General features: G+C 66.9%; 390 protein-coding genes, 1 tRNA gene, 13 pseudogenes and 1 riboswitch (2 of these 405 running past the window's edge). Of the genes and pseudogenes, 186 read left to right on the top strand and 218 right to left on the bottom strand.

Annotated features, from left to right (window positions below; genetic code table 11):
• Both metH and AC1Z3O_RS17315 read right to left on the bottom strand, forming a co-directional pair.
• Positions 1–1055: the 5' portion of a methionine synthase gene (gene metH, locus AC1Z3O_RS17310; RefSeq protein ID WP_483516934.1), read on the bottom strand. The gene continues 1693 nt to the left of window position 1, outside the view; the window shows 1055 of its 2748 coding nt (coding positions 1–1055); the start codon lies at positions 1053–1055; its stop codon lies beyond the left edge, outside the window.
• Positions 1056–1109: 54 nt separating this feature from the next.
• Positions 1110–2204, bottom strand: a complete 1095-nt coding sequence (locus AC1Z3O_RS17315; RefSeq protein WP_483516935.1) for a homocysteine S-methyltransferase family protein — start codon at positions 2202–2204, stop codon at positions 1110–1112.
• Between the two features lie 151 nt (positions 2205–2355).
• Between AC1Z3O_RS17315 and AC1Z3O_RS17320 the strand changes: the two genes are divergently transcribed.
• A complete protein-coding gene (locus AC1Z3O_RS17320) occupies positions 2356–2748 on the top strand; it encodes a rhodanese-like domain-containing protein (protein ID WP_483516936.1) in 393 nt (130 codons plus the stop codon).
• A 92-nt stretch (positions 2749–2840) separates the two neighbouring features.
• Here AC1Z3O_RS17320 and AC1Z3O_RS17325 read toward each other — a convergent pair whose 3' ends face one another.
• The 4 genes from AC1Z3O_RS17325 to AC1Z3O_RS17340 all read right to left on the bottom strand — a co-directional run bounded on the left by AC1Z3O_RS17325 (position 2841) and on the right by AC1Z3O_RS17340 (position 6127).
• Positions 2841–3098, bottom strand: a complete 258-nt coding sequence (locus tag AC1Z3O_RS17325; protein ID WP_483516937.1) for a BTH_I0359 family protein — start codon at positions 3096–3098, stop codon at positions 2841–2843.
• A 219-nt stretch (positions 3099–3317) separates the two neighbouring features.
• A complete protein-coding gene (locus AC1Z3O_RS17330; protein ID WP_483516938.1) occupies positions 3318–4160 on the bottom strand; it encodes an alpha/beta fold hydrolase in 843 nt (280 codons plus the stop codon).
• A 73-nt stretch (positions 4161–4233) separates the two neighbouring features.
• Positions 4234–5334, bottom strand: coding sequence for a DUF3108 domain-containing protein (locus AC1Z3O_RS17335; protein WP_483516939.1), 1101 nt, complete (start codon positions 5332–5334; stop codon positions 4234–4236).
• Positions 5294–6127: an IclR family transcriptional regulator gene (locus AC1Z3O_RS17340; RefSeq protein WP_483516940.1), complete on the bottom strand. Its 834-nt coding sequence runs from the start codon at positions 6125–6127 to the stop codon at positions 5294–5296. The genes AC1Z3O_RS17335 and AC1Z3O_RS17340 overlap by 41 nt, the downstream gene beginning before the upstream one ends.
• Positions 6128–6325: 198 nt before the next feature.
• Here AC1Z3O_RS17340 and AC1Z3O_RS17345 point away from each other — a divergent pair, with 198 nt between their 5' ends.
• From AC1Z3O_RS17345 to rfaE2, 7 genes are all read left to right on the top strand, one after another.
• Positions 6326–7423, top strand: a complete 1098-nt coding sequence (locus tag AC1Z3O_RS17345; protein ID WP_483516941.1) for a Bug family tripartite tricarboxylate transporter substrate binding protein — start codon at positions 6326–6328, stop codon at positions 7421–7423.
• A gap of 81 nt (positions 7424–7504) precedes the next feature.
• Complete coding sequence (locus AC1Z3O_RS17350) at positions 7505–8485, top strand: fumarylacetoacetate hydrolase family protein (RefSeq protein WP_483516942.1); 981 nt, start codon at positions 7505–7507, stop codon at positions 8483–8485.
• Positions 8486–8659: 174 nt separating this feature from the next.
• Complete coding sequence (locus AC1Z3O_RS17355; protein WP_483516943.1) at positions 8660–9496, top strand: enoyl-CoA hydratase/isomerase family protein; 837 nt, start codon at positions 8660–8662, stop codon at positions 9494–9496.
• Positions 9497–9563: 67 nt separating this feature from the next.
• Positions 9564–10337 (top strand): PhaM family polyhydroxyalkanoate granule multifunctional regulatory protein, encoded by a 774-nt coding sequence (locus AC1Z3O_RS17360; protein ID WP_483516944.1) that lies wholly within the window; start codon positions 9564–9566, stop codon positions 10335–10337.
• Positions 10338–10342: 5 nt separating this feature from the next.
• Positions 10343–11587: a patatin-like phospholipase family protein gene (locus AC1Z3O_RS17365; RefSeq protein ID WP_483516945.1), complete on the top strand. Its 1245-nt coding sequence runs from the start codon at positions 10343–10345 to the stop codon at positions 11585–11587.
• Between the two features lie 165 nt (positions 11588–11752).
• Complete coding sequence (locus tag AC1Z3O_RS17370; RefSeq protein ID WP_483516946.1) at positions 11753–12616, top strand: ferritin family protein; 864 nt, start codon at positions 11753–11755, stop codon at positions 12614–12616.
• Positions 12617–12740: 124 nt separating this feature from the next.
• Positions 12741–13235: a D-glycero-beta-D-manno-heptose 1-phosphate adenylyltransferase gene (gene rfaE2, locus AC1Z3O_RS17375; RefSeq protein ID WP_483516947.1), complete on the top strand. Its 495-nt coding sequence runs from the start codon at positions 12741–12743 to the stop codon at positions 13233–13235.
• A 56-nt stretch (positions 13236–13291) separates the two neighbouring features.
• On the opposite strand, the gene AC1Z3O_RS17380 is transcribed toward rfaE2, so the two are convergent.
• From AC1Z3O_RS17380 to AC1Z3O_RS17390, 3 genes are all read right to left on the bottom strand, one after another.
• Positions 13292–14053 carry an SPOR domain-containing protein gene (locus tag AC1Z3O_RS17380; protein ID WP_483516948.1) on the bottom strand — a complete coding sequence of 254 codons (762 nt, stop codon included), beginning with the start codon at positions 14051–14053 and terminating at the stop codon, positions 13292–13294.
• A gap of 82 nt (positions 14054–14135) precedes the next feature.
• On the bottom strand, positions 14136–15026 hold the full coding sequence (locus AC1Z3O_RS17385) for a type III pantothenate kinase (protein ID WP_483516949.1): 891 nt from the start codon (positions 15024–15026) through the stop codon (positions 14136–14138).
• A complete protein-coding gene (locus AC1Z3O_RS17390) occupies positions 15023–15928 on the bottom strand; it encodes a biotin--[acetyl-CoA-carboxylase] ligase (RefSeq protein ID WP_483516950.1) in 906 nt (301 codons plus the stop codon). Before AC1Z3O_RS17390 ends, AC1Z3O_RS17385 begins: the two co-directional genes overlap by 4 nt.
• 189 nt (positions 15929–16117) lie before the next feature.
• On the opposite strand from AC1Z3O_RS17390, the gene AC1Z3O_RS17395 reads away from it, so the two are divergent.
• The 5 genes from AC1Z3O_RS17395 to AC1Z3O_RS17415 all read left to right on the top strand — a co-directional run bounded on the left by AC1Z3O_RS17395 (position 16118) and on the right by AC1Z3O_RS17415 (position 21139).
• Entirely contained in the window at positions 16118–17269 is a 1152-nt protein-coding gene (locus AC1Z3O_RS17395; protein ID WP_483516951.1) for an MlaE family ABC transporter permease, read from the top strand.
• Between the two features lie 95 nt (positions 17270–17364).
• Positions 17365–18168, top strand: coding sequence for an ABC transporter ATP-binding protein (locus AC1Z3O_RS17400; protein WP_483517643.1), 804 nt, complete (start codon positions 17365–17367; stop codon positions 18166–18168).
• On the top strand, positions 18165–19109 hold the full coding sequence (locus AC1Z3O_RS17405; protein ID WP_483516952.1) for an MlaD family protein: 945 nt from the start codon (positions 18165–18167) through the stop codon (positions 19107–19109). Before AC1Z3O_RS17400 ends, AC1Z3O_RS17405 begins: the two co-directional genes overlap by 4 nt.
• A 61-nt stretch (positions 19110–19170) precedes the next feature.
• The gene (locus AC1Z3O_RS17410) at positions 19171–19824 is read left to right on the top strand and encodes an ABC-type transport auxiliary lipoprotein family protein (RefSeq protein ID WP_483516953.1); all 654 of its coding nucleotides are present in this window, start codon (positions 19171–19173) and stop codon (positions 19822–19824) included.
• A gap of 10 nt (positions 19825–19834) precedes the next feature.
• Complete coding sequence (locus AC1Z3O_RS17415) at positions 19835–21139, top strand: VanZ family protein (RefSeq protein ID WP_483516954.1); 1305 nt, start codon at positions 19835–19837, stop codon at positions 21137–21139.
• Here the strand turns inward: AC1Z3O_RS17415 and pcp (AC1Z3O_RS17420) are convergent.
• The 9 genes from pcp (AC1Z3O_RS17420) to AC1Z3O_RS17460 form a co-directional block, all read right to left on the bottom strand.
• Positions 21133–21780 carry a pyroglutamyl-peptidase I gene (gene pcp / locus AC1Z3O_RS17420; RefSeq protein ID WP_483516955.1) on the bottom strand — a complete coding sequence of 216 codons (648 nt, stop codon included), beginning with the start codon at positions 21778–21780 and terminating at the stop codon, positions 21133–21135. The genes AC1Z3O_RS17415 and pcp (AC1Z3O_RS17420) overlap by 7 nt on opposite strands.
• Positions 21781–21818: 38 nt before the next feature.
• A complete protein-coding gene (locus AC1Z3O_RS17425) occupies positions 21819–22769 on the bottom strand; it encodes a DUF979 domain-containing protein (protein WP_483516956.1) in 951 nt (316 codons plus the stop codon).
• 6 nt (positions 22770–22775) lie between these two features.
• Positions 22776–23513, bottom strand: coding sequence for a DUF969 domain-containing protein (locus AC1Z3O_RS17430; protein WP_483516957.1), 738 nt, complete (start codon positions 23511–23513; stop codon positions 22776–22778).
• A gap of 129 nt (positions 23514–23642) precedes the next feature.
• Complete coding sequence (pxpA, locus tag AC1Z3O_RS17435) at positions 23643–24383, bottom strand: 5-oxoprolinase subunit PxpA (RefSeq protein WP_483516958.1); 741 nt, start codon at positions 24381–24383, stop codon at positions 23643–23645.
• A 35-nt stretch (positions 24384–24418) separates the two neighbouring features.
• Positions 24419–25438 carry a 5-oxoprolinase subunit C family protein gene (locus AC1Z3O_RS17440; RefSeq protein WP_483516959.1) on the bottom strand — a complete coding sequence of 340 codons (1020 nt, stop codon included), beginning with the start codon at positions 25436–25438 and terminating at the stop codon, positions 24419–24421.
• Positions 25435–26082, bottom strand: a complete 648-nt coding sequence (gene pxpB, locus AC1Z3O_RS17445; RefSeq protein ID WP_483517644.1) for a 5-oxoprolinase subunit PxpB — start codon at positions 26080–26082, stop codon at positions 25435–25437. The genes AC1Z3O_RS17440 and pxpB overlap by 4 nt, the downstream gene beginning before the upstream one ends.
• Positions 26083–26620: 538 nt before the next feature.
• The gene (gene lipA / locus AC1Z3O_RS17450) at positions 26621–27625 is read right to left on the bottom strand and encodes a lipoyl synthase (protein ID WP_483516960.1); all 1005 of its coding nucleotides are present in this window, start codon (positions 27623–27625) and stop codon (positions 26621–26623) included.
• An 87-nt stretch (positions 27626–27712) separates the two neighbouring features.
• On the bottom strand, positions 27713–28450 hold the full coding sequence (gene lipB, locus AC1Z3O_RS17455; RefSeq protein WP_483516961.1) for a lipoyl(octanoyl) transferase LipB: 738 nt from the start codon (positions 28448–28450) through the stop codon (positions 27713–27715).
• A gap of 103 nt (positions 28451–28553) precedes the next feature.
• Entirely contained in the window at positions 28554–28922 is a 369-nt protein-coding gene (locus AC1Z3O_RS17460; RefSeq protein WP_483516962.1) for a DUF2917 domain-containing protein, read from the bottom strand.
• A gap of 196 nt (positions 28923–29118) precedes the next feature.
• Here AC1Z3O_RS17460 and AC1Z3O_RS17465 point away from each other — a divergent pair, with 196 nt between their 5' ends.
• The gene (locus tag AC1Z3O_RS17465; protein WP_483516963.1) at positions 29119–30078 is read left to right on the top strand and encodes a transcriptional regulator GcvA; all 960 of its coding nucleotides are present in this window, start codon (positions 29119–29121) and stop codon (positions 30076–30078) included.
• A gap of 819 nt (positions 30079–30897) precedes the next feature.
• Here the strand turns inward: AC1Z3O_RS17465 and xerC are convergent.
• The 7 genes from xerC to gatC all read right to left on the bottom strand — a co-directional run bounded on the left by xerC (position 30898) and on the right by gatC (position 37798).
• The gene (gene xerC, locus AC1Z3O_RS17470; protein ID WP_483516964.1) at positions 30898–31977 is read right to left on the bottom strand and encodes a tyrosine recombinase XerC; all 1080 of its coding nucleotides are present in this window, start codon (positions 31975–31977) and stop codon (positions 30898–30900) included.
• 66 nt (positions 31978–32043) lie between these two features.
• Positions 32044–32712: a DUF484 family protein gene (locus AC1Z3O_RS17475; protein WP_483516965.1), complete on the bottom strand. Its 669-nt coding sequence runs from the start codon at positions 32710–32712 to the stop codon at positions 32044–32046.
• Between the two features lie 123 nt (positions 32713–32835).
• Positions 32836–34293 (bottom strand): Asp-tRNA(Asn)/Glu-tRNA(Gln) amidotransferase subunit GatB, encoded by a 1458-nt coding sequence (gene gatB, locus AC1Z3O_RS17480; protein ID WP_483516966.1) that lies wholly within the window; start codon positions 34291–34293, stop codon positions 32836–32838.
• 124 nt (positions 34294–34417) lie between these two features.
• Positions 34418–35404 (bottom strand): dienelactone hydrolase family protein, encoded by a 987-nt coding sequence (locus AC1Z3O_RS17485; protein ID WP_483517645.1) that lies wholly within the window; start codon positions 35402–35404, stop codon positions 34418–34420.
• Complete coding sequence (locus AC1Z3O_RS17490) at positions 35401–35868, bottom strand: hypothetical protein (protein WP_483517646.1); 468 nt, start codon at positions 35866–35868, stop codon at positions 35401–35403. Before AC1Z3O_RS17490 ends, AC1Z3O_RS17485 begins: the two co-directional genes overlap by 4 nt.
• On the bottom strand, positions 35868–37373 hold the full coding sequence (gatA, locus tag AC1Z3O_RS17495; RefSeq protein ID WP_483516967.1) for an Asp-tRNA(Asn)/Glu-tRNA(Gln) amidotransferase subunit GatA: 1506 nt from the start codon (positions 37371–37373) through the stop codon (positions 35868–35870). Before gatA ends, AC1Z3O_RS17490 begins: the two co-directional genes overlap by 1 nt.
• A gap of 125 nt (positions 37374–37498) precedes the next feature.
• Positions 37499–37798, bottom strand: a complete 300-nt coding sequence (gatC, locus tag AC1Z3O_RS17500; RefSeq protein WP_483516968.1) for an Asp-tRNA(Asn)/Glu-tRNA(Gln) amidotransferase subunit GatC — start codon at positions 37796–37798, stop codon at positions 37499–37501.
• A 611-nt stretch (positions 37799–38409) separates the two neighbouring features.
• Between gatC and AC1Z3O_RS17505 the strand changes: the two genes are divergently transcribed.
• The 5 genes from AC1Z3O_RS17505 to rodA all read left to right on the top strand — a co-directional run bounded on the left by AC1Z3O_RS17505 (position 38410) and on the right by rodA (position 44701).
• A complete protein-coding gene (locus AC1Z3O_RS17505) occupies positions 38410–39453 on the top strand; it encodes a rod shape-determining protein (RefSeq protein WP_483516969.1) in 1044 nt (347 codons plus the stop codon).
• Between the two features lie 136 nt (positions 39454–39589).
• Entirely contained in the window at positions 39590–40633 is a 1044-nt protein-coding gene (mreC, locus tag AC1Z3O_RS17510; protein WP_483516970.1) for a rod shape-determining protein MreC, read from the top strand.
• Positions 40630–41142, top strand: a complete 513-nt coding sequence (mreD, locus tag AC1Z3O_RS17515) for a rod shape-determining protein MreD (protein ID WP_483516971.1) — start codon at positions 40630–40632, stop codon at positions 41140–41142. The genes mreC and mreD overlap by 4 nt, the downstream gene beginning before the upstream one ends.
• 65 nt (positions 41143–41207) lie before the next feature.
• Positions 41208–43547 carry a penicillin-binding protein 2 gene (gene mrdA / locus AC1Z3O_RS17520; protein ID WP_483516972.1) on the top strand — a complete coding sequence of 780 codons (2340 nt, stop codon included), beginning with the start codon at positions 41208–41210 and terminating at the stop codon, positions 43545–43547.
• Between the two features lie 11 nt (positions 43548–43558).
• Positions 43559–44701, top strand: coding sequence for a rod shape-determining protein RodA (gene rodA / locus AC1Z3O_RS17525; RefSeq protein WP_483516973.1), 1143 nt, complete (start codon positions 43559–43561; stop codon positions 44699–44701).
• Between the two features lie 58 nt (positions 44702–44759).
• Here rodA and AC1Z3O_RS17530 read toward each other — a convergent pair whose 3' ends face one another.
• Both AC1Z3O_RS17530 and AC1Z3O_RS17535 read right to left on the bottom strand, forming a co-directional pair.
• Positions 44760–45506 carry a tetratricopeptide repeat protein gene (locus AC1Z3O_RS17530; RefSeq protein WP_483516974.1) on the bottom strand — a complete coding sequence of 249 codons (747 nt, stop codon included), beginning with the start codon at positions 45504–45506 and terminating at the stop codon, positions 44760–44762.
• Between the two features lie 278 nt (positions 45507–45784).
• Positions 45785–46369 carry a MarR family winged helix-turn-helix transcriptional regulator gene (locus AC1Z3O_RS17535; protein ID WP_483516975.1) on the bottom strand — a complete coding sequence of 195 codons (585 nt, stop codon included), beginning with the start codon at positions 46367–46369 and terminating at the stop codon, positions 45785–45787.
• 211 nt (positions 46370–46580) lie between these two features.
• Here AC1Z3O_RS17535 and AC1Z3O_RS17540 point away from each other — a divergent pair, with 211 nt between their 5' ends.
• On the top strand, positions 46581–47618 hold the full coding sequence (locus AC1Z3O_RS17540; protein WP_483516976.1) for a Bug family tripartite tricarboxylate transporter substrate binding protein: 1038 nt from the start codon (positions 46581–46583) through the stop codon (positions 47616–47618).
• A gap of 55 nt (positions 47619–47673) precedes the next feature.
• Positions 47674–49242, top strand: a complete 1569-nt coding sequence (locus AC1Z3O_RS17545) for a sulfatase-like hydrolase/transferase (RefSeq protein ID WP_483516977.1) — start codon at positions 47674–47676, stop codon at positions 49240–49242.
• A gap of 1018 nt (positions 49243–50260) precedes the next feature.
• On the opposite strand, the gene AC1Z3O_RS17550 is transcribed toward AC1Z3O_RS17545, so the two are convergent.
• The 8 genes from AC1Z3O_RS17550 to AC1Z3O_RS17585 all read right to left on the bottom strand — a co-directional run bounded on the left by AC1Z3O_RS17550 (position 50261) and on the right by AC1Z3O_RS17585 (position 60513).
• Positions 50261–51256, bottom strand: coding sequence for an IS110 family RNA-guided transposase (locus tag AC1Z3O_RS17550; protein WP_483515946.1), 996 nt, complete (start codon positions 51254–51256; stop codon positions 50261–50263).
• 315 nt (positions 51257–51571) lie between these two features.
• Positions 51572–52267 (bottom strand): two-component system response regulator KdpE, encoded by a 696-nt coding sequence (kdpE, locus tag AC1Z3O_RS17555; protein WP_483516978.1) that lies wholly within the window; start codon positions 52265–52267, stop codon positions 51572–51574.
• Between the two features lies 1 nt (position 52268).
• Positions 52269–55229, bottom strand: coding sequence for a DUF4118 domain-containing protein (locus AC1Z3O_RS17560; RefSeq protein ID WP_483516979.1), 2961 nt, complete (start codon positions 55227–55229; stop codon positions 52269–52271).
• Positions 55230–55358: 129 nt separating this feature from the next.
• Entirely contained in the window at positions 55359–55985 is a 627-nt protein-coding gene (gene kdpC, locus AC1Z3O_RS17565) for a potassium-transporting ATPase subunit KdpC (RefSeq protein ID WP_483516980.1), read from the bottom strand.
• Between the two features lie 50 nt (positions 55986–56035).
• Entirely contained in the window at positions 56036–58303 is a 2268-nt protein-coding gene (kdpB, locus tag AC1Z3O_RS17570) for a potassium-transporting ATPase subunit KdpB (RefSeq protein WP_483516981.1), read from the bottom strand.
• Positions 58304–58424: 121 nt separating this feature from the next.
• Positions 58425–60254 carry a potassium-transporting ATPase subunit KdpA gene (gene kdpA, locus AC1Z3O_RS17575; RefSeq protein WP_483516982.1) on the bottom strand — a complete coding sequence of 610 codons (1830 nt, stop codon included), beginning with the start codon at positions 60252–60254 and terminating at the stop codon, positions 58425–58427.
• Positions 60254–60343 carry a K(+)-transporting ATPase subunit F gene (kdpF, locus tag AC1Z3O_RS17580; RefSeq protein WP_483516983.1) on the bottom strand — a complete coding sequence of 30 codons (90 nt, stop codon included), beginning with the start codon at positions 60341–60343 and terminating at the stop codon, positions 60254–60256. The genes kdpA (AC1Z3O_RS17575) and kdpF overlap by 1 nt, the downstream gene beginning before the upstream one ends.
• A complete protein-coding gene (locus AC1Z3O_RS17585; protein ID WP_483516984.1) occupies positions 60343–60513 on the bottom strand; it encodes a hypothetical protein in 171 nt (56 codons plus the stop codon). The genes kdpF and AC1Z3O_RS17585 overlap by 1 nt, the downstream gene beginning before the upstream one ends.
• A 315-nt stretch (positions 60514–60828) precedes the next feature.
• Between AC1Z3O_RS17585 and AC1Z3O_RS17590 the strand changes: the two are divergent.
• A pseudogene (locus tag AC1Z3O_RS17590) lies at positions 60829–61978 on the top strand (IS3 family transposase).
• A 636-nt stretch (positions 61979–62614) separates the two neighbouring features.
• Here the strand turns inward: AC1Z3O_RS17590 and AC1Z3O_RS17595 are convergent.
• Positions 62615–63586 (bottom strand): magnesium and cobalt transport protein CorA, encoded by a 972-nt coding sequence (locus tag AC1Z3O_RS17595; protein WP_483516985.1) that lies wholly within the window; start codon positions 63584–63586, stop codon positions 62615–62617.
• Between the two features lie 202 nt (positions 63587–63788).
• Between AC1Z3O_RS17595 and minC the strand changes: the two genes are divergently transcribed.
• From minC to AC1Z3O_RS17615, 4 genes are all read left to right on the top strand, one after another.
• On the top strand, positions 63789–64589 hold the full coding sequence (gene minC, locus AC1Z3O_RS17600) for a septum site-determining protein MinC (RefSeq protein ID WP_483516986.1): 801 nt from the start codon (positions 63789–63791) through the stop codon (positions 64587–64589).
• A 56-nt stretch (positions 64590–64645) separates the two neighbouring features.
• Positions 64646–65461, top strand: a complete 816-nt coding sequence (minD, locus tag AC1Z3O_RS17605; RefSeq protein ID WP_483516987.1) for a septum site-determining protein MinD — start codon at positions 64646–64648, stop codon at positions 65459–65461.
• Between the two features lie 20 nt (positions 65462–65481).
• Positions 65482–65736, top strand: a complete 255-nt coding sequence (gene minE, locus AC1Z3O_RS17610) for a cell division topological specificity factor MinE (protein WP_483516988.1) — start codon at positions 65482–65484, stop codon at positions 65734–65736.
• Positions 65737–66021: 285 nt separating this feature from the next.
• A complete protein-coding gene (locus AC1Z3O_RS17615; RefSeq protein WP_483516989.1) occupies positions 66022–67107 on the top strand; it encodes a porin in 1086 nt (361 codons plus the stop codon).
• A 70-nt stretch (positions 67108–67177) separates the two neighbouring features.
• Here AC1Z3O_RS17615 and AC1Z3O_RS17620 read toward each other — a convergent pair whose 3' ends face one another.
• Positions 67178–67912 (bottom strand): response regulator transcription factor, encoded by a 735-nt coding sequence (locus AC1Z3O_RS17620; protein ID WP_483516990.1) that lies wholly within the window; start codon positions 67910–67912, stop codon positions 67178–67180.
• Positions 67913–68175: 263 nt separating this feature from the next.
• On the opposite strand from AC1Z3O_RS17620, the gene AC1Z3O_RS17625 reads away from it, so the two are divergent.
• Positions 68176–68898: a response regulator transcription factor gene (locus AC1Z3O_RS17625; RefSeq protein ID WP_483516991.1), complete on the top strand. Its 723-nt coding sequence runs from the start codon at positions 68176–68178 to the stop codon at positions 68896–68898.
• A 61-nt stretch (positions 68899–68959) separates the two neighbouring features.
• Here the strand turns inward: AC1Z3O_RS17625 and AC1Z3O_RS17630 are convergent.
• Positions 68960–69397, bottom strand: a pseudogene (locus AC1Z3O_RS17630) (cytochrome P450); the annotation flags it as partial.
• Between AC1Z3O_RS17630 and AC1Z3O_RS17635 the strand changes: the two are divergent.
• Positions 69350–69499, top strand: a pseudogene (locus AC1Z3O_RS17635) (AraC family transcriptional regulator); the annotation flags it as partial. The pseudogenes AC1Z3O_RS17630 and AC1Z3O_RS17635 sit on opposite strands and share 48 nt — an antisense overlap.
• Before the next feature lie 142 nt (positions 69500–69641).
• The gene (locus AC1Z3O_RS17640; protein ID WP_483516992.1) at positions 69642–70496 is read left to right on the top strand and encodes a GntR family transcriptional regulator; all 855 of its coding nucleotides are present in this window, start codon (positions 69642–69644) and stop codon (positions 70494–70496) included.
• On the opposite strand, the gene AC1Z3O_RS17645 is transcribed toward AC1Z3O_RS17640, so the two are convergent.
• The 5 genes and pseudogenes from AC1Z3O_RS17645 to AC1Z3O_RS17665 all read right to left on the bottom strand — a co-directional run bounded on the left by AC1Z3O_RS17645 (position 70493) and on the right by AC1Z3O_RS17665 (position 74699).
• Complete coding sequence (locus AC1Z3O_RS17645) at positions 70493–71752, bottom strand: serine hydrolase domain-containing protein (RefSeq protein ID WP_483516993.1); 1260 nt, start codon at positions 71750–71752, stop codon at positions 70493–70495. The genes AC1Z3O_RS17640 and AC1Z3O_RS17645 overlap by 4 nt on opposite strands.
• Before the next feature lie 213 nt (positions 71753–71965).
• Positions 71966–72190 (bottom strand): annotated as a pseudogene (locus tag AC1Z3O_RS17650) (carotenoid oxygenase family protein); the annotation flags it as partial.
• The gene (locus tag AC1Z3O_RS17655; RefSeq protein ID WP_483516994.1) at positions 72187–73167 is read right to left on the bottom strand and encodes a Bug family tripartite tricarboxylate transporter substrate binding protein; all 981 of its coding nucleotides are present in this window, start codon (positions 73165–73167) and stop codon (positions 72187–72189) included. The gene AC1Z3O_RS17655 and the pseudogene AC1Z3O_RS17650, both read right to left, overlap by 4 nt.
• A gap of 144 nt (positions 73168–73311) precedes the next feature.
• The gene (locus tag AC1Z3O_RS17660; protein WP_483516995.1) at positions 73312–73590 is read right to left on the bottom strand and encodes a hypothetical protein; all 279 of its coding nucleotides are present in this window, start codon (positions 73588–73590) and stop codon (positions 73312–73314) included.
• A gap of 155 nt (positions 73591–73745) precedes the next feature.
• Positions 73746–74699, bottom strand: coding sequence for an EamA family transporter (locus AC1Z3O_RS17665; RefSeq protein ID WP_483516996.1), 954 nt, complete (start codon positions 74697–74699; stop codon positions 73746–73748).
• A 128-nt stretch (positions 74700–74827) separates the two neighbouring features.
• Here AC1Z3O_RS17665 and AC1Z3O_RS17670 point away from each other — a divergent pair, with 128 nt between their 5' ends.
• Both AC1Z3O_RS17670 and AC1Z3O_RS17675 read left to right on the top strand, forming a co-directional pair.
• Entirely contained in the window at positions 74828–75370 is a 543-nt protein-coding gene (locus AC1Z3O_RS17670; protein WP_483517647.1) for a MarR family winged helix-turn-helix transcriptional regulator, read from the top strand.
• Between the two features lie 68 nt (positions 75371–75438).
• Complete coding sequence (locus tag AC1Z3O_RS17675) at positions 75439–76743, top strand: M20/M25/M40 family metallo-hydrolase (protein WP_483516997.1); 1305 nt, start codon at positions 75439–75441, stop codon at positions 76741–76743.
• Between the two features lie 86 nt (positions 76744–76829).
• Here AC1Z3O_RS17675 and AC1Z3O_RS17680 read toward each other — a convergent pair whose 3' ends face one another.
• Positions 76830–78026, bottom strand: coding sequence for an MFS transporter (locus AC1Z3O_RS17680; RefSeq protein WP_483517648.1), 1197 nt, complete (start codon positions 78024–78026; stop codon positions 76830–76832).
• Between the two features lie 152 nt (positions 78027–78178).
• Between AC1Z3O_RS17680 and AC1Z3O_RS17685 the strand changes: the two genes are divergently transcribed.
• The gene (locus AC1Z3O_RS17685) at positions 78179–79021 is read left to right on the top strand and encodes an AraC family transcriptional regulator (protein ID WP_483516998.1); all 843 of its coding nucleotides are present in this window, start codon (positions 78179–78181) and stop codon (positions 79019–79021) included.
• Between the two features lie 630 nt (positions 79022–79651).
• Here the strand turns inward: AC1Z3O_RS17685 and AC1Z3O_RS17690 are convergent.
• The 7 genes and pseudogenes from AC1Z3O_RS17690 to AC1Z3O_RS17720 form a co-directional block, all read right to left on the bottom strand.
• Positions 79652–79846: pseudogene (locus tag AC1Z3O_RS17690) on the bottom strand (IS3 family transposase); the annotation flags it as partial.
• Positions 79847–79858: 12 nt separating this feature from the next.
• Positions 79859–80908 carry an IS110 family RNA-guided transposase gene (locus AC1Z3O_RS17695; protein ID WP_483514960.1) on the bottom strand — a complete coding sequence of 350 codons (1050 nt, stop codon included), beginning with the start codon at positions 80906–80908 and terminating at the stop codon, positions 79859–79861.
• 79 nt (positions 80909–80987) lie between these two features.
• Positions 80988–81764, bottom strand: coding sequence for an IS3 family transposase (locus tag AC1Z3O_RS17700; RefSeq protein WP_483514962.1), 777 nt, complete (start codon positions 81762–81764; stop codon positions 80988–80990).
• 8 nt (positions 81765–81772) lie between these two features.
• Positions 81773–82078 (bottom strand): transposase, encoded by a 306-nt coding sequence (locus tag AC1Z3O_RS17705; protein ID WP_483516999.1) that lies wholly within the window; start codon positions 82076–82078, stop codon positions 81773–81775.
• 231 nt (positions 82079–82309) lie between these two features.
• On the bottom strand, positions 82310–83590 hold the full coding sequence (locus tag AC1Z3O_RS17710) for a M20 aminoacylase family protein (RefSeq protein ID WP_483517000.1): 1281 nt from the start codon (positions 83588–83590) through the stop codon (positions 82310–82312).
• A gap of 256 nt (positions 83591–83846) precedes the next feature.
• Positions 83847–84695, bottom strand: a complete 849-nt coding sequence (locus AC1Z3O_RS17715) for a fumarylacetoacetate hydrolase family protein (protein WP_483517001.1) — start codon at positions 84693–84695, stop codon at positions 83847–83849.
• Positions 84692–85420 carry a GntR family transcriptional regulator gene (locus AC1Z3O_RS17720; RefSeq protein WP_483517002.1) on the bottom strand — a complete coding sequence of 243 codons (729 nt, stop codon included), beginning with the start codon at positions 85418–85420 and terminating at the stop codon, positions 84692–84694. The genes AC1Z3O_RS17715 and AC1Z3O_RS17720 overlap by 4 nt, the downstream gene beginning before the upstream one ends.
• Before the next feature lie 184 nt (positions 85421–85604).
• On the opposite strand from AC1Z3O_RS17720, the gene AC1Z3O_RS17725 reads away from it, so the two are divergent.
• The 4 genes from AC1Z3O_RS17725 (at position 85605) to AC1Z3O_RS17740 (ending at position 90787) form a co-directional block, all read left to right on the top strand.
• Positions 85605–86903: an MFS transporter gene (locus AC1Z3O_RS17725; RefSeq protein WP_483517003.1), complete on the top strand. Its 1299-nt coding sequence runs from the start codon at positions 85605–85607 to the stop codon at positions 86901–86903.
• A gap of 86 nt (positions 86904–86989) precedes the next feature.
• On the top strand, positions 86990–87718 hold the full coding sequence (locus AC1Z3O_RS17730; protein ID WP_483517004.1) for a maleate cis-trans isomerase family protein: 729 nt from the start codon (positions 86990–86992) through the stop codon (positions 87716–87718).
• A gap of 12 nt (positions 87719–87730) precedes the next feature.
• On the top strand, positions 87731–89152 hold the full coding sequence (gene hydA, locus AC1Z3O_RS17735; RefSeq protein WP_483517005.1) for a dihydropyrimidinase: 1422 nt from the start codon (positions 87731–87733) through the stop codon (positions 89150–89152).
• A gap of 897 nt (positions 89153–90049) precedes the next feature.
• A complete protein-coding gene (locus tag AC1Z3O_RS17740) occupies positions 90050–90787 on the top strand; it encodes an aspartate/glutamate racemase family protein (RefSeq protein ID WP_483517006.1) in 738 nt (245 codons plus the stop codon).
• A gap of 44 nt (positions 90788–90831) precedes the next feature.
• Here AC1Z3O_RS17740 and AC1Z3O_RS17745 read toward each other — a convergent pair whose 3' ends face one another.
• Positions 90832–91764, bottom strand: coding sequence for a LysR family transcriptional regulator (locus tag AC1Z3O_RS17745; RefSeq protein ID WP_483517007.1), 933 nt, complete (start codon positions 91762–91764; stop codon positions 90832–90834).
• A 114-nt stretch (positions 91765–91878) separates the two neighbouring features.
• Here AC1Z3O_RS17745 and gstA point away from each other — a divergent pair, with 114 nt between their 5' ends.
• Positions 91879–92505, top strand: coding sequence for a glutathione transferase GstA (gstA, locus tag AC1Z3O_RS17750; protein ID WP_483517008.1), 627 nt, complete (start codon positions 91879–91881; stop codon positions 92503–92505).
• Positions 92506–92589: 84 nt separating this feature from the next.
• Here gstA and AC1Z3O_RS17755 read toward each other — a convergent pair whose 3' ends face one another.
• The 4 genes from AC1Z3O_RS17755 to AC1Z3O_RS17770 form a co-directional block, all read right to left on the bottom strand.
• A complete protein-coding gene (locus AC1Z3O_RS17755; RefSeq protein WP_483517009.1) occupies positions 92590–93378 on the bottom strand; it encodes an oxygen-binding di-iron domain-containing protein in 789 nt (262 codons plus the stop codon).
• Positions 93379–93578: 200 nt separating this feature from the next.
• A complete protein-coding gene (locus AC1Z3O_RS17760) occupies positions 93579–94196 on the bottom strand; it encodes a glutathione peroxidase (RefSeq protein WP_483517649.1) in 618 nt (205 codons plus the stop codon).
• A 165-nt stretch (positions 94197–94361) separates the two neighbouring features.
• A complete protein-coding gene (locus tag AC1Z3O_RS17765; protein WP_483517650.1) occupies positions 94362–95858 on the bottom strand; it encodes an MDR family MFS transporter in 1497 nt (498 codons plus the stop codon).
• Positions 95859–96373: 515 nt separating this feature from the next.
• Positions 96374–96814 (bottom strand): CBS domain-containing protein, encoded by a 441-nt coding sequence (locus AC1Z3O_RS17770; RefSeq protein ID WP_483517010.1) that lies wholly within the window; start codon positions 96812–96814, stop codon positions 96374–96376.
• A 279-nt stretch (positions 96815–97093) separates the two neighbouring features.
• Here AC1Z3O_RS17770 and AC1Z3O_RS17775 point away from each other — a divergent pair.
• Positions 97094–97306: pseudogene (locus tag AC1Z3O_RS17775) on the top strand (CDGSH iron-sulfur domain-containing protein); the annotation flags it as partial.
• A gap of 99 nt (positions 97307–97405) precedes the next feature.
• The gene (locus tag AC1Z3O_RS17780) at positions 97406–97567 is read left to right on the top strand and encodes a CDGSH iron-sulfur domain-containing protein (RefSeq protein ID WP_483517651.1); all 162 of its coding nucleotides are present in this window, start codon (positions 97406–97408) and stop codon (positions 97565–97567) included.
• A 66-nt stretch (positions 97568–97633) separates the two neighbouring features.
• On the opposite strand, the gene dbpA is transcribed toward AC1Z3O_RS17780, so the two are convergent.
• The 4 genes from dbpA to AC1Z3O_RS17800 all read right to left on the bottom strand — a co-directional run bounded on the left by dbpA (position 97634) and on the right by AC1Z3O_RS17800 (position 101465).
• Positions 97634–99043, bottom strand: a complete 1410-nt coding sequence (gene dbpA / locus AC1Z3O_RS17785; protein WP_483517011.1) for an ATP-dependent RNA helicase DbpA — start codon at positions 99041–99043, stop codon at positions 97634–97636.
• 79 nt (positions 99044–99122) lie between these two features.
• Positions 99123–99968 (bottom strand): DUF72 domain-containing protein, encoded by an 846-nt coding sequence (locus AC1Z3O_RS17790; protein WP_483517012.1) that lies wholly within the window; start codon positions 99966–99968, stop codon positions 99123–99125.
• Between the two features lie 205 nt (positions 99969–100173).
• The gene (locus tag AC1Z3O_RS17795) at positions 100174–100506 is read right to left on the bottom strand and encodes a nucleotide pyrophosphohydrolase (protein ID WP_483517013.1); all 333 of its coding nucleotides are present in this window, start codon (positions 100504–100506) and stop codon (positions 100174–100176) included.
• A gap of 116 nt (positions 100507–100622) precedes the next feature.
• A complete protein-coding gene (locus tag AC1Z3O_RS17800; RefSeq protein ID WP_483517014.1) occupies positions 100623–101465 on the bottom strand; it encodes an AraC family transcriptional regulator in 843 nt (280 codons plus the stop codon).
• Between the two features lie 175 nt (positions 101466–101640).
• On the opposite strand from AC1Z3O_RS17800, the gene AC1Z3O_RS17805 reads away from it, so the two are divergent.
• The 4 genes from AC1Z3O_RS17805 to AC1Z3O_RS17820 all read left to right on the top strand — a co-directional run bounded on the left by AC1Z3O_RS17805 (position 101641) and on the right by AC1Z3O_RS17820 (position 108703).
• The gene (locus AC1Z3O_RS17805; RefSeq protein WP_483517015.1) at positions 101641–102531 is read left to right on the top strand and encodes an NAD(P)-dependent oxidoreductase; all 891 of its coding nucleotides are present in this window, start codon (positions 101641–101643) and stop codon (positions 102529–102531) included.
• A gap of 216 nt (positions 102532–102747) precedes the next feature.
• Positions 102748–104400 (top strand): efflux transporter outer membrane subunit, encoded by a 1653-nt coding sequence (locus AC1Z3O_RS17810; protein WP_483517016.1) that lies wholly within the window; start codon positions 102748–102750, stop codon positions 104398–104400.
• Positions 104397–105554, top strand: coding sequence for an efflux RND transporter periplasmic adaptor subunit (locus AC1Z3O_RS17815; RefSeq protein WP_483517017.1), 1158 nt, complete (start codon positions 104397–104399; stop codon positions 105552–105554). The genes AC1Z3O_RS17810 and AC1Z3O_RS17815 overlap by 4 nt, the downstream gene beginning before the upstream one ends.
• Positions 105555–105610: 56 nt before the next feature.
• Entirely contained in the window at positions 105611–108703 is a 3093-nt protein-coding gene (locus AC1Z3O_RS17820; RefSeq protein ID WP_483517018.1) for an efflux RND transporter permease subunit, read from the top strand.
• Between the two features lie 8 nt (positions 108704–108711).
• Here AC1Z3O_RS17820 and AC1Z3O_RS17825 read toward each other — a convergent pair whose 3' ends face one another.
• Positions 108712–109932 carry an RtcB family protein gene (locus tag AC1Z3O_RS17825; RefSeq protein ID WP_483517019.1) on the bottom strand — a complete coding sequence of 407 codons (1221 nt, stop codon included), beginning with the start codon at positions 109930–109932 and terminating at the stop codon, positions 108712–108714.
• A 120-nt stretch (positions 109933–110052) separates the two neighbouring features.
• A complete protein-coding gene (locus AC1Z3O_RS17830; RefSeq protein WP_483517020.1) occupies positions 110053–110820 on the bottom strand; it encodes a hypothetical protein in 768 nt (255 codons plus the stop codon).
• Positions 110821–111373: 553 nt separating this feature from the next.
• Here AC1Z3O_RS17830 and AC1Z3O_RS17835 point away from each other — a divergent pair.
• On the top strand, positions 111374–113425 hold the full coding sequence (locus AC1Z3O_RS17835; RefSeq protein ID WP_483517021.1) for a DUF262 domain-containing protein: 2052 nt from the start codon (positions 111374–111376) through the stop codon (positions 113423–113425).
• 378 nt (positions 113426–113803) lie between these two features.
• Here AC1Z3O_RS17835 and AC1Z3O_RS17840 read toward each other — a convergent pair whose 3' ends face one another.
• The gene (locus AC1Z3O_RS17840; RefSeq protein ID WP_483517022.1) at positions 113804–114832 is read right to left on the bottom strand and encodes an AraC family transcriptional regulator; all 1029 of its coding nucleotides are present in this window, start codon (positions 114830–114832) and stop codon (positions 113804–113806) included.
• 396 nt (positions 114833–115228) lie between these two features.
• Here AC1Z3O_RS17840 and AC1Z3O_RS17845 point away from each other — a divergent pair, with 396 nt between their 5' ends.
• Together AC1Z3O_RS17845 and AC1Z3O_RS17850 are read left to right on the top strand one after the other, a co-directional pair.
• Positions 115229–116725 (top strand): flavin-containing monooxygenase, encoded by a 1497-nt coding sequence (locus AC1Z3O_RS17845; protein ID WP_483517023.1) that lies wholly within the window; start codon positions 115229–115231, stop codon positions 116723–116725.
• A gap of 41 nt (positions 116726–116766) precedes the next feature.
• Positions 116767–117708, top strand: coding sequence for an alpha/beta hydrolase (locus AC1Z3O_RS17850; protein ID WP_483517024.1), 942 nt, complete (start codon positions 116767–116769; stop codon positions 117706–117708).
• 58 nt (positions 117709–117766) lie between these two features.
• Here AC1Z3O_RS17850 and AC1Z3O_RS17855 read toward each other — a convergent pair whose 3' ends face one another.
• The 5 genes from AC1Z3O_RS17855 to AC1Z3O_RS17875 all read right to left on the bottom strand — a co-directional run bounded on the left by AC1Z3O_RS17855 (position 117767) and on the right by AC1Z3O_RS17875 (position 124930).
• Positions 117767–119047, bottom strand: a complete 1281-nt coding sequence (locus AC1Z3O_RS17855) for a DUF445 domain-containing protein (RefSeq protein ID WP_483517652.1) — start codon at positions 119045–119047, stop codon at positions 117767–117769.
• 126 nt (positions 119048–119173) lie between these two features.
• Complete coding sequence (locus AC1Z3O_RS17860; protein ID WP_483517025.1) at positions 119174–120103, bottom strand: dihydrodipicolinate synthase family protein; 930 nt, start codon at positions 120101–120103, stop codon at positions 119174–119176.
• A gap of 79 nt (positions 120104–120182) precedes the next feature.
• Complete coding sequence (locus tag AC1Z3O_RS17865) at positions 120183–121520, bottom strand: MFS transporter (RefSeq protein ID WP_483517026.1); 1338 nt, start codon at positions 121518–121520, stop codon at positions 120183–120185.
• Between the two features lie 73 nt (positions 121521–121593).
• Positions 121594–123180 (bottom strand): aldehyde dehydrogenase (NADP(+)), encoded by a 1587-nt coding sequence (locus tag AC1Z3O_RS17870; RefSeq protein ID WP_483517028.1) that lies wholly within the window; start codon positions 123178–123180, stop codon positions 121594–121596.
• A gap of 10 nt (positions 123181–123190) precedes the next feature.
• The gene (locus tag AC1Z3O_RS17875; protein WP_483517029.1) at positions 123191–124930 is read right to left on the bottom strand and encodes an IlvD/Edd family dehydratase; all 1740 of its coding nucleotides are present in this window, start codon (positions 124928–124930) and stop codon (positions 123191–123193) included.
• 299 nt (positions 124931–125229) lie between these two features.
• On the opposite strand from AC1Z3O_RS17875, the gene AC1Z3O_RS17880 reads away from it, so the two are divergent.
• Complete coding sequence (locus AC1Z3O_RS17880) at positions 125230–126219, top strand: LysR family transcriptional regulator (protein WP_483517030.1); 990 nt, start codon at positions 125230–125232, stop codon at positions 126217–126219.
• Positions 126220–126372: 153 nt separating this feature from the next.
• Positions 126373–127002, top strand: coding sequence for a CDP-alcohol phosphatidyltransferase family protein (locus tag AC1Z3O_RS17885; RefSeq protein WP_483517031.1), 630 nt, complete (start codon positions 126373–126375; stop codon positions 127000–127002).
• 227 nt (positions 127003–127229) lie between these two features.
• Here AC1Z3O_RS17885 and AC1Z3O_RS17890 read toward each other — a convergent pair whose 3' ends face one another.
• Positions 127230–128225, bottom strand: a complete 996-nt coding sequence (locus tag AC1Z3O_RS17890; protein ID WP_483515946.1) for an IS110 family RNA-guided transposase — start codon at positions 128223–128225, stop codon at positions 127230–127232.
• Positions 128226–129174: 949 nt separating this feature from the next.
• Here AC1Z3O_RS17890 and AC1Z3O_RS17895 point away from each other — a divergent pair.
• Complete coding sequence (locus tag AC1Z3O_RS17895) at positions 129175–130974, top strand: methyl-accepting chemotaxis protein (protein WP_483517032.1); 1800 nt, start codon at positions 129175–129177, stop codon at positions 130972–130974.
• A gap of 117 nt (positions 130975–131091) precedes the next feature.
• Here the strand turns inward: AC1Z3O_RS17895 and AC1Z3O_RS17900 are convergent, their stop codons facing one another.
• Both AC1Z3O_RS17900 and AC1Z3O_RS17905 read right to left on the bottom strand, forming a co-directional pair.
• Entirely contained in the window at positions 131092–132300 is a 1209-nt protein-coding gene (locus tag AC1Z3O_RS17900) for an MFS transporter (RefSeq protein ID WP_483517033.1), read from the bottom strand.
• Positions 132301–132685: 385 nt separating this feature from the next.
• Positions 132686–133051, bottom strand: coding sequence for a MerR family transcriptional regulator (locus AC1Z3O_RS17905; protein WP_483517034.1), 366 nt, complete (start codon positions 133049–133051; stop codon positions 132686–132688).
• Positions 133052–133123: 72 nt separating this feature from the next.
• On the opposite strand from AC1Z3O_RS17905, the gene AC1Z3O_RS17910 reads away from it, so the two are divergent.
• Positions 133124–133924, top strand: a complete 801-nt coding sequence (locus AC1Z3O_RS17910) for an aminotransferase class IV family protein (RefSeq protein WP_483517035.1) — start codon at positions 133124–133126, stop codon at positions 133922–133924.
• A 42-nt stretch (positions 133925–133966) separates the two neighbouring features.
• A pseudogene (locus AC1Z3O_RS17915) lies at positions 133967–134146 on the top strand (IclR family transcriptional regulator); the annotation flags it as partial.
• Positions 134147–134369: 223 nt separating this feature from the next.
• Here the strand turns inward: AC1Z3O_RS17915 and AC1Z3O_RS17920 are convergent.
• The 6 genes from AC1Z3O_RS17920 to AC1Z3O_RS17945 all read right to left on the bottom strand — a co-directional run bounded on the left by AC1Z3O_RS17920 (position 134370) and on the right by AC1Z3O_RS17945 (position 140659).
• Positions 134370–135107, bottom strand: a complete 738-nt coding sequence (locus tag AC1Z3O_RS17920; RefSeq protein WP_483517036.1) for a YdcF family protein — start codon at positions 135105–135107, stop codon at positions 134370–134372.
• Positions 135108–135257: 150 nt separating this feature from the next.
• Positions 135258–136235: an ADP-ribosylglycohydrolase family protein gene (locus AC1Z3O_RS17925; protein WP_483517037.1), complete on the bottom strand. Its 978-nt coding sequence runs from the start codon at positions 136233–136235 to the stop codon at positions 135258–135260.
• 169 nt (positions 136236–136404) lie between these two features.
• Positions 136405–137547: a methionine adenosyltransferase gene (gene metK / locus AC1Z3O_RS17930; protein WP_483517038.1), complete on the bottom strand. Its 1143-nt coding sequence runs from the start codon at positions 137545–137547 to the stop codon at positions 136405–136407.
• A 148-nt stretch (positions 137548–137695) separates the two neighbouring features.
• Positions 137696–138124 (bottom strand): DUF3293 domain-containing protein, encoded by a 429-nt coding sequence (locus AC1Z3O_RS17935; RefSeq protein ID WP_483517039.1) that lies wholly within the window; start codon positions 138122–138124, stop codon positions 137696–137698.
• A 28-nt stretch (positions 138125–138152) separates the two neighbouring features.
• A riboswitch (SAM-I-IV-variant riboswitch) is annotated at positions 138153–138258 on the bottom strand.
• 39 nt (positions 138259–138297) lie between these two features.
• A complete protein-coding gene (locus tag AC1Z3O_RS17940; protein WP_483517040.1) occupies positions 138298–139596 on the bottom strand; it encodes a sulfatase family protein in 1299 nt (432 codons plus the stop codon).
• A gap of 40 nt (positions 139597–139636) precedes the next feature.
• The gene (locus AC1Z3O_RS17945) at positions 139637–140659 is read right to left on the bottom strand and encodes a Bug family tripartite tricarboxylate transporter substrate binding protein (protein WP_483517041.1); all 1023 of its coding nucleotides are present in this window, start codon (positions 140657–140659) and stop codon (positions 139637–139639) included.
• 178 nt (positions 140660–140837) lie between these two features.
• On the opposite strand from AC1Z3O_RS17945, the gene AC1Z3O_RS17950 reads away from it, so the two are divergent.
• Positions 140838–141389: a MarR family winged helix-turn-helix transcriptional regulator gene (locus tag AC1Z3O_RS17950; RefSeq protein ID WP_483517042.1), complete on the top strand. Its 552-nt coding sequence runs from the start codon at positions 140838–140840 to the stop codon at positions 141387–141389.
• Positions 141390–141426: 37 nt separating this feature from the next.
• Here AC1Z3O_RS17950 and AC1Z3O_RS17955 read toward each other — a convergent pair whose 3' ends face one another.
• The 5 genes from AC1Z3O_RS17955 to AC1Z3O_RS17975 all read right to left on the bottom strand — a co-directional run bounded on the left by AC1Z3O_RS17955 (position 141427) and on the right by AC1Z3O_RS17975 (position 146352).
• The gene (locus AC1Z3O_RS17955; protein WP_483517043.1) at positions 141427–142143 is read right to left on the bottom strand and encodes an ABC transporter ATP-binding protein; all 717 of its coding nucleotides are present in this window, start codon (positions 142141–142143) and stop codon (positions 141427–141429) included.
• Positions 142140–142979, bottom strand: a complete 840-nt coding sequence (locus AC1Z3O_RS17960; protein WP_483517044.1) for an ABC transporter ATP-binding protein — start codon at positions 142977–142979, stop codon at positions 142140–142142. The genes AC1Z3O_RS17955 and AC1Z3O_RS17960 overlap by 4 nt, the downstream gene beginning before the upstream one ends.
• Positions 142976–144007: a branched-chain amino acid ABC transporter permease gene (locus tag AC1Z3O_RS17965; protein WP_483517045.1), complete on the bottom strand. Its 1032-nt coding sequence runs from the start codon at positions 144005–144007 to the stop codon at positions 142976–142978. Before AC1Z3O_RS17965 ends, AC1Z3O_RS17960 begins: the two co-directional genes overlap by 4 nt.
• A complete protein-coding gene (locus AC1Z3O_RS17970) occupies positions 144004–144861 on the bottom strand; it encodes a branched-chain amino acid ABC transporter permease (protein WP_483517046.1) in 858 nt (285 codons plus the stop codon). Before AC1Z3O_RS17970 ends, AC1Z3O_RS17965 begins: the two co-directional genes overlap by 4 nt.
• 291 nt (positions 144862–145152) lie before the next feature.
• A complete protein-coding gene (locus AC1Z3O_RS17975) occupies positions 145153–146352 on the bottom strand; it encodes an ABC transporter substrate-binding protein (RefSeq protein WP_483517047.1) in 1200 nt (399 codons plus the stop codon).
• Positions 146353–147409: 1057 nt separating this feature from the next.
• On the opposite strand from AC1Z3O_RS17975, the gene AC1Z3O_RS17980 reads away from it, so the two are divergent.
• On the top strand, positions 147410–148651 hold the full coding sequence (locus AC1Z3O_RS17980) for an MFS transporter (RefSeq protein WP_483517048.1): 1242 nt from the start codon (positions 147410–147412) through the stop codon (positions 148649–148651).
• A 32-nt stretch (positions 148652–148683) separates the two neighbouring features.
• Here AC1Z3O_RS17980 and yedF read toward each other — a convergent pair whose 3' ends face one another.
• The 5 genes from yedF to AC1Z3O_RS18005 form a co-directional block, all read right to left on the bottom strand.
• A complete protein-coding gene (yedF, locus tag AC1Z3O_RS17985) occupies positions 148684–148938 on the bottom strand; it encodes a sulfurtransferase-like selenium metabolism protein YedF (protein WP_483517049.1) in 255 nt (84 codons plus the stop codon).
• On the bottom strand, positions 148886–150127 hold the full coding sequence (gene yedE, locus AC1Z3O_RS17990; protein ID WP_483517050.1) for a selenium metabolism membrane protein YedE/FdhT: 1242 nt from the start codon (positions 150125–150127) through the stop codon (positions 148886–148888). Before yedE ends, yedF begins: the two co-directional genes overlap by 53 nt.
• 180 nt (positions 150128–150307) lie before the next feature.
• Positions 150308–151321: a Bug family tripartite tricarboxylate transporter substrate binding protein gene (locus tag AC1Z3O_RS17995; protein ID WP_483517051.1), complete on the bottom strand. Its 1014-nt coding sequence runs from the start codon at positions 151319–151321 to the stop codon at positions 150308–150310.
• A gap of 315 nt (positions 151322–151636) precedes the next feature.
• Entirely contained in the window at positions 151637–152773 is a 1137-nt protein-coding gene (locus tag AC1Z3O_RS18000) for a porin (protein WP_483517052.1), read from the bottom strand.
• Between the two features lie 346 nt (positions 152774–153119).
• Entirely contained in the window at positions 153120–153422 is a 303-nt protein-coding gene (locus tag AC1Z3O_RS18005) for a DUF1484 family protein (RefSeq protein ID WP_483517053.1), read from the bottom strand.
• Positions 153423–153497: 75 nt separating this feature from the next.
• On the opposite strand from AC1Z3O_RS18005, the gene AC1Z3O_RS18010 reads away from it, so the two are divergent.
• The 8 genes from AC1Z3O_RS18010 to AC1Z3O_RS18045 all read left to right on the top strand — a co-directional run bounded on the left by AC1Z3O_RS18010 (position 153498) and on the right by AC1Z3O_RS18045 (position 160475).
• Positions 153498–153743, top strand: a complete 246-nt coding sequence (locus AC1Z3O_RS18010; RefSeq protein ID WP_483517054.1) for a helix-turn-helix domain-containing protein — start codon at positions 153498–153500, stop codon at positions 153741–153743.
• Between the two features lie 428 nt (positions 153744–154171).
• Positions 154172–154456, top strand: coding sequence for a hypothetical protein (locus tag AC1Z3O_RS18015; RefSeq protein ID WP_483517055.1), 285 nt, complete (start codon positions 154172–154174; stop codon positions 154454–154456).
• Between the two features lie 468 nt (positions 154457–154924).
• Positions 154925–155851, top strand: a complete 927-nt coding sequence (locus AC1Z3O_RS18020; protein WP_483517056.1) for a hypothetical protein — start codon at positions 154925–154927, stop codon at positions 155849–155851.
• A 12-nt stretch (positions 155852–155863) separates the two neighbouring features.
• Positions 155864–156994, top strand: a complete 1131-nt coding sequence (dbpB, locus tag AC1Z3O_RS18025) for a DGQHR domain-containing protein DpdB (RefSeq protein ID WP_483517057.1) — start codon at positions 155864–155866, stop codon at positions 156992–156994.
• Positions 156991–158286, top strand: coding sequence for a tRNA-guanine transglycosylase DpdA (dpdA, locus tag AC1Z3O_RS18030; protein WP_483517058.1), 1296 nt, complete (start codon positions 156991–156993; stop codon positions 158284–158286). Before dbpB (AC1Z3O_RS18025) ends, dpdA begins: the two co-directional genes overlap by 4 nt.
• Positions 158283–159353 (top strand): DGQHR domain-containing protein DpdB, encoded by a 1071-nt coding sequence (gene dbpB / locus AC1Z3O_RS18035; RefSeq protein WP_483517059.1) that lies wholly within the window; start codon positions 158283–158285, stop codon positions 159351–159353. Before dpdA ends, dbpB (AC1Z3O_RS18035) begins: the two co-directional genes overlap by 4 nt.
• Positions 159353–160069 carry a 7-cyano-7-deazaguanine synthase QueC gene (queC, locus tag AC1Z3O_RS18040; protein ID WP_483517060.1) on the top strand — a complete coding sequence of 239 codons (717 nt, stop codon included), beginning with the start codon at positions 159353–159355 and terminating at the stop codon, positions 160067–160069. Before dbpB (AC1Z3O_RS18035) ends, queC begins: the two co-directional genes overlap by 1 nt.
• Before the next feature lie 40 nt (positions 160070–160109).
• Positions 160110–160475: a 6-pyruvoyl trahydropterin synthase family protein gene (locus tag AC1Z3O_RS18045; RefSeq protein ID WP_483517061.1), complete on the top strand. Its 366-nt coding sequence runs from the start codon at positions 160110–160112 to the stop codon at positions 160473–160475.
• Here AC1Z3O_RS18045 and dpdD read toward each other — a convergent pair whose 3' ends face one another.
• Genes dpdD through dpdE form a run of 9 tightly spaced genes read right to left on the bottom strand, consistent with a single transcriptional unit; the run spans position 160476 to position 178543 of the window.
• Positions 160476–162716: a protein DpdD gene (gene dpdD / locus AC1Z3O_RS18050; protein ID WP_483517062.1), complete on the bottom strand. Its 2241-nt coding sequence runs from the start codon at positions 162714–162716 to the stop codon at positions 160476–160478. It lies immediately after the preceding gene.
• The gene (gene dpdK, locus AC1Z3O_RS18055) at positions 162706–163230 is read right to left on the bottom strand and encodes a phospholipase D-like domain-containing protein DpdK (protein ID WP_483517063.1); all 525 of its coding nucleotides are present in this window, start codon (positions 163228–163230) and stop codon (positions 162706–162708) included. Before dpdK ends, dpdD begins: the two co-directional genes overlap by 11 nt.
• The gene (locus AC1Z3O_RS18060) at positions 163227–164585 is read right to left on the bottom strand and encodes a hypothetical protein (protein ID WP_483517064.1); all 1359 of its coding nucleotides are present in this window, start codon (positions 164583–164585) and stop codon (positions 163227–163229) included. The genes dpdK and AC1Z3O_RS18060 overlap by 4 nt, the downstream gene beginning before the upstream one ends.
• Positions 164578–167997 (bottom strand): protein DpdJ, encoded by a 3420-nt coding sequence (dpdJ, locus tag AC1Z3O_RS18065; RefSeq protein ID WP_483517065.1) that lies wholly within the window; start codon positions 167995–167997, stop codon positions 164578–164580. The genes AC1Z3O_RS18060 and dpdJ overlap by 8 nt, the downstream gene beginning before the upstream one ends.
• On the bottom strand, positions 167988–168725 hold the full coding sequence (locus AC1Z3O_RS18070; RefSeq protein ID WP_483517066.1) for a hypothetical protein: 738 nt from the start codon (positions 168723–168725) through the stop codon (positions 167988–167990). The genes dpdJ and AC1Z3O_RS18070 overlap by 10 nt, the downstream gene beginning before the upstream one ends.
• On the bottom strand, positions 168722–171811 hold the full coding sequence (gene dpdH, locus AC1Z3O_RS18075; RefSeq protein ID WP_483517067.1) for a protein DpdH: 3090 nt from the start codon (positions 171809–171811) through the stop codon (positions 168722–168724). Before dpdH ends, AC1Z3O_RS18070 begins: the two co-directional genes overlap by 4 nt.
• Positions 171811–172704 carry a protein DpdG gene (gene dpdG, locus AC1Z3O_RS18080; protein WP_483517068.1) on the bottom strand — a complete coding sequence of 298 codons (894 nt, stop codon included), beginning with the start codon at positions 172702–172704 and terminating at the stop codon, positions 171811–171813. Before dpdG ends, dpdH begins: the two co-directional genes overlap by 1 nt.
• Positions 172701–175274, bottom strand: a complete 2574-nt coding sequence (gene dpdF, locus AC1Z3O_RS18085; protein WP_483517069.1) for a protein DpdF — start codon at positions 175272–175274, stop codon at positions 172701–172703. The genes dpdG and dpdF overlap by 4 nt, the downstream gene beginning before the upstream one ends.
• On the bottom strand, positions 175271–178543 hold the full coding sequence (gene dpdE, locus AC1Z3O_RS18090) for a protein DpdE (protein WP_483517070.1): 3273 nt from the start codon (positions 178541–178543) through the stop codon (positions 175271–175273). The genes dpdF and dpdE overlap by 4 nt, the downstream gene beginning before the upstream one ends.
• 645 nt (positions 178544–179188) lie before the next feature.
• Here dpdE and AC1Z3O_RS18095 point away from each other — a divergent pair.
• Positions 179189–179953 (top strand): HNH endonuclease, encoded by a 765-nt coding sequence (locus AC1Z3O_RS18095; protein ID WP_483517071.1) that lies wholly within the window; start codon positions 179189–179191, stop codon positions 179951–179953.
• Here the strand turns inward: AC1Z3O_RS18095 and AC1Z3O_RS18100 are convergent.
• The 8 genes from AC1Z3O_RS18100 to AC1Z3O_RS18135 form a co-directional block, all read right to left on the bottom strand.
• On the bottom strand, positions 179950–181062 hold the full coding sequence (locus tag AC1Z3O_RS18100) for a CaiB/BaiF CoA transferase family protein (RefSeq protein ID WP_483517072.1): 1113 nt from the start codon (positions 181060–181062) through the stop codon (positions 179950–179952). The genes AC1Z3O_RS18095 and AC1Z3O_RS18100 overlap by 4 nt on opposite strands.
• A 72-nt stretch (positions 181063–181134) precedes the next feature.
• Positions 181135–181545, bottom strand: coding sequence for a Zn-ribbon domain-containing OB-fold protein (locus AC1Z3O_RS18105; protein WP_483517073.1), 411 nt, complete (start codon positions 181543–181545; stop codon positions 181135–181137).
• 3 nt (positions 181546–181548) lie between these two features.
• Positions 181549–182709 (bottom strand): acetyl-CoA acetyltransferase, encoded by a 1161-nt coding sequence (locus AC1Z3O_RS18110; protein WP_483517074.1) that lies wholly within the window; start codon positions 182707–182709, stop codon positions 181549–181551.
• 8 nt (positions 182710–182717) lie between these two features.
• Complete coding sequence (locus tag AC1Z3O_RS18115) at positions 182718–183878, bottom strand: acyl-CoA dehydrogenase family protein (protein WP_483517075.1); 1161 nt, start codon at positions 183876–183878, stop codon at positions 182718–182720.
• Between the two features lie 10 nt (positions 183879–183888).
• Positions 183889–185430, bottom strand: coding sequence for an acyl-CoA synthetase (locus AC1Z3O_RS18120; RefSeq protein ID WP_483517076.1), 1542 nt, complete (start codon positions 185428–185430; stop codon positions 183889–183891).
• A 14-nt stretch (positions 185431–185444) separates the two neighbouring features.
• Positions 185445–186317 carry a MaoC/PaaZ C-terminal domain-containing protein gene (locus tag AC1Z3O_RS18125; RefSeq protein ID WP_483517077.1) on the bottom strand — a complete coding sequence of 291 codons (873 nt, stop codon included), beginning with the start codon at positions 186315–186317 and terminating at the stop codon, positions 185445–185447.
• Between the two features lie 14 nt (positions 186318–186331).
• A complete protein-coding gene (locus tag AC1Z3O_RS18130) occupies positions 186332–187246 on the bottom strand; it encodes an SDR family NAD(P)-dependent oxidoreductase (protein WP_483517078.1) in 915 nt (304 codons plus the stop codon).
• A gap of 106 nt (positions 187247–187352) precedes the next feature.
• Positions 187353–188348: a tripartite tricarboxylate transporter substrate binding protein gene (locus tag AC1Z3O_RS18135; RefSeq protein WP_483517079.1), complete on the bottom strand. Its 996-nt coding sequence runs from the start codon at positions 188346–188348 to the stop codon at positions 187353–187355.
• A 158-nt stretch (positions 188349–188506) separates the two neighbouring features.
• On the opposite strand from AC1Z3O_RS18135, the gene AC1Z3O_RS18140 reads away from it, so the two are divergent.
• Positions 188507–189343, top strand: coding sequence for an IclR family transcriptional regulator domain-containing protein (locus tag AC1Z3O_RS18140; RefSeq protein ID WP_483517080.1), 837 nt, complete (start codon positions 188507–188509; stop codon positions 189341–189343).
• Between the two features lie 25 nt (positions 189344–189368).
• Here AC1Z3O_RS18140 and AC1Z3O_RS18145 read toward each other — a convergent pair whose 3' ends face one another.
• The 6 genes and pseudogenes from AC1Z3O_RS18145 to AC1Z3O_RS18170 form a co-directional block, all read right to left on the bottom strand.
• Positions 189369–189698: a type II toxin-antitoxin system RelE/ParE family toxin gene (locus AC1Z3O_RS18145; RefSeq protein ID WP_483517081.1), complete on the bottom strand. Its 330-nt coding sequence runs from the start codon at positions 189696–189698 to the stop codon at positions 189369–189371.
• The gene (locus AC1Z3O_RS18150) at positions 189695–189946 is read right to left on the bottom strand and encodes a type II toxin-antitoxin system ParD family antitoxin (protein WP_483517082.1); all 252 of its coding nucleotides are present in this window, start codon (positions 189944–189946) and stop codon (positions 189695–189697) included. Before AC1Z3O_RS18150 ends, AC1Z3O_RS18145 begins: the two co-directional genes overlap by 4 nt.
• A 75-nt stretch (positions 189947–190021) precedes the next feature.
• Positions 190022–190489 carry a hypothetical protein gene (locus AC1Z3O_RS18155; RefSeq protein ID WP_483517083.1) on the bottom strand — a complete coding sequence of 156 codons (468 nt, stop codon included), beginning with the start codon at positions 190487–190489 and terminating at the stop codon, positions 190022–190024.
• The gene (locus AC1Z3O_RS18160) at positions 190464–191168 is read right to left on the bottom strand and encodes a M35 family metalloendopeptidase (RefSeq protein WP_483517653.1); all 705 of its coding nucleotides are present in this window, start codon (positions 191166–191168) and stop codon (positions 190464–190466) included. Before AC1Z3O_RS18160 ends, AC1Z3O_RS18155 begins: the two co-directional genes overlap by 26 nt.
• A 24-nt stretch (positions 191169–191192) precedes the next feature.
• Positions 191193–191417: pseudogene (locus AC1Z3O_RS18165) on the bottom strand (PAAR domain-containing protein); the annotation flags it as partial.
• Positions 191418–191702: 285 nt separating this feature from the next.
• Complete coding sequence (locus tag AC1Z3O_RS18170; RefSeq protein WP_483517084.1) at positions 191703–192887, bottom strand: M20 aminoacylase family protein; 1185 nt, start codon at positions 192885–192887, stop codon at positions 191703–191705.
• A gap of 129 nt (positions 192888–193016) precedes the next feature.
• Between AC1Z3O_RS18170 and AC1Z3O_RS18175 the strand changes: the two genes are divergently transcribed.
• The gene (locus AC1Z3O_RS18175) at positions 193017–193952 is read left to right on the top strand and encodes a LysR substrate-binding domain-containing protein (RefSeq protein ID WP_483517085.1); all 936 of its coding nucleotides are present in this window, start codon (positions 193017–193019) and stop codon (positions 193950–193952) included.
• 93 nt (positions 193953–194045) lie between these two features.
• On the opposite strand, the gene AC1Z3O_RS18180 is transcribed toward AC1Z3O_RS18175, so the two are convergent.
• The 13 genes from AC1Z3O_RS18180 to AC1Z3O_RS18240 form a co-directional block, all read right to left on the bottom strand.
• Positions 194046–195221, bottom strand: coding sequence for a DUF3322 domain-containing protein (locus tag AC1Z3O_RS18180; RefSeq protein ID WP_483517086.1), 1176 nt, complete (start codon positions 195219–195221; stop codon positions 194046–194048).
• Positions 195218–198652 (bottom strand): ATP-binding protein, encoded by a 3435-nt coding sequence (locus tag AC1Z3O_RS18185; protein ID WP_483517087.1) that lies wholly within the window; start codon positions 198650–198652, stop codon positions 195218–195220. Before AC1Z3O_RS18185 ends, AC1Z3O_RS18180 begins: the two co-directional genes overlap by 4 nt.
• A complete protein-coding gene (locus AC1Z3O_RS18190; RefSeq protein ID WP_483517088.1) occupies positions 198645–199304 on the bottom strand; it encodes a DUF4194 domain-containing protein in 660 nt (219 codons plus the stop codon). The genes AC1Z3O_RS18185 and AC1Z3O_RS18190 overlap by 8 nt, the downstream gene beginning before the upstream one ends.
• Before the next feature lie 42 nt (positions 199305–199346).
• A complete protein-coding gene (locus AC1Z3O_RS18195) occupies positions 199347–200798 on the bottom strand; it encodes a DUF3375 domain-containing protein (protein WP_483517089.1) in 1452 nt (483 codons plus the stop codon).
• 97 nt (positions 200799–200895) lie between these two features.
• Positions 200896–201312 (bottom strand): PIN domain-containing protein, encoded by a 417-nt coding sequence (locus tag AC1Z3O_RS18200; protein ID WP_483517090.1) that lies wholly within the window; start codon positions 201310–201312, stop codon positions 200896–200898.
• The gene (locus AC1Z3O_RS18205; protein ID WP_483517091.1) at positions 201299–201535 is read right to left on the bottom strand and encodes a FitA-like ribbon-helix-helix domain-containing protein; all 237 of its coding nucleotides are present in this window, start codon (positions 201533–201535) and stop codon (positions 201299–201301) included. The genes AC1Z3O_RS18200 and AC1Z3O_RS18205 overlap by 14 nt, the downstream gene beginning before the upstream one ends.
• Positions 201536–201879: 344 nt before the next feature.
• The gene (locus AC1Z3O_RS18210) at positions 201880–202365 is read right to left on the bottom strand and encodes a 6,7-dimethyl-8-ribityllumazine synthase (protein ID WP_483517092.1); all 486 of its coding nucleotides are present in this window, start codon (positions 202363–202365) and stop codon (positions 201880–201882) included.
• A gap of 55 nt (positions 202366–202420) precedes the next feature.
• Positions 202421–203896, bottom strand: coding sequence for a sodium:solute symporter family protein (locus AC1Z3O_RS18215; protein ID WP_483517093.1), 1476 nt, complete (start codon positions 203894–203896; stop codon positions 202421–202423).
• Entirely contained in the window at positions 203893–204117 is a 225-nt protein-coding gene (locus AC1Z3O_RS18220; protein ID WP_483517094.1) for a DUF3311 domain-containing protein, read from the bottom strand. The genes AC1Z3O_RS18215 and AC1Z3O_RS18220 overlap by 4 nt, the downstream gene beginning before the upstream one ends.
• 129 nt (positions 204118–204246) lie before the next feature.
• Positions 204247–205680 (bottom strand): NAD-dependent succinate-semialdehyde dehydrogenase, encoded by a 1434-nt coding sequence (locus AC1Z3O_RS18225; RefSeq protein WP_483517095.1) that lies wholly within the window; start codon positions 205678–205680, stop codon positions 204247–204249.
• A gap of 58 nt (positions 205681–205738) precedes the next feature.
• Positions 205739–207001, bottom strand: coding sequence for an MFS transporter (locus AC1Z3O_RS18230; protein WP_483517096.1), 1263 nt, complete (start codon positions 206999–207001; stop codon positions 205739–205741).
• Positions 206998–207507 carry a flavin reductase gene (locus tag AC1Z3O_RS18235; RefSeq protein ID WP_483517097.1) on the bottom strand — a complete coding sequence of 170 codons (510 nt, stop codon included), beginning with the start codon at positions 207505–207507 and terminating at the stop codon, positions 206998–207000. The genes AC1Z3O_RS18230 and AC1Z3O_RS18235 overlap by 4 nt, the downstream gene beginning before the upstream one ends.
• Before the next feature lie 59 nt (positions 207508–207566).
• The gene (locus AC1Z3O_RS18240; RefSeq protein ID WP_483517098.1) at positions 207567–208937 is read right to left on the bottom strand and encodes an LLM class flavin-dependent oxidoreductase; all 1371 of its coding nucleotides are present in this window, start codon (positions 208935–208937) and stop codon (positions 207567–207569) included.
• A 262-nt stretch (positions 208938–209199) separates the two neighbouring features.
• On the opposite strand from AC1Z3O_RS18240, the gene AC1Z3O_RS18245 reads away from it, so the two are divergent.
• Together AC1Z3O_RS18245 and AC1Z3O_RS18250 are read left to right on the top strand one after the other, a co-directional pair.
• On the top strand, positions 209200–209766 hold the full coding sequence (locus AC1Z3O_RS18245; protein WP_483517099.1) for a helix-turn-helix domain-containing protein: 567 nt from the start codon (positions 209200–209202) through the stop codon (positions 209764–209766).
• 290 nt (positions 209767–210056) lie between these two features.
• Entirely contained in the window at positions 210057–210383 is a 327-nt protein-coding gene (locus AC1Z3O_RS18250) for an antibiotic biosynthesis monooxygenase family protein (RefSeq protein ID WP_483517100.1), read from the top strand.
• 72 nt (positions 210384–210455) lie between these two features.
• Here the strand turns inward: AC1Z3O_RS18250 and AC1Z3O_RS18255 are convergent, their stop codons facing one another.
• The 10 genes from AC1Z3O_RS18255 to AC1Z3O_RS18300 form a co-directional block, all read right to left on the bottom strand.
• Positions 210456–211064, bottom strand: a complete 609-nt coding sequence (locus tag AC1Z3O_RS18255) for a glutathione S-transferase (RefSeq protein ID WP_483517101.1) — start codon at positions 211062–211064, stop codon at positions 210456–210458.
• Positions 211061–212791: an FAD-dependent oxidoreductase gene (locus AC1Z3O_RS18260; RefSeq protein ID WP_483517102.1), complete on the bottom strand. Its 1731-nt coding sequence runs from the start codon at positions 212789–212791 to the stop codon at positions 211061–211063. Before AC1Z3O_RS18260 ends, AC1Z3O_RS18255 begins: the two co-directional genes overlap by 4 nt.
• A complete protein-coding gene (locus tag AC1Z3O_RS18265; RefSeq protein WP_483517103.1) occupies positions 212788–213570 on the bottom strand; it encodes an SDR family NAD(P)-dependent oxidoreductase in 783 nt (260 codons plus the stop codon). Before AC1Z3O_RS18265 ends, AC1Z3O_RS18260 begins: the two co-directional genes overlap by 4 nt.
• A 7-nt stretch (positions 213571–213577) precedes the next feature.
• Positions 213578–214330: an SDR family NAD(P)-dependent oxidoreductase gene (locus tag AC1Z3O_RS18270; protein WP_483517104.1), complete on the bottom strand. Its 753-nt coding sequence runs from the start codon at positions 214328–214330 to the stop codon at positions 213578–213580.
• Between the two features lie 27 nt (positions 214331–214357).
• A complete protein-coding gene (locus tag AC1Z3O_RS18275) occupies positions 214358–215077 on the bottom strand; it encodes an ABC transporter ATP-binding protein (RefSeq protein ID WP_483517105.1) in 720 nt (239 codons plus the stop codon).
• Positions 215074–215838 (bottom strand): ABC transporter ATP-binding protein, encoded by a 765-nt coding sequence (locus AC1Z3O_RS18280; RefSeq protein WP_483517106.1) that lies wholly within the window; start codon positions 215836–215838, stop codon positions 215074–215076. The genes AC1Z3O_RS18275 and AC1Z3O_RS18280 overlap by 4 nt, the downstream gene beginning before the upstream one ends.
• Positions 215835–216842, bottom strand: coding sequence for a branched-chain amino acid ABC transporter permease (locus AC1Z3O_RS18285; RefSeq protein WP_483517107.1), 1008 nt, complete (start codon positions 216840–216842; stop codon positions 215835–215837). The genes AC1Z3O_RS18280 and AC1Z3O_RS18285 overlap by 4 nt, the downstream gene beginning before the upstream one ends.
• Entirely contained in the window at positions 216839–217747 is a 909-nt protein-coding gene (locus tag AC1Z3O_RS18290) for a branched-chain amino acid ABC transporter permease (RefSeq protein ID WP_483517108.1), read from the bottom strand. The genes AC1Z3O_RS18285 and AC1Z3O_RS18290 overlap by 4 nt, the downstream gene beginning before the upstream one ends.
• 56 nt (positions 217748–217803) lie before the next feature.
• Positions 217804–219012, bottom strand: coding sequence for an ABC transporter substrate-binding protein (locus tag AC1Z3O_RS18295; RefSeq protein WP_483517109.1), 1209 nt, complete (start codon positions 219010–219012; stop codon positions 217804–217806).
• Between the two features lie 75 nt (positions 219013–219087).
• Entirely contained in the window at positions 219088–219936 is an 849-nt protein-coding gene (locus AC1Z3O_RS18300; protein ID WP_483517110.1) for an SDR family NAD(P)-dependent oxidoreductase, read from the bottom strand.
• A 149-nt stretch (positions 219937–220085) separates the two neighbouring features.
• Here AC1Z3O_RS18300 and AC1Z3O_RS18305 point away from each other — a divergent pair, with 149 nt between their 5' ends.
• Positions 220086–220778 carry a GntR family transcriptional regulator gene (locus tag AC1Z3O_RS18305; protein WP_483517111.1) on the top strand — a complete coding sequence of 231 codons (693 nt, stop codon included), beginning with the start codon at positions 220086–220088 and terminating at the stop codon, positions 220776–220778.
• A gap of 174 nt (positions 220779–220952) precedes the next feature.
• Here AC1Z3O_RS18305 and catC read toward each other — a convergent pair whose 3' ends face one another.
• The 11 genes from catC to AC1Z3O_RS18360 form a co-directional block, all read right to left on the bottom strand.
• Positions 220953–221228, bottom strand: a complete 276-nt coding sequence (gene catC / locus AC1Z3O_RS18310) for a muconolactone Delta-isomerase (protein WP_483517112.1) — start codon at positions 221226–221228, stop codon at positions 220953–220955.
• Positions 221229–221314: 86 nt separating this feature from the next.
• Positions 221315–221653, bottom strand: a complete 339-nt coding sequence (mmlI, locus tag AC1Z3O_RS18315) for a 4-carboxymethyl-4-methylbutenolide mutase MmlI (protein WP_483517113.1) — start codon at positions 221651–221653, stop codon at positions 221315–221317.
• 80 nt (positions 221654–221733) lie between these two features.
• The gene (locus AC1Z3O_RS18320; RefSeq protein WP_483517114.1) at positions 221734–223032 is read right to left on the bottom strand and encodes an MFS transporter; all 1299 of its coding nucleotides are present in this window, start codon (positions 223030–223032) and stop codon (positions 221734–221736) included.
• Between the two features lie 98 nt (positions 223033–223130).
• Positions 223131–223793 (bottom strand): 3-oxoacid CoA-transferase subunit B, encoded by a 663-nt coding sequence (locus tag AC1Z3O_RS18325; protein ID WP_483517115.1) that lies wholly within the window; start codon positions 223791–223793, stop codon positions 223131–223133.
• Positions 223794–223798: 5 nt separating this feature from the next.
• Positions 223799–224557 carry a 3-oxoacid CoA-transferase subunit A gene (locus AC1Z3O_RS18330; RefSeq protein WP_483517116.1) on the bottom strand — a complete coding sequence of 253 codons (759 nt, stop codon included), beginning with the start codon at positions 224555–224557 and terminating at the stop codon, positions 223799–223801.
• 242 nt (positions 224558–224799) lie between these two features.
• On the bottom strand, positions 224800–225714 hold the full coding sequence (locus AC1Z3O_RS18335) for a LysR substrate-binding domain-containing protein (RefSeq protein ID WP_483517117.1): 915 nt from the start codon (positions 225712–225714) through the stop codon (positions 224800–224802).
• A gap of 140 nt (positions 225715–225854) precedes the next feature.
• Complete coding sequence (locus AC1Z3O_RS18340; protein WP_483517118.1) at positions 225855–226745, bottom strand: MBL fold metallo-hydrolase; 891 nt, start codon at positions 226743–226745, stop codon at positions 225855–225857.
• 280 nt (positions 226746–227025) lie between these two features.
• Positions 227026–228045 (bottom strand): potassium-transporting ATPase subunit C, encoded by a 1020-nt coding sequence (locus tag AC1Z3O_RS18345; RefSeq protein ID WP_483517119.1) that lies wholly within the window; start codon positions 228043–228045, stop codon positions 227026–227028.
• Positions 228046–228071: 26 nt separating this feature from the next.
• Positions 228072–230258 (bottom strand): potassium-transporting ATPase subunit KdpB, encoded by a 2187-nt coding sequence (gene kdpB, locus AC1Z3O_RS18350; protein WP_483517120.1) that lies wholly within the window; start codon positions 230256–230258, stop codon positions 228072–228074.
• A gap of 79 nt (positions 230259–230337) precedes the next feature.
• A complete protein-coding gene (kdpA, locus tag AC1Z3O_RS18355) occupies positions 230338–232152 on the bottom strand; it encodes a potassium-transporting ATPase subunit KdpA (RefSeq protein ID WP_483517121.1) in 1815 nt (604 codons plus the stop codon).
• Positions 232153–232188: 36 nt separating this feature from the next.
• Positions 232189–232284: a potassium-transporting ATPase subunit F gene (locus AC1Z3O_RS18360; RefSeq protein ID WP_483517122.1), complete on the bottom strand. Its 96-nt coding sequence runs from the start codon at positions 232282–232284 to the stop codon at positions 232189–232191.
• 706 nt (positions 232285–232990) lie between these two features.
• Here AC1Z3O_RS18360 and AC1Z3O_RS18365 point away from each other — a divergent pair.
• From AC1Z3O_RS18365 to AC1Z3O_RS18380, 4 genes are read left to right on the top strand one after another with little or no spacing between them, the layout of a single operon-like run.
• On the top strand, positions 232991–234292 hold the full coding sequence (locus AC1Z3O_RS18365) for a DUF3300 domain-containing protein (protein ID WP_483517123.1): 1302 nt from the start codon (positions 232991–232993) through the stop codon (positions 234290–234292).
• Between the two features lie 12 nt (positions 234293–234304).
• Positions 234305–235198 carry a DUF2950 domain-containing protein gene (locus tag AC1Z3O_RS18370; protein WP_483517124.1) on the top strand — a complete coding sequence of 298 codons (894 nt, stop codon included), beginning with the start codon at positions 234305–234307 and terminating at the stop codon, positions 235196–235198.
• A 25-nt stretch (positions 235199–235223) separates the two neighbouring features.
• Positions 235224–235607 carry a hypothetical protein gene (locus AC1Z3O_RS18375; protein ID WP_483517125.1) on the top strand — a complete coding sequence of 128 codons (384 nt, stop codon included), beginning with the start codon at positions 235224–235226 and terminating at the stop codon, positions 235605–235607.
• Positions 235608–235616: 9 nt separating this feature from the next.
• Positions 235617–235847 carry a YMGG-like glycine zipper-containing protein gene (locus AC1Z3O_RS18380; RefSeq protein WP_483517126.1) on the top strand — a complete coding sequence of 77 codons (231 nt, stop codon included), beginning with the start codon at positions 235617–235619 and terminating at the stop codon, positions 235845–235847.
• A gap of 148 nt (positions 235848–235995) precedes the next feature.
• Here AC1Z3O_RS18380 and AC1Z3O_RS18385 read toward each other — a convergent pair whose 3' ends face one another.
• Together AC1Z3O_RS18385 and AC1Z3O_RS18390 are read right to left on the bottom strand one after the other, a co-directional pair.
• Entirely contained in the window at positions 235996–236394 is a 399-nt protein-coding gene (locus AC1Z3O_RS18385; RefSeq protein WP_483517127.1) for a hypothetical protein, read from the bottom strand.
• A 261-nt stretch (positions 236395–236655) separates the two neighbouring features.
• Positions 236656–237939 (bottom strand): DUF3300 domain-containing protein, encoded by a 1284-nt coding sequence (locus tag AC1Z3O_RS18390; RefSeq protein WP_483517128.1) that lies wholly within the window; start codon positions 237937–237939, stop codon positions 236656–236658.
• 549 nt (positions 237940–238488) lie between these two features.
• On the opposite strand from AC1Z3O_RS18390, the gene AC1Z3O_RS18395 reads away from it, so the two are divergent.
• Positions 238489–239175 (top strand): hypothetical protein, encoded by a 687-nt coding sequence (locus tag AC1Z3O_RS18395; RefSeq protein WP_483517129.1) that lies wholly within the window; start codon positions 238489–238491, stop codon positions 239173–239175.
• A gap of 1 nt (position 239176) precedes the next feature.
• A complete protein-coding gene (locus AC1Z3O_RS18400) occupies positions 239177–239821 on the top strand; it encodes a hypothetical protein (RefSeq protein WP_483517130.1) in 645 nt (214 codons plus the stop codon).
• Positions 239822–239838: 17 nt separating this feature from the next.
• Here the strand turns inward: AC1Z3O_RS18400 and AC1Z3O_RS18405 are convergent, their stop codons facing one another.
• The 3 genes from AC1Z3O_RS18405 to AC1Z3O_RS18415 all read right to left on the bottom strand — a co-directional run bounded on the left by AC1Z3O_RS18405 (position 239839) and on the right by AC1Z3O_RS18415 (position 242809).
• A complete protein-coding gene (locus tag AC1Z3O_RS18405; RefSeq protein WP_483517131.1) occupies positions 239839–240090 on the bottom strand; it encodes a GlsB/YeaQ/YmgE family stress response membrane protein in 252 nt (83 codons plus the stop codon).
• Between the two features lie 231 nt (positions 240091–240321).
• The gene (locus tag AC1Z3O_RS18410) at positions 240322–241800 is read right to left on the bottom strand and encodes a DASS family sodium-coupled anion symporter (RefSeq protein WP_483517132.1); all 1479 of its coding nucleotides are present in this window, start codon (positions 241798–241800) and stop codon (positions 240322–240324) included.
• Between the two features lie 61 nt (positions 241801–241861).
• The gene (locus AC1Z3O_RS18415; protein ID WP_483517133.1) at positions 241862–242809 is read right to left on the bottom strand and encodes a lactate/malate family dehydrogenase; all 948 of its coding nucleotides are present in this window, start codon (positions 242807–242809) and stop codon (positions 241862–241864) included.
• A 211-nt stretch (positions 242810–243020) separates the two neighbouring features.
• On the opposite strand from AC1Z3O_RS18415, the gene AC1Z3O_RS18420 reads away from it, so the two are divergent.
• From AC1Z3O_RS18420 to AC1Z3O_RS18440, 5 genes are all read left to right on the top strand, one after another.
• On the top strand, positions 243021–243698 hold the full coding sequence (locus AC1Z3O_RS18420; protein WP_483517134.1) for an ArsR/SmtB family transcription factor: 678 nt from the start codon (positions 243021–243023) through the stop codon (positions 243696–243698).
• Between the two features lie 114 nt (positions 243699–243812).
• The gene (locus AC1Z3O_RS18425) at positions 243813–245051 is read left to right on the top strand and encodes an MFS transporter (RefSeq protein ID WP_483517135.1); all 1239 of its coding nucleotides are present in this window, start codon (positions 243813–243815) and stop codon (positions 245049–245051) included.
• Between the two features lie 211 nt (positions 245052–245262).
• On the top strand, positions 245263–247470 hold the full coding sequence (locus tag AC1Z3O_RS18430) for a penicillin-binding protein 1A (protein WP_483517136.1): 2208 nt from the start codon (positions 245263–245265) through the stop codon (positions 247468–247470).
• A gap of 245 nt (positions 247471–247715) precedes the next feature.
• Positions 247716–247997, top strand: a complete 282-nt coding sequence (locus AC1Z3O_RS18435) for a DUF3303 domain-containing protein (protein WP_483517137.1) — start codon at positions 247716–247718, stop codon at positions 247995–247997.
• Between the two features lie 32 nt (positions 247998–248029).
• Positions 248030–248908, top strand: a complete 879-nt coding sequence (locus AC1Z3O_RS18440) for a hypothetical protein (RefSeq protein ID WP_483517138.1) — start codon at positions 248030–248032, stop codon at positions 248906–248908.
• Here AC1Z3O_RS18440 and AC1Z3O_RS18445 read toward each other — a convergent pair.
• The 3 genes from AC1Z3O_RS18445 to AC1Z3O_RS18455 form a co-directional block, all read right to left on the bottom strand.
• Positions 248889–249302 (bottom strand): ExbD/TolR family protein, encoded by a 414-nt coding sequence (locus tag AC1Z3O_RS18445; protein ID WP_483517139.1) that lies wholly within the window; start codon positions 249300–249302, stop codon positions 248889–248891. The two genes, AC1Z3O_RS18440 and AC1Z3O_RS18445, sit on opposite strands and share 20 nt — an antisense overlap.
• A gap of 240 nt (positions 249303–249542) precedes the next feature.
• On the bottom strand, positions 249543–250082 hold the full coding sequence (locus AC1Z3O_RS18450; protein ID WP_483517140.1) for a peroxiredoxin family protein: 540 nt from the start codon (positions 250080–250082) through the stop codon (positions 249543–249545).
• A complete protein-coding gene (locus AC1Z3O_RS18455; protein WP_483517141.1) occupies positions 250072–251115 on the bottom strand; it encodes a transporter in 1044 nt (347 codons plus the stop codon). Before AC1Z3O_RS18455 ends, AC1Z3O_RS18450 begins: the two co-directional genes overlap by 11 nt.
• 367 nt (positions 251116–251482) lie before the next feature.
• On the opposite strand from AC1Z3O_RS18455, the gene AC1Z3O_RS18460 reads away from it, so the two are divergent.
• Positions 251483–251917 carry a MarR family winged helix-turn-helix transcriptional regulator gene (locus AC1Z3O_RS18460; protein WP_483517654.1) on the top strand — a complete coding sequence of 145 codons (435 nt, stop codon included), beginning with the start codon at positions 251483–251485 and terminating at the stop codon, positions 251915–251917.
• A gap of 33 nt (positions 251918–251950) precedes the next feature.
• Here the strand turns inward: AC1Z3O_RS18460 and AC1Z3O_RS18465 are convergent, their stop codons facing one another.
• The 4 genes from AC1Z3O_RS18465 to AC1Z3O_RS18480 form a co-directional block, all read right to left on the bottom strand.
• Entirely contained in the window at positions 251951–252727 is a 777-nt protein-coding gene (locus AC1Z3O_RS18465; RefSeq protein WP_483517142.1) for an enoyl-CoA hydratase, read from the bottom strand.
• Positions 252728–252907: 180 nt separating this feature from the next.
• On the bottom strand, positions 252908–254620 hold the full coding sequence (locus AC1Z3O_RS18470) for an acyl-CoA dehydrogenase family protein (RefSeq protein WP_483517143.1): 1713 nt from the start codon (positions 254618–254620) through the stop codon (positions 252908–252910).
• Positions 254617–255288 (bottom strand): TetR/AcrR family transcriptional regulator, encoded by a 672-nt coding sequence (locus AC1Z3O_RS18475; RefSeq protein ID WP_483517144.1) that lies wholly within the window; start codon positions 255286–255288, stop codon positions 254617–254619. The genes AC1Z3O_RS18470 and AC1Z3O_RS18475 overlap by 4 nt, the downstream gene beginning before the upstream one ends.
• A 250-nt stretch (positions 255289–255538) precedes the next feature.
• On the bottom strand, positions 255539–256429 hold the full coding sequence (locus AC1Z3O_RS18480) for a LysR family transcriptional regulator (protein WP_483517145.1): 891 nt from the start codon (positions 256427–256429) through the stop codon (positions 255539–255541).
• 108 nt (positions 256430–256537) lie between these two features.
• On the opposite strand from AC1Z3O_RS18480, the gene AC1Z3O_RS18485 reads away from it, so the two are divergent.
• Together AC1Z3O_RS18485 and AC1Z3O_RS18490 are read left to right on the top strand one after the other, a co-directional pair.
• The gene (locus AC1Z3O_RS18485; protein WP_483517146.1) at positions 256538–257515 is read left to right on the top strand and encodes a Bug family tripartite tricarboxylate transporter substrate binding protein; all 978 of its coding nucleotides are present in this window, start codon (positions 256538–256540) and stop codon (positions 257513–257515) included.
• Between the two features lie 9 nt (positions 257516–257524).
• Positions 257525–258724 carry an FAD-dependent monooxygenase gene (locus AC1Z3O_RS18490; protein ID WP_483517147.1) on the top strand — a complete coding sequence of 400 codons (1200 nt, stop codon included), beginning with the start codon at positions 257525–257527 and terminating at the stop codon, positions 258722–258724.
• A 98-nt stretch (positions 258725–258822) separates the two neighbouring features.
• Here the strand turns inward: AC1Z3O_RS18490 and AC1Z3O_RS18495 are convergent, their stop codons facing one another.
• The gene (locus AC1Z3O_RS18495) at positions 258823–259968 is read right to left on the bottom strand and encodes a CaiB/BaiF CoA transferase family protein (RefSeq protein WP_483517148.1); all 1146 of its coding nucleotides are present in this window, start codon (positions 259966–259968) and stop codon (positions 258823–258825) included.
• Between the two features lie 167 nt (positions 259969–260135).
• Between AC1Z3O_RS18495 and AC1Z3O_RS18500 the strand changes: the two genes are divergently transcribed.
• A complete protein-coding gene (locus tag AC1Z3O_RS18500; protein ID WP_483517149.1) occupies positions 260136–261047 on the top strand; it encodes a LysR family transcriptional regulator in 912 nt (303 codons plus the stop codon).
• A 29-nt stretch (positions 261048–261076) separates the two neighbouring features.
• On the opposite strand, the gene AC1Z3O_RS18505 is transcribed toward AC1Z3O_RS18500, so the two are convergent.
• The 7 genes from AC1Z3O_RS18505 to ftrA form a co-directional block, all read right to left on the bottom strand.
• Entirely contained in the window at positions 261077–262042 is a 966-nt protein-coding gene (locus AC1Z3O_RS18505) for a Bug family tripartite tricarboxylate transporter substrate binding protein (RefSeq protein WP_483517150.1), read from the bottom strand.
• Between the two features lie 95 nt (positions 262043–262137).
• Complete coding sequence (locus tag AC1Z3O_RS18510) at positions 262138–263124, bottom strand: Bug family tripartite tricarboxylate transporter substrate binding protein (RefSeq protein WP_483517151.1); 987 nt, start codon at positions 263122–263124, stop codon at positions 262138–262140.
• Positions 263125–263199: 75 nt separating this feature from the next.
• On the bottom strand, positions 263200–263985 hold the full coding sequence (locus AC1Z3O_RS18515; protein ID WP_483517152.1) for a crotonase/enoyl-CoA hydratase family protein: 786 nt from the start codon (positions 263983–263985) through the stop codon (positions 263200–263202).
• 1 nt (position 263986) lies between these two features.
• A complete protein-coding gene (locus AC1Z3O_RS18520; RefSeq protein WP_483517153.1) occupies positions 263987–264457 on the bottom strand; it encodes a hotdog family protein in 471 nt (156 codons plus the stop codon).
• A gap of 53 nt (positions 264458–264510) precedes the next feature.
• Complete coding sequence (locus AC1Z3O_RS18525; RefSeq protein ID WP_483517154.1) at positions 264511–265674, bottom strand: acyl-CoA dehydrogenase family protein; 1164 nt, start codon at positions 265672–265674, stop codon at positions 264511–264513.
• 23 nt (positions 265675–265697) lie between these two features.
• Positions 265698–266906 carry a CaiB/BaiF CoA transferase family protein gene (locus AC1Z3O_RS18530; protein WP_483517155.1) on the bottom strand — a complete coding sequence of 403 codons (1209 nt, stop codon included), beginning with the start codon at positions 266904–266906 and terminating at the stop codon, positions 265698–265700.
• Positions 266907–267218: 312 nt separating this feature from the next.
• Positions 267219–268229, bottom strand: coding sequence for a transcriptional regulator FtrA (ftrA, locus tag AC1Z3O_RS18535; protein WP_483517655.1), 1011 nt, complete (start codon positions 268227–268229; stop codon positions 267219–267221).
• Positions 268230–268482: 253 nt separating this feature from the next.
• Between ftrA and AC1Z3O_RS18540 the strand changes: the two genes are divergently transcribed.
• The 9 genes and pseudogenes from AC1Z3O_RS18540 (at position 268483) to AC1Z3O_RS18580 (ending at position 276853) form a co-directional block, all read left to right on the top strand.
• Complete coding sequence (locus AC1Z3O_RS18540) at positions 268483–268830, top strand: DUF3088 domain-containing protein (RefSeq protein ID WP_483517156.1); 348 nt, start codon at positions 268483–268485, stop codon at positions 268828–268830.
• Between the two features lie 188 nt (positions 268831–269018).
• Entirely contained in the window at positions 269019–269975 is a 957-nt protein-coding gene (gene trxB, locus AC1Z3O_RS18545) for a thioredoxin-disulfide reductase (RefSeq protein WP_483517158.1), read from the top strand.
• A complete protein-coding gene (locus AC1Z3O_RS18550; RefSeq protein WP_483517159.1) occupies positions 269941–271353 on the top strand; it encodes a pyridoxal phosphate-dependent aminotransferase in 1413 nt (470 codons plus the stop codon). Before trxB ends, AC1Z3O_RS18550 begins: the two co-directional genes overlap by 35 nt.
• 5 nt (positions 271354–271358) lie before the next feature.
• Positions 271359–272537, top strand: a pseudogene (metC, locus tag AC1Z3O_RS18555) (cystathionine beta-lyase).
• A gap of 43 nt (positions 272538–272580) precedes the next feature.
• The gene (locus AC1Z3O_RS18560; protein WP_483517160.1) at positions 272581–273381 is read left to right on the top strand and encodes a transporter substrate-binding domain-containing protein; all 801 of its coding nucleotides are present in this window, start codon (positions 272581–272583) and stop codon (positions 273379–273381) included.
• A gap of 94 nt (positions 273382–273475) precedes the next feature.
• Complete coding sequence (locus AC1Z3O_RS18565; RefSeq protein WP_483517656.1) at positions 273476–274135, top strand: amino acid ABC transporter permease; 660 nt, start codon at positions 273476–273478, stop codon at positions 274133–274135.
• 63 nt (positions 274136–274198) lie between these two features.
• Positions 274199–274924, top strand: coding sequence for an amino acid ABC transporter ATP-binding protein (locus AC1Z3O_RS18570; RefSeq protein ID WP_483517161.1), 726 nt, complete (start codon positions 274199–274201; stop codon positions 274922–274924).
• A gap of 104 nt (positions 274925–275028) precedes the next feature.
• Positions 275029–276042, top strand: a complete 1014-nt coding sequence (locus AC1Z3O_RS18575) for a D-cysteine desulfhydrase (RefSeq protein WP_483517163.1) — start codon at positions 275029–275031, stop codon at positions 276040–276042.
• A gap of 475 nt (positions 276043–276517) precedes the next feature.
• Positions 276518–276853 (top strand): hypothetical protein, encoded by a 336-nt coding sequence (locus AC1Z3O_RS18580; protein WP_483517165.1) that lies wholly within the window; start codon positions 276518–276520, stop codon positions 276851–276853.
• 38 nt (positions 276854–276891) lie between these two features.
• Here the strand turns inward: AC1Z3O_RS18580 and AC1Z3O_RS18585 are convergent, their stop codons facing one another.
• A complete protein-coding gene (locus AC1Z3O_RS18585) occupies positions 276892–278097 on the bottom strand; it encodes a YbfB/YjiJ family MFS transporter (protein ID WP_483517166.1) in 1206 nt (401 codons plus the stop codon).
• 74 nt (positions 278098–278171) lie between these two features.
• A complete protein-coding gene (gene pcp / locus AC1Z3O_RS18590) occupies positions 278172–278819 on the bottom strand; it encodes a pyroglutamyl-peptidase I (protein ID WP_483517657.1) in 648 nt (215 codons plus the stop codon).
• A gap of 93 nt (positions 278820–278912) precedes the next feature.
• Between pcp (AC1Z3O_RS18590) and AC1Z3O_RS18595 the strand changes: the two genes are divergently transcribed.
• Complete coding sequence (locus AC1Z3O_RS18595; RefSeq protein WP_483517167.1) at positions 278913–279848, top strand: LysR family transcriptional regulator; 936 nt, start codon at positions 278913–278915, stop codon at positions 279846–279848.
• A 111-nt stretch (positions 279849–279959) separates the two neighbouring features.
• Here the strand turns inward: AC1Z3O_RS18595 and AC1Z3O_RS18600 are convergent.
• Positions 279960–280124 (bottom strand): annotated as a pseudogene (locus AC1Z3O_RS18600) (IS6 family transposase); the annotation flags it as partial.
• 173 nt (positions 280125–280297) lie between these two features.
• Here AC1Z3O_RS18600 and AC1Z3O_RS18605 point away from each other — a divergent pair.
• The 3 genes and pseudogenes from AC1Z3O_RS18605 to AC1Z3O_RS18615 all read left to right on the top strand — a co-directional run bounded on the left by AC1Z3O_RS18605 (position 280298) and on the right by AC1Z3O_RS18615 (position 282183).
• Positions 280298–280645: a hypothetical protein gene (locus tag AC1Z3O_RS18605; protein ID WP_483517168.1), complete on the top strand. Its 348-nt coding sequence runs from the start codon at positions 280298–280300 to the stop codon at positions 280643–280645.
• Positions 280646–280736: 91 nt separating this feature from the next.
• Positions 280737–281025: pseudogene (locus tag AC1Z3O_RS18610) on the top strand (protease HtpX); the annotation flags it as partial.
• Between the two features lie 123 nt (positions 281026–281148).
• A complete protein-coding gene (locus AC1Z3O_RS18615; protein ID WP_483517169.1) occupies positions 281149–282183 on the top strand; it encodes a GNAT family N-acetyltransferase in 1035 nt (344 codons plus the stop codon).
• Between the two features lie 499 nt (positions 282184–282682).
• On the opposite strand, the gene AC1Z3O_RS18620 is transcribed toward AC1Z3O_RS18615, so the two are convergent.
• The 5 genes from AC1Z3O_RS18620 to AC1Z3O_RS18640 all read right to left on the bottom strand — a co-directional run bounded on the left by AC1Z3O_RS18620 (position 282683) and on the right by AC1Z3O_RS18640 (position 287650).
• Positions 282683–283660, bottom strand: a complete 978-nt coding sequence (locus AC1Z3O_RS18620) for a Bug family tripartite tricarboxylate transporter substrate binding protein (protein WP_483517170.1) — start codon at positions 283658–283660, stop codon at positions 282683–282685.
• Between the two features lie 55 nt (positions 283661–283715).
• Positions 283716–284540 carry an SDR family NAD(P)-dependent oxidoreductase gene (locus AC1Z3O_RS18625; RefSeq protein ID WP_483517172.1) on the bottom strand — a complete coding sequence of 275 codons (825 nt, stop codon included), beginning with the start codon at positions 284538–284540 and terminating at the stop codon, positions 283716–283718.
• Positions 284541–284619: 79 nt separating this feature from the next.
• A complete protein-coding gene (locus AC1Z3O_RS18630) occupies positions 284620–285759 on the bottom strand; it encodes a porin (protein ID WP_483517173.1) in 1140 nt (379 codons plus the stop codon).
• Positions 285760–285958: 199 nt separating this feature from the next.
• Positions 285959–286519, bottom strand: coding sequence for an RBBP9/YdeN family alpha/beta hydrolase (locus tag AC1Z3O_RS18635; RefSeq protein ID WP_483517174.1), 561 nt, complete (start codon positions 286517–286519; stop codon positions 285959–285961).
• A gap of 75 nt (positions 286520–286594) precedes the next feature.
• Positions 286595–287650, bottom strand: a complete 1056-nt coding sequence (locus AC1Z3O_RS18640; RefSeq protein ID WP_483517175.1) for a beta-keto acid cleavage family enzyme — start codon at positions 287648–287650, stop codon at positions 286595–286597.
• A 378-nt stretch (positions 287651–288028) separates the two neighbouring features.
• Between AC1Z3O_RS18640 and AC1Z3O_RS18645 the strand changes: the two genes are divergently transcribed.
• The gene (locus tag AC1Z3O_RS18645) at positions 288029–289057 is read left to right on the top strand and encodes an AraC family transcriptional regulator (protein ID WP_483517176.1); all 1029 of its coding nucleotides are present in this window, start codon (positions 288029–288031) and stop codon (positions 289055–289057) included.
• A gap of 298 nt (positions 289058–289355) precedes the next feature.
• On the opposite strand, the gene AC1Z3O_RS18650 is transcribed toward AC1Z3O_RS18645, so the two are convergent.
• Positions 289356–290258, bottom strand: coding sequence for a LysR substrate-binding domain-containing protein (locus AC1Z3O_RS18650; RefSeq protein ID WP_483517177.1), 903 nt, complete (start codon positions 290256–290258; stop codon positions 289356–289358).
• 135 nt (positions 290259–290393) lie between these two features.
• Between AC1Z3O_RS18650 and AC1Z3O_RS18655 the strand changes: the two genes are divergently transcribed.
• Positions 290394–291116 (top strand): glutathione S-transferase family protein, encoded by a 723-nt coding sequence (locus AC1Z3O_RS18655; RefSeq protein WP_483517178.1) that lies wholly within the window; start codon positions 290394–290396, stop codon positions 291114–291116.
• Between the two features lie 401 nt (positions 291117–291517).
• Here the strand turns inward: AC1Z3O_RS18655 and AC1Z3O_RS18660 are convergent, their stop codons facing one another.
• Positions 291518–292165: a TetR/AcrR family transcriptional regulator gene (locus tag AC1Z3O_RS18660; RefSeq protein ID WP_483517179.1), complete on the bottom strand. Its 648-nt coding sequence runs from the start codon at positions 292163–292165 to the stop codon at positions 291518–291520.
• Positions 292166–292177: 12 nt separating this feature from the next.
• On the bottom strand, positions 292178–293311 hold the full coding sequence (locus AC1Z3O_RS18665) for a CaiB/BaiF CoA transferase family protein (RefSeq protein ID WP_483517180.1): 1134 nt from the start codon (positions 293309–293311) through the stop codon (positions 292178–292180).
• A 62-nt stretch (positions 293312–293373) separates the two neighbouring features.
• Between AC1Z3O_RS18665 and AC1Z3O_RS18670 the strand changes: the two genes are divergently transcribed.
• The 9 genes from AC1Z3O_RS18670 (at position 293374) to AC1Z3O_RS18710 (ending at position 302362) form a co-directional block, all read left to right on the top strand.
• Positions 293374–293850, top strand: coding sequence for a Zn-ribbon domain-containing OB-fold protein (locus tag AC1Z3O_RS18670; RefSeq protein ID WP_483517181.1), 477 nt, complete (start codon positions 293374–293376; stop codon positions 293848–293850).
• A complete protein-coding gene (locus AC1Z3O_RS18675) occupies positions 293847–294992 on the top strand; it encodes a thiolase family protein (protein WP_483517183.1) in 1146 nt (381 codons plus the stop codon). The genes AC1Z3O_RS18670 and AC1Z3O_RS18675 overlap by 4 nt, the downstream gene beginning before the upstream one ends.
• 30 nt (positions 294993–295022) lie before the next feature.
• Positions 295023–296168: an acyl-CoA dehydrogenase family protein gene (locus AC1Z3O_RS18680; RefSeq protein WP_483517184.1), complete on the top strand. Its 1146-nt coding sequence runs from the start codon at positions 295023–295025 to the stop codon at positions 296166–296168.
• A gap of 15 nt (positions 296169–296183) precedes the next feature.
• Positions 296184–297719, top strand: a complete 1536-nt coding sequence (locus AC1Z3O_RS18685; RefSeq protein WP_483517185.1) for a class I adenylate-forming enzyme family protein — start codon at positions 296184–296186, stop codon at positions 297717–297719.
• Positions 297716–298513, top strand: coding sequence for an SDR family NAD(P)-dependent oxidoreductase (locus tag AC1Z3O_RS18690; RefSeq protein WP_483517186.1), 798 nt, complete (start codon positions 297716–297718; stop codon positions 298511–298513). Before AC1Z3O_RS18685 ends, AC1Z3O_RS18690 begins: the two co-directional genes overlap by 4 nt.
• Positions 298514–298523: 10 nt before the next feature.
• Positions 298524–299294, top strand: a complete 771-nt coding sequence (locus AC1Z3O_RS18695; RefSeq protein WP_483517187.1) for a crotonase/enoyl-CoA hydratase family protein — start codon at positions 298524–298526, stop codon at positions 299292–299294.
• Positions 299295–299319: 25 nt separating this feature from the next.
• The gene (locus tag AC1Z3O_RS18700) at positions 299320–300288 is read left to right on the top strand and encodes a Bug family tripartite tricarboxylate transporter substrate binding protein (RefSeq protein ID WP_483517189.1); all 969 of its coding nucleotides are present in this window, start codon (positions 299320–299322) and stop codon (positions 300286–300288) included.
• 66 nt (positions 300289–300354) lie between these two features.
• Positions 300355–301329 carry an NAD(P)H-dependent flavin oxidoreductase gene (locus AC1Z3O_RS18705; RefSeq protein ID WP_483517190.1) on the top strand — a complete coding sequence of 325 codons (975 nt, stop codon included), beginning with the start codon at positions 300355–300357 and terminating at the stop codon, positions 301327–301329.
• A gap of 4 nt (positions 301330–301333) precedes the next feature.
• On the top strand, positions 301334–302362 hold the full coding sequence (locus AC1Z3O_RS18710; RefSeq protein WP_483517191.1) for an NAD(P)H-dependent flavin oxidoreductase: 1029 nt from the start codon (positions 301334–301336) through the stop codon (positions 302360–302362).
• A gap of 319 nt (positions 302363–302681) precedes the next feature.
• Here the strand turns inward: AC1Z3O_RS18710 and gyrB are convergent, their stop codons facing one another.
• The 3 genes from gyrB to dnaA form a co-directional block, all read right to left on the bottom strand.
• Complete coding sequence (gene gyrB / locus AC1Z3O_RS18715) at positions 302682–305207, bottom strand: DNA topoisomerase (ATP-hydrolyzing) subunit B (RefSeq protein ID WP_483517192.1); 2526 nt, start codon at positions 305205–305207, stop codon at positions 302682–302684.
• Between the two features lie 249 nt (positions 305208–305456).
• Positions 305457–306572 carry a DNA polymerase III subunit beta gene (gene dnaN / locus AC1Z3O_RS18720; protein WP_483517193.1) on the bottom strand — a complete coding sequence of 372 codons (1116 nt, stop codon included), beginning with the start codon at positions 306570–306572 and terminating at the stop codon, positions 305457–305459.
• A gap of 516 nt (positions 306573–307088) precedes the next feature.
• The gene (dnaA, locus tag AC1Z3O_RS18725; protein WP_483517194.1) at positions 307089–308861 is read right to left on the bottom strand and encodes a chromosomal replication initiator protein DnaA; all 1773 of its coding nucleotides are present in this window, start codon (positions 308859–308861) and stop codon (positions 307089–307091) included.
• An 851-nt stretch (positions 308862–309712) separates the two neighbouring features.
• On the opposite strand from dnaA, the gene rpmH reads away from it, so the two are divergent.
• From rpmH to yidC, 4 genes are all read left to right on the top strand, one after another.
• Positions 309713–309847: a 50S ribosomal protein L34 gene (rpmH, locus tag AC1Z3O_RS18730; protein ID WP_006578231.1), complete on the top strand. Its 135-nt coding sequence runs from the start codon at positions 309713–309715 to the stop codon at positions 309845–309847.
• A 115-nt stretch (positions 309848–309962) separates the two neighbouring features.
• Positions 309963–310430 (top strand): ribonuclease P protein component, encoded by a 468-nt coding sequence (gene rnpA, locus AC1Z3O_RS18735; protein ID WP_483517196.1) that lies wholly within the window; start codon positions 309963–309965, stop codon positions 310428–310430.
• 13 nt (positions 310431–310443) lie between these two features.
• Positions 310444–310719, top strand: coding sequence for a membrane protein insertion efficiency factor YidD (gene yidD / locus AC1Z3O_RS18740; protein ID WP_483517197.1), 276 nt, complete (start codon positions 310444–310446; stop codon positions 310717–310719).
• Positions 310720–310741: 22 nt separating this feature from the next.
• The gene (gene yidC / locus AC1Z3O_RS18745) at positions 310742–312412 is read left to right on the top strand and encodes a membrane protein insertase YidC (protein WP_483517198.1); all 1671 of its coding nucleotides are present in this window, start codon (positions 310742–310744) and stop codon (positions 312410–312412) included.
• Between the two features lie 166 nt (positions 312413–312578).
• Here yidC and AC1Z3O_RS18750 read toward each other — a convergent pair whose 3' ends face one another.
• Positions 312579–313004, bottom strand: a complete 426-nt coding sequence (locus AC1Z3O_RS18750; RefSeq protein WP_483517199.1) for an organic hydroperoxide resistance protein — start codon at positions 313002–313004, stop codon at positions 312579–312581.
• A 284-nt stretch (positions 313005–313288) separates the two neighbouring features.
• On the bottom strand, positions 313289–313762 hold the full coding sequence (locus tag AC1Z3O_RS18755; protein WP_483517200.1) for a MarR family winged helix-turn-helix transcriptional regulator: 474 nt from the start codon (positions 313760–313762) through the stop codon (positions 313289–313291).
• A gap of 258 nt (positions 313763–314020) precedes the next feature.
• Between AC1Z3O_RS18755 and tam the strand changes: the two genes are divergently transcribed.
• From tam to AC1Z3O_RS18790, 7 genes are all read left to right on the top strand, one after another.
• Positions 314021–314791 (top strand): trans-aconitate 2-methyltransferase, encoded by a 771-nt coding sequence (gene tam / locus AC1Z3O_RS18760; RefSeq protein WP_483517201.1) that lies wholly within the window; start codon positions 314021–314023, stop codon positions 314789–314791.
• A 176-nt stretch (positions 314792–314967) separates the two neighbouring features.
• A complete protein-coding gene (locus tag AC1Z3O_RS18765) occupies positions 314968–315840 on the top strand; it encodes a CHAD domain-containing protein (protein WP_483517202.1) in 873 nt (290 codons plus the stop codon).
• Positions 315841–315898: 58 nt separating this feature from the next.
• A complete protein-coding gene (mnmE, locus tag AC1Z3O_RS18770; protein WP_483517204.1) occupies positions 315899–317326 on the top strand; it encodes a tRNA uridine-5-carboxymethylaminomethyl(34) synthesis GTPase MnmE in 1428 nt (475 codons plus the stop codon).
• 183 nt (positions 317327–317509) lie between these two features.
• On the top strand, positions 317510–317887 hold the full coding sequence (locus AC1Z3O_RS18775; protein ID WP_483517205.1) for a hypothetical protein: 378 nt from the start codon (positions 317510–317512) through the stop codon (positions 317885–317887).
• A 217-nt stretch (positions 317888–318104) separates the two neighbouring features.
• Complete coding sequence (locus AC1Z3O_RS18780) at positions 318105–318989, top strand: c-type cytochrome (RefSeq protein WP_483517206.1); 885 nt, start codon at positions 318105–318107, stop codon at positions 318987–318989.
• A gap of 278 nt (positions 318990–319267) precedes the next feature.
• On the top strand, positions 319268–320341 hold the full coding sequence (locus AC1Z3O_RS18785; RefSeq protein ID WP_483517207.1) for an Lnb N-terminal periplasmic domain-containing protein: 1074 nt from the start codon (positions 319268–319270) through the stop codon (positions 320339–320341).
• Positions 320341–322425 (top strand): alpha/beta fold hydrolase, encoded by a 2085-nt coding sequence (locus tag AC1Z3O_RS18790; RefSeq protein WP_483517208.1) that lies wholly within the window; start codon positions 320341–320343, stop codon positions 322423–322425. The genes AC1Z3O_RS18785 and AC1Z3O_RS18790 overlap by 1 nt, the downstream gene beginning before the upstream one ends.
• 28 nt (positions 322426–322453) lie before the next feature.
• Here the strand turns inward: AC1Z3O_RS18790 and AC1Z3O_RS18795 are convergent, their stop codons facing one another.
• Positions 322454–323422, bottom strand: a complete 969-nt coding sequence (locus AC1Z3O_RS18795; RefSeq protein WP_483517210.1) for a LysR family transcriptional regulator — start codon at positions 323420–323422, stop codon at positions 322454–322456.
• Between the two features lie 226 nt (positions 323423–323648).
• On the opposite strand from AC1Z3O_RS18795, the gene AC1Z3O_RS18800 reads away from it, so the two are divergent.
• The 6 genes from AC1Z3O_RS18800 (at position 323649) to AC1Z3O_RS18825 (ending at position 329084) form a co-directional block, all read left to right on the top strand.
• The gene (locus AC1Z3O_RS18800; RefSeq protein WP_483517211.1) at positions 323649–324623 is read left to right on the top strand and encodes a Bug family tripartite tricarboxylate transporter substrate binding protein; all 975 of its coding nucleotides are present in this window, start codon (positions 323649–323651) and stop codon (positions 324621–324623) included.
• 94 nt (positions 324624–324717) lie between these two features.
• A complete protein-coding gene (locus tag AC1Z3O_RS18805) occupies positions 324718–325977 on the top strand; it encodes a CaiB/BaiF CoA transferase family protein (protein ID WP_483517212.1) in 1260 nt (419 codons plus the stop codon).
• A gap of 14 nt (positions 325978–325991) precedes the next feature.
• Positions 325992–326762, top strand: a complete 771-nt coding sequence (locus AC1Z3O_RS18810; protein WP_483517213.1) for an enoyl-CoA hydratase/isomerase family protein — start codon at positions 325992–325994, stop codon at positions 326760–326762.
• A 51-nt stretch (positions 326763–326813) separates the two neighbouring features.
• Entirely contained in the window at positions 326814–327800 is a 987-nt protein-coding gene (locus tag AC1Z3O_RS18815) for a tripartite tricarboxylate transporter substrate binding protein (protein ID WP_483517214.1), read from the top strand.
• 3 nt (positions 327801–327803) lie between these two features.
• Complete coding sequence (locus AC1Z3O_RS18820; RefSeq protein ID WP_483517216.1) at positions 327804–328301, top strand: MaoC family dehydratase; 498 nt, start codon at positions 327804–327806, stop codon at positions 328299–328301.
• Between the two features lie 123 nt (positions 328302–328424).
• Complete coding sequence (locus AC1Z3O_RS18825) at positions 328425–329084, top strand: methyltransferase family protein (protein ID WP_483517218.1); 660 nt, start codon at positions 328425–328427, stop codon at positions 329082–329084.
• Between the two features lie 28 nt (positions 329085–329112).
• Here AC1Z3O_RS18825 and AC1Z3O_RS18830 read toward each other — a convergent pair whose 3' ends face one another.
• A complete protein-coding gene (locus AC1Z3O_RS18830) occupies positions 329113–330096 on the bottom strand; it encodes a LysR family transcriptional regulator (protein WP_483517219.1) in 984 nt (327 codons plus the stop codon).
• Positions 330097–330284: 188 nt separating this feature from the next.
• Between AC1Z3O_RS18830 and AC1Z3O_RS18835 the strand changes: the two genes are divergently transcribed.
• The 4 genes from AC1Z3O_RS18835 (at position 330285) to AC1Z3O_RS18850 (ending at position 335646) form a co-directional block, all read left to right on the top strand.
• Positions 330285–332606, top strand: coding sequence for an NADP-dependent malic enzyme (locus AC1Z3O_RS18835; RefSeq protein WP_483517221.1), 2322 nt, complete (start codon positions 330285–330287; stop codon positions 332604–332606).
• A 298-nt stretch (positions 332607–332904) separates the two neighbouring features.
• Positions 332905–334161, top strand: coding sequence for a glycosyltransferase (locus AC1Z3O_RS18840; protein ID WP_483517223.1), 1257 nt, complete (start codon positions 332905–332907; stop codon positions 334159–334161).
• 115 nt (positions 334162–334276) lie between these two features.
• Positions 334277–334849: an OB-fold protein gene (locus tag AC1Z3O_RS18845; RefSeq protein WP_483517224.1), complete on the top strand. Its 573-nt coding sequence runs from the start codon at positions 334277–334279 to the stop codon at positions 334847–334849.
• 269 nt (positions 334850–335118) lie between these two features.
• Entirely contained in the window at positions 335119–335646 is a 528-nt protein-coding gene (locus AC1Z3O_RS18850) for an Sbal_3080 family lipoprotein (protein ID WP_483517225.1), read from the top strand.
• Between the two features lie 31 nt (positions 335647–335677).
• Here the strand turns inward: AC1Z3O_RS18850 and AC1Z3O_RS18855 are convergent, their stop codons facing one another.
• The 3 genes from AC1Z3O_RS18855 to AC1Z3O_RS18865 form a co-directional block, all read right to left on the bottom strand.
• Positions 335678–336652 (bottom strand): M14 family metallopeptidase, encoded by a 975-nt coding sequence (locus AC1Z3O_RS18855; protein ID WP_483517226.1) that lies wholly within the window; start codon positions 336650–336652, stop codon positions 335678–335680.
• Between the two features lie 504 nt (positions 336653–337156).
• The gene (locus AC1Z3O_RS18860) at positions 337157–338137 is read right to left on the bottom strand and encodes a Bug family tripartite tricarboxylate transporter substrate binding protein (RefSeq protein ID WP_483517227.1); all 981 of its coding nucleotides are present in this window, start codon (positions 338135–338137) and stop codon (positions 337157–337159) included.
• A gap of 176 nt (positions 338138–338313) precedes the next feature.
• Entirely contained in the window at positions 338314–339243 is a 930-nt protein-coding gene (locus tag AC1Z3O_RS18865) for a LysR family transcriptional regulator (protein ID WP_483517228.1), read from the bottom strand.
• Between the two features lie 226 nt (positions 339244–339469).
• On the opposite strand from AC1Z3O_RS18865, the gene AC1Z3O_RS18870 reads away from it, so the two are divergent.
• Positions 339470–340426 (top strand): TetR/AcrR family transcriptional regulator, encoded by a 957-nt coding sequence (locus tag AC1Z3O_RS18870; protein ID WP_483517229.1) that lies wholly within the window; start codon positions 339470–339472, stop codon positions 340424–340426.
• Between the two features lie 19 nt (positions 340427–340445).
• Here the strand turns inward: AC1Z3O_RS18870 and AC1Z3O_RS18875 are convergent, their stop codons facing one another.
• From AC1Z3O_RS18875 to AC1Z3O_RS18895, 5 genes are all read right to left on the bottom strand, one after another.
• On the bottom strand, positions 340446–341768 hold the full coding sequence (locus tag AC1Z3O_RS18875; protein WP_483517230.1) for an RNA polymerase sigma factor: 1323 nt from the start codon (positions 341766–341768) through the stop codon (positions 340446–340448).
• The gene (locus tag AC1Z3O_RS18880; protein WP_483517231.1) at positions 341768–342181 is read right to left on the bottom strand and encodes a YciI family protein; all 414 of its coding nucleotides are present in this window, start codon (positions 342179–342181) and stop codon (positions 341768–341770) included. Before AC1Z3O_RS18880 ends, AC1Z3O_RS18875 begins: the two co-directional genes overlap by 1 nt.
• 180 nt (positions 342182–342361) lie before the next feature.
• Entirely contained in the window at positions 342362–343837 is a 1476-nt protein-coding gene (locus AC1Z3O_RS18885; RefSeq protein ID WP_483517232.1) for an efflux transporter outer membrane subunit, read from the bottom strand.
• Between the two features lies 1 nt (position 343838).
• Positions 343839–347000 (bottom strand): efflux RND transporter permease subunit, encoded by a 3162-nt coding sequence (locus AC1Z3O_RS18890; RefSeq protein WP_483517233.1) that lies wholly within the window; start codon positions 346998–347000, stop codon positions 343839–343841.
• Between the two features lie 30 nt (positions 347001–347030).
• Complete coding sequence (locus AC1Z3O_RS18895; RefSeq protein ID WP_483517234.1) at positions 347031–348242, bottom strand: efflux RND transporter periplasmic adaptor subunit; 1212 nt, start codon at positions 348240–348242, stop codon at positions 347031–347033.
• 468 nt (positions 348243–348710) lie between these two features.
• Between AC1Z3O_RS18895 and AC1Z3O_RS18900 the strand changes: the two genes are divergently transcribed.
• A complete protein-coding gene (locus tag AC1Z3O_RS18900) occupies positions 348711–349427 on the top strand; it encodes a TetR family transcriptional regulator (protein ID WP_483517235.1) in 717 nt (238 codons plus the stop codon).
• Positions 349428–349440: 13 nt separating this feature from the next.
• On the opposite strand, the gene AC1Z3O_RS18905 is transcribed toward AC1Z3O_RS18900, so the two are convergent.
• A complete protein-coding gene (locus AC1Z3O_RS18905) occupies positions 349441–350592 on the bottom strand; it encodes an ABC transporter substrate-binding protein (protein ID WP_483517236.1) in 1152 nt (383 codons plus the stop codon).
• Positions 350593–350783: 191 nt separating this feature from the next.
• Here AC1Z3O_RS18905 and AC1Z3O_RS18910 point away from each other — a divergent pair, with 191 nt between their 5' ends.
• From AC1Z3O_RS18910 to AC1Z3O_RS18950, 9 genes and pseudogenes are all read left to right on the top strand, one after another.
• Positions 350784–351461: a response regulator gene (locus AC1Z3O_RS18910; protein WP_483517237.1), complete on the top strand. Its 678-nt coding sequence runs from the start codon at positions 350784–350786 to the stop codon at positions 351459–351461.
• 1 nt (position 351462) lies between these two features.
• Positions 351463–352980 (top strand): sensor histidine kinase, encoded by a 1518-nt coding sequence (locus AC1Z3O_RS18915; protein ID WP_483517238.1) that lies wholly within the window; start codon positions 351463–351465, stop codon positions 352978–352980.
• A gap of 360 nt (positions 352981–353340) precedes the next feature.
• Positions 353341–354309: a Bug family tripartite tricarboxylate transporter substrate binding protein gene (locus AC1Z3O_RS18920; RefSeq protein ID WP_483517239.1), complete on the top strand. Its 969-nt coding sequence runs from the start codon at positions 353341–353343 to the stop codon at positions 354307–354309.
• Positions 354310–354520: 211 nt separating this feature from the next.
• Positions 354521–354994: a tripartite tricarboxylate transporter TctB family protein gene (locus AC1Z3O_RS18925; protein WP_483517240.1), complete on the top strand. Its 474-nt coding sequence runs from the start codon at positions 354521–354523 to the stop codon at positions 354992–354994.
• 67 nt (positions 354995–355061) lie between these two features.
• Positions 355062–356576, top strand: a complete 1515-nt coding sequence (locus tag AC1Z3O_RS18930; RefSeq protein WP_483517241.1) for a tripartite tricarboxylate transporter permease — start codon at positions 355062–355064, stop codon at positions 356574–356576.
• A gap of 146 nt (positions 356577–356722) precedes the next feature.
• A complete protein-coding gene (locus AC1Z3O_RS18935; RefSeq protein ID WP_483517242.1) occupies positions 356723–357781 on the top strand; it encodes an AbrB family transcriptional regulator in 1059 nt (352 codons plus the stop codon).
• A gap of 119 nt (positions 357782–357900) precedes the next feature.
• Positions 357901–358317: a PaaI family thioesterase gene (locus AC1Z3O_RS18940; protein ID WP_483517243.1), complete on the top strand. Its 417-nt coding sequence runs from the start codon at positions 357901–357903 to the stop codon at positions 358315–358317.
• A gap of 13 nt (positions 358318–358330) precedes the next feature.
• A pseudogene (locus AC1Z3O_RS18945) lies at positions 358331–359225 on the top strand (patatin-like phospholipase family protein).
• 93 nt (positions 359226–359318) lie between these two features.
• The gene (locus AC1Z3O_RS18950; RefSeq protein ID WP_483517244.1) at positions 359319–360776 is read left to right on the top strand and encodes a dihydrolipoyl dehydrogenase family protein; all 1458 of its coding nucleotides are present in this window, start codon (positions 359319–359321) and stop codon (positions 360774–360776) included.
• Positions 360777–360807: 31 nt separating this feature from the next.
• Here the strand turns inward: AC1Z3O_RS18950 and AC1Z3O_RS18955 are convergent, their stop codons facing one another.
• The 6 genes from AC1Z3O_RS18955 to AC1Z3O_RS18980 all read right to left on the bottom strand — a co-directional run bounded on the left by AC1Z3O_RS18955 (position 360808) and on the right by AC1Z3O_RS18980 (position 370255).
• A complete protein-coding gene (locus AC1Z3O_RS18955; protein WP_483517245.1) occupies positions 360808–361686 on the bottom strand; it encodes a ChaN family lipoprotein in 879 nt (292 codons plus the stop codon).
• Between the two features lie 815 nt (positions 361687–362501).
• Positions 362502–365708, bottom strand: a complete 3207-nt coding sequence (locus tag AC1Z3O_RS18960; protein ID WP_483517246.1) for an efflux RND transporter permease subunit — start codon at positions 365706–365708, stop codon at positions 362502–362504.
• A gap of 4 nt (positions 365709–365712) precedes the next feature.
• Entirely contained in the window at positions 365713–366951 is a 1239-nt protein-coding gene (locus AC1Z3O_RS18965; RefSeq protein WP_483517247.1) for an efflux RND transporter periplasmic adaptor subunit, read from the bottom strand.
• A gap of 185 nt (positions 366952–367136) precedes the next feature.
• Entirely contained in the window at positions 367137–367715 is a 579-nt protein-coding gene (locus tag AC1Z3O_RS18970; protein WP_483517658.1) for an MOSC domain-containing protein, read from the bottom strand.
• A 111-nt stretch (positions 367716–367826) separates the two neighbouring features.
• Positions 367827–368999: an MFS transporter gene (locus AC1Z3O_RS18975; protein ID WP_483517248.1), complete on the bottom strand. Its 1173-nt coding sequence runs from the start codon at positions 368997–368999 to the stop codon at positions 367827–367829.
• Between the two features lie 233 nt (positions 369000–369232).
• On the bottom strand, positions 369233–370255 hold the full coding sequence (locus AC1Z3O_RS18980) for a D-2-hydroxyacid dehydrogenase family protein (RefSeq protein ID WP_483517249.1): 1023 nt from the start codon (positions 370253–370255) through the stop codon (positions 369233–369235).
• A gap of 488 nt (positions 370256–370743) precedes the next feature.
• On the opposite strand from AC1Z3O_RS18980, the gene AC1Z3O_RS18985 reads away from it, so the two are divergent.
• Positions 370744–372600, top strand: a complete 1857-nt coding sequence (locus AC1Z3O_RS18985; RefSeq protein ID WP_483517250.1) for a phosphoenolpyruvate carboxykinase (GTP) — start codon at positions 370744–370746, stop codon at positions 372598–372600.
• A gap of 114 nt (positions 372601–372714) precedes the next feature.
• On the opposite strand, the gene AC1Z3O_RS18990 is transcribed toward AC1Z3O_RS18985, so the two are convergent.
• Both AC1Z3O_RS18990 and AC1Z3O_RS18995 read right to left on the bottom strand, forming a co-directional pair.
• A complete protein-coding gene (locus AC1Z3O_RS18990) occupies positions 372715–373407 on the bottom strand; it encodes a response regulator (protein ID WP_483517251.1) in 693 nt (230 codons plus the stop codon).
• Positions 373407–374807, bottom strand: a complete 1401-nt coding sequence (locus AC1Z3O_RS18995; RefSeq protein WP_483517252.1) for a cache domain-containing protein — start codon at positions 374805–374807, stop codon at positions 373407–373409. The genes AC1Z3O_RS18990 and AC1Z3O_RS18995 overlap by 1 nt, the downstream gene beginning before the upstream one ends.
• A 375-nt stretch (positions 374808–375182) precedes the next feature.
• Between AC1Z3O_RS18995 and AC1Z3O_RS19000 the strand changes: the two genes are divergently transcribed.
• The 3 genes from AC1Z3O_RS19000 to AC1Z3O_RS19010 all read left to right on the top strand — a co-directional run bounded on the left by AC1Z3O_RS19000 (position 375183) and on the right by AC1Z3O_RS19010 (position 378099).
• The gene (locus tag AC1Z3O_RS19000; RefSeq protein ID WP_483517253.1) at positions 375183–377255 is read left to right on the top strand and encodes a carbon starvation CstA family protein; all 2073 of its coding nucleotides are present in this window, start codon (positions 375183–375185) and stop codon (positions 377253–377255) included.
• Positions 377256–377280: 25 nt separating this feature from the next.
• The gene (locus AC1Z3O_RS19005; RefSeq protein ID WP_483517254.1) at positions 377281–377478 is read left to right on the top strand and encodes a YbdD/YjiX family protein; all 198 of its coding nucleotides are present in this window, start codon (positions 377281–377283) and stop codon (positions 377476–377478) included.
• Positions 377479–377664: 186 nt separating this feature from the next.
• Entirely contained in the window at positions 377665–378099 is a 435-nt protein-coding gene (locus AC1Z3O_RS19010; RefSeq protein WP_483517255.1) for a hypothetical protein, read from the top strand.
• Positions 378100–378531: 432 nt separating this feature from the next.
• On the opposite strand, the gene AC1Z3O_RS19015 is transcribed toward AC1Z3O_RS19010, so the two are convergent.
• Positions 378532–378795 (bottom strand): hypothetical protein, encoded by a 264-nt coding sequence (locus AC1Z3O_RS19015; RefSeq protein ID WP_483517256.1) that lies wholly within the window; start codon positions 378793–378795, stop codon positions 378532–378534.
• 192 nt (positions 378796–378987) lie between these two features.
• On the opposite strand from AC1Z3O_RS19015, the gene AC1Z3O_RS19020 reads away from it, so the two are divergent.
• The gene (locus AC1Z3O_RS19020) at positions 378988–379884 is read left to right on the top strand and encodes a LysR family transcriptional regulator (RefSeq protein ID WP_483517257.1); all 897 of its coding nucleotides are present in this window, start codon (positions 378988–378990) and stop codon (positions 379882–379884) included.
• A 57-nt stretch (positions 379885–379941) separates the two neighbouring features.
• Here the strand turns inward: AC1Z3O_RS19020 and AC1Z3O_RS19025 are convergent, their stop codons facing one another.
• From AC1Z3O_RS19025 to AC1Z3O_RS19040, 4 genes are all read right to left on the bottom strand, one after another.
• Positions 379942–382614 (bottom strand): DNA topoisomerase III, encoded by a 2673-nt coding sequence (locus AC1Z3O_RS19025; RefSeq protein WP_483517258.1) that lies wholly within the window; start codon positions 382612–382614, stop codon positions 379942–379944.
• 142 nt (positions 382615–382756) lie between these two features.
• Entirely contained in the window at positions 382757–383155 is a 399-nt protein-coding gene (locus AC1Z3O_RS19030) for a thioredoxin family protein (RefSeq protein WP_483517259.1), read from the bottom strand.
• A gap of 105 nt (positions 383156–383260) precedes the next feature.
• Positions 383261–384415: a DNA-processing protein DprA gene (gene dprA / locus AC1Z3O_RS19035; protein ID WP_483517260.1), complete on the bottom strand. Its 1155-nt coding sequence runs from the start codon at positions 384413–384415 to the stop codon at positions 383261–383263.
• Entirely contained in the window at positions 384412–385602 is a 1191-nt protein-coding gene (locus AC1Z3O_RS19040; protein WP_483517261.1) for a LysM peptidoglycan-binding domain-containing protein, read from the bottom strand. Before AC1Z3O_RS19040 ends, dprA begins: the two co-directional genes overlap by 4 nt.
• Before the next feature lie 162 nt (positions 385603–385764).
• Between AC1Z3O_RS19040 and def the strand changes: the two genes are divergently transcribed.
• The 11 genes from def (at position 385765) to AC1Z3O_RS19095 (ending at position 398119) form a co-directional block, all read left to right on the top strand.
• Positions 385765–386271, top strand: coding sequence for a peptide deformylase (def, locus tag AC1Z3O_RS19045; protein WP_483517262.1), 507 nt, complete (start codon positions 385765–385767; stop codon positions 386269–386271).
• A 189-nt stretch (positions 386272–386460) separates the two neighbouring features.
• Complete coding sequence (gene fmt, locus AC1Z3O_RS19050) at positions 386461–387456, top strand: methionyl-tRNA formyltransferase (RefSeq protein WP_483517263.1); 996 nt, start codon at positions 386461–386463, stop codon at positions 387454–387456.
• 254 nt (positions 387457–387710) lie between these two features.
• The gene (gene htpX, locus AC1Z3O_RS19055) at positions 387711–388571 is read left to right on the top strand and encodes a zinc metalloprotease HtpX (protein ID WP_483517264.1); all 861 of its coding nucleotides are present in this window, start codon (positions 387711–387713) and stop codon (positions 388569–388571) included.
• 143 nt (positions 388572–388714) lie between these two features.
• Positions 388715–390106: a 16S rRNA (cytosine(967)-C(5))-methyltransferase RsmB gene (gene rsmB / locus AC1Z3O_RS19060; protein ID WP_483517265.1), complete on the top strand. Its 1392-nt coding sequence runs from the start codon at positions 388715–388717 to the stop codon at positions 390104–390106.
• Between the two features lie 7 nt (positions 390107–390113).
• Positions 390114–390950 carry a DUF4390 domain-containing protein gene (locus AC1Z3O_RS19065; RefSeq protein ID WP_483517266.1) on the top strand — a complete coding sequence of 279 codons (837 nt, stop codon included), beginning with the start codon at positions 390114–390116 and terminating at the stop codon, positions 390948–390950.
• Positions 390947–393364 (top strand): sensor histidine kinase, encoded by a 2418-nt coding sequence (locus AC1Z3O_RS19070; protein WP_483517267.1) that lies wholly within the window; start codon positions 390947–390949, stop codon positions 393362–393364. Before AC1Z3O_RS19065 ends, AC1Z3O_RS19070 begins: the two co-directional genes overlap by 4 nt.
• Before the next feature lie 53 nt (positions 393365–393417).
• Positions 393418–394122, top strand: coding sequence for a response regulator (locus AC1Z3O_RS19075; RefSeq protein WP_483517268.1), 705 nt, complete (start codon positions 393418–393420; stop codon positions 394120–394122).
• A 55-nt stretch (positions 394123–394177) separates the two neighbouring features.
• A tRNA-Phe gene (locus tag AC1Z3O_RS19080) sits at positions 394178–394253 on the top strand.
• Positions 394254–394669: 416 nt separating this feature from the next.
• Positions 394670–396472 carry a sulfatase family protein gene (locus AC1Z3O_RS19085; RefSeq protein ID WP_483517269.1) on the top strand — a complete coding sequence of 601 codons (1803 nt, stop codon included), beginning with the start codon at positions 394670–394672 and terminating at the stop codon, positions 396470–396472.
• A gap of 155 nt (positions 396473–396627) precedes the next feature.
• Positions 396628–397128, top strand: coding sequence for a hypothetical protein (locus tag AC1Z3O_RS19090; protein ID WP_483517270.1), 501 nt, complete (start codon positions 396628–396630; stop codon positions 397126–397128).
• A 268-nt stretch (positions 397129–397396) separates the two neighbouring features.
• Positions 397397–398119, top strand: coding sequence for an aquaporin (locus AC1Z3O_RS19095; RefSeq protein ID WP_483517271.1), 723 nt, complete (start codon positions 397397–397399; stop codon positions 398117–398119).
• Here AC1Z3O_RS19095 and AC1Z3O_RS19100 read toward each other — a convergent pair.
• Complete coding sequence (locus tag AC1Z3O_RS19100) at positions 398103–400061, bottom strand: carbohydrate porin (RefSeq protein WP_483517272.1); 1959 nt, start codon at positions 400059–400061, stop codon at positions 398103–398105. The genes AC1Z3O_RS19095 and AC1Z3O_RS19100 overlap by 17 nt on opposite strands.
• Positions 400062–400528: 467 nt before the next feature.
• On the opposite strand from AC1Z3O_RS19100, the gene AC1Z3O_RS19105 reads away from it, so the two are divergent.
• Together AC1Z3O_RS19105 and rarD are read left to right on the top strand one after the other, a co-directional pair.
• A complete protein-coding gene (locus tag AC1Z3O_RS19105) occupies positions 400529–401653 on the top strand; it encodes a TRAP transporter substrate-binding protein (RefSeq protein WP_483517273.1) in 1125 nt (374 codons plus the stop codon).
• Between the two features lie 170 nt (positions 401654–401823).
• Positions 401824–402729 carry an EamA family transporter RarD gene (gene rarD / locus AC1Z3O_RS19110; protein WP_483517274.1) on the top strand — a complete coding sequence of 302 codons (906 nt, stop codon included), beginning with the start codon at positions 401824–401826 and terminating at the stop codon, positions 402727–402729.
• 233 nt (positions 402730–402962) lie between these two features.
• Here the strand turns inward: rarD and AC1Z3O_RS19115 are convergent, their stop codons facing one another.
• The 4 genes from AC1Z3O_RS19115 to AC1Z3O_RS19130 all read right to left on the bottom strand — a co-directional run bounded on the left by AC1Z3O_RS19115 (position 402963) and on the right by AC1Z3O_RS19130 (position 406389).
• Positions 402963–403937, bottom strand: coding sequence for a 2-dehydropantoate 2-reductase (locus AC1Z3O_RS19115; protein ID WP_483517275.1), 975 nt, complete (start codon positions 403935–403937; stop codon positions 402963–402965).
• Positions 403938–403993: 56 nt separating this feature from the next.
• Positions 403994–404788, bottom strand: a complete 795-nt coding sequence (locus AC1Z3O_RS19120) for a class II aldolase/adducin family protein (RefSeq protein ID WP_483517659.1) — start codon at positions 404786–404788, stop codon at positions 403994–403996.
• A gap of 125 nt (positions 404789–404913) precedes the next feature.
• Complete coding sequence (locus AC1Z3O_RS19125; protein ID WP_483517276.1) at positions 404914–405885, bottom strand: DUF2272 domain-containing protein; 972 nt, start codon at positions 405883–405885, stop codon at positions 404914–404916.
• A gap of 225 nt (positions 405886–406110) precedes the next feature.
• The gene (locus AC1Z3O_RS19130; RefSeq protein WP_483517277.1) at positions 406111–406389 is read right to left on the bottom strand and encodes an HU family DNA-binding protein; all 279 of its coding nucleotides are present in this window, start codon (positions 406387–406389) and stop codon (positions 406111–406113) included.
• A gap of 1386 nt (positions 406390–407775) precedes the next feature.
• On the opposite strand from AC1Z3O_RS19130, the gene AC1Z3O_RS19135 reads away from it, so the two are divergent.
• Positions 407776–408270, top strand: a complete 495-nt coding sequence (locus AC1Z3O_RS19135; protein WP_483517278.1) for an SET domain-containing protein — start codon at positions 407776–407778, stop codon at positions 408268–408270.
• 18 nt (positions 408271–408288) lie between these two features.
• On the opposite strand, the gene AC1Z3O_RS19140 is transcribed toward AC1Z3O_RS19135, so the two are convergent.
• From AC1Z3O_RS19140 to phhA, 4 genes are all read right to left on the bottom strand, one after another.
• Positions 408289–409857 (bottom strand): sensor histidine kinase N-terminal domain-containing protein, encoded by a 1569-nt coding sequence (locus AC1Z3O_RS19140; RefSeq protein ID WP_483517279.1) that lies wholly within the window; start codon positions 409855–409857, stop codon positions 408289–408291.
• Positions 409858–409877: 20 nt separating this feature from the next.
• Positions 409878–410582 (bottom strand): response regulator transcription factor, encoded by a 705-nt coding sequence (locus AC1Z3O_RS19145; RefSeq protein WP_483517280.1) that lies wholly within the window; start codon positions 410580–410582, stop codon positions 409878–409880.
• Positions 410583–410698: 116 nt separating this feature from the next.
• Positions 410699–411010 carry a 4a-hydroxytetrahydrobiopterin dehydratase gene (locus AC1Z3O_RS19150; RefSeq protein ID WP_483517281.1) on the bottom strand — a complete coding sequence of 104 codons (312 nt, stop codon included), beginning with the start codon at positions 411008–411010 and terminating at the stop codon, positions 410699–410701.
• Positions 411011–411176: 166 nt separating this feature from the next.
• The gene (phhA, locus tag AC1Z3O_RS19155; protein ID WP_483517660.1) at positions 411177–412112 is read right to left on the bottom strand and encodes a phenylalanine 4-monooxygenase; all 936 of its coding nucleotides are present in this window, start codon (positions 412110–412112) and stop codon (positions 411177–411179) included.
• Positions 412113–412327: 215 nt separating this feature from the next.
• Between phhA and AC1Z3O_RS19160 the strand changes: the two genes are divergently transcribed.
• The 6 genes from AC1Z3O_RS19160 (at position 412328) to AC1Z3O_RS19185 (ending at position 424011) form a co-directional block, all read left to right on the top strand.
• Positions 412328–412801: an Lrp/AsnC family transcriptional regulator gene (locus tag AC1Z3O_RS19160; RefSeq protein WP_483517282.1), complete on the top strand. Its 474-nt coding sequence runs from the start codon at positions 412328–412330 to the stop codon at positions 412799–412801.
• Between the two features lie 83 nt (positions 412802–412884).
• Positions 412885–419016 carry an alpha-2-macroglobulin family protein gene (locus AC1Z3O_RS19165; protein ID WP_483517283.1) on the top strand — a complete coding sequence of 2044 codons (6132 nt, stop codon included), beginning with the start codon at positions 412885–412887 and terminating at the stop codon, positions 419014–419016.
• A complete protein-coding gene (locus tag AC1Z3O_RS19170) occupies positions 419013–419714 on the top strand; it encodes a lysoplasmalogenase (RefSeq protein WP_483517284.1) in 702 nt (233 codons plus the stop codon). The genes AC1Z3O_RS19165 and AC1Z3O_RS19170 overlap by 4 nt, the downstream gene beginning before the upstream one ends.
• A 2-nt stretch (positions 419715–419716) precedes the next feature.
• Positions 419717–421972, top strand: coding sequence for a penicillin-binding protein 1C (gene pbpC / locus AC1Z3O_RS19175; RefSeq protein ID WP_483517285.1), 2256 nt, complete (start codon positions 419717–419719; stop codon positions 421970–421972).
• 166 nt (positions 421973–422138) lie between these two features.
• Positions 422139–423104 carry a delta(1)-pyrroline-2-carboxylate reductase family protein gene (locus AC1Z3O_RS19180; protein WP_483517286.1) on the top strand — a complete coding sequence of 322 codons (966 nt, stop codon included), beginning with the start codon at positions 422139–422141 and terminating at the stop codon, positions 423102–423104.
• 184 nt (positions 423105–423288) lie between these two features.
• A complete protein-coding gene (locus tag AC1Z3O_RS19185) occupies positions 423289–424011 on the top strand; it encodes an OmpW/AlkL family protein (RefSeq protein WP_483517661.1) in 723 nt (240 codons plus the stop codon).
• Positions 424012–424082: 71 nt separating this feature from the next.
• Here the strand turns inward: AC1Z3O_RS19185 and AC1Z3O_RS19190 are convergent, their stop codons facing one another.
• Positions 424083–424283, bottom strand: coding sequence for a heavy-metal-associated domain-containing protein (locus tag AC1Z3O_RS19190; RefSeq protein WP_483517287.1), 201 nt, complete (start codon positions 424281–424283; stop codon positions 424083–424085).
• A gap of 191 nt (positions 424284–424474) precedes the next feature.
• On the opposite strand from AC1Z3O_RS19190, the gene AC1Z3O_RS19195 reads away from it, so the two are divergent.
• The 3 genes from AC1Z3O_RS19195 to AC1Z3O_RS19205 all read left to right on the top strand — a co-directional run bounded on the left by AC1Z3O_RS19195 (position 424475) and on the right by AC1Z3O_RS19205 (position 428400).
• The gene (locus AC1Z3O_RS19195) at positions 424475–426934 is read left to right on the top strand and encodes a heavy metal translocating P-type ATPase (RefSeq protein ID WP_483517288.1); all 2460 of its coding nucleotides are present in this window, start codon (positions 424475–424477) and stop codon (positions 426932–426934) included.
• Entirely contained in the window at positions 426931–427392 is a 462-nt protein-coding gene (cueR, locus tag AC1Z3O_RS19200) for a Cu(I)-responsive transcriptional regulator (protein WP_483517289.1), read from the top strand. Before AC1Z3O_RS19195 ends, cueR begins: the two co-directional genes overlap by 4 nt.
• Positions 427393–427473: 81 nt before the next feature.
• A complete protein-coding gene (locus AC1Z3O_RS19205) occupies positions 427474–428400 on the top strand; it encodes a lysophospholipase (RefSeq protein WP_483517290.1) in 927 nt (308 codons plus the stop codon).
• A gap of 33 nt (positions 428401–428433) precedes the next feature.
• Here AC1Z3O_RS19205 and AC1Z3O_RS19210 read toward each other — a convergent pair whose 3' ends face one another.
• On the bottom strand, positions 428434–429312 hold the full coding sequence (locus AC1Z3O_RS19210) for a LysR family transcriptional regulator (protein WP_483517291.1): 879 nt from the start codon (positions 429310–429312) through the stop codon (positions 428434–428436).
• A gap of 354 nt (positions 429313–429666) precedes the next feature.
• Here AC1Z3O_RS19210 and AC1Z3O_RS19215 point away from each other — a divergent pair, with 354 nt between their 5' ends.
• The 12 genes from AC1Z3O_RS19215 to AC1Z3O_RS19270 all read left to right on the top strand — a co-directional run bounded on the left by AC1Z3O_RS19215 (position 429667) and on the right by AC1Z3O_RS19270 (position 443855).
• Positions 429667–431280 carry a GMC family oxidoreductase gene (locus tag AC1Z3O_RS19215; RefSeq protein WP_483517292.1) on the top strand — a complete coding sequence of 538 codons (1614 nt, stop codon included), beginning with the start codon at positions 429667–429669 and terminating at the stop codon, positions 431278–431280.
• Positions 431281–431629: 349 nt separating this feature from the next.
• Complete coding sequence (locus AC1Z3O_RS19220; protein WP_483517293.1) at positions 431630–432406, top strand: ABC transporter ATP-binding protein; 777 nt, start codon at positions 431630–431632, stop codon at positions 432404–432406.
• Positions 432407–432436: 30 nt separating this feature from the next.
• A complete protein-coding gene (locus AC1Z3O_RS19225) occupies positions 432437–433168 on the top strand; it encodes an ABC transporter ATP-binding protein (protein ID WP_483517294.1) in 732 nt (243 codons plus the stop codon).
• Positions 433169–433247: 79 nt separating this feature from the next.
• Positions 433248–434456, top strand: coding sequence for an ABC transporter substrate-binding protein (locus AC1Z3O_RS19230; protein WP_483517295.1), 1209 nt, complete (start codon positions 433248–433250; stop codon positions 434454–434456).
• 209 nt (positions 434457–434665) lie between these two features.
• Positions 434666–435550 carry a branched-chain amino acid ABC transporter permease gene (locus AC1Z3O_RS19235; RefSeq protein WP_483517296.1) on the top strand — a complete coding sequence of 295 codons (885 nt, stop codon included), beginning with the start codon at positions 434666–434668 and terminating at the stop codon, positions 435548–435550.
• A 47-nt stretch (positions 435551–435597) separates the two neighbouring features.
• A complete protein-coding gene (locus tag AC1Z3O_RS19240) occupies positions 435598–436605 on the top strand; it encodes a branched-chain amino acid ABC transporter permease (RefSeq protein WP_483517662.1) in 1008 nt (335 codons plus the stop codon).
• 418 nt (positions 436606–437023) lie between these two features.
• Positions 437024–437446 (top strand): hypothetical protein, encoded by a 423-nt coding sequence (locus AC1Z3O_RS19245; RefSeq protein WP_483517297.1) that lies wholly within the window; start codon positions 437024–437026, stop codon positions 437444–437446.
• An 86-nt stretch (positions 437447–437532) separates the two neighbouring features.
• Positions 437533–438291 (top strand): sulfite exporter TauE/SafE family protein, encoded by a 759-nt coding sequence (locus AC1Z3O_RS19250; RefSeq protein WP_483517298.1) that lies wholly within the window; start codon positions 437533–437535, stop codon positions 438289–438291.
• A gap of 320 nt (positions 438292–438611) precedes the next feature.
• Complete coding sequence (locus tag AC1Z3O_RS19255; RefSeq protein ID WP_483517299.1) at positions 438612–439766, top strand: ABC transporter substrate-binding protein; 1155 nt, start codon at positions 438612–438614, stop codon at positions 439764–439766.
• 446 nt (positions 439767–440212) lie between these two features.
• Positions 440213–441265, top strand: a complete 1053-nt coding sequence (locus AC1Z3O_RS19260) for a branched-chain amino acid ABC transporter permease (protein ID WP_483517300.1) — start codon at positions 440213–440215, stop codon at positions 441263–441265.
• 3 nt (positions 441266–441268) lie between these two features.
• Positions 441269–443098 carry a branched-chain amino acid ABC transporter ATP-binding protein/permease gene (locus AC1Z3O_RS19265; RefSeq protein WP_483517301.1) on the top strand — a complete coding sequence of 610 codons (1830 nt, stop codon included), beginning with the start codon at positions 441269–441271 and terminating at the stop codon, positions 443096–443098.
• Positions 443099–443111: 13 nt separating this feature from the next.
• On the top strand, positions 443112–443855 hold the full coding sequence (locus tag AC1Z3O_RS19270; RefSeq protein WP_483517302.1) for an ABC transporter ATP-binding protein: 744 nt from the start codon (positions 443112–443114) through the stop codon (positions 443853–443855).
• 265 nt (positions 443856–444120) lie between these two features.
• Here AC1Z3O_RS19270 and AC1Z3O_RS19275 read toward each other — a convergent pair.
• Both AC1Z3O_RS19275 and AC1Z3O_RS19280 read right to left on the bottom strand, forming a co-directional pair.
• Positions 444121–444376: pseudogene (locus AC1Z3O_RS19275) on the bottom strand (LysR substrate-binding domain-containing protein); the annotation flags it as partial.
• A 123-nt stretch (positions 444377–444499) separates the two neighbouring features.
• Positions 444500–444748, bottom strand: coding sequence for a LysR substrate-binding domain-containing protein (locus tag AC1Z3O_RS19280; protein ID WP_483517303.1), 249 nt, complete (start codon positions 444746–444748; stop codon positions 444500–444502).
• A 120-nt stretch (positions 444749–444868) separates the two neighbouring features.
• Here AC1Z3O_RS19280 and AC1Z3O_RS19285 point away from each other — a divergent pair, with 120 nt between their 5' ends.
• Entirely contained in the window at positions 444869–445204 is a 336-nt protein-coding gene (locus AC1Z3O_RS19285; RefSeq protein WP_483517304.1) for a hypothetical protein, read from the top strand.
• Positions 445205–445463: 259 nt separating this feature from the next.
• On the opposite strand, the gene AC1Z3O_RS19290 is transcribed toward AC1Z3O_RS19285, so the two are convergent.
• On the bottom strand, positions 445464–446405 hold the full coding sequence (locus AC1Z3O_RS19290; RefSeq protein WP_483517305.1) for a LysR substrate-binding domain-containing protein: 942 nt from the start codon (positions 446403–446405) through the stop codon (positions 445464–445466).
• 121 nt (positions 446406–446526) lie between these two features.
• On the opposite strand from AC1Z3O_RS19290, the gene AC1Z3O_RS19295 reads away from it, so the two are divergent.
• The 7 genes from AC1Z3O_RS19295 to AC1Z3O_RS19325 all read left to right on the top strand — a co-directional run.
• Positions 446527–447522, top strand: coding sequence for a tripartite tricarboxylate transporter substrate binding protein BugE (locus tag AC1Z3O_RS19295; RefSeq protein ID WP_483517306.1), 996 nt, complete (start codon positions 446527–446529; stop codon positions 447520–447522).
• A gap of 2 nt (positions 447523–447524) precedes the next feature.
• Positions 447525–448397: an N-formylglutamate amidohydrolase gene (locus AC1Z3O_RS19300; RefSeq protein ID WP_483517307.1), complete on the top strand. Its 873-nt coding sequence runs from the start codon at positions 447525–447527 to the stop codon at positions 448395–448397.
• A 226-nt stretch (positions 448398–448623) separates the two neighbouring features.
• Positions 448624–450579 carry a tRNA uridine-5-carboxymethylaminomethyl(34) synthesis enzyme MnmG gene (gene mnmG / locus AC1Z3O_RS19305; protein ID WP_483517308.1) on the top strand — a complete coding sequence of 652 codons (1956 nt, stop codon included), beginning with the start codon at positions 448624–448626 and terminating at the stop codon, positions 450577–450579.
• Positions 450580–450597: 18 nt separating this feature from the next.
• Positions 450598–451296 carry a 16S rRNA (guanine(527)-N(7))-methyltransferase RsmG gene (gene rsmG / locus AC1Z3O_RS19310; protein WP_483517309.1) on the top strand — a complete coding sequence of 233 codons (699 nt, stop codon included), beginning with the start codon at positions 450598–450600 and terminating at the stop codon, positions 451294–451296.
• Positions 451297–451374: 78 nt separating this feature from the next.
• Positions 451375–452148 (top strand): ParA family protein, encoded by a 774-nt coding sequence (locus AC1Z3O_RS19315; RefSeq protein ID WP_483517310.1) that lies wholly within the window; start codon positions 451375–451377, stop codon positions 452146–452148.
• A 65-nt stretch (positions 452149–452213) separates the two neighbouring features.
• Positions 452214–453116: a ParB/RepB/Spo0J family partition protein gene (locus AC1Z3O_RS19320; RefSeq protein WP_483517311.1), complete on the top strand. Its 903-nt coding sequence runs from the start codon at positions 452214–452216 to the stop codon at positions 453114–453116.
• Between the two features lie 320 nt (positions 453117–453436).
• Positions 453437–453938 carry the 5' portion of an ATP synthase subunit I gene (locus AC1Z3O_RS19325; protein ID WP_483517312.1) on the top strand. The gene runs 41 nt beyond the window's last position, so 502 of the gene's 543 nt are visible here — the first part of the coding sequence; its start codon is at positions 453437–453439; its stop codon lies beyond the right edge, outside the window.

Genomic DNA, 453938 nt, shown 5'->3' on the forward strand with positions numbered 1-453938 from the left:
GTGTCCTCCACGATGAAGGTGGTGATGCCGTGCACCAGCGCATGCGCCAGTCGATCGGCCACGGACGCCGGCGCCTCCGGCGTGCCGCGCCAGGCCAGGTTTTCTTCCTTCTTGGCGCCGCCGCCCTTGAAGCGGTCGGCGATCTCCAGCAGGCGGTCGGTGGCATCCTCACGGCGGTTCAGCACCACGTCCTCGACTCTCTCGCGCAGCTCGGCATCGAGCTGGTCATAAACGCCGAGCTGGCCGGCGTTGACGATGCCCATGTCCATGCCGGCGCCGATGGCGTGGTAGAGGAAGACCGTGTGGATGGCCTCGCGCACCGCGTCGTTGCCGCGGAAGGAGAACGACACGTTGGACACGCCGCCGCTGACCTTGGCGTAGGGCAGGTTCTGCTTGATCCAGCGGGTGGCCTCGATGAAGTCCACCGCGTAGTTGTTGTGCTCCTCGATGCCGGTGGCGACCGCGAAGATGTTCGGGTCGAAGATGATGTCTTCCGGCGGAAAGCCCACCTCGTTGACCAGGATGTCGTAGCTGCGCTTGCAGATCTCAGTCTTGCGCGCGAAGGTGTCGGCCTGGCCCTTCTCGTCGAAGGCCATCACCACGCTGGCGGCGCCGTAGCGGCGGATCAGCGCGGCGTGGTGGCGGAACTGCTCCTCCCCCTCCTTGAGCGAGATGGAGTTCACCACCGGCTTGCCCTGCACGCATTGCAGCCCGGCCTCGATCACCTCCCACTTGGAGGAGTCGAGCATGATCGGCACGCGCGCGATGTCGGGCTCGGAGGCGATCAGGTTCAGGAAGCGCACCATCGCCGCCTTGGAGTCGAGCATGGCCTCGTCCATGTTGATGTCGATGATCTGCGCGCCGTTCTCGACCTGCTGGCGGGCCACGGCCAGCGCCTCGTCGAACTGGCCGTTCAGGATCATGCGGGCAAAGGCCTTGGAGCCCGTCACGTTGGTGCGTTCGCCGACGTTGACGAACAGCGTGCCCTCGTCGATGGTGAAGGGCTCGAGGCCCGAGAGGCGCATCGGGCGCGGCGGCAGCTTGGCGGTGGTCATAGCGGATTCTTGGTGTTCGGGGCGCGGGGTCGCAGCAATGGTTCGGGGCGGCGCTCAGGCGGCGTCGGGTTGGTCCTGGTCGCGGTACTGGCCGGGCCAGCTGCGCGGCGCGCGGCTGGCCACGCGCTGCGCGATGGCGGCGATGTGCTCGGGCGTGGTGCCGCAGCAGCCGCCCACCAGGTTGACCAGGCCGGACGCGGCGAACTCATCGACCAGCGCGGAGGTGACCTCGGGCGTCTCGTCGAAGCCGGTGTCGCTCATCGGGTTGGGCAGGCCGGCGTTCGGGTAGCAGGAAATGGCGGCGTCGCAGACCTTGGCCAGCTCGGCGATATAGGGGCGCATCAGCGTGGCGCCCAGCGCGCAGTTCAGGCCGAAGGTGATCGGCCGGGCGTGGCGCAGGCTGTTCCAGAAGGCCTCCACCGTCTGGCCCGAGAGGATGCGGCCCGAGGCGTCGGTGACGGTGCCGGAGATCATCACCGGCACGCGCTCGCCGCTGTCCTCGAAGAGCTGGTCGATGGCGAACAGCGCGGCCTTGGCATTCAGCGTATCGAAGATGGTCTCGACCAGGAAGACGTCGGCGCCGCCCTCGAGCAGCGCCTTGCCCTGCTCGTAGTAGGACTTGCGCAATTCCTCGAAGGTGACATTGCGCGCACCGGGGTCGTTGACGTCGGGCGAGATGCTGGCCGTCTTGGGCGTGGGGCCGAAGGCGCCGGCAACGAAGCGCGGCTTCTCGGGCGTGCTGTACTTGTCGCACGCCGCGCGCGCCAGGCGCGCCGCCTCGACGTTCATCTCGTAGGCCAGGTCGGCCATCTTGTAGTCTTCCTGCGCCACGCGGGTGGCGCCGAAGGTATTCGTCTCGATCAGGTCCGCGCCGGCCGCGAGATACTGCTCGTGGATCTCGCTGATGACCTGCGGGCGCGTCAGCAGCAAGAGCTCATTGTTGCCCTTGACGTCGACCGGGTGGTCGGCGAAGCGCGTGCCGCGGTACTCGGCCTCGCCCAGCTTGTAGCGCTGGATCATCGTGCCCATGGCGCCGTCCAGGATCAGGATGCGCTCGCGCAGCAGCCGCGGCAGGCTGGCGGCCCGGGTGTACGGGCGCGGGGCGGCGCTGTCGGTGGGACGGACGTCGGAAGAGGATGGGGCGCTCATGGCGGGACTCGTGGCGGGAAAGACAATCGGAAAACCTGAATTTTATCAGTCTCATCAAGGCCTTGCGGCCGGCCGCGGCGTTGCCGGCGGTTGCCGTCCCGGGCCGGGCGGGCCTACACTGCAAAGTGTCGCGAACACCATTCGAACAGCCATGCAACACCTCAGCCCCGCAGACGCCCAGGCCCTGCTGGCGGACGCCCCCGACACCCTCTTCATCGACTGCCGCAGCGAGATGGAATATCTGTTCGTCGGGCACCCCAAGAGCGCGCACAACGTGCCCTGGAACGACGGCCCCGACTGGGAGGTCAACCCGCATTTCGTGCAGGCGGTGAAGAAGCTGGCCGGCCACGTTTCGGCGCGGCCCGTGGTGCTGATCTGCCGCAGCGGCAACCGCTCGATGGCGGCCGCGCGCGCGCTCGAAGGAGCAGGCTTTGCCAACGTCTACAACGTGCTGCACGGCTTCGAGGGAGACCTCGACGCCGATCGCCACCGCAATACGGTCAACGGCTGGCGCCACGACGGCCTGCCCTGGGAGCAGTACTAGCCCACACGCGCAAGAAAAAGCCCGCGCAAGGCGGGCTGCTGCTGAAGCAAGGCGGCAGGCGCGGCCGTCCAGGCCGCAGGACTGGCGCCAAATCAGTGCATGACCAGCGGATGGGTCATCACCGTATCAAACTTGGCGAGAAAGTCGTCCACCTCTTCCACCGACGGCTCGCTCTCGATCAGACGCTTCACGTCCGCGCGGAAGTGCTCGGCCATAACGCCGCCGAGGAAAATTTCGCGTTTCAGGTTTTTGTCGACGATTTCGTAGCCGCCCGAGGCGAGAGGCGCATGCTCGACGTCCGCACCAAACTCGACAACACAGTAGTTGTCGCTGTTGTAGATCATTTGCATGGCATACCTCCTGGCGTCTTGTGGGCGGAAGGCGTTTCGCTGCTGCCGCGCCAGCGCGAGCCTGGCGACCTTCCGCGATTTCTCCTTCTACCTGGGGATGCCCGCCGGTAATTCAAGGCTTTGGGGGCCGGCGCACTCGCGACTTGCTCGCATCCCTCATGGATTGGGCAACGGCGGCGCCCGCAAGTTCTTGAAGCGGTGCGCGAAACGTGGTGCAAATCACGGAATGTCGCATTGCGCGCCGCAGGCGGAATGTCCAAGGAACGCGTCGAGCACCGCGTGGAACGGCTCGGCACGCTCGATCGGCGCCAGATGCGCCGCCTGCGGCAGGACTTCCAGCCGGGCGCCGGGAATAGCGGCAGCCATCGCTTGCGCGGTGGCCAGCGGCGAGCCGGCGTCCTCGTCGCCCACCACCACCAGGGTCGGGCAATGGATGCGGTGGATGGCGCGGGCCATGTCGAAGGCGAGGATGGCCAGCGCGGCGCCCACATAGCCGGGCACCGGCGTGCCCACGAACATCTCGCGGATGTGCGCGGTCTCGTCGGGATGGTCGGCGCGGAAGGCCGGCGTCAGCCAGCGCGCCAGCGTGGCGTCGGCCAGCCCGGCCATGCCGTGGGCCTCGACCTGGCCGATGCGCTCGTACCACATCGGATGCGCCTCCAGAGGCGTACGGTCGACGGTATCGGCCAGGGTCAGCGACAGGAGGCGCTCGGGGTGGCGCACGCCCAGCACCTGCCCGATCATGCCGCCAAGCGAGATGCCGACGAAGTGCGCCTGGGGGATGGCCAGCGCGTTCATCAGCCCGGCGACATCGTCGGCCATGCGCAGCATCGAATACGTGCCCAGCGGCGCGCTGCTGCCGCCGTGGCCGCGCAGGTCATAGCGCACCACGCGGTAGCGCGGCGCGAGATGACGGGCTGCGGCGTCCCACAAGGTGTGGTTCGCGCCCAGCGCGTGCGCCATCACGACCCACGGGCCGTCAGTGCCGTCCACACGAACCTGCAGTTCGATGTCGTCGACCCGCACGCGGCGCAACGGCGAGAATGTCGGATCTGCGGTCATGGCATGCCTCCTTGGCATCGGTGGGTCACAGCGGACTGCGCGGACTGCGACTTGAGGAACCGCCCGCGGCCGCCTAGCTGCCGTGGTAGATCAGGTCGATCTGCGTGCCGTCCGGCTCGGTCTGGCGCAACTGTACGGGCATCCAGCCCAGCGAGGACGCCAGCCAGATCTCCACGCGCCGGCGGTCGCCGGCATGCCTGGACATGCGCACGAAGTGCTTGGCGCGGACGAAACCCTGGCCGGTATCGACGGCATCCTCTCCAACATACTGCACCTGCATTGGCTCGACGTCACGCGTGTCGGCCACCATAAAGCTCTCGGTGGCGCCTGGCTCGGTGTAGCGCTGCGGATTGCCGCGCGCCAGCCCTACCAGCTGGAGGAAGACGCTGAAGCGATCCTGCGCGCCGTCGGGCAGCGGGATCTGGCGGTTGCCCGGGATGAAGGTGATGGTGCCGGCGGCCGGATCGAACTGTGCCGCCTCCACGCGCTTTTTCCGGGTTTCTTCGTAGCGCTGCGGCGTCAGGCCCTGTGCACCGAGGGCGCCCGTGCTCTGGAAGGCGAAGCGGAACCACAGGATGTGCGTCTCGACTGCCAGCCGGTATTGGCTGCCGTCCTGCTGCCAGCTGATCAGGCCGTCCGGGTTGCGCACGCCGTTCACGTAGCTGGCGTAATGCAGCGTGACCGAGGGGGGCGGCGTGTAGCGGATGGATGGCTCCGCGCTCGGCGCCGCCGGGCCCGCTTCGCTGGCCGCCTCCGACGCGGCAGCCGGCGCGGCCGGACCGCTGCCGGTGGTGCCGCCGGCGCTGGCCATCTCGGTCTCGGCCGTGGGTGCTGTCGCCAGAGGTGGGGCCTCGGCGTGCTCGGGTTCGGGCGCCTTGTGCGGCACCGGCTGCGGTCGCGGCGCGGGCTTGGTGATGGGCTTAGTGACGGGCTTGCTGATGGGCTCGGCGGCCGGCAGGGGCTTGGGCGGCGGCAGCAGCACCACGGTTTCCAGGGCCGGCCGGTTCTCTGTTGGCAAGGGCACCAGCGGACCCGGCATGTGGACCAGGCCGAGCAGCACCAGCGCGTGCGCCACCAGCACCAGGGCGAGCGCCAGCGCCCAGCGCCGCCGGCTCCGGCGGCGGACGGAATCGTCAGGAGTGGCCGTCTTGCCCGGCCTGGGCTGTTGTGCCAAGGTAGCCAAGCTCCGAGGATAGCCGGCTGGCGATTTCGCGGACGCGGCGGTCGACCGCGCCACCCCAGTCGGCATCGAACACGCTCTGCGCGCCGAGCGCGACCAGGGCCATCGAGAGGTGGCCATTGGCGTCGAACACCGGCATGGAGAAGGCATTGATGCCCGGCAGCACGCCACCCCTGGTCAACGCCGCGCCACGCTCGCGCACTTCGGCGCAGATCGCCTCATAGGCGGCCATCGAGCGCGGCATGTCGGGGATATCGTCCTGTCCGCGCTCGGCCAATTCCCGTTCGACCAGCGGCAGCGTCTGTTGTTTCGGCAGGTAGGCCCCGTAGAGGCGGCCGGTGGCCGAGTTGAGCATGGGCATCACATCGCCCAGCCGCAGGCTGACCGTCACCGGATGGCTGGATTCCTCCCAGTGCACGATGGTCGGGCCGTGATTGCCCCATACCGCGATCCCCACGGTCAGGTCGGTCTCGTCACGCAGCTGCGACAGGATGGGCCGCGCCTTCTTGACCGGATCCAGCCGGTTCAGGCCGGCCAGCCCGAGTTGCAGCGCAAAGGGCCCGAGGTCATAGCGGCCGCTCACGGGATCCTGCGCCACCAGGCCCAGCCGCTGGAAGCTCACCAGGTAACGGTGCGCCTTGGCCGGATTCATCTCGGCGGCGGCGGCCAGGTCTCGCAGCATCATGGCGCGCGGCGACAAGGCCAGGACCTGCAACAGCTTGAACCCGACCTCGATGGACTGGATGCCGGAACGCAGCTTGGAGTCGTCGTCTTCGATTTCGCTCATGCGCACGAGGGTAGCAGATGGGAAGCCAGGGCCACCGCGATGCCAGCGCCGCGGTGTGCCTTCTACGTCAATTTACTATAGCGAAACCGATTTACCAATTTTTAAGCGGCCGGTAGACTTGGCCCCAAAGAACCGGCCCCCGGCAGCGCATTACGCCACCCGCGCGAGGCCGGCCAGCCATCCCCTGGAGACGATCCCATGACGCGCCCACGCCGCGCCCTGCCATTTCTGTCGCTACCCTCGCTGCTGTCACGTCCTTCCCGCTCGCCGTTCCGTCCGCAGTTTCGTCCGGAGTTCCGTCCACTACGCCGGCTCGCCGCCAAGGCCGCTCTTGCGCTGGGCGCTGCCGCGCTGGTGCTGCCCGGCACCGCCGGCGCCGCGGCGGACAACTGGCCGGCGCAGCCGATCCGCTGGGTCGTGCCCTACCCTGCGGGCGGCGGCACCGATGTGGTGGCGCGCACGCTCGGCCAGGCGATTGCGCCGGCCCTCGGCCAGCCGGTGGTCGTCGACAACCGGCCGGGCGCGGCGACCATCGTCGGCGCCGACGCGGTCGCCCACAGCAAGCCGGACGGCTATACGCTGCTGACCGCGGATACGGGCACGCTGGCGGCCAACCCCTCGCTGTACAAGAAGCTGCCGTACAACGCCGAGAAGGATTTCGTCCACGTCGGCATGGTGGCGCGCTTCCCGCTGGTGCTGGTGGCCGCGCCGGGCTTCCCGGCGCGCACGCTAAAGGAAGTGGTCGCCTACGCGCAGCAGCACCCCGGCAAGGTCAACTTCGCCTCGCCCGGCTCGGGCAGCCCCCACCACCTGGCCATGGAACTGTTCATGGACCAGACCCATACGAAGATGACGCACGTCCCCTACAAGGGGGCTGCGCCGGCCGTGCAGGACCTGCTCGCCGGCCAGGTCGACCTGATGTTCGTCGACCTGGCCTCCGGGCAGCAGAACGTGATGGCCGGCAAGCTGCGCCCGCTCGCGGCGGCCACGCCGCGGCGCCTGTCCATGCTGCCCAATGTGCCGACCGTCGGCGAAAGCGGCGTGCCCGCCCTGGCGGACTTCCAGGCCTACGCCTGGCAAGGCGTGGTGGTGCCGGCCGGCACGCCGCGGCCGGTGGTGGCGCGGCTGAACGCCGAGCTGGTCAAGGCCTTGAAGACGCCCGAGGTGCAGAAGCGCTTCGAGGGCATCGGCGTGGAGCCGGTGTCGAGCACGCCCGAGGAGTTCGCCAAGTACGCGCACGCCGAAGCCGAGCGCTGGGGCAAGCTGATCAAGGCCAAGGGCATCACAGTAGACTAACGGGCTTGCGCACGCGCCGGGAAGGTAGTCCCGGCGCCGGCCCGCGTTCCGCACATTCCGCACATTGCACCCCTCTCACTCATGAAACTCGCTACCCTCAAGGACGGTTCGCGCGACGGCCAGCTCGCCGTCGTCTCGCGCGACCTGAAGACCGCCCACTACGCCACCGACATCGCCAACCGCCTGCAGACCGTGCTGGACGACTGGCAGTTCTACGCGCCGCAGCTGCAGGACCTGTACGACGCGCTCAACAGCGGCCGCGCGCGCCACCCCTTCCCCTTTGAACCGGCCAACTGCATGGCCCCGCTGCCGCGCGCCTACCAGTGGGCCGACGGCTCGGCCTACGTCAACCATGTGGAGCTGGTACGGAAGGCCCGCGGCGCCGAGATGCCGCCTGAATTCTGGACCGACCCGCTGATGTACCAGGGCGGCTCGGACGACTTCCTCGGCGCCGAGGACGACATCGTCTGCCCGAGCGAAGCCTGGGGCATCGACTTCGAGGCCGAGGTCGCCGTCATCACCGGCGACGTGCGCATGGGCGCCACGCCGGAGCAGGCCGCCGAGTCCATCCGACTGGTGATGCTGGCCAACGATGTGTCGCTGCGCAACCTGATCCCGGCGGAGCTGGGCAAGGGTTTCGGCTTCTTCCAGAGCAAGCCCGCCACCGCCTTCTCGCCGGTGGCGGTGACGCCGGACGAACTGGGCGAAGCCTGGCGCGAGCGCAAGGTGCACCGGCCGATGTCGGTCTGGTGGAACAGCAAGAAGGTGGGGGCGCCCGACTGTGGCACCGACATGGTGTTCGACTTCGGCCAGCTCATCGCCCATATCTGCAAGACGCGCAATGTGCGCGCCGGCAGCATCGTCGGCTCCGGCACGATCTCCAACGTCGACCGCAGCAAGGGCTACTGCTGCATCGCCGAGAAGCGCATGCTGGAGACCATCGACGGCGGCAAGCCGGTCACCGAGTTCATGAAGTTCGACGACGCGGTCAAGATCGAGATGCTGGACGCACAGGGCCGCTCGATCTTCGGCGCGATCGACCAGGTGGTGGCGCGCGGCTGACCTGCCCGTGCCGGCGGGGCGAGACACGCCGGTGCGGGATTGCATATAATTTACCGACCGATCGGTCGATTAATCCCGCGATGGCAGTGGGATGGCGGCCGCCGTGTTCCGGGCGCCGCCCGGCCCATCCACGCTTAGCACGCTTAGCGCAAGCATGACTACAGGCTCGTTCACATGACCGCCTCCGCCCCGCAAACCCCCGACACCCTGTCGCCCCGCTACGACCGCTACCAGGCGCTGACGCTGCGCCGGCACGGCCCCATCCTCGAGATCGTGATGGGCGCCGCGCAGTCGGCCAACCGCAAGCTCGCCACCGCCGACGCGAACATGCACCGGGAACTGGCGGAGATCTGGCGGGACGTATCCGCCGACCCGGACATCCGCGTCGCGCTGATCCGCGGCGAGGGCAAGGGCTTCTCCGCCGGCGGCGACCTGTCCCTGGTCGAGGACATGGCCAACGATTTCGAGACGCGCAGCCGCGTCTGGCACGAGGCGCGCGACCTCGTCTACAACGTGATCAACTGCGACAAGCCGGTGGTCTCGGCCATGCACGGCCCCGCAGTCGGTGCCGGCCTGGTGGCCGGACTGCTGGCCGACATCTCGATCGCGAGCAAGACCGCGCGCATCGTCGACGGCCATACCCGCCTGGGCGTGGCGGCCGGCGACCATGCGGCCATCGTGTGGCCCCTGCTGTGCGGAATGGCCAAGGCCAAGTACTATCTGATGCTGTGCGAGTCGGTCAGCGGCGAGGAGGCCGAGCGGATCGGGCTGGTCTCGCTGGCGGTGGACGAATCGGAACTGGTCGAGCGCGCCTTCGACGTGGCGCGCCGGCTGGCGGCCGGGTCGCAGAGTGCGATCCGCTGGACCAAATATGCGCTGAACAACTGGCTGCGCATGGCCGGTCCGGCCTTCGACACCTCGCTGGCGCTGGAATTCATGGGCTTTGCCGGCCCCGACGTGCACGAAGGCATGGCGAGCCTGCGCGAGAAGCGGCCGCCGAGCTTCAAATAGGCGGTACACGACAAACCCAGGATGGCTGCAGCCCGGCACGGGCTGCCCACCGCAAGGAGGCAAGCGCATGTTCGGACAGATTCCCGATTTCACCAACGGCTTCGAGTTCCTGCGCAAGCTGTGGGGCAATGCCAGCGGCATGCCCGGCGGCCTGATGCCCGGCCTGCAGGCGATGACGCCACCGATGGACCTCGACGAGCTCGACAAGCGCATCCATGACCTGAAGGCCGTGGAAAGCTGGCTGCAGCTCAACGGCAACCTGCTGCGCACCACCATCCAGGGCCTGGAGGTGCAGCGCGCCACGCTGGTGGCGCTGCAGACCTTCGGCAACGCCCTGTCACCCGAGGCCATGCAGAACGCCATGGAAAACGTGGCGCGTGCGGCCAACGCTCCCAGCGCGGTGCCGCCGCATCACAGCGCGCAACCCGAGACGGAAGCGCCGCGCCATCAAGCCGCGCCCGAGGCCGGCGAAGACAGCAGCGGCAACGGCGCGGCCCAGGGCGAGGCTCCGCCTCCCAATGCCGGCATCTGGTGGGACATGCTGCAGCGGCAGTTCAGCCAGATCGCCAGTAGCGCGGCGGCCGCCAGCCTGGCGCCCTTCGGCAACCTGGCCGGCTTCGGCGCGATGCCGGGCGGCAGCCCGGACAGCGGTGCGGGCAACGAGGCCGCCGGGGCTGCCGGGGCCACCGAGGCCGCGCGTCCCACCGCCAAGCCGGCGCCCGGCGCCAAGTCGGCGGCCGGCGCCACGGCCGCCAAGCGCAAGCCGGCGGCCAAGCGCGCCCCCGCCAAGAAGGCCGCGGCCAAGCCGGGCACCGGTGACAAGGCCGGAGGCAAAGGCTGACCCGCATGGCGAACATCGGCCGCAGCGGCCAGCCACGGACCACGGCGGTCGTGATGATGGGCGGCGGCGCCCGCGCCGCCTACCAGGCCGGGGTGCTACGCGGCTTGGCGCAGATTGCCAGGCGGCACGGACTCGGCCACGTCCGCATCCCCTTCGACGTCATCTGCGGCACCTCCGCGGGTGCCATCAACGGCGCCGGCCTGGCCATCCATGCCGGCGACTTCCCGGCCGCCGCCGAGCGGCTCGCCGCGCTGTGGCATGGCATCCACGCCGATGACGTCTACCGCACCGATGTGCTGCGCGTGGGCGTCTCGGGCATGCGCTGGCTGTCGGCGCTGGCGCTGGGCTGGGCGGTGCAGCGCGCGCCGCGCGCCTTGTTCGACAATGCCCCGCTGGGCAGCATGCTGGGCGAGCTGTTCGACGACGAGCGGGTCCAGGCCAGCCTGGACGCGGGCCACCTGCAGGCGTTCGCCGTGACCGCGCTGTCCTACACCACGGGGCGCCACGTCACGTTCTACCAGTCGCACCGGCGCATCCATCCTTGGCGGCGCAGCCAGCGCATGGCGGTCGAGGCGCGCATCGGCGTGGACCACCTGCTGGCGTCTTCCTCGATTCCCTTCCTGTTCCCAGCCATGCCGCTGGAGCTGGAGGGGCACCACGAATGGTTCGGCGACGGCACGATGCGGCAGATGTCGCCGCTGTCACCCGCCATCCACCTGGGTGCCTCGCGCATCCTCGCCATCGGCGCCGCTTCGCGGCAGCGCCCCGGCTGGTTCGACACCGTGCCCGCCGGCGGCTACCCTTCGCTCGCCCAGGTCGGCGGACAGGCGCTGGCCAGCATCTTCCTGGACGGCCTGTCGGCCGACCTGGAGCGGCTGCAGCACATCAACAGCCTGCTCGCGCGCATGCCCGAGATCGCCAACGACAGCGAGGGCTGGCGGCCGGTGGAAGTGATGACCATATCGCCGAGCGAGCCGATCGAGGCCATTGCCGTCGACCATGTGCAGCGGCTGCCGCGCACGGTGCGTGCGCTGCTGACGCCGCTGGGCGGTACCGAGGCGCGCGGCGCCGCCTTCGCCAGCTACCTGCTGTTTGAACCCGAGTTCACCCAGGCCCTGCTGGCCCTGGGCGAACGCGACGCCGCGGCCCAGGCGGACGAACTGGCCGCCTTCCTGTACGGCGTGATCCCGACGCCGCGCCAGCCCGTGCCGGAGCTGGACCGGGAGCCGCCCGCTCCCGCCCTGGCCTGAGTCTCCGGAATCGCGGGGGCACCGGGCGCCGCTCGGCTGTCTCTATTTCCGCGAAAATTCGCAAAAAACCGTAAACCCGTTTGCATTCGTCTCCTTTCCACCTAAAAAAGGAATAGAGAATAATTCGCATCTGGTAGAATCTGCCCGTAATTTCAAAGGCTTAACATGCTCTACCCCGAACTGTTCAAATCGCTGGAATCGGTGCGTTGGCACATGGACAAGGATATCCCCTGGGATACCTTTGACGCCGGCCTGCTGACCGACGACCAGGCCAAGACCATCCGCATGAACGCTATCACCGAATGGTCCGCACTCCCGGCCACCGAGATGTTCCTGCGCGACAACCGGCACGATTCCGACTTTTCGGCATTCATGAGCATCTGGTTTTTCGAAGAGCAGAAGCACTCGCTGGTGCTGATGGAATACCTGCGCCGCTTCCGCCCTGACCTGGTACCGACCGAGGAAGAGCTGCACGCCGTGCGCTTCGAGTTCGACCCGGCCCCGCCGCTGGAAACGCTGATGCTGCATTTCTGCGGCGAGATCCGGCTGAACCACTGGTACCGCCGCGCGGCCGAATGGCACACCGAGCCGGTCATCAAGCATATCTACCGCACGCTGTCGCAGGACGAGGCACGCCATGGCGGCGCCTACCTGCGCTACATGAAGAAGTACCTGGCGCAATTCGGCGACAGCGCACGCTCGGCCTTCGCCAAGATCGGCGTGCTGATGGCCTCGGCCCGCCGCACCGAGAAGCCGCTGCACCCGACCAACCTGCACGTCAACAAGTCGCTGTTCCCGCACGACACCATCCAGTCGCGCCTGCCTGACCCCGACTGGCTGGAGCACTGGCTGGACGAGCAGATCCGCTTCGACGAAGGCTGGGAGAAGAAGGTGATCGAGCGCATCCTGCACAATATGTCGCTTCTGATGGAGCGCACCTTCGAGACCGTGCAGGACCTGAACCGCTACCGCAAGGAACTGAACGCGCGCCTGCAGGCCGCGGGCGGCGCCCAGCCCGCGCAGGCCTGAGGCCGGCCCCGACCGACAAGCCCGACAAGCCCCATCCCGGCGATGGGGCTTTGTTTTTGTTTTGCGCCGGATCGCCTGCCTGGCCCGGCGCGAACACCCTCCTCGATTTCCCCATTCCCCCGCCATGACCGCACCCAGCTTCGAATCCAAGCTTGTTCCCGCTGACGACCCGCAGGCGCTGGCCGCGTGCGTGGCCGCGCTGCCGCGTCCGCTGGTGTTCACCAACGGCGTCTTCGACATCCTGCACCGCGGCCACGTCACCTACCTGGCGCAGGCAAGGGAACTGGGCGCCAGCCTGGTGGTGGGGGTCAACAGCGACGCCTCGGTGCGCATGCTGGGCAAGGGCGATGAGCGGCCGCTCAACCACGAATCGGATCGCATGGCGCTGCTGGCGGCGCTGGCCTCGGTCGACCTGGTGGCGATGTTCCGCGAGCGCACGCCGGTGGAGCTGATCCGCCTGGTGCGGCCCGACATCTACGTCAAGGGCGGCGACTACGACATCGACACGCTGGAGGAAACCCGGCTGGTGCGCAGCTGGGGCGGCCACGCGGTCGCCATCCCCTTCCTGCACGACCGCTCGACCACCAAGCTGGTGGCCAAGGTCAGGCAAGCGCAGTAAGCGCAAGAAGCGCAGTAAGCCAGGCCGGCGCGGGCCGCCGGCACTGGCGCCTGCGCTCAGGCGCAGGACTGCAGTTCGGTGGCGCCGAAGCGGCGCCTGGCCTCGTCCAGCCGGCCCCGCTGCGCCGCATCGACATCGCGCAGGCGTAGCCATTGCCGCGTCAGCTGGCGCGGGGCATCGCTCAGCACGGCGGTGCGCACGCCGTGGCCGCGCAGCTCATCCAGGTAGCGCTCGGCGCGCTCGCGCTCACGGAACAGTCCCAACGAAACAGTGAAGGTCTCCGGCGAGCCCGCCGCCACCACCGACACGTCGGTGATATTGCGGCGCTGCAGCTCCCCCAGTTTGCGCTGCACCTGGTCGCGGCTCGGCTGCGCCGGCAGGTGGATCCACCAGCGCACCAGTTCCTGCCGTTCGAAGTGCTCGATGTGCCCGGCCCCAGCCAAGGCCAGCGTCAGTTCGCGCGCGGCATCCGCGCTCAGCCCGCCGATCTCCACGCATTGGCCCTGAGCGGGCGCTGCGGCGAGGGTCCCGCCGATGGTGCTGGGTGCCGCAGTGCCTGGTGCCAGTTGCGCCGCAGGCGCGGATGCCGGACCCGGCGCCGGGGCGGCCGCGGGTGCCGACGCCCCCGCCGGATTCGCTGCGTCGGCCGGCATGAATCGCTCCGTGCGCACCTGCTGGCCGAGGCGCTGCGGCTCGCGCGGGCTCTCCATCCAGCCCGCCAGCGGATCGGCCCCGAAGGCGCCCAGCACGGTCGCCAGCAAGAGCGCATTGAGCAAGAGCAGCAGGATCAGCAGCGTGAGCAGGCCTCGAGAGGGCATGGCGCGAGCGGAATGAGGTTGAGAATGGGCACCGGACCGGCGCGCCCAGCGCGGCGCTCGCCGGCCAGGCGCGCAAGGTGCGCTAGGCGGCCTGTTCCGACATCGTGTGCAGGCCGAGCAACACGAGATTATCGTGCATCTCGAAGGGCATCGACAGCGCGCGCGCGAGCACGTGGCGCGCACCGCCGGACAACAGGCAGCGCGTGGGGCCGCGCGCTTCCAGCGCCCGCCAGGTACGCTCGACCGCCCCGGCCTGCGCGGCCAGGCAACCGGCGGCGATGGCATCGTGCGTGTTGTCCGCCCAGGGCAAGGCCGCGGCCGCATCATCCACGCCCAAGGCCGGCAATTGCGCGGTATTGCGTGCCAGCGAGGAGAGCATGAGTTCCAGCCCGGGCAGGATCAGGCCGCCCTCGAAGCGCCCGCGCACGGACTGCTGTCGGCCGGCCCCGTCGCCTCCTTCATCGCCGCCCCCATCGCCGCCCGCCTCGCCGACCACATCCAGCGTGGTCGCCGTGCCTGCGGTCACGATCAGCAGCGTGCCTTGCGGCTGCCAGCGGCGCGCGCCGATGCTGCCGACCCAGCGGTCGACGCCAAGCCGCGATGGCTCGCGATAGCCGTTGACCATGCCGCCATGGCTGGCTTCGGCGCGTACCCAGCGCACCGTGACGCCGGCGCCGAAGGCGGCTTCGACCACGGCGTCCACTTCGCCGGCGAGAACCGGCCCCGCCACATTGCTGGCCCATACCTCGGGCACCGGGCCCGCGCCGGCCAGGCCACGCCAGCATGCGGCCAGTTCGGCCAGCGCCGCGGCCTCGCCGTGCGCCACCGCGCCGTCCTCGCGCCAAGGTGTGGGCAGCGCGCCGGCACCGGCATCGCTCCAGGCCCATTTGAGCCGGGTGTTGCCGACGTCGATCAGCAGGCGTGGCGCGCAGCCATCGGCGGCGCGGCGCGCAGCAGGACGCGAGGCGCTCATACCGGCGCGCCTCCCTCGGCGGGGCGCAGCGACAGTTCGCCGCTATTGATGCGCTCCAGGCCGGCCGGCGTTGCCAGCAACAACTGGCCATCCTCATCAACGCCGCGCGCGATGCCTTCGACCAGCACGCGACCGTCGTGAAGCAAGCGCACCGGCTGATCGCGATAGGCATCGCGGGCCGACCAGCGCGGTGCCATCGGCGCGAAGCCGTGCGCCACGAATTCGTCGCGCATCCGCGCCAGCCGGCTCAGGATGGCGGCCAGCAGGCGGGTGGGATCGCGCGCCGGGTCGAAGCCGCCCATGCGTTCGCTGACACCGGACAGCGTGCGGCCCAGCGCCGCCTCCATCTGCGCATCGCGCACCAGGTTCAGGCCGATGCCGATCACGGCCCACAGCCGCTGGGCGCCGGCCGGCACCGATTCGATCAGGATGCCCGCCAGCTTGCGGCCATCGATCTGCAGGTCGTTGGGCCACTTCAGGCCCAGCGACGCGCCCAGCCGCGCATCGCAGTCGGCCAGGGCCTCGGCCAGGGCCAGGCCCACGGCCAGGCTGAGCCCGCTCAGTTGCGCGGGCGCCAGCGGCAAGGGCAGGGCCACGGAAAAGGTCAGGCCGGCCTGCCCCTGCCATGGCCGTCCCTGGCGTCCGCGCCCACTGGTCTGCCGGTAGGCCAGGCGCACGGCGGCGGCCTGCGACCACGCGGCCTGGCGGCAGGCCTGGGTCAGGTCGGCGTTGGTCGAGCCGGTCTCCTCGACCAGCTCGACGGCCCAGTCGCGTGCCGGGCCGCCATCGAGCGCGGCGCGCAACGCAGCGGCATCGATGCGCCAGTTGGCAAGGCCGGGCGGCAGACCCGCTGATGCGGCGGTGGGGGGCGGGGCGGAGGGCGGCAGGCTGGCGGCGGTCATGGGACGGGCAGGCGAACAAGCAAGCAGGCAAGCGGGAAAATGGCCGACGCGGCACGAACGGGCGCCGTGCGGGCGAAGGCGGCAGCGGCTGCGCCCGGCACGCAGGCGCAATCCAGCCCGCATTGTAGCCGCGCCGACCTGCGGCAGCCTGGCCGCCGGCATGGATTAGAATCGGGGCTGTCCCATCACATGACGCACGCTTTGGACAGCCTGATCACGCCTGCCATCCACCTCACGCGACAGGACGGCACCGCCAACGTGGAATTGCGCGGCGACTGGACCGCGCTTGCGCTGGCCGAGTGCGGCAGCGCCGGGGAGCTGCGGGAGGAAATGCGCAGGCTCGCCGGCGCCGACGGACCCGGCGGCGCCACCCGCTGGTCGCTGACCGCCATCGGCCGCCTGGATCACATCGGCGCGCAGCTGATGTGGCAGGCCTGGGAGGGCAAGCTGCCACTCGGCATCGACCTCAGCGCGGAGCAGCGGCGCGTGTTCGGCCGCATCATGTCGCTGCGCCCGGAGGGCTGGAAGAAGCATGTGGTAGAACGCTTCAACCCGGTCACGCTGCTCGGCGGCTCCACGCTGTCGATGTTCGCGCAACTGGTCAACGGCGTCACCATGGTCGGCCAGCTCACCTTCGACCTGCTGCGTTTCGCCCGCGCGCCGCACCTCGGGCCCTGGCGCGAGATCTCGGCCAATATCTACAGCGTCGGCTACAAGGCGCTGGGCATCACGGCGCTGGTGGGCTTCCTGATCGGCATCGTGCTGTCCTACCTGTCGGCCAACCAGCTGCGGACCTTCGGCGCCAGCCTCTTCATCGTCAACATCCTCGGCATGGCGGTGATCCGCGAACTGGGGCCGGTGCTGGCCGCCATCCTCATCGCCGGCCGCTCGGGCTCGGCCATCACCGCGCAGATCGGCGTGATGCGCGTCACCGAGGAACTCGACGCCATGCGCGTGATGGGTATCTCGCACGGCTTCCGCCTGATCATGCCGCGCGTGCTGGCGCTGGCGGTGTCCATGCCGCTGCTGGTGGCCTGGACCGACATGATGGCGCTGGCAGGCGGCATGCTGGCCGCGCATGCGCAGCTGGGCATCAGCTCCGCCTTCTTCCTGCGTGCGCTGCCCGATGCCGTGCCGGTGGCCAACCTGTGGTTCGGCCTGGGCAAGGGCGTGGTGTTCGGCGTGCTGATCGCGCTCACGGCCTGCCACTTCGGCCTGCGCATCAAGCCCAACACGACCAGCCTGGGCATCGGCACCACGGCCTCGGTGGTCACCTCGATCACGGTGGTGATCCTCGCGGACGCCATCCTCGCCATCGTGTTCAAGGACGTCGGCTTATGAGTTCCCCCACCGACTCCCCCGCTCACGCCACCCAAGCCGCCCAGGCGCAGGTGGAGAATGCCGGCAGCGCAGGCAGCGCCGGCAACCCGCCTGCGATGCCCGCGGCACGCCAGACCGTCGTCGAAGTGCGCAACCTGGTCAAGCGCTACGGCGACCACGTGGTGCACGACGGCCTCGACCTGGAGGTGTACCGCGGCGAGCTGCTCTCCATCGTGGGCGGCTCCGGCACCGGCAAGACGGTGCTGCTGCGCCAGATCGTCGGCCTGGAGCGCCCGACCTCGGGCATCATCCGGGTCTTCGGCGAAGACGTGATGAGGCTGCCGCCGGCCCGCATGCAGGCCCTGCGCAACCGCTGGGGACTGCAGTTCCAGCGCGGCGCGCTGTTCTCGGCGCTGTCGGTCATCGACAACATCGCATTGCCGCTGCGTGAACTCCGCACCCTGCCCGACAATCTGATCTGTCAGTCGGCACTGCTCAAGCTGCAGTTGGTCGGCCTGTCGGCGCGCGATGCGGACAAGATGCCGGCCGACTTGTCGGGCGGCATGATCAAGCGCGTGGCGCTGGCGCGCGCGCTGGCGCTCGAACCGGAACTGGTGTTCCTGGACGAGCCCACGGCCGGCCTCGATCCGATGGGGTCCGACGACTACGTGGCGCTGATCCGGGAGCTGCGCGAAGAACTTGGGCTGACAGTGGTGATGGTCACGCATGACCTCGACACCCTGGTGGCCCTGTCGGATCGCGTGGCCGTGCTGGCCGACCGCAAGGTGCTGGCCGCGCGCCCGATCCGCGAACTGCTGCAAATCGATCACCCGTTCATCCACGAGTACTTCCTCGGCGAACGGGCGCGGCGCGCGCTCACGGCACTGCCCCCGGAGCGCGCGCCATCTGGAGAAGCATGATGGAAAACAAGTCGAATGCCTTCCTGGCCGGCGTGTTCACACTCAGCCTGGCTGTGCTGGTGGTATTCGCCATATTCTGGTTCAGCAGCGACCACACCGTGCGCGTGCCGTACGACCTGGTCACGCGCTCTACAGTCAATGGCCTCGGGCCCCAGGCCGACGTCAAGTATCGCGGCCTGGACGTGGGCAAGGTGGTGTCGATCAAGTTCGACCCCGAAGTACCCGGCCAGATCATCGTGCGCATCAGCGTCGACCACAGCACACCGATCACGCGAAGCACCTATGCCACGCTGGGCCTGCAGGGCGTCACCGGCATCGCTTATGTGCAGCTCGACGACGCGGTGGCGCGCAACGGTGCGGGCGCGCCTTCGGAAAAGCTGCCAACCTCGGCCAAGTCGGTCGCGCGCATCCCGATGCGCCCAGGCTTCTTCGAGGAATTGGAGAAGCGCGGCGACTCGCTGCTGAGCCAGCTCGAATCGGTGATGGGCTCGATCGACGGCATGTTCCAGGCCGACAACCGCCGTGAGCTGATGGACACCATCCGCTCGGTGCACGCCGCAGCCGAGGACTACTCGCGCCTGGCCAAGACCATGCAGCCTGCCGCGCAGGACCTGCCGCAGATCGCCGAGAACCTGAACGCCACACTGGTGGCCTCGCGCCGGCTGGCCGAGCAGTTGGCCAGCCCCAACGGGCAGCTGCTGCGCACGGTCGACAAGGTCGGGCATGATGTGCAGGCGGTCAGCGAATCGCTGCAGAGCGCAGCGGGCGACGTTTCGCAGAACACCCTGCCGCAGATCGGCGGCCTGACACGCGACGCGCGCCAGGCCGTGCGCAGCATCGACCGGGCCGCGACGCAGTTCAACGACAGCCCCCGCAGCGTGCTGTTCGGCGCGCCGCCGCCGGCCCCCGGTCCGGGCGAGCCGGGCTTCCAGGCGCCTTGATCCGCCACTGCCCGCCAATGAACCGCCGATGCGCGCCACCGCAACCGAACCGAGGCCAGATATGATGCGCACCCTCCTCTCCCCCGCCCGCCTGGCCGCCGCGGCCACCGGTATTGCCGCGCTGGCCCTGCTGGGTGGCTGCGCGCTGTCACCCAGCGCCCCCGTCACCACCTACGATCTCGGCGCCCCGGCCGGCGCGCCAGCACAGCAGGCCGCAGCAGAGGCCACCCAGGCCACCCAGGCCGCCCAGCCGGCCCGCCAGTTGCCGCCGCTGCGCGTGACCCCCACCGAAGCCCCCACCTGGCTGGACAGCAATGACATCTACTATCGGCTGCGCTACGCCCAGGCCGAGCGCCTGCAGCCGTACGCGACCCAGCGCTGGGTGATGTCGCCGCCGCGCCTGTTCGACGAGCACCTGCGCGAAGCGGTCGCGGCGCACGGCACGGTCGCCTGGCAGGGCAACACCGCCGCACCCGCGCTGCACGTGGACCTGATCACCTTCGAACAGGTCTTCGACAGCGCAGAATCGAGCCATGGCCTGATCCGCGCGCGCGCCACCGTCTACCGCAGCAGCATGATCGGCCAGAAGACCTTCGTGGTGGAACAGCCGGCGGCCACGCCGGATGGCGCCGGCGGCGTCAAGGCGCTGGCATCGGCTTCCGATGCGCTGGTCGCGGCCATACTCGACTGGGTCGCGACGCTGCCACTGAATTGAGGATGCGGTGATGCATGACGCTGTGCCACCCCCCGCGAGCGGCCAAGACAACCTACGCAAGCACTCCCCGCTGGCCCGCGTCGGCCTGCTGTGCTTCACGCTGCTGGTGATCTACGCCAGCCTCTACCCGTTCAGCGGCTGGACCAACAACGGCATCGCACCCTGGGCCTACCTCACGGCGCCCAAGCCGCGCTACATCACCGGCTTCGACCTGATAACCAATGTGATCGGCTACGGCCCCTTCGGCGCGCTGGTGGTGCTGGCGCTCTACCCGCGCGTGCGCGGCGTGCTGGCCGTGCTGGCGGCGCTGGCCGCCGGGGCGCTGCTGTCATCGGTGATGGAGGGGCTGCAGACGTGGCTGCCCACCCGCATCGCTTCCAATATCGACCTCGCCACCAACACAGCGGGCGCGCTGCTGGGCGGCGCACTCACCGCGCCTTTCTGTGCCGCGCTGATCGACCGCGGCAGCCTGCGCCGGCTGCGCCTGGCCTGGTTCGAATCGTATGCCAGCTTCGCCATCATCCTGATCCTGCTGTGGCCCTTCGCCCAGATCTTCCCGCAGGAGCACCTGTTCGGCATGGGTGCCATCGTGCGCGAGTGGTTGACCGATCCGGACTCCTGGCCGATGCAGGTGCTGCAGTCGCTGGTACCCGCGCTGGCCGACTGGCAGGCCGATATCGGACTGGGCCCCGACGACATGCAGAACCGCCAGTTACTCGAGGCGACGGTGACCGGCTTGAGCTGGGTCGGCACCGGCCTGTTCGCGTCGGTGGCGATGCGCCGCCAGGCACCGATGCTGCGCATCCTGATTGCATTGCTGGCGGGAGCGCTGCTGATCAAGGCCGCCGCGGCCGAGCTGCAGTTCCCCGGCGACAGCGCCTTCAACTGGCTTTCCGAAGGCGGCCGCTTCGCACTGCTGACCGGTTCGCTCGTGCTGGCGCTGCTGCTGCAGCTGCCGCGCTGGCTGCGCGGGCTGCTGGCCTTGCTCGCGCTCATCGCGCTGGTGCTGCTGACCAATCTGCTGCCGCCCAACCCCTACGCGTGGATCTCGGAACAGGGCTGGCGCATGGGCCGCTTCATCCATTTCAACAGCCTGGCCCAGTGGCTGGGCTGGATCTGGCCTTTCCTCGCGGCCAGCTACCTGGTCTGGCGCTTCGAGCAGTTCAACCTGGACCGGCTCGCGCTGCGGCGCGCCAGGCGCCAGGCGCGCCGCAAGGCCCGGGCGGTGGCGGATTCGGTGGCGGATTCGGCGGCGAATTCGGCGACGGATCCGGCGGCGGGTCCGCATGACGCGCCGCCGCCTGCGGCTCAGTGAGTCTGCCCGCCCTGTTCGCGCACATCGACCTCGGTCGCCAGCGCAGTCTGCACCGCGCGGCGCAGGCCGGCGACCAGGGTCTCCAGCGCCAGGCTGGGCTGGCCCGGATGCCGCGCCGCCTGCTCGGGCAGGTAGGGAATGTGGATGAAGCCACCCCGCGCACTCTCTCCGCGCGTGGCGAGCAGATGCATGAGGCCGAAGAAGATATGGTTGCAGACGAAGGTGCCGGCGGTCTGCGACACCGAGGCCGGCACGCCGGCCGCGCGCAGGTCACGCACCATGGCCTTGATCGGCAGCGTGGCGAAGTAGGCGGCCGGCGCCCCCGCCACGATGGGCTCGTCAATGGGCTGGGCGCCGGCATTGTCGGCGATGCGCGCATCGTCGACATTGATCGCCACACGCTCCACGGACATCTCGGCACGGCCGCCGGCCTGCCCTACCGCGATCACCAGCACGGGATCGAGCGCATCGAGTGTGGCCGCCATGGCCTCGATGGCGGCGCCGAACACACAGGGCATCTGGCGCGCCACGATGACGGCGTCGCCGTGGCGCTCGCCGTCTAGCGCGCGCACGGCCTCCCACGACGGATTGATCGCTTCCCCCTCGAAGGGCTCGAAGCCGGTCAGCAGAACGGTGCGCATGGTTTGACCTCGCTGGGTGTCAGGGCGGCCTGGCCGCATCACATCATGAAATAGAGCAGGGCAATATTGGCCGCCAGGACCGCCAGCGCGGTCGGCACCTGCGCGCGGATCACGGCGTTCTTGTCCTCCAGTTCCAGCAGCGCGGCGGGCACGATGTTGAAGTTGGCCGCCATCGGCGTCATCAGCGTGCCGCAGTAGCCGGAGAACATGCCGATGGCCGCCATCACCGCCGGATTGCCGTTGAAGGTGCCGACCAGGATGGGCACGCCGATGCCGCCGGTCATCACCGGGAAGGCCGCGAAGCCGTTGCCCATGATCACCGTGAACAGCGCCATGCCGATGCAGTAGACGGCCACTGCCACCAGCTTGTAGTCCATGTTGATATAGGCCGTGGTCAGGTGGGCGACCGCCTTGCCCACGCCCGCATCGGCGAACACCAGGCCCAGCATGGCCAGCATCTGCGGCAGCACCAGCGCCCAGCCCAGCGACTCGGTCAGCCGGCGCGACTCGCGCACGCCCTGCACCACGTTGTCACGCGTCAGCCAGCACACCACGGCCAGCGAGATCAGGCAGCCGATGCCGAGCGAGACGAAGGTGACGTTCTTCGGATCCAGCAAGGGCAGGCCGGCGATCTTGACGTCCTTGAACAGCAGGGTGCCGATCACGGTCACCAGCGGAATCAGCAGCGCCGGGACGAACAGCTTGTTGCCCAGGCGCTTGGCGCTGGCGCGCCGCTCTTCTTCGGGCAGCGTCTCGTGCTTGCCCAGGCCCACGCCGCCGAAGCCGGCGATCAGCGCCATCAGCACCGCGCCGGCGCCGACCAGCGCCGGCGGCAGCTTGTCGCCGACCAGGAAAATGATGGCGTACAGCAGCCAGAACAGGCCGGTGGTGAAGCGGCGCGGGTGCCCGCGGTCGGCGAAGGTCAGCAGCGCGGTGATGGCCAGCACCAGGCCGGCCAGCCAGTAGAGGTAGTCGATGGAAATGATCATGATGGCTTACTCCCCGCTCTTGGCCGCACCGTTGGTGACGCCGGCGGCGGCGCGCTGGCCGCCAAGTTCACGCTCCAGCCAGCTGTCCAGCCGCCTGAGCCGCACGGAATGGATCAGGAAGGCGCAGATCGCGGTCGGGATGCCCCACACGGCGATGTGCAGCGGCTCCACGTCGATGTTCGACGACAGCAGGAAGGTGTGCATCAGCGCGATGGCGCCGAAGGCGACGAAGATGTCCTCGCCGAAGAACAGGCCGACGTTGTCGGTGGCCGCGCAGAAGGCCAGCACGCGCTGGCGGATCGGCTCGGGCAGGTGGCCGAAGCGGTTCTCCGCGGCGCCCTCCGCCATCGGCGCGAGCAGCGGGCGCACCATCTGCGGATGGCCGCCCAGGCTGGTCAGGCCCACGGCCGCGGTCAGCTCACGCACGCCCAGGTAGACGATCAGCAGCCGGCCCACCGTGGCCGAGGCGATGCGGGAGATCCAGGCCTGCGCATGCTCGCGCAGGCCGTGCCGCTCGAGCAGCCCGATCACCGCCAGCGGCAGCAGGATGATCAGCGGCAGGTTGCGTGCCTTGACGAAGGCCGTGCCGATCGCGCTGAAGATCTGCATGACCGGCAGCGACGCCGCCAGGCCCGTGACGATCGCGGCGATCGCCACGACCATCATCGGATTGAAGCGCAGGACGAAGCCCAGAATGATGACGCCGACCCCGAGCAGGGGCCAGAGATTGACTGCGTGTTCCATATGAGACACCAGTGAGAGGAGGATGAAGCGTGCGCGTCAGGCGCTCGGCGTACGGCGGGAGCCGGCAACGAGACGCGCCATGGAGGGGAGTCCGGCAGCGGAGATGGAGGCGCGCGATGCGCCCCGACTTCAGGCGCCGGCGCGGACCACGATGCCTTCTTCGCCGAGCCGTTCCCGGATGCGGCGCGCGAAGGCAAGCGCGTGCGCGCCGTCGCCGTGCAGGCACACGGTGTCGGCGCGGATCGGTACCCAGCTGCCGTCGATGGCGCGCACGCGCTGCTCGCGCACCATCGTCAGTGTCTGGTCCAGGGCAACGGCCTCGTCCTCGTGCAGCGCACCGGGGGTGCCGCGCTTGACCAGCGAACCGTCAGGGTTGTAGCCGCGATCGGCGAAGACTTCCTCCTTCACGCGCAGGCCGGCCTCGCGCGCGGCCTTGACCATCACGCTGCCGGCCAGGCCGAAGAAGACGAGGTCGGAATCGAAGTCGCGCACGGCGCGCACGATCGCATCGGCCAGCGCCGGATCGCGCGCGGCCTGGTTGTAGAGGGCGCCGTGCGGCTTCACGTGGGTGAGTTGGCCGCCCTGCGCGCGCACGATCGCGGCGAGCGCGCCGATCTGGTACAGCACGTCGGCATAGACCAGCTCGGGCGCGCGCTGCATCTCAGTGCGGCCGAAGTTCTCGCGGTCCGGGAAGCTGGGATGGGCGCCGATGGCCACGCCGCGCTCGATGGCCCAGCGCACCGTCTGCAGCATGGTGGCGGCATCGCCCGCGTGCCAGCCGCAGGCCACGTTGGCCGAGCTGATCAGTGCCAGCAGCGCCTCGTCGTTGTCGCATCCCTCGCCCAGGTCGGCATTCAGATCGATCTGCATTGTCTTGCTCCTTGATTCCTCGTTGAGCGCGCCGCTCATGCCACGGTGCGCGTGTGCGCGCGGCGGCGCGCGGCGATGTCCATGCCGTCGTCCAGCCAGCGCAGCGACTGTTCGACCTGCTGCAAATACCGCTCCAGCTCCGCCTGCGCGGCGGCGGCCTCCTCCAGCGAGGCCTGCACGAAGCGCACCGGCGCGCCCAGCGGCACCTGCGCCAGGCGCCACAGGTCCGCACCGATCACCACGCCGATCTTGGGGTAGCCGCCGGTGGTCTGCGCGTCGGCCATCAGCACGATGGGCTGGCCGGCGGGCGGCACCTGCACCACGCCGGGCAGCACGCCGTGCGAGAGCAGGTCCGCGCTGCGGTCGGCGGCGCGCGCCAGTGCCGGGCCCTGCAGGCGCATGCCCTGCCGATTGCTGTTGGGCGTGACCGCCCACTCCGCCTGCCACAGCGCGGCACGCGAAGCCTCGTCGAAATCCTCGTACTCGGGGCCGGGCAGCATGCGGATGGGCCAGGCGCGCCCCAACCTGGGCCGCGGCAAGGCCCAGGCCGGCGCGGCCACGCCGCGTCCGGCGGCGGACGCCGTCAAACCCGGGCGGGCGGCGGCAAGGCGGTCCCCCTCGCGCAGCGCGCGGCCGGCGAAGCCGCCGAAGCCGGCCTTCAGGTCGGTACTGCGCGAGCCCATCACGGCCGGCACATCGATGCCGCCCGCCACGCACAGGTAGCTGCGCGTGCCGCCCTGCGCGGCCGGCAAGGTCAGGGTGGCGCCGCTGCGCACGTCGAAGGCATGCCAGGACCAGACCGGCTCGTCGTCGAGGCGGGCGCCGCACTCGGCACCGGCCAGCGCCACGCGCATATCGGCATGGAAGCGCAGCGCAGCGCGTCCCAGCGTGAACTCGATGGCGGCCGCGCCGGGCGCATTGCCCGCCAGCAGGTTGCCGGTGAGCAGGGCCATGCGGTCGAGAGCGCCCGCCAGGCCTACGCCGGCATGGCGGAAGCCGGTGCGTCCCAGGTCCTGGACGGAGGCGAGTGCGCCGGGGCGGACGATCTCGATCACGTGACCACCTCCTCGGCGACGAAGCGCACGGTATCGCCGGGCGCGAGCAGGGTCGGCGGATCGCGGTCGGCCGCGAAAAGCGCGCTGTCGGTGCGGCCGATCAGCTGCCAGCCGCCGGGCGCGCTGGCCGGGTAGATGCCGGTCTGCTCGCCGCCGATGCCGACCGAGCCGGCCGGCACCGCCAGGCGCGGCTCGCTCCGGCGCGGCGTGGCCAGCGCGGGGTCGAGGCCGCCCATGTAGGCGAAGCCGGGCTGGAAGCCGAGGAAATAGACCACGTACTCGCCGGCGGCGTGGCGGCGCACCACCTCTTGCGGCGCCAGCCCGGTGTGTGCGGCCACGTCGGCCAGGTCGGGACCGTGCTCGCCGCCGTAGCGCACCGGGATCTCCACCAGCTTGCCGCTCGCCTCACGCGATTCGCCGGAAGCCCAGGCCAGCATCAGCTCGCGCTCCAGTGCCGCCGGGTCGGCGGCGCCGTCGAACACCAGCATCAGGTTGTTCATGCCCGGAACCACATCCACCACGCCACGCCAGTCGGCTGCCCGCCGGGCCATGGCCCAGATGCGGCGCTGGACCGCGAGGGAGGCCGGCGGCGGCACGCTGCACAGCAGCGCCTGCTCGGCCAGGCGGTGGACGGAACATCGGATCATGGGCTGGGTGCTTCGGGGGAGAGCCTGCCTGCAGTGTAGGCGGGGGCACAGCGCCCGTCAGGCGCGGTGCCGGCGCCGGCGACGGATGCAGGCACAGCAAATCACATCAATTACGTTGGCGATTTATCGATAAATTAATCATAACGAAATGATGTCGTGCTGACGCTAGGGATTGACCCTAGCCCTGGCCGTGGCGTGTTCGTGCCAATCGCGGCCCGTGCCCGCCGGTGGTGCGGCACGGCTGGCATCCCGATTCGGCCTGATGCGCGGCACGGCGGGCACGGACGTGCATCACGCATCACAAGCGCGATCGGCGCCCGGGATCCCCGGCATGCCGCCTGGCGGACGCCGTCAGGCGGCGGACCCGGCGCGAACAAGAAACGCGGTGGAAAGAGTCGAGCGTTGCGTCAACGCAACGGATGGAACGCGCAGGCGCGGCGTTGCCCGCCGCGACGGGGCGGGAGAAAGACAGCAGGAAGGGGAAAGGATGGCTGCCCCGGCGCGCCTCGGGCGCGCCGGGACGGAGCGCGGCGGATCAGGCGAAACCGGCCTGGTGCGCCTGCTGGTCGGCGTGGTAGGAACTGCGCACCATGGCGCCCACGGCGGCATGGGTGAAGCCCATCTTGTAGGCCTCTTCCTCGAACATCTTGAAGGTGTCGGGGTGGACGTAGCGCAGCACCGGCAGGTGGTGGTTGGACGGCGCCAGGTACTGGCCGATGGTCAGCATGTCGACATCGTGCGCGCGCATGTCGCGCATCACTTCGAGGATTTCCTCGTCGGTCTCGCCCAGGCCCACCATCAGGCCGGACTTGGTCGCCACGTCGGGGCAGCGCTGCTTGAATGCCTGCAGCAGCTGCAGCGAGTGCGCGTAGTCGGCGCCCGGACGGGCCTGCTTGTACAGGCGGGGCACCGTCTCCAGGTTGTGGTTCATCACGTCGGGCGGGCAGGCCTGCAGGATGTCCAGCGCCTTGTCCAGGCGGCCGCGGAAGTCAGGCACCAGCACCTCGATGCGGGTGACCGGCGACAGCTCGCGGGTCTGGCCGATACAGTCGGCGAAATGCTGGGCGCCGCCGTCGCGCAGGTCGTCGCGATCCACGCTGGTGATCACCACGTAGTTCAGCTTGAGCTGGGCGATGGTCCGTGCCAGGTTGCCCGGCTCAGCGGTATCGAGCGGGTCGGGGCGGCCGTGGCCCACATCGCAGAAGGGGCAGCGGCGCGTGCACTTGTCGCCCATGATCATGAAGGTGGCCGTGCCCTTGCCGAAGCACTCGCCGATGTTCGGGCAGCTCGCCTCCTCGCACACCGTCACCAGCTTGTTGGCGCGCAGGATGTCCTTGATCTCATAGAAGCGGGAATTGCCCGTGGCCGCCTTGACGCGGATCCAGTCGGGCTTCTTCAGCTTCTCCGCCGGCACGATCTTGATGGGGATGCGGGCGGTCTTGTCTGCCGACTTCTGCTTGCGAGTGGCGTCGTATTGGGGCTGGGCCTCGGCCTCGCCTTGCGGGGCCTGGCTGGAAGGGGCGCTCATGGCGTCGCTCATGATGTTCTCCGCACGCGCTCGGCGTGCCAGTTCTGCTCGGTCTGCGGCCGCTTGGCCGGGTTAGTGTTCGGGGACATCGGTCCGGACTCAGGCTCCGGCCGCCTCGGCGGTTTCCGGTCCGACCGCCGCCAGGCTGCGCGCCTGCGCCGCGGCCAGCACATCGCACAGGGCCGCCGCCAGGTGCTGCGCAATCTCCGCCTGCTGCGCCACACCGACAGGCACGCGGTGCGTTCCGCCTTGGCCGTCCGCCACCGCACCGGTGGCGCCCGCGCTCGCCATGTCGACCGTTTCCAGTCCGGCGTAGCCGCAGGGATTGATGCGCAGGAAGGGCGCCAGGTCCATCTGCACGTTCAGGCTGACGCCGTGATAGCTGCAGCCGTTGCGGATCTTCAGGCCCAGCGCGGCGATCTTCGCACCGCGGTGCGGCCCGTCGGACAGGTAGATGCCGGGGGCGCCGGACTTGCGCTCGGCCGCGAGATTATACGCCGCCAGCGTATCCAGCACGGCCTGCTCGATCGCGTGTACCAGCTCACGCACCATCAGCTTGCGGCGGCGCAGGTCCAGCAGCAGATAGGCCACGACCTGGCCCGGGCCGTGATAAGTGATCTGTCCACCACGATCGATCCGCACCAGCGGGATGGCCGCGTCGGGCGCGAGCAGGTGCGATGGATCACCCGCCTGGCCGAGCGTGTAGACCGGCGGATGCTCGACCAGCCAGATCTGGTCGGGGGTGCCGGCGTCGCGAGAGTCGGTGAAGGCGCGCATCGCGTCGAAGCAGGGCTGGTAGTCCTCGCGGCCCCGCTCGATGACTTGGATGTCTTGCATCCCGCAAGTGTAACGAAAAGGGCGGGAGCGCGCCGGCTCCCGCCCTGCAGGACGTCCTGCATGCAGCCGCCCATCCAGCGGCTGGCAGGACGCGGAACGGCGCTCAGGCCGTCTTCGGATCGTCCTTGGCGGGCGTCCATTCGGTGCCGCGCACCAGGCGGCGCACCACGCGGAACAGAGCGTGCGCCACGTCGGCCAGCGTTGCCGCGGGCCGGCGGGCCTCGGCCACCAGCGCCAGGCGCACCGCGCGGCCGGCGCGCGGATCGACGCTGACGACGACCTGGTCGCCGCTTGCCAGCTGCAGGCTGCTGCCGCAGCGCAGCCAATAGTCTTCCGAATCCTTCTCGCGTGTCAGCCACAGATCGGTGCCCGCCGCGTCCTCCACATGCAGCCGCTGGGCGGCGTGGATCGACAGCGACGCGACTTCACCGGGGGCGAGAGTGAACTGGGTCGTTGTGAGCAGGGCTTTCATCATCTTCTCCGTTGGGGAGTGTGCCGGCAGCGCGCCGGTATTGGCCCGGTCTACTCACCAGGCCAGTTATTTCCAGCAATTGCGCTATCCGTGCATTGGATTCTAGTGATTGCCCACGCACCCTCAAAACGATATATTTTCCGTCTACTTGTCAAATTTCCTCACATAAGTATCCTCACATAAAGGGGGTGTCGCCATGAGTTGGAAGGGCATACCGGAAAAGGACCTGCCGCGTGCCTGGCACCGGGAACTGCCGCGCCTGCCGGCGCTCGGCGCGCTGCGCGCCTTCGAAGCCGCCGCGCGCCACGAGAGCTTCTCGCGCGCCGCCACCGAACTGTTCGTCACCCACGGCGCCATCAGCCACCAGATCCGCGCGCTCGAAGCCGAGCTGGGCCAGCCGCTGTTCGAACGCCACGGCAAACGCGTCAGCCTGACGGCGGGCGGACGCGCCTACGCCGAACGGGTACGCGACGCCCTGCTGCAGATCGCTGACGCCACCCGCGTGCTGCAGGCGGGCAGGCGCGACAAGCGCCTGACCATCAGCACCATGGCCTCCTTCGCCGCGCGCTGGCTGACGCCGCGCATCGGCAGCTTCATCGAGCGCCATCCCGAGCTGGACGTCGAACTGCTGTCGTCGAACACGCTGGTGGACTTCGCCCGCGAGGAAGTCGACATCGCGCTGCGCATGGGCAGCGGCGATTATCCCGGCCTCTATGTGGAGAAACTGCTCGACGACGTTTTCTTCCCGGTCTGCAGTCCGCAGTTCAACCGCGGCGATCTCCCCAAGGCGCCGCACGAGATGGCCGGGCTGCCGCTGCTGCGCGGCGAAGGCGATCCCTGGCGGCCCTGGTTCGAGGCGGCCGGGCTGGACTGGCCCGAACCGCGCAAGGGCCTGCTGCTGGAAGACTCCTCACTGCTGCTGCAAGCCGCGGCCGAAGGCCAGGGTATTGCGCTGATCCGTTCCTCGCTGGCCTACAACGACCTGCTGTCGGGGCGCGTTGTGCGGCTGTTCGACGTGAGCATTCCTTGCCCTTGGCTTTTGTACTTCGTTTGCGCGCCGGGGGCGCTGGAGCTGCCTAAGGTGCGGGCGTTTCGGGAGTGGTTGTTGCCGGAGATGGAGGTGTTTCGGGGGGTGTTGAGGAGGTGGGAGCGGTAGGGGGTTGAGGGGCTTCCGGACCGGATTGCTGGCGTCAGGGGTGCTGGCTTGCGGTCTTGGTTGTTTAGGGCAACGGCCTGCTGTTGGATGATCGGGCGTTGGCTTGTTGATGCTTGCGGCGTTGGTTGTTTAGGGCAAAAGCCTGTTTCGACTCCCCTGCGGGGAGCCGACCTACTTTCTTGTCTTGCCAAGAAAGTAGGCAAAGAAGGCGCGCCGGATGCGGCTCAAAACCCCCTCGCGGGCTGGCTGAAAGAGCGGCCGGGCCCCAACTCACATCGCCTTACGGCGATGCTCAGACAGGGGGCCCTCTTCTCCGCTCTTTCAGCCAGCCCGCGAGGCGCCGCATACGGCAGGGTAAAGACGCCACGCCTCGCTGCGCATCGGATGACAGGTGAAGCGCCAGTTTCACTGTCGCTTCACGCTAGAGACCTCAGCAGAATTGGCAGTATCGGGAGCACTCGCCAACCAACGGTTTGGCCGTTCCCTCCCGTTGTGCGGCGCCTCGCGATTTGCCGTGGCCGCCGATGAAGCCTGTCCGCTGTTTGAGCGGCCGAAGGACGCGAGTTCGGACGGGCGCGGCGGCCGCGGCAAATCGCGAGGGGTCTTCGCCGCGCCCGGGTCGCCTTCTTTGCCTACTTTCTTGGCGAGACAAGAAAGTAGGTCGGCTCCCCGCAGGGGAGTCGAAACAGGCCTTTGTCCTAAACAACCAAGACCGCAGGCTAGCCCCCCGAACACCTGCGAGCAGGCCTTAGCCCCAAACAACCAGGACCACCAGAAAACACACCAAGCGCAAGCGCGTCGAAAGCGAAAATCCCCGCGCTAGCTCTCCTCATCCTCAGCCCCCGCCGGCGCAGCCGGCCCCTCCCCCTCAGCAGCGACAGCCTTCCTCGCCCGCGGATGCGCCCTGTCATACACCTTCGCCAAATGCTGAAAATCCAACGCCGTATAAATCTGCGTAGTCGCCACACTGGCATGCCCCAACATTTCCTGCACCGCCCGCAGATCGCCGGAGGACTGCAGCACATGGGTAGCAAAGGAGTGTCGCAGCATATGCGGATGCACATCGGCCGGCACCCCCGCCCGCAGCGCATGCTGCTTCAGGCGCAGCTGCACAGTGCGCGCGGGCAGGCGCCGGCCGCGCGCACCCAGGAACAGGGCCGCGGCGTCTTCGGGCAGGGCGCCCGGCGCCAGCAGCGTATCGCGCACCGCCAGCCAGGCGCGCAGCGCTTCCAGGGCCTTGCTGCCCACCGGCACGGTGCGCCGGCGCGAGCCCTTGCCGATGACGGTGACTTCGGCGCTGGCCAGGTCCAGCCAGCCGGCGGAGCGATAGTCATCGGCTTCGGTGTAGCGCACGTCGAGCTGGACCAGTTCCGACAGCCGCAACCCGCTCGAATAGAACAGCTCGAACACCGCCTGGTCGCGCCGCCCCTCGGCACTGTCGCCGGCCGGGTGTTCCACCAGCGCCACCGTCTGCTCCACCGAAAGCGCCTTGGGTAGAGGCTTGCCCCGCTTGGGCGCGCGCACGCCGTCGACCGGGTTGGCCTGGACACCGTGGCCATGCAGGGCTGCCCACTGAAAAAAGCCGCGCCAGGCCGACAGCGTGCGCGCGATGCTACTGCCGGACAGGCCGCCGCCGTGCAGGCGCGCGGCCATGGCGCGAATATGGGAGGTCTGCAGCGCGGTCAGCGGCTCGCCCGGCGCTTGGCGCGCCGCCTGGGCCTGCAGCACGGACAGGTCGCGTGCGTAGTTGGACAGGGTGTGGGCCGCGAGCTTGCGGCCGGTGGCGAGCCAGTCGAGGTAGGCGACGACCAGCGGATCGGGGGGCGGCGCGGGCGGACGCGGTTCGTCGCCGGCCTGGGGACGTGTCTTGCCGCGGGCGGCGGGCTTGCGGGTGGCCATGCCTCGGTTGCGTGGTGATGCGCGTGGTGGTGCGCGAGGTGATGCGGGTAGCGGCCGGCGCCGTGTTCAGTCGCGCAGGCGGGCCAGCGCCGCGCCGGCGACCTCGCCGATCTGCGCCAGGTAGGCCGTGCCCATGCCGTCGTGGAAGCGCCGCGCATCGGGCGAGCCGAGCACCAGCAGGCCGAAGGCGGCGCCGGCGGCGCCGGGCTCGCGCGCGGGCGCGCGCAGGGTCACCATGGCCAGCGAGGCGATATCGTCGCGCTCCAGCCAGGCGGCGGCCTCGAAGCCGCTGTTCGCGCCGCAGTAAGGCGCGCGCAGGCCGTCGGCGAACAGGCGCACATCCTCGCTCACCCCTTGCGCCACCTCCATGTGCTGGTAGGCCTCGGCCACGCCCCACAGCTTGAGCGCCGCAGCGGGTACGTCGAAGGATTGTTGCAGGCCATCCTGCACCGCATAGGGCAGCGCATGCGAGTCCACCTCGGACAGCAGGCGCAGTTGCCAGCCGTGCAGGCGCTGCTGGGTGCGGTCATTGTCGTGGCCATGGCGCACCAGATCGGCCAGGCGCAGCTCCAGGCCCTTGTTCTTCTCGCGCAGGATCTCCATCTGGCGCTCCTGCAGCGACACCGCGCGGTGGCTGTGCGGGCTCGTCAGCTGCACGGTCGCGAGCAGCTCGGCGTGCTCCTCGAAGAACTGCGGATTGGCTTGCAGATAGACGGCAACGTCTTGGGCGTTCATGGCGTTCTGGCTCGTTGTCTCGCGAGGGAGTGTAGCAAAGGCGGGGCGCCGCGGCGCCCCGCCTCGGGTCGCCCGGGTCACGGTGCGGGCGTCCGGCGCGCAGCGCGCGGACGCCCGCCGGCCTCAACCCAGCTTCTGCTTGAGCAGCGCGTTGACCTGCGCCGGGTTGGCCTTGCCCTTGGTCGCCTTCATCGCCTGGCCGACCAGCGCGTTGAACGCCTTCTCCTTGCCAGCGCGGAATTCCTCGACGGACTTGGCGTTGGCGGCCAGCACCTCGTCGATGATCTTTTCCAGCTCGCCCGAGTCGGACATCTGCTTCAGGCCCTTGGCGGCGATGATGGCGTCGGCGTCGCCGCCCGCCTCGCCCGCCCACATGGCCGGGAACACGTCCTTCTTGGCGGTGTTGTTCGACACCGTGCCGTCGGCGATGCGCTGCAGCAGCTTGGCCAGCTGCGCCGGCTTGACCGGGGCAGCTTCCAGCGCGATGCCCTCGCGGTTGAGCTGCGAGGCCACGTCGCCCATCAGCCAGTTGGCCGCCGGCTTGGCATTGGCCGCGCCGGCCTCGGCCACCACGGCCTCGAAGTAGTCCGCCATGCCGCGCGAGGCGGTCAGCACGCTGGCATCGTAGGCGGGCAGGCCGTACTCGCCGGTGAAGCGCTGCTGCATGGCCGCGGGCAGCTCGGGCAGCGCGCCCTTGACGCGCGCGATCCAGTCCTCGCCGATTTCCAGCGGCATCAGGTCGGGGTCGGGGAAGTAGCGGTAGTCGTGCGCGTCTTCCTTGGTGCGCATCGCGCGCGTCTCGCCCGTGTCGGGATCGAACAGCACGGTGGCCTGCTGGATCGCGCGGCCGTCCTCGATCTCGGCGATCTGCCACTGCACCTCGTACTCGATCGCCTGCTGCAGGAAGCGGAAGGAGTTCAGGTTCTTGATCTCGCGGCGGGTGCCGAATTCCTTCTGGCCGACGGGGCGCACGGAGACGTTGGCGTCGCAGCGGAAGCTGCCCTCCTGCATATTGCCGTCGCAGATGCCCAGCCACATCACCAGCGAGTGCAGCGCCTTGGCGTAGGCCACGGCCTCGGCCGCGCTGCGCATGTCGGGCTCGGTGACGATCTCCAGCAGCGGCGTGCCGGCGCGGTTCAGGTCGATGCCGGTCATGCTGGCGAAGTCCTCGTGCAGCGACTTGCCGGCGTCCTCTTCGAGGTGGGCGCGCGTCAGGTTGACGGTCTTCTCATAGAACTCGCCCTTCTTGCCTTCGACCTGGATGGTGAGGGTGCCGCCCTGCACCACCGGGATCTCGTACTGGCTGATCTGGTAGCCCTTGGGCAGGTCAGGGTAGAAGTAGTTCTTGCGCGCGAAGATGCTGCGCGGCGCGATGGTGGCGCCGATCGCCAGGCCGAACTGGATGGCGCACTCGACCGCGCCGCGGTTCAGCACGGGCAGCACGCCGGGCAGCGCCAGATCCACCGGCGCGGCCTGGGTATTGGGCGCCGCGCCGAAGGCGGTGGAGGCGCCGGAGAAAATCTTGGAGGCCGTCGACAACTGCGTGTGCGTCTCGAGGCCGATCACCACTTCCCATTGCATGGCGGTATTCCTGTTCGTGTCTTGACTATCTTGTGTTCCGCCCGGGCCATCGACCCGCGCGGCGTATTTTTTCGCGTGCTTCCGCGTGCTTTCGCGTGCCGGTGCGCGTGCCTGTTCCGGCCCCTCAGGGATGCGGGCTCGACAGCCAGTCATCCAGCTGCACCAGCGCGGCCTCGCGCGCGACGGGATCGCCGCCCACGGTCACGCCCCGGCCGGGGCGGGCGCCTCCGGGCACGTCGCGCCGCCTGTGCAGCGCGTCGGTGCCGTCGAATCCATGGTAGGCGCCGGGGTAGATCTCCACCTGGAAGCGCGCGTCCGGCTGGCGCACCTTGACGGCATCACGCAGCATGACGCAGCGGGTAGCGGGCGTCCAGTCGTCGGCGCCGCCGATCAGCAGCAGCAGCGGCGAGCGCAAACGGTAGTCGCGCTGCTGCAGCGCCAGGTTGCAGCCCGGATAGAAGGCCACCGCGCGCTCGACCGAGGGCGTGCCCGCGGGCCAGTCGCGGCTCGCGTCGATGGTGGCCAGCACCACCCGCGCGCCGTTCGACCAGCCCAGCAGCATGAGGCGCGAGCCGTCCACACCGGGTTGCTGCGCCAGCCAGCGCAGCGCGGCCAGCGCGTCGGCGCGGCGCGCGGCCACATCGATGCTGCGGCTGTCGGAGCGTTCGCTGCAGACGCCGCGCGGCTTGCCGCGCGCCCCGAAGCTGTCGGGCATCAGTACCGCGTAGCCGCGCGTGGTCAGCCATTGCGCGTAGTCGCGGTAGCGCGCGGCCAGCGCCGAGGCATCCGCCCCATTCCGGCTGTGGAGCCCCTCGCAGCCATGCAGCGCGACCACGGCCGGCACCGCCGGCGCGCGCACGCCGGCGGGTTCCGCCGGCCGGAACCAATAGGCAGGCAGATCCGGCTCGCCAGGCGCGCCTGGCAGCTGCACGGCTTGCACGGCCGACATCGGCTGGATGGCGCCGCCGCCGGCATGGGCATGCACGTGCGCGCCGGCGGCCGCAGGCAGGGCCGCCAGGCAGCACAACAACGCGGCGCGGGCGAGCCGGTGCCGGCCACGCGCGGGCGGCCTGTGCGTCTGCTTCGACCGGCTGGCGTCCATCGGCATCACCTCGTCTGTGCGCACCCGCCGGTACCCGGCTCGAACATCACCGGCCAGGCTTCCTCATAGATGCCCGGCGAGCAGCGCTGCTGGCAATTGGCGTGCGCCAGCGTGACGCGGCGCGGGTCCTGCCAGATCATCAGCTCACAGCTGCTGCCGTCGTTGGCGCGCAGCGCGATGCTGGGCTTCGACTGGACCTGGTGGAAATCGGCCAGCTTGAAGCTGCAGGAACCGCGCTTGCCCACCCACAGCTTCCAGGAAAGCTGCTGCACGTTATTGCTGACCACGCGCAGCTGTGCATCTTCGCGGAAGCCGTCCTCCTCGGTGCGCCGGCAGTCGCCGACGATATCGATCTGCCGATAGGCGATCGGGGTCGGCCCGCCGCCGAAGTGCGGCAGCGGTATGCAGCCGGCCAGCAGCACGGCCAGCAGCGCTGCCAGCGCCGCGCCGGAAGGAAGCCGCCGCGCCGTCATCATGCCCCGGCCGGCCGGCGCAGATGCCAGTCGGTCGCCTGCTGGAAGGCGTGCGCCGCCTGCAGCAGGCGCGCTTCGTCGAAGTAGTTGCCGATCAGCTGCAGGCCCACCGGCATGCCGCCTTCGCCGAAGCCGCACGGCACGCTCATGCCGGGCAGGCCGGCCAGGCTGGTCGACAGCGTGAAGATGTCGGCCAGGTACATCTGCAGCGGGTCGGCGCTCTTCTCGCCCAGCTTCCACGCCACCGTGGGCGCCACCGGGCCCATGATCACGTCGCACTGGCCGAAGGCGCGCTGGAAGTCGTCGGCGATGATGCGGCGGATCTTCTGCGCCTGCAGGTAGTAGGCGTCGTAATAGCCATGCGACAGCACATAGGCGCCCACCAGGATGCGGCGCTTGACCTCGGGGCCGAAGCCTTCGGCGCGGGTCTTCTTGTACATGTCGAGCAGGTCGCGGTACTCGGCGGCGCGGTGGCCGTAGCGCACGCCGTCGAAGCGCGACAGGTTCGACGAGGCCTCGGCCGGGGCGATCACGTAGTAAACGGGGATCGACAGCTCGGTCTTCGGCAGCGACACCTCGACCAGCGTGGCGCCCAGCTTCTCGTACTCGGCCAGTGCGGCGCGCACCGCCTGCTCGACATCGGCCGACAGGCCGGCGCCGAAGTACTCCTTGGGCAGGCCGATGCGCAGCCCCGCCAGCGGCTTGTCCGCGCCGGCGCCTTCGCGCGGCTGGCCCAGCAGGCGGGTGAAGTCCTCGTTCACGCCGCCCTGGGCTGGTGTCAGGCTGGTCGAGTCGCGCTCGTCGAAGCCGGCCATCGCCGACAGCAGCAGCGCGCAGTCCTCGGCGCTGTGCGCCATCGGGCCGCCCTGGTCGAGCGAGGAGGCGAAGGCGATCATGCCGTAGCGCGACACCCGTCCGTAGGTAGGCTTGATGCCGGTGATGCCGGCGAACGACGACGGCTGGCGGATCGAGCCGCCGGTGTCGGTGCCGGTGGCGGCCGGCGCCAGGCCGGCGGCCACGGCGGCAGCCGAGCCGCCGGAGGAGCCGCCGGGCACGCGGCTCGTGTCCCAGGGATTCTTGACCGCGCCGAAGTAGGAGTTTTCGTTGGACGAGCCCATCGCGAACTCGTCCATATTGGTCTTGCCCAGTGTCACCATGCCGGCCGCGGCCAGGCGTTCGACCACGGTGGCGTCGAAGGGGCTTTCATAGTCGGCCAGCATGCGCGAGCCGGCGGTGGCGCGCCAGCCGCGCGTGACGAAAACGTCCTTGTGCGCGATGGGCACGCCGGTCAGGGCGCCGGCCTCGCCACGCGCGCGGCGATCGTCGGCGGCGCGGGCCTGGGCCAGCGTCAGTTCGGGCTTGACGTCGACGAAGGCGTTCAGCGCGCCGGCACGCTCGATGCGGGCCAGGTATTCGCGCGCGAGCTCCTCGGCGGAGACGGTGCGCGCGGCCAGGGCATCGGAGAGCTGGCGCAGGGAAGTCACGGAATCGGCGGAAAAGGTCATGACAATCGGAGTGGCGTCTGGGGTGGCCTGGCGGACCGTGCGGGTCTGGCGCAGGCCGGATGGGCCAAATGGAGCCGGAAGGGCCTGGGGCGCGGGCGGATGTGCCGCCGGCGCACCTTATGGCCTTATTCGATGACCTTGGGCACGAGGTAGAGGCCGCGCTCGACCGCCGGCGCCGGGCGCTGGTAGTCGTCGCGCCGGTCGGCCTCGGTCACCACGTCGTCGCGCAGCCGCTGCGACACGTCGCGCACCGCGGACAGGGGATGCGCCAGCGGCGCCAGGCCGGTGGTGTCGACCGCCTGCATCTGTTCCACCAGCGAAAAGAAGTTGTTGAGCTGCGTCAGGGTCTGCCCGGCCTCCTCATCGCTGATCTCGATGCGGGCCAGGTGGGCGATGCGCTTGACGTCGGAAAGGTCGAGGGCCATGGCGTGCTAGATTGCGGAGCCGATCGCGGCACGGACTGCTGCGCGGGCACCGGAAAAGGTGCCGGGCAGTTCGCTCCGGATCAACAAAAGTTACAGGTTTTTTCGAGGCCAATGCCCCCGAAACAGGGGGAATTATAAGGTATCATTACCTGTTGCCGTTCTTCGGCAACGCCTGCGCCACACGGGCTCACAGCCGGGCTTATAGCCAGTCCCGGCGGTGACGCTGGAGTCACCCTCCAGCCACGCCGCCAGACCTGCCTGCGGCGCAGACGAGGATCCTCCGATTAGGCCCCCCGGCGCACATGCGCCTCCACGCCTTGGCGTGCGACGCTGGGCAATGCTGTGCAAATTTTCTTCAGAACTTTTGCGCGGAGTCTAATCAAAGGTTCCCAGAGGGCTTCGCGCGCGTAGGCGCGCGAGCACAGGTCGGTCTTCCGGCACCCGGAGCGCCAGCGGCGCCCCGGGCCAGCGTTCAGCAACGCGGCCGAGCCGGCAGGAAGCCTTGCACCAATACCCGTACACACGCCCGTACACAAGCATATCGCGGCCGGCACCGCCAACGGCGCCGGCCGCTTCGCATACTCGCGAACCAACACAAGACAGGATTCCTGATGTTCGGATTTCTCCGCAGCTACTTCTCCAACGACCTGGCGATCGACCTGGGCACCGCCAACACCCTGATCTATATGCGCGATCGCGGCATCGTGCTGGATGAGCCCTCGGTCGTGGCGATCCGCCAGGAAGGCGGCCCCAACGCCAAGAAGACCATCACCGCGGTCGGCAAGGAAGCCAAGCAGATGCTGGGCAAGGTGCCCGGCAACATCGAAGCCATCCGCCCGATGAAGGACGGCGTGATCGCCGACTTCACCGTCACCGAGCAGATGCTCAAGCAGTTCATCAAGATGGTGCACGACTCGAAGCTGCTGCGCCCGAGCCCGCGCATCATCATCTGCGTGCCCTGCGGCTCGACCCAGGTCGAGCGCCGTGCCATCCGCGAGTCGGCGCTGGGCGCCGGCGCCAGCCAGGTCTACCTGATCGAAGAGCCGATGTCCGCCGCGATCGGCGCCGGCCTGCCGGTCTCCGAGCCGTCGGGCTCGATGGTCGTCGACATCGGCGGCGGCACCACCGAGGTGGGCATCATCTCGCTGGGCGGCATGGTCTACAAGGGCTCGGTGCGCGTGGGCGGCGACAAGTTCGACGAGGCCATCGTCAACTACATCCGCCGCAACTACGGCATGCTGATCGGCGAGCAGACCGCCGAGGCCATCAAGAAGGAAATCGGCTCGGCCTTCCCGGGCTCCGAGGTCCGCGAGATGGAGGTCAAGGGCCGCAACCTGTCCGAGGGCATCCCGCGCGCCTTCACGGTCTCGTCCAACGAGATCCTGGAAGCGCTGACCGACCCGCTCAACCAGATCGTCTCCGCCGTCAAGATCGCGCTGGAGCAGACCCCGCCGGAACTGGGCGCGGACATCGCCGAGCGCGGCATGATGCTGACCGGCGGCGGCGCGCTGCTGCGCGACCTCGATCGCCTGCTGGCCGAGGAAACCGGCCTGCCGGTGCTGGTGGCCGAAGACCCGCTGACCTGCGTGGTGCGCGGCTCGGGCATGGCGCTGGAGCGCATGGACAAGCTCGGCAGCATCTTCTCGTACGAATAAGGCCCCGGAGCCAACGATGGTGGGTAGCGGCCAGCCTGACATCCCAGGCAATGCCGCGCCCCGCCGCGCCGTCCACCTGCCCCCGCCCGCCGCGATGCCGCCGGCAGCCGGGGCGTCCACGCCTGCGCACGGGTAAATGGATTACACCCCTCCGCCGCTATTCAAGCAGGGCACCTCGGCAGTCGCGCGCCTCGTCCTCTATGTGACGATTTCGCTGCTGCTGCTGGTGGTCGACGCCCGCTTCAACGCGATGAACGTGGCGCGGCAGGTCGCCGCCACCGTGCTGATGCCGATCGAGCGCGTCGTGCTGGTGCCACGCGACGCGATCCGCGCGATGCTCGACTACGCCCAGTCCTCGGCCGCGCTGGCGACCGAGAACCGCGAGCTGCGCGAGCGCGCGGTTCTGGAAGCCGAGGCCTCGGTGCACCAGGCCCAGCTCGAGGCCGAGAACAAGCAGCTGCGCAAGCTGCTCGACCTGCAGCAGCAATCGTCCACCCCCGTGACCGCCGCCGAGATCCTCTACGAGGCCCGCGACCCATACAGCCAGCGCATCGTGATCGACCGCGGCAGCCAGCAAGGGCTGCGCGCCGGCTATCCGGTCATCGACGAGCGCGGCGTGGTCGGCCAGGTCACACGCGTATCGCCGTTCCAGGCGGAAGTCACGCTGCTGACCGACAAGGACCAGGCCATCCCGGTGCAGGTCGTGCGCAACGGCCTGCGCAGCGTGGCCTTCGGCGGCGCCCGCGCGGGCCTGCTCGACCTGCGCTTCATGGCCGCCTCGGCCGACCTGCAGCAGGGCGACCTGCTGGTGACCTCCGGCCTGGACGGGGTGTACCCGCCCGGCCTGCCCGTGGCGAAGATCGCCACCATCGAGCGCAAGGCCGACACCGCGTTCTCGCGCGTGTACTGCGAGCCGGTGGCCGGCGTGCGCGCGCACCGGCAGTTGCTGGTGCTGCGCTATGAGTCCGGCATGCGCGATCTTGTCGCCAAGGACGACGCCGCGCAGCCCGACCCCAAGGCCGCCAAGGCTGACGCCAAGGCCGCCGCGCAGGCCAAGGCGGACGCCCAGGGCGAGGCCAAGGCCGGGCAGAAGGGCGGGCCCCGCGCCGAGCCCCGCACGCCCGCCGAAAGAGCCGCCGAGAAGGCAGAGAAGGCTGCCGACAAGGAGTCCAAGCGGTGACCAATCCCCAATACCTGCTGCGGCCGGTCAACCCCATCTTCATCGCGCTGAGCTTCGTGCTGGCGTTCCTGTTCAACCTGCTGCCCTGGGGCACCACGCTGTGGATCCCCGACATGGTGGCGCTGGTGCTGGTGTTCTGGAACATCCACCAGCCGCGCAAGGTTGGCATGGGCGTGGCCTTCCTGCTCGGGCTGCTGATGGACGTGCATGACGCCCGGCTGCTTGGCGAACACGCCATGGCCTATACGCTGCTGGCCTACTTCGCCATCACGATCCACCGCCGCGTGCTGTGGTTCACCGTCTATACGCAGGCGCTGCACGTGCTGCCGCTGCTGTTCGTCGCGCACGCGGTGCCGGTGCTGATCCGGCTGGCCATGGGCGCGCCGCTGCCCGGCTGGACGGTGCTGCTGGCGCCCGGCATCGAGGCGCTGCTGTGGCCGATGGCCACCGCCTTGCTGCTGGCCCCGCAACGCCGGCCGTCCGAGGTTGACGAGACCCGACCTTTGTAGCGCCGGCCACGTCCGCCGCCCGCCGCCTTTTTCCGCCACCCCGCCCAGGCCACCGTCGCAGTACCATGACCGAAATCCGCAACGTCGAACAGGAAATCGGCCGCTTCCGCATCCGCGTGGCGGCCGCGGCCTTCTTCGCCGTGATCTGCTTCGGCCTGCTGCTTACCCGCTTCGTGTGGCTGCAGTGGTACAAGCATGACCAGTACTCGGCCAAGGCCGAGGACAACCGCATCTCGGTGGCGCCGATCGAGCCGAACCGCGGCATCATCATGGACCGCAACGGCATCGTGCTGGCGCGCAACTACTCCGCCTACACGCTGGAGATCACGCCGTCCAAGCTCTCCGACACGCTCGAAAACACCATCGACGCGCTGTCCAAGGTGGTCGACATCCAGCCGCGCGACCGCCGCCGCTTCAAGCGCCTGCAGGAAGAATCGCGCAGCTTCGAGAGCCTGCCCATCCGCAACCAGCTGAGCGACGAGGAAGTGGCGCGCTTCTCGGCCCAGCGCTTCCGCTTTCCCGGCGTGGATGTGCGCGCGCGGCTGTTCCGCCAGTACCCGCTCGGCGAGTCGGCCGCCCATGTGATCGGCTACCTCGGGCGCATCTCGCAGCGCGACCAGGAACGCATCGAGGCGATGGACGAGGCCAACGATGCCGAGGGCGCCAAGTACGATCCGCGCAAGGATGCCGACAACTACAAAGGCACCAGCTATATCGGCAAGATCGGCATCGAGCAGAGCTACGAGGCCGAGCTGCATGGCCTGACCGGCTTCGAGGAGGTGGAAGTGACCGCCGGCGGACGCCCGGTGCGCACGCTGTCCACCTCGCCCGCCACGCCCGGCAACAACCTGATCCTGTCGCTCGACGTCCGCATGCAGCAGCTCGGCGAGGCGCTGTTCGGCAACCGGCGCGGCGCGCTGGTGGCGATCGAGCCGGAGACCGGCGACATCCTGGCCTTCGTCTCCAAGCCCACCTTCGACCCCAACCTGTTCGTCGAAGGCATCGACTCGAACACCTGGAACGAGCTGAACAATTCGCCGGACAAGCCGCTCTTGAACCGGCCGCTGCGCGGCACCTACCCGCCCGGCTCCACCTACAAGCCCTTCATGGCGCTGGCGGCACTCACCACCGGCAAGCGCGCCGCCTCCTGGGGCTTCCACGATCCGGGCTCGTTCACGCTGGGCAACCACACCTTCCGCGACGACAAGCCGGGCGGCCACGGCTGGGTCGACATGAATGCCTCCATCGTGCAGTCGTGCGACACGTACTACTACATGCTGGCGCGCGACATGGGCGTCAATGCCATCCACGACTTCATGAAGCCGCTTGGCTTCGGCCAGATCACCGGCATCGACATCGAAGGCGAGAGCCGCGGCATCCTGCCCTCCACCGACTGGAAGCGGCGCGCCTACCGCAAGCCCGAGCAGCAGAAGTGGTATGACGGCGAGACCATCTCGCTGGGCATCGGCCAGGGCTACAACAGCTTCACCATCCTGCAGCTCGCCAACGCCACCGCCATCCTGGCCAACAATGGTGTCGCCATGAAGCCTCACCTGGTCAAGGCGGTGGAGGACTCGGTCTCGCGCGCGCGCGCGCTGACGGTGCCCAAGGAAAGCTACCGCATTCCGCTCAAGCAGGCGGATATCGATGTGATCAAGCGCGCCATGGTGGGCGTGACCCACTCGGGCACGGCTGCGCGCGCCTTCGCCGGTGCCGCCTACGAGTCGGCCGGCAAGACCGGCACGGCGCAGGTCTTCTCGCTGGGCAAGAACGAGAAGTACAACCACCACGCGCTGGACGAGCACAAGCGCGACCACGCGCTCTATACCGCCTTCGCGCCGGTCGACCATCCGAAGATCGCCATCGCGCTGATCGTCGAGAACGCCGGCTGGGGTGCGGCCGAGGCCGCACCGATCGCGCGCAAGATGATGGACTACTACCTGCAGGGCAAGTGGCCGGCCGAGCTCGCCGACATTGCCCCGCCCGCGAGCGAGCGTGCCGGCGGCCTGCCGCCGGTCGACACGCCCAGCGTATTCACCACCGGCCGCACGGCGAACGCTGCGACTGCCACTGTGATGGCCAATGCCGGCGCCTCGGCGGCAGCGGCCTCCGGTCCGTCGGCCGCCCCTGCCCCGGCGTCTGCCGCCGCGGGGAGCCCGGCCTCCGCCGTGGCCGTCGCGCCGAGCGTGGCACAACGCGCGGGCGCCGCCAGCATGGCCGCTGCGCTGGACCCCCAAGCCATCGCCCCGGCCGACGCCGAACAAACCCTCGAGCAGCGCATGCAGCAGGCGCTGGGCCACAGCAAGCCCAAGCCCGCCCCTGCGCCGGCGGCCCCCGCGCATGTCGTGCCCCGCCCCGCCGTCAAACCCCGCGCCAAGGCCCCCGCGCCCGAGGCTTCCCGTTGAAGGAGATGCACATGGACCGCCGCCGCGTCATGTCGCTCGTCAAGACGGCGCTCACCGGCTTCGACAAGCCGCTGGCGCTGATCGTCTTCCTGATCTTCGCCACCGGCATCGTCGCGGTCTACTCGGCCGCCATCGACATGCCCGGCCGCGTCGAGGACCAGCTGCGCAACATCCTGCTGTCCTATGCGGTGATGCTCATCATCGCCTACCTGCCCACGCAGACGCTGATGCGGGTGGCGGTGCCGCTCTACACGGTCGGGGTCGCCCTGCTGGTGGCGGTGGCCATGTTCGGCCTGATCCGCAAGGGCGCGCGCCGCTGGCTCAACGTGGGCATGGTGATCCAGCCCTCCGAGATCATGAAGATCGCCATGCCGCTGATGCTGGCCTGGTACTTCCAGAAGCGCGAGGGGGCCATCCGGTGGTACGACTTCCTGGTGGCGCTGCTGCTGCTGCTCGTGCCCGTGGGCCTGATCGCCAAGCAGCCCGACCTGGGTACCGGGCTGCTGGTGATGGCCGCCGGCCTCTACGTGATCTATTTCGCCGGCCTGAGCTGGAAGATCATCCTGCCGCTGCTGGGCATGGTGGTGGTGGCCGTCACGCTGCTGATCAGCTTCCAGACCAAGATGTGCGCGCCGGGCGTGAGCTGGCCCATCCTGCACGACTACCAGCAGCACCGCGTCTGCACGCTGCTTGACCCCACCACCGATCCGCTGGGCAAGGGCTTCCACACCATCCAGTCCATCATCGCCATCGGCTCGGGCGGGGTCACCGGCAAGGGCTGGCTCAAGGGCACCCAGACCCACCTGGAGTTCATCCCCGAGAAGCACACCGACTTCATCTTCGCCGTGTACTCCGAGGAGTTCGGCCTGGTCGGCAACGCCATGCTGCTGGTGCTCTACCTGATGCTGATCTTCCGCGGCCTCTACATCGCCGCCAACGCACCCACGCAATTCTCGCGGCTGCTGGCCGGCGCGGTGACACTGATCTTCTTCACCTATGCCTTCGTCAACATGGGCATGGTCAGCGGCATCCTGCCGGTGGTGGGCGTACCGCTGCCGCTGATGAGCTACGGCGGCACCGCGCTGGTGACGCTGGGCATGGGTATCGGCATCCTGATGAGCATCTCGCGGCAGAAGCGGCTAATCCAGACCTGAGCCCGGCGGCCGCTCCGGCCGCCCCCTATCGCCGTCCTTTCACCACGCTAGCGCCCTCCTATCGGGCACCCGCCCCGCCGCGCTCCCGCATCTCCTCGTCGAGCATCGAGCGCAGCTTGGCCAGTGCAGCCCGATCGCCGTGCGCGGCCGAGCGCGCATACCAGATCCGGGCCTGGCCGGCGTCCTTGTCCACCACGCCGGGCTCGCCCCGCTCGTAGTAGCTGGCGACGATGTACTGCGCGTCGCTGTCTCCCGCATCCGCCGCCCGGCGGTACCAGAGGAAGGCCTTGCCATAGTCGCGCGCCACGCCGCGACCGGTGAAATAGTTGGTGGCCAGCGCCATCTGCGCCTGCACATGCCCGCCCCGCGCGGCCCGCTCATACCAGACATTGGCCTGTTCCAGCGACTTGGGCAGCAGGTCGCCGTGCTCATACATCTCGCCCCAGGTGAACTGGGCGTGGGTCATATCGTTATCGGCGGCCCTCTTCAGCCACAGCAGCGCCTCGTCGGTACGCACCGGCGTGCCTTCGCCGCGCAGCAGCATCATGGCGTAGTCGTACTGCGCCAGGCGGTCGCCCTGCTGTGCGGCACGCATGAAGCCCAGCAAGGCCTGGTCGAAGCGGCCTGCCTGATAGGCGGCCAGCGCCTGCTCGGTCACCGCGCGCGTGGCCGGCGGCACACTTGGCGCTTCCGTGGCGGCGCCGGCATAGCAAGCCAGGGCCGCCAGCCAGCCGGCAGCCAGCCCGGCCAGGCGGTGCCAGCCTGTACAGCTTGCAGAGATGGAGCAATGGGGGGAGCGGGCCATGGAAGACTCCCGGCGGCGCAGGCCAGCAAAGTGGCCAACGCGCCATTGGCGCCACCGCGGCGCCCTTTGCTTCCAGTTTAGAGGAGCCCGCCCGCGGCTGCGGGAGCCGGGCGTGTCCGCTGAATCATTGAAATGGGAGGTGAAGGACACGCCATGCGGGAATCAGCGCTAGGCGCAAAGCGCAGCAATAGCACGGCTATTGCGAGCATTTGCAACGACGCGATGAGCCCGCATGGCGTGGCAGGCACCGACCGATTTCAGTGATTCAGTGGACTACCCTATCGCCCGGATCGTCCTGCCGGCCCGTGCCACGGAAGCAACGGTTCCGCTGCTTTCGGCTGCGGCGCCTCGCGCGGCAAGGCCTGCGCCTCGGCCAGCATTTCAGCCGCGTGCGCCTGCAGCTTGTCCAGGCAGCGCGACAGCAAGGCGGCCTCTTCCTCGTCCAGGCACGAGGCCAGCCGCGTATTGAAATCCAGCGCCCTGGCAAAGGCGGTGTGATAGACCGCCTGGCCCGCCTCCGTCAGCGCGAAGGCCGCGGCCCGGCGGTCGTTCGCTCCGGCCTCGCGGCGTACCAGTCCGCGCGCCATCAGCGCCTGCATCGCCCGGCTCGCCAGCACCTTGTCCAGCCCGGCGCTGGCGGCCAGCTCGGTCAGGCGCGTGCCCGGGCATTCGCCCAGGAAGGAAATCATGCGCCACTCGCGGCGGCTGACTCCCGCCGCGGCGCGCAGATGCAAGGCGCTGGCGCCCAGCGCCGCCCGTGTCAGGTGATAGAGCCGATAGTTGAGGAACTGCCTGAGCGCTGCAGGCCGCTTGAGCGTGCCCGCCGTCCCGCCACCGGCCTGCCCCTGTCGGGCTTCATCCATGCCGCACCCGCAAAATTAGTTGATTAGGTTGATTATATGGGCCGGTGTTAGCTTGGCATCCGCCACCCGGGCAGGAGACATCCCGGGTTGCACGCCCCGCCCGGCACCACATGCGGTCCGCGCAGATCGATCTGCGCAAGGCTTCGTTGGCGCCGCGGGGCGCGTTCGATACATTGGCCGGCCCCGTCCGGACCCGACCCGCAGAGGAACCATGAACCCCGCCAAGCTGCTGCCGCGCGCGCTGCGCGCCTTGCTGACCCGCCCCGCCGCCATCAGCGGCCTCACCGGCCTTGCCTGCGTCACCGCCCTGACAGCGGCCGCGACGCTCGCCGCCCCGGCCGCGCACGCCCAGGGCAGCGACAAGCCCATCCGCATCCTCGTGGGCTATCCCGGCGGCGGCACCTCGGACCTGACCGCACGGCTGATCGCCGACAAGCTGCGCGACACGCTGAAGCAAGCCGTGGTGGTCGAGAACAAGCCCGGTGCCGGCGGCCGGCTGGCGCTCGACTACGCACGCACCCAGCCTGCCGACGGCAGCACGCTGGTGCTGGCCAACAGCGCGGTGATGACCATTGCGCCGCTGGTGTACAGCAAGCTGCACTACGATGCCGTGCGCGATTTCGTCCCGGTGGCGCAGACCGCCAACTTCCAGCTCGCGCTGGCCGTAGGCCCCACGGTACCGGCGAAGACGCTGCAGGAATACATGAACTGGCTGCGTGCCAGCCCGCAGAACAATTCCTTCGCCTCGCCCGCACTGGGCAGCCTGCCCCACTTCTTCGGCCTGCTGTTCGGCAAGCAGCTGGGCGTGGACATGCTGCACGTGCCCTTCAACGGCTCGGCGCCCGAACTGACCGCGCTGATGGGCGGCCAGGTGCCTGCCGCGGTCGATACGCTGGGCGACCTCGCCGAGATGCACCGCGCGGGCAAGATCCGCGTGCTGGCCAGCTCCGGCACCCAGCGCTCGGCCGCGCTGCCCGAGGTGCCGACCTTCGGCGAACTGGGGCACAAGGACATCGAGGGCCTGGGCCGCAACGGCATCTTCGTGCCGGCAGGCACGCCGGCAGCCGTGGTGGCGCGCCTGAACGCGGCCATCGTCAAGGCCATGCAGGCGCCCGACCTGCGCGAGCGCTTCGTCAAGATGGGCCTGGAGCCGCAGAGCGGCACGCCCGAACAGTTCGCCAAGGTGCTGGCGGACGACCGCGCCAAGTGGGGCCCCATCGTCAAGGCCTCGGGCTACACCGGCGACTGAACGGGCCGCCGAGCCACGCCACGCACGCGACCGCGCCAACTTCCTCACCAGAACCATGTCGACCCGCAACATCCTCTTCATCATGTGCGACCAGCTGCGCCGGGATCATCTCGGCTGCTATGGCCACCCGACGCTGCGCACCCGCAACATCGACGCCCTCGCCCGCCGTGGCGTGCGCTTCGACAACGCCTTCGTCACCTCCGGCGTGTGCGGCCCGAGCCGGATGAGCTTCTACACCGGCCGCTACGTCAGCAGCCACGGCGCCACCTGGAACCGCGTGCCGCTGTCGGTCGGGGAAGTGACACTGGGCGAATACCTGAAGGACAGCGGACGCGCGCTGGCGCTGGCCGGCAAGACCCATGTGATGCCCGACCACGCCAACCTGAAGCGGCTGCACCTGGATGGCGGCAGCGAACTGGAACACCTGCTGCGCACGGGCCATTTCGTCGAGGTCGACCGCCACGACGGCCACCATGCCGAGCCGCGCAGCGCGTATGCAGACTGGCTGCGCGCGCAGGGCTACGACAGCGCCGACCCCTGGACCGACTACGTGATCAGCGCCGAGAACGCGCAGGGCGAGATCGTCTCCGGCTGGCACATGCGCAATGCCGGCCTGCCGGCAAGAGTAGCCGAGCCCCATTCCGAGACCGCCTACACGGTGGGCCAGGCCATGCAATACATCGCCGCGCGCGGCGACGACCCCTGGGTGCTGCACCTCTCGCTGGTCAAGCCGCACTGGCCCTACCTGGCGCCGGCGCCCTACCACGCGGCCTACACGCTGGACGACTGCCTGCCGCTCAAGCGGCATGACGCCGAACTGGCAGACCCCCATCCCGTGCTGTCGGCCTACCGCACACAGGAAGAGTGCGCCAACTTCATGCGCCAGGAAGTCTCCGACACCGTGCGCCCGGCCTACCAGGGCCTGATCCAGCAGATCGATGACCGGCTGGGCCAACTGTGGGAACAGATGGAACGGCTGGGCCGCTGGGAAGACACGCTGATCGTCTTCACCGCCGACCATGGCGACTTCCTTGGCGATCACTGGCTGGGCGAGAAGGAGCAGTTCTACGACACCGTGCAGAACATTCCGCTGATCGTCTACGACCCCTCGCAGCAGGCAGACGCCACGCGTGGCAGTGCCAGCGACGCCATGGTCTCTGCTGTTGACGTGGTGCCCACTGTGCTGGATGCGTTGTCGCTGCCGCCGGCCGACCATCGTGTCGAAGGCCGCTCGCTGCTGGACATCACGCAGGAGCGCGACGCCCGGGCGGGTGGCGCCTGGCGGGACTTCGTGGTGTCCGAGCTCGACTACGCCTATCGCGGGGCAAGAGTCGCGCTGGGCCGCCACCCGGGTGAATGCCGGGCCTGGATGGTGCGCGATGCGCGCTGGAAGTATGTCCATTGGCAAGGCTTCCGGCCGCAGTTGTTCGATCTTGCGAATGACCCGGACGAGTTCTTTGACCTGGGGGCAGACGCCGGGCATGAGGCGGTGCGTGCTGCCATGCGGCAGAAGCTGCTGGAGTGGTTCCTTACGCTGAAGCCGCGTGTGACTGTCAGCAATGAGGAGGTGGTGGCGAAGACGAATGTTTATAAGCAGGCGGGGGTGTTTTTTGGGGTGTGGTGAGGATGGTGGCTGCGCTGTAGATTGCCATCGCGTTGCTCGCGGTGCCGCAATTTGTTAGGCGGCGTTGGCTCTTGAACCCAACGACCGTACGACATCCCCCTTCGGGGGCTGCCGGTCACTTTTCTTTGCGTTCTGCAAAGAAAACTAACGAAAAGAAAGCAGACCCTGCCGGGGGCAGAGCAATAAGGCTTTCAGGCGGCATTGCCAGCAGTGGTGGGCGTGTCGCTTCTGCCGGTCTCTGCCGTTCGCGAGGCGGGCCACCACGGATTTGCCTCTGTCCTGAGTTGTATTGCTTTGCCCGTGATGGCGGGCGGTGGTGGTGGTTCGGCCATCTGCCGATACCGGGGCGGAGCGCCACTTCCTTATCGGCGTGGCTGGTTGCATTGCAGGCCTGGGGCTCCCGTGCGGGACGGACAGCAAGCGCAATTGTGTGAGGACTTCAACCCGGGTATGTGCGGGTCGTGGCTGTTGGGGCACCAATCAAGAGTGACACTCCACGTCGACCACTTTGCGTTTCACTCGCGAGGCGCTCGCAAGATCGCCCACGCTTCAAACTGGGGCCACTTCCCTGCAATCAAAACCAGCGCCGCTCGGTAGATAGTGGCCATCCGCCTCGGTAACGGCAGATGGTCGAACCACCATTGCCGCCCGCCATCACGGGCAAAGCAATACAAGTCAGGACGGCCGCAAGGACGTGGTCAGTGGCAACGCGACCGGCAGGGGCCAGCAGAGGCGACACGCCCACCACAGCTGGCGACAACCCAAGCGAGCCTTATTGCTCTGCCCCCGGCAGGGTCTGCTTTCTTTTCGTTAGTTTTCTTTGCAGAACGCAAAGAAAAGTGACCGGCAGCCCCCGAAGGGGGATGTCGTACGGTCGTTGGGTTCAAGAGCCAACACCGCCAACATAAACGCGACACCACGAGCAGCCTGAAGGCAATTCAAAGCGCATCACAACTGCGATCGCCCGCCCTCTCCCCCAACCCCTCTCCCGCAAGCGGGAGAGCAACTGTGTTTCAAGTCAAGGCTGGAGGGCCTGTGAAGCATGCCTGGTTGGATCCCATAGGGCGCCATCCCTGGCCATAGCATTGAGGATGGTCAGCAGCTTGCGCATGCAAGCGACGATCATGACCTTCTTGGGCTTGCCGGCGGCCAGCAAACGCTGCCGGAAAGCCGCGATCGCCGGGTTGTAACGCATCGCCGACAGGGTGGCCATGTAAAGCACCGCCCGCACGTCTGCACGCCCACCCCAGATACATCGGGTCCCCTGGCGCTTGCCGGAATCACAAGCCAGTGGCGCAACGCCAACGAGCTTGCTGATCGCCCGGCGCCCAAGCTTGCCCAGCTCCGGCAGCGCCGCCAGCAATGTCATGGTCGTCACCGCCCCGACACCCTTGACGCTATCGAGCAGCTTGCGCTGCTCCTTGAAGTGCTGCTCGATGTGGTCATCCAGATCCGAGTCGATCTCGGCAATCTGCTTGTCCAGCGTGCGTATCACTGCGCGGATGCTGCGCGCCGTCTTCGGCCCCGCCTTCTCCAGCCGATTGCCTTCGGCCACTCGCATCTCCACCAACTGGCGCCGCCGAATCATCAGCGCCGCCAGCGACTCCCGGTGCGCCTCCAGCGGTGCCGTGAGGTACTTGTGGCGATCCGGATGGCGTGCCAGCACATCGGCAAAGTCGCGCAACCCTCGCGCGTCGATCCGGTCTGTCTTGGCTAACTCGCCCATCGCCTTAGCAAAGTCGCGAGCCTGACGCGGATTCACCCGCGCAACTTCCACTCCTTCTTGCTGCAGCGCCCGTACCAGGCCTCGCTCGTAGCCGCCGGTCGCTTCAACCACAACCAGGTCGACATCGCACGCCTTGAACTTCGCTATCAACTCGCCCCATCCCGACGCCTCATTGCCTACCCGCAGCGACTGATCCATCCAGCAAGCATCAAGATGCTCCTTGGACACATCAATCCCTGCGGTGGGCCGTGGACGCCCGTCATTCGGTTCCCTGCCTTGCGGATGCATATTCAAAATTGGCAACTGTTCGGGTTATACGAAATGGATGAAGCGGACCCGTACGTTGACCACATGCTCTCCCGCGAGCTTCAGGCTCCGAGGGGTTTCAGGTTTGGCGTACCGGTGGCGAAGTTCCGCCCTATCGACAGCACTGTCCTATAAACCTTTGATCTTTCCTTGGCAATAGAACGGCAAATCCTGGCTTCGATTCGGGCTGATGGAAACATACAAGGGGAGCAAACCGGCGCAGTGGCGAATCCCATTGCGCCGGCAGCAGCGTGACGCATCCTATCCCGGATGTCGCCGTCAGCACGCCACCCACCCTCACCCCACAAACCGATACCCCACCCCCACCTCAGTCAACAGATGCACCGGCTGCGCCGGATCCCCCTCCAGCTTCTGCCGCAGGTGCCCCATATAGACCCGCAGATAGTGGCTGCTCTCCGAATGCGAAGGCCCCCACACCTGGCGCAGCAGCTCACGATGCGTCAGCACCTTGCCGCGATTGGCGATCAGCACGGCCAGCAGGCGGTACTCGATCGGCGTCAGGTGCACCGCTTCGCCCGCCCGCGTGACCAGCCGGTTGGCAAGGTCGACCTGCACCTCGCCGAAAGCCACCTGCGCGGTTCCCTGCGGATTGAGCCGGGCGTGGCGCCGCAGCAGCACGCGCACGCGTGCGATCAGTTCGCCTACGCCGAAGGGCTTGGTCAGGTAATCGTCGGCGCCGGCATCGAGCGCGGCGATCTTGTCGCTCTCGCCGGCGCGCGCGGATAGCACCAGCACCGGCACCTCGGTCCAGGTGCGCATCTCGCGGATCAGCGTCATGCCATCGCCATCGGGCAGGCCGAGATCCAGGATCACCACGTCGGGCTGGCGCGTGCCGGCGTCGATCAGCCCGCGCTTGAGCGTGTCGGCTTCGTGCACGCTGCAGCCCTCGCCTTCCAGGGCCTCGCGCACGAAGCGGCGGATATGGGGTTCGTCCTCGACCACCAGCACCGTGGGCGAAAAATCGAATGACATGTCAGTCCGGGTCCTTGCCTGTGTTGTTTTGCGTATGTTCCCGCGCATCTTCCCGCGCGTGTTCCGGCGCCTCTTGCCTGATGGCCGGCACGGCCACGCCGGCACCGGCCGGCATCTCGCCCTCTGGCTCGATCGGCGGCGGGTTGCCGCGCGGCAGCGCCATCACGAAGCGCGCGCCCGTGCCGCCGTCGACTCGCGCCTCCACCCAGATACGGCCGCCGTGCGCCTGCACGATGGCCTCGCACACGGCCAGGCCCAGGCCCACGCCGGTGGTGGCCGATTCACGCTCGCCGCGCGTGAACTTCTCGAAGATGAGCCTCTCCTTGCCGCGCGGCACGCCGGGCCCATTGTCCTCCACCGCGAGGCGGACCTCGTCGCCCGTCACCTCGCCCGCGATGCCCACTGCGCTGCCAGGCGGTGTGTACTTGGCGGCGTTCTCCAGCAGGTTGCACAGCACGCGCTCCATCAGCACCGCATCGCATTCGACCAGCGGCAGCGCCGACAGATCCGCCACAGTCACGCGGTGCCGGGCCAGCGCATCGCGCATGGCTGCCAGGGCCGCGCCCACCAGTTCCTCCAGCGATTGCCATTCCTTCTGCATCTGCACGTCGCTGCTCTGCAGCCGAGCCATGTCGAGCAGGTTGACCACCATGGTGCGCATGCGCAGCGCCTGGCCCCGCATGGCCTCGACGGTGTCGGCCACCGGCGGTGCCGGCGGCGGGGTGCCGCGCAGCAGCGTCTCGGCCATGCCGATCAGGCTGGTCAGCGGCGTGCGCAGGTCATGCGACACCGCCGCCAGCAGCGAGCTGCGCAGCCGCTCCGATTCCATCGAGACCAGCGCCTGCTGCGCCACCTCCACATAGTGCAGGCGCTCGATGGCAATGGCGATCAGCGTGGCGAACACGTCGACCTGCCTGCGCAGCCCCGGCTCCGCGAAGGCCCGCCAGGCATGGGGCTCGACCGCCAGCACGCCGCGCACCTGCATCGGTGCCTTGAGCGGCAGGTACAGCACGCTGCTGCCCGGCAGTGTGTGCGTGCCCGTGCCTGCCGGCTGACCGTGGTCGAACACCCACTGCGCCAGCACCGCATCGATATTGCCGCTGCCCGCGCCGCCGCGATGGCTCGGATCCACCAGCGGCGGCAGCAAGCGCCCTTGCGGCGAGACCAGGAAGAAGGCGGAGTTCGCCTGGAAGGCGGCGCGCAGGAAGCGGCTGCCGATGGAGATGATCTGCTCGGTCATCAGCGCCGCCGACAGTTCGCGCGCCAGCTCGTACAGCGTGCGCGCATCGGTCTCGCGCTGCACCGACACCTCGGCCTGCTCGCGCAGCCCCGCGGTGAGCTGGCCGATCACCAGCCCCACCGCCAGCAGCACGATGAAGGTCAGCAGATACTGCACATCGCTGACGGCAAAGGACATGCGCGGCGGCACGAAGAAGAAATCGAAGGCAGCGACCGACACCACCGAGGCCAGCGCCGCCGGCCCGCGCCCGTGACGCAGCGCCACTGCCACCACCGCGACGAGGAACATCATGGCGATGTTGACCAGGTCGAACCAGGGCCGCGTCAGCGCCGACAGCACGGTCGCGCCGGCACACCACACCAGCGACCAGACGTAGTCCTTGCGGTGGGCGATACCGTTCTCCGCGGCCTCCTCTTCCGCCTCCGCGCGCAGATCTTGGCGCCCGCCGGTGGGCTGGTTGCGCCCGCGCAGGTCGGCACGCGTGGTATCGGCCGCGACGCGGATCACGTCGATCTCCGGGCAGGCCACGGCCAGCGCGTCGGCAAAGCTGCGCCGCCCGAACAGCCAGGCGCGCGCACCCAGGAAGGGCGACAGCGACATCGCCAGCAGCGCGCGCGCGCGTTCGAGCAGGGTGCCGCCGGCGCGGTGCCAGTCGGCCGGCGCGCGGCCGAGCACCACCTTGGTGAGGTTGTGCCGGCGCACATAGCCGGCCACGGCCCGCACCATGTCGCGGCCGGCCAGGGTTTCGGTGCGTGCCCCCATTTCCTCCGCCAGGCGCATCGCTTCCTGCATGCGCGTGCGCGTCGTCTCGGACAGCGGCGCCAGCCGCGGGGTGGCAATGGTGACCACATGCCAGTCACAGTCGAGCTGGCCGGCCAGCCGGCGCGCGCTCCTGACCACCTGCTCGGCATCGTCGCCCGCGCCGATGCAGGCGAGCACCGCCTCGCGTGTGCGCCACACCGGCTGGATGGCCTCGGCATGGCGATAGGCGCGCACATCGTCGTCGACTCTGTCGGCGGTGCGCCGCAGCGCCAGCTCGCGCAGCGCGATCAGGTTGCCCTTGCGGAAGAAATTGCGCGCGGCGTGCCGGGCCTGCTCGGGCAGGTAGACCTTGCCCTCCTGCAGCCGGCGCAGCAGTTCGTCGGCCGGAAGGTCGACCAGGATGACCTCGTCGGCATCGTCGAAGACCGCATCCGGCACGGTTTCCCAGACCCGGATGCCGGTGATGCCGCCCACCGCCTGGTTCAGGCTGTCCAGGTGCTGGACGTTGACCGTGGTCCAGACATCGATGCCGGCCGACTGCAGTTCCTGGATATCCTGCCAGCGCTTGGGATGGCGGCTGCCCGGCGCATTGGAATGCGCCAGCTCGTCGACCAGGATCAGCGTGGGACGGCGCGCCAGCGCGCCGTCGAGATCGAACTCGCGCAGCTCGCGCTCGCGATAGGGCACCACCTTCGCCGGCAGCCGCTCCAGCCCTTCGAGCAGGCCCTCGGTTTCGGCGCGGCCGTGGGTCTCCACCACGCCGACGACGATGTCGACGCCCTCGGCGTGCAGCGCGCGTGCCGCGCTGAGCATGGCGTAGGTCTTGCCGACGCCGGCCGACGCGCCGAAGTACACACGCAGCTTGCCACGCGCAGCGCGCGCCCCCTCCTCCTGCATGCGCTGCAGCAGCGCATCAGGATCGGGGCGTTCGGAGGGATCACGCAGCGCGGTATCAGGCATGGATGGCTTCATCGCCCGCCAGCGGCGAGGATACTTCCGATTGTGCCACGGTCGCGCCCGGCTGCCACCGGTGCGCGGCCACGCCCGCCCGCCCCGCGCCGCGGGCCGGCATGCACGGCGTCAATGGCGTCAACGGTGCGGCTCGGCATCCAGCGCCAGGTTGAGCTTGAGCACGTTGACCACCGGGTCGCCCAGCACGGCCAGCAGCGGCGCGTCCGTGTTGGCGGCCACCAGCGCCTGCACGCGCGCCAGCGGCAGGCCGCGCAGGCGTGCCACGCGGGCGGCCTGGTAGTTGGCCGCGGCCGGGCTGATGTGCGGATCGAGCCCGCTGCCGGAGGCGGTCACCAGGTCGACCGGCACCGGCGCCGTATTGCCCGGGTCGGCCGCGCGCAGCGCCTCGATGCGCGCGCGTGCGGCATCCGTCAGCGCGGGGTTGCTGGGCCCCAGGTTGGAGCCGCCGGAGGCGGCCGCGTTATAGGGCATCGGCGCGGTGGCCGAGAGGCGGCCCCAGAAGTAGCGGGGATCGGAGAAGGGCTGGCCGATCAGCGCCGAGCCGACCGTCTTGCCGTCCTTGACGATCAACGAGCCGGCCGCCTGGGCAGGAAACAGGGCCTTGGCGATCCCGGTCACCGCGCCGGGATAGAGCAGGCCGGTGACCACCGACAGCGCGACGAACACCGTGAGCATCGGGCGCAGCAGGCCGCGCTGCGCTTCTGGCGCGGTGGCGGCGGGACTGGCTTGGACTTGCGTATTCATGTAGGTCTCCGAAAGACGAAGAAGCAGATGCACTGGACCGCGCGTGGACCTCAGGCCCAGCCGCAGGCCGCCAGGATCATGTCGATCACCTTGATGCCGGCGAAGGGCACGATGATCCCGCCCAGGCCATAGATCAGCAGGTTGCGGCGCAGCAGCGTGGCCGCGCCGAGCGGCCGGTACACCACCCCCTTGAGCGCCAGCGGGATCAGCGCCACGATGATCAGCGCGTTGAAGATCACCGCCGACAGGATGGCCGAGGCCGGGGTGGCCAGGCCCATCACGTTGAGCTGGTTGAGCTGCGGGTAGGTCGTGGCGAAGGCGGCCGGGATGATGGCGAAGTACTTGGCGACGTCGTTGGCCACGCTGAAGGTGGTCAGCGAACCGCGCGTCATCAGCATCTGCTTGCCGATCTCGACGATCTCGATCAGCTTGGTCGGATTGCTGTCGAGGTCGACCATATTGCCGGCCTCCTTGGCCGCCTGGGTGCCGCTGTTCATCGCCACCGCCACGTCGGCCTGCGCCAGCGCCGGCGCATCGTTGGTGCCGTCGCCGGTCATCGCCACCAGCCGGCCTTCGCCCTGGTACTGGCGGATCAGCTTGAGCTTGGCCTCGGGCGTGGCCTCGGCGAGAAAGTCGTCGACGCCGGCTTCGGCAGCGATCGAGGCCGCGGTGAGGCGGTTGTCGCCGGTGATCATCACGGTCTTGATGCCCATGCGGCGCAGTTCGCCGAAGCGCTCGCGGATGCCGGTCTTGACGATGTCCTTCAGCTCCACCACACCGAGCACGCGCACGCTGGCGTCGGGCGCGTCGGTGCGCCCGGACGGGCCGGCCACGGCCTCGGCCACCACCAGCGGCGTGCTGCCCGCGCGCGCCACGTCGTCCACCGCCTGCTGCACGGCATCGGGGAACTTGCCGGCGCGCTCGGTGACGAACCTGCGCACCGCATCGGCAGCGCCCTTGCGCACGCTGCGCATTGCGGCACCGCTGCCGAGGTCGACGCCGCTCATGCGCGTCTGCGCGGTGAAGGGCACGAACAGCCGCCCGGCGGCCGCATCGGCGCCGCCGTCGGACAGGTTGGCGCCGGCCTGCTGCCGTGCCAGCGTGACGATGCTGCGCCCTTCGGGGGTTTCGTCGGCCAGCGACGACAGCCAGGCGGCCTCGGCCAGCTGCTGCGCCGACACGCCCGGCGCAGTGACGAAGCGCGAGGCCTGACGGTTGCCGTGCGTGATGGTGCCGGTCTTGTCGAGCAGCAGCACGTCGACGTCGCCGGCGGCCTCGACCGCGCGCCCGGAGGTGGCGATCACATTGGCCTCCATCATGCGGCTCATGCCCGCCACGCCGATGGCCGATAGCAGGCCGCCGATGGTGGTCGGGATCAGGCACACCAGCAGCGCCACCAGCACCGTGATGGTCACCGGCAGGCCGGCCTTGGTCACGAACACGCTGTAGACCGAGAAGGGCTGCAGCGTGGCGGTGGCCAGCAGCAGCACGATGGTCAGGCCCACGAGCAGGATGGTCAGCGCCAGCTCGTTGGGGGTCTTCTGGCGCTTGGCGCCTTCGACCATGGTGATCATGCGGTCGATGAAGCTCTCGCCCGGGTTGGTGGTGATGCGCACCACGATCCAGTCGGACAGTACGCGCGTGCCGCCGGTGACCGAGGAGAAGTCACCGCCGGACTCGCGGATCACCGGCGCCGATTCGCCGGTGATGGCGCTCTCGTCGACCGAGGCCACGCCTTCGATGACCTCACCGTCGCCGGGGATCATGTCGCCGGCCTCGATCAGCACCACGTCGCCGCGGCGCAGCGCGGTGGCCGCGCGCGGCTCGGTGGCACCGGCGGCGCGCGCCCCGGCGCCGGCCTGGGTGCCCGCCTTGAGCAGTTTGGCCGTCACCGTGGTCTTGAGCCCGCGCAGCGCCTCGGCCTGCTGCTTGCTGCGGCCCTCGGCCAGTGCCTCGGCGAAGTTGGCGAACAGCAGCGTGAACCACAGCCACACCGTCACCGCCAGGATGAAGCCGGCGCTCTCACCGCCCGCGGCGGCGGGCGAGAACAAGGCGCGGAAGTACAGCACCGTGGTCAGGATGCTGCCCACGTAGACGACGAACATCACCGGATTGCGCAACTGGTCACGCGGCGACAGCTTCTTGATGGACTCGAGCAGCGCCGGCTTGACCAGCTCGGGCGCGAACATGCCGCGCCGCGCGGGCCGGTGGTGGTGGCCGCCAGCGCGGCCATGCGCGTGCGTGGCGGCGGCCGGTGCCGTGTCGGCGGAAGCCGCGCCGCCGGCCTTGGCTTGTGCGCTCATGGATTCTTGTTGCATGCGTTTCTCCGCAATCACCTTGGGGCTGCCTGCGCGCGCCACTGGCAGCGCGCCGCAGCCGGATTCCTGCTTGTTGACTCTGTTTCCTGCATCTCTGCCCTGTACCCCTGCCCTGCCGCGCTCAATGCGCAGCGGCGGCGGCGGCCGACGCCACGGGACCCTGCAGCTGCTCCGCCACCGGACCCAGCGCCAGCGCGGGGATGTAGGTCAGCGCGCCCACCATCAGCACCGAGCCGACCAGCAGCACCACGAACAGGGGTCCGTGCGTGGGCATGGTGCCGCCCGTCACCGGCAGCCGCTTCTTGGCCGCGAGCGAACCCGCCATGGCGAGAATGGGCACGATGATCCAGAAGCGCCCGAACCACATCGCCACGGCCAGCAGCACGTTGTAGAAGGGCGTGTTGGCCGACAGGCCGGCGAAGGCGCTGCCGTTGTTGTTGGCGGCCGAGGACAAGGCGTAGAGGATCTCGGAGAAGCCGTGCGTGCCCGGGTTGAACACGCCCGCGCGCCCGGCCTCGGTCATCACCGCCACCGAGGTGCCCAGCAGCACCAGCAGCGGCGTCACCAGGATGGCCACGGCAGTCATCTTCATCTCGTAGGCCTCGATCTTCTTGCCCAGGTATTCCGGCGTGCGCCCGATCATCAGGCCGGCGATGAAGACCGCCAGCACCGCGTAGACCAGCATGCCGTAGAGGCCCGAGCCGACACCGCCGAAGACCACCTCGCCGAGCTGCATCAGCAGCATCGGCACCGCGCCGCCGATGGCGGTGAAGGAGTCGTGCATGCCATTGACCGCGCCGCAGGAAGCCGCCGTGGTGATGGCGGCAAACAAGGTGGTGGCGGCGATGCCGAAGCGCGTTTCCTTGCCTTCCATATTGCCGCCGGCCTGCAGCAGCGAGGTGGCATGGTCCACCGGCAGGCCGGCCAGTGCGGCATTGGCCTGCTGCTCCGACGCTGCCACCGCGCAGGCCATGACGACGAAGATCACTGTCATCGCCGCCAGCACCGCCACGCCCTGGCGCCGGTCGCGCACCATCTCGCCGAAGCTGAAGCACAGCGCGGCGGGGATCAGGAAGATGGCCAGCATCTCGATCAGGTTGGCGAGCTCGGTCGGGTTCTCGTAGGGGTGGGCCGAGTTGGCATTGAAGAAGCCGCCGCCGTTGGTGCCCAGCATCTTGATGGCTTCCTGCGAGGCCACCGGCCCCATCGCCAGCGTCTGCTTGTCGGTGCGCGCCGGCTCGGTCACCGGCTGGCCCTTGGCATCGAGCACCGGCTGGCCGGCCGCGTCGACCTTGGGCTGGCTGTACTCGACCGCCTGCACGAGGCTGACGTCCTTATAGGCGTCGAAGTTCTGGATCACGCCCTGGCTCACCAGCACCAGCGCCGTCACCACGGACAGCGGCAGCAGCACGTAGAGCACCGAGCGCGTGATATCGACCCAGAAGTTGCCGATGGTGGACGCGCTCTGGCGCGCGAAGCCGCGGATCAGCGCGAACAACACGGCGATGCCGGTGCCGGCCGAGACGAAGTTCTGCACCGTGAGCGCCAGCATCTGGGTCAGGTAGCTCATGGTCGACTCGCCGGCATAGCCCTGCCAGTTCGTATTGGCGACGAAGCTGACCGCGGTATTGAAGGCGGAGTCGGGGGTGACCGCGCCGAAGCCCTGCGGGTTCAGCGGCAGCATGCCCTGCACGCGCTGCAGCGCGTAGACCGCGACCACGCCGAGCATATTGAAGGCGATCACGGCCACCGTGTACTGCTTCCATCCCATCTCCGCACCCGGGCGCACGCCGCCCAGGCGATAGAGCCCGCGCTCGAGCGGGCGTCCCCACGCGGTCAGGCGGAAGGCATCGTCCTCCATCGCGCGGCGGATATAGCGCCCGAGAAAGGGCGCGACGGCCAGCAGGATGGCGAGGTAGAGGGCCAGCAGGCCCAGGAATTCGGTGGACATCAGAATTTCTCCGGCCGGAACAGCGCAACGAGGAGGTAGACGAAGACGGCGACGGCGAGCGCGCCGCCCAGCAGATCGGCCCAGTCCATCACAGCCCCCTGTCGCCGGCGTTGTTCTGCACCGGAGCGGCGCCGGATTCGCCGCTTCCGTGTCGCTCGCCGCCCGGGGGCGCCTTGGCGCCGAGCGCGGCGCACAGCAAGAGCAGCGCGCCGGTCAGCGCGCCGAACAGCAGCAGCACGATGAAATAGATCCCGTCCATGGCAAATAAGAAGCGTGCGTGGTTGACGCCTCGCAGATTAAGGACGGACCGGTAAAAACGGGGTAGAGAGACGGGAGGGGGATGTAAAGAAGATATAAAAACGCGCGCGACCGGGGTTCACGCAGGCGGGACAATGCTCGCAGGGCATTGGACGTCCGCAGGACGGCCCGCAGGGCGAGCGCCAGCTCGCAACCCAGCGGCTTTGGTCTGCGAGGCAACAGCCTGTTTCGACTCCCCTGCGGGGAGCCGACTGTAGTGGTCCAATGATCTTGGACACCTCAAAAGGTAGACTTTCGGTCAACCAGTGAGGTGTAAATGGGACGTAAAGATTTCTCGGACGAGTTCAAGTCAGATGCGGTCAATCTGGTCTTGGAGCAGGGCTACAGCGTCAGTAAGGCCGCGCAGGCGCTAGGCATTGGCGAGACGGCACTGCGCCGCTGGCTGGGCCAGCGGCAAGCCAAGGCCAAACCGGCGCAGAGCCAGGTCACGAGTGATCTGACCCCGGAGCAGCGCCGCATCCGCGAGTTGGAGCAGCAGGTGGCGCAGTTGGAGCGGGAGCGTGACATCCTAAAAAAGTCCACGGCCTTCTTCGTCAAGGAACTCGATCGCAATACGAAGTGATCGCGCTGATGGAGAAGGCGTGGCCGGTCGCAGTGATGTGCGCGCTGCTGGAGATGCCCCGTAGCAGCTACTACGCGTGGAAGGCCAGAAGGGATCGACCGCGTGCCCGGCGTCAGGCGTTGGTGCACGAAGTCACGGCAATCCATCAAGCTAGCGGGCAAAGCTACGGTAGTCGTCGCATGGCGCAGGAGCTCCGGCGACGCGGCCACGACATCGGCCGGTACCGGGCACGCGGACTGATGAAGGAAGCCGAGGTCGTCGTACGTGCTCGGCGCCGGCATTACTACAGCAAGGGCGGCACATCGTCGGCCATCGCGCCAAACCGGCTCAATCGCCAGTTCGAGGTAGCTCAGCCCAATCGGGTCTGGGCCGGGGATGTGACATTTATCTGGACCCAGCAGGGCTGGCTCTACCTTGCCGTTGTGATTGACTTGTACTCACGGCGCGTGGTGGGCTGGGCCTTTTCGTCCTCGGCTGACACCCGCCTGGTGAGTCGGGCGCTGAGGCTGGCGCTGGAGAGCCGACGCCCGGGCAAAGGACTTATGTTCCACTCGGATCAGGGCAGTCAGTACTCCAGCCTCGCATTCCAGGCGATGCTGCACGACGAGGGCATTACCCCCAGCATGAGCCGGGCCGGCAACTGCTGGGATACGCGGTGGTGGAGCGGTTTTTCTGCTCACTGAAGGGCGAACGCATACGGGACCGGGCCTACCGCGACCATGCTCAGGCCCAGGCGGACATCACGGACTACGTGCTGTTCTTCTACAACCAGCAGCGATTGCACTCGGCCGTAATGAACATGCCGCCGGCCGAGTACGAGGCTTTCAAACGAAGGGCTGCCTGAAAAAGTGTCCAAGATTACTTGACCACCACAGACCTACTTTCTTGTCTTGCCAAGAAAGTAGGCAAAGAAGGCGCGCCGGATGCGGCTTAACACCCCCTCGCGGGCTGGCGAAAAGAGCGGCCGGGCCCCAACTCGGATCGCCTTAAGGCGATCCTCAGACAGGGGGCCCTCTTTTCCGCTCTTTTCGCCAGCCCGCGAGGCGCCGCATACGGCAGGGTAAGGACGCCACGCCTCGCTTCGCTTCGGGGGAGGGTGTTCGGCCAGCTAGCTGGCCGAACACCATGCGTCGGCGTGCGATGCCGCATCCAGTCCGCGAAGGTGCCTGGCAAAGCGACGGTTTGGCCGTTCCCTCCCGTTGTGCGGCGCCTCGCGATTTGCCGTGGCCGCCGATGAAGCCCGTCCGCTGTTTGAGCGGCCGCAGGACGCGAGTTCGGACGGGCGCGGCGGCCGCGGCAAATCGCGAGGAGTCTTTCGCCGCACCCGGGTCGCCTTCTTTGCCTACTTTCTTGGCGAGACAAGAAAGTAGGTCGGCTCCCCCGCAGGGGGAGTCGAAACAGGCCGTTGCCACGATCAACCCACGCCGCTAAAGGCAAAGCGCTAAGACCCGCCGCGGCCCCCGTCACGGCGCAGCGGACATCAGAGCCAGCCGGCCTTGTGCAGCTTGCGCCAGAGCAGGCCGCAGGCCGTCACCGTGACACCGATCACCACCGGATAGGCGTAGTGGAACTTGAGTTCGGGCATGAAATTGAAGTTCATGCCGTAGAGGCTGAACACCACGGTGGGCACCGCCAGGATGGCGCCCCAGCCCGCCAGCCGCTTGACCACCTCGTTCTGCCCCACCGTCACCAGCGCCAGGTTGACCTGCACGGCGGTGGTCAGCATCTCGCGCACCACGTCCAGCGTGCGCACGAGGCGGCTGGCGTGGTCTTCGATGTCGCGGAAATAGGCCTGCAGCTCCCTCGGCACCAGGTCTCCGTGCAGGCGCACCATCTGGCTGCAGATGTCCTCGATCGGGAAGACCGCGTTACGCAACCGCAGCACCTGCCGCTTGATGTGGTACAGGCGTTCGATCGCGCCGCGGTCGAACTCGTCGCGGAAGATGCCCTGCTCCAGCTTCTCGAAGGCGTCCTCGAGCCGCGTGACGATCGGCATGTAGTGGTCGACCACGAAATCGGTCAGCGCGTACAGCACGTAGCCCGGGCCGTTGGCCAGGCCGTGGCGGTCCTGTTCGCAGCGCTCGCGCACCGGCACGTAGGTGTCGCTGGCGCCGTGGCGCACCGACACCACGTAGCGCGGCCCGACGAAGAGATGCGTCTCGCCCATCATCACGTCCTCGCCGACCAGCTGGGCCGTGTTCAGCACGATGAAGACCGAATCGCCGTAGCTTTCGATCTTGGGCCGCTGGTGCGCATCGAGCGCGTCCTCGACCGCCAGGTCGTGCAGGCCCAGCGCCGCCTGCACCCGGCGCAGCAGCGGCAGGTCCGGCTCGTGCAGGCCGAGCCAGACGAAGGTGCCCGGCGTGGCCAGCACTTCGGCGAACTGTTCGATGCCGACGTCCGCCAGGCGCTTGCCGTCTCGGTAGGCCACGCTGTTGACGATCGCCCCCATGGATTCCCCTAGTATCGAGATGCCGAATCGTAGCAAGCGCAGCGCATGGCTGTCGCCCGCGCCGCATGGCGGCAGGCCTGCGCGGCGCGGGCGCGCCGCATGCGGCACTGGCACGCCCCGGGGCCGGCGCGCCTGCCAGCAATTGTTACAGTTCGCGCCCAAGACGACGTTAGAATGTGGCATTTCCACGGTCACCGGCCCCATGTCCCAGAAGAAATCGCCACGTTTCGAGCTGCGCAGTGGCAACGTCGATGCCCTCCTCCTGTCCCTAGAGACCGCTGACATGTCCGCGCTCAGGGACGACCTCCTGTCCCGTTTCGAAGCCACTCCCGATTTCTTCTCCGACGACGTGGTGGCGCTGGACCTGCGCCGCCTGCAGGACGATACGCCGGTCGCGCTGGAACAGGTGATCGACACGCTGGCCACGCTCAAAGCGCGCGCCATCGGCGTGGTGGCGCGCCCCGCGCAGCGCGGCTGGGCCGGCGGCTTCGGCCTGCCGCTGCTCGACAGCCAGAGCCGCCGCGGTGCCAAGGCAGGCCAGCCGGCCCGGCCCGACCCGGCCGCGGACGAGGCGAGGCAAGCCGCGACGGCCAAGGAAGCGGCCGCGGCCGCGGCCAGCGCGCCAGCGCCGGCGCCGGCGCCCGCTCCCGAGCCGGTGCGCCAGGCCGTGCCGACCTTGCTGATCGACAAGCCGCTGCGCTCGGGCCAGCAGGTCTACGCCCAGGGCGACGTGGTGATCCTGGACCTGGTCAGCTACGGCGCCGAGGTCATCGCCGAAGGCAACATCCATATCTACGCCCCGCTGCGCGGCCGTGCGCTGGCGGGCGTCAAGGGCAATCCGGACGCGCGCATCTTCTGCACCTGCCTGGAACCCGAACTTATTTCCATCGCCGGCATCTATCGCACCGCAGAGCAGACGCTGCCGGCGGAGATACTGGGCAAGTCCGCCCAGGTGCGCCTGGCCCAAGAAAAACTGATCCTCGAGCCGCTCCGCATGAAATAAGCGCGGCGGCCAAGACCTGAACTCAAGCAAGCAACCCTAATACTGGACCAAGAGCCATGGCAAAAATCATCGTTGTGACCTCCGGCAAGGGAGGCGTCGGCAAGACCACCACCAGCGCCAGCTTTGCGGCGGGCCTGGCCCTGCGCGGCCACAAGACGGCCGTGATCGATTTCGACGTCGGCCTGCGCAACCTCGACCTGATCATGGGCTGCGAGCGCCGGGTGGTCTACGACCTGATCAATGTGGTGCAGGGCGAGGCCAACCTGAACCAGGCGCTGATCAAGGACAAGAAGTGCGAGAACCTGTTCATCCTGCCGGCCTCGCAAACCCGCGACAAGGAAGCGCTGACGCGCGACGGCGTGGAGAAGGTGATCAACGGCCTGGTCGACATGGGCTTCGAATACATCGTGTGCGACTCGCCGGCCGGCATCGAGAGCGGCGCGCTGATGGCCATGTACTTCGCCGATGAGGCGCTGGTGGTGACCAACCCCGAGGTGTCCTCGGTGCGCGACTCCGACCGCATCCTCGGCATCCTGGCCTCCAAGACCAAGCGTGCCACCGAGGGCGGCGAGCCCATCAAGGAGCACCTGCTGATCACCCGCTACAACGCCAAGCGCGTGCACGGCGGCGAGATGCTGTCGCTGACCGACATCCAGGAAATCCTGCGCATCAAGCTGATCGGCGTAATCCCCGAATCCGAGGCCGTGCTGCATGCCTCCAACCAGGGCACGCCCGCCATCCACCTGGAGGGCAGCGACGTGGCCGACGCGTACGGCGACGTGGTGGACCGCTTCCTCGGCAAGGACAAGCCGATGCGCTTCACCGATTATCAGAAGCCGGGTCTGCTGTCGCGTATCTTCGGCAACAAGTAAGAACAAGGAGGACTGTACCCATGTCGATTCTGTCCTTCCTCCTCGGGGAGAAGAAGAAAACCGCGGCGGTGGCTAAGGAACGGCTGCAGATCATCCTGGCCCACGAGCGCACCGGGCACTCCGCGCCCGCCGACTACCTGCCTGCGCTGCAACGCGAGCTGGTGGCGGTGATTTCCAAGTACGTCAAGATCAGCAACGAGGATCTGCGGGTCAGCCTGGAACGCCAGGACAACCTCGAAGTCCTGGAAGTCAAGATCGAGATTCCCCAGGGCTGACGGCAGCCGGGCGCCTTGCGAGGCACCCGGCGCCTGCCCCGCGAGGCGGCGCGTCGCGCCGCCTCCAATCCCCTCTTTCGGGTGCTTTTTCCTGCTCCGGATGTGCGGTTGCGAACACGTGTCGCGGCCAGACAACGGTTTGCGCGGGAAATGTCAGCTCAATTACTCAGTTTGCTCCTAAGTTCCCGCCATTTTGATAAATTTTGGCGGCGTTACGACAAGACGTAACTTTGTGTGTCCCCGCGATCCGGCGTCACGCAATCAGAACGACAGAAAAGGAGCACCATGAAGAAATCAGCCCTGACCCTTGCAGCAGGCGTCCTGCTGGCCGGCAGCGCCTACGCCCAATCCAACTCGGTCACCTTGTACGGTATCGCTGACGTCAGCATCCGCTACACGACCAACTCCAACGGCAAGAATGACGGCCTGTGGCAGATGACCGACGGCGCGGTGACGCAAAGCCGCTGGGGCCTCAAGGGCGCGGAAGACCTGGGTAACAACCTGAAGGCGATCTTCCAGCTGGAAAACGGCTACAGCATCCAGAACGGCACCAAGAGCGACTCGAGCCGCCTGTTCAATCGTCAGGCCTATGTGGGCCTGGCCGGCGACTTCGGCACCATCAAGCTGGGCCGCCAGTACACCGAGGGCTTTAACTTCTTCGGTGACTACGACCCGCTGACCATCGGCAACTACAACAACAACGCCTGGCCGTTCTTCCTGACCCGCTTCCGCGCGGACAACGTGGTCAGCTACTCGGGCCACTACGGCGGCCTGAACCTGGGCGCCAGCTACGGCTTCGGCGAGGTCCCGGGCAGCATCACGGCGAACCAGTACTTTGGCGCACGCGCAGCCTACGAACAGGGCCCGTGGGGCGTGGGCGGCATTTACCAGGAAGTCCGCGACGCCAGCGGCAACCGCCAGCAGATGTGGGGCGCCGCCGGCAAGTACGGCATCGGCCCGGCCAAGCTGTTCCTGGGCTACTTCGGCGGCAAGGACCGCACCGGCATCATCGACAGCGGCTTCATGAACGCCGACCCGTCGGTGAGCGGCAACCCGGTTCCGGTAGGCGGCAGCGCCGTGACCAACCCGCGCAAGGACACCGGCGGCTACCTGGGCGTGACCTACCAGGCCACCCCGGCGCTGGCGCTGACCGGTGTGTTCTACGGCGACCACATCGAAAACAAGAACGGCCTGGCGAACAACGCCGGCAACCGCTACACCGGCGTGCTGCTGGCCGAGTACTCGCTGTCCAAGCGCACCCAGGTCTACGGCACCGTGGACTTCACCAAGGTGACCGGCGGCGCCATCACCGAACTGCCGGGCCGCACCAACCAGCTGGGCGTGGCAACGGGTATCCGCCACATCTTCTGATTGTCGGTTTGATCAGTTGGCAGAAAGGCACCTCCGGGTGCCTTTCTTTTTTTCGGGCGCGGACGGATCCTCAGCTTGCCGCCGGGACCGCGTCCGGCGGGCCTTCGCAGCGCTCCAGCCACTCAAGGCGGTAGCCGTGCGTGTAGACCGCCACCAGATCCATGCCGTTGCCAGGGTGCAGGCCCAGCTTGCTGCGCACGCGCGACATATGGGTATCGATGGTGCGCGACAGCGGCGCGATCTCGCGGCCCCAGACCGCTGCCACGATATGGTCGCGCGACACGATGCGGCCTTCATTGCGGAACAGCAGCACCGCCAGGTCGAATTCCTTGGGTGTCAGCCTGAGCATCTGGCCGTGGCGCGTGGCGGTGCGCGCCGCGCAGTCGAGGGCAAAGACCCCCAGTTCGATCGGTGCGTTGCCCGGGCGCGGCCCCGCGGCGGCACGGCGCAACAGCGCCTGCAGGCGCGCCACCAGCTCGGCCGGGCGGATGGGCTTGATCATGTAGTCGTCGGCGCCGGCACCCAGCCCGCCCACGATGTCCTCCTCGGCATCGCGGCAGCTCAGGAACATCGCCGGCATGCGCCGGTCCACATTGGCGCGGACCCAGCACAGCAAGTCCTTGCCGCTCATGTCGGGCACCTGCCAGTCGAGCAGCAGCACGTCGAAGCTGTGCTCGCGCAGACCCAGCATCAGGTCGCGCGCGGCGCCGAAACTGACGCAGTTCAGGCCCGCGTTGTGCAGGACGTGCCGGATCCATGCAGCCTGCGCCGGATCGTCTTCTAGCGATGCGATTCTCTTTTCCATCGGGTTCGTCTCCGTCTTGGATGCCGCCGTGCCTCCTGCCATGCGCCGCGCGTCGGGCGGCACAAGACGCGGGGCAGGACCATTCAAACCGCTCGAACCGGAAAAGACACTGCGACTAGTCTCAAATCCGTCAGCGATTCTGTATCGAGCCACCGGCCCGGCCAGGCCGGCGAATGCCGTCCAGAGACAAAAGTTGACTTTGGCCACAGCAGACGTGGCGTCTAAGATGACGAACCGTCACGAGCCCGCCAGGAGAGATCCCGATGAAAGTCGCCGCTCTGCAAGACGATCCGACCCAGGCACTGCTGCTGGAACAGACGCTGCTGCTGAACGGCCATAGCTGCGTGCGCTTCCGCGGCGGCCAGGCGCTGATGCAGGCGCTGCGCCGGGAGCCTTTCGACATGCTGCTGCTCGATTGGGAGGTGCGCGGCATCGCCGGGCGCGACGTGCTGCTGTGGATACGGCGCGCGCTCGGCGCCGAGCTGCCCGTGATGCTGCTGAGCGAGCGCGACGACGAAGCACACATCGCGAACTGCTTTGCCGATGGCGCCGATGCCATCGTCGCCAAGCCGCTGCGTCATGCCGAACTGGCGGCGCGCGTGCAGGCGCTGGCGCGGCGCACCAGCCCAGCCGCCAGCTCCGGGGAGCTGACCGTGGGCGTGTTCCGCTTCGCCATCGCCGAGCGGCGCGCCTATGTCAGGGACGAGTGCGTGCCGCTGGCGCCGAAGGAATTCGACCTCGCCATGCTGCTGTTCCGCCATGCCGGGCAGCTGGTGCTGCGCCAGACCTTGTGCGACCACGTCTGGCGCCGCGCCGTGCCGCAGACCTCGCGCACCATCGACAGCCACCTGTCGCGCGTGCGCACCAAGCTCGGCCTGTGGCCGCACAATGGCGTGCGGCTGAGCTCGATCTGCGCGGTCGGCTGCCGGCTCGACCTGATCGAGCCGCGCAGCGTTGCCGCCTTGCGCGCCCTCAGTCCGCCTTGATGCCGGCTACACGCACGATGCGCGCGTTGCCCTCGTACTCGCGACGATCCGCCAGCACTGATCAGGCCGCCCCCGAGCCGATCGCCGCGATCCCGAGATGCAGCGGCCGGTCCGGCCACAGCGTGACGTTCAGCACCGGGCGCGGCGCGCTCATCCCCGCCGGGACCGACAGCGCGAAACGCTGCAGCAGCATCGCGGCGATGACGGTCATCTCGGTCGCCGCCAGATGCTGTCCGAGACAGACCCTCGGCCCCGTGCCGAAAGGCATGTACGCGCCGCGCGGCACGGCTGGCGCATTCTCGGCGAAGCGCTCCGGGCGGAATGCGTCCGGCTCGGGAAACCATCTCGGGTCGTCATGCATCAGTTGCAGCGGCAGCATGAACAGCGTCTTCGCGGGCAACTGCCATCCGCCCAATGCGATCGGCCGTAGCGCGCGACGGCTCATCCTTACGACTGGGCGACGCTGGCGCTCGACGAGGGCTTCGCCGATCAGGCGCACCTGAGCCGGACGTCCAAGCGCATCACCGGGTTCTCGCCGAGCGAGTTCGCGCAACGCTTCGCCGACGACGAGTCGTTCTGGATGTATCGGCTGTGGATGTGACGGCCAGCGCGCGGCACGCCCGAAGCGCCGGGCCGATCGCTCCCCGCCCGCCATCTCACGCTGACATTCCAAGAGTAGAATGTTAGACATTTAACGGCATGGGCTGGACACGCTGCCCTGACGTCATTCCAGGAGCCTGCGATTGAATCCGTCGCTGAATGTCGAGCGCAAGGGGGTTGCCCTCTATATCCAGATCGCGAGCCTGCTGCGTGGGCGAATCCGGCAAGGTGACTGGAAACGCGGCGACCAGTTGCCGCCGATTCCTGCACTGTGCGCGTTCTACAACGTGGGCACCATCACCATCCGCCAGGCGCTCGCCGAACTGAGCGCCGAGGGGCTCGTGAGCAGCGCGCGAGGCCGCGGCACCTTTGTCACCGCCGACATCGTGTCGCCTGCGGACAACGTGGACCTGCGCGAGGCGATCAATGATCCGTTGAGCCTCGCGCCGGGCCAGACCATCAAGCTGCTCCTGCGTGAGCCGGCAAGCGAACTGCCCGCGGCGCTGAAGACCGGTCAGCGCGAATGCCCGGCCTACATGCGCATCCGCACGCTTCACCTGCACGACGACGAGCCCTACGGCGTGATGGACAGCTACATCGCGCGGGAAACCTACGACCGGTTTCCGAAACGCAGCGAGGAACGGCACAAGGTCGGCTACCTGGTCCGGAAGTACAACCGCATCCCGCTCGAAAAAGCCCGCCAGGAAATGACCGCCGCCTATGCGGACCAGGAGACGGCCGGCCTGCTGGCGTCACGAAGCGCAGACTGCAGCATGGCCGACGTGTTGATCCGCGCCCGGCGCTGGTGGACCGACGGCGACGGGCGCATCGTCTATGCCGGCTTATACCTCTATCGCGCCGACAGGTTCGTGCTCGACGTGACGCACGATATCGCCGGCGACGACCGCAGCGCCGATCTGATCCCGACGGTTCGCAACGATGCGCAGCCGCAACCGCAAACGACCCGCCGGAAAACCGCACGCAAGCCGGCGGCCTAGCGCCGGTTCCCGCCCCTGACGGACGCGCCGTCGCACATCGCGCCGTAGACCCAATGTCGCAGGTCCCGGCGGATCCTGTAGGCCGTCGACGGCAGCAACTGCGTCATGAACACCACGATCAGGTCCTCGACCGGATCGACCCAGAAGGCCGTGCTGGCGCCGCCTCCCCAGAAATAGTCGCCGACGCTGCCCGGCTGCATCGTGCGGGCCAGGTCCTGGGTCACCGCAAAGCCGAGGCCGAACCCGAGCCCCGGATAAACCGCCTCGCTGAACGTGGACCGCGACATCTGATCGAGGGTCCTGCCGCCCGGCAGATGATTGAGCGTCATCAGCTCCACGGTCTTGGGACTCAGGATCTGATGCCCGTCGATCGAACCGCCGTTCAGCAGCATCCGGCAGAAACGCAGGTAATCGCCGGCGGTCGACACCAGCCCGCTGCCGCCCGACGCCAGCGCCGGAACCTGGCGGAAATAGCTCGTCTCGGGATCGTCCTGCAGGATCAGGCCGCCAGTCGGCCCCGGGCGATAACAGGCGCAGAAGCGGTCGGCCTTGCCGTCCGGCACGAAGAAGCCCGTGTCGGGCATGCCGATCGGGTCGAACAGCGCGCTTTTCAGGTAGTCGGCAAACGATTGCCCGGAGATTTTCTCCACCAGATAGCCCAGCACGTGCGTCGCCACGGAGTAGTTCCACTCGTCCCCGGGGGAATAGTCGAGCGGCAGCTGACTCAGGCTGTCGATCATGCCGTCGAGGCCGCCCGGATTGGTCGGCTCGCCGAGCGCGAGCTCGCGATACGCGGCATCGACATTGGTGCGGGCCTGGAAGAAATAGGACAGTCCGGCCGTGTGGCGCAGCAGATCCACCATCAGCATTTCGCGCTCGACGGGACGCGTCTGGAATCCGCCCAGGCTGCGCGCCCCGGCGACGGCGACGCCAAGGTTCTTCCACGCCGGGATGACGCTCGAGACCGGATCGTCCAGCCCGACTAGCCCCTGCTCGACCAGCGTCATGAACGCGACGCTGGTGATCGGCTTGGTCATCGAATAGATGCGGAAGATCGCATCCTCGCGCATGGGCCGGGCGCGCTCCAGGTCCATCGACCCGGCGACGTTCACGTGCGCGAGTTCGCCGTGGCGATGAATCAGCGTCACCGCGCCCGGCAGGCGTCCGGACGCCACGTATCGATCGTTCAACCGCTCGTCGAATGCCATCAGCCGCTGCGACGACAATCCAAGATGCTCTACCCTCGTCATGCTCATGCCCCTCCGTCAACCCATTAAACATTCTAACAATAGAATGATAGCATTTTTAGGGGCGGCAGCCGGTCATCATGTTAGTCATATCTCGACGCACGCTGCATCGACGAGGGACCGGTTGCGGCGGTACACCTGCCGAGGCGTATGCCGCCAGGGTTTCACGGCGCGAGGGCGCCGGCGGAACGCTGAGTGGCGAGCGGGTGCACTGGTATCGGATGCGCAACGGTACGCCCACGCGAGCACCCAACCCTCGTCTTCGGCGGACGATCCGGCACGCGGCACGAACACCGGCTCGGTGTTCAGGTCGCCTTCCGGCACATCGGAAGGTGCGACCGTTCCTTGCTCGAGGTTGTAGCGGACGATGCCGCGAAGTTCGGCACGGTTCGGCTGCCGGCTCGACCTGATCGAGCCGCGCAGCGTTGCCGCCTTGCGCGTCCTCAGTCCGCCTTGATGCCGGCTTCGCGCACGATGCGCGCGTTGTCCTCGTACTCGCTGTGGATCGCGGCGGCGAACTGCGCCGCGGTGCCGCCGGTGGGCACCACGCCGCCCTTGAGCAGGCGGTCGCGCACGTCGGGTTCGGCCAGCGCCTTGTTTAGTTCGGCATTCAACTTGGCCAGGATGGCCGGCGGCGTCCTGGCCGGCGCGAAGATGCCGAAGGTGGAGGTCAGGTTGGCCTTGGGGATGCCCAGGTCGGCGAAGGTCGGCACGCCGGGCAGCGCATCCAGGCGCTTGGGCGCGCCCACGGCCAGCGGGCGCAGGCGGCCAGCCTGCATATGCTGGGTCAGCATCGGGCTGGCATTGGTGCTCATCACCTCGAACTGGCCGCCCAGCGCATCGTTCAGCTGCTGGCCCGCGCCCTTGTACGGCACCATGATCAGGTCGACCTTGGCCTTGGCCTTGATCTGCTCCAGCATCACGTGGCCGATGGTCCCCTGGCCCGAGGTGGCCCAGCGGACCGAGCCGGGCTTGGCCTTGGCCTGGGCCAGCAGGTCCTGGAAGGTCTTGCCGGCGAAGCTGTGCGTAGCGACGACCAGCACCGGCGAATACATCACGCTGATCACCGGCGCGATGTCATGCTGGGGATCGTAGTTGACGTGCGCCACATGCGGGGTCAGCGTCAGCGGGCTGGTCGACGAGAAGCCCAGCGTGTAGCCGTCGGCCGGGGCCTTGGCCACGGCGTCCATGCCGATGCTGCCGCCGGCACCACCGCGGTTCTCCACCACCACCGAAATGCCCATCTGCGCGGACAGCTTCTCGCCCAGCGCGCGTGCCACGGTATCGCTGATGCCGCCGCTGGGATAAGCCACGATCAGGCGGATCGGCCGGTTGGGAAAGCTGTCGGCTGCGGCCGAGGCGGCAAACGCGCAGCCGGCGAGCGCGATGGCGGCCAGCGGGCGGAGGCAGGTAGAGAGAACCATGGGAGGAGGATGCAACGAAGGATGAACGAGGGCGGGATGCAGTCCTGTGCGCGGCTGCCCCTGCGACGTGCGCGAGGCGGTGCGCAGCAAGGACGCCATCTTAGCCGATCGGCCGCTCGGCCGCCCGGCCCTCCGGCCCGCTGGCTAGCGTACCAGCGGGCGCGCCGGTGCCCACGACACGAAGGGCTCCCCGGCGCGGTCGTAGAGCCGCCATTCGGTGCCGCAGTCACGGCAGACGAAGGTCAGCTTGCTGTAGGACACGCCGGCCTCGCTGCGCTCCGTGACCGGCGCCGTATGCTGCAAGGCCAGGCCCGAGTGCGGCTCGCGCCGGCGCGCGTCGGCCGCCAGCGCGAGGCAGCGCGCGCAGGCCGGTGCCGCATCCGTGGGCGGGGTGGAGGAAACATCTGGCGTCATGCCTGCCATGATGCCGCAAAATTCTGCGCAGCAACATCCGCTGCGGCTGGCGCGCCTGGCCGGCAGATGCCAGCAGATGTCGACAGATGCTGGAACAGGCCACGACCAGCCGCTACGTGCATGCCGTGCCGCTTGTATCGGGGCATCACCGCTGCAGCCATCGCCTACGCGCGACGCCCGCCGCCCACCGCACGTGCTTCGGCCTCCGCCTCGGCCGCCACTGCGGCTGCCCGCATGGGCGGCCGCGCCCCGGCCGCACCGCCCTGCTGCCCCAGCCAGACGCTGGCCAGCACCAGCAGCGCACCCGCCAGCTGCACCGGCGTCAGGCCCTGGCCGAGCACGGCATAGCCCAGCAAGGTCGCCACCACCGGACTCAGCAGGCCGAGCGCCGACACGGCCGGCGCCGGCAGCCGCGCGATGCCGCGGAACCACAATGCGTAGCTCAGGCCCGCGCCAGCCACGCCGAGCCAGGCGTAGGCGGCCAGGTTGGCCGCGCTGAGGGTGGCCGGCAGCGGCTCCAGCGCCAGGGCGAAGGGCAGCAGGAACAGGCCGCCGCTGCACAGTTGCCAGCCGGTCAGCACCAGCGGCGCCACGGGCGGGCGCCAGCGCCGCGTCAGCACGGTGCCGACGGCCATCGACACGGCGCCCGCGCTGGCCGCCGCCAGCCCGACGGCATCCAGCCGCGCCGCGGGCCCGAGCACCAGCAAGGCCACGCCCAGCAGCCCACCGGCGCCGGCAGCCCAAGCGAGCGCGCCCGGGCGGGTGTCGAGCAGCGCCCAGGCCAGCCCCACCACCAGCAGCGGCTGGATGGCGCCGACTGTAGCTGCCACGCCGCCCGGCAGGCGATAGGCGGCAATGAACAGCATGGCCTGGAAGAAGCCGATATTGAGGATGCCCAGCACCGCTGCCTTCCACCACCATGCGCCGCGCGGCAGGCGCCGGCCCAGCAGCAGCAGCGCGAGGCCCGCCGGCAGGGCGCGGATCACGCCCGACAGCAGCGGCTGGCCCGGGGGCAGCCACTGGCTGGTGACAAGGTAGGTGCTGCCCCAGATGGCCGGACCCAGCGCGGTCAGCAGGGTGTCCAGTCCGCGCGCCGGCGTTGCTCGGTCTGCTTTCATATCAAGAATCTCGATATCAAGATACATTCCACTTTACGAAACCAATATCTTGATGTCAAGATTCCTGCCTCGATGTCATCCCGCAGCCCATGGCCACACGCACCAAGACGCCCGCTCCCGCACGCCGGATGGCACGCGCCGCCGCTCCCGCCCAGGACGCGACCGCACCGGCGCAGCAGCCCGACCGCGTCGACCGCATCCTCGCGCAGTGGGCGCGCGAGCGGCCGGACCTGGACGCCTCGCCGATGGGCGTGATCGGCCGCCTGCGGCGGCTCGACCGCCATGTCGGCCGCGCCGTCGAGGCCGCGCTGGCCACGGCCGGCCTGAACGGCTGGGAGTTCGACGTGCTGGCCACGCTGCGCCGCAGCGGCGCCCCGCACGCGCTGTCGCCCGGCGCGCTGCTGGATTCGCTGATGATCACATCGGGCACCATGACCAACCGGCTCGATCACCTGGAGCGCGCCGGCCTGGTGCGCCGCAGCCCCAATCCGGAAGATCGCCGCGGCCTGCTGATCGAACTGACGCCCGCTGGCCTTGAGCGCGTGGATCGCGCGCTCGATGTCCACCTCGAAAATGAGCACCGCCTGTTGTCCGGGCTCAATTCGGCCGAGCGCGACCAGCTCGCCGGCCTGCTGCGGCGCCTGCTACTGTCGTTCGAGCCGCCGGCCTGAGCGGCGGCGCCCCTGTTTTGCTCATTACAACCCCGATTACAACCACGATCCGTCAACGGAGACTCCGCATGCACCTCTCGTTTTCCCCTCGACACGCTCGTCCGCTGACACTGCTGGCCGCCTGCGCCGCGCTGTGCGCCGGCCTGGCCGCGCCGGCCCTAGCCGCGCCGATGGAGCCCGCCTGGAAGCTGTCCCAGCAGGAAAAGCCGGCCCTGATCGACACCATGAAGGACCTGGTGTCGATCGAATCCGGCAGCAAGGACCTCGAGGGCCTGGACCGCATCGCCACGCTGATCCGCGACCGCCTCGCCGCGCTCGGCGGTGACGCCCGGCTGGTGGAGCCGAGCGAGGTCTACCGGATGGAAGACACGCCCGAGAAGGTCGGCAAGGCAGTGCTGGCGCAGTTCCACGGCAAGGGCAAGCGCAAGATCATGCTGATCGCCCACATGGACACGGTCTACCTGCGCGGCATGCTGGCGCAGCAGCCGTTCCGCGTCGAGGGCGACCGCGCCTACGGCCTGGGCATCGCCGATGACAAGAACGGCGTGGCCGTGATCCTGCACACGCTGGCCATCCTGAAGAAGATGAACTTCCAGGACTACGGCACGCTGACGGTGCTGATCAACGGCGACGAGGAAATCAGCTCGCCGGGCGCGCGCGCCATGCTGAGCCGGCTCGGCGCCGAACAGGATGCGGTGTTCTCCTGCGAGGCCACGCGCGTCAACGGTGACCGCCTCTCGCTGGCCACCAGCGGCATCGGCGCCGCGCTGCTCAAGGTGCACGGCAAGGCCTCGCATGCCGGCGGCGCGCCGGAACAGGGGCGCAACGCCCTCTACGAGCTGTCGCACCAGATCCTGCAGATGCGTGACCTGTCCGACCCGGCCACCGGCCTGAAGGTGAACTGGACCGTCGCTTCGGCCGGGACCAACCGCAATGTGATCCCCGCCATCGCCAGCGCGCAGGCGGACGTCCGCGTGCTGCGCACGGCCGACTACGATGCGCTGGAGCGCACGCTGCAGGAGCGCGTGAAGAAGCAGCTGATCCCGGATACCAAGGTCGAGGTCAAGTTCGAGCGCCGCCGCCCGCCGCTGGAGGCCACGCAGGCCTCGCGCGCGCTGGCCGCGCACGCGCAGGGCGTCTATGCCGAGATCGGCGAGAAGCTGGCGGTGTTCGACACCGCCGAAGGCGGCGGCACCGACGCGGCCTTCGCCGCCGCGGCCACCAAGGCGCCGGTGATCGAACGCTTCGGCCTGCGCGGCTTCGGCGCGCACTCGAACGACGCCGAGTACGTCGACCTGAATTCGGTGGCGCCGCGCCTCTACCTGCTGACGCGCATGATCATGGACGTGTCGCAGGACAAGGCCGCTCGCTGAAAGCGCGGTACGAGCTGCCCCTGCCGGGGCGGCCCGAGGAAAAAAAACGGGAGCCTGTGCTCCCGTTTTTCATTGCCGGCTCAGGCTCAGGCCGGCTTCCTGTGCCGCAGGTCCGGCAGGAATACCGCCAGCAACCCCAGCAGCGGCAGGAAGGCGCACAGCTGGTAGACCGACTCGATGCCGTGCGCGTCCGCCAGCCTGCCCAGCACGGCGGCACCGATGCCGCCCATGCCGAAGGCGAAGCCGAAGAACAGGCCGGACACCATGCCCACCTTGCCTGGGATCAGCTCCTGCGCGAACACCAGGATGGCCGAGAAGGCCGAGGCCAGGATGAAGCCGATGATGAAGGACAGCACACCCGTCCAGAACAGGTTGGCGTGCGGCAGCATCAGCGTGAACGGCGCCACGCCCAGGATGGAGGCCCAGATCACACGCTTGCGGCCGATGCGGTCGCCGATCGGCCCGCCCAGGATGGTGCCCGCGGCCACCGCGAACAGGAACACGAACAGGTAGATCTGCGCGCTCTCGCGGGCCAGCCCGAACTTCTCCATCAGGTAGAAGGTGTAGTAGGTGTTCAGGCTCGCCATGTAGAAGTACTTGGAGAAGATCAGCGCCATCAGCACGACCATGGCCCGCACCACGGTGGCGGTGGGCAGCGGCTTGAGCGCGCCGGCGCCCGCCTTGCGCTTGCGCGCGCCGTGCTCCAGCTGCCGCGCATACCAGCCGCCGATCTGCCACAGCACGAAGATGGCCAGCAGCGCCGCCAGCGAGAACCATGCCACGCTCGACTGGCGATGCACGATCCCCGCCGCCAGCAGCGGGCCCATCGCGCTGCCGCCGTTGCCACCCACCTGGAAGATCGACTGCGCCAGGCCGTGCTGGCCGCCCGAGGCCATGCGCGCCACGCGCGAGGATTCCGGGTGGAAGATCGACGAGCCGGTACCCACCAGCGCGGCCGCCACCAGCAGCACGCCGTAGGTGGGCGCCACCGACAGCAGCAGCAGGCCGCACAGCGTGAAGCCCATGCCGACGGCCAGTGAACGCGGCTTGGGATGGCGGTCGGTGTAGAGGCCCACCACCGGCTGCAGCAGCGAGGCGGTGATCTGGTAGGTCAGCGTCAGCAGGCCGATCTGCGCGAAGCTCAGGTTGAAGCCCCCCTTCAACATGGGATAGATCGCCAGGATCAGCGACTGGATCATGTCGTTGAGGAAGTGGGCGAAGCTGATCGCCGACAAGACGCGGAAGCCGGTTCTCTCGGTATCGGCGGGGCGCTCGGCCGGCATGGCCGACTGGGCGGTGCCGGCCGGTGCGGATTGGGCAGGAGTGGACATTGGGGCGCTTGATTGTGTGGCAACTTGGGAATCGTCTGGCAATCCTAATTGCCGCCCCCGCGCCTGTCCTGCGAGAATAGGGCCGGAACCTTGGAGAAAAGGACATGTCGCGCACCGCCCGTCCACGCCGCACCGCGCTACCCGCCCCCGACCCCGCCTCGCTGGAACGCGCCGACACCTTCGCCGAATCTCCCGCCTACCTGCGCTACGACCGCAGCCCGATGCCGGTGACAGCGATGGCGGCCGACTATGTGCCCGGCCACATCACCAAGCCCCACCAGCATCCTCATGCCCAGCTCATCCACGCGGTGCATGGCGTGATGGTGGTGTCCACCGGCGAAGGCCAGTGGATCGTGCCTCCCACGCGCGGCATGTGGATGCCGGGGGGCACCGTGCACTGGATCCGCATGGTCGGCCGCGTGCAGATGCGCACCGCCTATATCCGCCCCGATGCCGCGGCCGGGCTGCCGCAAAGCTGTACCGTGCTCGGCATCTCACCGCTGCTGCGCGAACTGATCCTCGCGGCCATCGACATCCCGCCCCTCTACGCGCCCGATTCGCGCAATGGCCGGCTGATGCGACTGTTGCTCGACGAGGTGATGCTGGTCCCGACGCTGCCGCTGCACCTGCCCCGCCCCACCGACGCCGGACTGCGCCGGATCTGCCAGGCGCTTACCGAGTCTCCCGATACGGCGCTGACGCTGGCGCAATGGGGTGAGCTGCTTGGCGTGGATCCCAAGACCATCCAGCGCCGCTTTGCGCGCGAGACCGGGATGACCTTCGGGCAGTGGCGGCAGCAGGCGCGGCTATTGGCTGCGTTGGAGCGGCTGGCCGCCGGGGCTAAGGTGGTGGATGTGGCGCTGGATCTTGGGTATGAGAGTCCTAGTGCGTTTTCTACGATGTTCAGGAGGCAGTTTGGGGTGCCGCCTAGTGGGTTTTTTCGGTGATCGTTGCTTGTTGGTTGTTGCTGCGTTTGCGCGTTGAGGCTTGCGGCGTTGGTTGTTTGGGCCAAAGGCCTGTTTCGACTCCCCTGCGGGGAGCCGACCTACTTTCTTGTCTTGCCAAGAAAGTAGGCAAAGAAGGCGCGCCGGATGCGGCTTAACACCCCCTCGCGGGCTGGCTGAAAGAGCGGCCGGGCCCCAACTCACATCGCCTTACGGCGATGCTCAGACAGGGGGCCCTCTTTTCCGCTCTTTCAGCCAGCCCGCGAGGCGCCGCATACGGCAGGGTAAGGACGCCACGCCTCGCTTCGCATCGGGTGGCGGGTGAACCGGCAGCGAAGCTGCCGGTTCACCGAAGACTTCGCAATTCCGACGGAATGGGCAGTACCGATGGCACCCGCGTCCCGACGGTTTGGCCGTTCCCTCCCGTTGTGCGGCGCCTCGCGATTTGCCGTGGCCGCCGATGAAGCCCGTCCGCTGTTTGAGCGGCCGCAGGACGCGAGTTCGGACGGGCGCGGCGGACACGCCAAAATCGCGAGGGGCTTTCGCCGCACCCGGGTCGCCTTTCTTTGCCTACTTTCTTTGGCGAGACAAAGAAAGTAGGTCTGTGGTGGTCAAGTAATCTTGGACACTTTTTCAGGCAGCCCTTCGTTTGAAAGCCTCGTACTCGGCCGGCGGCATGTTCATCGCCGCCGAGTGCAATCGCTGCTGGTTGTAGAAGAACAGCACGTAGTCCGTGATGTCCGCCTGGGCCTGAGCATGGTCGCGGTAGGCCCGGTCCCGTATGCGTTCGCCCTTCAGTGAGCAGAAAAACCGCTCCACCACTGCGTTGACGCTCCTATGTCAAGTGGCGCAGGCTGAATCGGCTAGGTCGGCCAGAATGAGCGGGTACAGCTCCCTGACGATATAGCGTTTCAGACAGCGATGAATTTCCTTGTTCGACATGCCTTCCTTGGTCCGCCGCTCGACGTACGCCCGTGTTCGTGGATCGCTGCGCATGCGTACCATGGCAATGGTCCATAAGGCGTTGTTTGCAGCGCGGTCGCCACCACGATTCAGGCGATGCCGGACCGTTTTTCCAGAGGATGCCTGCAATGGGCTCGTGCCGCAAAGCGCCGCGAGCGCTGCCTCGCTTTTCAGGCGTTCGGGATTGTCGCCCGCAACGGCAACAAGTACTGCCGCCGTTTGAGGTCCAACGCCGAATCGGTCACGAAGCCGCCTGGCATGCTGGAGGGTTAGGCGTTCGAGCATGGTATCAAGCGTCTTGAGCTCTTCCACCAGCGCGAGATAGCGCTTTGCCAGCAAGCGCAGCGTGGTCGCCAGCGTTTGCAACATCGGTGTGTCGCCCAACGAGCGTAGCCGTGCACAGCTCGCAACGCATTCCGCCGTCTTCGTCTTCAGAAGACGTTCTCGGATGTCCTGCGGCGCGCTCACGAGCAATGCCCGCAACTGATTGATTGCCTGCGTCTTGGCTTTGACGGCGCTGCGACGAGCAACAGAGACCGCTCGCATCGCTTCGGCTGCTCCGGACTGCTCTTTGGGAATCGCCGATGCTTTCCCGGCGAGGACCGCTCGCGCGGCATTTTCCGCGTCGGTGGGATCAGACTTCCCGCGAGATCGGCGCGCCGCCCGGTCAGGACGATTGACTTCCAGTACCTCGATCTCATGATCGCGTAGCACGCGGGCCAGGCCAGCCCCATAGGTGCCGGTCCCTTCGACTCCAGCGCGGCACAAGCGTCCGAACGAGCTCGCCCAGGTGAGAAGATTGAGATAGCCATTGGTGTCGGCCGATACCGACTGCGTGCCGAGGAGCTTGCCCGTGCCGCTGATCACCGCCCCAACATGCTTATCCAAATGCGTGTCGACACCCAGAATCACTTCGTCTTGTTCCATGCGTGTTTTCCGTTGTAGTGGGCACATCGCCAACCCCACTCGCAGGACAGGACACTCACGGTGCAGGACAAGGCTCCTATCAGGTCACAAACGTTGGGCCCGGCAATGCTCGGGGAACGCCGGAACCCGATCGACAGGTCAACGCCAAGGCAGTTCGGCCAATCCCAGCACGGGTCAGATCGGTCCGACGTTCGAAGCGTATTTTGGATTGAGTATCCCAGCAGTTGCCGGCTCGGCTCATGCTGGGGGTAATGCCCTCGTCGTGCAGCATCGCCTGGAATGCGAGACTGGAGTACTGACTGCCCTGATCCGAGTGGAACATGAGCCCTTTGTCGGGGCGTCGGCTCTCCAGCGCCAGCCTCAGCGCCCGACTCACCAGGCGCGTGTCAGCCGAAGACGAAAAGGCCCAGCCCACCACGCGCCGTGAGTACAGGTCAATCACAACGGCAAGGTAGAGCCAGCCTTGCTGGGTCCAGATAAATGTCACATCCCCAGCCCAGACCCGATTGGGCCGAGCCACCTCGAACTGGCGATTGAGCCGGTTTGGCGCGATGGCCGACGATGTGCCGCCCTTGCTGTAGTAATGCCGGCGCCGAGCGCGTACGACGACCTCGGCTTCCTTCATCAGCCCGCGCGCCCGGTGCCGGCCGATGTCGTGGCCGCGTCGCCGCAGCTCCTGCGCCATCCGACGACTACCGTAGCTTTGCCCGCTGGCTTGATGGATCACCCTGACCTCGTGCACCAGCGCCTGACGCTGGGCACGCGGTCGATCCCTTCTGGCCTTCCACGCGTAGTAGCTGCTACGCGGCATTCCCAGCAGCGTGCACATCACTGCGACCGGCCACGCCTTCTCCATCAGCCAAATCACTTCGTATGGCGATCGAGTTCCTTGACGAAGAAGGCCGTGGACTTTTTTAGGATGTCACGCTCCCGCTCCAACTGCGCCACCTGCTGCTCCAACTCCCGGATGCGGCGCTGCTCCGGGGTCAGATCACTCGTGACCGGGCTCTGCGCCGGTTTGGCCTTGGCTTGCCGCTGGCCCAGCCAGCGGCGCAGTGCCGTCTCGCCAATGCCCAGCGCCTGCGCGGCCTTACTGACGCTGTAGCCCTGCTCCAAGACCAGATTGACCGCATCTGACTTGAACTCGTCCGAGAAATCTTTACGTCCCATTTACACCTCACTGGTTGACCGAAAGTCTACCTTTTGAGGTGTCCAAGATCATTGGACCACTACAGTCGGCTCCCCGCAGGGGAGTCGAAACAGGCCTTTGCCCCAAACAACCAACGCCGCAAGCATCAGCAAGCCAACACCCGCTCATCCAACAGCAGGCCGCTGGCCAGAACAACCAACACCGCCCACACCAGCACCCTGCCGCCCGATGAGGACAAGACGCCGCGATAGCTATTCCCTCTCCAAATACCTCTCCACCAACCTCGCCCAGTACGCCGCCCCCACTGTCAACAACTCATCATTGAAGTCATAACCAGCGTTATGCAGCAAAGGCTTCCCAACACCGTTGCCCAACCGCACGAAGCAACCAGGCCGCTGCTGCAGGAAGTAAGCAAAGTCCTCACTGCCGGCGATCCGCGCACAGGGCGCAACCACCTTGTCGGCGCCGACCAGTTCCTCCGCCACCTGCCGCGCGAACTCAGTCTCCCGCTCGCTGTTGACCAGCACCGGGTAGCCACGCTGGTAGTCGATCTCGGCCGTGGCGCCATAGCCTTCAACGTGGGCGCTGACCAGCTGGCGGATGCGCGCTTCCAGCGCCGCGCGCACTTCGGGGGAGAAGGAACGCACGCTCAGTTCCATGCGCGCGCTGTCCGGGATGACGTTGGGCGCGTGGCCTGCATGCAGCGTGCCGATGGTGACGACCGCGGTTTCGTTGGGATCGATGTTGCGGGCCACCACGGACTGCAACGCCATCACCAGGCTGCCGGCCACCAGGATGGGGTCGACCGACTGGTGCGGGCGCGCCGCGTGGCCGCCCTTGCCGCGAATGGTGATGGCCACGGTGTCGCAGGCCGCCATCAGCGGACCGGCGCGGAACAGGAAGGTGCCGGTTTCCACACCGGGGTGGTTGTGCAGGCCGAAGATGGCGTCGCAGGGGAAGCGTTCGAACAGGCCGTCGGCCAGCATCCGCTCGGCGCCGCCGCCGGCGCCGATTTCCTCGGCGGGCTGGAAGATCAGGTGGACGGTGCCGTCGAAGTTGCGCGTGCGCGCCAGCTGGCGCGCCGCGCCCAGCAGGATGGCCGTGTGCCCATCATGGCCGCAGGCATGCATGCGGCCCTCGTGAATGCTGGCATAGGGCAGGCCGGTGCGTTCGTGGATTGGTAGCGCGTCCATGTCGGCGCGCACGCCGACGCTGCGCCTGCCCTGCCCGCAGCGCAGGGTGCCCACCACGCCGGTGCCGCCCACGTCCCGCGTCACCTGGTAGCCCCAGGCCTCCAGCCGGGCGGCCACCAGTTTGGCAGTATGGACCTCGTCGAAGGCCAGTTCCGGATGCTGGTGGATGCAGTGGCGGATGGCGAGCAATTCCTCGCGGCTGTCCAACGTGTCGGCCAGCCCGCTGTAGCGCCGGCGGCGCGACAGGGCCTGCTGCAAGGGGGGGCCGTCAATGGAATCGGCGGTCGCGGAAGGCGGGGTGTCGAGAAGGGTCTCGAGCTCTGGGGCGTGTTCCGACATGGCGGTGCTCATTCCGGCAAGACATGTCAGCACAGTATTTCACGGTGAAAACCCCAGGGGAATGGCGCGGCCGCATTTCCGCGGCCCTGGGGCGTTTTCGATGCCGCAACTGTTGCTGCCGCGGCACGCTTTGTGTGCAAACTTTGCAGCTTGTATGAAAAGGTTTCGTGCGGGAACCCTTCGGGCGGCTGCGCAGAGCGGCCTCGCTTGCGCGGCACGCGCCCCGCGCCTCGTGCGCGGGGCGGCCATGCAAGCCTCAGCGTTCGCCGTAGGCGACCACCTTCTGCTGCTGCTCGCCCAGGCCGTCGATGCCCAGGCGCATGGTGTCGCCGGCCTTGAGGAAGCGCGGCGGCTTGAAGCCCATGCCCACGCCCGGCGGGGTGCCGGTGCAGATCAGGTCGCCGGGGTGCAGCGTCATGAAGCGGCTGACGTAGCTGACCAGCGTGGCCACGTCGAACACCATGGTGGCGGTGCTGCCCTTCTGCACGCGCTCGCCGTTGACCTCCAGCCACAGGCCGAGCGCCTGCGGGTCGGCCACCTCGTCGCGCGTGACCAGCCAGGGGCCGACCGGGCAGAAGGTGTCGCAGCCCTTGCCCTTGTCCCAGGTGCCGCCGCGCTCGATCTGGAACTCGCGTTCGGAGACGTCATTGACCACGCAGTAGCCGGCCACGTGCTCCAGCGCCGACTCACGCGCCACATTACGCGCGACGGTGCCGATCACCACGCCCAGTTCCACTTCCCAGTCGGTCTTGTGCGAGCCGAAGGGCAGCATCACGGCATCGTCGGGACCGTTCAGCGAGCTGTTGGCCTTCAGGAAGACGATGGGTTCCGCCGGCAGCGGCATGCCCGCCTCGGCAGCATGGTCGGCATAGTTCAGGCCTATCGCGACGATCTTGCCGATGCCGCTCCAGGGCACGCCGAAGCGCGCGCCCTCCAGCACGGGCAGCGAGGCCGCGTCCACCTGCGCCAGCCGTGCCAGCGCCGCGGGCGAGAGGTCGGCGGCGCCGATGTCGGCGACCACGCCGGACAGGTCGCGCACGCGCCCCTCATGATCGATCAGGCCCGGGCGCTCGGCGCCGGGCTGGCCCACTCTTACTAGTCTCATCGTCTTCCTTTGTTGTCAGTGGCGAGCCGGCGGGCGGGCTCGGACAAGCTCCGCTCGACCACGCTCAGGACTTCTCTTGCAGTGTTCTCGGAATGGCTGCGCAGTACCTGCGCCAGCCGCGGACGGCCGGGCTCGCGCAGCGCGGCCATGATGGCTTCATGTTCTTCATGCGACTCCTGCCAGCGCAAGGTGTCGGCGTTGGCCGCGCCACGTGCGCGGTGCACCTTGCTCATCAGCGCGGCGTAGATACCGGCCAGCACCGGATTGGCGGCGCCGTCGATGATCAGCTGGTGGATTTCCTGGTTGATGCGGAAGTACTCGGTGCGCCGCCCCGCGGCGTGCGCATCGATCATGGCCAGATGCCGCCGCTCCAGCCGCGCCAGGGTGGCCTCGGACAGGCGCGCGGCCGCCAGCTCGCCGGCCAGCGCCTCCAGGCCGTGCAGCGTCTCGAAAGTGGCGCGCAGTTCGTCCAGGTCGAGCGGCGCCACGCGGTAACCGATGTACTGCCGGTGCAGCACCAGGCCCTCCGACACCAGCACCTTGAGCGCCTCGCGCAAGGGCGTCTTGGAGACATCGAACAGTTCGCTGAAGGCGCGCTCGTCGATGCGGGCGCCGGGCGGCAGTTCGCCCTCCTCGATCATGCTCCGCAGCCGGGCAGCGATCTCGGCCGACATGCCGAGCGTGCGCAGGCGGGGGGTGGAGGCAAGCGTTTGTGTCACAGACATCACCAAAAGGGGGAAATGCACCACCGCAAGGCTATCACACACCAAAATTGTGCGCTTTCATCATAATAAAATCAGTGACTTACACAAGTTGTAATTACAGATTACGTATCCTATACTCCGGCCTGTTGCGCGACACACCACACATAACGACCCACTTCCACCCAGGAAAAAGGAGACAGACGTCATGCAAACCACCAGCCGGGCCGGCGCGCTAGCGGAGACCAGGAGCTCCGTGCGCTGGAAGATCTTCCTGATGATGCTGTTCCTCATCGCGATCAACTACATCGACCGGGCCTCGCTCTCGGTGGCCATGCCGCTGATCGCCAAGGAGTTCGACCTGAGCCCGACCATGCAGGGGCTGATCCTCAGTTCCTTCTTCTGGACCTACGCGTTTATGCAGGTGCCCGGCGGCATGCTCGCCGACAAGTACAAGCCGCGCATCGTGATCGCCACCGCCACCGTGTTCTGGGGCGCCTTCCAGGCCCTGGCCGCGGTCTGCACCAATGCCACTTCGCTGCTGCTGACCCGCCTGGGCCTGGGCGCGGCGGAAGCACCCATCTATCCGGCCGGCGGCAAGCTCAACGCCATCTGGATGACCCAGAACGAGCGCGGCCGCGGTGCCACCCTGCTCGACGGCGGCGCGCCGCTGGGCGCGGCGCTGGGTGCCATCATCATCACCTGGCTGATCACCGCGCTGGGCTCGTGGCGCCTGTCCTTCGTGGTGGCCGGCGTCGGTACGGTGCTGGCCGGCGCGTTTGCCTGGTACTACATCCGCAACTCGCCGCGCGAGCACAAGGGCGTCAACGACATCGAGGCGCAGTACATCGAAGAGGCGCAGGCCAGCGAGCACCGCGCCGAGCCGGCCAACCTGTCGGGCCGCTCGCTCGACTTCTTCAAGTACCGTTCGGTGTGGTGCATGGCGCTCGGCTGGATGTGCTTCAACACCGTGTTCTACGGCCTGCTGACCTGGATGCCGAACTACCTGAACAAGGTGCACGGCTTCGATATCAAGGCCATGGGCGGTGCCAGCTTCATCATCTTCTTCTCCGGCTTCGTCGGTGAACTGATCGGCGGCTGGATCGCCGACAAGTGGAAGGCCGCCGGCGGCTCGCCCAACCGCGTGATGCGCACCCTGTTCGGCATCGCCGCGGTGGTGGCCACGGTGTCGATCTTCTCGGTGGCCTACGTCAAGGACGACGTGCTGGTGGTCGCCCTGCTGTCCTCCACGCTGTTCTTCCTGCGCTGGTGCGGCCTGTTCTGGTGTATCCCGTCCATCCTGGGCACCCGCAACAAGGTGGGCGTCCTCGGCGGCCTGATGAACCTGGGCGGCAATATCGGCGGCATCTCGGTGCCCATCATCGTGGGCATGATCGTGCAGTACACCGGCTCCTACTTCCTCGCGCTGATGTTCTTCGCGGCTGCCGGCGTGGGCCTGCTGCTCACCTCGACCGCGATCGACTACGAAAAGAAGCTGCCCGTCTGAGGCGGCGCCAGCAACGACAAGCGACAAGCGCAGCGGCGCGGCGACCCATGCCGCGCCGCCATGCGCCAACTCCTGAGAGCAAACCCATGAGCAAACCCATCCGCCTCGGCATGCTGACGCCGTCCTCCAACACCGCGCTGGAACCGATTACCAGCGCCATGGTGAGCGGCCTGCCCGGTGTCAGCGCGCACTTCTCGCGCTTCACCGTCACCGAGATCTCGCTGCGCGACCAGGCCCTGGGCCAGTTCGACCTCGACAAGATCCTCGGCGCGGCACGGCTGCTGGCCGACGCCAGAGTCGACGTGATCGGCTGGAACGGCACCTCCTCCGGCTGGCTCGGCTTCGAGCGCGATGAGGCGCTGTGCCGCCAGATCACCGAGGCCACCGGCATCCCCGCCACCACCTCGGTGCTGGCGCTCAACGAGATCCTGGAAAAGACCGGCGCGCGCCGCTTCGGCCTGGCCACGCCCTACCTCGGCGACGTGCAGCAGCGCATCGTCGACAACTACGCCAGGAGCGGCTTCGACTGCGTGGCCGAGCGCCATCTCGACCTGCACGTGAACTACAGCTTCGCCGAGGTGGAAGAGGCCACTATCGCGCGCATGGTGCGCGAAGTGGCGCAAGCGCGCCCGCAGGCCATCACCACCTTCTGCACCAACCTGCGCGCCGCCCACCTGGCCGAAGCGCTCGAGGCCGAGACCGGCATCCCGCTGTACGACACCATCTCCACCGTGGTGTGGAAGTCGCTGCGCCTGGCCGGCGTGGACACGCGCGCGCTCACCGGCTGGGGCCGGCTCTTCCGCGAAGTGGAATAAGGAAAGCCGACCATGTCCGCCACCGACACCCTGGATCTCGTCATCCGCAACGCCGACGTGGTGACCGCGTCGGACCGCTTCCAGTGCGACATCGGCGTGCGCGACGGCCGCATCGCCGTGCTCGGCCACGGGCTGCCGCGCGGCACGCGCGAAGTGGACGCCAGCGGCCTGCTCGCGCTGCCCGGCGGCGTCGACGGCCACTGTCACCTCGACCAGCCCATGCCCGACGGCCTGCGCATGGCCGACGACTTCTTCACCGGCACGCGCGCCGCCGTATGCGGCGGCACCACCACCGTGATCCCCTTCGCCGCGCAGGAGAAAGGCGGTTCGCTCACGGCGGCGGTGGCCGACTACCACCGGCGCGCCGAAGGCCGCGCCGTGGCCGACTACGGCTTCCACCTGATCGTGGCCGACCCCACCCCCACGGTGCTGCGCGAGGAGCTTCCGGCACTGATCCGCCAGGGCTACACCTCGTTCAAGGTCTACATGACCTACGACGACCTCAAGCTCTCCGACCGGGAGATGCTGTCCGTGCTGGAAGTGGCCAAGGAGAACGGCGCGCTGGTGATGGTGCACGCGGAGAACTCCGACTGCATCTCCTGGCTCACGGAAAAGCTGATCGGCGAAGGCCGCATCGCCCCGCGCTTCCACGGCCTGGCCCGGCCGGCCGCGGTGGAGCGCGAGGCCACGCACCGCGCCATCACCTTCGCCGAGCTGGTCGACGTGCCCATCCTGATCGTGCACGTCTCCGGCAAGGAGGCCATCGAGCAGATCCGCTGGGCCCAGGGCCGTGGCCTGTCCATCCTGGCCGAGACCTGCCCGCAGTACCTGTACCTGACCGCCGATGACATGGGCCTGCCCGGCGACCACGGCTACGAAGGCGCCAAGTGCGTCTGCAGCCCGCCGCCGCGCGACCTCGAGAACCAGGCCGCGGTCTGGCGCGCGCTGGCCGGCGGTGTGTTCAGCGTGTTCTCCTCCGACCACGCGCCCTTCAACTACGACGACCCGGCCGGCAAGCAGCCCGGCGGCGAGCGCCCGTCCTTCGAACACATCCCCAACGGCGTGCCCGGCATCGAGACGCGGCTGCCGCTGCTGTTCGACGGCGTGTCGCGCGGCAAGCTGTCGCTGCACCAGTTTGTCGAGCTGACTGCCTACCGGCCGGCACGGCTTTATGGCCTCTATCCGCGCAAGGGCACCATTGCGGTGGGCGCCGATGCGGACATCGCGCTGTGGGACCCTGCGCGCAAGGTGCGCATCGCCAATGCGGATCTGCATCATGCGGTGGATTACACGCCGTATGAGGGGATTGAGGTGACTGGGTGGCCGGTGCACTGTTTCTCTCGGGGCGAGATGCTGGTGGAGGATGGGCGGTATCTGGAGCCCGTGCCCGGGCGGGGGCGTTTCTTGCCGGCGGGGGCGCCGGTGATGGATTGAGGCTGACTGGCTTGGCTGGGCTGTCGATGGTCTTAGGTCTCGGCAATTTCCAGCCATGTCGGACTGCGGGGCAACGGCCTGTTTCGACTCCGGTGACTCGGTGCGCGGCGCCTGGATTCAGACGGTGTCGGTCTGCGAGGCAAAGGCCTGTTTCGACTCCGATGACTCGGTGCGCGGCGCTTAGATTCGAGCGGTGTCGGTTTGCGTGACAACGGCCTGTTTCGACTCCCCTGCGGGGAGCCGACCTACTTTCTTGTCTTGCCAAGAAAGTAGGCAAAGAAGGCGCGCCGGGTGCGGCTCAAAGACCCCTCGCGGGCTGGGGCAAAGAGCGGCCGGGCCCCAACTCGGATCGCCTTAAGGCGATCCTCAGACAGGGGGCCCTCTTTTCCGCTCTTTGCCCCAGCCCGCGAGGCGCCGCACACGGCAGTGAACAGACGCCACGCCTCGCTTCGCTTCGGGTGGTAGGTGTTCGGCCAGCGAGCTGGCCGAACACAAGGGCTCAGCAGAGCAAGCGATTTCGCATGTGCGAGTCCGACCGCATACCGATGGTTTGGCCTTTCCCTCCCGTGTGCGGCGCCTCGCGAATTTGCCCCGGCCGCCGATGAAGCCCGTCCGCTGTCTGAGCGGCCGCAGGCCGCGAGTTCGGACGGGCGCGGCGGCCGGGGCAAATTCGCGAGGGGCTTTCGCCGCACCCGGGTCGCCTTTCTTTGCTTACTTTCTTTGGCGAGACAAAGAAAGTGAGTCGGCTCCCCGCAGGGGAGTCGAAACAGGCTGTTGTCCCAAACAACCAGCACCGCAAGCATCAGCAAGCCAACGCCCGATCATCCAACAGCAGGCCGTCGGCCCAATCAACCAACGCCACCAGCAAACACACAAAACACACAAGGAGACCCAACCATGCAACTCCTCATCATCAACCCCAACACCTCCCAATCCGTCACCGACCTAATCGAAGCCGAAGCCAAACGCACCGCCTCCCCCAACACACAACTCACAATGGCCACCGCCCCCTTCGGCGTCGCCTACATCGAAACCCGCTTCGAAGCCCTGGTTGGCGGCTACGCCACCGCCTGCGCCGCCGCCGAGCACGCGGGCAAGTTCGACGGCCTGGTCGTCGCGGCCTTCGGAGACCCCGGCCTGGCCGGCCTCAAGGAGCTGTTCGACGTACCGGTGGTCGGCATGACCGAGGCCGCACTGGCCAGCGCCTCCCTGCTCGGGCAGCGCTTCTCGATCATCGCCATCTCGCACCGCATCGAAGCCTGGTACCGCGAATGCGTCGCCGCCAACGGCCTGTCGTCGCGACTGGCCAGCGTGCGTTCGCTGCAGGAGCCGCTGCGCGACATCGGCAGCGTGCAGCAGGACCATGCCGCGCGGTTGGAGCAGCTGAGCCTGCAGGCGGTGCGCGAGGATGGCGCCGACGTCATCATCGTGGCCGGCGCGCCGCTGGCGGGGCTGGCGCGCGAGCTCAAGGACCGCATCCCGGTGCCCGTGGTGGACGGCGTGTCGAGCGCGGTGCGGCACTGCGAATCGCTGGTCGCGCTGGCGCCGCGGGGCGCGCGCGAGGGCAGCTTCGCGCGGCCGCCGCGCAAGCCCAATGCCGGACTGCCGCCGGCGCTGGCGCAACTGCTTGCCTGAGAACGCGCGATTGCCGCCGCGCTGGCGCAACGCCAGCGCGGCGGCTAGCCCGGCTGCGCGATCTGCCCGGCCAGGTATGACACCACCACGGCAATGCGCCGCAGGTGGCGCGATTCGGGATGGGTCAGCAGCCACAGGTCCGTGTCGCACGCCTCGATCGGCGGCGTCAGCGCAACCAGGTGCGGGCTGCGCGCGGCGATGGCCAGGGAGATGACGCCCGCGCCCAGGCCCGCCGCCACCGCCTCCGCCACGCTGCCGATGCTGTTGACCCCATACTGCGGCACCACGCGCGGCAGGAACTTGCGGCGCCAGCGCACGGACGGATGCTCGGGCAGCGCCTCGTCGGGGCCGATCCAGGGCAGGGCCGACAGCGCGGCGGCATCCCAGCCGGGCGCGGCCGCCGCGCCGTCCTGCTGCGCCGGCAATGGGGCGACGCGCGCGGCCAGCTCACGCGTGGCGAACACGGCCACGCGCAAGGGGCCCAGCCGCTTGCCGATCAGGTGGGGCGGCGGCTGGCGCGTGGCGCGCACGGCGATGTCGGCGTCGCGCCGGCTCAGGCTGGCCAGCTCGTTGGTGGCGGTCAGCTCGAAGCGCAGGCCCGGGTGCTCGCGGGCGAGCGCCGGCAGCACAGGCAGCACCAGCGCGTGCAGCACCGTGTCGGTGGTAGTCAGGCGCACCAGCCCGGACACGGCACCGGCGCTGCCGGCGGCGTGGCCGCGCGCGGCCTCCAGTTCGGCCTCGATGCGCTCGGCGTGCTGGGCGAACTGCTGCGCCAGTTCGGTCGCCAGGTAGCCCGCGCGGCTGCGCTCGAACAGGCGCCGCCCTAGCCCCTTCTCCACCCGCTGCAGCGCGCGGAACACGGTCGAGGCGTCGACGCCGAGGCGCCGCCCCGCTTCGGCCAGCGTGCCGCCACGCGTCAGTGCCAGCACCACATCGAGATCGGCCGAGGCGAGTTGGTATTGCGATTGTGCAGTCATGATTTGCATGGGCGCGCATTGCGATTGCGCTCACGCAATCCTAGACTGGCCCGGCCGCTGCCACAAGACGAGGCGGCCTTCTCAAGATTCCCAAGGTTCTCAAGGAAACCAAACATGAAGCTCTACTACGCACCCGGCGCCTGCTCGCTCGCCACGCATATCGCCCTGCGCGAGGCCGGCCTGCCCTTCACCCTGGCGCGCGTGGACCTGGCCACGCACAAGCTGGCCGAGGCCGAGGATGGCAACGACGATTTCTACGCCATCAGCCCGCGCGGCTACGTGCCGCTGCTGCAGCTCGACAACGGCTCGCGCCACACGGAGGGCGTGGCCCTGCTGGAATACATCGCGGATCGGGTGCCCGAGCGCGCTCTGCTGCCGGCCGCAGGCACGCGTGAGCGCATCGAAGCGGTGGGCTGGCTGGCGCTGGTCGCCACCGAGCTGCACAAGGTCTTCAGCCCCTGGCTGTGGCACAAGGAAACCGACGCCAGCACGCGCGAGGCCTGCAAGGCCAAGCTGGCGCAGCGCTTCGCCGAGCTCGATGCGCATCTCGCACGGCGCGAATACCTGATGGGCGACACCTTCACCGTGGCCGATGCCTACTGCTTCACCGTGGTCAACTGGGCCAATTTCCTGGGCATCGCGCTGGGCGCCTACCCGGCCTTGCAGGCCTACCTGGCGCGCGTGGCGGCGCGTCCCAAGGTGCGCGAAGCCCTGGTGGCCGAGGGACTGGCGCGCGACTGAGGTGCCGGACTGAGGCGTCAGGCCGAGGCGCCAGACTGAGGCGCCATTGCGGCCCGGCCCGCTCCGGGCGCCCTCGCGGCTCCCTCAGCGCGCGCCCGGGCCGCGCGGCAGGCGATAGTGGTCCGGCTTGAGCAGGTCGAGCCCGCATTCGAGCGTGGCCACCCAGTCGATGAAGCGCGCCACCATCGCCTTGCCGCGGAACGACGGGCCGTGCTGCGGCACAATCCATTCGATGTCCAGCTCGCGCACCATATCGGCCCACAGCCGGCAGGCGCGGTTGCCACTCATATAGCGCTGGTGAAAGGGCAGCATCGCGCCGACGTGGGCGTCGAAATCGGTGACCACCGTGCCCGCCTCGGCGGCGCTGGTCATGGCGGCGCCCAGGTCGCCCGAGAACAGGATCTTGCTGAGCGGGTCGTAGAACTGGAAGTTGCCCTCGGAGTGCAGGAAGTGGGCGGGCACCGCCATCAGCGTGCTGCGGCCCAGCGGGATGCACATGCCGCTGTCGGGAATGGTGACGATGCGGCCCGCCGTCTTGCCCGCCTGGCAGAAATGCGGCAGGAAACGCGCCCACACGCGCGAGATCAGCACCTTGCTGTCCGACGCCGTCAACCAGCGGCCCACCGAGGCCACGATGTCGGGGTCGGCATGCGAGGCGAGCACGTAGTCGAGCTGCTTGGGCGGGAAATAGCGGCTGATGGCGAGGTACAGCTCGCCGTAGGTCATGTTGCCGCCAGGGTCGATCAAGGCGCCGTGGCCATCGTCGACCACCAGGAACTGGTTGGTCTGCACGACCTCCCCGTGCTCCTCCTCGACCAGGTCGGCGAACATCAGGCAGGTGTGCCCGTCCGCCTCATACAGCGTGATTGCCATCGTCTCGCTTCCTCGCGCACGCGCCGGATGATCAAGGGATGGCGCCGACGCGGGCGGCCGATGGCGCGCAAGCGTCGAAAATAATCAGACGCGTGCCGCGGCGGTTTGACGCAGGTCAAGAAGTGGCAGGAAAGGCGCCGAGCGGGCGCCATTGCCGCTGCCCGGGCACGGGGCCGTGCCGGGCCGCGGCGCGACCAGGCTCAGCGCGCGCTGTCGAGCAGTTGCTCGATCTTGCCGACGAACTGCTTGTCGTCAGGCTTGGTCAGGCTGTTGAAGCTGGCTACCACCTGGCCGTTGCGGTCGATCAGGTACTTGTAGAAGTTCCACTTCGGCGTGGTGCCCGTCTGCTTGGCCAGCAAGGCATACATCGGATTGATCTCGCTGCCGCGCACATGGGTCTTGCCCAGCATCGGGAACTTGACGCCGTAGGTGTTGTAGCAGAAATCGGCGATCTCCTTGGCCGAGCCCGGCTCCTGCGCAAAGTCGTTCGACGGGAAGCCCAGCACCACCAGGCCACGGTCGCGGTACTTGCTGTACAGCGCTTCCAGCCCTTCGTACTGGGGCGTGAAGCCGCAATAGCTGGCGGTGTTGACCACCAGCACGACCTTGCCTGCGTACTGGCAGAGGTCCTGCTGCGCGTCATCCTGCAAGCGGGGGAAGCGGAAATCCAGCGAGGCCGGGCAGGCGCCGGGGCGGGCAGCGGCGGCGGCCGGCGCTGGCGTGGACATGTCGGCCGCCGCGGCCGGCGGCGGCAGCGCGGCGGCGGCCAGCGCCAGCAGGGCGGCGCCGAGCAGGGCAAGCCCGCGGGTGCTGGCCATGTCGTGGCGTGCAAGCAAGGGCGCAGTCGGGGAAGCGGTCATGGCGAAAGGCTCCGGAAGTCTGTTCGCCTGTAGTGTATGCCGCCCGGCGCGCGGACTGGGCGCGGGCAGAGTAAGGAACCCGCCTGGCGGCGCGCGGGGCGAACCACCGAGGCGGCGTCCGCCTCACTCCATGGCCAAGGCGGCGGCGTGCTCGGACACGCTGCCGCGCAGCTCCAGGTCCGGGCCGCGGCGCACGATCAGCAAGGCAAGCAATGCGGCCGCCGCGCCCACCGCGAAGATCATGTGAAAGCCCGAAGATACGCCGGCCGCCAGCACCTCGCGCACGGCCGGCCGCAACTGGGCCAGCGCCTCGCTGCCGTGGCGCAGCGCGCCCAGGTCGAGCGACTGCGCCAGCCCGGCCGAGGCCTGGGCGCGGCGGAACTCCAGCGTCAGCAGCGTGCCGGCGAGCGCGCCGCCGAAGGCGCTGCCCAGCGAGCGCACCACCAGCAGCGCGCCAGTGCCGGCACCCATGTCGCGGCGCTCCAGCGCGTTCTGCACGCTCATCAGCGTGCCCACCATCGCCACCCCCAGGCCGATGCCGGCCAGCGCCATGGCCAGCAGCACCACGGCGAGCGGCGCCGTGGGCGGTAGCGCGGCCAGCGCAGCCAGCCCCGCCACCGCTGCGGTCAGGCCGGCAATCAGCAGGCCGCGCAGGCGGCCCAGCCGCGGCGCCAGCCTGGCCACGATGAAATTGCCCGCCACCGTCGCCAGCAGGAAGGGCACCACCAGCAGGCCCGAATACGAGGCATCGGCACCGCGCACGAGCTGGAACTGCAGCGGCAGCGCGAAGATGCACAGGAAGATATCGAGCGCGGCGAGCGCCGAAGCCGCCACGCCCAGCACGTAGGCACGGTTGGCGAACAGCCGCGGTGGCAGCATCGGGTCGGCGGCGCGGCGCTCCTGCCAGGCCAGCGCTGCCACTGCCACCACCGTGGCCAGGGCGAGCGCGCCCATCTGCGGCGACAGCCAGTCGAATACCTCGCCGCCCCAGCTCATCGCCAGCAGAAAGGTAACGATGGCCACGGTCAACAACAGGGCGCCCAGCCAGTCGATGCGCGGCCGGCCCGTGGTGCGCGCCAGCGCCAGGCGCGCCAGGCCGCGATGGCACATGGCCATGGCCAGCAGGCCCAGCGGCACATTGATCCAGAACAGCCAGCGCCAGGACAGGTGGTCGGACACCCAGCCGCCCACCAGCGGGCCCGCGATCGATGCCACCGCCCACACGGTGGCCAGGTAACCCTGGTAGCGACCGCGCTGGCGCGGCGCCACCACGTCGGCGATGGCCGCCTGCGCCAGCGACATCAACCCGCCGCCGCCCAGGCCCTGCAGCGCGCGGAACAGGATCAGCTGCCCCAGCGACTGAGCCATCGCGCAGGCCACGGAGGCCAGCATGAACAGCGCGATGGCCGCCAGCAGCAGGCGGCGGCGCCCGAAATGGTCGGACAGCTTGCCATACAGCGGCGTGGTCACCGTCGACACGATCAGGTAGGCGGTGACGATCCAGGAGAGGTGGCCGAAACCGTTCAGGTCCGCGGCAATGGCCGGAACCGCCGGGATCACCACGGTCTGGTCCAGTGCGGCCAGGAGGATGCACAGCACGATGCCGCCGATCACGCGCATGACGGCCTGATGGTCGTGCGCGGGCGCCGCGGCGGATTCAGCGGGATTGGCTAGGGAAGACGTGGAGGAGGACATCGGGAACTGCAGGCAAGGTGCAGCCAGTGGCTGCGAACTACGGCGAATGGGTGGCGAACGGGTGGACTAGCGCGAAGTTATTCGTATGCGAGCCCGTACCAACCGGCTCGCAGCCACCCTTATTCAGCGAACGCATAATTATATTCGGTTGCCGAGTGTCGCGCCGTGGCCAGACGATGCGGGAGATCGGGGACCGGAAGTCTTCCGGATGGGCGAGCAGTGCTGCAAGAACGATGACTGCCGTCATCGTGCTGCGATCTTCGCGCAAGGCGGCGCATCAGGGCATGGGCGCGGGCGGGCCGCAGTCGGGCAAAACGCTCACAGCGACTGTCGGCGTTTCCCAACAGCCCACCGCGTGCGTCGCCACCTTGGCCCCGCGCAGAACGGAGAAGGCCGGGGCGCCCTGCCCCGGCCCCGCGCCTGGATGGCGGGTGCGGCGCCTAGTAACGCGCGCCGCTGATGTAGTGCTCCAGTTGCTCGATGATGAAACGCTGTTCCGAGATGATGTCCTTGACCAGGTCGCCGATCGACACCATACCGAGCAGTTCGTCACCCTCCATGACCGGCAGGTGCCGCATGCGGTGCTTGGTCATCAAGGCCATGCACTCGTCGGTGGTCTGGTCGGCGCGCACGTAGATCACCGCGCTGGTCATGATCTCGCGCACCAGCGTCTCGCGGGAGGTCCGCTGCATCAGGATCACCTTGCGCGCGTAGTCGCGCTCGCTCAGGATGCCGACGATCTTGCCATGCTCCATCACCAGCAGCGCGCCGATGCTCTTCTCGGCCATCAGTTGCAGCGCCGCGTACACCGTGGCACCGGGCTGGATGCTGTAGATCGCCTGGCTGCCTTTCGATTCCAGAACCTGTCGTGCGGTTTTCATCACCGACTCCTTGTTGCGGACAGAGAGTAGTGCAACACGGCCCGGCCTGGGCCGGGACGCGGACGGGGCGCTCCTCCCGATGCGCCGCCGCCTCGTCCATCCAGATTAGCAAAGGATGGCGCGCGCTTATAGGGTGACTTCCACGATTCTTCGGGAAAGTCCGCAGGACCGAAGCGGTGGCACGCGCGCGGCGCGGGCTGGCGATGGAATTGTCCTGCCCCAAGCCTGGGGCAGGGGCTATAACGGTAAAACAACCGCCCAGCCAAGAGGAGACGCCCCATGGCCAGCGAATCCATTGCGGGCAAGCCCGCCGATGATGTGGCAACGCCATCGGCATCCGATGCCGGGCAGGCCACGCTCGCCAATATTGTGAGAGTGTGCGAGAACGGACCGCTGGTCGTGCGCGCGCCGGTGCTGATCGACGGCAGGCCCGCGGGCCTGCGCGTGAGTTTGTGCCGCTGCGGCGGTTCGCATCGCAAACCGTTGTGCGACGGCAGCCATGCCGAGAACGGTTTCCACGCGCCCGGCGAAATACCCGCCGGCGCCTGCGCGGCGCTCGTGCAATCCGGCGGGCCGCTTGAGGTCCACCCGATCCCGAACGGGCCGCTGCACGTCAAGGGCAACCTGGAAGTGGTGAGCGAAAGCGGCGCGCTGATCGACCGCATGACCGAAGCCTGGCTCTGCCGCTGCGGCCACTCGGGCAACAAGCCCTTCTGCGACGGCACGCACAAGCGCATCGGCTTTCGCAGCTGACGACACCCGCGGCGCGCTGGCGACGCCCGCAATGCAAACGGCCGGCGCTCACGCCGGCCGCATCCCTTACTCGGTCAGCATGCGGACCCTGACCTTGCGCCCCTTGAGCTTGCCCTCGGTGAGCTTGCGCACTGCCTCGCGCCCGATGTCGCGGTCCACCGCCACATAGGTGGACATCTCCATCACATTGATCTTGCCGATCTGCTCCTTGACGAAGCCGGCCTCGCCGGTGAGCGCGCCCAGCACGTCGCCCGGGCGGATCTTTTCCTTGCGCCCGCCAAGGATCTGCAAGGTCACCATCGGCGGCAGCAGGCGCTGCGGGCTGGCCGGCGCCAGGTCGCCCAGCGGATGCCACTGCACCTCCGCGCCCTGCGCCTGCTCGATATTGCCCACGCGGCCCATCTCGTTCATGCTCGCCAGGCTGAAGGCCCAGCCATCCTCGCCGGCGCGGCCGGTGCGCCCGATGCGGTGGACGTGCACCTCGGGATCCGGCGTGACATCGACATTGATCACCGCCTCGAGTTGCGCGATGTCCAGGCCGCGGGCCGCCACATCGGTGGCCACCAGCACCGAGCAGCTTCGATTGGCGAACTGCACCAGCACCTGGTCACGATCACGCTGCTCCAGTTCGCCGTGCAGCGCCAGCGCCTGGAAGCCCTGCGCCTGCAGCAGCTCCACCAGATCGCGGCAGCGCGCCTTGGTGTTGCAGAAGGCCAGCGTGCTCTCCGGGCGGTAATGGTCGAGGAGGCGACCCACCGCGGAGAGGCGCTCGCCCTCCTCCACCTCGTAGAAGCGCTGGCGGATCGTGTCGCCGGCATGCTGCTCCACCAGCTTCACTTCGCGCGGTTCGCGCAGGAATTGCTGGCTCAGCCTGGCAATGCCTTCCGGGTAGGTTGCGGAGAACAGCAGCGTCTGGCGCGCCTTGGGACAGGCGCGCGCCACCATGGCGATATCGTCGAAGAAGCCCATGTCGAGCATGCGGTCCGCCTCGTCGAGCACCAGCGTGTTGAGCCCGCCCAATTCCAGGGTGCCGCGCTGCAGGTGATCCAGGATGCGGCCCGGCGTGCCGACGGCGATATGCGCGCCATGGGCCAGGCTCTCCACCTGCGGGCGCATCGGCGTGCCGCCGCACAGTGTCAGCACCTTCACATTGTCCTCGCCGCGCGCCAGCCGCCGGATCTCTTGCGTCACCTGGTCGGCCAGTTCACGCGTCGGGCACAGCACCAAGGCCTGGGTATCGAAGTTGCGCGCATCGAGCCGGTGCAGCAGCGCCAGCGCGAAGGCGGCGGTCTTGCCGCTGCCGGTCTTGGCCTGCGCGATCAGGTCCTGGCCAGCCAGCGCCAGCGGCAGCGCGGCCGCCTGGATCGGCGTCATGTCCTGGTAGCCGAGCTGCGCGAGCGTCTCCAGCGTGGCGGGCGACAGGGGCAGGCGGGAGAACGGGGTGCCGTTGGACGGCTGGGCGGGGGAAGAAGTCATGCCGGATTATATCCAGCCGCTCCGGCTCAGACGTCACATGGTGCCGCGGCCCAGCTGCGGCACCCTCGCGCGCGCCGGGTCACGAGGCCGGCCAGCCGGATGGCTGCCATCCCAGCCGCTGCAGCAAGGCCTGCGCCGCGGCGGGCGCCCGCTCCTTCGCGCCGTTGATGAAGAAGACGAAGACCTCGCGCTTGCGCGCCGGCGCAGGCTTCGCCTCCACGCGCGGCAGGTCGTCCGGCTCGGCCCCGCCGGCCCACGCGGCCACGCGCTGCGCCCAGGCGTCGAGCGCCTTCGGCGCGTAGCCATCCTTCAGCTTCTCGCTGCTGCCCATCAGCCGCGCGTAGACGAAATCGGCGCTCAGGTCCGCCAGCGAGGGGAACTTCGGCGAATCGGCCAACACCGTCGCCATCTTGTAGCGGCGCGCCAGCGCCAGGTAGTCCGGCGAGGCGAAGCTCTCGTGCCGCACCTCCAGCACATGACGCAGCTTCACACCCTCCACCTCGGCCGGCAGCAGCTCGAGGAAAGCCTCGAAATCCTCCGCCTCGAAACGCTTGGTCGGCGCGAACTGCCACACCACCGGCCCCAGCTTGGCCCCCAGCTCCGCGATACCACTGTCGAGGAAACGCGCCACCGAATCGCCCGCCTCCGCAAGCACGCTGCGGTTGGTGGCGAAGCGCGAGGCCTTCACCGAGAACACAAAGCCATCGGGCGTCTGGTCGCGCCACTTGATGAAGGACGCGCGCTTCTGCGTGCCGTGGTAGGTGCTGTTGATCTCGATCGCGCTCAGGTGGCGGCTGGCGTATTCCAGCTCGCGCGCCTGGGCGAGGCCGGCGGGATAGAAGTTGTCGCGCCAGGGCGCGTATGCCCAGCCGCCGATGCCGACGCGGATGCGGCCTTTCGACTTTGCTGCCGAATTTGCTGCCATAGCGCCCTCCTGCTGGAAGATGGATGGCAGTGTAGCCGGAGTGCTCTTCATGCACCACGGGAAGGTACATGCGATGGGACCGCCCGAGCGCATCGTCGGGCAGCCGCGGGCGTCGGGCTCGGGCAGTTCTTGTCAGTAGTGGCGTAGCTCGCGCGCTCTCGCAGGGCCCATCAACGCCTGAAGCATGGCGGGCGGCACGGCTCGCTCATTCCTGCGCGGCGGGCGGCGGATACTTCCGCGCGTTCTGCTCCATCTTCGCGCGCACCGCCGCATCCAGGTCCACGCCCAGCGCGGTCACCAGCTGCGTCAGGTAGATGGTGATGTCGGCCAGCTCCTGCTCCACGTGTTCGCGCTCGGCCGTGGCCATGACACCGCGCGACTCGTCCTCGGTCTGCCACTGGAAGATCTCGACCAGTTCGGCGACTTCCACGGACAGCGCCATGGCGAGGTTCTTGGGGCTGTGGTACTTGCCCCAGCCGCGCGCCTCGCCGAAGGCGGCGGCGGCTTGCTGGAGGTTGCGGATGTCGATCAGGGGCATGATGGAATGTTGCCGGCAGAACAGTGCATTGGCGCGTATTGAAGCACGGTTGAGACGCTGAATGGAATTCCGGCCTCGATGAATGGGTGAGGGCAGGCGCTCGCCAGCGCGACATCCTAGCTTCGCCGGCCACCCCTCCCCGTCACCGCTGCGGCCCACACTGCCGGCGTCAGTCCGTAGGCACGCTTGAAATGCCGCGACATATGGCTCTGGTCGGCGAAGCCCGCTTCCAGCGCCGCGACGCTGGCTGGCGTGCCGCCGGCCAGCAGGCGACGCACCAGGTCGAGCTGGCGCTGCGTGCGGAAGCGGCTGGGGCTGGTGCCGAACAGCGCGCGGAACTGGCGCGCGATGGTCCAGCGGTCCAGGCCGCTGGCGCGCTCTAGCACTTCGATGGCATGCCGGTCGGCCGGGCTCGCGGCGATCATCTCGCGCACGCGCTGCAGGGCATCGAGCGGCGGTGCCCCTGGCCGAGCCGGCGCGCCACCGCTGGCCGCCACCAGCAGGTTGGCCACCGCGACCGCGATCTCCACCCGAGCTAGTCCGTCGACCTCGCCTTCCAGGTCCCAGGCGCCCGCGGCAAACCCTTCGGGCAGCAGTTCGGCGTCCACCACTGGAGTGCGCGCGAAAGGCAGCGGCCGCCCGCCCAGCGCCTGCTGGATCAGGCCGGGATCCACGTAGACGATGCGGTAGCCGAAGCCGGCCTCGGTACCGGCGCCGCCGTCGTGCAGTTCGTCGGGATGCAGGATGTGGCACTGGCCTGGCAGGCAGACGCGCCGCTCGCCACGGTAGCGGAACGTCTGCACGCCGGCCGTGGTGACGCCGATGGCATAGGTGTCATGACGGTGCGGCGCGAAAGCCTGCCCGTGGAAAAAGGCCTCGGCACGCTCGATGCCCTCGCCGCCACGGCCCATCCGGAACCGGTTGCCGCCAGCGGCAACCCCTTGCGCACAATCGTTCAAGACACCTCCCGAGCCATCGTCCTAGAGTGGATCCAGCGCTGCCCAGGCACGCGCGAGGACGAGCACCGCCGGCGACACGGCGGGTGTCCAGCATAGCGCCGATCCGCCACGCAGGCACGCTTGCCGCAGCGTGATCCGGCATCGGGGAAAGGGAACACAAAGGGAACGTAAAGGAATGGAGAACGGCATGGCAATCGGTTTCATCGGCCTGGGCGTCATGGGCCACCCCATGGCGCTGAACCTGGCACGGGCGGGAACCCCGCTCATCGTCTGGAACCGCAGCGCGGACAGGTGCGAGCCGCTGCGCGCGGCCGGCGCCGCGGTGGCGGCCAGCGCCGACGCGCTGTTCGGGCAGGCCCGCATCGTCATCCTGATGCTCGCCAACGACGATGCGATCGACGCTGCACTGGGGCGGGCCACGCCCGCGTTCGGCGCCCGGGTGTCGGGCCATATCATCGTCAATATGGGCACCACCTCGGCGGAATTCTCGCGCGTGCTCGATGCCGACACCCGGGCCGCCGGCGGCCGCTACGTCGAAGCGCCCGTGTCGGGATCGCGCAAGCCGGCGGAGGCGGGACAACTGGTGGCGATGGTGGCAGGCGACGACGACAGCGTGGCCGAGGTATTGCCCTTGCTGCGTCCCATGTGCCACCAGGCGGTGGCGTGCGGCGCGGTGCCTTCGGCCTTGCTGATGAAGCTCGCGGTCAACCTGTTCCTGATCACCATGGTCACCGGCCTGGCCGAAGCGGTGCACTTCGCCGAACGGCACGGCCTGGACATGCAGCGCCTCCTGGAGGTGCTCGATGCCGGCCCGATGGCGAGCAGCGTGTCGCGGGTCAAGGCCGCCAAGCTTGTCGCCGGCGATTTCGACGTGCAGGCCTCGATCACGGACGTGCTGAAGAACAACCGTCTGGTCGCCGAAGCCGCGCGCGCCGCTGGCATCGCTTCACCACTGCTGGATGTCTGCCATGCGCTGTATGGCGAGACCCTGGCGCTGGGCCTGGCGCAGTCCGACATGGTGGCGGTGGTGCGGGCCATCGAGGCACGCACGGCTGCTGTGGAGTAGGCGTGCGACGCTCTGGCCACGCCAGCCGCAATTGCCGCAAAGTGCATGCCGCGCCCCAAAAGTGCCGTACCGTACAGGCGCCGTCGCCGTAAAGCGTTCGACGCGCCTCCTGTTCCGTAAATCCGCACGCACCAGCGCCGGCAAATTGCGCTAGTCTTGCCGAACGCAGATTCTTTCGCGGCCAGGTGCCTGCCCGGCCGCGCCGGGGGGAAGCGGATGGGCGGCGTGCCGGGTGGTGTCGCCTGCCAGCATTTCGGGCAGCGCGCATGGAAAGCGGCGGTGGTTTGCGCGGCAACTGCCACGCTAGCGGCTTGCGCCGTGGGCCCTGACTACCACTCGCCCGCGCCGCCGCCGGGCGAGCGCGTCACGCCCGCGCCGCTGCCCGAGCAGACCGTGGCCACGCCCGGCATGCCCGCCGATGCCGGCGCCGCGCAGCGCTTTGTCACCGCGCAACAGGTTCCGGGCGAATGGTGGTCGCTCTTCCACTGCGCGCCGCTCGACGACCTGATCCACGAAGCGCTCGCCAACAGCCCGAACCTGGCCGCTGCACGCGCGGCGCTGCGCCAGGCGCGCGAGAACTACCGCGCCACCGCGGGCGGCAAGCTGCTGCCGAGTTTCGATGGACAACTGGGTGCGCAGCGCTCACGCATCTCGGGACTGAATTTCGGCTTGCCCGGCGTCAGCGAGGAGTTCAACCTCTACAACGCCTCGGTCAATGTGTCCTACACGCTGGACCTGTTCGGCGGCACGCGGCGCGAGCTGGAGGCACTGCGCGCGCAGATCGACTTCCAGCAATTCCAGTGGCAGGCCGCCTACCTGGCGCTGACCGCCAATCTCGTCACCGCTGCCGTCAAGGAAGCATCGCTGCGCGCGCAGATCGACGCGACGCAGCGCATCGCCGCCGACCAGCAGCAGCAGCTCGACCTGCTGACCCGCCAGTTCGAGCTGGGTGGGGTCAACCAGTCCGCGGTGCTGCAGCAGCGCACCACGGTGGCCCAGACGCGCGCCACGCTGCCGCCGCTGCAGCAGGCACTGGAGCAGACCCGCCACCAGCTCGCCGTGCTGGCCGGCAGGCCGCCCAGCACCGAGACGCTGCCGCGCTTCCAGTTGTCCGATTTCTCCTTGCCGCGCGAGCTGCCGGCCAGCCTGCCTTCCGAACTGGTGCGGCAGCGCCCCGACATCCTGGCCGCCGAGGCCCTGCTGCACCAGGCCAGCGCCAATGTCGGCGTGGCCACCGCCGCCATGTATCCCAAGCTGACGCTGACCGGCAGCTACGGTGCCGTCGCGCTGACGCCGGCGGGCCTGTTCCAGTCCGCCAACACGGTGTGGAGCCTGGGCGCCGGCCTGACGCAACCGCTCTTCCATGGCGGCCAGCTCAATGCACAGCGCCGCGCGGCGGTGGCGGCCTTCGACCAGGCCAACGCCCAATACCAGCAGACCGTGCTGCAGGCCTTCCAGAACGTGGCCGATGCCCTGCGCGCGCTCGACAACGATGCGCACGCGCTGTCCGCCCAGGCGGAGGCCGCCAGCGCGGCCCTCGCCTCGCTGGAACTGAGCCAGCAGCAGTACCGGCTGGGCGCGGTCAGTTACCTGACGCTGCTCGACGCGCAGCGCCAGCACCAGCAGACCGTGCTGAGCCTGGTGCAGGCGCAGGCGGCCCGCTATGCCGACACGGCCGCCCTGTACCAGGCGGTTGGCGGCGGCTGGTGGAACGCGCAGCAGGATGCCGACGTCAGGCCCGCCGCCCGGGTCGACCACACCGGCCAAAGCCATGGCGATGCCAGCGGCAATGGCCAGGCGGCGGCCGGGCCGCACGAGCCACACGAGACGCAGGCCAGGGCAACGCTGCCCGTGGAGAACAAGCAATGAAGAAACGCATGACGATCATGCTGGTCTGCGTGGGGCTGCTGCTGGCTGCGCTGGTCGGCTTCAACCTGTTCAAGGCGTTCATGTTCAAGAAGTTCATGGCAAGCAACGCCGCGCCGCCGGCCACGGTCAGCGCCACGCGCGCCGCCTACCAGGTCTGGCAGCCGCAGCTTTCGGCGGTGGGTAGCCTGCGCGCGGTGCGCGGCGTGGACGTGACCACCGAGATCGCCGGCCTGGTGCGCCAGGTCCACTTCGTCTCGGGCGCCGAGGCGCACGCGGGCCAGGTGCTGGTGCAGCTCAACGCCGACTCCGATGTGGCGCAGCTGCAGGCGCTGCAGGCCGCTGCGGAACTGGCGCAGACCGTCTATGACCGCGACAAGGCGCAGTACGACATCAAGGTGATCGCCAAGGCCACGCTCGACGCCGACACCGCCGACCTCAAGAGCAAGCGCGCGCAGGTGGAGCAGCAGGCCGCCATCGTCGCCAAGAAGACCATCCGCGCGCCCTTCGCCGGCAAGCTCGGCATCACCAAGCTCAATCCCGGCCAGTACCTCAATCCCGGCGACGCCATCGTCACGCTGCAGGCCATCGATCCCATCTACGCCGATTTCACGCTGCCGCAGCAGGACATCGGCCAGCTCGCCGTGGGCCAGCCGGTCAGCGCCGAAAGCAACGCCTACCGCGGCGTCGCCTTCACCGGCAAGATCACCTCGATCAACCCGAAGGTGGACACCGCCACGCGCAACGTGCAGGTGGAGGCGCTGCTGGAGAACCATGCGGGCAAGCTTCTGCCGGGCATGTACGTGACCGTCAAGATCGATGTGGGCACCCCGCAGCGCCATCTGACGCTGCCGCAGACGAGCATCAGCTACAACCCGTATGGCGCCACCGTCTTCACCGTGCAGCCGGCGCCGGCGCCCAAGCCGGGCGAGGCCGCGCCGCCCGCGCCAGGCGGTAAGCCGCTGCCCGTCGCGCAGCAGGTCTTCGTCACGGTCGGGTCCACGCGCGGCGACCAGGTCGCCATCGAGAAAGGACTGGCCGAAGGCACGCAGGTGGTCACCAGCGGCCAGCTCAAGCTCAAGAACGGCACGCGGCTGGTGATCGACAACCGGGTGCAGCCGGCGGACTCCCCCAATCCGGCGCCGCAGGAACAGTAAGCCGCAACGCCACACAGCCACAACGAGCCACAGCAAGCCACAGCGAGCGTGCCGCGATGAACTTCACCGACATCTTCATCAAGCGTCCGGTGCTGGCCACGGTGGTCAGCCTGCTGATCCTCGTGCTCGGCCTGCGCTCGCTGGCCGACCTGCCCGTCAGCCAGTATCCGCATACCGAAAACGCCGTGGTCACCGTGACCACCTACTACTACGGCGCCAACGCCGACACCGTGGCCGGCTTCATCACCCAGCCGCTGGAGGCGGCCATCGCGCAGGCCCAGGGCATCGACTATATGTCCTCGACCAGCGCCAGCGGCGTCTCCACCATCACCTGCACGCTGCGGCTGAACTACGACGCCAACCGCGCCCTGACCGAGATCAGCACGCAGATCAGCTCGGTGCGCAACCAGCTGCCGCCCCAGTCGCAGCAGCCGGTGGTCACGGTGCAGGTGGGCCAGACCACCGACACCATGTACATGGGCTTCTATAGCGACGTCCTGCCGGACAACAGCGTGACCGACTACCTGCTGCGCGTGGTCAAGCCCAAGCTCGACTCGGTGGAAGGCGTGCAGACCGCGGAAATCCTCGGCGCGCGCCAGTTCGCGCTGCGCGCCTGGCTGGATCCGCAGCGCCTGGCCGCCTTCGGCGTGACCGCGGCCGACGTCTATGCGGCGCTGACCAACAACAACTACCTGGCCGCGCTGGGCACGACCAAGGGACAGATGGTCAGCGTGGACATGACCAGCAATACCGATCTGCACAGCGTCGACGAATTCAAGCAGCTCGTGGTGAAGTCGGTCGACGGCGCGCTGGTGCGCCTGCAGGACGTTGCCACCGTCGTGCTGGGCGCCGACAACTACAACTTCAGCGTCGCCTTCAGCGGCAAGCGCTCGGTCTTCATCGGCATCAAGACCGCACCGAAAGCCAATGTGCTCGACGTGGCCGAGCGCGTGCGCACGCTCTTTCCCACCATCCAGGCGCAGCTGCCCACCGGCCTGACCGGCAAGATCGTCTATGACGCCACCGAATTCGTGAACACCGCGATCCGCGAGGTGATCAAGACCCTGGTCGAGGCGCTGCTGATCGTCACCCTGGTGATCTTCCTCTTCCTGGGCAGCTTCCGTGCGGTGATCATCCCCATCATCGCCATGCCGCTGTCGCTGGTCGGCACCTTCTTCGTGATGCTGGTGCTGGGCTACTCCATCAACCTGCTCACGCTGCTCGCCTTGGTGCTGGCCATCGGCCTGGTGGTGGACGACGCCATCATCGTGGTGGAGAACGTGGACCGCCACATGAAGGAAGAAGGCCGCCCCCCGCTGGAGGCCGCACTGATCGCCGCGCGCGAGCTGGGCGGCCCGATCGTTGCCATGACCGTAGTACTCGTGGCGGTGTACGCGCCGATCGGCTTCCAGGGCGGACTGACCGGCGCGCTGTTCACCGAGTTCGCCTTCACGCTGGCCGGCGCGGTGACGGTTTCCGGCGTGGTGGCGATGACGCTTTCGCCGATGATGTGCGCGCGCTTCTTCCGCGCCGAGCAGGAATCCGGGCGCTTCGTGCAGTTCATCGACCGTCAGTTCGACCGCGTGCACCACGGCTACCGCCGCCTGCTGTCGAGCCTGCTCGACACCTGGGTGGTGCTGGTGGTGATGGGTGCGCTGCTGTTGGCGGGCGCGGTCTACCTGTTCCTGACCTCCAAGTCGGAGCTGGCGCCGCAGGAAGACCAGGGCATCGTGCTGTCGCAGCTCGTGGGGCCGCCCAATGCCACCATCCAGCAGATGCAGACCTACGCCGACCAGATCTTCGCGCTGTCCAAGACCCTGCCTGAGTACGCGCAGATGTTCCAGCTCACCGGCACGCCCACGCTCAACCAGGGCATCGGCGGCGTGCTGATGACACCCTGGGACAAGCGCAGCCGCGGCGCGTTGGAGCTGCAGCAGGAGCTGCAGAAGAGGTGGGACACCATTGCCGGCGCGCGCGTGGCGGCCTTCCAATTCCCGCCGCTGCCCGGCGCGCGGGGCCTGCCGATCCAGTTCGTCATCAACACCACCGAGCCCTTCCAGAACCTGAACGAGGTCTCGCAGGCGGTGCTCGCCAAGGCGCTCGCCAGCGGCATGTTCTTCTTCGTCGACAGCGATCTCAAGCTCGACAAGCCGCAGAGCACGGTGACCGTCGACCGCGACAAGGTTGCCTCGCTCGGCCTGACCCAGGCCAACGTCGGCGCCAGCCTCACCGCGGCGCTGGGCGGCGGCTACGTCAACTACTTCTCCCTCGCCGGGCGCTCATACAAGGTGATTCCGCAGGTACTGCAGGTGGACCGGCTCAATCCTTCGCAGATCCTCAATTACTACATCAACACCCCGGACGGCAGCGTGGTACCGGCCTCCACCGTGGCCCGGCTGGAGCACAGCGTGGTGCCGGAGTCCATCAACCACTTTCAGCAGCTGAACTCCGCCACCATCTCCGGCGTACCCGTGCCCGGCACCACGGAGGGCGAGGTGCTGGCCGCGCTGCGCCAGATGACCAATGAAGTGGCGCCGAGCGGCTATTCGATCGACTACGCCGGCCCCTCGCGCCAGTACACGCAGGAATCCGGCGGCTTTGTCATCTCGCTGCTGTTCGCCACCATCATCGTGTTCCTGGTGCTGGCCGCGCTGTTCGAAAGCTTCCGCGACCCGGTGGTGATCCTGGTCTCGGTACCGATGGCGCTGTTCGGCGCGCTGATCTTCATCAATCTGGGGCTGGCCACACTGAACATCTACACGCAAGTGGGACTGGTCACGCTGATGGGGCTGATCAGCAAGCACGGCATCCTGATCGTGCAGTTCGCCAACGAACTGCAGCGCGCCGGGCAAAGCAAGCGTGCGGCGCTGGAGCACGCCGCCTCGGTGCGACTGCGCCCCATCCTGATGACGACCGCCGCCATGGTGGTGGGCGTGGTGCCGCTGGTGATCGCCTCCGGCGCCGGCGCGGCCGGGCGCCGCGCCATGGGGCTGGTGATCTTCACGGGGATGTCCATTGGCACGCTCTTCACGCTGTTCGTGGTGCCGGCGATGTACATGTTCCTGGCCGCGGACCACCATCACGAAGCGCGCAAGGCAGGGGCCATCGCAGAGGAGGCTGAGCAGCCGCAGACACCGGCCGTGCCGTAGCGCGGCGGCTAGCCCTTCACACAAACAACCTGGCGCAGCGTGTGGACGATCTCCACCAGGCTTTGCTGCGCCCGCATCACCGCCTCGATGTCCTTGTAGGCCATCGGCGTCTCGTCGACCACGCCGGCATCCTTGCGGCATTCCACCCCCGCCGTGGCGCGCGCGTGGTCGGCCACGGTGAAGCGGCGCTTGGCCTCGGTGCGGCTCATCGCGCGGCCGGCGCCGTGGCTGCAGGAGCAGAAGCTCTCTTCGTTGCCCAGGCCGCGCACGATAAAGCTCTTGGCCCCCATCGAGCCCGGGATAATGCCGAGCTGCCCCTTCTGCGCCGACACCGCGCCCTTGCGCGTGACGTACACCTGCGCGCCGAAGTGCTCCTCCTTCTGCACATAGTTGTGGTGGCAGTTGACCGCATGCTCGTCGATGCCGAAGGGCCGCCCCAGCGCCTGCCGCGCCGCGCGCAGCACAGAGTCCATCATCACCAGGCGGTTGTGCCGCGCAAAGTCCTGCGCCCAGCCGACCGCCTCCACGTAGTCGTCGAAATGCGTGCTGCCTTCGCGGAAGTAGGCCAGGTTGCGGTCAGGCAGGTTGGCGAGGTGGTTGCGCATATCGGCCTGCGCCAGCTCGATGAAGAGCGTGCCGATGGCATTGCCCACGCCGCGCGAGCCGCTGTGCAGCATGAACCAGACGCTGCCCGCCTCGTCCAGGCAGACCTCGATAAAGTGGTTGCCCGTGCCGAGCGTGCCCAGGTGCACATGGTTGTGGGTGCGCGCCAGCTTAGGATACTTTTCGACGAGGCGGCGAAAGCCCGGCTGCAGCGCACGCCAGGCCTCGTCCACCGGCTGCGGCGGGCGGTCCCACGCGCCGGGGTCGCGCTTGCCGGGCGAGCGGCCGTGCGGCACCGCGCGCTCGATCGCCCCGCGCAGGCCGGCCAGCGAATCGGGCAGGTCCTCCGCCTTCAAGGTGGTGCGCACCGCCATCATGCCGCAGCCGATATCCACGCCCACCGCCGCCGGGATGATGGCGCCCTGCGTCGGGATCACGCTGCCGATGGTGGAGCCCTTGCCCAGGTGCACGTCCGGCATCACGGCGACGTGGTGAAAGATGAAGGGCAGGCTGGCGGTGTTCTGCAGCTGCCGGCGGGCCTCATCTTCCACCGGGACGCCCTGGGTCCACATCTTGATCGGCTTGCCGTCGGGGACGATCAGCAACTCATGGTCCAGCCGGCTCATTTCACTTCCCTACTTCGTTTCCTGGCGCAACCATCAGTATGCGCCCGGTGAGCCGGTCCGCGCCACATAGGCGGTAGCGGGCCGCGGGACAGCCTCAGGCCCGGCCGCCGCCGGCCGGCTTCAGCGCGCGAGGTCCGGCCAGGCGAATGCCACCACCGCGTCGGTGCGGGCGTCTTCTCCCGGTACGCTGGTGAGCCGCATGCGCCGGGGCGAAAGCCCCGCATCGCTGCGGAATGCATCGAGGGCGGCCTCCGGCCCGGCCGCGCACAGCCAGGCCGGCTTCACGACGCTCTTATCCACCAGGGATGCGAGATCGGTACGGATCCTGCCTGCCAGCCGTGCGACGTCGGCGTCGTCGTATTGCAGCAGGATGCAGCTTGCATCGAGGGTGGCGAGCTCGCGCAGGATCAGCAGACGGTGGCCGCTGGCGTGCTCCGGTCCGTCGCCGCCCAAGGTGGCTCGCACCAGGATGGCCAGCGCATTGGCCAGGCCGCGCGCGCCCGCCAGGATCCAGCATCCGGCGCGCACCGTCGGCAAATGCCGCGCGCTGCCGGACACCAGCGCCACCTCGAGCCGGCCGGCATGGCGCGCATTGCGCATGGCCTGGACCGGCCCCATCGCATTCCAGGCGGCACCGCCCGACTCTCCGGCGAGCCGCACGGCGTCGACCAGATGCACAACCACGTCGGTCCGCGCCGGCCTCTCATCCGCCAGCTGCCACTCGAGCCCGCCGTCCAGATCATGGCAGTCCGCCAGCACGTCCCGCAGCTCCGGCTCGGAGAATCCCCAGCGCTGGATCGCGATGCGCGCTGGCCCGGCGGGCTCCGGCGCGTGCCCCCCGCCGTGCACGCCGAAACGGGTAGCGGGAATGAGATCGCTGCATGCCATGGCCGGCTCCTGAGTCTCAGTCGGATGCCAGTCTCCGGGGCGAACCGGTGATCCGTCTGCTCGCTTGTCCACACAGCATCCGCATCCCTCGACCAGGCCACCCGAACGGGGGATGCGCGCGCTCGAGACAAACCATCAGGGATGCCATCGCTCATGATCAGACATATCGGGGCAGACCGCTATAGCAATCTGTGCGCGCGACGCCCGCATCGGCGGCCCAGTGCGCGGGGGCGGAAAAGAGGATAGGCCTTGCCGGCACGCCGCCGGAAATGCTGAGCGCAGCCGATCCGCCGCGGCGCATGCGGGGCGCGCTCAAGCCCTGGCACCGCCGCGGGAATATGGCAATTGGATATCCCTTCATAGGCCAGCACCAAGCCATCGGACAAGCAGCGCAAGACCCATTCCCCGCCTAAGTCCACCGCGCACGGGCATACTATGCAAATGTGCAGCGCAATGCACCAACGAGCTGGTAGCCGCCTGGCGGCACGCCATTGCCGCGGGACGCGCCACAACGGTCATCAACGAATCAGCGGAACACAAGCAACAGCAAATCATGCAGCAGGTTTCCATACTCCGGCAAACCGGATCCGACACCACAACCAGCGCGAACCACGAGGCGATGAACGACGTCGTGAACACGCCGCCATGGGGCGCGCAGTTGCTCACCTTGCCTCAGATCTTCACAGACCACCTGTTCACCGTGCCCGACTATCAGCGCGGCTACGCCTGGGACGAAAAACAAGTGGAAGAGTTGCTCAAGGACGTCACGCACCTGATGCGCGATGGTGCGGCAACGCGGCACTACACCGGCACCCTCGTCCTCAGCCGCCCGGCCGGCCTCGATTGCGGAGAATTTCACGTCGTCGACGGCCAGCAACGCCTGACGACGCTGGTGATCTTCCTGCACGCTCTTGCGGGACACATGCCCCCGGAGCAGGGCCGCGCCATGAGGGCGCTGTACCAGCGCCGGGGCGAAACCGGCAGCGACCGCGCGGTACTGCGCCTGAACGCCGACACGCGCGCCTTCTTCGAGCGGGTCGTGCTCGGCGACGGCAATCTCGCGAACGAACCGGCCACGCTGGAAGCGCACGAGAGGCTGCTGACGGCGCGGAAACTGATCCAGGCCTGGCTGCAGAACCAAGGGAAGGTCCCCGGCGTTATCGAAGCGATCCGCCAGACCGTTGAAAGCAAGCTCGGCTTCCTCGTCTACGCACCGAGCGAGGATGCGGAGACCGGCATCATGTTCGAGGTCATCAATAACCGAGGCAAGCCGCTGAGTGAGCTTGAAAAGGTCAAGAACTACCTGATCTATTGCAGCGTCAAGCTGAAGGCAGACACGCTGCGCGCCGACATCGACCGGGACTGGTCCACCATCCTCCGCAACCTCAATACCGCGCGCAAAACCAGTCCCGCCGAGGAAGGCGCGTTCCTGCGCTATTGCGTTGCCGTTCACTTCAAGCTGAACAAGACGGACAGCCAATATGGCTACGACGAACTGAAGAAGCGCCTGCAGATCGACGCCGCGCTGTCCGACCCTGGCGGCAAGCCCGACCTGATCGACCAGATCTCGTCCTTCATCGACTTCATGCGCGCGGCCGCCCTGTGGTATGCCCGCCTGTACGGCAAGCAGCACGACAACCTGCCGCCGGCGCTCGTTACCGAACTGAACCTGATCCGTGCGCAGGAGCGGCAAGCTTCCATCATGCCGCTCTTTCTGGCCTTGGTAATCAAGCCGAACAGCGATGCTGGACGGCTACCTGCTCTGCTCCGGCTGCTGGAGATCCTGAACTTCCGCGTCTATATGGCGCGTAACATGACCGCCCGCAACGACAGCGGCCAGGGCGATCTGTATGGCTATGCCGCCCGCTACTATCACGATGAACTGCTCGCCGACCTGACGGAGGAGCAGCGCGACCTGGGCCGCGCGGAGATCTCCAGCCAGCAGGATGCGCTCGAGTTCCGCCTTGTTGAATTCATCTTCAAGTACGCCCCGGATTCGCTGTACCGCGAGTCATTCCAGCTGCCGGAAGGCAGTCCGAATGACTTCTATGGCTGGCGCGGACTGCGCTACTTCCTGATGAACTATGAACAGGATCTCCAGCCACACAAGACCATCGACATCGACCAGATCACCTTGTCGCGCAGTGAGGGCCGCTCGGCCGACTACCTGTCCGTTGAGCACGTCTGGGCGCGCGAGAACCGCAATCAACCCGGGGAAAACGACCGCAATGTCGACGAGTTCGAGAAGCGCCGCCTCGGCAATTTCGTGCTGCTGGAATTGCGGCTGAACATCCAGGGCGGCAATGACGGCATCGAGGAGAAAATCCCTCGGTACCTCAAGGGTTTTGACGACGAACCGCCGACCGATCTCGAGCAGGTGCGCAAAATGGTGAGCTCCGCAAAAGCCGCCATCAAGGCGCTCGAAAACCGCAACCGCAGCAAGAACTACTTCCTCGACGTGTACCGCAACCTGAACGATCAGCAGGAAAAGCGCTACCTCAAGTTCGCGGAGAAACGCTGGTCCATCAAGGACTACGCCTGCTACAGGAAGCTCGAGCAGGAGGCCAGGGCCGAAGCCGAACAAGCGGCCGAACAGGAGGAATAAGGCGGGGTGAGGCCCCGCGGGGGCGCCGCCTATCCCCTCGCCATCCGCCACAGCTCAGCTGCGTGCGACAGCAGGTACAGCACGCAGCCGACCAATCCGCCAATTGCTGCCAGGCGGAAGGCGGCCCTGCGTGGAAATCACACCGCCAATAGTGGAGCCGCTGCCAAGGCTCACACGGGGCATCATGCCCAGCGCCAAGCAAGCGCCGATGGACTGCCGCACCGTCGCCCCCCGGCGGGAGGTCGAGCGCCCGGTTTGGACGGGTGTTACGCGGCCTGCATCCAGCTGGCCTCTCGCTTGACCTTCCCGCAATCGCGCAACAGCAATCAACGCGCGTACTGGCGAGCGGATCGACGCGAAACGATCCACGCGCCCAGGTCACCCAGGCGAGCCGCAACGATAATCGGATGGAGTCATCCCATTGTCCCGCCGGAACGCCCGGCTGAAATTGGCAACATCGGTAAAGCCGAGCCGATAGGCAATCTGTGAGATCGGGAGCTCCCCCTGGAGAAGCAGCCTGCGCGCGCGTTCATTGCGTACTTGAATGGCAAGGTCGCGGAAGCTGCTCTCCTCCTTCTTCAGGTAACGGTCAAGGGTGCGCGCCGAGGTACCGAGAAAACGGGCGAGCTCTTCCAGCGTAGGCTGGCTGTCCTCCGCCTCGTTCAGCATCATGACAACCCATTCGGTCCAGCTTCCTTGCTTACCGACCTTCTGCAATAGCTCCTTGCATCGCGCCACCGCCACGCGCACGGCATGATCGTCTGCCATCGGCAGCGGTGCGTCCAGGCTCCAGGTATCCGCGACTATGCGGATTTCGGGCAACGGCGACGCGGCAAAATGCACGCGCGCAGGCGCCAGCTCCCGATAGCGGGACACGTGCCGAGGCGCCGGCATCGACATGTAGATGTCGTAGACGGAGGAGGGGTTCCGCAATAGGGACTTGCATTGCTGATGCGTGGCTACCACAAGCAATTCCTGGAGCAGGCCCAGTGTTTCCTTTCGCATGGACAGCGTCGGCCGGTAGATGATCTCCGCGCGGTTGCCTGTGCGCTGATAGATCATCCTGAACATGGGATTCATGATCCGGAAGTAGCGGGAACTCAGGCGCAGCAGCTGATCGAGGCTGGAGGACGAGAGCATGGCGTACCCCAGCATATCGTGTGAGCTCAACTTGAGGCAGCGCCCCCATTCGAAGCCGATCTCGCTACTGCCGGTCAGGCGCAGACCCTCCGCCAACAGGCGATCGACTTGCCGGGTTGTGAGCCAGGCATCCGTTTCCTTGAAGCGATCTGGATCCATCTTTGCGGCACGGAGCAGTTCGCTCAGTGACGTGCCCGTGGATTTCAGATAGTCGTCCAGCAACAAGAAATAGCGTGCCGGTACGACCGGAATGGCGGAGGCGTTCATTCTCATGTACCCGACGTGGAATTTGCATCGATCTGCGGCGCCACAGCAGTGTCAGGAAATGATAGACCGCTGTCTGGAAATGACAAGCCGGACTTGCATCCACTCGACAGAATGGGGATCAACGAGAACCGCGTCCCGCCGCCCAGGCGAGGCAACGCGCAAGGAGACAGATCATGTTGTTCGACACCCTCGACACCGCTTGGCGTCGCGCGCCAAGCTGGCGATGGAGGCCGCCGGCGCGCAGATCGGCCTGATCGCCATCTGCCCGAGGAATCTCTGCGCGCCGATCGCTGCTACGCGCCTTGCGCGCTTCACGCCCCTCGTGCGCCCACATGCCCATCTTCGACGTTCGCAGTTCGCTGTTCCTATCGACAAGAATGTAAGGAGACAAACCTCATGAGCGAAAACGCTTCTCAGCCATCGCCGCAAGCCACAGAGCACGTGGACGTACTGATCATCGGCGCGGGCATCTCCGGCCTGGGAGCCGCATACCATCTGCGCCATCGGTTTCCACATCGAAGCTTCGTCGTGCTCGAAGCCATGGACGGCTTCGGTGGCACATGGTGGACGCACCGCTATCCAGGCGCACGCTCCGATAGCGACCTGCACACCTATGGCTATGCCTTCAAGCCTTGGAAAGGAAAGTCGATCGCCACATCCGATGAAATCCGCAAGTATCTCGACGAGATCATCTGCGAGAACCATCTCGACCAGCACATCCGCTATGGGCACCGCGTGAACTCGGCAAACTGGTCCTCGGAAGACAGGTGTTGGACCGTCGACGTGACCCGGCTGGAGACCGGAGAACGGCTGCGCCTGACCGCCGGCTTCCTCTGGCTCTGCCAGGGCTACTACAACCATGAGAAGGGCTACACGCCAGAGTGGCCGGGCATGGAGCGCTACCAGGGGCTCGTGATTCATCCGCAGCACTGGCCCGAGGACTTGGACTATTCCGGAAAGCGCATCGTCGTGATCGGTTCAGGCGCGACGGCCGCAACCCTCATTCCGGCGCTGGCCGGCAGCGCCAAGCACGTCACGATGCTGCAGCGCTCCCCGACCTTCTTCTCCGCCCAGCCGTGGGACCACGAACTTGCCGCTCCCCTGCGGGCCCTGAACATTCCCGAAGAGTGGACACATGAGATCCTTCGACGCGCCCATATCGCCAAGGGCGCGGAAATCACCAGGATGTCGTTCGAGGAGCCGGAGGCGCTGCGCCAGTTCCTCATTGACGAGACACGCGCCCACCTTCCCGAAGGCTTCGACGTCGACAAGCACTTCAATCCTCGTTACCGTCCGTGGCAACAGCGGGTCGCCGTCGTTCCCGACGGGGACATGTTCAAGGCGATCAGCCGCGGCGACGCGTCCGTCGTCACGGACTCGATCGAATGCTTCGACGAAACGGGCATCGTCTTGACGTCGGGGGGGCACCTGGAAGCGGATATCGTCGTCACGGCGACGGGCTTCAACCTGCATCTCTTCGGTGGCATCGAGTTCGGCGTGGATGGCGTTCCGGTGGACTTTGCCGAGCAGGTCACGTACCGGGGCGTGATGATCAGCGGCGTGCCGAACATGGCTTACGTCATGGGTTACTTCCGTTCAAGCTGGACCTTGCGAGCGGATATGGTGAGCGAGTTCGTTTGCCGCCTGCTCGATAACATGGAGAAGAAAGGGGCGGCAGAAGTGTTGCCCACGCTGCGCCCCGAAGATGCCGACATGGAGCGCCTGCCATGGTCCAGGCCGGAGAATTTCAATGCGGGCTATGTCATGCGGTCGCAGCACCTGATGTATCGCCAGGGGGATCGCGCGCCGTGGACCCACATGCATGAGTACTACGAAGAGCGCGAGACGCTGCCGAACGCCAATCTTGACGACGGCGTCCTCATTTACCGCTGAACTACCGCTGACCCCTTTTCCCCAATGTCCAGGAGGAACCCATGCCATTAGACCCGCACCTCGCCGCAGTCCTCGATTCGATTACCCAATCGGCCGAAACCAAGATGCACGAAGGCACGCCCGGCGAGGCACGTGCCGGCTATCTGGCCCTGAGCCATGGTTCAAGAACGCCGGAGCAGATCGTGCCGGTGGCCAGCGTGGAAGACATCGAGGTTCGCGGCGCCACCGGCAAGCTGCGGGCAAGAGTCTACCGCCCCGATGGCCAGGGCCCCTTCCCCACCATCGCGTTCTTCCACGGAGGCGGCTGGGTCATCGGTGACCTCGACACCCACGACAATATGAGCCGCGACATCTGCCGCGGCTGTGGCGCTGTCGTGGTCTCCGTCGACTACCGGCTCGCGCCGGAGCACCCCTTCCCGGCAGCTGCCGACGATGCACTGGCCGCAGCGCGGTGGGTGATCGAGCACGCTGCAGACCTCGGCGGCGATGGCACTGTGGCCGTGGCGGGCGACAGCGCGGGCGGCAACCTCTCTGCCGTGGTCGCGCAGCAACTTCACGCGGACGGCGTTCAGCTTGCCGGCCAGTTCCTGATCTACCCCGCCGTCGACCATCCCGACGCCGGCCATCCCTCGATGACCGAGAACGGAACAGGGTATTTCCTCGATCAAGCGATGATGGAATGGTTCTATCGCCACTATGCTGGCGAGTGGGGCGAGGCGAAGGATCCGCGGCTCGCGCCCATGCACGCCGCGAGTCTCTCCGGGTTGCCTCCAGCCGTGATCGTGACGGCGGAGTTCGATCCCCTGCGCGATGAGGGCGAGGCCTACGGCCAGGCACTGCGCGCCGCCGGGGTGCCTGCCCATGTCAAACGATACGACGGCATGATCCACGGCTTCTTCGACATGGGACGATGGTCGCCCGCGGCACAGAGCGCCATTGCGGAAAGCTGCAGACGGTTCGGCGAGGTGCTGCGCGGCGATTGAGCTTGCAGGGAAAGCGATGCACCCTCGCGGTACATCGCTTCCATGAATTCCGCGGCGCCTACCCCGCCGCCATCCGCCACAGCTCGGCCGCGTGCGAGAGCAGGTAAAGCACGCAGCCGACCATCCCGCCCACCACGGTGCCGTTGATGCGGATGCGCTGCAGGTCCTTGCCGATGTTCAGTTCGATCACTCTCGCCATCTCGGCAGCGTTCCAGTTGCGCACGGTATCGCGGATATGGCGCGTGAGGAATTCCGAGAAGTCCGGCGCCATGCCGCGCGCGGCGTCCTCCAGTTGTGCGTTGAGCGAGGCCCGCAGCGCCGGGTCATCCGCCAGCGTGCGCCCCAGCCAGCCGGCGGCCTCCACCGTGCGGGCGCGCAGCATGGAATCGGCACTGTCCAGATCGCGCTTGAGCCAGCCGCGCAGCTCCGACCAGAGCTGGCCGACATAGGTGTTGAGCGTGTCATCGTCCTGCACGTAGCGCTTGATTTCCTCGGCCTTGGCCAGGAAGGCCGGATCGTGCTTGAGGCGCTCGATGAGCCGGCCCGCCGCCTCGTCGAAGCGCCTGCGCAGCGTGTGCTCGCGGTCATTGCCGACCTGGTCCAGCACGCCCTTGACCGCGCTGGCGATCAGTTCCGAGCCGTTGGCACCGATCCACTCCGAGGGCAGCACCTTCTCCTTGAGCGGATGCTCACGCTTGAGCCACTCGACGATGCGGTCCGCGATGAAGGTCTGCGTCTGCGGCTGGCGCAGCAGGGCGATCAACTGCTCGATGCCGGCGTCCAGCAGCTCCTGGTGCCGCCCGTCGCGCGTCAGGCTCTCCAGCACCATGCCGGCAGAGCGCGACCAATCCACCTTGCCGATGGCCGCGCGCACCGCCTCGCGGACAAAGCCCTGGATACGCGCATCCTCCATCACGTCGAGCGCACCGCCCATCAGCCTGACCGCATAGCCGCCGAGCCGCCCCGCATTGGCCGGCGAGGCCAGCCAGTCCGTCACGCGCTGCGCGGGATCGTGCTTGCGGATCAGCCCGACGAGCGAGGCATCGTCCAGGAAGCGCTCCTTGACGAAGGCTGCCAGGTTGTCGGCGATCTCGTCCTTGTGCGCGGGAATGATGGCGGTGTGCCGCGACAGCACGGGAATGGGCACACGCCGGAACAGCGCCACCACGGCGAACCAGTCCGCCAGCGCGCCGACCATAGCCGCCTCGGCAATGGCCTTGACCCAGTTGACGCCAAAGCCCGGCGGCAGCCAGGCCGTCACCACGAAAACCACCGCCGAGGCCGCCAGCAGGGCCGTGGCGCGGGCCTTGCTGCGCTTGAGTTCTGCTTCCTTGTCCATCTCGAAGTGACAGGGTGATCGAGCACCCATTGTCGCATCGTCATGCTCGCCGAAATGGATCGCCAAAAAGGCGGCGCCTTGACCGGTGCGGGTGAGCGCACCGGGCGGCCGCGGCACCGCCGCAGGCTAGCGTCCCCAGCGCAGCACCAGCGGATCCAGCCGCCGCGCGATGTCCAGCAGTTCGGCGCGCGTCTGCGGATGCATGGGCGGCAGCGGGTGGCGCGGCGCGTCGCAGGCGATCACGCCACCGGCCTTCATCAGGGCCTTGGCCGCCAGCATGCCGGCCTGCCGGTTCTCGTGGTTGATCAGCGGCAGCCAGCGCTGGTAGCGCTCGAAGGCGAGGTCGTGCTGGCCCTGCCGGTGCGCCTCGATGATGGGGCGGATGCCGTCCGGGAAGCCGCCGCCGGTCATGGCGCCAGTGGCGCCGGCATTCAGGTCGGCCAGCAAGGTGATCGCCTCCTCCCCGTCCCACGGCCCTTCCACCGCCTCGCCGCCGAGTTGGATCAGCTCGCGCAGCTTGGCGGCGGCCCCGGCGGTCTCGATCTTGAAGTAGGCCACCTGCTCGATCTCGCGTGCCATGCGCGCCAGCAGCGCTGCGGACAGCGCGGTGCCGCTGGCCGGCGCGTCCTGGATCATGATGGGAATGGCCAGCGCATCCGACAGGCGTGCGTAGAACTCATAGATCTGCGTCTCGGGCACGCGGAAGGTGGCACCGTGATAGGGCGGCATCACCATCACCATGGCGGCGCCCATGTCCTGGGCACGGCGGCTGCGTTCGGCGCACACCTGGCTGCTGTAGTGGCTGGTGGTGACGATCACCGGCACGCGCCCGGCCACGTGTTCCAGCACGGTGCGGGTCAGCACCTCGCGCTCGGCGTCGGCCAGCGAGAACTGCTCCGAGAAGTTGGCCAGGATGCACAGGCCGTCCGAGCCGGCATCGATCATGAAATCGACCGCGCGCTTCTGGCTGGCCAGGTCGAGCTCGCCCGACTCGGTGAAGGTGGTGGGCACCACCGGGAAGATGCCCTGGTAGCGCGGCTTGCTGTGACGGGTCATGGCGTCTCTATGAAGGCAGGAGAAAACGAAAAGGAGATGCCGCCGGGGACGCGTCCCCGGCGGCACGGCTCGACAACGCTCAGCGGGACTGCTTCCCGTCCAGCGCTGCGCGCACGACGAAGGTCATGATCACGGCGAACACCAGCATGGCGGCAAGGAAGTACAGGCCGGCGGCGAGGCTGCCGGTGGCGTCCTTGATCACGCCGATACCGTAGGGGCCGAAGTAGCCGCCCAGGTTGGCCAGCGAGTTGATGGTGGCGATGCCCACGGCGGCGCTGGCGCCGGTCAGGAACTGGCCCGGCAGCGCCCACACCACGGCCTGGATCGAGTAGATCGAGAAGGCCGTCAGGCAGATGAAGAGGAACTGCAGCGCGGGCGCCTCGAACCAGGCGCTGGCCGCCATCGTCAGCGCGGCAAGCGACGACACCACGGCGATGTGCCAGTAACGCTCGCCCTTGCGGTCAGAGTGGCGCGGCACCAGGTACAGGCCCACCACGGCGAACAGGTAGGGCACGGCCGACAGCAGGCCGGTGGTGGCGTCGCTCACGCCGAACTGCTTGATGATGGTGGGCAGCCACAGCGAGAGGCCGTAGATGCTGAGCGGGAACGGCAGGAACAGCAGCGCCAGCAGCAGCACGCGCACGTCCTTGAGCGCCTTGAGCGGGTTGCCGTGCGACTTCAGCGCGTAGGCCGCCTGATCGGCCGCCAGCTCGCGCTCGATCCAGGCACGGTCGGCATCGGCCAGCCAGCGCGCCTGCGCCGGCGACTCGGGCAGGATGCGCAGCGTGGGCACGCACAGCAGCGTGGCGGGCAGGCCGCTGAGCAGGAACAGCGTCTGCCAGCTCGACAGGCCGAAGGGACCCGGCACCGACAGCAGCCAGCCGGCGATGGGCCCGGTGATGATCAGCGCGATGGGCTGGGCCAGCACCAGCAGGCCGATGATGCGCGCGCGGTGGCGCATCGGGAACCACTTGGTGAGGAAGTACAGGATGCCCGGATACAGGCCGGCTTCCGCGGCGCCGAGCAGGAAGCGCATCACGTAGAAGCTGGTGGGGCCGCTGACCAGTGCCATGGCCATGGTGATCACGCCCCAGGTGAAGAGGATGCGCGCGAACCAGCGGCGCGCGCCGAAGCGTTCCAGCGCCAGGTTGCTCGGCACCTCGCACAGGAAGTAGCCGATGAAGAACAGGCCCGCGCCCATGCCATACGCGGCATCGCCAATGCCGACCGCGGCGTTCATGTGCAGCTTGGCGAAGCCGACCACGGAGCGGTCGATATAGGCGACCACGTAGATCAGCGCCAGGAAGGGAAGCAGCTTGCGGGTGAGCATGCCGATGATGCGCTGCTCCTGCGCGTCGGCCTGCAGCGGTGTGCGGGCCGCGGCCGGAACAGCGCCGGCGCTCTGGGTGGTATTCATGGGTCTCTCCTCGTTCTCGTTGATATCGTTATGCGTCGCCGCCGCGCGGGGCGCGCGGCGGCGGGAACTTCATTCAGGCCGGTCCGCCTTCGGCCTGCCCGGCCACGCGGCGGCGCAGGCCGAGCGGGTTGCCCTCGCGCAGCGCCTCGGGCAGCAGGGCATCGGGCAGGTTCTGGTAGCACACCGGGCGCAGGAAGCGCTCGATCGCGGCCGTGCCCACCGAGGTGCTGCGCCCGTCCGAGGTGGCCGGGAAAGGCCCGCCGTGGACCATGGCATCGCACACCTCGACGCCGGTGGGAAAGCCGTTGGCCAGGATGCGGCCCGCCATGCGCTCCAGCAGCGGCAGCAGCACGCGTGCGTCGGCCTGGTCCTCATCGTCCAGATGCAGTGTCGCGGTGAGCTGGCCCTCGAGCTGCGCCAGCACGCGCTGCAGCTCCGCCATATCGGCGCATTCCACCAGCACGCTGCACGGGCCGAAGACCTCGTCGGCCAGGCCGGCATCTGCCAGCAGGTCGGCACCGCGCACGCGGAACAGCATGGCCTGGGCCTGCCCCGCCGCTGCCGCGCCGCGTGCCAGCGTGCGCACCGCCGGCTGACCGGCCAGGCGCTCGCAGCCCGCAGCGTAGGCGCGCGCGATGCCGGGCGTCAGCATCACGCCGGCGGGCACGGCCGCCATCGCCTGCGCGGCCGCGTCGGCAAAGTGTTCGAAGTCGGCGCCGGCCAGGCCCAGCACCAGGCCGGGATTGGTGCAGAACTGGCCGCTGCCCAGCGTCACCGAGGCCACCAGGTCCCGCGCCAAGGCCTGCCCACGCGCCGCCAGCGCCGCCGGCAGCAGGATGTTCGGGTTGACGCTGCTCATCTCGGCATAGACCGGGATGGGCACGGGCCGCGCCGCGGCCATGCGCATCAGCGCCAGGCCGCCGGCGCGAGAGCCGGTGAAGCCCACCGCCTGGATGGCCGGATGCGCCACCAGCGCCGCGCCGACCTCGTGGCCGGCATCGAACAGCAGCGAGAACACCCCCGGCGGCAGCCCGGCCGCGCTGACAGCCGCCTTCACCGCGCGCCCGACCAGCTCAGAGGTGCCCGGGTGCGCCGGATGCGCCTTGACCACCACCGGGCAGCCGGCCGCCAGCGCCGCAGCGGTATCGCCGCCGGCCACGGAGAAGGCCAGTGGGAAATTGCTGGCGCCGAACACCGCCACCGGCCCGACGCCGATGCGCCAGAATTGCAACGCGGTGCGCGGCGGCTGGCGCTGCGGCAGCGCGGGCTCGATGCGCACGTCAAGCGCGTCGCCGCTGCGCACCAGCGCGGCGAACATGCGCAGTTGGCCCGCGGTGCGTGCGCGCTCGCCTTCCAGCCGCGCGCGCGGCAGGCCGCTCTCCGCCATGGCGCGCACGATCAGCGCGTCGCCCAGGCCTTCAATGCGGGCCGCGATGTCTTCCAGCAGGCGCGCGCGCTGCTCGCCGGGCAAGGCCCGGTAGGCATCGCTGGCCTGCGCCGCCAGGGCGCAGGCCTCGTCCACGTCTGCGCGCTGTGCACTGCCGAACACCGGTGCCGCGATGGGCTCGCCGCTGGCCGCGCACACAGCCTGGAAGGGCTGTCCGGCGCCGCGCCGCGAGCCGGCGCCGATCAGGGATTCACCAATCATGTCGAATGTCATTGCCGGCGCCTCAGTGCGAGTGGCGGGGCACGGCCGCGCCGCGGCAGCCCACCAGGAAGTCCAGGTCGCAGCCTTCGTCGGCCTGCAGCACGTGGTCCACGTAGAGGCGCTGGTAGCCGCCGTCGCCATGGCCGCGCGGCGGCGCCAATTCCGCCATGCGGCGCGCCAGCTCCGCGTCGTCGATGTCCAGCCGCAACGTGCCGGCATCGCAGTCGAGCTCGATCCAGTCGCCATCGCGCACCGCGGCCAGCGGCCCGCCTGCGGCGGCCTCGGGCGCCACGTGCAGCACCACGGTGCCGTAGGCGGTACCACTCATGCGCGCGTCGGAGATGCGCACCATGTCCTTCACGCCCTGGCGCAGCAGCTTGGGCGGCAGGCCCATATTGCCCACCTCGGCCATGCCGGGGTAGCCCTTGGGACCGCAGTTCTTCATCACCAGCACCGAGCTGGCATCGACCTCCAGCGTCTCGTCGACGATGCGCTCCTTGTAGTGCTCCAGGTTCTCGAACACCACGGCGCGGCCGCGGTGCTTGAGCAGCTCGGGCGTGGCGGCCGATGGCTTGAGCACCGCGCCGCGCGGCGCCAGGTTGCCGCGCAGCACGCGGATGCCACCGTCGGCGATCAGCGGGCGGTCCAGCGGGCGGATCACTTCCTCATCAAAGTTGGGCGCTTCCTTCACGTTCTCCCACAGCGACTTGCCGTTGACGGTGAGCGCGTCCGGGTGCGGCAGCAGCGCCGCCTCGCCGAGCCGGCGCAGTACCGCGGGCAGGCCGCCGGCGTAGTAGAACTCCTCCATCAGGAAGCGGCCCGAGGGCATCAGGTCGACGATGGTCGGCGTGTCGCGGCCGATGCGGGTCCAGTCCTCCAGTTCCAGCGGCACACCGATGCGGCCGGCGATCGCCTTGAGGTGGATCACGGCGTTGGTGGAGCCACCGATGGCCGCGTTGGCGCGGATCGCGTTCTCGAAGGCGGCGCGCGTCAGGATGCGCGAGAGCGTCAGTCCCTCCTTGGCCATCTCCACGATGCGGATGCCGGACATATGCGCCAGCACGTAGCGGCGCGCGTCCACCGCCGGGATGGCGGCGTTGTGCGGCAGCGTCACGCCCAGCGCCTCGGCCATGCAGGCCATGGTCGAAGCGGTGCCCATGGTGTTGCAGGTGCCGGCCGAACGCGACATGCCGCCCTCAGCCGACAGGAACTGGTGCAGGTTGATCTCGCCCGCCTTGAGCGACTCATGCAGTTGCCACACGGCCGTGCCCGAGCCGATGTCCTTGCCGTCGAGCTTGCCGTTGAGCATGGGCCCGCCGCTGACGACGATGGCCGGCACGTCGCAGCTGGCCGCGCCCATCAGCAGCGCGGGCGTGGTCTTGTCGCAGCCGGCCAGCAGCACCACGGCGTCGATGGGATTGCCGCGGATGGCCTCCTCCACGTCCATGGCCGCCAGATTGCGCGTGAGCATGGCGGTGGGGCGCAGGTTGGACTCGCCGTTGGAGAACACCGGGAACTCCACCGGGAAGCCGCCGGCTTCGTAGATGCCGCGCTTGACGTGCTCGGCGAGCTTGCGGAAATGCGCATTGCAAGGCGTCAGCTCGGACCAGGTGTTGCAGATGCCGATGACGGGACGGCCATCGAACTCATGGTCAGGGATGCCCTGGTTCTTCATCCAGCTCCGGTACATGAAGCCGTTCTTGTCGGCGGTGCCGAACCATTGGGCGGAGCGCAGCTTGGATTTCGGTTTCGATTCCGGCATGGCGGATTCCTGGAATTCCTGGAGACGGGTAGCTCGGGCCCCGGCGCGCCGGCCGCTGCGGCCCCCAGGCAAGGCCTGGCGTGGCACGGACGGCTGGGTCGCGAAAGGGCGGGATGGATATGCGCGGGAGACGGTCGGCGCGGCGGGGACCGTGCGCCGCCCCGGCGGGGTGGTGCGCGGCCGCGCGGAACGGGCGGCTTGTCTCCGTGGCTGTGGTTTTCTTGCTTTTCGGACAGGGCGCAGTGTACGAGTCAATCTGATAACCTTCCAATGAAAGTTTCGGACTGACCGATATCCATATGAATATCAGCGTAAACCCCGATCCAGCTGTGCCGAGAACGGCACGGGACGGCACCCCCTGGTACATCCGCACCCGTCTGAAGACCCGGCAATTGCTGCTGCTGGTGGCACTGGCCGAGGAAGGCAACATCCACCGCGCCGCGGCCGCGCTCAACATGACGCAGCCCGCCGCGTCCAAGTTGCTGCGCGAGCTGGAGGACATGCTGCAGGTGCCGCTGTTCGAACGCCTGCCGCGCGGCATGCGCCCCACCCTCTACGGCGAGGCGATGATCCGGCACGCCCGCGCGGTGGTCGGCAGCCTGGACCAGGCCCAGGAAGAAGTGCAGGCGCTGAAGGCCGGTCACCTGGGCCAGGTGGCGGTGGGTGCCATCACCTCGCCTGCGGTCAAGCTGCTGCCGCCGGCCGTGGCCCGGCTCAAGCGCGAGCACCCTGGCCTGCGGGTGTCGCTGGAAATCGAGAACAGCAACGTGCTGCTGGAGCGCCTCGGGCAGGAGAAGCTGGATCTCATGGTCGGCCGCCTGTTCGCCGAGCACGACAAGCTTCACCTCAGCTATGAGCCGCTGGCGGACGAGCCCGCCTGCGCGGTCACGCGGCCCGGCCACCCGCTGCTCGATGCCAGAGGGCTCACGCTGGCCGACCTGCACGACGCCACCTGGATCGTGCCGCCGGCCGGCAGCGTGCTACGCCACCGCTTCGACCTGATGTTCCAGCGCGAGAGCCTGTCGCCGCCGGCCAAGGTGGTGGAAACCGCCGCCCTGCTCTTCCTGACGCGCATGCTGGCGCAAAGCGACATGCTGGCCGTGCTGGCCGCCGATGTGGCGCACTACTACGCGGACCACGGCATGGTGGCCATCCTGCCGATGCCCATGCCCTGCCACATGGACGACTTCGGCCTCATCATGCGCACCGACCGGCTGGCCTCGCCGGCGGCGCAACTGATGGCGGCGGCATTGCGGGAAGCCGCGCGAGAGGTGTATGGGATGGGTTGAGAACGGGTTGGGGGCACATCGAGGACAGGTCAAGGCCGCCGGATGCCGGCCTGCCCGGTCTCAGCCCCCGCGCGGTCATCGCCTCGTGCACTTGGTTACCATTGGGCATCCCCCGCATTCTCCGGCGCGCCGATCCGGCAGGCCGATACCGACATGACCCTCTCCGAGATCCAACCCAGGTTCCAGGCATGGCTGCACACCCAGGCGCAGCGCCTGGCCGAGCAAGGCGTCACGGCCAACCAGGTGACACTGGCCGCCGTGGCCGGCTCATTCACCGTCGCCGCGCTGGTGGGCGCGGTGGCGGCGTGGGTGCCAGCCGTCTTCCTGCTGATGCCGCTGTGGCTGTTCGCGCGAATGGCGCTGGATGACATCGGCGCCATGCTCGGCCGCGAGCAAGGACTGCAAGGCGTACTCGGCGTGTACCTGGTCGAGCTGGGCGACATCGTTTCCGACCTGGCGCTGATTGCGCCCTTCGCCTTTTCCTCACCGTTCGGCGGGGGCGCGGTGGTGGTGTTCGCCATCCTGACGGTGGTGGCGGAATGCGCGGGGCTGATGGGGCCGCTGGCGGGCGCGAGCCGTCGCCGCGACGGGCCGCTCGGCAAGCGCGAGCGCGCGCTGGTGCTGGGCGTGCTGGCGTGCTGGATCGCCGTCGGCCTGGGGCCGGGCCGCTACGGATTCCTGCTGTGGGTGGTGATGTCGCTGCTGTCGCTGGCCACGATCGTCAACAGAGTGCGCCGCGGCGTGCGGGAGGCCATGGCCGCGCGCAATCATTCGAAGACTTAGAAGCGCCATCAGGATGACCGACGGTTTCTCCCCTCTCCCGCTTGCGGGAGAGGGGCCGGGGGTGAGGGCGAGCGCTGGCAAACGGCGACGTGCTGGATAACACCGACGGCTTCGTCTGGGCGTCGGCGTGCTGGACCACACCGCGGGCTTCGTTGTTCGTGGCGCCTTGCTAGACCACCCCTCACCCCGGCCCTCTCCCCATGAGGGGAGAGCAACTGTGTTTCAAGTCAAGGCTGGAGGGCCTGTGAAGCATGCCTGGTTGGATCCCATAGGGCGCCATCCCTGGCCATAGCATTGAGGATGGTCAGCAGCTTGCGCATGCAAGCGACGATCATGACCTTCTTGGGCTTGCCGGCGGCCAGCAAACGCTGCCGGAAAGCCGCGATCGCCGGGTTGTAACGCATCGCCGACAGGGTGGCCATGTAAAGCACCGCCCGCACGTCTGCACGCCCACCCCAGATACATCGGGTCCCCTGGCGCTTGCCGGAATCACAAGCCAGTGGCGCAACGCCAACGAGCTTGCTGATCGCCCGGCGCCCAAGCTTGCCCAGCTCCGGCAGCGCCGCCAGCAATGTCATGGTCGTCACCGCCCCGACACCCTTGACGCTATCGAGCAGCTTGCGCTGCTCCTTGAAGTGCTGCTCGATGTGGTCATCCAGATCCGAGTCGATCTCGGCAATCTGCTTGTCCAGCGTGCGTATCACTGCGCGGATGCTGCGCGCCGTCTTCGGCCCCGCCTTCTCCAGCCGATTGCCTTCGGCCACTCGCATCTCCACCAACTGGCGCCGCCGAATCATCAGCGCCGCCAGCGACTCCCGGTGCGCCTCCAGCGGTGCCGTGAGGTACTTGTGGCGATCCGGATGGCGTGCCAGCACATCGGCAAAGTCGCGCAACCCTCGCGCGTCGATCCGGTCTGTCTTGGCTAACTCGCCCATCGCCTTAGCAAAGTCGCGAGCCTGACGCGGATTCACCCGCGCAACTTCCACTCCTTCTTGCTGCAGCGCCCGTACCAGGCCTCGCTCGTAGCCGCCGGTCGCTTCAACCACAACCAGGTCGACATCGCACGCCTTGAACTTCGCTATCAACTCGCCCCATCCCGACGCCTCATTGCCTACCCGCAGCGACTGATCCATCCAGCAAGCATCAAGATGCTCCTTGGACACATCAATCCCTGCGGTGGGCCGTGGACGCCCGTCATTCGGTTCCCTGCCTTGCGGATGCATATTCAAAATTGGCAACTGTTCGGGTTATACGAAATGGATGAAGCGGACCCGTACGTTGACCACATGCTCTCCCGCGAGCTTCAGGCTCCGAGGGGTTTCAGGTTTGGCGTACCGGTGGCGAAGTTCCGCCCTATCGACAGCACTGTCCTATAAACCTTTGATCTTTCCTTGGCAATAGGACTGCAAATCCTGGCTTCGATTCGGGCTGATGGAAACATACAAGGGGGTCAAGACAATATGCTTGGCCCACGGTGTTGGCGCATCTTGTTGGCTTCGTCTCGCCTTGGCGTGCTGGACAACACCGTCAAGACAATATGCTTGGCCCACGGTGTTGGCGCATCTTGTCGGCTTCGTCTCGCCTTGGCGTGCTGGACAACACCGACGGCTCCGTTGTTCGTGGCGCCTTGCTAGACCACCCCTCACCCCGGCCCTCTCCCCATGAGGGGAGAGGGGGTCAAGACACCATGCTTGGCCAGCGGCGTTGGCGCATCCTGTCGGCTTCGACTGGTGCTCTGCGTCTCGTGCCACGTCGGTTTGCTCCCCTCTCCCGCTTGCGGGAGAGGGGCGGGGGAGAGGGCGGGCGCTGGCAGCCACGATCTGCTGTCCGTTGCCGATATCGCGTAACGTGGCGCCATCGCGTCCTTGTCCGGGGCGGCGTCAGTCTTGCACCCAACAGCCGTACGGCATCCCCCCTGCGCGGGGCTAATGGGCGCCACGGCACGCCACTGACGTGCTGCACACATCACACACCCAAAATGCGCGCTCTCGACAGGGCCGCTCACCCGGCGCCCCCGCCAAGTGGCCCATATGACACTGCAGCCGCACGGCCGTGCAACTCATGCGGCGCTTTCCCACGGTTTTCCTCAAGTCCCTGCCAGGCGATCCGTAAATCCCTCCGATTTACCGCGCCCTCGCCCTACCCGGGCACCCTGACAGGAAGACCCATCCTATGTTCTCGTCCATCCGCGCCCGCATCGTGGCCCTATCCGTGGCCATCGTGACGGCAGCGCTTACCATCAATGCCGTCCTCAACTATGTCGTGGCCGACCGCTACAACGACGTGGCCATCGAAGACTCGCTCGCCGCTGTCGAAAGCGGCCATGTCGGCGCCATGGCCGACTGGGTCGCCAGCCACGTGCAGATGATCGCGTCGCTGCAGGACGCCGTGCTGCAGGCCGAGCCCGAGGCCGCGCTCAAGCAAGTGGCTGCCGCCGGCGGCTTCACCAATGTGTATGTCGGCTATGCCGACCACACCGCACGCTTTTCCAACCCCACCGGCATCCCGCCCGGCTATAACCCCACCGTGCGCCCCTGGTACCAGCAGGCCGCGAACGCGGGCAAGCCGGTGGTGACACCGCCCTATGTGGACGCCGGCAGCGGCAAGCTGGTGGTGGCCTTCGCCGTGCCGGTGCGGCAGGACGGCACGCTCAAGGCCGTGGTGTCCGGCGACGTGGCCATGGACGCCGTGGTGGCCAACGTGAAGTCCATCCACCCCACGCCGGCCAGCTTCGGCATGCTGGTGGCCAAGGGCGGTGAGATCGTCGCCCACCCGGACGACAAGCTCACGCTCAAGCCCGTGTCTGACGTGGTACCCGCGCTGGATGCCGGTAAGCTGGCCGCGCTGGTCTCCGCCAAGACCATGCTGCGCGTGGACGTGGGCGGCACGCCCAAGCTGCTGCACGCGCGCGCCGTGCCCGGCACCGACTGGACCGCCGTGGTGGCGCTGGACCAGCGCGAAGCCACCGCCGGCATGCGCTCCATGCTGTGGAGCTCGCTGCTGGCGCTGGTGGTGATCGCCGCGCTGGGCGCCGTCATCGTCGCGGGTGCCACGGCGGTGTCCTTCCGCCGCCTGTCGCAGATCCGCGATGCGATGCGCGACATCGGCAGCGGCGACGCGGATCTCACCCGCCGCCTGCCCGCCGACGGCCGCGACGAGACCGCGCAGATCGCCCAGGCCTTCAACGCCTTCGCCGACAATCTCACCGGCGTGATGCGCCGCATCCGCGACGCCAGCGACTCCGTGCACGCCGCCGCCAACGAAATCGCCAGCGGCAACGCCGACCTCTCGCGCCGCACCGAATCCGCCGCGGCCAGCCTGCAGCAGACCGCCGCCTCGATGGAACAGATCACCGCCACCGTCGGCCAGTCCGCCAGCTCCGCCCAGCAGGCCGACCAGCTCGCCGACGCCGCGGCCAAGGTTGCCGGCAACGGCGGCACCGCCATCCACGACGCCATCGTCACCATGGGCGCCATCGAAAACGCCGCGGTCAAGGTGTCCGACATCATCGGCGTGATCGAAGGCATCGCCTTCCAGACCAACATCCTCGCGCTGAACGCCGCCGTCGAAGCCGCGCGCGCCGGCGAACAGGGCCGCGGCTTCGCCGTGGTGGCAGGAGAGGTACGCGCCCTGGCCCAGCGCAGCGCGCAGGCCGCCAAGGAAATCAAGACGCTGATCGAGACCACGGTGGGCAGCGTCAACACCGGCTCCGGCCAGGTGCGCCGCGCCGGCGACACCATGCAGAGCATCGTTGGCGACGTGGGCAAGGTCAGCCGCATCATTTCCGAGATCTCGCAGGCCGCCAACGAGCAGACGCGCGGCATCCAGGAGGTGAACCAGGCCGTCAGCCAGCTCGACCAGATGGTGCAGCAGAACGCGGCGCTGGTGGAGCAGTCATCGGCGGCGGCGGAAGCGCTGCAGTCGCAGGCGGCCAGCCTTGCCGGCGCGGTGGGAGGGTTCCGCCTGCACTAGTGCTGCCCCCAGCGCGTCGCAGAGCCGGCTCGATCGGATAGGCCCATCGAAGGAGCTGGCATCGCAGCGCGCCAGGCACGCACTGGCGCAGGTCCTTGCGCGCATGGCTGCATCCGGTCAGCCGCCCAAGCCCTTCTGCACCCGCCACGACAATGGCAAGGTGAGCAGCAGCACGGCCGCCAACGCGATCACCGCGGTGGGAACCCCCGCGGCATCGCCCAGGCGCCCGAACAACACGGGAGACAGCGCCCCACCGCCAATGGTGCCGGTGTAGAAAAGCGCGAACGCCTGCTCGCGCTTGCCCGCGCCCGCCAACTCCGGCACCGCGCCATACAGCACCGAAGACGTCCCGTTCAAGGCAAGCCCCAGCAGCGGCAGCATCGCCATCACGCCGGAAAGCGGCAACCACACCGCCAGCAGGATCAGCAGCGATGTGGCGGACTCCGTCAGCCACACCGTCTTCATCATGCCGATGCGCGCCCCCAGATAGCCGCAGAACAACTTGCCGAACGCGCCGCCCACGAACAGCAGCGACAGCGCGACACCGATGCCTGCCGTCCCAGCGCCCTTGCTCTTCAGCAGGAACGGCAGGAAGGTAAGAAACCCCATCCGTACCGCACTGTCCAAGGTGCCGGTCAGCAGCAGCGCGCGCAACCCGCCGGCCGAGCCGCTTCCTGTGATCGCCTTGGCGGCTTTCCCCTTGCCGGTTGTCGCTTTGACCCGTGCCGGAATCAGCCACCACAACAGACCAGCTGCGGCCAGGCCGAGCAGGCCCATCAGCGTCGCGCTGGTCCGCCAGCTCACCACCGCCAGCAACAAGCCCACCAGCCCTGGTATCAGCGTCTTGCCGATATCGCCGGCAAAGTTGTACTGTGCCAGCGCCTCCTTGACCCCGCCGCCCGCCTCATGGGTATCGGTGACCATAGAAGACGCGAGCGGGTGCTGGGTACTGGCACCCAAGCCGCCCAGCACCAGCGCCGCCAACAATACCGTCAAGCCCCCGGCCTGGCCGGCGACCAGGTAGGCGACACCGGCGAGCGCCGTCCCGCCCACCAGCATGCGCTCCCGCCCCCAGCGCTTCGCCGCCCGGCTGGCCAGCAACTGGAAGCCAGCCATCGTGCCGGAATAGGACCCGCGCAGCAGCCCCACCAGCGCATAGCTGATGCCGAACTGCGATTGCCAGATCGGCAGCAGCACATAGATGACGTCGGTCAGGCCGTCATGCACTGCGTGGGCGCCGCAGGCTGCGATCAGGGAACGGCGGCGCGCGGAAGCGTCGGTGGTGTCCGGCTGGCTTGAAATTACCGCACTGTTTGGGTCGCTCATGGTGGGGCGAGGCGGGAGATCGGTAGGCCACTATTTGAGCAGGCTGGAACCTGGATGAGAAGATGGACCATATCGGCCACTCATCTAGACGTCTCACATCGGACGTATAGCTCACCGTCGGCATTGGCGAGGCCGCGCCAGGCGGCAAGGTCGGCGGGAGCGGTAGGGAGAATTCGCCCGCGGCCGAGACCAGGCAAGACTGGCGCCGGCCAGCGGTCCATCGCCGCCCCACATGCATCACGTCCCGGCGCCCAGCGGCATCAGCAGATCGCGGCCCGTCACCTCTGCAAGCCCCCGGACAGCCACGCCTGGGTCAGCGCACGTCAGCACGGCCAAGGTGCTCCTCGTCGCCGCCACGCCCATCTTCACATAGCGACGATTCCGGCTATTGCGTCGGCTCAATGTCGTTGAGGAAGCTGGCGACGATGTGCCGGCTTTCACCAAGGTCGCGCAGTTTGGCGTCGAGTTTCTCGACTTCGCTGCGCAGGATGTCTCGCACATCGTCGCAGGGTTGAAACGCGGCCCCGTCGCCGGCTGCGCCGACCATGCACGGCAGCAGCATGCGGATGCTGTCGATCTTCAGTCCCGATGCGCTGAGCAGACGAATGCGCCGCACGGCCATCAATTCCGGTTCGCCGTAGATGCGGTAGCCGGCCTCCGTTCGTCCGGGGCGCAGCAGCCCCTCCTGCTCGTAGTAGCGCAACATCCGTTCGCTCACGCCCGTGGCGCTCGCCAATTCTCCAATTCGCATGATGGGCCTTGACCTTGACAGTGCTGTCAGAGTTTAGCCTTGAATCTCTTCACATGACATTCGAGGTTCATCATGACTCTGGTTGCGCAGCGAAATGGTCAGAGGGCAACTGCCGCCGATCTTGCACCGCTGGCGTTCGCAGGCTATGCGCATTTCACCGCCATGCAGGTTCGAGGTGGGAAAGTGCGCGGTTTGGATTTGCATCTCGACCGTTTGCGTCGCGCGTCGATGGAATTATTTGGCGTCGCGCTGACGGACGAGCACATTCGGACCTGCATTCGGGCCGCCATACCGACACCATCTGCCGATCTTTCATTGAGCGCAACGGTGTACTCGCCCGCCGGTGAATTTGTCGTAGCGGGGCCAGATGCCCCACCTGAGGTACTCGTTCGTACCGATGCGCCATCGTCGGGGCCTCGCGGCCCACTGCGTCTTGCGGTGTTTGAGCATGAACGCGCGCTTGCGCACATCAAGCATGTCGGAGAAATGGCGAAAACGTACTTTCTTCGTCAGGCGGCCGAACGCGGATTCAACGATGCGGCATTCATGGATCGCGAGGGACGACTTAGCGAAGCGTCCATCTGGAACCTTGCGTTCTGGGACGGCGAGGCCGTCGTATGGCCAGAGGCCGCCATGCTTCAAGGCACGACGATGGCCATCGTCCAACGGCAATTGGAACACTTGGGCGTGCCGCAGCGCTCGCTGATCGTAACGCCCGTCGATGTGGCGGCGATGTCCGGCGCTGTCGTGATGAATTCGTGGACGCCCGGCATTGCCGTGACGCAGGTCGGCTCCGTCGTGTTGCCTGCAGCGCCTGCGTTCGTCGAGCGCCTGCATCAGGCATATGCGTGCGAGCCGCTCGTCAGTCTTTGAGGAGGGCGGTTACGCCATCATCGTCGTGCAGACCGAAGACGGCTGCACTGGCGGCTGCTGGGATCGATGTGCATTTCCGGGCCGACCGCGCGGCTGGATGAAGCGCGCTTGATGGAGCATGCGCAGACGGTGATGGATGCGGCGAACCGCTTGTCTTATGCGATGGCGGGGAGTCAACGGCCGCCGATGCAGATCGGGAAGCCGGCGACGTGGCATCCGTGAGGGGGATGGCGTGAGGCTTGAGGCTGAGTGGCTCGGCACCTCAGCCGGCGCGCTGAGGTGCGGTGGTGTATCGCACCGTCAATTGAACAATATTGTCGAGCGCGCCGGCGATTGCCCTTGGCGTCATAACGACATGACAAGGTTGGAGAATGGAATACCAAGGAGCCGATCCTCATGACCTCAGTCCCTGGTCGCACAACTGTGAATGAGGCGAGGGCCACGCTCAGTATTCCCGCAAAACCCACCCACTGATCAACGCAAAATACTCCCGCAGCCACGCGTTATAGCGCAGGTACAAGGGCGTAGGCGCCGCCGCCCCGGCCACCTGCCGGAAGCCCTCCTTGTACGCGATCCGCTTGGCCCGCATCAGGTGGAAATCGCTGGTCACCACGACCAGCGGGTCGCCAGCGCCCACACCTTGCTTCGCCAGCAATTCGCGGCTGAAGCGCAGGTTCTCCTCGGTGCTGGTGCTGCGCCCTTCGCGGATCAGGCGGTCCGCGGACAGGCCATGCGCCACCAGGTAGTTCCCCATGACGTCCGCCTCGCGGCAGCCCTCCATGAAATCCTGCCCGCCGCTCACCACCACCCGCGCCGCCGGCCACTGCCGCGCCAGCGCCAGGCCCACATTCAGGCGTGCCGCCAACGTGGGCGAGGGGGTGCAATTGGGTGTGCCGGAGCCGAGTATCACGATGGCCTTGGCTGCCGCTGCCTTCGGTGCGGATTCGGCCATCTCGCGGCTGAGGGTGTGAAAGAACGCGGCAACGCTTGCCAGCCACACCGCGAATGCCACCCACCCTGCCCGCCATAGCCACCGGCGCCACGCGCTGGCCGCGCGCCATTTCGCCACGGCTTGCCAGCGCCATGACAGGGCAAGGAAGGCCGTGCCGATTGCGGCGGGCAGGACCACGCCGAAGTTGAACAGGCCGATCGCCATCAGGGAGATGGCGTCGGCCAGCAGCATGGCGCCGGCTGCGGCCAGGGCGAGGCGGCGCAGCGGCGCGCGGGACGTTGCTTGGTACGTGGTGGTGCGTGACAGCATGGTCGTGCGCGTTGTCCTCAGACGCTTGGAGCATACCGCCATCCGGTCGGCGCGTCGTGCGCCATCGACGACTCAAGCGCGGGAAATGCCTTCTTTTGAAATCCTCGGCAGGAAGCCGGGAAGGATAGGCGCGACGATGTCATAGCCTCGCAGCCGTTCGAGCCACCGCGCCGGAATGCCGCCGAGCCCGAAGCGGATGCCCGCCAGGCCGCCGGCGACGCAGGCAGTCGTGTCGGTGTCATTGCCGAACAGGATGGCCTTCCTGACCACGTCCTCGAACGTCGGCTCTTCGAGCGCCCGCCGCGCCGACCAGAGCGTGTCGAGCACATAGCCGGTGCCGCGCGGCGTATCGTGCTGCGGAAAGCTTCGCAGCACATCCAGCTCACGGAGATACTCGCTGCCTTCCCTTGCATCGGGCCACGCCTGGTAGACCGCTTCGAGACGGCTGTCTGCCGGCGCCCACGGGTCTGCCAGGCCCTGCAGGTAGCCTGTGGCGACGAGACAGTAAAAGGCGCACGCCACCTGCGAGCGAGGATGGGCATGCGTGGGCAGCGATTGCAGGTGGGCCTCGCGCACGAGTGCTGTGTCGCTCCCCGCGTGGAGCAGGGCAAGCGGCAGGCAGCGCATCAGGCTGCCGTTGCCGTTGTCCATAACATCCGCCCCGCCCGACTCGCGCGCTGACACACCGTCGCGCAGATTGTCCAGCGCGTCTGCCGTCTGGATCCCGACGTCGAAGACCCTGTCATCGACTGCCATGTAGCCGCGGTCCAGCCAGCGCAGCAGCAGGTCGGAGAAATCGACCAGCGAGAACCTTCCCTGTTCGACGAGGGTGGCCAGCAGGCACAAGGCCTGCGCACCGTCATCGGACCACGTCCCCACCGGCACGCCGGAATGCGCACGGGGGAAGCCGGCAGGGGGTTGCATCTCAATCTGCTTGCGCGCCGGCAGCCGCTGTGGCGGGTGAAACTCATACGGTACGCCAAGCGCATCTCCTACCAGCAGCCCTACCAGGCCACCCAGCTCGGCGTTGGCAGGGTACTGCTGCGCCAACCCCAGGAATCCATCATTGCTCATCGGTCATCCCCTTCCACAATTTTCCTTGGCGACGGCCACACCGCAGACTATTGCCTTTCTGACATTTGCTCGCCGCGTGGCCCCGACATAGGCGGGCTCACGCCTGGCGCACCTTGCAACGCTCTCCCGCCTGCAAATCATCCCATCACTTCTCCCAAGGCAGGCCGATGTCGTCACGGCCGAAATGGCCGTATGCGGCGGTCGGATAGTAGATGGGCCGCAGCAGGTCCAGGGTTTCAATGATGCCCTGCGGCCGTAGGTCGAACTCGCGTGCGAGCTCGGCGGCGATGTCTCGTCCGGTCTCGGCTTCAGTCCCATACGTTTCGACCAGGAAGCTCACCGGCTCCGCCTCGCCGATCGCGTAGGCAAGCTGCACCAGGGCGCGCCGCGCCCAGCCGCGCGCCACCACTTGCCTGGCGAGGAAGCGCGCCATATAGGCCGCCGAGCGGTCCACCTTGGACGGGTCCTTGCCGGAGAATGCGCCGCCGCCGTGGGGCGCGGCGCCACCGTAGGTGTCGACGATGATCTTGCGGCCAGTCAGTCCGGCATCCCCCTTCGGGCCGCCCGTGACGAAACGCCCCGTCGGGTTGATCAGGCAGCGCAGCCCCGGGGCGCGCAGCTGTGGCGGAATCACCGGCTCGATCACCTGCTCCAGCACGGCGGCGCGCAGCGCTTCCAGCTCAATCCCTGCATCGTGCTGCGTCGAGAGCACCACGGCTTCGATCTGCGTGGGCCGCCCGTCGACGTAGCGGAAGCTCACCTGCGACTTGGCATCCGGCTGGAGCCAGGGCAACGTGCCAAGCCTGCGCAGCTCCGCCTGCCGCCGCACGAGTCGATGCGCGTAGACGATCGGGGCCGGCATCAGCTCCGGCGTCTCGTCGGTGGCATAGCCGAACATCAGCCCCTGGTCCCCCGCGCCCAGGATGCCGTCGGCACGATCGACGCCCTGGCTGATGTCTTGCGACTGGCCATTGAAGCGGATCTGAATCTCACAGCGCTGCGGGTCGATGCCCGTCTCGGCATCGCGGTAGCCGGACTCGCGCAGCACTTCGCGCACGAGAGTGTCGGCCGACGCGCGTACCGCCTCGAAGTCATCCCGGTGCCGCGTCTTGAACTCGCCCGCCACAATCACGCACTGGTCCGCCAGCAGCGTCTCGCAAGCCACGCGAGCATGGGGATCCCGCGCCAGGAAGGCGTCGAGGATGCGATCGGAAATGCGATCGGCCAGTTTGTCCGGGTGGCCTTCGGAAACGGATTCCGAGGTAAAGAGCCCGTTGCGAATCGTCATGAATCTCTCCTGTTTAGCCGCGTTTGACCAAGCGTCGGGGGCGGCAAGCTGGAACAAATCCCCCCGGTCCTGTCCCCGTGCGGGGCGGCGGACCAGCCGTTTCCATTTCTGATTGCGTTGCTTATGGCATCGCTGCTTGCGTGCGGACTTAGCGCAAGAGCACCAACTGCGGCGCGGCATCCGCGCCTGACCAGACGATGGCGTTCTGGCCAAACTGCACGCCCAGCTCCTTGGCATCGTCAAGGCCGATGCCAAGCACGAGGAAGCTCGCCTCGCCAGGCCATTCGTTGGAGGGATGCTGGCCGATGCCATCGACGAAGGCCAGCCCGCGCTGCTGCAGCGTCTGCGCCAGTGCCTGCTGCCGCTCATGATTGCGAGCGGAATCCTGCTGCTCGCTGAAGGGGTTCCACGCCGTGATGAAGGCGCTGCAGTCCACGCCGGCCGCGGCGTGCAGCGCGGCCAGTTGCGGGTTGTCCTCGCCCACCTTCAAGGTGGTCGGCGCCTGGCCGTGCACGTGATAGTGCGTTTCCAGGTAGGCCTGGATGACGTCTTTGGGAATGGCTGAGTCAGAAAACAAAAAACCCTCCGTTCAAGGAGGGTCGACGCTCTACCCGCTTGCTTGCTCCATCAGGAGCCACATCCGCTCTCGCGATCCACCTTGCCCGGGGAGGCAGGTTGGCATGGGCGTCGACCCAATTCAGAATGCGGGTTGGATTAGAGCATGTGGCCGAGAAACGTGTCAAGCGAGAGTCAGCGCTGCGGCATATCCGCCACCGAATAGCCGAGGCTGACCGTTGCTTCCTCCGGTATCGGCGGCATCGCCGCGCTCCACGACTCCCAGGCTTCGCGCATCGCCACCAGGCGCTCGGGCTCGCGCGCAGCCCGGTTGGCGCGCTCGCGTTCATCGCGGCTCAGGTCGAACAGGTAGTCGTGACCGTCCACCTGCAGGTACTTCCAGTCGCCGTCGCGCATGGCGCGCTGGCCGCGGTGCTTCATGCGCCAGTACAGCGGACGGGGGAAGCGGTGGCCGGCCTCGCGCAGCAGCGGCATCAGCGAAACGCCGTCGAGCGGGTAGGCCGGGTCGGGCGCCACGCCGGCGGCGTCGAGCATGGTGGCGGACCAGTCCATGGTCATGCATGGCTGCGCGCTGGTGCCGCCCGGCGCGACCACATCCGGCCAGTGCGCGATCCAGGGCACGCGGATGCCGCCCTCGGTCAGGTCCATCTTGCCGCCGACCAGCGGCCAGTTGTCGGAGAAGCGCTCGCCGCCGTTGTCGCTGGTGAAGACGATCAGCGTGTTGTCGAGCAGGCCGTGCCGGCGCAGGGCCTCCACCAGCCAGCCGATGCCTTCGTCCATGTGGTGGATCATGCGGCGGTAGGTGTGGATATTGCCGCCGTCGAGGTGGAAGAGGTTGTTGCTCACCTGCGGTGCCAGCGCGGCATCTTCCCGCGTTTCCCACGGCCAGTGGGGCGCGGTGTAGTGCAGGCTGAGGAAGAAGGGCTCGCTCCCGGCCGCCATGCGCTCCACGTAATCCACAGCGCGGCGTGACAGCAGGTCGGTCAGGTAGCCGGGCTCCTGGTGCGGCTCGTCGTTGTGCCACAGGTCATGGCGGCCAGTGGAATCGCAGTGGGTGAAGTAGTCCACGCCGCCGGCCATGGGGCCGAAGAACTCCTGGTAGCCCGACAAGAGCGGACCGAAGGCCGGAGCGAAACCCAGGTGCCATTTGCCGATCAGCGCGGTGCGGTAGCCCGCGTCGCGCAGCAGCGAGGGCAACGTTGGATGCGAAGGTGGCAAACCCTGCGGCGTGCCGATCCGCTTGCTGCTGATCGGCTCCTCAGCGGCGCCGCGCAGGCGGTACTGGTAGCGCGCCGTCATCAGCGCGAAACGGGTGGGCGAGCACACCGGGGAATTGGCGTAGCCCTGCGTCAGCAGCAGGCCGTTGGCGGCCAGGCTGTCGAGCACCGGCGAGACCGGTACGCGTCCCCCGTAGCAGCCCAGGTCGGCATAGCCGAGGTCGTCGGCGACGATGTAGATCAGGTTGGGTTTCATGGTTCGCTGGTGTTCTGGCCTTCCGACGTTCTGGCCGCGCTCACTCGGCGCGGATGCCGCTGGCGGCGATCAACTGGCGGTAGCGCTCCGACAACGCCGCCAGCCGCTGTGCCGCCGGTGCGCCGCGCGTGCCATCCACGCGCATATCCAGCGCCTGCAGGCGGGCGCGCACATCGGGCCGCGCCAGCGCATCGGCGATGGCGCGCTCCAGCAGGCGCTGCACCGGCTCGGGCGTGGCCGCGGGCACCATCGCCACGTAGAGCACCTCATGTTCCAGTTGCTTGAAACCCAGCTCTGCCACCGTGGGCACGTCCGGCAGCAGCGGCGAGCGCTGCGTGCTGGTCACCGCCAGTGCCTTGACGCGGCCCGCCTGCACGAAGGGCAGCAGCGTCGGCGTGGCCAGCATGCCCCCATCCACCTCGCCCGCCACCACCGCCGTGGCCGCCGACGAGCTGCCCTTGTACGGCACGTGGTTGAGCGTGGCGCCGGTGGCGCGGCGGAAGGCCTCGACGGCGATATGACCCGGGCTGCCGCTGCCGGCCGAGCTGAAGTTCAGCGTCTTCGCCTTGGCCCGCGCCAGCAGCTCGCGCATGCTGCCGATGCCCGTGGCGGGGTTCACGCCCACCAGCAGGCCCGATGTAGCCAGGATCATCAGCGGTTTCATGTCGCCCGGCTGGAACGGCATGCTGGGATAGATGTGCGGACTCACCGTGAAGGTGGTGTCGATGCCGAACAGCACCGTGTAGCCATCGGCCGGGCTGCGCGCCACCGCGCCCGCGCCCAGGTTACCGCTGGCGCCGGGCTTGTTCTCCACCACGAAGGGCTGCTTGAACTCGCCCTGCAGCACCTGGGCCACTGAGCGCGCCAGGATGTCGGACGGACCGCCCGGCGGGTAGTTGTTGACGAAGCGCACCGGCTTGTCGGGGTAACGCTCCTGCGCGTGCAGGGTGACGGAGCCCAGCGGCAACAGGGGCAGCAAGGACAGCGTGCACAGCAGGCGGCGCAACGTCGCGCGGCGCGGCAAGGAACGCGGGCCTGGGGGCAGGGAACGGCAAACGGACATGGCTCCAACTCCTCTCACGGGCACCCTGGCATGGCCGGCGGCAGCGGCCACGGCCAGCGCCGCGGCGCCCCTGCCTGCCGTCATCCCGGGTTGTCAGGCCAATGTACGTTGGGGACAATCAGTTGTTCTAATCAACCATCCCCCGTGTAAACCTGGGGCTGCCAGACAAGGCCACACCATGCCGGAACCCGCGCGCCTGAACCGACCGCAGTCGATCGAGGACCTGCTGCTCTACCGCCTGAGCGGCCTGCTGGCCAATGCCGGCGGCATCGTCATCCGCCACTGCGAAGGCCGCTTCGGCATCACCCGCCGCGAATGGCGGCTGCTGGCCCTGCTGGGCACGCAGGCTGGCGGCCCGGCGCCAACGCTATCGGCCCTAGCCGCGCTGGCCCACCTGGACCGGCCGCGCGCCTCGCGCACTGTCTCCGAGCTGGTGCGCAAACAACTGGTCAGCCGCACCGCCCGCGCGGGCGACGCGCGCCAGGTAGCGCTGGCGCTCACGCCCGAAGGCGAGGCGCTATACCGCGAAGTGTTTCCGGTGACGAAGGCAGTCAACCTCGAACTGCTCGGCGCGCTCGATGGCGGCGAGGTGGCGCAGCTCGAAGCGATATTGGGCAAGCTGGAGCAGCGGGCGGCGGGGATGGCGGAGCGGGGTGGGTTGCCGCTGGCGGATCGGCGTGGGGGTGGGAGCCGGCGCGGGCGGCAAGTTGCGGAAGGCACTGAAGGCTAGCGGCGATCCGCAGGCCACGGCCGCCGCACAGTGTCCGTCAGGCGCCACTCTCAGTGGCCAACCCCACCCCCAGGTAACGATCCTTCACCTCCCCATCCGCCCGGAACGCAGCGTTATCTCCCTCGTACACCACCCTGCCCTGCTCCAGGATCACCATGCGGTCCGCCAGCTGCATGCACACCTCCAGGTTCTGCTCCACCAGCAGGATGGCGATGCCCGCGGCCTTGATGGTCTTGAGCTGGGCCACGATCTCTTCGACGATCACGGGCGCCAGTCCTTCCACCGGTTCGTCCAGCATCAGCAGGCGCGGGTGGTTCATCAGCGCGCGGCCGATGGCGAGCATCTGCTGCTCGCCACCGGAGAGCTGGGCGCCGCCGTTGCGGCGGCGTTCGCGCAGGCGCGGGAAGATGCGGTAGACGTCTTCTAGCTGCCAGGGCGAATCGCGGCGGGCGCCGAGCTTGAGGTTTTCTTCCACGCTCAGCAGGCGGAAGATGCCGCGATGCTCCGGCACCAGGCAGATGCCGGCGGCGGCGATGCGGTGCGGCGGCTGGCCGGCGACGTCGCGGCCCTGGAAGCGCACGTGGCCGCCGCGCGGGCGCACTACGCCGGCGATGGCCTTGAGCGTGGTGGACTTGCCGGCACCGTTGCGGCCCAGCAGCGCAACCAGCTCGCCGTCGCCCACCGCGAGCGAGACGTCCTGCAGCACGTGGCTCTTGCCGTAGTAGCCGTGGATATTGCGCACGTCCAATGTCATCGCGCGCCTCCGGTGATCATATTGCCCAGGTAGGCCGCGCGCACGCGCGGGTCGGCGCGCACCACGGCGGGCGGGCCTTCCATCAGCACCTTGCCCTGTTGCATCACGGTGATGGTGTCGGAGATTTCCATCACGATCTCCATATTGTGTTCAATCAGCACCACGGTATGGTCGGCGGCCAGGCCGCGGATGAGTTGCTTCATCGCGCCCAGGTCGTCCACGCCCATGCCGGAGGTGGGTTCGTCGAGGAAGATGGCGCGCGGCCGCGCGGCCAGCGCCATACCCACTTCCAGCCGGCGCTGCTGGCCGTGCGAGAGCGTGGCGGCCTCGGTGTCGGCCACGTGGCTCAGTTCCATGCGGGCGAGCACGGCATCCACCGTGTCGGCGCAGGCCAGCTCGCCCACCGGGCGGCGCCAGCACTGCATGGCGCGGCGCGCGTGCGGGCCCAGCGCGGCCAGGCGCAGGTTCTCGCGCACGCTCAGGTTGGCGAACAGGCTGGTCACCTGGAAGGCGCGCGCCATGCCGCGCCGCACGCGCTGGTGGTCGGCCTCGTGCGTGACGTCATGCCCGTCGAAGACGATGCTGCCGGCGCTGACGGCGCCAGTGCCCGTCAGCATGTGGAAGAGCGTGGTCTTGCCTGCGCCGTTGGGGCCGATCACCGCGTGCACGGTGCCGGGCAGCACGCGCAGGTCCACGCCGCCCAGCGCGGTGAACTTGCCGTACTGCTTGGCCACGCCGCGCGCTTCGAGGATGGGCTGCCGGGCCGCTTGCTGCGTGTGATGGGACGACGGTTGAGGCGACGATTGCTGCGCCGCCTGCTGCGCGGTCTGGTTCATGCCTGCTCCTCGCGCGCCAGCGGCGCGGTGTCGTTGATCGCCTGCGCCACTCCCTTGTCCGGCTCACCCTGCGCGCGCCGGTTCGCCGCCATGCGCGCGGGCAGCGTCAGCAGCCCCCACAAGCCGCCGCGCACGAACAGGCTCACGCCGATCAGCAGGAAGCCCATCACCATCAGCCAGCGCGGCCACAGGTTGGAAAGCCAGTCGGACATCAGCACATAGAAAGCCGCGCCCAGCACCGAGCCGAACAGGTTGCCGGTGCCGCCGATCACCGTCATCACCAAGATCATCTCGCCGGTGACGAAGTCGATGCTGGTGAGCGGCGCAATGCCCATCAGCATGGCGTGCAGGCCGCCTGCCAGCCCGGTGACGGCACCGGACAGCACGAAGGCGAGCAGCTTGAAGTGGCGCACGTTGTAGCCCACCGCCTGGGCGCGGTCCTCGTTGTCGCGGATGGCCAGCAGCGTGCGGCCGAAGACGGACGACGCCACGCGCTGCAGGCCCCAGCACACCAGCAGGAAGCACACCGCGACAAAGGCGTAGAAGGCCCAGGCCCCGTCCAGGGCGGCCAGCTGCAGGCCGAACAGCGACAGCGGCGGACGCGGCACGTCGAGCAGGCCGTTGTCGCCGCCGGTGATCTGCGGCGTGGTGTAGGCGAGGAAGTAGAAGAGCTGCGCGAAGGCCAGCGTCAACATCACGAAGTAGGTGCCGCGCTGGCGGATGGCGAACCAGCCCACCAGCGCGGCCGCCGCCGCGCCCAGGCCGACGGACAGCGCCAGCGCCGCCGGCAGCGGCCAGGCCAGCCGCGTCAGCGCAATCGCCAGCGCATAGCTGCCCAGCCCGAAGAAGATGCCCTGGCCGAAGGACAGCAAACCCGTGAAACCCAGCAGCAGGTTGCACGCCATCACCGCCATGGCGTAGACCAGCACTTCAGTGGCCAGCGTGCCGGACGGCAGCACCAGCGGCAGCAGCAACGCGGTGGCCAGCGCCAGCCAGCCCGCGCGATCGAATACAAACGTGCGCATCATCCCCTCCCCAGCAGGCCGTGCGGGCGCAGCAGCAGCACCGCGGCCATCGCCACATAGATCATCAGGAAGGCGCCCTCGGGCCACAGCGTGCTCATCACGCCCTGCACCACGCCCACCAGCAGGCCGCCGGCCAGCGCGCCGGCAAAGCTGCCCAGGCCGCCCAGCACCACCACCACGAAGGCCACGCCGATGGCCTCCAGCCCCATGAAGGGATCGGCACCGCGGATGGGCGCGGCCAGCACGCCCGCCAGCGCCGCCGTGCCCGCGCCCAGCGCGAACATCAGCCCGAACAGGCGGTGGATATTGATGCCGAGCAGCGACACCATCTCGGTGGACTCACTGCCCGCGCGCACCGCGCTGCCCAGCCGCGTGCCCTCCAGCAGCCACCACAGTCCCAGCGCCAGCACAGCGGTGAAGCCGATCACGAAGAGGCGGTACTTGGGATAGACGAAGCTGCCCCACATCACCACACCCTCCAGCCCGGCCGGCGGCGGCACGTCTACGCCGACGGGGCCCCAGGCGCTGATCAGCAGCTCCTGCGCCGCCAGCGCGATGCCCACGGTGATGAGGATGTGGAACTCATGCGGCAGCGCGTACACGCGGCGCAGCATGACCACCTCGATCAGCCACGCGAGCGCGCCGACCAGCAAGGGCGCCAGCACCAGCGCGGCCCAGAAGTTCAGGCCCATCTGCAGGGCCTGGAAGCAGAGATAAGCGCCCAGCGCGTAGAAGGCGCCGTGCGCGAAATTGACGAAGCGCAGCAAGCCGAAGATGATCGACAAGCCCACGGCCAGCAGGAAGTACAGCATGCCGGTGCCGATGCCGTTGATCACCTGCAAGAGGTAGACGTTCATAACAGGACAGCCGAAGGATTAGGGTGGTGAGCCAGCGGGCACCGGGCTCGCGCCGGGCGGCACGGGGCTGGGCGCCTGCCGGCGGCATGGGGGCATGAGGTGGCGCGAGGCGGCACCATTGAACGATTGCAATGCATGACAACAGCTGAACGTTGTCGTCCCCGCGCAGGCGGGAACGACGGTAGTTCTTGCAGCTTTGTCACGGATTGCGCAAGGCACAATCGGCGGCATGCCATAGCGCACGGTGCGGCACCAGACAAGCCCCCGGCGCACACACCTCGCCCAGCCCCATCACGCCATGCGACACATCGTCTTGTCCGGCGGCAGGAAGGCCTTGCCCGCGCTGACTATATCGACGAAGTCATCCGCATCGCGCATGCTCGCCTTCGGCTTGCCCTTGAGCAGGTAGTAGTCCTTGATGACCTGGTGGTCCGCCGCGCGCACCGTCTCCGGCCCGGTCAGGCCCTCGTACTGCATGCCTGAGATGGCCGCCGCTACCGCCTTCGGGTCCACGTTGCCGGCCTTGATGATGCCGTCCAGCAGCAGCCGCGCGACGGCATAGCCGGCCACCATGTTGTAGTTGGGGGTCATGCCGCCCGCCTTCGCGCGCCGCACCAGGTCCTGGTTGCGCGGCGTGGCCACCGTGTGCCAGTACTGCGCGCCGAAGTACACACCGTTGCAGATATCCGGCCCCAGCGCCTGCATCTGCTCCAGCCCGGAGGACCACGCCACCAGGATGGTCATCTTCTCCTTCAGGCCGAAGCTCACCGCCTGGCGCAGCGCATCGGTGGACTGCTGGGCGTAGTTCAGCAGCAGCAACACATCGGGCTTGGCCGCCAGCGCATTGGTCAGGTAGCCGCTGAACTCCTTCTGCGACAGCGAGTGGTAGCTGTTGCCCACATGCTCCACCCCCTTCTCCGCAAACACCGTCTTCGCCGCCGAGAGCAGGCCGTCGCCGAACACGTACTGCGGCGTGATGGTGTACCAGCGCTTGGCCTTCGGCATCGCCTCGATCAAGGGCCGCACCGTGCGCTCGATGGCGCCGTAGGTGGGCACCGACCAGCGGAAGGTGGCGCGGTTGCAATCCTTGCCCGTGATCTCATCCGCCCCTGCCGCCGTAGCGAACACGGCGCCCAGCCGCTCCGCCTCCTTGCCCATCGCCAGCGCCTCGGAAGACAGCGCGCCGCCGGCGAAGAAACGCATCGACGGCTTCTGCGCGGCCTCCTGCAGCTTGCGCACCGCCGTGCCCGGCTTGCCCTCCGTATCAAACACGCTGGCCCGCACCCGCCTGCCCAGCACGGTGGCCTGCTGCTCCACCGCCAGCTTCAAGCCCATGTCTATGATCTTGGCATCGGTGGCAAAGGGGCCTGACATCGGTATCAGGTAAGCCAGCTCGATCGCCTCTTCCGCCGCCAGCGCCGAATGCGCGCGCAGCAGGCCAGAGGGCACGGCGGAGCAAGCCGCCAGTTTCAGCAGGTTGCGTCGGTTCATGACTGTCTCCATCGATGTTGTACAAACGGCCATCTCTGCGGACGGCCCGCAGCGCTGCGGCACGGCTGGCGTGTGGATGCGCGCTGCTGGTCAGATGCTGGTCAGGTACTTACTGGATGCTGCAACTGCAAGGACAGGGCAGGCGCCGAGGGGTAAGGCGCATGCGTGCTGCCGGACGCGGGCAAGCGGAGCCCCTTCGCGGCGGGTAGCGCGAGTGGCGTGGTGCGTCGGTGTAATGCGGCGGGTATGCCGCGAGTTCGGGTCAGGGAGCGGTGCTAAGGCACGGGCCTTCGCTCGCCAAGAGTCAACAGACTGCGGGCGAAGGTCTTATGCCAGGACGCTGCCGCGGCAATGTGCCGGCAAGCGACGGCCTCCCGCACCATTGCATCGCGGTGCTGGCCTGCGGCATGAAGATAGAGAGAAGCAACCGCATCGGGACTCCTTTCCTGTCCTGCATTTCCACGTATCGCGCGGCGCGGGCCGGCTGCGATGACGCGGCTTGGGTTGGCTGAATGTATGGGCCGCGTATGGCTTCGGAAATATACGGTCAGCCGAAAGGGCGCAAACCGTATTGCTGGCGTGAGGGGCAACCGTACAGGATGTATGGAAGCGGAATGCCGTGCGTTCTTGTGCGGGTGCTGCACGGCGATGCGGCGGGAATAGTCTTGTGCGTTGAGACAGCGCGCCCGGCGGGCTCACTGGGAACCCGATCATCGGCGCAAGCTGGGTGTACAGGCGCGCCAGAGAATCTGCACAGTCCTGCCTCATAGGACAAACCCTTGGCGGCCAAACTGTCGAGCGCATACGACACCGGCACACGCGTCATCACGGCCCGTGTCAGCGCGGCCTGCATCACCGGCCGCAACCCACTCCGATGATTGATCGAACCTGACATGTCCTGTATATACAGGTGATCGAGCCAAGGTAATTGCCCACCGGGCGATCAGGCTGGAAGGCCCTCCCCTTTGCCGGCAATGGGGAAAGAGCTCGCGAGAGCGGCGGAAGCCCTGTCGGCTGCTCGCTGCATTCACCGGCTTCATCGGAAGAATCCACCATCATGAGACGCTCAGCGCTGTTTCCCGGTTGGTATGTCGTAGCTGCCGCGCATCTGCTGCTGGCACTGATATTCGGTGCCGCTTACTCCTTCGGCGCGTTCTTCACGCACATGCAGGCTGCCTTCGAGACCGGGCGCTTTTCCGTAGCCTCGATCTTCTCGCTCACGGCGTTCATCTACTACGCGGTCGGCGTGTTCTCCGGCGCGCTGGCCGACCGCATTTCAACCCGCATGGTGGTAGGCCTGGGCATCGTGTCGCTGGCGCTGGGCTTTTTTCTTGGCAGCCTGATGACGGGTTCGCTTTGGCTTTTCCTGCTGTGCTTCTGCTCGTTCGTCGGACTGGGCGTCGGCCTGGTCTACGTGCCCGCGGTGGCGGCGGTCCAGCGCTGGTTCCTGCGCCAACGCAGCCGGGCTTCGGGCATCGCCCTGGCCGGCACCGGACTCGGCACCTTTATCGGCCCGGCGCTGGCCGGGCTGCTGTTGCAGCAGACGAGTTGGGAAACCACCCTGCGGGTCTTCGCCCTGGGCATTCTCTGCCTTGGCCTGATGGCCGCCGTGCTGATGCGTGGTTCGCCCGAGGAGCTTGGCCTGTTCCCCGATGGCGAGCGCCCGCTCGCCGCGCCCACAGCGGCGTCCGGCATCGGCCTTGGCGAGGCGGTGCGTGGAGGACGCTTCTGGTATTACTTCCTGGCTATCTTCCTGGGCTCCGTCGGCCTGTTCCTGGCGCTGGTGCATATCAATCCCTATGCGCAGCAGCTCGGCGTGGAGGCAGTCCGGGCCAACCTGCTGATCGGCCTGATCGGCATCGGCAACCTGCTCGGACGCTTCTGTCTAGGCACCCTCGGCGACCGGCTCGGCCCCTTGCGCCTGCTGGTCGGCCTGACCCTAGCCCTGGCGCTGCTCAATCTGGGGTGGCTTGTAGCCGACGGCTGGTGGCTGCTCGCCAGCTTCGCCGTGCTGTTTGGCGTGGCGAACGGCGGCTGTATTTCGCTCTATCCGGCGGTCGCGGCAAACTGGTTCGGCAGCCGCCGGCTGGGGGCGATTCTTGGTGCGCTCTATCTGTCGGTCGGCCTGGCGGCGATCGCCGGCGGCAGCCTCGGTGGATTGCTCTTCGACCTGCGCGGCAGCTATGCGCTGTCGATCGGCTGCGGCGCCGCTTGCGCCTTGCTGTCGGCGTTGCTGCTGGTGGCCGCCGGGCGCGGTAGGCCCGTGACCGGGCAACTGTCCGCGCCAAGCGGGGCATGAGCGCGCCGCAGGGGAACGCTCAGCGGGAACACTCAGCGGCTGGACGGTACCTCGATCAGGAAGCGGAACAGCGCGCCATGTTGTTCCACGCTCAGGCACTTGTAACCCTGGCGCTGGGTATCCTCGGGAATGCCGTGTACCGACTGCGAGCAATCGGTGACGACTTCCAGCAAGTCTCCCGGCTTCATGGTTGCCAGGGTCTCCAGGGTAGCGATGGCGTTGTACGGGCAGTGCTCACCGCGCAGATCCAGCGAGAGAGTCGGGTTTTGAGCGGGCGTCGCGGTCATTGGCAAACTTCCTAGAAGGGGTGAAGCGATTGGCGTTGAGTTGGACCAGCAGCATGCAGATGCCGAGTCCGACGAAGGTCACCAGCAGCCCGGCGCCAGGGCTGAACATTTGCAGCAGGTTGAGCTTGGGATAGGGCAAGGCCAGCGTGCTGAGCTGGTCCCAGAACACGGCGACCAGGGTGCCGCCGATGATGTTGCCGACGCCGACGACCCAGAAGTGTGCCTGACCTTCCATGGCGCGGTACATCCAGCCGGTCTCGCAACCACCCGCGAGGACGATGCCGATACCGAACAGCACACCGCCGATGACGGCGTTCGGGCCCATCCAGAATACCTTCGGTGCCACGCCCAGGTGGATAGCGGCAAAGGTGCCGACGCAGGCGGCGCCCATGCCCAGCAGGATGCCGAAGGCCGCCTTGGTCCGGCCGGTGGTCCAGAGATCGCGGGCGGCACTGGTGAAGCAGATCTGCGCGCGCTCGATCAGGCCGCCGAACACCAGGCCGAACAGGCAGGCCATGCCCAGAACGAGAGACACCTCAAAGCGCCAGATTGCGAACACCATGGCTATGGCCAGGACCACCAGGCCCAGGCGCCACTGGATGAGCGAGCGTCGTGCCAGGGCTTGCGCATCCGGCAGCCGGGCTGCTGTGCCGGTGACTTTCAGCGGCATGCGCAGGAAAGGCATCAGGCTCAGCTTCACGCCGATCCAGGCACCGATCACGGTGGAAAGCATGAAGGCCCAGGCGTGCACCGAGAACATCGGGATGCCGGTGAAGAAGGCCGCCAGGTTGCAACCCATGGCCAGGCGGGCGCCGAAGCCGGCGATGATGCCGCCGATCAGGCCCTGCACCATGCGGCGGCGGCTGTTTGGCCAGCGCAGGCTGACATTGCCTGCCCAGAGCGCGCAGCACAGGGCGCCGAGGAACATGCCGATGATCATCACGCCATCGACACGGTCGAGCGGCGTGCCCTGCAGGCCAATGATCTTGAAGTAGCTCCATTCCTGGGGATGGAAGCCGAACCAGGACAGCACGTGGCCGCCCCAGCGGGTGAATTCGCCCGTGACTGCCCAGAAGGTGCCGGTCAGGGCGAAGTAGTAGGCGGAGGCAACGCCCAGGGCGACCAGTGTGGGCAGCGGCGACCAGAAGCGCATCAGGTAGCGCTCGCGGAGCTGCGAGACGGTGGGCATTGGAGTTTTTCTCGTTGTCGGAAGGAAAGTGCCGCGATTCTAACGGCAGGAAGCGGCTGAAGCTTGCTTCGGAACCGTCGAGTGGAACTGTCGAGCGCATACGACACCGGCACACGCGCCATCATGGTCGGTGTCGGCGCGGCCAGCATCACCGGCCACAACATACGCCAGATCAGCCTTTCATTCGAGGCGCATGCCTGTGGCCGCAATAAGCTGGCGATAGCCCTCCGACAGCGCCCACATGCGCTGCTCCGCCGCCGCGCCGCTGGTGCCGTCCGGCCGCAGATCCAGCGCCTGCAGCCGTGCCCGCACCTCCGGCCGCGCCAGCGCCTCGCCCATGGCGCTGGCCAGCAGGCTCAGCACCGGCGCGGGCGTGGCCGCGGGCACCATGGCTACGTACAGCACCTCGTGCTCCAGCCCCTTGAAGCCGAGCTCCGCCACGGTGGGCACATCCGGCAGCAGCGCCGAGCGCTGCGCACCGGTCACCGCCAGCGCCCGCACGCGGCCAGCCTGGACGAAAGGCAGCACGGCCGGCGCCGCCAGGATGCCGCCATCCACCTCGCCCGCCGCCACCGCCGTGGCCGCCGCCGTGCTGCCCCTGTACGACACGTTGTTGAGCGTGGCGCCCGTAGCGCGGCGGAAGGCCTCGATGGCCAGATGGCCCGGGCTGCCGCTGCCGGCCGAGCTGAAGTTCAGCTTCTTCGTTTTTGCCTGCGCCAGCAGCACGCGCATGCTGCCGATGCCCGTGCCCGGGTGCACGCTCACCAGCAAACCCGAGGTAGCCAGGATCATCAGCGGCTTCATATCGCCCGGCATGAACGGCATGACCGGATAGAGATGCGGATTGACGGTGAAGGTGGTGTCGATGCCGAACAGCACCGTGTAGCCATCGGCGGGGCTCCTGGATACCGAGGCCGCACCCACATTGCCACTGACACCGGGCTTGTTCTCCACCACGAAGGGCTGCTTGAAGCGGCCATGCAGGGCTTCGGCCATCGAGCGCGCCAGGATGTCCGACGGGCCGCCGGGTGGGAAGGTGTTGATGAAGCGGACTGGCTTGCTCGGGTAACGCTCCTGCGCGTGCAGGGTGAGCGGCGTGAGTGAGGCCAGGGGAGCCGCCCCAAGCAGCCGCACCAGCGTGCGCCGCCGCGGCCGGGCGGCGACATCATGTGACGCGGAACGGAAACCTCCCATGAACTGCACCTCCTCACCTCTCGTCCCGGGCCGTGCCCTGCGCCTGTCGAGACTTGCAAAGATCACGACACCCCCTCCACATCGTCGTCCTCGCGCAGGCGGGGACCCAGCGGCTTTAACAGCGCCATCGCACCAAAGACACTGGGTGGAGCTGGCGCTCGCCCTGCGGGCCGACCTGCGAACGTCCAACGCCCTATCGGCGTTGTCCTGCCTGCGCGGGAACGACGGTGGTTCTATCGGCGTTACCTTGGAACACGCCAGCAGCAGGTCATCACCCACCGCCGGCGGGCACCGCAGGCCGCTGGGGCAGCGCCGTCAGAACACGTGCCGGATGCCCGCCACCGCACCGAACATGCTCTTCTTACCGGCCCCGAGCACATAGCCGCTACCCTGCACGCCAGCCGGGTTCTCGAGCTTCAAGGACGCGTTCCTGGCGTAGGCCGTGGTCAGGTAAAGGTTGGTGCGCTTCGACAGGGCGTACTTGTTGACCAGCATCAGCTGCCACGGATTGGCGATATCGCCCAGCGGCGCCTGCGTGACCGGATGCGGCATCTGCTTGACGTTGTCGTAGTAGAGGCTGGCCGTCACCTGCCAGGCTGGCGTCACGTCATAGGCGCCGCCGACCCAGAAGTAGTCATCGCGCAGCACCACCGCACCCGCCGGGCTCGTGCTGCGCGCCCAGCGATACCCGGCCATCAATCGCAACCCGGGCGCCGGCGCATAACTGGCCGCCACCGCCGCGCGCTGCGCCTTCGCATTCACGCCAGGCGCGGCGGCCGTGTTGACCTGGTCGAAAGCCATGCCGGCGCCGAAGCGCCCGGAGGCATAGTTGCCACCGAAGCCCCAACCCGAGCCATCGCGAATCCGGCCGGGCACCTCGCCCGCCGTGGCCGGCGAAGTCGAATCCACGCCGAACGACCAATGCGCACGCGCCGTCAGCGCGCCGAAGCTGCCGACATACTTGACGGTGTTGTCCTCGCGCAGGTGCTTGCCCAGCAGCGCCGTCGTCGGCTCATACAGCGTCTGGTAGGCCGCCGGCTGGAAGTTCGACAGCGTATCGAACAAGGTCACATACTGGCGCCCGAAACTCAGCTTGCCGTAAGGCCCGCCCAGTCCCACCAGCGCCTGCCGCCCGAACATGCGGCCGGCAAACGACTCGCGGCCGCTATCCACGGCAAAACCGTTATCCAGCACGAAGAAAGCCTGAAGGCCGCCGCCCAGGTCCTCCTCACCGCGCAGGCCCCAGCGCGACGCCGCCTGCGAGCCCGACTGCATGGCCACGCGATTCGCTGCCGGACCCGGCCCGGCAGCCGTGCCGCCCGAAGACTGGTTGTTGACGAACTCGATGCCGGAATCCACCACGCCGAACAGCGTGACGCTGGCTTCAGCCAGCAGCGGGCAAGCCAGCAAGCCAAAAGCGGCCGCGGCGATCAGGGGGCGAATGGGTTTCATGGTCAGGTGTCTCCTTCCTAGGCTTGAAGTCGTTGTGTAGGGGCGAAACATCGCGCCCTGCCCGGTAGGGTCCCGACCATGGGGTGGTGCACTGGCTTGCGTGCATCTCTGTCTCCTGCCTGTTGTGTTCAGGCTTGTTGTGCTTGTTTTGTGTTTGTTGCGCTTGTTGTATCGGCTGCGCCGGCCGGCATGCAGCGGCACGCGGCGAATCCTCGACGGCCCTGGCTCACACACTGGCAAGCATGCCGCCGCAGGCCGCCTGACACTTCAAATGCGTGAATCTAATGCAGCAGACCATCGCCGCGGTGCGGTGATTTCCCAGCACGCATGCCGATACGTCCTACGCTTAGTAAAGTTCCTGAATGCGGTCCACGGCCTCGTCCAATTGCTTCGTCAACGGCAATAACAAGGCATGCAAGCCATCGCTGTTCTGACACCCGCCCGCGCGCAGCTCCAGCAAGGCCAACAGCGCATCCAGGCCGGCGCTGACGCGCAGAAGCTCGTCGCAAGACTCAAGGATGGTGTCGCGAAGGCGCGCCGCGCCCTCCCCCTCAAGCCCGAACGCGTCAGACGGAAGCAGGCGATCGGCCAGCACGGTGGCCTCCGTAGAATCAGCGGCGACGCGCAGGCGGCGTTGGCGGGCGGTCATGGGCGACTCCTCTATTCAGAGTTTTGGGTAAGCTCGCTCGTGGTTACATCGTCCTCATTGCGACAGGAACCTGAGATGCCAATCGCATCCCCTCGGCACGGCGGTGCCGCACCTCTCGTCCAACTCGGACAAGCCATTCGACAGGTCCGCAAAGAGCGGGGGCTGTCACAGGAAGAACTTGCGCTCCGCGCTGGGATCGACCGGTCTTATATGGGCTCGGTGGAGCGGGGGGAGCAGAATATTGGGGTGATGCATCTTGTTGGGATTGCTGAAGCACTGGAGGTTTCGGTGACCGAGTTGGCCAAGGTCGCCGATCTATAAGCCACGCTTTCTATGCAAGCAGGTCCTGCAACAGCGAAGATGCGCAGGCCGTCGACGCCTCGCCAGGATCCCGACCCGGCAGTGCTTAAGCAGCTTTGATGAGTAAGCATGCGGCCCCCCTCCCCTTGATAGGGCTCACACAAGCGGTCCACAGAGACGCAGTCGCCCCTCCGCATGGTCCATAATGCGGCTGATCAGGCCCAATAGACTCCCGAACCGGCGTCAGCCCTTCCAAGGCTGAGCGCGGGCTACGCCGTTGCCGGATGGCTCGGCCTCCCTGGGCTTGCTGCGGTACCTCGAAACGCACGGAAGCACCCACGCATTGCTCGAACAATGCGTGTGCACCCGTGTCATGCCACCTGAGGCACACACCTTCAGCGGCAAACGAGGCTAAATTTACCTTGCAAGGCTAATATAGCCCAATTGAAATGCGCGATCGTGTTGTCGAGCTGATAGATTTCGTTGCCGGCGGGAACCGGCGCTACAAGCGCATGGAAGAACTGACCGGCGTGAAGGCGGACAACTGGAAGAACACTTGCCGCAACCAGCAGCGGGTGACGCAGGACATGGTTGAGGCGATTGGGGTGGTGTGGCCTCAGTATGCGTATTGGCTAGTGACGGGGAAGACGGATGAGGCGCATGGGCATACCTCACCGACCCGGGATCGGATTGCTAGGGACTTGGAGAAGGCGGAGCAACAAGAGCGCGAATAGCTAGTCCGTCCGTAAGTCGCGATTTAGCATTCAAGAACCACGCTGATCTGGCGCGCAACGGGGCACTCGCAGTACACCCCTCATACTTTCTAATGGTCCCGACGTCGGCCGTCGAGTCGCTGCCGCTGCCGCTGCCGCTGGTAACACTTTCCAGAATTCCCCAACTGCCGTCGCGCTCCACAACGTGGTTGAGCGCTCCGCTCAACTCGCCATCACGCGATAGCGGGTCGACCGACTGGCGATAGTACGCCGCCTGCGAGCAGCCTGCCGCCTCGCAGGCTCACTTGGCACGCGTTGTTCCTCGGCCATGAGTCGCACCGCCTACCACTTCGCAGCTGTGGCCAGTTGTGAAAATTTACTGCAGAGCCTGGCATCCAATTGAGCCCGATAACTGCAACATGTAGAATCGTGGCAATTCAAATTACTGCACGCGCTCCAGAGACTCCAGCGCCGCAACGACACGCAGCCATGGATGTACTTGTGCTCACAAACTGCACCAGCAGGAAGCGCGGCCGAATGGCGTCAAGCCCCTCGGCCAATTGGTGTAGTGCCTCCCTTTCTGGAGTGAATTCGGTAGCCGACCTTGCTCGCCTGTGGAAGGAGGAGCTCTCCAGATTTGGCAACCATCAACTCGCGTCCGACCTCTACCTAGGCCGCTCTGTTGTCGACGCTCGCGCGGCCGCGAATTTGGTAGGTGCCCGCCTCGCTTTCGTTTCCGCCGGCCTTGGCCTCACGCACGCAAGTGCGAAGGTTCCCTTCTACGACCTTACCGTGTCGCCCGGCGCCGGTTCGATCGCACCCACGCTTGCCCATCTCAAGGCGACGCCTGTGGATTGGTGGATGGAACTCAATGCCGGATCAGCAATCGCGCGACTGGTCTCTAACCAACACACAAAGACCGTTCTCCTTGCATTACCCAGCGGCTACCTCGAAATGGTCTCAGGTGATTTGCAGGACTGCGGGGCAAATTGTGCGGAAAAGCTGAGAATTTTCACTTCCGAGAGAGGACGGGTTGCTGTTCCGGAACATCTGCGGCGATGCGTGATGCCCTATGACGACCGGCTTGAAGCCACTGCCTTTGCCGGGACGCGAGCCGATTTTCCCCAGCGCGCGCTTCGACATTTCATCCAAGAACTGCACGGTCACCGCCTTTCGCTGGAACACGGATTCTCCGCAGTGAGATCAGCGTTGTCTGGTCTGGTTGCCCCTCAGATTCCCCGTCGAGTCAAGCTGAGAGACGAGGAAATCGCTCAATTGCTTCGCAGTAATTGGACGGACTACGGTGGCAGTTCTACGCAATTGCTGCGCTTCCTGAGGGACGAGGCGCAGGTGGCATGCGAGCAGGGCCGGTTCCGTCGAATCTGGCTCGGCCTATGCCAGGAATTCGCTTCGTGATGCGATAACGCTGTGACCACACATACGAAAGAAGTCGTCGTCCGCGCACTCCACACAACTCAGGGTGGTGGCATAGACGTGTACGCGTTCTTCATTGGGGGCGCCGATATCACAAGGCTGGCTGACATCAGCCGCATCGAGCGCGACGAGAAGGATGCCGTAAAGGGATTCCAGAGGCCGGAGATCCGTAGTCACGTCAAAGGCATCGTCGAGTACCTCAACCAGGGAAACGTGCTGTTTCCAAACGCGATCATCCTGGCCATGTCGCCAGACGTGCGATTCGTAGCTGCACGTGGCTCCAAGCCAGCAGGTGACATGGGCATTTCGCAGGCGGGAACGCTGACCATCCCCGTGTTCGAGGCGGGAGCCCGAGTTGCATGGATCGTGGATGGGCAGCAACGCTCCCTTGCATTGGCCCAGGCCAGGAACTCTGCGCTTCCAGTACCTGTGATTGGGTTCGTGTCAGACAGTATCGATATCCAGCGCGAGCAATTCATCCTGGTCAATAAGGCGAAGCCGTTGCCCTCTCGATTGATCAATGAATTGCTACCCGAAACCTCTGGAATTCTGCTCCCGCGTGAACTCAACGCACGGCGCTTGCCATCGGAACTATGCAACCTACTGAATCGGGATCCGAACTCTCCATTTCATCGGCTCATCAAGAGAATGACCGATCGCTCGGCTCCCGCAGCGGTAATCACCGATACTGCCGTCATTACGATGATACGCAATAGCCTCAACAATCCGCTTGGTGCATTGGCAACCTATAAGGCGGCGCGCGCCAATGAGGCGGCAGATGTCGAGGCGATGTATCGCGTTCTGCTGACGTTTTGGTCAGCAGTGCGCGACGTCTTTCCAGAGGCATGGGGTTGCGATCCACGTCAGAGTCGCTTGATGCATTCGGCCGGCATCGAGGCAATGGGTGTCCTCATGGACCGCATCTACGCAAAGCTCTCCGGGGTTAGCGAAGACTACAAGACGGTTCGAGGCGAGTTGGAAAGTGTCGCCCCACACTGCGCCTGGACCAAAGGCCATTGGGAATCGCTGGGAGTGGGATGGAATGAAATCCAGAATACTCCACGAGACATCAAGAGATTGCAGGATGCGCTGGTGCGCGCCTATGCCAACCAAGTAAAGAAATGAAGTTTTTGTACTCCGACACGCAGGACTACGTCGATCCGATGTATGACTTCCTGCAAGACCGAAATGCACCTGGCCGGAGGCGCTATTGGGATGATTGCTATGCGCATGAACTCATGGAGCCTGCGCCTTACGATGGGCTTCTTGTCTCCATGAGTGCGGTCCGGCAAGCGGAAGGCGTTGCCAAGTCGAAAGTAAGGTACTCGACTGCTGAGGAGCAGCGAATGCTCCGTGACGGGGCCCGGAAATTTCTGCGCTTTGGCGGTCCGAAGCATAAGGACAAGATGCTGATGGGTGACTGCGGCGCATTTGCATATGTGGACCACCCTAAGCCGGCATACTCCCCGGCGGAAGTGGTGGAGTTTTATTCGGACGCCGCGTTCACGCATGGATGCTCCCCCGACCACATCATCTTCGCCTGCGACACAAGCAATCCGCCACGGTCGGAGCAACCCTGTGATGTCACGGACCGCTTTGACATCACCCTCTCGAACGCCGAAGAGTTCCTTCGATTGACGGAAGCGGAAGGGTGGCCATTTGAGCCTCTGGGGCCGATCCAGGGTTGGTCACCAAAAAGTATGGCGGAGGCGGCCGTGGCACTGGAAAAGATGGGCTACCGCTACCTGGCTGTGGGAGGCCTGGTTCCCTTGAAGGTCGACGTCATCCACCAGGTATTGCAAGCAATTCGCAAGGCCATCAAGCCGGAGACCGACATTCATTTGCTCGGATTTGCGAAAGCCGACAAGATCCAGGAGTTCACCGGCTACGGTATCACGAGCTTTGATTCAACATCGCCTCTGATTCGCGCCTTCAAGGATGCGAAGGCAAATTACTACAGCAGCAATGGGGATGGCACGCTGGACTACTATGCCGCCATCCGCATTCCACAGGCGATCGAGAACCCCAGGCTGATGCAGGGCATCAAGCGGGGCATTTTCAGCGCTGAGGATCTTCTCAGGCGCGAGCAGCATGCCTTGGAGGCCATACGTGCCTTCGACAAGCGACGAATGCCGCTCGCAACGGCACTGGATGCCCTCACCGACTATCAGCGTTTTCTGACCCAAGGAGAGGCCGCGTCGGAGGAGCAGCGCGAACGGGAACTCAAGAAGCAGAGAGACTTGATGGCGAGGACGCTCGAAGCCAAGCCGTGGAAGCAATGCAAGTGCCCGATCTGCCGTGACGTCGGCGTGGAAGTCATCATATTTCGAGCAAGCAATCGCAACAAACGCCGTGGGTTTCACAACCTTGGCGTCTATCACAAGCACGTACAGAACATTCTCGAGGAGCGCCAGTGAGCACTTTCCGATTCAAGGCCATTCGGGCGCAGCAAGCCAAGGGCCACGATGTCTTTTCCTTTGCAGCGACTCCCGAACAGGTTCTGGCGTTCTCCGAAATCGAGCGGATCGGGCGTACCGAAGATGGCCACCTGAAAGGATTCCAACGACATCAGGTCGCCTCTCATATCAAGGAAATCCGAGACTACCTGAACCGCGATGATGCGCTGCTGCCCAACGCAGTCATCGTTGCCTTCATCGACGGCGTGCAGGTAAAGGAGCTCGGCGACGGCCTGGTCAGCGTAAAGATCAACACGGAGTCGGGCAAGCCAGGCTTTGTAGTGGATGGCCAGCAGCGTCTAACGGCGCTCGCCGGCATCAAGAAGCCGGGCTTCCAAGTGTTCGTGTCGGCACTGGTTTGCAAGGATTACAACGAACTTCGGCAGCAGTTCGTCCTGATCAACAACACACGGCCGTTGCCCAAAACGCTGATCTACGAACTTCTGCCCAATGTCGAAGGACTTCCTGACCGGTTCACATCGCGGAAGTTCTCTGCTCGCATCGTCGACCGCCTGAACTATCTGCCGGGCTCGTCGCTGTTCGGCGAGATTCGCCAGCATACCAACCCGCAAGGTGTTATCAGCGACACGGCCATGCAGCGCTTGGTCATGAATTCGACCTCGGACGGCGCCATCCGCGACTTCATTAAGGAGGAGGACTTTGAGGAACTGTCCATCTCCCTGATCGACGAATTTTTCGCGGCGGTCGTGGAGGTGTTCGGGCCCGAGTGGGTAGGGATGGTGCCAAGAACGTCACGGCTGCGCCATGGGGCCGGCATCGTCGCAATGGGGTTCGTCATGGAACTGCTCTATTCGATGGAAGGCGCGAGACAGAAAGACGAGTTCGTGCGAGGACTTGAACTGCTGAAGCCGTACACTGCCTGGACCAGCGGTACCTGGGAGTTGTCGCAGAACGATGTTCGTCCATGGAATGGCATCCAAAATACGCCATCGGATATCGACCTGCTTGCCAACTACCTGACCCGCACACTCAAGCGCCTTCTCCGTAAACCCCGTCGCATTGCCTAATGGGTGAAACTATGCATCAGCGCGCACTGGTTCTCTTTTCTGGTGGTCAAGACTCTACGACGTGTCTGGCGTGGGCCCTCCAGCGGTACAAGCATGTTGAGACCATCGGCTTCGACTATGGACAGCGCCACAGCGTCGAGTTGGAATGCCGGCAGACGATTCTCCGGAAGATCAAGTCTGCATTTCCAAACTGGGCGGGAAAGCTTGGCGAAGACCATATGCTGGACCTTGGCGTTCTCGGCTCCGTGAGCGACACCGCCCTGACAAGTCAAAAGCAGATCGAGTTCAACGCCTCCGGTCTGCCGAACACCTTCGTTCCCGGACGCAATCTTATCTTCTTCAATTTCGCTGCTGCTCTCGCCTATCGGCGTAATCTGCCCGTCTTGATTGGGGGGATGTGCGAGACTGACTATTCCGGCTATCCCGACTGTCGCGAAAACACGCTGAAAGCTCTCCAGGTCGCACTCAGCCTCGGCATGGATTGGCCGCTGCTGATCGAAACACCGCTTATGTGGCTTACCAAGGCGGAAACGTGGGCCTTGGCGGCGAAATTGGGAGGACCTCAGTTTGTCGACCTGATTCGCTACGACGCCCATACCTGTTATGTCGGCGACCACACGACGAGCCATACGTGGGGCTACGGATGTGGGACTTGCCCTGCCTGTGAACTGCGCGGCAAGGGATTTGAAGAATACCTTCAGGCCGCGTCGCGATAGGCCGGCACCGTGCCGGCTCACCTACAACTCAATCACGCCGATGCGATACGAGATCAGTCAGAAGTTCTACTTTGAAGCGGCCCACACCTTGCATCGCGACATCGATGCCGAGGGCAGTCGGCGCATCCACGGGCACACCTATCATGCGGAGGTGACAGTGAGCGGCGTGCCCGCCGGGGGGACCGGCATGATCGTGGACCTTGGCGTACTCAGGCGCGAGATCGAGCGCATCCGCGACGTCCTCGATCACCGCTTCCTCGATGAAGTCGATGATCTGGGCCCCGCCACTCTCGAGAATCTGTGCAGCTTCATCGGCAAGCGCCTACGGGAGTCGCTGCCCCAGATCGTTCGTATCAGTGTCAGCCGCCCGGCAAGCGGCGACACCTGCACGCTGCACCTCGTCTAACTACCGCACCGGCTGAATCGCGTTCAGAACAGTTTCCACGATTCTCGTCGTACCGGTTCCCGGCACCTGCCGAAGTGCATCTTCATCGCGAATGGCACTCTTGATGCAGTAGAAGGCTTGATGGGTTGCGACACTGGAAACGAAGACGACATATTTTGCGTGACTTGCGTGCTGGCGCAACCGCTGAGTGCATTCTGTATCGCTATTCGTCGTAACGTTCAACCGAGGCACCAGCGTTTTCAGCACGTTTGCCGCCCGCTGTGTCGCTTGGCTGTCGAGGCTATACAGCATGACACGCGTTCCCTCGCCAACCTCGCACACCGCGTCAAGTGTGGCCATCCCGTCTGCATCCGGGGCCATGGCGAACGACACCTCATTGGCAAGCAGCAGCAATAGTGCCTTCTGCGTGGGCGCCATGCGTGCCCTGAACTCCTGTCCTGCCACAAGGACGCCCATCATCAGGCGCAGACGCGCGTCTTCGCTTCGGGCGGGGGCGATCATCAGGCAATCCATCAGATCGAGCGCCCATCCCATGGAATACGGGGAGCGCACTTGGATAAAGATGTCCGCCAACCTCTGCATCAGCGCCTCGTATTGCTCCGGCGTTGGGCCCGCCATGACGAGGTGAAGTGCCGCCCGCTTGATGAGCTCCAACTCGCTGTCAGGGAAGCGGTCGCGAACCTGCATCGCTTCGATCAGGCAGCGATACAGCGGGATGAAGCGCACTTGGGGCACAGTGCGCTCGACAAGCCATCCAAACCAGATTGGCAGGAGGGCATCAAAGGTGCTGGCATTGCTAAGCGCTTCATCCTCCATGCTCTGCACCAGGTTCTGCGCCATCGCGTCGTCCAGATGGGCAGAGGCATCGGTACTCGCCAGCTCCCGCCAGTATTCGACGATGTCTTTTACTGCGGCCTCGTTGTCCGGTTCGGTGCGAAGCTGCGATGCCAGATTAGCGGCCGGCCGGCGCCCCGCCAGACTAAGGACATCCGCCAGCAGTCGCGGCCGCTTTTCCTGAATGGCATCCTGAAACGCAGCATTGCCCGCTTGCACGCGGCCGATGACGTCGTGTGCCCGAACGGAATCGTCGATCTCTTTTGCACACCGTAGCAGCGCGGCCAGGACTTCCATGCTGTCGGGCAATTGCCACAGCAAATCGTAGGCCTCTTCATAGCGCTCGAATTCCATGCTTTCCCGAGCGGCTTCGAGCCCATGTAGAGGAGTTAGCGCCGCAATGCGCTCTTGGACCGAAGCGGTTGCAGGCCCGAAGGGGTCGTCGCCAAGTTCTGAAAGCCATTGTTTGCACAGGTCCGCTGACGGTTGCTTCCGCGACAGTTCGTGTAGCAAAAACGACTTGAGCGCCGCCGGCCGGCGTGAGCGGCCAAGGGTGCGCAGCAGATGTGCGGTGCCGGGGCGTACCTCCCGGTCGAACTCCACGATCATGCACTGCGCATCACTCTGCTGCTCGAGTGGACGAATGTGTACCTCATAGAGAGCTTCCCAGATGTCGCCGAACGTCTCCGGTGGCAAGCGGAGCTTCAGCAAGTGCGGGAAAGTCGGATGCGCTAGGATCTCGTTCCATCTGCCGAAGGCAGCCGCGATGCGAATGTCGAGGAATGCCCGGTTCTCCGCGCTGAGGCCGTGGTGCTCGCGCAGGGCCGCGTAGGCCGCCCGCACGTCGGCCTCCTTTTTCGCAAGAAGTGCCCGATCGAGCGCTGCGCGACGCTGCGCAAATGTCCGAAGTTCCAGCGTGCGGCGAACGGGCCGACGCTGCAGCAACGCCCAGTAGGCTCCCCATTGTCCGGAAACTTTCGCCTCGTAGGCGGGCCTGGAAGCGATAAACGGAACGGCTAGGAAATCATGTCGCGCGAGAATCGCGTCAGCGACGGTCTTCGCATCGGCATCCAGGTCAAAATCGGCATAGGTGGGCCCGATGAATGCGCGCAGGTCGGCACGCAAATCGCGCTCCCCGGCCTTGTCACGCGCGCAGGCATACCATGTGATGCTGGCCGCTTCGTTGGCTCGGAAGGGAAGTAGCACGGGTAGATTGTCAGCGCCCTTCAGGCAACGCCGGATGGCGTCTACCAAATCGGCGGGAACGTCTTCGCCGTCCGGCAGGCTTGCCGTGCTGGTCTCACATTGCGGTGCAACGGGATGGGCGAACCGGTTTGGCGGCGCGAAGAACGCCTTCAGGCATTCTGCCGCCGCCGTGGCATGCACCGCTTCAATCTCAGATGCCATGATCAAGGAACTCCATCTTGGCTTGGGCCACATGTTGCGGATCGAAATCGATCGTGATGACTTCTTCATTGAGCGAAATGCCACGCTCGGTGAAGTTCATGGACCCCGATATCAGCACATGGTCGGTCAAGAGGCTCTTGGTATGAAGCGTCTCGCTTTCGTGCCAGGTGCATTTGTCCTCGAGACCGGCGTCGGACAAAGCATTGAACAGGCGGCTGTGAAACGACTTGTTATGACTTTCCAAGCGAACGCGAATGTCCAGGGCGGTATCGTTTGCCGCAATGGCCACTAGCACATCGATCAGCCGAATCTCGCGGCGACCCCATTCGGGATTGATCCCATCGAAGCTGCCCACGGAGTTGTCGAAAATGACGATGTTGCTGATCCAAGGCGCCAGCAGGTGAACCGTATCACTAGGCGCCAGCAACTCTTGCGCGAGTACTGCTGCAAGCGCTTCCCGCGCCGCCTCCGGTGCAGACGTCGCCGACTTGAAGATGCTGCGGAACGTACTCATGCAGATTCTGGAATCGAAAAGTGCAACTCGATGACGTCTTCCCTGCGCTTGACTGCAGACAGCGTTGCAAAGACGTTTAGGTAGTCGAAATGTATGGGTTCCACCGTGAGCGTACGGATAATGACTGGCACCAATCTCCCGGCCTGCGGCGTTTCGACAGCCACTACCGTCTGCGATTCGGTGGCGAGTTGCTCGCGCGCGATATCTTCCCATCCGGGCAAGGACGGATCGAGGGGGGCCTTGCGCTTGGTGAGCCACTGTTCGAGCAGCAGGCGCTCGGTGGAAACCATCGGCGTGAACCGGTTGGACACGGCCAGTCCGACCGCGCGTAGAGCGTGCCCTTGCGGCCACAGCAATCCCATCAAGACGCCGAAGCGCCAACTCGCGCGGCCAGTGTCCGGCAGTCGCATGCCCATCTTCTCGAATGCAACATCCAGACGAGCGTCATCACTGAAGATGCCGCATACCACCCGCACATCGATCTCAACGCCAAGTTGTGTCTCGAGCGCTAGCCATTCAGCATGAACGCGGGCGATCAGACTGTCGATCTCTTCCGGACTGTTGGGCCGCAGCAGCCGCAAGCTCACGGCCACGGAGTAGCCATGGAACATTGCCTGCCCGCGTCGGACCAGTTCCGCGCGCAGTTTGGCGAACTCTACCTGGGCCCTCGTCGGGCTGGTGGAGTTCCGCACGCGGTTGACCGCCTCGACAAGTTCTGCATCGGGTGCATCGCCGCTGATCCAACTCACCAGTTGCTTCAACTGCGCATTGGTACGTTCGACATCGCTGACATCGAGCGCGGCTTCGACGTGCCGGTAAAGGCAGTCAGGACGCGCGGCGAGCAATTCGACGACTTGCTCGATCATGCCGTTGCCGCCCGGACTGGTCTCGGAGATCCAGATCTCGGCTCGGTCGGGGAGGGTGCCATTCAGACGAACACCGGGATCAATGTCGACGATGAGGCCATCGGGATCAACTTCCGGACACGCCTGCTGGATGGCATCTAAGAACGCCGCGCCCAGCGTCGTGCAGAGCGTTTGAACAAGCCAAGCATCCCATTCCCCATCGATGGGATCGACCAGCACGCGGGCCGCTTCGCGGACAGCTTGGCGGACGTTGTCGTCCCGCAGCGAAGCATCCAGCGCCTGACGTAGCCGATCTGGCCCGTCCTCGCCAGCCTCGACCTCAGGCAACTGAAAAACGGTGGCCAGCACACTGAGGAGGACATCCATTTGTGCACCGGTGGCAACCGCGTCTAACGCCGCTGACAATGGCACGTTGGTCTTCCTGGCGACGAAGATGGCTGCAATTTGAAAGATCTGTGCGATCCATCCGCGCAGGAAGGGATTAGGCACCGTCTCGACGAAAGCCGGGCAATGCTGAGCCTCCCAGTTGTAGCGCGCCGCCCAGAGCTGCGCGCACGCGCCCGGCACTCGACCAGTCGATCGTACGCTGGACTTCGGAAGGCAGGTCCAGAACGATCACAAGCGCGTCGGCATCGATCTCGAAACCGATGCCGCAAGGCTGGCCGTCGTGCTGGAATTGCAGGTTCACCGTCAGGTGGTGCGAGGCCCCTTGCCACCTCATGCGCATTTCCGCTCTCGAGGCTACGGCATAGCGCCGGACCAGGGCTGCCGACTGGCCTGCATGGGTATGCGCGACCACCGACTTGATCAAGCGGCTGATCCCGATGTGCGCTGGCGGAACAAATACCGCTCCATCCTGCGGGGCCTCCAAGTGCGAACTCCAGGTCAGTTGCGCATTGGACAAGTCGCTCATCTCTGGCACCTGCGGTTGCCGGAAAGGGAGCAATTGCAACTTGGCGGCGACTGGTCGGAACGCCCGACAGGCCACGATCTTGCCGTCCTCCAACCGGTGGAACATCCGCTCGGCCTCAGCTTCATACCATTGGAAAACCTCCGCACCCCGCTCTAGGATCGGCCGGCCGTCGTCAAGGTAGCCTATCAACGTCTGCGGTGGCACACCAAGCCAATGTGCACGATCGAAGCGGCGCGAAACCTTGCCGGGCGCGAACTCACCCAGCCCTTGCTGCACCGGCAGATACTCCGGTTCCGCAACGTCAGGCAGTTCGAGACGCATTTCCGGCAGGCTGAGATCGTCGAACAAGCTGGCCGGAACATACTCCGGTAGCGGGTGGCCGGAGTGATAGTCGCGGCACGATTCACCATGCGCGCGCCAGTTTGATGACAGTCGTCGCAGGGCAGTGGGAACGGCGCCTAGCAGCAGAGGACGCGGCTGATTCCACAAAAGCACATCCATTTCCTCGCGGTCGATCGCCAGTCGCTTGCACAGCGATTGCGCGAGGCTCTCCGTTGCAGTCGAATCGGCGAGCATCCGGGCGAGCAATGCAACGAGACGTCGCTGCCGCAGATGCCCTTCCAGCCAGTTGGAACCTGCCCAATGCACACTCGCGTTGGGTGAAGGTACGAGTTGCAGCGCCTTGGCGCGTAGTTGTGGCCAGGCAGCGGCAAGGGCGTCCAAGTTACCGCTTGCCACGAATTGCTTCAGTTCCGCCACCTTGCCAGCCGGCCATGACTGAAGCCGACTGGCGTCAAGTGGCCCACCCAGGTCCCGCCATACGGCACTCCCGAACCCCTTATTCGTGGCGTCCCTCTGGGTCAGATCGCCCAGTTCGTCGAGCAAGGCATAGACGGATTGCATGCGCTGGACATAGCGATTTGCCAGCGGCAACTGGCGCGGCGGCAGTTCCGGATCGAAGAGTCGGTCGTAGGTCTGATAAGCGAGTCGGTCACGGCCATAGTCCGTCAGGACGACGATCGTCCACGGCCGCATATGCCGCGTGCGTCCTGCGCGCCCCTTGCGCTGCAGGAACGACGCGATGTCGCGTGGCGCCTTGTGCTGCACGACCACGCCCACCGCAGGATCGTCGAAACCCACTTCCAGCGCCGCCGTGGCGACAACCACTTCGCTGTTCTGGCTCACGCCAGAATCGTAAGCGGTGGTCCTGCCGATCTCCAGTCGCGCACTGAGGTCGTGCCCGATGTCCCGCGCCACCCGCCAATCCTGCCCCGCGTGATAGCGCCTCCCCGCTGGATCGACGCGATTGCGAAGCCGCGCAAGACCACCGTCGGGGTGCTTGCGCATATCTGGCGAGCCATATTGATTTCTGCCTTCCGCATCCTGCAGATTGCGGTAAAGGCGATTGGCGGCGTCCAATTGGTCGGTAAAGGCAAACGCCCGCCAACCGAAGAAGGGCCGAGTGTTTTTGTCAAATTTCTGGCGCGGATCAAGCAACCGCCCACCCAACATCAGTGTCTGGATGGTCGTGGACAACAACGCCGCCTGCGAAACGGGGTCGCCGCGCAAGGCAAGCAGATACTCCGCACCCTCGTCGGTGATATCACCCTCTTGAGGCTTGATTTCCTGTACGACCGTCTCATTCAATCCGGTCAGACCGGCGAAGAAGCGCCTGCCTTCAGCAATTGTTGCCGACAGGCCGACGAAACTCGAGCGCCTACCGCTTGCAGACCACCATCGCCGCATCAAGTAGGCCACCTGTGCGCCGTAAGCGCCGGCATAGAGGTGCACCTCGTCCATTAGGACTAGACCGGGCGCCTCGGTGGCATTCGGCCCAACGCCAAACAGGTGGCGCATTTCCGGATTGCAAAGATGGCGATTGAGTGTCTCCACGGAGGTGAAGAGGATGTCAGGCGGGCTCTCCGACATGGCCTCGCGCGTGAACGCCAACCGGTCCTCCCGCACGCTGTGTCCGCAACGCTGGCAAACAAGACGCTCAACCCCGTTCCTCGCGTCAGATGCCGACACCGCCATTTCCGCGCCGCAACCGGACGTCGGGCACCGGAAGAACGGACAGATTGCCCCGCCTTTGGCGAGTCGCCATCCCTTTTGCTTGGCCACACTCTGTAATTTCCGGGGCGTCTCGCCGTAAAGCACGCCAACGCGCAGCGGCGAACCGCCCCGCGCGCCGATCCAGTCATCGAACTTCCGACATTGATCGTAGACCTCGGCCAACTGGTCTTTGAGCAATTCATTGCGCGGATACAGTGCCAGAACGCGCACCGCCCCGCTTTTCGGCTCGACAAGCCTGCTCTGCGCCAGCCACGCCAGCGCCGGCAGGTAAAAAGCCAGCGTCTTTCCGCTTCCGGTTCCTGCAGACACAAGAGTGCCCGACCGCGAGTTGCTCGTTAAGCCGCCAAGGATGCGCGCGGCCGCGTCGACCTGGAAGCGCGACATTCCAGTGCCCGCTGGCATTTGCTGCAGCCAGTGCAATACGGCGGCCAGCAGTTCAGGAGCCATCACGCTATCGCTAAGCGCGGCCATCACGGCGTGCCGATCCAGGTTGCGCTTCGGGTACCGCCTGGCGCGCCGCAAGAAACGGTAGTCCGCCACCAGCGTGGGCGCCGAGGCCCAGCGGGTATCGCCAGCGTGTTGCGGGAACATCTGGCGCAACCGGGCGATCAGTCGCACCCCCTCCGCCATCCGGGTGCGCCAGTACGTGCCATCCGGAGTGGGACCAGGCACGTCGAACAACATGCCGAGGCTCACCATCTGCTCGCGCAATCCGCGCGCGGTGACAATGCTGCATGCCGGGTCCCGGCGCACGGCCTCGTTGTGCGGATGGTCGAGCACGCGACGCAATGCCTCCTCGACTTCCCTAGTATCGAGGGCATTGTCGACCAAGCCCCACACCAGCGCGCGAGCCTCGATCTGCTCGAGTTTGTCTAGGCCCCGTTCGGCAAGCAAAAGATCCGGTGTTAGCGCCATGCGTTCCCCGCACGCAGCCTGACGACGAATCTGCCCCAGTCGTCATGGCTCTTCAGCCACGTCAGGACCTCTTCCGTCATGAGATCCAGCGTCGCGCCGCCGGCTTCGATCGCCTTGAAAAACTTCTGTACGGCGACCGGCGCCGGCGTCAGCGTCGCATGGATCTCGCGTAATTGCTCTACGCACGCCCCTAACTGGTCCACGGAAGCCTCGTCGGCAGGCGTGGAGGTGTTCCTTAGCGTTGTGTAACGCGCATGGAGTTCGCGATAGCGCGCCAGTACCCCTTCGTTGGCGGGCGTGGCGGGAATGCGCGATGCGACGGTGTTTGCGGGTTCAACCTCGCCCAATTCCTGGATGAACAGGCGCCAAGCTCCGCGGATCGCTTCTTCGCGGACCTTGTTCGCACTCTCCGCCTTTGCCAGCAACTGCACCCAAAGTTCATCCTCGGCCAATACCTGGACATTCCCATTTGCCTGCAGGCGTTGCCGCGCCTCGGCACACAGTGCCCGGACTGGCTCGTCGGCATTCGCCAATTGCGCCGAAGTGGCTTCATTGAGAGGAAGATAGCCCGCCTTCATCCGCAGTTGCGCATGCTGCCCCTTGCGTGTTGCCCACTCGACGCTTCGCTCCTGGATCACGGCCAACTGGTGACGCAACTGATTCGCGCGTGCTACCTTTTCAATACCAGCCTGCGCCCGCCGTGCTTGTTCTAGCAACGTTGGCATCATTCCTCCCATTGCAAATTGTCCACCAGCGCCTCGTGCGCCTGGATCGCGGCCTGGTCGTCAAGCGATCCGGTCTGCATGCCAATGCGTTTATCGAGCGCAGCAAGGAAGCTCTGCAAGAGAGTAACGTCCTTGTGCAACGCGATTAGCTGTGGCAACGGCACGGCGGACAATGCCAGCAGCTGGCGATGGGCTTCTGTGCTCTCCTCCGCCGCGGTCATGCGGCCGAGGCGCCGAATCGTCTTGTCGTCCGTGCTTGCCGAGAGGCGGACGACGATCTCGGTTATCTCCTTGCGTGCGGCAACCTCGACAGGAAAGACCGACTCCTGACCGGCGCGGTCAATGACGGCCAGCATTTCCGCCTTCCAGGCGCCGCGAGCATGATCGTCGCCGAATGCTTCCTCCACCGCCGGCAGATAATGGTCTACAGCCGCACGGATATCTGACAATAATCGCTCGAAGCCTTCCGGACTCAGCCGCTCGAGCACTTCGCGCAAGCCCTCAGTCTCAACCCCGCCGAGGGCGAACGCCCACTTTTGCGGCACCTCGAGCGTCATAGCCTGTCGCAGGCGCTCGGCATCGAGCGCCATGATCTTGCTCCCGGTGCTTCCCTGAAAGCAGGCGAGGTAATTCCTGAGTCGCGCCTGAAGTTCCGGGCGGGCGAGTACCGCGCCCCGGCGCAACACGATCGCGCTGCGGCCGACGCTTCGCAGGCTATCCTCAGCAACACTCGCTTCTTCAGGGGGAGGCGACAGCAGATCCTCAAGGGCAGGATTCTCTGGCCGATTGGTGATGCCCAACAGAAGATTCTGGCGATGCAGGGCCAGCGCCGCAATGCTCGTATCCCGCACTGCCTCGCCCAGCATCAGGTCGAGCATCTGCTCTTCGAGGTCGCCGAGCAGTGCACTGGCCGCCGCGTAATCGTTTTCCGCGTTGGGGTAGTTCCACGATTTGTTGTTGCTGTCCCACCGGTCCAGCGCTTTCAGGCCAACGATGACCCGAGGTGAAATTGGGGTGTTTGGCGGCGAGATGCGGATCATGGGTTCGAGCGTGGGGTTGCTCGCGCTGATAGCGGGCGGCATCCAGAACCAGGCAGGGTTCACTTTCTGGCCGTGCAGGCACCAGTCGTCCGCGACAAAGCGCTGTGACAGTGCCGCCACCAGCAATGCTCGTGTCCGCCGCGCGAAGTCATTAGGCAGGCGCGTGTCGTGCGTCCAGGTTTCGATGGCCTGCGCGTAAGCGCTGACGGGTTGCGCGAGGGGAGTGGGATTTACAACGGCGCGACCCTCTACATCATTGGCGTCTTGCGCATGCCTGGGATCGACGGAAGTCGACGCGCCCGCATTCGCCAATAGGGCGTCCGGCTTTGCCTGCGCCGGCATGTCCCTGTCCGCCTCAAATGGCCAGCGCACGGAAAATGCATCGAACACGGCTCGAGGCACCTGTGGCGCCATGGCTAGCGATTGCGGATTACCACCCCAATGAAACAACGCGGACTTCACTCTGCCCGCCTGCTCCGGCGCCATGCCTTGATACTGCAGCGACACGACAACTTCGTTCAGCAGTGCCGGATTTCGGAAGTCGGCGGGCGGGAAGTTCCCCTCCTCGAAAGCAAAGCGCTGCAGCAGCGTTTGTCTGAGCACCTCATTAATAAATGCCCGCGGATTGAACGTCCATGCGTTGCCGATCTTCAACACACCCGCGGCGAGAGAGCGGACTGCCGCCGCGTTGAACGGAAACAGGCTGTAGCCCGCAGCGCTTTCGCCAAATGCGCGAAGCGTGTCCGACGACGCCGCGTCGAGTAGCGGTTCGTACTTCGGCACCCAGGAATAGAGATTCAGGAGATCGAGGCTAGCGCCCCTGAAGTCCGCGCGCAGTTTTTCAACACCCCAGCGGGCAGCGTTGAGGTAGCGGCCCGTCAATTCGACCAGCAGTCTCGCAATGGTGGCCTCGCTGATCCCCTCGCTCGGCACCACCCACTGCTCGCGAGCGCGCGTGAGTACCGTCTGCCGCCCCGCGAGGAAGCCGTCGGTGACCGCCACGGCGGTGCGAATTGGGGCGCGCACAGCCACACCATGCTCATCGCTTTCGGCGATCATGATATCGAGCAAAGGTTGCTGGATTCCAGATAGCGCCGCCAGGTCCTCGATCAGTAGCACTAACTCCTTGCCGTCGGCAAGCAATTGCTTCCGGATGTCGCTAACGACTTCCTGGATAGTCCGCTGCTGCAATGCATCGCTAAAGCGGAAAATGGTCCGCAAGGCGGGGTCCAGCACTTCCTGCAGCACCTCTGCGGCAAGCGTCAGGTTGACGCCGTTGTTGCTTGCCAGAAATCGCAGTGCCTGCTGCGTCTCGTTAACCAATTCCAATCCGGCCGCGGCGTCCGGCGCTGTGAAGTCGGCTGCTTGAAATTGCCGTTGCACCGAATCGGCCGTTCCGCCAAGGCTGGCACCGAGGATGCGCGATAGCACGCTCCTGAACCACAGATCCCGAATCTTTGGATCACGCATGAGCACCCGGAGCTTGCGGGTAGCGTCAATGCGAGGTCCGAGTGCCATGCTTCGGGCTGCCTGAGCTTCCTGTGCCAGCCTTTTCGCAAGCCGCTCGAGCTCCTCGGCCAGCGCAGTGGCCAGCAGTTCGGCCGCCATTTGCGGCTCCAGCGTGTCGACAACCCGGCCAAGGCCTTGTCGGAATGCCTCGTATTCCGAGCCCCCGAGCGGCTCGAGAATCAATTCCACCACGCGACGAAGACTCGCCGTCTTGGGAATCGACACCACAACCATGCCAGAGCGTCGTGGATGACGATCCAGTTGCGCGCCAAGCCAGCGGACCATGTGCGACTTGCCAACGCCGGAAGCGCCAGTTACGGCCACAACCACCGCGCTGCCATCGTCGGCCGGGCGCAGCAATGCTTCCAGCAAATCGCTTTCGGTCGCATCGCGCTCGACGCCTGCCTGGGCTGCGCGCCGCTTCAGTGTCACCGGCACATGTACGGCCAGCAGCAGCGCCTGGTCGGCGGTCTCGGCTTCCGTTCGCAGACACTCGTCCACATGCGCGGCAGACGGCCAGTAGTCGATCAATTTGGTCATCAGCGCACTCCCGCCCGGGGTCTTTCGATCCAACTGAATTCAAGGTCGTTGCGAAGGCCTTGCTGGCCCGTCAGCGCAACGGAAGTGTTCGCGTCCGACCGGCGCAGCAACTGCAATTCGCCGGATTCCCGCAGATTGAGCAACGCGCGTGACAAGGCAGTGGACAACTGCCCCGATCGCAATGGGGTCAGCGCGTTGGGATCGAGGGCGGCGCGCATTTCGCGCTGCCAGCGCCCATTGTCTATAACCGGCAGTTTTCCGGCCAAACGGTCGACGAACCCAACGGCGTCGATGTCTTCGCCTTCCTCCAGGACGCTGGGCAAGACATCGCGCACCGCCACCGTCGGATCGATGTCCGCAAAGGGCTCATGGCTGAATCCGAGAAAACGCGCCCAGTACCGCAAGCCTGTGCGCCGCGTGCTGTTGCGCAGCAGCCACTGATTTTCATCGAGCAATTGTCGTGACTCCAGCGCTTCAAAGTCGCCGAACGGCGTGCAATAAATATTCTGAGCAAGCATCCAGGCAAGGCCGCGAGTCAAGTCGGCTGCCATGGCGCCTTCCAGCGCCCAGAAGTCCGGATTGTTTTCCGAGGCGAGCACCCGTGCACAGGCGGTCCGGCGCGTAAATGCCAGCAACACCTGCGGGCTGCTCAAGGATACGGACGGTCGCTCGTTCACCGTTACCGCGCCGCCGCTCTCCTGAAAGAGGCCGAGTTGCGTCCATCGGTTGAGAGTCTGACGCGCCTGTGTGCCGTCGTCCTGCACGACCTGCGGGGGTGCCACGGTGTCGAGCAATTCATCGATCGGAATAGGCTTGCTGGCCCGCAGCACCATTGCATGCAACTGCACCAGGACGTTGGGCAAGCCGTCGTTGGTGATGTTCAAAAGGCTCATGTTCTCAGGGCTTGAAGGACGGATTCTTCATCGGTGTGCGCCAGGACGCTAGGCCACGCTCGGTCAGGGCGCTGGGGGTCCCTTGCCGTGCGGGGAATGATCATCACGGTCATGGCGCATTCCGACGCTTGCAACACAGTATGCAAGTCTTGCGGTACCGTTTCAGCCGACCAGACGATGAGCCTGACCTCGTCCTTCCCTCCGGCCAAGTCATCGGGCGCAGCCTCGCTGAAGGTGTCGATAAAGGCGTCGGTTTGCACGCGCCGCAGGCGCGTTCGCAACGCATGCACCAGTTCTGGCGGGGTCCCGTGCGCTATTGCAATGGTGTGCGGCCGCAAGCGGCTTGCCAGCGCATCCAGCAGTCCAGGCCCAGGCGCCTGCAACAACTTGCAGATATCATCCACCACGACGAACGACAGATTCGGAAGGGTTCGAGGCAGCGCACGCAGCACCGTGTCGGATAGCGGTCGAACCGCAAAGCGGGGTAAGCGGCCCACGAATGGCGTGACCTTGGTGGTACCGGTCGGCCGTGTGCCCCAATGCGAATGGCAGCCCCCACAATAAGCGCGAACCGGCCCCCACGCATTGGGCATGGCCAACCGGTAGAGCGTGCTGAGCGCCTCGTCGACGGGACATTCATTGCGTGCGATCGCCAGCATCAGTTGAAACGCCTGATGGCTCGCGCGCCTGGCTTTCGCCCGGGCCTCGTGCATCATCGCCGCGAAAACCGACGGCACTCTATGATCGGCGTTCGGGATACGAACTGCCGCATAGGCGATAGCCGTGTCGGATTCCTTCAGGTCGCCCTCGATTTTTCCGAAGGCGTCCGGTCGCGTGGCGCTGAGCGCTGTCACTTCGATCAGTCCTGCCGACGCCATCAGGGTGAGCGTGCGCAGATTCCAGAGAAGATTCGACTTACCGCGAATCCTGAGTTGCGGCCGCAGGCTGTGCAGATCTATCCAGACTTCGCCGGTCCCCGCGCCCTGGACGACCGGCTGGTCGATCATGGTCGTCCAGCGCTCATATCCGAGCACGTTACTTATGTAATTCGCGCCCGCCATTCGCATCGCCTGCCTGATGTCTTCAGTCGCATAGAGCAATAAGCTTGCCGACGCGACGCCATCTCGGCCACTGCGTCCCACTTCCTGGTAGAAGCGGTCGAGAGACTCTGGCAGCGTTGCATGGACGATGGTGCGCACATCACTCTTGTCCACACCGAGCCCAAATGCCGACGTGGCGATCATCCCGTCAAGCTTGTTATCTTTCCATTGATCGAGCAGCGCCTTGCGGGCATAAGCCGGCGTCTCGCCGGTGAACGACGCTATCCGCTCGAATCCCTCTTCGCGCAGCAAGCGCAGCCACTCTTCCGCTTCCGCCGGCCTAGTGACATAAAGGATGAATGGCCGGGGCGCGGCTTTCAGGGCGTCGACGACGCACTGCTGCTTCTGCGCGGGCGTGTGGCAAAAGTGGGATGCATAGCGCGGTTCCGGTCGCAGATAGACGCCCGAGATCAGCGTGGTCTTCTCTGCAGGCCCGAACTGCCGCTGCAACACCTCCAGCGTATGCGGGGTGATGGTGGCGGAGGCCAACGCGACACGAATCACATGCGGTGTCAACATGCGCAACCGCGCGATCAAGGCAGGCAGCAACTGGAAGGCCGGTCGGAACCCGCTTCCCCAGGTGGCGACGAGGTGCGCTTCGTCGATGACGACATGGGTCAGTCCGCCTTCCTTCGCGCAATCCTCCAGCAGCGTGCGAAGCGAGCCGGTGGCCGCTTCCGGAGAAGCAAAGATCACACGCTGCGTGCCGTTGCGCACTCGCCGGAAGACCTCGGCGCGCTCATCGGACGTGAGATCGCCGTGAAAGGCCAGCGCATGCGCCTGCCAAGCCGGCTCCCGTTGCGAAATGAGCTCAGCCATGCGATTGCCCTGATCGATGGCCAGCGCTACCGTTGGAACGATCGCCAGAACGAGACGGCCCTGACCGTTCAGCAGCGGGGGCAGTTGCGCGAGCAGGGATTTGCCGTTGCCCGTCGGTAGCGCCGCGATAAGCGTCGTGTCCGATGGCATATGGATCAGGCTGCGGACCGCCTCGCGCTGGCCCGCGCCCTTGAAGGATGCCAAGCCAAGCAAGTCGGCGATAAACGGTTCGGCCGGCATCGCTTGCTGATCCAGCGCCTGGATGTGATCGAAAGCATCATCGAACAGGTCGCGTTGGCCGCTCAGCCATGCCAAGCGTGGTTTCGTCGCCTGGATATCGAGATGGCTCGCGAATGCCGCCACGCGAAAGCCCGCGCCCTCCCATGTCTGACTGTCAGGCCAGCCCGGTCTCGTCGGTATGGCGAGCCAGTCGCCTCCGCCCATTCGGGATTGCAACAACATCCACTGCCGGATCAGCGATACCAGTGCAAGATGCGACCGCGGCGGCTGTGTTGCAGCATAACCCAACAACACCTGCCGCAGGCGTTCCAGCAACGGACTCGCGCCGCGCGCTTCCAGCAGGCGCGGAGCAGACGACCATTTCGCGAGACATTCACGGAGCGCCGCGTCGCCAAACGAAGCACCACTCATGACTCGGAGAGGCCTTCAGCGGCTAAGAACAAAGCACCTGCGACATCGAGCTCAAGTGACGGCCGGACGAGCGCATCGCGTATGGCAGTGTGGAGTGCATCGTCGGTCGACATGTCTTCGCGCGCCAACTGCTTCTGCGCCTCGTCCAAGCGCGCAAAGCGCGACTCCGCCTGCGCCCGCCGCGTGGCGAATTCCTGTTCCACCGCATTGAGGGCACGTGCGATGTGCTGCTGGCAGGCCGCGGATTGCAGTGCCTCTGCTTCCGCGTGGCTGCGTGCTTCGTTGCAGATGGTGTCCCAGTTTCGCATCCAGGTCGAGTGGACGCCAGCGGGCAACTCGCGCCACCGCTTCGGATTCAGGTTGAAGTCGCGCCGGCCGTCGTTCCAAATCTTCTGATATGGCGCGGTAAGCAAGTCAGCCGGTTCGGCAATTACCGCCCCCGCTCCGTCGACCCATATGCGCACGAACAGAGGAGGAAAGTACGCCTGCGACTGGCGCAGGAGCGCGCTTTGGGCCATGGTATTGGTGCCGGTGGGGTCGTCGTCCTGGCCGAGCACGCCGAGCGCCGGTCTGATGACAAAGTCGAAGCGGAAATGGAGATCTGCCCCGCTCGGATCTTTTACCTCGTAGTTACGGTCGGCGCGCCACATCGCGAAAGCGCGTCCGCGGTCGTCCTGCATAGCAAACTGCTCGAGTGCGGTGACGAACGGATCGCCAATGCGCAAGACCCGGACGCCCTGCGCACGTGCAGGAGGAGTCAGCGCATTCTGTCGCCGGAAGACGTAGCGATAGGTAAGCGGCGACTGCGAAGTGCTGCCATGGGCTGTTAGATCGACACTCTGAAGAAACTCGCGGAGGTAGCCGCGTAACGGAATGAGCGTCCCGCGAGCATTGCCTGGCGGCACGTAACCGATCCTGAAAGCCTGTTCCCCGATGACGGGCAATTGTGTTTCTTGCTGCATCCGAAATCCCAGCAAGCCGATGGCAAAATCAGTGAAAGCCGTCTGCCAGTCGCGCCACGCCTCATCCTGCTCACTCACGTCATCGAAGGCTACCGATTCCGGCTCACTCAAGGCGTCTAACGCGTCTTGCTGGTCGATCTGCCGCAACTCTCGTTGCACCCGCCCCTCGGGACCGGCAAGCCACACGAGATGGTCTCGGATTGCCTGCGTTCCCTCCGCAAACCAATCCTCGGCAAGCTTCTGTGACGCAGATTCGATCAGATATTGCAGGCTTGCTACGGAACGATCGAATACCCGCCACCCGGTATCGAGCGCTTCGATCCAGGCCGTCTCGTCTGGGTTGGCTTCGTCCAGCAGGGCGTGGGAAACGATAGGATCGCCCGAACCGAAGCGGTCGAGACGACCTAAACGTTGCTCGCACCGGTTAGGCGACGCGGGCATGTCGAAGTGAATGGCGATCTTCCTGCCACCGTGCAGGTTGACACCCTCCTCGGCCCTGGCATCGCAAACCAGCACGCGAACATTCTGAGGGGCCGTGAGAAACTGCCGCCATGGCATCGGCGTATCGGCATCGTCCGCGTTGTCGAAATCAATATGCACTTCGTGCCGAACCACCTGTTCGCCGAACAACCGCTGCAGGTGGGCAGCAGCCCGGTCGGCATCCTCGCGCTGACTGCAGAACACGACGACCTGGGCGCCGGGTGCTTCCAGCGTCTGCCTGACCAGGACTGCCAGTGCGTCGAAGCGCGACTGCCCCTCGCGCATCCGCGCCGCACTGGCGTCGAGGGCCGTCGCAATGCCGCGCGCCTCCTCATCCCGCACGTCGAACTGTTCGAGTTGCGCGAGAAAGCCGGTGTGCTGGCGTGGATTCACCGCACACTCCAGCAACGCGGACCGCAGCGAATCCGTCAACGCCTCCAGATTGACAAGGCGATGGCGGAGCTCTTCGATCCGGCGGTGCCATCGCTCCGTGCCTTCGCCATGGAATGACACGCGTTTCAGGCCGGCACGCCTTGGCGTCGCCCATTGCACCGCCGCACGGCGATTGCGCACAAGCCTACGGTGCAGGCGGTACGATTCGATGAGATGCGTCTTCAGGCCGGCAAGCGCTGTCGTGTAGCGCTCGTCCTCCTCGTCGGGGAACGTATCAATGATGACGCGCAGGGCCTCGACCTTTTCCATCAGGATGCGGTCGTCCCCATAGGCTTCCTTCAGCCGATCCAGGTCGGCCGGCAAGCCCCACAGGTTTTCCGGCTGCAGGGCGGCGACCACCTCCGCTACGACCTGGCGAGTTGTAATTCGGCGCTGGAAGCCAGCAAGATCATCCAGCGGAAAATTAACGGGATCAAGCAGGTGCAGAACGCGCAAGAAGCCCTCCGGATCGGAAAGTACCGGTGTCGCGGAAAGCAGGAGGAGGCGGGGAATCCGTTGCGCATGGGCCTGCAGCAAGCGGTAAAGATCACTCTGGCTTTCGCTCTCGAGGCCGGAAAGATGGTGTGCTTCATCGATGACGAGCATGCCTGTGTCCGGCAATGTCTCCCTCAGTGAGGTTAGGTCATCGCTGCAAATGACATGAAGAAAGTCGCCAAACTCATCGCCCAGACCGAATCGGGCCGATAGCTCTTCACGCCACTGGGGCACGAGCGCGGCGGGTGCCAGCACGATGGCTTTCGCGCTGTGCGGCAGATCCAGGAAGTACTGCCGGATAACGACGCCCGCCTCGATGGTCTTGCCCAGTCCCACTTCGTCGGCCAGCAGATAGCGCTGCACCGGGTCGGTCAGCACCCGGCGCACGACTTCGAACTGGTAGTCGACTAGTTCGATGTTCGCCGATAGCGCCGCCGTGATGCCCGAGGCCGCCGCGTACTGCAGTGCAGTTTGCCGTACGAAGGCACTCCGGGCGTCGGCAAGAAACGGCGTTTCAGTAGCCTCGCTGATGAGCAAAGGAAGTGGGTCGCGCAGCGGACGGTTCCACCTGACCTGCAAGTCTGCCGCATCGACATTGATCGCTTCCCCGTTGGGGAACTGAACGAAAAGCGTGTTGCCATCGCCGTCCAGTACCCTTCCCGCCTGCCAGCGGCCAGAACCATGCCGCCTATATACCCGGGTCTGTTCTGGTAGCGCGACAGGCTTGATCCGGCTCAGCGCACATTCGATGACTTGCGGCATTTCCGCGCCCGGGGCGTCAAAATATTGCACCCGGCCACGACCCGCCTCCGCGCCGAGAAATTTGCCTACTCCCCAGGCTGAAGAGGGAGGCTGACTAGTCTGCACGAAAGCGCCGACTTCTAAACGAACTTCCACCATTTTTTTCTCAAATCAAAATGGAGTTCATTGCAATGGCACATGCACCCAATGGGCCTTGCGCCGTCAGTAATTTCAGCTCTTTATGGCTGTTGACCCGCTTGCGTCCATCTTACTTAAGCGTCTCTCTCCCGATTCTGCACGCTACTAGCCATGCTGCGTGGACTGTCGAGGTTGCGCACGGAGACATGGACACGTAGCCGCCTGCATGCCGCAGGCAGCCTTTGCACAGACTCCAGTACGACTGAGACGTCACGAACGACAAGTCTGGCGAATGATCTAACCACGGACCATCAAGCGCCGTTTGGCTAACTTCGCCACTAATTGAGGCGCTATTAGTCACCAATTCGGTCCTGCTGCACGGCGCCAGACATCCATATTTCATGCCACCTACGCGTTCGACTCGATAAAGTTGCACCACGGCCCCACTTCGTCTCCCATCAGCGCGGTAAAGATCCGCAAGAAGGGATCGCGCTATTGGCCCGCCTCACCAGAAGGCTGCACCGGGTGACATTCTACCTGCCTGCAACCGCACCGCGCACGAATCAGCCAGACTCAAGCCCACCCCAACCAAAGAAGGGTTCAAACCCGCATTCAGCAACCGTTATTACTCAGCCACAAAAACGCTGACAATATCGGGAAAATCTCATGGCAGTCACCAAGGGGCACGGAAACCCGCCATGGACACGCGACGAAACGATCCTCGCGTTGGAACTCTATCTCAAGGCAGAGGAATCCATGCCCGGCCCGCGCGATCCACGCGTCATTGCTTTATCCGAAGAGTTGCGAAATCTTCCCGTCCATCCTCCTGGAATTCGGCAAGCATCCTTTCGCAATCCCGAAGGCGTTGCCTTCAAGCTCCAGAACCTTCGGCAGGTGGCCACTGGGCGGGGCTTGGCCAATGTTTCGGCAGTCGATCGAGAGGTCTGGGCAAGTTTCGGACGGACCCCTGATGTCGTGACACGCTTGGCAACGCTGATCCGCAGCGAATCCGCTACTGCGCAGCCTTCCAGCGCGCCGGACGATGAGGAGGAAGAGTTCGCCGAGGGGCAGCTGTTGACCTTGGTCCACAAGCGTCGCGAGCGGGAGAAAGGTCTTCGGCCCCGCTTGATCCAACAGCGGCGTAAGTCGACTGGCTCCTTGACTTGTGACGCGTGCGGTGATGGACCGAAAACCGCCGACGAATCGCTGAGCGACGCGGGCTTCGAAGCACACCACACCATTCCTCTTCAGCAAGCGGGCCCGCAGGGGACAGCGACGCGAGTCGGCGATTTGGCGCTGCTCTGCGCGACGTGCCACAGGCTATTGCACCGCGCGATGCAGGTGAAAAAGACCTGGCTTTCGATAGCGGATTTCAAAGCCGTGCTGGCAAGTGGGGATGCTCTCGACAAGCCATCTAAACCGAGCATCTAGCCGGTTCGCCACACTTTGGCGGCGCCCCCCTCCCTGAGCGCTTCAGCAATCCGCCCGGCGTGCTCACCCCTGGAGGGTATAGGACCGGGCTGCGCTGCCCTACCTTCGAACCTTGGCGCCGGCGCAGCCTGCGCCCGCCCATCAGCCTCGAAGTAATTACCGCGCGCCACATTATGCGGATGCCGCGCAGCTTCCTCCGGACTAAGCACCGCACCAAAGCAAACATCCGTGCCTTCCAGCAGCGCACACCACTCATCCCGCGTCTTACCAGCAAACACCTCCGCAAAGTGCCGCCGCAATTCCGGCCACCGCCCGCGATCCCATTGCTGCGCAAAACGCGCATCATCAGCCAGCCCAAGCTTATCCAGCAGCAAGGCATAGAACTGCGGCTCAATAGCCCCCACGGTGACGAAGTTCCCATCCGCGCAGCGATAGGTAGCGTAGAAGTGCGACCCATCATGGATATTCCCCCCGCGCTCCCCCGTGATGTATCCATTGCGCTGGGTGGACAACAGCAGTTGCATCATGTGCGCGGAGCCGTCGACGATGGCCGCATCGACGACCGTGCCTTTGCCTGTGCTGCGCGCGTTGAGGATGCCGGAAAGCAGGCCCACCGCCAGATAGAGCGCCCCGCCGCCCACGTCACCGACCACGGTAATGGCTGACGACGGAGGTTCAGCCGGCGTGCCGTGGTAGTAGAGCGCCCCGGACAGCGAAATGTAGTTGTTGTCGTGGCCAGCCGCCTGCGCCAGCGGGCCATCTTGCCCCCAGCCCGTCATGCGGCCGTAGACCAGGCGTGGATTGCGCGCGTGGCATTCGTCTGGGCCGAGCCCCAGCCGTTCCATGACACCGGGGCGCATGCCTTCGATCAGGGCGTCGGCAGACTCGATGAGCTGCAGCACCAACTCTCGGCCCTCTGCGCTCTTGAGGTCAGCGACGATGGAGCGCTTGCCGCGGTTCAGTATGTTGCCTTCCGGCGATGGCCCACCCTCGGCGGGCGCGGGGCGCTCGACGGCGATCACGTCGGCGCCGAGATCGGCGAGGTGCATGGCGCAGAACGGCCCGGGTCCGATTCCGCAGATCTCGACGATTCTGACTCCTGACAGCATCTTGTGCTTCCTTCGCATGGGTCGGTTGGGGACTGGCGCGTGTGGAGCGCGCGCCAGCCATCTGCCGACGAATTAGTCCACCAGTTCGAACTGCGGCAGCGTCACCTCGTCGGACGCTTTCTCGAACACCACCCGTACCCGCTTTCCGATGGCGATGGCTTCCGGCGCGGCGTTCAGGATGTTCGCCATCAGGCGTACGCCTTCGTCCAGTTCGATGATGGCTACGGCGTAGGGGAGCCGGGCCTTCATGAATGCATTGGGTGCGCGGTGGTTGATGGTGAAGGTGTAGACCATGCCGAAACCGGATACCTCGGCCCAGTCGACCTGGTCGGATTCGCACCGCAGGCATAGCGTGCGCGGATAGAACTGCCGGTGGCCGCAGGCGCGGCAGGTTTGCACCACGAGCCGGCCTTCGGCGGCGGCGCGCCAGTAGCCTTCGGTAGCCTCGGTGGCGCGCGGCAGGGGACGTTGTGCTTCGCTCATGCTTCAGACTCCGAGGATCATCGTGGTGTTGCAGGAGAAGACCAGGCCCGGTGCGTGGCACAGCGCCAGTTCGGTCTTGGGCAATTGCCGCGCGCCGCATTCGCCGCGCAATTGGCGCACGGCTTCGATCAGCACGAACATGCCGAACATGCCGGGGTGGCCGTAGGAGAGCCCGCCACCGGAGGTGTTGATGGGGAAGCGGCCGCCTGGCCCGAGTGCGCCGTCGGCGACGAAGGCGCCGCCCTCGCCGCGCTTGCAGAAGCCGAGCTCCTCCAGTGCCTGGATCACGCCGATGGTGAAGTGGTCGTAGATCTGCACCACGTCGATGTCTTCGCGCGTGACGCCGGCCATGCGCAGGGCTTCGTCGGCGGTTTCGGCTACGCGGGTGTCGAGCCAGTCGGCGGTGTTGAACGGGGTGTAGTGGTGCGAGAAGGTTTCGGCGGCGCCCATCACGTAGACAGGCTTCGACTTCAGGTCGCGGGCGCGCTCGGCGGAGGTGATGATCAGCGCGCCGCCGCCGTCGGTGACGAGGCAGCAGTCGCGGGTGCGCAGGGGCGAGGCGATGACGGGCGATGCCATCACCTCGTCGATGCTGGTCTCCTCGCGGCGGTAGGCCTTCGGGTTGAGTTGTGCCCACCGGCGCGCGGCGACGGCCACTTCGGCCAGGTCTTTCGGCGTGGTGCCATAGCGATGCATATGCAACTGGGCGACCATCGCGTAGTAGCCGATGGGGCTCAACTGCCCGTAGGGCGTGACGAACTGCCCGCGCGGCGATTCGGGCGTATCGGCGGCCACGGCGCCGCTCTTGCGGGAGCCGTCCGACAGTTGTGTGCTGCTGTAGGTGACCAGCGCCACCGAGCACATGCCGGCGGCGATGGCGGCCATGGCGTGGCGCACGTGCATCAGGTTGGACATGCCGCCGACGTTGCTGGAATCCACGTACTTCGGCTGGATACCGAGGTACTCGGCCAGTTGCACGGTGGCGAAGCGGTCGTCGGTGTGGGCGAAGACGGCGTCGACGTCGCGCAGCGTGAGGCCGGCCTCGTGCAATGCAAGCCGCGCGGCTTGCGCTTGCAGTTCGAGTGCGGTCTTGCCGGGCACCTTGCCCAGGTCGGACTCGGCGGCGCCGACGATGGCAATGGAGCGGGAGAGCGATTTCGTCATGGGTTTCGTCAGAGTGCGCGCGCGATGACTTCGCGCATGATTTCGGCCGAGCCGCCGTAGATGCGGTTGGGCCGTACGTCGGTATAGGCGCGGGCGATGGGGTATTCGCGCATATAGCCGTAGCCGCCGAAGAACTGCATCAGGTCGTCGATGGCGCGGGTTGCCTCACCGGCCCAGTACTTGGCCATGGCGGCGCCGTCGGCGGTGAGCGTGCCTTCCAGGTATTGCTGCAGGCAGCCGTCGACGAAGGCGCGCGTGGCGCAGGCGTGCGTCTTGATCTCGGCCAGGCGGAAGCGGATGAACTGGTTGTCGATCAGCGCCTTGTCGAAGGCGCGGCGTTCCTTGACGTGGGCGATGGTCCAGTCCAGCGCCACTTCCAGCGCGGTGGCGCAGCGCAGGGCGATCAGCAGGCGCTCGCGCACCAGGCCGCTCATGGCATAGCCGAAGCCGGCGTTCGGTTCGCCGACCAGCATGTCGTCCGGCACGAAGACGTTGTCGAAGAACAGCTCGGCGGTGTCCTGGGCCTTCTGGCCGATCTTGTCGAGCAGCCGGCCCCGGCTGAAGCCTTCGCTGGTGGTGTCGACCCAGAGCAGGCTGATGCCGCGCGCCCCGGCGGCCGGCTCCGTCTTGGCGAAGACCAGCACGCGGTCGGCGTGGTAGCCGTTGGTGATGAAGGTCTTCTGCCCGTTGAGGCGATAGCCGCCGTCGACTTTTACGGCGCTGGTGCGGATGGCCTTCAGGTCGCTGCCCGCGCCGGGCTCGGTCATGGCGATGGAGCCGACGATGTCGCCGCTGGCCATCTTCGGCAGGAATTCCGCCTTCTGCGCCTCGGTGCCGAACTCGAGCAGGTAGGGGGCGACGTTCTCGGAATGCGTGCTGAATCCGGTGACACCGCTGGCGAGGGCGCGCGCGATCTCTTCCACGACAATGGCGCTGTGCAGGAAATCACCGCCTCCGCCGCCATAGGCGTCGGGGATGGACGGGCACAGCAGGCCGTGCGCGCCGGCGGCCCGCCACAGCTCGCGCGGCACCAGGCCGGACGTCTCCCATTCGGCGTGCTGGGGCATGACCTTGTCGGCCAGGAAGCGCGCGACGGTGTCGCGATACAGTTCGTGCTCCGGCGCGAACATCCGGCGCGGCGCGTGATAGGTGGCTTCGTTGCGGGACATGGTTCGGCGTTCAGTGGGCGATGCGCTTTTCGTCGGGCCAGTAGGCGGCCTTGACGGCGCGTTTGAGGAGCTTGCCGGTTTCGGTGCGCGGCAGCGCGGAGACGAAATCGACCGAGCGCGGGCACTTGACGGCAGAGATGCGGCTGCGGCACAGCGCGATCAGTTCGTCGGCCAGCGCCGGGCTGGCGCGCTCCGGCTCATTGAGCTGGACTACGGCCTTGACCTCCTCGCCGAACTCCGTGTTGGGCACGCCGACCACCGCCACGTCGAACACGGCGGGATGGCTCATCAGCACGTTTTCCGATTCCTGCGGATAGATGTTCACGCCGCCGGAAACGATGGTGTTGGCGAGACGGTCGGTGAGGTAGAGATAGCCGTCGGCATCCACGTGGCCGATATCGCCATAGGTGGCCCATCCGCGGTCGTTGTACGCCTGGCGGGTCTTCTCGGGATCGTTGTGGTAGGTGAAGGTGCCGCCGCCGGAGAAATAGATGATGCCGGTCTGGCCCTGCGGCACCTCGTTGCCGTCCTCGCCGACGATATGCACCTTGCCGAATTCCGGCCGCCCCACCGAGCCCTTGTGCGCCAGCCACTCTTCCGAGCTGAGCGAGGTGCGGCCGACCAGTTCGGTGCCGCTGTAGAACTCGTAGAGGATCGGCCCCCACCATTCGATCATCTGCCCCTTGACCGCCACCGGGCACGGTGCAGCCGCGTGGATGGCATAGCGCAGGGAGGAGACGTTGAAGCGGTTGCGCTCATCGGGCGGCAGGCGCAGCATGCGCACGAACATGGTCGGCACCCACTGGGCATGGGTCACACCGAAGCGTTCGATGGCTTCCAGCGCGGCCAGCGGCTCGAACTTCTCCATCAGGATGCTGGTACCGCCCGCGAGCATCGTTGCCATGTTCCAGCGCACCGGGGCGGTATGGTAGAAGGGTGCGGTGGAAAGGTAGACCGTATCGCGGCCGAGTTCCTTCCAGCTGAAGCGCGGGTCGTTGGATGCGCGGAAGAATCCGTTGGCGGTCTCCAGCGGCCGCTTGATGCCTTTGGGCAGGCCGGTGGTGCCGGACGAATAGGAGAAGTCGGTGCCTTGAGGCGTCTGCGGCAACGCCACGTCTTCCGGGATCTGCGCCAGCCAGTCTTCGTAGCTGCTGAAACCTGGGCGCCGGCCATCCAGCAGGATCCGCGTCACCTGCATGGACTCAATCACGCCGGGCGCCAGGTCGCCCAGCGTCTGGGCCGAACAGAACAGCGCGCGAGCGCCGCAGTCCTCCACGATGTACTTCACCTCGTCGGCCTTCAGATGACGGCTGATCGTGGTGTAGTACAGGCCGATGCGGTGCGCCGCCCACAGGATCTCGAAATAGCGGACGTGGTTCTCCAGCAGGATGGCGATGCCGTCCCCCACGCGCAGGCCGGCGGCGAGCAGTGCCGCTGCGCATCGGCGCGAACGGTGCTCCAGTTCCGCCCAAGTGACGGCCTGGTCCGAGGGGAACATGCGATAGGCGACGCGCTCGGGCGTCTCGCGGGCAAATTGTTCGATCACACTCATGACAACTCCCTGGATCAGGCACGCATGCTGGCGACGCCGTGGCTCAGCACCACGACATTGCGTTCCTCGGCCAGCGCGCGGAATTGGACCTGCCCATCGGCTTTCCACATCTCCACCCGCAGCGTCTCGGCCGGCTGGAAGGGAGAGGAGAAGCGCACGGCAAGGCTGGCGAGGCGCGACGGGTCGCCGTCGCAGGCATGCTTCAGCAGCGCGCGGGCGGCCATGCCGTAGGTGCACAGGCCATGCAGGATGGGCCGTTCGAATCCGGCCGCGCGGGCGGCGGTGGGCAGCGCGTGGATAGGGTTGCGATCGCCGTTCAGCCGGTACAGCAGTGCCGCGCCAGGCAGCGTCGGCAGCGACGCCACCATGTCCGGCTCACGCGATGGCACGGCCGGGAGTGGCTCGGGTGCGGCATCGCCCGGTGTGTCGGCGGTAGCGAAGCCGCCGTCCGCGCGGCAGAAGGACACGTGCTCGACGGTGGCCAGCAGCTCGCCCGTGGCGTTGTCCGTAATGCGCCGCTCCGTGACGACCAGTGCGCCTTTGCCGGCGCCCTTGTCCACCACGCGGCTGACGCGGGTCTGGCTGCGCACCGCGCCGGACGCTGCCGGCACGGCAAAGAAACGCATGCGGTGCTCGCCATGCAGGATCTGCATCCAGTCGATGCCGGTACGCGGGTTGGTCGCCCAGGCGCCCGGCGCGCCCACCGTGGAGAGGAAAGTCGGCACCACGCGCAAACCCTCTTCGAAGACGTAGCGCAGGTCGTCCTCATCCATCGGGTCGGCGCCGCAGCCCAGGCTCAGCGCATAGCGGATGCAGTCGTTGTCGGTGTACGGCGACACCTGCTCGAAGAATTCCCAGGCGCGCAGGCGGTGATAGTCGATGGCCATCGCAGCTCCCCCGCTCAGATCGGATCCCACGAGAACACCTCGGGCGAGCGATCCAGCGGCATGAAGGCCCGCTTGATCGCCGGCACTGCGTGCTCGGCCAGCGACTCGAGGGTCCAGCCCTCGGCGCGGTGCACCGACGCCACCGGACGCGGCTGGCTGATGACGATCAGCTCGTTGCCGCGCACCGCCAGCACCTGGCCGTTGACGTCGGCCGCGGCCTCGCTCGACAGGAAGGCCGCCACCGGCGCCACCTGCTCGGGCTTCATCGCTTGCAGGCGGGCCAGGCGCTGCTTCTCGGCTTCGGTCTCGCTCGGCAGGGTGCCGATCAGGCGGCTCCATGCGAACGGCGCGATGCAGTTCGAGCGCACATTGAAGCGCGCCATATCCAGCGCGATCGATTTCGACAGCGCGACGATGCCCAGCTTGGCTGCGGCATAGTTGGCCTGGCCGAAGTTGCCGACCAGGCCGGCGGCGGACGTCATGTGGACGAAGGTGCCGCTCTGCTGCTCCTTGAAGTACGGCGCGGCCGCGCGGCTGACAAAGTAGGCGCCTCCCAGGTGGGTGTCCAGCACCCCTTGCCATTCGGCGGGGCTCATCTTGTGGAAGATGCGGTCGCGCAGGATGCCGGCGTTGTTGATGACGCCGTCGATGCGGCCGAAGGCGCGGATGGCGGTGTCGACGATCGCCTGCGCGCTGTCGGCGGTGGCAACCGATTCGGTGCTGGCGGTGGCCGTGCCGCCCGCGGCGCAGATCTCGTCCACCACGCGCTGGGCGGGGCCGGCATCGCTGCCCTCGCCGCTGCCGCTGGAGCCGAGATCGTTGACGACGACCTTGGCGCCCTGCGCGCCCAGCAGCAGGGCGATGGCACGGCCGATGCCGTTGCCGGCGCCCGTAACGAGGATCACTTTGTCTTTCAGTTGGTTCTGCATGAGTTGGTTCCGCTATCGAGTGAGAGGTGGACCTGTTCTGGTTCTGCTTGTGTTCGGGCGCCATTCCAGGCCTGTGTCGCCGCTATCTGTGCCGCCGCTAATCCGACTATTCCGCCTTGATGTTCCCGTCCTTGATGACTTTGGCCCAGCGGGACTTCTCGGCACGGACAAAGGCATCGAACTGGCTGGTGGAGCCGCCGGCGGCGGTGCCGCCCTGCTCGGCCAACTTCTCGCGCAGGGCGGGATCGGCCAGCGCCTTGTTGACAGCAGCGTTAAGGCCCTGCACCACGGCAGGCGGCGTCTTGGCGGACACGAAGAGGCCGAGCCAGACCGAGACGTCGAAGTCCGGATAGCCGGACTCGGCCATGGTCGGCGTGTCAGGCAACTCGGGCGCACGCTTCTTGGTGGTGACGGCGATGGCGCGCAGCTTGCCGGCGCGGACCAGCGGCAAGGCGGTGATGAGGTTGTCGACCATGAAGTCCACCTGGCCGGCCACCAGGTCGGTCAGCGCGGGCGAGGCGCCGCGATAGATCACGTCGACGGCGGGGATGCCGGCGTGCAGCTTGAACAGGTCGCCTGCCAAATGCCCGGAGGAACCGCTGGTGGACACGGCCATCGACAGGCCTGAGGGCTTGCTGTGCGCGTAGGCCTTCAGGTCTGCGATGGTCTTGACCGGCAGCTTGGGATTGACCACCAGCACGTCCGGCATCGTCAGCACCTGTGCCACGGGCGCGAAGTCATCGAACTTGTAGGGCAGCTTGTCGTGCAGCGCGTAGTTAGCGGCATTGGGGCCGAGGCTGCCCATCACCAGCGTATGGCCGTCCGGCTCGGCGCGCAGCATCGCCTGCATGCCGATCACGCCACCGGCGCCGGGCGCGTTCTCCACTACCACGGGCTGGCCGAGCTGCTCGGACAAGTTCTTGCCCAGCAAGCGGCTGGTCAGGTCGAGGATGCCCCCGGGCGAACTGGGGGCGATGAGGCGCAGCGGCTTGGTTGGCCGGAATGGCGGGGCGTCGGCCGCGCTTGCGGCAGGAGCCGCAACCATCAGGGAAAGGGCGAGCGCGGGCGCAGCGGCGGCACCCCGAAGCAGGGAAAGCAGCATGTGAGTCGTCTCCAGTTTTAATGTTTTATCGGATGTCGTCGTCCGCCTGGCGGTCATCAGCATCCGTTTTTATGAATTTACGCCCGTTTTTGCTACAATGTCAACCTGTAAACAGACCACACGGCCGGCGCCGTCCTCGCCGTCCTGATCTTCCCAACATGACCAATACCGACAACGACGGCTTCGTCCGCTCCTTCGCCAGGGGACTGGCCGTCATCAACGCGCTGGGCTGCAGCGGAACCCATACGGTGGCCAGCGTCACGACGGCGACCGGCTTGCCGCGGACAGTCGTGCGCCGGATCCTGCTGACGCTATGTGAGCTGGGTTACGCCGCCGAGTCCGAGGCAAAAGGATTTCGCCTCACGCCGAAGATCCTCACGCTGGGCATGACCTATCTGACTTCGCTGCCGTTCTGGGGGCATGCGCAGCGCGCCCTGGAGACGCTATGGACGCAGGTCACGGAGTCCTGCGCCATGTGCGTGTTCGACGGCCGCGACGCCGTGTACGTGCTGCGTATCCCGTCGCTGAAGATCATGTCGCTGGGGCTGGGCGTGGGCAGCCACGTGCCCGCTTTCGCGACCGCACCGGGCCGCGCCGTGCTCGGCTTCCAGACGCAGGCGTTCCTGCAGCAGTTCCTGGACGACGCCAATCTGCGCGCCTATACGGACCTCACCGTGCACGACAAGGCGGCATTGCTGGAGGCTTTCGCAGCGGTGCGCCGCGATGGCTATGCGTGGGTGGATGGGGAATTCGACCAGCACATCGCCGGCCTGGCAGTGCCTGTGCGGGACGAGCACCGCAACGTCGTGGCGGCGATCAGCGTCAACCTGCCGTCTGGTGAGGTGACACGGGAGGAAGCTGTAAAGCGGTTCCTTCCGCATCTGCGGGTGGCGGCGGAACAATTGACGGGGCTGGCACCGGCGTTTCTGAACCCGGTCGTTAGCGCTGCGCAGCGCGAGGGTGGGGCGATGCGCGATGCGCTGACGCACGCTTGAGGGGTAAGCTCCCGGCGCTCACCGATCAGGGCGCCTCGTCTTCCCCCATCCACACCGGAATATCCCGCCGCGCGTGCAGCACACGCTGGACATCGATGTGGTCGATGCGCTCGATGTAGAAGACGAGGTAGGGGTAGTACGCCAAACGCCAGCAGCGCAAGCCAGGGAGATTCAGCTCAGAGGCATAGCGAGGCGAGCCGATGATCGGATGGCGTCCGATCTGGGTGTAGGCGTGAGCCAAGGCATCGATGAAGCTCAGCGCAGCCTGTTCGGCCTCCTCCTGCAAGGAGAATGCGACGGCCTCGTCGACATCGCGCCTGGCCAGTACGCGAGGAATAACGGGCTTGGCCTTCACACCTTGTTGCCGGACTTGCCGGCCTGGCGCACACGCTCGCGCAAGCCTTCAAAGTAGGCCTTGTCAGCCACGGATGTCGGTTCGGACTCCGCCCCCGCGAGAAGCAGCTTGCGCAGTTGCTGGCGCTCCAGTTCGCGGCGGATCAACTCGCGCACGTATTCGCTGCTGCTGCCATAGCCGCGCTGACTTACTTGCTCGTCAACGAAGGTCTTGAGGCTGTCGGGTAGGGAGATGTTCATCGTGCTCATACATCCCAGCATAGGGGCTTTGGCAGGCTTTGGTAATTTTTGCCATGGTCCGCAGCGAGAATCAGACATCACTCGTCACATTGAACTAGCCTGCGGCGCTTTCCGAATCGGCTCCATCCCAGGACAGCACGGATGTGGGCATCCCGGCAAGAAATCCACCTGCACGAAGTTTGGCGACAGCCCAGACTTTCCCGGTCGGTACGGCGCAATCTCGCTGGAGATCTTGCCAGCCGGCACGCCAAAGAGCTTCAGCAGACCCTGTAGCTGCGCTACCCGCTTGCGCGCCAGAGCATGACTGATACCTGCACCTGGCGACTGGTAGAGCGCGATATGAAACTCCTGCTGGTTCTCGTATCCCCTCGGCTCGTCGATCATCCATTCCGCCATCCGGCGAACCTCCGATGCAGACAATCGCTCCTGTCCGGGATCGAACTGCGAGTTGAATGAGATATCGAAACTGCAAGCAAGGGCTGGCTGCGCAAGCAGCGCAACCAGCGCGACGGCAGCAGCAAGATGCTTAGACAATGATATAAGCAGCCACATTGTCCGCATTCCGTATGCACTTCGGATTCCTGGCCGCGGCCTCCCGCTTTGCTGCATAGATTTGGTAGAAGTCATCTTCAGTCGCCATGGCATCTTGAAAGTGGGAAACCTCGTGTACGAGCGTCAGTAGTTGCGAATCGACGAGATCGGCGTAGGGGGACAGCCCGCAGAATTTCAGCCCGATCGCGATGGTGTGTGTCGTCGTATCTGGCGCACAAACTGCAGCGGTAATTTGAGGGTTGTTGCGAGACCTCGGCGAACAGCCGATGTACTCCATCTTCTCATCCGAGTACCGCACAAAGTTGTGACCAGTCAGTTCCGCGAGGATCCGTTCGATGCGAGGAATCCCGTCGAGCAGGTGCTGGCGGATAGCTCCGTCGGCCACGCCGAACCAATGGACGACACGCGATCGATCTGCCGGCCCCCAGCGATGCAGTTCTTCAAGACGCTTCCTGCAGCAGACGACGGCCGTGTCTCGCAGTCGGAGAACCATGCTGATGAATTCCGAGTTACTCATATTCGGACAGATCCGCTCAGCGTGATCCACCAGCATGCCCGCCCCGCCCCCGGAGAGTTTCTCTGCGGCAATGGGAACATGGGCATTGGGCATAGCTGGAGGATGGACGAGACTTGAGCCGTGGACCTCGACGACGAAGTGGTGTTGTGAGGGGATGACCACCGGCTTTTCCGCACACTGGCACATCACTCGTGCGCCCCGCACCAGGAGGCGGCGCCCATTCGTGAGCGTGACGTGTACGTGGGCATCGTTCAGGACCGGACCACCCACCTTGCAGGCAGGGCAAGTCGCATAGTCACCCTCCGCGGCAACGGGAACACTCTCATGCGTGAATCCGACGACAGTCGACGTCAGCACCCCGCCCGTGCTCGTAACGTCACCGTGCTTCAAAGCCTCCCGCAAATCTCCCATCTTCTTCCCCTTCGAGTGAGCCGGCGACACTCAAGGCGGTCGAGCGGCGTACCACTGTTGCACTCGAGCAACCAATTCACGCTCAGGCAAGTTCGAAGGATGCGTTGAGATTTCATCTTTTCACGCGGCAGTTTCCTTAGCAGTTGAGGTTCGCCGCTCCCTCCCGGCATCGCGTGGCTGCTCCACGACTAGGCGATGCGCGAGTGCTTTCGCCACGCGATGAAGATCCGCGTGGTTGTGCCGGGTGCCCCACGTGCGCTGTCGGCGGTTTGGCCAGGCGTGGCTTCAGGCGGCGACGAGGTAGCGCTCGACCAGCCGCGCCCACATGCTCGCGCCCAGCGGCAGCGCCTCGTCGTTGAAATCGTAGCCGGGGTTGTGGACCATGCAGCCGCCCTGCGAACCGCTGCCGTTGCCGAGCAGAACGTAGCAGCCCGGCACCTCGTCGAGCATCCACGAGAAGTCCTCGCTGCCCATTACGCCCTTGTCCATGTCCTGCACGCACTCCGGGCCGACGAGGTCCTGGATCACGCTACGGATGAAGCGCGTTTCCTCGGGCGTGTTGACCACCACGCTGGTGACCTTGTGATAGTGGATCTCCGCGCTTACCCCGAGGCTGCGGGCCTGCAGGTCGACCACTTCGCGCAAGCGGGCCTCGAGCGTGTCGCGCACGGTGCGGTCGAGCGCGCGCACGGTGAGGAGGATCTTCGCCGTCTCGGGAATGACGTTGTGCGCGGTACCGGCCTGCAGTGAACCCACCGAGATCACGCCGGCATCGGTGGCCGACAGGTTGCGCGCGACGATGGTCTGCAGCGCCATGACGATGGCGGCCGCCGCCACCACGGGATCGCGCCCGTGTTCCGGCATGGCGCCGTGCGCGCCCTTGCCGGTCAGCGTGACGGTGACGGTATCGGCCGACGCCATCGTCGGCCCCTCGTGCACCACGAAGTGCCCGAGCGGCACGCCGGGCGCGTTGTGCAGGGCATAGACCGCATCACACGGGAAGCGCTTGAACAGGCCGTCGGCCACCATGCGCTGCGCGCCGCCCTGCCCCTCCTCGGCCGGCTGGAAGATCAGGTTGAGCGTGCCGTCGAAGCGGCGCGTGGTGGCGAGGTAGTGCGCGGCGGCGAGCAGGATGGCGGTGTGGCCGTCGTGGCCGCAGGCGTGCATCTTGCCGTGGTGCGTGCTTGCGTACGGCAGGCCGGTAGCCTCAACGATGGGGAGCGCGTCCATGTCGGCGCGGATGCCGATGCGGCGCGTGCCGTTGCCGAGCTTCAGTTGCCCGACCACGCCGGTGCCGCCCACGCCTACCGTCACGTCGTAGCCCCACTCCGCCAGCTTTTCGGCCACCAGGCGGCTGGTGCGGACTTCCTCGAAGCCGAGTTCCGGGTGCGCGTGGATGTCGCGGCGCAGCGCGACGAACTCGGCCTGATGGGCGTGGATTTCGGGAATAATGACAGCGCCTTGCGACATTTGCGGGTTCCTATGGGGATGGATGCAGAAGTTCCATGGTAGGGAATCGCCCGCCGCAGCAACAAAGCACGAAAGTTGATAACCATAACTGGGGGTTATTCAGGTAAACCCCTGACCGGGTAGACCCACATGAAACACCACCACCTGCGCGCCCTTGTCGCCATTGCCGATCACGGCAGCATCAACGCCGCCGCACGTGCCATGTGCCTGACCCAGCCGGCCATCACCAAGGCCATGCGCGAGCTGGAGGCCGAGGCCGGCGTGTCGCTGCTGGCGCGCAACTCCTGGGGCGTGACGCTGACCAACGATGGCCAGGCGCTGCTGGCGCGAGCGCGGCTGATCGTCTGCGAGATCGAACGGGCCGAGGCGGAACTGGCGCAGCGGCGTGGCATCAACGAGAGCCGACTGCGCATCGGGGTGACGCCGCTACCCGGCATCTCGCTGCTGCCGCCGGCATTCTCGCGCTTTCGAAGGGTCATGCCAGAGGTGAGCGTCAACTTCCTGGAATTCGACCCACCGCGACTGCAGGAACACCTGCGCAACGGCCAGGTCGACTTCGGCCTCACCGCCACGCAGGCGCTGGCCGCCGATCCGTTTCTGCAGTACTCCGAACTGTCGGTCTATCCGACGTCATTCGTCGTGCGCACCGGCAGTCCGCTGGCCGGCGCCACCTCGCTGGCGGACCTGCAGGACGCAGAATGGCTGCACCAGGACGCGAGCGAGAGCTACCCCGCATATGTCGCCGGCCTGTTCGCCCGGCACGGACTGCCGCCGCCGCGCCGCATCACACGCAGCACTTCGAACGTCGTGTTCAGCTCACTCATGCTGGAGACTGACGCGGTGGTACCACTGTCGCTGGCGTCGGTACGCTTACCCTACATCGCCAGCATGCTGACGCCCCTCGCGCTGCCGGAGAATCCTCCGGATATCCAGGTGGCCCTGGTGCTGCGCGAAGGGGCGATCCTTACGGGCGCGGCGGACTACTTCATCCACTGCATCCGCGAATCCAACGGGCCGCAGGCAGCAACGGCGGAGACGGCAGGGACGGCAGAGTCGTTGCTATAGCAGCGTCGGTGTGGGTGCGGAATGGTCACCGGTTGATGAACCGGGCTGGGCAACAGGGGCCACGCGGAAGGCGCGGCTGGACGCTACGATGCCTTAGCCTGCCACGCCACGCAACCCTTCCAGCAACGCCCCGAAGCCGACGTGTTCCTGCTCCAGGCGCAGCTTCGGCCGGATGCGGTTGTCGCGCAGGTCATCGTACAGCGTGCGCTCTTCCGACGTCAGCCTGTGCAGGTCCGCCAGCGCCGGCTTGTCCTCTTCGCCCCAGAAGGCGGTATGCGCGTTCAGCGTGGCGCGGTCCATCAGGAATGACCGCACATGGGCGAAGTGGCCGCGCAGCTGATCCAGGATGACGAAGCCGTGGGTATCGATGTCACCCCAGTAGTTGATGGCGCATGCCTCGAGCCAACGGCTGCGCGCCAGCGCATCCCAGCCATAGCCGGCGCCGAAGATCACGATGGCGTCACGCATCTTGGGAAAGGCCAGGAAGTTGGTCTCGTTCTCGGTGATGAACACTTGGCGCACGCCCAGCGCCAGCCCGGCGAAGCTGTCCGCATCGAGCGTGACATCCGGGCAGATGGCGCCGGCGAATGCACGGTTCTCGTCGTCCAGCACGCGCAGGCGGATGCGCACGGGCTTCTCGGCAAAGCCGTAGCGTGAGGCGAACTGGCTCACGCCGCTCCTGTTTGCGTCGATGACCGCGGCGGGTAACGCCAAGTCGAGCAGTTCGCCCAGCACGGCACGATGCGCCTCGATGAATTTGCTGTGCACGCCGGGCAGGTCGACTTGGCGCAGGTAGATGCCAGGGCGCGGGTGCGCGTCGAGCCAGCCGACGACGGCGAGCAGCCGGGGCCAGGCGTCGGCCAGCTCCAGGGCCTGCAGCGGGCGCTTGCCAAGCCAGGGCACGAGCACCGGTGCGTCCTGCCGGGTGGCGGCCAGCAGCGCCAGGAAGCAATCCCACTCGCGGCGCTTGCCCAGCCAGCCCAGCGCGTCTTCAATGGTGTCGACCCAGGCGCTGGCGGGCAGGCGCTGCATGCCTTGCACGCGATGGCGGACTTCCTGCCACTCGATGCGGAGCGGCGTGCCTGCAAGCGCCGCGGCCCAAGCGCGCACGGCTTCGAAGCGTTCGGTGATGTCAGCGGAGTCTGGCGTCTTGAGCGACAGGCGCAGGGGAAAGCGTGACTCGCCGAAGACGGCATCGCGCAGCAGCTCACCGCGCGCCCATAGCCGCGCTAGCTGCGCCTTCAGGTCCTCCGGCCCGGTCCAGCTCATGTCGCGGCTTCCTGCGCCGATTCGAGCTGTGCCGACCCACTGGCTGCGGCTTCATCCGTGGCTAGGGCCAGCAGGCCGGCCTTCTGCGCGCGGTACTCCTCAATCGGCAGGTTGCGCAGCCGCGAAGCGCGGCCGTCCTCGTTGTGCACGAAACCCACGCTGGCGACGAAGGGCTCGATGATGTGGATCTTCTGCAGCGGAGTGACGATCAGCAGTTGCAGATTGAGCTGCTGGAACAGCTTCATGCCGTACTGCGCGGACTCGTCGGAGCCGCGCCCGAAGGCCTCGTCGATGACGACGAAGCGGAAGGAACGCGAGCGCACCGCGCCCCACTCCAGACCGAACTGATAGGCCAGGCTGGCCGCCAGGATGGTGTAGGCGAGCTTCTCCTTCTGTCCGCCGGACTTTCCGCCGGAGTCCGAGTAGTGGTCGTACTCGGCGTTGTCCGCACGCCAGCGCTCGCTGGCGGCGAAGAGGAACCAGTTGCGCACGTCGGTGACCTTGGCAGTCCAGCGGCGGTCCTGCTCGGACTGCCCTTCGCGGCCGCGGAAGCGATCGATGATGGCCTTCACCTGGAGGAACTTGGCTTCGGAGTACTGGGCATCGTCCGAGCCGGTGACCGCGCCCTCGGTACAGGCACGCAGCTCCTGCTGGAAGTCGCGGATCTCGGCATCCGGACTGATCTGCGATTCAAGCACGATGTAGCGCCCAGGGTTGTAGTCGATCTCGCCGAGCGACTGGTTGATATGCGCAATGCGTTCCTTGATGGTCTCGCGCTCGCGCGCCAGTTGCGCATTGAAGTTGGCGATCTCGTTGATGGTGTTGACGTTGAGCAAGTCCTTGAAGCGGGCCTCGAAGCGCGGGAGGTCGTCGCGCTGGAGCTGCGCTAGCATGTTCTCGTACTCGAACGCGGCATCCAGGCTGGCGTCGAACTCGGCGGTCTCGAGCTTGAACTCCTCCTTGAAGGCGGACATCGCGCCGATGATCCTCTCGGCTGCGCGCCTGATCTGCTTGTCCACGGCATCGACACGATCCTGCAGCCACTCCCGGACATCGTGCTCGCGGTTGTCGCAGGTCTCGACGGTGAACTGGTGCTCGCCGAGCGCTTCCGCCCGCATCGACTCCAATCTGGCGGCCAGCGACTCGTCAAGCAGGGCCTCGCCCCGCGCGGCTTGCGCCTGCCTTCGCAATTCCTCCGCATCGCTCTGGCGCTGCTCGACCTTGGAGCGCTTGTCGCGCGCCTCGTCCAGCTCGGCCTTGCCTTGCTTGAGCGCCGTCTTCAACGCATCGAGCTGTGCAGTCAGGGTCTTCAGCACATCAGAGGCCGACGCTAGCTGCGCGTGCTCGCCCTGCAGCCCGGCGATCATCTTTGCGACGCTGGCCCAGTCCAGCTCCTCGAAGGTGGTGAATTCTTCCAGGCGCGCCAGCGTGGTGAGACGCTCGGTCAGCGCCTTGCGCTTGGCCTCGATGGCCGCTATGCGGCTCCCGACCTCGCCCAGCCGGGTTTCCAGCGCGCGCCGCTCGCCCTCCAGCGCGGCGATCTTGGCGCTATTGCTCCAGCCGAGCACATAGCGGCTGCGGTCGTCGATGCGATGGCGGTCGTCCTTCTCATGGCGGCCGCTCGGATCCTTGACCTGCCCCGCCCGCGTGATGGCGCGCGCCTCGCGCCGGAACTGTTCCTGCGTATCGCAGCAGGCCACGTCGAAACGATGGGCCAGCTCGCGCTCCAGCCACTCATAGTGCGGCGAGTCGGGCTTGATAGACAGCTTGCGCACCAGCGAATCGCGGTGCAGTTCGGGCAGCTCGGTGTTCTTGCGCGGGCGCACGTGGAAGTACACCAAGCGGCCGCGCAGATGGCTGCCGTCGACCCATTCGGCCACCGCCTTGTAGTGAGCGTCTGGCACCAGCAGGGCCAGGCCGAAGCTGCGCAGCAGGCGTTCGGCCGCGCCTTCCCAGTCGCGCTGGTCTTCGCGCACCTGGATCAGTTCGCCGGCGAAGGGCATCTCGTCCTCTTCCAGCCCGAGCGCCGCACACAGGGCGGCGCGGATGCGGATCTGCTGGTCGTCGATATTGCTGCGGCGGCGCTTCAGGCTGTCGATCTCCGCCGTCAGCCGTTCGTGCTCCTGCTTGCCCTGGCGCAGAGTCACGGCATCCTCGGCCCACTCGTTCTGCAGGCCAGCCTCCTCGCCCGCCGCCTCGTCCCGCCACGTCGCGATACGGGCGCGCTGAGCGGCAAAGGCCGCCACGTCGGCCGCCGCCGACTCGCCCAGCAGCGATACCAGCTCCGCATAGCGGCCGGCCTTGGCCTTGCGCGCGTCGCGCACCCCTTCCTGCTTGCGAATCTCGGCCGCAATCCGCTCCAGGCGGTCGCCGCCGTTGTCACGGATCGCATCCTTGAGCGCCTCGGCCTCACTTTCCTGCGTCTCGCGCAGCGTCTCCAAGCGCTCCACCTGACTTTGCGCACGGTCCCACTCCTCGGCGAGCTGGCCCAGCCGCTTATCCAGCAGCCCCAGCTTGAGCCCGGCGAAATGGACGCGCAAGCTGTCGCGGCAATGGCGCAGGTCTTCCACCTCCAGCCCTAGGCTTGCGTGCCTGCCGCAGTCGGCTACCAGCGGGTCAAGCAGTTCGACCTGGCGCTTGGCCTTCAGCACCGCCTGGTGCGCGCGATTGAGATCATTGAAGTGGTCGATCAGCGCCGTAATGCGCGGCGCCACGGCGAACGGCTCCAGCATGTGGCTGCGCACGAAGTCGGTAAGATTGCCGACTGACTTCATCGACACGGTCTGGTGGAACAGTTCCAGGGCCTGCTCGTTTTCGATGCCGAAGCGCCGGCGAAACCAGGCGGCGTAGGGAGGAAAGCTGTCGTGCAGCTCCGCGCCCAGGCCGCGCAGCTTCTTGCGCAGCTGGGCGATCTCGCTGCCGAAGCCAGCGAAGTCGGCTGCGATCGAGAGCTCGCGTTCCGCCCCCAGGTAGAAGCGCTCCGGCTGGCCGTGGGACTCGCGCAGCCAGAAGACCTGAGCCAGGCTCACGGTCTGGTCGTAGCCTTCGTTGTGGAACACCCCCAGGATGACCGAGTAGCTGTTCTGGTCGCGCAGCGAAACCGGCTTGGCCGCGCCCGTCACCTCGTTGCGCTCGGACTTGTAATGCCCGAGCACGTAGGAGCGCAGCGTCCTTTCCCTGTTGTCGGCACCGGCCGCCTTGTTGTAGGCGATGCGGTGCGCCGGCACCAGCAGTGTCGTGATGGCATCGACCAGGGTCGACTTGCCCGAGCCGATGTCGCCGGTCAGCAGGCCGTTCTTGCCGTCGAGCTGCAAGGTCCACACGCGCTGGTCGAAGGTGCCCCAGTTGAATACTTCGAGCCGGCGCAGGCGGAACCCGGAGAGGGCGTCGTCGGCGGAAAAATCGAGACCGAGGGAATCCATGTCACGCATCGCTGCCCTCCTTGCCGGCGCTGGCGACGCCTGCGAGTGCGGACTGGTAGCCGGCAAGGCGCACATCGAACTCCGCTAGCCACTGCGCATCGACGAAGGCTTTCAGAATACGCCGCACTTCATAGCTGCCGGGGCCTGCGGCCGCGCCCGCAGCGGGCTTGAGCTTACGCAGGAATCCCAGGTCGACCACCTTGTTGATGTTGCCCTCGATCTGGTCGATCAGCCTGGCCTCGTTCGCGCCCTCCGGCAGGAACACGCGCACCATCTCCACGAGATCGTCGCGGCCCAGCACGAGCCGCGTATCGCCGCCGCTGGCATCGAACTCGGCCAGCTTCTTGCGCAGCAGGGCCAGCAGCAGGCTGACTGGAAAGGACAAGGGACGGCGCGCGACGAGACGGGGCAGCCTGGGAGCCGCGTCATCGTCCGCCGGCTCTGGGCGGCCCTTGAGGAAGGCGTAGCCTTCGGACTCGTCCAGCACCAGTTCGAGGTTGAGCACGGCCACGTAATCGCGCACGCGTGCCTGCAGCTGCATCAGTGCCGCCCATTGGCGCTCGTCGCCCTCGCGGTACTGCACGCCCTTGAGCAGGCCGATAAGCAGCACGGATAGATCCGTTGCCTGCTCCGGCAGGGCCGTCGACTGTGCGTCTTCCATCCCTTCTCCTGTCCCTGGTTGTCGCTTTGACGGTTTGTCGTATCAGCGTAGGAAAATCACCCTGGGCAAGCGCGCCCGGCGCATCAGTGAGGCTTCGCCGCCCGCCGCGCTCCACTCGATGGGCTCTTGCACGCCCTCATCGACTGCCGTCTGGAACGCGTCGCTACCCAGTTGCAGATAGGCGACCAGCTCGGCGAGTCCCTGCTGCAGCGGCTGCGCGACCACCAGTTCGCGCAGCGTGACCTGGCCCCTCTGCTGCAGGGCCCGGCGAATGTTGGCAGACAGCCTCGCCTTGTCCACCACCACCTGGCCGAACAAGGCCGCGGGATCGATTGCCTCATCGCCGGCTTGCAGGATGACCTTGCTGAGCACGGGCTTGATGGCGGGCGTGAACAGCGGCCGCTCCATCGGCAGGTCGATGTCGGCTCCGGCCTCCTCCACCTCCATCACGTCGCCCGCGGGCAGCATGCCGCGCACGGCCAGCGCCTTGCTTTCGATGCCCCGCAGGATGTCCATGATGCGCCGGTTCTCCAGCCACGCCTTGTCGTCGAGAAAGCGCCGCAGTTGCTGCGAGAGCTGGGCCACGGTGCGCTGGGTATGTTCGCCGGCTTCCAGCCAGTCGTAGTGCATGCGCCGCGTCCGGCTGTCCGGCTGCAATTCGGCCACCGCTGGCAAGGCCAGCACGCGCTCCAGCAGCTCGGTCAGCTCATCCTGTCGCCGGCTTGACAGCAGGAACTCCCAGAAGGCGCCGAAGCTGCGGCCCTGGTCGGAATCGGAGATGGCATCGCGCTCGCCCATGATCTCCTCGAGCAGCGCCCCCTTGCTACCCTCCCAAAGTGCAATCCGCTCGCGCACACGCCGGTCAAGCTGGCGGAAGTTGTGCTCCACTTCACGGAAATCGGTCAGCAGCTCGCGCGCGCCCTGCATGAATTGCTGGAAGCGGTCCTTCAGTGCCGTATCGTCCAGCAGAGGTGCGTCGCCGGACAACACGAGCGCGATCTCGGCATCGATTTCATCGCGCTTCCTATGCAGCTCAGCGACCCGCTTGGCCGGGTCGGTCTCCGTGCCCTCGCTCATCTGCTTGAGCAGGTCGAACAGCGTAAGCAGACGCGACTCGGTGCCGATGAATTGCCGCTCGGCGAGCTGCCCCAGCCAGGCGATGGCCCGCTCGGTGGCGGGCGTCAGGTCGAACCAGGCCTCGTCGGTACCCGGACGGTAGAACTTGCGCAACCAGCCCTTGTCCGTCGCGGCCCAGTCGTTCAGGTAGTCCATCGCCGCCTTGGGGAAAGCCGAGTCGCCAAGCTGCTCGCGCAAGGCATAGAGCTCGTCCTCCAGGGACTCCGCCAGATCCGGCGCCGCCATGGCCCGCACATTGGGCGCTACGAAGACCCGATGCAGGAAGCTCGCCACCAGCGGCGCATGGTCGGAACGAAGCAGCCGCCAGGCGGGATGGTGGGTCCGAAGAGCATCGAGGGTGGCGAAGTCGAAGTTCACTCAGCGTATTCCTCTATGAACGCAGAAGACGACGATGCGATTCCCACGGTCAGTTCAGGCCGTAGATCCGTCAGGTATGTGTTGAACCCGACTTCCACTACGCGAACGGATTGAGCAAGTGCGCTCCGGTGCCCGCAAAATCACTCACATTGCGCGTGACGACGGTCAGATCATGGATGAGGGCGGTCGCAGCAATCAGCTTGTCGATGGCGTGCTCGGGATGTGGCACGCGCAGACGGCCCCAGACCTGACCGACGTCATGGTCGACCGGCAGGATGCGTGGGGCGAATTCTTCCAGGATGGTCTGCAGCCAGCCTTCGAGCGCCTCGGCCTGCGCGAGGTCACCTCGATGCCTGATCAGTTCCACACCACGGCGCAGCTCGCCAACTGTCACGACCGACAGGTAGAGGTCGGCCTGCTCTTTTACCGCCTCGCGAAAGAAACGGCGAATGCCAGGATTGGCGCGATCGCCCTTGCGCATCTCGCTGACGGCATTGGTGTCAACCAAATACATGCGCCGCCCCGCCCGAGTCGTCGGTACGCTCGAAATCAGCGTCCTCGCCGACGTCCGGCATGGCCATCAAGACTTCCGCAAGGCTCTTGCGCTTTGTGCCGCCCAAAGCGCGCGCAAGGATCTCACGATGCTCGGCTTCCGCGCTGCGCCCATGTGCGGCTGCCTGCTCGCGCAGTTTTTGCACGAGGGCTTCATCGACTCCTCGGACCAGCAGGTTTGACATGACGCCTCCCTGAATCACGCAAGACATTGCTATCAATGATAGCAACTTACGCGCGCAATGCGATCAGCGCGCTCCCTGAGTCACTATTGGACTACTGCATTGCGTAGGTCGAAGCGTAGCCGGGCAGACTCGAAAGAACATGGGGAAAGTGCGCGTCCTGGACTGAGATTCGCCTTGATAACTGCCGCGCTCGGCGCGGCGCTTCGCGTACCAGCCCACCGACGGCGCGTTCGGCCGTCGAAGATGCCAGCCCCCTCGGGGCTGGCTTGCTTTCCATGCGATCGGGCGGCATGCAGATGGCGCTGTCCTGATCGCAGGCCTCAGGCTTCCCGCCTCCGCTGCCGTCAGCTTACCGACCGATGCCCCGCCAACGCCTCAAGCGCAGCCAACGTACGCACGCACGCATCAGCCACCTCGCTCCCCTTTCCAATCAGGTGCTCGGCGAAGAACGCACGCAGTTCGCCCTGCTCGCGGAAATGTTGCGGCGTCAGTACCATCGAAAAGACCGGCACATCCGTTTCCAGTTGCACGCGCATCAGTCCGTCGACGACCGCCTGGGATACGAACTCGTGCCGGTAGATCCCGCCGTCGACGACCAGCGCGGCGCCCACCACGGCCGCATGGCGCCCGGCCCGTGCCAGCCGCCGTGCGAACAGGGGAATCTCGAACGCGCCTGGTACATCGAAGCCGTCGATGCGGTCTGCTGGCACACCCAGCGCCGCCATGCGTGCAAGAAAGGCGTTGCGCGCGCCTTCGAGCAGGTCTTGGTGCCAGCCGGCCTGGACGAATGCCACGCGCGCATCGCGCGCGATTTCCTCGGGAATCTTCATATGCGGAATGCCGGCGGTGGACGGGGACCGTCCACCGCGCGGGAGAGAGATGGACTTAGGAAACGCTGACGGTCAGGTCGCGGGAATCCGCGGCCTTGCGGGTCAGCAGCGTCACGACGACCAGGGTCGCTACATTGAGAACCAGCGCAACGATGCCGACGTTCAGGTCCTTGAGCGCATCCGGCAGGAAGGGGAACAACGCACCCACCGTGGACTTGGTCAGCGAGACCCAGGCGACCGTCGCTTCGCCGACGATGATGCTGGCAAAGGCTGCGGGCTTGGTGACAGGGTTGTTGCGCATCAGGCTCGCCACCAGCACCGGGAAGAGCTGCGTGACGAAGGCGTAGGCCATCAGCAGCAGGGACACGATGGTCTTGCCGCCTTGCAACGTGAACCAGATCGCCAGGAGCATGATGCAGGGGACCATCCACTTGGCCACGCGAGCGATGTGGACGCTATCCGCCTGGGGACGCAGCGGGCGGTAGATGTTGTTGGCGATCAGCGTGGCGGCCGTCATCAGGATCATCGAACCCGGCACCAGCGCGGTCAGCACGCCGGCGGCACCGATGACGCCGATGAACCACGGATCGAAGGTCTGCAGCGAGATCTTGAACAGGGCCAGGTCGATATCGCTTCCCTTCAGGCCAGGCACCTGCAGCACCGTGGCGAAGCCGACGAAGAAGATGAAGAGCAGCATGAGCTGGTAGATGGGCAGCACGTAGGCGTTCTTGCGCAGCACCTCTTCACGCTTTGCCGTATAGGTCGCCATGAACATGTGCGGCCACATATAGAAGCCCAGCGTGGAAAGCAGCACGGTCGATACCATCCAGACCGGGCTCTCTCCCGATGCCGGCAGCGCGAGGAAGCCCGGCTTGGCCTGCTCGATGGCCGCGAACATCTGCCCAATGCCGCCGTAGTAGTGATAGGGCAGATACAGGCCCAGGAAGATGGCCACCGACATGACCAGGATGTCCTTGACCACCGACGTCCAGGCCGAGCCGTGCACGCCGGACAGCGAGACATACAGCGCCACCACCGCGGCGCCGATCCACACGCCCTGGCTGGCGGACAGCGCCGAGTACGATGCCACGCTGACGATGATGCCGAGGCCCTTGAGCTGCAGCACGAGGTAGGGCATCAGTGCGATGAAGCCGACGATGGCGACCAGCATGCCCAGGGCCGGACTGCGGTATTTCGCCGCGAAGAAGTCAGGCTGGGAGATCAGCTTGCGTTCCTTGGCGTAGCGCCAGATCTTCGGCAGCAGCCAGTAGGAGAGCACATAGCACAGGCTGCCGTAGCCGAGCATGTAGTAGGCCGGGCCGCCGTGCCCGTAGGCATAGCCGCTGCCGCCGAGGAACACGAACGTGGTGTAGATCTCTCCCGCCATCAGCAGGAACACGATGGCCGTGCCGAAGCCGCGGCCGCCTACCGCCCACTGCTCCAGGCTCATATCCTTGCCGCGCCGCGCGCGGATGCCGAGCCCGAGTGCCAGCGCCATGGCGCCGAAGATGAAGATCAGTGCGCTGTTCATGCCGCGTCTCCCGGTCGGCGGCCATGGGAGCCGTCTTCCGACTGGCGGCTGTCGGCACGGTAGATGAGGGCCATCACGGTCGACGTGAGGACCAGCGTGAGGGCCAGCCATCCCAGCAGGAACGGCATGCCGAGAATGAAGGGGGTGACCCTGTTGAGGAAGAATGGGCCGACCAGAACGGCGGCCAAGGGCAGCAATGCTAGCGCATGAACGGGGCGCATGGCTTGTCTCCACTTGCAGCGGTTGAAAAGACGAGTAGCGCCGCGGTGCTTGCATACAGCACCGTTCTGTCGATACCCGTCGCGGATGCGGTGCGGCCGGGCCCGGCCGCCCACGGTTGATGGCTCAGGCTATGCCTGGTCCATCCGATGCGAAATGCTCTTGACGTGCGTGTAGCACTCCAGCCCCTCGACGCCGCCCTCGCGGCCGTAGCCGCTTTCCTTGACGCCGCCGAACGGCGTCTCCGACACGGCCGAGACGAGGTGATTGATGGCGAGATTGCCGACCTCGAGTTCGTCGCCCAGCCGGTAGGCATTGGCGGCCGAGCGCGTGAAGGCGTAGCCGGCGAGCCCGTAGGGCAGGCCGTTGGCACGCTGGATCGCCTCGTCCAGGCTATCGACGGGAGTGATCAGGCACAGCGGTCCGAAGGGCTCTTCATTCATGGCACGAGCCGTGGGCGGCACGTCGGCCAGCGCGGTGAACGGGAACAGGTAGCCGGCGCCCGGCAGGCGCTCGCCGCCGCACAGCAGGCGCGCGCCCTGGCCGACGGCGTCGCGTACCAGTTCGCCAAGCGCATCAAGCCGGCGGCGATTGGCGACGGGGCCGATATCGCTGCCCCGCTCCAGGGCGTGGCCCGCGCGGATGGCGCCGCCATGGCGGGCGAAGGCCTCGACGAAGGGCGCATAGACCGCGCGATGCACGTAGAAGCGCGTGGGCGCCACGCACACCTGGCCGCCGTTGTTGAGCTTGCCCTTCACGCAGGCGAGTGCTGCCGCCTCCGGATCGGCATCCTCGCAGATGATGACCGGCGCGTGGCCGCCGAGCTCGAGAATGGCCGGCTTCATCTGCTGGGCGGCCAGCCCGGCAAGGTGCTTGCCGACCGGCGTGGAGCCGGTGAACGTGATGCCGCGTACCACCGGGCTGGCGATCAGGTGGGACGAGATCAGCGCGGGGTCGCCGAAGACCAGGTTCAGCACGCCGGGCGACAGGCCTGCATCCAGGAATGCCTGTGCCAGCAGCACGGCGCCGGCCGGCGTCTCCTCGGCCGCCTTCAGGATGATGGCGCAGCCCGCTGCCAGCGCCCCGCCCACCTTGCGGGCCGGCGAACTCAGCGGGAAGTTCCACGGCGTGAAGGCGGCGATGACGCCGATGGGCTCGCGGATGACGGTATGCCGCATGCCGGGCTCGGCGGGAATGACGCGGCCGTACAGGCGCTTGCCTTCGTTGGCGTCCCAGGTCATCAGGTCACAGCCGCGCAGCACTTCGGCGCGCGCCTGCGCCAGCGTCTTGCCCTGCTCCGTGGCGATCGCCGTGGCGATGGGCTCCACGCGTTCCCGCAGCAGGCCGATCGCGCGCAGCATGATCTCCGCACGTTGCGCGGGTGGCGTGCGGCGCCACACCTGCTGGCCCTGCGCGGCAGCCGCCAGCGCGTCGTCGAGATCGGCCACGGTGGCGACCGGCACCGTCCCGATGGTGGTTTCATCCGACGGATTGATGATGGGCTGGCCCGGCGCATCGCGCCATTCGCTGCCGATCAGCATGCGGATTTCAGGATAGGAAGTCATTGCGAGTCCTGGTACTTGCTATGAATGCGATGAAGAAGGAAGAGATCGCTAGAGGTTGCTAACGCCGGCCACCGGCCAGGCGCACCGCATCGGGATGGCGCCGCAGCCGCCACATGGCCAGGCATCCCAGCGCCGGGCCGATAGCCAGCATGCCGAAGCCCCCGCGCCAACCCAGCAGCTCCACCACATCCGGCACAAGGTGGATGCTGACCAGCGTGAGCAGGAAGCCCGCGCAGGTCTGGGCGGTCAGCAGGGTGCCCACCGACGATGGCTCCGCCAGTTCGGCCACGCTGGCCGAGAACTGCGCCGAATCCGCGATGACGGAGAAGCCCCAGACCATTGCCACGCCGATGAGCACCGCCGTGGGCGCAGCGGCAAACCAGGCGATCAGTGCCGCGCACGAGGCGCTGACGGCCATGGCGCCGATGGTGACCGCCGTGCGCCCTACCCGGTCTGCCAGCCACCCGCCGAACCACGCGCCGAGCGCGCCGAAGGCGATCACGCCGAAGGTCAGCCACTCGGCCCGCGACCGTGCATCGGCCACGCCGCGGGCGGCCAGCGTCTGCTGCAGGAACAGCGCGAGCCAGGCCCACATGGCGTAGAGCTCCCACATATGGCCCAGATAGCCGAGATTGGCGAGCCGCACCGCGGGCTGGCGCCATGCCTGGGCCACCTTGGCCAGGTCGACGCCGGTGGCGCGCCGGATGTTCGGGCCGATGTCGGCCAGGCCGATGGCCACCGAGGCCAGCGCGGCGCACCCAGCCGCCACCAGGTAGATCGTGCGCCAGTCGAGACCGTCCATGCCGGCAATCAGGTGCGGGCTGGCGGAGCCTAGAGTCAGCGCGCCCACCAGAAGCCCGATCAGCAGGCCGAGGTCGCCCTGGGCCCAGGTTGCGGCGAGCCGCATCCCGACCGGGTAGACACCCGCCATGCACATGCCGGTGACGAAGCGCAGCGCAACCACGGCGCCGCCAGTGGGCGGCAGCAGGGCCAGCGCGCCGGTGGCCAGGGCCGCGACCAGCGCCGATCCCGCGAACAGCCGACGCAGGTCATAGCGGTCCGCCAAGGACAGCAGCGCGGAGGCGATCGTGCCGGCGACGAAGCCGCACTGCACCGCGCTCGTCAGCAAGGCCTCGTCGAAGGGGGCGATGGCATGCACGTGCTTGATGACGGCGACGGCGCTGCTCGACGAGAACCAGACCCCCATCGCCGCCACCTGCGCCAGCAGGAGGATGGCCAGGGAGGCGGCCTTGCCGCGCGGCGTGTCCCGCCCGGGCGAAGGCGCCAGCCTGGGCGCGCCGGTGGATGGCGAGCGGCTCATGCTGCGGCGGCGATGTTCAGCGCGGGGGCACCGACTCTATGGAAGTCGCGGCCGAAGTAGATGAGGCCGTCGCGGCCGCCCGTGACGCGGGCCGCCTTGATCTCGCAGAAGAAGACCGTATGCGTGCCGACTTCGGTGACGGACGAGATCTCGCAGTCGAGCGCGCTCACCGCGCCGCGCAGCACCGGCGCGCCGGTCTCCAGGTGATCCCAGTCAGCGCTGGCGAAGCGTTCCTCGATGGCGAGGTCCTTGGTGGCAAAACGCATTGCCACCTCGCGCTGGTCGGCCGACAGCACGTTGACGCAGAGGCGGCCGTTCTCACGCATCACTGCGTTGTTGCGGCTGGCGCGGTTGATGCAGACCAGCAGCGTCGGCGGCTCGTCGGTCACCCCGCACACCGCGGATGCGGTGCACCCTGCCAGTCCGCTCGCGCCGTCGGTGGTGATGATATTGACGGCGGCGCCCAGGCCCGCCATCGCATCTCGGAAGGTTGTCTTGTCTACCATGTTGTCCACCATGTTCTGGCCCCTGTGCCGGGGCCTCTCTGTATTTTTGGGAATCCGGATCAGGCCTGCTTGCCGGCCGCGCGGTATTGCGCGGCGGCATGCGAGGCCGGCAGGCGCGCCTGGCCGAACAGCTTCTCGCGATAGGTGCCGTCGGTGTAGGACGTCTTGTACGCGCCGCGCTCCTGGAGGATCGGCACCAGCAGGTCGATCACATCGTCGAAGCACTCGGGGACCACGGTGCGCGACAGGTTGAAGCCATCCACACCGGTCTCTTCGCTCCAGGCCATCATGAGGTCGGCAACGCGCTCGGCCGAGCCCACCCACGGCGTCTGGCGGCTGCCCAGCACCATCTGCTCCAGCAGCTTGCGGCGGGTCCATTGCGGCCCCGCGCTGCGCGTCATCGCTTCCACGTTCGAGACGATCGCCTGGCTCTTGCCGGTGTCGATGGGCTCGTCGATGTCGTAGCGGGCAAAGTCGATCCCGAGCGATGCGGCGGCATGCGCCAGCGCACCTTCGGAGCTGACATAGCGGCGGTATTCCTCGAACTTCTCCTGGGCCTCCGCATCAGTGCGGCCGATGATCGGGGTGGCGCCAAGGAAGACCTTGACGTCGTCCGCGCGGCGCCCGAGCTGCACGGCCTGGGCGCGGATGTCATCGACGATCTCCTTCACGCCGTCCTTCTTCTGGCCGTTCACGAACACGCATTCGGCGTGCGTGGCGGCGAAGCGGCGCCCGCGCGTCGACGATCCGGCCTGGTAGAGCACCGGCGTGCGCTGGGGCGACGGTGCGCACAGGTGCATGGCATCCACCTTGTACTGCGGTCCATGATGGTGGACGACTCTCACCTTGGACGGATCGGCGTAGACGCCGGCCGCGCGGTCATGGATCACCGCGTCATCGTCCCAGCTGCCCTCCCACAGCTTGTAGACCAGCTCCATGTATTCATCGGCCAGGTCGTAGCGGTCGTCATGGGCAATCTGCCCCTCGATGCCGATTGCCCGCGCAGCGCTGTCGAGGTAGCCGGTCACGATGTTCCAGCCGATGCGGCCACCGGTCAGGTGGTCGAGGGTGGACATGCGCCTGGCGAAGAGGAAAGGCTGCTCGTAGGTGAGGTTCGCCGTGACGCCGAAGCCGAGGTGGCGCGTGGCCGCCGCCATGGCCGGGATCACCAGCGTGGGGTCGTTGACCGGCACCTGGACCGCACTGCGCAGCGCCGCGTCGGCATTGCCACCGAAGACGTCGTACACGCCGACCACGTCCGCGAAGAAGATGCCGTCGAACAGGCCCTTCTCGAGCTTCTTGGCATAGTCGACCCAGTACTGCAGTTCGCTGTACCTCGCCGACTGATCACGGGGATGGGTCCACAGTCCCTGCTGGATATGGCCCACGCAGTTCATGTCAAAGGCGTTCAGACGGATTTCACGTGGCATGTCGACTCCTGTTCGGCGATTGTGGGTTGCGGGTGCTCCCGTGCATGCCGTTTACTATAGTGGACGCTCGACCACCGATAAAGAGGAAATTGACTGGGGTTAACACCGAGGGTGTGACTGTGTGTTATGCGGGCAGGCCCTGCTGCTCTCCGCCCCGCGGCAGCCGGGTCCGCCCAGTCTGCCGTGCCCGCAGGCAGGCCGCCAGGACGCGGCTCGTATAATGGTGCGCATGACGCGCCGAGCCGAAATCCCCGATCAGAGCATGACCCGACAACCGACGGATCCCACGACCGCCATCTCTGCGCGCGTGCGTATCGAGCGCGAATCGCGCGGCTGGTCGCTATCGGAGCTGGCGGAACGCTCGGGCGTGTCGAAGGCCATGATCAGCAAGATCGAGCGCCACGAAGCCAGCCCGACCGCCACCGTGCTCGGCCGGCTCTCCGGCGCATTCGGCCTGCAGCTGTCGATGCTGCTGGCCTTGGCCGAGCAGACAGGCGACCGCTTGAGCCGAGAGTCGGACCAGCCGGTGTGGGAAGACCCGGAGACGGGCTATACGCGGCGGGCGGTGTCGCCGCGCAACGGCGGCATGCTGGAACTGCTGGAAGTCACGCTGCCCGCCAAGGTGCGCGTGTCATATCCGTCGTCGGCATTCACCTTCCAGCACCAGCAGGTCTGGGTGCGCGCCGGCACGCTGGTGTTCGAAGAAGGGGAGCTCAGCCATCGACTCGAAACGGGCGACTGCCTGCAACTGGGTCCGCCCGCGCCGTGCACCTTCTTCAATCCGGGCTCGGAACCCTGCATCTATGTAGTGGCGCTGGTGCGGCGCTGAGCAGGCGGCAGATCAGACGATCAAGCCAGCGACCATGCGGTGCGTGCCGATGTCGCCGGCATAGGCCTCGACCACGTATTCAGGATCATCACGCTGGGCTGCGCTGCGGTGCCCTGCATAGCGTTCTCGCGCACGATCTCGCCATCGGCTTGCCAGGCGCAGCGCAGGCGATCATTTGCGCTCGCGGGATTCCATGCAAATTCCGCATCCTATGCGGCCTTTACTGCAATGCAGCTTTTAGGGCACGGAATAATATCGGCAGCCCGGATCCCCCACCATCGCCTCCCACCATGTATTCCTCCACCTTCATCTTCGCCAAGAAACAGTTCGACGACGCATTCCATCGGCTCGACCAGATGATTGCGCAGGCCGCCAAGGAAATCCCCGGCTATCTCGGCGAAGAGGCTTGGGAGAATCCATCGACCGGCCTGGTCTCGAACGTCTACTACTGGGACTCGATGGCAGCGCTGCAGGCGCTCATGCGCCATCCGCTGCATCTGCAGGCCAAGGCCAGGCAGGCCGAGTGGCTGGACGGCTACCAGGTCATCGTTTCGGAGGTGATCCGCACCTATGGCGACGGTACGATCCCGCATCCGGCAGCCACAGCGGCGCTGTAATGATGGATCGCCCGCACCGGCATCGGTGCGGGGAGGCGGCTTCCGTCACGCGCGGGCGCGCCCTTTACGCCATCATGCCAACGACCACGTCGCGCGCATGCTGGGCCGCTGGCTGAACGCGGCATACCACTGCGCGACGGCCGGGTGCCGATCACGCCAGGCGAACTCGGCAAAGCGCAGATCCAGGTACCAGAGCGCGCAGCCCACGGCGATGGCGCCGATGTCGACCCGCCCTGCGAGCAATTCGGGCCGTGCGTTCAGGTGCACGAGCGAGGTCTCAGCCTTGTCGAGCTGTGCCGCGCGCCATGCCGGCCAGCGCAGCGGCTCAGGCCGCGCGACGTCTTCGTAGCGCGCGAGCAGGGCCGCATCCAGGATGCCGTCGCCCAGCGACTGCAGCGTCAGCGTCTCCCAGCGCGGCTGTCCCGGCGCGGGAAAGAGCGAGCCGCCGGCGAGGTCGTTCAGGTACTCGCAGATCACGCGGCTGTCGTACAGCACCTGGCCGTCGTCGGTGAAGAAGGTGGGCACCTTGCCGAGCGGGTTGCTGGCGATGATCTCGCGGTCGCGCTCGACCGGGTGGGCGTTGGAGGGAAGCCGTTGCAGCTTGTCATCCAGCCCGAGTTCGTGCGCCGTCACCAGGCACTTGCGCACATAGGGGGAAGTCGGCGAAAAGAGGATCTTCATATCGTCTCCAGGGAAGCGTGCGGATGGGTGGACTGCCGCGCCGCGTGGCGGCCGGCGATCCAGCCGAAGGTGAGCGCCGGCCCCAGGGTGATGCCCGGCGCCGGGTATTGCCCGCCCATGACCGATTGCATGTCATTGCCGGCAGCATACAGGCCCGGGATCGGTTCGTCCCGATCATCGAGCGCCTGCGCGTTCTCGTTGCAGCGGATGCCGCAGGCCGTGCCGATGTCGCCGGCATAGACCTTGACCGCGTAGAAGGGGCCCTGGCGCAGCGGCCCCAGGCAGGCGTTCGGCTGGTGCTCCGGATCGCCGAGATAGCGGTTGTACTCGGTGCCGCCCTTGCCGAACTCGGCGTCCTGCCCCGTCTCGGCATAGTGGTTGAAGCGCTCCGCCGAGGCTGTCAGCGCCTGTGCGTCAATGCCCAGCGCTTGCGCCAGCGCCTCCAGCGTGTCCGCGCGGTACAGATAGCCGGCCCGCACCAGGTGCGCGTGCGGGCGGCCGCCGGGCAGCGCCAGACCGAGGCCCCAGCGCGCCATGAAGTCGCTGTCGCATACCAGGAAGGCCGGCAGCGTCGGCACGGTCTGGTGCGAGCGGTACATGCCGAGCACGAACTCGTGGTACGACGCGGCCTCGTTGACGAAGCGGTGCCCGGCCGCGTTCACCGCCATCAGGCCCGGCTTGGCGCGGTCCCACACCAGGTGCGGGTATCGCACCTGCGTGCCATCCGCGCGCTGCAGGATGGAGACGGGGGCGTAGAAGGCCGGGGCAAACCAGCCGCTGCCCATGGTGGCACCCGCCGCGCGCGCCATCTCGATGCCTTCGCCGGCGTTGGCTTGCGGCGACATGGACCAGGGCCCGGTAGGCTGCGGATAGAGTTCGCCGCGCAGGCCCTCGTGCCAGGGGAAGCCGCCGGTGGCGACCACCACGCCGCGCTTGGCGCGCACGCGCAGCGGCCGGCCGCCCCGCATGACGATGGCGCCGCTCACGCGGCCGGACTCGACCTGCAGCGACTGCAAGGGCGCGCCGAGCCAGTAGTCGATGCGACGGTCCAGCATGGTCTTGAACAGGCGCGCGGCGAGCGCGTTGCCGAGCACCAGCCGCGTGCCGCGATGGTAGCCGCGCAGGCGGTCGCCGAAGTAGCGCAGCACCAGCTTGACCCCGGCCTTCCAGGACGAGAAGGAGCGCGTCACCGCCAGCAGGTGCTTGGCGTCGGTCAGCGTCACCATCATGCCGCCGAGCACCACGAACTCCGGCAGGGGATCGCGCAGCTCGCGGAAATGCGCGCCGAGCAAGCGTCCGTCGAAGGGCAGCGGATCCAGTGAGCGGCCGCCGAGCGCGGCGCCCTCGCGATCGGGGTAGTAGTCGGGCGAATAGCTGCGCGCGGCCAGCTTGACCTCGGTGTGCGTCTCCAGGAAATCGACGGCGGCCGCGCAGGCGTCCAGGAAGGCGCGCTGCATGTGCTCCGGCGCGGCATCGCCCACCGTGTTGCGCATATAGGCCCACACCTTGTCGAAGCTGTCCGGATGCCCGACCTGCGCACTCTGCGCATTCAGCGGCGCCCACACTGCGCCGCCCGAGATCGCGGTGGAGCCGCCGATGCGGTCAGTCTTTTCTACCAGCAGCACCGAAGCGCCTTCGCAGTGCGCGGTGATCGCCGCGGCCATGCCTCCGGCACCGCCGCCCACGACCAGCACGTCGACTTCCTTGTCCCACGATGCGTTTGTCATGCCGTTGATCCTCCCAAGGATTTGCCGCCATCGACGAACAGCACCTGCCCGGTGATGAAGCCGGTCTGCGGCGAGACGAGGAATGCCACGGCCTGCGCGACGTCCTCCGGCCGGCCCGCACGGCCAGTAGGCTGCAGCGCCAACTGCGCGGCCAGCCGCTCCGGCGTGAGCGCGCGCAGGATGGGCGTGTCGATCAGGCCCGGAGCGATGGCATTGACCAGGATGCCGCGCGCGGCCAACTCCATCGCACTGGCGCGCGTATAGCCGACGAGCGCCGCCTTGGAGGCGACGTAGTGCGGGTGGTTGCGTGCGCCCAGATAGGCTCGCGAGGCGATGTTGACGATGCGGCCGCCGTCGGGCATACGCCTGGCCACTTCCTGCGTCAGAGTCGTGGCCGCGATCAGGTTGATCTCATAGGCGCGGCGAAAATCATCGCTGCTGGCTTCCATAAAGCCGCGCTCGTCGAATACGCCGGCGTTGTTGACCAGCGCGGTGACGGGCGGCAGCGCCTGCACCATGGCTCGCACCGCCGCTTCGTCGGTGAGGTCCACGACTCTCGCCTGCACTTCCAGGCCGAGTGCGCGCAGCCGCCCGGCCTCGCGCTCGACGAGGCCGGCGGCGCGGTCCACCATGACGACGGCGAAGCCATCGCGGGCCAGCCGTTCGACCGTGGCCAGACCCATGCCGCTAGCGCCGCCGGTGACCAGGACCACCGGCCTGCTGCCTGGGCTTCCGCTTGCATTGCCGCTTGCTGTGCAGTCTTCTGTGCTGGTGTGCATTCCGCCCTCACGCCGAAAGGAAGCCGCCGTCCACAGGCAGCACCACGCCGTTCACATAGCTCGCCATGGCGGACGCGAGGAAGACCACGGGGCCGACGATCTCCTGCGGTTCGCCGGCGCGCTTCATCGGCACGCGGTCCATATACCAGTCCGTGCCGCCCGGCACCTGCAACTGCGGGGTCACCAGGTCCGTGAGCATCAGCCCCGGCGCCACGGCATTGGCACGCACGCGGAAGGGCGCCAGGTCGCGGGCGAGCGCCTGCGTAAAGGAACGCACCGCGCCCTTGGAGGCGATGTAGCCAGCCGACGAGATGCCGCTGACGAAGGCGACAATGGACGACAGGTTGACGATGCAGCCGCGCGACTGCTTCAGCGCGGGGATGAAGGCGTGCGTGACGTTGAACAGTCCCTGCAGGTTGACCTGGATCAGCCGATCCCACACCTCGGCCGCGCCCGCATCGTCGAGCGGCGCGCGGGCGGAGATGCCGGCGTTGTTCACCAGCACGTCGATGGGCCCCAGCCGCGACGTCAGCGCCTGCGCCAGGCCCTGCATCGCGGCGCGGTCCGTCACGTCAGCGGCCTCGGCCCAAGCCTCGCCGCCCTGGGCGCGGATGGCCTGCGCGACGGCCAGGGCCTTGTCGGGCCGCACGTCGGCGACCACCACGCGCGCGCCCTCCGCAACGAAGCCATGCGCCATGGCGGCACCGAGCCCGCCCCCGCCGCCGGTGATCAGGGCGAGCTTGTTCTTCAGCAGGTCCACGAATCGTCCCCCTTGGATGGGCGCCGCTCAGGCGCCGAGGTAGGCCCGGCGCACCGCCGGATCGTCCAGCAACTGTTGCGAAGGCCCCTGCAGGCGCAGCTCGCCGTTCTCCAGGATGTAGGCGTAGCTCGCCACGCGCAGCGCGAGCCGCACGTCCTGCTCGACCACCAGGATGGTGAGCCCCTGCTCCCGGTTGAGGCGCTGGATGATGCCGAAGATCTGCTCCACCATCACCGGCGCCAAACCCATCGAGGGTTCGTCCAGCAGGATCATGCGCGGCCGCGCCATCAGCGCGCGGCCGATGGCCAGCATCTGCTGCTCGCCCCCGGACAGCGTCGACGCGCGCTGCTCGCTGCGCTCCTTCAGGCGCGGGAACATGGCGTAGACACGCTCGAAGTCCTCGGCGATGCCCCGCCGCCCCTTGCGCAGGTAGGCACCGAGCTCGAGGTTCTCGCGCACGCTCATGTCCTTGAACACTTCGCGGCCCTCGGGAACCTGCACCAGCCCGCGCCGCACGATCTCGTCCGAAGCGAGGCGCCGGATCGGCGCGCCGTCGAAGCGGATCTCGCCCGCGGAGGGCTCGATCAGGTGCGAGATCGCATTGAGCGTGGTGCTCTTTCCCGCGCCGTTGCTGCCCAGCAGCGCCACGATAGCGCCCCGTGGCGCCTGCAGCGAGACATCCTGCAGCGCCTGGATGGCGCCATAGGATGCGCTGACGCCGCGCAGTTCCAGCATCGCCTCGCTCATTGGCTGGCTCCCTTGCCCAGGTAGGCTTCGATCACGCGCGGGTCCTCGGCCACTTCGGCGGGACTGCCTTCGGCGATCTTCTCGCCGAAGGACATGACGGTGATGCGGTCGGAAATCGACATCACGAGTTGCATGACGTGCTCGACCAGCAGCACGGTGATGCCGTCGCGGGTGGCGAGCTCGGTCAGCAGGCGGTCCAGGTTTTCGATGTCGCGGTTGCGCAGGCCCGCGGCGGGCTCGTCGAGCAGCAGCAGCCGCGGCTTGAGCGCCAGCGCACGGGCGAGTTCGAGCAGCTTCTGGTGACCGAAGTCCAGCTCGCGCGCGGGCGTGTCCCGGTCGTGCTGCAGGCCGACCCGCTCGATCAGGCTGTCCACCAGGTCGCGTGTTTCGCCGTCCGGCCGCCGCAGCAGGCGTGCGAGCGTGCCGGCGCTGTGCGCGTGGCAGCCGAGCAGCACGTTCTCGTAGACGCTCAGTTCGGCGAACAGCTCCAGGTTCTGGAAGGTGCGGGCGACACCGAAGCCGGCCATGCGCTCGGCGCGGGCGTGGCTCACATCCTGTCCGTCCAGCAGGATGCGGCCGGCCGTGGGCTGGTAGTAGCGCGAGATGCAATTGAAGGTGGTCGACTTGCCGGCGCCGTTGGGGCCGATCAGGGCGTGGATGCTGCCCTTGCGCACCTGGAAGGACAGGTCATTGACGGCGGTCAGCCCGCCGAAGCGCACCGTGATGCCTTGTACATCGAGAAAGGGGGTGGCGGTGTTCATGCGCGGTTCCCCTTTGAGAGGCCATGCTGGCGCGTGCCCGCATCGGCGACGTTGCCAACAGCGGCAGCATGCGCCGGACGCGCGGCACGGCTGCTGCGGCCTGCAAACAGGCCGCGCGGCTTGAACATCATGAATCCCATCAGAATGGCGCCGTAGAAGATCTCCTGCAGCGACAGCGCCTGGCGCAGCAGCTCCGAGATGATGCCGAAGGTGATGGCCCCGGCGACCGCGCCCCGCACCGAGCCGAGGCCGCCCACGACGATCATGGTCAGCACCAGGATGGTGGTCTGGAAGCCCAGGCTCTCCGGGTGGATGAAGGAGACGAACACGGTGTACATGCCGCCGGCGATGCCGGCGAACGCGGCCGAGATGGCGAACGCCGCCTGTTTCATGGCGCGCGCGTTGATGCCCATGGCCGTCGCGGCGACGTCGCTCTCGCGCACGGCACGCAGCGCGGAACCGAACTGCGAGCGGGAAAGCGACACCGTGAGCCACAGCATCAACGCCGTCAGGCCAATCACGAAGGGGTAGGCCTGGATGTCGTTGGTCAGCTTCAGGCCGAACACTTCCGCTGGCTGCATGCGCATGCCGTTGGAGCCGCCGGTGACCGGCTCCCAGTTGAGGAAGACCCACTGCATGGCCTCGCCGAAGGCGAAGGTGGCCAGCGCCAGGTAGATGTCGCGCATGCGCAGCGCCAGGAAACCGATCACATAGCCCAGCGCCGCCGCCAGCAACCCGCCGGCGAGGATGGAGACCACGAAGGGCGGGTGCCAGTTGGTGTTGATCAGGCCAGCGGTATAGATTCCGATGCCGTAGAAGGCCGTGTGCGACAGGGCGAACTGCCCAGCCTCGCCGATCACCACGTGCATGCCGAGCGCCAGCACCACGAATACCATCAGCAGGTTGACGACGTACAGGACATAGCCCGTGGCGGTGAACGGGAGTATGCAGAGGATGGCCAGCAGCACGAGCAGCGCCGCCTGGTCTAGCGTGGGCTTTTTCATACCTTCTTCACCTGCACCTTGCCACCGAGCAGGCCCTGGGGCCGCACGATGAGCGTCACGAGGATGGCCAGGAACGGCGCCACGACGATGGCGTTCGTGGAGACGAACAGGCCCACCAGGTTTTCCACGATGCCGATCACGAGCCCGCCCAGCACCGCGCCGGGCAGGCTGGTGAAGCCGCCGACGATGGCCGCGGCGTACGCCAGGATGGCGATATGCGCGATATCGGGGGTGACCAGGACCTTGGGCATGATCAGCAGCGCTGCGACCGCCGAGATCAGGCCCGACATGGCCCACACCAGCATGCGGATACGCGACAGCCGGATGCCGACGATCTGCGCCGCGCGCGGGTTCATGCCGACCGCGCGCATGGCCTTGCCGATCCGCGTGTAGGTGAACATGAGATAGATCAGCACCATCACCACCATCGCGACCACGAAGATAGCGACGTCCAGACGGGTCAGTGCCGCGTCGCCGATCAACACGGCGTCGCTCGACACGAGCGCGGGCAGGGAGCGCGGGGTGTCGCCCAGGCCAGTTTGCCGCACCAGGCCCTTGAGGAAGTAGGCAAGGCCCAAGGTGGCGATGACTAGCTGCACGCCCACCCCGCGCGATCCGGTGACACGCTCCATCACCAGCCGCTGGAACAGCGCGCCGCCGAGCGCCATCACCAGCAGGGTCAGAGGGATCACCACCGCATAGGGCAGCTGCGCGAGCAGCAGCAGGCTCAGCGCGACATAGCCGCCGATCATGAACATCTCGCCCTGGGCGAAGTTGGGCACGTCAGTGGTCTTGAACACCGCCACGATGGCCAGTGCCAGCAAGGCATAGACACTGCCCGTGACAAGGCCGGACAACAGGCCCTGCTGCAGGAACAGCCAAGCATCGTTGAAAGTCATGGTCATGCGCGGGCGCAGCGGCCGCATGGCCGCGCGCGCCGGCTCCGAGGTCGGTCAGTGGGTCACTGAGGCTGGTAGGTCCAGGCGCTGCGGTAGGAACCCGGCACCTGGGTCTTGTTCTGGCCATCGAACTTCAGGTAGATGGCCGACTTCTGCGCGGCGTGGTCGGTCTGCGTCAACGTGATGGGACCGGCCATCACCTTGGAGTCGAATCGGGTCTGCGCCATCGCATCGAGGAACTTCTCGCGCGTGGGCTGCGGCCCCGCCGCCTTGAGCGCGTTGACCACCGCCATCGCGGAGGGAATGCCGTAGGGCATGTAGGTCTGAGGATGGCCGGGCTTGGCGGCGAGCTCGGGGTAGTACGCCTTGTACATGTCGTAGACCCACTGCAACTTGGCGCCGCCGGGCACGTCCAGCATGACTTCCTGCAGGTAGACGTTCTTGAGGGCGTCCTGGCTGCCGACGTTCTCGACCAGCTGCTTGAGGTCGGCGGTGCCGTTGACGGCGATGACGATCGGCTTGGTCCAGCCCAGTTCGTGCGCCTTCTTCACCAGCAGGCTGACCGGCCGCGCGTAGGTCGCGATGACCAGCACGTCGGGGTTGCCCGCGCGGATCTTGAGCATAGGCGCGGTGACATCCGTGATGTTCGGGTTGATCGACTGCACCTGCAGGCTCGCGCCGACCTGCTTCGACTGGAACTCGGCGCCCTTCAGGTTCCAGCCGCCGTAGGCATCGTCATGGTTGATGTAGCCGATCTTCTTGGCTTTGAGGTGCTCGGTGGCGAACTGGACGATCGAGCCGCCGACGGCGGGCTGGGAGATCGAGAAGGCGCCGTAGATATATTTCGACGGCGGGTACAGCGCGCCGTCGCCGGAGGCATTGAGCATCACCAGCGGCACCTGCGCCCGCTCCACGTATTCGCGCGCGCCGACCACCGGGCCGGAGCAGGAGCCGCCGTTCAGCAGGAAGACCTTGTCCTGCTCGGTCAGCTTCTTCACAGCGGCAAGCAGGTCATTGGCGTTGCAGCGGTCGTCCTCGACCACCAGCTCGATCTTGCGGCCGTGGATGCCACCCTCCTTGTTGACCTTGTCGTAGTACATCTTCGCCGCGTTGATGACGTCGAAGCCGTAGGCCATGGAATTGCCGGACAGGGGACCGAACATGCCGATCCGGATGGTCTTGTCGGTCAGCCCCGGAGGGGTTTCCGCCCTGGCACACAGGGCGGCGAGCGTGGCCGCCACGGCCACGAGGAAGCGCTTGCTCAGTTTCAAGGGTGTCTCCTTCTGGGGCTGTCGGTATAGGTATGAAGGTTGGGGAGCAGAAGATGGCGCGGGCCGGGAGCCTCCTCAGCTGCCCGCTGGCGCCGCCACGTCTTCCTTCTGGAAGCCGGGACGCGGAATCATGCCCAGCCAGGCCTGCGTCAGGCCGCCGTCGACCAGGATCTCCTGCCCGCTGATGTAGGCGGCGGCGTCGCTGGCCAGGAACAGGACGGCGCCGGCGATGTCGGCCGGCGTGCTGATGCGGCCGGCCGGGACGATCTGCTCGCGGCGCTGGCGCACGGCGGGGTCGGCGTAGATGCCCTCGCTCATCGGCGTGCGGATCATGGCGGGGCTGACCACGTTGCTGCGGATGCCATGCGCGCCCAGCTCGACGGCGAGCAACTGCGACAGCATCTTCACGCCGGCTTTGCTCACGCTGTACGCGCCGCTGTAAGGCTGGGGAATGCTCGCGGAGATGGAGGCGATATGGACCATGGCGCCGCCGCCCCGCGCCATCATCTGGCGCCCGAAGACCTGCGCGCACAGCAGGTAGCCGGACAGGTTGACGGCCAGCAACTGGTTCCACTTATCCAGGGCGATGTCCATCAAGGCATCCGCATAGAGCGCTGCCGCGTTGTTCACCACCAGTGCCACAGGACCCCAGGCGGCCTGCACCTGGTCCGCTGCGGCCTGCACCGATGCCGCGCTGGTCACGTCGCACGGCAGGCCCATGACCCGCTCCGCGCCACCGCCCAGGCCGGCCAGCACCTTGTCCAGGGCCGCCTCGTCCCGGTCCAGCAGGGCGACGTAGGCCCCCGCCTCCCACAGCCGCCGGGCAATCTCCGCGCCGATGCCGCCGCCCGCCCCGGTGACCGCGCAAACGCGGTCACGGAAGCCGAGCCAGGGGGCGCCTGCCTCATCCATCGACCTTGACATGATTTCTCCCGAAAGCCTTGTCGTGCACAATTTGTCGCGGAGTCAGTATGTATACATGAATGCCTATATTCCAGGATGGTTTACCCTATTCAGGCACAATCCCCTCTCTCATGTATCCTTGATTGGTATTCACAGGAGTCGACAAGCCAATGCGGACACTGGCCCAAGACGTCACCGCCACGCTGCGTGACTGGATCCTCCACGGCCTGGTACGGCCCGGCACGCGGCTGGAAGAGATCCCTCTGGCAACGCAGATGGGGGTCTCCCGCACCCCCGTGCGCGCCGCATTGAGCGTGCTGGCCACGGAGGGCTTGATCGATCATCAGCCGAAGCGGGGCTACCTGGTGCGCGGCTTCGCCTTGGAGGAGATCGTTGCCGCCTACGAGGTGCGCTCGGTGCTGGAGGGATTGGCGTGCCGCAATGCCGCGGCACGCGGCCTGTCAGAGGAAGAGGCAAGCCGGCTCAAGGCCTGCCTTGCCGAGGGCGATCGCATCCTGGCTTGCGGCGAGTTGCGGCCGGAGGACCATGAGCCCTACCAGCAGATGAACGTCGCCATCCACGACACGCTGCTCGAAGCATCCGGCAATCCGTGGGTGACGCGCTTTGCGGAGCAGGCCCAGAACATCCCCTATGCGTCGGACCGCATCGTGCTCTGGGACGACCACGCCATCATCCTGCGCTCGCACGGCGACCACCACCGCATCGTGGAAGCCGTGATCGCGCGCGACTGCTCCAGGGCGGAGCAGCTGATGCGCGAGCATGTCTACTACGCGGGGCTGATTCTGCGGCGGAACTATCAGCGGCTGCAGGATTCCGGAGAGGTGGCGACGCCCTCGACGTAGAACAGAAGATAAGGGGGGAGAGTGCCGGCGGCCGGGAACGCAAGCGGGACGGACCGACTTCGTGCGCGTCACGGCGCAAACCGTGGTCCGTATGGCGGCCTTCGAAGCTATAAGAACTGACAGGGTGGGGACACTGGCCAGCCATGCCAGGCCCCTCGCCTGTCGAGACGGTCCTCAGATCGCTGACGGATGCCGAGCCAGCGGCGTCACCTGGATCGTCATATACGGGAACAACGGCAACGACGACAGCAGGCTGTGCAGTTCGTCATTGCTCTCCACATCGAAGATGCTGACATTCGAATAGCGGCCCACGACACGCCACAGGTGCGGCCATTTGCCGGATTGCTGAATCTCGATGGCGCGCGCCTTCTCGGCGGCCTTGATGGCTTCGGCCTGCTCGGCCGGCAGGGTGTCGGGGATCTTCACGTCCATCTGCACGTGGTAAAGCATGGTGTCTCCTGGTATGAGGGGCGGGCACGGTCGCGCGATGCGCCGGCCCGGGCCCGCGTGGTGGTGATCTGCAGGGTGCGACCGCCTCAAGCCGCGTCGTCGCTGCCGACGGTTTCGGTGCGGAAGGGCTTGAGCCGGCCGATGAAGGTCTTGCCGTGCTCGAACCAGGCCTTGCGGATGTCGGAGGCCATGTAGGTGGCGTAGGCGGCTTCGTTCTCGAACCAGCATTCGCCGATGGCGTCGACATGTCCGATGTCGAAGAAGGGCACGTGGGTGTCGGTGGGCTGTTCTGCGACGAGGCGGACTTCATATTTGTGCAGGCCCGGCACGTCGTGAGACATGTCGTAGTGCACGCGGCATTCGGCGCGGAAGGTTTCGTCGGACATGCCTTCTGGCTTCACCAGCAGGTACAGCATGCGGATCATCTCTTCTCCTCTTGGTACGAATGGGGATCTATCTTGCTTGTGTATTGCGGCGCGGCGCGGCGCGGCGCGGCGCGGCGGCGTCAAGTATGCGCCCGCGCAGCTTGCGCGAGGGGGGTGGCGGAGGCCATGCCGGCCTGGCCGTCGTCCGCTTCGCCGATGTGCTCGATGGCGATGCCGCGCGTCTCGGGCAGCAGCAGGATGCCGAACACGGCGAAGGCGTAGGCCACCAGGCAGAATGCGCCCATGGCATTGGCAAGGCCGATGTGGGTGGACAGCACGCCGACGCCGACGACGGAGCCCGCGCCCACGGATTTGCCGACGTTGTAGGCAAAGCCCATGCAGGTGGTGCGCACATGGGTGGGAAACAGTTCACTCAGGAAGGGGCCGAGCGCGGCGAACATGCCGATGGCGGAAAAGCCGACCAGGAAGCCGAGCACGCTGGTGAGCACCGGGTTGAGCGGCAGCAGCATATAGCTGGCGGTGACGATCCATGCGCTGATGGCCAGGCCGATCAGCGTGGGGCGCCGGCCGATGCGATCGGCCAGGTCGGCCGTCACGACGAAGCCGCAAAACGAGCCGAAGGACATGATGAACACGGTGACGATCATCGAGGACGCGGCCACCTGGCGCTGGCTGAGCAGCGACGGCAGCCACACCAGGATGGCGTAGCAGCCGGCCTGCAGGCCGATCACCAGCACGCTGGAGAGGATCAGCGACCGCGCATACTGGCGGTTGAACACGGACGCCAGCGAGGCGCGTGGCGCGCGGCTCTGCCGGGCGCGCTCGAACATCGCCGAGTCCTTGATGTGGCGGCGGATGAAGAGCACGACCGAGGCCGGGATCACGCTGCTCCAGAACGCCACGCGCCAGGCCATGTCATGCGGCAGCCAGGCCAGCAACAGCGTGGCCACCACCACCGCCAGCGCCCAGCCCACGGCGAAGCCGGACTGCACGAAGCCCATGGCCTTGCCACGGTGCCTGGGGTCGATCACCTCGGCCATCAGCGCGGCACCGACGGCCCATTCGCCGCCGAAGCCCAGCCCCTGCAGCGTGCGCGCGATCAGGAACTGGTCGTACGTTTGCGCGAAGCCGGCGAGCACGCCGAACAGCGTGAACCAGACGATGGCAAGCACGAGGATGCGCGCGCGGCCGTAGCGGTCGCTCAGGATGCCAGCGCCCCAGCCGCCGATGGCGGTGACGACCAGCGCCACGGTGCCGAGCACGCCGACTTCCGCCTTGCTCAGGCCCCACGCCGCGGTCAGCGCGGGCAGCAGGAAGCTGAACATCTGCATGTCGAAGGAATCCAGCGCCCAGCCGGAATAGCAGGCCCAGAACGTCTTTTTCTGCTGGGCGGTCCCAGACTTGTACCAATCTGTCATTGTTGTCTCCTGTCTTACTGTCTTGCCTTGGTCTTGTCTTTGTCTTGGCGTTGCCCGCGCCAGGCGGCCAGGGCCGGCGCGGACCTTCCGGGCTGGTGCTAGGCGTATTCGGCCATCACCATGCTCGTGAAGTCGAGTTCCACGTCGGTGACCGACTGCAGGGCCTGCGGCGACATGTCGCCGACGATCTCAATGACCGACACGCCTTGCGGGCCGATGGCGAAAGTGCCGAGCTCGGTGTACACGCGGCTCACGCAGGCCAGCCCGGTCAGCGGGTAGCTGCACTGGCGGCGCAGCTTGCTGGCGCCGTCCTTGGTCAGGTGATCCATCATCACGAACACCTGCTTGGCACCGATCGCCAGGTCCATGGCGCCACCCACCGCGGGGATGGCGTCGGGCGCGCCGGTGTGCCAGTTGGCGAGGTCGCCGCGCGCCGATACCTGGAAGGCGCCGAGCACGCAGATATCGAGATGGCCGCCTCGCATCATGCCGAAGGCATCGGCGTGGTGGAAAAAGGCCGCGCCCCGTTCCAGCCGGATCGCTTCCTTGCCGGCGTTGATCAGCTCCCAGTCTTCTTGGCCGGGCTCGGCGGCCGACCATTGGCCGAGCACGCCGTTCTCGCTGTGCAGGATGACTTCGCGGTGCCGGGGCAGGTGATTGGCCACCAGCGTGGGCAGGCCGATGCCGAGGTTCACGTACGCACCGTTGGGGATGTCGCGCGCCACGCGCGCAGCCAGCAGGTTTCTTGCCACTTGGTCCATTTGCCTCACCTTGCCTGTCCGCTTGCCTGCATGCTTGCTCGCGCGCCTGTATGCGTCCCTGCTTGCGTGCTTGCCTGCCCGCGCGCCTCGTGCGTACAGGCGCCATCGCGCAAGACCACGCGCTTGACGAAGATCCCGGGCGTGACGATGGCCTCGGGGTCCAGCTCGCCCAGGTCGCACACACGCGTCACCGCGGCGATGGTGGTGGCGGCGGCCATCGCCATGACGGGCGCGAAGTTGCGCGCGGTCTTGTTGTAGATAAGGTTGCCCCAGCGGTCGGCCGCCGCGGCGTTGATCAGCGCGACGTCGACGGCGATGGGATACTCGAGCACGTAGTCGCGCGTGCCGATGCGTCGTGATTCTTTGCCCTCGGCCAGCAGCGTGCCGTGGCCGGTCGGCGTGTAGAAGCCGCCGATGCCGCATCCCGCCGCACGCAGGCGTTCGGCCAGGGTGCCCTGCGGGATGACCTCCAGCTCGATCTCGCCGGCGCGATACAGCTCCTCGAATACGTAGGCGTCGCGCTGGCGCGGGAACGAGCACATCAGCTTGCGCACGCGGCGCGCCTTGAGCAGCGCGGCAAGCCCGGTGTCGCCGTTGCCGGCGTTGTTGCTCACCACGGTGAGGTCCTTGGCACCCTGCTCGATCAGGGCGTCGATCAGTTCGTCGGGCATACCGGCGCCGCCGAATCCGCCGATGGCGACGGTAGCGCCGTCGGCCACGTCGGCCACGGCATCGCGCGCCGTTGCATAGAGCTTGTCGATCATGTCTCGCGTCGTTGTTATCTGGCACGGCTAGGTTGCCATGCACCCACCAGGTGAACAATTTCGCGATCTGCAAGCACCCTTAGCGCTGCGTTAAGACCTGCCCTTAGGCGCGCATTAAGCCCCTCCCCATGCTTGCCGGAACGACTCGGGTCCGGTGTGCGAAGCAGAGGAAAGTAGGGGGAAACTCGAGGAAGAAGTGAAGCGAAGCGATGGCGCGCGCCTGGCGCCCCCCTGTGACGCCGCTAGTCCGCGCTGCCTGCGGGCGCGTAGCGGCCGATCAGGCGGTTGGCAAACTCGCGCGCGAAGCTGGACAAACCCTCAAGGTCGCGCGCGCAGAGCTGGAAGGTGCGCACGGCCCAGTCGTCGCGCAGGTCGCAGAAGCCGATGGGCTGCTCGCCCTTCAGGCGCGCGAAGGCGGCCTTGGGCATGATGGCGATGCCGGCGCCGGCGGCCACCATGCGGCAGGTGGCATCGTAGCTGGCGACGTGTACCCGGATCGTCATGGGCTTGTGCAGCGCGCCCGCGGCGCGGGTCAGGAACATCTGGTAGGCGCTGCCTTCGAGCAAAGCGACGAAGGCGTAATCGAGCGACTGCTCAAACCATACCGCCGGCTCCGCGAGCAAGGGATGGCCGAGCGGCGCGACCAGGATCAGCGCGCTCTTGACGAAGGGCAGCGCCTGCAGTCCGGCCGTGGGCACATTGCCGGAGATGATGCCGAGATCGGCGCCGCCTTCGCGGACCACGCGCACGACATCGTCGCTCAGGCGCTCGCGCACGTCGATGCGCACATCGGGATGGGTGGCGAGGTAGTCGCCGATGACGGGCGGGAGGTACTCGGTGATCGCCGTGGTATTGGCTACCAGCTTGAGCTGCCCGCTCAGGCCCGCGGTGAAGGGCTGCAGGTTGCCGGTGAGGCGCTCCAGCTCGGCAAGCACCACGCGCGCATGCTGCAGGTAGACTTCGCCGGCCGCAGTCAGCGCCACGCCCTGCGGCGAGCGCTCCAGCAAGCGCACGCCCAGCGTGTCTTCCAGGTTCTTGATGCGGTTGCTGACTGCCGGCACGGAGAGGAAGGACCGTTCGGCGCCACGGGTCAGGCTACGCGTTTCCGCTACGTTGACGAAGAGGCGGAAATCGGTGATGTCGAAGGGAACAGCCATACTGCAGGTCTCGCGGCTCGATCGTATAGCGGGGATGATAACCGCGATGAGCGAGACGCCTGCGACAAAGGAGCGGGCGCGCGGCCACCGCGGCGGCCGGCACGCCTGCCGGCTACGGCGCCGCGCCGGGCTGCCGCGCGCTACCAGCCGGCCGGTTCGAAGCGGAAGCCCTGGCCCTGGCGCCGCACGTAGCCACAGTGCGGCTCGCCGAAATGCACCGGCAGCACCAGCGCCCCGCTGTCGGCGGCCTGGTTGAGGAAGGCCAGGCGCGTGCTGCGGGCGAGGTCGGGACGGATGCAATAGCCGGAGTTCAGGTCCGGGCGCACGATCTGCAAGGGGCTGTGCAGGATATCGCCGCAGAAGACCGCCTCTTCGCCCCGGGAACGGACCCGGAATGCGACCTGGCCCGGGCTGTGGCCGGCGGCGGCCTCGACCTGCAGGCAGCCGGCAATCTCGCGCCCGGGCTCGATCATCTCGGCCAGGCCTTCATTGACCACCGGCATCACGCTGTCGAAGAACGATTCGCCGAACACATCCACCACGCCCGGCTCCTTGTTGCGGCCCTGCTCGCAGAAGACGAAATCGTCCTTGGGAATGTAGTAGCGCGCGTTGGGGAAGGTGGGCACCCAGCGATTGTCCTGCCACGTGGTGTTCCAGCCGACGTGGTCCGAGTGCAGGTGCGTCATGACCACATGGGTGACCTTCTCCGGCGGCGCACCGGCCGCGATCATCCACTCGCGCACCAGGGTGTTGAGCATGTTCATGCGCGCGATGCCTGCGCGCGGCTTGAAGTTGCCCACGCCGGTATCGACGACGATGATGTCGGTGCCCGCATGCACCACCCAGAACTGGATCGTCACGATCAGCTTGTTCATGTGGGGGATCCAGTGGTGCGGCGCCATCAGATCGGCATTGGCGTCGAGCACGCTGCGGTCGATGTCGGGAAACAGGAAGGCTGGATCGTGCGTGGGCCCGGCGTACTCGAGAATGCGAGTGACCTTCAGGTCGCCAACGGTGCGCGATTGCATCATGTGCCTTGTCTCCTTTTATGTTGGGGCGCTTCCGGGTCGCCCCGTGCCGCGGTGCCAAGCATCGTCGAATTCGCCTTGCGCGCCAATTTCGCATTTCAAAAGAGGGCTTTCACTGTGCTTTACGGGTGACATGCCAGCCCGGCCGGAAACCACTCTCAGTAGGAGGGGCCTGGGAATACTCACGCGGCGACACGCCACAGGCCCAACGGCACGAAGCCAGGCTTCCCCCCCCCACTTGGCATGGCCGGTATCGAAGAGCGGCCACCTCGCCGCCGTCGCCCTAAGCGCTGGGCGCGCCATAACGCCTGCGCAATGCCAGGTTGACGGCAAGCACGTTGACCATCGGCTCGCCGGCCAGTCCATTGAACGGCGCCTTGGCCTGCTGCCCCAGCAAGGCCAGGATTTCTCCCCGCACCATCGCGGGATCGCGCTTGGTATCGCGCGCCCATGCAGCCGCCACGCGATCGAGCTGGAAGATGGCGTTGGCCAAGGTGATGTCCGGATCCAGCCCTGAGCCGGATGCCATGACCATGTCCGCCGGCACGGGCGCGAGCGGGGCTTCCGGATGGTCCTGCCGCCACATCTCGAAGAACACCGATTGGATATCGCTGCCTGCCGTCACGACTTGCACCGATGTGACCGGCTTGCCGTCGGCGCCCGCTTTGGTTTTGTCGGCCAGGAAGGCGCCCGGATGCCCGGTGGAGAAGGCCTCGAAGAAGGGCACGGCCAGATCCGCGGCCTTGGGCTGCGGCGTGGCCGGGTTGTCCTTCACCCAGGCGGCGACCTGCTGCGGATGACGCTTCGCCCAGGCGTCGACATAGGCGGCGTGGACCGGGCTGGCGTTGACCCACGCCTGCGCCAGGCTACTGTGGGCGTGCGCCCATTGCGCGACGATGTGCGGCTGTCCCTGGTAGCGGTCGGCCTGGAACCAGTGTTCTACGTCCGGCCCCACCGCCTGTCCTTGCCGTGGGCCGCTGGCGTAGCGTGCCACCGGCCCGATCGCACGTGCCACGCGGTCGCGCAGCGCGTAGTTGCTGGCGGCCAGCGATGAGGAGCCGGATGCGGAAGCGTCATACGAGACGGCCGATGGGCGCGGCTGGAAATACTCGTCCTTGCTGAACGGCTGCGCGATGAGCAGTGAGCCGACCGGCTTGCCGTCGGGGCCGGCAACCATGCTGCCGTTCGCCTGGAACGGAAACGCCGTCTGGCCGATCACCCACAGGACGGCCGGATAGACGCCGCACACCACGACGACCACGCTGATGAGCAGCCACAGGCTTTTGCCGAGATGACGGAACATGGCTCTCTCCTTTCAGGCGGGCCGGGTCAGGCGGCCAGCCGCAGTCCCACCAGCAGCAGGTCGATCAGCTTGATGCCGATGAAGGGCACGACCACGCCGCCAAGACCCCAGATCAGCAGGTTGCGGCGCAGCAGGGCGTCGGCGCCCAGGGGCCGGTACTTCACGCCCTTGAGCGCGATCGGGATCAGCATCGGGATGATCAGGGCGTTGAAGATCACGGCCGACAGGATGGCCGACGTCGGCGAATGCAGCTGCATCACGTCCATCGCCTTCAACCACGGCAGCGTCCCGGCGAACAGCGCGGGCACGATGGCGAAATACTTGGCCACGTCGTTGGCGATGGAGAAGGTGGTCAGCGCACCGCGCGTCATCAGCAGTTGCTTGCCGATCTCCACCACCTCGATCAGCTTGGTCGGGTCGCTGTCGAGGTCGACCATATTGCCGGCCTCCTTGGCTGCCTGGGTGCCCGAGTTCATGGCCAGGCCGACATCCGCCTGCGCCAGGGCCGGGGCGTCGTTGGTACCGTCGCCCATCATGGCCACCAGCTTGCCTTCGGCCTGCTCGCGCCGCAGGTAGACGAGCTTGGCTTCCGGGGTGGCTTCGGCGATGTACTCGTCCACCCCTGCCATGGCGGCGATGGTCGCCGCGGTCAGGGTGTTGTCGCCCGTGACCATCACGGTATGGAGGCCCATCTTGCGCAAGCGCAGAATGCGGTCGTGGATGCCTTCCTTGAGCACATCCTCCAGCGCGATCACCCCGACGATGACATTGCCGTTGGCGACCACCAGTGGCGTGGCGCCCCTGCTGCCGACGTCCTTGAGGATGCCGGTCAGTTCCGGCGGCACCGTGCCGCCGAGCTTGCGCACGTGTGCCATGACGGCGTCGGGCGCGCCCTTGCGCAGGATCGTGCCGTCCGGCAGATCGATGCCGCTCATCCGGGTATGGGCCGTGAAGGGAATGATGGTGGCGCTGGGCGGAGGCGAAACGGCGTCGCTACGCTCGTCGGGCCGCAAGGACGCGGTGACGATGCTCTTGCCTTCCGGCGTCTGGTCGCCTGCCGAGGCCAGCGAGGCCAGGCGCCGCAGTTCTGCTTCGGTGGACGTGATAACCGGCAGGAACTGGGTGGCGCGCCGATTGCCCATCGTGATGGTGCCGGTCTTGTCGAGCACGACCGTATCGATGTCGCCGGCCACCTCGACCGACTTGCCGCTCTTGGCGATGATGTTGGCGCGCAGCGCGCGGTCCATGCCGGCGATGCCGATGGCTGCCAGCAGTGCGCCGATGGTGGTGGGAATCAGGCAGACCAGCAGGGCGACCAGGGTCGGCACATCGGTGCCCAGGCTCTTGAGCGGCGCGGACAGGCCCAGGTACGACGCCATGTACTGCTCGGCGCTCAGGGCCATCGGCCAGAGCGGCACGACGACGATCAGGAAGATCAGCGTGAAGGCGGACAGTACCAGGGTCAGCGCGATCTCATTGGGCGTGCGTTGGCGCACCGCCCCTTCCACCAGGGCGATCATATGGTCGATGAAGGTATCGCCCGCGCGCGCGGTGATGCGTACGATGATCTGGTCGGAGATCACCATGGTGCCGCCGGTCACGCCGGAACGATCGCCGCCGGATTCCCGGATCACCGGGGCGGACTCGCCTGTGATGGCGGACTCGTCGACCGCCGCCACCCCTTCGACCACCTCGCCGTCGCTCGGGATGACGTCCCAGGCCTTGACGACCACCAGGTCACCGGGCACCAGCTTGCTGGACGCCACCGTCTCGACATCATGGCTCTGCATGCCGGCTTTCAGGCTTTTCAGGCCTTTCAGACGATAGGCGACCGTATCCTGGCGGGTGCGGCGCATCGACTCCGCCTGCGCCTTGCCGCGCTCTTCGGCAATGGCGGTGGCGAAGTTCGCGAACAGCACCGTCGCCCACAGCCATACATCCAGCGCAAGGAAATAGGTCAGCGGAACCTGGCTCTCCGCTTGCCCGCGCGCGATCTGCACGGTGTAGAGGAGGGTCAGCGCCGCGCCGATTTCGACGACGAACATCACCGGGTTCTTCCATTGGACATCCGGACGCAGTGCCAGCACTGCCTGCCACATGGCGGAGCGTACGAGCGGCCAGGGGAACAGTTCATGCGGCATCAGGCTGCGCGTAGGCTTCAGCCCGGTTGGCAAGCCGCCAACGGCATCGTGAGGGGTCTTGATGCTAACCATGATTGGCTCCCACTGCTTCTGCTTCGCTCCAGGCAATGCCTGAGGCAATTTCTGAAGCAACTCCTGACAGGTGGCACGCCTATCCACCAAACGGAATCGGTCCGAGGTGCTCCGCCAGCGGTCCGAGTGCAGCCACCGGCAGGAACAGCAGTGCGCCGACGATGACGATCGTGCCCAGCAACAACAGGCCAAAGGTCAGGGTGTTGTCGCGCATCGTTCCCAGCGTCTCCGGAGCGGTCTTTTTCCGCCCCAGGAACACTGCCATCGCGATCGGCGCGATGATCGGCAGATAGCGGCTGAACAGCATCACCAGGCCGGTGGACACGTCCCACTGCACCGCGGTGGGCGGCGGGTTGGGGTTGGCATTCAGGCCATAGCTGACCGCCAGGCCGTCAAAGGCCGAGCCGTTGTTGGCCGACGCCGACGAGAACTGATAGGTGATCTCGGTAAAGCCATGCGGGCCGGCATTGGCCTCAGCCTTGGTCCCCCAGTCCGTTGCCGAGAAGACGCCGGTCGGGCCCAGGATCAGGATCGGGTGGATCAGCAGCGCGATCATGGCCAGCTTCATCTCTCTCGCGCCGACCTTGCGGCCGAGGTATTCCGGTGTGCGGCCCACCATCTGGCCGGCCAGGAAGACCCCTACGATCAGGAACAGCAGCAGGTTGATCATGCCCACGCCCTTGCCGCCGAACACGCAGTTGATCCACATGCCGATCAGCGGCGACAGCCCGGCCAGCGGATTCAGGCTGTCGTGCTCGGCGTTGACGGCGCCGCAGGTGACGTCCGTGGTGATGGCCGCGAAGGTGGCGCCGGCGGAAGTCCCGAAGCGCAGTTCCTTGCCTTCCAGGTTGCCCAGGTGCTGGTCGACCGGCAAGGCGGGATGCGCAGGGATATTCAGCAGAGCGGGCATGCCCGTTGTCCGGCCTGGCATCGGGTAGCTGCGTGCCACCGGCTGCGCCGTCAGCGCGGGATTGGGCTGCAAGGTATCCCAGTAGATCGCCCACCCGATCAGTCCGACCATCATGGTCAGCATGACGCAGTAGATCACCACCCCATGGCGGAAGCGCCTGAGCATGCGGCCGTACATCAGCACCAGCGAGAAGGGGAACACCATCATTGCCACCGTGGTCAGCACATTGCTCGCTGCGGTGGGGTTTTCGAACGGATGCGCGGCATTCATGCCGTAGAAGCCGCCGCCGTTGGTACCCAGCATCTTGATCGGCACCACGGCCGCGACCGGGCCGACGATGATGGTCTGCGGCTTGGCCGCACCGTTGTCGGCCGTACCTATTGCGCCCGGCTCCAGCGTGGCTACCTGATACGCGCTCTGGAACGTCATGGGCGTACCCTGCTGGATGAAGATCGCCCCGCATAGCAGTGCGGCGGGCACGAACATGTAGATCACGACCCGCCACATGTCGACGAAGAAATTGCCGATGGTCTGCTCACCACGCAGGGCGCGGATGATGGCGGTCAGGGCGCACAGGCCGACCGCGGCCGACAGGAACATGTTCGGCAGGATGAAGAAGATCTGGCTGAAGTTGGAGAAGTGCTGGTCTCCGGAGTAGTGCTGCAGGTTCGTGTTGGTCATGAACGAGATGACCGTATTGAAGATCGTCGACGGCGCCAGCATCCCGCGTCCCAGCGGGTTAAGCGGGGCGAGCGGCTGCAGCGCGAGCACGACAAAGCCGTAGACGAACAACAGGCCATTGAATACCAGCAGCGCCAGCGCGTACTGCTTCCAGTCCTGGGCGCCACTATCCAGGCGCGCTTCGAACCAGCGCATCCCCGGCAGCGGCCGGTACTTGCCGTCCATGATCCATGCCATGTAGCGGCTCAAGGGAATGGAAATGACGATGGCAATCGCCAGGATGAGCAGGGGCAGAGTCCACATAGGTCCCCCTCTAAGCGTGAGGCGGCGGCCGCCGCGCTAGAACCACTCCGGCCGGATCAAGGCCAGCACCAGGTACACGAAGACGAACAGGGACAAACCCGCGGCAAGCCAGGTCATGATGGCCCCTTCCATGCAATCGAGCAGGTCAATTCAAATGCGTTCAAATGCGTTCGCAGCCGAGCAGGAACACGCCGCACAGGCCCATTCCGGCAAGCCCCAGCGCGAACAGCAATGGAAGCCAGATCAAGAGATTCATCTGCGCGTTCTCCGCCTTGGCAGGGGCTCCATCGTTTGCCTTCGAGAGGCGGGATGGAGCTGATCCTGCGCCTACGTTCGGTATAGGAAGGCCAGCGGATTGCAGGTGTAAAGAGGTGAGGACCGGGTGTAAAAACGGCGTAAATGCCGGGCAAGCGTAAAAATCCAACCTGAAGGCACTTGCGCTCTCAGGGCCCGCCTGGAAATGCACGTCGCGCCCGCACAGGAGAGTGCTCAATGTCTTGGCTCTCATCCACCGCGTGCAGCTTGAGCCTCGTGATGTGGTGTGCCTCCTAGGCCTCGCGAAGTGGATGCCGTGTTCTGGCTGTGCGCCGTGGCGCAACATGCGGGCCAACACCCTGGCCGGCCCGGACAGGTTGCAATGGCGCTGACGCCATCCTATCGTCGTAGGGTCAGGCAATGAGAATGTGCCCTTCCACTGGCAGCCAGCCTCCGTGGATGGGACGCATAACAACCGGCCACCAGGCCAGCCCGGGACACTCGTGCGGCAAGCAGCATGATCCTCTCCCCCTCCCGTGCACCTTGGCCCTTGGAGCGCCGCGACCTGCCGAGAGGAGTTGGCATGATTCCTTGGGGACAACGACTGCTGCGTGCCTTCTTTGCCGGCCTCTGCGTCGTGCTGATGCTTGGGGTGAGCAAGGCGGATGCGCAGAGTCTGCCAGCGCCGTTCAAGCCAGAGGAACTCGAGGCGCTGGTTGCGCCGATCGCGCTCTACCCGGATGCAGTCCTGTCGCAGGTCTTGATGGCCTCGACCTATCCCCTGGAGGTCTTCTACGCGGCGCGCTGGGTCAAGGCCCATCCGGAGATGAAGGGTGACGCCGCGGTCCAGGCGGTGGCGAACGAAACTTGGGATACCAGCGTGAAATCGCTGGTCGCCTTTCCGCAGATCCTCGAGCCGATGTCTGACAAGCTCGACTGGACCCAGAAGCTCGGCGACGCGGTCCTGTCGCAGCAGAAGGACGTGCTGGCTGCGGTGCAGCGATTGCGGGCGCGCGCCCGCGAATCGGGCAATCTGAAGTCGAACGAGCAGCAGCGCGTGATCGTCGAGCAGGCGACCACGCCGGAAGCCGTCGCGCAGACGATCGTGCGCATCGAGCCGGCGGATCCGGAGGTGATCTATGTGCCGGCCTACGATCCGGCCGCTGTCTATGGCGGATGGCCATACCCCGCCTACCCCTATTACTACTGGCCGCCCTACCCGGCCTATTACCCGGGCTGGGGGTACGGCAGCGGCATCGCCTTTGGCATTGGCCTGGCTGTCGCCGCGGCGATTTTCAGCAACGCCAACTGGGGCGGCGGCGACATCAATATCGACATCGACCGTGGCGCCCACATCGATCACCACTTCGATCGCAGCAAGGCCCAGGGTGGCCGCTGGCAGCACAATGTCGACCATCGCAAGGGAGTGGCCTATCGGGACAACGCCACGCGCGAACGCTTCGGGAAGAGCCAGCCTGGCGCCGACCAGCGTGCCGATTTCCGTGGCCGCGAACATGGTACGGGCGGGCACGCCAGCGTCGCCGACAGGGCCGGCAGGGTCGAGGACATCGGGGTGCTGGAGGGGAGCGGCATAGCAGACCGCTCTGGGGCCGCGAACCGGCCCGGCACTTCGGACCGGTCCGGGGCCGCCAACCAACCCGGCACGGCGGACCGCGCCAGGGCGGCCGACCGCTACGGCGAAGGCTTCGGCGGCAGGGACAATGCCTTCCAGGGCGTGGGTAATGGCGGAGCCGCGCAGCGTGACTTCAACCGGGGGCAAGCCAGCACCTCCTCGGGATTCAATCGTCCGAGCGGCGGCGGCGCTTACGGTGGCGGCCGCGCTGGCGGTGGTTTTGGCGGCGGGCGCGGCGGCGGCCGGCGCTGAGCGGGGACAAGCATGACATCACTCACACGAACCCACCTCGCGGCAGGGTCCCTTGCCTTGGCGCTGTTCCTTGGCGCGATGCCCGCCGCGATGGCAAATCGGCTCTTTACGACGCCCGACACCGCAATGAAGGCATTTGGCGAGGCGGTGATCGCGGACGACGAGGCCGGCCTGAAGGACATGCTGGGCGCGAATTTCCGGGATCTCATCCCGCCGGTCGGCGCTGAGGTCCGCAACCAGTTCCTCGCCGCCTGGGGCAAGTCCCATACGGTCGAGACGACGGATAGCCGCGCAAACATTGCCGTGGGTGACGAGGGTTGGACCTTGCCTATTCCGCTGGTGAAATCGCCCAAGGGCTGGCAATTCGATACGCGCGCGGGCGCAGAGGAAATGCGTGTACGCCGGGTGGGGCGCAACGAAATGGCCGTGATCCAGACCATGCTGGCCATCTACGACGCGCAAGAGGAATACGCCCAGTCCAACCACGACGGGAGCCGCGTACTCAGCTATGCGAACCAGCTGTCCAGTTCACCGGGCAAGCACGATGGCCTGTACTGGGAGACAGCGCCCGGTGAGCCGACCAGCCCGCTCGGCCCCGGCTTCCGGGGCGCTGGTACGCGCCATGAGAGCAAGGATGGCTACTACGGTTACCACTACAAGCTGCTCACCGCACAGGGCCCCCATGCGCCGGGCGGTGCGTACAACTACCTCGTCAACGGCAAGCTGTTCGGCGGCTTCGCCGTGATGGCGTGGCCAGTGCGCTACCAGGATACGGGCGTGATGAGCTTCATGGTGAGCCACGATGGCCAGGTCTATGAGCGCGACCTCGGCGCGGACAGCGCGATCAAGGCAGCGGAGACGAAGGTGTTCGAGCCTGGCCCGGGCTGGAGGAAGGTCTCACCATGAACGTTGATTGATGTAGGAGGCTGCGATGAAGATGAAAGAAAGACTGAGCGCGGCGATGGCCGCGGCTTGCATTGCCCTGGCGCTGGCGCCGGCTTCGGTCCGCGCGGATGAGATCCCGTTGATTACGGGCGCGCAGTGGATGCAGTCGTCCGAACAGGCCAAGAAGGCCTACCTCGTCGGCATTGCCAATATCGTGCAGATCGAAACAGCCTACGAATCCGGGAATCCGCCGCCTGATTCCCAGAGCATCCTGCCGCGCTTGGCGAAGGGACTGAGGGGGCAGACACTCGACTCGGTGCGCCAAGGGCTCGATCGCTGGTACACCGCGAACTCGGACCGGTTGCAGCGGCCTGTGATCGAAACGCTCTGGTTCGAAATGGTTCTGCCCGGGCTCAAGTACAGCAAGTAGGAGGCGAACATGAAACAGATCGGATTGATCGGGGCAATGATCGCTGTCGCCACCATGGCCGGCTGCACCAACATGACACCGGAACAGCAGGGGACCGTATCCGGCGCGGCAATCGGTGCGGCGGCCGGCGCAGGCATTGCGGCCATCGCCGGCGGCAGCGGTTGGACGGGCGCCGCGATCGGCGCGGTCGCGGGCGGCGTTGCGGGGAACATCAAGGGAAGCCAGCATCATCCGTGGTAAGGTGGCTTGCCGTGGTTTGCACAGCGGCAGCGACGCCGTGCGATGACAAGTCGCGCGTAGCGTCCGCGTCCGCACAAAAAAAGCCCAGCCGATTCTGGCTGGGCTTTTCGCGCTCTGGCGGACGCTTGTGCCGGCCCGGTAGCGTTTGTCAGTTGTTGAACAGACCCGTCCGTTGCGTGACTTGGGCCTCGCTCATCGAGAAACGCTTCACGAGATTGGCTTGGTCGTACATCACGACAAGCTCTTTCTTCTTGCCGCTGGCGCTCGAACCCAACAGATTCAGGATCGGAACATAGTTGATCGCGTCACCGGAGACATTGCTGAATTCATAGTTCCAGACTTCAAGCCCGCCATCGGTGAAGGTCGTCTTTGTGGGCGAACCGAACATGGCGCGGACTTCTGCCTTGGTGGTCTTGCCCTCGATGATCTTCTTGCTGACGGAGGCTTCCGACTCCTCCCGAAGCGTTTCATTGCCCACGCTCGCACAACCCGAAAGCAATGCTAGCGAAAGTGCCATGACCGTGGCTGGAACTGCGAACTTCTTCATGGTGCCCCTCTCCCATTATCAATGCGCGCCGATGCTAGCAAGAGAGTTGGGGCCCCTAAAACCCCTACTAGAGAGGTATTCAGGACGTCGGCCAAGGAGCCGAATTCGGCTTGAAATTACGGAGCTGAAGAGAGGGATCGCGCCGCGCGGTGGCTGTCGATCACGTGTTCTGCCTGATGGGCCGGCAGCGCTATGGCAAGGGGCCATGCAAGCGCGCTGACCCGCATCGGTGATGCCATGCTCGCCCCCGCTCAACGCCACTCAACGCCGCCCGCCACCTCCGCGGCCGCCGCCGAATCCACCGCCGCGCCCGCCCCCGGAGTAGCCGCCGCCGCCACGTCCGCCGCTGCTGGAACGGTTGAATCCCGAAGACTGCATGCTCGAGCGCCCGCGACCGAGGTCGCGTTGCGCGCCATTGCCGTTGCCCACGCCCTGGAAGGCGTTGTCGCGGCCGCCGAAGCCCGCGCTGTAGCGGTCGGCAGCCCTGGCACGATCCGACGTGCTCATCCGATTCCCGGCACCGGCACGGTTGGCTGCGCTGGCGCGGTCGCTGACTCCCGCCCGATTGCCCGTGCCCGCCCGGTCGGCCACGCTGGCGCGGCCGCTCGTTCCGCGCTCGCGGCCACGAAAATCGGCGCGCCGGTCTGCGCCAGGCTGGTTCTTCCCGAAGCGCTCGCGCGTGGCGTTATCGCGGTAGGCAACTCCCTTGCGATGGCCGGCATCGTGCTGCCAGCGGCCTCCCTGGGCCTTGCTGCGATCGAAGTGGTGGTCGATGTGGGCGCCACGGTCGACGTTGATATTGATATCGCCGCCGCCCCAGTTGCAATTGCCGAAGATTGCCCCGGCCGCGGCAAAGCCCAGGCCCCAGGCAAATCCGCTGAGCAAGGCCCCGCCCGGGTAGTAGGCGGGATAGGGCGGCCAATAGTAGTAGGGATAGGCCGGATACGCCCATCCGCCATAGACAACCGCCGGGTCATAGGCCGGCACGTAGATGACCTGCGGGTTCGCCGGCTCGATGCGCACGATCGTCTGCGCGACGGCTTCCGGCGTGGTCGCCTGCTCGACGGTCACCCGCTGTTGCTCATTGGTCTCAAGGTGGCCGGAATCCCGTGCGCGCGCTCTCAGCCGCTGTACCGCGGCCAGCACGTCCTTTTGCTGCGCGAGGACCGCGTCACCGAGCTTCTGGGTCCAGTCGAGCTTGTCATACATCGGCTCGAGCACCTGCGGAAAGGCGACCAGCGATTTCACGCTGGTATCCCAGGACTCATTCGCTACCGCCTGGACCGCGGCATCGCCCTTCAAGTCCGGATGGGCCTTGACCCAGCGCGCGGCATAGACGATTTCCAATGGATAGGTCGAGGCCATCAGGACCTGCGACAGGACGGAATCCGGGTAGAGCGCGATCGGCGCGACCAGCGCCTCGAGTTCCTCCGGCTTGTACGGTGCAGGCTGATCCTGTGCAAGCGTACTGGCTGACCCGAACATCAACCCGACCAGCAGGCATGTGCCAAGAGCGTGAATCAGCCGCTTAATCCATGGAATCATAGGTGCCTCTCCCGGCAATTCCTGGCGCATCAACCTGCAGCGCTTACTGGAGCGGGGTGCATTTGACGGCTTCCCTCTGGAGTGGAGCGGCCAGATCGTGCCTCACTCGGCCGGCCCTCGCGCGGCCCGCCCGACAGGCCGACAGTCCGTGGAAGGTCACTTTTCGCGGAATTCGCCATATGAACATAGGGCGGCGCCTGCCCGATTGCAACCTGGGCGGAAGCGGGAGGCTCTCAATGCCAAGCGGATCCCACCTGGAAATAGATGGCGTTCTGGTTCTTGCTGTGCGCAACGTCGATGCCAACGGCCAGTCCGAGCTGGCCCGGCTTGTCCGTCCTTCTCCGCATGAACGTTTTCGTCTCGTAAGCGGACGCTCGGCGCCGTCGAGAGTCGACATTTGCTTCTCGACGCAGCCGCATTGAATCGGCCTGCCAGTTCGAGCGTGTAGCTTTTGGGGGCCTCTCATCCTATATTGCCCTTCAATATTTCCTGGCTCCAAAACGGCACGTTGCGCAATTTGCCGCTGAAGAGACAGACGGAGAACCGACCATGCCAGACAACAATAAGAACCCGGCACGCGGCGACAGCGCTCAACCGCGAACGTCGGTCCTGGACGTCGTCGACCGCGTTTCCGAAATGTGCTTCGGCCTGTATATGGCGCTGACGTTTGTCGGCGCCGTCTCGTCGGCCACCGCCGGGCCAAATGCCGCCCACACCATGCTGCGCGCGGCAATTGGATGCAATCTGGCCTGGGGCCTGGTTGACGCCATCATGTTTCTTGTACGCACGATTGCCAGTCGCGGCATGCGCTTGAAGCTCGCCACTGCGGTGAAGCACGCCCCGGATAATGCCGCCGGAATCGATGCCGTCCGCGAGGCATTGCCAAGCACCCTGAATACCCTTGCGGCGGATGGCGATCTCGAGCCCATCCGCTTACGGCTCGCTTCCGAGGCCGCCCTTCCCGATCGACCGAGTCTGTACCTCGGCGATTTTCTCGGCGCCCTGCGCATCTTCTGCATCGTGGTGCTGTCAACCTTTCCAGTTGCCCTTCCCTTCGTTCTGCTGGACGATGTTTCCTTGGCCTTGGTCGTCTCGCGAGTGCTGACGCTGGCCATGCTATTCGGCGGCGGCATGGCATTAGGGCACTACGGGGGCTTCAGCGCATGGGGCACCGGCATCGGCATGACTGCGCTCGGCGTCGCGCTGACCATCGCCGTCATCGCGCTGGGTGGATGAGATGCGCGCCCGCCTCGCTGCTGCTGGAATCTGGTTCGCCATCACCTGCGCACAAGCGCAGGAGGTTGCGGCCACGCCGCCAGCCGCTGCGGCGGAGAATCAGGCTGCTGCCTGGAATTTCACGGCGTCAGGCTATTGGAATATGCCGCGAGAGGAGGGCAATTATGGGTCGGGCATCTTTTACGCCGATCATGACAAGCTCCACCTGGAGGCAAGAGTCAACTATGAGGCAATCGATGCCCAGTCGGCCTTTGTGGGCTGGTCGTTTTCCGGCGGCGAATCGATTCAGTTCAAGGCCACGCCGATCGTTGGCTTCGTGACCGGCAGCGCGCACGGGCCGATTGCCGGCCTGGAGGCAAGCATCGCTGCAGGTAAGTTCGACTACTACATTGAAGCCGAGTATCTGACCGGATCAGGCAGCACTTCGCCCTATACCTACGCGTGGAGCGAGTTGGCCTACCGCCCCGTTGAATGGCTGCGCCTGGGATTCGCCATGCAGCGCACCCGGATCTATGGCGGGGATCGCGAGTTCCAACGTGGCGGCCTGGTGCAACTGACGTTCGGCAAATTCACTGCGGGAGTCTATTGGTTCAATCCGACCTCCCCGCAACAGGTTGTGATCACATCGCTTGCCGTTTCCTTCTAGGCGCGCCGCCCTCGTCGCTATGCTCGTTTGATCAGCCGGATGACGAACAGGAGAATGATCGCTCCGATCAACGCCGTAATAATCGAAGCGATCCACCCGCCGCCAACCGAAATCTTGAGTATGCCGGCCAGCCAGCCACCAATGAAAGCACCGACGATGCCGACGATGATGTCGACGATCAAACCAAAGCCGCCGCCCTTCACCACCACTCCCGCCAACCATCCGGCAATGGCCCCAATCACAAGCCAGGCAATCAGACCGTGTTGCATTATTGAAACCTCCATTGTTGTGCGCAAGGGAACCACGGCGAGACTTGGCCAAACCGTCTTGCGTCGGATCGTGCTTTGTCGCTCGTCGGATCTACATTGGCATGGTAGTGCGCTGCAGGCGGACTATCCAATCGCGATAAAGGCAATCGCCGGCGAATCGACGAGCTTTCTGGCGAAAATCCCGCGGGCGCGTCGAGAAATCGAATGCTTCCTGGGGTTCTGCCCTGTACCTCAGATATGCCCAAGCAACTTCCACCAAAGCGGACCGATGATCAGCCAGACGAACATGTAGATGAGGCTCATCAGGAAGCCGGCCTTCCACCATTCCTTCTGGGTGACATAGCCGGCACCGAACATGACCGGACCGGAGCCGATGCCATACTGGGTCAGGCAACCGTTGACGTTGCTGAGGATGCCAAGCGCAACCGCTGCCGTGAATGGTGGGATGCCGGCGGCCACCATCAGCGCCATGGAGAGGGGGAAGAGGGCGCTGATATGCGCCGTGGCGCTGGCGAAGAAGTAGTGGATGTAGCAGTAGATCACCGCCACCAGCATATAGACGGCCAGCATCGGGAAGCCCTCCAGGTGTGCACCGAACTCCTTGCCGAACCAGGCAACCATGCCGTAGTCATTGAGTTTGGAGGCCAGCATGATCAGCAGGCCGATCCAGATCATGGTGTCCCAGGCAGACTTCTCGTTCAGGGCGTCCTGCCAGGTCAGCACACCGGTGATGAAGAGCAAGGAGACGCCGATGGCTGCCGCCAGCGTCGCACTGATCTTCAGATCCTCGCCGAGAATCCATAGCACCAGCAAGCCGACGAAGATTACCGCCATGATGATCTCCTTGGCGGAGATGGGGCCCATGGCTGCGAGTTCTCTCTGGGCCAGTGCCGTCGCATCGGGTGTCTCCCGGATCTGCGGCGGGGCAATCCACATCATGGCCAGCGGAATGATGGCAAGGCACAGCAAGCCGGGGACGGATGCTGCCACCGCCCAGTCGAGCCAGCTGATCGAGACGCCCTGGTCCGCGGCCAGCCTGACCGTAAGCGGGTTGCCCGCCATCGCTGTGATGAACATGCCCGCGGTGATGATGTTCGCGTGGAAGGCGCAGAGGATCAGATAGCTGCCCACCTTGCCACGGGATTCCGGGTCATCGGCGTGGCTGCCAAGGACTTCCGATATCGCTTTGGTGATCGGCAGCATCACCCCGCCGGCGCGGGCGGTGATGCTCGGCATGGCGGGCGAGATAATGAGTTCGGTCATCGCCAGTCCATAACCCAGCCCCAGGGTCCGCTTGCCCAACAGCCGCATGAACAGGAGTGCAATGCGGCGCCCGAGGCCGGTCTTGATCACGCCGCGCGAGATGAAGAAGGCAAGCATCACCAGCCAAACGAGGTCCGTGCCCGTAGATCTGGTGACGTCGGCGAAGGACACGACGCCGACGAGCGCGCCTGCCGTGGCACCGATGATGGCCACCGCCGACATCGGCAGAGGGGCGGTCATGATGCCGGCAATGGTGGCGACGAACACGGCGAACATGTGCCACGCCTTTGGCTGCAGGCCGGACGGCGCCGGCAGGAACCACAGGACGATGCCGATGGCCACCGGGACGAGAAATCTCCAGAGATCTTTGAGATGCCCTGCCGGTGGTGCCGCGCTCTTCGTGGGTGAACTGGTAGGCGGTGAAGCCTTTGTGGGTAATTCAGCCATGATGCACCTCCTGGCGCCGGCCTGATCCGGTTTATCCAGAGCGTGGGCAATGTCCCTAGGACTAGCGGCCAGCGAGAACGCTGTCGGTTGCCGCTTTGACGATGCGCGCACTGCGCTGCAGAGCCTCGTGCTCGGCCGGGTTGAGTTCCGGATACGCCAATAACTGCGCCCCGCCGCCATTGACCACCATCGGCAACGACAAACACACCTCCGCTACGCCTTCGACTTCGGCGTGCACGATGGCGACCGTGAGAATCAGGTCGGTGTTGTGCACGATGGCCTCACAGATTCGTCCAATCGCACTGGCGATGCCGTAGTGTGTGGCGCCCTTGCCTTCCTTGATGAGCTTGGCAGCCTCATGCACGGAGCGCAGGATCAGGTCACGGCTGGCAGGCCCCAGCTCCTTGCCGCTCCTGGCCAGGAACAATTCGAGGGGCATGCCGGAGACCGTCGCGCCGGACCAGGCGATCAAGGCGGATTCACCGTGTTCACCGAGAACGTAGGCGTGGATCGCAGGCGCCACGACGCCCAGCCGCTCAGACAGCAGCGAGCGCAAGCGCCCCGTGTCGAGCGAGGTGCCGGTGCTGATGACGCGCTCGCGCGCGCAGCGCAGGCGGTCAAGCACGACGCCCGCCAATACATCGCAGGGGTTGGTCGCGATCAGGTAGATCGCATCGGGGGCCAGGGGCGCCGTGCGATCCACGATTTCCGCCACGATGGCCGCATTGGTTCTGGCCAGGTCCAGGCGGGTCTGGCCCGGCTTCACACCGGCGCCGGCGGTGACCACGATGATGTCTGCGCCGCGCGCGTCCTCGTAATCGCCGGCGTAGAAGCGGTTGTGCCCCCAGAATGCTGCGGCGTGGGTGAGGTCCAGCACTTGCCCTTCGGCCCGCACCCGCGCGACATCGATGATGACGATCTCCGCGCTTGGGATCGCCATGGATGCAAACAGGGCCGCCGATCCGCCGACCAGTCCTGCGCCGACGATGACGATCTTGGGTTGCCGCATAGCGTGCCTCCCTTGTGTCCGGGTACCCGAACACCTCAACCACGTGCCCGTCAGGGGATGCTCAAATGGCTCACTTCTCTAAAAAAATAATAGTGATCTGCCCTTAATCCATCAAACCGTCGAGTGCCCGCTGCGCCGCCGATAGACGCTGCCAGCCCTCGGTAGCTTTGGCACTTGACCATCAATCCAACATTCATTAGATTGATGCACTATGAACGAACGCGAATTGAAGAACCTCCTCTACGAGCAGGTCGCCCGGATCGGCAAGTCCCTCTCCAGCCCAAAGCGCCTGGAGCTGGTCGAATTGCTGGCGCAGGGCGAAAAGAGCGTGGAGACGCTGGCCGCCCAGGCCAGCATCGACATGCGCCTGGCCAGCGCCCACCTCAAGGCGCTGCGGGAGGCGCGGCTTGTGCAGACCCGGCGCGACGGGAAGTACATCTATTACCGCTTGAGCGGCCAGGACATAGCGCAACTATGGGTCACGCTGCGGGAAGCCGCGGAGGAACACCTTGTGGAGCTGCGCGTGGCCTTGGAGCAGATGACGGCCCAGCCGGACGCTCTCGCGTCGGAAAGCCGGGAAAGCCTGCTGGAAAAGGCGCGGCAAGGCGACGTTGTTGTCATCGATGTGCGGCCTGCCAGCGAGTTCGAGGCCGGCCACCTGCCCTTCGCGCGCTCGATGCCCCTTGGGGAACTGGAAAAGCGCCTCGCCGATCTCCCGATGGACCGCACCATCGTTGCCTATTGCCGCGGACCGTTCTGCGTCATGTCCGACGAGGCGGTGCAACTGCTCCGCGCGCGCGGTTTTACCGCCAAGAAGATCAAGGACGGTGTGAGCGAATGGGCGGCCGGCGGCCTGCCCCTCGAGTCCTCCCTTGCCTCCGATACCTAGCCGGCCTGAGCCGATCATGAAGACCCGCTTCATTCTCAATCACACGCCCTGTGGAGGCGAACCGTTGTGGCGGGTGATGCGGACTGGCTCCAACCTCGGCACAACGGAGTAGCCATGCACACGACCGCGATCCGCCTAGGGCTGCGCGAGAACCTTGGCCAGTTCTCGCTGCTGGTGCTGGTCAACGCCTTCGTCGGGGCCATGGTTGGCCTCGAGCGCAGCATCCTGCCGGCCATTGCCGAGCACGAGTTCCATATTGCGGCGCGCGCAGCGATTCTCTCCTTCATCGTCGTCTTCGGCATCACCAAGGCACTGACGAACTACTTCGCAGGCCGGCTCTCGGACCGCTATGGCCGCAAGCACGTGCTGGTGGCAGGATGGCTGGTCAGCGCGCCGGTGCCCTTTGTCCTCATGTGGGCGCCGGACTGGAACTGGATCGTCGGCGCCAATGTGTTGCTGGGGATCAGCCAAGGCCTCACCTGGTCGACCACCGTCATCATGAAGATCGATCTGGTCGGCCCCAAGCAGCGCGGCCTGGCCATGGGGCTCAACGAATTCTCCGGCTACTTCGCCGTGGCGGGGAGCGCGCTGGCTACGGGCTGGCTGGCGGCCCACTACGGCTTGCGGCCCGAACCGTTCTACCTTGGCATTGCTTATGTCGTTCTGGGGCTATCGCTCTCTGCGCTGGCGGTCCGCGAAACCCGGCACCATGTGGCCCATGAGGTGGCGTCACACCACGACGGGGATAGCGCCGCGCTGCCCAGCCAAGGTGAGATCTTCCGCCGGACCTCACTGACCGACCGCAATCTGTCGAGCATCAGCCAGGCGGGCCTCGTCAACAACCTCAACGATGGCATGGCCTGGGGCCTGTTCCCCCTTGTCTTCGCCGACGCCGGCATGAGCCTGGCCCAGATCGGCACACTTGCCGCGATCTACCCTGCCGTCTGGGGCATGACGCAGATCTTTACCGGCGCCCTGTCCGACCGTATCGGCCGCAAGCCATTGATCGCATGGGGCATGTGGGTGCAGGCGGCGGGCATCGTGGTGACGGCGCTTAGCGCGAGTTTCCTCGGCTTCGGGCTTGGCGGCGTACTCCTGGGCATCGGCACCGCGATGGTGTATCCGACCCTGCTGGCGGCCATCGGCGATGTCGCGCATCCCGCCTGGCGTGCTTCCGCCGTGGGCGTCTACCGGCTTTGGCGCGACCTCGGCTACGCGGTCGGTGCACTGCTGGCAGGCATCACGGCCGACCTGTTCGGGCTGGCATCGGCTGTCTGGGTAGTGGCGGCGCTCACGCTCCTGTCTGGCGTAGTGGTAGCCGTGCGGATGCGTGAGACCTTGCGCGAGACCTGAGGAACAGGGATGGAAACGGCAGGCTTCGCCTTCCCGAGAGCCGTTTCATAAGAAAACGTCCGGCATGGTGAAGGCCACAGGCAACGAACGTTGTCCACACGAAACAAGTGTAATTGTCTGTTAATGCCGCGCGCGGCAGCCCTGGTTTGTCGAGAGAAGCGCCCTTTCGTTTTGCTACGATCGCGTTCTTTTCCGCCAGCGCCCCGCTACCGTGAATCGCTATGTATCGTTGTTTCGTGGGCATTGCGCATGGTGGCTCGCCCGCATCCAAGCGCTTGCCGCTGCCGGCAGCACGCTAGCCAAGCCGGCTTTCAACAGCGCGCTGCGCCGCCTTCGGCACCCGACGCGACGCGGCATCATGCTGACGCTCGCCGTCTTGCCAGCGCTGTTCCTGCTGTACGTGCTTGCGCTCGTGCCATTTACGCCGGGCATCGGCGACATCCGCAAAGCCCGCATCGATCGGCCGGCGTTGATTGTGTCCGCCGACGGCAAACTGCTCGATCAATTCAAACCGGTCAATCGCGAGTGGGTGTCGCTCAGGCAGATCTCGCCGTACATGCTGGATGCGCTGATCGCGACCGAAGACCGCCGCTTCTATGAGCATCACGGCATCGACTGGAAGCGCACCGTGGCGGCCGCACTGCATACGTTCTCCGGTGGCCGGCAAGGTGGCTCGACGATCACGCAGCAGCTCGCGCGCAACCTGTATCCGGACGAAATCGGCCGCGCGCCGACGCTCACGCGCAAGCTGCGGGAAGCGATCACGGCGTTCAAGATCGAAGCCGTGTACAGCAAGGACCAGATTCTCGAGACGTACCTGAACACGGTGCCGTTCCTGTACAACGCCTACGGCGTGGAAATGGCTGCACGCACCTACTTCGGCAAATCGGCCGATCGGCTCGACATTCTCCAAAGCGCGACGCTCGTTGGCATGCTGAAGGCCAACAGCGCCTACAACCCCGTGCTCAATCCCGAGCGCGCGTTGCAGCGGCGAAATACAGTGCTCGGGCAGATGAACAAGTACGGGAAGCTCAAGCCCGATGCCTACGCCTGGTTGACGCGACAGCCGCTCAACGTTGATTTCGAGCCGCAGACCGCGCCGCCGGGCGCCGCGCCGCATTTTTCGGCGCAATTGCGCAAGTGGCTGATCGCATGGGCCGATCGCAACGGCTACAACATCTATGCAGATGGGCTGGTCGTGCGCACGACCATCGATTCCCGCCTGCAGGCGATGGCGGCGCGGGCGATGGAATGGCAGACGAACCAGTTGCAATGGATCGCAAACGACGCATGGAACGAACGCACGGGCTGCTGGCCGGGCAATGACCTGTTCCGGACATTCATCCGGCAAACGCCCGACTATCGCGCCGCACGCGATGCTGGTGGATCGGATCAGGCCGCGCTCAGGAAGCTGGGCACGAACCCCGCGTTCGTCCGCGTACTCTGCCGCAGCAAGACGCAGATCCAGGCGGGCTTTGTCGCGATCGATCCGCGCAACGGTGATATCAAGGCATGGGTCGGCAGTCGTGACTTTGCTGACGAACCGTTCGATCACGTGCAGCAGGCCCGGCGTCAGCCGGGTTCGACGTTCAAGCCCTTCGTCTACGGTGCCGCATTCGCGGACGGCGCTCGGCCGAGCGATACGATCGTGGACCGGAACGTCGCCATCCCACTGACCGGGCATGCAATCTGGCGGCCGACAGACGCGGAACCGCCCACCGACCGGCCGATGACGCTGCGCGACGCGCTGGTGTATTCGCGTAACCGCGTCACCGCGCAACTGATGCAAAAGGAACACCCCGAGAAGGTCGTGCGGCTCGCGCGCGCGATGGGCGTGCGCGAGAGCCCGCTTGAAGCGGTGCCGTCGCTCGCGCTCGGCACGAGCCCCGTCACGCTCAAGGAAATGGTTTCGGCGTACAGCACGATCGCGAACCGCGGCGCCTATATCGAACCGCGCATGGTCACGCGCATCGAGGATCACGACGGCAAGGTGCTCGCCGAATTCGCGAGCGCATCGCCGGAACGGGCGCTGCCCGCCGGCGCAGCGCAAACGCTCGTCGACGTGATGCGCGACGTCGTCAGCCGGGGCACCGGTGCGGACATCCGGAGGCGCTTCGGAATTCGCGCCGACGTGGCCGGCAAGACGGGCACGACGCAGGACAACGCGGATAGCTGGTTCATCCTGATGCATCCGCAACTGGTCGCGGGCGCGTGGGTGGGGTTCGACGATGGACGTGTGACGCTCGGCAATTATTGGGGCGAGGGCGCACACAGCGCCTTGCCGATGGTGGGCGCCTTCTACGACATGGCGCTGCGTGGGAGAGTGATCGATCCGGATGCGCGGCTCGGCCCCGAGACCCGGCCTCCTCGTCCGGCCCATGCGCAACGGCATCGGCGCTTCCTCTTCTGGAGTTTCTGAAGCCGTCCACGTTTCGCCGGTGCCAACGATGTGGCATCGCACAATCCAATGCGGCCGACAGAAGCGCGCTGAGCGCCCTCTCGATCACCGCAGCCTGCACGCGGCCCTGGCGCGCCAGGCAGTTGCCCATCGCGCCCGGTTGCGCCGTGTAATGAAAGGCACACGCCTTACTGAATCCGCGTGGCGCAACCGAGCGTATATAAAGAGAAGGGGAGATCGGGAAATCGCCGTCAGGAGATGCCGCCATGAAATTCATGATGACTTTCCATTGGGCTCCGGATACCCAGCAGCGCGCCGAAGCGATCGAGCGCTTTCAGCGAACCGGCGGGCTGCCGCCAAATGGCGTCCAGTTGCTGGGCAGATGGACCCGCGCCGATTTCGCTGGCGGATTTGATCTGCTCGAAACAGACGATGCGGCGAAGCTCACCGAGTTCGCCTATCAGTGGAACGATCTGATGGAGTTGGAGATCACGCCAGTCATTGAGGACGCCGAGTTGACCGGGGTTCTGGCGCGCATCGTGAAGTAAAGGATGCGTGTTGCGTAACGACGCAGCTTGTCATGAACAAAACCGGGCGCGCTCCCCTCCTCGACCCGCCGCGTGGCGCTGACTCTGCTGCCAGGCCGAAACATCATGGACGGATGATCCTGGTCCTGCTCGTCGTGTTGATCGGCTACGCTGCCACCGATCTTTTCTGGCCCTTGCATCGTGACCTTGGCAACTTCGATCCGATTGCAACCGGGACACTCGAAACCAGGATGTGGCGCTCTTACTATGATCGCCGACCCGTTTCGCTTTATCTTGAACTGGCGCAGACCTTGCGCACGCAATATCGCTTTCCGTGGCTGCGGTCCTACGTCGGCGCCTACTACGGCGCCTCCGCCGCGCTTACGTTCAAGGACGGCAAGCAGCGCAGTGACTACGAAAAGGCATTGCCAGCGCTGCGAACCTATTTCAGCCTGATCCACAACACAGGGAACCGCGACTTCGACGTTGCGCGCACCACCGCGCTGGAACTGGAGTGGTGGATCGTACACCGCCAGCATGAGCGCTATCCACCTGGTGCGTTGGCCAGCGCTTGCGCAGAAGCGGCGGCATCGCTGTACATGGTTTCCGTGAGCTCGACACTCGAACACGGTCGCTGGCGTGCACAAGCGATGCTCCTTCGCGATGCCCGTGCAGAAGCAGGCGGCGTTACCGACGCCGAATGGGCAACCATCGAATCGCTATTGCATCAGAGCTACCTGTCCCTTCGCCTTGCGGTCTCATCAACCGGGACAAGCGGACAGTGCATTCGCCCTCCGACAATACGTTCGACACGGTTGCTAACGGCGTTCACCAGTCGATTTGACCCGCTCGGGGATATTCCGTCGCCTCAAAACAGCGGCCTTCCAAATCCTGTTGCACCCTGCATCGGGTTCAGTGCTTCGGTTCGGTAATAAAGCCGATCTTATCCAGTCCGCCATGCTGCGCGGCGGCCATGACCCGGGCCACGCGCTCATAGCGCACGTCGCGGTCCGCGCGCAGATGCAGCTCAGGCCGTGGCCGCTGCTTTGCAGCTTCCGCGATGCGCTGGTCCAGGGTAGCGTCGTCGATCGCCTGCTGGTTCCAGTACATCTTGCCCTGCGCATCGATCGATATATTGACGCTCAGCGGCTTGGTGGCGTTGGGCTGGTCGGTCGCACGCGGGAGATTGATCTTCACCGCCTGATGGATGACGGGAATCGTGATGATGAAAATGATCAGCAGCACCAGCATCACGTCGACCAGCGGTGTCATGTTGATCTGGCTCATCACCTCGTCATCGTCGCCGTCGCGCATGCCGAATGCCATGATGCTCTCCTTCCTGCGTCTGCTAACGATGCTCAGTGCTTGACTGCCAGGCGTCTCGATCGGTAAACCGCGTGAGCAATAGCGCGATTGGCAGGCAGCGTTGCTACCGATCTCACCAGCTTAGTCAGTTCGCGAGACTTACCGCGAGGTAGGTGCCAATAGCCCTTGGCTCGGTCAGACCGATTGGCAGGATCTAGGTTGGCATGCGGGCCTTCGAGTGTGCGCCCGGCAACACGTCTGCTACCGCTTCAGCAAGGGCGTGACGACCTGCTCCAGCCGCTCACGTGTCCAGGCCGGATTGGCGTCGTCCCAGCCGTTGTCGGCAAGCATCCCCGCGCGGTCAATGGTGAAGTTCACAGGAAGGCGCCAGATCCGGCCGTAGCCGCCCGCATAGGCACTGCCGAGCAGCCCTACCGGAAAGGCGAGGCTGGCAGCCATCTTGCGCATGTCGGCGAGCGAATCCGGCGTGTCCAGGCTGAAGCCGAGCACGGTCAGCCCTTCGCCGGCGTGGGCCGCCGCATAGGCCGACAACACAGGAAGCTCGGCATGGCACGGGCCACACCACGTCGCCCAGAAGGTCAGCACCACGACCTGGCCACGCAGGTCTCGCGTATCGATGGTGCGCCCGTCAAGCGTATGCAGCGCCAGCTCCGGTGCAGGCCGACCAACCGCCAGGCTGTCCGCGCGCGCCAGCGTGTGCCAGCCTGCCAGGGCAGGGCCGCACGCGAGTGCGGCGGCCTGCCGGATCCAGTCGCGCCGGGACGAGGGGTCAGAACGCATAGGTCACCCCCACGTTGCCAGTCCAGCGGGGGAACAGTTGATACCCCTGGAGATTGCTGTAGATCGCCTTCTGCAGGAAGGCGTACATGTGCACGTGCTCGCTCACGGAGATGGTCACGCCAGGGCTCAGGTAGAGCACGCTACCGCCGGTGTTCCCGGTATCGGCAAGTGCGCCCTGGTCTGAGCTCTTGTGCGTGAAATTGAATTGCAACTGCGGCACTACCTTGGGATTGGCCATGTAGCGCAGGCCGGTGCTTACGGTCAGGAGATTGCCGGGACGAAAGTCCGCATTGACCGCATTCAGCCGTTGCATCACTGCCGCCTGGAATTGGCCGTTGATGAAAGCGTCGAAATTCTGGCTGACCGGCTGGTAGTAGTACGCACCCAGGAGCAGGTCGGTGCTGCCGGTACCGGGCTGCAGGCTGGCGTCGAGCGCCTGACCCGCAGCCGCATTGGGGCCTGACGAGAAGAACACCGGCCGGCCCACGGTAGCGCCGGTGACGACATTCTGGCCGCCGTAGGCGCCGGTGGGCAGCTTCACGCCAAGCTGCACGCCAAGGTTACGCGTGGGCAGGAAGCCTTGGTAGGTACCGATCAATTTGATATCGCCCAGGCCGCTGGCGGTCACACCGCTCACGTTGTCCGGCGTGAGCTGGTCGGAGGTCGCGTTGCCATACGTCGTATGGCTGCGGTCGATGATGGGGACGATGGTGCTGAAGCTCCAGCTACTGTTCGGGCTGTAGGTCAGGCCCAGGTTGTAGTAGCGGTTGATGGTCTGCTTCTCCACCTCCTGGCTGCCGCCAGCGTCGTTGATTGCGGCAGCCTGGGTGGCCGAGACGGCGCTTGTCCCATGCCGCAGTTGGTTCTGGTTGATGAAGCTGTAGTCGAGACTGATGCGCCACCCCGGCATCGTGGAGTAGCCCATGGCGGCATCGGCGCTGAGCGAGCAGCCGCAGGTGGCGCAGGCGTGCGCGGCCATTGGCGCTGCGGCAGTGGCGACAAGGAGGACGAGGGAATTCCGGCTGAGCGCCATGTTGATGCTACGAGCGAGGTTGGTTGTAGCGCCCGCGACCGCGCCCCGGCAACACGTCAGTCGCGTCGCGGCAGATGTTGTGACGACTGCGCCTGAGATCAGGCGCTGAAATTGCGAAGGAGATTATCCCATCCGGCGGGGGCATCGAAGCCGTTGGCCTGCGGCGTATGGTCGCATTATTGTGCGCACGGCATACCTTCCATCAGGAATATTGCACTACCCGATGCAAATGGCCCATGCGACACCCCATGTCGTCTTCCGACGCATAGCGACGGTTGCAACATGGGCGGCGACCGACCGAGGTCAAACCGGGCGCATGATAAGATTCGCATGCGAACAAAATGCCATCCCTTGTGCCCTCCCAGATATGGAACATCGCCTCGTTTATCTATTGAATGTGGGCCAGCGGCGCCTGCATCGGTGGTCGCAAGCCCGGACGGCCGCGGGTGGCGTGACAGCAGCCCAGGCCGGGCTGCTCTTCTTTCTGGGCAAGAACGACGGCGCGCTGATGAGCGAGGCTGCCGCAGCGCTGGATCTGGGCGCGCCCGGGATGAGCGGCCTGGCCGACCGGACCGAAAGGGCGGGCCTGATCGAGCGCCGGCCGGACCAGACCGATCGCCGTGCCTCGCGCCTATGGCTGACGGAGGCAGGGCGTTCGGCGCGCCAGCGTTCCAGGGCTGGCATGAAGGCATTGAATGCCAGGCTTACCGAAGGTTTCACCGAGGCCGAGATCGACGTGGTAGCGCGCTGGCTGACCACCCTGCAGACGAAGTTTCCGGTCGGCGACGAGGGCGAGGAATAGCCTCGGCAGTGGCCGGACCGCGTGGCACCCGGCTTACTGCTGCGCGACCTTGCTGAAGTCCGGTTTGCGCTTCTCGGCGAAGGCCGAGAATGCTTCCCTGGCTTCGGCACTGGCCAGCCGCTCCACGAACCTGGTGCTTTCGCTATTCATCTGCGAGACAAGTTTCTCCGCGTCGCGCATCAACTCCTTCATTGCGCTAAGGGAACCGGCGGGCTTGGCGGCAAGCTTCTCAGCCATGCGGCGCGCGTCCGCCCGCAGTTGCCCATTGGCGCAAACCTTGTTCGCGATGCCCCACGCCACGGCGGTCTGTGCATCAAGCGGCTCGCCCAGCGCGAACATCTCGAAGGCCCTGGCGTGCCCGATGCGCAGGGGCAGCAGGTAACTTGAAGCCGCCTCGGGAACAAGCGCCAGGTTGACGAATGGCGTGATCAGTTGCGCGTCCTGCGCGAGCACGACGTAGTCGCAATGCAGCAGCATGGTGGTGCCGACGCCGACAGCCTTGCCGTTGACCGCGGCGACAATCGGTACGGTTGAGTTGGCAAGGGCGAGCAGGAAGCGGTGCACGTGGCGTTCGCTGGGGCCCTTTCCAGCTGCAATCGCCGCGAACTCTCCCACATCATTGCCGGCCGTAAAGGCGTCCCCGTCCCCTTGCAGCAGCAATACCCGGATATCGCGGTCATCCTGTGCTTTCTCGATCGCGTCGGCGAGTGCGCCGTACATCTCGTTGGTCAAGGCGTTCATCTTGTCCGGCCGGGCAAGCGTAATGGTCAGGACGCCGCCGCTCAGATCAAAGCGAATTTCCGAGGTCATGATCGATCTCCAGGTGGGTTGCGGGATGCCGTGCAGGCATCCGGTTTAAGTTCGCATGCGAAGTATATATATATTTCGCACGCGAAGTAAACCGCCGGGAGCGACCTGTGTTGCTGAGATGGAAAAGGCCCGCTGGCGGCACAGGTGGCTGCCAGCGGGCTTGTCTTGCACTGACCAGGATCAGCCGGCCACCATGGAGCGCTGCATCACCCTCTTTGCGAGCGCTTGATTGACGGTCACGGCCAGCGTTCCATAGTGTGCCCCCCAGGCGCCGGAGACACCGGGACTGCGAGTGGAGAGAAACACATCGACGGCCTCCTGGCTGCTGTGGCGCAACAGCTCCGCGCCTTGCAGGAGGCGAGCAACCGCCTCCGTCATCGGGCGAGCGAAAAACTCATCGTCCAGCGCCGCGCGGACCAGGCGCTCGGTGTGCTGGACCAGAGCGTCGAATCGACAATCCTGGCCTGCAAGCGGCCTCACTTCATCGAACAAGGCTTCGATCGTCCGGGGATCTTTGCTCATGGCACGCCGAACGTCCATGCACATCATGTTGGCGGTCCCTTCCCAGACGCTGTTGAGCGGCGATTCGCGGTACACACGCGCCATCGGGTTCTCCTCGATGAAGCCATTGCCGCCATGGCATTGCAAGGCCTCATAGGCGATGGACGGCGCACGCGAACAGTTGAAGAACTTTGCCGCGGGCGTGGCCACCCGGGCGAGCAGCTTCTCATGTTCGCAGGCATCCATCAGGTCGGTGGACTTCGCAACACGCAAGGCCATCAGCGTGGCGGCTTCCACCTCCACTGCCATGTCCGCCAGCACATTGGTCATCATCGGGCGATCGGCGATCGAAGTGCCGAAAGCATCGCGGGTAGAGGTGTGCCGCAGCGCCAGCGTCAGTGACTGGCGCATCAGGCCTGCCGAGCCGATGGCGAAGTCCAGGCGGGTCAGATGGGCGTGCGAGAGGATCTCGCGGATGCCTTTGCCTTCCTCACCCACGCGAATCGCCAGGGTGCCGGCGTACTCCACCTCACTGGAGGCATTGGACTTGTTGCCGGCCTTGTCCTTGAGCCGCTGCACGAAGAAGCGGTTGAAGCTGCCATCAGGCAGCGTGCGCGGCAGGAAGAAGCAGGTCACCTCGCCATCGACCTTGGCCAAGGTGAAGAAACCGTCGGACTGCGGCACCGAGCAGAACCACTTGTGCCCTGTCAGCTCGTACCAGTGCGCCGTTGCGCCATGGTAGTCGCTTGTGTGGGAGAAGCGCGCCGTGGTCTGCGTCTGACGCAGGTCCGAGCCGCCTTGTTTTTCCGTCATCGCGTAGCCGATCACCACCGAGGGCTTATCGCCGACTTCACGCCGGCTGAATTCATACGTCGTCCCCTTGGACTTCTCGGCCCAGATGGCAAGTGCCGGCTCAGCCTGAAAGCCTGCATAGGCTGCATAGGCCATGCCGGTAGGACACGCAGTGCCATGCTCCACCTGGTTCCAGAGGTATGACAGGACGGCGCGGGCGACGTGACCGTTCTTCTCCTGAGTGCGCCAGGCGAGATTGGGGACTTCGTGCTGCCAAGCCAGCGACATCAGCTCATGCCAGCTCGGGTGAAACTCGACCCAATCAATGCGGTTGCCAAAGCGATCGTGGCTCTTGAGCTCAGGCGTGTGTCGGTTGGCAAGGCGGGCCAGCTCCTGCACGCTTTCGTCGCCTGCGACCGCACCCAGTGCTGCGCAGCGGTCCGCTGCCCAGGCTGCTTCGCGATCGATGGCAGCGCGCAGAACCACATCGCCGGTAAATGCGTTGAAGCCGCTGGCGGGTAGCGCCTGGTTCAGGACCTTGTGTGTGCTGTAGCGATCAGAGGACGCTTCGAGGATGCCGGCAGGAAGGGGCTTGTTCATGGTTGTCTCCGAGGTTTTTTTCGTGCCGTGGCGGGTGAAACTGCCACGCTGGAACAGGCCAGCCTGGCGATCTGGTCGGACAGCATGGCCACCTCACGCTGGTAGATGTCCGAATCCTGGTGTTGCTGGCGGCTCAGCGGCGACAGGGGCCCGATCAGGCCTTCCATGAATCCGCCCACGATGACGGAGGCGGCAATGTCGGCTTGAACGTCAGCCCGCATTTCCTTGGCGGACTGCCCAGAGGCGATGATCGAGCGAATCACCTCGCTGATTGCGGCCCGGTAGGTCAGCCGGGCCTCATCGATTTCCCGGTCACATGGTTCGGCGATGAGGGCATAAGCCAGGCGCGGGTTGCGCATCGCGCGCTTTACGAATGTCTCCACGGCAGCGTGCAGGCGGGCCATAGCCGGCCCATCCGCCTTCGCGATCTCGGTCATCACATCCACTTCACGCTGCGAGACCCGCGATAGCACCTCGGCGAAGAGTTCTGCCTTGGAAGGGAAGTATCGGTACACGGTGCCTGTCGCCAAGCCGGCTGCAGCGGCAACGCTGGCGACTTGCGCTTCCTTCCACCCGCCCTCGCTCACCAAGGTGCGCGCCGCCTCCAGAAGGCGGACGCGGTTGTCATGCAGGCGGGCTTCCACTGCGGAGGTCTGACGGTAGGCCATAAAGAAATGAATCCACATTCACTAGATGATGAATGTGGATTCATTTCTTGGTTCTGTCAAGACGGGAAGACGCGTGACCGGTGTGGCATCGCTGTCACGGGACTTCCTCCCACGTCAAATCAGTGGCGATCGATGGCGAGAATAGCCAGTGGCGAAATCGGTCTCAGGATTTGGCTTCCCGATGCCTGCGCGGGAGAGATGCAGAAAGCGGAATCCCACTTCACAGAGTCTCGATCGCAGATGAGCCGTCTTAGGAGTACTGGCCAAACTCTGTAGAGATCAGTTCGCCGAGCCGCATCGCATAGTCCGGGGTGGGACGGCCAGAGCGTGTGATGCAGTAGTAGTGCAGTGCACCCGCCGCCTGCGCCATCCGATCCAGGCGGACGCGATAGCGCGCTGCGGCCCCAGCGCAGATCGACGGCAAGACAGCAACACCGAGTTCGCTCGAAACCATCGCAATGACCGTTTCAATATGCGTGACCTCCATGCGCTGTGCAGCCTGAGCGCCGGCCTGGGCCATGTGCTCGTCGACCAGTATCTGGATGGGGTTTTCCTTTGGCAGCGCAATCAGTGCCGCTCCATCAAGCCCGTTCCACGGAATGTCGGCAGCCACCTTTCTCCTGGATGCAGGGGAAACCATCACCAGGTCTGTACTGAAGAGCGCGCGCCTCGACATCCCGGAGGCGGCCCGAAAGAACAGCCCGTATCCAGCATCAACCGCTCCACTGTCTACCAGCGCCTGGATTTTCTCGGGGTCGACATCCTTGACCTCCACGCTTAGCCCCGGCACCTCGCGCCGCAGTTGCGCCAAGGCTCCAGGCAACAGGCTGTTCGCGACGAGCGGTGTGACAGCCACCCTCAATGCGCGTCTTTCCCCTTCGACAAGCTGGACCGCGTCGGCTGCGGCGTCGATCGCCGCAACCGCGGCTTCAGCCGACGAGAGAAACGCTGCGCCTTGAGGGGTGAGGTCGACAAGTCGCGTCGTGCGATAAAGCAGACGGCAGCCCACTTGCGCCTCAAGCTCCTTGATCATGGCGCTCAGGCCCGCCTGGGAAATATGCATGTGCTGCGCGGCCTTCGTGAAATTCTTGTAGCGCACCGCGGCAAGAAATGCCTTGAGCTGGCGGTAGGACGGATTCATAAGCGTTGATTGTTAATTCATAGAATACTATAGCTTCTCTTGTGAACGCCTTTCGGTTCCAATCGTGGTGTCGGTAACCCGACCACCAAAGAAGTAGGAGACAACCGAATGTGCCCCCACCGAAGAAGCCTGCTTGGCGCGTGCCTGGCGGTTGCTGCAGCATTGCTGGCCCCCAGCGCCGCGCGTGCCGATGCATTTCCGTCCAAGCCCATCACGATCGTCGTGCCCTTTCCTCCCGGCGGACCCACGGACAACAGCGCACGGCTGCTGGCGAAGGTCATGGGTGACTCGCTGCACCAAGCTGTCATCATCGACAATCGCGCGGGCGCCGGTGGCACGATCGGCTCCGCCTACGTAGCTCGCGCCAAGCCCGACGGCTATACCTTGCTCTGGGGCGGAACAAGCAGCCTTGCCGTCGCCCCGGCACTGTTCCCGTCACTGCCCTACGAGCCGCTGAAGGCCTTCGTCCCGATCGGCCTGGCAGTGCGCAGCCCGATGATTCTCGTGGGCAAGTCATCCCTGGCCGCCACGGACCTGCACCAGTTGATCAACGCCGCAAAATCGGCGCCCATGACGTTCGGGTCGGCGGGCAACGGATCGATCGGACACCTGACGGGCGAACTGCTCAATGACTCGCTGGGCATCAAGCTCCTTCACGTCCCCTACAAGGGGGGCGCCCCTGCCCTGACGGACGTCCTCGGTGGACAAATCGATCTCATGCTCGATACCGCCCAGTACTTGGCGCCACAGGTGCAAGCCGGGAAAGTCCGCGCCTTTGCTGTCGCCAGCGACAAGCGCTTCCCATTGCTGCCCGGCGTTCCGACCTTCAGGGAGGCCACAGGCAAGTCATTCGAGGCGTACTCGTGGTTCGGACTGGTTGCGCCCGCAGGCATGTCACCGGCCATCGTCAGCCAGCTCGAAGCGGCGCTCGGTGCGGCGCTGCGCGACCCCGCCACCCTGAAGCAGCTATCCACCATTGGTCTGGAGCCAGTCAACGGCTCCTCCAGCCAGTTCGCAGCCACCATCAAGGCAGACCTGAAGCGGTGGACCGAAGTCGTCCACACCGCGGGCGTGAAACCTGAATAAGCAACCGCCATGAACAACTCGTCCAGGCACATCATCGTTTGCGGCGCCGGCCTCGGCGGACTCACCGCGGCGCTCGCGCTCTTGCGAAAGGGCTTTCGCGTAACCGTACTGGAGCAGGCACCGGCACTCGGCGAGGTCGGCGCAGGTCTCCAACTGAGCGCGAACGCCACCGGCGCACTCTATCGGCTCGGGGTGGGCGACGCGTTGCAAAGCGTCGCCTCCGTTCCCTCCGACAAGCAGATCCGGCTATGGAATACAGGTGAGGCCTGGAAGCTCTTCGATCTGGGCGGCGAGTCCCTGGAGCGATACGGCTACCCCTACTTCACCCTATACCGTGCAGACCTGCATCGCGTCCTCGTCGACGCCGTGGTGGCCTCGGCCCCGGATTCCATCCGGCTCAATGCGCGTTGCATCGCCATCGAGCAAGCGGACGATGGCGTCAAGGTCGGGCTTGCCGACGGCTCCTGGGTAAGCGGCGATGTGGTCATTGGCGCAGACGGGGTCCACTCCAGCGTCCGGGCGGCCTTGTTCAACGACGACAACCCGAAGTTCTCAGGATGCCTCGCATGGCGGGGAGTCATTCCCGCCCAAGACTTGCCGGAGCACCTGCGTGAGCCTGTCGGCAACAACTGGATCGGACCTGGCGCGCATGTCATCCACTATCCCCTGCGCCGGGGAGAGCTCGTCAATTTTGTCGGCATTGTCGAGCGAGATGACTGGCAGGTCGAATCGTGGACCGAGGCAGGCAAGACAGAGGAATGCTTGCGCGATTTTGCAGGCTGGCATGCCGACGTGCAGACAATGATCAAGGCCATCGAAACGCCATTCAAGTGGGCACTGATGGTCCGCGAGCCCATGACGTCGTGGACGGCGGGCAAGGCTGCCCTCCTCGGTGATGCGTGCCATCCGACACTGCCTTTCCTCGCGCAAGGCGCTGCGATGGCGATCGAAGACGGGTACATGGTGGCACGAGCGCTGGACTCCTACCAAGATCCCGAAGAAGCCCTGAGGCGATATGAAGCCGCTCGCCTGGCGCGCACCACTCGCATTGTCCGTGGGTCGGCCGAGAACGCAAAGCGGTTCCATAATCCGGCACTTGCCACTCGCGAAGGTGCCATGGCCTATATCGATGCGCAGTTCAGCGAACCGCTCGTCCGCGCCCGCTACGAATGGCTTTTCGAGTACGACGTTGACGCGGCACCGCTGTGACCCGGCGAGCGCAGACAGGCCAGCCCTGTTGAGCGCGTTGCCTCGCCGCGGAAGCGGGAATCATTCATTGCCGCATGCAGGATAGCCCGCCGGCAGGATCAACCAGCGAACACCCCCCGCGCCTTCCAGTCCTGAAGCGCCTGCGCATCGAGCCAGCCCGCGAGGGCCTGGTCGACTGTTTCCGGACTCCCGGCCTCGGGCGGGGTGGGCATGCCGGAACGGGTGCGGCTGAAGCGGGGTGCGGGCGCTGGCTGCACCACGCCGTCGACCTCGACGAAGCTTGCGCGCGCCTTCAGGTGCGGATGCTGCGGCGCTTCATCGAAGGACAGCACCGGTGCAAAGCAGACGTCGGTGCCCTCCAGTTCGGCACACCATTCGTCGCGCGTGCGGGCCAGGAAAGCGCGCGCCAGCGCCGCCTTCGCGCGCGACCAGGCAGCGCTGTCGTTCTGCGCGCCGAGTCCGGCTGCGTCGAGGCCGAGGCGCTGCAGCAGTTCGGCATAGAAGCGGGCCTCGATCGGGCCGATCGAGATATAGCCGCCGTCCTTGCAACGGTAGACGTCGTAGAAGGGTGCGCCCGAGTCCAGCACGTTGCTGCCGCGCTCGTGATGCCACAAGCCGCCCGCCGCGAGGCCGTAGAACGCGGTGCTCAGCGCAATCGCGCCATCGACGATGGCGGCGTCCACGACCTGGCCCTGGCCGCTGCCCCGTGCTTCGATGATGGCCGCCAGCATGCCGATGGTGAGGAAGGTGGCGCCGCCGCCGAAATCTCCCACCAGGGCCAAGGGCACGGTGGGCGGCTGGCCTGCGCGCCCGATGGCGTTGAGCGCGCCGGACAGCGCGATGTAGTTGATGTCGTGGCCCGCGGCCTGGGCCAGCGGCCCGGTCTGGCCCCAGCCGGTCATGCGGCCGTAGACCAGGCGGGGGTTGCGCGCCAGGCAGGCATCCGGCCCCAGGCCGAGCCGCTCGGTGACGCCGGGGCGGAAGCCTTCGATCAGCGCATCCGCCTGCGCGGCCAGCTCGAGGACAAGTTCGACCGCCGCCGGCGCCTTCAGGTCGAGCGCGATCGCCTTCCGGTTGCGCATGAGCAGGTTGTAGCGCAGCGGGCGCTTGACGCCGAGGTCGGCGGCCTCGGGGCGCTCGATGCGCAGCACGGTGGCGCCCATGTCGGCCAACAGCATGGCGGCCATCGGCCCGGGGCCGATGCCTGCCAGTTCGATGATGCGAATGCCCGCGAGCGGTCCCATGCGCCCTCCTCCCCTTGGTGTCCTTGTAGCTTTGCCGGCCCCGGCGGCGGCACGCTGCGTGCCGGGCTTGCGTGGCATAATCTTCGACCGCGGGCACGGCTGCGTCCAATACCGGATCGAGACTGCCCGATACGCTGAACGTATTGCCTCCCACTGCCCCCCGCACCATGGAGCTCCGTCAACTCAGGCAGGTCCTCGTCCTGGCCGAGACTCTCAATTTCCATCGCGCGGCCGAGCGCCTGCACATGGCGCAGCCGCCGCTGTCGACGTCGATCAAGAAGCTGGAGGAGGAACTCGGGGCGCAGCTCTTCGAGCGCCTGCCATCTGGACTGCGGCTGACCGCGGCCGGTGAGGCGGTGGTGCGCAACGCCCGCCGCGTGATGTTCTTCGCCGACGAAATCCGGCGCGCCGCGCGCGAAGGCGAGTCGGGCGAACAGGGGCTGCTGCAGGTGGGATTCGTCGGCTCGGCCAGCTACTCACTGATGCCGCAGATCGTGCGCCGCTTCCGCCGTAAGTACCCGCGCGTGGACCTCGTCATCGAAGAGTCCACCACGGTGGAACTGCTCAAGCGGGTGGAAAACCATACGCTTGACGTGGCGCTGGTGCGCTTTCCCGTGCTGGTTCCGACCGAGGCCGAGCTGACGCTGCTGCAGAAGGACGTGCTGATGCTGGCGGTAAGCGCGGATTCGCCCCTGGCTGGGCGCGGCCACGTCAACCTGCGCGAGGTGGCCGACCAGCCCTTCATCGTCTACTCGCGCACGCTGGTGCCGACCATGCACTCATTGACGATGTACACCTTCAACGAGGCCGGCATCCGTCCGCGCATCGCGCAGGAAGCGGTGCAGGTGCAGACGCTCCTGAGCCTGGTGGAGAGCGGCCTCGGCGTAGGGCTGGTGCCGGGGCAGGCGGCCCGCTACGCGGGCGAGGGCATCCGCCTGCTCACGCTGGACGACGCGCCCCCCGCGATCCATGTCGGCATTGCGCTGGCCGCGCTGCCGGAAGCCCTGCGGCCCGCGGCGCGCAACTTCATCGCACTGGCGCAGGAGACCGTGTCCGAGGCGGACGGCGGCGCCGGCTGAGGCCGCCGCCCGCGGCCCTGGCGCGAGCCTCACTCCACGGGGATGTGGGCCGTCTTCACGATCTGCCGCGTCGCCTCGATCTCCCGCACCTGGAAGTCGCGGAACTGCGCAGGCGTGCTGGTGAACACCGTACCACCGAGATTACCGATAAAGGCGGCCCCGTCGGGACTGTCGAGCAGCTTGCGCACCAGCGCGGATACCTTGTCGACGATGGGTGCGGGCGTATTGGCCGGGAAGAACACCCCGGTCCAGGCATAGGCCTCGAAGCCCGGGGTGCCGCTTTCGACAACCGTCGGCGTCTGTGGCAGGTCCTTCAGGCGTGCGCCGCTCGCCACCGCCAGGGCGCGCAGCTTGCCGCCATGCACCAGCGGCAACACGGCGCTGACCTCGGCGATGGTGTAGTCCACGCTGCCGCCCGCCGTGTCGTTGATGGCCGGCGAGGTGCCCTTGTACTGGATCGGGTTGGCCTGGATGCCGTTGCGGTCATGCAGGCGCTCGATCGCCACCTGGTAGGTGGGCGTGCCGCTCGCGTAGTTGAGCTTGCCGGGCGACTGCCGCGCCGCGCCCACCAGGTCCTGCAGCGTGTGGTACGGCGAGTTGGCCGGCACCACCAGCACCATGGGGAAGCGCGCGATGCTCGCCACCGGGGCGAAGTCCTTGATCGGGTCGTAAGGCAGCTTCTTGAACACGGCCGCATTGGTGACCATGGGCGAATTGCTGGCCACGAACATGGTGTAGCCATCGGGGGGCGCCTCCGCCACGGCGCGCGCCGCGATGAAGCTGTTGGCACCGGGGCGGTTCTCCACCACGAAGGGCTGGCCCAGCTCCTGCGCCAGGTACTTCGAGAGGAAGCGCGCGGTCGTGTCGGCGCCGCTGCCCGGCGGCAGCGACACGATCACCTTGACGGGGTGATCGGGGTAGGCCGCGCGCGCTGCCGGCGCGTAGGCGGCGGCACAGGCGCTAAGCGCGAGCAGGATGGGTTTCCATGGGGCCATCGATGTCTCCTTGTCGATGCTGCGATCGTTGTCGCAATCATTGTCGTGACGATTGTCACCTGGCTGGCGGCGGCCAGCACCGTTTGCGCCCGCCCCTACTCGGGCTGGACCCCGGCGGCCCGGGCGGCCTGCAACCAGCGCTGGATCTCCGTCTTGAGGTAGGCCGAGAACTGCTCCGGCGTGGAGCTGTGCAAGGCCACACCCTGCGCCGCGAACTGGCTGTCGAGGCCCGGGTCGCCTGTGGCCGCGGCAAGCGCCGCATGCCAGCGCGCCACCACGTCGCGCGGCGTGCCGGCTGGCAGCAGCACGCCGTGCCAGGTCGGCGCGACGAAGCCGGGCATCACGCTGCCATCCAGCGTCGGCACGCCGGGCAGCGCCGGCATGGTCTCCTTGCTGGTGAGCGCCAGGGCGCGCACCCGGCCGTCCTTGATGTAAGGCAGGGCGGAACTCACGGCATCGAGCATGAACTGGGTGCGCCCCCCGATCAGGTCGGTCATCGCGGGTGCCGTGCCCTTGTAGGGGACATGGGTCGCCTCGAGCTGGTTGGACTGCAGAAACAGGGCCACGGCGAGATGGGTGATATTGCCGACGCCGCCGGTGCCGTAGCTGAGCTGGTTGGGGCGCGCGCGCAGGTAGGCGATGAACTCCTGGACTGTCTTGACCGGCAACTGTGAGTTGGCCATCAGCACGGCCGGGATGGTGGCCGCCAATCCGACCGGCGCGAAGTCCTTGATAGGGTCGTACCCCAGCGTTTTGTACAGCGCCGGGCTGATGGCGAAGCCCGACGAATGATAGAGCGCGGTATAGCCGTCGGCCGGCGCGCGGGCGACGAACTCGCAGGCGATATTGCCACTCGCGCCTGTGCGGTTCTCCACCACGATCTGCTGGCCGAGCTGCTGCGACATCTTCGCCGCCAGCGCCCGCGCCACCACGTCCGTGGGCCCGCCGGCCGCGTAAGGCAGCACCATGCGGATCGGCTTGCCGGGCCAGCCCGCGGCCTGGCTGGCAAGTGCCCCCAGCGGGGACGCCAGCGCCCCCAGCGCGGGGATAGCCGCCAGTACGCGGCGTCGTTGCCTGTCCATGTTGTCTCCTTGTCTTGTTGTGTGTGCTCTGCTCTTGACGGGCGGCTACCGGCGCGTAGCGGATCTTGCCGGTGCCTAGCGCGCCAGCCGCTGCAAGGCGGCGGCCAGCGCCGACTGGTGCTCGCCGGTGTGGTGCGCCAGCGCCTGGCACGCGGCGGACAGCTCCAGCAGAGTATCGAGGCGCGTGTGCTGGCCTTCGCGGATCAAGCGCTTGGTCATGCGCAGCGCCGGCCCCGAATTCGCGGCGATGCGCCTGGCGAGATCCAGCGCCGCCGGCATCAGCTCGCCGGCCGGCACCACTTTCGACACCATGCCCCATTCGAGCGCCTGCCTGGCGTCGATCGGCTCACCCGTGAACGACATCTCGCACGCGCGCGACATGCCCACCACGCGCGGCAGCAGCCAGGCGCCACCGTCCCCGGGCGTCAGGCCCAGCTTGACGAAGCTCTCGGCGAATACCGCCCGCTCGCTGGCGATGCGCACATCGCACATACAGGCAAGGTCGTTGCCCGCGCCGTAGGCGGGGCCATTGACGGCGGCGATGGTCGGCACCTCCAGGTTGTAGAGCGCCAGCGGGATGCGCTGAATACCGTCGCGATAGGCGTGGCGGCTCTTCGCCGGCTCGCCCAGGCCCGCGCCGACGCTGTCGTGCAAGGTCTTGAGATTCCCGCCGGACGAGAACGCCGGTCCGGCGCCGGTCAGGACCACCACGCGCACCGACAGGTCGGCATTGATTTCCTCGCAGCAACTGACAAAGGCGCCGGCCACGTCGTCATCGGACAAGGCATTGCGCGTCTGCGGCCGGTCCATGGTGACGATGGCAATGCCGCCCTCGCGCTCGATCTTCAGGAAGCCGCCCATCTCATGCCTCTCCCGCCGCGCGCATGCGCATCATGCGCAGCGGGGTATAGGTCAAGGTCGCCTGGCCATCCTGGTTGACCACGCGGTTGCGCGTGCGCACCAAGCCGCGGCCCGGCTTCGAGGTGACGCGGTGCTCGATCACCTCGCACTCGACGTGGATGGTGTCGCCGACGAAGGTCGGCGCGCCGATATCCAGCTCGGCGTGCAGGAAGGCCATGCCCGTCCCCTGCATCGATGGCGCCACCAGTCCCTCGGCACAGGCATAGACGAGCGCGCCGGGCACCACGCGCCCCTGGATCGCCATCGCCTCGCGCTCGTGCAGGTTGGTGAACAGTTCTTCGTTGAGCCAGCTCAGGTTCACGAAGTGGACGAGATCGGCCTCCGTGATCGTGCGCCCGCGCGAGCGGAAGCGCGCGCCCGGCGCCAGGTCCTCGAAGTAGAAGCCGCCGCCAAGCAGCCGTTCCTCTTGCATCGTCGTTTCCTCGGTCGGTTGGAATGATCCTGCTGCAGCAGTGCCTGCGGCGCTCAGTACGACTTCGGCAGGCCCAGCACCTTCTCGGCGATGAAGCACAGGATCAGGTGTGGGCTGATCGGCGCGATGCGCGGGATGTACGATTCGCGCAGGTAGCGCTCGACGTGATACTCCTTGGCGTAGCCATAGCCGCCGTGCGTCATCACCGCGGTGTGGCACGCCTTGCCGCACGCCTGCGCGGCGAGATACTTGGCAGCGTTCGATTGCGCGCCGCATGGCTCGCCCCGGTCGAACAGCTCCGCGGCGTTGAGCATGACGAGGTTGGCCGCCTCCAACTCCATCCAGCACTCGGCCAGCGGATGCTGGATGCCCTGGTTCATGCCGATCTGGCGGTCGAATACCACGCGTTCCTTGGCATAGTGCGTGGCGCGCGCCAGCGCGGCGCGCCCCAGGCCGACGGCTTCGGCCGCCACCAGGATGCGCTCGGCGTTCATGCCGTGCAGGATGTAGTGAAAGCCCTTGCCTTCCTCGCCGATACGGTCGTCCAGCGGCACGCGCAGGTTGTCGATGAACATCTGGTTGGTGTCGACCGCCTTGCGTCCCATCTTGTCGATCTCGCGCGTCTCGACATGGCGGCGGTCGATGTCGGTGTAGAACAGCGACAACCCCTCCGTCTTCTTGTCCGCCGCTTCCAGCGGCGCGGTACGGGCCAGGATCAGCATCTTCTCGACGGTGCTGGCGGTCGAGATAAAGGTCTTGGCACCATTGAGGACGTAGTGGTCGCCCTGGCGCTCGGCACGCGTCTTGAGCCGCGTGGTATTGAGGCCGGTGTCGGGTTCGGTGACGGCGAAGCAGGCCCGTTCGCGGCCGGCGACCAGCGGCGGCAGCATGCGCTGTTTCTGTGCCGGCGTGCCGAACGCGACCACCGGGTTCAGGCCGAAGATGTTCATATGGATGGCCGAGGCGCCGCTCATGCCGGCGCCGGACTCCGCCACGGCCTGCATCATCACCGCGGCCTCGGTGATGCCGAGGCCGGAGCCGCCATAGGCCTCCGGGATGGCGATGCCGAGCCATCCGGCCTCGGCGAGCGCCTGGTGGAAGTCGGCCGGAAAGCCACCGGTGCGGTCCCGCTCCAGCCAGTAGCCGGCGTCGAAGCGTTCACAGAGCTTCAGGATGGCATCGCGGATTTCCTGCAATGCCGGGGTCAAGTGGAACATGCGGGGGTCTCCTCTTGGATATATCAGGCCCGCGGGTCAAGCGCGGTGACGCCGCCGGCCGCGAGCGCCGCGATGCTCGCCGCGTCGTAGCCGGCCTCGCGCAACACCTCGGCACTGTGCTCGCCAAGGCGCGGCGCATGCCGCGCCAGTTCCGGTGGCGTGCGCGACCAGGTCGAGGCGACGGCCATCTGCCGCAGCTTGCCCTCGCTGGGATGCTCAGCCTGCTGGAAGAAGCCGACCGCGTTCAGGTGGGGATCCTCAAGCAGCGACTCCAGGGTGTTCATGGGCATGACGGGGATGTCGGCATCCTCCAGCAGTGCCAGCCACTCGCGCGTGGTACGCGTACGCATCACCTCGTCCACCATCCGGTAAAGCTCGCGGATGTTCTCGGTGCGCTTGCCGATGGTGGCGAAGCGGGGGTCCGAGTCCATCAGGCCAGGCTGGCCGATCATGGCGAAGAAGGTGCGCCACTGCTTGTCGTTGTAGACCAGCACGCAGATGTGGCCGTCGCGCGTGCGGTACGGCTTGCGGTACTCGTTGAGCAGGCGTGCGTATCCCGGTGGCGAAAGGGGCGGCTCGAAGCTGGCGCCCATCATGTGGTCGCCCAGCACGAAGGCCGCCATGGTCTCGAACATCGGGATATCGATGCGCTGCCCCTCGCCGCTGCGTTCGCGGTGGAACAGCGCGGCCGACACGGCATTGGCGGCGCTCATGCCGACGATGCGGTCCGCCATCGCCAGCGGCGCATAGCGCGGCGCCTCCGCGCCTGCCTGCAGCGTCAGCATCGGAATAGCGGCAGCGCCCTGGATCAGGTCGTCGTAGGCCGGCTTGGCGGCGTAGGGACCGGACTGGCCGTAGCCGTAGACGCCGGCATAGATGATGCGGGGATTGACCGCTGCCACGGCCTCGTAGCCCAGCCCCAGCCGCGCCATCGCCTGCGGGCGGACGTTGTAGATCAGCACGTCCGCCGTCTCGGCCAGCTTCAGCAGTGCGGTCCGGCCGTCCGGGTGCTTGAGGTCCAGCACCACGCTGCGCTTGTTGCGGTTGCAGTGCAGGAAGATGCCGGACATCCCCTCGTGGCGCGCCGGGCCGATCGTACGCACGTTGTCGCCGGCCGGCGCTTCCACCTTGATCACGTCGGCGCCGAGGTCGGCCAGGATCTGGGTGGCGTAGGGGCCCATCAGCACCGTGGTGATGTCCACGATGCGCACGCCGGCAAGCGGTCCGCTCATGCGATTGCTCCTCGATTGGATGAGGGCAATGCTACGGATCGACCGCGGGCTCGGATAATACTTTGTTGGTGTCGGCCGATATGTGCGGCGTATCGGCGCCGCGCCCCTTGACCGCGACGGGCGCGAAGTGGTCTGCGCCACAGTTATTGACGTGTACTACAAGCCATATCCGCAACAGAGAGGTGCCACTGTCTCTAATAGAGCGTGTCCTGGTAGCAGCCCTTCTCAAAGCCGAACCTTCGAATCGCCTATGGTGCCGCATTGTTGCCCACCAAACGCAGCTACCGAAGCTGGCGTATCACCTGAGCGGAATCAGCGCCCCTCTGATGCGCTGAAGCGCCGCCTGTAATCGCCAGGACTGGTCCCAAGCCGGGCGCGGAAATGATTTCGCAGCGTGGCCGCAACGCCGAACCCGACTTGCACCGCGATCTCATCCACGGACAACTCCGTCTCTTCAAGCAATGCCCTGGCCCGGCCCATGCGCTCCTTCAGCAGCCACTCCCCAGGCGGCATCCCCATCGTACTGACAAAGTGCCGCTGAAAGGTTCTGGCACTCATTGCCGTTTGCCTTGCCATTCTGACGATCGACCAGTCTTCGTCCAATGTTGCGCGCACTGCGTCCACCAGTGGCGCCAGCGAAGAGCCACTGCGCTTTGAGACCGGCTCGTCGATATATTGGGCCTGCCCGCCTTCGCGGTGCGGGGGCATGACCAGCCGGCGTGCGACCTGATTGGCCGCGCGCGGGCCCAGGTCCCGGCGAATCAGGTGGAGGCATAGGTCGATACCGGCCGCGCTGCCGGCAGAAGTGAGGACATCACCGGCATCGACATAGAGCACGTCCGCTTCCACTTGCACCTCCGGATAGCGCGCCGCGAGTGCTGCTGCGTGACGCCAGTGCGTGGTGGCACGCTTGCCGTCGAGCAAGCCCGCCGCGGCCAGGACAAAGGCGCCCGTGCAGATCGACATGACTCTTGCCCCGCGCTTGTTCGCCTTTCTCAAGGCCTGGCAAAGTCCGGGCGGGACCTCCGCTTCAACATCACGCCACCCCGGGATGATGATGGTCTTGGCCTTGGCCAGAAGCTCGAGCCCGCCGTCTGCCTGTATCTGGATCCCCCCCGAACCACGCAAGCGTCCCGGCTCCGCGGCACAGATCGTGAAGCGATACCAGGTGTCACCCATTTCCGGCCTTGGCAGGCCAAACACCTCAACGGCGCAGCCGTACTCAAAGAGGCTCAGGCCGTCATACACGACAACGGCAACCAGTCCCGCCTGGACGGACGATGATGATTTCGGCTTTGGCACGATACGGACGCAAGTGTTCATTGATGCCACGGACCACCAGATTCTGCACCATCTGCTGCGCACGCCGCAAGCCTCGAACATGTCTGTCTTGATTGCAGGAGCCGCGTTTTCCGCCATGCCTCTCAAGTTGGCATGATCCTTACGCAAATTGGCGTTCGTGCCACTAGTGCGTTCCATCTGCTCTGCCTATTCTGTGGTCGTGGTTCACGGTCCGGCAAAGGACTGGCATCCACCAACAATTTCAATCCATAGAAACAACCCAGAGAGACAGAAAGTGAAAGACAAACTATTCATCCTTCGCCCCGGCTTCTTTTCCGGCTCGGAAGGTCCGTACTATTGCGGCGACGCCGTTGCCATTGAAGGCCTGCTCGGCTTCTTTCCGCAGTTGCGCAACGAAGTCGATGTCGAATACATCGATGCGCCGCGCCCCCGCATGGCCATCGTCGAACTGATCGGCGAAGCGAACCAGTCCGCCCCCGTGCTGGTGCTCGCCGCCGGGCGCGTGCCGGTCGACGGCGGCGTAGAGACCCGCGTCGAGGGCCAGACCCGCTTCATCGACTCGCCCGACCAAATCCGTCGATACCTGTCGTCGCAGTACGGCGTGGCGCATCCCGCCTCCTGACCGCAGACCGACCCTGCTGACGCTTGAAGAGGCCCTCCATGCACAGCGGCCACGCCCTCGCAGCATCGCCTGCAGCGGCTCTGGCGGTGCCCATGCGTGGCGGGCCTCAGCTTCGAACCTCTTCGAACCTGTCCGGCCATCGCTTCAGGCAAGCGCCTGAAGTCTCCTGAACAAGCTACGGATTTCCCATGTCTTCGCCCAAGCATGCCAAGGTGCTGATTCTCGGTTCCGGCCCTGCCGGCTACACCGCCGCCGTCTATGCCGCACGTGCCAACCTGTCGCCGGTGCTCGTCACGGGCCTCGCGCAGGGCGGCCAGCTGATGACCACGACCGATGTCGAAAACTGGCCGGCCGATGCCAGCGGCGTGCAGGGCCCCGAGCTGATGCAACGCTTTCTCGACCACGCCGAACGCTTCAACACCGAGATCGTGTTCGACCACATCCACACGGCGAAGCTCGACGAAAGGCCGATCCGCCTGGTCGGCGAATCCGGCGAGTACACCTGCGACTCTCTGATCATCGCGACGGGCGCATCGGCACAGTATCTCGGCCTGCCGTCCGAGGAGGCCTTCATGGGCCGCGGCGTGTCCGCCTGCGCGACCTGCGACGGCTTCTTCTACCAGCAGCAGCACGTTGCCGTGATAGGCGGCGGCAATACGGCGGTCGAAGAAGCGCTGTACCTGGCGGGCATCGCGAAGAAGGTCACGGTGATCCACCGCCGCGAAAAATTCCGCGCCGAGCCGATCCTGGTCGACCGTCTGCTCGAAAAGGAGAAGCAAGGCGTCGTCGAGATCAGGTGGAACCACGTGCTCGACGAAGTGACCGGCGACGAAGACGGCGTGACCGGACTGCGCATCAGGCATACGCAGTCCGGCGAGACCTCCAGCGTCGCGCTGCAAGGCGTCTTCGTCGCCATCGGCCACAAGCCGAACACCGATCTCTTCAAGGGCCAGCTCGAAATGAAGAACGGCTACATCCTCACCAATGGCGGCCTCGCGGGCAACGCCACTGGCACGAGCGTGCCGGGCGTGTTCGCGGCGGGCGACGTGCAGGACCACATCTACCGGCAGGCGATCACGAGCGCCGGCACAGGCTGCATGGCCGCGCTCGATGCGCAGCGATATCTGGAAAGCATGCCGGCCTGATTTTTCCTTATGCGCGGCTTATGCGCGGCACGTGATGGCCTGCGTGCCTTGCGTGCCGCTTGAACATGGTGACGAACAGGCTCCTGCCTCCCTCCCCTGCGACAAGAACATGACATCACTTGCGTCTTCCCTGCTACGCCCGGTCCCCTATATGGGCGTCATCCACGTCGTCCACGAAGCCGTCAAGCTCGGCTTTCGGAACGGTCATCCCGACTGGTGCAACCTTGGCCAGGGGCAGCCTGAAATCGGGCCCATGGCCGGTGCGCCCGAACGGCTGGCTTCGCTGCAGTTCGATGTGGCCGATTGCGCCTACGGACCGGTCGGCGGCATCGATGCGCTGCGTCAGGCGGTCGCGGACGATTACAACCGCCGCTATCGTCGCGGCAAGGCTTCGCAATACACGAAGGACAATGTCGCAATCGCGGCCGGCGGGCGCCTTGCGCTGTCGCGCCTGCTCGCCACCCTGGGCGAGATTCGCCTGGGCCACGTCGTGCCCGATTACACGGCTTACGAAGACCTCATCGCTTACCACCGCCATCGCTTCACCCCGGTCACGCTGCCGGTGGGGCCCGAAGACGGCTTTGCCATCCCGGCGCACGCACTCGAAGAAGTGATCGTCAAGGAAAGACTGGGCGCCTTGCTGTGGAGCAATCCCAACAACCCTACGGGTGCCGTGGTGCGTGGTGACGCGTTGGCACAGTATGTGGCGGCGGCGCGCAACACGGGTTGCTGGATGCTGCTCGACGAGTTCTATTCGCACTTCGTGTTCGAAGATGGGCACGCCCCTGCGGACAGCCCGGTGTCGGCCGCCGAGTTCGTCGAGGATGTGGAGACGGACCCGGTCGTCATCGTCGACGGCCTGACGAAGAACCATCGTTACCCCGGTCTTCGCCTCGGCTGGGTGGTGGGGCCGACCGACGTGATCGACATGATCAGCCGTGCGGCGAGCGCCATCGACGGCGGCCCGCCGACGATCGTGCAACGGCTTGCCGTACAGGCGCTGCAGCACGACCGCGCGGATCAGGAGACGTCCGCCCTGCGGGAAATCTTCGCCAACAAGCGCCGCATCATGCTCGAGGCGCTGACCGACATGGGCGTCGAGGTCCCCTGCCCTGGCAACGGCACGTTTTATCTGTGGGGCCGGGTGCATCGGCTGCCTGCGCCGCTGAACACCGCGGACGCCTTCTTCGCCGAAGGCCTCAAGCGCAAGGTCATGACCGTGCCCGGCAAGTTCTTCGACGTCAATCCGGGCGGCCAGCGCGCGACCGAATACATCGATGCAAGCTGGGTGCGCTTCTCGTTCGGTCCGCCCGAGGCCAACCTCCGCATGGGGCTCGAGCGCCTGGGCGAAATGGTCGACAGCGCGAAGCGAGGGTGATGCGAATGTCCCCCGATACCTTCCTCTCGCACGGCATCATCGATCCGGACGATTTCGGCGGCGTGGTCAATCCGCCGGTCTTCCACGCGTCGACCGTGACGTTCCGCAATCTCGACGACATGGAAGCGCGCGGGCGCGCGATGTCGGGCGCCGACACGGATGTCATGTGGTACGGCCGCAAAGGCACGCCGACCACCTTCGCCTTGCAGAATGCCCTGGCGCAGCTCGAAGGCGGGCACCGTTCTCTGCTGCTGTCGTCCGGGCTGGCCGCGTGCACGAGCGCGATCATGGCCTTCGTCAAGGCCGGTGATCACATCCTGGTCAGCAACAGCGTCTATGGTCCGACGCGCCACTACATCGAGACGGTACTGGCCCGCTGCAATGTGTCAGCGACCTTCTACGACCCCGCGCTTGGGTCCGACATCGCGGCCTTGTTCCGTCCGACCACGACCCTCGTGTTCGCCGAATCGCCGGGTTCGCAAACGTTCGAAGTGCAGGACATTCCCGCCATTGCGAAAGTCGCACACCGGCATGGCGCGGTCGTCGTCATCGACAACACCTGGGCCACGCCGCTGTTCTTCAAGCCTTTCGAGCACGGCGTGGATGTCTCCGTCCATGCCGGCACGAAATACATCGTCGGGCACTCGGACGCCTTGATGGGTGTGATCACGACCAACCGTGAGTCGTGGAAGACGGTGCGCGACTACGTCTTCGCCACCGGCCAGCACGCAGGCCCGGACGACGTCTATCTCGCGCAGCGCGGCTTGCGGACGATGGCCGTGCGCCTTGAGCGGCATCAGCGCAGCGGACTGGCCGTGGCCGAATGGCTGGCGAGCCGGCCGGAGGTGGCGCAGGTCCTGCACCCCGGGCTGCCCGGTGCCCCGGGCCATGCCATCTGGCGCCGGGATTTCAAGGGGGCTTCGGGACTGTTCAGCGTCGTGCTCCAGCCCGGCTATGGCCGTGAAGCATTCCGCGCCTTCATCGACGACCTGAAGCTGTTCCGCCTGGGCTTTTCCTGAGGCGGATTCGAGAGCCTGGTGATGCCGTTCGATCCAAAGCAAGAGCGCCCCGCATCCGCCTGGCCGTATGCCGGCCAGGCATTCCGACTGCACGTCGGCCTTGAGGCCAAGGAGGATCTGATCGCCGATCTGGAAACAGCGTTCCGCCGACTTGCCGGGCAATAGCGTTGCCCTTCAGAAGTACCTATACCCACAATGGAGACAAGGCATGAAACCCCTGAAATTGCTGCTGCAAAGCGCGATGGCTGCGACCATCCTGAGCTTCATCGCGCCTGCCGTGCATGCTGAAGATCTGCTGGATACCGTCAAGGCCAGCGGTGTCCTGAAAGTCGGCCTGGAGGGCACTTACCCGCCGTTCGGCTTTCGCAATGGCGAAGGCCAGCTCGACGGCTTTGACGTGGCCGTTGCCAAGGCCGTGGCCGACAAGATGGGCGTCAAGGTGCAGTTCATCACCACCGAGTGGAGTGGCATCATTGCCGGCCTGCAAGCCGGCAAGTTCGACGTCATCGTCAACCAGGTGAGCATGACGCCGGCGCGCCGCCAGGCCCTGGATTTCACCCAGCCATACGTCTATTCCGCGGTCCAGGTGCTTCAGCGCAGCGATGACAAGCGCGAATTCAAGTCGCTGGAGGAACTGAAGGGGAAATCCGTCGGCGTCACGCTGGGCAGCAACTATGCCGAGCTGGCGAAATCGGTGCCGGGTATCCAGGTACAGACCTATCCGGGGCCGCCGGAAAACCTGCGCGACCTCGCGGCCGGCCGCATCGATGCCGCCCTCAACGACCGCCTGATACTGCCGTACCTGATCAAGCATGCCAACCTGCCGCTGCGTAACGGCGCGCTGCTCGCCGGCACGAAGCTTGAGATGGGCATTCCGTTCCGCAAGGGCAATCCCAAGTTCGCCAAAGCCATCGACGATGCGCTGAACGCGCTGCAGCAGGATGGCACCTTGCGCAAGCTGTCCATCCAGTGGCTCGGTACCGACGCCAGCCAACCCATCGCGCAATAGGCGCAATAAGCGCTATAAGCGCTGCCAGGCCGGCTCGTCCATCGCCACAAGCGTGGGCCTCGCCGGCCATGCAGCCACTGCTACGGATCGACTCATGGAAGCTCTTGACCTTGTCATTCATTCATCGCCGGTACTCCTGCACGGAGCGGTGATCACCGTGAAATTTGCATTGGCATCGATGGTGTTCGGCCTGCTGGTCGGGATCGTGGTCGCCATCATGGGCATCAGCGCCAGCCCAATCCTCGGCGGCATTGCCCGCGCCTATGTCAGCGTCATGCGCGGCACGCCGCTGCTGGTGCAGATGTTCGTTGTCTACTATGGCCTGCCGGACCTCGGCATCTCCCTTGACCCCACCACCGCCGGCATTCTTACCCTCACGGCCAATGCCGGCGCCTACCTTTCGGAAAGCATGCGCGGTGCCATTCTCGGTATCGGCAAGGGGCAATGGAGCGCAGCGCACAGCCTCGGGCTGAGCCATCTGCAGACGCTGCGCTACATCGTCTGCCCGCAGGCCTTGCGGCTCGCCGTGCCAAGCCTCGGCAATACGCTGATCAGCCTGATCAAGGATACCTCGCTGGTCTCCGTCATCACCGTCACCGAGTTGCTCAGGTCGTCCCAGGAAATCATCGCGTCGACTTTCCAGCCGCTTCCCTTGTATCTGTCGGTAGCGGCGATTTACTGGGTGCTCAGCACCGGCTTGTCATGGGTGCAGCGTCGCGTCGAGGCACGCCTGACGCTGCCCATGACGCGCTGATGCAAGGGGCCGGATAACGGGCCGAACCCCAGAACATAACAATGGCAAGCAGGAGACAAAACGATGATTGCCCTCGAAAGCGTATCCAAGTGGTATGGTCAGTTCAAGGTGCTCGATACGTGCAGCACACGCGTAGACAAAGGCGAGGTCGTGGTGATTTGCGGCCCCTCCGGGTCGGGCAAATCCACGCTGATCAAGACGGTCAACGGCCTCGAGCCGTTCCAGCAGGGGCAGATCAGCGTGGACGGGGTGATGGTCGGCGACCCGAAGATCAAGCTCGCCCAGTTGCGCGCGCGGGTTGGCATGGTGTTCCAGCATTTCGAGCTGTTCCCGCACCTTTCCATTCTCGACAACTTGTCGCTGGCGCAGGTCAAGGTATTGAAACGCCGCAAAGAGGAGGCGCATGAGAAGGGCCTGCGGCTGCTCGAGAGAGTCGGCCTGAAAGCGCATGCGCAGAAATACCCCGGGCAGCTTTCCGGCGGGCAGCAACAGCGCGTTGCGATCGCGCGCGCGCTGTCGATGGACCCGATCGCCATGCTGTTCGACGAACCGACCTCGGCACTCGATCCCGAGATGATCAATGAGGTGCTGGACGTCATGGTCGAACTGGCGCGCGAGGGCATGACGATGATCTGCGTCACCCATGAAATGGGGTTCGCGAAGAAGGTCGCCAACCGCGTGATTTTCATGGATGGCGGCGCCATCGTCGAAGACACCGGCAAGGAAGCCTTCTTCGGCGCTCCGAAGTCGGCACGCGCGAAGGAGTTCCTCGCCAAGATCCTGCACTGAATCACGCCAGCTTGCATGAAGGCGGGTGGAGGCCGGGGGCGATGAACGTCCCTGCTGACAGTGCCCGCCTCCCCTCCCCGTTTTTGGTCCCCCAGAGTCCAATCATGAAGATCTCAGATCGCCTCGCCTCTTTCTCGCGCCTCGACCTGGTCGGCGCGGTCACGCCCCTGCAGAAACTCGATCGCCTGTCCCGGAAGCTCGGGCGCGATATCTACATCAAGCGGGATGACACCACGCCGCTCGCGTTTGGCGGCAACAAGCTGCGCAAGCTTGAGTTCCTGGCGGCCGACGCCATGCGCCAGGGCGCCGACACACTGGTGACGGCCGGCGCCATCCAGTCGAATCACGTCAGGCAGACAGCCGCGCTGGCGGCCCGGCTCGGATTGCGCTGCCACGCCTTGCTGGAAAACCCGACCGGCACCACGGACGGCGATTACCTGCACAGCGGCAACCGCCTGCTGCTCGATCTGTTCGACGCACAGGCCGAACCGGTTGCCAGTCTCGACAACGCCGACGCACAGTTGCAGGCCCTGGCAGAACGGCTGCGTGGCGACGGGCGCAAGCCTTACGTCATTCCGATCGGCGGATCCAACCCACTGGGGGCATTGGGCTATGTACGTGCCGGCCTGGAACTGGCGCAGCAGGCTAAAGCAATGGGCCTTGCATGCTCGGCGGTCGTGCTGGCGTCCGGTAGTGCCGGCACCCATGGCGGGCTTGCGTTGGCGCTCGCGCACGCGATGCCGGATACAGCGGTCGTCGGCGTTACCGTTTCGCGCAGCGTCGCCGCGCAAATGCCAAAGGTGGCAGGATTGATCGAAGGTACCGCCGGGCTGCTCGATGTCGAGGTGCCGTCAGGACTGAGGATCGAGTTGTGGGACGAGTACTTCGCACCTCGCTATGGCGAACCCAACGAGGCCGGGCTGGCGGCCATCCGCTTGCTGGCCGGTACCGAAGGTGTGTTGCTCGATCCCGTGTACACAGGAAAGGCGATGGCCGGATTGCTCGACGGTATCGCACGCGAACGTTTTCCCGGCGATGGCCCCGTGGTATTCCTGCATACCGGCGGTGCGCCTGCGTTGTTTGCGTATCGTGGTGCAATCGATGGGGCTATCGGCTGACTTGCGGCGCCACACCCGCTCCCGACAGTTTCACCCATGCGGGCCATGCCGCTTCGGCGCGGACCGATTGCGACGTTGACGATGGCCTGCCCTCTCCCATCGGGGGAAAGGGCGCCCCGGCGATGCCATCGACGAACAGCTACGGCAGCGGCTCGTAACGCTGTAGCTGTCGCCGATGCTCCGTGTGCCGCTGGTCGGCCGGTAGTTCACTTGGGGGTGTTGCAAGTGAAACAGAGTGTGTCAGACGTGCTGTTGCTTGCACGTGCGAGGGGCCGGCACTACTGATGGATCACCCCAAGAAATTCGCCTCCATTCAGCCGTCTGGCACATCCTGACTAGACTAGAAATGCGTCTATCGCGTGCTTGAGCACCGCCATGACGGAAGACAGCGTCACTGGAAGTCGATTGAAGCAGGCGAAGGACGATGGCGCGGACAGTACTCCGCTCCCTGCAGCCTGAACTACAAGGGGACAGCATGTTACAAGCCAGTGAAATCCAGAAGCGTTTTAGTCATCTGCAGCATACCGTTAGCGAGGCATCAAAGGCCGTCCACGCCGAGTCGGCAATTCCAAAGGACGTGATGAACTGTCTGGATGAGCTCGACAAGGAATGCAAGTCGGCGAAGAAGGTCATGTCGTCCCGGAACGAGGGACGAATTCGGCAATGCGTCGATGATCTCGAACAGATGGGTGACCGCGCGGAGCGCGTCTGCCAGGAGTCCGACGGCCTCAACAACAGGGTCAAGGATGCGGTCAGTTCAATGCATCTTGAACTTGCTGACCTGAAGCGTGACATGCACGGAGTTGCCTGACCGTCGATCTAAGTCAGCGCGTGTCCGCTGCCGCGTGCTTATGCGCCATGATTGCGCCGCGCGATAGCGCTCCGCGTCACTGTCAAGCGCCTCTCCTGCCGTGTCGCGCGACACATTGCAAAACAAATGATTGCGCCGGTTATCAGGGCACCGGATGCCACCGCCAGCGAGAGACTAAAGCTACCGGTGCGTGCAACCAGTGCTGACGCCAGTGGCGGGCCTGCAATCTGCCCCAGTGCATAAGCGGCCGTCATCACGCTGATCAACTCCGATGAGCGCGTGCGGGACAAACGTCTCGCCTCTCGCATGGCAAACGCGATCAATGCGGTGAAGGGCAGGCCGACGAGCATGCTGCTGAGCGCAAAGCCGATGGGCGTCGGCCAGATAGCCGCCAGGCAGACACCAATTGCCTGGACAATGTACAAGACCAGCATCGCTCGCCAGTTATCCTGGTGCACGTCTATGCATGTGACCAGCGCAGCGCCGATCGTGACGCTGATTCCAAAGGCTGGCCAGAACATATCGAGCCAGAAGCTTCCTGGCATGGCTTGCCGTGCGATGACTGGCAGGAAAGTCGCCGTGATGATGTAGCCAAAGCCGGCCAGGCCGTAGGCCAGTGTTAGCGCGATTGTGGCTGGTGTAAAGGCCGGCATTGCCGGCGATGCCCAAAGCCGTGCAGATGGCAGCGGACGCTGCGATGCAGAATCGGGCGCAGAATTGAACACCCGCCATACCGCCCCCAGCATTGCAATTCCCAACAGCCCGAATGCGCCCCAGCCCTGCTTCGCGCTCCAGTGCATCCCAGCAATCGCAAACACGGTAACACCGGTCAACACGATGCCGATGCCTGTCCCGCAGAACATCATGCCACCTAGCGCTGGGCGCCCACGTTCCTCGAGCTGCTGCATGCACCATGCGGTTGCATGGATCATGACCAGTGCGCTGGCGGCGCCTGCCAACGTGCGACAGATCATCCAGGTCACCAAGCCGCCGGGCAATGTCATGGCGAATGTCAGCAGCACTGTGAGCATCAGCGCATTGCGTGCAGTACGGGCGGAATCTGTGCGGCAAAACAGGCCGAACACCGAGCCAATCAGATAACCAACATAGTTCAGCATCGCCAGTAGCCCACCCTCGGCGAGCGTCACTGTACCGTCGCTCAGCATCATCGGCAGCAAGGGGGTGAAGGCGAAGCGGCCAATCCCCAGCGCCACCGCCAAAGAGATCAGCCCTGCGATCGCCACGGCCCATGGGTCCTTCTCGCAATTCACCATCTTTTCAATTCGATCGATTCGAGAGGATTACTCAGCAGGACGCATCAGTGCGTGGTACCGCCCACGACCTTGACATCCTCTGTGACGGCGAGGGAAGTGCCAATCATGATTTCGATGGCTTCTATCAGCGTGCTGACGTCGAGACTTGGTGCACCTGGATGGCGAGCTGCCATTTGCGGCAGGTATGGCACGTGAATGAAGCCGCCACGCAGCGAAGAGCGCTCCGTCGCAATGAAATGAAGCAAGGCGTAGAAGATGGCATTGCAGTTGTAAGTCCCCGCCGTCTGGGAGACGGAAGCCGGAATGCCCGCTTCGCGCAGCCGCTTTACGATTGCCTTGATCGGGAGTGCCGCGAAGTAGGCCGCTGGACCGCCTTCGATCACAGCTTCGTCCACTGGCTGGCTCCCGGCATTGTCCGGAATTCGCGCATCGACGACGTTGATGGCCACACGCTCGACGGACACATCGCAACGTCCGCCGGCCTGGCCGAGGCACAGCACCAGGATGGGATCCACTTCGGCGATGCCTTCGATAAGCGCTTGCCGTACTTCGGCAATCACGCAGGGAAGTTGTCGCGCCACCACACGTACTCCGCTGATGATGCGCCCGTGGACGGCGCGAGCCGCTTCCCAAGACGGATTCAACACCTCGCCATCAAATGGCTCGATGCCGGTTACGAGTACGGTTTTCATTGGGCGCAGTCCAAGTAGTTGGTTGGAAGGCCCATCGTAAAGATTTCGATGGAATTCTTGAAATGGATATTTGATATCCATTAAATTCACGATATGAATCTCTCTCGCGTCGATCTCAACCTTCTCGTGGCCTTTGAGGCGCTGTATCAAACGCGCAATGTCACGCTGGCCGGCAAGCGGCTGAACCGGGCACAGCCGTCGGTAAGCAACGCGCTGACACGGTTGCGGGCGCTATTTGGGGACGATCTGTTTGTGCGCACCAATGCGGGTATGGAGCCCACGGAACTTGCTCACGCCCTGATGCCCGCGATATCGCTCGCGCTGGACCATATCCGCCAAGCCATGGGCCATTCGCTGGCATTTGACCCAGCGGCGCCCGCAGGACGGCGCTTCACCATTGCGGCCAGTGACTATGCCGATATTGTCCTGCTTCCGCATGTCATCGGTCGACTCCGGCGATTGGCGCCCGGCATTGATCTGCGAATCATGGCTCTGGATCGGGCGTCCATCCATGAGCAACTCGATCATGGCGCGGTCGATGTAGCGATTGGCGGGCACCTCTCCACACCGAAGCGAATGGTGCGGACAACGCTCTATGAGGAAGATTTTGTATGTATCGCGAGCCGTGGCCATCCCTTGCTTGGTGGAAGGCGTCGCCCTCGGAGCATGGACCTCGCGACTTACTTGCGGCTGCCGCACGCGCTTTTTGTGCCAAGCGATGATGGCTCGCGGCGAGGTATTGTCGACGGGAAGCTTGACAGTCTGGGGGAGCAGCGGCGCGTCGCGGCTACGTTCTCTCACATCGTCGCGTTGCCGCTTGCTGTGGCGCACAGCGATCTGGTGGCAACGATTGCGAGACGGGTTGCGCATCGCCTGACATCCGCCAACGTGCAGATCTATGAGGTACCGGACGAACTCAGCGATATGGCGTTTGATATCGACTTGATTTACAGCCGAAGAACCCAGGCCGACACAGCCGCGGCCTGGCTCAGAAGCGAGATTCAGTCCGCTATAGCCGAAATGCAATGACTGAAGCTGAACTTCGGCCATTCGCGAACCGAAGTGCGATCGGCCGATATGGCACCGAGCTTCGGCAGTTGAGGCGAAGGTGGTCGAAACACTAAGTTTGGCCGCGGGGCCGACGAAGGCGCCACGCTCGGCCATCATCTCCTCCAGCTTGCGCAGGCTCAGCGGGCATGCCGAATACCAGCGCACGCAGGTCAAGATCACCTCCAGTGGGTAATGCAACCGTAGAAGGATCTTACGAAGAGTCGATGCGGTGAGTTGGCCCTGGAACGCGACCATCCTCGCATTTTCCTCGAGCGGCTTATTGCGACAGAACCCTCTCTTTGTCCAACCCGGGCGCATTGCCACGCGCGCGCAGCGCTGCGTATCGTGGGCTAGCGAACATTGCCGTGGTTCGGCAAGACGCACCATCCTGTAGGATTTCCAGTATCCACGTCGTCAAATCACCCCGCATGCGCTCCATCCGACTTTTCCTGGTGGTCTTGCTGCTGGCCTTCCTGCCCCTGCAGGGCTGGGCAGGCGGGGTCGGGTTCGAATCTGCCGCACCGAAGGCACCGGAGGTTCAGTGGATCGAAGCGACAGAATCCGCGCAGGACATGGACGGCATCCAGGGCCTTTCAGGTCGTGCCGATCCCGCCGACGCAGACGAGCCGCCGGGCGCCGATCTCGCGGAAAAGCTGCTGCCCGCGCCGCAGCCGCGCATTGCCCTGCCGATTGGGCGCACCGGACCGCCGCAGTACGCCGGCGCGGCTCTGCCCGACCCTGACCTTCCGCTGCTGCCGCGCCCGCCGCGCGGCTGATCCCGCCCGCGCGGCCCCGGTCGCGCCCGTCCGTTCCTGCGTGCCGCGCTGATTCACGGCGCGCGGCTGCGGCACGTCCGCGTCTCTTTTCGGCTACATTGTCACCGTGATCGTCTGTGGATCGCCTTTGGCATCCTGGCCAGCATCATCGTGGTGGGCTTCTCGCGCCGCCACGAATTCCGCGTGCGGGCGCAGCCGGCATGTTGGGGGCGCCAGCGCCGATGGCTGCGGCATTGCGCCACCTTGGCGGACTGGAGCTCGATGGCCTGCCTCAGAGCATGCAGGCCATGGGCGTTGCCGGTGGCAATTCCTGGATGGCGCTGTGCGCCAGCCATAGGCCGACCGAGCAGCGCATCACCACGCGGCAGGCCGCGCGGTGATGTCCTGATGCACTGAAAAACGGTGCTCGGCGCGCAGGCCCCTGGTGCGCTGCAGCTACCCGGTGGTCCCTCCGGCACTACATGATCCGGACCGGCTCACCAGGAATCCCGGAGGAGCAAGCGATGCAAGCGAATCTGCTGGAAACCTCGAGCGCCGCATGGCGCGCCACCCTCGAACGCTGCAGCCATGACTGCTACCACACCCCGGCATGGCTGAAGACCGCGGAATTCAGCGAACGCGGCAAGGCCCTTGCCTTACATGTGGCTGACGGCGAGCATGAGCTGCTGGTGCCTGTCGTGCGGCGCGCGATCGGTGACGGCAGCTGGGACGCCACCTCCGCCTACGGGTATGGCGGCCCGGTGGTCAGCCATCACGCGCCCGCTGGCTTTGTCGACAAGGCCCTGCGTGCCGCGCTCGACATGCTGCGCGAAGCGGGTTGCGTATCCTGCTTCATCCGGCTGCACCCGCTGCTGAATGCAAACTGGAGAAGCTCGCTGGGGCTGGTCCTGGAACAAGGGCTGACGGTTTCGATCGACCTGAGCAAGACCGCGGAGAAGCTCTGGCAGGAAACCCGGTCTGGCCATAGGGTCGACATCAACCGCGCCAGGCGTGCGGGCGTGACGGTGCGGCTGGACCGCAGATTCGAGACCATGCCGCGTTTTATCGAGCTCTACAATCGGACCATGACGCGCCGCAGGGCATCCGAGTATTACTTCTTCAGCAAGCGCTACTACAGGTCACTGGTGGATGAACTCGGTGACAACCTGCTGTTGCTTGTCGCGGAGGAACGGGGCCACATCATCGGCGCTGCGTTGTTTTCCGTGGCGCAGCCAGCCGGCATCATGCAGTACCACCTTTCTGCCTATGACTGGAACTACCGGCATCGTCAGCCGACCAAGATGATTATTCACACGGCACGCGAATGGGGCCACACGCATGGCTTCCGGCGCCTGCACCTCGGCGGTGGACTTGCCGCGGCCAGGGACTCGCTGCATGACTTCAAGCGTGGCTTCTCGCCTGACACCCATGTGTTCAGCACGCAACGCCTGGTTGTCGACGCGGAAAAATATATGACGCTGTCCGGCGGCGCCGGCACAGCGCCGGATGATCTGCGCGGCTATTTCCCTGCCTACAGGCGGCCGGTGGCGGCGGATTGAACGCGTACATCACGACGCTCTCCAGGCACCGCCGGCTCGTTCGCCGGCCGCTCTCGCGGCAACTTGCCAATACCTGGATGGCCGGAAGGCCAAGGTCTCGCCGGGAGTGATGGCAAACAAGGGAGAGCAAGGGCGCGGAGGAAAGGCTTCGGATGGCAGTGGGTCACCGTGGACTGTCACTGGACCAGGCCATGTTGCCGGAGGTTCTGCAAATGTAGGGGCCACCCCGCAATGGCAAGATCAGGTTTCCGACGAGACAGATTGCACAAAAAAGCGACCGCATGGGTAAGCCCAGGGGCGGCCTGAACGAGCATTGGGTTGCGGCCGTCGTGGCAGGATGCAACGGTACAGCCCCTATGTTTGCCAGAACTTATGAAGGATCCCTTTCGTTGCCAATTGGATCGCGAAGCGGACCCAGGCCAAAGGGCCACGGAGACAACGTGATGGGCAGGCCCCTGACGGGATTTCTGCCGTTCCTGTGGCCCCGCCCCGGAAGCGATTAATTCAGCTTAATGCCAAATGACTTAACAATCTTGGCATTCCTTTCGAACTCCATGCGGGTATCGTTCGCCAACGATTCCGTGGACTGATCCTGCATGGGCTGAAAGCCCACGGAAATCAGCCGATCTCGGACCTTTTGTGTTGATGCCGCCTTGAACACTGCGGCATGGATCTTCTCCGTCAATTCGGGGGAGACCTTTGCCGATGCCACCACACCCGCCCAATTGCTGAAGTCGAGATCCGGGTAGCCCTGCTCCGCAAGGGTCGGCACATTCGGAAGTTCGGGCGACCTGGTCTTCGACGCAACTCCGAATACCTTGACCTTCCCCGCCTCAATGATCGGCTTCGAAGTCACGTAACCATCAAACATGAGCGGGATCTGCCCTCCCATGACCTGGGTCAGCGCCGGCGCAGATCCGGGAAACGGCACGTGTGTCATATCCAGACCTGCGTCTTTATTGAGCATGACGCCCGCGTAGTGGGAGGAGGTGCCCGGGCTATACGACGCAAAGCTTACTTTGCCCGGATTGGCCTTTACCCAGGTGACGACACCCTTCACGTCCTTGGCCGGCACGTTCGGAGCTCCAATGAACACCATGACACTGCGGGCCAGTGCTGCCACGGGCTTCACGTCCTTGAGCGGATCAAAGCCAACGTTGAGTACCAGTGGTACCTCCGCCAGCACGTTGCTGGTCGTCATCAGAATCGTGCGCCCGTCAGGCGGCGACGACAGCATCGACTTGATCGCGATGGAGCCGCCAGCCCCCGGTTTGTTGTCCACCACGACAGGGTGTCCGATGTCGACGGACAGTTGATCCGCGACGATTCTTGCGATCACGTCGACAGTACCCCCAGCGGGAGCGGGAACAATCATGCGCACCGGCTTGTCAGTCCACGCGAACGCAGCCTGTGCTACCAACGCAACGGAGAGCGCGCAAGCGGTGTGTTGGACGGCTTTCGCAATTCCTCGATCCATGGATCTGTCTCCTCTCTTTTAATGTGGAAATATGTGCGCCAAATGCTCACGCAGATCAGATCGCCGCTCCGCCATTGGGGCTGATAATCTGACCGACCAGATAGTGGTTGTCCGCCAGATGCAATACGGTCTGTGCGTACTCCTCAGCAGTCCCGAGACGACCGAGCGGCACCCCCTGCCACAGGCGATTGCGCCCCTCTTCCCCGGTTTGCTCAAGATACCGTTCGAAGTCAGGCGTCATGATCCCGCCCGGCGCCATGGCGTTGACGTAGATGTTTGCGCCAGCGACTTCCGCAGCAACCGACTTCGTGAACGCGATGATGGCGCCCTTCGATGCGGAGTAATGCGGCGAGTGGATGCTCAAGTCCGTATAGCCCGCCACGGACGAGATGTTGATGATCCTCCCGTCACGTTGTGGCTCCATCAGCTTGAGCGCCTCTCTGGTGCAGTAGAACACGCCATTGACGTTGACATCCCAATAGCGGCTCCACTCTTCATCACTCATATTGCTGGTGAACTGCAGAGACTGCCTCGTGACCGGCGTGCTGATGTAGGCGTAGTGCTTTGCCCGACGGGCTTCATCTTCGGGACGCGACGGTATGAGCGCGGCATTGTTCACCAGGATATGCACCGTGCCGAACTGCTCCGCCACTTCCTTGAACATATTCCTGACTTCCAGGCTGGATGCCACATTGGCTCGCTTGCCGAAGGCCTTGCCGCCAGCGGCCCGGATCTGGTCGACAACTGCCTGAATTCTGGCTTCATCACAAACATCATTCAGAATGACGGTGGCACCCTCGGCGGCGAGGGTTCGGCTGATTGCCTGGCCGAGGCCGCCAGCGGCACCCGTGACGACAGCTACGCGATTGTTCAGTCTCATAGGACCTTGTCTCCATGTAATGTGTAGTAGGTAGGCGTCCCCGCCATATCGCAATAGCGGGATTGAAGTCGCTTCTAAGTCAAAACTTGTGGCGAATACCAATGGCCGCGCCAAACATCGAGCTTTGGCCAGTGCCCAGGAAGTAGCCGTTCGCAAAGCTGATTGCCGACGTATCGAAGTTCAGGCCGGAATTCCTGGCATATGCCGTCGTCAGATAGACATCAGTGCGCTTGGAAAGGGTGTAGTCGGCAATGAACGAGATCTGCCAAGGGTTCTTATTGCTCGCATTGCCGAACTTCTTGATGTCGTCGTAGTAGTAGGCCAGCGTCAGATCAATGCCCTGATTGAAATGGTAATTGGCGCCCGCCCAGTAGAAGTCATCACGCAGAATCGTCGAGCCATCGGCAGCCTTGTTCTGGCCCCAGCGGTAGCCAGCCATCAGCTTGGCTCGCCCATCGAAGGTGTAACTCGCAGCGACGGCTGCCTTCTTGAAAGAGCCAGTGTCCCCCGCGGTGGTCAGTGTCGGGTTGTACTGGTCATAAGCCACCGTTGCGGCAATGGGGCCAGATGCGTACGTCACGGACGAGCCATAGCCGGAGTCGCGACGGAACTGACCTGGAACTTCGCCATTCCCGGCAACACCGTTGCCAAACGTCCAGTGCGCATTTGCGGTCACGGGGCCGAACACGCCTGTGTACTTTGCCACGTTGTCGGAGCGGAAGTTCGCACCGACCTCCGCCACGATCGGTTCGTACTGCGTTGAGAAAGCGGTCGGAGAAAAGTTCGCCAGCGCGTCGAAGAGGCTCGTGTACTGGCGACCAAAGGTGAAGGAACCAATCGTCTTGCTATTGAGGCCGACGAAGACCTGGCGGCCAAACAGGCGGCCACCATTCTGAATCGTACCGGTATCCAGGCTGAAGCCGCTTTCCAGGACAAAGATCGCGCTCAGGCCGCCGCCTAGGTCTTCGGTTCCACGCAGGCCGAAGCGCGAACCCGACAAACCACCCGCGGTCAGGCGGAACAAGTTGGCGCCCGGCCCTGTGCTGAACCCATTCGCCGCGGACGGGGTCACGGTCGAGTAGTGATTTACATACTCGATGTTGGCGTCAACCACACCGTACAACGTCACACTCGATTGCGCCTGCGCGGCACCGCAGGCCAGCGCTGCGCCCAGCGCGAATGCCGTCCTGTGGTGTTTGGTCCCGTGCGTCGAAATCATCCTCGTCTCCTATTCGTTTTCAGATTCTTTTAGTTTGATGAGCGCGCCTGAGGCGCGATCTGCCATTCGCCCCTTCTCATAGCGAAAGCAGGCGGCATAGACGAAGTTGCTGCTGGCGCGACTCCTGAGTGAAGGGGAGGCCTACACACCGCGTCCAACGCCTCCTGGTCATGGCGTTGTGGCCTTGGGGCCGATGGCCTCAGTACAACTGGTGAATCAGCGCCTCTGCTTGCGGCCACTCTCCGTAGCCCGAAGCCGGATTGAGATGACCGACTTCGCCCAGATCGAAGATTCGGCTGCCCCAGGCCTCTGCCATGGCCACCACCCGGCTGTACCCGGCCACCGGGTCATTGGAACTGGCGGCCACAATGCTGGGAAACGGCAGTGGCTCCAGAGGGACCGGGAACCATCCATTCGCCTCCAGTGTTGTCCTGGTCGGGTAACCCGGCGGCAGCGGCGTGACGAAGTCCGGCGGTGTAACCAGCAGCGCGCCATGAATCGGGCGATCATGCTGCCCGGCCCATTGCACGACGGTCATCACGCCAGTGCTGTGCGCGACCAGCACCACCTTCCCCCGAATGCCTGCCAGTGCCTTGTCCAGCGCTGCCACGCAGGCAGCACGGCTGAGCTTGTCGGATTGCAACGGTGGTACCGATACAGCGTTGGGCAGCCGCTCTTCCAGCAAGGTTTGCCAATGTTCCGCGACGTAATCACGCAGGCCGGGAACAATGAGGATGGTGGGCTTCGTACCGGACTTCATGTGGGCAACTTTGGTCAGATTGAATGTCAGAGGGAATTGGCCGCCAGCGATCCGGCTGCAAGGCGGCGATCGACCTCAGGCGGCGCGCAGCGGCAGGTTCTTCTGGCCAGCCTTGCGGTTGGGCGCCATGCCGTTGGCCGCCAGCGTTTCCTCGGCGCTGTCGTACCAGGTGTCGATGCGATAGATCTCGCGGGCTTCCTTGCCCGACGCGATCTCGCGGCCCAGTTCGCGCGCCACGCGCACGCACTGCTCGATCTGCTGCACCGAGGTCATGCGGTTGCCGTGCTGGTCGATGATGGTGTCCTCGATGCCGCAGCGCGGATGCAGGCCCATGGACATCGCCATCATGTTGAACGGCAGCACGTTCTTCAGCAGCGACTCGGCGGTGACGGTGCAGCCGTCCGGGGCGCGGTGCACGAAGTTGAAGAAGTTGAACGGGTTGGGGCCGTCGAAGCCGCCGCCGATGCCGATCCAGGTCAGGTTCAGCGGACCCTTGTACAGGCCCTTGCGTACCAGGCGATCGAGCGTTTCGAGCGCGTGGATGCCGGTGAGCTGGAAGTGCGGCTGGATGCGGGACGCCTGCAGGCGGCGCAGGTGCTCTTCGAGCCAGGCCGGGCCGGCGGGCACGGTCATCTCGCTGTAGGCGGCCTGGTAGGCCGGATTCTCGAGCGACGTACCCTTCAGGTATTCGGGGTACAGCAGCTCCATGATGTTCATCTGCGTGGTGTTGATGGCCACGGTCACCTGGTCGGGCTTCGGCGTCAGGTCGGCCAGCATGTGGCGCGTATCGTCCGACAGCCACTTGGCGGCCTCGCCCTCGTCTTCCGGCGCGAAGGAGATCGAGCCGCCGACCTGGATGATCATGTCGGGCACCGCGGCGCGCACGCCGGCGATCAGCTCATTGAACTTGGACAGGCGCTTGGAGCCCTTGCCGTCCAGCTCGCGCACATGCAGGTGCAGCACGGTGGCGCCGGCGTTGTAGCAGTCCACGGCCTTCTGCACCTGTTCTTCCATGGTCACCGGAATGTCTTCCGGGAAATCCTGTGGCATCCACTCCGGCCCGTACGGGGCGACGGTGATAACGACCTTGTCTTGGTTCTCGGGATGGAGGGAATCGTCGAGGAATTGCATGGCCTTGCTCCTGCCCTTGCGGCACGTTGGGTTACGTTGGATCGATGATGAGCACGCCATAAAAAACACGAGGAGAACCCCCTGCGCGATCGGCTGCGCCGGGCCGCGCAATCGCGGCTGTGTTCCTGTCTTTCAGCGGTGTGCGTGGGAAGAAATGTAGGGAATCCTGTGCCGGTACGCTTAGCAATTCGCCGCACCGACTTTACATTTCGTTCCAGGCGGGTTTACACTGAAACGCGCCTTGCGCGGGGCAGGCGCGGAGCGATGCGCTCCGAAAATGGCAGCGCAAGGAAGTCCTTGGGAATGACCTGGGATTTGCGGGCCACAACTGGCAGACAGCCCGGATCAGGGCCATCACCTATCGCAGAGGGACACGGGATGACGATGCTGGTGCGAGCCGGGGTGCTGACAAAATTCTTCGATGTCGCGAACAGCCTGAAGCTGCAGACTCAACCGGTGCTGCGAAAGGTCAAGCTCAGTCGTGCCCTGCTCGACGACCCCAATCAGCACGTCTCACAGAAGGCCGCGGTCGCGCTGCTAGAAGAGGCCGCGGCGGCGGCGCGCTGCCCGACTTTCGGACTACGCATGGCGGAGTTGCGGGAGTTGTCCGACTTTGGCGTGGTCAGCCTGCTCATCAGCCGCCAGCCAACAGTGCGCGCAGCATTGACCACCATCATTCGCTATCGGCACATCCTGAACGAGGCGTCAGCAATGCAGATTGAGGACGCCGGGAAAATGGTGGTCGTCCGCCATGAATTGATCACCGAGCGCCCTACCCCCCAATCGACGGAACTGGCCATCGGCGTCCTGTTTCGCATGTGCCGCGCGCTGCTGGGTGGAAGGTGGCACCCAGATACTGTTAACTTTATCCATCGCGCACCGCATGACCTGTCGGTACATCGACGCGTCTTTGGCTGCAAGGTGGAGTTCGGCAGTGAGTTCAATGGTTTCGTCTGCAAGGCGTCGGAGCTGGATGCTCCAAATCCCCTTGCGGATCCCGCCATGGCTCGTTTTGCAGAGCAATTCATTGAGAGCCTCCCCAGCGTAAGCGCTGAGTCGGTCGGGCTCAATGTGCGCAAGGCCATTCACACCATGCTGCCGACGGGAAAAGCGAGCATCGCTTACATCGCGCAAAGTCTCGGGCTAGGTGTTCATACCTTACAGCGTCGACTTGCAGACGAAGGGGAGAGTTTCACCGGCCTCTTGCATGCAGTCCGATGTGATCTGGCGGAACGGTACATCGACAATCCACATTACTCGTTGGCGCGCATCTCCGAGATGCTCGGCTATGGATCACCGACTTCTTTCACGCGATGGTTTATCAGCCAGTTTGGTGTTGCACCCAGAGTATGGCGAGAGGAACGAAGTCAACGCGTACTCAGAAAGGCGGCGCCGGTAAGAAGCTGAATGCCGAGCAGTCTCGACAAACAAGACCCGAGCTGCCCAACGGTCGAGAACAAAATTGAAGCACCAGCATCTGCGGGACGACTGCAGAATGATGGTGCTGGCTTCGACCGGATGCATAGTTGGCTCCCCATCCTCCCGCCGCACACTTCGTTCCATGGCTGGAGCGAGCCATAAAAGCGACGCAAACCCCGGCCGAGGCGTTCGCCTTAGCTGCCTAAGCTGTGCAGGTTCCGCAGGGTCATCACAATTCAGCAACGAGATACGCCTGGGAGGACGGGCACGGCAGCGCGCCGGCGGCTCAGCCGCGCTGTCGTGTCAGTGCCTCCGCCAGAAATTCCGCCGCCACACGCACCGACGGCAACTGTCCGCGCCGGTGCGCGACCAGCAAAGTGGTCGTCACGCCGCGCTGCTGCCAGCCAGGCAGCACACGCGCGAGCGTCCCTTCGCCAATGGACGCCGCGCACAAGCCATGCGGCAGGCAGGCAATGCCGAGGCCGGACTCGACTGCACGCAGCAGCGTCAAGGGCTCGTTGGCGAAGAAGCGCGCGATGGGGCGGGCTTCGACCCTCGTGCCGGCATCGTCGTGCAGATGCCAAGTGCTCGCGTGTGGCGCGAAATCATTGAGCAACCCATCGTGCTTCGCCAGATCGTCTGGATGGCGCGGCTTGCCACGGCGTTTCAGGTACCCGGGGGCGGCAACCAGGTAGAACGGCTCGAAGCCGACGCGCCGCTGGACCAGCTCCGAATCGGGCAGCGGCGCCGCATGATCGCGCACGGCGATATCAAAGCCCTCTTGCACAAGATCGACGAATCGATCGGTGGCATGCAGCGCGACCTGCAGCTTGGGATAGCGTTGCGCGAGTTCGGGCATTACGCTCGCTAGCACTAGTTGCGCAGTGGTCACGGATGCGGTGATGCGTACGACCCCGGCCGGTTCGGCCATCAACCCCTTGACGACGTTCTCGGCGGCCTCGGCCTCGATCAGCATTGCCGCAGCATGGCGGTGGAAGGCCAGCCCGGTTTCCGTTGGTACGAAGCTGCGCGAGGAACGCTGGATCAGGCGCACACCGAGGTGGGCCTCCAGCATTGCCACGCGCTTGCTCAAGGTCGACTTGGGCACGCCCAGTGCGCGCGCGGCGGCGGCAAAGCCACCGTGATCCACCACTTTCACGAAAACGGACAGATCATTCAGATTGAGCATGGGATCCGGTAGTCATCCACACAAACGTCCACAAACGTGGACGATCAGTCTACGGTGTGCCGGCTACCGAATCAACGTCCACATCTTTATCTTTTGCATGTTGCTCATCCGGGCATAACACTTGAGGATAAAGACATGGAACCCGTACTCTTTTATGGCGTACCGCAAGGCTGCTCCCTGGGCGGCATCATTGCGCTCGAATGGCTTGGCATTCCGTACCGGCTCACACGCGTCGAGATGATGCAGCACCCCTGGCCAGCGCTATATGCGCGGGTGAACCCGCTGAACCTGACGCCTGCCTATCTGACCGAAGACAACCGCGTCATCAACGAGAGCAGCGCCATCCTGCAGCACCTGGCCGCGCGTGAAGACTACAAGCTCGGTTACCCGCAGGGTACGCCGGAAGCCGATCGGCTCAACCAAACGCTGGCCTACCTGAACACCGAGTTCTTCTGGGCATTCAGCCCGCTGTGGATCGCGTATGAAATGGAAACGGATCCACCGCGGCAGGCGATGCTCCGCGAACTGGGCCAGGCCCGTGTCACCAGGTCCTGCCGCTATCTCGACGGCCTGTTGGCAGACCGCGAGTGGGTGGACGGCGGCAACAAGCGCACCGTTGCCGATGCCTACTTCGTCGCGCTGGCGCGCTGGGGCGAGTACCACAAGGTGCTGAGCGTGGACACGTACCCGAACCTGCACCGGCACCTGCAGAAGCTGCGCACGGATCCGGCAGTCGCGTTCGCGCACGCGATCGAGAACCAGACGCCGGCGCAGAACTCTGGCAGTTTCCTCGGCCATGTCACGCTGGAGACGCTAGAACTGCGCCTGCCGCAACCGGTGGCGCAACGGGCCGCCTGAGGCGAGCCGCGCCGAGAGTACCCGGCCATCCGCCAAGCAGCGGGATGGCCTGGGCGAGATCCCTAGTGCCGCCGCATACATAAAAAAGCCCAGCCAATTCTGGCTGGGCTCTTCTCGCTTCGGGGTCAACTACGATTCCTGCCCCCCCTGAAGCCCTCAACCGGTTGTCCTTTGTAGGCCAGTAGCACTACCAAGATCCGGCTGTAGCAGAGTTGTGGCGCCAGTTGCAATGACTTTGGCGCCCTACGACGGCCGTAAGGCACCACAGTTAGTGCTCTGGTGGAGCTAGATAGATCAAGCACTTACGTGATGTCACGCCACAGACCCGCCACGGACTCGGACAGAGTTGCTGCTACTCGCCTAGTCCGCGCCACAGTTATTGAGAATCTGCCAGATCAGCATCAAGCGGAAACCACCATGCGATCCACCATCGCTTCGCACAGGTGCATCAGCTTTTGCGTGTCCAGAGCCTTGGTCTTCGCGGTGGCGTTAATGGAAAAGACCTGCGCGATGCCGCGCAGGCTGGCGACAATGAAAGCGGCCAGGCTGTCCAGGTCGGACTCGATGAAGCGGGTGCCCTGGGCCTGTTCGGCCTCCAGGCACTCACGCACGAAAGCGATCGTGGCATCGTTCATGTGCGCCACGTCAGCGGCGAACTCCCGATCCTGAAAGATGGCCTCCGACAATAGTGCCGAGAATATCTGCGTGTTGGAGTCTGGCTTGCCGAGGCTGCCAAGTTGGGTGCGTATGAAGCTGTGCAGGCGCTCGAGGCCAAACGTGTGCCCTTCCGCCTGATGAAAACGCTTGGAGAACTGAGTGCGCAATTCGGTCAGCACGGCCAATTGCAGCGCCTGCTTGTTGCCATACAGGTGAACCACGAGCCCTTTGCTGACTCCTGCAGTCTCGGCCACCGCGGCAATGGTCATGCCGCCAATGCCCTTGGTACGCATGACCGTCATGGCCGCCTGGATCAACGCGACCTCCGACGTGGCGCGCCGTTCCTCCTGGGTGCGTCGGGCTCGGGCGGGGCGGGCTGTTGGGGCGGTCATGATCGGGTGGTTTCAGGTGTTTTGTGAAGAAAGCAAATTGTCCAGATTATCGGGGGTGAGAGCTAGACTGCTGAGAATTTCGAGCGTATGCGCGCCGACGGGTGCAATGTCTGGCATCTCCAGGGGCGTGGCCGAGAACCGCGGCGCAGGGGCGGCCTGCAGCACGCCGGCACGCTCGATATAGCTCTGGCGCGCAGCGATGTGTGGGTGGCGGGCGGCCTCGTGTGGCGCCAGCACGGGCGCCCAGCAGGCGTCACTGCCACCCAGGCAGGCCTCCCATTCAGCGCGTGTGCGCGAGCGCATGAGTGCTGCCATGGCTTGCCTGAGTTCGGGCCACAGGGCGGGGTCGTTCTGGCCGCGGACAAAACGCGCGTCGCCGTCCAGTCCCAGGCGCGCGAGCAACTCGGCATAGAACTTGGGTTCCAGCGGCGCAAAGTTGATCCAGCCACCGTCCCTGCACTGGTAGCTTTGCGCCGCCCAATGCGAACAATCAAACGCCTGCGTGCCCCGCTCGAATCCGCCGCCGCGCCGCTGGATGGCGCCCAGCATCAGGTTCAGCATGTGGGCCGCGCCATCGACGATGGCGGCATCGACGACCTGCCCTTGCCCGGTGCTGCGCGCATGTTGCAGGGCGGCCAGCAGCCCCACCGCCAGATAAAGCGCGCCCCCGGCCACATCGCCCAGTACGGTGGATGGCGCCATCGGTGGTTCACCGGCGGGGCTGGCAAACCAAAGAGCGCCGCTGAGGGCGGTGTAATTGCTGTCGTGGCCGGCGCGCGGCGCCCACGGCCCATCCTGGCCCCAGCCCGTCATGCGCCCGTACACCAGCGCGGGCCGGCGCTGCAGGCACACCTCCGGCCCCAGGCCTAGGCGTTCCATCACGCCTGGGCGCATGCCCTCGATCAGCAGGTCGGCGTCCTCGCACAGACGCAGCACGGCCTCCGCGGCGACGGGATCCTTGAGATTCAACACCACCGATTGCTTGCCGCGGCTGGTGATGGCATGGGGACGTTCCGGCGCGGCCAGGCGCTCCGGCGGCTCGACGGCGATCACGGTCGCTCCCAGGTCGGCCAGCAACATGCCGCAGAACGGGCCGGGCCCGATGCCGCTGATTTCGATCACTTTGACGCCTGCAAGTGGGCCCATGTTGTGCACTCCTTGTTTGAGATGGATGAGATGGGCAGGCCAGAACGTACGTGCCGGACTGCGTGAAAACCCTATTTGCGAAATCATACAAACTTACCGAACATACGGTAAGTATGTTGAGGGCAAATATGAAAGCAGACAACACAACTTCCCAAATCGAAAAGCCCGGCCTCTGCGGCTGGGACGCCCATCAGAGCCCATTTCTCAAGGGAGTGCGCTGCACAGCATGTGATGAAGTAGCGTTTCCGCCACAACACTACGGATGCGAGCGCTGCGGCAGCAGCGACCTGGCCGATGTCGAACTGGCCGCGCAAGGCGTGGTGCTGGGCAGCAGCCAGGTACACATCCATGCCCAGCCCGAGCCTGTGGTGCCCTTCACGGTGGCCGAGGTCCGCCTCGACGCCGGCCCGGTGGTCCGCGCCCTGCTGGACGTGGGGCACGAAGCGGGCGACTGGCATGGCCGGCGCGTTCATGGCGTGCTGCGACAGCACGGGCAAGACCCCGCGGTTCTGGAATTCCGATTCGGAGTGGCGGCATGAAGCGAACACTGAAGGACCTGCGGCCGGTCTACGTGGTAGGCATTGGCTGGCACCGCTACCAGGATCCATCTGATACGCCGTATGTGGCCCTGGGCCTGACTGCCGCGCGCCAGGCGCTGGCAGACGCCGGTGTGCCCATCGCCAGCGTGGACACGGCCTATGTTGCCCGGGCACTGCTAGGCATGGCCTGCGGCCGGCCCATCCTGCGCCACCTTGGTGCGACGGGCCTGCCTATCGCACATATCGAAAACGCTTCGGCCTCCGGCTCCACGGCGTTCCGCAATGCCTGCATCGAAGTCGCCAGCGGCCTGGCCGATACCGCGCTGGTGCTGGGCGTGGACAAGCGCGCGCCGGTGGTCCGCGCCGAGACGCAGGCCGGCATCGAGCAACTGGCCAGCGAATACATCGCGCCGTTCACACACTTTGCGCTGCTGGCGGACAAATACGTGCATCGCTCGGGGGCCGACATGCGCGACATCGCGCTGGCGGCAGTGAAAAACCACAACAACGGCGCGCTCAACCCCAATGCCCAGCGCCAGAAGCCGCGCACCCTGGAGGAAGTGCTTGGGGGACGCAAAGTGTCTGGCGACCTCACGGTACTGCAATGCACCCCGGTCGGCGAAGGCGCGGCAGCCGTGGTGCTGATGTCCGAGGAAGCGATCAAGGAGCACGGTATCGATCCCAGCCGCGCGGTGCGCGTGCTGTCGTCGGCCGCCCGGAGCCAGGCCGTGTACAAGGACGCCACCGCGTTCGATGAACTGCTGACACAGGCCACCTGTGTGCAGGCGCTGCAGGAGGCCGGCGTAGCACCCACAGCGCTTGACGTGGTCGAGTTGCACGACGCCTTCGCGATCGAGGAAGTGCTGTACGTCGAGGCCATGGGCCTGTGCAAGCCGGGCCAGGCCATACCGGCCTTGAAGGCGGGCGAGTTCCACATCGGCGGCCGAGTGGCCGTGAGCCCATCCGGTGGGCTCATTGCCATGGGACACCCGATCGGCCCCACCGGCGTGGGTCAGATCGCCGAAATCACGCTGCAGTTGCGCGGCGAGGCCGGGCAGCGGCAACAGCCTCGGGCGCGCACGGGGCTAGCGCACATGGTGGGCGTAGGCGCCGTCTGCTACGCGCACGTGCTGAGCATCTAAACCGCCCGAACATAACCAGGAGACATACACATGATCGACTACATGGTCGAATTCGACGAGGACACGCGTGCCATCGCGGACCTCACCCGTAAGCTGGTCCAAAAGCACCAGATGCCGCTGGAGGCCAAGAAACTGCAGGGCGGCGAAGTCACCCCGGAGGATCTGTTGCCTGGCACCAAGGCTGCCAAGGAGGTGGGCCTGTGGGGGCTGACACTGCCCGAGGAGCTGGGGGGCGCCAAGCTGACGATGACGCAGCAACTGGCGGTCATCGAGGAGAACTACCGATGCCTGGTGCCGCTGCGCTTCGGGGGGCAGGTGCCGCCCTTCCTCTTCAACGCCAAGGGCGTGCAAAAGGAGCGATATCTCGACCCCTGCCTGAATGACCGACTGCGTTACGCGTTTGCACAGACCGAGCCTTCGGGCGGGGCGGATCCCGGCAATGCGATCCAGACCAAAGCGGTCAAGAAAGGGGATAAGTGGGTAATCAATGGCACTAAGGTCTTCATCTCCCACGTCGCAATGGCGGAGGTGATCTTCGTCGTGGCTGTGACCGACCAGGACAAGCGCCAGCACGGCGGCATCTCCATGTTTGCGGTGGAGAAGTCCAACCCGGGCCTGAACGTGTCGCGTGACATCCAGATACTGGACGGCATGGTCATCAACGAGTTGATCTTCGACAACTGCGAAGTGTCCGAGGACGCATTGATTGGCGCCAGCGGCGAAGGCTTTCGCAACGCCCAGATCATCCTGTCGCAGGCGCGCTTTGGCGTGGGCGCGCGCGCGCTGGGCATCGCCATGCGCACGCTGGAGATGATGACTGACTACGCCAAGCAGCGCACGGCGTTTGGCTCACCCCTGTCGCAAAAGCAGGCGGTGCAGGCCATGGTCGTGGATTCATGGATCGACATCAACCAGTGCCGCCTGATGATGTACGCCGCCGCCAGGAAGGCCGATGCCGGTCACGACACGCGCGTCGAGGCCAGCCTGATCAAGATGCAGGCCACCGAGGTGGTCGGCCGCGTGCTCGACCGCGGCGTGCAGATCTTCGGCGCGGCCGGGGTGTCGCTCGATAACCCCATCGCGCACTGGTATCGCTCGCAGCGCCCCGCACGCATCTATGAAGGTCCGAGCGAGGTGCACAAGTACCACGTGCTGGCCCGCCACCTGTTTCGCTGATGGATGGACATCCCGATGACAACCGCACCAACCTTGCCTGAACACTGGGCCCAGGTTCAGCCCGACCGACCGGCCCTGCTGGCCGGAGACGAAATCCTGAGCTGGCGCGAGCTGAACACGCTGGCCGACAACATCGCCAACCAGCTGGCCCGCCGCGGCGTCGGAGCCGGCGACATCGTGGCGCTGCGGATGCAGACCACGTCGCAATGGGTAGCCTTGATGCTGGCGCTGTCCAAGCTCAAGGCCCGGCTGCTTGGTATCAACTGGCGGCTGGTCGCCGACGAGGTCAATTATGTCCTGGAGAACGCCGGCGCCAGGATGCTGATCCTGGACGACGAGCAGCCCCAGGCGCTCATTGAGGGGATATCCGTACTGGCGCGGGACGTCATCGTTCCCGTGGCCAAGACCGGCGCCGAGAGCCAATGGAACGCGCTGATCCAGCCGGCCGGAGCGCCCATCATCATGAGCGAACTGTGCGAGCAGATCATCTACACCTCGGGGACCACGGGCAAGCCCAAGGGCGTGGAGCGTCATCTGCGGCCCGAGCCGGGCAATGAGCGCCTGAACCGCTACCTGGAAGCCCAGGGCGGAGCGTACAAGCGCTACCAGGCGTCCGACGTAGTGCTGGTGTCCATGCCCCTGCACCACGGCTCCGGCCCTTCGCAGGTGCGTGTGGCGATGGCGAGCGGCTCCATGCTGGTCTTGCAGAACCGCTTCGACGCCGCCGAGTGGTTCGACCTGGCCGAGAAGCACGGCGTTACACACTGGACGGGCGTCCCCACCATGTACAAGCGGCTAAAGAGCTATCAGGAGGCCTCTGGTCGCCAGGTCCCGCGCCTCAAGAGCATGGGCATTGGCGCTGCGCCCGTGCCCATGGCAATCAAGCGGTGGGTGCACGAACAGTTCGGGCCGGTGCTGCATGAAGGCTACGGCTCGACCGAGACCGGCATGGTCGCGGGCATGAAGCCCGAGGAACACTTCAGGAAACCCGGCTCCAGCGGACTCCCCTATGACGGGGTGGAAGTGGAAATCCGCGATGAGGACGGCAAGCCATGCCCTCGCGGCACCGTCGGCGAGATCTGGGTCGACACCCCGGCCGTGATCAAGCGCTATCTCAACGCGCCGCCGCTGGATGAGGACACGCTTGATGCCCGCGGCTTCTTCCGCACGGGCGACATGGGGCATCTCGATGAAGACGGCTATCTCTACATCACCGACCGCGCCAAGGACATGATCATTTCGGGCGGGGTCAACATCTATCCGGCGGAAATCGAGGCCGCTTTCTACCAGCACCCTGGCTTGCTCGACATCGCGGTGGTCGGCCTGCCCGACGAAGAATTCGGCGAGAAGGTGGTGGCCTACTACGAATCCAAAGACGGGCAGCCCATTGCCGAGGACGAACTGGCCGCGCTGGGGCGATCGCACCTGGCGTCGTACAAGCGCCCTCGAAATTTCGTGCATGTCGCCGAACTGCCGCGCAATGCCGTCGGCAAGATCCTGAAGCGTGAGCTTCGCCAACCTCATTGGAAGAACCAGGAGCGCAACGTATGACTTTGAACTTGACCAACCTCAATGGAAAGATCGCGGCCGTAACCGGCGCGGGCCAGGGCGTGGGCCGCGAGGTAGCGCTGCACTTCGCGAAGAGCGGCGCCCGGGCCGTGATCGTCAACGACTACTATGCCGAGCGGGCGCAGGCCGTGGTGCAGGAAATCGAGGCGCTGGGTGTGAAGAGCGTGGCCGCCGTGTGCGACGTGACCGACCACACGCAGGTCAAGGCCGTGTTTGCGCAGGCCGCGCACGAGGCCGGCGGCAGCATCGACATCCTGGTCAACAACGCCGGCAATTCTGGCGTCAATCCTGACCCGGAAGCACGCAAGCATTTCTGGGAAGTCGGCGAGGCGGCCTGGGACAGCTTTATCCGCGTCAATTTCTACGGCGTCATCAACTGCACGGCGGCAGTAGTGCCCGGCATGATCGAAAAGAACGCGGGCCGGCTGATCACCATCATCTCCGACGCCGGCCGCGTGGGCGAGCCTAACCTGGAGATCTACTCCGGCGCCAAGGCCGGGGCCGCCGGATTCATGCGCGGCACGGCCAGAGCCCTGGGGCGCTACAACATCACGGCCAATTGCGTGGCCATCTCCGCCACGGCGACGCCGGCGATTGCGGCGCGCCTGGAGGCCGATCCCGACAGGACAAAGAAGATGCTCTCGAACTACGTGATCCGCCGCGTGGGGCAGCCCGAGGACGTGGCCAACATGGTGTTGTTCCTGGCCTCGGAGTCCAGCGCGTGGATCACCGGCCAGACCTATCCGGTCAACGGTGGGTTTTCGTTCAACCTGTGAGGAGCGCAGCATGACAACCGAGCAAGTCGCAGTGCTGGAGAAAAGAGATGGGGTGGCCGTTATCACCCTGAACCGGCCCGAGGTCAAGAATTGCTGCAATAACGCGATGGCGATCGCGCTGCAGGACATCATGGACGAGATCGACGAGGACAGGAACTGCTTCGTCGCCGTCATCCATGGTGCCGGCGGCAACTTCTCGACCGGCGCCGACCTGAAGGAAGCGGCCAGCGGCGCCAAGCGCACCAAGCTGCGCCGCGGCGGCTTCGGCTGCTTCGTGCACCCGCTGCGCAAGCCGCTGATCGCCGCCGTCGAGGGCTATGCCGTGGGCGGGGGCTTCGAACTGTGCCTGACCTGCGACATGGTGGTGGCCGCGGCCAACGCCAAATTCGGCCTGCCCGAGGTCAAGCACAACCTCGTGGCGGTGGGCGGCGGGCTGTTCCGCCTGCCCAAGAAGATTCCTTACAACATCGCCTTCGAGATGGCCTTGACCGGCAAGATCTACGACGCCGACTTCCTGCGGCCCTACGGCATCCTGAACCGGGTGGTCGAGCCGGGCACGGCCCTGGACTGCGCCATGGAGCTGGCCCGCATGATGCTGGTGAACGGACCGACAGCGCTGGCAGCGTCCAAGCGCATCATGTCCAAGGCCTTCGAATGGCCAGAGCTGGAAGCCTGGGAGAACCAGATTCCCATCGCCCAGGTCGCGCTCAATTCCAAGGACCGGGTTGAAGGACTCAAGGCTTTTGCGGCCAAGCGCGCTCCGGTCTGGTCGGGCGAATAGCGCCAAAAACAAGGAGGAGACAGGTATGCAAAGACGAAGCTTTCTGCTGGGCTCCGCGGCGGCGGCCACGGCATGGGCAGCGAGTTCGCCACTACTTGCGCAGGAAAAAAACCCCATCAGCATCATCTTGCCCCTGGGCGGCGGCTCAGGAGGCGACACCAGCACGCGTATCCTCGCCGATGTCCTGTCCCGCGAACTGCAGCGCACGGTGATCGTCGAGAACAAGCCGGGCGCCGACACCATGATCGCCACGCAGTACGTGTTGAACGGCCCGGCCGATGGGACGCGCGTGCTGATGCTTTCGCCCAGCAACATGGTGATCGTTCCGCTGATCAACAAGAGCCTGCGCTTCAATCCGGAAACCCAGCTGCAACCCATCATCACCTCTGCGCGAGGCGGTGCCGCTCTGGTCGTGAAGACGGGCAGGTACAAGTCGCTGGCCGAGTTCATCGCCTACGCCAAGGCCAATCCGGGCAAGGCGTCGCTGGCAACGTATAGTGGGCACTACTACAAGCTGCTGGCGCTGATGATCCAGCGCGACCTCGGCATCCAGCTCAACAACGTGCAATACAAGGCCCCGGCGCCCGCGCTCAGCGATGTGGTAGGCGGCAATGTAGACGCGATGATCATCGACGCTGGCGGCGCGCGCGAATTCTTCCGCGCCGGCAAGATCCATCTACTCGCCTTGACACACGAGCGCAGGCCCCCAGCGTTCCAGGATGTGCCAACCTTCAGTGAGTTGGGATATCCCGGTTCGACGGCTTACGTCTGGATCGGCTACGGGGTCAAGGCCGGTACGCCACCCGAGATAGTTCGGCGCTTGTACAAGGGGCTCTCCGCCGCGCTTAAGTCCAAAGAGTATCTGGCCTATGTGGAGCAATCCAGCGCCGGCTCAGAGACGGTCGATTTCGACCCGGAGAAGACCAGGCTCTATGTGCAGGACGAACGCAAGCGCTTTGCGCATTTGATTGAAAAGACCGGGTATACGAACTGATGGATTGACATGGCTTGGCGCTCTGCATGATGTGCAGATGCCTGAGCATCCGATAGGGAGGATTGCATGAGTTTGCCTTCTTCGCTGGCATCGCGCCTGCGCCTGCCGCTGATTGCCGCACCCATGCTGCGCGTGTCCGGCCCGGAACTGGTTGCGGCCGCGTGCTGCAGCGGCATTATCGGCGCGTTTCCGACGGTCAATGCCCGCGGCGCCGAGCAGCTGGACGCCTGGCTTGCGCAGATCAAGGCCCGGTGCGCCGAGGCGCCCGGCCCGGTCGCGCCGGTCTGCCCAAACATCATCATGCGGCGCCAGGCCACGCTGGATGAGGACCTGCGGGTCCTCATCCGCCACCGGGTGGAAATGGTCATCGCCAGCGTAGGCTCGCCCGAGGCTGTCATCCAGCCGCTGCACGACATCGGCTGCCTGGTGTTCGCCGACGTGGCATCCATCCGCCATGCGGAGAAGGCGCTAGCGGCCGGGGCCGACGGCCTGATCTTGCTCACGGCCGGGGCCGGCGGGCAGACCGGCTGGGCCAACCCCTTTGCCTTTGTGCGTGCCGTGCGGCAGATGTTCGACGGCCCCATCGTGCTGTCAGGCGGCATGTCCGACGGTGCCGCGCTGTGGGCGGCCCGCACGCTAGGCTGCGATCTGGGCATGATGGGCACACGCTTCATTGCCACGCATGAAAGCCTGGGCGCCGACCGCTACAAGGCCATGCTTGTGGACAGCCGGCTCGACGACGTGATGTTGACGCAGGCCTTCACGGGGCTGGACACCAATATGCTGCGCCCGTCCGTAATCGCCGCCGGCCTTGACCCCAAGGCGCTGGCTGGCCCCATCACGCCGGAGCGGGCGACCGAGCTGTACAGCGAGCACCACAACGGCGGCCGCGCGCCGCGCCGCTGGGTCGATGTCTGGAGCGCGGGGCATTCGGTGTCAGGAGTCGACGCGGTGCAGGACGTGGCCGGGCTGGTGGACGAGCTGCTGGCCCAGTACAAGGCCGCGCAGCAAGACACCACGGGCCTGCTGGTCTCGGCCTGACGTCATGGACACGCACGCATCGGACTCGGCGCCGGACCCCATGCTCCAGACCCGGCTGACCGCGCTGCTGGGGATCCGCTATCCCATCCTGCTCGGCGGCATGCACCACCTCGGCACGTCCGGCGTAGTGGCCGGCGTGGTGAACGCCGGCGCCATGGGCTACATCGCCGCGCGCTCGTTCGATTCGCTGGACGACTACCGCGCCGACCTGCGCCGCTGCCGCGAGCTGACCGGCAGGCGCCCGTTCGGCGTCAACCTCACCATCTCGCGCCGCGACGGCTTCAATCGGAGGGTGCCGGACTGGATTCGCATCGCCTTCGAGGAAGGCGTGCGCCTGTTCGAGAGCGCCGGCAGTTCGCCGGAGGCGCTGGTGGGGCCCATCCACGAAGGCGGCGGCATCCTTGTCCACAAATGCCCCAGCGTTCGCCACGCGGTGACGGCGCAGCGGCTGGGCGTGGATGCGGTGGCGCTGGTCGGGCTGGAGGAGGGCGGCCACCCGGGCGCCAACCAGTTGTCGGCCTTCGTCAACGGTGCCTTCGCGCTGGAGCGGCTGGAGATTCCGCTGGTGATCGGCGGCGGCATCGGCAGCGGCCGACAGATCGCGGCGGCGCTGGCGCTGGGAGCCGACGGGGTGGTGATGGGCAGCCGCTTCATGGTGGCCAGCGAAATCGCCGCCCATGTAGCGCTCAAGGCGCGCATCGTTGCTGCCGACGAACATTGCTCGACCACCATCCTCGCCAGTCTGGGCGACACCTGGCGCGTGCTGCGCAACGAGACGGCGCGCGCCGTGCAGGAACTGGAAGCCGGCGGCGCCCGCAGCCATGCCGAGTTCGGTGACCTGATCCTGTCGTCGCGCACGCGGGAGCGGGTGTACGAGGGTGGCAACGTCGAGGCCGGCATCGTCTCGCTCGGCCCGGCGGGCGGCTTTGCCGACGCGATCGAGCCGGCGGAGCGTATCGTCGCCCGGCTGGTGGCAGACGCCCGCCGTGCTTGTAGAGCGATTGGTCGACGTTGGGCTGAGGCGGCACCTTGACCAAGATCGTTGCCTCGATCGACGGCTTCGGCGCGCCTTAAGCGTCCGCTTCTCGGCCTTTGCCGCTACCTGCAGGCCCGGCCAAGCTCGCTCGTTCCGAAATACAAACCTTCAAGTCGCCTGTAGTGCCGCCGCACAAACAAAAAAGCCCAGCCACTTCTGGCTGGGCTCATCTGATCTTCGATGGGGTCAACTACTAATCCTGCTACTTACGAAACCCTTGGCCTGTTGCCCTTTGTAGGCCAGTAGCACTACCAAGATCCGGCTGTAGCAGAGTTGTGGCGCCAGTATTACTTTGGCGCCTTCGACGGCATCAAGATCAAACGTCGATATTCCGCGCCACCAGCGCATTGCTCTCGATGAAGTTCCTGCGCGGCTCCACATCGTCGCCCATCAGCGTGGTGAAGATCTGGTCCGCCGCGATGGCATCTTCGATCTGCACCTTCAGCAGGCGGCGCTGGGTGACGTCCAGCGTGGTTTCGTAGAGCTGCTCGGGGTTCATCTCGCCCAGGCCCTTGTAGCGCTGGCGCGAGACGCCGCGCTCGGCTTCGGACAGCAGCCAGGTCATGGCGGCGTGGAAGTCGCCCACGGTCTGGTCGCGCAGCTTGTCGCCTTCGCCGCGGCGCACCTTGGTGCCGTCGGGGATCAGGCCCTGGAAGGTCTGGGCGGCCTTGGCCAACGCGGCGTAGTCGGCGCCGTGGACGAAGTCGGCGTCCAGGTGCGACAGGCGCACGTTGCCGTGCTGGCGGCGTGCGATCATCAGGCGGTGCTTGTCGGTCTTCTCGTCGAACTGGGCGTAGACATCGGCGGTGCCGTCGTTGTTGACGGCGGCGCCGTTGAGCGTCTTGGCGTGCATCTCGGCCAGCTTGACCTTGAGCGCCTCGGCGGAGGCCTCGGCGGCGGCGGCGCTGTCGAGGTCGAGCGTGATGCCATCGGCGATGGCACGCAGGGCGTCAGTGTCGACGATGCGCGACAGGCGGCCGATCACGCCTTCGGCGAGCTGGTACTGGCGTGCGAGCTCGCCCAGCGCTTCGCCGGAGATCTCGCTGCCGTCAGGGCGCACCAGGGCGGACTTTTCCAGCGCCAGGCGCAGCATGTAGGCGTTGAGCTCGACGTCGTCCTTGATGTAACGCTCTTCCTTGCCGTGCTTGACCTTGTACAGCGGCGGCTGCGCGATGTAGACGTAGCCGCGCTCGATGATGTCGGGCATCTGGCGGTAGAAGAAGGTCAGCAGCAGGGTGCGGATGTGCGAGCCGTCCACGTCAGCATCGGTCATGATGATGATGCGGTGGTAGCGCAGCTTCTCGAGGTTGTAGTCGTCCTTGCCGATGCCGGTGCCCAGCGCGGTGATCAGCGTCAGCACTTCCTGGCTGGACAGCATCTTGTCGAAGCGGGCGCGCTCCACGTTGAGGATCTTGCCCTTGAGCGGCAGGATGGCCTGGAACTTACGGTCGCGGCCCTGCTTGGCGGAGCCGCCTGCGGAGTCACCCTCGACCAGGAAGAGTTCGGACAGGGCCGGGTCCTTTTCCTGGCAGTCGGCCAGCTTGCCGGGCAGGCCGATGCCGTCCAGCACGCCCTTGCGGCGCGTCATCTCGCGAGCCTTGCGCGCGGCTTCGCGGGCGCGGGCCGAGTCGACGATCTTGCTGCAGATGATCTTGGCGTCGCTGGGCGTTTCCAGCAGGAAGTCGTTCAGGGCCTTGGAGACCAGTTCTTCCACGGGCAGGCGCACTTCGGAGGAGACCAGCTTGTCCTTGGTCTGCGAGCTGAACTTGGGCTCGGGCACCTTGACGGAGAGCACGCAGGCCAGGCCTTCGCGCATGTCGTCGCCGGTGGTCTCGACCTTGGCTTTTTTGGCGATCTCGTTTTCTTCGATGTACTTGTTGATGACGCGGGTCATCGCGGCGCGCAGGCCGGTCAGGTGGGTGCCGCCATCCCGCTGCGGGATGTTATTGGTGAAGCAGAGCACCTGCTCGTTGTAGCCATCATTCCACTGCATGGCCACTTCCACGGCGATGCCTTCCTTCTCGGCATTGGCGTAGAAGATGGTGGGATGCAGCGTGGTCTTGGCGCGGTTGATGTACTCGACGAAACCCTTCACGCCGCCGGAGAAGGCGAAGTCTTCTTCCTTGCCGGTGCGCTGGTCGGTGAGCCTGATGTGCACACCGTTGTTCAGGAACGAGAGCTCGCGGATGCGCTTGGAGAGCACCTCGTAGTGGAACTCGACGTTGGTGAAGATGGCTTCGTCGGCGAGGAAGTGCACCTCGGTGCCGCGCTTGTCGGTAGGGCCGATCACCTTCATCGGCGACACTTCCGCCGACTGGCCGTCGGGGCCGGTCGCGGTTTCGACGAGGCGGTTCTGCACCGCGCCCTGGGCGAACTCCAGCAGGTGGACCTTGCCGTCGCGGCGCACGGTCAGGCGCAGCCACTTGGACAGTGCGTTGACGCAGGACACGCCCACGCCGTGCAGGCCGCCCGACACCTTGTAGCTGTTCTGGTTGAACTTGCCGCCGGCGTGCAGCTCGGTCATGGCGATCTCGGCCGCGCTGCGCTTGGGCTCGTGCTTGTCGTCGAACTTGACGTCGGGCGGGATGCCGCGGCCGTTGTCGATGATCGAGATCGAGTTGTCGGTGTGGATCGTGACCTGGATCTCGGTGCAGTAGCCGGCCAGCGCCTCGTCGATGGAGTTGTCCAGCACCTCGAACACGAGGTGGTGCAGGCCGGTGCCGTCGGAGGTGTCGCCGATGTACATGCCGGGACGCTTGCGTACCGCCTCCAGGCCTTCCAGGATCTGGATCGAGGAGGCTCCGTAGCTGTTTTCCTGTTGCGGTTTCTGCTGTTCGGTCATGTTTTCCTACTCACGGCAAATGCGGGGATCGGGCCGGGCGCCGGCATCATGGGCCGGGGCGGGGCGTCGGTGGTCCGCGTGCGGGTTACATAAAAACGGCAAAAGGGGCGGATCCCGCGGATCCTGCCCCTGGTGCGGCGGTCTGGCCGGCCCTGGGGGCCGGCCGCCGTGGCGTGCCGTTCGATGCTCCGGTCTTGCGAATCGCGTCGTTCCTTCTATCGACTAGCTATCAGACTGGGTACCGTCGCATCAGATGCGCATCGGCATGACGACGTACTTGAAGTTATCGTCATCCGGCACGGTGATCAGCGCGCTCGAATTCGAGTCGCCGAGGGCGACCTGCACCTGCTCGCTCTTCAGGTTGGCGAGCACGTCGAGCAGGTAGGTCACGTTGAAACCGATATCCAGGGCATCGCCCGAATAATCGAGTTCGAGTTCTTCCTGTGCCTCTTCCTGGTCCGCGTTGGTGGAACTGATCTTCAGCGTATGGGTGCTGAGGATGCAGCGCACGCCCTTGAACTTGTCGGTGGTCAGGATGGCGGTGCGCTGCAGCGCCTGCTGCAGCTGCACGCGGTCGATGGCGAAGGCGTTCTTGTAGCCCTTCGGGATCACGCGCTGGAAGTCCGGGAACTTGCCTTCGACCAGCTTGGAGATCAGCTCCACGTTGGCGAAGGTGAACTTGACCTGGTTGGCGGCCAGCTGCACCTGCACGGGATCGTCGGTGTCCTCGAGCAGACGCTGCAGTTCCAGGATGGTCTTGCGCGGGATGATGACTTCCTGGCGCGAGCCCACGCCCGCGGCCTCGTTCTCCAGCTCCACGCCGCAGTAGGCCAGGCGGTGGCCGTCGGTGGCCACGGCCATGACCTTCTTGCCGTCCACCACCAGCAGCATGCCGTTCAGGTAGTAGCGGATGTCCTGCTGGGCCATGGCGAAGTGAACCATGGCGAGCAGGTGCTTGAAGGTCTTCTGCGGCAGCGTGACAGTCGCGTTGAACTCGCTCGCCTCGGCCACGGTCGGGAATTCCTCTGCGGCCAGCGTCTGCAGCGCGAAGCGGCTCTTGCCAGACTGCACGGTCATGCGCTTGTCGTTCAGCGACAGGGCGACATCACCGTCGGGCATCGCGCGCAGGATATCCAGCAGCTTGCGGGCGGCCACGGTGGTGGCCACGCTGTCATTGCCCACGCCGCATTCGGCGTGCGTGGTGATCTGGATCTCGATGTCGGTCGAGAGGAAGGAAACGTTGGCCCCGGACTTGCGGATCAGCAGGTTGGCCAGGATCGGGAGGGTGTGGCGGCGCTCCACGATGCCGCTCACGATTTGCAGCGGACGCAGCAGGTTGTCTCGCGAGGTTTTGACCAATTGCATTGAATTTATCCTTCGTCGTTTGTCGTCGGCGACCGCAGGGCCATGGCTCCGTGATTCGCATCGTTCCAAAAATGACTTTGGAATCAAGGAGTTAATATGCCATTGTACCAAAGGATAAGCCGCTGCGGTGAAGCGGGGCGACGTGCGCCGGGCCGTGTGTTGTGCACATGCCGCGGGCGATATGTGCAACATACGTCACGTATTGCCATGGATTGACTGCCTTGCGCAGCACTTCCAGGCGGATTTTCCCGGCAGTTCGTCCCGACTCACCGCAAAGCCTTAGCTCCGGTCACCATGGCACCTTGCCGGCGGTGCTTCTGGTTGATTCCGCTTACTGCTATTTCATTCGGGGCACCCGGCACAAAAGACCGGGCGCGCACCCTACAGTATGCCAGCCCCGCGTGGCGGTTCCGGCAAATTCGCTCCCTCGGCTCCGGTGGAGCGAAGGGATGCCTGATCGCCGCATGCGATGCGCATCGTATGCACATCGCATGATCATGTTCCGCGCCCCGGGGCTCAGCCCTTCAGCGTCTGCTCCAACACGTGCAGCTCGTGGTTGAGCTGCGCGTCCTTGCTGCGCTCATCGGCGATCTTGCGCACGGCGTGCAGCACGGTGGTGTGGTCACGGCCGCCGAACAGCTCACCGATCTCGGGCAGGCTCTTCTGCGTCAGTTCCTTGGCCAGGTACATGGCGATCTGGCGCGGCCGCGCGATATTGGCGGGCCGCTTCTTGCTGTACATGTCCGCGACCTTGATGTTGTAGAAGTCCGCACAGGTCTTCTGGATGTTCTCCACCGAGATCTGGCGGTTCTGCACCGTCAGCAGGTCCTTCAGCGCCTCGCGCGTGACCTCGATGGTGATGTCCTTGCCATGGAAATTGGAGAAGGCCAGGATCTTGCGCAGCGCGCCTTCCAGCTCGCGCACGTTGGAGCGCAGGTGCTTGGCGACGAAGAAGGCGACTTCCTCGGGCACGCTGACGTTCTCGGCGGCGGCCTTCTTCATCAGGATGGCCACGCGCATCTCCAGCTCGGGCGGCTCGATCGCCACCGTCAGGCCGGAATCGAAGCGCGAGATCAGGCGATCGTCGATGCCGCTGATTTCCTTGGGATAGGTATCGCTGGTGATGATCACCTGCGCCCGGTTGGCGATCAGGGCCTCGAAGGCGTAGAAGAACTCTTCCTGCGTGCGGTTCTTGCCGGAGAAGAATTGAATATCGTCGATCAGCAGCAGGTCGAGCGAGTGGTAGTAGCGCTTGAACTCGTCGAAGGCCTTGCGCTGGTACGCCTTGACCACGTCGGAGACATACTGCTCGGCATGGATGTAGCGGATACGCGCGCGCGGGTTCTCCAACAGCATGAAGTTGCCGATCGCGTGGATCAAGTGGGTCTTGCCCAGGCCTACGCCGCCATAGAGATACAGCGGGTTGTATGACTTGCCCGGGTTGTTGGCCACCTGGATGGCGGCGGCGCGCGCAAGCTGGTTGGCCTTACCGGTGACGAAGTTGTCGAAGGTGAGGATGGGATTCAGGCGCGAGCGCTCGTGGACGGTGTCCGACGGCTGCTGGGCACCGCCCATGCCGGCAGGACCCATGCCGGCGCCGCCCGCCTGGGCCGGCACGCGGTAGGAACGCGCGGCGGCCTCGGACGGGTCCATCTGGGCCACGTCGATGTCGGCGATCGCAGCGCCGCCCATGCCGGTCGAGCCTGCGGCCATGCCGCCCATTGCATTGCCCATGCCGCCAGGGTAAGGCGCACCCTGGCCCATGCCACCGCCGAAGCCCGCGGCGCCGGGCTGGACCGGCTGACCGCCTGGCGCGAACCCTTGCGCGCCCTGGCCGAAGCCAGGCGCCGCGCCCGGGTAGTGCCCGGGCTGCATGCCGGCGCCCATGCCTGCATGGGCCTGTCCGGGCTGACCCGGCATGGCACCCGGCATGGCACCCGGATAGGCTCCGGCCTGCGCGCCCCCCGGCGCTCCGGCGGGCGGCGTCAGGTGGGTGCCGGCCAGGCCGCTGGACTGCGCATAGGCCGCCGCGCGGCCAGAGGCCGTTGGGTCGAGCACGAAGTGCACGCTTACGTCGGCCTCCCAGTATTCACAGGCGAGGGAGGTGATGCGGCTGGCGAACTGGCTCTTCACCCAGTCGAGCTTGAAACGGTTAGGCGCGGCGATGCGCAGCGCGTGCGCCTCCTCGTCGAAGGCGACCGGCGCCAGCGGCTTGATCCACGTCTTGAATTGTTGCGGCGTCAGCTCACGCTCGAGTTGCGCGGCTGCCGCCTGCCAGAAATCTTGCATTGTTTTGTTCTGCGAATCGCGACGGATGGGCAATAGGCGCACGCATGCTTCCGCCGCCCGGGCATTGCCATGGTGACCTTCGCTGCCCGGGGATGCTTCCGACGTCCGTCCGGCTGGTCCTAGTCAAACCAACCGCCTGATACGTCGCATCCTGTGCCGGCGCGCCATGTGCGAGCCCGGGTTGCGCGTGCACCACGCCGCCCGTCTGATGTTTGGACCCGGATTGTACCCCCCGCCTCAAGTTATCCACAAAGGATAAGTCTGTGGACAAGTTGTGTAGAAGCGGTGGATGGTTGTGCACAACCCCTTATCCAGCGCGGCTTCCAGGGTTGCCAAAACGACCGGAAAACGAATGGAAACAGTGACTTCCTGCCTGTGGACAGGACTGCCGGGTGCTGCTTACGACATGCCTACTTACCCACCGTCCATTGTGGACAATGCCCGACAGGCCCCGTTTACATGGCGCCACGCTCCTGCCGGCGCGCATGCACCAATGCCTTGACACTGTCCGCGAAAATCGGTTAAATGGCGGGTTCTGCGATGCGGCAGGGGATCTCGTATGCGCATCGCCGGGTCTGACCTGATCCGTACCGTCCGCGCCCGCGGGCCGGACGGCAGGGACGGACAGCGGGCCGAAGCAAGGCTGACTGGGAAAGATTCCGGCGCACTGCGCTCCGGCACGATCCCACCGGTCCAGCAGCAGCGTCGCAAGACGCACGGCCGGCAGCAAAAGACACCCGCAGACGTCGGCAAGACCGCATCCGCGGCAGCCCCAAGCGAACCATACGCGGCGGCCATGGCCCCGGCAGGCGCCGGAGTCGGGCGAACCCAGATCAACCAGAGAGTGCAACATGAAACGTACCTACCAACCTTCCGTTACCCGCCGCAAGCGTACCCATGGTTTCCGCGTGCGCATGAAGACCCGCGGCGGCCGTGCCGTCATCAACGCGCGTCGCGCCAAGGGCCGCAAGCGCCTGGCAGTCTAAGGGCCGGGCGACCGGCTGGCGTGGCGCCGCATGCGCCGCGCTGGCCCCACGCCTCGCCTGCAGGACGGCCGGGAACACTGCAGCCAAGCGCAGCAATCCGCTAGCTTTGCCCAGCGTGCCCGCCCATACCTTTCCCAAAGCCGCAAGGCTGACAAAGACGGATGAGTTTTCATCCGTTTTTGCTTTGCGGCCGCGCCGCCGCAGCCAGCACTTCGTGCTCTACGTGCGCCCGAACGGGCTGCCGCAGGCACGCCTGGGGCTGGTGACGGGCAAGAAGTTCGCCCGGCGCGCGGTCGAGCGCAACCTGATCAAGCGCATGGCGCGGGAACTGTTCCGCCAGCGGCAGGACCAATTGGCCGGCCGCGACGTGTTGCTGCGCCTGCAAGCCAAGTTTCCGCGTGCTGATTTCGCCAGCCGGGCGGCCGTGCGCCGTGCCTGCCTGGCCGAGCTCGGCGCGCTGCTGGATGTGGCGGCGCGGCCCTTGCCGCCGGACGGCGGCGCTCGGCCGACCGCGCCGCCTAAGTCCGAGTCGCCTAAGTCCGAGCCGCAGGCCGCGCCACCCGCCGCACCGCCCGCTGCTTGACCGAGCCATCATCATGAAGCGAGTCCTGCTAGCCCTGCTGCGCGTCTACAAGATCGCCCTGAGCCCGTTTTTCGGCTCGCAGTGCCGCTTCCTGCCGACCTGTTCCGACTACGCGCGCGAGGCGATCGAGCGCCACGGCGCGGGCCGCGGCAGCTGGATGGCTGCCTGCCGGCTGTGCCGTTGTCATCCGTTCGCAAAGGGCGGGTATGATCCCGTGCCTGGCGTCATACCCGAAGCGAGCGCTTCCGAGCCGGCGCCGCGTGTCACCGTCCGGCTCCCCCGACCCTGAATTCCCCAGACCACAGCGAGACATGGATATCAAACGCACCATACTCTGGGTCATCTTCGCGATGTCCCTCGTGCTGCTCTACGACAACTGGCAGCGCGCCACGGGTCATCCGTCGATGTTCTTCCCGAGCGCCAACCAGCAGCAGGCAGCCGCCTCGGGCGCTGCGGCCAGCGCGCCGGCCGCTCAGGGCGACGTGCCCAAGGCCACCGGCGCGAGCAGCGCTGCTGCCCCGGCGGCCGCGCCGCAAGCCGCGGCACAGCCGGCCGGCGAGCAGATCGTGGTGACCACCGACCAGGTCCGCGCCACCATCGACACGACCGGCGGCATCCTCTCGCGTCTGGAGCTGCTGAACCAGCATGAGAAGGACGGCAAGCCGGTGGTGCTGTTCGAGCGCGACGCCACGCGCACCTACCTGGCCCGCTCCGGCCTGATCGGCGGCGAACTGCCGAACCACACCACGGTGTTCACGGCCGCTCCCGGCCCGCGCACCATGGGCAGCGCCGATACGCTGGAAGTGCCGCTGACGGCCGAGAAGAACGGCGTCAAGCTGGTCAAGACGTATATCTTCCGCAAGGGCAGCTACGTCGTCGACACGCGCTTTGCCGTGACCAACGACAGCGCCCAGCCGATCTCGCCGACGCTGTACCTGGAACTGGTGCGTGACGGCAGCAAGGTGGAGCAGTCGCAGTTCTACAGCACCTTCACCGGCCCGGCCGTCTATACCGACGCCGACAAGTACCACAAGATCAAGTTCGAGGACATCCCCAAGGGCAAGGCCTCCGTGCCCGCCGCGGCCGACAACGGCTGGGTGGCGATGGTGCAGCACTACTTCGCCTCGGCCTGGATCCCGCAGACCAGCAAGCAGCACAGCTTCTACGTCGAAGCGATCGACAGCAACCTGTTCCGCGTGGGCATCCAGCAGCCGCTGGGCCAGATCGCGCCGGGTGCCACGGTGACCACCGATGCGCGCCTGTTCGCCGGCCCGCAGGAAGAGCGCATGCTGGAGAAGATCACCCCGGGCCTGGAACTGGTGAAGGACTACGGCTGGCTGACCATCCTGGCCAAGCCGATCTTCTGGCTGCTGGAGAAGCTGCACGGCTTCCTGGGCAACTGGGGCTGGTCGATCATCCTGTTGACCGTGCTGATCAAGTTGGTGTTCTTCCCGCTGTCGGCCGCGAGCTACCGCTCGATGGGCAAGATGAAGGACCTGCAGCCGCGCATGACGGCGATCCGCGAGCGCTACAAGGGCGACCCGCAGAAGATGAACCAGGAGATGATGGCGCTGTACCGCACCGAGAAGGTCAACCCGCTCGGCGGCTGCCTGCCCATCGTGATCCAGATCCCGGTCTTCATCGCGCTGTACTGGGTGCTGCTGTCGTCGGTGGAAATGCGCGGCGCGCCGTGGCTGGGCTGGATCCATGACCTGTCGCTGCCCGATCCGTTCTACATCCTGCCGATCGTGATGGCCGTGTCGATGTTCGTGCAGACCAAGCTGAACCCGACCCCGCCGGACCCGGTCCAGGCCAAGGTCATGATGATCATGCCGCTGGTGTTCTCGTTCATGTTCTTCTTCTTCCCGGCCGGCCTGGTGATGTACTGGGTGACGAACAACGTGCTGTCGATCGCCCAGCAGTGGCAGATCAACCGCATGCTCGGCAAGGGCAAGGCCAAGGCGGCGGCAGCGAAGAGCTGATCGCGGCATTGCCGCATGGAATGGAAAAAGCCCGGCGCATGCCGGGCTTTTTCTTTTGGGGCGGGAAATGCCCGCCGCCGTGGCCTGTCGGCCGGCTAAAAGCAGGCCCCGGGCGCCCGGCTGACACCGCGCGCAGCCGATGTCAGCCCTGACTGACTTGGGCGGATCAGACCAGCGTCAGCGTCACGTCGATATTGCCGCGCGTGGCGTTGGAGTACGGGCAGACGATGTGCGCCTTGTCCACCAGCGCCTGCGCCACGGCCCGGTCGACACCCGGCAGCGAGACCTGCAGTTCCACCTCGATGCCGAAGCCGGTGGCGATGGCGCCGATGCCGACCTTGCCGGTGATCGAGGTATCGGCCGGCAGGGCCACCTTCTGCTGGGCGGCGACATACTTCAGAGCACCGATAAAGCACGCCGAATAGCCCGCGGCAAACAGCTGCTCAGGGTTGGTGCCGTCGCCGCCGGCGCCGCCGAGTTCGCGCGGCGTGGTCAGCTTGACGTCCAGCACGCCGTCGGACGAGACGGCACGGCCGTCGCGGCCGCCGGTGGCTTGGGCCTGGGCACGGTAGAGGACTTTTTCGATCGACATGGTGCACTCCTTAGGGGTTGGGTCGATGGTCTTCCTGCATCTTCTTGCTGCATTGGCCGGCACCGTCATCCTGGCGACGATGCCGATTCACATAGCTAGCGATTAAATCGTGCACTATATGTTTCTCATATCAGTCTGCCGCGATACTGTCTGCAGCAGGATCTTGGCCGCAACACACCTGCGTGAGGCGGGGTTCACCGCGCCTGCCTGCGGCACCCGCTGCAACGGGTACGCACCGCCGCGCATCGCTTGCGCGCCAGTTGCGCGCTGGCTGCCCCTGCCGCCTACTGCTGCTCCGCCTCCGTGGCGAAGCGTTCACGCAGTTCATCCAGCCCGCGCTTCAACCCGATCAACTCCTCCACGCTGCAGGCCGAAGCGCACAGCAGCGCTTCCGGCACCTTCTTGGCCGGTGCCTTCAGCGCCCGGCCTGCTTCCGTCAGGCTGATGATCACCTGGCGCTCGTCGGCCGCGGCGCGTTCGCGTGTCAGCAGGCCCTGCGCTTCCATGCGCTTGAGCAGCGGGGTCAGCGTTGCCGAATCCAGGTACAAGCGGCTGCCGATATCCGAGACGGTCAGCCCGTCCTGCTCCCACAACACCAGCATGACAAGGTATTGCGGGTAAGTCAGTCCTAACGGACGCAGCAGCTTGCGGTACAGCTTGTTCAGCGCCAGGGACGTCGAATACACGGAAAAGCAGAACTGGTGGTCCAGTAGTTGGGCCGAGGGCGGCAGTTCGGGTGGCGTGCGTTGCGTGTCCATGGAGCGAATATAGATAGCGCACGATTTAATTGCAAGCAATTTTTCTGCGCGGCTTCTGCGCGGGACAGGCCAGCGCGCCCGCTGTTTCTGGTACGCGCCCGGCGCGGACTATGCGCCTCTTGGGCAAACCCGTCGGCGCGGTCTGGATAGTGCGCTCCGGGTGATCTGGAAATCATAGCTTGTCGGGCCTATGCTAGCGCCATCGTGCCGCCGCGCCGCCCGCCGCTGCGGCCAACCTCCACAAGGAAAGGAATCGAGATGAGCTGGTCGGCCAAGCAATATGTGGCGTTCGAGGATGAACGCACCCGTCCGGTGCGCGATCTGCTGGCGGCAGTGCCGACCCAGGACGTGCGCCGCGCCGTGGACCTGGGCTGCGGCCCGGGCAACTCCACCGAGGTGCTGCTGCAGCGCTACCCCGGCGCCGAGGTCAGCGGCCTGGACAATTCCGACGACATGATCGATGCGGCACGCAAGCGCCTGCCGCAGCTGCAGTTCCGCCTGGTCGGCATCGAGGGCTGGCAGCCGGAGGCGCCGCCGGACGTGATCCTGGCCAACGCGGTGCTGCAGTGGGTGCCGGACCACCACAAGGTGCTGCCCGAGCTCATCGGCAAGCTGGCGCCGGGCGGCAGCCTGGCCTTGCAGATGCCGGACTCGCTGGACGAGCCGGCCCACCGGCTGATGCGGGAGGTCGCCGCCACCGGCCCCTGGGCGCCCAAGCTGGTCGATGCCGCCAATGCGCGCACCGGCCTGTGCACGCCGACCGAGTACTACGCGATGCTGCGCCCGCATGCGTCGCGCGTGGACGTCTGGCTGACCGTCTACCATCACCCGCTGGCGGCGGGCCCGTCCGCGATCGTGGAATGGTTCAAGGGCAGCGGCCTGCGGCCCTTCCTGCAGGCGCTGGACGAGGCTGAGCGCGCCGACTACCTCGCGCGCTACCAGGAGGCCGTGGCGCGCGCCTACCCCAAGCTGCCCGACGGCTCGGTACTGCTGCCCTTCCCGCGGCTGTTCATCGTGGCCACGCGCTGAGCCGCGGCGCCTGCCGGCAGGGTCAGGCCGGCAGGCGGCCTCGATACCGTGGCCATCCGGGTCGAGCACGAACGGCCACACGGATGATGCGCAAACGGCAATCGTGACGCAGCGCACGCGAGTCCCGGTGCAGCATCGCCTACACTGGAAAGCACCGCCGCACTCTCACGCCCGCCATGCGCGCCCAACCCGACCCGCTCCGGCTCGACCGCAAGATGCGCCCCCATGCCGCCTTTGCCTTACTGGCCGAGGCGGATCTCGCCACCATTGCCGGGCACCTGGAAACGCTGGCTCGCCGCAATGAGGTGGAAGACGTGCATGTCCTGCGCGTAGCCATCCGGCATCTGCGCGCCGTGGCCTGGACTTTCGCGCCGGCCCTGCCCAAGGGAATGGCCAGGCGCTGGCGTGGGCAGCTGGGCGAGCTGGCCGACGCCGCCAGCGCGGTACGCGACTGGGATGTCTTCGCGCTCGAGACGCTCAAGCCGGCCCTGGACAGCCAGCCGGATGACCCGGTGCTGCTCGCCGTGCTGCTCACGGCGGCTGCACGCCGCGCCGACGCGCACAGCGCCATGCTGGAGCGGCTGGCCCAATGCCACCACTGGCCGCTGCCGGCGCTGCAGCGAGAGCTGGTCCATCTGCAGGGCGGCGTGGGTCCGCATGTGCCCGAAAGCCCTGCGCTGGGCCGCTTCGCCCGCGTGCGCGTGGCGCAAGCACGCAAACGGCTGCGGGCACTGGCGCGCGCCGCGCGGGGCGGCGGCACGCAGCAGGTGCACAAGCTGCGTATCGGCGGCAAGCTGCTGCGCTATACCGTGGAGGCACTCGCCGACGTGCTGCCCGCAAGCAAGGCCAAATCGCTGCGCGCCAAGCTGGTCAAGCGCCAGACCCGGCTTGGCCGGATCATCGACGATGCCGTGGCGCGCCGCCTGCTGTCCGAATGCCTGGCCGAGCCACCGGCGGCTCAGGCAGCAGACGCGACGACTGCAGCAACGACCGCCGCGACGACCGATGCACGGACCGGCGCGAGATCCGCGCGGCGGCAACGGGCCTGATCCCGCCTCCCGGGCCACGGTGCACGCCGCGCGGCCTGCCTTCTGCGACAATACGCCCATGACTGCACCCCAGCTTCCTATCGCCGCCATTGCCACCGCGCCCGGTCGCGGCGGCATCGGCGTGGTGCGCGTGTCGGGCCCCGACGTGGCCGCCATCGCGCGCGCCGTCTGCGGCCAGACGCTCAAGCCGCGCCACGCCACCTACCTGCCCTTCCTCGACGGCAAGGGCGACGTGATCGACCATGGCATCGCGCTGTACTTCCCCGCGCCGAACTCCTATACGGGTGAAGACGTACTGGAACTGCAGGGCCACGGCGGCCCGGTGGTGATGCAGATGCTGCTGGCGCGTTGCCTCGAAGCCGGCCGCGAGATCGGCCTGCGCCTGGCCGAGCCCGGCGAATTCACCCGCCGCGCCTTCCTCAACGACAAGCTCGACCTGGCCCAGGCCGAAGCCGTGGCCGACCTGATCGAGGCCAGCACCGAAGCCGCCGCGCGCTCGGCCGCGCGCTCGATGGAAGGCGCCTTCTCCAAGGCCATCCACGAACTGGTCGACAAGGTGATCCACCTGCGCATGCTGGTGGAGGCCACGCTCGACTTCCCCGAAGAAGAACTCGACTTCCTGGAAGCCTCCGACGCGCGCGGACAGCTTGCGGTGATTCGCGCCAACCTCGCCGGCGTGCTGGCGCAGGCGCGCCAGGGCGCGCTGCTGCGCGAAGGCCTGTCGGTGGTGCTGGCGGGCCAGCCCAATGTGGGCAAGTCATCGTTGCTCAACGCGCTGGCCGGCGCCGAGCTGGCCATTGTCACGCCGATTCCCGGCACCACGCGTGACCGCGTGCGCGAGACCATCCAGATCCAAGGTATCCCGCTGCATATCATCGACACCGCCGGCCTGCGCGACGACGCCGCGGACGAGGTGGAGCGCATCGGCATCGAACGCACCTGGGACGCCATCGGCCGCGCCGACCTCGTGCTGCACCTGGTCGACGCCACCGACTATGTACGCAACGGCCTGTCCACGGCGGACGACCAGATCGACGACCGCCTGAGCGGCGTGCTGCCGGCTGGCTCGCCCATCCTGCGCGTGGTCAACAAGATCGACCTGGCCCCCGCTGCCGGCGACGCGCACTTCAGCAGCAACCGCCCGCACGTGGTGGCCGCCAACGGCCCCAACCCAAGCGAGGTCTGGATCTCGGCGCGCACCGGCGCCGGCATCGAACTGCTGCGCGCCCAGCTGCTGCGCCTGGTGGGCTGGCAGCCCGGCAACGAAGGCACCTTCCTCGCCCGCGAGCGGCACCTGACCGCGCTGCGCAACGCGCAATCGCACCTGGACATGGCCGCCGAGCAGTCGGAACAACAAGCGCAGGCGCTCGACCTCTTCGCCGAGGAGTTGCGCCTGGCGCAGGACCACCTGAACAGCATCACCGGCGAGTTCACCAGCGACGATCTGCTGGGGACGATTTTTACGCGGTTCTGTATTGGCAAGTAGTGGGGGCGCCAAGGGGGCGCAAAGGCATCGGCTGGCGGGATATCTCGCCTTGTGTGCGGCGAGCGCCGCCTGTGGCCTTGTAGCAGCGAAATATGGGTATCAAGAAGATTCCAGACTGGCCGTATTCACTAGAATACGCATGCAAGCCGCAACGCGTCGTGCAAATCTCGTCCCGGAGCTGACATGGAGCCCATCAACTTCGAATTTGTCACCGTCGAGGAAGCGAAGCAGGTCCTGGATGGCCCCCCGCCCCTGGTAGCGGAACCGGACTGGACCGACCTGAGGCGCCCGCTGACTCCGCAAGAGCAAGCGCTGACGCCTGCCGCCCTCAAATGGCTGGCGCATCTGCCACGCGAAGCCCGGCCGCTGGAACTGTGCTGGACCTATCCGCGCATCGCCAACAGGCTGGCGGAAATCTGGGGCGCCCCGGCGCTGCTGTCGGCCTACCTGGGCGACCTGCTGATCGACAAACGCGGTGGGCGCGAGGGCTTCCCCGGCGGCATCGCGCTTGAGTTGACGCGACTGCAGGAGCATCTGCTGCGCACGAATTGGCAGCCGTAACCGGCTGCCGCGGGCACACCCTGCACGTCCCTTGATCGCGGCGGCGCACGCATCCCCCGTTGCCGCATGGCCCCGCCGGCACTTCCCACCGTCAGCCTGCCCGCTGTTCCCCTAAACGGAGGATGGCAATCCGTCGGGCACCACCCATAATCGGTCGCAGCCATGCCGCCGGCGCGCCTGTGCCGCGGCAATCGAGCACGCTAGGGAGGAGGACAGCATGGCGACATGGATCCGTCTGGCTGTGGCGCTGAGCCTGCTGGCGCAGATCGGCGCAAGCGGCGCGCAGGACAGCACTCCCGGCGCCACGCAGGACAAGGCCCGCCTGGCGCGCGGCAAATACCTGATGGAAAGCGTGGTCGCCTGCGGCAATTGCCACGTCGCGCGTGGCGAGAAGGGTGAGCCGCTCTTCTCGCGGGGCCTGTCGGGCGGCATGGTATTCGACGAACCGCTGTTCAAGGCCTACGCGTCCAACATTACGCCGGACCGCGAGACCGGCGTCGGCAAGTGGACCGATGCCCAGCTCGGCAAGGCGATCCGCGAGGGCATCCGGCCGGACGGGAGCGTGATCGGCCCGCCCATGCCAATTGCGTTCTACCGCCAACTGTCGGACGCTGACCTGGCGGCAATCATCGCCTACTTGCGCGCGCAGCCGCCGGTGAAGCAAGCCGTCGACGCCTCCCGCTATAACATGCCGCTGCCTCCGAACTACGGGCCGCCCGTCAAGGACGTCCGCGCCCCTTCGCCGCGGGACACGATCAAGTATGGCGAGTACCTCGCGCAGATCGGCCACTGCATGGAATGCCACACCCCGCGCAACGGCAATGGCATGCTGGAGCTCTCCCGCCTGGGCGCCGGCGGCCAGGTGTTCAATGGCCCCTGGGGGCAGAGCGTGGCGCGCAACCTGACCCCGCACGAGAGCGGGCTCAAGCACTGGAGCCCCCGGCAGATCGCCCAGGCGATTCGCGGCACGGACAGAAGTGGCGGGCACTACAAGCCGCCCATGGCTTTCGACTGGTACCAGCGCATCAGTGATGCCGACATGGATGCGCTGGTCGCCTACCTGGGTTCGCTCAAGCCGCAGCCATTCGCCGGCAAGGATTGACCTGCCGCCGGCCGGCGCGCTGCGGCAAGCGCGCGCGATGGCCGCTTTCCCTCTGTGTCCTGACTCAGCAGGCGGAGATTCGCCGGGGCCGAAGACGGCGCCTGGCGATGCCACGGAGACGACGCGTTTAAACTACGCGAAAAATTCCGTCCAGCCAACGTGACTCGACACCAGCATCCAGCTATCCCGGCAACACACAGCGCTTGCGCGCTTCGGCACCGGCAGCCGATCCCCCCCTTGCACGCGCAGCGCAGGAACGCCGCCTGCGGCGGCACGCCATGAGCGCGCGCCCGCTGCCCGGCGGGGCCGGCCAGGAGCGGCGCCGTCTGCCTTGGCCGCTGCGCGCGGCGCTGGTCCTGGCGGCGGTCGCGTTCACCGCCTGGGGTGCGCTGGCGCTGTGGTTCCAGTTCCCTGGCGGCGAGGCGCTGCGCCTCTTGCCCATCGCCGCCTGGGTGCTGGTCGGGCTGGCCAGCGCGCGCGCGCTATGGCGTGGCGGCTCGGCCCGTGCGGACCGCATCGCGCTGGGCGCCTTCGTGGTGGCACTGCTTGCGCTGCTGGGCTGGTGGCACACCATCCGGCCCTCGAATGACCGCGTCTGGGCCGACGATGTGGCGCGCCTGCTGGAGGCGCGCGTGGACGGCAACCGGGTCACGCTGCGCAATGTCCGCAATTTCGACTGGCGCAGCGAGACAGACTACACGCCACGCTGGGAGACGCGCGAGTACGACCTCTCCCGGCTGCGCTCTGCCGACCTGATCCTGTCTTACTGGATGGGGCCGGAGATCGCCCATACCTTGGTGTCGTTCTACTTCGACGATGGCCAGCGCGTGGTGCTCTCGCTGGAGATCCGCAAGGAGCGCAATGAGAGCTTCTCCGCCATCGGCGGCTTTTTCCGCCGCTTCGAGTCCGTGATCATCGCCGCCGACGAGCGCGATATCGTGCGCACGCGCAGCAATGCGCGCGGCGAGGACGTTTATCTCTATCGGCTGTCGGCCTCGCCAGAGGCGCTGCGCCGCCTCTTCCTGGGCTATATGGAGCGCGCCGAGGAACTGCGCCGCGCGCCGCGCTTCTACAACACGCTGACCAGCAACTGCACCACCATCGTGTTCGACCTTGCCCGCCAGATCGTGCCCGGCCTGCCGCTGGACTATCGCCTGCTGCTGTCCGGCTATTTTGCCGAGTACGCCTACGACCAGGGCGGGCTCGCGCCCGGCGTCGACTACGCGCGGCTGCACGCGCTCGGGCACATCAATGCGCGTGCCCTGCAGGCGGATGCGGACCCGGCCGTGCCGTTCTCGCAGGCGATCCGGCGCGGCGTGCCGGGCATCCCGGCAGCAGAGACGGGGCAGTGATGCAAGCAACGATGCGCAGGATTACACCACGCGCGCTGCGCGGCGGCTGGCGCACCGGCCTCGTGCTGGCGCTGGTGGTGCTGGCCACCGTGCTGCTCGATGGCTGTGCGATGGTCGCGGTCAAGTCGGTCAGCGCCAGCCAGTTCATCGCGCAGAAGCGCGGCGACATCCTGACGCGCGGCCGCCTCAGCGACGCCAGCGAAGAAACCCTGCGGGTGGCGGCGCTCGACGAGGGCCCGTGCCGCAAGCCCTCACCAGACTGCATCGAAGCGCTGGCACGCACCTCCGGCATCGACCAGGAGCGCCGCCTGGCCACCTTGTCCGAGCTGTGGCTGCAGCAGGCGATGGCGCTGTCCGGTGGCGCGGCGGGCGCCGCGCAAGAGGCGGCCGTCAATGCGTGGATCGAGACGGCGCGCCATGCCTACGCCTACCTGTTCTTCACCGCGCGCGGCCCCGGAGAGCGCGCCTTCGAGGAGCGCCAGACCCAGGTGCGCGACTACTACAACTACGCGGCGCAGGAGGCGGCCATCGCCCTGTTCCGCCTCGGCGAATCGCGCGGCACAGTGAACGCGCGCGCGCCGACGCGCAGCGGCCCCTGGACCATCCACAAGGACCTGAGCGGCCTGCGCCTTCCCGAGGGTGCGGACGGGCCCAAGGAGCTGATCCCCGCCGCCTCGCTGTCCTTCGCCGGCCTGCGCAGCACCTACCGGCGCGACGGCTTCGGCACGGAGCTGGTGGCCGTGATGGAGGACGACCCTGTCACGTCGCCCGCCACCCGGGGCGAGTCCGCCGGCACGGCCAGCGAGGAAGGCGCCCCGGCGCGGCCCGCGCGCTGGCACCGCGCCGCCACGCGCGACTACAGCGAGATGCCATCGCCCACGCTCACGCTGCTGCTGCGCTTTCCGGGCGACGACCTCGATGAGGTACTCACCACGCACGACGTGCTGGTCAGCGTGCACGACCCCTACAAGGACGCCTTCTTCGCCTTGCACGGGCAACAGGTACCGCTGGCGGCCAACTTCACGGCGGGGTATGGCTTGTGGCTGGCGCGCTCGAACTTCGCCGGCCAGTCGCTGCGCACGCTGCTGGGCCTGGAGCGCGGCATCGACCGGCCGCACCTGTACATGATGCAGCCCTACGACCCGGACCGCCGCGTCATCGTGATGCTGCACGGCCTGGCCAGCAGCCCCGAGGCCTGGGTCAATGTGGCCAACGAGGTGCTGGGCGACGAGACACTGCGCCAGAACTTCCAGGTCTGGCAGGTCTACTACCCTACCAATGCGCCGCTGGCCATCAACCAGGCCATGATCCGCAAGACGATCATTGACACGCTGGCGCACTTCGATCCGCACGGGCGCGCCACCGCGTCGCACGACATCTTGCTGGTCGGCCACAGCATGGGCGGCGTGCTGGCGCGCCTGCTGGTGTCCTCGTCGGGCGATCGGCTGTGGGACTGGTTCACCACGGAGTACGAGGTGGACGAAGACAGCGAAAAGATGGCCGCCATCCGGGAACGCATCGAACCGGCGCTGAGCTTCACGCCGCTGCCCGGCGTGAGCCGTGCCATCTTCATCGCCGCGCCCCACCGCGGCACCGACATCGCCGGCAACCGGATCGCACGCTGGTTCTCCAGCCTGATCCGGCTGCCGCTCACCATGCTGCAGGGCTTCGACGAGGTCGTCCGCACCATGGCCGGTGCCCGGCCCGGCCAGTCTGACGGCGCGACGCCGCGCATCCCCAACAGCATCGACAACCTGAACGCAGCTGACCCCTTCGTCGAGGCCGCCGCGACACTGCCGATCTCGCCGCAGGTGCACTATCACTCGATCATCGCGCGGCGCAGCGCCGATGGGCCGCTGGCACTCTCCGACGATGGGCTGGTGCCTTACCGCAGCGCCCACCTCGACGGCGCCGCCTCGGAGAAGGTCATCGTCGCCGGGCACAGCGTGCAGGAAACCGCGGCGGCCATCCTGGAGATCCGCCGCATCCTGCACGCGGACCTGGACGAGTCCTGTGCGGCGGTGCAGGCGGGCACCGCCGCCGCCAGGGCGCCGTGCACGGGGCTGCTGTCACAGCAGCGCTGAAGGCGGCGCCTCTCAGCGCCTCAGCGCCTCAGCGTCCTGAGGCACCGACACGCGCCGGCCAGCTGCCATCGGCGATCTGCGCCCGCACGATCTCCACCACCAGGTCCAGTACCACCGATGCCGCGATCGACAGCGGCGTGGTGGCGGAGCGGCACAGGTAGACCGGCCGCGTCACCGCCGGATGGCTGATGCGCGCGGCGGACAGCAATCCCTTGCGCAGTTCCGCGCAGACCGAGGCGTAGGAGAGGACCGTGCAGCCGACACCCGCCGCGGCCAGCGCGATCAGTTCCGGGATGGCGTTCACTTCCGCCAGCACGGCAAGATCCACCTCGTGGCTGCGCACGTAGCCGTCGATCAAGGCGCGCAGGCCATGCTCGCCGGCCGGCAGGATCATCGGATAGCGATGCAGATCGCGGAAGCGGACGGTCCTGCCCAGCGGCTCGCCGCGTTTGCGCACCGCGCCTAGCCGCCCCGGCGCCGCCACCAGCACGAGGTCCTCGTCGACCACGTGCTCGGACAGCAGGCCCGAGCCGGCGCTCGCCTGGAACGTCAGCCCGATGTCGATGTGGCCGGTCAGCAGATGGTTGGGAATGTAGCCGGTGCTGAGCTCGATGACCTGCAGGCGCACCTTCGGCCAGCGCCGGATGGTCTCGCGCACCAGCGGCACGGTGAGGATCTTGGCCATCGACTGCGGCAGGCCGATGGCGACGCGGCCCTCGGGATCGGTCACCACATCGCGCACGTCCTCGCAGGCGATGTCGAGCCGCGTCAGGATATCCCGCGCGTGGCTCTCGAAACGCAGGCCCGCGGCGGTCGGCACCACGCCCTTATGGCTGCGTGTGAACAGGGCCACGCCCAGCGCCTCTTCCAGGTGCTTGATCTGCAGGCTCAATGCAGGCTGCGCGAGGTGCAGGACTTCCGCCGCGCGCGAGATCGAACCGGCCGCGGCCACCGCAAGAAAGCACCGCAAGCCGCGCACGTCCACTGGCATTCCCATCGCTGTCTCCCGTCTCCATGCCTTGTGGCGCGGTACTTCCGCAATGTCGCACTTCCGCACTGCCGCCAGCGGGCTTGTCTGTCGATGCCGGAAGGATATATCGCAGCACGATACCCAGCATCAAAAAGCTATCTTGGACATATATGGTACTGCGCGCGATAGTGGTACCTGCCCCGCGCAACGTACGCGAATCCGGGCACAGACCTTCGCTGGAGACAAAGACACCATGGGACTCAGCCGCCGTACCTTCCTGGCAGGCGCCGGCGCCGCCTTGCTTGCGCCACCTTTGTTGGCAGACCAATGGCCGGCGCGGCCGATCCGGCTGGTGGTGCCGTTCGCCGCGGGCGGCCCCGGTGACTTCGTCGCGCGGCTGATCGCCATTCCGCTGGCACACAAGCTCGGGCAGCCGGTGGTGGTGGAGAACAAGCCGGGCGCCGGCGGCAACCTCGGCACGCAAAGCGTGCTGGACGCCAACGCCGATGGCTACACCATCCTGCTGAACACGGTCGGCATGCACGCGGTCAATCCGCTGATGTTCCCCGACCTGCGCTTCCAGCCGCAACGCGACCTGGTCGCCATCGGCGTGGTCGCGACCGTGCCGAACGTGCTGGTGGTGCATCCGACCAAGCTCGGCGTCAACACCCTGGCCGACCTGGTGCGGCTCGGCCGGCAGCGGCCGAACAACCTCAGCTACGCCACCTACGGCGCGGGCAGCTCGCCCCACATCTACGGTGCGCTGCTGCAGAAGGCCGCCGGCTTCACCGCGGTGGCCGTGCCCTACAAGGGCAGCGCGCCGGCCAGCAGCGACGTGATGGCAGGCAACGTGGACTTTCTCTTCGACAGCATGACCACCTGCATCGGACAGATACACGGCGGCAAGCTCAAGGGCCTGGCCATCACCTCGGTCTCGCGCTCCACGCTGCTGCCCGATGTGCCGACGCTGAAGGAGGCCGGCTACCCGGCGCTGGACCTGAAATTCTGGCTCTCGCTGCAGGCGTCGGCGAAGACGCCGCCCGCCATCGTGCAGACGCTGCGCGAAGCGGTGGCGCAATGCGCGCTCGAGGCGGACTACGGCAAGGCGCTGGTCGCGCGTGGCGCCGAGCCCTTCCACGTTGCGCCGGCCGAAGTGCAGGCCTATGTGAATCACGACGCCGCGCGCTGGACCGCGCTGGCGCGCTCGATCGACATCAAGCCCGAGTAGGGCGCCCCGTGCGGCCGCATGGCGGCCGCGCGTCCAGCCGGTTCCGTCCGCTTGCGGCCGTGGACCGATCCCGACCCATTCCGGATGGATACACATGATTGCATTGCAGGGCATTCGCGTGCTCGACCTGAGCAAGGTGCTGGCCGGCCCCCTGTGCGGCCAATACCTGGGTGAGCTCGGCGCCGAGGTCATCAAGGTCGAGCCGGTCGGCCAGGGCGACGACACCCGCGCCTGGCTGCCGCAGGACCGCGGCCAGTCGGCCACCTTCCTGGCCGTCAACCACAACAAGCGCAGCCTCGCCGTCGACCTCAAGACCGCCGAAGGCAGGCAGATCGTGCAGACGCTGGCGGCCCGCGCCGACGTGGTGCTGCAGGGCTTCGGCAGCGGCGCCGCCAAGCGGCTTGGCGTGGACTACGACACGCTGTCGGCCAGCAACCCGCGCCTCATCTACTGCGAGATCTCCGGCTACGGCCGCACGGGCCCGCTGGGACAGGAGCCCGGCTATGACGTCATGCTGCAGGCCTTCAGCGGCATGATCAGCACCATGGGCGAACCCGCCGGCAAGCTGGCACGCGCCAGCTTTTCGCCGGTGGACCTCGGCACCGGCATGCACGCCTTCAGCGGCATCCTGGCCGCCCTGATCGAGCGCGATAAGACGGGACAGGGCATGCACCTCGAGGTGTCGCTGCTCGACACGGCGATGGGCTATATGGGCTATCTCGCGCAGAACTACTGGTGCAGCGGCAAGCTGCCGCGCCCGATGGGGACCGCGCATCCCGCCATGGCGCCGTACCAGGTGTTCGAGGCTGCCGATGGTCCGGTGATGATCGGCATCGGCAACGATGCCCAGTGGCGGCGCTTCTGCCCGGTGGCCGGCCTGCAGGACGTGGTCGACTCTCCGCGCTTCACCACCAACGCAGCGCGCGTCGCGCATTTCGACGAAACGGTAGCGCTGGTGCAGGCGCGCATCGCCACGCAGCCGGTCGCCTATTGGCTGGACACGCTGCGCAAGGCCGGCGTCGCCTGCGCGCCCATCCACACCCTGGACCAGGCACTGGCGCATCCGCAGCTGGCCGCGCGCGGACTGGTCGTGGAATCCGAGCATCCGGTGCTGGGCAAGGTCCGCAACATGGGCCTGCCGGTGCGCTTCCGCGGCCAGGACCGCCAGGCGCGCCGGGCGCCGCCGCTGCTGGGCGAGCACACCGACGAGGTGCTGCGCCAGGCAGGCTACGGGCCCGATGCCATCGCCAGCCTCAAGGCAAGCGGCGTCGTTGCCGCTGCCGCCGCTGCCGAACCCGCCGGCCTTGCCGGTGCCGACACCCTGGAGGCCGGCGCTCGCGCCGCCACCGCATGACACGAGGAAACGCCATGTCCGCCGTCACCTATGAAGTCCGCGACCAGGTCGCGGAGATCCTGCTCGAGAGCCCGCCGGTCAATGCCTTGAACGAAGGCATGATCGACGCCCTGCTGCAAGCGCTGCGCCGCGCGGCGCAGGACGACGCGGTACGCGCGGTCATCCTGGGCAGCGCCGTGCCGCGGCGCTTCTGCGCGGGGCTGCAGCTCGACGCACTGCACGGCGCGCCGCCCTCGCGCAGCTACGCACTGGTCGACAAGCTGTACAACGGCCTGAGCGAGGCCCACTACCAACTGGGCAAGCCTTCCATTGCCGCAGTGGGCGGCACCGCGCGCGGCGGCGGCATGACGCTGGCCATCCACTGCGACATGATCGTCGCCGCCGATACGGCCACCTTCGGCTACCCGGAAATCGACGTGGGCCTGACGCCGGCCATCCACTACACGCACCTGCCGCGCATCGTCGGCCGCCACCGCGCCTTCGACCTGCTGTTCACCGGGCGCACCTTCGGCGCCGCCGAGGCCATGTCGCTGGGGCTGGTCAGCCGCGTGGTGCCCGAAGCCGACGTCATGCGCGAGGCACGGGCGCTGGCGCAGACGTTCTGCGCGAAATCGCCGGTGGTCATGCGCATGGGGCGCATGGCGTTCCAGCGCGCCAATGACAATGACTACCGGCGTGGCGTGGCCGGCGCCGTGGAGAGCTTCGGCAATGTGGCTGCCACGGACGACGCCAAGGAAGGCATCGCGGCCTTCGTCGAAAAGCGCAAGCCATACTGGCAGGCCTGAGCGCGCCGCGCCGGCGACACGGCACCATCCGCAAACCCAAGGAGGGAAAGCATGCGGTTCTTCGTTCCGGCGCGCCTGCGCGCCCCGATTCTTCTGCTCGCGCTGCTGGCGCTCCAGCCGGTCGCCGCTGGCGCTAAGGATGGCTGGCCGTCCCAGCCGGTGAAGCTCGTCGTGCCCTATGCGGCCGGCGGACCGACCGATGCGTTCGCGCGTGTGCTGGCCGAGCAGTGGGGCCGGCAGCTCGGTGAGCCGATGATCGTGGAGAACCGGACGGGCGCCGGCACGGTCGTCGGCACCGACTATGTGGCGAAGGCCCGGCCGGATGGCTACACCGTGCTGCTGACGACGGTGGCGCACGCGGTCAACGCGAGCATCGTGCCGCGCCTGCCATACCGCACCACGCAGGACTTCGCGCCGGTGGGCCTGGCCGCCAAGGCGCCGCTGGTGCTGCTGGTGACCAAGCAGTTCCCCGCGCGCAACCTCGCCGAGTTCCTGGCCTACGCGAAAGCGCATCCGGGCGCGCTGAACTACGGCTCGGCGGGCAACGGCAGCGCGCCCCACGTCGCCACCGAACTGCTGAACCTGAAGGCCGGACTGAAGACCACCCACATCCCCTACCGGGGCACCGGCCCCGCCATGACGGACCTGATCGGCGGGCAGATCGCCTTTATGATCGACAGCGCGCCGACCGGGCTGGCGCAGGTGCGCGCGGGCACGGTGCGCCTGATCGCGACGACGATGGGCGCGCGCCTGGCACAGACGCCGGACACGCCCGCCATCGCCGAGGCCGTGCCGGGCTATGAGGCCTACACCTGGAACGGCGCCTTCGTGCCGGCCGCCACGCCGCCGGCCGTGATCGGCACGCTCAACCGTGCCCTGCGCGCCGCGCTGGCCGATCCCGGCCTCCAGAAGCGGGCCTACGAGATGGGCCTGGTGCTCGAGTCCGAGCCGACGCCACAGGCGCTGGCCACGCACCTCGACAATGAGATCGCCAAATGGCGCGGCGTGGCGCAGGCAGCCAATATCAAGGAGGAGTGAAGCATGAGCCAAAGCGAGAGCCCCGCAGCATTCGACCCCGCCCAGCATCGCCTGTGCGCGCAGCGGTATTTCGAGGATTTCACCGTGGGCGAGCGCTTCGTGCTGCCGTCGCGCACGATGACCGACGCGATCTTCGCCGCCTTCCAGCTCGCCAGCGGCGACAACCATCCGGTCCACTACGACGTGGAGTACTGCCGCGCACGCGGCATGCCGCACATGCTGGCCCATGGCTTCCAGGTGGCGATCCAGACGGCGGCCGGCGCAGGGCTGTTCCCGCACATGGTCGAGGAATCGCTGAAGGGATTCATCGACCAGAGCAGCCGCTTCCTGCATCCGGTCTTCGTCGGCGACACGCTCTACAGCGCGCTGGAAGTGAGCGAGCTGGTGCCGAACCGCAGCACCGGCGTGCTGGCCATGCGTTCGACCGTGCACAACCAGCACGGCGTGCTCGTGCTTGAAGGAACGCAGCGCTATCTGCTGCGCAAGCGCGGGGCGGCCTGAGGCAGCCTTAGATGGCCTGAAGCGCGGCCGGCGCGCGTGCCAAGCCGGCGGCATGCGGCCGCCTTGTACTAAGCTGCGTGTGTGGGCCCAGCTTCTTTGTCTGCCATGCCTGTACACGTCGCCATGAAGACCTCCCCAAGGCTCGCCTTCTTTGCGCTGGCGGGCACGCTCGCCTATCTCGGCCTGGCCGTGCTCGGTGCGGGTGGCCTGGCGGCCTTTCTTTCGCAGCCCGCCCCGGTTACCGCGGCGGCCTTCACGCTGGTGCTCGCCGTCGCCGCCCTGTTCACCGAAGGCAACATCAGCCCGGGCGAGCAGGAGGACCGCGCCAACCGCTGGGTGCTGGCGGTATTCGGCGTGCTCGGGTTGCTTTCCGGCTGGCTGCCGGCCTATTGCGACCGGCGCGACTTGTGGACATTCGGCGGCGACGGCGTGCGCTGGCTCGGCGTGGCGCTGTTCGTCGCTGGCGGCGTGCTGCGCATGTGGCCGGTCTTCGTGCTCGGCAAGCGCTTCAGCGGGCTGGTGGCGATCCAGCCCGGGCACACGCTGGTCACCAGCGGGATCTACGGCACCATCCGCAACCCGAGCTACCTCGGCCTGCTGATCAACGCGCTGGGCTGGGCGCTGGTGTTCCGCTCCGTGGCGGGGATCGTGCTGGCGCTGCTGATGGTGCCGCCGCTGGTGGCGCGCATGCATGCGGAAGAGGCGCTGCTGGGTACGCGCTTCGGCGATGAGTACGCGGCCTATCGCGCGCGCACGTGGCGGCTGATTCCGTGGGTGTACTGAGGCGCGCGGCGGCGGGCCGGGGCTGTGCTCAGCCTGGCGGCCGCGCCTGCGCCTCCCGGCAGACCTGGCGCAGCGATTCGGCGAACAGCAGGTCCACCGGACGGCCGGGCCGGTCGGCGCGCACGAACATGGCGAGCGGCGGCAGCGTCCAGCCGAGGGAATAGGGCACGATGGCGACCCCGGCGATGCGCACCAGTTCCTCGGCGATGTCCGCCGGGACGATGGACAGCGCCGTCTCGCTGGCGGCGATCATCTCGGCGATCAGCTTGGACGAATAGCTCTCCACGATCGGCGTGGGCGGCGCCACGCCGGCGCCCAGGAACAGGTCCCCCACCTGCTCGCGTATGGGCGTGTTGGGCGCGCCCAGGATCCAGTCCAGCTCGGCCAGCTTGCTCCAGTCCAGCGCGACGCGCGACAGCCGGGCCGCCAGCCGCCGGTTGGCGATCAGGCGCGGCTGCTGGTGGTAGAGCACTTCGAAGCTGACCCCGTCCCGCTGCACGGCGGCGGACGCGCGCGCCACCACGATGTCGAGCACATGGTCCCGCAGCATCGGCAGCAGCTGGTCGCTGGTGCCCTCGTGCAGGGTCACGGTGAGGCGGCGCCCGCCCTCGGGCCGGGTGCGGCGGATCGCCGCCGACAGCATCTGGCCGGAAATGAAGGGGATCACGCCGATATGCAGATGGGCCGCGTGGCCGGCGGCGACGGCCTCCATGTCGCGCACCAGGTGGTCCAGGTCCTGCGTCATGGCGCGGGCGCGGGCCAGCACCACCAGGCCCAGCTCGGTGGGCGCCATGCCGCGGGCGGAGCGGTCGAACAGCGGCGCGCCGAACATGGCCTCGAGCTCGGCCAGGGCATTGGTGACTGCGGGCTGGCTGCTGGCCATGGCTTCTGCCGCGCGCGTCACCGAGCCGTGCTGCTGGATCGACAGCAGCAGCCGCAGGTGACGCATCTTCAAGCGCCCGCCAAGCCGCCTGGCCACTTCGCCTGAGTCAAACCCCTCCAATGCCACCATTCGCCAAGCGCCAATGTATTAGGAAATCATGATGGCTTCATAGTAATTCAAAATGTTGTTCTTATGTCCCCTGCCTAGAATGGTGCACAAGCCAGTGCGCTCGATGCCGGAAACGCCTAGAAAGGCATCATGCAGCACTTCCATCACCTGGGCCGCGCCCGCGGCGCCCCGCAAAGGAGACCAAGACCATGCAAGAGAACGACCGCCAAGCCATGCTGCGCCAGGCCGCGCTCGACTATCACCAGTATCCGGTGCCGGGCAAGACCTCGGTCGTCGCCAGCAAGCCGCTGGTGACCCAGGGCGACCTGGCCCTCGCGTATTCGCCCGGCGTGGCCGCGCCCTGTGAAGAAATCGTGGCCGACCCGATGAATGCCTTCCGCTACACCGGCCGCGGCAACCTGGTCGGCGTGATCAGCAACGGCACCGCGGTGCTGGGCCTGGGCAATATCGGCGCGCTCGCCTCCAAGCCCGTGATGGAGGGCAAGGCGGTGCTGTTCAAGAAGTTCGCCGGCATCGACGTCTTCGACATCGAGATCAACGAGACCGACCCGGACAAGCTGGTGGACATCATCGCCGGCCTGGAAGCCACCTTCGGTGGCATCAACCTGGAAGACATCAAGGCGCCGGAGTGCTTCTACGTCGAGGAGAAGTTGCGCGGGCGCATGAAGATCCCCGTCTTCCACGATGACCAGCACGGCACCGCCATCACCGTTTCGGCTGCCTTCATCAACGGCCTGAAGGTGGTGGGCAAGGACATCCGCGAAGTCAAGGTGGTCACCTCGGGCGCGGGCGCGGCGGCGCTGGCCTGCCTGGACCTGATGGTGGACCTGGGCCTGCCTGTGGAAAACATCTGGGCGACCGACCTGGCCGGCGTGGTCTACGAGGGCCGCACCGAGCTGATGGACCCGCACAAGGCGCGCTACACACAGAAGACCGAGGCGCGCCGGCTGTCCGAGGTGATCGAAGGCGCCGACGTCTTCCTCGGCCTGTCGGCCGGCGGCGTGCTCAAGCAGGACATGGTGGCGAAGATGGCGGCGCGGCCGCTGATCCTGGCGCTGGCCAACCCGAACCCCGAGATCGTGCCCGCCGACGTGCACGCCGTGCGCGACGACGCGGTGGTGGCCACGGGCCGCTCTGACTACCCCAACCAGGTCAACAACGTCCTGTGCTTCCCCTACATCTTCCGCGGCGCGCTGGATGTGGGCGCCACCAGCATCACGCCGGAGATGGAACACGCCGCGGTGTACGCCATCGCCGCGCTGGCCGAGGAGGAACAGAACGAGGTCGTCGCCGCGGCCTATGGCGGCTATGGCGTCGCCTTCGGGCCCGAGTACCTGATCCCCAAGCCCTTCGATCCGCGCCTGATCGTGCGCATCGCGCCGGCGGTGGCCAAGGCGGCCATGGAAAGCGGCGTGGCCACGCGGCCCATCGCCGACCTGGATGCCTATACCGAACAGCTGCAGCAGTTCGTCTACCGCTCCGGCGCCTTCATGAAGCCGCTGTTCGCCGCGGCCAAGCAGATCGTGCGCGAGGGCGGCCGCGCGCGCATCGTCTTCACCGAGGGCGAGGACGAGCGCGTGCTGCGCGCGGTGCAGGTGCTGGTGGACGAGAAGCTGGCACACCCCATCCTGGTGGGACGTCCCGAGGTGCTGCTGTCGCGCATCGAGAAGTACGGCCTGCGGCTGCGCCTGGGCCAGGACGTGGAAGTGACCAACCCCGAGTACGACGAGCGTTTCCACCAGTACTGGACCACGTACTGGGAGCGCATGTGCCGCAAGGGCATCACCAAGGAAATGGCGCGTGTGGAGATGCGCCGCCGGCTGACGCTGATCGGCGCAATGATGGTGCACCTGGGCGACGCCGACGGCATGATCTGCGGCACCGTGGGCGCCTACCACGACCACCTGCGCTATATCGACGAGCTCATCGGCCTCAAGCCGGGTGCGCAAACCTATGCGGCGATGAACATCCTGCTGCTGGACGACCGCACGCTGGCGCTGGTCGACACCCACGTCAACGATGACCCGAGCGCCGAGCAGATCGCCGAGTTCACCATCGCCGCGGCGCAGGAAATGGCGCGGCTGAACCTGGCGCCCAAGGCAGCGCTGCTGTCGCGCTCGAACTTCGGCACGGGCAGCTCGGCTTCGGGCGCCAAGATGCAGCGCGCGCTGGAACTGGTCAAGGCGCAGGCGCCGGACCTGGAAATCGACGGCGAGATGCACGGCGACTGCGCGCTGGACGAGGCGCTGCGCGCGCGCGTGCTGCCGAATTCGCCGCTCAAGGGCGCGGCCAACCTGCTGGTCTGCCCCAATGTGGATGCGGGCAATATCGCCTACAACCTGCTGAAGACCGCGGCCGGCAACAACGTGGCGGTGGGCCCCTTCCTGCTGGGTGCCAACGCGCCGGTCAACATCCTGACCAACAGCGCCACGGTGCGCCGCATCATCAATATGGCGGCGCTGACGGTGATCAACGCCAACCGCGAAAACGCCCCCGCGCGCACGCGCTGAGCCAGCGGCGCGCCCCGTGCATCGCCACGGGGCGCGCCCGGCCCGGCCGCCTCGCCGGCGCAGCCCGGCGATCCGCATGTGCGGCATGTGCGGCCAACCTCACCTTTCTCCCCGAACTCACCTCCTATACACTGTGGCGTCGCGACAGCGGCGCCCCGGCGGGCACCTGCTCGCCCGGCAACACCGCTGCGCGCCGAAAGGAATTTGAAGCCAGCGGGTTTTACTATCGCGGCTGGCGCGCACCGGATCGCGCCACATGCCCGCGCCATGCCGGGTACCAGCCAGGAACCATTGCCACGTGCGAGTTGTTCTGATCACTTTCGGCACCGAAGGCGACTGCCGCCCCATCCTCGCCCTCGCGCGCGGCCTGCGCGCCGCCGGCCATGAGGCGCTGGTGCTTGGCGAGCGCGCCGCGGCCGCCACCGCGGCCGGGTACGGCATCCCCTTCGAAACGCTGGAGGGCGACATGCAGGCCACGCTGGCGCCGGGCGGGGTGCTGCACAAGCTGATGACCGAGGGCGGCAACGTGACGGATGCGACGCGCGCCTTTGCCCGCATCGCCCAGGACAATACCGCGGGCTGGATGGCCCGGCTGCTGTCCGCCGCGCGCGGACGCGACGCCATCGTGTTCTCCGGCCTGGCCGCCTATGTGGGGCTGTCGGTGGCCGAACACCTCGGCCTGCCGGCGATTGCCGCCGCCATGTGGCCGCTATCGCCGACGCGCGAGTTTCCGTCGGCACTGCTGCCGCCCCGGCGCCTGCCCGGCTGGGTCAACCTGGCCAGCCACCGGCTGATCGACCTGGTGCTGTGGCGACTGTTCCGGCCTGCCATCAACGCCGCGCGGCAGGCCGTGTGCGGCCAGGCGCCGCGTCGCGCGATGTGGCGCGACTATCCGGCGCTGTACGGCATGTCGCCCCATCTGGTGCCGCGTCCGCGCGACTGGCAGCCGGAATGGGAGGTATGCGGCGCGTGGACACTGCCGCCGCGCGCCGGCTGGCAGCCGCCGGCCGCGCTGCAGGAATTCCTGGCGCGCGGCGAGGCACCGCTGTATGTGGGTTTCGGCAGCATGGCGGGATTCGACCGCAGGAAGATGGTCGCGGCGCTGGTGGAAGCCATCGGCGGCCGGCGTACCTTGTTCTATCCAGGCTGGAGCGGCATCGGCCTGGGCGCGCTGCCGGACAATTTCCACGTGATCGGCGCCACGCCGCACGACTGGCTGCTGCCGCAGGTGGCGGCGGCCATCCACCACGGCGGCGCCGGCACCACGCACGCGGTAGCGCGCGCCGGGGTGCCACATATCGTGCTGCCGTTCGCCGGCGACCAGTTCTTCTGGGCCGGCCGCTTGGCCGCGCTGGGTGTGGCGCCACGCTACGTGGCAGGCCACCGCATCGATGCGCGCAAGCTGTCGGCCATGCTGGCCTTCGTCGACGAAGCCGGCACACGCGAGCGCGCGCGGCGCCTGGGCCTCGCCATCGCCGCCGAGCGCGGCGTGGCGCATGCGGTGGCATCGATCGAGCGCGTGTGCGGGCTGGCGCAGGAACTGGAGACGGCCTGAGAGGGGCCTGAGGCGGCGGGCCAGTAGCGGGGCCGCGCCAAGGACAAAAGAACTGGAAGTGAATGGCGCGCCGGCGACGACGGCCCGCCATGTTGACCAAGCAGGAATAGAAGAGATGTTGAACCGTACGCAGCAACGCCTTGTCATCGCCGTCGCCGTGGCCGTGCTGGCCCTGTTGTGGTTTGCCGGCAATGACAAGGGCCGGGATGCCTCCGCCAGTGACCCGCTGAACGGCGGCGCGGCGGGCGAACAGGCCGCCAGCCTGCCGCGCGGCGTGCCGCGCAATGGCGTGCTCGATCCCGTGAGCATCGACCCGGCGCGCCCCGCCGACCGGCTGCCCCAGTACCAGGCCGATGCCATCCTGAACGACTATCGCGACAATGGCGGCGCGGCCGACGACCGCTATCGCGGCAACTACTTCATCGTCGAGGGCGTCGCCAGCGGCGTGCGGCGCGACGAGGGCGAAGCGGTCTATCTGGAGATCCGCAGCAGCGACCCGAACCAGGTCGTGCGCGCCCGCCTGCGCGACCAGCAGATCTGCGGCCCGGGCAGCCGCACCTGCGTAGTGGAACAGCGCGCCGCCATGGTACGGCGCGGCCAGAAGGTGGCGGTGGAATGCAATGGCGCGGGCCTGGTGGACGAGGCGCCGCTGCTGGTGGATTGCCTGGTACGCGGCGGCGCGAACTAGGCGGGACCGGCCCGGCAGGAACCAGGGCACCGGTCGAGGCGCGGGGAAGGGTGCGGAGAAGGGTGCGGAGAAGGGCGGCAGGCATCGGCCGATTGCGGATCGCAGCCTGCTTGAGCCGCTAACCACGCTTTGCCGCGGCTTTTGCCCTCTGTTCTGGCCATTGCCGGCGGCACCGCCGGCATACAGTTGCCGCTGGAGGCGGCCGCAGGGCGGCCCGGCCCTGCGCGCCGGGCACGGCCGGGCGCCTGCCGACCGACCCAGGACATCCCATGCAAAAAGCACTGCTCGCCGCCGGCCTCGGCCTGATCCTCGCCGGCTGCTCGACCTACCAGGCCGTCACCCCGGTGGAGGGGCTGGCGCGCAACGCCACCACCGCCAGCACGCTGCAACCGGCCGACAACACGCTGTTGTGCGTGATCAGCAGCGCCGCCGCGCGCAACGCCTACCTGCCGGAATTCCGCGATGCCCTGAGGGCGCGCGGCTTCGACGTGCGGATGCTGCCGCCGGACGCGCCGATCGAGTCGTGCCCGCTGACCGTGGTCTACTTCGCCACCCGCCAGACCTACTGGAACACCTTCCTGGATTCGGCCGACATCACCGTCTACAGCGAGGGCAGGCGCAACGGCAAGGCGGTCTTCAACGCCAACCGCAGTGCGGGCGGTGTCAACCTGAGCAACCTGCTGGCGCCGGCCGCCAAGCTCGATGACCTGGTCGGCCAGCTGTTCCCGGATTCGCCGCGCCTGGTCGCGCCGGACCCGGCCGCCGCCTCGGCGCCGGCGCCCGCGCAACCGTCCTGATAGCCGTCCTGACAACCGGGCGCGCGCCGGCTCAGCCGTCCAGCCGGCCCAACCGCACCACGGTCACGCCGGGGCGCAACTGGCGCAACGACGGCATTACCAGCACGCAGTTGGGGTAGGGCGTGCGCACAGGCTCGCCATTGCTCCAGCCGATCACCGTGCCCGCCTCGGCGAAGGTCTCCAGGCCCGTATAGGGGCCGGCGAAGCGGAAATCCATGCTGGTGGCCACCACCGGCTCGGTCACGCGCACCACGCGCTGCGCCGCCGGCAAGGGACGCAGCCAGCCGGCCGGCAGGTCGGCCTCATCGACCACGCCGGCTTGCAGCAGGAAGCGCGCGGCGCTGTCGCGCGCCACCTCAACCGCTGCGCGCTCCCAGTGCTGGCCGCACTCGATCAGCAGGGCATTGCGCGGGCTGGCGGCGTCGCCGAAATCCGCGTAGTCACGCATGCGCTTGCCTTCGGGGTGCCCTTCGTCGACGATCACGTCGGCCGGCGTGCCCAACGCGCGCGCCAGCGCCACGCCCTTGTCGAGGGGACCCGAGACGATCAGCGGGCGGCTCTTCTCATGCATCGAGTGCAGGTCCAGCAGCAGATCGACGGTGTCGATAAGCGGACGCATCGCGCGCGCGCGGCGCAGTTCGACCGAGTCGCGGCCGGCGTCATCGAGAATGGCGGCGGTCCAGACGCGATTGAAGTCCTGGTCGACGAAGCGCGAGGCGTCGGGGCTGGCCGGGTCGAAGCGCTGGAAGGCCTCGACATTGGCGAAGGCCAGCGTCAGGCGGCCGCGGCGCGGGCGCAGGCCGGCGTCGAGCAGGCCCTTCACGGTAATGGCGCCGCACACCTCGTTGCCGTGCGTGAGCGCGTTGACCATCACATGGGGGCCGGCCACGCCGCTGTCGAAGGTGTAGACGTAGGGAATGCCGGCGTTGCCCGCGGCATAGGGGCGGATGTCGGGAAATTCGACCTCGACGGGATAGGCATCGAAGGTGGGGCGGTCTTGAGTCATGGTACGGCCTGTGTTCCGTTGAGCTTGGGGGGAGAAGAACGCCGCATGGCGAGCGTCTGCACGACGCCAGCCGAAGCGGAAAAGATGCGCCAAAATCGGTCGCCAAGCATGAAGTCTTGGCTCCCTCTCCCCTCATGGGGAGAGGGCGGGGGAGAGGGGTGGTCTAGCAAGGCGCCACGTATAACGAAGCCAACGGTGTGGTCCAGCACGCCGAGGCAAAGACGAAGCCGACAAGATGCACCAACACCGTCGGCCAAGCATAGTGTCCTGGCTCCCTCTCCCCTCATGGGGAGAGGGAGGGGGAGAGGGGTGGTCTAGCAAGGCGCCACGTACAGACGAAGCCGTCGGTGTTGTCCAGCACGCCAGCGCCAAGACGAAGCCCTCGGTGTTATCCAGCACGTCGCCATTCGCAAGCGCCTGCCCTCTCCCCCGGCCCCTCTCCCGCAAGCGGGAGAGGGGAGAAAACCATCGCGGTATGCGGGCCCTGGCCCCGGTCCCCCGTCCTTATTCGTGGATGCCCGCAGCCTGCACAATCGTGCGGTAGCGCGCCGTCTCGCTCTTGACGAAGGCGGCGAACTGGGTCGGGGCGCGCGGCGCCACTTCCACGCCGGCCTCGGCCAGCTTCTTCTTCACCTCGGGCATGGCCAGCACGGCCTGCATCTCGGTGTTGAGGCGGTCGATGACCGGGCGCGGCGTGCCTGCCGGTGCCATCAGGCCGAACCACACGCCCATGTTGACGCCCTTGAGCGAATTGCTTTCGGCCAGCGCCGGCACATTGGGCGCGGCCGCCGAGCGCTTGGCCTCGGTCACGCCGTAGGCCTGGATGCGGCCGGCGTGGATATGCGGCAGCGCCGAAGACAGCACCATCACCGCCAGGTCGATCTGGCCACCGAGCAGGTCGGTGGACATGGCCGAAGCGCCCTTGTACGGCACGTGGGTGATGTTGACCTTGCCCTGCTGCTTGATCAGCTCGCCGGCCAGGTTCAGCGGCGTGCCCACGCCGGAGGAGGCGTAGGACAGCTTGCCGGGCTGCGACTTGGCCAGCGCGATCAGTTCATCCGCGTTCTTCGCCGGCAGCCCGTTCTTGCCCACCAGCACCATCGGCTGGGTGCCGACGAAGGTGATCGGCGCCAGGTCCTTCTCGCCGTCGTAGCGGACAGCCGGATTGGTCAGGCGGGCGATGGACACTTCGCTGCCCGAGCCCATCAGCAGGGTATAGCCATCGGCATCGGCCTTGACGACCTTGGCCGCGCCGATGGTGCCGCCGGCGCCGCCCATGTTCTCGATCACCACGCTCTGGCCGAGCCGCTTGCCGAGTTCCGGCGCGACGGTGCGCGCCACCAGGTCGACGCTGCCGCCCGCGGTGTAGCCCACCACCAGGTTGATCGGCTTGGACGGCCAGTTGTCGGCCAGGGCGCTGCCGCTGACGGCGGCGGCAAGAAAGGTCAGGGTGGCGGCGCAGGTCGCGCGCAGCAGTCGGCTCATGTTGGATTCTCCTCGGCTCTTTGGGGGGATTGGCTCATGGCAATCTTATTGAGCGCGACGCACCCGGCCGTGCCCGTTTGGCAAGGGGCCTTGCCGATCCGGCAATGCCGGTGGCGATGAGGATGCCGACTGGCCTCGTGCAGGACGGGCAGCGCCTGCCGGGCCGCGTGGCCCCTTCAGCCCGCCGAGGCGGCGCGCCAGAAGGCCTCGGCCAACGGACGCATCGGCGCGCGCGGGCGGTACAGCCGGATATCCAGGGCCAGGTCCGCCTCGCTTCCAGCCTCGGCGCCGGCGCGCACGAGCCGGCCCGCATGCAGGTCGTCGGCGATCAGCCTGGCCGGCAGCCAGGCCAGGCCCATGCGCTGGCGCACCATCTCGTGCACCGACTCCGCGAAATCGCTGACCGCGATCACATCCAGCCGCGGCGCCAGCTTGCGCCGCGCGATCTCCTGGTTGACGATGCGGCCCAGCGTCAGCGTCTCGGCGTAGGCGATCATCGGCACCGGCGCGCCCTTGCCGTGCGCCTGCAGCCGGAACAACGGCGCGCCGCGCGCATCGGCCGCGCTCACGCACACCAGCCGCTCGACGCCGACCGCGTGGAAGCGGTAGCGCGCGTCGTCCAGCGTGACGGGCAGGTCGGGCGGGCTGTAGCAGAGCAGGAAGTCGGCATCGCCTTCGATGAACATGGCCAGCGCATCATGCATCGGGAAGGTCGAAAGCCGGGTGCGGAACCCCGCCGCCTCGGGATCGTGGCGCAAGGCCTGGCGCAGCCCCGCCAGCCAGCCCGGCACCAGCGAGCGCGCCAGCGTCTTGCCGGTGGCGATGGTCAAGGTGGCGGCATCGGCGCGATGGCTGGCGCGCAGCGCCACACGCGCCTCCTCGAGCCTGGCCAGCGCGTCCTGCGCCGCCTCCAGGAACTGCCGCCCTTCGGCGGTGAGCCGGACCGGGAAGGCGCTGCGATCGATCAGCGGCGCGCCTGCCCAGACTTCGAGCGCCTGGATGCGCCTGCCGAAGGCGGGCGGCGTGACATTGCGCAGCTCGGCGGCGCGCGCGAGGCTGCCGGCCTGGGCCAGGCAGACGAAGTCTTCGAGCCAATGGATATGCATGGGGAACGGCCCGCGGCACAGCATGTGTCGCGCGGGCAAACATGGGCGAACGGGCTGGCCCATTGTAGCCGCGCGACATAGAGGAATTCCTCGAATATTGCACTTGTGAAACGGCTGACGCCGTCGCTAGGCTTCGTACAGCCGTTTCAGGCGTCCGTTTGCCGCAAAGGGCGCGAGGCCTGGCACTCTGCCGGGGTCCACGCAAGACAAGAAGAGAGATGCCCCCATGAAGACCGGTAAAAGCACGGTGGGAGACACCAAGGCACGCATTCTCGATGCTACGGAGCGCTTGTTCATCGAGGTCGGCTACGAAGGCACCTCGTTGCGGCAGGTGACATCCCGCGCGATCGTCAACCTGGCCGCGGTCAACTACCACTTCCGCAGCAAGGACATCATGATGCAGGCGGTGCTCGGCCGCCGGCTCGATCCGCTCAATGCCCGGCGGCTGGCCTTGCTCGACGCCTGCGAGGCCAGGTGGCCCGGAACGGAGCTCCGTTGCGAGCATGTGATGGGCGCGCTGTTCGTGCCCGCGCTGCAGATGGCGGGCGAGCCCCAGTGCGGCGGCCCCGCTTTCCTGCGCCTGCTGGGCCGGGTGTATTCCGACCCTTCGCCCTTCATCCAGTCGTACCTGAAGGCGCACTACGCGCCCGTATTCGACCGCTTCTTCGAGGCCTTCGCGCGCGCGCTGCCGGAGCTGCCGCGCGAGGAGCTGGGCTGGCGACTGCACTTCGCCCTCAAGGCGCTCGCCGGCGTGCTGGCGGGCGGCGATCCGGACCACCGGATGCCCGCCTTTGCGCCGGGACAGCCCCTGCGCGATACGCACACGCTGGCCTGGCTCAGCGCCATGGTGGTGGCCGCGCTGAAAGCGCCGGCGCCAGCCGGAGAGCAGCACGGCGCGCTGCACGACGTGTTCGAGATCGGCGAGCGCCTGCAGGCCGACACGCGGGAGGCGCTCCAGGCACGGCAGCCCGACCAGGCCGCTGAGCAGACGCTCGCCAAGGGCGCAGCCAGACCCGCCACCGAGCGCGCGCGGCGCGCACCGCAAAGCACGCGCAGCGAGAGCTTGCCAGCACCGCGCGCGGCGCTGGCAAGCCCGCCTGTGCCCGGCGGCACGCACGAGCAAGCATCGGCCTTCCCGAGCAATCCGCTCGACAACTGGATGCGGATGCGCTCCAGGACCTAGTCCAGCGTTGCCGCCCGGCTCAGTCGCCAAGCGCAGCGGCGCGCGCCAGCAGCAGTTCCCGCTCGCGCGCGTTGCGGGCGAGGCGCGCGGCGCGTTCGAACTCGGCACGCGCTTCCGCGTTCCGGCCGAGCCTGGCCAGCAGGTCGCCGCGCACACTGGGCAGCCACTGGTATGTCTGCAGGGCCTTGTCCTTGCGCAGACTGTCGACGATCGCCAGGCCGGCCGCAGGTCCGCTGGCCATGCCGACCGCCACGGCACGGTTGAGCTCCACCACGGGGGAAGGCGCCACGCGCGCGAGTTCGTCGTACAGCGCGGCAATGCGCGCCCAGTCGGTGTGCGCCGCAGTGGCTGCGCGCGCATGGCAGGCAGCGATGGCCGCCTGCAACGCATAGGGACCGTGGCCTTGCGCGCCGCCCAGCCCCTCGGCGCGCGCGAGTGCCGCCAGGCCGCGCCGGATCTGCAGGCGATCCCAGCGCGCCCGGTCCTGGTCGGCCAGCAGCACCGGGCGCCCCTCGGCATCGGTCCGTGCCGCTGCGCGCGAGGCCTGCAGTTCCATCAGCGCGGCCAGGCCGTGCGCTTCGGCGCTGTCCGGCGCCAGCTCCGCCAGCATGCGGCCCAGCCGCAGCGCCTCGGCGGCCAGGTCGGGCCGCATCCAGTCCTCGCCGGCGGTGGCCGTGTAGCCCTCGTTGAAGATCAGGTAGATCACCTCGAGCACGGAGGCCAGCCGCTCGCCCAGCGCCTCGGCCGGCGGCAGCGCAAAGGGCACGCGCGCGGCCGATAGCGCGCGCTTGGCACGCACGATGCGCTGCGCGATGGTGGCCTCCGGCACCAGGCTGGCGCGGGCGATCTCCTGCGTGGACAAGCCTGCCACCAGCTTGAGAGTCAGCGCCACACGCGCCTGTGCAGGCAGCACCGGATGGCAGGCGGTGAAGATCAGCCGCAGCACGTCATCGCCGATCGGGTCGGCGCGCGCCGCATCCAGGGCATCGACGAAGTCCGGCACGATGGTCGCCTCCTGGGCTTCGAGATCGTGGCCGAGCTGCGCCAGCTTGGCCGCGCGCATCTTGCCGTGGCGCAGGTGGTCGAGTGCGCGGTGCCTGGCGGCGGCCATCAGCCACGCGCCCGGATTGTCCGGCAAGCCGTCGGCGGGCCAATGCTCGAGCGCGGCCACCAGCGCATCCTGCGCCAGTTCCTCGGCCAGGCCCACGTCGCGCACGAGCCGCGCCAGCGCGCCGACGATGCGGGCGGATTCCGTGCGCCAGACGGCGGCGACGGTCCGGTGCGCGGCATCTTGCGCGGCGGCGGGCACGCCGTGCGCGTCACCGTCGGGCGTGGCGCTCATCACGCATCCGGGCCGGCAAGCGGTTGCACCGGATCGATCGGGTTGCCCGAGTGCAGGGAGTCGTCATAGCAGGGCGCCAGCGCGCGCACCTCCACCGTTGCCCATTCTGCGGCGGGGCACTCGGCCGCCAGCGCGATGGCTTCCTCGCGCGTCTTGCAGTCGACCAGGAAATAGCCGCCCACCATTTCCTTGGCTTCGGCGAAGGGACCGTCGATCACCTGCGGGCGGCCGTCGCGTACCACAACGCGGGCTGCGTCGGCTTGCGAGCGCAGCGACTCCGCGCCGAGCAGCAGCCCCTGCTCGCGCAAGGCGCCGGCAAAGCCCTGCATGCGCGCATAGACGGCGCGGCCCTCGGCCTCGGTGCGCCCGCGGCGCTGGTCGACGGGTTCGATGATCAGCAGCATGTACGGCATGATGTGATTCTCCGGTGACGCGGTCGCCCAGCGGGCCGATGTGCTCTGATGATAGCCGCGATCCGCGAGGCGGCGGATCACGTTGCGGGCGCACAAAGAAAAGGGCGAAGCGCTTGCGCGCTTCGCCCAATCTGGCGGGATCGGCCCGAAGGCCGCTCCATCCTGCTTACTGCCTACGGCTTACTCAGTCCGGCTTGCCTGCGGCGCCGGCGCCGCGGCCACGGTGCCGCTCTCGACCAGGCCGCCGCCAAGCGCGCGGTACAGGTCGATGGCGTTGTTCAGCCGCAGTTGCCGCGCCTGGATCAGCGCCTGCTCCGCGCTGAACAGCTGACGCTGCGCGTCGAGACGGTCCAGCTCGCTGGACACGCCGGTCTTGAAGCGCATGGTGGACAGCTCGAAGCGCGCCGCCTCGGCATCGCGTGCCTGCTCCTGGCCTGCCACCTGGTCTTCCAGCGTGCCGCGCGCGACCAGCGCATCGGCCACTTCCGCGAAGGCCGTCTGGATCGTCTTCTCGTAGGCCGCCACCTGGATGTTCTTGCGCACATTGGCCACATCGAGGTTGGCCTTGTTGCGGCCGAAGTCGAAGATGGGCACCACGAGCTGCGGCGCGAACGACCAGGCACCGGTACCGGCGTCGAACAGGCTCTTGAAGCCGGGGCTGATCGTGCCGACACTGCCGGTCAGCGTGATGCGCGGGAAGAAGGCCGCGCGCGCCGCGCCGATATTGGCGTTCGCCGACAGCAGTTCCTGCTCAGCCTGGCGGATGTCGGGTCGCTGCTCCAGCAGGTCCGAGGGCAGGCCCTCCGGGATGTCGCTGATGATGCGTTCATCCGACAGCTGCATCGGCGCGGGAAGGTCCGCGATGCTGCCGATCGGCTTGCCCACCAGCACCTCCAGCGCGTTCTGCGCCTGCGCCCGCTGGCGTGCCAGCTCCGCGGCAGAGACGCGCGCCTGGGCCACCAGCGATTCGTTATCGCGCAGGTCCAGCGCCGAGGTGGCGCCCGCGGCGAAACGCTGCTTGCTGAGCTCGTAGGTGTCCTGGCGTGTCTTCAGCGTGTTGGCGGCGATGTCGTACTGCTCGGCAAACGCGCGCTCGGACAGGTAGGCCTTGGCCACTTCGGACACCAGCGAGATCTGCGCAGAGCGGTGCGCCTCTTCGGTGGCGAAGTACTGTGCCAGCGCGGCATTGGACAGGCTGCGCACGCGGCCGAAGAAGTCCAGCTCGTACGAGGTGACGGCGAGGCCGACTTGGTAGTTCTGGAACGTGACGGCCTGGCCGAAGGTCGACTGGGCCTTCGGGATGTTCTGGCGGGTGAAGCCAGCCTGTCCGTTCACGGTGGGCAGCAGGTCGGCACGCTGCACCTGGTACTGGGCGCGCGCTTCCTCGATGCGCAGCGCCGCCGTGCGCAGGTCACGGTTGTTTTCCAGCGAGGTGGCGATCAGCACCTGCAGGCGCGGATCGTGGAAGAACTCGCGCCAGCCGATCTCCGTGGCACGGCGGGTCTCCCCGCTCTTCACCTCGGCGGTGGCGTAGCCTTCCGGCGCGGCCGGGTAGCCGCCGGCCACGGGCGCCGCGGGGCGCTCATAGTGCGGCGCCATCGTGCAGCCGGACAGGACGCCGGCCACCAGCAGCAGTGCGGTCAGTGTCTTGGTCATGTCAGATTTCCTTTTTCGGCTCGTTCCAGCCCTGCTCGTGCCCGTGTTCGAGCGCCGGCTGCCGCTTGCCGCCGAAGCGCTTGCGGATCACCACGAAGAAGACCGGCACCAGGAAGATGGCCAGCAACGTGGCGGTGATCATGCCGCCGATCACGCCGGTACCGATGGCGCGCTGGCCGCCCGAGCCCGCGCCGGAGGCGATCGCCAGCGGCATCACGCCGAGGATGAAGGCAATCGAGGTCATCAGGATGGGGCGGAAGCGCAGGTGCACCGCCTCCAGCGTGGCTTCGATCAGGCCCTTGCCCTGCGCCTGCAGGTCCTTGGCGAACTCCACGATCAGGATCGCGTTCTTGGCCGACAGGCCGATGGTGGCGATCAGGCCGACCTTGAAGTACACGTCGTTGGGCATGCCGCGCAGCGTCACGCCCAGCAGTGCGCCGAGCACGCCCAGCGGCACCACCAGCAGCACGGCGACCGGGATCGACCAGCTCTCGTACAGCGCGGCCAAGCACAGGAACACGATGATCATCGACAGCGTGTACAGCATCGGCTCCTGCGAACCGGCCAGGCGCTCTTCATACGATTGGCCGGACCACTCGTAGCCGAAGCCCGGCGGCAGCTTGGCGAACATGTCCTCCATCAATTTCATCGCTTCGCCGGTGCTGTGACCGGGCGCCGGCTGGCCGGCGATCTTCACCGCGGGCACGCCGTTGTAGCGCTCCAGGCGCGGCGAGCCCATCACCCACTTGGAGGTGGAGAAGGCCGCGAACGCCACCATGTCGCCGTTGGCGTTGCGCACGCGCAGCTTGCTCAGGTCGTCGGGCAGCTTGCGGTCGCTGCCTTCGGCCTGGGCGATCACCTTGCGCACACGGCCTTCGTAGATGAAGTCGTTCACGTACGTCGAGCCGAAGGCGATCGACAGCGTAGTGTTGATGTCGGACACCGACACGCCGAGCGCGCGCGCCTTCTCGCGGTCGATGTCGATCTGCAGCTGCGGCGCGTCTTCCTGGCCCTCCGGACGCACGCCGGCCAGCGCGGGATTCTTCATCGCCATGCCGAGCATCATATTGCGCGCTTCCATCAGCTTGGCGTGGCCCTGGCCGGAGCGGTCCTGCAGGCGGAAGTCGAAGCCCGAGGAGTTGCCCAGTTCAGGAATCGCCGGCGGGTTCAGCGGGAAGATGATCGCGTCCTTGATGCCGGACAGCGCGCCGAAGGCACGGCCCACCATTGCCTGGGCGGTCTCGCCGGGGCCGGTACGTTCCTTCCAGTCCTTCAGGCGCACGAAGGCGATACCGCCGTTCTGGCCGCGGCCGAAGAAGGAGAAGCCGGCCACCGTGATCATCTGGTCCACCACCTTCTTTTCCTTCTGCAGGTAGTAGTCCTCGATCTGCTTGAGCACGCCGATGGTGCGCTCCTGGGTAGCGCCGTTGGGCAGCTGCACCACGGTGATCATGTAGCCCTGGTCCTCGTCAGGCAGGAAGGAGGAAGGCAGGCGCTTGAACAGCACCACCACGGCAGCGACGATCAGCGCGTAGATGATCATGTAGCGGCCGGTGCGCGACAGCACGCGGCCGACCACGCCCTGGTAGCGGGTGGCGCCGCGCGCGAAGGTGCGGTTGAACCAGCCGAAGAAGCCCGTCTTCTCATGATGGTGGCCAGCCTCGACCGGCTTGAGCAGCGTGGCGCACAGTGCCGGCGTCAGCGACAGCGCCATCAGCGCCGAGAAGACCATCGAGGCGATCAGCGCCACCGAGAACTGGCGGTAGATATTGCCCACCGAGCCCGAGAAGAAGGCCATCGGGATGAACACCGCGGTCAGCACCAGCGTGATGCCGACGATGGCGCCGGTGATCTGGCCCATCGCCTTGCGGGTGGCTTCCCGTGGCGACAGCCCTTCCTCGCTCATGATGCGCTCGACGTTCTCCACCACCACGATGGCGTCGTCCACCAGGATACCGATGGCCAGCACCATGCCGAACATGCTGATCACGTTGATGGAGAAGCCGAACGCCAGCAGCGTGCCGAAGGTGCCCAGCAGGGCGACCGGCACCACCAGCGTCGGGATCAGCGTGGCGCGGATGTTCTGCAGGAACAGGTACATCACCAGGAACACCAGCACCACGGCTTCCAGCAGCGTCTTGACCACTTCCTCGATCGAGATCTTGACGAAGGCCGAGGTGTCGTACGGCACCGAGTACTCGTAGTCGTCGGGGAAGAACTTGGACAGCTCATCCATCTTGGCGCGCACCGCCGTGGCGGTGGCCAGCGCGTTGCCAGTAGGCGACAGCTTGATGGCGATGGCCGCCGACGGCCTGCCGTTGGTGCGGGCCAGCGTGGAGTAGTCGGCACCGCCCAGTTCGACTCTGCCGACGTCGCGGATGCGCACCGAGGAACCGTCCGGGTTCACGCGCAGCAGGATGTTGGCGAACTGCTCGGGCGTGGTCAGGCGGCTCTCGGTGGTCACCGTGGCGTTCAGCTCGGTGCCCTTGGGCGAGGGCGTGCCGCCCAGCTCGCCCACGGCGACCTGGACGTTCTGCTCGGAGACGGCAGCGGTGACGTCCTTGGGCGTCAGGTTGAAGCCGGTCAGCTTGGCCGGGTCCAGCCAGATGCGCATCGCATACTCGGTGCCGAACAGGTCGGCCTGGCCGACGCCCTCCACACGGCGGATCGAGTCGAGCATATTGGCCGACACGTAGTTGCCCAGCGTGATCGCGTCGGTCTGGCCCGACTTCGAGGCCACGGTCAGGAACATCATGTAGTTGTTCCCGGCCTTGTCCACGCGCACGCCCTGCTGGCGCACCTCCGCCGGCAGGCGCGCTTCCACGCGCTTGAGGCGGTTCTGCACCTCGACCGAGTTCAGATCGTTGTTCGAGCCGGGCTCGAAGGAGATCGTGATGGTCGCCAGGCCGGTGGCCTCACTGGTGGAGTTGAAGTAGAGCATCCCGGGCGCGCCGTTCAGCTCCTGCTCGATCACGCTGGTGACCGAATCCTCGAGCGTCTTCGCCGAGGCGCCGGGGTAGGTGGCGGTCACCGACACCGTAGGCGGCGCGATGTTGGGGTATTGCGCGATCGGCAGCTTCAGGATCGACAAGGTGCCGCCCAGCATGACGATCAGCGCGACCACCCAGGCGAACACCGGCCGGTCGATAAAAAACTTGGCCATAAAACTGGCTCCCTTCTGGTTCCGCTTGGATTAACCCTGCTTGGATTCGCGCGCTGCCTCGGCCTCGATCTTCTTGATCGGTGCCGCCGCCGGCGCGGAGGCACCCTGGGGCACGAAGGGCACGGCCTTGGCGGGCGCGCCCACCTTGACCTTCTGCAGCCCCTCGACGACGACCTGCTCGCCGCCCTTCAGGCCTTCGGTGACGACCCAGCGGTCGCCCACGGCCTGCGGCGCCTTGACCGGCACGGCCGCGACGTTGCCGTCCTTGCCCACCACCAGCACGCTGGCGCCCTGGGCATTGCGGATCAGCGCGCGCTGCGGCACGGTCAGCGCCTGCTCATTCAGGCCCTGCTCGATCTTGACTCTCACGAAGGTGCCCGACAGCAGATCGCGCTTCGGGTTGGGGAACACCGCGCGCAGCGTGATCGCGCCCGTGGTCGGGTCCACCGTCATGTCGGAGAACAGCAGCTTGCCGGTCTGCTCGTACTCGCGGCCGTCCTCCACGTACAGGTGCACGCGTGCGCCGCCCTCGACGCCCTTGATCTGGCCCGACTCGATGGCGCGGCGCAGCTTGGCCACTTCCTCGGCCGGCTGGGTGAAGGTCACCCGGATCGGGTCGACCTGTTCGACCAGCGCCAGCTTGGTCGCCTCGCCCTTGCCGACGAGCGCGCCTTCGGTCACCAGCGAGCGGCCTGCACGGCCGCTGATCGGGGCGGTCACCGTGGTGTAGCCCAGGTTGATCTGGGCCGTGGTCACCGAGGCCTTGGCGGCGGCAACGTCGGCGTCGGCCTGGCCGGCAGCGGCCACGGCGTCGGCGTACTCCTGCTTGCTGACGGCGTTGACGGCCACCAGCGGCTTGTAGCGCTCGGCCTTCTGCCGTGCGCTCACGGCATTGGCCTCGGCGCGCTGCAGGCTGGCCTTGGCCGAAGCCAGCTGGGCCTGGTAGGGCGCGGGATCGATGCGGAACAGCACCTGGCCGGCCTTGACCTCGCCGCCCTCCTGGTAGTTGCGGGACAGCACGATGCCCTCGACTCTCGCGCGGACTTCGGCCGTGCGCACGCCTTCCAGGCGTCCGGGGAGTTCATTGACGACCGCCACGGGGGACGGCGTGACGGTGACGACACCGACTTCGGGCGGCGGCATAGCGGCCCCGGCGTGGGGCTTCTTGTCACCGCAGGCGGACAGCGTCAGTACCGTCAACGCGGCAGCGGCAACGCAGGTGATTCGTTGGGACTTCCTCATCGATAACCCCATGATGGCAATTAGAGATCGGCGGCGCCTGGCCCGGCAGGGGCCGGAAACGCCGCGACCGCCACGCGAAAGGCAGCGGTAAAAAATGCAAAAAGCGCAATGTTAGCCACAATTCGTGTCGCCGACACGGCAGATGCGACGAACGGTGACTATCTGGTGGCGACCTGCCGGATTGAAGCGACAGGCTGTCGGGCAGTGATGGCTTTGCCGAATGCCCGGCGAACGCGTATTATATATACATCCAAGCATGTATGTAAAAGTCCTGTTGCTGTGCGGGGATTTCCACGTGGCGAAAGAAAACTGTGCACAACGGGGTGCTTGCGTTAGCATGCGCGCCGTTCTCGGCACCGCTTCGGGAGCATGCTTGGCACATCAACATGCATAAGCGTCACGCACTGAGACCGGCGTGACTTTTGGGGAGAAGAACCGAACCGGCCTTCGTGGCCGGGGAGAAGGAATATGGCCAGACGCACCAAGGAAGAGGCGCAAGAGACGCGCAATCGCATTCTCGACGCCGCCGAAACCGTTTTCCACGCGCGCGGCGTGGCCCGGCCCTCGCTGGCCGATATCGCCGAAGCCGCCGGCGTGACGCGCGGGGCCATCTACTGGCACTTCAAGAACAAGAGCGACGTCTTCGCCGCCATGTGTGACCGGGTGCATCTGCCGGTCGAGGCCCTGTGCGAGCCCGAGCGAATCGCCCAGCAGGAGGACCCGCTGGACGGCATGCGCGACATCTGCGTCTTCGTGATGCGCCAGACCGTGCGCAACCCGCAATGGCGGCGCGTGTACGAGATCATCGTCCACAAATGCGAGATGGTGCAGGACACCGGCGCCATCTTCGAGCGCCAGCGTCAGTCGCAGGAGGAAGGCAACATCAAGATCCGCGAGCACCTGCGCCTGGCGCGTGACCGCGGCCAGTTGCCCGCCGACCTGGACCTGGACGCGGCCACCCACCTCTTCCACGCCTCGGTGCACGGCCTGCTGGCGCACTGGCTGTTCGTGCCCGAGAGCTTCGACCTGGACGCCGAGGCCGAACGCCTGGCCGACAGCGTGATCGACATGCTGCGCCTGTCGCCAGCGCTGCGCCTGGGCTACGTGCCCCGTCCGGCCAACCCGATCAGCGAGGAGCTGGAGGCACTGAGCAACGGCGACAGCACGGCGCCGCCGCAGGACTGAGCCAGCGCCGCGCCTACCCCTTCAACGCGGCACGCCAGCGTGCCAGGAAGGCCTGCTTGCGCATGGTGTCCTGGGCGGCGAGCAGCCCCGGGCCCAGGCCGATCGGCTTGAGCGCGTAACCCAGCCGCTCGGCCAGCGCCGTGGCGTTGTAGGGGTTGTCGGTATCGGTACGCACGGTGTACAGCTGCGAACTGGAGCGCCCGAGCAGCCCCTGGCCCTCGCCGGACAGCAGAAAGTCCAGCCATAGCCGCGCGGCATTGGGGTGCGGGGCGCGGCGGGCGATAAAGGCCACGCGCGAAATCACCAGCGTGTAGTCGCGCGGGGCGATGACGTCGATGTCGGCGCCGCGCCCCATCAGCGACAGCGCGTAGGCGCCCAGCAGGTTGTAGCCCAGCACCAGCTCGCCGCTGGCGATGCGCTCGATCATGCGCGAGGTCGACGCCAGCAGCTCGACGCCCGAACGGCCCAGCGCCTGCGTCAGGTACCAGAACTCGGCGCCCATGCGTGCGTCCTGCTGCGCCAGCAGGTAGCCCACCCCCGATTTCTCCACGTCATAGGTGACCACCCGACCGCGCCAGGCTGGCGCCTTCTCCTGCAGCAGCCGCGCCAGGCCGCTGCGGCTGCGCGGCAGCCGCACGCCGGCCAGGTGGCTGCGGTTGTAGACGATCACCGCCGGCTCGAAGGTGGTGCCCCAGGCCTCGTCGCGCCAGACCGCGCGCGTGGGCAGGCCGCCGCGCTCGGGCGATTCGTAGCGCTGCGCATAGCCATCGTTGACGAGCTTGACCTGCAGGTCCATGGCCGCGCTCCACAGCACGTCGGCGCCGCCCGCGGCGGGCGGGCGCGCCGCTTCCGCCAGGAAGCGCGTGTTCAGATCGATCGAGTTCAGGTCTTCGTAGTGGACCTTGATGCCGGCATAGCGCGCCTCGAAGGCCTGGATCAGCGGCCGCGCGATCTCCAGGTCGGTCGTGGCGTAGACCGTGACCGCGCCCTCGCGCAGGCCGCGCGCGATGATCTCCGCATAGTCGGCGGGATAGCCGGGCGGCACCGCCGGCGCGCCGGACTGCGCCAGCGCGGGCAGCGCCGCGCCGGCCACGGTGGCGCCGGCGGCGGCAAGCAGGCGCCGCCGCAGGGCGCCGGCGGGCGGAAGGGTGAGCGGGCTGGGCATTGTGTCTGGGAAGCAGCGCGCGGGGGCAGGGAGGCGGGCGGGCCCGCGCTGCATCGGCCCGCGCAGGGCGGAGTTATTATAGGCGCCCTCGGAGCGCCCACCGCGCGGCCGCATGGTGGGCGCAGGCGCCGGCCACGCCGGCATCGCAGGCGTCGCTCCGCATTACTGGCAATCGGGTAGGGAGGTCCGGCATGCGCATCCTGCTGGTGGAAGATGAGATCGAGCTGGCGCGCTGGGTGGCGCGCGCGCTGGAGCAGGGCGGCTTCGTCATCGAGCACGTGGCCGACGGACTGAAGGCCGAGGCCCGCCTTCAGGCCGCGGAGGAATACGACGCGGTCGTGCTCGACCTGCGCCTGCCCGGCAAGGATGGCCTCGCCGTGCTCAAGGGCATGCGCGCGCGCGACGACCGCACGCCGGTGCTGATCCTGACCGCGCAGGACACGCTCGACGAGCGCGTGCGCGGCCTCAACCTGGGCGCCGACGACTACCTGCCCAAGCCCTTCGCCATCGCCGAGCTGGAGGCACGCATCCTCGCGCTGATCCGGCGCAGCCGCGGCCGCGCCCATCCGCGCCTGCAGTGCGGCACCCTGGTCTTCGACGGCGAGACACGCGGCTTCACGCTGGACGGTGCGCCGCTGGCGCTGACGCCGCGCGAATCGACCTTGCTGGGCGCGCTGCTGGCCAAGAGCGGCCAGCCGCTGACCAAGGCGCAGTTGCTCGACAAGGTGTTCTCGCTGGACGCCGACGTCAGCCCCGACGCCATCGAGGTGCTGATCTACCGCCTGCGCAAGAAGCTCAGCGGACATGGCGTGACCATCGTGACGCTGCGCGGCTTCGGCTACCTGCTCGAGCCGGAGGGCGCGCACTGACATGGCCGGCGACGCCGCCCCGCCCCGGCCATCCCGGCCATCCCGGCCGCCGCGCCAGCCTCGGCCGGTCAGGCGCTGGCTGCGCGGCAGCCTGCGCCGGCAGCTGCTGCTCCTGCTGCTGCCGGCGCTGGCCGCCATGATGGCGCTGGACACCTGGCTCACCTACGGCACCCTGCGCGATGCCGCCAACGCGGCTTACGACCGTTCGCTGTACGGCTCCGTGCGCGCCATCGACAACGCCATCGGCATGGACGGCGAGAACGTGCAGCTGACGCTGCCCGACGCGGCCATGGAGGCCTTCGAAAGCGCGGCCCAGACCCGCGTGTTCTACCGCGTCTCGGTCGAGCGCGTCGGGCGCATCGAGACCGTCACCGGCTATGACGACCTGCCGCTGCCCGGCGGCGAGCTGGCCAGCAACCAGCCCCGCTTCTACGACGCGCAGTACCGCGGCGACCCGGTGCGCATCGCGGTGCTCGCCCATCCGGTTTACCGGCCCAACGCGCACCTGCGCGTGGTGATCCAGGTGGCCGAGACGGCCGAGCCGCGCGCGGCCCTGATCGGCACGGTGTGGCGCAGCGCGCTGGCGCGCGACCTACTGCTGATCCTGGTCAGCGCCGCCGTGTTGGTGGGCGGCGTGACCTATGTGCTGCGGCCGCTGGCGCGCGTGCGCGACGACGTCGAGGCGCGCTCACCCGACGACCTGACGCCGCTGGCCTTCGAGCACGTGCCAGTCGAAGTGCGCCCCCTGGTGGACGCGGTGAACCGGCACGTGTCGCGCTCGGCGGCGCTGGCGCAGGCGCAGACGCAGTTCATCGCCGACGCCGCGCACCAGTTGCGCACGCCGCTGGCGGTGCTCAAGACCCAGGCCGAGTTCGCCCAGCGCCAGCTCGACAGCCTGGCGGACCGCACGCCTGCGCAGCAGGCCGCGGCCGAAGCCGTGGGCGGCATGGTGACCCAGCTGGAACAGGCAGCGCGGCTGACCAACCAGCTGCTGGCGCTGGCGCGCGTGCGCCAGCACCCCGCTGACGGTGCCAGCCAGGCAGCGCAGGCGGCCGAGACCGTCGAAGTGGTCGATGCCGTGGCCCTGGCCGAGCAGGTGGCGCTGGACTACCTGCCGCTGGCCCGCAGCAAGCAGCAGGACTTCGGCTGGGAGCGCCAGCCCGGCCTGGCGCTGCCGGTGCGCGCCGATGCCGCGCTGCTGCGCGAGGCGCTGGCCAACCTGGTGCACAACGCCATCCAGTATTCGCCGCGCGGCAGTCGCATCACGCTGTCGGCGGCACGCGCGGCCGACACCGCCCGCCTGGTGGTCGAGGACGACGGCCCTGGCATTCCCGCCGAGGAACGCGAGAAGGTGTTCGCGCGCTTCTACCGCCGCGTGGGTCATGCCGAGCCCGGCTCCGGCCTGGGCCTGGCCATCTCGCGTGAGATGGCGGCGCGCTTCGGCGGCACCGTAGTGCTCGGCGAGGCCGCCAGCGGACGCGGCTTGCGGGCCGTGCTGACCCTGCCGCTGGCCGGCTGACGGCCGCTGCCGTGCCGGCGGATCCGCCCTGGTGGACCCGTGCGCCGGGGCCCGGCGGCCGGCCCGCCACCGGCCATGTATGCAGTTGCAGGCATCCACCCCCAGGTTAACCCCTAGGCATTCCGACAGGCTTTGACAGCCAATTGACAGTTTGACCCGCCTAGAATGCGGCCATGGTCAGGTATTACTGACCAGACATTGAGAAGCACAACAACAAGTCCGGTAATCAGGCCATGCCAGGACGGGAGACAGCGCGAACCCGCGCGCGGCAGCCACGCCGCCGCCGCTCTTCCCGACCCGCGGTGCCGCCGGACGCTACCGGCCCCAAGCGAAGGGGCCGGCAACCAGAGAGGAGAGCTCATGCGCCGCAACCTGCATCGTCTTGCCCACGTCGTACTGGCATCCGCCGCCATCACCGCCACCGTGGCCTCGGCCCCGGCCTTCGCGATTGACAGCGTCAAGTTCATGATCGGCGCCAACCCCGGCGGCGGCTTCGACCAGACCGGCCGCTCGCTGGGCGCCGCCATGGTCTCCGCCGGCGTGGCCAAGACCGCGTCCTACGACAACAAGGGCGGTGCGGGCGGCACCATCGGCCTGACCCAGTTCGTCAACACCGACAAGGGCAACCCCAACGCGCTGGTGGTGACCGGCGCGGTGATGGTGGGCGCCATCGAGACCAACAAGCCGCCCGTCACGCTGAAGAACGCCACCCCGATCGCGCGCCTGTTTGCCGACACCATGGTGATCACCGTGCCGGCCTCGTCGCCGATCAAGTCGATGAAGGACCTGGTCACCCAGCTCAAGGCCAATCCGGGCAGCGTCAGCTGGGGCGGCGGCTCCAAGGGTTCCATCGACCACATCCTGGCCGGCCTGATCGCCAAGGAAAGCGGCGTCGATCCGAAGAAGATCAACTACGTGCCCTTCCAGGGCGGCGGCGAAGCCTCGGCCTCCATCCTGGGCGGCCACGTGACCGCCGGCATCGCGGGCGTGTCCGAGTTCCTGCCCTTCATCAAGAGCGGCAAAATGCGCGCGCTGGCGGTGACCTCCAAGGACCGCACCGCCGACCTGCCGACGCTGAAGGAGCAGGGCATCAATGTCGAGATCTACAACTGGCGCGGCGTGTACGGCGCGCCCGGCATCAGCGCCGAGCAGCGCAAGGCCCTGATCGACGCCGTGGTCAAGGCCACCGAGACCCCGGTGTGGAAGGAAACGCTGTCCAAGAACGACTGGACGCCCTTCCTGCTGACCGGCGACGAGTTCTCGCGTTTCGTCGACAGCGAATCGGCCCGCCTGGGCGCGACGCTGCGCGAACTGGGCGTGGCCAAGTAAGCTCGCGGGCGCACACCCACCGCCTTTTTCGTTCCGTTTCACCCGTCGTACCCGCCCGCGCGCCGGCACCGGCCGGCGCGCGAAGTCAGGGCCGGGGCCCGGCGTCCGCCACCTGCGACACCGACAAACAAAACCATACGTCGCCGGGCCCCCGCTCACGCGGGATCCGATCGACTCCCGCCGGCTGCCGCCGGCCGAAGGAGCCAACAGCATGAAGCCCTCACACCTCGCCATCGGCATCGCCGTGCTGGCGCTTTCCCTTTTCTTCTTCGTCGGCCTGCCCGGCATCTCGGACGACGCCGGCTATGCGGGGCTGTCCCCGCGTTTCGTGCCCACCCTGGTGGCCATCGGCCTGGCCGTGTGCGGCGCGCTGCTGACCTGGCAGGGCGTGCGCGGCGGCTTCCGCAACATGCCAGAGGAAGACGCCGAGCTGCCCTCGGCGCCGCACAACCTGCGCGGCTTCCTGTGGGTGGCGGCGGGCCTGGTGCTGAACATGGCCCTGATCGGCACGCTGGGCTTCGTGCTGGCGTCGACGCTGATGATGGTGTGCGTGGCGCGCGGCTACGGCAGCCGCCGCCTGGTACGCGATGCGCTGATCGGCCTGGCGGTGACGCTGCCGATGTGGGCGCTGTTCGAATTCCTGCTGAGCATCAACCTGCCGCTGCTGCCGGTGGCCGGCTTCTGAGGCTGCGCCGCAGACCGATCTCCCAAGTCCTCGTTTCGTCGGTCCCGAATCCGGCACGGAGTCTGATATGGATACCCTGAACCAGTTGATGCACGGCTTCGCCGTGGCCATCACGCCGATCAACCTGATGTGGGCCCTGGTGGGCTGCTTCCTCGGCACCGCCATCGGCGTGCTGCCCGGCATCGGGCCGGCGCTGACCGTGGCCATGCTGCTGCCGCTGACCACCAAGGTCGAGCCGACCGCCGCCCTGATCATGTTCGCCGGCATCTACTACGGCGCCATGTACGGCGGCTCCACCACTTCCATCCTGATGAACACCCCGGGCGAGTCGTCCACCATGGTGACGGCGATGGAAGGCAATCTGATGGCCAAGAACGGCCGCGCCGGCCCGGCGCTGGCCACCGCGGCGATCGGCTCCTTCGTGGCCGGCACCATCGCCACCGTGCTGCTGTCGATGTTCGCGCCGGTGGCCGCCGACGTGGCGCTGCAGTTCGGCCCGGGCGAATACTTCATGATCATGTTGCTGGCCTTCACCACGGTGTCGGCGGTGCTCGGTTCCTCGCTGCTGCGCGGCATGACCAGCCTGTTCCTGGGCCTGGGCATCGGCCTGATCGGCATGGACTCGCTGTCGGGCCAGACGCGCTACTCGATGGGCGTGCAGGAGCTGTATGACGGCGTCGACATCGTGGTGGTGGCCGTCGGCCTGTTCGCGGTGGGCGAGGCGCTGTTCAACGCCTTTTTCCCGCAGCCGGCCGGCACCTTCAACAAGGTTGGCTCGGTGATGATGAACCGCTCCGACTGGAAGCGCTCGGTGCCGGCCTGGATCCGCGGCACGGTAATCGGCTTCCCCTTCGGCCTGATCCCGGCCGGCGGCGCCGAGATCCCGACCTTCCTGTCGTACGCCACCGAGAAGAAGCTGTCCAAGCACCAGGAAGACTTCGGCAAGGTCGGCGCCATCGAAGGCGTGGCCGGCCCCGAGGCCGCCAACAACTCGGCGGTGACCGCCACGCTGGCGCCGCTGCTGACGCTGGGCATCCCCACCTCGAACACCACCGCCATCCTGCTGGCGGCGTTCCAGAACTACAACCTGCAGCCGGGCCCGATGCTGTTCCAGACCTCGGGCGACCTGGTCTGGGGCCTGCTCGCCTCGCTCTACATCGGCAACGTGATGCTGCTGGTGCTGAACCTGCCGGCCATCGGCCTGTGGGTGCGCATGCTGCGCATTCCCACTCCGCTGCTGTACGGCGGCATCCTGATCTTCGCCGGCCTGGGCGCCTACGGCATCCGCCAGTCGTGGTTCGACCTGCTGCTGCTGTTCGTGATCGGCCTGCTGGGCATGGCGATGCGGCGCTTCGACTTCCCCACCGCGCCGGTGATCGTCGGCCTGATCCTGGGGCCGATCGCGGAGAAGCAGATGCGCAACGCGCTGTCGATCAGCCAGGGCGACTGGTCGGTCTTCGTGACCCAGCCGATCTCGGCCACCATCCTGGCCATGACCGTGGCCGTGGTGCTGATCCCGCGCCTGCTGGGCTGGCTGGCACGGCGCAGTGCCAGCCGCGGCATCGCCGACCCGGCGGGCTGAGCGCACGCCTCACTACGGGCCAGGCCCGGCACGCAACCCGCGCGCCGGGCCTTTTTGTTTCTCCCACCTGCGTCCCAGCGGCGGCATCGACTGCCGCCCACCGACAAGAAGAACCGCGCCGGCGCATGCCGCCAGGCCGACTCCCCATGCCCTCTCTGCTCCACCGCTGGCGTCCGGTCCTGCTGACGCTGCTGCTCGGCCTTGCCGCCGCGCTGTTCTGCACCCTGCTGCACACGCCGCTGCCCTGGATGATCGGGCCGCTGCTGTCGGTGGCCACCGCGCGCATGCTGGGCGCGGACCTGCGCACACCCACCCAGGCGCGCAATGCCGGCCAGTGGACCATCGGCACCGCGCTCGGCCTGTACTTCAGGCCGCCGGTGGTGACCAAGCTGGTCGAGTTCCTGCCCTATATCGTCGCGGCCTCGCTGTTCGCGCTGGCGCTCGGCGCGGGTGGCGCGCTGCTGCTGCGCCGCGCGACGGGCGTCGCCTTCAAGACCGCCTACTTCTCCACCGCCATCGGCGGCGCCTCGGAGATGGCCAACCTGGCCGAGCGCAACGGCGCGCGCATCGACCAGGTGGCCGCGGCGCATTCGCTGCGCGTGCTGCTGGTGGTCGTGCTGGTACCCGGCATCTTCCAGTACGGCGGGGTGCACGGGCTGGACCCCTTCGTGCCGGGTCCGCGCAATGTGGACGTGCCTGGGCTGCTGGTGCTGATCGCCATCACGCTGGCGGCCGCGCTCGCACTCAAGCGGCTGAACCTGCCGAATCCCTTCGTCATCGGCACGCTGATCGCCGCGGCCTTGCTGACGGCCTCGGGCATCGAGCTGTCGGCCATCCCGGCCTGGATGAGCCGCGCCGGCCAGCTGCTGATCGGCGTCTCGCTGGGCGCGCGCTTCTCGCGCGAATTCCTGCACACGGCGCCGCGCTTCCTCTCGGGCGTGGTGCTCTACACGGTGCTGGCGCTGCTGCTGTCGGCGCTGTTCGGCTGGGGCCTGTCGGCATTGTCGAGCGTGCACCCGGCCACCGCCATCCTGGGTACCACCCCGGGCGGCATCGCCGAGATGTGCATCACCGCCAAGGTGCTGGAACTGGGGGTGCCGCTGGTGACCGCCTTCCATGTGATCCGGATGGCCTTCGTGGTGCTGTGCACCGGGCCCCTGTATCATTGGCTGAAGCATCGGGCCGCGCCGGAGGAGACCGAGTAGCCACGGGCCGATGCGCAGCAAGCGCCGCGCCTGCAGTGGCGCGCGGATCGCAGCGGCAGGCAGCACGCCGCGACAGGACAACAATGACAACGGCGCCGCGCGCGCCCGACAGGATCGCCATGCCCGAGCCTACCCTGACCCTTGCCGCCATCGACGCCATGCTGGAGCGCGTACTCGCGCCCTGGGTGCGCCAGCTGGGCCTGCGCGCCGAGCAGGTGGACGGACAGGGCGTGACGCTGCGCCTGCCCTTCGACCCGTCGCTGCGCCATGCCGGCGGCGTGGTCTGCGGCCAGGTGCTGATGTCGGCGGCCGACACCGCCATGATCGTCGCCGTGGCCAATGCGCTGGGCGACTTCCGCCCCATGACCACGGTCACGCTCACCACCAACTTCATGCGCCCGGTGATCGAGGGCGACATCCTGGTGCGCGCCAACGTGCTGCGCCTGGGCAAGACCGTGGTGTTCGGCGAGATGGAACTGAGCGGCACGGACGGCAAGCTGGCCGTGCAGGCCACCACCACCTACGCGCTGCTCTGAGGCAGGAAGCACGATGGACACGTCGGCCAGCCCCTTCGACCAGGTCGTCTTCGCCGGCGGCGGCAACCGCTGCTGGTGGCAGGCGGGTTGGTGGGACACGGTGGCACCCGAGACTCAACCTGCGCCCACGCGTGATCACCGCCATCTCGGCCGGCGCCGCCACCGCCTGCATGCTGTATGCGCACGACTCGCACGAGACCATGGCCTACTACCGCGAGGTGCTGGCCGGCAATCGCCGCAATGCCTACTGGGGCAACCTGCTGCGCAGCGAGCGCGTGTTCCCGCACTACGGCATCTACCGCGCGGCACTGCTGTCGCTGTTCGGCGAGGGACGGCTCGCGCGGCTGCAGGACGCACCCGAGATCCGCATCGGCGTGGCCCATATCCCGCGCTGGAGCGGGCCGCGCCTGGCGGTGGCGGCAGGCCTGCTGGCCTACAACATCGACAAGCACCTGCTGAAGACCCTGCACCCGCGCCTGGGCCGCAAGCTTGGCTTCCGCCCGGAATTCGTGCTGGCGCAGGACTGCGCTGCGCCGGAAGCGCTGGCCGACCTGCTGCTGCAGTCGTCCAGCACGCCGCCGTTCACGCCGGTGCTGCGGCGCGAGGGCAGGGCGGTGCTCGATGGCGGCCTGGTCGACAATGTGCCGGTCGATGCCTTGGACAATACCCCCGGCAACGTGCTGGTCCTGGTCACCCGCCTGTATCCGCGGCCATCGCGCTTCGTGCTGGAGCGGCACGGGCAGCGCCGGCTCTATCTGCAGCCCTCGCAGCGCGTGCCGGTCTCGAGCTGGGACTACACCCGCCCGGAAGGCATGATGCAAGCCTATGCGCTGGGCCAGCGCGACGGCGAGGCCTTCCTGCGCGACTGGCCGACGATTCGCATTCACGAGTTGCCCGCCGCCGCGTAGCTGCCGGCGTGGGCGCGCCGGCCCGTGCCGGCGCTTCTGTCATGTTCGTGGCGGGTGCACGGCACCGCCGCCACGCCGCAACAGGAGGAACGGATGACCAAGCGCCAAGCCAACCCCGCCACGCAGCGCAAGCGTGCCTCGCAGGTCAGCGCCGAGCCGGCGCCCGAACGCGTGCCCCGGCGCACGCGCGGCAAGCCTGCCGCGCGCCGGCGCGAGGCGGACTTCATCGTGATCGGCGCCGGTTCGGGCGGCATGGCCGCGGCGCGGCGTGCTGCCGCGCACGGCGCCCGCGTGATCCTGGTCGAGCGCGACGCCATCGGCGGCACCTGCGTGAACCGGGGCTGCGTGCCCAAGAAAATGCTGTCCTACGGCGCCAGCCTGGCCGCCATCCTGTCCGGCTGCCTGTCGCACACCGGCGCGCGCGAGGACTGGAGCGACGCCATCGTGCGCGTCGATGCCGAGGTCGCGCGCCTGAACGTGATCTACACCGAGCGGCTGCAGCAGGCCGGCGTGACGCTGCTGGGTGGCGACGCCAGGCTCGTCGCCCCCGACGAGCTCGCCGTGGGCGATGAGATCCTGCACGCGCGGCGCATCCTGCTGGCCACCGGCGCGCGCCCGCGCAAGCTGCCGGTGCCCGGCGGCGAGCTGGCCTGCAGCTCCGACGATATCTTCACCTGGAAGAGCCTGCCAGCTTCGCTGGCGGTGGTCGGCGGCGGCTATATCGCGGTGGAGCAGGCATCCATCCTGTCGCGCTTCGGCGTCAAGGTCGACCTGCTGGTGCGCGGCGACCGCCTGCTGCGGCGCTTCGACCACGACCTCTCGGCGGCGCTATGCGAGGCCCTGGTGGCGCAAGGCATCCGCGTGCACCTGAACACGGAGGTGACGCTGCTGGCCCAAGCCAACGGCGCCATCGAAGTCTGCCACCGCCAGCGCGGGGGCAACGGCAAAGTCGAGTCGCTGCGCGCGCAGGCCGTGCTGGCAGCCATTGGGCGCGCCGCGCAGCTCGACGGGCTTGGCCTGGACGCGCTGGGCGTGCGCCGCACCGAGCGCGGCAGCATCGCCGTCGACCGCCAGTTCCGCAGCTCGCTTCGCTCCCTCTATGCCATCGGCGACGTCACCGACCTGCCGCAGCTGACGCCGGTGGCGATCGCACAAGGCCGCTGGCTGGCCGACCGGCTGTTCGACCGCCGCGGCGACCGCGCCGATTTCGACTACATCCCCTCGGCCGTCTTCTGCGAACCGGCCATCGCCAGCGTGGGCCTGAGCGAAGCCGCCGCCGTGGAAGCGGCCGGCAAGCCCGAGCGCATCCGCACCGTGGTCAAGCGCTTCGTCTCGCTGGAGAACCGCTTCGGCGGCAACGAACAGGCCTCGCTGGTCAAGCTGGTGATGAACGCGCGCAGCGGCCGCGTGCTGGGTGCGCACATGATGGATGGCGCCGCGCCCGAGGTCATCCAGGCCTTGGCCGTGGCGCTGCGCTTGGGGGTGAAGGAGCACCACCTGCAGAGCACGGTGCAACTGCACCCGACGGTGGCCGAGGAACTGTTCGGCTGAGCCGGCGCGCCCGGCGCACCCGGCGCGTGGCTCAACCCGCGGCGCGCGGCGCTGGCCGCGGCACGTCCTCGCAGGGATCGGGCCGCGCCTGCGGCGGCACCAGCACCACGCGGTCATAGGCGCCGGCTTCGCCCTGGGCGGCGCTCTCCAGATAGCCCACGCTGTAGATCTCGCCCGCGCCGGCGCGCAGCCAGCGCGGCGCGCCGAGATCGCGCCGCACGTGGCCATTGCCCGCGATCAGCACGGCGCCGCGATCGGCGTAGGGGCGCAGGGTGTCGGCCATCACCGCGTCACGCGCCGCCTGTGCGGCGAGCATGCCGGGCAGCATGGCCTCGGGGAAGCGGCCGCAGTGGCCGGCGTCTAGCACCGCCGTCTGCGCGCTGACGAGGTCCGCCGGCAGCGGCCCCTCCAGGCCCAGCCGCCGGCGCGCGTCGGGCGTGAAGACTTCGCCCAGCCCGCCGGCCACGATGCGCTGCGCGTCGGCACGCGACAGGTTGGCCGCCAGCAGCGGCAGGTCGTAGCGCAGCGCCAGCGCCACCACCGGCGTATAGAAGTCCCACTGCCAGCCCTTGCCACCGGCCTGCGCCACCAGATAGGCGGCATCGTCCGGCCGCTCGCGCCGCGCACGCTCGATGTCCGGCTGGCGCTCGCGGTCGAACTGCTCCATGGCGATGGCCGGCCGCCAGCCGGCCGCGAGCGCGTCAGTCAGCGCCAGCAGGCGCCGCTTCTGCCCGTCGGCATTGTCATGGACCTCGCCCAGCAACACGTAGGTCTTGCCGGTGAACTGCTGCGCCACATCGGCGGCGGCAGTCTGCGGCGAGGATCCGGCGCAGCCGCCCAGCAGGGCCAGTGCGGCGAGCGCCGCCAGCGCGCCGAGCGCAAGCCGGCGGGAAGAGGGCGAGAGAGGCATGCAGGAATCCTTCGGCGAGTCGAGGGGAAGCCGTGGACGTCGAGTGAGCGCGGCTGTGCGCATGATAGGGCATGTGGCGTAGGAAGGATGCGGGATGCGCGATGCGCGATGCGCCAACACCAATCGCCAAGCATGGTGTCTTGGCTCCCTCTCCCCTCATGGGGAGAGGGTTGGGGTGAGGGGTGGTCTAGCAAGGCGCCACAAGGAACGAAGCCGTCGGTGTTGTCCAGCACGCCAAGGCCAAGACGAAGCTGACGGTGTGATCCAACACGTCGCCGCTAGCCAGCGCCCGCCCTCTCCCCCGGCCCCTCTCCCGCAAGCGGGAGAGGGGAGCAAACCAACGCGGCGCGAAAGGCAACGCGCTTGCAAGAGCCGACAGGATGCGCCAACACCAATCGCCAAGCATAGCGTCTTGGCTCCCTCTCCCCGCATGGGGAGAGGGCGGGGGGAGAGGGGTGGTTTAGCAAGGCGCCACAAGCAACGAAGCCGTCGGTTGTGTCCAGCACGCCGGCGCCAAGACGGAGCCGTCGGTGTGATCCAGCACTCCAGCGCCAAGACGGAGCCGTCGGTGTGATCCAGCGCGCCAGCCCCAAGACGAAGCCGATGGCGTGGTCCAGCGCGTCGCCGTATGCCAGCGCCCACCCTCACCCCCAACCCCTCTCCCGCAAGCGGGAGAGGGGAGCAAACCACCGCGGCGCGAATCCGGTTGCGCCAGCCGAGCCGGCAGGATGCGCCAACACCAATCGTCAAACATCGTGTCTTGGCTGCTCTCCCGCAAGCGGGGGGAAGCAAACCAGCGCAAACGAAACCGCCGCCTACACCTGCGTCGAAGCCTCGCTCACCGCCCCGCCCACCGTAACGGGCAGCCGGTTGCCCTCGGCATCGATCTGCAGCGGCCCGGTGCCCGAGAAGCGGTCCAGCGCCAGGTAGATCACCGGCGTGATGAACAGCGTGATCACCTGCGAGAACAGCAGGCCGCCCACCACCGCCAGGCCGAGCGGCTGGCGCAGCTCGGCGCCGGCGCCAATGCCCAGCGCCAGCGGCAGCGCGCCCATCACCGCGGCGAAGGTGGTCATCATGATGGGCCGGTAGCGCAGCAGGCAGGCCTGCCGGATCGCGCGGGCAGGGGCCATGCCCTGTTCGCGCTGCGCCGCCAGCGCGAAGTCGATCATCATGATGGCGTTCTTCTTGACGATGCCGATCAGCATCAGCACGCCGATGGTGGCAATCAGCGACAGCTCCACCTGGAACAGGAAGAGCGTCAGCAGCGCGCCCACCGCCGCCGACGGCAACCCGGCCAGGATGGTCAGCGGGTGGATGTAGCTTTCGTACAGCACACCCAGCAGCGTGTAGATCACGGCGATGGCCGCCACCAGCAGCACGATCTGCGTGGCCTGCGAAGATTGGAACACCGCGGCGTCGCCGCCCCAGCTGGTGAAGATGGAGCCGGGCATGCCGATCTGCTGCTGGAAGCGCTCGATGCGGGCCGAGGCATCGCCCAGCGCCGCACCCGGCGCCAGGTTGAACGACACCGTCACCGAAGGCAGCTGGCCCTGGTGGTTGACCGAGATCGGGCCGACGCGGCGCTCGGTGGTGGAGAAGGCCGACAGCGGCACCATCTGCCCGGTCTTGCTGCGCACGTAGAGCTTGGCGAAGGCGGTCTCGTCGGCGCGGTCGACGTCGGCAGCCTGCAGGATCACGTAGTAGTTGTCGACGGGCGTGTAGATGGTCGACACCTGCCGCTCGCCGAAGGCCGAATACAGCGCGGTGCGCACGTCCTGCATCTGCACGCCGAGCGCATTGGCCTTGTCGCGGTCGATGGCGAGGTGCGCCTCCAGGCCGGACTGTTGCGAGTCGCTGGTCACGTCACGGAAGACTGGGTCGGCGCGCATGCTGGCCATCAGCTTGTCGGACCATTCCTGCAGCTGCCCCGCCTTCACGCTCTGCAGCGTGTACTGGTAGCGGCTCTTGCTCTGGCGCCCGCCCAGTTGCAGGTTTTGCACGGGCCGGAAGTAGACGTTCAGCCCGGCGATGCCCGCGACGTCGCGCCGCAATGACTCCAGCACCTGCGGCATCTTGGGCCGTTCGCCCAGCGGCTTGAGCTCGACGAACATGCGCCCGGTGCTGACGGCCGGCGACGGGCCGCCGCCGATCGACACCACCACGCTCTTGACCGCGGGGTTGGCGCGCATGCGCTCGGCAGCGTCGCGCAGGCGTACCGCCATCGCATCGAAGGAGATGTCCTGCGGGCCCTCGGCATTGACCTGGATCTGCCCGATGTCCTCCTCGGGGAAGAAGCCCTTGGGGATGGCGACGAACAGCACGGCGGTCAGCACGAAGGTCAGGCCCGCCGCCGCCAGCACGGTCCTGCGGTGGGCCAGGCACCAGTCGAGCCCGCGCGCGTAGGCGTGCAGCGAAAACTCGAACAGGTCCTCGAACCACTGCGTGGCGCGCAGGCCCAGCGTGCGCTTCTGCGGCACGGCGTGCGCGGCTGCCGGCTGGTCGCCGTAGGCGTGCTGCGATTCGTCGACCGGCACGTTCTCGGCCGACAGGAAGCGCGCGCACAGCATCGGGATCAGCGTCAGCGAGACCAGCGCCGATACCAGGATGGACAGTGACACCACCGCGGCGAACTCGTGGAAGAGCAGGCCGATCACGCCCGGCATGAAGAAGATGGGGATGAACACCGCCACCAGCGAGATCGAGATCGACAGGATGGTGAAGCCCATCTCGCGCGAACCGATGAGCGCGGCCTTCAGCGGCGGCAGTCCCTCCTCGATGTGGCGCACGATGTTTTCCAGCATCACGATGGCGTCGTCCACCACCAGGCCCACGGCCAGCGTGATGGCCAGCAGCGAGACATTGTCCAGGCTGTAGCCGAGCGCCTTCATCAGCGCCACCGTGCCGATCAGCGAGATCGGCAGCGACACGGTAGGGATCAGCGTGGCCGCGGCGCGCCGCAGGAACAGGAAGATCACCATCACCACCAGCGCCACCGTGAGCGCCAGCGTGAACTGCACGTCGTGGATGGATTCGCGGATCGACACCGAGCGGTCGTTGACCACGCTGACATTGACCGAGGCCGGCATCTGCTGCTGCAGGCGCGGCAGCGCGCGGCGGATGGCGTCGACCACCGCCACGGTGTTGGCGTCTGGCTGGCGCAGCACGGCCAGCACGATGGAGCGCTCGTTGTTGAGCCAGCTGCCGGTCTTGATGGTCTCGACGCTGTCCTCCACCTCGGCCACGTCCGACAGGCGCACCACCGCGCCATTGGGCTGGCTGGCCACGATGATGTTGCGGAAGGCGTCCGCGCTGGCGAGCTGGCGGTTGGCCTGGATGGTCAGCGTCTGGCGCGCGCCGTCCAGCGTGCCCACCGGCGTGTTCGCGTTGGCGCGGTTCAGCGCCGAGGCCAGTTCGTCCATGGTCAGCCCGCGCGCGGCCAGCGCATCGGGATGGGCGCGCACTCTCACCGCAAAGCGCTTCTGCCCGTAGACCTGCACCTGCGCCACGCCGGGCAGCGTGGCCAGCGAGGGCGAGATCAGGTTATCGCCGAAGGCGTTGAGCTCGCCCAGGCTCATGGCCGGCGAGTTGATGGCCAGCAGCAGCACCGGCGCATCGGCCGGATTCACCTTGCGGTAAGAGGGCGGCACCGTCATCTCGATCGGCAGCGAGCGCTGCGCGCGGAACAGTGCGGCCTGCACGTCGACGGCGGCGGCGTCGATGTCGCGGTCGTTGTTGAACTCGATGGTGATGCTGGAGTTGCCCAAGGTGTTCGACGAGCTGATCACCGTGACGCCGGGGATGGTGGCGAACTGCTTTTCGAGCTGGGTGGCCACCGAGGCCGCCATGGTCTCGGGGCTGGCCCCGGGCAGCGTGGCGGTGACCTGGATCACGGGCGAGTTGAAGCTGGGCAGCGCCGCGATCGGGATGGTGGGATAGAGCACGATGCCGGAGACGATCACGGCAAGGCACAGCAGCACCGTCATCACCGGACGGCGGATACAGAGCTCGGACAGCGTCATGGTGTCAGTGCTTCCCGGTGGCGGCGGATGCGGCGGCTACCGACGCCGGCTTGCCCGCCGGCGCCGCCTCGCGCACCGTGCTGCCCGGGCGCAGGTTCTGCACGCCCTCCAGCACCACGCGCGTACCTGGCGGCACGCCTTCGATGACCGCGGCCTCGGCGGTGGTGGCCAGCACCTGCACGGGCAGGCGCGCGACCTTGCGGTCCGCCTGCACCGCATAGACGAAACGGCCTTCCGGCCCCGTCACCACGGCCTGCGGCGGCACCGAAAGGGCGCCCTTGAGCGTCTGCACCACGGCCTGCACATTGGCGTAGGTGCCCGGCCACAGGCGCTGCTCTTCGTTGTCGAAGCGGGCCTTGACGCGGATGGTGCCGTACTGCGGATCGACCGTGTTGTCGATGAAGGTGATGCTGCCGTTCACCGGCGTCCTGCTGCCATCGTTGGGCAGGGCCGTGACCTGCACCGGCCCCTTCTGCAGCGCCTCGCGCAGCGCCGCGAGCTGCCGCTCGGGCAGGCTGAAGGTGACGGCGATCGGCTGGATCTGCGCCACCGTCACCATCGGCTGGCCGCTGGTGGGCGTGACCAGCGAGCCGGGGAAGACGTTGATGACGCCGGTGCGCCCGCCGATGGTGGCGCGGATGGCACCGTAGCTGACCGCCACGCGGCTGGCCTCGATGGCGGCCTGGTCGGCGCGGATGGTGGCCTCGAAGCCATCGACCTTGGCCTGCGCGGTGTCGACCGCGCTCTTGGAAATGAAGTTGCGCTCCAGCAGTTCCTTGCTGCGCGCCAGCGTGCGCCGCGCATCGGCCAGGTCGGCCTGGTCGCGCAGCAGCTGGGCCCGCGCCTTGTCGAGATTGGCCTCGTCCATGCGGGTATCGAGCGAGAACAGCAGGTCGCCCGGCTTGACCGTCTGGCCTTCCTTGATATGCACCGTGCGCACGGTGCTGGAGACCTGGGGCCGTACCTCGACGATGGACAGCGCGCTGACGTTGCCGTTGGCCGACACCTGCAGCGGCACGTCGCCCTGGCGCACCAGCGCGGTGGTCACCACCACCGCGGCTGGCGGCTTGGGCGCCGGCTTGGGCGCGAACCAGTGGCGCCAGCCGAACCAGGCGCCGCCTGCCACCAGGACCGCGCCGATGCCGGCCAGCCATGGAAATGCGCGCCCCTTGCCCGTTCCCGTCGCCGGGCTCCACTGCTCGTCGACGAAGCCCTTGGCCTGGTCGATCCCGTTCGTTTTCATGCGAGGACCCTTAGTTCTAGTCGTGTCTTTCACGCCCGCTCCCCGCGGCCCGGCTTCTGTGCGCCGGTGCCGCCGCGGAAAGACCGCCGCTGCGTCGAGCTGGGGCGGTCCCGCTGCCGGCAGGCGAAACGTATGGTCAGGAATCGCAGTACCGGCGCACTTCTTGTATCAGGTGCGAAACATTATCAGAAAAGCCTGTCACGACGTCCATCGCGTCGCCACCGATTGACGCTGTCGATCGACACCTCGCGCGGCCCGGGCTCGACGCACACCGCATCGCCGGCCTGCAGCGGCGCCGCCTCGACCACGCTCAGGTAGACGCCCGAATAGCCGCTTTGCACCATGTGCCGGACGGCGTGGCGATAAGCCAGCGCCGCATTGAACTTGTAGCAGGGCTGGCGCGGCGACTCGACGCGCAGCAAGGCGGCGCCGATGCGCAGCAGGTCGCCCACCCACAGGACGTGCTCCTGGCAGCCGCTCAGCACCAGGTTCTCCCCCATCGCGCCGAAGCTGAGCGGCCGGTCGGCACCCGGCACGCCGGCCTCGCGCCGGCGCGCGTTCCACCAGGCATAGTGCTCGGCCGGGTAGGCATAGACGGCCTTGTCCAGGCCACCGTGCACGCTCAGGTCGGCCTGCTCGTCGCCGACCAGGCCGAGCGGACGCAAGTGCACCGGCACCGGATGGGCCAGCGTGCTGAGCGGGTGCTTACGGATGCCCGACATCACCACCGCCTCGGTGCCCGCGCCCGCCACCAGCAGCGGCATCGCTTTGCCCACGCAGATGGCGAGCACGCGGGCCGTGCCCGCGTCATCATGGATTTCGCTCACAGAGTCTCCCGCAAAAAACCACCGCGCACCGCGCGGCTGCCTCGTGCCTCAGGCCTGCTGCGGCGCCTCGCGGCGTGCCCAGTGGCAGCCGAGCGCGCGCGCCCGCTGCGACACCGCGAGCGCCAGCAGCAACAGTGCCGCTGCGCCCCAGTGCAGCGCGTCCGGGCCGGCAAGGGTGTAGATGCCGGCGCCGGCCATGGCGCCCAGCGCCTGGCCCAGGTAGATCGAGGAGGAATTCAGCGAAATGGAGGCCGCCGCGCTCGCGGGCGCCAGGCCGACCAGGCGCGCCTGCTGCGCGCTGTTGGTGGCGAAGCCGCCCACGCCCCACAGCATGAAGATCAGCACCAGGGCGGTGCCGCCCAGCGCGGCGAGCGGCCACAGCAGCATCGCCGCCAGGGAACTCAGCAGCGTGACCTGGACGATGCGGCTCGGCGTGACTCTATCCATGCGCGACGCCGCCAGCACGTTGCCGCAGACGCCGCAGGCGCCATAGGCCAGGAACATCAGGCTGAGCGCACCGCCGCTGATGCCGTGCACATCGCGCATGAGCGGCGCGATATACGTGAACAGCGTGAACATGCCGGCTGATTGGATCATGGTGGTGGCCACCACCAGCATGATCGGCGTGTGGCGCAGCACGGTCCCCCAGGCCGCGCGCCCGACCGGCGCCACATACAGGCCGCGCGGCAGGACGCGCCACACCGCCAGCGCCACAGCCAGCGCCAGCAGGCCGACCAGCCCCATGCTGAAACGCCAGCCCAGCGTGCTGGCGATCCAGGTGCCCAGCGGCACGCCCACCACGCTGGCGACGCTCCAGCCGAGGAAGACGAAGCTGATGGCGCGGCCGCGGGTGTGGGCCTCGACCAGCAGGGGCAGCGTGGCGGCCGCCTGCGGCGTGAAGATGGCGGCGCCGATCGCGCACAGGAAGCGGATGGCCATCAGGCTGCCGAAGCCCGGCGCCAGCGCTGCGGCCAGGTGCAACACGCCATAGACGAGCAGGGCTCCGGCCAGCAGCAGGCGGCGATCGATGCGTGAACCCAGCGTGGCGAACAGCGGCGCGCCCACGCAGGTCGCCAGCGCGAACACCGAGATCAGCTGGCCGGCGCTGGCGGCGCCCAGGCGGAAGTCGGCGGCGATGTCGTTCAGCATGCCGGTCACGATCATGGCGCCGGTGCCGATGACGAAATTGCCGACGCATAGCGTCAGGAGCCTGGGGTCCATGGTGGCCAGCAAACAGGGGGAGGGACGGGAAAGGGTGGCGCGGCGACGCGCGCACGGTACGCGCGCAGTAGCGCACGAGTGTAATGGTTTTGCGGCTGGCGTGCCGGAGGCGCCGCAAAGTGCGGCTGAGGGGCGGAGCCTGCCGCCGTGGGTCCGGCCCAGGGCGGCAAGATGGCCCGGGCCAGGCCGGGCAGGTCAGGAAAAGGCGTGGATACGGGGAGCGGGAGGGCCGCTCAGCGCGCCAGCGCCGGTGCCAGCGCCTTCGGATTGGCGATGCAGTCGTGGTTGCCCGCCAGCACGTCGATGATGTTCTGGAAAGCCGTGCGGAAGTACAGTTCGTAGCTATCGCGCTCGACGTAGCCCAGGTGAGGCGTGCAGATGCAGTTCTCCATGCGCAGCAGCGCGTGGCCCTGCAGGATGGGCTCGGACTCGAACACGTCGACCGCCGCCATGCCGGGGCGGCCGCGATTGAGTGCGGTCAGCAGCGCGTTCTCTTCGACCAGCTCGGCGCGGCTGGTGTTGACGAACAGGGCAGTCGGCTTCATGGCGCTCAGGTCGGAGAGCTTGACGATGCCGCGCGTGTCGTCGCTGAGCCGCAGGTGCAGCGACAGCACATCGCTGTCGGCGAACAACTGGTCCTGGGACTGCGCCACCTCGAGCCCGTCTTCGCGCGCGCCGGCCTGCGAGGCCTCGCGCCCCCACACCAGCACCTTCATGCCGAAGGCCCGGCCATAGCCGGCCAGGATCCTGCCGATCTTGCCGTAGCCCCAGATGCCCAGCGTCTGGCCCCGCAGGACCTGGCCCAGGCCGAAATTGGGCGGCATGGTGGCCGATTTCAGCCCCGACTGCTGCCAGGCGCCGTGCTTGAGACTGGCCACGTACTGCGGGATGCGCCGCTGGGCCGCCATGATCAGGGCCCAGGTCAGCTCGGCGGGCGCCACCGGCGAACCCACGCCTTCGAGCACCACCACCCCGCGGTCGGTGCAGGCCTCCACATCGATATGGCTGCCGGCGCCGCCCACGCGGCCGGTCTGGCTGATGATCTTCAGCTTGGGCAGCTTCTCCAGCAGCTGGCGCGTGATGCGGGTGCGCTCACGGATCAGCACCACGGCTTCGACGTCCGACAGCCGCGCCGCCAACTGGCCCACGCCCTTGACCGTGTTGTTGAAGACCTTCACGTCGTGCCCTTCGAGCAGGCTGAAGCAGGGCAGCTTGCGAACCGCGTCCTGGTAATCGTCGAGTACGGCAATCTTCATCTTCAACTCTATGAAATCTTGACTGGCAATCGCTCGGTGCGCGTGGCAACAGTGTGCGACGGCATCGCTCGATAGTATTGTTGTATAGGGTTCAGCAGCGCGCTGGCCTGCCCGGCCAAAAGCGTCGAAACAGGCACAAAAATGCTGCACAGCGGAAAACGCGGGCGGGCAGCGGTGGTATCCTTGCCGTCCCGCTGCCGTGCTTGTCGGTCGAGCCTCGCTCCCGGCCTCCGGCGGCAAGCGGGCGAGTCAGACCGGCCCGCGCACGAGCAAAGCGCAACTGTAGCGCAGCCGCAGGGAATGCCGCGACGTTTTGGGCGGCTTTCCCTGCCCCACAGTTGTAACGGGATGTGACCATTTGCTGCCTATTGGATCACAACTATCGCATCGCCGTAGGCGCCACCGCGCATTGACCCGTACTGGCCACAGCGGCCCCCGGCAGTGGCTTTGCCAGATTTCCCCTTTGTGTATTGGATTGGAGCAACGCTATGAATCACCCCACCATGCAGGGCACGCCGGCGCTCAACGCCCCGGCCTGGGTCAAGAATCCGAAACTGCTGACCTGGGTGGCCGAGGTCGCCGCCCTGACCAAGCCCGACCAGATCTACTGGTGCGACGGTTCGCAGGAGGAGTACGACCGCCTGTGCGAACAAATGGTGGCCGCCGGCACGATGAAGCGACTGAACCCGGCCAAGCGCAAGAACTCCTTCCTGGCACTGTCGGACCCGTCCGACGTGGCCCGTGTCGAGGACCGCACCTTCATCTGCTCGGAGAAGAAGGAAGACGCCGGCCCCACCAACAACTGGGTGGCCCCGGGCGAGATGCGCCAGACCCTGTCGGGCCTGTTCGACGGCTGCATGCGCGGCCGCACGCTCTACGTGGTGCCGTTCTCGATGGGTCCGCTGGGCTCGCCGATCGCGCACATCGGCGTCGAACTGTCGGACTCGCCCTATGTGGCCGTCAATATGCGCATCATGACGCGCATGGGCCGCGCCGTGTTCGACGTGCTTGGCACCGACGGCACGTTCGTGCCTTGCGTGCACACGGTCGGCAAGCCCCTGGCCGCCGGCGAGAAGGATGTGCCGTGGCCGTGCAACCCGACCAAGTACATCGTGCACTTCCCCGAGTCGCGCGAGATCTGGTCCTTCGGCTCCGGCTACGGCGGCAATGCCCTGCTGGGCAAGAAGTGCTTCGCGCTGCGTATCGCCTCGACCATGGGCCGCGACCAGGGCTGGCTGGCCGAGCACATGCTGATCCTGGGCGTGACCTCGCCCGAGGGCAAGAAGTACCACGTGGCTGCTGCCTTCCCGTCGGCCTGCGGCAAGACCAACTTCGCCATGCTGATCCCGCCCAAGGCCTTCGCCGGCTGGAAGGTCACCACCATCGGCGACGACATCGCGTGGATCAAGCCCGGCCAGGACGGCCGCCTGTACGCCATCAACCCGGAAGCCGGCTACTTCGGCGTGGCCCCGGGCACCAGCGAGAAGACCAACTTCAACGCGATGGCGACCCTCAAGGAAAACATCATCTTCACCAACGTCGCGCTGACCGATGACGGCGACGTCTGGTGGGAAGGCATGACCAAGGAGGCCCCGGCCCACCTGATCGACTGGCAGGGCAAGGACTGGACGCCCGAGATCGCCAAGCAGACCGGCGCCAAGGCCGCCCACCCGAACGCGCGCTTCACTGCGCCGGCCTCGCAGTGCCCGTCGATCGACGAGAACTGGGACAACCCCGCCGGCGTGGCGATCGACGCCTTCATCTTCGGCGGCCGCCGCTCCACCACGGTGCCGCTGGTGACCGAGGCACGCGACTGGACCGAGGGCGTCTACATGGCTGCCACCATGGGCTCGGAAACCACCGCTGCGGCCGCCGGCCAGCAAGGCGTGGTGCGCCGCGACCCGTTCGCCATGCTGCCGTTCTGCGGCTATAACATGAGCGACTACTTCGGCCACTGGCTGGAGCTGGGCGCCAAGCTGCAGGCCGCCGGCGCCAAGCTGCCGAAGATCTACTGCGTGAACTGGTTCCGCAAGGACGCCGACGGCAACTTCGTGTGGCCCGGCTTCGGCGAGAACATGCGCGTGCTGTCGTGGATGATCGACAGAGTCGAAGGCCGCGGCCAGGGCACCGAGCACGTGTTCGGCACCTCGCCGCGCTACGAGGACCTGCGCTGGGATGGCGTGGACTTCTCGCGCGAGCAGTTCGAACAGGTCACCTCGATCGACCGCGCCGCATGGCAACAGGAACTGGTGCTGCACGACGAGCTGTTCAAGCAGCTGAGCTACCACCTGCCGCAGTCCCTGGTGGCAGCCAAGGAAGCGCTGGCCGAACGCCTGAAGGGCTGATCGCGCCGGCCACGGCGATGCACGGGGCGTTTCGCCCCGCCATGGAAAAAGGCGCCCCTGCGGGCGCCTTTTTCTTTGGCCTGAGGCCGCTGAGGCCATTGACGCCGCGGCAGTTCAGCCCGCCGGCCCCGGCTCGCCCGCCTCGCCGGACTGCTCCACGGCAAACTTCACCAGCACCGCGCGCCCCTCGATGCCCAGCTTGCGCTTGAGGTTCAGCCGGTGCGTCTCCACCGTGCGCACCGACACGCCCAGCCGCGCCGCGATTTCCTTGTTGGCCAGGCCATGCCCGATGCCGTCGAAGATCTCGCGCTCGCGCGGTGTCAGCGCGTCGAGGGGATCGTCCGCCGGCGACTGCTCGGCCATGCCGCGCGCGATGCGCGTGCTGTAGAACATGCGCCCGGCCAGCACGGCCTCGATGGCGGCCATCAGCTCGCCGCCCGGCGCGTCCTTCAGCACATAGCCGCGCGCCCCCGCGCGCACCGCCTGCCGCACGTATTCCAGGTTGTCGTGCATGGAGACGATCAGCACCGCCACTTCCGGATAGCGCTCGTGCAGCGCCGCCGTCAGCGCGATGCCGCTCATGCCGCGCATGGCGATGTCGGTGATCACCAGATCGGGCAGCGCCTGGGGCGCCAGGCCCTCCAGCCACTGCAGCGCGGCCTCGCCGCCGTCGGCCTCGCCGACCACCTCCAGGCCAGGCTGCAGGCCCAAGTGCAGGCGCATGCCATCACGCACCAGGCCGTGGTCGTCGATCAGCGCCACGCGGGCCGGCGCACCGCTCCGGCTTGCGGCGAACGAAAAAGTCATCAGGCAGGTTTCCTTGCGTTGGCGTCCGGCGCCGCGGGCGCGGCACCCGCGTCGGGCAGCGTGGCGCAAAGCCGGGTGCCGCCGGGTCCGGAGACAATATCGAAGCAGCCGCCGAGCGCGGCAATGCGCTCGCGCAGATTGCGCAGGCCGATGCCGCGGCGCGGGTCGATCTGCATGCGCGCGACGTCGAAGCCGCTGCCATCGTCGTGCACGGCCAGCCGCGTCTGCGCGGGCAGGAAGGCCAGCGTCACGTCGACTCTGCGCGCATGCGCGTGGCGGGCGACATTGGTCAGCGCTTCCTGCGCGATGCGGAACAGCGCCGTGGCCTGCTCATCCGCCAGCCGGCGCGGCTCGCCCTCCAGCGCCACGTGGATGGCGAGGCCGCTCTCGCCCGCCATCTCGCGCGCGAGATGCTGCAGCGCTGCCAGCAAACCCAGGTCATCGAGCAGGGCGGGGCGCAGGTTGCGCGACACGCGGCGGATTTCATTGAAGGCGGCATCGAGCCGCTCCAGCGTGGTATCAAGCACCGGCGCAACCGCCTGGACCTGGACAGGTGCCCGGCGCAAGCGGTTGGCCGCCGTCTCCAGCAGCAGCTTGACCGAGACCAGCAGCTGGCTCACGCCATCGTGCAGGTCGCGCGACAGCCGCGCACGCTCCTCTTCCTGCGACTGCACCACGCGCTGCGCGAGCTGGCGCAGCTTGGCATCGGCCTCGCGATGCTCGCTGACATTGAGCGCCAGGCCGCTGGCCGCCACCAGCAGGATGCTGATGCCGGCGATCACGCCGATCCAGGCCATGGTCTCGCGGATATCGGTCTCGGCGCGCGAGTCGAGCTGGCGCAGCGTCTCTTCCACATCGTCGAGGTAGATGCCGGTACCCAGCATCCAGCCCCATTCCGGCACCGCCACCACGTAACCCAGCTTGGGCGCGAGCTGCTGCGAGGAAGGCTTCTTCCACAGATAGCGCACGGCCCCGCCGCCGCCCTTGGCGGTCGCGATCAGCCGCTGGATGGTGGGCACGCCCTGCGGATCGCGCAGCTCCCACAGGTCCTGCCCGACCAGCTCCGGCTGGCGCGGGTGCATCAGGGCGCGGCCCTGCATGTCGTAGAGGAAGAAATAGCCATCGCGGCCATAGTCGAGCCCTGCCAGCGCCGTCATCGCGGCCTGGCGGGCGGGAGCATCGTCGCGCCCGGCACGCACCAGCGGCGCGATCGCGCTCTGCGCCAGTTCTACGTAGTGGCGCAGCTCGGTTTCCTTGGTCTGCAGATAGGCCGCCTCGACCAGGGCACGCTCGTGCCGCACCAGCACGGTGGCCTGATGGCGCACCGCCAGCGCGATGCCGACCATCGCCACGGCGAGCGGCGTAACGGCGAGCAGGAGGATCTTCTGGCGGAGTTTCATGGCTTGCGGGTAAACACCGATGCCGGCGATGCGGCATATCGTCGTCGATCTACGCAGTACTACGTAGATCGCTTGCGTAGTTCCGCGCTTGTGCGGCGCCGGGCGGGTGACAATACTACACCCCGCTCGGCGCCGCCCGCCCCGGCGGGCGACCGTGCCCTTCGTCTGCGACGACGGCAAGCCGCCAAAGGCCCGTCTGCTGAGGTCAATTTCTGATATCGACAGGCATTTCCCAAACGGCGCTCGGCTTGTACTAGCCACCACGTCAGGAATTTCTGCATATCTACGCAGAAACAACCTGTTCGCCTTGGCCAGCGAGCCAAGTCGGCGTTGCAGTCCTATCATTCATTGGCACTGGTCTGAGGAGACTCTCACATGAATCGCATCGGGGAACACCTGGTGTGGCTGGCGATCGCCGTACTCGGCGCCTTCGCCTTCGCCACCGTGGCGCTCGCGCGTGGCGAGGCCGTCAGCGCACTGTGGATCGTGGTCGCCGCGATCTGTATCTATCTGGTCGCTTACCGCTATTACAGCAAGTTCATCGCCGACAAGGTGATGCAGTTCGATCCGAAGCGCATGACGCCGGCCTGGCGCCATAACGACGGCCTCGACTACGTGCCGACCAACAAGGCCGTGCTGTTCGGCCACCACTTCGCCGCCATCGCCGGGGCCGGTCCGCTGGTCGGCCCGGTGCTGGCCGCGCAGATGGGCTACATGCCGGGCATGCTGTGGATCCTGGCGGGCGTGGTGTTCGCCGGCGCGGTGCAGGACTTCATGGTGCTGTTCATCTCCACGCGCCGCGACGGCCGCTCGCTGGGCGACCTCGTCAAGTCGGAGATGGGCACCGTACCCGGCATGATCGCGCTGTTTGGCTGCTTCATGATCATGATCATCATCCTGGCGGTGCTGGCGCTGATCGTGGTGAAGGCGCTGGCGGGCTCGCCCTGGGGCACCTTCACGGTGGCGGTGACCATTCCCATCGCCATCTTCATGGGCCTGTACACGCGCTACATCCGCCCGGGCCGCATCGGCGAGGTGTCGGTGATCGGCTTCGTGCTGCTGATGCTGGCCATTATCGGCGGCCAGTACGTGCATGAAAGCCCTGCGCTGGCGCCGCTGTTCACCTTCGACGGCAAGGCCCTGACCTGGATGCTGATCATCTACGGCTTCATCGCCGCCGTGCTGCCGGTGTGGCTGCTGCTGGCGCCGCGCGACTACCTGTCGACCTTCCTCAAGATCGGCACCATCATCGCGCTGGCCATCGGCATCCTGATCGTCGCGCCGGAACTGAAGATGCCGGCCTTCACCCAGTTCGCCCAGGGCGGCGGGCCGGTGTGGTCGGGCAACCTGTTCCCCTTCCTCTTCATCACCATCGCCTGCGGCGCGGTATCGGGCTTCCACGCGCTGATCTCCTCGGGCACCACGCCCAAGCTGCTGGAGAACGAGTCGCACGCGCGCTTCATCGGCTACGGCGCGATGCTGGCCGAGTCCTTCGTCGCCATCATGGCGCTGGTGGCGGCCTCGGTGATCGAGCCGGGCGTCTACTTCGCGATGAACAGCCCGGCGGCGGTGATCGGCACCTCGCCGGAATCGGTCGCGCAGGCGGTGTCGAGCTGGGGCTTCGTGATCACTCCTGACGTGTTGCTGCAGACCGCCAAGGATGTCGGCGAGAACACCATCATCTCGCGCGCCGGCGGTGCGCCCACGCTGGCAGTGGGCATCGCCCACATCCTGCACCAGGTGGTGGGCGGCCAGGCCATGATGGCCTTCTGGTACCACTTCGCCATCCTGTTCGAGGCGCTCTTCATCCTGACCGCCGTCGACGCGGGGACGCGCGCCGGCCGCTTCATGCTGCAGGACCTGCTGGGCAGCTTCGTGCCCGCGCTGCGCCGCACCGAATCTCTGCCCGCCAACCTGATCGCCACCGGGCTGTGCGTGGCGGCCTGGGGCTACTTCCTCTACCAGGGCGTGGTCGATCCGCTGGGCGGCATCAACACGTTGTGGCCGCTGTTCGGCATCTCCAACCAGATGCTGGCTGCCGTGGCGCTGGTGCTGTCCACCTGCGTGCTGGTCAAGATGAAGCGCGGCCGCTACGCCTGGGTCACGCTGCTGCCCACCGTCTGGCTGCTGGTGTGCACGCTGACCGCGGGCTGGCAGAAGCTGTTCGACGCGGATCCGAAGGTGAGCTTCCTGACGCACGCCGCCAAGTTCAGCGAGGCCATCGCCGCGGGCAAGGTGCTGGCGCCTGCCAAGTCGATGGAGCAGATGCAGCGCATCGTCTTCAACGACTACCTGGACGCCGGCCTGTGCGCGCTGTTCATGCTGGTGGTACTGTCGATCGTGTTCTACGGCTTCAAGACCGCCATGCAGGCCCGCAACATCGAGCGCCGCACCGACAAGGAAACCCCGTTCGAGCCGCTGCCGGCGGGCACGTCGGCGGGCAGCTGAACGCACACGGGCAAGGAGGACTGCCATGATCGAGCAACTGGAAACCTTCGGACGCTATCTCGGGCAGTCGCTGCGCCTGATGGTCGGCCTGCCCGACTACGAGACCTATGTCGCCCACATGCGGAACACACACCCCGACCGCGAGCCGATGAGCTACGAGGAGTTCTTCCGCGAGCGCCAGCAGGCCCGCTACGGCGGCGGGCAGGGCGGCAGGTGCTGTTGAGCGCGGCACGCCGCAGCGTGCGGCATATGTGATGAAAAGACGGCTGCAGACGCAGCCGTCTTTTTCTTTGGCCGCAAGAATACAACAGGGTTACAGCGACTTACACGTCGTTACAGCAAAGCAAAGACGGCTTCTCTACACTGCCGACAGAGCAAGCCAAGAAGCCAACAAGCACAAGGAAGATCCATGACCCGGCATCCCGTTCGCCACCTGACCCTGGCCATCGCCATGGCCGCCTCCGCGCTCCCCGCGTTCGCGGGCGATATGAACAATGCCCTCGGCGGCGCCCTCGGTGGCGTAGCCGGCGCCGCGGTCGGCGGTGCCCTGGGCGGCAGCACCGGCGCCGTGATCGGCGGGGCGGTGGGCGGCGGCGCCGGCGGCGCGGTCACCTCCAACCGCCGTGAGCGCACCGGCGCCATCATCGGCGGCGCCCTGGGTGGCGGCGCGGGCACGGCAGCGGGCAACGCCATGGGCGGCCGTGCCGGCGGCCTGGTCGGCGCGGCCGTGGGTGGCGGCGCCGGCGCGGCGCTGGGCGGCAACGTCTCGCGCAACAACTCCTACAACGACGATTACGGCCGGTATCACGGCAAGCACAAGCACCACCACCATCACGACGACTGACGCCCCCGGGCGGCAGCTTGAAGCGGGGGAACTGCCCCGCAACGGAAAACGGGCCTGATGGCCCGTTTTTTCATGTGCACGGTCGGGCATAATGGCCGATGTGATGCCTCCGGCAAGGATGGCGACGACGCCTGGCGATTCCATGCAGGGTCCGTACACACCATCGATGACCTTCTTCGCCTCCGCATCCGGCGCGCTGCGCTGCCTTGCTCTCCTGCCGTGCTCCCTGCCTCGGCCCGATCGGCGCGCGGAGGAGGCGCAGACGCCGCGTAAACGACAACGCCCGTGCCGAGGGCACGGGCGTTGGCTCCATGAGATGCAGGAAGAAGTCTTGCGCCTCCTTCCTGCCGGCCTGTGGAGATCAGCCGAAAGCGGTGGGGCGCATGGCGGACGCGCCCCTGGCGGTGCAGGTCATCTGGCCGTAGTGGCCAATCAGATGGCGGCGCCGTCGGTGTAGACGTCGTACTTGCCGATCTTGGCACCGTCGGTGAAGGTGTCGAACTTGCCAGCCTTGGCGCCGTCGGTGAAGGTGTCGAACTTGCCCGACTTGGCACCATCGGTGAAGGTGTCGAACTTAGTGGCCTTCGCACCGTCGGTGTACGGATCGAACTTGCCGGTCTTGGCGAACACGGGGGAGGCCACCAGGGCAGCGGCGAGGGTCGCGATGGCGATCAGGGCAGAGCGTTGGGTCTTCATGACTAATCCTTTCCACAGGCTGGGATACCTCTTCACCGGGCGGTGGTTCGCTGCAGTGCGGCATCCGATGGCTAGATATTAGGCATTCCCCTTATATGAATAAATATTGCCATCCACAATGATTGATTGTAGTTTTAACAATAAACAGCCCGGGTAGCGTAAAAATCCGCAGAAGAGACGGGAGACTATGTCATGGATCGGCTTCAATCGATGCGCGTTTTCGCCAAGGTGGTGGAACTTGGCAGTTTTGCACGTGCAGCGCAGCAATTAGAGATGTCGAACGCCGTCGTGACGCGCTACGTGGCCGACCTGGAAAGCCACCTGGGCACCCGCCTGCTCAACCGCACCACGCGCAGCCTGTCCCTGACCGATGCCGGCGAGGCCTACCTGCAGCGCTGCCAGCAGATCCTGGAGGATGTCGACGAGGCGGAGTCTCTGGTGACGGCGCGCAGCCAGTCGCTGTCCGGCACCTTGCGGCTGGTCGCGCCGGTGATGTTCGGGCTGCACCTGCTGCCCCAGTTGCTGGCGCGCTTCCAGAAGCAGTATCCGGACGTGGTGTTCGACGTGCTGCTGTCCGACCGCATCGTCGATATCGTGGAAGAAGGGCGCGACGTGGGCGTGATGCTGTCGGACCTCGGGCTGGGCTCGCACCTGGTGGCGCGCCCGTTGATCTCCGCGGAGATCATCCTGTGCGCGTCCCCCGGCTACCTGCGCCAGCACCCGCCGCTGCGCAACGCACAGGACCTGGCCAACCACCGCTGCATCGTGCTGCGGCTGCCCAATGTGGAACAGGAGTGGACGCTGTCCGGCCCGGAAGGCGAGGTCACGGTGCCGATCCGGCCCGGCCTGCTGTGCAGCAACGCCGAGCTGGCCCACCAGGCAGCGCTGGCCGACATGGGCGTGGCGATGCTGTCCTCCTACCTGGCGCGGCCCAATGTCGAGTCTGGCCTGCTCACCCATATCCTGCCGCAGTACCAGTTGCCGCGCCGCGATGTGAGCGTGGTCTATCCCAGCCGCAAGTTCCTGCCGACCAAGGTGCGCGCCTTCATCGATTTCCTGCTCAGCGAAGGCGCGAACCGCCGCAACTGAAGCGGATCGGCGGCGCAGACCGGCGGCGCCCCGCAACGAACGGAGCGCCGGCCGGCCTCAGGCCGCCGCCTTGCCGCTGCTGCGCGGCTTCTTGGCCGCGGCCGTCTTGCTTGCCGCAGTCTTGCTTGCCGGTGCCTTGGCCGCGGTGGTCTTGGTGGTCTTTGCAGCCGCCTTCTTCGCCGGCACCTTCTTCGCCGCGCTCTCGCCGGACTCGGGCTCGGCGGCACGCGCCGCCTTGGCCGCAGGCTTGGCCCCGGCCTTGGGCTCGCGCGCCTCGAACTCGAAGCCGATCTTGCCGTCCGGCTGCTTGACCAGGAAGGCCTTGAAGTTGCGGCCGGTGCGCGATGACTTGAAGCCGGTCAGCAGGTCGGTGCGCCCGTCGGTCAGCAGCTTGCCGATCTGCTCGCGCGAAATTTCCTGCTGCAGGATGATCTTGCCGGTGGTGAAGTCGCACGCCTTGGGACTGGCCACGGTGTTCTCGCAGACATACTTCATGCCGTGCTCGTAGACCGCGCCGCCGCACTTCGGGCAGTTGCCGACCGGCTCCTGGCCGGTGAAGTCCACCGGCTCGCCGTCGCCTTCCTCATCGTTCTGGCCGAAGTCGAACTCCATCTTGTAGTGGCCGTCGTCGTCCTTGCCCAGCTTGAGAATGGCGGCGAAGGGCCGGCCCATCTTGCTGCGGAAGCCCTGCAGCGGACCGATTTCCTTCTTCAGCAGCAGTTCCTCGACTTCCTCGATCTCGAACTGGCGTCCGCCTGGGATCTTGCTGATGGAAAACTCGCAGGACGTACAGGCAAAGCGCCGGTAGTTCTCCTTGACCAGGCCGCCGCACTGCGGACAGGGCGTATCCAGCGTGGCGTAGTCGCCCGGGATGGTGTCGCTGTCGTACTCTTTCGCGCGCTTGACGATCTGCTGCGTCATCTGCGCGATCTCGCGCATGAACTCGTCGCGCTTGAGCCGCCCGCGCTCGATCTGCGCCAGCTTGTGTTCCCACTCGCCGGTCAGTTCGGCCTGGGTCAGTTCCTGCACGCCCAGGCCGCGCAGCAGGGTCATCAGCTGGAAGGCCTTGGCGGTCGGGATCAGCTCACGCCCTTCGCGCACCAGGTATTTCTCGGTCAGCAGGCCTTCGATGATGGCCGCACGCGTGGCCGGCGTGCCCAGGCCCTTGCCAGCCATCGCCTCGCGCAGCGCGTCGTCGTCGACCAGCTTGCCGGCGCCTTCCATGGCGGACAGCAGCGTGGCTTCGTTGTAGCGCGCCGGCGGCTTGGTGGACAGGCCCACGCTGTCGACCTTGTCGGTCTTGACGTGCTCGCCCTTGGCCACCGGCACCAGGTTGGCGTCCTTGTCGTCCTTGCCCTGCGCCTCGCGGCCGTAGATCTCGAGCCAGCCGGGGTTGACCAGCACCTTGCCTTCGGTCTTGAAGTGGTGGCCCGCCACCTCGGTCACGCGCGTGGTGACCTGGAACTCGGCGGCCGGGAAGAACACCGCCAGGAAGCGGCGCACCACCAGGTCATACAGCTTCTGCTCGGGCTCCGACAGGTTCTTGGGCGCCTGCAGCGTGGGGATGATAGCGAAGTGGTCGCTGATCTTGCTGTTATCGAAGATCCGCTTGTTCGGCTTGACCCAGCCGTTGGCCAGGACCTTCTTGGCGTGCGGCAGGTAGTTGTGCGAGCTCTCGGCCAGCATGTCCATGGTCTGCTTGACCGTGTCCAGGTAGTCCTCGGGCAGCGCGCGCGCGTCGGTACGCGGGTAGGTCAGGACCTTGTGCTTCTCGTACAGCGCCTGCGCCAGGCCGAGCGTGTTCTTGGCCGAGAAGCCGAAGCGCGAGTTGGCCTCGCGCTGCAGCGTGGTCAGGTCGAACAGGGCCGGCGACTGCTGCGTCGAAGGCTTGGACTCCTCGGTCACGCTGCCGGTCTTGTCGCGGCAGGCCGCAACGATGCTCTTGGCCTCGGCCTCGCTCCACAGGCGCGATTCGCGCGCCTCGGGATCGAATTCGTTCTTCTTGAACTTCGGGTCGAACCAGCGGCCCTCGTACAGGCCGGCGGCGGCGATGAACTCGGCGCGCACTTCCCAGTAGTCGCGCGGCACGAAGTGTCTGATCTTCTCTTCGCGCTCGACCACGATCGACAGCGTCGGCGTCTGCACCCGGCCCACGGTGGTCAGGAAGAAGCCGCCACCCTTGCTGTTGAAGGCGGTCATGGCACGCGTGCCGTTGATGCCGACCAGCCAGTCGGCCTCGGAGCGGCAGCGCGCGGCGTCGGCCAGCGGCATCATCTCCTCGTCGGCGCGCAGGCGCGCGAAGCCGTCGCGGATGGCCTGCTGCGTCATCGACTGCAGCCACAGCCGGCGCACGGGCTGCTTGGCCTTGGCCTGCTGCGCGATCAGGCGGAAGATCAGTTCCCCCTCACGCCCCGCGTCACAGGCGTTGATCAGGCCGGTGACGTCCTTGCGCTTGATCAGCCGGTTCAGCACCTTCAGGCGCGACTCGGTCTTGGCGATGGGCCGCAGGTCAAAGTGCGGCGGGATCACCGGCAGGTTGGCGAAGCTCCACTTGCCACGCTTGACTTCATATTCGTCCGGGGCGGCGATCTCTACCAGGTGACCCACGGCGGACGACAGCACGTAGTCGTCGTTTTCGAAGTACTCGTCGTGCTTGGTAAAGCCCCCGAGGGCACGGGCGATATCGGCGGCAACCGATGGCTTTTCCGCGATGATGAGGGCTTTTGACATTGAACGGGTCCTTACAGGCCGCCTTCAGGCAGCCCGCGAATTGCACTGCAATCTATGTAAACAGGGCGTTGGGATCTTTGAGGCGCCAATAATAAGCGCGGTCTCAACGGCGGTGCAAGCCAGCGCCTGCCCCTTCCCGGGTCTAAAGCGCGCGGCTCTCAAGCAACCAGTCAAGCACATCCGGCACCTCCTGTGCAGCGGCCCGCATCGAAACGCCGCGCGCCAGCATGCGCGCCAGCACCTCGGCGTGCGGCAACAACGTGCCATAGAACTGGGGCGCGCCGCCCGCCACCGGTTGCACCAGTATGGTCGGAAAGTTCTCGATGTCGAGATCGCCGAGCCGGTCGGCATGGGTCTCGACATCGATCCAAACGAAGCAGTCCTGCGGATGCTGTGCCGCAAGCGCCGCGAACACCGCCTGGTATTCCCCGCAGGTGCCGCACCAGGCAGCGCACAGGCAGGCAACGAGCCGCCCATGTGGACGGTCGGCCAGGGCCTGCGCCAGCGCTGCGGCATCGCGTTCGGGAAGGTAAACGGTCATGGTAAGTGAAACATAAGGCCTTTCTGGCCCCGGACTTGGCTTGATTGTAGCGGCTGCGCGAAAAAGGGGGGGCCAGCGCCCGGGGCACTCGCGGGGCTGCCATGCTCAGGCGAGGCGCCGGAACAGATTGCCCGGCAGCCGCTCGGCCCGGCCGGCCAGTTCGAGCGCCAGCAGCCGGGCGAGCGCTTCGCTGGCGCCCAGTCCGCTGCGCCGGCACAGTTCGTCCAGGCTGATGGGATCGAAGGCCAGGGCGGTGCCCAGCGCGTCGCCGTCGCCGGTATCCTGCTCGGCCCGGCCATCCGACTGGCCAGCCGGGGCGGGGGCAGGGCGCGCGCCCAGTTCCTCCAGCACGTCCTGCGCCGACTCCACCAGCTTGGCGCCATCGCGGATCAGCAGATGGCAGCCGCGCGACAGCGGCGCGTGGATGGAGCCGGGGATGGCGAACACCTCGCGGCCGAGCTCCGCCGCCTGGCGCGCCGTGATCAGCGATCCCGAGCGGGCCGCGGCTTCCACCACCAGCACGCCGCGCGCCAGCGCGGCGATCAGGCGGTTGCGCTGCGGGAAGTGGTGGCTGCGCGGCGGCGTTCCAAGCGGGAACTCACTGAGGATGGCGCCGTGCACGGCGATACGCTCGGCCAGCGCCCGGTGGCGCGCGGGGTAGACCTGGTCGGCGCCGGTGCCGATCACCGCCAGGGTGCCGCCCGCGCCATCCAGCGCACCCAGATGCGCGGCGGCGTCGATGCCGGCGGCCAGCCCGGACACCACGCACAGGCCGGCATCCGACAGGACCCGCGCGAAGGCTTGGGCGTCGCGCACGCCCTGGGCGCTGGCGCTGCGCGCGCCGACCATGGCGATGGCCGGCTGCCCCAGCGCATGCAGGCTTCCCTTCAGGAAAAGCAGCGGCGGCGGGTCAGCCAGATCGAAGAGGGCGGCAGGGTAGGTGGTGTCGGCCAGGGTCAGCAAGTGATTGCCGGGCTCGGCCAGCCAGTCGAGCGTGCGGGCAATCAGGCTCGAAAGCGCCGGGCCGGGCGGCGCCAGCAAGGCGCGCACGCTGGCGGCCGGCACCAGCTGCGCCAGCGACGCCGCATCCTGCGCCAGCACCTGCCCGGGCAGGCCATGCGCAGACAGCAGCCGGCGCACCCCTACCGGCCCGAGGCCAGGCGCCGAGGCCAGCTGCAACCAGGCCGCGACGTCGGCGGCCTCGCGCGTGGTCCCGTTCGGGGTTTCGTCGCGCGGGCCGGCCGCGCCGCGCCCGCTCAATGTGGGGAGCCGACGCTGTCGCCCACCTGCACCACGTTGGAAGCGTTGGTGACCAGGGCGTAGGAGACGCCGGGGAAAACGCGGAAGACATAGGCCAGGCCGTAGCGCTCATCGGGCAGCGCGATCATATTGTTGCCCGCGGTACGGTCCTTGACCACGTCGCCGGTGCGCGACAGCGCCAGCACGTTGCCGGGTTCGAGGCCGGCAGCGGCACCCACGTTGAGCACCACGACCTGCTTGGCGCCGCCATACTGCACGCCGCCGTAGACTGCCGCGATGCGGCCCGCCACTTCGGCGTCGGGGGCACGCGGCACATAGCGCACCGGCTCGCGCTCCGGCTGCGGCAACAGCAGGCTGCCCACGCCCATCTCCTGCTGGGCCTGGGTGATGCGCACGGTGGAGACGGCATCGGCGCCCGCGGGGCCCCGCAGCAGGCGCGCGTTGCCCTGGTAGTCAGCCTGGTAGCCAAGCACCTTGCCGGTGGCGGGATCGCGCACCGGCTCGATCGGCTTGAACACCTGCCAGTCGCTGCCCGGCGCGCCTTCCGCGCCTGCGATGCCGCGCACGTAGGCGTTTTCGCCGCGCCCCAGATAGACGTGCGCCTCGGGCAGCGCGACGATGCGGGGCGAGGCCTGGAGCGTGTCCTGGTCCACCACCAGCGGGCGGGCCAGGAAGGGCTCGATATCCTTGGCGGGAATGCTGGGAATGGCGGCCGCATCGGCGCCATCGCTGCGCACGCGCGGCGACAGCCGCACGGTGCCGCCCTCGCCGATCGGCGTGGTGGACAGCCATGCGCGGCCATCGCGCAGATGCAGGTAGAGCACCTGTCCCGGATAGATCAGGTGCGGATTGCGGACCTGCTGCCGGTTCATGCCCCACAGATCGGGCCAGCGCCAGGGCTGCCGCAGGAAACGGCCGGCGATGTCCCACAGGGTGTCGCCGCTGCGCACCGTGTACTGGGAGGGCGCGTTGGGCGCCAGGTCGCTGGCCGGGATGCCTTGCAGGGCGGCGTCCGCGGCGCGCTGCTGCGCCAGCGTCACTGTCCTGTCGGGCGCGTCGCCGGGCGCCGCTGCCTGGACCGGCAGCACCGCTGCCGTCGCCAGGCCCGCAATGCTCATCAGCAGGCGCGCGCGCGCGTGCTGCCCGCGGCCGCTCGCCGCCTGGTGCTCTTTGGTAAGATTGCGCATTTTCCTGAACCGGCCATGCAAGACAGCCGGATTGACCCTGGAGAGCGTGCCTGCTGCGGCGCGCCTTGAATTTTTGTACTAGCGCCCCGATTCTGCATGTAAACCCCCGCTGCCGCAACGCAGCCCGGTCTGCATGTGCGGCCGGCGTTGCGCCTGAGCATCATGGCTAAACTCGATATCCTGACTTACCCCGATCCCCGCCTGCACACCGTGGCCAAGCCCGTCGCGGCGGTGGACGACCGCATCCGCCAGCTGGTCAAGGACATGGCAGAAACCATGTACGAAGCACCCGGCATCGGTCTGGCCGCCACGCAGGTGGACGTGCATGAGCAGGTGGTGGTGATCGACATCTCGGAAAGCCGCGACCAGCTGCAGGTCTTCATCAATCCGGAAGTCATCTGGGCCAGCGAAAACCGCAAGGTCTGGGAAGAGGGCTGCCTGTCGGTGCCCGAGGTCTACGACCGCGTGGAGCGTCCGGACCGCGTGCGCGTGCGCGCGCTCAACGAAAAGGGCGAGACCTTCGAACTCGACGCCGATGACCTGCTGGCGGTGTGCATCCAGCACGAGATCGACCACCTGCGCGGCAAGGTCTTCGTCGAATACCTGTCGCCGCTCAAGCTCAACCGCATCAAGTCCAAGCTGCAGAAGCGCACGCGCAGCCGCATGTAAGCGGGCGGCGGCCGTGCCTGCGGCCGCACTTGCGCAGCGTTCATCGCTTTAGTAGTACGCTCTGCGCATCCTGGAACAGCAAGCACCGGCCGCCTCCGCGGCCGGTTCCGCTTGGCAGGCGCCGCCGGCGCCGCCCCTCTGATCCGTACGCCACCTGCGCGCCACCTGCGCGTCAAGCCGGAACCCGCCATGTCACAAGCCCAGCCCCTGCGCGTCGCCTTTGCCGGCACGCCCGAATTCGCCCGCGCCGCCTTCGAATCCATCCACGCCGCCGGTTTCCCCGTGGTGGCCGTCCTGAGCCAGCCCGACCGGCCGGCCGGCCGCGGCATGCAGCTGCAGGCCAGCCCGGTCAAGCAATACGCGCTGGCGCAGGAGCTGGGCCCGGTGCTGCAGCCGCGCTCGCTGCGCCGCCAGGGCAAGTACCCGGAAGAGGCGGGCGCCGCAGTCGACTCTCTGGCCGCGCTGGCGCCCGATGTCATGGTGGTGGCCGCCTACGGCCTGATCCTGCCGGCGGAGGTGCTGGCCTTGCCGCGCCACGGCTGCATCAATATCCATGCCTCGCTGCTGCCGCGCTGGCGCGGCGCCGCGCCGATCCACCGCGCCATCGAGGCCGGCGACGCCGAGACCGGCATCACGCTGATGCAGATGGACGAGGGCCTGGACACCGGCGCGATGATCAGCCGCGAGAGCACGGCGATCGAGGCCACCGACACCACCAGCAGCCTGCACGACAAGCTGGCCGCGCTGGGCGGGCACATGGTGGTCGACGCGCTGGCGCGGCTGGCGCGCGGCGAGGCGCTGGTCGCCACACCCCAGCCCGCTGACGGCGTGACCTACGCCGAGAAGATCGGCAAGGAGGAAGCGCGCCTGGACCTGCACCGGTCCGCGGCCGCGCTGGCGCGCCAGGTGCGCGCCTTCAATCCCTTCCCCGGCGCCACCGTGCAGATCGGCGACACCGTGATCAAGTGCTGGCAGGCGCAGGCCGAAGCCGCGCCGGGCGGGGCGGCGCCGGGCACGGTGCTCGCAGCCGATGCTGCCGGCGTGCTGATCGCCTGTGGCGAAGGCGCCTTGCGCGTCACGGAACTGCAGCGCCCCGGCGGGCGGCGCCAGGCCGCGCAGCCCTTCCTGCAAGGCATGCCGCTGCCGGCCGGCAGCCGCTGTGCGGTGTCCGGCGAACAGGCATAGTCGGACTCCGGGGCAGCGCCGCTGCCCGCCAGAGCGCTCCTGCGCGCCGTTCGCACGCACGCTGACTCTGCACGCAGGACGGATTCCGCGCCTCAAGTGCTGAATAGACCGCCTGATCTCGCCCTCGGCGCCCGCCTGGCGCTGATGCAGCGCTAGGCGCGGCGGCCGGCGCGATTGAATTCCCGCGCGCCGCCATCATCTAAGATAAGAACGCCGGCACAGCCGGCGCGGCAGATCATAGGGAGCTCCGGACAATGTTCAACTGGGTCAAGACCTTCATGCTGATGGCGGCGATCACGGCGCTGTTCATCGTCATCGGCGGCATGATCGGCGGACGCAACGGCATGATGTACGCGCTGTTGATGGCGCTGGGCATGAACTTCTTTTCCTACTGGTTCTCCGACAAGATGGTGCTGCGCATGTACAACGCGCAGGAGGTCGATGCCAGTACCGCGCCGCAGTTCTACGGCATGGTGCAGGAGCTGGCGCAGCGCGCCGGCATGCCGATGCCGCGCGTCTACCTGATCAACGAGGACGCACCCAACGCCTTCGCCACCGGGCGCAATCCCGAACACGCGGCCGTGGCCGCCACCACCGGCATCCTGCGCGTGCTGTCCGATCGCGAGCTGCGCGGCGTGATGGCGCATGAACTGACACACGTGCGCCACCGCGACATTCTCACCTCCACCATCGCCGCGACCATGGCGGGCGCCATCTCCGCGCTGGCCAACTTCGCCATGTTCTTCGGCGGCCGCGACCAGAACGGCAACCGCTCCAACCCGATCGCCGCCATCGCGGTGGCCATCCTGGCGCCGCTGGCCGCCACGCTGATCCAGATGGCGATTTCACGGGCGCGCGAATTCGAGGCCGACCGCGGCGGCGCCGAAATCAGCGGCGATCCGCAGGCGCTGGCCAGCGCACTGGACAAGATCCACCGCTACGCGCAGGGCATTCCTTTCCAGGCGGCCGAGGAGCATCCGGCAACCGCGCAGATGATGATCATGAACCCGCTGTCGGGCGGCGGCATCGCCAACCTGTTCTCGACCCACCCCGCGACCGAGGAACGCATCGCCCGGCTGATGCACATGGCGCAGACCGGCAGCTACCCGGCCTGATCCCGCGGCCGGCGGCGGCAAAAAACGGTAAGCCGTCCCGTATCCGGGGTAAACTGCCCGCCTCGTTCCCACCGGAACCGGCGGGTTCGTTTTTTTTGCGGGTGCCGCCGCGCGCCCATCCTTCTGACCGGTTTCTGTTCTCCATGCGCCTGCCACCCGACTCCCTCGCCTTCCAGATGCTTGCCGCCGCCGCCGCCGTGCGTGGCGTGAACGAGGGCAGCGCGCTGCCGCAGGCCATCGAGGCCGCGGCCACGCAGTACCGCCTGGAGCGCGACGGCGCAGCGCGCGGCGCGCTCCAGGATCTCGCTTACCGTACCGTGCGGCAGTTCGGCACGGCGCGCGCGCTGGTGACGCACCTGGTGGCACGGCCGCCCGGCGCCCAGGTCGATTCGCTGCTGGCCGTGGCATTGGCCCTGCTGATCGAAGGAGAGGCGGGCGCAGGGGGCAAGGACGAGAACGACGAAAGGGACGATAGCGACAGCAAACCCGGCAGAAGCGGCTACAGCAGCTTCACCGTGGTCGACCAGGCAGTCAGCGCGGCCGCCTCGGAGCCCAAGACCGCGCACGCGCGCGGCCTGGTCAACGCGGTGCTGCGCCGTTTCCTGCGCGAGCGCCGCGCACTGCTGGAAGGCGTGCGCCGCGATGAGGAGGCGCGCTGGAACCTGCCGTCGTGGTGGCTGCGCATGCTGCGCCAATCCTATCCGCAGCAATGGGAGACCCTGGCAGCCAGCGCCAATGCGCGCCCGCCGATGACGCTGCGCGTCAACACCGCGCGCGTGTCCGTGCCCGACTACCTGACGCGGCTGGCCAATGCCGGGCTGGCAGGCCAGGCCATCGGCCCGCAGGCCGTGCGCCTGGTGCGCGCCTTCCCGGTGTCGCAGATCCCGGGATTCGCCACGGGTGACGTCTCGGTGCAGGATGCCGGCGCCCAGCTGGCCGCGCCCTTGCTCGAGGTGGCCGACGGCATGCGCGTGCTCGATGCCTGCGCGGCACCGGGTGGCAAGACGGGCCACCTGCTGGAACTGGCCGCGCTCGATGTGACCGCGCTCGAGAGCGACGCCAAGCGCGCCGAGCGCATCCACGACAATCTCGCCCGGCTGGGCCAGCAGGCCAAGGTGGTGGTGGGCGACGCCAGCCGCCCGCAGGACTGGTGGGATGGCGAGCAGTACGACCGCATCCTGGCCGACGTGCCGTGCTCCGCCTCGGGCATCATCCGGCGCCATCCCGACATCCGCTGGCTGCGCCGGGAGGCCGATATCGCGCGCCTGGTCAACGAGCAGCGCCGCATCGTGTCGCAGCTGTGGCCGCTGCTCAAGCCCGGCGGCATTTTGCTCTATGTCACCTGTTCTATTTTCCCAACGGAGGGGGAGGAGCAGGCGCTCTGGTTTGGTGCGCAACTGCCAGATGCGATACGATTGCAGGCACCCGGCCAGATCCTGCCCGCGACCGGGCGCGACGACGGGGCTCCAGGCCAGGCCGGCCTGCCATCGGATCACGATGGCTTTTTCTACGCCCGCTTCCAGAAACGACTCTGACCCTCCGATGCCGAGCACGCTTCGCTTGTCCGTCCTTCCAGCCTTTGGCGGCAATGCGCATCCGTCCTCTGCATCCCGCGGCGGGCGGGCACTACACTGGCGCGGCCTGTTGAGGGCGGCGCTTGGCGCGGGGCTGGCGCTGCTGCTCGCGCTGCTGCCTGTCTTGACGCAGGCCGACGTCATCGAGGCCAGCGACGCGCGTATCGATTTCCAGGATGGCGGCTTCGAGCTGGCGGCCAACTTCGACTTCGACCTGCCAGCCCCGCTGGAGGACGCGCTGAACAAGGGCATCGCGCTGTATTTCGTCGTCGACTTCCAGCTGAGCCGGCCGCGCTGGTACTGGCTCGATGAAAAGCCGGTCAGCACCAGCCGCAGTATCCGGCTGTCCTACCATCCGCTGACGCGGCAGTACCGCGTCTCCACCGGTGGCCTGCAATTGCCGTTCACGCGCTTGAAGTCCGCACTGCAGTTCATCCAGCGCGTGCGCGGCTGGCGTGTGTTCGAGCGCAGCGCTGTCAAGCTGGGCGAAACCTACCACGCCGAGGTGCGCATGCGCCTGGACCTGACGCAGTTGCCCAAGCCCTTCCAGATCAATGCGGTCAATACGCGCGACTGGAACCTCGCCTCCGACTGGCGCCGCTTCACTTATACGGTGCCGACCGACCTGAACGCGGTGCCGGTGGCCGCGCCGCCGGCATCGATGCCCGCTCCGATTCCCGCCCCGGCCTCCGCACCCGCCTCGGCTGCGGCCGGCGAGACGCGCGCCCAGCCGCTGGTGCAGACGGTGTCCAGCGCGCTCTCGCCCGCAGTGCTGGTCCAGCCGGCCGCGCAGAACCAGCCATGAACGGATTGTGGGACAGCAGGTTCCGCCGCGTGCTCTACCGCATCGTGGCGTCGCTGATCGTCTTCCTGGCGGTGGTGCTGGTGGGCCTGCTGATCAGCGCCTCGGCCAACACCGAATTCTTCGACCGCTATTTCACGCTGCTCTTCAAGATCAACCTGGTGATCGGCGTGCTGCTGGTGGCGATCATCGGCGCGCTCGCGCTGATGCTGTGGATACGCTACCGCCGCGGCAAGTTCGGCGCGCGGCTGATGAGCAAGCTGGCGGTGTTCTTCGGCGTGGTGGGCGTGCTTCCCGGCGTGCTGATCTATTTGGTGTCGCTGCAGTTCGTCTCGCGCAGCATTGAGTCCTGGTTCGACGTGCGCGTGGAAACCGCGCTGGAAGCCGGCCTGAACCTGGGCCGCTCCACCATCGACAGCGCACTGGCCGACCTGCAGGGCAAGGCACACCAGATGGCGGACCAGCTCACGGGCTCGGCAACGATGGCCAGCTCGCTGCAGCTCAACCGCCTGCGCGAACAGTACGGCGTGCGCGAGGCCGCCATCTTCACCGGCAGCGGGAGAGTGATCGCCACCGCCTCCAACAACTATGCCTCGCTGGTGCCCGACCTGCCCTCCGGGGTATTGGCCGAGCAGGCGCGCCTGGCCGGCGGCTACGCGGCGGTGGAGGGCGGCGCCGACGCGTTGTCGAAGAATGACGACGGCGACCACCTCTATGTGCTGCGCGTGATCATTCCACTGGGCAGCGCGCCGGTCAGCGCGGACACCGCGCCGGCCAGCGGCCCGGCGGCGAGCCCCGCGCACAAGGGCCGCTGGGCCGGCTCCGGGCTGTCGGTGGAACGCCGTCCGGAAGACCTGCCCTCGACCGGCTTCGGCCTGACCGGCGACACCGTGCGCGAGGAGCGCTACCTGCAGGTGCTGCAGCCCGTGCCGACGGTGCTGGCTCGCAATGCCGACGAGGTCCAGCGCGCCTATCAGGAATACCAGGAAAAGGCGCTCGGACGCACCGGCCTGCGCAAGATGTATATCGGTACGCTGACGCTGACGCTCTTCCTGGCGGTGTTCATCGCCGTGATGCTGGCCCTGCTGCTGGGCGGCCAGCTGGCGCGCCCGCTGCTGATGCTGCTGCAGGGTACGAAGGAAGTGGCCGAGGGCGACTTGTCGCCCAAGCGCGAACTGAAGAGCCGCGACGAGCTGGGCATGCTGACCCAGCAGTTCAACCTGATGACACGCCAGCTGTCGGAAGCGCGCATCGCGGTGGAGCAGAACCGCTCCGCGCTGGAGCGCTCGAAGGTCTTTCTCGAAAGCGTGCTGCAGAATCTCACGGCCGGGGTGCTGGTGTTCGGCCGCCGTTTCGTGCTGATCACCGCCAACCCTGGCGCCGAACGCATCTTCGGCCAGCCCTTCGCCTCGGCCCTTGGGCATCCGATCGACCAGATCCCCGGCCTCAACAGCTTTGGCGAAATCGTGCAGCAAGCCTTCACCGAGCAGAGCACCAGCGAGATGCTGGGCGGCGCCGAACACTGGCAGAAGCAGATCGAACTGCCGCACGGCGACGAGCAACAGGGCCTGACGCTGTTGGTACGCGGCGCACGCCTGCCCGGGCGCGGCGACAGCGGCGACGAGCCAGGCTACGTGGTGGTCTTCGACGACATCTCCGATGTGATTTCCGCTCAACGCTCGGTCGCCTGGGGCGAAGTGGCGCGCCGGCTTGCGCACGAGATCAAGAATCCGCTCACGCCGATCCAGCTCTCGGCCGAGCGGCTGCAGATGAAGCTGACACCCAAGCTGGGCGATCAGGACGCCGAGGTGCTCAAGCGCGGTGCCGCCACCATCGTCAACCAGGTCGCGGCGATGAAGCGCATGGTCGACGATTTCCGCGACTACGCGCGCACGCCCCCGGCCATGCTGCAGGCGCTGCAGCTCAACAGCCTGGTGGCCGACGTCCTGCACCTGTATGGCATCGATGACCCCTCCGTGCAGGAGCATTCGGTGATCCATGCGTCGCTGGCAGCGGGGCTGCCGGCCATCAAGGGCGACCCGACCCAGCTGCGCCAGGTGATCCACAATCTGCTGCAGAACGCCCAGGATGCGGTGGCGGAGAACCTTGCCGGGGCTAGGGCCGCGCCCCATATCACTCTGAACACCGAGACTGTAGAATACAAAGATTCTGCCGGCGAAGACCGGCAGGCCGTCAAGCTCAGCATCGCCGACAACGGTCCCGGTTTCGCCCCGCGCATTCTTAGTCGCGCGTTCGAACCCTATGTGACCACCAAGGCCAAGGGTACCGGCCTGGGACTGGCGATGGTGAAAAAGATCATCGATGAACATGGTGCGCGCATCGAACTGCGCAATCGCATGGAAGGTGCCGATATCGTCGGTGCACAGATCTCGATCCTGTTCGTTAAACTGGCATAGTCAATGTTGCTGTCCCATGCGCAAAACGCGGTGGCGGGGTTAAGAGGGGAAGTATGGCAACCATCCTCGTAGTCGACGATGAAATGGGTATCCGGGAACTGCTCTCGGAAATCCTCAGCGACGAAGGCCATGTAGTGGAAGTGGCGGAGAACGCCCAGAAGGCGCGCGAATACCGCACGGGCAATACGCCCGACCTCGTGCTGCTCGACATCTGGATGCCCGATACCGATGGCGTCACGCTGCTCAAGGAGTGGTCCGCCCAGGGCCTGCTGACCATGCCCGTCATCATGATGTCGGGCCATGCCACGATCGACACCGCCGTGGAAGCCACCAAGATCGGCGCGCTCAACTTCCTCGAGAAGCCGATCGCGCTGCAGAAACTGCTGACCGCCGTGCAGCAGGGCCTGGCGCGCGGCATCGAACGCCCCGCCGCAACGGCACCCAGCGCCGGCGCACCCGCGGCCAGCCCGCCGGCAGCCGCCGGTGGCGCCGCGCCCGAAGCCGCAGTGGAAGCGCCGGCCAACGGCAGCCAGCAACGCCTGCCCGAAGCCGAAATGCAGTTCTCCTTCGACATGCCGCTGCGTGAAGCGCGCGACCTGTTCGAACGCGCCTATTTCGAGTACCACTTGCTGCGCGAGCACGGCAGCATGACACGCGTGGCCGAGAAGACGGGCCTGGAGCGCACCCACCTGTATCGCAAGCTCAAGCAGCTCGGCGTGGAGCTGAGCCGCAACAAGCCGGAGCCTGCAGAACAATGATGCAGAAAACGCTTGACCAGGTGCTCAGGCGTTGCTATAGTTTTGCTTCTTTGTTGGCCCGGTAGCTCAGTCGGTAGAGCAGAGGATTGAAAATCCTTGTGTCGGCGGTTCGATTCCGTCCCAGGCCACCATCAGATTCAAGCAAAAAGCCCAGCCTCGCGCTGGGCTTTTTGTTTTTGGGCTGATGCTCCTTCAACAGCGTTCCAACAGCGGCACCGCTGCCCGCGCGCTCGGTCTGCCAGTCGCCAGAATTCCCACGTAAGACATCCCTGTCGCCCACGGTAACGTGGAAGGCGTTCCAACCCTCATCAGTTGCAGGCCACCCCTTGCTTGCAAAGCCCATCCTCGCCAATCGGAGCGATGGGCGAACGCGACGGAAAACTCTGCTGTGTGTGGTCGACAACGTGATGGTCGCCGCCGCCCCGGGACTTTGCTTGCCCGTGGAAAATGTGGTTGCTAGACTCCTTTTGCCACTTCCACGCGGACGCTTCCAGGCCTCTATGCGCCAGCGTTCGTCATGCGCCCTGTCAGGGGCTGGGAGACGATCATGGATAGTGATGACGAGCCTGGCGCAACATTGACCCGCCGTGAGTTCTTGCGCACGAGCGGATTGGGAGCCATGGCCTTGGGTCTCGGCGCGGGCGCGGATGCCAGCGGCGCACCGTCCGCCGCGAGCGGCATGGTGCAGACCCCTGGCACCCGCGCGCCTGGCCCATATAACATCCTGCTCATCCTCGTCGACCAGGAGCGCTACTTCCGGCCCGGCGAGCTCCCTCTCGGCTATCACTTGCCTGCACATGAGCGCTTGAGCAAGCGCGGCACGACGTTCGTCAACCACGGCATCAATTCATGCGTGTGTACGCCGTCGCGATCCGTGCTGTACACGGGGCAACATATCCAACACACGAGAATGTTCGACAATACGAACTTCCCGTGGATCAGCAGCATGTCAACGGACATACCCACGGTTGGTGACCTGCTTCGCGACGCAGGTTACTACACGGCGTACAAGGGCAAGTGGCACCTCACCAAGGAATTCGAGACGGTCAACAAGCTCGGGACACCGACCAAGATCTTCACCGCAGAAATGGAGGCCTACGGCTTCTCCGATTACGTTGGCATCGGCGACATCATCGCCCACACCAGCGGTGGCTTTCTGCATGATGGGGTGATCGCCGCAATGAGCGTGAGCTGGCTGCGCGGCAAGGGGCGCGAGCTTGCTGAGCATGGCAAGCCGTGGTTCCTGGCCGTGAACCTCGTCAATCCGCACGACGTGATGTTCTACGACACCGACGCGCCCGGCACCGTCGTGCAGGCAAAGCGCGGCATCACCCATGTGGCGCGCGACCCTGTCGATCCCTTGTACGCCAGGCAGTGGGATTTCAAGTTGCCGGCAAGCCATGGACAAGCGCTTGACGCACCGGGGCGCCCTCCCGCGCACCGTGATTTCCTGCGCTCCCACGACGCCCTGGTCGGCGCCATTCCGAATGAAGAGGCGCGCTGGCGCAGGCGGCACAACTATTACCTGAACTGCATGCGGGATGTCGACCGCAATATCGCGGCGGTCCTGGCCGAGCTCGATGCGGCCGGGCTCACCGACAAGACCATCGTGATCCTGACCTCGGACCACGGCGACATGGATGGTGCCCACCAACTCCATGCGAAGGGCGCGGTCTCCTATCGGGAGCAGAACAATGTCCCCCTGATCATTGCCCACCCGGCCTATCAAGGGGGAAAGCAATGCCTCGCCGTCACGTCACATCTGGATGTCGCACCGACCCTGGTCGGTTTGACCGGCGTCACGCCCGACAAGCGCAACGCGATCGTCAACGGACTGCAGGGCAGGGATTTCTCGCGTTTGCTTGCCAATCCCGAGAAGGCCGACCTGCATGCCGTCCGTGATGGCGCACTCTTCTGCTACAACATGCTCGCCTATATCGATGGCGACTTTCTTTTCAAGGCCGTGGCCTATATGCAGAACGGTGGCAAGCCAGACCAGCTCCAGAAGGCCGGCATCCGGCCGGACTTGATGAAACGCGGCGCCGTGCGTTCCATCTACGATGGGCGCTACAGCTTCGCGCGCTACTTTTCGCCCAAGCAACACAACCGGCCCACGACCTTGGAGGAGCTCAAGCGGTTCAACGACCTGGAGCTTTACGACCTGCAGCCTGATCCGTTCGAGACGAACAACCTGGCGGCAGACGACAAGCAGCGCGAACTCGTTATCGCCATGAACGACAAGCTCAACCGCCTGATCGACTCGGAGGTCGGCGAAGACCGTGGCCAGATGCTGCCTGGCGGCATCGACGCAGGGTGGGAAGTGACTGCCGAAACGATGACCGGCGCGTGACACGACGAACTCTGATCTAAGCATCTTCTACTTGGCGGCCGATAACCTAGACGCTAGCCTTGGCGTAGGCCCTCATGCGGGGCATGCCGGACACGGCTCGAACTGGCACAGCCGGCACCGATAAAGCCGGCGGCCGCGTCATCCTCGAGGGTCATATGGATATCACAAGCAACAGCCGCAAGGCCTGGCCGCAGGAAGCGGACGCAGGCGACCGCGGCATCTGGCGGACCACTATCGCGGCGGCGAGCCAGGCGCTGGACGCCGCCACACGCATCCAGCAGACGGTCAGCCTGACAGTCAAGCTGCAGAACAAGGTGCGCGAGCTGCGCGGGCAACTGCGCGAGCTGCACGCCGAGCGCGACCACTACCGTGCACAGCTCGCCGCTGCCCAGCGCGAGCTGAAGCAGGCGCGCGAGAACGCGCCTGGCAATGCGGCCGAGGCAAGCCGGCTGCGCGCCGACGGCGAGGCACTGCAGATGCGGCACCGTGCCTACAAGCTGCTGGTCGACCACTACGCGCGCGCAGGCCTGCCGATCGATCCGGTCGTGTTCTCGGGGCAGCGCCGGCGCGTGCTGCAGCACATCGTGTACCAGCGCCGCAAGGGCGTGCCGCTGGCCGAGATCGGCGCGCGGGACATCGCATTCCTGCTGCGCTAGCGGCAGGCCCCAGGGCCTGAACGCTCGCTCGCGCGGGCGCGCGGCGCCTTGCTCGCCGTGTCAGGCGCGCCGCGCAGGTCGATTCGATACACCAGGTTCATTGACAACAACGTGACGGCGCATTGACGCGACGGGGGCCAAAGCGGAACACTGCGCGCTCCCTTTCCTCCTTCCGTCGCGCCGCTTCGATGTCCCTTGCCACCCAGACCCCCACGCCGCCGCGCGCCCCCCTTGCCCGCCTGCCGCGCACGTACGCGGCCGCGCGCCCGTGAGCACGCTCGCGCGGCGGCTGGTGGCCGAGGGGCTGGGCACGGCCTTGCTGGTGGCGGTCGTGGTGGGTTCCGGCATCCACGCCCAGCGCCTGGCCGGCGACAGCCCCGCCTTGGCGCTGCTCGCCAACTCACTGGCCACCGGCGGCGGGCTGGTGGCCCTGCTGGTGGCACTGGGGCCGGTGTCGGGCGGCCATCTCAATCCCGCGGTCAGCTTGTCGGCCTTGGTGCAGGGCACGCTGTCCCCGCGCGAGGCGCTGGCTTACGCGACGCTGCAACTGGGCGGCGGCGTAGCCGGCGTGATGGCCGCGCATGCGATGTACGGCGAGCCTCTGCTGGCCTGGTCGACGCAGGCGCGCAGCGGCGCGCCGATGTGGTGGAGCGAGTTCGTGGCCAGCTTCGGCCTGATCGGCGTGGCCATGGGCACCGCGCGCCGACATCCCGGCCTGGTCCCCTTCGTGGTGGCGAGCTACATCACCGCGGGCTACTGGTTCACGGCTTCCAGCGCCTTCGCCAATCCGGCACTGACACTGGCATGCGCGCTGACCGCCGGCTTCTCAGGCATCCGCGCGGCCGATGTGCCCGCCTTCGTGCTGGCGCAGTTCTCAGGCGCGCTATGCGCGACCCTATTGTTCCACTGGTTGTGCGCACACCCCGCCGGCAAGGCAGAGGCGGCCGCTGAAACCGCGGCACCGACGTGCGCGGCTACCAGTTCCGATTGAGCTGAATGCCGAAGACCGATCCCGAGTTCTGCGAAGTCCAGGCGTCGGCCGGTGACGTAAAGGCGATGCCATCGACATCGGTCGCGCGGCTGTAGGTGTAGAAGGCCCGCAGATTGGCATTGCCGGCCGACTTGCCGAGCGTGAGCGTGGGCGCGATAGTGAATGCCGTGCGCTGGCCGGCGGCCCCGAAGCCCGAAGAAATCTGGTCGTGGGCAACCTCGAAGCCGACCTTGAAACGCCCGCTGGCGACATAGGCCGGCCGCACGCGCGTGGCCGTCCATTGCAGCGTGCCAACCGGCGACCGGTCGAACTGCAGGCTGGACTCCACGGTGCCGGCCAGACCCAGCCCGTTGGCATGTTTCCATTCGAGCGACTCCGCCATGCGCACCCGCGACAGTGCCGGCCCCATGCCGGTGTAGCCGGTCATGGCCGAGCGCGCGCCTTCGCCGAACTGCAGGCCGAAGCGGTTGGTGCCGGCCAGCACGCCCTTCTGCTCATGCATGGCCGAGGCCCACCAGGCGCTGCCGCTAGCCTGCTCCAGCGGCTGCGCTTCGACGCGCGTAAAGCCGAGCTGCACCGATCCGCGCTGGTTGGTGGCAATCGGCGCGGTGCGCACCGAGTGATAGCTGGGCAGGCTCTGGCCACCGACATCGTTGCGCGTGGTGTACTGGTAATTGAGCGCGATGTCGCCGAAGCGCGCGTTGTCGACGCCAAAACGCATGGCCGGCGAATTGGGCGGCAGCAGCCCCGAAGACATCAGGAAAGGCGAATCGTCACGCCGCCCGACCCACATGGTGGCGCCGTCGAGCACCGACAGGCCGCTCACCGCCGTGTAGAACTGGGGCAGCAGCTGGTACGGATCGACGGCGGCGGGACGCCCGTTGACCGTTGTCGCATCGGTGCCCTTGGCCTTGGCCACCACCTGCACCTGCGCACCGCCGTCCAGCGAGAACAGCGATTCCTTCATCTTGATCTCGCCCGTGCTGCTGCAAGCCAGGCCACGGCCGATGCCGGTGGACAGCGTGCCACCCGGGCAGGCGCGCAGGGTCGACACATTGTCCTCGATCGCAGCGCGGCCGCTGTAGCCCAGCCGCCAGACCGACTCCTCGGCCGGGTCCTGCACCGGCAGCTGCGAACGCAGCACCGGCGGCTCCGTATCGACATCCTGGGCATCCTCGACCGTTTCGCCGGCCGGGGCGGCGGCATTCTCACTGGCCGCCGCCTTGCCCGCGTCCGCGTTCGTCGCAGCGTCCGTAGCCTCCGTAGCGGCGGCCTGGCCGTCATTGGCAGGCGGCGCAGCACCGGCGGAGGGCTGGGTCCCGTCCGCCGCGGTGACCGCAGGTGCCGCGGCCGGAGGTGGCGGCGGTGGCCGGCGCGGCTCCGGCGGAAACTCACCGAGCCGCTTGGGAAAGAGCACGACCGGCGGCGGCGGTGGCGGTGCAGGGACGGGCGGCTCGCCGGTGGCAGTCGGCGTGGTGGCGGCTTGCCCTGACGCGTCGGCAGCGGGTGCGGCCTGCGCGGTGGCTGCCGGGGTGCTTGCGCCGTCGGCCGATGGTGTCTGCGCCTGAGCCGGCAATGGCCCGGCTGCGGCATCCGTGGCCGCGGCAGCCGCCGGCGCCGCCGACCCGGTGCCGGCTTCCGCGGCGACGATCTTTGCCAAGGGATCCGGGCTGTCGGCCACATGGGCGTCGCCCGGCGTGGCAAGCGTCGTCGCGCCGGCCTGAGCGGCAATGCCTTCCTGGCTGACGCGCGCCGGCTGCGTATCCGGTCGCGCATCCGAAGGCGTGGCCGCAGCGGCCGCTGGCGCTGAATCAGCTGCCTGCGCGGTGGCACTGAGCAGCGTGCCCAAGGGATCCTGGTCGTCCGGTCCGGCCGCCGCCGGCACCTGTGCGCAGGCGCACAAGCTCCAGGCCGCCAGCGCGACAGCGCCCAGGCGTTGCATCAGGGGTCGGCAAGGAAGCGGAGTCGGAAAACGCGGCATGCGGCGCAATAACCGGAGGCGGATCCTGCCGGCAGGTCGTTGGTTTTATCAGCCGAGTGATTGGACAGCAAGCCGGGTTACAAAATCCATCGCCTGTTCAACTTCTCACGATGCGGAAATCGCGCGCGGGACCGGCCACCGACAGCCAGCGGCGACATTCCCGGGATTTCCTAGCGAAAACCCGGACGTGTGAGGGGCTCCGTGGCGAAAGGGCCACCGCTATAATCGTCCGACTTGCCTTATGGGGCGGACATGTTCCATGTCTGATGTTGTTCCCGACAACCGCCAACGCAGCGGCTGTCCTTCCCAGGCAGGGCTGGCATCGCGCGACATCGCGCAGCCGGTCTCAAATGCGCCACGGTACGGCAGAGCGCAGGGGCGTCCTGGCCCGGGCGGCGCACCATATCGATAAAGATGAGGAGAATTCAATGGAACGTCGTTCCTTCCTGTTGAAAGCATCGGCGGTGGCCGCCACCGGTGCGCTCGCCGCCTGTGGCAAGGAAGAGAAGCCCGCTGCCGCCGCCCCCGCCGCGCCGGCCGTGGTCGGCAGCAACCCGGCCGTGGAGTGGCGCCTGGCCTCCAGCTTCCCCAAGTCGCTGGATACCATCTTCGGCGGCGCCGAGACGCTGTCGGCACGGGTCAAGGAACTCACCGACGGCAAGTTCAACATCAAGATCTTCGCCGCCGGCGAAATCGTGCCCGGCCTGCAGGTGCTGGACGCGGTGCAGAACAACACGGTGCAGATCGGGCATACCGCCGGCTACTACTACTTCGGCAAGAACCCGACGCTGTGCTTCGACACCACCGTCCCCTTCGGCCTGACCGCGCGCCAGCAGAACGCCTGGATGCTGCACGGCAACGGCATGAAGCTGATGCGCGAGTTCTTCAAGGAATACAACGTCGTCAACTTCCTGGGCGGCAATACCAATGCGCAGATGGGCGGCTGGTTCCGCAAGGAAATCAAGACGGTGGCCGACCTGCAGGGCCTGAAGTACCGCGTGGCCGGTTTCGCCGGTGTGGTGCTGCAGCGCCTGGGCGTGGTGCCGCAGCAGATCGCCGGTGGCGACATCTACCCGGCGCTGGAGAAGGGCACCATCGACGCGGCCGAGTGGGTGGGCCCGTATGACGATGAGAAGCTGGGCTTCTACAAGGTGGCGCCGTACTACTACTACCCGGGCTGGTGGGAAGGCAGCGCGCAGCTCTCGTTCTACGCTTCGGCCTCCGAGTTCGAAAAGCTGCCGCCGCTGTACAAGCGCGCGCTGGAAACCGCCACCTTCGAAACACACACCAACATGATGGCGAAGTACGACACCGTGAACCCGCAGGCGCTGGCCCGCCTGCTGGAGAACGGCGTCAAGCTGCGCCCCTTCTCCAAGGAAATCATGGAAGCCTGCTTCAAGGCGACCCAGGAGGCCTACGCGGACGAAACGGCCAAGAATCCGTCGTTCAAGAAGATCTATGACGACTGGCGCGTATTCCGCAACAACGAGGCGGCCTGGTTCAATGTGGCCGAGCAGGCGTTCGCGCAGTTCAGCTACGCGCGCAAGCTGTAAGCGCGTCAGCACGCGGCAGTAAAAGAACGGGGGCGCCACGCCCCCGTTTTTCTTTTGCAGAGGCCGCACCTGCAGCGCCGGCTTGCCTGCCCGCCGCCTGCGCCCCCGGGCCGGCCTTGGGCACGTTTTTCCAAGCCCCACTAGAATTTGCCGATCAACAGGAAATTTTCATGCAAATCGGCATTCTCTACGCACTGCTGGCCTATCTCCTCTGGGGCCTGCTTCCGCTCTATATCAAGACACTCCAGGGCGTCGCGCCGCTGGAGATCCTGCTGCACCGGATGGTGTGGTCCCTGGTCTTCCTGGCCATTGTGCTGAGCTGGCGCCGCAACTGGGCCTGGCTGCGCGCGGCGGCATCGCAGCCGCGCGTGCTCGCGGTCTTCGCCATCAGCGCCTTGCTGCTGTGTGGCAACTGGTTCACCTACATCTGGGCGGTAGACGCGGGGCGCGTGGTGGATGCCAGCCTGGGCTACTTCATCAATCCGCTGGTCAGCGTGCTGCTTGGCGTGCTCTTCCTGCATGAGCGGCTACGTCCAGGCCAGTGGGCCGCGATCGGCCTGGCTGCGGCCGGCGTCGCCTGGCTGACCTTCAGTGCGGGCCAGCTGCCGTGGATCGCGCTGGCGCTGGCCGGTACCTTCGGCGGCTATGGCCTGCTGCGCAAGACCGCACCGCTCGGCGCGCTGGAGGGCCTTTCGCTCGAGACCCTGCTGCTGTTCCCGCTGGCGGGGCTGGCGCTCTGGTACCTGTTCAGCCAAGGCCACGCCAGCTTCCCCGGCGCGCAGACGTCGACGCAGGTGCTGCTGGTGCTGGCCGGCCCCATCACCGCCGTGCCGCTGCTGCTGTTTGCCGCGGGTGCGCGCCGTCTCCCGCTGTCATTGCTTGGCCTGCTGCAGTACAGCGGTCCCACCCTGCAACTGCTGCTGGGCATCTGCTTGTGGCATGAACCCTTCCCGCCGGCCAAGCAATTCGGCTTCGGCATGATCTGGCTGTCGCTGGCGCTTTACGCCGCAGAAGGATTCTGGGTAGCACGGCGCCAGCCGGCCCGGCCCATCAATTGCGCGAATGAAACGGCGTAGATCTAACGCCTACACCATTCATCGCACAGATTGAATTGAGCATCGAGAGCGCGCTGGCCTGGCATCAGGTGATAGGCCCAGCCGCCGAAACCACACAATTCAATTCACGGGAAGAATGACTACGCATCAAGATTAAATGCAATCATTGATGCATTTAATCATTCGGATGGCATAAATGACCGTAGAGGTCCGGAGGCGGCGCACTGCCGCCGCCTCCCGATCCTCCCCCTGCGTCAATACAGGCCGCGCACCTGCGCATTCAGGCGCACCAGGCCGAGCAGGGCATCCACATTGGGCGTGGCGATGCCCACATGCGCGCCGATCTCGCGCACCGCGCCCACCAGCGCATCGATTTCCACCGGCCGGCCGGCTTCGGCATCCTGCAGCATCGACGTCTTGAAGGCGCCGAGCTTGCGCGTGACCTGGTTGCGCTCCACGCCGCTTTGCGAGATGGGGCAGCCGATGGCCGCACCGATGCGGCTGGCTTCTTCCATCACGGCCAGGCAGAAACGGTTAACCAGGGGATCGTCGAGAATGCGGTCGCAGGTGGCTCCGGTCAGCATCGATACCGGGTTCATGGTCATATTGCCCCACAGCTTGAACCAGATGTCCTGCTGGATGGCATCGGAGCTTTCCACCTCGAAGCCCGCTGCCGCCAGCAGCGCGCCCACGCGCTCGACGCGCGCATCGCGGCCGCCGGTGGCCGCGCCGAGGATCAGGCGCGCGCCGAAACCGTGCCGCACGGTGGCCGGCGCCGGCGTCGATGCGGTCAGGTGAACGACGCAGCCCACCACCTGCCGGGCAGGGATGGCCCGGCCGATCCCGCCATCCGGATCCACGGCGGCGAGCGACAGCCCCGAACAAGGGCCCTGTCGCGCGAAAAACCACCACGGCACGCCGTTCATTGCCGTCACCACCACGGTGTCGGGACCGATCAGCGGGCCGATCTGGCTGGCCAGCGCAGGCAAGGCCGGCGCCTTTACCGCAATCACGACAATGTCCTGCACGCCCAGCCGGGCCGCATCGCCTTCCGCGTGCACCGGGTAGACGGCGGTCTGGCCGCCTTCGATCAAGGTGAGGCCCTCTGTGCGCAGCGTTTCCAGCGTCTGCCCGCGTGCCAGCACCCGCACGTCCTGGCCCGCCCGCGCCAGGCGGGCGCCGATGAAGCCGCCCACTGCGCCGGCACCGACGATACAGATGCCGCTCATGGCTCGATTCGCCGCTTGGCGGCGCCCACATCATTCGTGTGAATAATCATTGATTGCTATTCCTTATACGAAGGATTAATCGCATCGATTTCCCTGGTCAGCGCCGCAAGCACGTCTTCGCCGGCACCGAAGCGCGGATCGAACTGCAGGGCGTCGCGCGTGCACTTGCGCTGGATGTCTTGCGCAACCGGCAGTGCCGCGCCCATCGACAGGGTGGCAAGCTGGATTTCGCAGGCACGGTTGAGCAGCCAGAGCGTGCCGAAGGTACGGGCCAGCGTATCGCCCCACGCCAGCAGCCCGTGGTTGCGCAGAATTACCGCCGGCTTGTCGCCGATATTGCGCACCAGCCGCGGCCCCTCGTCCGCATGCACCGTGATACCTTCGAAAGGATGGTAGGCCACCTTGTCGAAGAGCTGGGCCGCGTAGAAGTTGCTCATCGACAGGCCCTCGGCCGAACAGGCCACGGCCATGCCGGCGGTGGTATGGGTGTGCATCACGCAGTGGGCGCCGGGGATGCCCGCATGGATGGCGGCATGCACGGTAAAGCCTGCCGGATTGACCGGCCACGGGCTTTCGCCGATCACCTTGCCGGCCAGGTCGATCTTGACCAGGTTGGAGGCCTTGACCTCGGCGTAGCGCAGGCCGAAGGGATTGATCAGGAAGTGGGCGCCGCCGTCGGGGCCGCAACTGGCCTCGGCTGGCAGGCGGAGCGTGATGTGGTTGTAGATCAACTCGGTCCAGCCGAGCCGGTCGAAGATGCGGTAGCAGGCGGCCAGCTTGACTCTGGCCTCCCATTCCAGGGGGTGGCACGATGCAGGCATGCGGATCTCCTCCGTCGGGTGGGGAGCCAGCCAGCGTCCGCAGGAACCTGCGCCGCCGCGCCGCGTCCTTTCCCGCAATCTAGTTAATGTGTTAATTATTATAGGGGCTGGCGGAGCCGGCCGCCAAACCCGCGCCCCGCCGGCCGCAGCCGCCGTCAGCGCAGGTCGTTGCGCATGATCAGCAGCCAGGGCATGTGCGAATTGGTGAACCCGTCGAGCAGGCCGGAATCGCCCAGTTCGATCAGTTCCATGGACACCGATTGCTGCACGTTGCCGCCGATCGCCTTGACCAGGCGCGCGCCGGCATCGACCTCCACCACGATATCGCAATGCATGGGCGTGGCGCCGAATCCGATCTCCGCCGGGCTGGCGAGGTACTTGTCGCGGCCGCGCGCGGCGCAGATGAGATCGCCGGGCCGTGGCATGGCGGGCAGCGCTTCGATATGGAAGGCCGGCTTGGGCAGCACGTGGTCACGTGCATCCACCACATACATCGAATGCGAGGCGCCGGTCAGGAACTGGTCGTTATCCAGGCCGGCCTTGCGCATCACCCAGGAGATGAACACCGCCGACCAGGCCCACTTGGCATGCGTGACCTGCTCGCAGCTCGGGCGCTTGCCGACGATGCCCCAGTAATGCTGGGCCCTGGCACAACCCAGGACGGTGGCTTCCATGCCGGTGCCATCGGGAAAGTTGGGACAGGTGTCGCCGGGACCATTGTTCTCGGCCTCGCTATCGGCGGAAGCCGCCTCGTCCTGGGCTTCGCCGCCCGCGGGCGCGGCGATCACCGGCGCCGGCAAGGGCGTGTCGATCACGCATGCCGTGTCGTCACGGCCCAGGCGCACGGTCTGCCCGCCCCAGCGCCGCCACTCCTGCAAGGCGATTTCGACGATACGCTGGCGCGGTCCGGCACCAGGCGTCGTTACCGGCCGCTCATCATCGGGCAGCGGTACGGCCTGCGGGCGCGCCGGCGGCGGTGGCGTGATGGCGCAGGATGCGAACAGCGAAAGCGCCACGAACAGCGCCACGCAACGCGCCGCACGCTGTGGAAAATTTTGTGGAATCGCCTGTGGAGAGATTTGTGAATAAGCCCGTGGAAAGCGGCTGCACAGAGATCGGATCGACATAGGCCACCTCGCTGCGAAGCGCGCGGACCCGCTTGATTTGATTGACTTTACCGCAGATGCGGGGCACTGGGCGAGCGACCTTTTCGGCCTCTGCAACAGCCCCATTCAGAATGGGATAAGTCTTGTGGATAACGTCCCCGCGCGGCGCGCACCTGCGCCATCTGGCATCGGGTGGCGACACGGCGGGGTCATACGAACGGGCTACTGGCTGCGCCCGTCTACCACTCACTGATTGACGGCATCCTTGAACTTCTGGCCAGCCTTGAACTTTACGGTCTTGGCGGCTTCCACCTTGATTTCCTCGCCGGTGCGCGGGTTGCGCGCCATGCGCTCACCGCGTTCGCCCTGGCTGAACGTACCAAAGCCGATCAGGCTGAGCGTCTCGCCCTTGGCCACGGCGTCCATGATGGCCGACAGGGTCACGTTCAGTGCCTGTTCTGCCTTGGCCTTGGTCAGGCCGTCCACGCCGGCGGCGATGGCGTCGATCAGTTCGGTTTTCGTCATGCTTCACTCCGTATCGAGTTGATAAAACACTGCCCCCCGGACCCGGCCGATGCGCGAGGCACCGGCGCCGGCCAAGGCGCTGCGGGCCACATCATACCGTGTCGGGCCAAGCGCACCGGGAACAGATTGTTACAGCGAGGCCCCGCAGATGGCTCTGTGGCGCGCTTGCAGCGTGTGTGACCCGCGCGCGCACCACTCGTTCACACAAGGTATGCCGGCGCGCACACGTGCAGAGCTGCGTGCGCCGATGGCCACTACATTGCGCGGAGGATGCGCCGTGGAGCGCTGGAGAGGCGCCAGGCACCTCCCGGTACGCGCATGCCTCCTGTACCTCCCAGAGGCCGCCTGCCGGCCGTTTGACGCGCCTGGAGGCCCCTGGCGCGCTCCTCGGCCCCTTTTGCGGGCTCTAGGGCCCCCTCATGGTCCGATCCACCGCCCAGCACGGCACGAGCGGAGGGCCGCAAGGCCGCGGCCGGTTTCGATGAACTATCTTGCACGCACGAGCGAGCCTTGCCGGGCCAGGCCATTCGCGCGGCGAATGACGGCGAGACGGGGGGAGGGGAGGGTCCAGGAAAGGAAGCCGCCTCCAAGCGCGATAGCGATGTAAACGGCGCCCCTTGCAAAAGAGGCGCATGGACGATCGCGACGGAGCGTATACGTGCCGCGCATTTGCCCGCATCGATTGCTGCATGCACGCGGCACGTATACGGCGCGTATACGCGCGCGCCATCACAACCGGGCGGCCTTCGTCGAGGTTTACCTCCGCTGCCCGTGCCCGAGGCCCCACCGCTGGCGCAGTTAACCTTGCCTGCGAATTAAGCAAGCCTCATTGAGGCTCGAGGTAAACCTCATCGAGGTTCTGGACCGTGGTTCGTCGATAGCTGGACGCAGTCCATCGGGTTTACATCTTTTCTTTCATGTATACAGATAGTGGTAGTAGGTAAACACCCTGCCAACCTGTGGATAAGCACGTTTACGTCAATCGCATCAAGCGTTTACGTAAACAGCAACCGCAGGGATGCCGTGTTGGCCGGCGTGGATGACTCCACCGTTCGGATGAGGTTGGGCGCAAGCGGTCTCCAACTTATGCCTGAGCCATCCCCATACCGGCCCCAGGCAGCCCACATGCAATGCGCGCGCTTATCCACAGAAATGGGTGGGTTTATCCACAAACGCAGGCGCGGCCGTATACGTCGTCTGACGGGTATACCGCCCCCTGGGTGCTTGACGGGCGGGGCGTATACCTGTGGCTGTCCCTCGGTAAACGGCAGCGCATCGCACAGGCGGGGGTGCTCTCGCCTTGGGGGCCGGGTATCATCGCGATCGCGCCGGACGGCCGGCGGCCGAGTGAGCGCCTGATAGGGCATGGGAAGGCAAATGGCGGAAATGTCGAAACAGGAACAGCAGGAAAAGCAGCAAAAGGAAGGCAAGGGCGCGAGCAGCCTCATCGAGGTGCGCCAGTCCGGCGTGCATGGCAAGGGCGTCTATGCGATCGCGCAGATCGCGGCCGGCGATCGCATCATCCAGTACAAGGGCGAGCGCATTTCGTGGAAGGAAGCGCTCAAGCGCCATCCGCACGATCCTGAGGACCCCAACCACACCTTCTATTTCAGCCTGGAAGGCGGGGATGTGATCGACGCCAAGTACGGCGGCAATCGTGCGCGCTGGATCAACCATGCCTGCGAACCCAATTGCGAGGCGCGCGAGAAGAAGGGCAAGGTCCATATCTACGCGCTGCGCGATATCGCGCCGGGCGAAGAGTTCTTCTATGACTACGGCCTGGTGATCGACGCGCGCTACACCAAGAAGCTCAAGAAGGAATACGAATGCCGCTGCGGCAGCCCCAAGTGCCGGGGCACCATGCTGGCCCCGAAGAAGTAAGGACGCCCGCGGCCGGACTCAGGCCGTGCCCGGCGCCTCGCAGGGCACGCGGATGACGAAGCGCATGGCCGGCGTGCCGTCGGTTTCGGCGGGGGGCACGTCTTCGATGTGGATGGTGCCCTGGTGCAGGGTCACGATCTCATGCACGATGGCCAGGCCCAGGCCGGCGCCGCCGGGCGCGGAGCCCGGCGTGCTGGGGGAGGGCGCGTTGTCGCCGCGGAAGAAGCGCTTGAACACCTCTTCGCGCCGCGCGGGTGCGATGCCGGGGCCGTTGTCCTCGATCATCACCACCGCCATGCCGCGGTGACCCAAGGTCTCGCCGCCGGCGCGCACCGTGATGCGCCCGCCGGGCGGCACGTACTTGACCGCATTGTCCAGCAGGTTGCTCAGCGCCTCGCGCATCAGGAGCCGGTTGCCGCGCACGTAGGATGGCGCGGCGCCGGTGAAGGTGGGGCCGGGCAGTGTTTCGAAGCCCAGGTCGATATGGCGCGCCAGCGCCTGCGGCACCCATTCCGCGCCGGTCTCGAAGGCCATCTCGGCCAGGTCGAAATAGTCGATCGGCCCCAGCCGTTCCAGCGACAGGCCGGGTTCGGCGCGTGCCAGCGACAGCAGCTGGTTGGACAGCCGCACCGCGCGGTCGGACGAGATCTGCAGTTCGCGCAGGGCGTGGCGCGCCACTTCCAGGCTGTCGGCCGCCATCGCGCGGTCGGCATGCAGCTTGACCGCGGTGAGCGGCGTGCGCAGCTGGTGGGCGGCGTCGGCGATGAACTTGCGCTGGGCGTCGAGGGCATCGCGCAGCCGCGACAGCAGCGCATTGAGCGCGCGGATCAGCGGTTCGACCTCGGCCGGCACCTGGGTTTCGTCCAGCGCGGCCAGCGAGCGCGCGGTCTGGCGGTTGAGCTTGTCGGTCAGCAGCTGCAGCGGCACCAGCTCTTCCTTGAGCACGTGCGACAGGATCAGGCTGCCCACCAGCAGCAGCAGGATCAGCGGCACCGATACCGACAGCAGGATCTCGTTGGCGGCGGCCTCGCGCCGGTCGAGCAGTTCGGCCACCTCGACCACGATCGGCCCGTGCCGCGGCTTGCCCTGCACAGTGGTGGCGAATTCGTCGGCGGCTGCGCTGGGTATGCTGACCGGCAGCCGCACGGCGCGCACCTGCCGGCCGCTGAACCAGGCATAGAAGAGCCGCGCATCATGCAGCGTGGTCTGGCCGGTGCCGTAGCCCAGCCAGGTGTCCATGCCGCCGATCAGGCCGTCGGGGCCGTGGATGCGCCAGTAGATGCGATCGCTGCCCTCGGCCTCGACCAGCGTCTGGGCGATCATCGGGATGTCCTGCTCCAGCCGCGGCCCGGCGATGCGGATCTGCTGCGCGATATTGTTGGCCACGCCGTAGAGTGCGCGGTCGAACACCTGCGTGGTGTAGTGGGCGGCCAGCCAGTAGGAGAGGGAGCCGCTGGTCAGCACCAGGGCGAACAGCGGCGTGGCCAGCTCGCGCAGCAGGTGGACGCGCAGGCTTTGCGAGGAGGCCGGCCGCGCCGCCGGTGCGCCGGCGGGGGCGCGGGATTCAGGCCGGGAGCGCAGCCACATGGCGGGAAGCGGCTGCCGCCCTATTGGCCGGCGCGGATCTGCAGCAGGTAGCCGAAGCCGCGCACGGTGACGATTTCCACGTCGCTTTCCTCGAGCTTCTTGCGCACGCGGTGCACATAGACCTCGATGGCGGTATCGCCGACGGTGTCGCCGCCCTCGCCGGCCGGGTGGGCGAAGGTGGCCAGGTGGTCCTGCAGCTGCGCCTTGCTGACCACGCGTCCTTGCCGCTGCAGCAGCAGTTCCAGCACGGCGAACTCGCGCGGCGACAGCTCCAGCGGCTTGCCGTCGATGAACATGCGGCGGTCGTTGCCCGACAGGCGCAGGCCGCCCAGGCGCACGTCGCGCTCGGGCGCGGCCTCGCCGTGCTGGCTGCGGCGCAGCAGCACGCGCACGCGCGCCTCCAGCTCGGGCAGCGCGAAGGGTTTGACGAGGTAGTCGTCGGCGCCGGCGTTCAGGCCGGAGAGCTTGTCTTCCAGCTCGTCGCGCGCGGTCAGGATGATGACGGGGGTGGTGCGGTTGCGGGCGCGGTAGCGCGCCAGCAGGGTCATGCCGTCGATGCCGGGCAGTCCCAGGTCCAGGATGACCAGGTCATGCTGTTCGCGCATCAGGTGCTCGGTGGCATAGACGCCATCGTGCACCACGCGCACCTGATGGCCGGCCTGCGACAGGCCGGCTTCGACGCCACTGGCAATCTGGCGGTCGTCCTCGATCAGCAGGATACGCATAACGGCAGGGGGGAGAAGCGGGGGAAGGGGTGAGTACTGCTACTGGCAACAGATTGTACAGGGCGCCGGCCAGCCTTGCTTCGGTTTCCCCCGCTTCGCCGGGTGCGCGGCTGCGCTCAGCGCTGGCCCAGCGAGGCCGCGGCCTGCTCGATGAAGCGGGCCAGGTTGATGTCGCGCATGGTCAGGCCGTTGGCGTCATGGGTGGACAGCGTGATGTCGACCCGGTTGTAGACGTTGAACCACTCCGGATGGTGGTCGGCCTTCTCGGCGGCCAGCGCCACGCGCGTCATGAAGGCGAAGGCGGCGTTGAAGTCGGCGAAGGTGAAGCGCTTGTGGATGGCGTCGCGGTCCTGCACGGCGGTCCAGCCAGGCAGCGTGGCCAGCAGCGGGGCGCGTTCCTGCTGGGAGAGGGCGGTCAGGGTGGTCATATTGGCCTCGATCTGGGAGATTCGATTCAGTTGTGAATCGGTTGGAATGCGGGCATGCCGGCCCGCCCGCGCCGCCTCAGGGGCGGCGGCGGGCGCCTGCCGGCATTGTTTCACAAAGCGGGGGGAGAGGCGGCGCGCCGCCTCGCTAAGCTAAGCGCGCGGGTGCTCAGACGTCGTCGCTGTCGCTCCAGCCTTCGCGGGTGCCGGTGTTGAGCACCAGGTCGCCCTCGGCCACGTCGCCCGCGCCCAGCGTGGGCTGCGCGCGCAGCTCCTCGTACAGCGGCGTGAAGTCAGGGCGGGTCGCGTCGAACAGCTGCTCGAAGTTGTCGATGACGAAGTAGGTCTTCTGGAAGGTGTCGATGCGGTAGCGCGTGCGCATGATACGGCGCACGTCGAAGCCGATGCGGTTGGGGCTGGCCGAATCCAGGCTGTAGATGGACTCGCCCTGGCTGGAGAGGATGCCGGCGCCGTAGATGCGCAGGCCCTCGGGCGTGCGGATCAGGCCGAATTCCACCGTGTACCAGTAGAGCCGCGCCAGCATGTCGAGCGCGTTCATCGAGGCCGCCTTCAGGCCGCCCTTGCCGTAGGCCTCCATGTAGTCGGCGAAGATCGGGTTGATCAGCAGCGGCACGTGGCCGAACACATCGTGGAAGCAGTCGGGTTCCTGCAGGTAGTCGAGCTGCTCGGGTTTGCGCATCCACCAGCTGGCCGGGAAGCGGCGGTTGGCCAGGTGCTCGAAGAAGACCTCGTCCGGCACCAGGCCGGGCACGGCCACCACCTGCCAGCCGGTCGCGCGCATCAGCGTCTCGTTGAGCTGCTCGAAGTTCGGCACGCGGTCTTTTTCCATGCGCAGCGTCGCCAGGCCCTGCAGGAATTCGTTGCAGACGCGGCCGCGCAGCATCGTGGCCTGGCGCTCATAGAGCTTGCGCCAGACGGCGTGATCGCTGTCGGTGTAGCGGTGCACGGGCTGAGCGATGGTGAAGTCGGGGCGCAGTTCCTGGCCGGACAGCAGGCCCGCGTCGAACTGCTCCTTGAGCTTGTCGGTCATGGTGCCTTGGAAGCCGGCGGGCGTGCCGGACTGGCCGGCGGCGGTGGTTTGCATTTCCATGGATATCGTCTCCGCGCGGCGCGCCGCGCAATGGCAGCGTCTGTTTGGCATTCGCTGCGGATTATGTGCACATAATAGCCAGGGCGAGGCGCATTTTGCCCGCAAAATCGGCTTGGATTCTATATGCCGTGCACGTATCATGCGTTTAATTAAGCATCCGTGCGGAAATCACGCGCGGAGTCCTTGGCCTTTCTGCGGGAGCCCCCCACATGGTCTCGCTCGACCCTTTCGACCTCGCCCTGCTGGCCGCGCTGCAGGCCGACGGCCGCTCCACCCACCAGCAGCTCGCGGAACGAGTGCACCTGTCGCCCAGCCAGGTCGGCCGGCGCCTGGCCCGCCTCGAGGCGGATGGCGTCATCACCGGCTACCGGGTGGCGCTGTCGCCGCCCAAGCTGGGACTGGGCGTGCTGGTCTTCGTCAGCGTCAAGCTGGCCCACCACGGCGACGCCATCATCGAGCGCTTCCGCGAAGACATCCTGCTGCTCGAAGAGGTGCAGGAGTGCTATTCGGTGGCCGGCGAGGCCGACTACCTGCTGCGCGTGGTGGTGGCCGACCTGCCCACGCTGGCTGAATTCACCATGAAGAAGCTGATGCGCGTGGCCGGCGTCGAGAGCGTGCGCTCCAACATCGTCTTGACCGCGCTCAAGCAGGACGGTCCGCTGCCGCTGTCACAACTGCGCTGATCGTGTGGCGCATGCGGCACGGGCTTGCGCTTGCCGCGGCCGCGTGTCACCCTCGCCGCATGCCAAAACGGGAGAAGGCGCAGATGCGGGAGAACAACGCTCGGGCTGTCCACAAGGCAGACCGCCGAGTCAGGAAAGGCCGCGGGTCACTGGCACTGGCGCTGCTGGCGCCGCTGGCGGGGCTGGCCATGCAGGCGGCGCAGGCCGCACAGGTGGCGCGTTTTTCTCCCGAGGGATCGGTGTCGCAGGCGCGACAGGTGGCGATCCGCTTCGACGAAGACATGGTTCCGCTGGGGGACCTGCAGGCCGCGGCGCCCGCCAGCGTGTCGTGCACGGGCGGCGCCGACGCCGGCGGCCAGCCGCGCTGGGTCGATGCGCGCAACTGGGTGTTCGATTTTCGCCAGGACCTGCCCCCGGGCGTGCGCTGCACGGTGCGCATCGCGCCGGGCCTGGCCAGCGTGGCGGGCAAGGCCTTCTCCGGCAGGCGCGAGTACCGCTTCGAGACCGGCGGCCCGGTGGTGATCGCCAGCCGGCCCTTGGGCGGCGAGATCGAGGAAGACCAGGTCTTCGCCCTGCGCTTCAATGGCGCCGCCACCGCTGCCTCCTTGCGCGAGCACGCCTGGTGCCAGGCGCAGGGTCTGGGCGAACGCATCCCGGTGCGGCTGCTGGACGGCAAGGAGCGCGACGCCGTGCTCGATGCGATCCGCTGGAAGACCTACGCCAAGGCTGCCGACACCGTGCACCTGCTGGCCTGCCAGCAGCGCCTGCCCGCGGGCGCGCGCATGCAGCTGGTGCTGGGTGCCGGCATCGCCACGCCCTCCGGCCTGGCCACGCGCGAGGACCGGCGTTTCGACTACACCGTGCGCGAACCCTTCACCGCCAGCTTCAGCTGTGAGCGCGAACGCGCGCAGGCGCCCTGCACGCCGCTGCGCCCGCTCACGCTGCATTTCTCCGCGCCGGTGCCGCGCAAGGCGGCCGAGCACATCGTGCTGAAGACGCCGTCGGGGCCGCGCGCGCCCCGCTTCGATCCCGACCTTGCGCCAGGCGCAAGCGTCAGTTCCCTGACCTTCCCCGCACCCTTGCCGGAGCGCGCCAGCCTCACCATTGCGCTGCCGCGTGATGTGCGCGACGAAAGCGGCCGCGCGCTGTCCAACGCCGACCTGTTCCCCCTCAAGGTGGACACCGCCGCCATGCCGCCGCTGGCCAAGTTCGCGGCGGCGCCGTTCGGCGTGGTGGAGCGTTTCGGCGAGGTGCCGAAGGGCAAGGCGGCGGCTGACTATCCGCCGCTGCTGCCGCTGACCGTGCGCAACGTCGAGGCCGACCTCGCCGTCCAGGGCCTGCGCGCGCAGGCCGGCACGGTGGCCCGTCTCAGGGTCGACGACGACGGCGCCGTGCTGCGCTGGTTCGGCCTGGTGCGCCGCCTGCACGAGACCAGCTGGACGCGTGGCGAACTCGACGCCATCCTGGCCGGCCGCTCGCCGTCGACGGTGAGCAATCCGCGCAATGCGCCGCAGATCGAGACGCGCACGGTGCCCTTGCTGGCCAACGCCCCCGGCGTGCGCAGGCTGACGCTGCCCGCGTCCGAGGGCAAGGACAAGCGTCCCTTCGAGGTGATCGGCGTGCCGCTGCCCGAGCCCGGATTCCAGGTGGTGGAAGTGGCCTCGCCCGCGCTGGGCGCCGCGCTGCTGGGCAAGTCCGCGCCGATGTATGTGCGCACGGCCGTGCTGGTGACCAATCTTGGCGTGCACTTCAAGCTGGCGCGCGCGAGTGCTGACAGCAACGGCAGCAACGGCAGCGAGGGCAAGCTGAGCGGCCTGGCCTGGGTGACCACGCTCGATGACGGCAAGCCGGTGGCCAACGCGGCGCTGGCGGTGCGCGACTGCAGCGGGCGCCTGCTGGCCGAGGGGCGCAGCGGCGCCGACGGCGTGGCGCGCTTCCCCAGGATCGACGATATTCGCGAGCGCCAGTGCGACGATACCGGCCTGTCGGGCTACTTCGTCTCGGCCCGTATCGGTGCCGCTCATCCGCAGGCGCGCGGACAGGCCGACATGGCCTTCGTGATGTCCGACTGGAACCGGGGCATCGAGAGCTGGCGCTTCAATGTACCGACCGACACCAGCGCCACGCCGACGCTGCGGGCCCACACCATTTTCGACCGCACGCTGCTGCGCGCCGGCGAGACCGTGTCGATGAAGCACCTGATCCGCACCGAGACCGCGCAGGGCTTCGGGCTGCCGGGCACGAACCAGCCGCTGCCGGGCAAGCTGGTGATCCGCCACGTCGGCAGCGACCAGACCTATGAGCTGCCGCTGCAGTGGCGCGGCACCGCCAGCGGCGGGCGCAGTGCGGAAAGCCGCTTCCAGATCCCGCCCGATGCCAAGCTCGGCAGCTACGAGGTCGAGCTGGTGGCGCGCCGCGGCGAGGGCGACAAGGCCCAGGAAGACAGCATCGCGAGCGGCAGCTTCCGCGTCGAGGCCTTCCGCCTGCCGGTGCTGGCGGGCACGCTGAAGGCCGGCGTCGACGCGCCGGTGGTGGCCCCGGCCGAGCTGCCGGTCAACGTGGAAGTTCACTACGTGGCGGGCGGTGCGGCCTCGGGCCTGCCGGTGCGCGTATCCGCGCTGCTGCGCGACACGGTGGTGTCCTTCCCCGACTATGACGACTATTCCTTCGCGCCGCCGCGTCCGCGCCAGGAGTCCGGCGGCGGCGACGAAGACATGGAGGAAGAGGCGTCAGCCACGCACGACGACGGGCAGAAGCTGATCGCCGACAAGCTGCCGCTGACTCTAGACAAGAACGGCGGCGGCAGGCTGGCCGTACGCAAGCTGCCGGCGCTGGACTCTCCCAAGAACCTGCTGCTGGAAGCAGGCTTCGCCGATCCGAACGGCGAGATCCAGACGCTGCGCCAGACGGTGCCGCTGTGGCCCGCTGCGGTGGTCGCGGGCATCCGCACCGAGGGCTGGGCTTCGGTACGGCAGAAGATCATGGTGCACGGGCTGGCGCTCGATACCAACGGCAAGCCGCAGGCGGGCGTCTCGGTGCAGGTCAATGCGCGTGCGCGCATCGTGACCTCGGCGCGCAAGCGTGTGGTCGGCGGCTTCTACCGCTACGACAACAGCAGCGTGAGCCGCGACCTCGGCACGGTGTGCGAGAGCCGCAGCGATGCGCAGGGGCGGGTACGCTGCGAGGTGGCGCTCGAGCAGGCCGGCCAGATCGAACTGATCGCCAGCGCGCGTGACAATGCCGGGCGTACTTCGCGCGCGGCCACCACGGTGTGGGTGACACGCCAGGGCGAACTGTGGTTCGGCGGCGAGGACCATGACCGCATCGACCTGCTGCCGGAAAAGAAGTCCTACGCACCCGGCGAGACCGCGGTGTTCCAGGCGCGCATGCCGTTCCGCCAGGCAACCGCGCTGGTCTCGGTGGAACGCGAGGGCGTGCTGCAGACCAGCGTGGTCGAGCTCGATGGCAAGGACCCCACCGTGCGCCTGAAGGTGAAGCCGGAATGGGGACCCAACGTCTACGTCTCGGTGCTGGCGGTGCGCGGCCGCCTGCGCGAGGTGCCGTGGTATTCCTTCTTCACCTGGGGCTGGCGCCAGCCGCTGGAATGGTGGCACGCCTTCCGGAGCGAAGGCCGCGCGTGGACCGCGCCGACGCCGCTGGTGGACCTGTCCAAGCCGGCCTTCCGCCTGGGCCTGGCCGAGATCCGCGTCGGCAACGAGGCACACCGGCTCGACGTCAAGGTCGCTACCGACAAGAGCAGCTATCCGGTGCGTGGCAAGGCGCAGGTGACGGTGCAGGTGACGCTTCCCGATGGGCGTCCCGCCGCGGGCGGCGAGGTGGCGCTGGCCGCGGTCGACGAAGCGCTGCTGGAGCTGATGCCCAACCGGAGCTGGGACCTGCTCGATGCCATGCTGCAGCGGCGCAGCTACGGCGTGGAGACGGCGACCGCGCAGATGGAGATCATCGGCAGGCGCCACTATGGACGCAAGGCGGTGCCCGCGGGCGGGGGCGGTGGCAAGAGCCCTACGCGCGAGCTGTTCGATACGCTGTTGCTGTGGAATCCGCGCGTGGTGCTCGATGCCGCCGGCAAGGCGTCGCTGACGGTACCGCTCAACGACTCGCTCACGCGCTTCCGCATCGTCGCGGTGGCCGACCAGGGCGTGGGCCGCTTCGGCAGCGGCAGCGCCACCATCGCCGCCACGCAGGACCTGCAGCTGATCGCGGGACTGCCGCTGCTGGTGCGCGAAGGCGACCGCTACCGCGCCATGTTCACGCTGCGCAACACCACTGCGCGCGCGATGACGGTGGAGGCCAACGCGCGCGCCGGCCTGCCGGGCCAGGACCATGCGCTCGCGGCGCAGACGGTGCAGCTCGCCGCCGGGGCCGCGCAGGAGATCGGCTGGGACGTGACCGTGCCCGACATCCTGGCCTTCACGCGCAGCGCGAGCCTGCAGTGGGAGGTACAGGCGCGCGAGAAGGGTGAGAAGGGCGGCGGCGCTGCTGACCACATCAAGCTGTCGCAACAGGTGGTGCCGGCCGTGCCGGTGACGGCGCAGCAGGCCACCATGGGCCAGCTCGCCCCGGGCCTGTCGGTGCCGGTGCGCGCGCCGGCCGGCGCGCTTGCCGAGCCGGGCGGGCAGCGGCCGCGCGGCGGGCTGCAGGTGGAGCTGCAGTCGTCACTTGCGGGCGGCATGCCAGGCGTGCGCGATTGGTTCCAAGCGTATCCGTTCAGCTGCCTGGAGCAACGCGCCTCCAAGGCCATCGGCCTGGGTGACGCCGCGGCGTGGAACGCGCTGATGGCGCAGCTGCCGTCCTACCTCGACGTGGATGGCCTGGCGTCGTACTTCCCGCTGCGCGACGACAACCAGGCCGGCAGCGAGGTACTCAGCGCCTACCTGCTGTCGATCAGCGACGAGGCCACGCGTGCAGGCCTGCCGCTGCGCATGCCCGAGGCGCAGCGCGAGCAGATGGAGCGCGGCCTTACCGCCTTCGTCGAAGGCCGCATCCAGCGCAAGCGCTGGGCGCCCACGCAGGACCTGGAACTGCGCAAGCTGGCCGCACTGGAGGCCTTGTCGCGCAGCGGCCACGCGCAGCCGCGCATGCTGGATTCGATCCAGATCCTGCCCGCGCAATGGCCCACTTCGGCGCTGCTCGACTGGATCGCGTTGCTGGCACGCATGCCCGACATCCCGCAGCGCGATGCGCGCCTGGAGCAGGCCCAGCATCTGCTGCGCGCACGCCTGACGGTCCAGGGCACGCGGCTGGCATTCTCCAGCGAGTCCAGCGACCGCCTGTGGTGGCTGATGAGCGGCGCCGACAGCAACGCCGCGCGCCTGCTGGCGCTGGCCACCGAGCTGCCCGGCTGGAAGGAGGAGGCGCCGCGGCTTGCCGTCGGGCTGCTGGGCCGCCAGGTGCGCGGGGCCTGGGATACGACCACGGCCAACGCCTGGGGCACGCTTGCGATGGCGCGCTTTGCGCATGCCTTCGAGCAGGCGCCGGTGGCGGGCAGCACACGCATTGCGCTGCAGGGTGGAGGCGAGGCCGCGCGCACCTTCGACTGGGCACGCGCCACGCGCGCCGATGGCAAGGACATTGCGCGCGGCAGCATGATGCTGCCGTGGCCGGCAGCACACACAGCAAGCGCAGCAAACCCAGCGCACGCGGCACCCGCTGCGGGCGTTGCAGTGGAACCGATCGGCACCTTGCGACTCGAGCATGCCGGCAGCGGCCATCCCTGGGCCACGGTGCGGGCGCTGGCAGCGGTGCCGCTGCGCCAGCCCGTCGCCGCCGGCTATCGCATCCGGCGCACCATGACGCCGGTCGAGCAGGCGGTGCCGGGCAGGTGGTCGCGCGGCGATCTGTACCGCGTCAAGCTGGAGTTCGACGCACAGGCCGACATGACCTGGGTGGTGGTCAGCGACCCGCTGCCGGCGGGCGCGACCATCCTCGGCAGCGGGCTCGGACGCGACACCGAGATCGCCACGCGCGGCGAGCAGCGCAGCGGTGCCTGGCCGGCGTTCACCGAGCGCACGCCGCAGGCCTACCGCGAGTACTACGCCTACCTGCCGAAGGGGACCGCGTCGGTGGAGTACACCGTGCGGCTGAACAATGCGGGTGAGTTTGCGCTCCCGCCCACGCGCGTCGAAGCGTTGTACGCGCCGGACGTGTTCGGCGCCGCGCCGAACGCCAAACTGCTGGTGGGAGAACGGCCTTGAACCGGCTAGCGATGATGATCCCCGCGCGCGTGCGCGAATGGTGGCTGGCCGGCGCGCTGGCCGGCGTGATCTACGGTGGCTTGCTGGTCAGCGCGGCGATGGAGCTGCCGCCCGGTTCGCCGCTGGCGGGCCAGATCTCGCTGCAGCCGGCGTGGAAGACCGCGATGGCGCTGATGCTGGCGCGCGCGGCCTGGTTCCACCGGCCCTTGCGCGAGCGGCGCTGGCTGGTGGCGGCGTTGCTGTGCTCGGCGCTGGGTGACTTCCTGCTGGCGCTGCCCGGCCTGCCTTATTCCTTCGTCGGCGGCCTGGGCGCGTTCCTGCTCGCGCATTTCGCCTACATCGGCCTGCTGCTGCCGCTGGCTGGCGACTGGCGCGCGCCGCGGCTGGTCGGTTGCGGCCTGGTACTGGGCGCGGCGGGCACGCTGCTGGGCCGCTTCTGGCCCAATCTCGGGGCGCTGACGGGACCGGTGTCGGTCTACGTCTGCGCGCTCGCGGTGATGGCCTGCACGGCGCTGGTGGCGCGCTTGCCCACGCCGCTGGCGGCCATCGGCGCGCTGTGCTTCGCCGCGTCGGACGCGATGATCGGCATGGCGCGCTTCCTGTCGCCCTTCGATAGCTACCAGCTCGGCATCTGGTGGACCTACGCGGCGGCGCAGGTGTTGCTGGTGGCCGGCGTGACGGCGGGGCGCGGGGAGTGAGCATGCGGCGCACGCCTGTGCGGGCGGTGGCCGCGGCCTGCATGCTGGCGTGGGCGCTGGCGGCCGCGCCGGCCCGCGCGGTGCCCGCGTTCGAGACGGTCAAGGCCGGCTGGCGCAGCGCCGATGTGACGGTGGTCGACCGCTACGGCGAGCCGTTGGCGCGCGTGCGCGAGGATTTCCAGGCGCGCCGGGGCGACTGGGTCACGCTGGAGGACATCTCCCCGGCCATGCGCGATGCCATCGTGCTGTCCGAAGACCGCCGCTTCTATGCGCACAGCGGCATCGACTGGCAAGGCGTGGCGGCGGCCGCCTGGGCCAATCTGTGGAATACGCGCACGCGTGGCGCGTCGACGCTGACCATGCAGCTGGCCGGCCTGCTCGACGACGACCTGCGCCGCAATGCCGGCCAGCGCAGCCTTGGCCAGAAGCTGGGACAGGCCGCCGCCGCCGCCTCGCTCGAACGCGGCTGGAGCAAGACGCAGATCCTCGAGGCCTACCTGAACCTGGTGCCGCTGCGCGGTGAGCTGGTGGGGGTGTCGGCCATGTCGCAGGCCTTGTTCGGCAAGCTGCCGAGCGGGTTGGACGCGCGCGAATCCGCGCTGGCCGTGGCCTTGGTGCGTGCGCCCAACGCGCCCGTGCGGCGGGTGGCACAACGCGCCTGCGGCATCCTGCGCGAGATGAAGCGGCCCACCGAATGCACCGGCCTGGATGGCTTCGCCGAGCTGGCCCTGCTGCGCAGCAGCCGCGTGCTGCCGGAGGCGGGTGGCGCACGCGCTGCACTGGCGCCGCACCTGGCCCGCGCGGCACTGGCGCAGCTGCGTGGCGAGGCCCCGCAGGCGCCGCTGCCGGCGAGAGTCGCCACCACGGTCGATGCCGGCCTGCAGCGCGAGGCCCAGGCCAGCTTGCAGCGCCACCTGCGCGAGTTGGCCGGGCGCAATGTCGAGGACGGCGCGGTGGTGGTGCTGGACAACGCCAGCGGCGAGGTGCTTGCCTATGTGGGTTCCTCGGGCGCGCTGTCGGCGGCGGCGCAGGTGGACCATGCCGTGGCGCCGCGCCAGGCGGGCTCCACGCTCAAGCCCTTCCTGTATGAACAGGCGCTGGAAGAGAAGCGCCTGACCGCGGCCTCGCTGCTGGACGACCGGCCGGTCAACCTGCCCACCGGCGGCGGCCTCTATGTGCCGCAGAACTACGATCACCGCTATGCGGGCTGGGTCAGCATGCGCGCCGCGCTGGCCTCGTCGCTCAATGTGCCGGCCGTGCGCACCTTGGTGATGGTGAGCCCGCACCGCTTCCGCCAGCGCCTGGTGGCGCTCGGCCTGCCGCTGGCCGAGGCCGGCGACTACTACGGCTACAGCCTCGCGCTGGGCAGCGCGGACGTGCCGCTGCTGGCGCTGGCCAATGCCTATCGCGCGCTTGCCAACGGCGGGCGCTACGGGCCGGTGCGCATGCGCGCGGCGGCGGACCCGGCGCCGACGCGACAGGTGATGTCGCCCGCGGCCAGCTACGTGATCGCCGACGTACTGTCAGACCGCCATGCGCGCGCGCGCACCTTCGGCCTGGACAGCCCGCTGACCACGCGCTATTGGACTGCGGTCAAGACCGGCACCAGCAAGGACATGCGCGACAACTGGTGCATCGGCTGGTCGCAACGCTACACCGTGGGCGTGTGGGTGGGCAATGCGAACGGCACCAGCATGCACGAGGTGTCGGGCGTGTCGGGGGCCGCACCGGTCTGGCACGAGGTGATGGACTACCTGCACCGCGCCCGGCCGAGCGCACCGCCCGCGCTGCCTGCCGGCGTGCAGCGCGTGGCGCTGCGCTTCGACGACGAACTGGAACCGGCGCGCGAGGAGGTCTTCCTGGCCGGCACGGCGCTGACGCGGGTACGCGTGTCGGGCGAGGCCGGCAACGCCGGCAATGCGCTGCAGGCTGCGCGCGGCGGCGCCGATGCCGGCGTGGCCAGCATCGCCACCCCGGCCGATGGCACCATCTTCGCGCTCGATCCCGATATCCCGCCGGCTTCGCAGCGGGTCTGGCTGCGCGCGGAGGGCGCCGGCGGCGCGCCGGCGCAGCGCGTCAGCTGGCGCCTGGACGGCAAGCCGTTGGCGCGCGGCGCGGAGGTGAGCTGGCTGCCCTGGCCGGGCCGCCACCAGTTCGAACTGGTGGCCGTGGATGGCCGCGTGCTCGACAGAGTCGGCGTCGAGGTGCGCGGCGCCACCGTGCGCGAGCCGGGCCGAAGCCGCCAGCCGGCGCGTTAAGCCGCGCCACCGCCGGCGCCCATCGGGCAAGGACTGGCCGGGGAGGGGCCGGGGTGGCTGGCCGCTTATGGCGCACATGGGGCGCACATGGCCGATAATCGCGGCTCGCTCGCGCGAACGTCGCACCACGCTCGCGCGGTCCGCAGATCCCTTCGCGAGGCCCGCCATGTCATTCGCCGTTCTCGACGCCGCCAGCACCGCGGCACGCCTGCCCTATCCCGAACTGGCCCGCGCCATCGCCGCCATGCTGGCCGAACTGCGCGCCGGCACGGCCACGGCGCCGCCGCGCATCGCGCTGCCGGTCGGCGATGCCGAGCGCGGCGCGGGCACCCTGCTGGTGATGCCGGCCTGCAACCGCGAGCTGGTGATGACCAAGAACATCACCGTCCATCCAGACAACCCCGGCCGGGGCCTGCCCAACATCCTGGGCGAAGTGCTGGTGGCCGATGCCTGCACCGGCGAGCGCATCGCCATGCTGGACGGCCCAACTGTCACCGGCCGCCGCACCGCGGCCGTCTCCCTGCTGGCGGCGCAGACGTTCGCCGCGCGCCCCGATGGCGAACTCTTGATCGTCGGCGCCGGGGTGCAGGCGATGACCCATCTCGAAGCCTTCCTCGCCGGCCTGCCGGTGCGGAGAGTCTGGCTGCATTCGCGCACGCGCACCAAGGCCGAGGCGCTGGCCGCGCATGCACGCGCGCTGGGCGCCGAGGCCGAGGTGGCGGAATCGGTGGCGGCGGTGTTGCCGCGCGTGTCGATGGTCGTCACGGTCACGTCGAGCCGCAGCCCCGTACTGCCCGACCTCGATTCCGGCCTATGGCGTGATGAGCACTTCATTGCGGCCGTCGGCGCCTTCCGTCCCGAGATGTGCGAGCTGCCGCCCGCACTCTGCCTGGCGGCGCAGGCCGCCGGCAGGTTGCTGGCAGACACCCTGTTCGGCATCGAGGAGGAAGCCGGCGACCTGCTGCAGGCCGGCGTGGACTGGGCGCGGGTGCAACCATTCGAAACCGCCATCCTGCAGGCGGACGCGATTCGCGCGCGCGCAGGCAGTCCCCTGGTGTTCAAGAGCGTGGGCTACGCCTTGTGGGATCTGGCGGCCTGCGTCCTGGCCAGCCGGCAGGGTGCCCAAGGGTAAACCGTCGCAAATAGTTAACAGTCTGAGGGCTTGCCGCGTGAATATTCGCCAATTTCTTACAGGTTAACCCTAGATTTAGGCGAGTCATTCTACGATTCACTCCGCGCTTTGAAACAGTCCTACGAAAGCAGACGGGATAATGCGCGCTCGCAGTAATCAAGAAGACGGAGTGTGAGGAATGACAATGAAGTACAAGAACAAGAAGATGCTGATGGCAGCTGCGGCCATGCTGGTGGCCGGCGCCGCCCAGGCACAATCCGCGGGTAGCAATCTCATCAGCCTGGGCTGGTTCCGAGTGATGCCGACGGGGTCAGCGGATCCGCTGACGCTCGACAGCGTCAACGGCATCCCCTTCGGCCAAGTACAGTCGGGCACCGGCGCCAAGGTGGAAGCGGCCGATACGCTGGGCATCGCGTTTACGCACTTCTTCACCGACAACATTGCGGGCGAGATCGTGGCCGGCGTGCCGCCCAAGCACGACATCACGGGCGAGGGTGTGTTCGCCCAGTACGGCAAGCTCGGCTCGGTGCGCCAGTGGAGCCCGGCGGTGCTGGTGCAGTATCACTTTTTCGATGCCAAGGCGAAGATCCGCCCCTATGTGGGCATCGGCGTGAACTACACCTGGTTCACGGAAGCACAGGTCACCAACCAGGCTTTCGTCAGCGGTGTCTATGGCCAGGGCGCGACCTTGAGCGCAAGCGCCAAGCCGTCGTGGAACCCTGTCTTCAACATCGGCGCCAACTACGCCATCAATGACAACTGGTTCGTCGGCCTGTCGGTGTCCTACCTGCCGCTGTCGACCACGGCGACCTTCACGACGCAGCGCGGTCCGCTGACCCTTGTCTCGCACACCAAGATCAAGATGGATCCGGTGGTGACCTATCTGAATGTGAGCTACCGCTTCTGATGCCTGCCCACATCTCAAAAAAAAAGCGCCCCATCGGGCGCTTTTTTTATTGCCTCGGGCAAGCGGGCCGGTCAGCCGCCCGACGTGATTGGATAGCCGGCCGCTTCGATGGCCTGGCGCAGCGCCTGGACGTCGGCGCTGCTTTGCACCTTGACGGCCTGGGTGGCGACGTCGGCCGAGACCTGGGCGGCGGGATCGAGGGCCTGCACGGCGCGCGTGATGGCGCCGACGCAGTGGCCGCAGGACATGCCTTCTACCTGGAACTGGATCATCTGGATTCTCCGGATCGGGTGGGAAATTCGGGTGGGAAATCGGATCAATGGCATTAGTGTGGACCTTCCCACGGTGGGAAGCGCAAGCTCCATTATCCATGTGATGCATGCAATTCTTGCGTTGCGGCCTTGACCTTCCCATCATGGTAAGGTCCATGCTAAGTCCGTCTCAACAGAGGAACCGACGAACCATGACGACAAGTGCTTCTTCTTCCCTGTCGCCGGCCGAGTGGCGCCTGCCGATCGAAGGCATGACCTGCGCTTCCTGCGTGCGTCGCGTCGAGAACGCCCTGGCCAAGGTGCCGGGCGTGCGCGACGTGGCCATCAATCTCGCCACCGAGCAGGCCACCCTGCACGCTGACGACGGCACGGTGCTGCCGGCCGCCGCGCGCGCGGTCGAGCAAGCCGGCTATGCCGTGCCGCAAGACGAGATCGAGCTGGGCATCAGCGACATGAGCTGTGCCTCCTGCGTGGGCCGGGTGGAACGCGCGCTGCGCGCCGTGCCCGGCGTGCTCGACGCCCAGGTCAACCTGGCCACCGAGCGCGCCACCGTGACCGTGCTGCGCGGCACGGCGGACGCCGGCACGCTGGTGCAGGCGGTGACGCACGCGGGCTACGGCGCCACGCCGCGCACCGCGCAGGCGGCCGCGGGCGAGCCGCGCGCGGCGTTCTGGGACGGTCCCTGGCCGGTGGTGCTTGCGGCCGCGCTGTCGCTGCCGCTGATGGCGCCGATGGTGCTCGAATGGTTCGGCGTGCACTGGATGCTGCCCGGCCATGTGCAGTGGCTGCTGGCCACGCCGGTGCAGTTCGTGTTCGGCTGGCGTTTCTACAAGGCGGGCGCCAAGGCGGTGCGCGCCGGCACTGGCAATATGGACCTGCTGGTGGCGCTGGGCACTTCGGCAGCCTACGGCCTGTCGGTCTGGCAGACGCTGACCGCCCAGGCCGATGCGATGCCGCACCTGTACTTCGAGAGCGCCGCCGTGGTGATCACGCTGGTGCGGCTGGGCAAGTGGCTGGAGGCGCGCGCCAAGCGCCAGACCGCGGACGCCATCCGCGCGCTGGCGGCGCTGCGTCCGGACACCGCGCGCGTGCGCCGCGACGGCGCCGAGGTGGCGGTAGCGCTCGACGCGGTGAGAGTCGGCGACGAGGTCGTGGTGCGGCCCGGCGAGCGCATTCCCGTGGACGCCACGGTGATCGAGGGCCGCAGCCATGCCGACGAATCGATGCTGACCGGCGAAAGCCTACCGGTGCCCAAGCAGCCCGGCGACCGCCTGACCGGCGGCGCGATCAACCAGGAGGGACTGCTGGTGGCGCGCACCGAGGCGATCGGCGCAGAGACCGTGCTGGCGCGCATCATCCGCATGGTCGAGCATGCCCAGGCCGCCAAGGCGCCGATCCAGCGCATGGTGGACCAGGTCAGCGCGGTCTTCGTGCCGGTGGTGCTGGTGCTGGCGCTGCTGACGCTGCTCGGCTGGGGCCTGGCGGCCGGCGACTGGCAGGTCGGCCTGATCAACGCGGTGACGGTGATGGTGATCGCCTGTCCGTGCGCGCTCGGCCTGGCCACGCCGGCGGCCATCATGGCCGGCACCGGCGCGGGCGCGCGCGCAGGCATCCTGATCAAGGACGCCGAGGCGCTGGAGGTCGCGCACCGGGTCAAGGTGGTGGCCTTCGACAAGACCGGCACGCTGACTGTAGGCCGGCCCCGCGTGGTGGCGCTGCGCGCCGCCGATGGCGAGGGCGCGCCGGCCGAGACCGCGCTGCTGGCGCGCCTGGCCGCGCTGCAGGCAGGCAGCGAGCACCCGCTGGCCCACGCCGTGCTGGCCGCCGCGCAGGCACGCGGCATCGCCGTGCAGCCGGCGGCCGAGCTGCGCGCGCTGCCGGGACAGGGGGTGGCGGGCAACGTGGACGGCCTGGCACTGCAACTGGGCAGCGAACGGCTGCGTGAGTCGCTGGGCGCGCCGGCCGGTGCGCTGGAGGCCGAGGCCCAGGCGCTGCGCGAGGCGGGCCGCACCGTGTCGTGGCTGTTGCAGACCACGCCGCCGCGCGTGCTGGGGCTGGTCGGCTTCGGCGACGAGATCAAGCCTGGCGCGCCGGCCGCCATCGCCAGGCTGCGCGCGGCCGGCGTGCGCACCGTGATGCTGACCGGCGACAACCGCGGTGCCGCCGCACAGGTGGGCCGCACGCTGGGGCTGGATGAGGTGCAGGCCGAGGTGATGCCGCAGGACAAGGCGGCGCACGTGGCTGCACTGGGCGGCGACGGCACCGTCGTGGCGATGGTGGGCGACGGCATCAACGATGCGCCAGCGCTGGCCGCCGCCAGCGTCGGTATCGCCATGTCCACCGGCACCGATGTGGCGATGCAGGCGGCCGGCATCACGCTGATGCGCGGCGACCCGTCGCTGGTGGCCGATGCGCTGGCGATCTCGCACCGCACCGTCAGCAAGATCCGGCAGAACCTGTTCTGGGCTTTCTTCTACAACGTGATCGGCATCCCGCTGGCGGCGGCCGGTCTGCTCAACCCCATGCTGGCCGGCGCGGCGATGGCATTCTCCAGCGTCAGCGTGGTCGGCAACGCGCTGCTGCTGCGGCGCTGGCGCCCTGCATCGGTACCGGCTGCGGCAGCGGCCGGCAGCGGCAAGGAGACGGCATGAATATCGGCGAAGCGGCGCAGGCCTCCGGGGTCTCCGCCAAGATGATCCGGCACTACGAAGCGATCGGCCTGCTCGATGCGGCACCGCGCAGCGAAGGCGGCTACCGCCGCTATGACGAACGCGCGGTGCACACCTTGCGTTTCGTCCGGCGTGCCCGTAATCTCGGTTTCCCGCTGGATGAAATCCGCGCGCTGCTGTCGCTGTGGCACGACCGCGCGCGCGCCAGCGCCGACGTCAAGGCGCTGACGCTCAGGCACGTGGCCGAGCTGGACCAGCGCATCGCAGAACTGCAATCAATGCGCGATACCCTGAGCCAGCTGGCGCATGCCTGCAGCGGGGATGACCGGCCCGACTGCCCCATCCTCGCCGACATGGCAAACGAGGGAGGAGCGCAGGGGCAAGGAAAGGCAGGGGACAGCGTGGCCGATGGCGCGCCGTGCGCGGCCTGCGGCAGCTGACAGCGCCTGGTCGATGCCCGCGGCGGGCGCCGCGGCCCTGGACAGCCGGGCAACAGTGGCAACCGTGGAGAGAGGGAAGGGATGGAGCAATCGACTACCGCTGCCGGCTCCGTGCCGCCCGATGGTGCCGCTGCCACGGGCGGCGCGGCGTGCGCGCCGCTGCAGACCCACCAGCGCATGCGCGACGGCACCGAACTGCTGCTGCGCACCTGGGAGCCCGATCCGCGCCAGTATCCGGCGCCGCTCGGCTGCCTGCTGCTGGTGCACGGACTGGCCGAGCACAGCGGCCGCTACCAGCATGTGGCGGAGGTGCTGTGCGGCCTCGGCCTGCGCGTGCGCGCCTATGACCAGCGCGGCCAGGGCGCCAGCGGCGGGGCACGCATGGTGGCCGACCACCCCGACGTCTTCCTCTCGGACCTTGCTGAAATTTACGATGCCGCTGCGCAGCAGTGGCATGAACTGCCCTTCCTGCTGGGCCACAGCATGGGCGGCCTGGTGGCGGCGCGCTTCGCGACCGAACGGGTGCGGCCGATCCGCGCCCTGGTGCTGTCCTCGCCCGCGCTCGCGCTGCGCCTGGGCAGCGCCGCGCTGACATTGCAGCGCATCCTGCTGACGCTGGCGCCGCGCCTGCGTGTGCCCAATCCGATCGACCCGCGCGCGCTTTCGCATGACCCGGCGGCGGTGGCCGCCTACCGTACCGATCCGCTGGTGCAGACCACCATCAGTGCGGGCATGCTGGAGGTGTTCCTGCGCGGCATGCCACGCGCCCAGGCCGACGCGCCCAGGCTGGAAGCGCCGATGCTGATGCTGGTGGGCGGCGCGGACCGCGTGGTCGATCCCGCCGGCAGCCGCCGCTTCTTCGACAACGCGCCGCCTGACCTGCGCCAGATGGCCTGGTTCGACGCGGGCTACCACGAGGTGCTGAGCGAAGCCGAGCCGCTGCGCGGCGAGGTGATGGCGACGCTTACCGACTGGTTGCGCGCACGGCTGGCCCAGCCGGCTGCTTGAGCGCGGCGCGCCGCGCGCCGCATCAAAGCGGCTTCAAGGCTGGAAGACCGACTCGGTCACGCCGAACAGCGCGGCGATGGCAGGCTCGCTGCGCCGTTCGGCCAGTGTGACCAGCGTCAGTTCGGCCTGCACCGACATCTCTTCGAGCACCACCAGGCCGTGCGCGTGCGATTCGCGCAGCGCGATCGCGTCGCGCACCAGCGATAGTCCGACACCGGAACGCACCAGGTCCAGCATCGACGCTTCCTGGTCCACCTGCGCCACCTTGACCGGCACCGCGCCCGCGCTGGCGAAGCGCGCCGACAACAGGCGGTTGTGCGCCGACTCGGGCGGCGTCCAGATCCATGGCAGCGCCGCGAGCTGCGCCCAGGAGCGCCCGGCGGTGCGTTCACGCCAGCCCTTGGGCGCCACCACGTAGTAGCGGACCGGCGTGAGCGCGAGCGCATGGAAGACCGCCTCGGCAGGCCGCCCGAGATAGAAGCCCACGTCGAGCGTGCCGGCGCGAACCTGCTGCAGCACCCAGCCGGACATGCCGTGGCGCAACTCGGTGCGGATCTGCGGATAGCGCTCGACCAAGGCGCGCAGCGTGACGCCAAGCCGTGTGAATTCGGGGTCGAGGATGGTGCCGATGGCAAGCTGTCCGCGCACTGCGTGATGCATGGCGCCGACCGTGTGCTGCAGGTCGCCCGCGGCCTCGAGAATGCGCTCGGCCAGCGGCAGCAGCACCGCGCCGTCCGCACTCAGCACGAGGCCGCTGGCGGTGCGCCGGAACAGGCGGATGCGCCAGGCCGTCTGCAGATGCTTGAGCTGCAGGCTGACAGCGGGCTGCGTCAGGTGCAGCCGCTGCGCGGCACGGGTGAGGTTGCCTTCGCGGGCGACGGCGACGAAGGCGCGCAGGTGATGAAGGTCCACGGCGGAAGCGGGTGCGCGCGGCGCAGGCGGCGTCGCCAGGACTGGCCCCGGCAGCGACCCATTGCACCGCAATATTTTGCATTGCTTATATTGCGCTTGACGATAAATCATTGGACGCCCGCGCGCAAATGCGCGACGCTTTGCATCGCCGTGTCCTCCCGCACAGCGCGCCATGCCGGACGGGCAGGGTGGAACCGCAGCGGGCGGCGGCGGTCATTACAAGGCGCAAAGAAGCCTGCCACAGCCGCGCGTGCCATACACGCCGATATAGGCACCGAGATGCGCGCCGAAAATGTGCGCGGAGGCATCGCCTGAACACGATGCGCAGGACTGGCTGGATGTGAAAAGGGAAACATGGAGACCTACGACTACATCATCGTCGGCGCCGGCTCGGCCGGCTGCGTACTGGCCAACCGCCTGACGCAGGACAGCGACGTCAATGTGCTGCTGCTCGAGGCGGGCGGCAAGGACGACTATCACTGGATCCATATCCCGGTGGGCTACCTGTACTGCATCGGCAACCCGCGCACGGACTGGCTGTACCGCACCGCCGCCGAGCCGGGCCTGAACGGCCGCTCGCTCGGCTATCCGCGCGGGCGCGTGCTGGGCGGATCGTCGTCGATCAACGGCATGATCTATATGCGCGGGCAGCGCGAAGACTATGACGACTGGGCGCGCATCAGCGGCGACGATGGCTGGCGCTGGGACAATGTGCTGCCGCTGTTCCGGCGCAGCGAGGACCACTACCGCGGCGCCAGCGAGTTCCACGGCGCCGGCGGCGAATGGAGAGTCGAGGCGCAGCGCTTGCGCTGGGAAGTGCTGGAGCGATTCATCGACGCGGCCGAGCAGGCGGGCATTCCGCGCACCGACGACTTCAACCGTGGCGACAACTTCGGCGTCGGTTATTTCGAGGTCAACCAGCGGCGCGGCATCCGCTGGAACACCTCGAAGGCCTTCCTGCGCCGCGCCTCCGAGCGGCCGAACCTGACCATCATCACCGGCGCCCAGGTCAGCGAGCTGAGCTTCGACGGACAGCGCTGCCAGGGCGTGCGCTTCATCGGCGGCGGCCAGCAGCAAGAGGTGCGCGCCCGGCGCGAGGTCATCCTGGCGGCGGGCGCGGTCAACTCGCCGCAGCTGCTGGAACTGTCCGGCATCGGCCAGCCCGAGCGCCTGCAGGCACTCGGCATCGCCGTGCGGCAGGCGCTGCCGGGCGTCGGCGAGAACCTCCAGGACCACCTGCAGCTGCGCATGGTGGTCAAGGTGGACGGCGTGCGCACGCTCAACACGCAGGTCGCGCACTGGTGGGGCAAGCTGGGCATCGGCCTGCAGTACGTCTTCAACCAGAGCGGCCCGATGAGCATGGCGCCGTCGCAGCTCGGCGCCTTCGCGCGCTCGGATCCCGGCCAGGCGCGGCCCAACCTCGAGTATCACGTGCAGCCGCTGTCGCTCGACAAGTTCGGCGATCCGCTCCATGCCTTCAATGCCTTCACCGCCAGCGTCTGCAACCTGCGCCCGACCTCGCGCGGCAGCGTGCACATCGACGGCGCCGACTTCCACCGCCCGCCGGTGATCGCCCCGCGCTACCTGTCCACCGAAGACGACCGCAAGGTGGCGGCCGAGTCGCTGCGCCTGACGCGGCGCATCGTGGCGGCGCCGGCACTGGCACCCTTCAACCCGCAGGAATGGCTGCCCGGGCCCGGCTTCGATTCTGACGAGGCGCTGGCGCAGGCCGCCGGCCAGATCGGCACCACCATCTTCCATCCCGTGGGCACCTGCCGCATGGGCCGCGCCGATGACGAGCAGGCGGTGGTGGATCCGCGCCTGCGCGTGCGCGGCGTGGCCGGGCTGCGCGTGGTGGATGCCTCGGTGATGCCGCTGATCACCTCGGGCAATACCAACTCGCCGACCATCATGATTGCCGAGCGGGCCAGCGACATGATCCGCGAGGACTGGCGCCGTACCACCTGAACGTGGGGCACGTGCCCGGCGGCCTGCCGCCGTCATAAACATGACACGTGGTTCATGTTTCATGATTAGTGCAAACCCGGATGTTTTGCGACGCAGCAGGCGCACACAATAGACGCCTCAAGCCGTGCAGCAGCCTGCACACGCGGTCTGCGGCCGATCGCTGAAGACGAGTGCCCCCGGCGGCGCTGCATGGCGGCAAGAAAAATAAGAGAGGTGCGGCGCGCGGCCAAGGCGCACCGCACACGGTCGAAGCGCGGACAAGACGTCTATGCGACGCGGCGCAACGGTTCCAACCATTTGTCAGTGCCGGGCACGAGCCGGCATCCAGCAAGAGGGCGGGCAGGAGACTATGAATCAGCAGGACACCATCCTGGAAACACGGAACCTCACCAAGGAGTTCAAGGGGTTCACCGCCGTCAGCGACGTCAGCCTGCGCGTGCGCCGCGGTGCCGTCCACGCGCTGATCGGTCCCAATGGCGCGGGCAAGACGACCTGCTTCAACCTGTTGACCAAGTTCCTGGAGCCGACCTCCGGCACCATCCTGTTCAACGGCATCGATATCACGCGCGAGAAGCCTGCCCAGATCGCGCGCCGCGGGGTGATCCGCTCCTTCCAGATCTCGGCGGTGTTCCCGCACCTGACCGCGCTGGAAAACGTGCGCATCGGCCTGCAGCGCCAGCTCGGCACGGCCATGCATTTCTGGCGCAGCGAACGCTCGCTGGACGTGCTCAACGATCGCGCGATGGAGCTGCTGGATCAGGTCGGGCTGACCGAGTTCGCCAGCACGGTGACGGTGAACATGCCCTACGGGCGCAAGCGCGCGCTGGAGATCGCCACCACGCTGGCGATGGAGCCGGAGCTGATGCTGCTCGACGAGCCCACGCAGGGCATGGGCCACGAGGACGTGGACCGCGTCACGCAGCTGATCAAGAAGGTATCGGCCGGCCGCACCATCCTGATGGTCGAACACAATATGAACGTGGTCTCGTCAATCGCCGACAAGATCACCGTGCTGCAGCGCGGCGCCATCCTCGCCGAAGGCCCCTACGCCGAGGTGTCGAAGGACCCGCGCGTGATGGAAGCCTATATGGGCACGGCCGACGCCGAGCTGCAGGGCGCCCACTGAACACCGCGAACACTGCGAGAGGAAAGCGACATGAGCACGCAAGTGGGCACGCAAGGCACGCCCGCGCTGGAGATCCGCGATCTGCACGCGTGGTACGGCGAATCGCACATCCTGCACGGCGTCGACCTGACGGTGAACCGTGGCGAGGTGGTGACGCTGCTCGGGCGCAACGGCGCCGGGCGCACCACCACGCTGCGCGCCATCATGGGCCTGACCGGCGCGCGCAAGGGCTCGATCAAGGTCAACGGGCGCGAGACCATCGACCTGCCCACGCACAAGATCGCGCATTGCGGCATCGGCTACTGCCCGGAGGAGCGCGGCATCTTCTCCAGCCTGTCGTGCGAGGAGAACCTGCTGCTGCCGCCCCACCTGAAAGGGCAGGGCGAGGGCATGAGCGAAGCCGAGATCTACGAGATGTTCCCCAACCTGAAGGAGCGCCGCCAGAGCCAGGGCACGCGGCTTTCGGGCGGGGAGCAGCAGATGCTGGCGGTCGGGCGCATCCTGCGCACGGGCGCGAACCTGCTGCTGCTCGACGAGATCTCGGAGGGGCTGGCGCCGGTGATCGTGCAGGCGCTGGCACGCATGATCCTGACCTTGAAGAAGAAGGGCTACACGGTGGTGATGGTGGAACAGAACTTCCGCTTCGCCGCGCCGCTGGCCGACCGCTTCTACGTGATGGAGCATGGCGCCATCGTCGAGCGCTTCGCCGCCGACGCGCTGCAGGAAAAGATGCCGGTGCTGCATGAACTGCTTGGGGTCTGATCCGCGTTGTCGGGTCACAGGCAAGGTGCAAGAGCAGGAATCGGCGGCGCGGATGCCGCCGCAACTCAGGAGATATGCAATGAAGATGACTCGGCTGGCGGCCGCGATGGCTGCCTTGGCAATGGGCACGGTATCGGGTATGGCAGCGGCACAGGTGTCGGGCGATGCCGTCAAGATCGGCTTCATCACCGACATGTCGGGCCTGTACGCGGACATCGACGGCCCCGGCGGTCTCGAGGCCATCAAGATGGCGATCGAAGATGCCGGTGGCAAGGTGCTCGGCAAGCCGATCGAGCTGGTCTCGGCCGACCACCAGAACAAGGCCGACATCGCGGCTTCCAAGGCACGTGAATGGATGGACCAGCAGGGTCTCGACCTGCTGGTCGGCGGCACCAACTCCGCCACCGGCCTGGCCATGAACAAGGTCGCCTCCGAGAAGAAGCGCGTCTACTTCAACATCGGCGCGGGCACCGCTCGCCTGACCAACGAAGAGTGCACGCCCTACACCGTGCACTATGCCTATGACACCGTGGCGCTGGCCAAGGGCACGGGCAGCGCGGTGGTCAAGCAGGGCGGCAAGTCGTGGTTCTTCCTGACCGCCGACTACGCCTTCGGCCACTCGCTGGAGAACGACACGGCCGCGGTGGTGAAGGCCAACGGCGGCACCGTGGTCGGCTCCGTGCGCCACCCGCTGTCGGCCTCTGACTTCTCCTCCTTCCTGCTGCAGGCGCAGTCGTCGAAGGCGCAGATCCTGGGCCTGGCCAACGCCGGCGGCGACACCATCAACGCGATCAAGGCGGCCAAGGAATTCGGCATCACCAAGACGATGAAGATCGCCGGCCTGCTGATGTTCATCAACGACATCCACAGCCTGGGACTGAAGAACACCGAAGGCCTGCTGATGACCGACAGCTGGTACTGGGACATGAACGATGAGTCGCGCAAGTTCGCCAATCGCTTCTTCGGCAAGATGAAGAAGATGCCAAGCAGCCTGCAGGCGGCCGACTACTCGGCAGTGCGCACCTACCTGAAGGCGGTGGAAGCGGCCAAGACCGATGATCCGGACAAGGTCATGGCCGAGCTGAAGAAGATGAAGATCAACGACTTCTACACCAAGGGCTACATCCGCCAGGACGGCCGCAACATCCACGATATGTACCTGATGCAGGTGAAGACGCCGGCCGAGTCGAAGAAGCCCTGGGACTACCTCAAGGTGGTGGCGACCATTCCGGGCGAGCAGGCCTTCACCACGGTGGCCGAGTCGAAGTGCCCGCTGCTGAAGAAGTAAAGCGGCTGCATGTGAGGCAGTGCGCATCGCCGGCGACGGCGATGCGCGGGAATGGATCCTGCGAAGCCTGACAGGCGGCGCAGGAAGGGAAAACGGGCCGATGCCGCCGCGGGCGGGCGAGGGCGCGCTTTCCCGGCGCCCGCCGCTGCGGCGGGGCAAGGAGTGCCGCGCACAGCGGCGCGATACAGCGATAAACGGCGATACCCGCGATGGACATCTTCGGTATACCTCTGCCCGCCATGCTGTCCCAGCTGCTGCTGGGGCTGGTCAACGGTGCCTTCTACGCGATGCTGAGCCTGGGCCTGGCGGTGATCTTCGGCCTGCTCAACGTCATCAATTTCGCGCACGGCGCGCTGTTCATGCTCGGCGCCGTGCTGGCCTGGATGGGCATGGAGTACGCCGGCCTGAGCTACTGGTGGATGCTGGTGCTGGCACCGCTGGCCGTGGGGGTGCTGGGCGTGGTGATCGAGCGCACCATGCTGCGCTGGATCTACAAGCTCGACCACATCTACGGCCTGCTGCTGACGCTGGGGATCACGCTGGTGGTCGAGGGCGTGCTCCGCTCGATCTTCGGCGTCTCCGGACTGCCGTACTCGCCGCCCGACGCACTGCAGGGTGCCACCGACCTGGGCTTCATGATCCTGCCGAACTATCGTGCCTGGGTCGTGGTGGCCTCCATCGTGGTGTGCCTGGCGACCTGGTACATCATCGAGAAGACCAAGCTCGGCGCCTACCTGCGCGCGGGCACCGAGAACCCCAAGATGGTCGAGGCCTTCGGCGTGAACGTGCCGCTGATGGTCACGCTGACCTACGGCTTCGGCGTGGCGCTGGCCGGCTTCGCCGGCGTGCTGGCCGCGCCCGTGATCCAGGTGTCGCCGCTGATGGGCCAGCACCTGATCATCGTGGTCTTTGCGGTGGTGGTGATCGGCGGCATGGGCTCGATCATGGGCTCGATCATCACCGGCCTGGGACTGGGCGTGATCGAGGGATTGACCAAGGTGTTCTATCCCGAGGCTTCGTCCACGGTGGTGTTCTTCATCATGGTGATCGTATTGCTGCTGCGGCCGGCCGGCCTGTTCGGGAGGGAAAAATGACGAGCGGGCGCACGGGGCAGGCGGAGCAGGCAGGCGTGACGGCCAGCATGGCCGGGGCGGGTCAGGCAAAAGAGGGGCGAGGCGTGCAGAAGAAGATTTGGTATGGATTGCTGCTGGCGGGGCTGATCATCGCGCCGCTCGCCGGCGCCTATCCCGTGTTTGTGCTCAAGGTGTTGTGCTTCGCGCTGTTCGCGTGCGCCTTCAACCTGCTGATCGGCTATACCGGGCTGCTGTCCTTCGGGCACGCTGCCTTCTTCGGCGGGGCGAGCTACGCGGCGGGCTACGCGATGAAGGCCTGGGGTGTGACGCCGGAAGTAGGGCTGCTGCTGGGCACCGTGGTGGGCGCGGCCATCGGCTACGTGGTGGGCGCGCTGGCGATCCGGCGCCAGGGCATCTACTTCTCGATGATCACGCTGGCGCTGGCGCAGATGCTGTACTTCTTCTGTCTCCAGGCGCCGTTCACCGGCGGCGAGGACGGGCTGCAGGGCGTGCCGCGCGGCAAGCTGTTCGGCGTGCTGCCGCTGGACAGCGACATGACGCTCTACTACGTGGCGCTGGTGATCTTCGTGCTGGTCTTCGCGCTGATCGTGCGCACCGTGCACTCGCCCTTCGGGCAGATCCTGAAGGCCATCAAGGAGAACGAACCGCGCGCGGTCTCGCTGGGGTACGATACCGACCGCTTCAAGCTGCAGGCCTTCGTGCTGTCGGCCGCGCTGTCGGGGCTGGCCGGGGCGATCAAGGCGCTGGTGCTCGGTTTCGCGACCCTGAGCGATGTGCACTGGTCGATGTCGGGCTCGGTGATCCTGATGACCCTGGTGGGTGGCCTGGGCACGCTGTCGGGGCCGCTGGCCGGTGCCTTCGTGGTCGTGGCGCTGGAGAACAAGCTGGGCGATATCGGCAGTTTCCTGGCCTCGGTGACGGGCGCCGGCTGGTTCAATGCGCTGGGCGAGTCGGTCACCACCGTGACCGGCGTGATCTTCGTCATCTGCGTGCTGACCTTCCGCCGCGGCATCATGGGGGAACTTCTGGCACGCCTGGGACGGAAGCCGGAGTGATGTTTTTCAGACATGCCCGATTTTGGGGCTAGGGTTTTTGCTAGCTTGTCCCGAACGCACCGCTTCGTTACATTCCATATACGGTTTTCGCAGATTACTTGGAGGCGGAAGCGAGGAGACGATAGGCGCGCACCCGGTGTCGGGTCGCTGTGCCAATAAAATAAAGGGCGTTGTCGAGTGATCCTCGGCAACGCCTTTTTTCATTGTGCGGCGCCTTTCAAGGCACATTAAGCCGCCAGTCTGCACGGATGTGGTGCATTCTCCACAAGTGGCCCCCGAGCCCTGTGAGACAATGCGGGCTTGCCGCGGACCTCCGATGTCTTCCTCACCGCTTTCCCCGCCCACTCCCGCTTCCGCATTCCCTTCCTCGGCGTTGCCGGTGCCGATCGTGCGCCCGGCTGTCGCCGCCGATATTCCCATGTTGGCGTCCTGGCTCGACCAGGCCCGGCCGCTGCCGGTGCCGGAGCAGCGAGGCCGTGCGCTGCTGCTCGAGGCCGTGCTCGGCCGCGCGGAGCAGGGGGGCTGCCTGCTGCTGGAGCGGGATGGCCGGCTGTCCGGCTGCCTGCCGTTCAGCCTGGTGCCCAGCCTGGCGCTGGGCGGGCTGGCCGCGCTGGCCCTCGAGTGGTGGGGGGGCGACGAAGATGCCGAGGGTGGCGCCAGTGCGGACGGGCTTGCTGCCTGCTGCGAGGTGCTGGCGGACTGGTGCCGCGCGCACGGCATCCGCCACCTGCTGCTCGCGCCCGGGCTAGTGGGGGCGGCCGCGCCGCCAGCCGGCTTCGCGCCGGACGCGGCGGGCATGTGGCGCCGTGCGCTGACGCCTGCCACAAAGCGGCTGGGCTGAAGCCGGCCGGCCCCTGCCGGCAAGCCGCCGCCGGGCTTTCCCCCGTTTTTTTCCTGCTGTCATTCTTCAGACCGTATTCCTGGACCATGGAGTTCGCTTTTCTCGCGGTGGCCGCGTTCTGCGCCGGCCTGATCGATGCCGTTGCCGGCGGTGGCGGCCTTGTGCAGATCCCCGCCCTGTTCTCGACCTTTCCCAATCTCTCTCCGGCGACGTTGATCGGCACCAACAAAGTGTCGTCGCTGGCGGGCACGGCGAACGCCGCATTGCGCTACGGCCGCAGCGTGCGCATCCATTGGGGCGCGACCGCGCCGGCCATGGTTTCGGCCTTCGCGTTCGCGATGGCCGGTGCCTGGGCACTGACGCTGATCCCGGCCGGCCCGCTGCGCAAGGCCTTGCCCTTCGTGCTGCTCGTGCTGCTGGTCTACACCGTGGCCAAGCGGGACCTGGGCAGCGAGCACGCGCCGACGCTGAGCGGCGGCAAGGAGCGCGCCGCGGCGATCCTGGCCGGCGCGGCGATCGGCTTCTATGACGGCGTTTTCGGCCCCGGTACGGGCAGCTTCCTGATGATCGTGTTCGTGCGGGTATTCGGCTATGACTTCCTGCACGCCTCGGCTTCGACCAAGGTGGTCAACCTCGCCACCAATCTCGCGGCGATCCTGCTGCTGGCGGCCAAGGGCCATGTCTGGTGGCAGCTCGGGCTGGGCATGGCGGTGGCCAATGTGGCGGGCAGCCAGATCGGCAGCTGGCTGGCCCTGCGCCACGGCAGCCGATTCGTGCGCAAGGCATTCATCGTGGTGGTCGCGGCGCTGATCGCCAAGACTGCCTGGGATGCCTTCGCCGGTTGAGGCGGTGTGAGGCGGTGGCCGGCCACCGCTGTTGTGTGCCTGTTGCGCGCCCGTTGCGTGCGCGCCGATCCGGGTAAATCCGGTCTCTAGGCGCAAAGTCGCTGTGTTAGACTCATTTCGCATTCCCGACCGAGCGGTCGGCGAATTGCGATCTGCGCATCCGGGGGAAAGACGCGCAGGACGGGAAAATCGGAACGGAAACGATCGTTCCATGCTGTAGCCGGGCGCCAGCGTTGCATCCGGTCTGACAAGAAATAAGGCGTCCGCCCGGCCGGAGCCGGGCGGACGCCTTTCCGTTTGCAGCAAACGAAGGAGACACGATGAAATTCAAGCGCGCCAGCTTGCTGGCCATGGCCGCGGCCGCCCTGTTCGCCGGCACGGCCAGCGCCCAGGTCAAGATCGGCGTCACGGTGTCCGCCACCGGACCTGCCGCCTCGCTCGGCATTCCCGAGAAGAACACCATCTCGCTGCTGCCCAAGGAGATCGCCGGCAAGAAGGTCGAGTACATCGTGCTGGACGATGCTTCGGACACGACTACAGCGGTCAAGAACACGCGCAAGCTGATCAGCGAGGACAAGGTCGACGCCATGATCGGCTCGACGGTGACGCCGAACGCGCTGGCCATGGTGGATATCGTGGCCGAGAACGATACGCCGATGATCACCCTGGCCGCCTCGGCGCGCATCATCGAGCCGATGGATGCCAAGCGCAAGTGGGCCTTCAAGACGCCGCAGAACGATTCGCACATGGCGACGGCGATCGCCGAGCACATGACCAACCACAACGTGAAGACGGTGGCCTTCATCGGCTTCGCGGACGCCTACGGCGATAGCTGGGCCGAGGAGTTCGGCAAGGTGGCCGGCATGCGCAAGATCAAGGTCGTCGCCAACGAGCGCTTCGCCCGCACCGATACCTCGGTGACCGGACAGGTGCTCAAGATGATGGCAGCCAATCCGGATGCAGTGCTGATCGCCGGCTCGGGCACGCCCGCCGCGCTGCCCGCCAAGACGCTGAAGGAGCGCGGCTGGAAGGGCAAGATCTACCAGACGCACGGCGTGGCCAATGGCGATTTCCTGCGCGTCTGCGGCAAGGATTGCGAGGGCACCTTCCTGCCGGCCGGTCCGCTGCTGGTGGCCGAGCAGCTGCCTGACACCAACCCGGTCAAGAAGCCGGCGATGACCTACAAGACGGCCTACGAGAAGGCCTTCGGCGGCCAGGTCTCGACCTTCGGCGGCCACGCCTGGGATGCGGGCCTGCTGCTGCAGCGGGCCATCCCGATTGCGCTGAAGTCGGGCGCGCAGCCGGGCACGGTGGAATTCCGCAAGGCGCTGCGCGATGCCATGGAGCAGACCAAGGAACTGCCGATCTCGCACGGCATCATGAACATGAGCCCGACCGACCACCTCGGCCTGGACCAGCGTGCGCGCGTGATGGTGCAGATTACCAACGGCGCCTGGAAGCTGCAGGGCAACTAGATCCGGCGGCCAGCCGCGTCGCGATAGAAGGCGCATGGACAATCCATGCGCTTTTTTTTTCGGGCGCCGGCAGCGGAGGGCGGAGGTCAAGAGGCGGGCCTACCCAGATTGACACCATCCCGCCTCTGCATGATGCTTAATGTGTTAATAAGTTGCGCCTGGTCGAATGGCCCCCCGTCTGTTGCGGTGCGCTGGGCGGCGCTGTCTGGCGGGCGGGACCCGGGGAGGATGGCAAGCGAGCGTTGCCGGTGCGGCGCACTGATCCGTTTTGCCGCGCTGCGCCATGCTAGGGTTGCCCTGGATTTACGCTATGCGTAAATCATTTACCATTTTATGACCCCTTGCGATAACGCATAGGTGGCCCATTCCGGGTCAGGCCAAGCCGGCCGTCCCGACCTGTCCGCCCCCTCCGAAGCTGGCAGGCATTTCAACGATACGGGGAGACAATGGACCTCTCGATTGCCGCCATCCTGGCGCAGGACGGGATCACCTCGGGCGCGATCTACGCGCTGCTGGCGCTGGCCTTGGTGCTGGTGTTCTCGGTGACCCGCGTCATCTTCATCCCGCAAGGGGAATTCGTTGCCTACGGGGCGCTGACACTGGCTGCGATCCAGTCAGGCCATGCCCCGCAGACGAGCTGGCTGGTGCTCGTGATGGGCGTGCTGACCTTCCTGTACGAGTGCGCGACGGTGATGCGCAGTGCCGAACTGCGCCGCAGCGCGGGCCGCCGCCTGGCGGTGCTGGCGGGCAAGTATCTGCTGTTCCCGCTGGCCGTGCACCTGCTGGCGCAGCGCTTCGGCGCCGTGCCCATGCCGATGCTGGCGCAGGTCGCGCTGACGCTGCTGATCGTGATCCCGATCGGGCCCATGCTGTACCGGCTGGCGTACCAGCCGCTCGCGGAGGCCAGCACGCTGGTGCTGCTGATCGTCTCGGTCGGCGTGCACTTCGCGATGGTCGGGCTTGGGCTGGTGATGTTCGGCGCGGAAGGTTCGCGCACCACGGCCTTCTCCGAGGCGAACTGGAACCTGGGGAGCCTGATGGTATCCGGGCAGAGCTTGTGGGTGGTCGGCATGTCGGCGGTGATGATCGCCGCGCTCTACTTCTACTTCGAGCGCACCATCACCGGCAAGGCGCTGCGCGCTACGGCGGTAAACCGCCTCGGCGCGCGCCTGGTCGGCATCGGCACCACGCAGGCCGGACGGCTGTCGTTCACGCTGGCCGCGGCCATGGGCGCGCTGTGCGGCATCTTGATCGCGCCGCTGACCACGGTCTACTACGAGTCCGGTTTCTTGATCGGCCTGAAGGGCTTCGTCGGTGCGATCGTGGGCGGGCTGGTGAGCTATCCGGTGGCTGCGGCAGGCGCATTGCTGGTGGGCCTGCTGGAGTCCTACTCCTCGTTCTGGGCGAGCGCCTTCAAAGAGGTCATCGTCTTCACCCTGATCATTCCCGTGCTGCTGTGGCGCTCGCTGAACAGCAAACCTGTCGAGGAAGAGGAATAAGCGATGACGATGCTGACCGACAAGCAGCAGGCCGTGGCGGGTTCCCGCGGCGGGCTGACCCGCAACCGCGTGATGGCGCTCGTCTTCGCGCTGTTCCTGGCTTTGCTGCCGGCGCTGCCCACGCCGGAGTACTGGATCACGCTGGGCAATTACATCGGGCTGTACAGCATCGTGGCCGTCGGCCTGGTGCTGCTGACCGGCGTGGGCGGCATGACCTCCTTCGGGCAGGCCGCCTTCGTGGGCCTCGGTGCGTACAGCACCGCTTACCTGAGCACGCAGCTCGGCCTGTCGCCCTGGCTCGGCCTGCTGGTCGGGCTGCTGATCACGATGGCCTCGGCCTATGTGATCGGCCTGATCACGATGCGCATGTCCGGGCACTACCTGCCGCTCGCGACGATCGCCTGGGGCCTGTCGCTGTTCTTCCTGTTCGGCAACCTGGATTTCCTCGGCAAGTACGACGGCCTCAACGGCATCCCGGTGCTGAGCCTGTTCGGCATGGAGCTGGGTTCCGGCCGTGCCATGTTCTACCTGATCTGGGCCGTGGTGCTGCTGGCCGTGGTGGCGATGCAGAACCTGCTCAATTCGCGGCCTGGGCGCGCCATCCGCGCGCTCAAGGGCGGTGGCGTGATGGCCGAGGCGATGGGCGTCGATACGGCCTGGATGAAGGTGGTGATCTTCGTCGTGGCGGCCATGCTGGCCTGCGTGTCGGGCTTCCTGTACGCGCACCTGCAGCGCGCAGTGAACCCGACGCCGTTCGGGCTGAACTACGGCATCGAGTACCTGTTCATGGCGGTGGTGGGCGGCGTCGGCCACGTCTGGGGCGCGGTGCTCGGGGCAGCTGCGCTGACCATCCTCAAGGACGTGCTGCAGGGCGTGCTGCCCAAGCTGCTGGGCGCCAACGGCAACTTCGAGATCATCGTCTTCGGTGTGCTGCTGGTGCTGCTGCTGCAGCATGCGCGCGATGGCATCTGGCCCTTCCTGAAGAAGCTGTTCCCTTCCGCGCCGCCGGTGACGGCGCCCGAGCAGGCGCCCGCGCTGGCAGTGCGGCCCAAGCCGGCTGCCGGCGAGCTGCTGCTCGACGTGCGCGCCGCCCGCAAGGAGTTCGGCGGGCTGGTGGCGGTCAACGACGTCAGCTTCCAGGTGCGCGCGGGCGAGATCATCGGCCTGATCGGGCCGAACGGCGCGGGCAAGTCCACCACCTTCAACCTGGTGACTGGCGTGCTGCCCGTCACGCGTGGCGAAGTGCGCTACCGCAACGAGGTGATCTCGAGCCTGCCGTCGCGCGAGATCGTCAAGCGCGGCATCGGCCGCACCTTCCAGCACGTGCACCTGCTGCCGACCATGACGGTGCTCGAGAACGTCGCCATCGGCGCGCACCTGCGCGGCGACTTCCGTGCGCAGGGCGGCGTCTCTGCCGCGGTGCTGCGCATGAACCGCGCCGAGGAGGAGAAGCTGCTGTTCGAGGCCGCGCGGCAGCTCGAGCGCGTGGGGCTGGCGGACTGCATGTACATGGAGGCCGGCAGCCTGGCGCTGGGTCAGCAACGCATCCTGGAAATCGCGCGCGCGCTGTGCTGCGACCCGGCGCTGCTGCTGCTCGACGAGCCTGCGGCCGGCCTGCGCTACAAGGAGAAGCAGGCACTGGCGGTGCTGCTGAAGAAACTCAAGGGCGAAGGCATGAGCGTGCTGCTGGTCGAGCACGACATGGACTTCGTGATGAACCTGACCGACCGGCTGGTGGTGATGGAGTTCGGCACGCGCATCGCCGAAGGCGTGCCCGAGGACGTGCAGAAGGACCCGGCGGTGCTGGAAGCCTACCTGGGCGGCGTGGAATGACGGTGGAGCGGAAATGAGCCTGATCCTGGAAGTGAAGGACCTGCACGTGCGCTATGGCAAGGTCGAGGCGGTGCACGGCGCGAACCTGAAGGTGGAGGCGGGCCGCATCGTTACGGTGATCGGACCGAACGGTGCGGGCAAGTCGACCATGCTCAACGCCATCATGGGCGCGCTGCCGTCCAGCGGCTCGGCCAGCGGCGAGGTGCGCTACCTGGGCCACGATATGGCGGGCATCCCGGTGGAGGGCCGCGTTTCGCGCGGCATGTGCCTGGTGCCTGAGAAGCGCGAGCTGTTCTCTTCGATGAGCGTGGAAGACAACCTGCTGCTCGGCGCCTTCCGTCGCAAGCGCGCCGGCGAGAAGAACTTCCTGGATCAGAAGGAAGTCGTCTATGAGCTGTTCCCCCGGCTCAAGGAACGTGCCAGGCAGGAGGCGGGCACGCTGTCCGGCGGCGAGCGCCAGATGCTGGCGGTGGGACGCGCGTTGATGGCCAAGCCGCAGCTGCTGATGCTGGACGAACCGAGCCTGGGACTGGCGCCGCTGATCGTCAAGGAGATCTTCCACATCATCAGCGAACTGCGTCGCACCGGGGTGGCGACGCTGTTGATCGAGCAGAATGCCCGTGCCGCGCTGCAGGTGGCGGACTACGGCTATGTCATCGAGACCGGCGACATGGCGATGGAAGGGCCGGCCGCGGAGCTGGCAGCCAATCCGCGTGTGATCGAGACCTACCTGGGGCTGGCCAAGAAGGCGGCATAGCGCTGGGTTGTGCGTTCGCCACCGGAAATATGCATGATGAATAACGGCCCGCAATGCGGGCCGTTATTCATTCTTGGATAGAATTATTTGACGCTTTTTTCGCGCAGATTCGCCGCAGAGGGGTGGGGGTGGCACGGAAAATTCCCCGAATCGGGTGTCCACGGAGTCCCGGCCCGCCCGAATTTCACCCTGTCAGCTCTGATTCCATCAGAATCCAGCGAAAGAATTCAAGCGACAAATCAAACGTGCAAATATTGTCTTGGAATCATTTCTTGTGAGAATAATTCGGGCTGCTTGCGATGACGTCCGGATCCTTTGTGGCGACATCCAGCAGCCATTCCCGAAGTGGTCGAGCGCCCGATGGGCGCGGCCACGCGGTGCACACAAATAGTAACCACGCTGAAGTCGGACCGGCAGATCGAAGAGGGCCACCACATTTCCGGCCGCGATTTCATTGCGCATCAGGCAACGCTGGAGCACGGCCAGCCCCCCATGTCGGCCCTGAGCGCCTGCACCAAAATTCCCCGAATCGAGTGTCGGCAGCGTCGCGGCCAGCCCCAATTTCACCCCGTCAGCTCGGATCTCATCAGAATTCATCAAGGGAATTCAAGTGACAAATTGAACGCGCTAGCCTATTGATTACGTCATTCGTCCTGAGAATAATATAGGCCGCTTGCAATGACGTCCGGACCCTTGGCGGCAATATCCAGCTGCCATTCCCGAAAGTGGTCGAGCGCCGGATGGGCGCGGCCACGCGGCGCACACAGATAGTACCCACACTGAAGCCAGACAGGCGGGTCGAAGGGGGCCGCCACGTCCCCGGCTGCGATTTCATCGTGCACCAGGCAAAGCTGGAGCACGGCCAGCCCCATGTCGGCCTTGACCGCCTGCACCAGAATTCTCCGAATCGAGTGTCGGCAGCGTCCCGGCCCACCCCAATTTCACTCTGTCAGCTCTGATTCCATCAGAATTCGTCATGGAAATTCAAGTGGAAAATTTAATGAGCTAGTCTCATGATCGTGTCATTCGTCATGGGAATAATCCGGGCTGCTTGCGATGACATCGGGATCCTTGGCGGCGATGTCCAGCAGCCATTCCCGAAAGTGGTCGAGCGCCGGATGGGCGCGGCCACGCGGCGCACACACATAGTAGCCACCCTGAAGTCGGATCGGCAGTTCGAAGGGGGCACCACGTTTCCGGCCGCGATTTCATCGCGCACCAGGCAACGCTGGAGCACGGCCAGCGGCCGCCTGCATGAGAATTCCCCGAATCGGGTGTGTGTCCACGGAGTTCCCGCCAGCCCGAATTTCACCCTGTCAGCTCTGATTCCATCAGAATCCAGCGGATAAATTCAAGCGACAAATCAAGCGCACCGAATTTTCTTTGCATCATTTCTCGCGCGAATAATTCGGGCCGCTTGCGGACAGGTCGAAGGGGGCCACCATGTTCCCGGCTGCGATTTCATCGCGCAGCAGGCAGCGCTGGAGCACGGCCCGGGTGCCGGCACCGTCCCGGCCAGCCCGAATTTCACCCTGTCAGATCTGACCCCATCAAAATTCATCAGGGAAATTCCGGCGACAAATTTAAAGTGCCAGTCTCTTTATCGAGTTATTCGTATGGAGAATAATTCGAGCTGCTTGCGATGACGTCTGGATCCTTGGCGGCAATATCCAGCAGCCATTCCCGAAAGTGGTCGAGCGCCGGATGGGCGCGTCCACGCGGTGCGCACAGATAGTAGCCACGCTGAAGCCGGATCGGCAGGTCGAAGGGGGCTACCACGTTCCCAGCCGCGATTTCATCGCGCACCAGGCATCGCTGGAGCACGGCCAGCCCCATGTCGGCCTTGACGGCCTGCACCAGGATCGAGACCTGGTCGAAGCCTGTGGACAGCTTAGGCGCAGCACTGGGTACGCCTGCGGCCTGCATCCAGTGCTGCCAGTTCGCCGGCGCGCTGGTGTGGTGCAGCAGCGGTTCGTCCAACAGCTCGGCAGGGTGCTGCCAGCGGCCTTCGGCAGCGCGGGCCGCGGCGCGCGCGGGGTGGCAGATGGGCACCACCTCGTTGCCGATGACGTAGTCGGCCTGCCAGTGCGGCCATTGGCCCGCGGTGCCGGCCAGTATGGCTGCGTCGGGCGCCGGGCCCGACAGATCTTCATCGCGCTGGTAGGGCACGAAGTTCAGCACGATGCCAGGATGCTGCCTGTGAAAATCGGGGAGCCGTGGCACCAGCCAGACGCTTGCGAGCGTGGGCACCGCCGACAGCGTCAGCGTGTGGCGGCGGTCGCTGGCGAGCAGGGTAGCGCTGGCATGTTCGATGGCGGCAAGAGGTTCCGCCACGGCATCGAGCAGGGTGCGTCCCGCCGCGGTCAACACGATGCGATGGGCATTGCGCTGTAGCAGGGGCTGGCCGAAATGTGCCTCGAGCCGGGCAATGGCCCGGCTGATTGCCCCCTGGGTCACGCATAGCTGGTCCGCCGCGCGCGTGAAGCTGCCCAGCTTCGCGGCGGCGGCGAAGGCGTGCAGTTCCGACATCGAGGGCGAGCGAAGCCGCATGGCAGGTGGCGTCTAGAATGCGCGTTGGTAATGCAAGCGTGCAATATAGTCGTTTGTGCTGGGCCGGTAAACTGCCGACACTGGGCGGGTTCATGACCGAAAAAAGTAAAGGAGAAGCCTCATGACCCGAGCCCGCACGCCACGCCGGCATTTCGTCCTGTCCTGCATTGCGGCCGCCGCCGTCGCGCTGCCCGGCGCCGCGGCGCTGGCGCAGGATAACTATCCGAGCCGTCCCATCAAGCTGGTGGTGCCGTTTGCCGCAGGCGGTTCGACCGACCTGATCGCACGGCTTGTGTCGGAATTCACCGGCCGCGAGCTCGGCCAGTCCATCGTGGTGGAGAACAAGGGCGGCGCCGGTGGCTCCCTCGGTATGGAGCAGGTAGCGCGTTCGGCGCCGGACGGCTACACCATCGGCATGGCCACGGTCAGCACCCACGGCTCCAACCCGGCCGTCTTCCCGAAGCTGAACTACGACCCGATCAAGGATTTCGCGCCCATCACCAACGTGGTGGCCATCCCCAGCGTGTTCGCCGTGCATCCTAGCGTGCCGGCCAAGACCATGCAGGAGTTCATCGCGCTGGCCAAGGCCAACCCCGGCAAGTACAGCTTCGCTTCGCCGGGCGCCGGCTCGCTGGGCCACGTCAACATCGAGAACTTCATGATGCTGGCCAAGATCGACCTGCTGCATGTGCCTTACAAAGGTGCGGGCCTGGCCCTCAACGATGCGGTGGCGGGGCAGGTCAATGCCATCACCGACAACCTGTCGTCGACGCTGCCTCACGTGAAATCGGGCCGGCTGCGCGCGCTGGCCGTGCTGGGCGCGGCGCGCTCGCCGCAGCTGCCGAACGTGCCGACCTATGCCGAGCTCGGCTTCAAGGAAATGGGGGAGGGCGGTTGGTTCGGCATCGTCGCGCCGGCAGGCACGCCCCCGGCCATCGTGGCCAGGCTGAACGCCGCCATCCACAAGGCGATGCTGAATCCGGAGTTCAAGCGCAAGGTGGAGGAGTCGGGCGGTACGCTGATCCCCAACACGCCGGAACAGTTCAAGGCACAGATGCAGCAGGCGATGGCGCGCTATGCGCGCGTGGCCAAGGCAGCGAACATCAAGCTGGACTGAGCATGGCGGAGTCGTTCGAGAAAGCGGCGGTGTCGGCCCCGTTTACGTTGTGCCTGCCGGAAGGGGAGGCACTGCCCCTGGTATGTGATTCGCCGCATAGCGGTACCAGTTATCCCGCCGACTTCGGCTCCGCGTTGCCGGCACAGCGGCTGCGCGGCGGCGAAGATACCCATGTGGATGCCCTGTGGGAGGCCGTGCCGCGAGTCGGAGGTACCTTGATCGCGGCGACGTTCCCGCGTGTCTATATCGACCCGAACCGGACGCTGGATGACCTGGACCCGGCGCTGCTCGACGGCGCCTGGCCCGAGCCGCTGGCGCCAGGGGAGAAGACCCGCCTGGGCTACGGGCTGATCTGGAGCCGGATGGATGCCGATACCTCGATCTATGCGCGCAAGCTTGGCGTGGACGAGGTGCAGCGCCGTATCGACCAGTACTACCGCCCTTACCATGCCGTGCTGGGCGAGGCGGTCGAGGCTGCCCATCGCCGCTTCGGTGCCGTCTGGCACCTGAACCTGCACTCGATGCCGAACAATGCCTACGAGCGCTTGAAGATCCAGAGCGCGCATCCGCTGGCGGACTTCGTGCTCGGCGACCGGGATGGCAGCACCTGCGAGCCCGGCATCGTCGATCTGGTGGAGCGCGAATTGCGGGGCATGGGCTACACCGTGGCGCGCAATGACCCCTACAAGGGGGTGCAGTTGATCGCGCGTATCGGCAGGCCGGCGGAGCGTCGGAACAGCCTGCAGATCGAGATCCGGCGGCCGATCTACATGGACGAAGCGACTCGGGAGCGCAACGCAGGCTTCGCCACCGTGCAGCGTGACCTCGGTGTGCTGGCGGCAAGGATTGCCGACTACCTGCGGGCTCAGATCTGAGTACGACAGTACGAGCAGTCGCGCGTGTGTGTTTCACGTGAAACATGGGCCGGGCCGAGATGCCCGGCTTTTTTTTGTTTCACGTGGAACACACTTGCTGTGACGGGATCTACCCATTGACGTTGTTTCACGTGAAACATGCCGCTCTGCAAAAGGGGGGACATGTGATTGCCGCTATAATTCGGCATCCTGTTTTTTCCTCGCGACCTCCTGGAGGAGGTGTCCCATGCTTTACCCAAAAGAGTTCGACGTCATCGTCGTCGGCGGCGGCCATGCCGGAACAGAGGCGGCGCTTGCCGCAGCCCGGATGGGCTGCCAGACCCTGCTGCTGACCCATAACATCGAGACCTTGGGTCAGATGAGCTGCAATCCGTCCATCGGCGGCATCGGCAAAGGGCATCTCGTCAAGGAAGTCGACGCCATGGGCGGGGCGATGGCTGCGGCCACCGACGAGGCGGGCATCCAATTCCGCATCCTGAATTCCAGCAAGGGTCCTGCCGTTCGCGCCACGCGCGCCCAGGCGGACCGTGTGCTGTACCGCAAGGCCATCCGCACCCGGCTGGAGAACCAGCCGAACCTGATGCTGTTCCAGCAGGCAGTCGACGACCTGCTGGTCGAGGGTGACCGTGTGGTCGGCGCCGTGACCCAGGTCGGCATCGCTTTCCGCGCGCGTGCCGTGGTGCTGACCGCCGGTACCTTCCTGGATGGCAAGATTCACGTGGGCCTGGATAACTACACCGGCGGCCGTGCCGGCGATCCGGCCTCGGTCTCGCTGTCCGCGCGCCTGAAGGAGTTGAAGCTGCCGCAGGGCCGCCTCAAGACCGGCACGCCGCCGCGCATCGACGGCCGCACCATCGACTTCACGGTGATGGAAGAGCAGCCCGGTGATCTCGACCCGGTGCCAGTGTTCTCCTTCCTGGGTCGCCCCGAACAACATCCGCAGCAACTGCCGTGCTGGATCACCCATACGAACTCGCGCACCCACGACATCATCCGCGGCGGCCTGGACCGCTCGCCGATGTACACCGGCGTGATCGAAGGGGTAGGGCCGCGCTACTGCCCGAGCATCGAGGACAAGATCCATCGCTTCGCCAGCAAGGAAAGCCACCAGATCTTCCTGGAGCCGGAAGGGCTGACGACCAACGAGTTCTATCCCAACGGTATCTCCACCAGCCTGCCGTTCGACGTGCAACTCGAACTGGTCCACTCGATCCGTGGCATGGAAAACGCGCACATCATGCGTCCCGGCTACGCCATCGAGTACGACTACTTCGACCCGCGCGCGCTGAAGGCCTCGCTGGAAAGCAAGGCCATCCAGGGGCTGTTCTTCGCCGGACAGATCAACGGCACCACCGGCTATGAGGAAGCGGCCGCCCAAGGCCTGCTGGCCGGCATCAATGCGGGCTGCTTCGTGCGTGAGCGCGATGCCTGGACGCCGCGTCGCGACCAGGCCTACCTGGGCGTGCTGGTCGACGACCTGATCACGCGCGGCGTGACCGAGCCGTACCGGATGTTCACCAGCCGCGCCGAGTTCCGCCTGAGCCTGCGTGAGGACAATGCGGACATGCGCCTGACCGAGGCCGGGCGCGAGCTCGGCGTGGTCGACGACGCTCGCTGGGATGCCTTCAACCGCAAGCGCGACGCTGTTTCACGTGAAACAGAGCGGCTCAAGAGCACCTGGGTCAATCCGACGCTGTTGCCGCCGGAAGACGCGGTTCCCTTGCTGGGCAAGGCGATCGAGCGCGAGTACAGCCTGGCGGACCTGCTGCGCCGCCCGGCCGTCAGCTACGAGTCATTGATGGCATTGCAGGGTGGCCGCCACGCACCGGAGGCGCCGCTCGATGCCGAGCCCATGCTGGCCGAGCAGATCCGCGAGCAGATCGAGATCGGCATCAAGTATCACGGCTATATCGCGCGCCAGGCCGCCGAGGTGGACAAGCTGGGCGCCAACGAGGCGACCCGCCTGCCGCCGGACTTCGACTACACCGAGGTGCGCGGGCTGGGCTTCGAGGTCAGCCAGAAGCTGAACCAGCATCGTCCGGAAACGCTGGGCCAGGCCTCGCGTATCTCCGGCGTCACGCCGGCGGCCATCTCGCTGCTGCTGGTACACCTGAAGAAGAAGGGCATGGGCCGCAAGGCCGCCCCGGCCGGCTCGGCCGAGTCTCCGCAAGAGGCCGCCTGAGTGACGGCGCCGAGACACATGGCAAGCGGCGGCGCGAACGAAGCGGCGCAGCGCCGCCGGCTCGAAGCCGGCCTGTCGGCCATCGGCCTGGCGCTCGCGCCGGCCCAGGTCGAGACGCTGTTCGCCTACCTGGCGCTGCTGCGCAAGTGGAATGGGGTCTACAACCTGACCGCCATCCGCCATCCTGACGAAATGCTCAGCCACCATCTGCTGGACTCGCTGGCCGCGGTGCCGGCGCTGGCCGAGGCGGCGCGTGCACCGGGCGTGGCCGGGCCGGCGCGGGGCAGGGTGCTGGACGTGGGCTCCGGCGGCGGCATGCCGGGCTTGCCTCTGGCCATCGCCTGCCCCGACGTGTCGGTGCTGATGGTGGATATCGTGCAGAAGAAGACGGCCTTCCTGACGCAATGCCGGGCCCAGCTGGGCCTGCAGAATGCTGCAGCGCACTGGGGGCCGGTGGAGAAGCTGGAGGATGCACACGGCTTCGCCGTGATCACCTCGCGCGCCTTTGCCGAGCTGGTCGACTTCGTGACGCTTTCCGGGCATCTGCTGGCACCGGGCGGCAAGTTGATCGCGATGAAGGGCGTGTACCCGCATGCCGAGCTGGAACGGTTGGAAGCGGCCGGCCTGATGGCCGACTGGCAGGTGGAGGCCGTGCCCCGCCTGGCTGTTCCCGAACTGGAGGCCGAGCGGCACCTCGTGGTGCTGTCGCGCCGCTGAACCTACTGCCGGGGAGGGCAGGGCCGCGCAGCGGCACCCGCTCCGGCCAATCGAATTCAATCAGGAGCCTCAGGAGCAATGGCCAAGGTATTCGTGATCGCAAACCAGAAGGGCGGAGTGGGCAAGACCACCACCACGGTCAACCTCGCCGCCGGCCTGGCCGCGCAACAGCAGCGTGTGCTGCTGGTCGACCTCGATCCGCAGGGCAACGCCTCGATGGGGTCGGGCATCGACAAGCAGGCGCTGGAGCAAAGCGTCTACGAGGTGCTGGTGGGTCTCGCCACGATCCCGCAGGCGCGGCAGCGCTCGGAGTCGGGCAAGTACGACGTGCTGCCGGCCAATCGTGAGCTGGCGGGTGCGGAAGTGGAGCTGGTGGAACTGGATCAACGCGAGCGCCGCCTCAAGCAGGCCATCGCCGAGGTCGACGCCGAATATGACTTCGTGCTGATCGACTGCCCGCCGTCGCTGTCCTTGCTGACCCTGAACGGGCTGTGCGCCGCGCATGGCGTCATCGTGCCCATGCAGTGCGAGTACTTCGCGCTGGAAGGCCTGTCCGACCTGGTCAACACCATCAAGCAGGTGCACGCCAACATGAACCGCGACCTCAAGGTCATCGGCCTGTTGCGTGTGATGTTCGACCCGCGCATCACGCTGCAGCAGCAGGTATCGGCCCAGCTCGAGGCGCATTTTGGCGACAAGGTGTTCAAGACTGTGATTCCGCGCAATGTGCGACTGGCGGAAGCGCCGTCCTATGGCATGCCGGGCGTTGCCTTCGATGCCTCGTCCAGGGGCGCCAAGGCGTATCTCGACTTCGGCGCGGAGATGATCGCGCGGGTCAAGCAGCTTGGTTGAATACATCTGTGTACATTGACGGCTGAACAGGCGTGGCGCGAGCCGCGCGCAGCAAGGAAGCGAGCATGAGCACCGTAAAGAAGAAGGGACTGGGCCGTGGCCTCGAAGCGCTGCTGGGCGGCCCTGCCGAGATCGTCGAGACGGCCAGGCAGGAGGGCGCGCCCACCGTGCTGCGCCTAGACCAGATGCAGCCCGGCAAGTACCAGCCCCGCACGCGCATGGACGAGGGCGCGCTGCAGGAACTGGCGGCCAGCATCCGTGCGCAAGGCCTGATGCAGCCCATTCTTGTGCGCCGCGTGGCCGATCCCGATCGCTACGAGATCATTGCCGGCGAACGCCGCTTCCGTGCCTCGAAGATCGCCGGCCTCGACAAGGTGCCGGTCCTGGTCAAGGAGGTGAGCGACGAAGCCGCCGCCGCCATGGCGCTGATCGAGAACATCCAGCGCGAAGACCTGAATCCGCTGGAAGAGGCCCAGGGCATCATGCGCCTGATCCGCGAATTCCGTTTCACGCACGAGCAGGCGGCCGAAGCGGTGGGCCGTTCGCGCAGTGCTGTCTCGAACCTGCTGCGCCTGCTGAACCTGGCCCAGCCGGTGCAGACCATGCTGATGGCCGGCGATCTCGACATGGGCCATGCGCGCGCGCTGCTGGCGGTCGACGGTGCCACGCAGATCACGCTGGCCAACCAGGTCGTCAACAAGCGTCTGTCGGTACGTGAGACGGAGAAGCTGGTCGCTGCTACCTTGAAGCCGGTCGAGCTGAAATCGCTCAGGCAGAAGGCTGGTGCGGGCGGGCGTGATGTCGCCCGGCTCGAGGAAGAACTGTCCGACACGCTGGGCCTGCCCGTGCAGATCAAGCTCAACACGCGCGGCAAGGGCCAGCTCACGGTGCGTTTCACCAGCAACGACGCGCTCGACGAAGTGCTGGTGCGCCTGCGCGGCGCCATCGGTGATCAGCGCGTCGCCTGAACGCAACGCTTCCCTGCGCCCTGTCACCGGGGCGTCGCTCCTTGATGGGCAGGCCGCGATACACGCTGCCCGTTCCAGCGGCAGGCATTAGTGCCGGTTCTGCAGCGATCTTGCGCGATTACCTTGCGCGTCGTTGTCGTGCCGCCACGCCGACGCCATCATGAAGCCGGAATCGCGGCGCATCTGGCGCTACAATCGGGCGCCCCATCCTCGCAAGGCAAATGTAAGCGGATTGACGCGAATCGGGGAATCCCCTTAAAATCGTGCGGTTTGAATTCTGGTCGGGCTGAAAAGTTCCGGCCTGGAACGAGGCAAGGCAGGTGGTGGCTCGAGACCGTCAGCAACAGCACCGGCATGGCCCGGAATCTGGCCGGAAGACCGGCCAGGAATCAGATCGGGCGCGCTGGGAAGATAAGTCGGACTGGGCAGACGAGGCGGAGCGAGAGGAAGACATCATCGAGCCGCTGTCGCATGCCGACGCGGTGAACCTTTTCGGCGAGCGCGCACTACGCGCGTCGCGCATGACACCTGGCAAGGTGGTGTTGGCCCAGGTAGTGGTGACCCTGCTGTCGGCAGCGGCCTGGGGCTGGTTCAGCCAGGCTGGTGCGGCATCGGCGTGGTCAGCCCTGTTCGGCGGCGCGGTATGCTTCGTGCCGAGCGGCTTCTTCGCGTTGCGCCTGTGGATGGCACGCGAGCGGCCGTCGATCAGTGGTCTGGTCGTCGGCGAAGCGATCAAGGTGTTCTGCACCGCCGCACTGTTCGTGCTGGTGGTGGTGCTGTACCACGATCTGCGCTGGGTGCCGATGCTAGTCACGTTCCTGC

Source organism: Cupriavidus sp. 09_S30 (assembly GCF_056930435.1).

Excerpts from the sequence above, each read along its gene's own strand:
- AC1Z3O_RS18615 (WP_483517169.1), top strand. The coding sequence starts at position 281,149 with ATGCAAGCGAATCTGCTGGAAACCTCGAGCGCCGCATGGCGCGCCACC.
- AC1Z3O_RS17475 (WP_483516965.1), bottom strand. The coding sequence starts at position 32,712 with ATGAACGCCCAAGACGTTGCCGTCTATCTGCAAGCCAATCCGCAGTTC.
- AC1Z3O_RS18865 (WP_483517228.1), bottom strand. The coding sequence starts at position 339,243 with ATGCATATCCATTGGCTCGAAGACTTCGTCTGCCTGGCCCAGGCCGGC.
- AC1Z3O_RS19300 (WP_483517307.1), top strand. The coding sequence starts at position 447,525 with ATGGCGGAGTCGTTCGAGAAAGCGGCGGTGTCGGCCCCGTTTACGTTG.
- AC1Z3O_RS17960 (WP_483517044.1), bottom strand. The coding sequence starts at position 142,979 with ATGAACCAGACCGCGCAGCAGGCGGCGCAGCAATCGTCGCCTCAACCG.
- AC1Z3O_RS19070 (WP_483517267.1), top strand. The coding sequence starts at position 390,947 with ATGAACGGATTGTGGGACAGCAGGTTCCGCCGCGTGCTCTACCGCATC.
- AC1Z3O_RS19015 (WP_483517256.1), bottom strand. The coding sequence starts at position 378,795 with ATGAAGACCCAACGCTCTGCCCTGATCGCCATCGCGACCCTCGCCGCT.
- AC1Z3O_RS17550 (WP_483515946.1), bottom strand. The coding sequence starts at position 51,256 with ATGCATCCGCAAGGCAGGGAACCGAATGACGGGCGTCCACGGCCCACC.
- dpdF (WP_483517069.1), bottom strand. The coding sequence starts at position 175,274 with ATGAGTGGTGCTTCGTTTGGCGACGCGGCGCTCCGTGAATGTCTCGCG.
- AC1Z3O_RS18515 (WP_483517152.1), bottom strand. The coding sequence starts at position 263,985 with ATGGGCGGCTTCCTGAAGATCGAGCGCGAGGGCGGCATTGCCATCGTC.
- AC1Z3O_RS17325 (WP_483516937.1), bottom strand. The coding sequence starts at position 3,098 with ATGCAAATGATCTACAACAGCGACAACTACTGTGTTGTCGAGTTTGGT.
- AC1Z3O_RS17340 (WP_483516940.1), bottom strand. The coding sequence starts at position 6,127 with ATGAGCGAAATCGAAGACGACGACTCCAAGCTGCGTTCCGGCATCCAG.
- AC1Z3O_RS18175 (WP_483517085.1), top strand. The coding sequence starts at position 193,017 with ATGAAACACCACCACCTGCGCGCCCTTGTCGCCATTGCCGATCACGGC.
- AC1Z3O_RS18005 (WP_483517053.1), bottom strand. The coding sequence starts at position 153,422 with ATGACCGCCCGCCAACGCCGCCTGCGCGTCGCCGCTGATTCTACGGAG.
- AC1Z3O_RS17950 (WP_483517042.1), top strand. The coding sequence starts at position 140,838 with ATGCCGGAACCCGCGCGCCTGAACCGACCGCAGTCGATCGAGGACCTG.
- AC1Z3O_RS17620 (WP_483516990.1), bottom strand. The coding sequence starts at position 67,912 with ATGGAAAAGAGAATCGCATCGCTAGAAGACGATCCGGCGCAGGCTGCA.
- AC1Z3O_RS19290 (WP_483517305.1), bottom strand. The coding sequence starts at position 446,405 with ATGCGGCTTCGCTCGCCCTCGATGTCGGAACTGCACGCCTTCGCCGCC.
- AC1Z3O_RS17710 (WP_483517000.1), bottom strand. The coding sequence starts at position 83,590 with ATGTCGGAACACGCCCCAGAGCTCGAGACCCTTCTCGACACCCCGCCT.
- AC1Z3O_RS18845 (WP_483517224.1), top strand. The coding sequence starts at position 334,277 with ATGTTGAACCGTACGCAGCAACGCCTTGTCATCGCCGTCGCCGTGGCC.
- AC1Z3O_RS18630 (WP_483517173.1), bottom strand. The coding sequence starts at position 285,759 with ATGATTTCGACGCACGGGACCAAACACCACAGGACGGCATTCGCGCTG.
- AC1Z3O_RS18800 (WP_483517211.1), top strand. The coding sequence starts at position 323,649 with ATGGGACTCAGCCGCCGTACCTTCCTGGCAGGCGCCGGCGCCGCCTTG.
- AC1Z3O_RS18935 (WP_483517242.1), top strand. The coding sequence starts at position 356,723 with ATGCCCTCTCTGCTCCACCGCTGGCGTCCGGTCCTGCTGACGCTGCTG.
- AC1Z3O_RS18150 (WP_483517082.1), bottom strand. The coding sequence starts at position 189,946 with ATGAGCACGATGAACATCTCCCTACCCGACAGCCTCAAGACCTTCGTT.
- AC1Z3O_RS18045 (WP_483517061.1), top strand. The coding sequence starts at position 160,110 with ATGCGATACGAGATCAGTCAGAAGTTCTACTTTGAAGCGGCCCACACC.
- AC1Z3O_RS18570 (WP_483517161.1), top strand. The coding sequence starts at position 274,199 with ATGATTGCCCTCGAAAGCGTATCCAAGTGGTATGGTCAGTTCAAGGTG.
- AC1Z3O_RS19235 (WP_483517296.1), top strand. The coding sequence starts at position 434,666 with ATGGACATCTTCGGTATACCTCTGCCCGCCATGCTGTCCCAGCTGCTG.
- AC1Z3O_RS17380 (WP_483516948.1), bottom strand. The coding sequence starts at position 14,053 with ATGCCCTCTCGAGGCCTGCTCACGCTGCTGATCCTGCTGCTCTTGCTC.
- AC1Z3O_RS17490 (WP_483517646.1), bottom strand. The coding sequence starts at position 35,868 with ATGACGGCGCGGCGGCTTCCTTCCGGCGCGGCGCTGGCAGCGCTGCTG.
- AC1Z3O_RS19270 (WP_483517302.1), top strand. The coding sequence starts at position 443,112 with ATGAGCCTGATCCTGGAAGTGAAGGACCTGCACGTGCGCTATGGCAAG.
- AC1Z3O_RS18525 (WP_483517154.1), bottom strand. The coding sequence starts at position 265,674 with ATGTTCCACTTGACCCCGGCATTGCAGGAAATCCGCGATGCCATCCTG.
- AC1Z3O_RS18200 (WP_483517090.1), bottom strand. The coding sequence starts at position 201,312 with ATGTATTTGGTTGACACCAATGCCGTCAGCGAGATGCGCAAGGGCGAT.
- AC1Z3O_RS17415 (WP_483516954.1), top strand. The coding sequence starts at position 19,835 with ATGCATGACGCTGTGCCACCCCCCGCGAGCGGCCAAGACAACCTACGC.
- AC1Z3O_RS18990 (WP_483517251.1), bottom strand. The coding sequence starts at position 373,407 with ATGACTTTTTCGTTCGCCGCAAGCCGGAGCGGTGCGCCGGCCCGCGTG.
- AC1Z3O_RS18500 (WP_483517149.1), top strand. The coding sequence starts at position 260,136 with ATGGAGCTCCGTCAACTCAGGCAGGTCCTCGTCCTGGCCGAGACTCTC.
- hydA (WP_483517005.1), top strand. The coding sequence starts at position 87,731 with ATGTCCGCCACCGACACCCTGGATCTCGTCATCCGCAACGCCGACGTG.
- AC1Z3O_RS18805 (WP_483517212.1), top strand. The coding sequence starts at position 324,718 with ATGATTGCATTGCAGGGCATTCGCGTGCTCGACCTGAGCAAGGTGCTG.
- AC1Z3O_RS18335 (WP_483517117.1), bottom strand. The coding sequence starts at position 225,714 with ATGGCTGTTCCCTTCGACATCACCGATTTCCGCCTCTTCGTCAACGTA.
- dpdJ (WP_483517065.1), bottom strand. The coding sequence starts at position 167,997 with ATGGCGCTAACACCGGATCTTTTGCTTGCCGAACGGGGCCTAGACAAA.
- AC1Z3O_RS18105 (WP_483517073.1), bottom strand. The coding sequence starts at position 181,545 with ATGAGCGAAGCACAACGTCCCCTGCCGCGCGCCACCGAGGCTACCGAA.
- kdpC (WP_483516980.1), bottom strand. The coding sequence starts at position 55,985 with ATGAATACGCAAGTCCAAGCCAGTCCCGCCGCCACCGCGCCAGAAGCG.
- AC1Z3O_RS18110 (WP_483517074.1), bottom strand. The coding sequence starts at position 182,709 with ATGACGAAATCGCTCTCCCGCTCCATTGCCATCGTCGGCGCCGCCGAG.
- AC1Z3O_RS18290 (WP_483517108.1), bottom strand. The coding sequence starts at position 217,747 with ATGACCATGACTTTCAACGATGCTTGGCTGTTCCTGCAGCAGGGCCTG.
- AC1Z3O_RS18010 (WP_483517054.1), top strand. The coding sequence starts at position 153,498 with ATGCCAATCGCATCCCCTCGGCACGGCGGTGCCGCACCTCTCGTCCAA.
- AC1Z3O_RS19040 (WP_483517261.1), bottom strand. The coding sequence starts at position 385,602 with ATGCGCAATCTTACCAAAGAGCACCAGGCGGCGAGCGGCCGCGGGCAG.
- gatB (WP_483516966.1), bottom strand. The coding sequence starts at position 34,293 with ATGCAATGGGAAGTGGTGATCGGCCTCGAGACGCACACGCAGTTGTCG.
- AC1Z3O_RS17330 (WP_483516938.1), bottom strand. The coding sequence starts at position 4,160 with ATGACCGCAGATCCGACATTCTCGCCGTTGCGCCGCGTGCGGGTCGAC.
- AC1Z3O_RS17940 (WP_483517040.1), bottom strand. The coding sequence starts at position 139,596 with ATGAAACCCAACCTGATCTACATCGTCGCCGACGACCTCGGCTATGCC.
- AC1Z3O_RS17390 (WP_483516950.1), bottom strand. The coding sequence starts at position 15,928 with ATGACCGCCGCCAGCCTGCCGCCCTCCGCCCCGCCCCCCACCGCCGCA.
- AC1Z3O_RS18445 (WP_483517139.1), bottom strand. The coding sequence starts at position 249,302 with ATGGCATTCGGCATGCGCGACGGCGACGATGACGAGGTGATGAGCCAG.
- AC1Z3O_RS17660 (WP_483516995.1), bottom strand. The coding sequence starts at position 73,590 with ATGGCAGGCATGACGCCAGATGTTTCCTCCACCCCGCCCACGGATGCG.
- dpdD (WP_483517062.1), bottom strand. The coding sequence starts at position 162,716 with ATGGCATCTGAGATTGAAGCGGTGCATGCCACGGCGGCGGCAGAATGC.
- AC1Z3O_RS19205 (WP_483517290.1), top strand. The coding sequence starts at position 427,474 with ATGGAGCAATCGACTACCGCTGCCGGCTCCGTGCCGCCCGATGGTGCC.
- AC1Z3O_RS18920 (WP_483517239.1), top strand. The coding sequence starts at position 353,341 with ATGCGCCGCAACCTGCATCGTCTTGCCCACGTCGTACTGGCATCCGCC.
- AC1Z3O_RS17760 (WP_483517649.1), bottom strand. The coding sequence starts at position 94,196 with ATGGCCAGCACCCGCGGGCTTGCCCTGCTCGGCGCCGCCCTGCTGGCG.
- AC1Z3O_RS17900 (WP_483517033.1), bottom strand. The coding sequence starts at position 132,300 with ATGAGCGACCCAAACAGTGCGGTAATTTCAAGCCAGCCGGACACCACC.
- AC1Z3O_RS19130 (WP_483517277.1), bottom strand. The coding sequence starts at position 406,389 with ATGACGAAAACCGAACTGATCGACGCCATCGCCGCCGGCGTGGACGGC.
- AC1Z3O_RS18450 (WP_483517140.1), bottom strand. The coding sequence starts at position 250,082 with ATGCGTTCTGACCCCTCGTCCCGGCGCGACTGGATCCGGCAGGCCGCC.
- AC1Z3O_RS18520 (WP_483517153.1), bottom strand. The coding sequence starts at position 264,457 with ATGCAAGAGGAACGGCTGCTTGGCGGCGGCTTCTACTTCGAGGACCTG.
- AC1Z3O_RS17875 (WP_483517029.1), bottom strand. The coding sequence starts at position 124,930 with ATGCCGGAATCGAAACCGAAATCCAAGCTGCGCTCCGCCCAATGGTTC.
- yidD (WP_483517197.1), top strand. The coding sequence starts at position 310,444 with ATGAAGCGAGTCCTGCTAGCCCTGCTGCGCGTCTACAAGATCGCCCTG.
- AC1Z3O_RS18395 (WP_483517129.1), top strand. The coding sequence starts at position 238,489 with ATGCCAGACAACAATAAGAACCCGGCACGCGGCGACAGCGCTCAACCG.
- AC1Z3O_RS18190 (WP_483517088.1), bottom strand. The coding sequence starts at position 199,304 with ATGGAAGACGCACAGTCGACGGCCCTGCCGGAGCAGGCAACGGATCTA.
- AC1Z3O_RS17920 (WP_483517036.1), bottom strand. The coding sequence starts at position 135,107 with ATGCTGCTGGCCGACGCCATCTCCCTGATGGCGATCGGCCTGTTCAAC.
- dpdE (WP_483517070.1), bottom strand. The coding sequence starts at position 178,543 with ATGGTGGAAGTTCGTTTAGAAGTCGGCGCTTTCGTGCAGACTAGTCAG.
- AC1Z3O_RS19030 (WP_483517259.1), bottom strand. The coding sequence starts at position 383,155 with ATGACCGTTTACCTTCCCGAACGCGATGCCGCAGCGCTGGCGCAGGCC.
- AC1Z3O_RS17545 (WP_483516977.1), top strand. The coding sequence starts at position 47,674 with ATGTCGACCCGCAACATCCTCTTCATCATGTGCGACCAGCTGCGCCGG.
- rpmH (WP_006578231.1), top strand. The coding sequence starts at position 309,713 with ATGAAACGTACCTACCAACCTTCCGTTACCCGCCGCAAGCGTACCCAT.
- AC1Z3O_RS19135 (WP_483517278.1), top strand. The coding sequence starts at position 407,776 with ATGTCGAAACAGGAACAGCAGGAAAAGCAGCAAAAGGAAGGCAAGGGC.
- AC1Z3O_RS19165 (WP_483517283.1), top strand. The coding sequence starts at position 412,885 with ATGCGGGAGAACAACGCTCGGGCTGTCCACAAGGCAGACCGCCGAGTC.
- AC1Z3O_RS19065 (WP_483517266.1), top strand. The coding sequence starts at position 390,114 with ATGCCGAGCACGCTTCGCTTGTCCGTCCTTCCAGCCTTTGGCGGCAAT.
- AC1Z3O_RS19320 (WP_483517311.1), top strand. The coding sequence starts at position 452,214 with ATGAGCACCGTAAAGAAGAAGGGACTGGGCCGTGGCCTCGAAGCGCTG.
- rarD (WP_483517274.1), top strand. The coding sequence starts at position 401,824 with ATGCAAATCGGCATTCTCTACGCACTGCTGGCCTATCTCCTCTGGGGC.
- AC1Z3O_RS17370 (WP_483516946.1), top strand. The coding sequence starts at position 11,753 with ATGCTCTACCCCGAACTGTTCAAATCGCTGGAATCGGTGCGTTGGCAC.
- AC1Z3O_RS17850 (WP_483517024.1), top strand. The coding sequence starts at position 116,767 with ATGCCATTAGACCCGCACCTCGCCGCAGTCCTCGATTCGATTACCCAA.
- def (WP_483517262.1), top strand. The coding sequence starts at position 385,765 with ATGGCTAAACTCGATATCCTGACTTACCCCGATCCCCGCCTGCACACC.
- AC1Z3O_RS19190 (WP_483517287.1), bottom strand. The coding sequence starts at position 424,283 with ATGATCCAGTTCCAGGTAGAAGGCATGTCCTGCGGCCACTGCGTCGGC.
- AC1Z3O_RS17385 (WP_483516949.1), bottom strand. The coding sequence starts at position 15,026 with ATGAGCGCCTCGCGTCCTGCTGCGCGCCGCGCCGCCGATGGCTGCGCG.
- dnaN (WP_483517193.1), bottom strand. The coding sequence starts at position 306,572 with ATGCAATTGGTCAAAACCTCGCGAGACAACCTGCTGCGTCCGCTGCAA.
- AC1Z3O_RS18215 (WP_483517093.1), bottom strand. The coding sequence starts at position 203,896 with ATGAACAGCGCACTGATCTTCATCTTCGGCGCCATGGCGCTGGCACTC.
- AC1Z3O_RS19285 (WP_483517304.1), top strand. The coding sequence starts at position 444,869 with ATGATCGTGTCATTCGTCATGGGAATAATCCGGGCTGCTTGCGATGAC.
- kdpA (WP_483517121.1), bottom strand. The coding sequence starts at position 232,152 with ATGTGGACTCTGCCCCTGCTCATCCTGGCGATTGCCATCGTCATTTCC.
- AC1Z3O_RS17835 (WP_483517021.1), top strand. The coding sequence starts at position 111,374 with ATGCAGCAGGTTTCCATACTCCGGCAAACCGGATCCGACACCACAACC.
- AC1Z3O_RS18700 (WP_483517189.1), top strand. The coding sequence starts at position 299,320 with ATGCAAAGACGAAGCTTTCTGCTGGGCTCCGCGGCGGCGGCCACGGCA.
- AC1Z3O_RS18130 (WP_483517078.1), bottom strand. The coding sequence starts at position 187,246 with ATGCAGAACCAACTGAAAGACAAAGTGATCCTCGTTACGGGCGCCGGC.
- AC1Z3O_RS19020 (WP_483517257.1), top strand. The coding sequence starts at position 378,988 with ATGGATCGGCTTCAATCGATGCGCGTTTTCGCCAAGGTGGTGGAACTT.
- AC1Z3O_RS18115 (WP_483517075.1), bottom strand. The coding sequence starts at position 183,878 with ATGTCCCGCAACGAAGCCACCTATCACGCGCCGCGCCGGATGTTCGCG.
- AC1Z3O_RS18875 (WP_483517230.1), bottom strand. The coding sequence starts at position 341,768 with ATGAGCGCCACGCCCGACGGTGACGCGCACGGCGTGCCCGCCGCCGCG.
- AC1Z3O_RS18905 (WP_483517236.1), bottom strand. The coding sequence starts at position 350,592 with ATGCCCAGCCCGCTCACCCTTCCGCCCGCCGGCGCCCTGCGGCGGCGC.
- AC1Z3O_RS18810 (WP_483517213.1), top strand. The coding sequence starts at position 325,992 with ATGTCCGCCGTCACCTATGAAGTCCGCGACCAGGTCGCGGAGATCCTG.
- AC1Z3O_RS18300 (WP_483517110.1), bottom strand. The coding sequence starts at position 219,936 with ATGTCAAGGTCGATGGATGAGGCAGGCGCCCCCTGGCTCGGCTTCCGT.
- AC1Z3O_RS18265 (WP_483517103.1), bottom strand. The coding sequence starts at position 213,570 with ATGCACACCAGCACAGAAGACTGCACAGCAAGCGGCAATGCAAGCGGA.
- AC1Z3O_RS17350 (WP_483516942.1), top strand. The coding sequence starts at position 7,505 with ATGAAACTCGCTACCCTCAAGGACGGTTCGCGCGACGGCCAGCTCGCC.
- AC1Z3O_RS17975 (WP_483517047.1), bottom strand. The coding sequence starts at position 146,352 with ATGAACCGACGCAACCTGCTGAAACTGGCGGCTTGCTCCGCCGTGCCC.
- AC1Z3O_RS18185 (WP_483517087.1), bottom strand. The coding sequence starts at position 198,652 with ATGCGTGACATGGATTCCCTCGGTCTCGATTTTTCCGCCGACGACGCC.
- AC1Z3O_RS18955 (WP_483517245.1), bottom strand. The coding sequence starts at position 361,686 with ATGCCTCTCTCGCCCTCTTCCCGCCGGCTTGCGCTCGGCGCGCTGGCG.
- AC1Z3O_RS17885 (WP_483517031.1), top strand. The coding sequence starts at position 126,373 with ATGACCCTCTCCGAGATCCAACCCAGGTTCCAGGCATGGCTGCACACC.
- AC1Z3O_RS18455 (WP_483517141.1), bottom strand. The coding sequence starts at position 251,115 with ATGGCGCTCAGCCGGAATTCCCTCGTCCTCCTTGTCGCCACTGCCGCA.
- AC1Z3O_RS18235 (WP_483517097.1), bottom strand. The coding sequence starts at position 207,507 with ATGGTAGACAAGACAACCTTCCGAGATGCGATGGCGGGCCTGGGCGCC.
- AC1Z3O_RS17425 (WP_483516956.1), bottom strand. The coding sequence starts at position 22,769 with ATGATCATTTCCATCGACTACCTCTACTGGCTGGCCGGCCTGGTGCTG.
- AC1Z3O_RS17825 (WP_483517019.1), bottom strand. The coding sequence starts at position 109,932 with ATGAGCCGGCTGGACCATGAGTTGCTGATCGTCCCCGACGGCAAGCCG.
- AC1Z3O_RS18420 (WP_483517134.1), top strand. The coding sequence starts at position 243,021 with ATGAACGAACGCGAATTGAAGAACCTCCTCTACGAGCAGGTCGCCCGG.
- AC1Z3O_RS19105 (WP_483517273.1), top strand. The coding sequence starts at position 400,529 with ATGGAACGTCGTTCCTTCCTGTTGAAAGCATCGGCGGTGGCCGCCACC.
- AC1Z3O_RS18140 (WP_483517080.1), top strand. The coding sequence starts at position 188,507 with ATGACCAATACCGACAACGACGGCTTCGTCCGCTCCTTCGCCAGGGGA.
- AC1Z3O_RS18950 (WP_483517244.1), top strand. The coding sequence starts at position 359,319 with ATGACCAAGCGCCAAGCCAACCCCGCCACGCAGCGCAAGCGTGCCTCG.
- AC1Z3O_RS19255 (WP_483517299.1), top strand. The coding sequence starts at position 438,612 with ATGAAATTCAAGCGCGCCAGCTTGCTGGCCATGGCCGCGGCCGCCCTG.
- AC1Z3O_RS17910 (WP_483517035.1), top strand. The coding sequence starts at position 133,124 with ATGACTCTGGTTGCGCAGCGAAATGGTCAGAGGGCAACTGCCGCCGAT.
- AC1Z3O_RS18400 (WP_483517130.1), top strand. The coding sequence starts at position 239,177 with ATGCGCGCCCGCCTCGCTGCTGCTGGAATCTGGTTCGCCATCACCTGC.
- AC1Z3O_RS19185 (WP_483517661.1), top strand. The coding sequence starts at position 423,289 with ATGAAGTACAAGAACAAGAAGATGCTGATGGCAGCTGCGGCCATGCTG.
- AC1Z3O_RS17430 (WP_483516957.1), bottom strand. The coding sequence starts at position 23,513 with ATGGAACACGCAGTCAATCTCTGGCCCCTGCTCGGGGTCGGCGTCATC.
- AC1Z3O_RS19220 (WP_483517293.1), top strand. The coding sequence starts at position 431,630 with ATGAATCAGCAGGACACCATCCTGGAAACACGGAACCTCACCAAGGAG.
- AC1Z3O_RS19195 (WP_483517288.1), top strand. The coding sequence starts at position 424,475 with ATGACGACAAGTGCTTCTTCTTCCCTGTCGCCGGCCGAGTGGCGCCTG.
- AC1Z3O_RS18365 (WP_483517123.1), top strand. The coding sequence starts at position 232,991 with ATGATTCCTTGGGGACAACGACTGCTGCGTGCCTTCTTTGCCGGCCTC.
- tam (WP_483517201.1), top strand. The coding sequence starts at position 314,021 with ATGAGCTGGTCGGCCAAGCAATATGTGGCGTTCGAGGATGAACGCACC.
- AC1Z3O_RS17700 (WP_483514962.1), bottom strand. The coding sequence starts at position 81,764 with ATGGAGAAGGCGTGGCCGGTCGCAGTGATGTGCACGCTGCTGGGAATG.
- AC1Z3O_RS17355 (WP_483516943.1), top strand. The coding sequence starts at position 8,660 with ATGACCGCCTCCGCCCCGCAAACCCCCGACACCCTGTCGCCCCGCTAC.
- AC1Z3O_RS17730 (WP_483517004.1), top strand. The coding sequence starts at position 86,990 with ATGAGCAAACCCATCCGCCTCGGCATGCTGACGCCGTCCTCCAACACC.
- minD (WP_483516987.1), top strand. The coding sequence starts at position 64,646 with ATGGCAAAAATCATCGTTGTGACCTCCGGCAAGGGAGGCGTCGGCAAG.
- AC1Z3O_RS18985 (WP_483517250.1), top strand. The coding sequence starts at position 370,744 with ATGAATCACCCCACCATGCAGGGCACGCCGGCGCTCAACGCCCCGGCC.
- mnmE (WP_483517204.1), top strand. The coding sequence starts at position 315,899 with ATGACTGCACCCCAGCTTCCTATCGCCGCCATTGCCACCGCGCCCGGT.
- AC1Z3O_RS18530 (WP_483517155.1), bottom strand. The coding sequence starts at position 266,906 with ATGAGCGGACCGCTTGCCGGCGTGCGCATCGTGGACATCACCACGGTG.
- AC1Z3O_RS18375 (WP_483517125.1), top strand. The coding sequence starts at position 235,224 with ATGAAGATGAAAGAAAGACTGAGCGCGGCGATGGCCGCGGCTTGCATT.
- AC1Z3O_RS17770 (WP_483517010.1), bottom strand. The coding sequence starts at position 96,814 with ATGAAAACCGCACGACAGGTTCTGGAATCGAAAGGCAGCCAGGCGATC.
- AC1Z3O_RS18325 (WP_483517115.1), bottom strand. The coding sequence starts at position 223,793 with ATGGACCAAGTGGCAAGAAACCTGCTGGCTGCGCGCGTGGCGCGCGAC.
- xerC (WP_483516964.1), bottom strand. The coding sequence starts at position 31,977 with ATGGCCACCCGCAAGCCCGCCGCCCGCGGCAAGACACGTCCCCAGGCC.
- AC1Z3O_RS18645 (WP_483517176.1), top strand. The coding sequence starts at position 288,029 with ATGACGATGCTGGTGCGAGCCGGGGTGCTGACAAAATTCTTCGATGTC.
- AC1Z3O_RS18595 (WP_483517167.1), top strand. The coding sequence starts at position 278,913 with ATGAATCTCTCTCGCGTCGATCTCAACCTTCTCGTGGCCTTTGAGGCG.
- AC1Z3O_RS19250 (WP_483517298.1), top strand. The coding sequence starts at position 437,533 with ATGGAGTTCGCTTTTCTCGCGGTGGCCGCGTTCTGCGCCGGCCTGATC.
- catC (WP_483517112.1), bottom strand. The coding sequence starts at position 221,228 with ATGCTTTACCACGTGCAGATGGACGTGAAGATCCCCGACACCCTGCCG.
- AC1Z3O_RS18680 (WP_483517184.1), top strand. The coding sequence starts at position 295,023 with ATGATCGACTACATGGTCGAATTCGACGAGGACACGCGTGCCATCGCG.
- rsmG (WP_483517309.1), top strand. The coding sequence starts at position 450,598 with ATGGCAAGCGGCGGCGCGAACGAAGCGGCGCAGCGCCGCCGGCTCGAA.
- AC1Z3O_RS17790 (WP_483517012.1), bottom strand. The coding sequence starts at position 99,968 with ATGGCAGCAAATTCGGCAGCAAAGTCGAAAGGCCGCATCCGCGTCGGC.
- AC1Z3O_RS18830 (WP_483517219.1), bottom strand. The coding sequence starts at position 330,096 with ATGGTGGCATTGGAGGGGTTTGACTCAGGCGAAGTGGCCAGGCGGCTT.
- AC1Z3O_RS18765 (WP_483517202.1), top strand. The coding sequence starts at position 314,968 with ATGCGCGCCCAACCCGACCCGCTCCGGCTCGACCGCAAGATGCGCCCC.
- AC1Z3O_RS17725 (WP_483517003.1), top strand. The coding sequence starts at position 85,605 with ATGCAAACCACCAGCCGGGCCGGCGCGCTAGCGGAGACCAGGAGCTCC.
- AC1Z3O_RS18965 (WP_483517247.1), bottom strand. The coding sequence starts at position 366,951 with ATGAAAACGAACGGGATCGACCAGGCCAAGGGCTTCGTCGACGAGCAG.
- AC1Z3O_RS19140 (WP_483517279.1), bottom strand. The coding sequence starts at position 409,857 with ATGTGGCTGCGCTCCCGGCCTGAATCCCGCGCCCCCGCCGGCGCACCG.
- AC1Z3O_RS18640 (WP_483517175.1), bottom strand. The coding sequence starts at position 287,650 with ATGCAATTCCTCGACGATTCCCTCCATCCCGAGAACCAAGACAAGGTC.
- kdpB (WP_483516981.1), bottom strand. The coding sequence starts at position 58,303 with ATGCAACAAGAATCCATGAGCGCACAAGCCAAGGCCGGCGGCGCGGCT.
- AC1Z3O_RS18795 (WP_483517210.1), bottom strand. The coding sequence starts at position 323,422 with ATGGGAATGCCAGTGGACGTGCGCGGCTTGCGGTGCTTTCTTGCGGTG.
- AC1Z3O_RS17665 (WP_483516996.1), bottom strand. The coding sequence starts at position 74,699 with ATGAAAGCAGACCGAGCAACGCCGGCGCGCGGACTGGACACCCTGCTG.
- AC1Z3O_RS18210 (WP_483517092.1), bottom strand. The coding sequence starts at position 202,365 with ATGAAGATTCCCGAGGAAATCGCGCGCGATGCGCGCGTGGCATTCGTC.
- AC1Z3O_RS18230 (WP_483517096.1), bottom strand. The coding sequence starts at position 207,001 with ATGAGCCGCTCGCCATCCACCGGCGCGCCCAGGCTGGCGCCTTCGCCC.
- pcp (WP_483516955.1), bottom strand. The coding sequence starts at position 21,780 with ATGCGCACCGTTCTGCTGACCGGCTTCGAGCCCTTCGAGGGGGAAGCG.
- AC1Z3O_RS18885 (WP_483517232.1), bottom strand. The coding sequence starts at position 343,837 with ATGACCAAGACACTGACCGCACTGCTGCTGGTGGCCGGCGTCCTGTCC.
- AC1Z3O_RS17465 (WP_483516963.1), top strand. The coding sequence starts at position 29,119 with ATGAGTTGGAAGGGCATACCGGAAAAGGACCTGCCGCGTGCCTGGCAC.
- AC1Z3O_RS18820 (WP_483517216.1), top strand. The coding sequence starts at position 327,804 with ATGAGCCAAAGCGAGAGCCCCGCAGCATTCGACCCCGCCCAGCATCGC.
- AC1Z3O_RS18870 (WP_483517229.1), top strand. The coding sequence starts at position 339,470 with ATGAAGACCGGTAAAAGCACGGTGGGAGACACCAAGGCACGCATTCTC.
- AC1Z3O_RS18390 (WP_483517128.1), bottom strand. The coding sequence starts at position 237,939 with ATGATTCCATGGATTAAGCGGCTGATTCACGCTCTTGGCACATGCCTG.
- fmt (WP_483517263.1), top strand. The coding sequence starts at position 386,461 with ATGTCACAAGCCCAGCCCCTGCGCGTCGCCTTTGCCGGCACGCCCGAA.
- AC1Z3O_RS17870 (WP_483517028.1), bottom strand. The coding sequence starts at position 123,180 with ATGACATTCGACATGATTGGTGAATCCCTGATCGGCGCCGGCTCGCGG.
- dbpA (WP_483517011.1), bottom strand. The coding sequence starts at position 99,043 with ATGACTTCTTCCCCCGCCCAGCCGTCCAACGGCACCCCGTTCTCCCGC.
- AC1Z3O_RS18910 (WP_483517237.1), top strand. The coding sequence starts at position 350,784 with ATGCGCATCCTGCTGGTGGAAGATGAGATCGAGCTGGCGCGCTGGGTG.
- AC1Z3O_RS18915 (WP_483517238.1), top strand. The coding sequence starts at position 351,463 with ATGGCCGGCGACGCCGCCCCGCCCCGGCCATCCCGGCCATCCCGGCCG.
- AC1Z3O_RS17895 (WP_483517032.1), top strand. The coding sequence starts at position 129,175 with ATGTTCTCGTCCATCCGCGCCCGCATCGTGGCCCTATCCGTGGCCATC.
- AC1Z3O_RS18775 (WP_483517205.1), top strand. The coding sequence starts at position 317,510 with ATGGAGCCCATCAACTTCGAATTTGTCACCGTCGAGGAAGCGAAGCAG.
- AC1Z3O_RS18490 (WP_483517147.1), top strand. The coding sequence starts at position 257,525 with ATGAACAACTCGTCCAGGCACATCATCGTTTGCGGCGCCGGCCTCGGC.
- AC1Z3O_RS18155 (WP_483517083.1), bottom strand. The coding sequence starts at position 190,489 with ATGTGGCTGCTTATATCATTGTCTAAGCATCTTGCTGCTGCCGTCGCG.
- rsmB (WP_483517265.1), top strand. The coding sequence starts at position 388,715 with ATGCGCCTGCCACCCGACTCCCTCGCCTTCCAGATGCTTGCCGCCGCC.
- dnaA (WP_483517194.1), bottom strand. The coding sequence starts at position 308,861 with ATGCAAGATTTCTGGCAGGCGGCAGCCGCGCAACTCGAGCGTGAGCTG.
- AC1Z3O_RS19215 (WP_483517292.1), top strand. The coding sequence starts at position 429,667 with ATGGAGACCTACGACTACATCATCGTCGGCGCCGGCTCGGCCGGCTGC.
- AC1Z3O_RS17540 (WP_483516976.1), top strand. The coding sequence starts at position 46,581 with ATGAACCCCGCCAAGCTGCTGCCGCGCGCGCTGCGCGCCTTGCTGACC.
- AC1Z3O_RS18975 (WP_483517248.1), bottom strand. The coding sequence starts at position 368,999 with ATGGACCCCAGGCTCCTGACGCTATGCGTCGGCAATTTCGTCATCGGC.
- AC1Z3O_RS18970 (WP_483517658.1), bottom strand. The coding sequence starts at position 367,715 with ATGCCGCTGCTGGTGGCGGGCGCGGGCACCGAGGCGGTGGTGATGTCG.
- gstA (WP_483517008.1), top strand. The coding sequence starts at position 91,879 with ATGAAGCTCTACTACGCACCCGGCGCCTGCTCGCTCGCCACGCATATC.
- cueR (WP_483517289.1), top strand. The coding sequence starts at position 426,931 with ATGAATATCGGCGAAGCGGCGCAGGCCTCCGGGGTCTCCGCCAAGATG.
- AC1Z3O_RS18825 (WP_483517218.1), top strand. The coding sequence starts at position 328,425 with ATGAAGACCTCCCCAAGGCTCGCCTTCTTTGCGCTGGCGGGCACGCTC.
- AC1Z3O_RS18505 (WP_483517150.1), bottom strand. The coding sequence starts at position 262,042 with ATGGCCCCATGGAAACCCATCCTGCTCGCGCTTAGCGCCTGTGCCGCC.
- AC1Z3O_RS18660 (WP_483517179.1), bottom strand. The coding sequence starts at position 292,165 with ATGACCGCCCCAACAGCCCGCCCCGCCCGAGCCCGACGCACCCAGGAG.
- AC1Z3O_RS17830 (WP_483517020.1), bottom strand. The coding sequence starts at position 110,820 with ATGGCATGCAGCGATCTCATTCCCGCTACCCGTTTCGGCGTGCACGGC.
- AC1Z3O_RS18410 (WP_483517132.1), bottom strand. The coding sequence starts at position 241,800 with ATGGCTGAATTACCCACAAAGGCTTCACCGCCTACCAGTTCACCCACG.
- pxpA (WP_483516958.1), bottom strand. The coding sequence starts at position 24,383 with ATGCAGATCGATCTGAATGCCGACCTGGGCGAGGGATGCGACAACGAC.
- AC1Z3O_RS18625 (WP_483517172.1), bottom strand. The coding sequence starts at position 284,540 with ATGAGACTGAACAATCGCGTAGCTGTCGTCACGGGTGCCGCTGGCGGC.
- AC1Z3O_RS17880 (WP_483517030.1), top strand. The coding sequence starts at position 125,230 with ATGAATATCAGCGTAAACCCCGATCCAGCTGTGCCGAGAACGGCACGG.
- mmlI (WP_483517113.1), bottom strand. The coding sequence starts at position 221,653 with ATGATCCGCATGCTGTACCTGCTGGTGAAGCCAGAAGGCATGTCCGAC.
- minE (WP_483516988.1), top strand. The coding sequence starts at position 65,482 with ATGTCGATTCTGTCCTTCCTCCTCGGGGAGAAGAAGAAAACCGCGGCG.
- dpdH (WP_483517067.1), bottom strand. The coding sequence starts at position 171,811 with ATGACCAAATTGATCGACTACTGGCCGTCTGCCGCGCATGTGGACGAG.
- AC1Z3O_RS18690 (WP_483517186.1), top strand. The coding sequence starts at position 297,716 with ATGACTTTGAACTTGACCAACCTCAATGGAAAGATCGCGGCCGTAACC.
- AC1Z3O_RS18655 (WP_483517178.1), top strand. The coding sequence starts at position 290,394 with ATGGAACCCGTACTCTTTTATGGCGTACCGCAAGGCTGCTCCCTGGGC.
- AC1Z3O_RS17410 (WP_483516953.1), top strand. The coding sequence starts at position 19,171 with ATGATGCGCACCCTCCTCTCCCCCGCCCGCCTGGCCGCCGCGGCCACC.
- AC1Z3O_RS18435 (WP_483517137.1), top strand. The coding sequence starts at position 247,716 with ATGAAATTCATGATGACTTTCCATTGGGCTCCGGATACCCAGCAGCGC.
- lipA (WP_483516960.1), bottom strand. The coding sequence starts at position 27,625 with ATGAGCGACGCCATGAGCGCCCCTTCCAGCCAGGCCCCGCAAGGCGAG.
- AC1Z3O_RS19180 (WP_483517286.1), top strand. The coding sequence starts at position 422,139 with ATGTCATTCGCCGTTCTCGACGCCGCCAGCACCGCGGCACGCCTGCCC.
- AC1Z3O_RS18550 (WP_483517159.1), top strand. The coding sequence starts at position 269,941 with ATGCGCAGCGATATCTGGAAAGCATGCCGGCCTGATTTTTCCTTATGC.
- gatA (WP_483516967.1), bottom strand. The coding sequence starts at position 37,373 with ATGACCTTTTCCGCCGATTCCGTGACTTCCCTGCGCCAGCTCTCCGAT.
- AC1Z3O_RS18790 (WP_483517208.1), top strand. The coding sequence starts at position 320,341 with ATGCAAGCAACGATGCGCAGGATTACACCACGCGCGCTGCGCGGCGGC.
- AC1Z3O_RS17680 (WP_483517648.1), bottom strand. The coding sequence starts at position 78,026 with ATGCCGGCCGAGCGCCCCGCCGATACCGAGAGAACCGGCTTCCGCGTC.
- AC1Z3O_RS17715 (WP_483517001.1), bottom strand. The coding sequence starts at position 84,695 with ATGAGACTAGTAAGAGTGGGCCAGCCCGGCGCCGAGCGCCCGGGCCTG.
- AC1Z3O_RS19315 (WP_483517310.1), top strand. The coding sequence starts at position 451,375 with ATGGCCAAGGTATTCGTGATCGCAAACCAGAAGGGCGGAGTGGGCAAG.
- AC1Z3O_RS18280 (WP_483517106.1), bottom strand. The coding sequence starts at position 215,838 with ATGAACACCGCCACCCCCTTTCTCGATGTACAAGGCATCACGGTGCGC.
- AC1Z3O_RS18750 (WP_483517199.1), bottom strand. The coding sequence starts at position 313,004 with ATGTCGATCGAAAAAGTCCTCTACCGTGCCCAGGCCCAAGCCACCGGC.
- AC1Z3O_RS18260 (WP_483517102.1), bottom strand. The coding sequence starts at position 212,791 with ATGACAAACGCATCGTGGGACAAGGAAGTCGACGTGCTGGTCGTGGGC.
- AC1Z3O_RS17400 (WP_483517643.1), top strand. The coding sequence starts at position 17,365 with ATGCCCGCGGCACGCCAGACCGTCGTCGAAGTGCGCAACCTGGTCAAG.
- AC1Z3O_RS18460 (WP_483517654.1), top strand. The coding sequence starts at position 251,483 with ATGGAACATCGCCTCGTTTATCTATTGAATGTGGGCCAGCGGCGCCTG.
- AC1Z3O_RS18855 (WP_483517226.1), bottom strand. The coding sequence starts at position 336,652 with ATGACTCAAGACCGCCCCACCTTCGATGCCTATCCCGTCGAGGTCGAA.
- AC1Z3O_RS18995 (WP_483517252.1), bottom strand. The coding sequence starts at position 374,807 with ATGAAACTCCGCCAGAAGATCCTCCTGCTCGCCGTTACGCCGCTCGCC.
- AC1Z3O_RS17530 (WP_483516974.1), bottom strand. The coding sequence starts at position 45,506 with ATGGCCCGCTCCCCCCATTGCTCCATCTCTGCAAGCTGTACAGGCTGG.
- AC1Z3O_RS17995 (WP_483517051.1), bottom strand. The coding sequence starts at position 151,321 with ATGGGAGGTTTCCGTTCCGCGTCACATGATGTCGCCGCCCGGCCGCGG.
- AC1Z3O_RS17840 (WP_483517022.1), bottom strand. The coding sequence starts at position 114,832 with ATGAACGCCTCCGCCATTCCGGTCGTACCGGCACGCTATTTCTTGTTG.
- AC1Z3O_RS17755 (WP_483517009.1), bottom strand. The coding sequence starts at position 93,378 with ATGGCAATCACGCTGTATGAGGCGGACGGGCACACCTGCCTGATGTTC.
- AC1Z3O_RS18900 (WP_483517235.1), top strand. The coding sequence starts at position 348,711 with ATGGCCAGACGCACCAAGGAAGAGGCGCAAGAGACGCGCAATCGCATT.
- AC1Z3O_RS17345 (WP_483516941.1), top strand. The coding sequence starts at position 6,326 with ATGACGCGCCCACGCCGCGCCCTGCCATTTCTGTCGCTACCCTCGCTG.
- minC (WP_483516986.1), top strand. The coding sequence starts at position 63,789 with ATGTCCCAGAAGAAATCGCCACGTTTCGAGCTGCGCAGTGGCAACGTC.
- mreC (WP_483516970.1), top strand. The coding sequence starts at position 39,590 with ATGGATTACACCCCTCCGCCGCTATTCAAGCAGGGCACCTCGGCAGTC.
- AC1Z3O_RS19010 (WP_483517255.1), top strand. The coding sequence starts at position 377,665 with ATGACCCGGCATCCCGTTCGCCACCTGACCCTGGCCATCGCCATGGCC.
- AC1Z3O_RS18250 (WP_483517100.1), top strand. The coding sequence starts at position 210,057 with ATGTATTCCTCCACCTTCATCTTCGCCAAGAAACAGTTCGACGACGCA.
- AC1Z3O_RS18835 (WP_483517221.1), top strand. The coding sequence starts at position 330,285 with ATGCAAGAGAACGACCGCCAAGCCATGCTGCGCCAGGCCGCGCTCGAC.
- AC1Z3O_RS17745 (WP_483517007.1), bottom strand. The coding sequence starts at position 91,764 with ATGACTGCACAATCGCAATACCAACTCGCCTCGGCCGATCTCGATGTG.
- AC1Z3O_RS18015 (WP_483517055.1), top strand. The coding sequence starts at position 154,172 with ATGCGCGATCGTGTTGTCGAGCTGATAGATTTCGTTGCCGGCGGGAAC.
- AC1Z3O_RS17795 (WP_483517013.1), bottom strand. The coding sequence starts at position 100,506 with ATGCCCCTGATCGACATCCGCAACCTCCAGCAAGCCGCCGCCGCCTTC.
- AC1Z3O_RS18095 (WP_483517071.1), top strand. The coding sequence starts at position 179,189 with ATGGCAGTCACCAAGGGGCACGGAAACCCGCCATGGACACGCGACGAA.
- AC1Z3O_RS17505 (WP_483516969.1), top strand. The coding sequence starts at position 38,410 with ATGTTCGGATTTCTCCGCAGCTACTTCTCCAACGACCTGGCGATCGAC.
- AC1Z3O_RS18405 (WP_483517131.1), bottom strand. The coding sequence starts at position 240,090 with ATGCAACACGGTCTGATTGCCTGGCTTGTGATTGGGGCCATTGCCGGA.
- AC1Z3O_RS18710 (WP_483517191.1), top strand. The coding sequence starts at position 301,334 with ATGGACACGCACGCATCGGACTCGGCGCCGGACCCCATGCTCCAGACC.
- kdpF (WP_483516983.1), bottom strand. The coding sequence starts at position 60,343 with ATGGACTGGGCCGATCTGCTGGGCGGCGCGCTCGCCGTCGCCGTCTTC.
- AC1Z3O_RS17535 (WP_483516975.1), bottom strand. The coding sequence starts at position 46,369 with ATGGATGAAGCCCGACAGGGGCAGGCCGGTGGCGGGACGGCGGGCACG.
- AC1Z3O_RS18565 (WP_483517656.1), top strand. The coding sequence starts at position 273,476 with ATGGAAGCTCTTGACCTTGTCATTCATTCATCGCCGGTACTCCTGCAC.
- AC1Z3O_RS18650 (WP_483517177.1), bottom strand. The coding sequence starts at position 290,258 with ATGCTCAATCTGAATGATCTGTCCGTTTTCGTGAAAGTGGTGGATCAC.
- AC1Z3O_RS18580 (WP_483517165.1), top strand. The coding sequence starts at position 276,518 with ATGTTACAAGCCAGTGAAATCCAGAAGCGTTTTAGTCATCTGCAGCAT.
- AC1Z3O_RS18385 (WP_483517127.1), bottom strand. The coding sequence starts at position 236,394 with ATGAAGAAGTTCGCAGTTCCAGCCACGGTCATGGCACTTTCGCTAGCA.
- AC1Z3O_RS19145 (WP_483517280.1), bottom strand. The coding sequence starts at position 410,582 with ATGCGTATCCTGCTGATCGAGGACGACCGCCAGATTGCCAGTGGCGTC.
- AC1Z3O_RS18425 (WP_483517135.1), top strand. The coding sequence starts at position 243,813 with ATGCACACGACCGCGATCCGCCTAGGGCTGCGCGAGAACCTTGGCCAG.
- dpdG (WP_483517068.1), bottom strand. The coding sequence starts at position 172,704 with ATGAGCCTTTTGAACATCACCAACGACGGCTTGCCCAACGTCCTGGTG.
- AC1Z3O_RS17765 (WP_483517650.1), bottom strand. The coding sequence starts at position 95,858 with ATGCGCGTGATCGGCGGCATCGTGCTGTGCATCCTCCTGGCCGCACTG.
- AC1Z3O_RS17970 (WP_483517046.1), bottom strand. The coding sequence starts at position 144,861 with ATGAACGTCTACCTCTTGCAGGTGATCAACGGCATCGGCACCGGCATG.
- AC1Z3O_RS17820 (WP_483517018.1), top strand. The coding sequence starts at position 105,611 with ATGAACTTCACCGACATCTTCATCAAGCGTCCGGTGCTGGCCACGGTG.
- AC1Z3O_RS17320 (WP_483516936.1), top strand. The coding sequence starts at position 2,356 with ATGCAACACCTCAGCCCCGCAGACGCCCAGGCCCTGCTGGCGGACGCC.
- AC1Z3O_RS17405 (WP_483516952.1), top strand. The coding sequence starts at position 18,165 with ATGATGGAAAACAAGTCGAATGCCTTCCTGGCCGGCGTGTTCACACTC.
- AC1Z3O_RS18360 (WP_483517122.1), bottom strand. The coding sequence starts at position 232,284 with ATGGAAGGGGCCATCATGACCTGGCTTGCCGCGGGTTTGTCCCTGTTC.
- AC1Z3O_RS18635 (WP_483517174.1), bottom strand. The coding sequence starts at position 286,519 with ATGAAGTCCGGTACGAAGCCCACCATCCTCATTGTTCCCGGCCTGCGT.
- AC1Z3O_RS19260 (WP_483517300.1), top strand. The coding sequence starts at position 440,213 with ATGGACCTCTCGATTGCCGCCATCCTGGCGCAGGACGGGATCACCTCG.
- AC1Z3O_RS17815 (WP_483517017.1), top strand. The coding sequence starts at position 104,397 with ATGAAGAAACGCATGACGATCATGCTGGTCTGCGTGGGGCTGCTGCTG.
- AC1Z3O_RS18380 (WP_483517126.1), top strand. The coding sequence starts at position 235,617 with ATGAAACAGATCGGATTGATCGGGGCAATGATCGCTGTCGCCACCATG.
- AC1Z3O_RS18255 (WP_483517101.1), bottom strand. The coding sequence starts at position 211,064 with ATGAAGATCCTCTTTTCGCCGACTTCCCCCTATGTGCGCAAGTGCCTG.
- AC1Z3O_RS18120 (WP_483517076.1), bottom strand. The coding sequence starts at position 185,430 with ATGAGTGTGATCGAACAATTTGCCCGCGAGACGCCCGAGCGCGTCGCC.
- rfaE2 (WP_483516947.1), top strand. The coding sequence starts at position 12,741 with ATGACCGCACCCAGCTTCGAATCCAAGCTTGTTCCCGCTGACGACCCG.
- AC1Z3O_RS18755 (WP_483517200.1), bottom strand. The coding sequence starts at position 313,762 with ATGGACACGCAACGCACGCCACCCGAACTGCCGCCCTCGGCCCAACTA.
- AC1Z3O_RS18815 (WP_483517214.1), top strand. The coding sequence starts at position 326,814 with ATGCGGTTCTTCGTTCCGGCGCGCCTGCGCGCCCCGATTCTTCTGCTC.
- yidC (WP_483517198.1), top strand. The coding sequence starts at position 310,742 with ATGGATATCAAACGCACCATACTCTGGGTCATCTTCGCGATGTCCCTC.
- AC1Z3O_RS17670 (WP_483517647.1), top strand. The coding sequence starts at position 74,828 with ATGGCACGCGCCGCCGCTCCCGCCCAGGACGCGACCGCACCGGCGCAG.
- mnmG (WP_483517308.1), top strand. The coding sequence starts at position 448,624 with ATGCTTTACCCAAAAGAGTTCGACGTCATCGTCGTCGGCGGCGGCCAT.
- AC1Z3O_RS17460 (WP_483516962.1), bottom strand. The coding sequence starts at position 28,922 with ATGAAAGCCCTGCTCACAACGACCCAGTTCACTCTCGCCCCCGGTGAA.
- AC1Z3O_RS18225 (WP_483517095.1), bottom strand. The coding sequence starts at position 205,680 with ATGACTTCCTATCCTGAAATCCGCATGCTGATCGGCAGCGAATGGCGC.
- AC1Z3O_RS18940 (WP_483517243.1), top strand. The coding sequence starts at position 357,901 with ATGCCCGAGCCTACCCTGACCCTTGCCGCCATCGACGCCATGCTGGAG.
- AC1Z3O_RS18205 (WP_483517091.1), bottom strand. The coding sequence starts at position 201,535 with ATGTCAAACCTGCTGGTCCGAGGAGTCGATGAAGCCCTCGTGCAAAAA.
- queC (WP_483517060.1), top strand. The coding sequence starts at position 159,353 with ATGGGTGAAACTATGCATCAGCGCGCACTGGTTCTCTTTTCTGGTGGT.
- AC1Z3O_RS19160 (WP_483517282.1), top strand. The coding sequence starts at position 412,328 with ATGGTCTCGCTCGACCCTTTCGACCTCGCCCTGCTGGCCGCGCTGCAG.
- AC1Z3O_RS19085 (WP_483517269.1), top strand. The coding sequence starts at position 394,670 with ATGGATAGTGATGACGAGCCTGGCGCAACATTGACCCGCCGTGAGTTC.
- AC1Z3O_RS18880 (WP_483517231.1), bottom strand. The coding sequence starts at position 342,181 with ATGCCGTACATGCTGCTGATCATCGAACCCGTCGACCAGCGCCGCGGG.
- kdpA (WP_483516982.1), bottom strand. The coding sequence starts at position 60,254 with ATGTCCACCGAATTCCTGGGCCTGCTGGCCCTCTACCTCGCCATCCTG.
- AC1Z3O_RS18135 (WP_483517079.1), bottom strand. The coding sequence starts at position 188,348 with ATGCTGCTTTCCCTGCTTCGGGGTGCCGCCGCTGCGCCCGCGCTCGCC.
- AC1Z3O_RS18930 (WP_483517241.1), top strand. The coding sequence starts at position 355,062 with ATGGATACCCTGAACCAGTTGATGCACGGCTTCGCCGTGGCCATCACG.
- yedF (WP_483517049.1), bottom strand. The coding sequence starts at position 148,938 with ATGACCGCGACGCCCGCTCAAAACCCGACTCTCTCGCTGGATCTGCGC.
- AC1Z3O_RS19295 (WP_483517306.1), top strand. The coding sequence starts at position 446,527 with ATGACCCGAGCCCGCACGCCACGCCGGCATTTCGTCCTGTCCTGCATT.
- AC1Z3O_RS17965 (WP_483517045.1), bottom strand. The coding sequence starts at position 144,007 with ATGATGCGCACGTTTGTATTCGATCGCGCGGGCTGGCTGGCGCTGGCC.
- AC1Z3O_RS18370 (WP_483517124.1), top strand. The coding sequence starts at position 234,305 with ATGACATCACTCACACGAACCCACCTCGCGGCAGGGTCCCTTGCCTTG.
- AC1Z3O_RS17740 (WP_483517006.1), top strand. The coding sequence starts at position 90,050 with ATGCAACTCCTCATCATCAACCCCAACACCTCCCAATCCGTCACCGAC.
- AC1Z3O_RS18620 (WP_483517170.1), bottom strand. The coding sequence starts at position 283,660 with ATGGATCGAGGAATTGCGAAAGCCGTCCAACACACCGCTTGCGCGCTC.
- AC1Z3O_RS18510 (WP_483517151.1), bottom strand. The coding sequence starts at position 263,124 with ATGGACAGGCAACGACGCCGCGTACTGGCGGCTATCCCCGCGCTGGGG.
- AC1Z3O_RS18125 (WP_483517077.1), bottom strand. The coding sequence starts at position 186,317 with ATGGCCATCGACTATCACCGCCTGCGCGCCTGGGAATTCTTCGAGCAG.
- htpX (WP_483517264.1), top strand. The coding sequence starts at position 387,711 with ATGTTCAACTGGGTCAAGACCTTCATGCTGATGGCGGCGATCACGGCG.
- AC1Z3O_RS18960 (WP_483517246.1), bottom strand. The coding sequence starts at position 365,708 with ATGACGCTGTCCGAGCTCTGTATCCGCCGTCCGGTGATGACGGTGCTG.
- AC1Z3O_RS17360 (WP_483516944.1), top strand. The coding sequence starts at position 9,564 with ATGTTCGGACAGATTCCCGATTTCACCAACGGCTTCGAGTTCCTGCGC.
- AC1Z3O_RS18340 (WP_483517118.1), bottom strand. The coding sequence starts at position 226,745 with ATGATGCAATCGCGCACCGTTGGCGACCTGAAGGTCACTCGCATTCTC.
- mrdA (WP_483516972.1), top strand. The coding sequence starts at position 41,208 with ATGACCGAAATCCGCAACGTCGAACAGGAAATCGGCCGCTTCCGCATC.
- AC1Z3O_RS17395 (WP_483516951.1), top strand. The coding sequence starts at position 16,118 with ATGACGCACGCTTTGGACAGCCTGATCACGCCTGCCATCCACCTCACG.
- AC1Z3O_RS17905 (WP_483517034.1), bottom strand. The coding sequence starts at position 133,051 with ATGCGAATTGGAGAATTGGCGAGCGCCACGGGCGTGAGCGAACGGATG.
- AC1Z3O_RS19150 (WP_483517281.1), bottom strand. The coding sequence starts at position 411,010 with ATGACCACCCTGACCGCCCTCTCCCAGCAGGAACGCGCCCCGCTGCTG.
- kdpE (WP_483516978.1), bottom strand. The coding sequence starts at position 52,267 with ATGTCATTCGATTTTTCGCCCACGGTGCTGGTGGTCGAGGACGAACCC.
- AC1Z3O_RS18485 (WP_483517146.1), top strand. The coding sequence starts at position 256,538 with ATGTGCCCCCACCGAAGAAGCCTGCTTGGCGCGTGCCTGGCGGTTGCT.
- AC1Z3O_RS17980 (WP_483517048.1), top strand. The coding sequence starts at position 147,410 with ATGAGACGCTCAGCGCTGTTTCCCGGTTGGTATGTCGTAGCTGCCGCG.
- AC1Z3O_RS18470 (WP_483517143.1), bottom strand. The coding sequence starts at position 254,620 with ATGAACAAGCCCCTTCCTGCCGGCATCCTCGAAGCGTCCTCTGATCGC.
- rodA (WP_483516973.1), top strand. The coding sequence starts at position 43,559 with ATGGACCGCCGCCGCGTCATGTCGCTCGTCAAGACGGCGCTCACCGGC.
- pbpC (WP_483517285.1), top strand. The coding sequence starts at position 419,717 with ATGCGGCGCACGCCTGTGCGGGCGGTGGCCGCGGCCTGCATGCTGGCG.
- AC1Z3O_RS18480 (WP_483517145.1), bottom strand. The coding sequence starts at position 256,429 with ATGAATCCGTCCTACCGCCAGCTCAAGGCATTTCTTGCCGCGGTGCGC.
- AC1Z3O_RS18320 (WP_483517114.1), bottom strand. The coding sequence starts at position 223,032 with ATGACAGATTGGTACAAGTCTGGGACCGCCCAGCAGAAAAAGACGTTC.
- AC1Z3O_RS18575 (WP_483517163.1), top strand. The coding sequence starts at position 275,029 with ATGAAGATCTCAGATCGCCTCGCCTCTTTCTCGCGCCTCGACCTGGTC.
- AC1Z3O_RS18705 (WP_483517190.1), top strand. The coding sequence starts at position 300,355 with ATGAGTTTGCCTTCTTCGCTGGCATCGCGCCTGCGCCTGCCGCTGATT.
- AC1Z3O_RS17615 (WP_483516989.1), top strand. The coding sequence starts at position 66,022 with ATGAAGAAATCAGCCCTGACCCTTGCAGCAGGCGTCCTGCTGGCCGGC.
- AC1Z3O_RS18330 (WP_483517116.1), bottom strand. The coding sequence starts at position 224,557 with ATGATCGACAAGCTCTATGCAACGGCGCGCGATGCCGTGGCCGACGTG.
- kdpB (WP_483517120.1), bottom strand. The coding sequence starts at position 230,258 with ATGGTTAGCATCAAGACCCCTCACGATGCCGTTGGCGGCTTGCCAACC.
- AC1Z3O_RS18345 (WP_483517119.1), bottom strand. The coding sequence starts at position 228,045 with ATGTTCCGTCATCTCGGCAAAAGCCTGTGGCTGCTCATCAGCGTGGTC.
- AC1Z3O_RS18560 (WP_483517160.1), top strand. The coding sequence starts at position 272,581 with ATGAAACCCCTGAAATTGCTGCTGCAAAGCGCGATGGCTGCGACCATC.
- gyrB (WP_483517192.1), bottom strand. The coding sequence starts at position 305,207 with ATGACCGAACAGCAGAAACCGCAACAGGAAAACAGCTACGGAGCCTCC.
- AC1Z3O_RS19225 (WP_483517294.1), top strand. The coding sequence starts at position 432,437 with ATGAGCACGCAAGTGGGCACGCAAGGCACGCCCGCGCTGGAGATCCGC.
- metK (WP_483517038.1), bottom strand. The coding sequence starts at position 137,547 with ATGACGATTCGCAACGGGCTCTTTACCTCGGAATCCGTTTCCGAAGGC.
- AC1Z3O_RS18495 (WP_483517148.1), bottom strand. The coding sequence starts at position 259,968 with ATGGGACCGCTCGCGGGCATTCGCATCATCGAACTGGCAGGCATCGGC.
- AC1Z3O_RS17675 (WP_483516997.1), top strand. The coding sequence starts at position 75,439 with ATGCACCTCTCGTTTTCCCCTCGACACGCTCGTCCGCTGACACTGCTG.
- AC1Z3O_RS18245 (WP_483517099.1), top strand. The coding sequence starts at position 209,200 with ATGACCCGACAACCGACGGATCCCACGACCGCCATCTCTGCGCGCGTG.
- AC1Z3O_RS17810 (WP_483517016.1), top strand. The coding sequence starts at position 102,748 with ATGGGCGGCGTGCCGGGTGGTGTCGCCTGCCAGCATTTCGGGCAGCGC.
- AC1Z3O_RS19000 (WP_483517253.1), top strand. The coding sequence starts at position 375,183 with ATGAATCGCATCGGGGAACACCTGGTGTGGCTGGCGATCGCCGTACTC.
- AC1Z3O_RS18850 (WP_483517225.1), top strand. The coding sequence starts at position 335,119 with ATGCAAAAAGCACTGCTCGCCGCCGGCCTCGGCCTGATCCTCGCCGGC.
- AC1Z3O_RS18305 (WP_483517111.1), top strand. The coding sequence starts at position 220,086 with ATGCGGACACTGGCCCAAGACGTCACCGCCACGCTGCGTGACTGGATC.
- AC1Z3O_RS19075 (WP_483517268.1), top strand. The coding sequence starts at position 393,418 with ATGGCAACCATCCTCGTAGTCGACGATGAAATGGGTATCCGGGAACTG.
- AC1Z3O_RS18925 (WP_483517240.1), top strand. The coding sequence starts at position 354,521 with ATGAAGCCCTCACACCTCGCCATCGGCATCGCCGTGCTGGCGCTTTCC.
- AC1Z3O_RS18980 (WP_483517249.1), bottom strand. The coding sequence starts at position 370,255 with ATGAAGATTGCCGTACTCGACGATTACCAGGACGCGGTTCGCAAGCTG.
- AC1Z3O_RS18675 (WP_483517183.1), top strand. The coding sequence starts at position 293,847 with ATGAAGCGAACACTGAAGGACCTGCGGCCGGTCTACGTGGTAGGCATT.
- AC1Z3O_RS18170 (WP_483517084.1), bottom strand. The coding sequence starts at position 192,887 with ATGTCGCAAGGCGCTGTCATTATTCCCGAAATCCACGCCCATCAGGCC.
- AC1Z3O_RS18860 (WP_483517227.1), bottom strand. The coding sequence starts at position 338,137 with ATGAGCCGACTGCTGCGCGCGACCTGCGCCGCCACCCTGACCTTTCTT.
- trxB (WP_483517158.1), top strand. The coding sequence starts at position 269,019 with ATGTCTTCGCCCAAGCATGCCAAGGTGCTGATTCTCGGTTCCGGCCCT.
- AC1Z3O_RS17860 (WP_483517025.1), bottom strand. The coding sequence starts at position 120,103 with ATGACCCGTCACAGCAAGCCGCGCTACCAGGGCATCTTCCCGGTGGTG.
- AC1Z3O_RS18475 (WP_483517144.1), bottom strand. The coding sequence starts at position 255,288 with ATGGCCTACCGTCAGACCTCCGCAGTGGAAGCCCGCCTGCATGACAAC.
- AC1Z3O_RS19025 (WP_483517258.1), bottom strand. The coding sequence starts at position 382,614 with ATGTCAAAAGCCCTCATCATCGCGGAAAAGCCATCGGTTGCCGCCGAT.
- AC1Z3O_RS19090 (WP_483517270.1), top strand. The coding sequence starts at position 396,628 with ATGGATATCACAAGCAACAGCCGCAAGGCCTGGCCGCAGGAAGCGGAC.
- AC1Z3O_RS17585 (WP_483516984.1), bottom strand. The coding sequence starts at position 60,513 with ATGGACGGGATCTATTTCATCGTGCTGCTGCTGTTCGGCGCGCTGACC.
- AC1Z3O_RS17955 (WP_483517043.1), bottom strand. The coding sequence starts at position 142,143 with ATGACATTGGACGTGCGCAATATCCACGGCTACTACGGCAAGAGCCAC.
- AC1Z3O_RS17705 (WP_483516999.1), bottom strand. The coding sequence starts at position 82,078 with ATGGGACGTAAAGATTTCTCGGACGAGTTCAAGTCAGATGCGGTCAAT.
- yedE (WP_483517050.1), bottom strand. The coding sequence starts at position 150,127 with ATGCCCACCGTCTCGCAGCTCCGCGAGCGCTACCTGATGCGCTTCTGG.
- dpdK (WP_483517063.1), bottom strand. The coding sequence starts at position 163,230 with ATGAGTACGTTCCGCAGCATCTTCAAGTCGGCGACGTCTGCACCGGAG.
- AC1Z3O_RS17685 (WP_483516998.1), top strand. The coding sequence starts at position 78,179 with ATGTCGCGCACCGCCCGTCCACGCCGCACCGCGCTACCCGCCCCCGAC.
- AC1Z3O_RS18440 (WP_483517138.1), top strand. The coding sequence starts at position 248,030 with ATGAACAAAACCGGGCGCGCTCCCCTCCTCGACCCGCCGCGTGGCGCT.
- AC1Z3O_RS18180 (WP_483517086.1), bottom strand. The coding sequence starts at position 195,221 with ATGAGCTGGACCGGGCCGGAGGACCTGAAGGCGCAGCTAGCGCGGCTA.
- AC1Z3O_RS19100 (WP_483517272.1), bottom strand. The coding sequence starts at position 400,061 with ATGCAACGCCTGGGCGCTGTCGCGCTGGCGGCCTGGAGCTTGTGCGCC.
- ftrA (WP_483517655.1), bottom strand. The coding sequence starts at position 268,229 with ATGAACACTTGCGTCCGTATCGTGCCAAAGCCGAAATCATCATCGTCC.
- AC1Z3O_RS19115 (WP_483517275.1), bottom strand. The coding sequence starts at position 403,937 with ATGAGCGGCATCTGTATCGTCGGTGCCGGCGCAGTGGGCGGCTTCATC.
- AC1Z3O_RS18020 (WP_483517056.1), top strand. The coding sequence starts at position 154,925 with ATGGATGTACTTGTGCTCACAAACTGCACCAGCAGGAAGCGCGGCCGA.
- AC1Z3O_RS18275 (WP_483517105.1), bottom strand. The coding sequence starts at position 215,077 with ATGAGCGAGGCGATGCTGGAACTGCGCGGCGTCAGCGCATCCTATGGC.
- AC1Z3O_RS18465 (WP_483517142.1), bottom strand. The coding sequence starts at position 252,727 with ATGACCTCGGAAATTCGCTTTGATCTGAGCGGCGGCGTCCTGACCATT.
- dpdA (WP_483517058.1), top strand. The coding sequence starts at position 156,991 with ATGAAGTTTTTGTACTCCGACACGCAGGACTACGTCGATCCGATGTAT.
- AC1Z3O_RS18665 (WP_483517180.1), bottom strand. The coding sequence starts at position 293,311 with ATGGGCCCACTTGCAGGCGTCAAAGTGATCGAAATCAGCGGCATCGGG.
- AC1Z3O_RS17365 (WP_483516945.1), top strand. The coding sequence starts at position 10,343 with ATGGCGAACATCGGCCGCAGCGGCCAGCCACGGACCACGGCGGTCGTG.
- AC1Z3O_RS17845 (WP_483517023.1), top strand. The coding sequence starts at position 115,229 with ATGAGCGAAAACGCTTCTCAGCCATCGCCGCAAGCCACAGAGCACGTG.
- AC1Z3O_RS19125 (WP_483517276.1), bottom strand. The coding sequence starts at position 405,885 with ATGTCGATCCGATCTCTGTGCAGCCGCTTTCCACGGGCTTATTCACAA.
- phhA (WP_483517660.1), bottom strand. The coding sequence starts at position 412,112 with ATGCAAACCACCGCCGCCGGCCAGTCCGGCACGCCCGCCGGCTTCCAA.
- AC1Z3O_RS18780 (WP_483517206.1), top strand. The coding sequence starts at position 318,105 with ATGGCGACATGGATCCGTCTGGCTGTGGCGCTGAGCCTGCTGGCGCAG.
- AC1Z3O_RS19245 (WP_483517297.1), top strand. The coding sequence starts at position 437,024 with ATGTTGGCGTCCTGGCTCGACCAGGCCCGGCCGCTGCCGGTGCCGGAG.
- AC1Z3O_RS18100 (WP_483517072.1), bottom strand. The coding sequence starts at position 181,062 with ATGCTGTCAGGAGTCAGAATCGTCGAGATCTGCGGAATCGGACCCGGG.
- gatC (WP_483516968.1), bottom strand. The coding sequence starts at position 37,798 with ATGGCCCTCGACCTTTCCGACGTCAAGCGCATCGCCCACCTGGCCCGC.
- AC1Z3O_RS18240 (WP_483517098.1), bottom strand. The coding sequence starts at position 208,937 with ATGCCACGTGAAATCCGTCTGAACGCCTTTGACATGAACTGCGTGGGC.
- AC1Z3O_RS17855 (WP_483517652.1), bottom strand. The coding sequence starts at position 119,047 with ATGGACAAGGAAGCAGAACTCAAGCGCAGCAAGGCCCGCGCCACGGCC.
- AC1Z3O_RS18890 (WP_483517233.1), bottom strand. The coding sequence starts at position 347,000 with ATGGCCAAGTTTTTTATCGACCGGCCGGTGTTCGCCTGGGTGGTCGCG.
- AC1Z3O_RS17315 (WP_483516935.1), bottom strand. The coding sequence starts at position 2,204 with ATGAGCGCCCCATCCTCTTCCGACGTCCGTCCCACCGACAGCGCCGCC.
- AC1Z3O_RS17945 (WP_483517041.1), bottom strand. The coding sequence starts at position 140,659 with ATGTCCGTTTGCCGTTCCCTGCCCCCAGGCCCGCGTTCCTTGCCGCGC.
- AC1Z3O_RS17865 (WP_483517026.1), bottom strand. The coding sequence starts at position 121,520 with ATGAATACCACCCAGAGCGCCGGCGCTGTTCCGGCCGCGGCCCGCACA.
- AC1Z3O_RS17560 (WP_483516979.1), bottom strand. The coding sequence starts at position 55,229 with ATGCCTGATACCGCGCTGCGTGATCCCTCCGAACGCCCCGATCCTGAT.
- AC1Z3O_RS18785 (WP_483517207.1), top strand. The coding sequence starts at position 319,268 with ATGAGCGCGCGCCCGCTGCCCGGCGGGGCCGGCCAGGAGCGGCGCCGT.
- AC1Z3O_RS18605 (WP_483517168.1), top strand. The coding sequence starts at position 280,298 with ATGCGCTCCATCCGACTTTTCCTGGTGGTCTTGCTGCTGGCCTTCCTG.
- AC1Z3O_RS19230 (WP_483517295.1), top strand. The coding sequence starts at position 433,248 with ATGAAGATGACTCGGCTGGCGGCCGCGATGGCTGCCTTGGCAATGGGC.
- lipB (WP_483516961.1), bottom strand. The coding sequence starts at position 28,450 with ATGCAAGACATCCAAGTCATCGAGCGGGGCCGCGAGGACTACCAGCCC.
- AC1Z3O_RS17625 (WP_483516991.1), top strand. The coding sequence starts at position 68,176 with ATGAAAGTCGCCGCTCTGCAAGACGATCCGACCCAGGCACTGCTGCTG.
- pcp (WP_483517657.1), bottom strand. The coding sequence starts at position 278,819 with ATGAAAACCGTACTCGTAACCGGCATCGAGCCATTTGATGGCGAGGTG.
- AC1Z3O_RS19240 (WP_483517662.1), top strand. The coding sequence starts at position 435,598 with ATGGCCGGGGCGGGTCAGGCAAAAGAGGGGCGAGGCGTGCAGAAGAAG.
- AC1Z3O_RS18895 (WP_483517234.1), bottom strand. The coding sequence starts at position 348,242 with ATGAGGAAGTCCCAACGAATCACCTGCGTTGCCGCTGCCGCGTTGACG.
- AC1Z3O_RS18415 (WP_483517133.1), bottom strand. The coding sequence starts at position 242,809 with ATGCGGCAACCCAAGATCGTCATCGTCGGCGCAGGACTGGTCGGCGGA.
- AC1Z3O_RS17595 (WP_483516985.1), bottom strand. The coding sequence starts at position 63,586 with ATGGGGGCGATCGTCAACAGCGTGGCCTACCGAGACGGCAAGCGCCTG.
- AC1Z3O_RS19265 (WP_483517301.1), top strand. The coding sequence starts at position 441,269 with ATGACGATGCTGACCGACAAGCAGCAGGCCGTGGCGGGTTCCCGCGGC.
- AC1Z3O_RS17890 (WP_483515946.1), bottom strand. The coding sequence starts at position 128,225 with ATGCATCCGCAAGGCAGGGAACCGAATGACGGGCGTCCACGGCCCACC.
- AC1Z3O_RS17720 (WP_483517002.1), bottom strand. The coding sequence starts at position 85,420 with ATGTCTGTGACACAAACGCTTGCCTCCACCCCCCGCCTGCGCACGCTC.
- AC1Z3O_RS18695 (WP_483517187.1), top strand. The coding sequence starts at position 298,524 with ATGACAACCGAGCAAGTCGCAGTGCTGGAGAAAAGAGATGGGGTGGCC.
- AC1Z3O_RS18285 (WP_483517107.1), bottom strand. The coding sequence starts at position 216,842 with ATGAAAAAGCCCACGCTAGACCAGGCGGCGCTGCTCGTGCTGCTGGCC.
- AC1Z3O_RS17655 (WP_483516994.1), bottom strand. The coding sequence starts at position 73,167 with ATGGTTCTCTCTACCTGCCTCCGCCCGCTGGCCGCCATCGCGCTCGCC.
- AC1Z3O_RS17695 (WP_483514960.1), bottom strand. The coding sequence starts at position 80,908 with ATGGAACAAGACGAAGTGATTCTGGGTGTCGACACGCATTTGGATAAG.
- AC1Z3O_RS17805 (WP_483517015.1), top strand. The coding sequence starts at position 101,641 with ATGGAGAACGGCATGGCAATCGGTTTCATCGGCCTGGGCGTCATGGGC.
- AC1Z3O_RS18000 (WP_483517052.1), bottom strand. The coding sequence starts at position 152,773 with ATGAAACCCATTCGCCCCCTGATCGCCGCGGCCGCTTTTGGCTTGCTG.
- AC1Z3O_RS18220 (WP_483517094.1), bottom strand. The coding sequence starts at position 204,117 with ATGCGCCCCGTTCATGCGCTAGCATTGCTGCCCTTGGCCGCCGTTCTG.
- AC1Z3O_RS19005 (WP_483517254.1), top strand. The coding sequence starts at position 377,281 with ATGATCGAGCAACTGGAAACCTTCGGACGCTATCTCGGGCAGTCGCTG.
- AC1Z3O_RS18070 (WP_483517066.1), bottom strand. The coding sequence starts at position 168,725 with ATGATGCCAACGTTGCTAGAACAAGCACGGCGGGCGCAGGCTGGTATT.
- AC1Z3O_RS17645 (WP_483516993.1), bottom strand. The coding sequence starts at position 71,752 with ATGAGCATGACGAGGGTAGAGCATCTTGGATTGTCGTCGCAGCGGCTG.
- AC1Z3O_RS18685 (WP_483517185.1), top strand. The coding sequence starts at position 296,184 with ATGACAACCGCACCAACCTTGCCTGAACACTGGGCCCAGGTTCAGCCC.